The organism is Serratia symbiotica (Periphyllus acericola) (assembly GCF_964019515.1).
GTDB lineage: Bacteria > Pseudomonadota > Gammaproteobacteria > Enterobacterales > Enterobacteriaceae > Serratia > Serratia symbiotica_D.
On sequence record NZ_OZ026452.1, the window covers coordinates 922,742 to 1,384,114 of the forward strand.

The window sequence follows — 461,373 nt, forward strand, 5'->3', positions numbered from 1 at the left end:
GGTGCCTGAAGTGACGCTGGAGAGTCGCTTGCAGTAAAATACCCGGTAGTGCGGCGTCTTGACCACAGAACGAGGACAGCGGCAACGGGAGATGGCTGCGGCAAATTCAGCCACTTCTGGCACCGCGCTTAGAGCAGTTGAAAAGTTACTATTGGCAGTTGATACGTGCTGTCATCATCCCTCCCTAGCGCCATTATCAATATTAAATCAGCGCGCAGCCGCGTATTCATGGCATAACGCTGACTGCCCATGGCTGGTTTCGATTTCTGTAGGGGCCGCCGCGAGTAGATAACCCAGAGCAACCCTCCGCAGGCTTAACATAGGCTTCTCCCCTGTGCCATACCATTATTTCTGCTACCATCGCCGCTGCAACGCATTTTTATCCTACTGCCCAATGGTATATACCCTAAATAATTCGAGTTACAGGAAGACGGCAAGCGCTTACATCGTTAAGTGACTAGGTTGAGCCAGGAAAGGTAACACACCGACAACTTGAAATATGGCCGGTATATCGGAAAAGGCAAAATCCAATAATAAGGTGATCGTATGAAGCGTGCAGTTGTCATTTTCAGCGGTGGACAAGATTCCACGACCTGCTTGATCCAGGCATTACAACAATATGACGAGGTTCACTGCGTCACGTTCGATTACGGTCAGCGCCATCATGCCGAGATCGCGGTAGCACAAGAGCTGTCGTTAACACTTGGTACCAAGGCGCATAAGGTGCTGGATGTAGGTTTGCTAAACAAACTGGCGATCAGCAGCCTGACCCGTGACAACATTCCGGTTCCCGCCTATAACCTCAACCAGAAAAATGCGCTGCAAAGCACCTTTGTGCCGGGCCGTAATATTTTGTTCCTAACGCTGGCGGCGATTTACGCCTACCAGATAGCAGCAGAAACAGTCATCACTGGCGTCTGCGAAACTGATTTCTCAGGTTACCCCGACTGCCGAAACGAGTTTATCAAAGCGCTGAATCAGGCGATCGTGCTAGGCATCGCCCGCCATATTCGCTTCGAAACGCCGCTGATGTGGCTGAATAAGGCAGAAACCTGGGCGCTGGCAGATTACTACCATCAGTTGGCTCTGGTGCGTCAAGACACACTGACCTGCTACAACGGAATTAAAGGCGATGGCTGCGGTGAGTGCGCGGCATGCCACCTGCGGGCAAACGGCCTGGCGCAGTACCAACTCAACAAGACGGAAGTGATGGCGGCTCTGAAGCAGAAAACCGGTCTAGCATGAAAAATAACGGTGGTTAAGAGTTTGCTTTATTGATTCTCTTCCAGTTACGTGAGCATCTGCCAGTGTTCGCCCAGTTGCCCCTCAATCATCAGCCGTCAGCCCCCACTAGGTTTTCAAGCCGTTGCAAATGTAGTGCATATAGTATCACCACTCTTTGGTTTCAGATGCTGCTCTTGCCATTAGGCTGTGTCCAGCAATGGCCCGTGAGCATCGCTGGAGATCATTTGAACATCCAGCAAGGCGCAGACTGGTGAGGTTTGGTGGGCCAAATAAGCAGTGCGTCACCTTGGGTGCCTAAATTGCCCCAGCCCTTAGGGGGGAAACCCCAAAGCTGGTACTCCGCGTTGTCGGGCTTGAACATAGGTCCGCAATGCCCTTGCACCTTCTGCCTTGATTAACGGCTTTTAGGTCTACGACGCTACGGTCAATGATGGAATACAGCCTAGCCCCCATTTGGCTACTCATACGTATCCACTAATGATTATAGAAAGAAGGGGCCATGTACGACCCCCTCACCCATTTCGTCAATAAATTAAGCTGATAAGACCGATAAAATATAGTAGCAAAAGAACTGCTGCAGTAGTGCTTTGCCGCGCAAGCGCTAACAGGATCATATTTTCAAGCGAGATCGGTTCTTTTCAAACAGCTCCGGCCCGATGCCCGGCACTTCCTGCAACTGCTCAATCTGAGTGAAAGGCCCATTCTGCTCGCGGTAACGAACTATGCTTTCAGCCTTTTTCAGGCCAATGCCTTTAAGTATTCTGGCCAACTGCTAAGCACCTGTTTGATTAATGCTCACTGCAGCCTCACCTGCCACCGGCATCACCTTACCTTGTCCTGGGTTTAGCTGCTGGCTGCGAAAACATCGGCGACGGCGATACTTTTTCAGCTATCGCGACCGATGAAGCCATCAGGCACATCAGGAACACCCAAGTGTAGATCCCATAATCATAAAGCGCTTTTTTTCTGTAAGTTGCATGCTGTATTCTCCTTGTATTTAACAGCAGGCTCACTTTGCCGCAGTAGCAAATGTTCAGCAATCGGCAGATTTTAGATATGTGGGAAAGGCCGCGAAAGCGGCCTTGGGTTATTGCAATGCGTTACATAAAAATGCCGTGGTTACTGAGGTTGATACTGCTCAGCGGCACCCATCTTGATTTTGGCGTCTTTACGCAGGCTCGCCAGCAGAGAGTAGAAGGTGCCGCTGGCGGCACTTTGTTCCATCTTGCTGACGAAATTTTTCATTTCATCGGCTGGTAACGAGCCTGGTTTAACAACATCAAGCGCGATCAACACCACATTGTCCTGACGATCCTGCGACATGCCATAAACCGGTTTACCTTCCTGTGGGTGCGGCAGTGCAAACAAATTTTCCACCAACGGGTTATCTTCTGAAGCACGCACCATCTTTTGCACGCTGCCAAAGCTCAGACCAGCGGCTTTCATAGCCTCGTCGCCCTTGCCCTGCTTCAACTCTACCAACAGCTGCTCGCCTTGCAGTTTCGCTTTTTCCAGCGCTTTGTTGTGTTTTACCCGTTCTGCTACGCGATCTTTAACCTGATCGAAAGGTTCAATGCCTTCCGCTTTGTGGGTAGTCACGCGCACCACAAATGCCCGATCACCCTCCACGCTAATCACGTCAGAGTTACTGCCCGGTGCACCGTTCTCGCCAATCAGTGAACCGTCGAAGATCGACTGCACTACCGGTTTGAAGTTCAGCACGGCGGGAATGCTTTCGCGGGTGAACCAGCCAGTTTGCGCCGCTTTCACGCCGGCTACTTCTTCAGCCGAGGCCAGGGATTCGTTGTTGCTGGTCGCCGCTGCGCTCACCTTCTGTTGCAGCGCGTAATAGGCATCTAGCGCTTTTTCCTGACGAACCTGTTTGGCGATGGTCTCATACACGTCGCTCAGCGGCTTCATTTTCTCAGGCTCGATATCATTCAGACGCACGATCAAATAGCCGATGGAAGACTTCACTACGCTGGACAGTTTGCCCTTTTCAGTCAGGTGAGCTTCTTTCAGCTCGTCGGCAGTGGTTTCCGGCTCCAGCCAGCCCAGTTCACCACCAGTGCTGCGTGAGATGATATCGGTAGATTTTTCCTTCGCCAGGATGGCAAAATCACCGCCTTTTTTCAGCTCACTGAGCACGGCGTTGGCTTCTTTCTCGGTTTTTAGTTGGATCACGCTGTAGTTCTTGCGCTCCGGCTGGCCATAGCTACTTTTGTGCCGATCGTAATAGGCGCTAATGTCTGCATCACTGACTTTCACTTTGTCTTGCATGGACACGGCGTCTATCGAGATATAACTCACCTTGATCTGCTCAGGTGCGATAAAGCTATTCTGGTTCTGTTGGTAGTAGGCTTTTAGCTCGTCGTCACTGACGTTCTGCTTAGCCTGCAACGCGCTCAGATCAATCATCGCGAGGCGCACATCTCGCTGCTGCAACAGCAACGCCGCCATGGCCTGGGACTCAGCAGGTAGCATGAAAACAGACTCGCCGAAGGCTTGGATCACTTGCTGGTTAACCAACTGCTTACGCATGGACTGCGCGAAATCATCTGCGGTGTACCCCATGCTACCGAGCAAGTCGAGATATTTGGCGTTATCGAATTGGCCGTCGGTCTGGAAGTAATGGGTCTTGCGGATGGCATTTTTGATCTGCTCGTCGCTGACGCTCAGACCTAATTTCTTGGCGTATTGGGCCAGCAGCATGTTATCGATCAGTTGTGATAGCACTTGCTGGCGCATCCGCTGCATATAGCCTTCATTGCCAGCCAGTACAGAGAACTGGTCACCCAGTTGCTGCTGCATGCGTTGGCGTTCGCTTTGGAAAACCTGTTCCAGTTGAGCGCGTTCAATCACCTGACCATTTACTTTCGCCGCATAATCGCCGAAGCCGCCGATCAGGTAATTACCCACCCCGGTCAAAATTAATGACAGGATGATCAGGGCCAAGATGATTTTGAGCGCCACGTGATTTGCAGCCGCGCGTAAATTTTCCATCATAGTGTGACAACACTCCGCTGTGATGTGGATTAACAACCCTTAGTGCAGGGGGTCCTCCCCTGCGACAAAAATATACAAGGCGCATCGTTACGATGCGCCTTGTATATTACCTTACCAGTCGCTTTACGTCAGGTGATTGTTTATTGCCATACCTGTTTCGCTATACGGTTAGACACAAGCTATCAATTGACTGCGTCTTTAAGCGCTTTCCCTGCGCGGAAAGACGGAACTTTGGCTGCCGAGATAGTGATCTCTTTCCCCGTTTGTGGGTTGCGGCCAGTACGCGCCGAACGCTCACGCACAGTGAAGGTGCCGAAACCCACCAAAGCCACATCATCCCCTGCTTTCAAGGAGTCTGTAACAGAAGCAATTACTGCGTCTAAAGCGCGCCCGGCTACCGCTTTGGAAATATCGGCACCTGTGGCAATATTGCCGATCAGTTGTGACTTATTCACTCTATCATCCCCTCTAGAATTCTATCGCCGCACCGAGAAAGACTTACGGTTGCAGCAGCGCAGCGGTTATATCAGTCCCGTCGAATCTTGGTAAGCCACCGACTTCTAGGTCAAACACAGGCCGACAGTGGCTAACTTAGCGGCACAAAAAAATACTGGCAAGTAAGAAATGGCTTATCAGCATAAGTTTTATCAATGGCTTTTGCTCTTCGTCACCGTTTTTACTGAGACTGGTAGTGCGCCGAAGGCTGGATTTTGCAAGGTAATGTTCAAAACCTCATCAATTCTCTGTACCGGATGAATCTCCAGATCGGCGATAACGTTGTCCGGCATTTCTTCCAGATCGCGCTTGTTCTCATGCGGGATCAGCACGGTTTTGATGCCGCCGCGATGCGCCGCCAGCAGCTTCTCTTTCAGGCCACCTATCGGTAACACTTGACCACGTAGGGTGATCTCACCGGTCATTGCTACATCAGCACGTACTGGGTTGCCAGTCAGGCAGGAAACCAGCGCGGTGCACATCGCAATACCGGCACTCGGCCCGTCTTTCGGCGTCGCACCTTCTGGCACATGGACATGAATGTCGCGCTTTTCATAGAAATCAGCGTTGATACCCAATTTTTCTGCGCGCGCACGTACCACGGTCAGCGCAGCTTGGATCGATTCCTGCATCACTTCACCCAAGGAACCGGTGTAGGTTAGTTTACCCTTTCCCGGCACACAAGCAGTTTCGATGGTTAGCAAATCGCCGCCCACTTCCGTCCACGCCAAGCCAGTAACCTGGCCTACGCGGTTTTCGGTGTCCGCACGGCCATAGTCAACGCGCTGCACACCCAGATAATCTTTCAAGTTGTCGCCATTGATTTTGATATGTTTGACTTTTTTGTCCATCAATAGCGTTTTCACCGCTTTACGGCACAGCTTGGAAATTTCGCGTTCCAGACTACGCACCCCGGCTTCACGGGTGTAATAGCGGATAATGCCGATAATGGCGCTGTCATCAACCACCAGTTCGCTTTGCTGCAACGCGTTGCGCTCAAGCTGCTTCGGCAACAAATGCTGCTTGGCAATGTTGAACTTTTCATCCTCGGTGTAACCCGACAGGCGGATCACTTCCATACGATCCAGCAACGGCACAGGGATATTCATCGAGTTTGAGGTAGCGACGAACGTGACATCGGACAGATCATAATCCACTTCCAGGTAGTGATCATTAAACGCCACGTTCTGTTCCGGATCCAGCACCTCAAGTAGTGCAGAAGCCGGATCACCGCGCATGTCGGAAGACATTTTGTCGATCTCATCTAGCAGGAACAACGGGTTCTTCACCCCGACCTTAGCCATTTTTTGGATAAGCTTACCTGGCATTGAGCCGATGTAAGTGCGCCGATGTCCGCGAATTTCTGCTTCGTCCCGCACGCCGCCCAATGCCATACGCACATACTGACGCCCGGTTGCCTTGGCGATAGACTGGCCCAGCGAGGTTTTCCCCACGCCTGGAGGCCCCACCAGGCACAGGATTGGCCCCTTGATTTTGCTGACGCGGCTCTGCACGGCGAGATACTCAAGAATGCGATCTTTGACGCGAGCCAGGCCATAGTGATCGGTATCGAGCACTTCCTGCGCCTTGAGTAAGTCTTTTTTCACCTTGCTGCGCGTATTCCACGGCACTTGCAGCATCCAGTCGATATAGCCACGCACCACGGTCGCTTCAGCAGACATCGGCGACATCATTTTCAGCTTTTGCAGTTCAGCTTCGGTTTTTTCACGCGCTTCTTTTGGCATTTTTGCCGCTGCGATCTTGCGTTTTATCGCTTCATGTTCATCCGGCACATCATCCATCTCGCCGAGTTCTTTCTGAATCGCCTTCATTTGCTCATTCAGATAGTATTCGCGCTGACTTTTTTCCATCTGTTTTTTGACGCGGTTACGAATGCGTTTTTCTACCTGTAGCAGGTCGATTTCCGATTCCATCATCGCCATCAGGTATTCCAAGCGTTCAGTAGTATTGAACATCTCCAACACCGACTGCTTGTCGTTAAGCTTCAGCGGCATATGCGCGGCGATAGTATCCGCTAGACGTGCGGCATCGTCGATGCTATTGAGTGAAGCCAGCACCTCCGGGGGGATCTTCTTGTTCAGTTTGATGTAGCCTTCAAACTGGTTGATCGCAGTACGCACCAGTACTTCCTGCTCACGCTCATCAATCGCCGGTGACTTAAGGTATTCCGCCTGGGCAGTAAAACACTCACCGCTGTCGGAAAGCGTGGTGATATGCACACGCTGGAGGCCCTCCACAAGCACTTTGACCGTGCCGTCCGGCAGCTTCAGCATCTGTAGAATCGACGCTACGGTGCCGACAGAGAATAAATCATTAATGCTAGGCTCATCCGTTGAGGCCTCTTTCTGTGCCACCAGCATGATCTGTTTATCATGATCCATTGCTGCTTCTAGGCAACGAATCGATTTTTCCCGGCCAACAAATAACGGGATCACCATGTGCGGATAAACCACCACGTCGCGCAATGGCAAAACGGGGATTTCAATGCGTTCGGAACGCTCAGGGTTCATAGAACTCTCTCTTAGTTTTAATTTCCGCCAGGTTTAGGGGGATCTCATAAGACGTCAGCATCACACGTTTCATAAAATCTAGTTGTGAGTATATGGGGACGAGTGGCTGACATTCAACAGCCAGAATACAGGAAAGAGAGATGGGGGATAAAATCCCCCATTTTACTGTCTAACATTATGGTTTAACTGGCGAATTATTCACCTGAAGCCTGCGCTTCCGGTTTGCCATAAATCAGCAGCGGCTTCGATTGACCCGCGATCACCGGCTCGTCGATCACCACTTTTTCTACGCTGTCCATCGATGGTAGATCGTACATAGTGTTGAGCAGCGCGCCCTCCACGATGGAGCGCAGACCACGAGCGCCGGTTTTACGCGCCATGGCTTTCTTAGCAATGGCGTTCAGCGCCTCGTCACGGAACTCAAGCTCAGCACCTTCCAGATTGAACAATGCTTGATATTGCTTGGTCAAGGCATTTTTCGGCTCTTTCAGGATCTGGATCAGAGCATCTTCACTTAGCTCGCTCAACGTTGCCACTACCGGCAAACGGCCAATAAATTCAGGGATCAGACCAAACTTGATTAAATCTTCCGGTTCGGCCTGTAGCAGCATTTCACCTTCGGTCGCTTTCTCAGATTCTCCTTTGACGGTTGCGCCAAAACCAATGCCGGAACCCCTGTTGACGCGCTGACCGATCACTTTATCCAGACCAGCAAAAGCGCCGCCGCAGATAAACAAGATCTTCGAGGTATCAACTTGCAGGAATTCCTGCTGTGGATGCTTACGCCCGCCCTGCGGCGGAACGGCGGCGATAGTGCCTTCAATCAGCTTCAGCAACGCCTGCTGCACACCTTCGCCCGATACATCGCGGGTGATAGATGGGTTATCTGACTTACGGGAAATCTTATCAATTTCATCGAGATAGACGATACCACGCTGCGCTTTTTGTACGTCGTAGTCACATTTTTGCAGCAATTTTTGGATGATATTCTCCACGTCCTCACCCACATAACCAGCTTCGGTCAATGTAGTGGCATCAGCCATAGTGAACGGCACATCCAGAAAACGCGCCAAGGTTTCCGCCAGCAGCGTCTTACCGCTGCCAGTCGGGCCAATCAGCAAAATGTTGCTTTTACCCAACTCGACACCATTGCTGGTATCGCCGTTGCGCAGGCGTTTGTAGTGGTTGTACACCGCAACCGCCAGCACTTTCTTCGCCTGTTCTTGACCAATGACGTAGTCATCCAGATGTTGGCGAATTTCGTGCGGCGTCGGTAGCTCACTGCGCTCACGATGCGGTGCAACGTCTTTAATCTCTTCGCGAATAATGTCGTTACACAGGTCAACACATTCATCGCAGATATACACTGACGGACCGGCAATCAGCTTACGTACTTCATGCTGGCTTTTGCCGCAGAAAGAGCAGTACAGCAGCTTTCCTGAACCGTCTTTGCGTCTATCTGTCATAAATCAAACCTCTTCTTAGTCTTTGTCCCGCAAGAACATTACGGCGGCAGTGATGCCTCAAACGCCTATCGGGAACACCGAAAACCCTCAACAAAACGAACGATGCCTATTCTGATTACTACACTCTAGCCACTACGTCTAGCTGCGGTGTGTCAGAATGCCGTCAACCAAACCGTATTCTACGGCTTCGTCCGCAGTCATAAAGCGATCGCGCTCGGTGTCGCATTCGATCTGCGCCAATGACTGGCCGGTATGCTCCGCCATCAGTTCATTTATGCGCGCCTTCACTTTCAAGATTTCACGAGCGTGGATTTCGATATCCGTCGCCTGGCCCTGATAGCCGCCCAGAGGCTGGTGAATCATTACGCGCGAATTAGCCAAGCAGAAACGCTTGCCCTTGGCACCGGCAGTCAGCAGGAAGGATCCCATCGAACACGCTTGCCCAATACAAATGGTGCTGACATCCGGCTTGATGAATTTCATGGTGTCATAGATTGACATACCGGCAGTGATCACGCCACCCGGCGAGTTGATGTAGAGGAAAGTGTCTTTTTCCGGGCTTTCCGCTTCGAGGAATAGCATCTGTGCCACAATCAGGTTGGCCATGTGGTCTTCTACTTGACCAGTCAGGAAAATGATGCGCTCTTTCAGCAGGCGGGAATATATGTCGTAAGAACGTTCCCCGCGTGAAGTCTGCTCTACCACCATCGGCACCAAAGCCATGTTAGGTGGAAGTTGGTCTCTTTCTCCACTATATGACATTACCGTCTCCTAATAGAAATTGCTTTGGCGGCTAAAGTTACCCCCTAATACACCAATTCTACTTGAGAACGGTCATGATGGCTATGCTCAAGCATTCAACCCATCCCAAACCTACCCAACGGCTATTTCATCATCCCATGCATTTTGGCAAACAGTCGCTAGATTTTTACACATTTGGGGAGCGATGGCGAGTTTTCAAGCCCAGACGATGACTTTATCGCTTCAGTCCCCAGCATGCCGTTTGACCAATATGTAGCCAAGTAAACATGTGTCTGTTGCTAAGATTAAAGCGGTGATTAATCAGCAACATGATAAAATAAAAGCCCGCAACTGAAGGTTACGGGCTTTTTATTATACAGCCTACAGCGCTCCGCCATTGAAAACTAGAGCGTTCCTTCCGCACTCAAATACGACTATTACGCCTGTTTGAGGCTGGGTTCATCAATTCGCTGAAAGCGATAGCCTTCTCGGTCAATTGTGCTTTTGCCAACAGGGCTTCTACCGCTTGATCTTCCAATGCCACGTTGCGCATATTGTTCATCAGATCTTTGTTCTTACTGTAGAATTCAACAACTTCTCGCGGATCTTCGTAGGCGGAGGCCATTTCCTCAATCAGAGTTTTTACGCGCTCTTCGTCAGCTTTCAAATTGTTGGCAGTGATCACTTCGCCCAGCAGCAGACCGACAGCAACGCGACGCTTAGCCTGCTCTTCAAACAGTTCGCGTGGCAGTTCCAGTGCTTGTTTCTCGTCGCCACCTAAACGCTGTGCCGCCTGATGGCGCAGAACGTCAGCCTCACCATCGATCAGCACAGCAGGCACGTCGATGTCGTTAGTGCTGACCAGGCCGTCGATTACCTGAGTCTTGATACGGTTACGCACGGCACCTTTCAGCTCGCGTTCCATGTTTTTACGCACTTCGGCGCGCAGAGCGTCAACGGAACCATCAGCCACACCAAAGTGCTTGATGAACTCTTCGCTCAGCTCTGGCAACTCGCGCTCTTCAACTTTCTTTAGAACAATAGCGAATTTAGCCGCTTTACCCTGCAGATTTTCTGTGTGGTAGTCTTCCTGTAAGTTAACATCGATGGTGAATTCTTCACCGGCCTTGTGACTGGCCAGACCTTCTTCAAAACCTGGCATCATGCGGCCTTGTCCCATGACCAGCACAAAATCAGAAGCTTTACCGCCCTCAAACTCCTCGCCGTCAATAGAACCGGTGAAGTCAATGGTCACGCGGTCTTCAACCTCTATTGCGCGGTCACTTTCTTTCCAAGTCGCCTGCTGCTTGCGCAAAGTTTCCAACATAGTGTCAACGTCAGCATCGGTAACTTCAACCAATGGCTTCTCGACCTCAATGCTGTCTAGAGCTTTCAGCTCAACATCTGGATACACTTCGAACTCAACAGCGAAGCTGAAATCTTCACCTTCTTTATATTCGCCCGGCAGGTAATTTGGCCTACCAGCCGGATTGATCTTTTCTTTGACGATCGCATCAATGAAGCTGCGCTGCATCACTTCGCCCAGCACGTCCTGACGAATAGAGGTGCCATAACGCTGTTCAACGATGTTACGCGGCACTTTTCCTTTACGGAAGCCATCGATACGAACGCTTTTCGCCGTATTGATCAGTTCTTTCTTAACTTCCTGGCTGATACTTTCGGCGGGTACAGTAATAGAGAGACGGCGCCCCAGACCTTGAGTGGTTTCTACCGAAACTTGCATCTTGTTACCTCAAAAAAATCACAGTGCTCGGTTAGCTCCGCCCAAGTACCAGAGCCGCTACCCATGCAGAACGGAGTTCCCTAATGACAGAAGCGTACCGAAACCATTCCAAAAAATAAAACGCGGCATTATAGCGGTGCATGCGTGGTGAGTCGAGGACAGCAAAGCAACACTGACGCATTAAAACGCACATTCTGCCAATTTGATGGTCAAAGGGCAACCGCAGCCGACCACCGCGTAGCCCTATTGGTCATCACCTGTGTCGTCTTCAAAAGCCAAAACACAAGCTGCCCGCTGGCCGCTCCAAAATTCGTAAGTAATAATACCCCAAATCAAGGGAAAAGTTCCACTGATCACTGTCAATTTTAACCTTAGGCCAAGGTGCCAGCCCCGCGACAGTGTGGTGAGGCCGGTACCTTGGTCTGTTGCCCTTCCCACTCTTTCAGGGTAAAGGTGTGCAAGGCCAGTGCACGCACACCGTTTGCCAGTTCTTCCGATAACACGCCGTAGATCGAACGGTGGCGAGTTATTAAACGCTCGCCAATAAAGCGATCGCTGACCAATACCACCTTGAAATGGCTTTCTGAACCGACCGGAACGTTGTGACGATAGCTTTCATCAACGACATCCAGATGCGTAGGCTCAAATGTCACCATTAACTTTGCTTCTATCTGCTCGCGAACCATAGGATTTCCTTACACCACTGGCATGAAGATCATACTAATCCAGTTCAATATTAGGCTGTGTCCGACCATTTCCAGGTGAGCGCCACCACAACCAATTACCGGACACAGCCTAGCAGAAGCAACCCCATTTTAACGCATCGCCCGGATAAATTTCTGTTTCTTCCGGGACAAATGGTGGTCAACGCGCCATACCTATTGGGATTAATCTGATTAAATCTGTTAAAAAGTTTTTTTTCATCAATAATAAATAAAAATTTATCACTCATGCACATTATGCGCTGTCACCAAGCAGCGACCATGCTATGGTATCAGCACTATGTTGCTCTGATTATGGCTAAATCCGTCGAAAATGAGACAGCAACCATGTTAAAGAAACTTTATCTTCCCTTGCTAGGCGCACTGCTACTGTTAGGTTGTGCGGCCAGCAGCAACACGCTAAACGTGACGCCGAAGATCGTGTTGCCGCAGCAAGTTCCCACCCTGCAAGGCGTCACCGTCAGCATCAATGGCGAGGATCAGCGACAGGATCAAGCGCTGGCCACAGTGAACCGCAATGGCCAATTGGTGACCTTGAGGCCAACGCGCGATCTGCGCTTTCTGTTAAAGGAAGTGCTGTAAAAACAGATGAACGCCCGTGGCTACATGATCGGAAACGCTGGCGCAGTTGATCTGCAAATCGTGGTCAATAATCTGTATGCCGATGTATAAGAAGGCAACCTGCGCTACAACATCACCACCAAAGCTGATATTTCGGTCATCGCCCAGGCGAAGAACGGCAACAAACAGGTAAAAAACTACCGCTCCACATATAACGTGCAAGGCGCTTTCACCGCCACTAACGAGAAAATCACCAGTGCAGTCAATAGCATGCTCAGCGTTGTCATCGCCAATATGGCGCAAGACACCATCATCACCGACTTTATCCAGAAAAATGCGCGATAATGCGACATACCCGATGCCGCGCGGATAATAACCTAAGGATACAGACCGGCAACTCATGTTAAAACAGTATTTGAACATATTCACCCAGCGCAATTATGCCATTCTGCTGCTGCTGGGCTTTGCATCGGGTTTGCCGTTGGCATTATCCTCCGGCACACTACAGGCTTGGATGACTGTCGAAAATATCGATTTGAAAACCATCGGAATCTTCTCGCTGGTCGGTCAAGCCTATGTGTTTAAATTCCTCTGGGCACCCTTTATGGATCGCTACACCCCGCCTTTCTTGGGGAGGAGGCGAGGTTGGCTACTGCTTAGCCAAATCCTGCTGGTTGCGGCAATAGCGGCGATGGGTTTCATGCAGCCAGCACAGCATTTAGGGTTGCTGGCGGCACTGGCAGTGATGGTGGCGTTCTGTTCCGCATCGCAAGATATTGTTTTTGACGCCTACAAAACTGACCTGCTAAGTGCCAAAGAACGCGGTGCCGGCGCAGCAATATCGGTGCTTAGCTACCGGCTGGCAATGCTGGTTTCCGGCGGGATGGCATGGTGGCTAGCGGATCGCTATCTCGGTTGGCAGTTGACCTATTGGCTGATGGCCGGGCTGATGCTGATTGGCATCGCCGCTACCCTGATGGCACCGGAACCGGACAACAGTATCCCGGTACAGCGCACTATGAAGCAGGCTGTGGTCGCACCGCTGCGCGATTTCTTTGCACGTAACAATGCCTGGCTGATCCTGCTGCTTATCGTGACGTACAAAATGGGTGATGCATTCGCCGGTAGCCTGAGCACCACTTTCCTGATCCGAGGCGTGGGTTTCAATGCGAGTGAAGTGGGTCTGGTAAATAAGACCCTTGGCCTGCTCGCCACTATCAGCGGTGCGTTGTTTGGTGGCGTGCTAATGCAACAGATAAGCCTATGCCGCGCTCTCATGCTATTCGGTATCCTACAGGCGGTCTCCAACCTCGGCTACTGGGTTCTGGCGGTGACCGACAAAAACATCTTTACGATGGGCAGCACCATCTTCCTGGAACACCTGTGCGGCGGTATGGGTACTGCGGCGTTCGTCACGCTGTTGATGACTCTATGCAATCGATCATTTTCCGCAACCCAATTTGCGTTGCTTTCCGCGTTCTCCGCCGTTGGCCGTGTCTATATCGGCCCGATCGCTGGCTGGTTCGTCGAGACAAATGGCTGGCCGCTGTTCTATTTATTCTCGATCGCCGCCGCCCTACCTGGCCTGCTATTGCTTGGCATCTGCCGCAAGACGCTTGAATATACTCAAAAGACCGGTAATTTTATGCCACGTGAGGCATTCCCTAGGGCTTATAACTGGACGCTGCGGTTATTAACGCTAGGTTGTACGCTGCTAGGCTTGTGGCTATTGTTGCTGATAGCCGATAATCTGGACTGGTTACAGGTGCCTGGTCTGGCAGAGAGAATGTTGCAGATCGGTGCCGCGTTCAGTCTGATGGGCATCCTGATGGGTAGCCTGTTGGACTCTCTGGCGTTACGCCGTATGCGGGTATGATGTCGCTGGCCTGCGTTCACGCTGGTCAGCAAAAAAATCTTCCAGCGCTAATCTATTGGTAAAAAAAGATCACCGGATGCAAAATTATTTTTTGTCCGCCCAACACGTATTCGAAATCAAATTAAATTCACCCTTAACTCACAATTAGTTTACATCAAAGCCAACCATTTCTTCTGCATTTAAAAATATGCTTCGCCTGTCTGATTCCTCATACCTTTATTTTTCCTTAATATAATCCCTGACATGATGCAACACGACAACGTGTTATTGCCATTTGGTAAATACGCAGCAGGACAACATCTGTGACCTCGTTAACAGAAAGTGCCAACTCAGGCGCTGACATACCTTTAATAAGCATGTTTACAGTACCGCACCCTTCCCGTAAAATGCCCAGACACATGAAAAGACAATAGAGCTTTAGCAATTGGGGTCCTTAGATGAGACTTAAGAAATACAATAAAAGTATTGGGGTAATCTCATTAATTGCAGCAACGGTAGTACTCAGTGGCTGCCATAATATGATATTGATGAACCCCAAAGGAGCAATTGGTATTGAGCAACGAACACTGATTATCACTGCGATCATGTTAATGCTGATCGTGGTAATACCTGTCATTTTTATGGCGTTTACTTTTGCCTGGAAGTACCGAGCCTCCAACAAAGACGCCAAATACCGTCCTGACTGGGCACATTCCAATAAGATTGAAGTAGTCGTCTGGACCATTCCTATCATTATTATTGCCATCCTCGGCACTATTACCTGGAAGACCACTCATGAGCTTGATCCGTTCAAGCAGATTGTCACTGACAAGAAGCCGATGACCATCGAAGTGGTGTCGCTCGACTGGAAATGGCTGTTTATTTACCCAGAGCAAGGCATTGCGACTGTTAATGAGCTAGCTTTCCCGAAAGACGTTCCTATCGAATTTAAGGTCACTTCTGACTCAGTAATGAACTCGTTCTTTATTCCTCAGTTAGGTGGGCAGATTTATGCGATGGCCGGGATGCAAACCAAACTGCACCTGATCGGTAACGAGGCTGGGGAATACGCCGGTATTTCCAGCAGCTACAGTGGCCGTGGGTTCTCCGGCATGAAGTTCACCGCAATTGTGACTCCGACCGAAGGCGACTTTGATCAGTGGGTTGCCAAGGTGAAAGCATCGCCTAATAACCTTAATGCTACCAGCGACTTTAACACACTGGCAGCACCGAGTGAAAACAACCCGGTAGCGTACTTCTCAATTGTCAAACCGAATTTGTTCAAAGAGACTATTGCCAAATTCATGGGCGATATGGACATGCACACTGTCGCTACTGCGCATCCAGGTATGGACATGGGTGAATATACTCACGCCGGAGCTGAGGAATAAACTGATGTTGGGAAAATTAACACTTGATGCGGTTCCATACCACGAACCGATTATCATGGTCACCGTTGCTGCGATTGTTATTGGCATTCTGGCTCTGCTGGCACTGATAACATATTTAGGTAAATGGAAATGGCTGTGGAAAGATTGGCTGACTTCTGTCGACCACAAAAAAATTGGTATCATGTACATCATCGTAGCCATGGTTATGCTGCTACGCGGTTTTGCCGATGCCATCATGATGCGAAGCCAGCAGGCGATTGCGTCCGCCGGTGAGGCTGGGTTCCTGCCTCCTCACCACTACGATCAAATCTTCACCGCCCACGGCGTAATCATGATCTTCTTCATGGCGATGCCACTGGTAGTCGGTCTGATGAATATCGTAGTACCGTTACAAATCGGTGCGCGTGACGTAGCTTTCCCGTTCCTGAACTCCCTGAGTTTCTGGCTGTTTGTGGTAGGTGTGGTGCTGATCAACCTCTCGCTGGGCGTTGGTGAGTTCGCACAAACCGGTTGGCTGGCATATCCGCCACTGTCGGGCAAAGAGTACAGCCCTGGCGTCGGAGTTGATTACTGGATCTGGAGCCTGCAAATTTCTGGGCTGGGTACCCTGCTGACCGGCGTAAACTTCTTCTCTACCATTATGAAGATGCGTGCTCCTGGCATGCCGCTGATGAAGATGCCGGTATTTACTTGGGCGGTACTCTGTACTAACGTCCTGATCATCGTTGCTTTCCCCATTCTGACTGTAACCATCGCATTGCTGACGCTGGATCGCTATCTGGGTACCCATTTCTTCACCAATGATATGGGTGGTAACATGATGATGTACATCAACCTGATCTGGGCTTGGGGTCACCCAGAAGTGTACATTCTGGTGCTTCCAGTGTTCGGTGTGTTCTCCGAAGTTACCGCCACCTTCTCCAGAAAACGCCTGTTCGGTTATACCTCGCTGGTATGGGCAACAATCGCGATTACCCTTCTGTCATTCATCGTATGGTTGCACCACTTCTTCACCATGGGGTCTGGCGCGAACGTTAACGCCTTCTTCGGCATCGCCACCATGATCATTTCTATACCAACCGGGGTGAAGATCTTTAACTGGCTGTTTACCATGTATCAGGGCCGTATACAGTTCAACTCTATCATGCTGTGGACTGTTGGCTTCATCATCACCTTTTCTGTAGGTGGCATGACTGGCGTTCTGCTGGCGGTGCCAGGCGCGAACTTCGTGTTGCACAACAGCTTGTTCCTGATTGCCCACTTCCATAACGTGATCATCGGCGGTGTGGTGTTTGGTTGCTTTGCTGGCCTGACCTACTGGTTCCCTAAATCTTTCGGCTTCCGGCTTAACGAGAAATGGGGCATCCGTGCGTTCTGGTGCTGGATCATTGGCTTCTTCATTGCCTTTATGCCGCTGTACGCTCTGGGCTTTATGGGTATGACTCGTCGTATCAGCCAGAACATCAACCCTGAGTTCCACCCTCTGCTGCTGGTAGCGGCTTGTGGTGCAGCGCTGATTGCCTGTGGTGTCCTGTGCCAGTTAATTCAGATCTTCGTTAGCGTGCGTGACCGCGAGCAGAACCGCGATCTGACTGGTGACCCATGGGACGCTCGCACACTGGAGTGGTCAACTTCGTCTCCACCGCCGTTCTACAACTTTTCCGTAGTGCCACACATTCATGATCGCGATGAATTCTGGGACATGAAAGAAAAAGGTGAAGCCTATAAGAAACCGGCGAAATACGAACCGATTCATATGCCGAAAAATACCAGCGCCGGTATGATTATTGCTGGTTTTAGCCTGGTATTCGGTTTCGCGATGATCTGGAATATCTGGTGGATGGCGATCGCTGGCTTCGTGGGCATGATCGTGACCTGGATAGCCAAGAGCTTCGATGAAGACATTGATTACTATGTGCAAGTTGATGAAATCGAGCGCATTGAAAACCAACACTATGAACAAATCAGCAAAGCAGGCGTGAAACATGTCAACTGATACTCTGATTACCCCTAACGCAGCCCATGCTCTGCATGGGCATTACGACGCAGGAGAGACCAAAGTCTTTGGATTTTGGATCTACCTGATGAGCGATTGTATTTTGTTTGCATGCTTGTTCGCGACTTATGCTGTACTGGCGAACGGAACCGCAGGGGGTCCTGCGGGCAAAGACATCTTCGAGCTGAAGTTTGTCTTGGTTGAAACTTTCCTGCTGTTATTCAGCTCCATCACCTACGGCATGGCAATTATCGCCATGAAAAAAGGCAAAGTGGGTGGCGTAAATATCTGGCTGTTCCTAACCTTCCTGTTTGGTCTGAGCTTCGTCGCGATGGAAAGCTATGAGTTCCATCACTTGATCGTCGAAGGCTTTGCTCCAGATTGCAGCGCATTCCTGTCCAGCTTCTTTGCGCTGATTGCGACTCACGGTCTGCATGTGTCTATCGGCTTGATTTGGATCGCCATCATGATGATTCAAGTGAGTCAACGCGGTCTGACCTCAATCAATAAAACCCGTTTTATGTGTCTGAGCCTATTCTGGCATTTCTTGGATGTGATTTGGATTTGCGTATTTACAGTTGTCTACCTTCTGGGGGTTATGTCATGAGTCATTCATCCCATGAAACTTCTCACGGCGGCGCAAGCTACGGCAGCGTTAAGTCATATCTTATCGGCTTTATCTTGTCGATCATCCTGACGGTAATTCCATTTGCTATGGTGATGAAAGACTCCGCTTCTCATGCCACCATCCTAGCGGTTGTTGTTGGCACGGCAGTGATTCAGGTGCTAGTTCACCTGATTACCTTCCTGCACATGAACACCTCATCGGAAGAGCGCTGGAACTTGGTAGCATTGCTGTTTACCGCTATGGTCATCGGTATCGTTGTTGTAGGTTCACTCTGGATTATGTATAACCTCAACATCAATATGATGATCAGTTAACAATCGAGCTGCACGTGATGATTAAGCAATACCTGCAAGTCACTAAACCAGGAATTATTTTCGGCAATTTAATTTCTGTTGTTGGGGGATTCCTGCTTGCCTCCAAAGGCAGCATCGATTATCTCTTGTTCCTCGCTACCTTTCTGGGCGTCTCGTTGGTGGTCGCTTCAGGCTGTGTGTTTAACAACTACATCGATCGCGACATCGATAAGAAAATGGAGAGAACGAAGAACCGGGTACTGGTCAGAGGTCTGATCGCCCCGAGTGTCAGCCTGGTTTATGCTACCGTTCTAGGTATTGCGGGTCTTGCGTTGCTGTATATCGGTGCTAATCCGTTGGCCATGTGGCTGGCGGTGATGGGCTTCGTGGTTTATGTTGGCGTTTACAGTCTGTACATGAAACGTCATTCGGTATATGGCACGCTGATAGGTGGCTTGTCGGGTGCCGCACCACCGGTTATCGGCTACTGCGCGGTGACTAACGAACTTGACACCGGTGCATTGATCCTGCTGGCTATCTTTAGCTTATGGCAGATGCCGCATTCCTATGCAATCGCCATTTTCCGCTTTAAAGATTACCAAGCGGCTAACATCCCAGTACTGCCTGTGGTGAAGGGTATCTCCGTCGCCAAGAATCATATCACTATTTATATCCTAGCGTTTATGATCGCCACGCTGATGTTGACCCTAAGCGGCTACGCCGGCTACAAGTACCTGCTCGTCGCTGCGGCGGTGAGCGCATGGTGGCTGGGCATGGCACTACGCGGTTACAAAACTGAAAATGACAGCATCTGGGCGCGCAAATTATTTGTGTTCTCTATCGTTGCCATCATTTCTCTGAGTGTGATGATATCGATCGACTTCAGTGTCACAGCTATGCCAGGAGCGCTGTTAACCTACGTTCGGTAAGCCAAATTGGCTGTAGATGAGCTGCTTCTGTGGCTCATTTTATTTCTATCTGCGAAAAGCGGCCAAACGGTAATATCTGTTAAACAACATTAGGTTTACCCGCCCCGTCCTTCACACTAAAATGACGCAGAATAGAGTCCCTTCTCTTAGGCACTATCTTCCTTCAAGTGCCTGATAGAAAAGTTTTTACCGAGGTTTGATGTGAATGATAACACAATGACCCCACTGGAGCTGCGCGCCACCTGGGGGCTGGGTACCGTGTTTTCACTGCGCATGCTTGGCATGTTTATGGTGCTGCCGGTGTTAACTACCTACGGCATGGTGCTCACAAGTGCCAGCGAGGCGCTGATCGGCATTGCCATCGGCATCTATGGCTTGGCACAAGCAGTATTTCAAATTCCGTTCGGCCTGATTTCCGATCGTGTTGGCCGCAAACCGCTGATCGTATGTGGATTGTTGATCTTTGCAACTGGCAGCATGATCGCCGCAACCACTGACTCTATTTGGGGTGTGATCCTTGGCCGGGCACTGCAAGGTTCCGGTGCCATTTCGGCGGCAGTGATGGCAATGTTATCCGATCTGACTCGCGAACAAAACCGCACTAAAGCCATGGCGTTTATTGGCGTAAGCTTCGGTATTACCTTTGCCATCGCGATGGTACTGGGGCCAATCGTTACCCATACCTTTGGCCTGCATGCGCTGTTCTGGATGATCGCCGTGCTGGCACTTGCTGGCATCGTGATAACCTTGGCTATCGTACCTTCTGCCGATCACCACGTGCTGAACCGTGAGTCAAGCATGGTGCGCGGCAGCTTCAGCAAGGTGCTAAGCAATTCGCGGCTGCTGAAGCTCAACGTCGGTATCATGTTCCTGCATATTCTGCTGATGTCGAGCTTTGTAGCGCTACCACTGGCGATGGAAAAAGCCGGGTTGGCAGCCTGGGAACATTGGAAAGTCTATCTGGTCACTATGCTGGTGTCGTTCGCCACCGTGCTGCCTTTCATTATCTACGCCGAGAAATATCGCCGCATGAAGCAGGTATTCATGGGCTGCGTGGCGATGCTGTTCTGCGCTGAAGTACTGCTATTGCTGTCTAACACTCACCTGTGGGGCATTATTACTGGCGTGCAGTTGTTCTTTATGGCATTTAACGTGATGGAGGCGATCTTACCTTCGTTGATCAGTAAAGAATCTCCAGCCGGCTATAAGGGTACTGCAATGGGGGCTTACTCCACCAGCCAATTTATCGGTGTGGCGATCGGTGGCAGCCTGGGCGGTTGGTTATATAGTCTGCAAGGCGCAGGGCTGGTGTTTATCGCCGGCGCGGTGCTTGCCGCTCTCTGGTTCCTGATCAGTAGCACCATGAAAGAACCCCCTTACGTCAGTAGCCTACGCATCACACTGTCAGCACTGGCGGTGAAAGATTTAGCGCTGGAAAGCCGCCTGAAAGCCCAGCCCGGCGTGGCGGAAGTAATTGTAGTGCCGGAAGAGCGCAGCGCCTACATCAAGGTCGATATCAAACAGACCAGCCGGAGCCAACTTGAAGCGCTAATGAATTCATGATAAAAAACCAGAGCCAACATACTGGCTCTGCTTGGTTAATCGCATAAGTTCTTGAATTGGAATCGCTGCTCCAGATCCGCGTCACGCACCAGCGCCATCACGCTTTGCAGGTCGTCGTGCGATCTACAGGTTACGCGCACTTTATCGCCCTGGATCTGCGTCGGGACCCTCAGCTTGCTGTCTTTAATCAGCTTGAAGATTTTCTTCGCCTAGATAGTGTCGATACCCTGCGTCAGCTTGGCATCCACGCTGAAGGTTTTTCCGCTGTGGGTCAGTGCGTCCGGGATCTCTAACGCGCCGCCTTCGATACTGCGCTTACTTAATTTTTCGCGCAAAATATCGAGCAACTGCTGCACCTGGAAATCGGATCCAGGCAACCTTGATGCTTTCGTTTTTCTCGTTTAATTCTTTTTCTCGTTTAATTCAAAGCTAGCTGGCACATTACGAAAATCCCAGCAGGTACTGAGATCGCACGAGGCGTTTTCAACGGCGTTACGCACTTCCTGCATATCAATTTCAGAAACAATGCTGAAAGATGGCATACTTCTTTCTCCTGAATGAATACCTTAGACAATTTTAATGCCGTATATGATAACCGCTTTACCCTATCAGGCAAAATTTGCGGAATGCCCTATGGATAATGCCTAGGGTAGCAACAAAGTCTAAATTTAGCTATCAGTCATTGAGCGGTATTGCCAAGGAGTCTAGATGAAAATAACTATTCTTGGTTGCGGTGCGCTCGGACAACTGTGGTTATCGCGGCTGTATCAGCAGGGTCACGATGTACAGGGATGGTTAAGGGTGCCACAGCCCTTCTGCCCAGTGAAGGTGATCAAATCTGATGGGATCTGGTGCAACCACACTTTGCCTGCCAACCATTTTGACCACCTGGCGCACAGTGAACTACTGCTGGTTACGCTTAAAGCCTGGCAGGTTGCCGCCACCGTCAGCCCACTGCTGCCAAAGCTGAACGCCAACTGCGCCATTCTGCTGTTACATAACGGTATGGGCACCCAGGATGAACTGCCGCCAAGCTCTCACCCAATGCTTGCAGGCACTACCACCCACGCAGCGCGCCATGACGGCAACAGTATTGTTCATGTCGCCAGCGGCACCACCCACATCGGCCAGACATCGCCAGCGGCGCAGCACCTCAACCATTTGGCGGAGGTGTTGCATCAAGCTTTGCCCGACGTAGTTTGGCATAACAACATCGCCTCGGCAATCTGGCTCAAACTGGCAGTCAACTGCGTGATCAATCCGTTGACAGCGCTATACAATTGCCGCAACGGCGAGCTACAGCGCTATCCGCAACAGATTGCGGCCATCTGTCACGAAGTCGCCAGCGTTATGGAGCGAGAAGGCTATCACACCGCTGATGAAACGCTTAGGCAGTATGTCATGGCAGTGATTCAGAACACGGCGGATAACATCTCCTCAATGCTGCAAGACATTTGCACCCAGCGACCTACCGAGATTGACTATATTACCGGCTACCTGCTACGACGCGCGCGCCACCACGGCATTACCTTACCGGAAAACACGCGGCTATTTAAATTTGTTAAGCAAAAGGAAAATGAATATGAGCGTATCAGCACTAGTCTGCCTGGCACCGGGTAGTGAAGAAATTGAAGCCGTCACCACCATCGATTTGTTGGTGCTGGCCGGCGTCAAAGTCGCCACCGCCAGCGTGGCTGGCGGTGGCGACCTAACCATTAAACTGCTGGCCGACGCGCCGCTGGTATCGATCGCCGATCAGCCCTTTAACGCTATCGTACTGCCCGGTGGAGTGCAAGGTGCCGAATGCTTCCGTGACAGCCTGCTGCTGGTAGAAAAAGTGCGTCCGACACACTTGCAGGGCAACATCGTGGCGGCTATTTGCGCCGCGCCCGCGCTGGTATTGCAGCACCACGATCTGTTCCCGATCGGCAATATGATCGACTTTCCCGGCCTAAAAGAGCAAATCCCGGCGAAAAAATGGCTAGAGCGACGGGTAGTGTATGACGCGCGCGTTAATTTGCTCACCAGACAAGGGCCGAGAACTGCGATAGAATTTGCGCTAAAACTGATCGATTTGCTGCTCGGCAAAACCAAAGCGGCGGAGATCGCCGCGCAACTGGTGCTGATCCCGGGGATGTACGATTTACGCGATTAGCCATTTTTCTGTTCTGCGAGCAAAATATAAAATCCCCAAAATAATTGAAGTGGATTAGGGGCGATAAACTTTTACATTACTATAGCCCTGCTCAAGCAGGTACAGCGCTTGCAGACGGCTTATCACACCACGCTCGCAATACAGCAGGTAAGTATTGCTCTGATCCAAAGTGCCGAATTGGCTGCCGAGCTTATAGAACGGCAAGGGTTTCACTTCAACTTGCGCCAATTGTAGCGGCTTGTCTTCCCGCTCATCGTTTGAACGGATATCGAGGATCACATCATCCGAGCAAAAGTCCACGACGGTCTCTACTTCGGCAACCTGCTCCTGCGCTTGCTCGGCGATGGTGCGGATATCGACGTTTTTCGCTTCGCTCACCACCCGATCGAGAATAGAGAAGTCGAAGTGGCTTTCCTCTTCCTCTATTTTGGCTTTGATGGCCTTTACCGTAGGGCTTTTCGAAATCACGCCGCAATATTCAGGCATTGTTTTGGCGAAATCTTCAGTGCCTATCTCACGCGCGACTTTAATGATGTGCTCTTTGTCATGGGAAATCAGCGGACGCAAAATCAGCGTATCCGAGGCATTGTCGATCAGACGCAGGTTGGTCAGTGTCTGGCTTGATACCTGACCCAGCGCCTCACCGGTCACCAGCGCCTGCACCCCGTAACGTTCGGCAACCTGTGAAGCAGCACACACCATCATGCGCTTCAACACCACACCCATCTGGCCGTCGTCGACCTTCTCCAGTATTTCGCCCACAACTGGCTCAAAGTCGATGGAAACGAAATGCACCTTGTGCGAGCTGGCGAAGCGGTTCCACAGGTAGTGAGCTACCTGCTTGACGCCGATCTCATGTGCCGCGCCGCCTAAGTTGAAGAAACAGAAATGCACACGGCAGCCACGGCGCATCAGCATATAGCTCGACACGCCTGAATCAAAGCCGCCGGAGATCAGCGACAGCACATCTTCCTGAGTGCCAACGGGATAACCACCGATGCCCTCGCTGCGCCCCTTGACCAACATCAGCTTGTTGCCTTCAATTTCCAGATTCACCGTCACCTGTGGGCAGGAGAGATTCACGCGAGCACTTTCAATATGCTGGTTCAAACCACCGCCAACATAGCACTCTAGATCCTGCGAGTTTAAATCCTGCGTACCTCGGCATTTAACCCGCACACAGAAGGTTTTCCCTACCAACTGCTCACGGTAAGCGGCCAGCGTCTGTTCAAAGATGTGGTGAACATCGGTATAGGTGCGATCTTCCACTGCCAAAATATGATGGATACCAGGAATGCGTGTCAGCGCGTCAGCAATCACTGGCTGCTGTTTTTCATCTTTGGCACGAACTTCAATATGATCCCAGTGACGGACTACCGCCAGCGTTTCATCATACTGCTTTAGGACGTTGCGAATATTGGTCGAGAGGATCTTGATAAAGCGCAAACGCACGGATTGGCTCTTGATGGTGATTTCCGGGAATAATTTAATGATAAACTTCATGGCCATCTTTTTTATTGTCAGATTATTGTCAGGTCAGATATGAATTCCGGCGCGGAGTATATCACCCTATCACTAAATACCTGCGCCAAATAGTAGATCACTGAAGGAACTCAATCCGGTTTGAGAGATCTGATCAATCGCCAAATATCACAAACCCTCACAACCGGACTGAGTTATGCCGATCATAGCACCCATCCCCTGACATGAACGACGTCAGATGGGCTTTGTTGAATAAATCGGATTTGGAATAAAGAGTCCCGTGAATGGGCATCTTTCAGGCAAGGCGTACACTTTCTAGCATACCGGCTAGCGTCATCTTGTTTAATACACAGATCATGGCCAGCGCCTCTGCAACTTGCCCATCATAATCTCGCAGCGACAGGTGACCACCAAATAGCTGTTTTACTCTGTACCTCGCTGTTGCCGCTATCGAACGTCGGTGGTAGCCTGTGATACTTTTCCACCGTGTGTTGTCTCCGGTAACGCGCTGGTGCACCACCGCTTGATTTCGCTCTGCATAGTCTGCCGACCAATAACGGGCTCCGCTGCTGGGCGGTATTAACGCCTTGAGCTTCTTGCCCCTTAACTCATCATCACACACTCGCGTATCCTAAGCCCGATCCGCCGAGGCGACTTTGATTTTACGGTACCTCTGGCGGATGAGACCTGGGAAGGCTGCGGTATCGGTGACATTGCTCAAGGAAAGGTCAGCACAGATGACCTCATGTGTTTCTGTATCTACGGCCAAATGCAGTTTTCGCCAGATCCGCCGTTTTTCCTGACCGTGTTTTTTTACCATCCACTCCCCTTCACCCAACACGTTGATCCCGGTAGAGTCGATAACGAGGTGCGCAATTTCACCCGGCGTTGCGGTTTTAAACGGGACATGGCCGGACTTCGCCCGCTTACTGATGCAGGTATCGTCCGGGCAGTTCAACGGCACTTTGATCAGTGTGACAATGGAGTCGACGAAGCGCTGGAGGGCGCGAAGTGTCAGGCCGAAAATCCGTTTCAGCATCAATACGCTGGTGATTGCCATATCGGAATAATGTGGTGTGCGACCACGCAGAGAAGGTTTTGCCTCGCAGTACCAGGCGTGAAGTGCCGTTTCATCCCCCCAGTAAGTGAGTGATCCCCGAGTGGTAAGGGCGTTGTTGTAAGCCTTCCAGTTGGTGATGTTGAACTTTTGCTGGGCCACGGAATATCGCTATGTTGACAGAAGGAGAGTGATCTGATCCTCGTGCCGGCCAAAAGTTCGATTTATTCAACAACGCCCTTGGGCAGTGCCCACTATCCTTATGTACTTCAAGTACGTTCCTGTTGTGGCGCGCTGTCCGTATCCAAACTGGCTGCAACAATCTACGCCTACTGGGATAGGCTCTTGGTTTGATATTCAATTAATTATTCGCTACCGTAACGATATTCTGACTGTCCAAATTAGCCCCTAGCCTGCGCAAGACCTGCGTTAATGGCGCTCACTATGCCTGTTAAACCAGTAAAAAAAAGCAGGAATGACCTGTTAATCCGATTTGTATCGTCGATAGCCTGCTGGGGTTGGTATCGCAGCAGGTCGCATGATCTTCCATGTTATGGCGATGAGGTTACCTGCGGGAAAGGGGCCTAGGATGCATCAGTGTTGAACCAGCGCGGCGAGGCAGCGATCTATGGGGGGATGATATCGACGAAATGTCAGCGCTGTGATATTTTATCGCCGATAATGATCCTTATCAACAAATTAGGCAGTATTGATCGTGGCGCATTGGCTGAATATTCCGTAAGCTATGCGCCTTTTCGCGTTTTGAATGTTGTGAGGCAGGTTATATGGATTCACTCGTTGTTCCTGATTTGGCGCTGTTGCGGCGCTGGCTGGATCAATCAGGCATTTCTTTTTTTGAGTGCAATTCCTGCCAGGCGCTGCACTTGCCGCACATGCAAAACTTCGACAGTGTGTTCGATGCTAAGGTCGATCTGGTGGACAACGTGATCCTGTTCTCGGCGTTGGCTGAGGTCAAGCCGAGCACGCTGATACCTCTGGTGGCTAATCTAAGCCTGATCAACGCCAGTTCACTTACCGTCAAGGCGTTTGTCGATATTCAGGATGACAATCTGCCTAAGCTGATCGTTTGCCAGTCGCTGAGCATCGCTGTGGGAGTGACGTTGGAGCAGTTCACCCACTTTATGCAACAGGGTAAAGAGCAGATCTCAATGGTGATCCTCGAAGCGCGGGAGAACGATCTGCTTTACATCAGCGACGAAGAAGAGGGCCCTTCTGGGGTCGAGTGTCAGCCAGTACTACATTGACCCCCGCTGTATACCGACCCTCTTGCTGCTCTAGCCATCTATAAAAGGTAAGGCTGTAGGTGAGCCTTTGATCAAATTTTGTCAGTAGATAACGAATCTTGTTAATACTTCATTACGGGAACCACTTGTCGCTGATGGCTTTCTAGGTGCTGTCGGCCTTGATATCGTACAGCGCGCTGTTCAGCTTAGCCAGCAATGCTTGATTATCCGGGCGAACTGCAATGCCCAATCCGGTACCGAAATATCGTGCATCGGTCACCTGTGCGCCGACTGGCGCTAGATCAGGATTGTTTTTAAGCCACTCATTCACCACTGCATTCTCGCCGAAAACACCATCAATGCGGCCACTTTTTAGCTCAAGGATGGCGTTCTGATAGCTATCGAAGGAGACGTTGTTAATCTACGGGTGCGTATCTTGTATGTACTTCTGGTGGGTAGTGCCATTCTCCATGCCGAGCTTTTTACTTGCCAGATCCGCCAGCGAGCTGAATTTGCCTTGCTGAGCAATGACAATAGCCGAGTTGGCGTAGTACGTACGGTTGTGTGAATGAAACCTACTTGCTACGCTCCGGCGTGATGTCCATCCCAGAAATCAGCGCGTCGTATTTTTTAAACTTCAGCACAGCGATCAGGCTGTCGAACGCCTGATTGGTGACAGTGCATTGCGCCTTTATCTGTTTGCACAGCGCCTTGACCAAATTGATATCAAAGCCAACTATCTGGTTGTTAGAGTCCAGCGACTCGAACGGTGGGTAGGTGGCGGAAGTGGCGAAGCGGATGGTATTGGCTGCGTTGGTGTTAAAGGCGATCCCGGCCAGCACTTTGGCGGTCAATAAGAGTTTTTTCATGCGTAACGCTCCTGTCTTAAGTCCGAATATTGTTATCTCGCTAGCGCATGGATTTAATAATAATCACCCTACCCTTGGCGATAACCATGCCGCTGAGTGAATTGATAGGCAATAAATAAATGAAAAGCCCTGTAATTAAGCGAGGCTATGAGGGTAGCGCTTATGACAGCGTTCGAACATCAGCGCGCGCCGCTCAACCAAGCGCATCAGTAGCGTCAACAAGCCATTTACGCACAGGTAGACCAGGCCAGCGGCGGCAAATACCTTCAAATCGTAGGTGCGGCCGTACATCAATTGGCTATAGCCCATAACTTCCATCAGCGTAATGGTGTAGGCCAGAGAAGTGCTTTTGAACATCAGTACAACTTCGTTGGAGTAGGATGACAGTGCACTTTTGAAGGCGAACGGCAGCAGAATACGCAGCAATTGTTGGCGTGACATGCCCAATGCCTCGCAGGACTGCCACTGACCGCTAGGGATTGCCCACACCGCGCTGTAGAGCAGTTGGCTGGTATAGGCCTCGCTGTTCAATGCTAGCGCGATCATCGCGCATAGCCATGGCTGCGATAGCAGGTTCCACAGCCAAGGATATTCGCGGATTGATGGGAACTGGCCTGGGCCATAGTAGATTAAGAAGATCTATACCAGAAACGGCGGTGCCGGTAAACAGCGTGATGTAGATTTTGACCAGCGGCGTCAGGAGTGGCGTTTTCAGCGTCAGGATCACCGTCAGCAGCAGCGATAGCACCAGCGCCACGATCAGTGCGGCAAGGGCCAGCGTTAGGCTGCTGTGGAGACCTTTGATTATATCCGGCAAGTATTCAAGCATAAGGTTGCTCCCTGCTCAAAGCGCGTGGTGTGTAGCTCGATGCGTTTAATAATGTACTGGCTGAGCAGAGTGACCAACAGGTAGATAACCGCTACAATCATATACCAGGTAAAAGGCTCCTGGGTACGGACCGCAATACTCTTAGTCTGCAACATCAAATCGTTTACGCTGATTAAGGAAACCAGCGCGGTATCTTTCAACAGCACCAGCCACTGATTGCCGAGGCCGGGCAGTACATGATGCCGCATCTGAGGCATGATCAAGCGGAAGAAGACTACTATCTTGCTGATGCCCAGCGCCTGGCCGGACTCCCACTGCCCCTGTGGTACCGCCTTGAGTGCACCACGTAGCGTCTGCGACGCGTAAGCGGAATAAAGTAGAGCCAAGGCGATCACACCGCACAGGAACCGGGCTGATTTCGAGGTTATCGATCGTCAGTTGGATCGGTAATCGGCACAGACCTAAATTGAGGGTGAAACCATCCGACAGCATCAACAGTAGCTGCGACGAACCAAAATAGATAGGCAGTACCACCAGAATTTCTGGCAGACCACGCACCAAGGTCATCCAAACGGTGCCAAACCAACTGACCAGCTTCCAGCGAGACGATTCCCAAACGGCAAACAGCATCGCCAGAATAAGCCCAAGGATCAGGGCAAGAGTAGCAATGCCGAGGGTCATGGCAGCGGCGTTTGCTAGGGGTTGAATGTCATTCATCGCGGCGGATTACTGCTGGAACTATTTTTTGTAGAGGGCTGCATAGGTACCATCCTGTTTGATCTTGTCCAGAGCGGCGTTGAACTTGCCTTGCAACTCAGTATTTTTCTGACCTAGCGCAATACCCAGGCCGGTGCTAAAATAATCTTTATCAGTAACCTTATCGCCCACCGCTGCCAGCCCCGCATACTGCTTCAGCCATTCGTTAACCACCGTCGTATCGCCGAATATTGCGTCCACACGGCCGTTTTTCAGCTCCATAATGGCATTCTGGTAGCTGTCATAGGGTACGGTGGTAATTTCTGGATGTTTGTCGGCTAGATATTTCTGGTGAGTGTTGCTATTTTGCACGCCGACTTTCTTGCCTTTCAGCGCTACACCATCGGCCAAGCTGCCTTTCAAGGCGATAAATAGCGCCGAGTTGCTAAAGTACGGCTTGGTGAATAGCACCTGCTTTCCACGCTCTGGTGTAATGTCCATACCGGCCATTACTGCATCAAAGTGACTGAACTTCAGGCCTGGGATCAGGCTATCAAAAGCTTGATTGGTGAAGGTACACTCGGCCTGCATCTCTTGACAAAGTGGGAAACGATCGGCGAAATTGGTCAGACGCAGACGCTGCAACAGCTTGTCGGCGTGTTCCATCGCCTTAGCCTTGGTCAGGCCCAGCACGCGGCAGGGTGCCTTGATCAAGTTTTGCACCACCGTAAGGTGAGGCCATAGGTTGTATTGCTGGAATACCATGCCGACGTTCTGGCGTAGCTCGCGGATGGATTTTTTACTTGGCACCTGCATGAAGTCAAACTGATTACCAGCGATCTGCAACTGACCCGAACGCGGCATTTCCAGCAGGTTCAATACTCGCAACAGTGAGCTTTTCCCAGCACCACTTGGGCCAAGCAGTACCAATGTTTCCCCCGCTGAACAATTCAGCGTAATGTCAAACAGTGCCAGGTGAGTACGGTAGTAACAGTTGATAGCGTTCAGTTAAATGCTCATGCATAATAATCGAATAGAAATTGATGTAAGATCTTAACTTACAAAGAATATTTATGCAATATCTATGCGCTAAAATTTATGGCGATGCAGCGAGCAATAAGAACCCACGGGGATAGGCTCTAAACCTAATATAAGAATTGCGATTCAGGGGGCGGAGTGGACGTTGGTGGTGCCAGGTTGTGTATTGAGCCGCGACATTTCTTAAGTTGACTGAAATCTGACTGTCATCAAGACCATGGCACATTGCCGACACCAAGCATGATGCCGGTATGCAGAATTTGCACACGGACAGCGGCGTTGTTGAATAAATCGGATTTGGAATAAAAAGTCCCCTGAATGGGCATCTTTCAGGCAAGGCGTACACTTTGGCATACCGGCGAGCGGCATCTTGTTTAATGCACAGATCATCGCCAGCGCCTCTACAACTTGCCCATCATAATCTCGCAGCGACAGGTGATCACCAAATAGCTGTTTTACTCTGTACCTCGCTGTTGCCGCTATCGAACGTCGGTGGTAGCCTGTGATACTTTTCCACCGTGTGTTGTCTCCGGTAACGCGCTGGTTCGCCACCGCTTGATTTCGCTCTGCATAAATAACGGGCTCCGCTGCTGGGCGGTATTAACGCCTTGAGCTTCTTGCCCCTTAACTCATCATCACACACTCGCGTATCCTAAGCCCGATCCGCCGAGGCGACTTTGATTTTACGGTACCTCTGGCGTCCGAAGCCCTGGAGGGCGCGAAGTGTCAGGCCGAAAATCCGTTTCAGCATCAATACGCTGGTGATTGCCATATCGGAATAATGTGGTGGGCGACCACGCCGAGAAGGTTTTGCCTCGCAGTACCAGGCGTGAAGTGCCGTTTCATCCCCCCAGCAAGTGAGTGAACCCCGAGTGGTAATGGCGTTGTTGTAAGCCTTCCAGTTGGTGATGTTGAACTTTTGCTGGGCCACGGAATATCGCTATTTTGAAAGAAGGAGAGTGATCTGATCCTCGTGCCGGCCAAATGTTCGATTTATTCAACAACGCCTTTATTTGTCCTGAAAGCTGTGGTGAAGATATTTTCGCTTATTACTCAACAAGTAAGATGGATGGTTACAGAACGTTAAAGGCGGGTCAACAGGTCAGTTTTGATGTGTACCAAGGGCCAAAAGTGAACCATGCAAGCCTTATTGTGCCACTGGAAAACCAAGTTCTGACTTAAGCGCCCTCCATAGAGTTGTTATGCAATGACACCTGGTAAAAATGCCAGCCACTGTGTGGCTGGCATTTTTATTCATTTACTCGCGCGCCAAAGCATCGATCGGATTCAGCCGCGCAGCGTTGCGCGCTGTGGCAGATAGCCGAACACCACGCCGATGCCGGTTGAACAGACAAACGCACACAGCAGCGCTGTCGGCGGGAAGCTGATCTACCAGCCTGGTAACAGCAGTTGTACCAGCAGGACAATGGCAAACGACAGCGTGATCCCAAGCGCACAACCGACTAAGCAAACCAATATCGCCTCGATCAGAAACTGCTGCAACACGTCTCCAGAACGGGCACCTACTGCCATGCGAATGCCGATCTCGCGCGTGCGCTCAGTAACCGACACCAGGATGATGTTCATCACCCCAATACCGCCCACGACCAAAGAAATCACCGCCACCAGCGTCAGGAACAGTTGCAGCGTGCGGGTGGTTTTCTCTGCAGCTTGCACAAAACTATCCATGTTATAGGTGAAGAAGCCTTTCTTGCCATGACGCAACGTCAGCAAGCGCGTTAACTGCTGCTCTACCTCATGGCTACTGTAACCGTCGCGGATGCGTACAGTGATCGAATCAAAATAGGTGTTACCCATCAGTCGGTTGGCCATGGTGCTGTAAGGCACCCAGACATTCAGCGTCTTACTGCTGCCAAATATTGACTGTTTCTGTTTGGCCACACCCACTACCGTTGCTGACATGTTGCCCACCAGAATCACTTCCCCCACCACCTGTTTTTTATGCGGGAACAGACGACGCTGGGTATTGGCGTCGATTACCACTGTCTGCGACTGCACCTGCATAACATCGATACCCGCCCCTTGGGTGAAAGTCATGCCATACACGCGGAAATATTGTTCGCTAACACCGCTGACATTGGCTGCCACATCGATATTGACTAACCGTATGCCGATAGTCGGCGATAACACGCTGACATAGGGTTGCTCACGCAATGCGTCAAGATCCTCATATTTAAGCGACTGGCGAAAGGTGGGATTGTCGTCACCAAAGCCCTTGCCGGGATAAATATCGATCGGGTTTGTGCCGATGGCTTTGATATCTGCCAGTACCCGCTGTTTGGCCGCATCGCCGATCACCAAGATTGATGCCACCGAGGCAATGCCGATGATAATGCCAAGCACGGTCAGTGCGGTGCGCATTTTATTAGCCGTCATCGCCCGCTATGCCATGACCAGTGCCTCGCGCAAGCGCCCGACCATCTGCTGCCAAGACGGCACAATGGCGTCCAGACTAAAAGATTTAACTTTCTGATTTCCCTTCTGATTATTGCGTGAGTCGGCAATGATCTCGCCATCACGAATTTCAATGATCCGTTCAGCCTGCTGTGCCACTGCCTGATCATGGGTGACGATAACCACAGTATGCCCCTGCGCGCGCAGTTGTTTGAGAATGTTCATCACCTCGTCGCCGGAATGGCTATCAAGCGCACCAGTCGGCTCATCCGCCAGGATCACCTGGCCGCCATTCATCAATGCGCAGGCAATGCTGACACGCTGTTGCTGATCACCAGAGAGCTGGCGGGGCCGATAACTTACGCATTCGCCAAGCCCCAATCGCCGCAGCAACGCCTCTGCCCGCTCACGACGTTCCACTTTGCCAGACCACCGGCACCTCGACGTTGTGCGCCGCGCTCATGTGCGGCAACATATGATAACGTTAGAAAATAAAACCGAAATGCTCACGGCGCAACTGGGCCAATGCATCGTCATTGAGCATCGCCACATCTTGCCCGGCCACCTTGTACACACCAGCGATCGGTTTGTCCAAGGAGCCAAGAATGTTCATCAACGTCGATTTTCCTGAGCCGGAGGCCCCAATGATTGCCACCATTTCCCCTGACTCAATGCTCAGGCTGACATATTTCAGTACATCCACCGTCTGATCGCCCGACTGATAGCTGCGTCGAATGCCGTTCAGTTGCAATAGCTCCGTCATCAGCTATCCCCCACACCGCTACGGCTGACGATAACTTCCTCTCTCAACTGTAAACCGCTGAGGATCTGTACATCAATATCATTACGCAAGCCGACAGTCACTTCGCGTTTCTCCTCGTTACCCTGTTTCAGCACCGAAACAGGGTAACGGTTATCGGCAATCTGATCGCCCAGCGCCGTCAGCGGGATAACCTGCGCCTGTCTAACGCCCGCCAATTGAATATGCACTTGTGCCGTCATCTGTAAACGCAGCATTACCGCTGGGTTTGGCACCTCGAAACGCGCGTAGTAAAAAATGGCATTGTTGACTTTTTCCGGTGTCGGCTGGATATCTTTTAGCACACCGTTATAGCGCCTAGTAGGATCGCCTAGTACCGTAAACCACACCTTTTGACCAGGCTTGAGGTAGATGACAAGAGTCAGAATGTTCGATGCCTGCTGCGCGGCGATCACCGTCTGGCCTTGCAAGGAAGTGGATCTGCACCACGTCGCCGTCCATCGGCGCTTTAATGCGGGTATAGGCTGGCCTGATTTCTGGCGATCTGCGCGTTAATGGTGCCTACCTGCGCCTTTTTCACCGCCAACTGTGTTGTCGCCTGATCCAGATCCTGGCGAGAAACCACCTGCAATTTGGCCAATGCCTGGTTGCTCTGCAAGGTTACTGCTGCCAGTTGCTGTTCCGTCTGCGCTTGTAGCAGTTGAGCGCGCCACTCACGCAGCGTTGCCTCACCTTCTCATATGCTGTTTTGCGCTTGCTGTGAATCGATCACCCCTAGCAACTGCCCTTGCTTCATATTATCGCCAATCTCGACATACAGTTTTTCCAACTGCACACTGACCTGCGCGCCAACGTCAACCTTGCGCACCGCATCAAGTTGACCAGTCGCCAACACGTTTTGTTGCAGGTCACGTTTAACCACCTTCACCGTATTAAAATCGGTCATTGGCAGTTGGCGAAAATGCCAGAACGTCACGGCGGTTATGACCGTGATAATCACCAGGATTATCGTCCTGCGCCTATATCTTTTAAAGCACGTCAAAGTGGGTTCCTGCCTGTTCTTGTGGATATTAACCGCCTTATGGACGGCGGAAGTAAATTATCATGCAGCTTGCGAAATCACTAAACTTTAGGCGCTGTCTGGTCATTGTCCATGAGCGACGCTGGCAGTCATTTGAATACGCAGCAAGGCACGGGCCCTAAGGGGCGGTGGGCCAAATACCGGTTAGTCACCGAGGAGCGCGTTCAAATGGCCCCACTAAAAGGCCGTAATCCGCGTTGTCGGGCTTGGATATAGGCCGTCATCCTACGGGCTTTTAGGTCTGCAACGCCGCCAAGCTCAATCACCGGACACAACCTAGCTCAACACGTCGCGGCTTGTGGCAATACCTCAGGTTACCCTTCAATATTGAACTCCCGTTTAGTGAAATCTGATAACATAGCGCTATTTGACATAGTCCAGGATTTCATCATGCCGCAGCACAACCCGCTCCCTGTATCTACCCAGCAACTTAATGGTCAGCAACTGATGACAGCACTGATTAAGGGAGAAAAGATACCGAGCAAGGCTTGGAAAAAAACCTCATTTCGCCTGAAATTTCTCAGCCGATCAATACTGAACTGGCACACCACCCGCAGGCTACTCAGCATCCTGGCTTCCAACCCTTTGCTGGACGAGATCCTGAGCGCACAGCCGAATCTGCCGTGCAAGCTGCATCGGCCCTACCTGGCAGCGAACATGAACAAGATCGCATGCCTGTCCGCACTCAGCGATCATTATGATCTGATCATCCAACGCATGCCGCTGAAGATGCGTCTAGGTCACCTGAGCCAGCAGCCGTTTGTGCTGTCCTGCGCGCAGGACAAAAACGGCGCACCGATAACGCTGGAGCTGGCAGCGTTCGACAAGCTTAATAAAGAAGGGGAAGCAACCCTGTTACTGCGCAACGCCAATGGCATTATGCTGGCGGAAATCACTTTCGCGCTGATGCATTACCAGCAACAGCCAACACTGTTTATCGGTGGCCTGCAAGGTGCAAACCATGGGGTGCCGCATGCTGAGATCCAGAAAACCACCAAAGAATGCCATGGGCTATTCCCGAAACGTTTGGTACTAGAAGGGATTTGCATGCTGGCGCACAATCTGGGCATCTGCCAGATTGTGGCAGTCGGCAACGCCACTCACATCTATAAGAACTGGCGTTATCAGAGTAAAAAAAAAGATCAGCTACACGCGGATTATGATCAATTTTGGCTTTCAATGGGCGGCAAAGCGCTCGATGATTGTTATTTTCTGCTGCCAGCACGCATCGCCCGCAAACCGATTGATGAAGTCGTCAGCAAGAAACGCGCTGAATACCGCCGCCGTTACCAACTACTGGATGAGTTAGAGCAAGGGTTGGATAAGCATTTCAGCACCCAGCAGGCCTTGGTGGAAGCATAATCGGCGCGGGAACTCGCCAGCTAAATCCCGCGCGAGAAAAGTTTTTTCAACTAAGCGATACTGACATCATGTATCCGATTCGCCAGCCTATGTTGCCACCTCGACCGCCAGATCGGGGGGGCGAAACGTGGAGTGGCACTTTCAGGATCACCTTACACATCGGCATATTGGCGTTGGTCAGCACCAACGCCACCCGCAGCATGGTCAAAAAAACCCTTGCAGGTCAAGCAACCCAACATCGAATTTGCCACTTTAATCGATTGTTAAGCTTGATGATATACGTGATCCTGTTTTTTATGGGTATCAGCCTGGCGTTTATAGCAGATATCAGCAGCAACCTGCTGCTGATACTCCAGTACACACCGGTATTTTCAATGTGTATCCTCGGCGCTAACCTGTTGCTACTGGCACTGCTTGAACGCCACATGCAGTGGCATAACACGCATAAGCAGGAGAATCTTCCCTTGCGCCTGAATATTGCACTAGAGCCGCTTAAGCTGTGCGGCATGGTGCTGAGCGGTTTCCTGCTCGGTCTGACACAGTGGCAATGGCTGCCATTCGCCAGTAAAGGCAGTGAATACGCGCTGATTATCCTGCTGCTGTTGGTTAGCATCCAACTGCGCAGCAGTGGCATGACGTTGCGTCAGATCCTGTTGAATCGCAGTGGCATGGATGGTGAACCTCGCCTCGCTGGCGGGTGGCTTACTAGCAGCATAACTGATGAAGCTACAGCTGAAGGTAGGGCTGGCGATGGCTTCCAGCTTCGGCTGGTACTCGGTATCCGGAATTTTGATCACCGATGCCTACGGCATAGTGTTGGGCAGTATATCTTTCTTCAACGATCTAGCCCGCGAGTTGGTGGCGATTATGTTGATCCCAACGCTGGTGCGCCACAGTAGCTGTTCGGCTCTCGGCCTGTGTGGCGCTACCTCTACGGACATTACCCTACCAATGCTGCAACGCAGCGACAAAGCGGTCAGGGATCGATTTAAGCAGCACATGCGCTGGGCCGTTGGCTGAACCTCAGGGATGAGGTTCATTAATCACCAAGCGCTGACACCATTAAGTGTCTGGGGTGAGCGAGGAAAGCTAACGCATAGGCAATTTGAAATATAACGGGTATAGCTTTATGCCACGTGTTTTGCTCCACTCTGACCAACCTCAGTGCCGAATATAGGAAGGATCGACACGCTCTACTATATATTCAGTGATGCAAGGCTACGCAATACGGATACAATGCCAAAAATACTTAACGCTTTTATACTGTAATAACCTGTCCCATTAGGCTATTTTATTTGCCATTTTGGGCCTGGGCAGAACTCACCCTGCTCACGTACTCCCTATAAGCGCCGGTTGTTGCGCGCTGGCCGTGGCGTTGTTGAATAAATCGAACTTTTGGCCGGCACGAGGATCAGATAACTCTCCTTGCTGTCATCAGATCACTCTCCTTCTGTCAAAATAGCGACATTCCGTGCCCAGCAAAAGTTCAACATCACCAACTGGAAGGATTACAACAACGCCCTTATCACTCGGGGTTCACTCACTTACTGGGGGGATGAAACGGCACTTCACGCCTGGTACTGCGAGGCAAAACTTTCTCTGCGTGGTCGCCCACCACATTATTCCGATATGGCAATCACCAGCGTATTGATGCTGAAACGGATTTTCGGCCTGACACTTCGCGCCCTACAGGGCTTCGTCGACTCCATTGTCACACTGATTAAAGTGCTGTTGAACTGCCCGGACGACACCTGTATCAGTAAGCGGGCGAAGTCCGGCCATGTCCCGTTTAAAACCGCAACGCCGGGTGAAATTGCGCACCTCGTTATCGACTCTAGCGGGCTCAACGTGTTGGGTGAAGGCGAGTGGATGGCAAAAAAACACGGTCAGGAAAAACGGCGGATCTGGCGAAAACTGCATTTGGCCGTAGATACAGAAACACATGAGGTCATCTGTGCTGACCTTTCCTTGAGCAATGTCACCGATACCGAAGCCTTCCCAGGTCTCATCCGTCAGAGGTACCGTAAAATCAAAGTCGCCTCGGCGGATCGGGCTTAGGATACGCGAGTGTGTGATGATGAATTAAGGGGCAAGAAGCTCAAGGCGTTAATACCGCCCAGCAGCGGAGCCCGTTATTGGTCGGCAGACTATGCAGAGCGAAATCAAGCGGTGGTGAACCAGAGCGTTACCGGAGACAACACACGGTGGACAAGTATCACAGGCTACCACCGACGTTCGATAGCGGCAACAGCGAGGTACAGAGTAAAACAGCTATTTGGTGGTCACCTGTCGCTGCGAGATTATGATGGACAAGTTGCAGAGGCGCTGGCCATGATCTGTGCATTAAACAAGATGACGCTCGCCGGTATGCCAGAAAGTGTACTCCTTGCCTGAAAGCTGCCCATTCAGGGGACTCTTTATTCCAAATCCGATTTATTCAACAACGCTTCACCAAGGTGAAAGACAGCAATGGTATCTACATCGTGCCGACCTTCACCGGCCTGAGCGCACCTTAATTGGGATCCTTATGCACGCTGCGCGATCTTCGGCCTAACTCGCGGCGTCAACAGCAACCACATCATCCGTGCCACACTGGAGTCCATCGCCTATCAGACCCGCGACGTGCTGGACGCCATGCAGTCCGATGCCAATACTCGTCTACGATCTCTCTGCGTAGATGGTGGCGCGGTCACCAACAACTTCCTGATGCAATTCCAGGCCGACATACTCGGCACCCGCATAAAACGCCATGAAGTGCGCGAATCGACGGCACTCGGTGCAGCCTTCCTGGCGTGTCTGGCTATCGGCTACTGGAACGATATAAATGAGGTGAAGAGCAAGGCGGTTATCGAGCGTGAATTCTACCCCAGCATCGAAACTAACGAGCGCAACTACCGCTACAGCGGCTGGAAAAAAGCGGTGGCGCGCTCTCAAGCATAGGAAGAGCACGACTAAGCACCTATCCCTGTAAGCGCATATTGTTGCAGCCAGTTTGCACACAGAAAGCGCGCAACTACAGGAGTTCGCGGGGATTGTGAGCACTACCCAGGGCCAAAATGGCAAATAAAGTAGCCTAATGGGACAGGTTCTAAACCTGGCTTGCGGTTTGTGGTGTGGGCGGCATTTTTTACTGGCAGGTGACAAATGGCTGTAGCGCGGCGAACCGACTAACACCGAGACTATAGCCTATTGTTTTATCTGTTATTATCCTGATGCTGCACCCGATTGGATAACGGCCACCAGCACAGCAATATCAACAGCGCCATAGCGAACATCAACAGCCCAATGCTGAACTGCCCAGTCTGTGGCAACGTAGCTGAGAACTAGGCCGCTAGACCTGAACCCAGGTTCTGCATACTACCAACTAATGCACCCGCAGCACCTGGCAGATAAGGGAAAAGCTCCATCGCGCCAGTAGTAGCCAATGGGAACATCATACAAGCACCGAAGAAAAATAGCGTGGCTGGGACGATCAATGTCCAGATATTCATCACCCCAAACCAGCTTGGAGTCCACATCATCAACCCTGCCATCAGGCAACTGAGTACAGAGTGCCACATCAAACTGTGGAAAGTTTTTCCATCACGTCCGGCGTACCAGGCACCGAAGAACGCCGCAGGGATCGGCAAGATAAACAAGATGCTAACGGTTACGCCGCTCAGGCCCAGTATGCCCCCCATCAATACGCCACAACTGGCTTAAAACACCACAATCCCCGCCAATGCGCCGATCAGCATCACCAGATAACAGGTAAATGTGCCGTCTGCCAGCAGTTGGCGGATGCTGGCCAACATGCGGCGCTTTTCCGTCAGCGCTGGCCGGGTTTCTGGTAGCCAGCGGAACATGGCGTAGGTGACCCCAGCGCCCAACGCTAGCAGGAAAGCATAGTTAGCACGCCAGCAAAATAGCATCGCCAATGCCCTACCGATCAGCGGTACAAGCAGTCGGCTAATCAGGATACCCATATTCAGCAGGCTATTGGCATAACGTAGTGCAATGCTAGCGTACAGATCACGTGGCAAGGTACGCGCCCATTACTCCCGCTACGCCGGTACCCATGCCCTGAATGGCGCTGGTAACCACCAGCATGAATAATCCGTTGGATAGCAAAGCCCCCAGCGAGCCGATCAGGAAGATCATTATCCCGGCCAAGATCACCGGCCGACGACTTATGCTATCTGACAGCGGGCCGTAAATCAGTTGAGAAAAGCCGTAGGTCATCAGATATGCTGCCATCACATGCTGCACGGTGCCGGAGAGAACCGACAGATCATGCGCGATATCAGTAATAACGGGAACATAGATAGTTTGCGCCATTTGCCCAACGGCCACCAACAGGATAAGCATAACCAACAGGTGAAGGTTTTCAATTTTTTTTATTAATCTTTTTCTTCATCTTTGCCTAGGTATTAACGGGTCGTATCCCATTGCAGCAGCCAAAATGGCGAGCAGCCCTCTCCTATGCAGCATAAGCTAACAAATCTGATTATTTTAGCGAGTTTTAGGAAGAGATTGATCTAAGTTACACTGGCAGCAAACGCAACCAGATCCGTAAATTAATTGGTACATCTAACGCTTAGAGAGTAAAAAAGCCGAATGAGCCGTGGCGTTGTTAGGTTATGCCCACCATCAGCGCCGCGGGCGGGCATAACCTAACATTTAATCGATAATTACTTCCAGCAAATTAAAATAACATCATAGGAATGAGATTTATGAAAATACCAACGCTGATTTTATTCGACCACGGGAGTCGTTGATTATGGCTGAATGGGTTAACGGCAAGGTTCTAAAGGTAGAACAATGGACTAGCGGGCTGTTTAGCATCACCATTAACGCGCCGATTGCTCCTTTTATCGCAGGGCAATTTACAAAAATGGCACTGGAAATCGATGGAATAAGTGTGCAACGTGCCTATTCCTACGTCAACGCTCCCAGCAGCCCAAACTTGGAGTTTTATCTGGTTACCGTACCGGAGGGCAAATTGAGTCCAAGGCTCGCTCAATTGCGCCCTGGCTCAGAGGTGATGCTCACCAAGGAAGCAGCCGGGTTCTTGGTGCTAGATGAAGTACCTGAGTGTGAAACACTGTGGATGTTGGCGACCGGCACTGCCATCGGCCCTTACCTGTCAATTTTACAGGAAGGCACCGGGCTGGAGCGAATCAAACAGGTGGTGCTGGTGCATGCCGCTCGTTTTGCACACGATCTGAGCTACCTGCCGCTGCTGCAGCAATTGCAGCAGCACTACAACGGCAAGATGCGCATTCAGACTATTGTCAGCCGCGAAGCAACAGCTAACGCCCTGACTGGGCGCATACCCGCACTGATCGAGGATGGCTTTCTGGAAGCTGCAGTAGGATTAACTATCGACGTCGACACCAGCCATGTGATGCTGTGTGGCAACCCACAGATGGTGCGCGATACCCAAAAAATCCTGCAAGAGCACCGCCAGATGCGCAAACACCTGCGCCGCAAGCCGGGGCATATCACCAGCGAACACTACTGGTGATGCCACCTGCTTATCATTTAACTACACTTCAATACCTCAGGTGATTTTGTAAGTAATAAAGATTTTGTAAGTAATGAAATGGCGGTTACACGTGGAAATCTTAACATGTCGTTTCTGCCACCTCTTTAGATATCCAGGCTGAGGGGGCTACTGATATAGCCTTCGGCTGTAAGCTGTAAGCTGTAAGCTGTAAGCTGTAAGCTGTAAGCTGTAAGCTGTAAGCTGTAAGCTGTAATCATGGTGACCCTATACACCCACTCTGTCTACGCTTTTTTTGCACATTATTGAGGATAACGCCCAGCTGACTGACAGCAAATATTCATAATCTGAATGTTTGCAATGTCGAGTGATGCAGCAAAATAGGGCATTTAGGGGCCAATGGCTTTGGCTCCTGGAGAAGCTACGCGGTGCCGCCGACCGTCAGGCTGTCCAGCTTCAATGTAGGTTGGCCGATACCCACCGGCAAACTTTGCCCTTCTTTGCCGCAGACGCCGACGCCTTTATCAAATGCCAGATCATTGCCAACCATTGAAATCTGTTGCATCGCCTCAATACCGGAGCCGATCAGCGTGGCACCCTTAACTGGTTTGGTGATGCGGCCTTTCTCGATCAGGTAGGCTTGGGTGGTGGAAAATACAAATTTGCCGGAGGTGATATCCACCTGACCACCGCCAAAGTTCGGCGCATACAGGCCGTACTCAACGCTGGCGATGATCTCTTCAGGTATTGACTTGCCCGCCAGCATGTAGGTATTGGTCATACGCGGCATCGGCAGATATGCGTAGGACTCACGTCGTCCATTGCCAGTTGGTGCCATACCCATCAAGCGCGCATTGAGTTTATCTTGCATGTAGCCTTTCAGAATGCCGTTCTCGATCAACACGTTGTACTGACCCGGCACACCTTCGTCATCAATGGCCAGCGAACCACGGTACCCCTGTAGGGTGCCATCATCCACCACAGTGCACAATTCGGAAGCTACCCGTTGGCCCATCTGGCCACTGAATACTGAGGTGCCGCGCCGGTTGAAATCGCCTTCCAGGCCATGGCCTACCGCTTCGTGCAACAGTACCCCTGGCCAGCCAGCTCCCAGTACCACCGGCATATTGCCTGCAGGGGCTGCCACAGCAGTAAGGTTCACCAGCGCCATGCGCACCGCCTCTTTGGCGTAGGTGTCGGCGCGCGTTTCGCCGTCAATGTTTTCTAAGAAGTAGTCATAGCCGAGACGGCCTCCACCACCGCTGGAACCGCGCTCACGCTTGCCGTCTTGTCCCACCAGCACACTGACGGAAAGGCGCACCAGTGGACGCACATCCGCCGCCAAGGTGCCGTCGGTAGCCGCTACTAGCATCTGCTCGTAGATGCCGGTTATTTTGGCGTTCACTTCTTGCACGCGTGGGTCGGTGTTACGCGCTACTTTGTCAACGCGGTGCAACAGCGCCATTTTCTCTTCGCGCGACAGGCTCTGCAACGGATCGAGCAACGGATACCGCGCCTGATGGCTGATTTCGCCCAGGGTGTGTGCCCTGCCATTGCCGCTGTCGCGCACAATGCTGCGCGCTGCCTGCGCGCTTTGCTGCAACGCATTTAGGGTGATCTGGTCAGCATAGGCAAAGCCGGTTTTCTCGCCGCTAACGGCGCGAACACCGACACCCTGATCGATATTGTAAGACCCATCCTTGATAATGCCATCCTCAATAATCCAGGCTTCGTGATAGCTGGACTGAAAATAAAGGTCAGCGTAATCGAGGCGGCGTTCTGCCAGTTGGCCCAGTACCTGGTATAGGTCTTGATGGCTCAGCTTATTCGCCGCAAGTAACTGCTCACTGACAAATGTCAGACTCATAATTTTTTCACTCTTGAAAGGAAGATATCGCCGCAAACGGTGCTGTCAGCGGCCTCTGCTCATGCAGGGGTTGCAAGCCAGTGGGGCAGTGTTTTTCAGTTAGTATTCCTCATGGCGCTTTATCCTTCTTTGGCTTACGCAATACTTCGTTGATTTTCGGCTGATCCAGATAGCCGCTAATGTGGTAACGAATCAAGGAAATCTTGCTTCATAATGGCCCCAATACCTGCGAAGCAGCAAATACCGCTGCACCGACGATGGGGTTGACGACAAACGCCGTTGCTACGCCAACGGTGGCTGAAACCGCCGGTGCCAACACCGCTTCCATATCGATCCGGTTGCGCGACAGGTCAATCTGACCGCTCATGGTGATATCCGCCACCAATCCCTCAACCAATAAGTTATCGGTATGCATTATGCCATCTTTTAGCGATGTGGTACTGCGGATAGAATGAAAGTAGAAACCTTTGCCGAAGGTGTCGCTGAAATAGAACTGCAACTTGCGCAACAACGCGTCAAAACTCACTAGTCGCAGAAGTTGCCTAGCGCGACCACCGCCGATGCTGTCAATCTCGCCCTTGCCTATCTTGACCTGCAATGTACTGCTGAGGGTATCCACCTGTGGCTGCCAGGGCTACCCATGCCAGTACAGATCAAAATCCATATTATATGGCCCGCCTTTCAGCGGCGTGGTAATGCCAAGGAAGGCGGTGGTTTCTGCCCAGCAGCTTGCCTTTGAGTGAGCTGCGCGCTCCCTGTGTAGCGCAGGCCAGTTACGCAAGGAGAGCCTCTCAGCCTTAGAGTCAACCGCTCCCAGCGGGCTTTTGCCGTTCGCAAGCTGTGGATTGTAATAGAGATAGGTGATATTGGCACACTACGGCCCGCGATCCACCATCTGTAGGCTGCCGTCCATTTCGTCGTCCTTGGAGCTCACCTGAACTCTACCGTACTGCTGCTAGGCCGCTAGTGTTAGCTTGTTATAAACCTGGCCGCCCAGCAGCAACTGTGGCGTTTTAAGCATCACGGTGTTTGGGAAACTGAAGACGCCCAAGCCGCCACTAGCGTTTTGCCATGCTGCGCGTGCCAGCGTCACCTGATTTTTGGCAAAAAGCCATTCACTGTTAAAATGACTCTGTTTACCCGTGCTGCCAGTCAGTGTAAAGCCGTTCAACCCACCGCTGACCTTCACCCTCAATGGCCGTGCTTCACCCGCTGGTTTGCCTAGCGGAGGAGGTAAGTGACTGCTTACTTTTGTGAGATCCGCATCTACGCCGATGTCATAACTGACCATACCCTGATGCGGTAGCACAATGGCAATCCGACGCTTCCAAGATGCGCTGCCGCCAAGCTTGTCGGCCAGATCCTGCGGCAGGCAGGGAAATTTGGCTGGCTGCCAGTCTGCCTTCAAACTAACGTCAACTTTGTAATCGCGTTCGCCTTCTTGAGTATTGAAGTCCACGACCATAGGCTGCCCAAACCAGTTGGCCGACAGGGTGTCGCTTTGTAGGTTGCCATTGTCAAAGCGAAATTTGCCGCTCAGTTGATTCATTTCGCTTCCCAGCGGCTTCACCCGCAGCGAGTTTTTGTGTAAAGCCACTTCCCCCGTGGCTCTCACCTGTTCGCCATCCAGCGGGATATCAAGATGTAAACGTCCGCTGACATTACCGCCAAGTTGCAATTCATCTAGCGCTGCGCCAAGCGAATCATGCAGCGGGGTCTGTTTGAAATAGTCGTGAACATCAGTACCGGCTCCCACCAGCTCGGCGTCAATCAGCAACCGTTCCTTAAGGTAGTCTGGGATAACCGCACTGACATTTTTGCCGTCAACCTTACCCAGCTTGGTGTGCGCCGCTTGCATCCACAGCCCGTCGTTGATGAAATCGAGGTCGATCGCCAGATCGGTCAGCGCCGATCAGCCCGGCTGGAACTGGAAGGTCGAATGACGCAAAGGAACCAACACCTCAAACAGGCCTTCGTTTTTGTGATATGGGAAGTGCTGTAGATCGCCTGCATAGAGCAGTGTGGCGTTATCTACTTGCCCGCCCTGAATGGCTCTACTCAGGTAATCCACTAGTGGTTTGCCCATGAGCGGTTCCGGGAAGTAACGCCAGGCGTCCACGCCGTTATACAGGCAGATGCCCGCTAGGATACTTAACCAAGGGGCACCCTTGGCTGGCTGCTGGTAGCGAAAATCGCCGTTGACCCACAGTGATTTGGCTTTTACCTCTAGCCCCTCGCTCGCTAATTCCCAGGCTTGATCGTGGTAACGCCAGGTCAGCGTCACCATGTGCGCTGCTAATTTCCAGCGGGGCGCGGAACATGTCGTCGTAGGGCAACGTGCTGTCGTTAAGACTCAGCGTCAGGCGCCCCTCTGCCACCCCGCCGCTGAACACACCGTAGAAGTGATCGATGCCAGGCAATAGTTTCTAAGGCTGCCAACTGACACCCTGCCAAAGAGCCTGAAAGCGGGTCTTTTCCCGCTGTTTCAATGGGATGTCCAGCGCCAGCGCCGTAAGCTTGCCCTGCGGCTGTAAATCATTCCAGCGCTCCAGCAAATCCAGGCTAAGGAACGAGAAGGTCGGCAACAATGCCGACAGGCGCTCTAACTGAATGTCCATCGCATGTATACGCAATTCTGCGTTCTGGCTCGACGCGGTGCTTTCAGGTAGCCACAGTGCCGTAAAGCTTACTCTGCGGCCAAGCCTGCCCATCGGTGCTCAGCCGCCACTGCGGCACATCGACAGCACAAAATTATCCATGTTCAACTGGTGTTGTTTGTTGCCTATACCCCAGTTAGCCGTTCCTTGCTTCAGTAGCGCATTGCTGCCAGCGATTATGCCATTCTGGATCTGCAACCAAGCCGCCAGGCTAAAATCTGCATTTTCCAGTCCGGTGTTGGCATGCAACCAGTGGGTAAACCAGGGCTTGATATCGATATTGTCAGCTTGAAGATAAATCGTACCGGTATTCAATAATCCTTTTTTATCAATAAGATCTATGCGCAGTTGTACCACAATTAGCTTGATGGCCGTCACCGCCAAGTATAACATTAAGATCAAGTTGGAATTGGTGGAAGGTGAGGTCGCGAAACTGCCAACGCCAGTGTAACAGCGATTGCCACACGTCCCGCTCTAGTGTAAGGCGTTCAATACGCAGGTTGCCTTTGGGCAAGGTGGCACCTATGTTGCGCATTTCCAGCCGCGGGCCGTAGGCTTGCCAGCTACCTTGAATAAAATCAACCTGTATGGGTATGCCAGAGAGACTGGCTACTATCGCCAGCAACTGCTGGCGATAGTGGTTCAATTCGGGCAGCACCAAGCGCAGCCCGCTGAAATAACAATCACCGTTGTGCCTGTTGCTAACAAAATCCCAGGCAGTCGCCTCACGCAGTTCCCCTTGCTTCCGTTTGTATGGCAACGGAAATATCTATGCATTAACAGGCTCAGCGCCTTGCCGGATGGGTTACATCATGACAACGTCGAACTGCTCTTGGCTGTAAAGCGGTTCGATCTGCACCTTCACCTGCTTACCGACAAAAATTTCCACTTCGGCAAGCGCGTGAGACTCTTCACTCTTCAGAGCTTCGCTGACCGCCGCCGAGGCATATACCAGAAAACGATCCGAATCATAAGCGTGATGTACATGTACAATCTCACGCAGGATCTCGTAACATACGGTTTCCACCGTTTTTACCGTGCCGCACCCGTTACAGGCAGAGCAACTGTGGCATAACACATGTTCAATGCTTTCACGCGTCCGTTTGCGCGTCATTTCAACTAAGCCTAGCTGAGAGAAACCGTTGACCGTGGTTTTTACCCGATCTTTACTCAACCCCTGCTCCAGCGAATGCAGCACCCGGCGGCGATGCTCTTCATTATCCATATCGATAAAATCAATGATGATAATGCCGCCTAAATTGCGCAAGCGTAGTTGACGGGCGATGGCTTGAGTGGCCTCGATATTGGTGTTGAATCTGGTCTCGTCGAGATTGCGGTGGCCGACGAAAGCGCCAGTGTTGATATCGACGGTGGTCATCGCTTCGGTTTGATCGATGATCAGGTAGCCACCCGATTTTAGCGCTACCTTGCGCTCAAGCGCCCGCTGGATCTCGTTTTCCACGTCGTACAGGTCAAAGATAGGCGGATTGCCAGTGTAGAGCTCCAGCTTACTGGTGATATCCGGGATGTATTCATCGGTAAATTCCACCAGCAGATCGTACGTCAGCCGTGAATCAACGCGGATACGTTCAAGCGCTGCGCCAGAAAAATCGCGCAAAATACGCTGCGCCAGCGCCAGCTCGCCATACAACTTGTACTTGGTTCGGTTGCGTTTTTTACGCTCCAGCACTTTGGCCCACAGGCGCTTAAGGAAGTCGGCATCCTGCGCTAGCTCTTCTTCACCGATACCCTCTGCTGCGGTACGAATAATAAACCCACCCAGTTCGTCGCAGTAAGCAGCAACGGCGTTCTTCAAGCGTTCACGCTCGGCTTCGCTGTCAATGCGCTGCGATACCCCAACGTGTGCTGCCCCCGGCATAAACACCAGGTAATGCGAAGGCAGAGTGATGTCGGTGGTCAGGCGCGCACCCTTAGTGCCGAGCCGATCTTTCACCACCTGCACCACCAGATCCTGCCCCTGGCGCACCAGTTCAGCAATATCGCGCACATGGAAGTTATTTTGCTCATCGCCGGCGACGCATTCAGTATGCGACATGATATCGGAAGCGTGCAGGAAGGCAGACTTATCCAGACCGATATCGACGAACGCCGCTTGCATCCCCGGTAAGACACGGCTAACGCGACCTTTGTAAATATTGCCGACGATGCCGCGTTTGGATCCGCGCTCAATATGGATCTCTTGCAGAATGCCCTCATCGATATAGGCAACCCGTGTTTCAGACTGTGTGATATTAACCAGTAGCTCAGTTGTCATGCCTTTTCCTCAGAGCAAATTGATGGTCGCGCCCCTCAGTCGGCTCTCACATCACCTAATGCGACAAAATTACTGAGTGGCTCATGGGTTTTAACCAGCGGCAGAACCATCATAGCGTGATAACTCCCGGTTATCGTTCTGACGAAATAGCAGCCTTTTCCTTGAATTCCTTAGGCTCCCGCTTTTATCCATAAGCTCACCTCTTGCAATATAGTCGCCTATGTCTTGTCTCGCGGTGATAGATCGCGGAATGTTACGTCGGTCACCACCCGTTGGCACAGCACTTTATGGCGATCGGCGATAGCCACCGCCGTCATTACCTGATGCTGTTTACCCGACAGCGCCGCCAGCATTTTCGCGGCACGCGTTTCATCCTGCGGTTTCTATAGTACCCACCCGTTGAGCACCACTAGGGTATCCGCCCCCAGCACCGGAAGATCCTGCGGTGCCAGCATCACGCCCGCTTTGGCCTTATCCTGCGCCAGGCGACACACGTAGGCGGCGGCTTCACCTTCCTGACGCTGCTCTATGGTATGCGTCAGCAAAATGTCAAGCGGCACACCCAACAGAGTCAGTAATTCGTGTCGGAGTGGAGAGCCGGAAACCAAATAAAGAGCCATCATTGATATACCCTTACTGTACCGCAAACTGACGGCGAAATTTGCGCGTCAGTAGGAATAACCATGGCCACAGAATGACGTTTACCACACTGTTCCAGAACACCGCTGGGCGGAAAGAAAGGTTGATCAATAAAAATTCTGCCCAGAACACCACTACATCCATCACCAGTGACAGCAACACCACGATCAATGCTTGTTGCCACAGCGCTATATTGCGGAAAAGCTCGCATTTGAATGCCACCAGATAGGCGATGATACCCAGCGCCAACGCACGTACGCCAAGCGTGGAGCCGAGGATCAGATCGATGATCAGTCCGAGCAGAAAGCCAGTGCCGACATTGACCCGGTGCGGCAACGCAATCACCCAGTAAATCAGCACCAACTCCAGCCAAGACGGGCGAAACATATAGATTTGTTCCGGCCACGGCATGATTTGCAACACTAACGCCAACAAGAATGACAAACAGATGATCCAGCGCTCGTGGATGCAGTAGCTATATGGGTTCCTGCGGCCAGCAGCGGTGACGGTGGCCCAACAGCTTCAACTGGCGGCAGCACCTGCGGCATCATCTGCATTAAGCGCTCATTAACTACCCGGTGTACTTCTCCCGGCGGCAGCGGCATATCGCCGTTGCGATCTGTACCCCACAGCAGCATCAGGTAACGCAGGCGTTGTAGCCCAGCGGTGGGCCGAGCCTGAATCATAGTATAGGTGCGCTGGTTATCCACCTTGACGGACGAAACCACCGCCACAGGATAACCTTCCGGGAAGCGGCCACCCAGGCCAGAGGTGACCAGAACATCACCCACCCGGATATCGGCACTGTTCGACAAATGTTCCAGTTGTAAATCGTCGGCGCAGTCGCTACTTGCCGCTATCACCCGTATATCGTTGCGCAGCACTTGAATTGGCAGCGCGTGTGCAACGTCGCAAATCAGCAGCACGCGGCTGGTAACCTTGGCCACCGCCACCACTTGACCAACCACCCCCTTATCGCTGATCACTGGCTGGCCTTCATATACGCCGTTGTCCGATCCCTTGTCGATCACCACCTGATCGCTGTAAGGATCAGCACTGGTGGAGATCACATGGGTGACCATCATGTGCTCATCCTTGCGCAACGGCGACCCCAACAGCTCGCGCAATCGGGTGTTCTCCTGCTTGAATTGGTCAAGAATAAGAAGGTCGCTGTTTTTCAGCAGCAGTTCCTTGCGCAGAGCGCGGTTTTCCAGTTTTAATTCTTGGCGGGTAGCCAGCGTTTCTGACAGGCTGTCTAAAGCTTTGCGCGGCCCATTGGAGAGAAAATAGAAAGGACTGACGGCGGTATCCATGTAGTTGCGTATCTGCAAGAATGCATCGAGCCGTCTGTCAGCAACGATCAGGCTAATGGCTACAGTCACCGCCCAAAAGAGCCGTAATTGTAGGGAAGTCCCTCTGCTGAAAATTGGCTTCATAAATTATGCGAGTTCTTCGACAACAGAAAGAGAAATCGTACCCAATTTTCGCGGTGCACAATCATCCGATACGATCCCTCCTCACAGGGCAGGCTAATCTTCGCTGAACAAATCGCCGCCATGCATGTCGATCATTTCCAACGCCTTGCCTCCGCCGCGAGCCACGCAGGTTAGCGGATCTTCTGCTACAATGACCGGAATGCCGTTTTCTTCCATCAATAGGCGATCGAGGTTACGCAGCAACGCACCGCCACCGGTCAATACCATGCCGCGCTCGGAAATATCGGAAGCCAGCTCAGGTGGGCACTGTTCCAACGCCACCATCACCGCGCTGACAATGCCAGTCACAGGTTCCTGCAAGGCTTCAAGGATTTCATTGGAGTTCAGGGTAAAGCAGCGCGGCACGCCTGTGGCCAGGTTACGGCCGCGAACTTCGATTTCTCGCACTTCGTCGCCAGGGTAAGCCGAGCCAATTTTATGCTTAATGCGCTCGGCGGTGGCTTCACCGATCAGTGAACCGTAGTTACGGCGCACATAATTAATTATGGCCTCATCAAAGCGATCACCGCCGATGCGTACCGAAGAGGAGTAGACCACGCCGTTCAACGAAATCACCGCCACCTTAGTAGTACCGCCACCGATGTCCACCACCATGGAACCAGTGGATTCTGATACCGGCAAACCTGCGCCGATCGCCGCAGCCATCGGTTCTTCAATCAAAAACACTTCACGCGCGCCAGCTCCCTGTGCAGATTCGCGGATAGCGCGGCGTTCAACCTGGGTTGCACCGACAGGCACACAGACCAGCACACGCGGGCTTGGGCGCATAAAGTTGTTGCTATGAACCTGTTTTATAAAGTGTTGTAGCATTTTTTCGGTCACGAAGAAGTCAGCAATAACGCCATCTTTCATCGGGCGAATTGCCGCGATATTACCAGGGGTGCGCCCCAACATCTGTTTGGCGTCATGGCCTACAGCCGCAACGCTCTTCGGAGAACCGGCACGATCTTGGCGGATGGCAACCACAGACGGTTCATTCAATACAATACCTTGTCCCTTAACATAAATCAGGGTATTAGCAGTACCCAAATCGATGGACAAGTCATTGGAAAACATGCCACGGAATTTTTTAAACATAACTAAAGGATAATCCTGCAAGCTGGGGGCAGAAAATAAAATCCGCCTACTTTACCAACCACACGAAGTAGCGACAAGGCGCAAAACGTTCTACTTCGATGAAAAATAGTCCATATTGTTGCTGTTCGAGTGCAGAAAAATGGGATGAGCACTGAATTCCCTGAACAAAGGCTTAGTTTGCCCCCTTTTCCGCGCCCAAAACGCCGTTACACAGCGCATATACCCGTCATTCTTCAAGTTGCCTGTGCGTTAGCTTCCCTCGCTCACCCCAGTCACTGACTGGGGATTGGGGATTAATGAACCTTATCCCTGAAGTTCAGCCTGTGGCCCAGAGCAAGCGGTGTCCAAATCAGTTCCCGACCGATTTGTCGCTGCATTGCCGCCTTCCGGAAACTCGAATTATTTAGGGTACAAAATCTAACATACTTCCTAATTGTCGCCAGTGGTAAGCGCCGACCTACGTTCGGCCAGAAAAAGGCTGATAAATAGCACATCTCAATTAGACATCATTGTCGCAGGTAGTTGACAAATAAAATAGCTCAGATTAATTGGCGCTCATTCTGGCATTGTTGAATAAATCGAACATTTGGCCGGCACGCGGATCAGATCACTCTCCTTCTGTCAAAATAGCGACATGCCGTGGCCCAGCAAAAGTTCAACATCACCAACTGGAAGGCTTACAACAACGCCCTTATCACTCGGGGTTCACTCACTTTCTCCGTGGATGAAACGGCACTTCACGCCTGGTACTGCGAGGCAAAACCTTCTCTGCGTGGTCGCCCACCACATTATTCCGATATGGCAATCACCAGCGTATTGATGCTGAAACGGATTTTCGGCCTGACACTTCGCGCCCTCCAGGGCTTCATCGACTCCAGTGTCACACTGATCAAAGTGCCGTTGAATTGCCCGGACGACACCTGCATCAGTAAGCGGGCGAAGTCCGGCCATGTCCCGTTTAAAACCGCAACGCCAGGTGAAATTGCGCACCTCGTTATCGACTCTAGCGGGCTCAATGTGTTGGGTGAAGGGGAGTGGATAGCAAAAAAACACGGTCAGGAAAAACGGCTTATCTGGCGAAAATTACATTTGGCCGTAGATATAGAAACACATGAGGTCATCTGTGCTGACCTTTCCTTGAGCAATGTCACCGATACCGAAGCTTTCCCAGGTCTTATCCGCCAGAGGTACAGTAACATCAAAGTCGCCTCGGCGGATCGGGCTTAGGATACGCGAGTGTGTGATGATGAGTTAAGGGGCAAGAAGCTCAAGGCGTTAATACCGCCCAGCAGAGGAGCCAGTGATTGGTCGGCAGACTATGCAGAGCGAAATCAAGCGGTGGCGAACCAGCGCCTTACCGGAGACAACACACGGTGGAAAAGTATCACAGGCTACCACCGACGTTCGATAGCGGCAACAGCGAGGTACAGAGTAAAACAGCTATTTGGTAGTCACCTGTCGCTGCGAGATTATGATGGGCAAGTTGCAGAGGCGCTGGCCATGATCTGTGCACTAAACAAGATGACGCTCGCCGGTATGCCAGAAAGATGCCCATTCACGGGACTCTTTATTCCAAATCCGATTTATTCAACAATGCCGACTCAATCACTCGGCTATGCTGGTTCACCTTAATCGGGTATACCAGAATATAGTCGTCCTTATAGCTGAAGGTGTCACGCGCGCGCTTGAAAGCAGCGTTAATCGAGCGTAGCCGATGTTTCAGGATCTGCGGGAAACAAAACAATGCGGGGAGACGCTGACCTTTTTTCTGACACTCTTTCACCAGTTCCGCCAGATTGACGCCGCGCCTGCGGAAAATCGGGGTTCGGAAATACGCTGATGTGGCCTTGTTCATTTTTCATTAACGTCATAGTAACTATTACCCCATTGGGCAACGTTATAAGTGCTCAGCATCTTACTGGCATTACGAACATTCATGACAACCTCCTGCACTGCGTACAAAGATAGAGTGTGAGCATTCGATGGAGTGACAGCGTCAACTGTGGGTGCCAGCAGAATATAACTGCGCATCGCTGTTATATCCAGTTTAAAACTTCATCCTTGACATCGTTCCGCTACAGTCAATGCGCTGTGCGCATTATATACTAATAGTCACCGGAAAAAGTGAAATAAAAATTCACTGGTATCTGTTTAAGAAGATTAAAATAGCACTGGTAACTTCTCTACTAAAAAACAGAAAAAAATGACTGGTAATCCGGCTAAACCCCGCCCTAAAATGGACGTCCAGAGGTTAATCCATCTATAACTGATAAACTGCTTAACGACTTTGCCTGAAGGGCGTTGCAGGATACATCTCACACCATCAATGGAAGGCACTTTATTTGATGCCAAAATGCCAAGGCTGTGCAGTAATTTCTAACCCGTTTTATGCAAGGTAAAGGATACAATGGCTAAACACTTATTCACGTCAGAATCTGTCTCCGAAGGCCATCCTGACAAAATCGCTGACCAAATTTCCGATGCCGTTCTCGATGCAATCCTGACGCAAGATCCGAAAGCACGCGTTGCCTGTGAATCCTACGTCAAAACCGGCATGGTATTGGTCGGTGGTGAAATTACCACCAGTGCCTGGGTCGATATCGAAGAGATCACCCGTAAAACCGTGCGTGAGATTGGCTATGTTCACTCGGATATGGGTTTTGACGCCAATTCTTGTGCCGTACTGAGTACCATAGGCAAACAGTCCCCAGACATCAACCAAGGTGTTGACCGTATCGATCCATTGGAACAGGGTGCTGGCGATCAGGGCCTGATGTTTGGCTATGCCACCAACGAAACCGAGGTGTTGATGCCAGCACCGATCACTTACGCGCACCGTCTAGTGCAGCGTCAGTCCGAAGTGCGTAAAAACGGCACCCTGCCGTGGCTGCGCCCAGATGCTAAGAGCCAGGTAACATTTAAATACGACGATGTAAAGATCGTCGGCATTGACGCTGTCGTTCTCTCCACCCAGCATGCCGAAGATGTCGCTTTGAAAGATCTGCAAGAAGCGGTGATGGAAGATATCATCAAATGGGTGCTGCCGACAGAATGGCTGAGCGCGAGTACCCAATATCACATCAACCCAACTGGCCGTTTTGTTATCGGTGGCCCCATGGGCGACTGTGGCCTGACTGGCCGTAAGATCATTGTCGACACCTATGGCGGTATGGCTCGCCACGGTGGCGGGGCATTCTCCGGTAAAGATCCGTCCAAGGTTGACCGTTCTGCCGCTTACGCCGCACGCTACGTGGCGAAAAACATCGTCGCCGCTGGTCTGGCTGACCGCTGTGAGATCCAGATTTCCTACGCTATCGGCGTGGCGGAACCCACTTCCATCATGGTAGAAACTTTCGGTAGCGAGAAAATTTCTACTGAGCAACTTACCCTGCTGGTACGCGAGTTCTTCGACCTACGTCCATATGGCCTGATTAAGATGATGGATCTGCTGCAACCGATCTACAGCGAAACCGCCGCCTATGGCCACTTTGGCCGCGAGCACTTCCCTTGGGAAGCAACAGACAAATCAGCACTGCTGCGCGATGCCGCTGGCCTCAAATAAGCCCGGACATTGATGTGAATACGGCGAATCTAGGCTCGCCGTATTTATTTTTATCGAGTGGACGTTTGACATGGCCCTGAAATCTGACCATCAGATTTATTGACGGCGGGATCAATACCAACGGGAAATGGAAAAGGGGGTTGCCACCATGCTGTCAGCCAGAAATAGGGTAGAGGAAGATCAGCAACTAAAGGGAAATTTGTCATAAGACTCCTTTTTATTATGCTTTATTTTAATGTATTAGATAGAGCTGTATCACGAAACATCCCCCTCTTTGCATCATTGGCCGAACATGTCTTTCATCCAGCCTGCAACCCCATCACTATCTTTTTGCTCGCTCTTGGCCTGCTGCTGAACAGCCATCTGGCTGGACTGGCACAAACCCTGTGGGTTGTCAGTCCATACCGGCAGGGTGCGCCCGTTGCCGCCGCCACAGATGAAGTTTCCTGACGCGTCGATCGCCATTGGGTTGATGCCCTCAGGCGGCTGTAACATCAACGGCAGCGGCATTTGGTTCTCCAGATAACGGCAGTACAAGGTCAGCGCACCGTTGGCACCTGTCAATTTGGCCGGACCGTTGTTGTCACGCCCCACCCAGGCGATCGCCACTTCTTTGCCATCGATGCCGACAAACCAACTGTCGCGTAGGTCATTAGTGGTGCCGGTTTTTGCCGCCAGGTTGTAGTTCGGGAACTTCACCGACAGCGAACGGGAGGTTCCGCGGATCACACCCTGCTGCATGGCGTATAACGTCAGGTAAGCCGCCTGTGCCGGTACCATGCGTTCCGCCTGAGGGAAGCTCTGATACAGTACCCCCTCCTCAGCGATCACAGAACGCACCGCAGACAGTGGCGCACGTTTGCCGCCGCTGGCGATAGTCTGATACTCCTGCGCCACTTCCATCGGCGTCAGACCTATCGCCCCCAGCAGCATGGAAGGTACTGGGTTGATCTCAGCTTTGGGGACACCCAAACGCTGCAACGTGTCACTGATTTGTGCCAACCCCACCGACAGGCCAAGGTTGACCGTTGGCACGTTCAGCGAGTTGGCAAGCGCATCAACCAGCATCACTTGGCCGCGAAATTTACGGTCGTAGTTGTTCGGTTGCCAGATGGCACCATTCGGCTGTTTCAGCGACAATGGCGTATCCGCCAGCCAGGTATTGAGGCGGTACTTGTCCGGCTCGGAAAGCGCGGCCAGGTATGTGGGCGGTTTCGCCAGCGAACCGACCAGACGGCGCGCCTGTACCGCCCGGTTAAAACCAACAAACTGTGGATTGGCCCCCCCCACCATGGCACGAACTTCGCCGCTAAAGCGATCGACAATCACCATCGCCGCTTCCAGATCCTGCATATGGCGCGCAGCACGCAGCGCCAGGATACCGCCTTCGACCGCTTTTTCCGCCGCATCTTGCAACATCGGATCCAGGGTGGTGAAGATTTTCACGCCGGACAAATTGTTAACCTTGTGGCCCAGCTTAGCCTGCAACTCATGCCGCACCATGTACATAAATGCGGGCTGCGGTGTGATCACCCCGCCTTTCGGCTGTACGCCCAGTGGACGCGCACTCAGCATGTTATACAGCTCAGCGTCGATAACGCCTTGGCTTTGCAATAGCTTTAGCACCAGGTTGCGACGTTCTAACGCCAGATCTGGATGGCGCCACGGGTTGTAATACGACGCACCCTTAACCATACCCACCAGCAACGCTTGCTGATCGAGACTCAGTTCATCCACCAGGCGGCCAAAGTAATACAGGCTAGCCAGTGGGAAACCATGGATCTGATCGCTGCCGCTCTGGCCGAGGTACACCTCGTTTAGGTACAGTTCAAGAATACGATCTTTGCTGTAACGGTAATCCATCAACAACGCCATATAGGCTTCGTTAGCTTTGCGCCACAGCGAGCGTTCGTTGCTCAGAAACAGGTTTTTCACCAGCTGCTGCGTCAGGGTACTCCCGCCCTGCACCGCGCGGCCAGCGGTCAAGTTAGCCAGTACCGCACGGCCGATGGAGTAAGGGCTGAGGCCGTCATGTTCATAGAAATGGCGATCTTCGGTGGCGATCAACGTGTCCACCAGCAAATCAGGGAAGCCAGTGCGCGACACGAACAACCGCTGTTCGCCGTTCGGTGACTGGAGCATGGTAATCAGACGCGGATCGAGACGGAAAAAGCCGAGGCTACGTTGATTTTCCATATTTTCGATCTTCGCCAGATGATTGTTTTGGAAATCCAGACGAGCGTGGATCTGCCCTTCTTTACCATCAGGGAAGTCAAACGTGCGTCGCAGCATGTGGATGGTGCTGGCCTGAACGGTAAACTCGCCAGAGCGAGTGATGCGGCTGACCTGACGATACTGCATGCCTTCAAGCAGATCGATCATTTCCCTTTTGCTGTACGACATGCCCGGTTCCAAGTTGACCATGCGACCATAGACCGCTGCTGGCAACTGCCAGACCTTGCCATCGATGCGGCTGCGGATCTGAGAATCCAGATAAATGCCATAGACCGCCAGAAGCGCGGCAATAACCAGTAGCAATTTGATCATCAGGCCAAGCCATCGGCGTTTTTTATGCGGTGGCATTGCCTTCACCTTACGTGGCATCGGTACCTCTTCCTGTTTACCCACATCATCGTCATGCAGATCTTGATTATCATAATCGTCTCAGAGACGGCACGGCGGTTTGCGCGCCGCGGTGCGTTTGGGTTGTTTTTCTTTGCGCCGGATAGGCTCGCGGTTATCCCCAGCCATTATTGTTATTCTCCGAGCGTAACAGCAGTACTATTAGTAAGTCGCTTAATCTGCGCTGCCAGCAGGTCGCTAAACAGAAGAAATATCTGGATTCTATACTCTTATTGTATCAGAGGGGCAAAAGAACCCGCAGCCATCACAAATGCAGCTTCAAGTATCGTATATTCACTGATACTTTTTCGTCCGCCGTGTAGGGGCAGCATTAGCCGGATCGTCTGGCCATACATGCTTTGGATAGCGTCCCTTCATCTCTTTTTGCACCTCGCGGTAAGCACCCTTCCAGAATGCCGCCAGATCGCCGGTGACCTGTAGCGGGCGGTACGCCGGTTAGAGTAACTCAAGCACCACGGGGATGCGCACCTCCGCCAACATTGGGCTGCGCTTTTCACCGAACACTTCCTGTAAACGCACTGACAGCACGGGCGGTTTACCGACGTGATAACGGATCGGCAGGCGGCTGCCCGTAGGCACGGTGTCATGAGTGAGTAACGCATTATCCAGCCGCTGTTTTTGTTGCCAGTCCAGCAAGCGGCTCAACGCCTCAGTGATATTGACTTGCTGTAACCCAGGCGTTGTTGAATAAATCGAACTTTTGGCCGGGACGAGGATCCGATCACTCTCCTTCTGTCAACATAGCGACATTCCGTGGCCCAGCAAAAGTTCAACATCACCAACTGGAAGGCTTACAACAACGCCCTTATCACTCGGGGTGCACTCACTTGCTGGGGGGATGAAACGGCACTTCACGCCTGGTACTGCGAGGCAAAACCTTCTCTGCGTGGTCGCACACCACATTATTCCGATATGGCAATCACCAGCGTATTGATGCTGAAACGGATTTTCGGCCTGACACTTCGCGCCCTCCAGGGCTTCGTCGACTCCATTGTCACACTGATTAAAGTGCTGTTGAACTGCCCGGACGACACCTGCATCAGTAAGCGGGCGAAGTCCGGCCATGTCCCGTTTAAAACCCCAACGCCGGGTGAAATTGCGCACCTCGTTATCGACTCTACCGGGATCAACGTGTTGGGTGAAGGGGAGTGGATGGTAAAAAAACACGGTCAGGAAAAACGGCGGATCTGGCGAAAACTGCATTTGGCCGTAGATACAGAAACACATGAGGTCATCTGTGCTGACCTTTCCTTGAGCAATGTCACCGATACTGAAGCCTTCCCAGGTCTCATCCGCCAGAGGTACCGTAAAATCAAAGTCGCCTCGGCGGATCGGGCTTAGGATACGCGAGTGAGTCATGATGAGTTAAGGCGTTAATACCGCCCAGCAGCGGAGCCCGTTATTGGTCGGCAGACTATGCAGAGCGAAATCAAGCGGTGGCGAACCAGCGCCTTACCGGAGACAACACACGGTGAAAAAGTATCACAGGCTACCACCGACGTTCGATAGCGGCAACAGCGAAGTACAGAGTAAAACAGCTATTTGGTGGTCACCTGTCGCTGCGAGATTATGATGGGCAAGTTGCAGAGGCGCTGGCCATGATCTGTGCATTAAACAAGATGCCGCTCGCCGGTATGCCAGAAAGTGTACTCCTTGCCTGAAAGCTGCCCATTCACGGGACTATTTATTCCAGATCCGATTTATTCAACAAAGCCGCAAAAGCATGCGGATGTGGGAAAACCATGATCTGGATGACGATTAAAAAAGAATTTTTTCGCTTTGCCCCTTGATGCTGAGTTGGATGGCCCCATCTTATTTTCAACTGCAGTTGCTAACCGCAGGTAAAACTGAAATATAGGGCAGTTGAAAAGTAAAAGACTGCCTGCTTGCTAGATTAGCAACCTGATCGATTATTAATTATTAAGTGGAGACGTTTAGATGGGCAAAATCATTGGTATCGACTTAGGTACAACCAACTCTTGTGTAGCAATTATGGATGGTGCCAAGGCGCGCGTGCTGGAAAACGCAGAGGGTGACCGCACCACGCCTTCTATTATCGCCTATACCCAAGATGGTGAGACTTTGGTTGGTCAACCAGCTAAGCGTCAGGCTGTTACTAACCCCAAAAATACTCTATTTGCGATTAAGCGCCTGATTGGCCGTCGCTTCCAGGACGAAGAAGCGCAGCGCGATAAAGGCATCATGCCATACAAAATCATAGAAGCTGACAACGGCGACGCTTGGCTAGAAGTGAAAGACCAGATAATGGCACCGCCACAGATTTCCGCTGAAGTACTGAAGAAAATGAAGAAAACGGCTGAAGATTACCTGGGTGAACCGGTAACTGAAGCGGTAATCACTGTACCTGCTTACTTCAACGATGCACAGCGTCAGGCGACCAAAGATGCTGGCCGTATCGCGGGCTTGGAAGTAAAACGTATCATCAATGAACCGACCGCCGCAGCCCTGGCCTACGGTTTGGATAAAGAAGTCGGCAACCGTACCATTGCGGTTTATGACTTGGGCGGTGGTACTTTCGATATCTCCATCATCGAAATCGACGATGTTGATGGTGAAAAAACCTTTGAAGTTCTAGCGACCAACGGCGACACCCATTTGGGTGGTGAAGACTTCGACAGCCGCCTGATCAATTATTTAGTGGAAGAGTTCAAGAAAGAACAAGGAATCGATCTGCGTAATGACCCGTTGGCGATGCAGCGTCTGAAAGAAGCCGCAGAAAAAGCGAAAATTGAGCTGTCTTCCACTCAGCAAACCGATGTTAACCTGCCATATATTACCGCAGATGCGACCGGGCCAAAACACGTGAACATCAAAGTGACCCGCGCAAAACTTGAGTCATTGGCTGAAGATTTGGTTGCACGTTCCATCGAACCACTGAAAGTGGCGCTGAAAGATGCGGGTCTGTCGGTCTCCGACATTCAAGATGTGATCCTGGTAGGGGGTCAGACTCGTATGCCTATGGTGCAGAAGAAAGTCGCTGACTTCTTCGGTAAAGAACCGCGTAAAGACGTTAACCCAGACGAAGCGGTCGCTGTGGGCGCTGCGGTGCAGGCTGGCGTATTGGCGGGTGATGTGAAGGACGTATTACTACTGGATGTTACTCCGCTGTCGTTGGGTATTGAAACTATGGGCAGCGTGATGACTCCGCTGATTACCAAAAACACCACTATCCCGGCCAAGCACAGCCAGGTGTTCTCGACTGCTGAAGACAACCAGTCTGCGGTAACCATCCATGTGCTACAGGGTGAACGTAAACGCGCCAGCGATAACAAATCTCTGGGGCAATTCAACTTGGATGGCATTCAGGCGGCACCGCGCGGTATGGCGCAGATCGAAGTGACTTTCGATATTGATGCTGATGGTATTCTGCATGTATCTGCCAAAGACAAGAACACCGGTCGTGAGCAGAAGATCACCATCAAGGCCTCTTCGGGTCTGAACGAAGATGAAATTCAGAAAATGGTACGTGATGCTGATCTTAACGCTGAGTCTGACCGCAAGTTCGAAGCACTAGTACAGACCCGTAACCAGGCGGATCACTTGATCCACGGCACCCGTAAGCAGTTGGAAGAAGCAGGCGACAAACTGTCGGCGGAAGACAAAATGGCTATTGAAACGGCGCTACAAGACTTGGAAGCAGCGTTGAAAGGCGAAGATAAAGCTGAGATGGAAGCTAAAACCCAAGCATTGGTGCAGGTTTCTGGCAAGTTGTTGGAAATGGCCCAGCCTCAGCAAGGCGCTGACGCTGGTGCTGACAATGCGGCACAGAAGGACGACGATGTCGTAGACGCTGAGTTCGAAGAAGTTAAAGACAAAAATAATCGCCCTTAAGCGGGCAGTAACGGCGGCGAAGCCGTTACTGGAAACCAGCACGGGCGTCGAGGTAACTCTACGCCCGTGCATGCATGTTCAGGGTAAGGAAAAGAATGTCTAAGAAAGACTATTACGAGATTCTTGGTGTCAGCAAGACGGCAGATGAGCGTGAGATAAAAAAAGCGTATAAACGCCAGGCGATGAAATATCATCCTGACCGTAACCAGGAAGAAGGCGCTAAGACCTTATTTAAGCAGAGCAAGGAAGCTTATGAAGTGCTGACTGATAGTCGAAAGCGTGCGGCTTACGATCAGTACGGGCACGCGGCCTTTGAACAAGGCCATATGGGGGGGAGCGGTGCAGACTTTAGCGATATCTTTGGCGACGTCTTTGGCGATATCTTCGGCGGGAGCCGTCGGCAACGTGCCACCCGTGGTTCAGATCTGCGCTATAACATGGAGCTTTCCCTTGAGGAGACGGTGCGTGGCGTTACCAAAGAGATCCGCATTCCGGTGCTGGTGGAGTGTGACGCGTGCCACGGTAGTGGTGCCAAGCCAGGTAGTTCGCCGATCACCTGTCCTACCTGTCACGGTCAGGGGCAGGTGCAGATGCGCCAAGGTTTCTTCAGTGTACAGCAGGCATGTCCGCACTGCCATGGCCGTGGGCAGATCATCAACGATCCCTGCAACAAGTGCCAGAGTCATGGCCGGGTAGAAAAATCCAAGACGTTATCGGTGAAAATCCCGGCAGGTGTGGATACTGGCGATCGTATTCGTCTGGCAGGTGAGGGAGAAGCGGGCGAACATGACGCTTCAGCGGGCGATCTGTACGTTCAGGTTCAGGTTCAGGTTCACCCGATCTTCGAGCGTGAAGGCAACAACCTATACTGCGAAGTGCCAATCAGCTTTGCTATGGCGGCGCTGGGCGGTGAGATTGAAGTGCCGACGCTGGATGGCCGGGTGAACCTGAAGATACCCGCAGAAACCCAGACCGCCAAGTTGTTCCGCATGCGCGGTAAGGGCATCAAGTCAGTGCGTGGCGGTAGCCAAGGCGATCTACTATGTCGCGTGGTAGTGGAAACCCCGGTTAATTTAAATGACAAACAGAAACAGCTAGTGAAGGAACTGGAAGCCAGTCTCGGTGGCCCTTCTGGCGATAATAACAGCCCGCGTTCTAAGAGCTTCTTCGATGGGGTGAAAAACTTCTTTGACGACCTGACTCGCTAATTCACTGTTTTTAATGGTGAGTGATTCAATCCCAGTCTTATACCTGATGTTTTTATTTGTTGTTATCTGCATAAGATGTGTAACTTCCGTGGTGAGTTGATTGGTTTGCGGATATATCCCGTTATAGGAGAACACAATAACAACGGTTCTGGCTGTTGCGCATTGGGACAAATAGTGTTGAACATTGTCTGAAACAGGAAAAGGACATTTGTGGAAGCGAAACGTTATGGAGAACTGCACGTGAGCATGTCGCATATCAATTTTAATCACCTTTATTACTTCTGGCAGGTCTACAAGGCGGGGTCTGTGCTGCTAAAGTACTATTTCTGATTACTGGTAAGATTGTAGGGTAGGATTCTAGGATTAATGTGTTGGAAGAACGCCTGGATGGCAAGCTGTTGATCCCCGGTAAGCGTTATGAGCTCAACTGGTTCAACGCCCAGGGTACTCAGGTATAGATCCTGGGCGAGTTCGACGATGCTGCTCTGATGAAGGCGTTCAGTATGTATCCAATGCCAATCTTCGTTGCCCCGACGTTGTATGTGCAGGATACCAATAACGAAGACCGTGTGGTGGAGCAGGAAAAATGAGCAGGAAGAATATTACATCATCTTTGCTGAGCGCATGATCCTGCACCCTGCGGTGTGGCGGTTGTGCACAAAGAATTTTCGGCGGTATTTTTTGCTAGAAGGGGATAATTGGGGCATAAAAAAACCGGTTCAGGCCGGTTTTTTTATCAAGCAAACAACCTAACGCTTACTGCATTGCGTTGATACGTGCAGTCAAGTTTGACTTATGACGCGCTGCTTTGTTTTTGTGGAACAGTCCTTTAGCTGCCTGACGATCCACAAGTGGTTGCATTACGGAGAATGCGTTTTGTGCTGCTTCTTTGTCGCCTGCTGCGATAGCCGCGTCTACCTTCTTGATAAAGGTACGCACCATTGAGCGACGGCTAGCATTGTGCTTGCGGCGTTTTTCAGACTGTATGGCGCGTTTCTTAGCTGATTTGATATTAGCCAGGGTCTAACTCCCAAATATATTCTACTGAGGACAATTCAAAGGACGAGCAGTATGCCCTTTTAACCTTCGTTTGTCAATGTATTTGTGCAAATAAGCACCGCTTGTACGGGCGGCACTTTCTACGCTGTGATGGCATAAGATTTTAACAGCTTAAGGCATGGAAATACAGTCTTTCCGCGAAAATTCGCCGAGGATTTGCTGCGATGAGCGCCAACTGCTGCTTGGGGGCGCTTATTGGCTTTAAGACGAAGGATAATTTGCGGCTAAGTCGTTTCACCCAACGATGATCCCCTGTATGGTATGCCTATTACATAAAGGCACTAATCGCGGGTTAACCTTACCGACTGTACTAAGGTATAATTTGCCGATTTCCATTGTTTTGAGCCAGCTATGCAGCTAATTCGCGGCATCCACAATATTCAGGCGCGCCACCATGGTTGCGTGCTCACCATCGGTAATTTTGACGGCATACACCGAGGCCATCAGGCAGTGCTGGAGCAACTGAAGCAAGAGGGACAACGTCTTGGGTTGCCGGTCATGGTGATAATCTTTGAGCCGCAGCCGCTGGAAATGTTTGCAACGGATCAGGCACCAGCTCGCCTTACTCGTTTGCGTGATAAGGCGAAATACCTGGTGCAAGCGGGGGTAGACTACCTGCTGTGTGTCAAGTTTGATCCACGTTTCGCCGCCAACACCGCACAGGCGTTCATCGCTGAATTGCTGGTGGAGAAGCTGGGCGTTAAATTAATGATAGTCGGGGATGATTTTCGTTTTGGCGCAGGCCGCCAGGGCGATTTTATGCTATTGCAGCAGGCTGGGAAAGAATACGGCTTCGAGGTGGTCAGCACATCGACCTTCCATGAAGGTGGGCAACGCATCAGCAGCACCGCCATTCGCCATGCCTTGGATGACGATGCCCTACCGCTGGCAGAAAATTTGCTGGGTCACCCGTACAGCATTTTTGGCCGAGTGGTGTACGGCGATGAACTGGGGCGCACCATTGGCTTTCCTACCGCCAATCTGCCGCTAAAACGTCTTGTGGCACCCGTGAAAGGAGTTTATGCGGTGGAGGTTTACGGCCTGGGGCCTGATCCGCTCCCCGGCGTGGCCAATATCGGCACGCGGCCGACCCTTGATGGTGTGTGCCAGCAGCTAGAAGTACATCTGCTCGATGTCACAATGGATCTTTATGGCCGTCATATTGACGTGGTACTCCGTATGAAAATGCGCAACGAACAGCGTTTTGCTTCGCTCGATGCGCTTAAGCAGCAAATCGCCGATGATGTGGTGACAGCCCGGAAGTTCTTTGGGGTAAAAAAATGAGTTTAATCGTTTACCCTAGTGAACGGGCATTAAGTAAGCGATCTGGGTGAGAAATCTGCCTAAAGCAGATTTGCACGCTGCTTGCAGTAGCTCCGTAATGAATGAGGCCCACATGATGGGCCGAATAGTCAGGCAACCAACTAACAAAGAAAGATGTAACTTGAAATATCATCGGTAAATAGCCAAAAGCGGAAATAAGAATCTCATGAGTGACTACAAGAATACCCTGAACTTGCCGGAAACAGGGTTCCCAATGCGCGGCGATCTAGCCAAGCGTGAGCCTGGCATGCTGCAATGTTGGTATGAACAGGATCTGTACGGGATGATCCGTACTGCTAAAAATGGCAAAAAAATCTTTATGTTGCATGATGGCCCGCCGTATGCGAATGGCAGTATTCATATTGGTCACTCGGTTAACAAAATTCTCAAAGACATTATCATCAAGTCGAAAGGGTTGGCTGGTTTCGATTCACCCTATATTCCAGGCTGGGACTGCCATGGCCTGCCGATTGAATTGACGGTTGAGCAGTTGTGCGGCAAGCCGGGCGAAAAGCTGAGCGCGGCCGAGTTCCGCCAAAAATGCCGTGAATACGCCGCTGAACAGGTTGAAGGCCAGAAGAAGGACTTCATCCGCCTGGGCGTGCTTGGCGACTGGGAACGCCCGTACTTGACCATGGACTTCAAAACCGAAGCCAACATTATCCGCGCGCTGGGCAAGATCATCAGCAATGGCCACTTGTTGAAAGGTGCCAAGCCGGTGCATTGGTGTACCGATTGCGGCTCCTCCCTGGCGGAAGCGGAAGTAGAATATTACGACAAAACCTCTCCATCGATCGATGTGGTGTTTCACGCGGTTGATGCTGCTACGGTCGCGGCAAAGTTCGGCGTAAGCAACTTCAGCGGTTCCATCTCGCTGGTGATCTGGACCACCACCCCATGGACGCTGCCCGCTAACCGCGCTATTTCGCTGCACCCTGATTTTAGCTACCAACTGGTGCAAGTCGATGGTCAGTGCCTGATCCTGGTGGCCGAACTGGTGGAAAGCGTGATGAAACGCGCTGACATCACCGAATGGACGCTGCTTGGTAGCTGCAAAGGTGCCGATTTGACGTTGCTGCGTTTCCAGCATCCGTTTATGAGCTTCGACGTGCCAGCGATCCCTGGTGAGCATGTGACGCTAGATGCGGGTACTGGTGCGGTGCATACCGCCGGTGGTCATGGCCCGGACGACTTCGTTATCAGCCAGAAATATGGCCTGGAGATCGCCAACCCGGTGGGGCCGAAGGGTTGCTACCTGACAGGCACTCACCCGCTGCTGGACGGTAAGTTCGTGTTCAAGGTTAATGAGCTGATCGTCGATCTGCTGTGTGAGAAAGGCGCGCTGCTGCATGGGGAAAACATTGTGCACAGCTACCCCTGCTGCTGGCGCCATAAAACGCCGCTCATCTTCCGCACCACGCAACAATGGTTTATCAGCATGGATCAAAAGGGGCTGCGTCAGCAGTCGCTAGAAGAGATCAAAGGCGTGCGTTGGATCCCAGACTGGGGAAAGGCGCGCATCGAAACCATGTTGGCCAACCGCCCGGACTGGTGCATCTCTCGTCAGCGCACCTGGGGAGTGCCGATGTCATTGTGGGTGCATAAAGACACCGAGCAGTTGCACCCGCGTAGCGTAGAACTGATGGAAGAAGTGGCCAAGCGTATAGAGCAGAGCGGTATTCAGGCGTGGTGGGATTTGGACGCAGCCGATATCCTCGGTGCCGACGCTGCTGATTACCAGAAAGTGCCGGATACCTTGGACGTCTGGTTCGACTCCGGCTCGACTCATGCTTCGGTGGTAGACGTGCGCCCTGAGTTTCACGGCCACAGCGCCGATATTTACTTGGAAGGATCTGACCAACATCGCGGCTGGTTTATGTCATCGCTGATGATTTCCACCGCAATGAAAGGCAAAGCCCCTTACAGGGAGGTGCTGACTCACGGCTTTACCGTTGATGGTCAGGGGCGCAAGATGTCCAAATCGATCGGTAACACCGTCAGCCCGAAAGAGGTTATGAATAAACTGGGCGGCGATATCCTGCGTTTGTGGGTGGCGTCTACCGATTACACCGGCGAAATCGCGGTATCCGATGAGATCCTCAAGCGTGCAGCCGATTCTTACCGCCGTATCCGCAACACCGCGCGTTTCCTGCTGGCCAACTTGAACGGGTTCGAACCCAGTATCGACTGCGTGGCACCGGAAGAGATGGTGGTACTGGATCGCTGGGCGATTGGCCGTGCGCTGGCAGCGCAGCAGGATATCGAACAGGCTTACGCCAATTACGATTTCCACGAAGTAGTGCAACGTCTGATGCAGTTCTGCTCGGTTGAAATGGGATCCTTCTATTTGGATATCATCAAAGATCGTCAGTACACCGCCAAGCGTGACAGCATCGCCCGTCGTAGCTGCCAGACCGCGCTATTCCACATTGCGGAAGCACTGGTGCGCTGGATGGCACCGATCATGTCGTTCACCGCCGATGAAATTTGGGGCTTCCTGCCAGGCAAACGCGCGCAGTACGTATTTACTGAAGAGTGGTACAGCGGCCTATTCGCTCTGGCGGAAGGAGAAAATATGAACGATGCTTTCTGGGCTGAGCTGCTTAAGGTGCGCGGCGAAGTGAACAAGCTTCTGGAGCAGGCGCGCGCCGACAAACGCCTCGGCAGCCCGCTGGAGGCGGCGGTGACCCTGTACGCCGACAGCGAACTGGCAGAGCGGCTGAATAGCCTACAAGACGAACTGCGCTTTGTGCTGCTGACTTCTGCCGCGCATGTTGCACCGTTGGCAGATGCACCAGTGGATGCTCAGGCTACCGAATTGCTGAAGGGGCTAAAAATTGCCGTTACCACCGCTGAAGGTAAAAAGTGCCCGCGTTGCTGGCATTACACCACCGATATCGGCTTGGTGGCGGCACACACAGACATCTGCGGCCGCTGTGTGACCAACGTATCCGGCGACGGCGAAAAGCGTAACTATGCCTGAGCATCCAATACCTCATGAGTAAATTAATCTGTTCGAATGGCTTACGCTGGCTGTGGGTGGTATTGGTAGTACTGGTGCTGGATTTCGTTAGCAAGCAGTGGGTGCTCAGCTACTTGGTGCTGGGCCAGTCCGAACCGTTGATGCCATGGTTCAATTTGTTCTATGCCCGTAACTACGGTGCTGCGTTCAGTTTCCTGGCCGATCATGGTGGCTGGCAGCGCTGGTTCTTTACTGGTATCGCCATCGCTATCGTGGCGGTACTGCTGGTGATGATGTACCGCAGCAGCGCGCAGCAGAAGCTAAACAATATCGCCTATGCTTTCATCATCGGTGGCGCGCTCGGCAACATGTTCGATCGCCTATGGGACGGTTTTGTAGTCGACTTTATCGATTTTTATATCGGCAGCTGGCATTACCCAACTTTCAACCTAGCGGATAGCTTTATCTGCGTGGGGGCGGCGATGATCGTGTTGGAAGGTTTCCTGTCGCCAGCGAACCAACGCGCAAATAAAAAAGGTGAGTAATATGGCGGTTCAGGTTATCGCTGGCAGTGCAGTTCTGGTCCACTTTACGCTGAAACTGGAGGATGGCGCGATCGCCGATTCTACCCGCAGCAGCGGCAAACCGGCGCTGTTCCGCCTGGGTGACGGCAGCCTGTCGGCACCGCTAGAAGAGCAACTGCTCGGTTTGCATGTAGGTGACACATACACTTTTACCTTACCGCCGCAAGCGGCCTTCGGCGTAGAGAACCCTGATCTGATCCAGTTCTTTTCACCCCGCGACTTTGCGGAAATCGGCGTGCCGGAGGTAGGCACCATCATGCTGTTTACCGCTATTGATGGTAGTGAAATGCCGGGCGTGGTACGTGCAGTGGTGGAAGATTCGATCACTGTTGATTTCAACCATCGATTGGCAGGCCACCCGGTGACCTTCGATATCGAAGTGCTGGCGATTGACCCACAGCAGGAGGCGACGCATGCAAATATTGCTGGCTAATCCACGTGGCTTCTGCGCCGGTGTCGATCGTGCGATCAGTATCGTTGAGCGTGCTTTGGAGCTTTACGGCGCGCCAATCTATGTGCGGCATGAAGTGGTACACAACCGCTATGTGGTCCACAGCCTGCGCGAGCGCGGCGCGGTGTTTATTGAAGAGATATCCGAAGTGCCGGACCGGTCGATTCTGATCTTCTCAGCACACGGGGTATCTCAGGCGGTGCGCGCCGAAGCCAAGGCGCGTGATTTGACCATTGTATTTGACGCCACCTGCCCGCTGGTGACCAAGGTGCATATGGAGGTGGCACGCGCCAGCCGCCGTGGTACCGAGGCCATCCTGATTGGCCATGCCGGTCATCCAGAAGTGGAAGGCACCATGGGCCAGTACAGCAACCTGCAAGGCGGCATTTACCTGGTGGAATCGCCGAAAGATGTATGGCAGTTGCAGGTGAAAGATGAAAATAATTTGTGCTTCATGACCCAGACCACGCTCTCGGTGGACGATACCTCAGACGTGATCGACGCTTTACGTCAGCGTTTCCCCAGCATCATCGGGCCGCGTAAGGATGATATCTGTTACGCTACTACTAACCGCCAGGAAGCCGTGCGTAATCTGGCTGATGATGCGGATGCGGTGTTGGTGGTGGGATCAAAGAACTCCTCCAACTCCAACCGTCTGGCAGAACTGGCCCAACGCGTCGGCAAACCTACCTATCTGATCGACTCTGCGTCGGATATTCAGGAAGCCTGGCTGAGCCAGGTTCGCAACATCGGCGTCACCGCTGGCGCTTCTGCACCTGACGTGCTGGTGCAGGAGGTGATCAGCCGCCTGAAAGCGCTGGGCTGTAAGGAGGTGCATGAAATCAGCGGCCGTGAAGAAAACATCGTGTTTGAAGTCCCTAAAGAGCTGCGTGTGGATATCAGGCAGGCGTTGTTGAATAAATCTGATTTGGAATAAAGAGTCCCATGCATGGGACTCTTTATTCCAAATCAGATTTATTCAACAACGCCTGTCAGGTGGCCAATTTAACCAACACCAGGGAAAACAGTTCCAGCCAGACCGTGGATGCAAAAGTCGCTGCTGGCCAGGCTACCCCCTACTTTTCTTTCAAACTTATCTTCGCAAACGCGGAAATGTGACCTTGGACATCAGTCTCCCCCTGAGCCGCGACCACATGCACAGCACCTACCACAGCGTAAAACAGCAAACGAGGATTTTTGCCAGCAAGGGCAATGATAATATCCGCGTAAGTGCACATAGCCAATTCAATGGGGCATTGACACGTTAGATGGCCAGCGCTGGCTGGCATAAAGCGATCTTTGCAATAGACCAACGAGACCGAATTAACGGTGCTTGCAGTTGGCAAGATTAGAGCCTATCCCTGCAGGTGTAGGCTCTAAGAATAACCGCCGCGTGCAGCATTCACTGATCGCTTAAATTTAGAGGGTTATCTCGCGATACGCGTTCTTAGGACGAAATGCGACCACCACCGCACCACGCGTTTCCACATAAGATCCTTCGAGCAGTTGGATGCCATAAGGCACGCTGGCAAAGATACCGTGCACTCGCGTATTACCCTGCTCATCCTTCACTCCTTCCAACGTTTGCTTGATCGCTTTCGGTTGCCCAGGTAGATTAATAATCTACGCCTGCTGGCGGATCGCACCTACCTGACGTGAAAGAATTGCTGTTGGCACATAATGCAGGCTGATTTGGCGCATTTGCTCGCCAAAGCAGGGCATCAGGCGATCGGCGACCGCCAAGGGTAGCATAGTGGGTCACATCACGGGGTGCCGGGCCGGTGCCGCCGGTGGTTAGCATCAGATGGCAACCCAGCTGATCTACCAGTTCGCAGAGCATTTGTTCAATACGCCGCTGTTCATCGGGGATCAAGCGAGTTTCCAGCTTGAACGGCATCGCCAGTGCAACGCTCAACCCCGCTTCCAACGCCGGAATGCCTTTATCCTGGTAAACGCCGCCGCAAGTGCGGTCAGAAACGAAAACCAAACCAATACGTAAAATATTCATGGGTAATATCGACCCGTCGGGTGGGGCGCTTCACGCCCAGTTGATGATGCTGAGGGTCTGTACCCTTCATACTTCCTTCAAGTTGCCTGTACGTGAGTTTTCCTCACTCACCCTATTTGCTTACACCGGTAAGCGAATGGGTATTTCCCTGATGTTCAGCACGCGGCCCAGCGCAAGCGCCGTTTAAATCGGTTCCCTGCCGATTTGTTGCTGCGTGCGGCCTTCCTACAACTCGAATTATTTAGGGGCAAAGACGTTTGCCGATTGCCACAGGCATTAAAAAGGTCGCCGGAGCCACCTTTTTATTGCTCGCCCCTTAACAATTACAGCAGATCGGCAAGCATTTTCTCCAGTTTGCCCTGATCTACGGCGAACTTGCGGATACCATCGGTCAGTTTCTCAACCGCCATCGGGTCCTGGTTGTGCTGCCAGTAAAATTCAGATTCGGTTAGCGCGGTTGGACGCGCCCTCACTTCACCGGTATAGGACAGTTTACGCTCCAACGTGCCTTCGCTTTCCGCCAGTGCTTTCAGTAGAGCAGGCGCGATGGTCAGTCGGTCGCAGCCGGCTAGCTCGATGATCTCACCAAGGTTACGGAAGCTGGCACCCATCACCACGGTGTTGTAACCGTGCTGTTTGTAATACTGGTAGATCTCGGTAACGGAAACTACGCCCGGATCTTCGTGCGGTACGAACTCTTTCTTGTCGCCGTTCGCTTGGTACCAGTCGAGGATACGGCCGACGAACGGCGAGATCAGGTAAACGCCAGCATCGGCACAGGCACACGCCTGTGCAAAAGAAAACAGCAGAGTCAGGTTACAGTTTATGCCTTCTTTCTCCAGTTGCTCTGCTGCGCGGATGCCCTGCCAGGTAGAGGCTAATTTGATCAGGATATTGTCATTGCTGACGCCAGCTTCGTTGTACAGCTTGATCAGGCGTTTTGCCTTGGCGACACTGGTTTTAGTATCGTAAGACAGGCGCGCATCCACCTCGGTTGAGATGCGGCCCGGGACCAGCTTCAGGATTTCCAAACCGATGTTGACTGCCAGCTTGTCAACAGCATCGGCGATCTGCTGCTGGCGATCGCTGCTCTGATCGCGCGCCCAGGAGATGGCTTCATCAATCAGTTTGCGGTATTCAGGAATTTGGGCTGCATTAAGGATCAGCGATGGGTTGGTAGTGGCATCTTGCGGTTGATACAGCTTTATTGCCGCGATATCGCCCGTATCCGCAACTACTGTGGTGAATTGGCGCAAGGCAGTTAATTTGTCGGTCATGCTGGCATTATCTCATCGTTTATGCGTAAACTTTTGGCATTATTCAACCATGCCTTTTCCTTATAATAACATGCGTAAAGTCCGGAGCAAGGCTGGAAAGACGCAACCTGGCGGTGCAGGTTTTATCTTTGAACGGGCAACCGTTTACGCAGATATCTTTCGTCTGGAGTAACCCGCAGCCAACATGCTAACTTTGACGGGCACCGTGCTTATCAGGCCTGTTGTCTTTTTCCCCACGCTTTTTGCTACAGTATCGACACTAGGATAAACAGGATGTGCTCATGCTCGTTATTATTTCACCTGCTAAAACGCTTGATTATAAAAGCCCACTGGCAACAGACCGCTATACACAGCCTGAACTGCTGGATGCGTCACAGCAGCTTATCAAAAGTTGCCGCTCGCTGACGCCAGCAAAAATCGCTACCCTGATGGGTATCAGCGACAAGCTGGCCGGGCTGAACGCCGCACGTTTTAGCGACTGGCAACCTAAATTCACGCCAGAAAACGCTCGCCAGGCACTGCTAGCGTTCAAGGGCGATGTCTATACCGGCCTACAGGCGCAAGACTTCAACGAAGCCGATTTCGATTTCTCCCAGCAGCACCTGCGCATGCTTTCCGGCCTGTACGGAGTACTGCGTCCGCTCGATCTGATGATGCCCTACCGGCTCGAGATGGGCATAAAACTCGAAAACGCCGACGGCAAGGATCTGTACAGCTTTTGGGGCGAGCAAATCACTAAAAAGCTGAATGAGGCGCTGGAACAGCAGGGGGATAATGTAGTGGTCAATCTCGCCTCTGACGAATACTTCAAGTCAATGAAGCCAGCCAAGCTACACGGCTCAGTGATCAAGCCAGTGTTCCTTGATGAAAAGAACGGCAAGTACAAGGTGATCAGCTTCCATGCCAAGAAGGTACGTGGGCTGATGAGCCGCTTTATCATCAAGAACCGCCTGACCCAGCACGAACAACTGTTAGACTTCGATTTGGAAGGCTATGCCTTTGACGAGAGCGCATCGCAGGGCAACGAACGGGTGTTTAAACGCCCTGAGCAGTAATGAAAAAGCCGTCGCAAAGACGGCTTTTCGTTTTATGGCGCAGGGTTTCAGGCAGGTAATGACAGCAGAAAATTGCGTAATAAATATATTCTGTAGATAAAATGACCTCATGGCCCCTTGAATGTAAAGCGGCCATCGATGCGCAGTGGCAGAAATTTAGCGGCAGGACATGCTGTGTTTGCCGGTGGAGGAATTTCTCGCTGTATACTATTTTACCGTCGGTGAGCTGATTGGGATGGATATTTGGCGTAAAAAAACTAGTCAGCTAACAGAGACAAAGGAACATTTCCCATTGAACTGCTTATCTGAGGTGCATGATGCTAGCGCAAATTTGCCAACTGTCCCGCGCGGCGGGGGCGGCGATCATGGCGGTATATGACGGTGAACAACCGCTTAATATTGAACAAAAAAAAGACCATTCACCGGTCACACCGGCTGATTTGGCAGCACATCACATCATCAAATGCGGCTTAGCAGCGTTGACGCCAGAGGTACCTCTGTTGTCGGAAGAAGATCCGCCAGCTTGGGAAGAACGCCAAAACTGGGCGCGTTACTGGCTCGTTGATCCGTTGGAAAGCACTAAGGAGTTTCTACACCGCAACGGCGAATTCACCGTTAATATCGCGTTGATTGAGCATGGCGAAGCGGTGATGAGGGTGGTGTATGCGTCGGCGATCGACGTGCTGCATCTGGCGGAAGGTAACAACACCTGGAAAGAAGAGAAAGGGCAGCGTAAGCTGATTACTGTTAGTAATGCCCAGCCGCCGCTGGTGGTAGTGAGCCGCTCGCATATTGATGATGAATTGAAGGACTATCTGAATCAGCTTGGTGAGCATCAGATTATTGCCTTCGGTTCATCGCTAAAGTTTTGCTTCGTGGCGGAAGGTAAGGCGCAGCTCTACCCACGCTTTGGGCCGACCAATATCTGGGATACTGCTGCAGGCCACGTGGTGGCCGACGCCGCTGAGGCGCAAATCCACGATTGGCAGGGTAAACCTTTGATCTATGCCCCGCGTGAATCTTTGGTTTTCTCCATGTTCAATCTGAGTTTCAGGCTCTCCTCGAGTACGCTTCAGCACTCCTCCCTGATGGCTTCCGCCTGTGACTTGGTGCCTTTGACGATGAGTGCGAAGTCATTGGTATACCTACAGTAGGCAACGGCGGGTTGCCATCGACATTCGATAGTCTGTTTTCATATGTTCATGAAGGGGCGTTGTTGAATAAATCGAACTTTTGGCCGAGATGAGGATCCGATCACTCTCCTTCTGTCAAAATAGCGACATTCCGTGGCCCAGCAAAAGTTCAACATCACCAACTGGAAGGCTTACAACAACGCCCTTATCACTCGGGGTTCACTCACTTTCTGGGTGGATGAAACTCAAGCGGTGGCGAACCAGCGCGTTACCGGAGACAACACACTGTGGAAAAGTATGACAGGCTACCACCGACGTTCGATAGCGGAAACAGTGAGGTACAGAGTAAAACAGCTATTTGGTGGTCACCTGTCGCTGCGAGATTATTATGGGTAAGTTGCAGAGGCGATGGCCATGATCTGTGCATTAAACAAGATGCCGCTCACCGGTATGCCAGAAAGTGTACGCCTTGCCTGAAAGATGCCCATTCACGGGACTCTTTATTCCAAATCCGATTGATTCAACAACGCCTATGTTCACTTGCGTTGTTGAATACCAAGGTTGAAATCTTGGCGGCTCTCTGAACGTATGGATCGAATGGGAGGAGCGTAAAAGAATGAGAATCTTCCAATATTATAACCCTTTGAAAGTGGCGAAATATGTTAAGACTCTATTTCGTGGTCGGCTGTATATTAAGGATATAGGCGAATTTGAATTCGACAAAGGGAAAATCCTGATGCCAAAAATCCACGATAAGCGCCACTTCAGCGTGATGTCAGAGGTCAATCGCCAGGTATTACTGCTGCAATCAGAAATGGGGTGATCGGGATCTGAGCCTGGGTAAAAAATTGCGGCCCTGCTTTAGGGCCGCTGATGTTTCTGCGGTGAAGCCGCTAAGCCAGTAGGGATTAATCAGTTACCTTTGGTAGCGTTGCTATCGGTTTGTCGCTTAGCGGTGTGACCAACAACTGATCAATCTTGTAGCTGACGATATCCACCACTTCAAACTTGTAGCCAGCGTATTTGACGAAGTCTGTGCGCTTGGGGATCTTGCGCAGCATATACATAATAAAGCCGCCTATGGTCTCGTAGTTGCCTGCCTGTGGGAACTCATCGATATCCAGCACACGCATTACGTCTTCGATCGGCGTGCCACCCTCGATCAACCATGAATTTTCATCGCGCGCTACGATCTGCTCTTCCTGGCCCTGACCAACCAGATCGCCCATCAGCGTGGTCATCACATCGCTGAGCGTGATGATGCCGACAACCAACGCATATTCATTGAGGATCACGGCAAAGTCTTCGTCGGTAGTTTTAAAGCTTTCCAATGCTTCTGACAACGTCAGCGTATCTGGCACGATTAGCGCTGAACGGATCTGCATACCGCTGCTCAGTACTAGGCTTTTATTGCCCAGCACACGATTCAGCAGATCTTTGGAATCGACATAGCCGATCACTTTATCGATATGGCCATCGCACACCAGGAACTTGGAGTGTGGATGAGTAGATACCTTCTCGATAATGCTTGTTTCACTCTCGTTTAGGTCGAAGTACACCACGCTTTCGCGCGAAGTCATTGAAGAAGGTACCGTACGCGATTCTAGCTCAAAGACGTTTTCAATCAGTTCATGTTCCTGCTTACGCAGCACGCCTGCCAATGCGCCAGCTTCCACCACCGCATAGATATCGTCAGAGGTGATGTCATCCTTGCGCACCATAGGCAGTTTGAACAAGCGGAAGATCAGATTGGCCATTCCGTTGAAGAACCAAACCAGTGGCCGAAAAATCATGATCGAGAAACGCATCGGGTTGATGATCCGAACGGCGACCCTCTCTGGCGCAATCATACCGATGCGCTTCGGGGTCAAATCTGCTAACAAAATAAACAGGCTGGTCACCAGCACGAAGGAGCAGATAAAGCTGACTTGTTCCGCCAGTTCTGGCGACAGAAAGCGATCTAATATCAGTTTAAAGTAAGGGGAAAAGGCTGCATCGCCGATAATACCGCCAAGAATGGCCACGGCATTCAGGCCGATTTGTACCACAGTGAAGAAAAGGCCTGGGGTTTCTTGCAGTTTGAGCACTTTGCTGGCATTGATGTTACCTTCGTCAGCCATCAATTTTAGTTTGATTTTGCGTGATGCAGCCAGAGATATTTCAGACAGTGAGAAAAATGCACTCGCCGCGATCAGTAAAAGGATCAGTAAAATACTGTTTAACATAATCTATCCATAGGTACCTACAGCGCTTTTGGGGAAGGGGTGTGCATTGTAAAAATTAGTGATAACAACCAGGAAGGAGGCTACCAAGCCACAGGTGCGGCCCGCATAGTATAGCAGTTGCGCCACAGGGGTCGCCAGTGGTTAAAAAAATTACAACCGGACAGTGGTTAGCACTATGGTTGCAGGCATATGCCGATGCCGCCAAGGCTGCAATAACCTTTAGAATTTTTGTACAGGTACTGTTGGTGATCATCCTCGGCATAGTAGAACGGCAACGCCGTGACAAACTTGACCGTGACCCAACAGTGCAGATCTTGGGCTACGCTTGGAACCTGTTGTATTGTGGGCAAGGGGTGAATAGCATCTCCGGCAAACTCCGATGTAGCCTGAAACCCATTGGGTAAAGGTCATTCTCTTGTTGGGCATTTAATGGAGTATATCTTCCGTGTTGACCCTTTTTCGCCTGCTTTCGTCAGTCGCGCTGCTGGTATGGGGTACCCACATTGTACGCACTGGGATAATCCGGGTATACGGTACCAACTTGCGCCGCATTTTGAGCGACAGCATTGAAAAAAAGCCACTGGCCTTCATTTCTGGCATCGGCATTACCGCGCTGGCACAAAGCAGCAACGACACCGCGTTGTTGGTCACTTCATTTGTCGCGCAGGGGCTAGTAGGGCTAGCACCTGCACTGGTGATCATGCTCGGTGCTGATGTCGGTACCGCGCTGATGGCAAGGGTACTGACTTTTGATCTTTCTTGGCTGTCGCCGCTGCTGATTTTGGTCGGTGTATTCTTGTTCCTCAGCCGTAAGCAAACCCGTATTGGTCAAATTGGTCGTGTGAGCATCGGTTTTGGGCTGATCATACTAGCGTTGGAGCGGATTGTTGCGGCGGCCACACCGATCACCCAGGCGGCCGGTGTAAAGGTATTATTCTCATGACTGACTGGTGATGTGATGCTGAAATCCCTAACCGGCTCGTTGTTTGCTATTGTCAGCTATTCCAGCTTGGCAGCAGTATTATTGACCGCTACCCTGACTACATCCGGTGTTATCTCGTTGAAGGTAGCGCTTTGCTTTGTGATCAGTGCCAATCTTGGCAGTGGCCTGCTTGCGGTGATCACCACCAGCGTCCAGAACGCTGCTGGCCGCAGGGTGGCGCTCGGCAGCATGTTGTTCAAACTTCGCGGTTGCTTACTGGTGCTGCCGTTCGTCTTTTATTTGGCCAATATGATGAGCCGAGTACCTGGTAGCAATAAAGAGTTTGTGATCTACTTCCATGTATTTTACAACTTGATCCTTTGCCTGGTGCTGATCCCACTGACAGGGACGATGGCAAACTTGTGAGATATGCTGATCGCCGACGTAGCGGCCGACGATCCCCTTCTGCGGCAACGGCACTTGGATGCCAGCGCACTGGATAGCCCAACGTTGGCACTGGCTAACGCAGCGCGTGAAACCTTACGTATGGGAGATGCGGTGGAGCACATGATGATACTGCAACGGGAAGTGCTGCTTGGCAAGCATGGGCAAGATAAAGAGGTGCGTCGGCTGGACGATGATGTTGATGTGCTTTACACCGCCATCAAACTTTATCTGGCGCAGATTCAGAAAGAGGATCTGGGTGAAGAGGATTCCCGCCGATGGGCGGAGATCATCGAAATGGCTCTTAACCTGGAGCAGGCTGGCGATATCATTGAACGCATGGCCGGTGACGTGGCGGCTATAATCGTACGCGGTGCGGCGAGCGTTCTCAAATGAGGGGTAGGCAGAGCTGAGTGCGTTGTATGAGCGGCTAATCGATAATCTACGCCTGAGCCTGTCGGTGTTCCTGTCCGGTGATATTGCTAGAGCTAAACGGCTGCGTCGCCCAAAACACCGTTTCCACATTTTGGATCGCCGTTATGCTCATACGCACGTTGACCGTCTGCACCAGCAAAGTGTGCAGAGCATCGAAACCAGCTCGCTGCATCTCGGATTGTTAGGGGATATGAAAAGGTTGAACTCACTGTTCTGGGCAGTGGCCTACAATGTGCTGGATCAAGATGAAAAGGATGCAAGGTCGTGACTGAAAAGATAACCCAAATCCGCTGAAAAATTTTGGGGCGCAAATGTTTGCGCCCTGAGAAAGACGACTCACTTATTCGAACAGATTATGATGTAGAGTGCGGACTACCTGATCGGCATCGTCACCCGGCACCATAAACCATAGGTTATAACTGCTGGCACCGTAGCAGATCATACGGATGTTGAAGGGATCGAGTACCCCGAACACTTCTTTGCCCACGCCACAGGCTTGAGATAGCTTATTGCCGATTAACGCCACCAGCGCCAGGTTTTCCTCCACTTCCGTCCGGCACAGCGATGACAGTTCGGTTAACAGTGAAGTGGTCAGCAGGTTACCGCTGATAGAGGTAGAGCCTGTGGTGTCCATGGTCAGCGCTACGCTGACTTCTGAAGTAGTAATCAGGTCAACTGAGATATTATGCCTCGCCAGAATGTTGAACACTTCGGCCAGAAAGCCGCGTGCATGCAGCATATTCAGGCTGTGCAGCGTCAACAGGGTTTGTTTGCGGCGCAGTACTAGCGCGCGGAAAAGTGGTAGATCCTCGGTAGTGTAGCATACCAGCGTGCCGCCAGCGGCTGGCTCCTTGCTGGAACCGACAAACACCGGAATATCATTGCGCACCGCTGGCAGCAGTGTGGCCGGGTGCAACACTTTGGCACCGAAGGTGGCCATTTCCGCCGCTTCTTCGAAGGTGATTCTATCGATGCGTTTGGCCAGCGGTACCACGCGTGGATCGGTGGTATAGATGCCTGGCACATCAGTCCAAATATCAATCTGGCTGACATGCAGCGCTTCGCCCAACAGTGCGGCGGTGTAATCGCTGCCGCCACGCCCCAGCGTGGTGGTATGGCCTTTTGGGTCGCTGCCGATAAAGCCCTGAGTAACCACTAGTGCCTTCTGTAGACAGGGTTTCAGTAGCGTCAGGGTAAGTTCCCTCAACGTGGTGCAGTCCGGCACGGCACGGCCAAAGTGATCATCGGTACGCATCACTTTGCGCACGTCAAACCATTCAGCCTGCACGTTTCGTGCGCATAAAATATCGACAAACAGCAGGGTGGACATCAGTTCCCCGTGACTGACCAACTCGTCGGTCAACGCCGGGGAGGTAGCCAACGCTGCGGCTTCCGACAGCATAGCAATATTTTCCAGCATGCGATCGATTTCTTTACGGCTTGCATCCGGAGCGTTGAGGCGATCGAGGATGGTGTATTGGATGCGGCGGATCTCATCGAGCCGACAGTTGCGGTTGTCGGCATCGCAACCTTCGGCCAGAGCTACCAGCAGGTTGGTGATGCCTGCCGAAGCGGACAGCACCACCAGGCGCACTTGAGGGTTAGCGAGCACGACATCGGCGCTGCGGTTCATGGCTGCGAAGTCGGCAACGCTAGTGCCGCCGAACTTGGCTACCACGGTAGAATTTTGGGGTGCTGCTTGGATCATTAAAAACCTCGTGTCAGGGATGCTATCTTCAGACAGCATTTTATTTCATAGCCTTGTCACAAGGGGAGAGCGGTAAACAGGGAGCAGGCGTAGAGGTTAAAGCTACGGATACACCCAGAAGCGCTCCACCTTGCTGACCGCCCCATAGGAGCGATCTTGGTGGCAACTCAGGGGATTCAGCCCCTGTAGCCGATACGATGATCGCCGTGCATCATCCTACCTCGGCATCGCACCCCCTCCAGTGCCGTCATTGGAAAACGGTTCCTCTGACACCCTACCTGGGCGATGTACCTCTTCTAGCTTGCGTATCGGGTACGCAAGTAAGGCTGTTAGGAATAGCGGGTTATTGCGTGGCTGTCAACGGGCTGATGTTGCGAGATGTGTCGTACCTGGCGAAAACGATGCCATAGGTTTTGATAATTAGTACCTATCGCAAGAAAAGAGATCATAATCACAGTCGAACAAGGCTACAATCAAAAAATTGTTTCACATTATTCTCAAGTCTAAGAGTACTGCTATGAAAAGTATCAATCCAACTCAAACTGCTGCTTGGCAAGCCTTGCAGCAACATTTTGCACAGATGAAAGAGGTTCGTATCACCGATCTGTTTACGCAGGACAGTGAGCGTTTCTCCAAATTTTCCGCCACTTTCAACGACCAAATGCTTGTGGACTACTCAAAAAATCGCATCACTGTGGAAACGCTGGAGAAACTACAGGCGCTTGCGAAAGAAACCGATTTGCAAGGCGCAATCGCGTCGATGTTTGCCGGTGAGAAAATCAACCGCACTGAAGACCGCGCGGTGCTACACATTGCCCTGCGCAACCGCAGCAACAGCCCGATTATTGTTGATGGCAAAGACGTCATGCCGGAAGTTAACGCCGTGTTGGTAAAGATGAAACAATTTTGTCGCCTGGTGATCAGCGGCGATTGGAAAGGCTATACTGTCAAACCGATCACTGATGTGGTGAACATTGGCATCGGCGGTTCTGATCTTGGCCCTTATATGGTGACTGAAGCGCTACGGCCCTATAAAAATCACCTGAACATGCATTTCATCTCCAATGTTGATGGCACCCATATCGCCGAAACCTTGAAGCCGCTGAACCCGGAAACCACGCTGTTCTTGGTGGCTTCCAAGACTTTCACCACTCAGGAAACAATGACCAACGCCCACAGCGCGCGCGATTGGTTGCTTAATAACGCTGGCGACCAGCAGCATGTAGCGAAGCACTTTGCCGCGTTGTCCACCAACGGCAAGGCGGTGGCCGAGTTCGGAATCGACACTGACAACATGTTTGAATTCTGGGACTGGGTGGGTGGCCGCTATTCCTTGTGGTCGGCGATCGGCTTATCAATTGCGCTGTCAGTGGGTTATGAGAACTTTGAACAGTTGCTGAGTGGCGCACACGCAATGGATAAACATTTTGCAAAAACCCCGCTGGAGCAGAACCTGCCGGTGCTGTTAGCGCTAATCTGTATCTGGTACAACAATTTCTTCGGCGCTGAAACCGAAGCTATTCTGCCTTACGATCAGTACTTGCACCGTTTTGCCGTCTACTTCCAGCAGGGCAATATGGAGTCCAATGGTAAATACGTGGATCGCAACGGCAATCGGGTTGACTACCAGACCGGCCCCATCATCTGGGGGGAGCCGGGCACTAATGGTCAACATGCGTTCTACCAGCTGATTCATCAAGGCACGAAGTTGGTTCCCGGCGACTTTATCGCCCCGGTAGTCAGTCATAACCCGCTGAGCGACCATCATGCCAAACTGTTATCGAACTTCTTCGCCCAGACCGAAGCCTTAGCCTTCGGCAAATCGCTGGAGATGGTGGAAGAGGAGTTCACTACTGAGGGCAAAAAACCGGAAGATGTCAAGCATGTGGCACCGTTCAAGGTATTTGAAGGCAACCGTCCAACCAACTCTATCCTGCTGCGAGAAATAACCCCGTTCAGCTTGGGCAGCCTGATTGCTCTGTATGAGCACAAGATCTTCACTCAAGGTGCCATTTTAAACATTTTCAGCTTCGACCAGTGGGGGGTGGAGCTAGGTAAGCAGTTGGCTAATCGCATACTGCCGGAATTGGCAGGCAACGAGAAAGTCAATAGTCACGATAGTTCGACCAATGCCTTGATCAACCGCTTTAAAGAATGGCGTTAAACATCGCCTGAGTTGCTGTCAATAAAATCGCTCATCACCCGAAGATCAGGCGACCGTCGGCGTAGCTTTTTTGGCTAAAGCTTTGTGGGCTACAGGGTTATCACCTGTTTTCGCGGCCATGGATCTTCAGGGTTACAGCCTACTTTTGAATCTGTCAAATTGACGAACTACAACCCCCACGAATCAGCCTGCCGCTTTTGTATTTCTACGTTACAATGCGACCCTGTTAACAGTTTGTATCGTCTGACGTGGGCTGTAAGGGGCGGCCCCAGGCGTTGAGTAGAGCAATGTCTGGCAATAAGGATTCCATCCTACCACCGCTTGAGTGGTTATTCGATCAGCATCTGCCACTGCCTGCTGCCATCAGCGACTGGCTGATGGAGTTAGGTTACATGACCCGTCATTCTGAGCGCCATTGCACGCGGATACACATCGAACTGCAGCGCGCCTGCTTTTTGATCCGTGATCAATTGGGCGAATTGGGCGAAGAAGCCGAGCATCTACCGGACAGCACGCGCTACTGGCTGCGAGAAATTGTGCTACTGGGCGACACGTCCATCCTGGTTGTTGGGGCGCACGGTGATCCCACAGGAAGCAATGACTAGCCCGGATCAGGTGCTGGTGGATATGGGGACGCAGCCGCTGGGACGCTATTTGTTTAACAGCGGCAATATGACCCGATATTATATTCATATTGGTCAACAGAATACGCTATGGGCGCGCCGCTCCCACCTGAGGCTAGCGGGCAAGCCGCTTTTGTTAACTGAACTGTTTCTACCGGCTTCACCGCTGTATGTGTAACTCATTATAGACAAATACCTTGGAGGAAGTGTGACTCAAAGCAAATGGCGGGCTTACAGCCATCTAATGCGCATCGATAAACCGATCGGTAGCCTGCTACTGCTGTGGCCAACGCTGTGGGCGCTGTGGCTAGCTGGGCAGGGTGTGCCGCCGTTGTCGATCCTGCTGGTGTTCGTGCTTGGCGTGTTCCTAATGCGTGCTGCTGGCTGTGTAGTGAATGACTATGCCGATCGTGCCATTGATGGCCACGTGAAGCGCACTGCCGAACGTCCAATGCCGAGGGGTCAGGTGAGTGAAAAAGAGGCCAACGTGCTGTTTGTGGTGACGGTACTTATCTCATTCGGGCTGGTGTTGACGCTAAATGCGATGACCATCTGGCTATCGCTGGCGGCGCTGGCGCTGGCATGGATTTATCCCTTTATGAAACGGGTGACTAATCTGCCGCAATTCGTGCTGGGTACTGCCTTTGGCTGGGGCATCCCGATGGCCTACGCCGCAGTCAGTGAATCGCTGCCACTTAGCTGCTGGCTCCTGCTACTGGCCAATATCTGCTGGACTGTGGCCTACGACACACCGTATGCGATGGTAGATCGCGATGACGATCTAAAAATCGGCATCAAGTCTACCGCCATCTTGTTTGGTCGCTATGACAAGCAGATCGTTGGGGTATTGCAGTTTGCCACCCTGCTGCTGCTGCTGTGGGTTGGCTATCTGGCGCAACTGGGTGAGGTATTTTACGGGGCGTTGTTGCTAGTGGGCGTGCTGTTTATCCATCAGCAAAAACAGATCGCCACGCGTGAGCGTGAAGCCTGTTTCAAAGCATTTATGCACAACAATTACGTTGGGCTGGTGGTATTTATCGGTATTGCGCTTAGTTATTTGACAACTTAGAACCTATCCCAGTAGGCATACATTGTGCCAGTTTGGACACCGACAGAACAACCGGCGCGTACAGGGGTGCCGTGAGGATGATGAGCGTTAGGGCCAAAATGGCAAATAAAATAGCCTAGTGTGGTAGGGTGCTTAACGGACTGCGGATAATAAACCAAGGCACCTTTCGGTGCCTTTGGCATATTTGGTACAGGTTGCTGCTCAGTCCTCTTTCGCTTCCTCGGTAGCGGCTTCATGTTGCGCGTTGATTTCTACTGGCATGCTGACGCCTTCGATAGTTAGCCTGATTTCTGGGGTAATCAGGTTGCTCAGCATGGTGTAAACCTCCAAAGTAGGCTCACGGATCGCATCGCCGATATCGTTGATGTAGCCTTCTTCACGCAGCGTCGCTACCAAGGTGGCGAATACTGCTTTGTCGAAGAACTCCGGTGCGTTGATGCCGTGTAGCATCGACAAGCGCTGCGCTATGATACAGCTCTCTTTCTCCAGCGCACCACGGTTGATGCTTGGATTAGTGCTGAGCACTGACATGGTGATAGCATAGCGTTGCAGGGTTTCACGCACGCCAGCAGCCAGCAACTGCAATGGACGGATACGATCCGGATTTAGCACCAGATCCTCGTCTTTACCACAGATCAACTGTTGACGAATCATTTCATTGATTAGCGGCTGTAGCACCTCCGCTAACTGTTCCTTTTCGTAATGCAGGAACAATTCAGCCTTCAGCATGGGGTAAATCAGATCAATCTGCCGCAGTAACTCGCTGCGCGATACTTTGCGGTGATGCGTCACTATAGTGGCGATCAGTGAAGGTAGTACCAGCAGGTGGTGAATATTATTGCGGTAATAGGTCATCAGCACCGCTTGCTCACGCGGCAGGATGATGATATCCCCGATGTTATCCTGCTCTACCGCGAACTTGTTCATACTCAGCGCATGATCCAACAATTCATCCGGCGTCTGAACCGGCACGGTAACATCGTGGGCGTAAGGCTCGTTACGCATTAATTGCAGGTAGCACTCAAGTTGTTCAAGCAATTGCTCGCGGGTCAGCGAATGTTGGCGGGAGGCCAGCAGCGCGGTAGAGCATAGATTTACGGCATTGGCCGCAGCGGCATTGTTGATGCGTACCATGATTTTTTCCGCCAGATCGTTGACCGTTGGTGTCATCCAACTTGGGCGTTGGGCTTCGATAGGATCGATCGATTCACGCCACTGCGGCACATTCTGGTTCAGATAGGTGGTCAGTGGTAGCGGATCGCCGAAGTTGACGTAACCCTGGCCCAGGTTGCGTAGTTTGCGCAAGCCGCGCAGCATCTGAAGCAGACCCTCTTTTTCCTTAGTGGCACCGCGTAGTTCTTTGGCGTAAGTGCCCACTTCCATCACATGTTCGTAGCCGATGTAAATCGGCACCAAAGTGATCGGCCGGGTGCCGCCGCGTAGCATCGCCTGAATGGTCATCGACAGAGTGCCAGTCTTTGGCTCCAGCAGGCGTCCGGTGCGGGAACGGCCACCCTCCACAAAGTATTCTACCGAATAACCCCGAGTGAACAGCTCACCGAGGTATTCGCGGAACACCGTGGAGTACAGCTTGTTGCGCTTGAAAGTACGGCGGATGAAGAATGCGCCCAGGCGACGAAAGATCGGCCCGGCTGGCCAGAAGTTGAGGTTGATGCCGGCCGCGATGTGTGGCGGCACAAGCCCTTGATGATACAGCACATAGGACAGGAGCAAATAGTCCATGTGGCTACGGTGGCAGGGTACATAGACGATCTCGTGGCCGTCTTGGGCCAGTTGGCGAACGCGCTCAGCATTGGTAACGTTGATGCCCTGATACAGCCGGTTCCAGGTCCAGCTCAACACGCGGTCGGAAAGGCGCACGGCCTCGTAGGAGAAATCAGCGGCGATCTCTTCCATTAACACGATGGCGTTCTTCTGGGCTTTATCAAGGGAGATTTTTTTGCTGTGTGCTTCGTCTTTGACGGCTTTTTCGATCGCTTTGGAAGCCAGCAGCTTGTTGAATAAATCCTGCCTTGCTGGCAGGCTGGGGCCGACTGCGGCCAGACGCTGGCGCGAAAAGTGCATGCGCGCTACGCGTGCCAGTTTCTGCGCGATGGCTGTGTCTGTGACGTATTCGGAGGCCATGTGGCGCAGCGAAACAGTATTGGAGAAACGTACGAAGCTGTCACGGCCGAGCCACAGCACAGCTAATAATTTCTGAACGCTGTTCAGCAAGCGCATGTGTGGTGTGCCTTGGCCTTCTCGCCCAGGTGAACGGCCAAACATCACCGAGACCGGCAGCATCTGAATATTGAGACTCGGATTACTGCGGTGCAGATCCAGATAGTCGTGGAACAGCTTTACTGACTCTTCCTTCGACGTGTAATAACGGAACAGGCGCGGGCCATCGTGAATAAACACATGGCTCGGCAGCACCCTGCCATCGATTTCCAATAGGTCAAGAGGATCGGGCAGATCTTGCTCCAGGCACTGAGTGCGTAGCGTCAGAAAATCCGTCTTGGAATTATAAGGCAAAATATACAAAATCGGCCGTGAGGGATCTAATCCTAGCTCCCTGACAGGATCTGAAGGGATAACCTTGCTTCTTACTAATAATTTTAGTAGTAAATTCAATAATTTATAATAAATTTTACGCCAACCTGACATAACTACGTGAAGCCTCTTATTAGCAATGCACCACAATCATACCAGAAACCGGGTAGCAGATCTGCGGTATTGGAAAACGAGAGCCGACATCACTGAGTGATCTAGACTCTTTTTATGATTTACCTCTGAGAAAGGCATAGAACCATGGCAAATCAAGCAACGAGCCTGACCCGTATTATTAAAGCCGCTGGCTATTCTTATAAAGGACTTGCCGCTGTTTGGCGGTATGAGGCGGCATTTCGCCAGGAAAGGATATGGGGCAGCGGCAATAATGTTGCGGGCGATCGTGTTGGTGCTGTTCGTTTGGGGTTCGATTTTGTTGCAAAACTTCATTTGAGCGGGGCGTGACACCCTGATTTTATTCATTCGTCGGTTCCCAATTTAGGCATGCCTGTATATACTTACAGCAAAACTGTATAAACAAACAGGGGGTGGAATGAAAGCACTAACTACCAGGCAGCAAGAGGTTTATGAACTGATTCGCGATCATATTTTGCAAACAGGCATGCCGCCGACACGTGCTGAGATCGCTATACGTCTGGGGTTCCGCTCACCAAATGCCGCCGAAGAACATCTGAAGGCGCTAGCGCGCAAAGGGGTCATCGAGATCATTTCCGGCGCGTCGCGCGGCATACGCCTGCTGATGGAAGATGAAGAAGGTTTACCGCTGATTGGTGGCGTGGCTGCTGGCGAGCCACTGTTGGCTCAACAGCATATTGAAGGCCACCATAAGGTAGATCCTTCCTTATTTAAACCAAACGCAGATTTCCTGCTGCGGGTTATCGGCATGTCGATGCGCGACATCGGCATTTTGGATGGCGATTTGTTAGCGGTACACAAAACTCAGGATGTGCGCAATGGCCAAGTCATAGTAGCGCGCATTGAAGATGAAGTTACCGTCAAACGACTGAAAAAAAACGGTAACATGGTTGAACTGCTGCCGGAAAACAACGAATTTCAACCGATAGTGGTCAATCTGCGCCAGCAAAATTTCACTATCGAAGGTCTGGCAGTCGGTGTGATACGCAATGGCGACTGGATTTAAGCGTCACGCCTAACTAAACCGTTGTCCCCTGATTTAACCCGCCCCTGATTTGGGTCGGTTCCGTTTTACTCCACCTAATGTGGCAACTGCACTACCATGGGAACATTGTATAATGCACCTGATATCCGCCTTTACCAGCGATACCGATAAAGCCCTGTGGCACCTTGGCCCTGCCTATGATCTTCTCTAATATCACCGTGCCGTTGCTAGGGTTAGTGGATACTGCTATGATCGGCCATCTTGATAGCCCAATCTGTTTGGGTGATGTGGTGATCGGCGAGATGGTCAGTAATTTCCTATTTATGCTGCTACTGTTTCTGCGAATGAGCACTACCGGGTTGGCAGCCCAAGCACTGGGAGCGCAGATCCCGCAGAGGCTGGCGCGTGCCTTTATGTAGCCGCTTATATTGGCACTATAGACCGGGTTGGCAATGTTGCTGCTGCGCCACCGGCTGATTGATTTGGCGCTGCGGATCGTTGGTGGCAACGTTAAGGTACTGGAACAGGCGCGACTTTTTCTGGAAATTCGCTGGTTTGAGCGCCCCGGCAGTACTGGTCAATATGGTGCTACTCGGCTGGCTGCTCGGCGTGCAGCATGTGCGTGCGCCGGTGATCTTCCTGATTGTCGGCAACCTGCTGAATATTGTGCTGGATATCTGGCTGGTAATGGGACTGGGCTGGAAGGTGCAAGGGGCAGCTATGGCGACTGCCATCTCAGAATATGCCACGCTGCTACTTGGGCTAGGACTAGCGTGGGATATCGTTGCTGATGTTGCAACAGGCTTGGCGCGGCAACCTTATGCGCTTGCTGGCCCTGAACCGCGACATCATGTTGCGCTCGTTGCTGCTACAACTATGTTTCGCCTCGCTGACCCTCTTTGCCGCACGCCTAAGCAGCGAGGTGATGGCGGTAAATGTGGTATTGATGAACCTTCTGGCCTTCTCCGCCTACGCTTTAGACGGCCTTGCCTATGCGGTTGAAGCACATTCGGGTCATTCCTATTAGCGTACCGTGGCTAGGCAACAACGGGTTGTGGCTGGCGCTGGCATCTCCATAGGGTGCATGGCAGTTGGTTTGCAGCACCAGAATGATGGAAATATCTACACACTCATTTATGCTGCCAGAAAAAAGAGGCGGCTGAGAAAGAAGTGAAATCTTGGGGAACTTACAACAAGTAGCGCTAATAGCACCAGATGCATTCGCGGATTGACATCTGAAGCTACTATAGCTGGCTTGACAATAGCAACAAAGAGATCCTGTTAGCCCAGCCTATGTCCTTTTGATGGCGATGCTATGATCGTGCTCGCCACAATTATGCTTGCTGTCGCAAGCTTCAACCTCAACACAGCCAGTACACAGTCCGTGTGCTTCCACCACGCTGTGGCACAGCGCAAACCCTGACTCTTTAGCCAGCTTTTGCAGCGTTTTTTCCACGTCGTCGGTGGTGCGCTCGGTCACTTGGCTACAGCGATCACAAATAAGCAGCGCAGAGGTGTGCATTGGCTGCCCAAAATGGTGGCACAGTATATAGCTATTAGCCGACTCTACCCGATGGATAAATCCTTGATCCATTAAGAAATAGAGCGCGCGGTAAACCGTGGGTGGCTTAGCCTGTGGCTCGGCGATCCGCAGCAGGTCGAGTAGGTCGTATGCGCTGATTGCACTGGGCTGCTGTGACATCAGGCGCAGTACTTCCAGCCGCTGCGGCGTTAATCGCACATTGCGTTGCCTACAGAGCTGTTCAGCCTGCACTAACAGATTTTTCTGGGTGGTTGAATTCATCGCAAATACCGCTCCCGGAGCTAAATGACCGATTTTAACATAATTTAACATAATTACGGCGAATCACCGAGACAACGGTTTCTATTGGGGTTACCCAGGTAGCAGCGCCAGCTTTTGCTAACCTATAGGGCCAGAATATTTTGCTTTCACGATAAATACAATTGCCGTCTTATTGCACGCCAGGAATGCAACGGTAGTGGAAGCAACCTGATAGGCTCTCCTCATTTTCTGCACCACGACTGGAGTATCAGCGGATAGAGTTCTGTAGCATTAACCCAGGCGTTATTGAATAAATCGAACTTTTGGCAGCTACGCGGATCAGATCACTCTCCTTCTGTCAAAATAGCGACATTCCGTGGCCCAGAAAAAGTTCAACATCACCAACTGGAAGGATTACAACAACGCCCTTATCACTCGGGGTTCACTCACTTTCTCGGTGGATGAAACGGCACTTCACGCCTGGTCCTGCGAGGCAAAACCTTCTCTGCGTGGTCGCCGACAACATTATTCCGATATGGCAATGACCAGCGTAATGGCAATCACCAGCGTATTGATGCTGAAACGGATTTTCGGCCTGACACTTCGCGCCCTCCAGGGCTTCGTCGATTCCATTATCACACTGATCAAAGTGCCGTTGAACTGCCCGGACGACACCTGCATCAGTAAGCGGGCAAAGTCCGGCCATGTCCCGTTTAAAACCCCAACGCCGGGTGAAATTGCGCACCTCGTTATCGACTCTAGCGGGCTCAACGTGTTGGGTGAAGGGGAGTGGAAAGTAAAAAAATACGGTCAGGAAAAACGGCGGATCTGGCGAAAATTGCATTTGGCCGTAGATACAGAAACACATGAGGTCATCTGTGCTGACCTTTCCTTGAGCAATGTCACCGATACCGAAGCCTTCCCAGGTCTCATCCGCCAGAGGTACCGTAAAATCAAAGTCGCCTCGGCGGATCGGGCTTAGGATACGCGAGTGAGTCATGATGAGTTAAGGGGCAAGAAGCTCAAGGCGTTAATACCGCCCAGCAGCGGAGCCCGTTATTAGTCGGCAGACTATGCAGAGCGAAATCAAGCGGTAGCGAACCAGCGCCTTACCAGAGACAACACACGGTGGAAAAGTATCACAGGCTACCACCGACGTTCGATAGCGGCAACAGCGAGGTATAGAGTAAAACAGCTATTTGGTGGTCACCTGTCGCTGCGAGATTATGATGGGCAAGTTGCAGAGGCGCTGGCTATGATCTGTGCATTAAACAAGATGACGCTCGCCGGTATGCCAGAAAGTGTACGCCTTGCCTAAAAGCTGCCCATTCACGGGACTCTTTATTCCAAATCCGATTTATTAAACAAAGCCGATTCCGTGAGGTAATTATTCCTCATATATCATATTACTAATCATTAACCTAAAAAAATAATGGTTATTTTTATGAACAAATTTAGTAAATTACTTGCTTTAGAACTACTTGCTGGTACCGCGTTTTCTGCTGCTACTGCTTATGCCCAAGCTGCCCCTGCACCTATCCAATGCCAGGATGATGAAATTGCGTGAATGTTGCTGGCAAATGGTTATGCTTTAAGATTAAGTAATTCTTGATATCTAGGGTAATTGCTAAATCAGCCGCATGATTTTTAAACAGTAGTACGTTGCGGCGTGCTACTATTTCGTTTAGCGTAAAATAGTGCTAACTCTGTGATGTTTCTCTGCGAGGGTACGGTAGTAGAACGTTAAATCAGCGCGTTAAAACTGCATGAAATGGGTTTTACTGAGCTAAAAATTTTCAGATCAATATAAAGGCTGGGAGCCGAGTGGCCGAGTTTTGAAACGACGGTGTAGCCACATATATTGCTCTGGCGCGCGCATGATCTCCTTTTCCACCACTTTATTCATGTAAGCAGCTGCCGCTAGTTCATCTGCGATCGGATAATCTTCCAGCGCTGGTTGGATCAGCAGATCATAGCCACGGCCTTTCTCGCGGCGGATCAGCACTACTGGCACCATCGCTGGCTTGGCTATGCGCGCCAGCATAAAGGTGCCGCTGGTGGTAGCAGCTTGATCGACGGCGAATAGCGGGGCGAATACACTGCCACGTGGGCCATAGTCTTGATCTGGAGCGAACCAGACAGCATCACCACGCTTCAGTGCGTGCACCATACCGCGCAGATTCTTGCGATCGAGCATTGCTTTATTGGAACGCATGCGGCCTTTGGTCTGCGCCCATTCCATCGCCTTGTTATTGTGCGGGCGGTACATCGCCATCATCGGCTGGCACAGGCCCATGGCCCGGCCACCCAGCTCCAGCGACATAAAATGCACGCCAATCACTAACACGCCGCGTTGGTTCTGCTGCGCCATTTTCAGGTGATGGATGCCGGTAGCTTTGAACCAGCGATTGACACGCTTGTCCGACCAGAACCAGGCCATACCGGTTTCCATCAGACCCATGCCCAGTGATTCGAAGTTGCCAAGTACTTTGCGTTCTCGCTGTGCTTCATCCATATCGGGGAAGCACAGCTCCAGGTTACGGTGGGTAATGGAGACTCGGCGTTTCAGAAAGCGCATTGAGCTGCGGCCCATCCACCTACCAAGCCGATGCAACAGCGGATAAGGGAGCTGAACCAGGAAGAATAACAAGACCAGACCGAACCAGGTTAGCCAATAACGTGGGTGCAGCAGCGCCGATTGAAATTTTTGCGGATGCTTCATATGAACTCATTTATGCATTTGGGAACGGCAACCGGTGACCGATAACGGAGCCATTTACAAGTGATAAAACTTCTCCGACCCCGAGTAACACCATGGCTTAGGCAGATCTCTTGACTAAGAGATATTCGAAGGTGGTATACGGTGCTAATCTGGCTTCAGAGGGATAGCTGTTGGCTAGTCGAAAGCGACGCTAAGTATGTTTATCCTACCATAGAATCGAGAGACAATAGGCAAGAGAGCATATCTTCACTCTAGACTTTCGTCTGAATCACAAAACTGACTATCAATCATTACGTTAAAGCGAATGCTGCTCTGGTCGCCGGGTTTAAAGCTGACCGTAAAGGAAATCTCTGCACCGGAGCCAGCACGTAAGATACTCCAGCGTTAGTAGAAGCCACCGCTTTCCACGATGTTGTGAACACACAGCGGACAACGAACGCCTTCCTTAAGGGGCTGCAAGGCACGATGAACATTGACACCACTAATCCCCAGTATTTCGCCAGTACGGGCGATATTCCTGCTCTCCATAAACGTTATAAAAATTTCGCGCTTTCGGAAGGTGACCGCAACGTCTATTTTCATGGCAAGGCTCGTTAAAATTAAAAAAGGCGATACATAATCTTACTCGACTACCCCGGAACCGGTGCTACAAGGGCAGGGAAAAAGTGTAAACGGTCGGTTTTGTTGGTAGATCGGTTGTCTATCTATCGATGGGGGTTATAATGCCCACCTCGGGCGTTGTTGAATAAATCGAACTTTTGGCCTGCACGAGGATCAGATCACTCTCCTTCTGTCAAAATAGCGACATTCCGTGGCCCAGCAAAAGTTCAAGAAGTAAGCGGGCGAAGTCCGGCCATGTCCCGTTTAAAACCCCAACGCCAGGTGAAATTGCGCACCTCGTTATCGACTCTAGCGGGCTCAACGTGTTGGGTGAAGGGGAGTGGATGGCAAAAAAACATGGTCAGGAAAAACGGCGGATCTGGCGAAAACTGGATTTTGCCGTAGATACAGAAACACATGAGGTCATCTGTGCTGACCTTTCCTTGAGCAATGTCACCGATACCGAAGCCTTCCCAGGTCTCATCCGCCAGAGGTACCGTAAAATCAAAGTCGCCTCGGCGGATCGGGCTTAGGATACGCGAGTGAGTCATGATGAGTTAAGGGGCAAGAAGCTCAAGGCGTTAATACCGCCCAGCAGCGGAGCCCGTTATTAGTCGGCAGACTATGCAGAGCGAAATCAAGCGGTAGCGAACCAGCGCCTTACCAGAGACAACACACGGTGGAAAAGTATCACAGGCTACCACCGACGTTCGATAGCGGCAACAGCGAGGTATAGAGTAAAACAGCTATTTGGTGGTCACCTGTCGCTGCGAGATTATGATGGGCAAGTTGCAGAGGCGCTGGCTATGATCTGTGCATTAAACAAGATGACGCTCGCCGGTATGCCAGAAAGTGTACGCCTTGCCTAAAAGCTGCCCATTCACGGGACTCTTTATTCCAAATCCGATTTATTCAACAAAGCCGCTCCGTGCTAAAAGGAGTACGGTGGGCCAGAAAAATTCTGATTGCTGAGCCTGTTGCTATAAAGGAATGCCTGTGGGAGTTAAGTTAATGAGAAAAGAGTGGCTATTTTTTGGTCTCGGTTGTGCAACGATAAACAGCACGCAGGCGAACCAGGTGGGATCGGTGGATACAGTATTTAAACTGGTGTGGCCGGATCATAAAATTGTGGTGGAGGCGTTCGATGATCCAGACGTTAAAAATGTAACTTGTTATATCAGCAGTGCCAAAACGGGAGGTGTCAAAGGCGGGCTAGGGTTGGCGGAAGATACAGCGGATCGTCTTGAGCGATAAGATCATAAACGGCAAGGCAAAAGGCTCGGTCGTGTTCCAGAAGCGAACCTCGCTGGTGTTTAAGAAGCTGCAAGTCGTGCGTTTTTATGATGCCAAGCGCAATACGTTGGTCTATTTGAGCTATTCGGATCGGGTGGTTGATGGTTCACCAAAAAATGCACTGAGTGCGGTACCGATCATCCCATGGAGTGAGGTGAAATAACAATCGGGATCCAGCAAGCTGAACTCCGATTGTTTTGAAGCGGGAATTACGCTTGCAGATCGCCGCAGAAACGGTAGCCTTCACCGTGGATAGTGGCGATGATTTCCGGTGTATTTGGTGCCGACTCGAAATGCTTACGGATGCGGCGGATGGTAACATCGACAGTGCGGTCATGCGGCTTCAACTCACGGCCAGTCATCTTCTTAAGTAGTTCGCCGCGTGACTGAATCTTGCCTGGGTTCTCGCAGAAGTGCAGCATGGCGCGAAATTCGCTACGCGGCAGCTTATACCGCTGCCCCGCCGGGTTGACCAGCGAGCGGCTGTTAGTATCTAACTCCCAGCCGTTGAACTTATAACTTTCCACTAAGAGACGTTTTTCGCCAACGCTACTCAGGTTCATGGTACGCGACAGCAAGTTACGTGCGCGAATGGTTAATTCACGCGGGTTGAACGGCTTGGTGATGTAATCATCGGCACCGATTTCCAGGCCGAGAATTTTATCAACCTCGTTATCGCGTCCAGTCAGAAACATTAGTCCAACGTTGGCTTGTTCGCGTAATTCACGGGCCAACAGCAGGCCATTTTTACCTGGTAAGTTAATGTCCATGATGACCAGATTGATATCATTTTTAGACAGGATGTTGTGCATCTCTGCACCGTCATTGGCTTCGTGAACCATGTAGCCTTCCGCCTCGAAAATGCTCTTGAGGGTGTTACGAGTGACTAACTCGTCTTCGACAATCAGAATGTGCGGGGTCTGCATATTTGCTACCTAAAATTACCAATAAAATAAAAAATAGGAAGTACATAATTCTTTGTTTTTAAGAGGAGGGCAGAGATATCGCCACACTCCCTCTTATCAAATGACTAAAGTACCTAAACTCATTCTTGATACACTTTCCATTAGGTGCCAGCAAGAACGCTAGCGTGCTGGGGATACGCGTCTCTATAGCCGCCTATCTATGACTGTTAACAACAGTATAACAGAACATCGAATTTATCACCCAAAAAAACCATGGTTATGTTGACATATATCAAGTTCGATTGTAGCACGTTAACATATTGGTGAAAAACACTTACAGAATTGCCTGCTAAAGTCACAGAAACTCAAATTTAATAAACGATTCTGCTTCATCGGCAGCACTAAATACCTGCGCCTAATACCGCTCCACTTTCGTTAAGCCAGGTTTATTGCCTGGGAACGGTGAGGCTGCTTTCATAAAATGACCGGCGTTGTTGAATAAATCGAACTTTTGGCCGGCACGAGGATCAGATCACTCTCCTTCTGTCAAAATAGCGACATTCCGTGGCCCAGCAAAAGTTCAAGATTACCAACTGGCAGGCTTACAACAACGCCCTTATCACTCAGGGTTCACTCACTTTCTGGGTGGATGAACGAGGCTATATCTCCGAACCGCACGCGGCGACTGCCTACCGCGCGCTGCGCGATCAGTTGCAGCAAGGGGAATTTGGAAGGGGAATTTGGTCTGTTCCTCGGCACTGCGCATCCGGCCAAGTTGAAACAGAGTGTCGAAGCGATCCTCGGCCAGAAACTGGCGTTACCGAAGGCGCTGGCGCGGCGTACTGATCTGCCGCTGTTGTCACACCTCCTGCCAGCCAGATTCAGCGAATTACCCGCTTTATGATGCTCATTTTGAAGAACGCGCGTTTACGGCCCACCGGGTAAAAAAGAGGGCGCTGAAAATTACCCTTGATCAAGGTTGTAACGAATTACAGAATTTCTAGTAGTTCGACGTCAAAAACTAGCGTGCTGAAGGGCGGAATGGATGCGCTAGCACCACGCTCGCCGTAGGCTAGAGTGTGCGGGATATAGAGCTGCTATTAGCCGACCGGCATCAGAGTCAGCGCTTCGATCCAGCCTGGAATCACGCCGCTGACCGGGAATTACGCTGGCTGGCCACGTTCAATTGAGCTGGCAAATACATCGCCATTGGTCAGACGGCCGGTGTAATGCACACGCACGCGATCCTGACGGGATGGGATCGGGCCATTGCCATGCTGCAATGCGGAAAACTGCAAACCGGATTCGGTCAGCGTCACGTCATCACGCTTGGCGTTTTCATCCAGAAACTACTGGCCTTCAGCGGCCATCGTCTGCTGGTGTTTACTGAGCACAGCATCCGCACGTTTGTTGATTTCACGCAGCGCACGGTGCACTACGTCAACCGGAACATTCCCTTCTAGCGCGTCATACAACCCGGCCAACGAAGCTTCTGGTTGTAAACCTTCGAAGCCGGACTCTTGCAACTGCTGGCCGACCTATAAACCAATCCCGTAACTTGCTTGCGTCTCAACGCTGTCAAAAGAAGGGGTTGTCATGGGGTTTTCCTCAAGTCTGTAAAAAGTCGAGAATGCAGCATAACAGCGCAGGAAAGCTGGGTCAATATTGTATGGCGAATGTTGTCTTTTGCCGTAAAATAGGAAACTGTGACTTTTTGTTTGCCCAGAACCTGCCGCAATCAACCTTCCACTTTATAACCTATCCCAGTAGGCGTACATTGTTGCAGACAGCTAGGCCCAGGACAGCACGTAACAACTGGAGCCTTAAAGGGAATATGTGAGGACGGTGAGCACTGCCCAGATTCAAAATGGCAAATAAAACAGCCTAAGGAGTTAGGTTATAAGCCTATTGGCACCGGGCAGCGTTACTCTATTCATCCCGGCCAAACGCTGGCGTAACTGTTACGCGACAACAAGCTGCCAGTGAATGAAGTGTTCGCCATGGCCAAGTGAAAGGCAACGACAAGCCACTCAGTAATATGCAAGCTGTCCAGGAAGTACGTATCGAATATGACGCCAACGGCACTAGAAACACGCTATCCGTCACCATTGCGGGCAGCAGATAGGCACTGTTCCGCTGGCAGGCCGATAGCAGCGGCCACTACGAAAGCTAAAGAAAGTCACGTAGCGCACGGCTCTCGTGCACAGCGCTCTCGTGCACAGCCAGCCACAGAGTAAGGTTTTTTTCCGGGTGCAGAAAAGCAAAACACCAGCACAAGGCTGGCGTTTTAACTGGGTTACAGCCGCGTTATTACGCTTCCGCAACCACCACTATATTCAGTTGTGCGAACACGTCGCTGTGTACTTGGAAGTGCACTTCGTGCTTGCCAGTAGTACGCAGAACGCCGTTCGGCAGACGAACTTCGTTCTTGGCCACTTCAACGCCAGCCGCAGTCACTGCGTCAGCGATGTCGCGGGTGCCGATAGAGCCGAACAACTTACCTTCTTCGCCTGCTTTAGACACGATAGTGACTGTTAACAGTTCGTCGATCTTGGTTGCACGAACAACAGCGGCGGCCAGAACGTCAGCCAGTTTGGATTCTAATTCAGCACAGCGTGCTTCGAAGAACTCTACGTTTTTCTTGGTAGCAGGAACAGCTTTGCCCTGTGGTACCAGGAAGTTACGGGCATAGCCCGCTTTAACGTTAACTTGATCACCCATGCTGCCTAGGTTTGCTACTTTATCAAGCAGAATAACTTGCATTACCTTATCCTCTCAAAGTCGTTAATGGACAGTTGCCGGTTACTGATGACGATCAGTGTACGGCAAAAAAGACAGGTAGCGGGCGCGCTTGATAGCACGGGCCAACTGGCGCTGATATTTTGCACGAGTACCGGTGATACGGCTCGGTACAATTTTACCACTTTCAGTAATGTAGTTTTTCAGCGTAGCGATGTCTTTATAGTCAATCTCTTGAACGCCTTCCGCAGTAAAACGGCAGAACTTGCGACGACGGAAATAACGTGCCATGTGGCTAGTCTCCAGAATCTATAAATTCAATCTGCTCGGCATGCAGAACCAGTTTGCGTAGCCAGTTGCGCCCTTGATGGCAACTAATAAAGCCTCGCACAGTGACCTGACTGCCGACCGTTAATCTTTGAGTTAATGCCTGTGACAGGTGTCCGCTGACAACCACGTGCATTCGGCACCATGCTTGCCTACTAAATCCGGCTTCCCTCTGCTGCGAATGGTGCTCCAGCACAAATTGGCAGTGTGGTATCCCAGAAGGGCTCACTTTTTGAATTGGCACAAGGCATACAGTACCCGATAAAACCAGACGATTGGTCGTCACGGTGGCAATTACTCTTCAGAATCCCCAGTATCTACATCATCTGCATCTGCGGTTTCGTTAGCGAAGTCTTCGCGGCGGTCGCCACGACGTTCATCTTTCGCTTTCACCATCGGAGATGCTTCAGTTACCGCGTGCTTAACGCGCATAAGCATGCTGCGGATAACGGCGTCGTTGAAACGGAAGTGAGTTTCCAGCTCATCGATCGCTTCCTGCGGAGCTTCAACGTTTAGCAGAACATAGTGAGCTTTGTGCAGTTTTTTGATCGGGTAAGCCAGTTGACGGCGGCCCCAGTCTTCCAGACGGTGAACATGACCTTGCGCGTTAGTGATGGTATCACTGTAACGCTCGATCATGCCCGGAACCTGTTCGCTTTGGTCAGGATGGACCATAAAAACGATTTCGTAATGACGCATCAAATTGCTCCTTACGGATTATTCAGCCTCCTGTCAGGGTCAACCGCAGCCCATGGAAGCAAGGAACGTGTTTAGTGTACGGCTGAAAAATGACGCGTAATCATACTGGCGTAGGATAGGAAACTCAAGAACCGCGTGGGATTTATTCATCGGGATGGGAGTAAATGGTAGAAAGTGCGCCATTTGCTGTCTCCCTCCCACCTTTGCTTTTACGGTTTTTTACCAACCTTAAGGCCGCCAGGAGAGGAAAGGCGCTGGCGCACCGCTTCAAACAGGCAGATACCGGTAGCGACAGAGACGTTCAGTGAGGAGACAATGCCAGCCATCGGAATACTGATCAACTCGTCGCAGTGCTCACGCGTCAGACGGCGCATTCCTTCGCCTTCCGCCCCCATCACCAGCGCCATCTGGCCGGTCATTTTACTCTGATACAGCGTATGATCGGCTTCGCCAGCGGTGCCTACGACCCAGACGTTCATTTCCTGTAGCAAACGCAGGGTGCGCACCAAATTGGTGACGCGGATCAGCGGCACGTTCTCTGCTGCGCCACAAGCCACTTTTTTAGCAGTAGCATTCAATTGGGCAGAACGGTCACGCGGCACAATCACCGCATGCACGCCAGCGGCATCAGCGCTGCGTAGGCAAGCCCCGAGGTTATGTGGATCGATCACGCCGTCCAGCACCAGCAAGAATGGCGTATAAACGCTTTCCAACAACGCTGGCAGGTCGTTTTCTTGTGGCTTCCGCCCTTCGCGCACCCTGGCGATAATTCCCTGATGCACTGCGCCCTCAACCTTCTCATCCAACCACTGGCGGCTCGCCACCTGAACGGCAAGTCCTGTCGCTTCGAGCTCAGTGATAAGTGGTTGCAGACGACAGTCACAACGTTCTTTTAGGATGAACACTTCCAGAAAGCGTTGCGGGTCGCGCTCTAACAGGGCTTTAACAGCGTGGATGCCGTAAATAATTTCGCTCATGATGATCTTTTCACTGTGCGGCTGGCATACGCCAGTCGATGATAATGAGGTGCGATAGGTTAAACCTATTCGGCACCTTTCTTCTTTGTCGCGTGCTTGGCTTTGGTCGCCACCGCTATTTTCCGGGTTTTGTCAGACGCTTTCTTGACCTTGGTCTTTTTGTCCTTTTTCACTGTGTCGGCGGGTTTATCTCCGTCTTTGCGGAAGGTACTATCCGGCTCAAAGTTGGCCGACGGTTTGCCGCCACGATGTTTGCGCTGCGCTTGAGCACGCGCTGCGCCAGCCCTAGTACTATCGCGCAGAGTGCACTTGCCGCCGTTCTTGGCACGATCGCGTTCGGTTTTGCCAGCGCCACGGGGTTTTCGGCTGCTGGAGACCAGTGCGAAATCGATCTTGCGTTCGTCCATATGCACCGCTTCAACTCGGATTTCCACCGTATCACCCAGACGGTAAACCACGCCGGAGGATTCACCGATAAGACGTTGGCCGATATTATCGTAGCGATAATAGTCATTATCCAGCGACGATACGTGTACCAAGCCATCGATGAACAGATCGTTTAGGCGCACAAAAAAGCCGAAGCCGATTACGCTGGCGATGATGCCACTGAACACGGCACCAACGTGATCCTGCATATAGTCGCACTTAAGCCAGTCGGCAACGTTGCGCGTTGCTTCGTCTGCACGACGTTCGGCCATTGAGCAATGCGAACCTAACTGCAACATCTCTTCAAATTCGCTGTGCCAGCCGCCAGTTCGTGTCCGACGCTCTTTCAATTCACCATGCTCTTTGGCCAACTGGTATTTGATAGTGCGGTGTAACGCCAAATCCGGGTAACGGCGGATTGGCGAGGTAAAGTGGCCGTAAGAAGCTAGCGCCAAACCAAAGTGACCACGGTTTTCTGGATCATAAATCGCCTGTTTCATCGAACGCAGTAACATGGTTTGCAGCATTTCATGATCGCGACGTTTTGCAACTTCATCCATCAACGTGGCGTAATCTTTCGGCTGCGGTTTATTGCCGCCACCCAGCGTCAGCCCAAGTTCGCTCAGCACACTGCGCAATGCGGAGATGTGATCATCGCTTGGGCGATCGTGGACGCGGAACAGCGCTGGCTCGTTATGCTTCTCGACAAAGCGCGCAGCGGCAACGTTAGCCATGATCATGCATTCTTCGATCAACTTGTGGGCATCGTTACGCACTGTCGGCGCAACGCGTTCAATGCGGCGTTCGGTATTGAAGATGAACTTGGCTTCTTCGGTTTCGAAGGCGATGCCGCCGCGCTCAGTGCGCGCCTGATCCAACACATGGTACATCGCATACAATTCTTCCAGATGTTTGACCAGAGGATGATAATGCTTATGCAGTGCCTGATCGCCCTGCAAAATGCGCCAGACCTTGTTGTAGGTTAAACGCGCGTGGGAGCTCATCACCGCTTCGTAGAACTTGGCCGTCGATAGCCGCCCTTGGGCGGAAAGGGTCATCTCGCATACCATGCACAGGCGATCGACCTGTGGGTTGAGGGAGCATAGCCCGTTGGATAGCACCTCCGGCAGCATCGGGATAACCTGCGATGGAAAGTATACCGATGTGGCGCGGTTGCGCGCCACATCATCCAGCGCGGTGCGCGGACGCACATAATAGCTAACATCGGCAATCGCCACCCATAAGCGCCAGCCGCCGCCGCGTTTTTTCTCGCAGTAAACCGCATCATCAAAGTCGCGTGCATCTTCACCATCAATGGTAACCAATGGCAGCTTACGTAGATCAACCCGGCCTTTCTTGGCCACTTCCGGTACCTGATCGCTGAGATCAGCCACCTGTGCTTCTACCTGAGGTGGCCAAGTATGCGGGATCTCATGAGTGCGCAGCGCGATGTCCACCACCATGCTGGTACCCATCTTATCGCCGAGGATCTCAACGATCTTACCCACTGCCTTGGTGCGGCGGGTGGGGCGTTGGGTCAGCTCTACCACCACCATGTAGCCCATGCGTGCGCCGTTGACAGCATCGGCCGGGACTAAAATATCGAAGCTCAGGCGGCTGTCGTCCGGCACCACGAACCCGGTACCAGCGTCCATGAAGAAACGACCAACAATCTTGCTAGTTTTTGGCACCAGCACGCGCACGATACGTGCTTCGCAGCGGCCTTTGCGATCGGCACCCAGCGCCTGCGCCAACACTACATCGCCGTGGATCGCCATCTTCATCTGCTCGGTAGAAAGGTACAAGTCATCCTTGCTGCCTTCGATACGAAGGAAGCCGTAGCCATCGCGGTGGCCGATAACGGTGCCGCGCAACAGGTCCAGACGTTCTGGCAACGCATAGCACTGACGGCGGGTAAATATCAATTGGCCGTCACGCTCCATCGCACGCAGGCGACGGCGCAAGGCTTCCAACTGTTCTTCTCCAGTTAAATCCAGCTCTTTGGACAACGCTTCGCGGCTGGCTGGCGTTTCTCGTTTCGCCAGATGAGCCAGAATATATTCTCGGCTAGGGATCGGGGATTCATATTTTTCTGCTTCTCGTTCCAGAAATGGATCTTGTGACATTGCGGTACCTCCGTTGTCATCAGCAGGATATCGCTGAATTTTGTCTCTCAACGACGTTTTATTCGGCAAGCAGCAAGCTTGTAGAGTAGGGAATTGCCTTCGACCATATCGGCTAGGGTGTCGTTATTCAGTTCTTCAAGGAAATTTTGTACGCCATGATGGGGCACCTGATTCAAGCGGCAGGCAGGACTTATTTGGCAGAAATCACTGCGGAAGTTGACCAGTGAAAGCGGTTCCAGCTCTCTCACCATATCACCGAGGCGAATAGTTTCGCCTGGTTGACTCAAACGGATGCCGCCGTTTTTCCCGAGTATCACAGTGACAAAATCAACACGGCTTAGCTGATTGATTATCTTAACTATATGGTTGCGAGACACGCCGTAGACATCGGTCACTTTCGATATACTGGTCATTTTGTCCGGTGGCAGCCAGGCCATGTAGATTAGCGCCAGCAAGCCATAATCAGTGAAACTCGTTAACTGCACATCTACCTCTAGGTATCACGTTACCCGTCTTGATAGGCCGCTTTGCTGCTTTATTTAGAAGATGACTCCTTGGATAATAAACCAGCCAGAGAGTTCGTAGCTAATTATTTAGCGTGTCTCAAGTTTTGGAGCAGGTATTGAAAAATATTTTTTGCTGTGGATCCGCAACCGAGGGGAATAAACAGGATAAAGAACGGGAAGGAACACGCCCAGATTAAACAGACTGCACCCCACAATCGTGGTGCAGCCCTAGGTAACAAGAGTTGATTATGCGTCGAACGGGTCACGCAAGATCATGGTTTCGCTACGGTCCGGGCCGGTAGAGATAATATCTACCGGTACGCCAGTCAGTTCTTCAATGCGCCTGATGTAGTCCAGCGCTGCCAGTGGCAGTTTGCTTTGCTCTTTCACACCAAAGGTGCTTTCGCTCCAACCCGGCATACTTTCGTAGATGGGTTCGATACCTTCCCATTCTTCTGCCGCCAGTGGGGTGGTGGTCATTTCGCGGCCATCAGGCATACGATAGCCCACGCAAATCTTCACTTCCTTCAATCCATCCAGCACATCTAACTTGGTCAGGCAAAAACCGGACAAGGAGTTAATCTGTACTGCACGACGCACCGCAACCGCATCCAGCCAGCCTGTACGACGGCGGCGGCCAGTAGTGGCACCGAATTCGTTACCCTGCTTGCACATATATTCGCCAGTCTCATCGAATAGTTCGGTTGGGAAAGGGCCGGCACCCACACGGGTGGAGTAGGCTTTGACAATACCCAGCACATAATCCACGTAACGAGGACCAATACCTGACCCCGTAGCCACGCCGCCAGCGGTAGTGTTAGAAGAGGTCACATACGGATAGGTTCCGTGATCAATATCCAGTAGAGTACCCTGAGCACCTTCGAACATAATCAGCTCACCACGCTTGCGCGCATCGTCCAGCAGTTCGGAAACGTCAACCACCATGGCGGTCAGGATGTCGGCGATGGACAGCACATAATCTAGCGTTGCCTGGTAATCAACGGCTTTAACTTTGTAGTAGTTAACCAACTGAAAGTTATGATAATCAACAACTTCCTTCAGCTTAACGGCGAAGGTTTCTTTGTTGAACAGGTCACTGACGCGTAAACCACGGCGCGCCACTTTATCTTCGTAAGCCGGGCCGATGCCGCGACCAGTGGTACCGATGGCTTTAGCGCCGCGCGCTTTCTCACGCGCGTTATCCAGCGCCACATGGTAAGCCAGGATCAATGGGCAGGCCTCGGACAGTAACAGACGTTCGCGTACCGGGATGCCGCGAGCTTCGAGTTCCCCCATTTCTTTCATTAAAGCACCGGGAGCCAGAACAGCACCGTTGCCGATGATGTTGGTGACGTTTTCACGCAGGATGCCAGAAGGAATTAAATGAAGGACGGTTTTTTCACCGTTAATAATCAGAGTATGGCCAGCGTTATGACCACCTTGATAGCGCACAACATATTGAGCTCGTTCAGTTAGCAGGTCTACGACCTTGCCCTTACCTTCGTCACCCCATTGGGTGCCCAGTACGACGACGTTCTTACCCATTTTTCAAAATCACCAGTTGCTTAAAAATGGATTCTACCACCGTAATTTTCGATTTTCAGCACTTTTAGCATGCAATTACGCATTTTTTAGACTAAGCTTTATCTCTTTGCATGTCTGCAGAAAATGTAATAGATCACACAAACCGAAACCACTATTCCACCGCCAAATCGCCGCAGAGTAGCATCAGGCAACTGAGTCATCGCCAATATTATTGGGCGCCAGGCTTGTGGAAATCGCATCGTCCCTAGCCTTTCTAGCATTAAAACCAACCCAAGCGCCAATCAGATTGCTGCATTCATGGATCCCCCAGATAAGAAAAGGCCCGCGATTAAACGGACCCCTGATAATTTACCTGTCGCGATTACTTACGCGTGGAATCAGGCGACTTCATATAGCGAAAGAAATCGCTATCTGGGCTGAGTACCATCACGTCCTGATTGTTGCTAAAGCTGGCTTCATAAGCACGCAAACTACGGATAAAGGCGTAGAAATCCGGAGCCTGGCTGAACACGCTAGCAAACAATTTAGCCGATTCGGCATCACCTTCACCACGAGTGATTCTCGCCTGACGCTCAGCTTCCGCCAAGGTACGCGTCACTTCGTAGTCCGCACTGGCCCGCAGCTTCTCCGCTTCTTCCTGGCCCTGCGAACGCAAACGGCGGGCTACCGCTTCACGTTCAGCACGCATACGCTGGTAGATAGCGTCAGACACTTCGACAGGAAGGTTGATCTGCTTGATACGCACGTCGATCACTTCAATACCCAGCGCTGCCATGCTGTTCGAGTTAAGCGGCGGCCGTTTGCCGGTGGTTTCCCGCTCAACGCGCGCCGCTGCGGAGGCAATAGCGTCATCGGCCCCACTGGCCGCCACTTCTTCGCCATCACCCACCGTGCCGGTATTCAGTGCAGTGCGCACGTCTGACATCAACTTTCCGCGCGAGTCGGTCACGATTTCCTTCACGTCCAGACGGCCGATCTCGGAACGCAAGCGGTCGCTTAATTTACGTTTTAACAGCACTTCGGCCTGAGAGACATCGCCGCCGCCAGTCGCCAGATAGTAACGGCTGAAATTGCTGATACGCCACTTCAGGTAGGAGTCAACAATCAGGTCTTTCTTTTCACTGGTGACGAAACGATCGGCCTGGTTATCCATAGTCTGGATACGCGCATCCAGGCTCTTCACGGTTTCAATAAACGGGATCTTGAAGTGCATACCCGGTGCATACACCAGCGGTTTATTTTCACTGTCGCGCAGCACCTTGCCAAAGCGCAGCACGATGCCACGCTGACCTTCCTGCACCACAAACAGTGAAGTGTATATCGCCATCAGCACCGCGAGGACGATAACTATAAAAGACTTACGCATTGATTACTCTCTCCCTACGCGAGTGGTGTCGTCGCGCTGTGCATTTGCCTGGCGTTGGTTCATGCTCGAATCGCTGCGGGTTTGCTGGTTGTTGGAACTGATGCCGCCATGGGCAGAGGGAACAGGGGTGAGACGAATCAGGCTGGTGTCTTTGTCGCTACTGACCGCCGGGATATTAGCGTGGCCGCGTAGCATTTGATCCAGCGGTAACACCATCAAATTATTGCCTTTATCACTGACCAGCACCTTGCGGGTATGACTCAAGACTTTTTCCATGGTTTCGATATGCAGACGCTCACGGGTAATTTCTGGGGCTGATTTGTATTCCGGCAGCAGCTTGGCGAAGCGAGCTACCTCGCCCTGGGCTTCCAAAACGGTACGATCTTTGTATGCCTTGGCGTCTTCCAACAAGCGCTGCGCTTGACCGTTGGCACGCGGCTGCACCTCGTTAGCGTAGGCTTCCGCTTCACGAATGTACTGCTGCTCGTTCTCACGCGCGGCGATAGCATCATCGAACGATGCTTTAACTTCCTCCGGCGGACGCGCAGCCTGGAAGTTGACGTCCAGAAGCGTGATACCCATGTTGTAAGGACGAATGGTCTCTTCTAACATGCGTTGAGTATTGTTACGCACCACGGTACGGCCTTCGGTCAGGATACGATCCATCGAGTATTTGCCGATCACGCCGCGCAGGGCGCTGTCAGTCGCTTGACTCAGGCTGTCGTCGGCATTCACCACGCTGAACAGATAGGTTTCTGGATTGGTCACACGGTACTGTACGTTCATTTCTACGCGCACCACATTTTCATCGGAAGTCAACATCACGCCAGAGGCCGCCAGTTCACGCACAGACTCTACGTTAACCGGGCGCACTTCGTCGATGAAAGTCGGCTTCCAATTCAGACCCGGCTGTACCAAATGGCTGAACTTACCGAAGCGAGTCACTACACCACGTTCAGCCTCCTTGGTGGTGTAAAAGCCGCTGGCAGCCCAGATCACCACTACGGCAACAGCCGCGATACAGATGATACGGCTGCTATAACCTGGATCTGAGGTATCGGTGCCGCCGCTATTGCTGTTGGAGCTTTTACTCACCCCCAAACTGCTCAATTTCTTGCTCAGTTTGCGAAAGATATCGTCCAAATCAGGTGGCCCTTGGTCACGACCACTTTTGTTGTTACCGCCGGAGTTGCCGCCATTATTTTTGCCGCTCCCCCACGGATCGCGGTCCTGTCCGTTATTACGGGGCTGATTCCACGCCATGTTTAGCTCCATATTTTGTGATTTAGGTACTTCAGTCTGACACTTATACTTTATACTAGTACAGCAGGTTATCAAATGTAACAGGAGATGATCATACGATAAAGTGAAGCTGTCTCTGTTCCTGTTTGCAGAGGCGATGCTACTCGACGCTAGTCATACGTACTACCACGCTAATACAGCCATCTTTCTCGTTCCACTCTTTCTCAATTGCCTGAAGCTGATAAAAACTGCTGCGAATACGGCCTGCCTGTAGCGCATAATGCATGATTTCCCCCGATAAGCGCTCCGTCAACGCCTGATATAGCAACGAGATACCTTCACCACTGGCGGCGGATAGCCACGCCCGGATCGGTAAGTTTTCATCGTTGCGGTCGATACGCGGAACAAAATCATCCAGCCTATCTATTTTGTTCATCACTAACAGTGTAGGGATCTCATCCGAGTCAATCTCCGCCAGCAGGGTGTTAACCGCTTCTATGTTTTCATTGACACGGATATCTACGGAATCAATAACATGTAACAGCAAAGACGCCTGATGCGTTTCCTGTAGTGTCGCCTTAAAGGCAGCCACCAGATCGTGCGGCAAGTGCCGGATAAAGCCTACGGTATCAGCCAACACGGTATCGCCCACATCCGCCACACTGATACGCCGCAGAGTAAGGTCGAAGGTGATAGCTGGTCTGCTGCGTACACCCTGGCAGATGTCATTCGGTTAAATAAGGTGGACTTGCCAGTGTTATTAGTGTAGCCCACCAGCGACACGGGTTCGCGCCCGCTGGCCCTGTTCACGCTGCTTTTCAACCCGCCCCAGACGGCGCAAAATCAAGCTGATGCGATCACGCAACAATCGACGGTCAGTCTCTAACTGAGTTTCGCCCGGCCCACGCAGGCCAATCCCCCCTTTTTGGCGCTCTAGATGCGTCCAACCACGCACCAAGCGTGTGGCGATATGGCGCAGCTAAGCCAGCTATACCTGCAACTTACCTTCATGGGTTGCGAGCGCGCTGGGCAAAGATGTCTAAAATCAACCCGGTGCGATCAATCACCCGGCATTCACACCGATGCTCAAGGTTTCTCTCCTGCGCCGGGAAGAGGAAGTGATTAAACAGAACAACAGATGCGCCGCTTACTTTTACTACATCGGCGATTTCTTCGGCCTTTCCTTCACAGACAAAGTACTTAGGATGTGGGGCGTTGCGGCTTCCTGTCACCACTTGAAAAGCTTCGACACCCGCCGAGGACACCAAGGATTCGAACTCGCTGAAATCTTCAGTATCTTTGTCTTGCGAGAAGTAAATATGAACCAAGACGGCCTGCTCACCGGTTTTATAACGGTCAAACAAGCGTGCAACCTCTCAAACAGACATAAACAGCAAGGTTAAGGAGCATAAACAGCGCACAGCTGTTTATGTTCTCCGCCATGGCGGGCTGACAAAGCGCTTCATTTAGCTTCATCATTTTCCTGCGGTGGCTGCTGCGGCGCAGACGGGCTGTTAACATGGTGATGATTACTGGTACCGCCATTCGGATTATTACTATGGTGTGAAATCGGACGTGACGGAACAACCGTAGAAATAGCATGCTTATAAATCATCTGGCTTACGGTGTTTCTGAGCAGGATGACAAACTGGTCAAAAGACTCAATCTGGCCTTGCAGCTTAATACCATTTACCAAATAAACAGAAACCCGAACCCGTTCACGACGCAGTGCGTTCAGGAACGGATCTTGCAAAGATTGCCCCTTAGCCATTCTATCTTTTCCTTATATGCTTGTTGTTTGTAAATAAGAACCTGCTGGCTCTATAAAATAAACGATGCAAAAATTTGCGCGCTGAATACTCATCAATTGTACACAATCACTCAACCTATGCACTAACAACCTGTATTACCGCTTTCAAAGCCTCTCCCGGCTTATCGCTGTCCAGCCAATGCACCGAATTCCAGCCGCGTAACCAGGTCATTTGGCGTTTGGCTAGCTGACGCGTTGCGCAAATACTACGATAAACCATCTCATCGTAACTCATTTCGCCAGACAAATATGACCACATCTGGCGGTAGCCAACACTGCGAATGGAAGGCAAATCTGTATGCAAATCATCCCGTGCAAAAAGTGCGCGCGCTTCCGCCTCAAAACCCGCAGCCAACATTTGTAGGTACCGCAACTCAATGCGTTGATGAATCAACGCACGGCTGGACGGCGCTATCGCGAATTGGTGGACATGATACGGCAACGATTCACCCGAAATTTTAATCATTTCCGTTAAAGTTTTACCTGAAATAAAAAAAACTTCCAGTGCTCTGGAGAGTCTCTGCGGATCATTCGGATGAATTTTTAATGCCGAAACCGGGTCGATTTCCTGCAACTGGAGGTGCAAAGCCTTCCACCCTTGTTCCACCGCCTGCTGTTCTATACGCTCGCGTACCGACGGATCGGCGGGAGGCAGCGGCGATAACCCTGCTAACAGCGCCTTATAATAGAGCATGGTGCCACCCGCTAGCAGCGGAATGCGCCCAGCGGAGGTGATGTCAGCCATCTCTTTTAACGCGTTGGCGCGAAAATCCGCCGCTGAGTAGGTTTGCGCTGGATCGCGGATATCAATTAGCCGGTGCGGTGCCTGCGCCAACTCTCCGGTGCTTGGCTTGGCGGTGCCTATATCCATACCGCGATAAATTAATGCGGAATCCACGCTGATCAATTCCACAGGCAGGCGCTGCCGCAGCGCGATCGCTAGCTTAGTTTTGCCTGAAGCAGTCGGCCCCATGATAAAAATAGCCGGGGGGCGTCGTATTATTTCACTCATGCTTAAGAGCTGCCAGTGCAGCCTGGAGATCAACGAGTTGTAAAAGCCCGCTCGGTGGCGATTTGACCAACTGCGGGCAGAGTCGTTCAACATCGGTTAGCAATTGTATCGCTTGCGAGGAGTTCCACTGTTGATGCTCACTGCCTAAATGTTGGGCGAGCCAAATGGCCAGCATTGTAGGTGACATTTCCTGGTGCTCGGCCAGATAGCCTAACAGCTCAGGAATGAGTGTTTGTAAATTTTGTTGACGCAACGGTAAAGGCAATGCCCGCAGCATCACATGGCCGTGATCCGCCTGCAAATCCAACCCCATTTTCACCAACAGCGCCTGATGGCGCACTATCGCCGTCGCTTCATTTTTATTCAACACCAGCTTGATCGGAACCAGCAGCGGCTGTGAGCGCAACCCTTCTTCCGGCAGGTTGAGCTGTGTCTGACGCAGCCAGCGCTCCGCCACCAGCAGGTTGAGTAAAGCGAGCTGGTTCTGCCAGTCAATCAGTGCATAACACGGTGGATGGATCATCATCACCCGACCAAAACTGTGCGAGTGGCTTGCTGGCAGCGCTTCCTGCGCGGACTTTACCGGTGGAAATAGTGGTTGCTTTGGCATTTCGTCCTGTGGCTTGGCAGCTTGTAACAGCTTGCCGTATAACTCACCTTCACGCTTTTGGTAGCCGCGGCCCGAATGATAGGCTGGCTGTGGTGAGCGTCCGCGAGCGGACGCTGGTGGTGAAGACGGCATTTTTTCGCAACACGGCGTAGGCTGAGAGAAGTGGTTGCCGCCAGCGGCGATGCGATTTTCCGGCTGCCAGATAGGTGTTTCCTTTTCGGTCAGTTCCTCCGGCAGCAGCGCAGAGCTAGCTTGCTGCAACACCCTGGTTACCGCCTGATAAATAAAATCGTGCACCAGACGCGCCTGATTGAAGCGCACCTCATGCTTAGCTGGGTGAACATTTACGTCCACTTGATGCGGGTCTACCTCAAGATGCAGCACATAAGCGGGCTGCTGATTGTCTTTAAGCTGATCCTGATAGGCTTGGCGGATCGCGTGGTTAATCAAGCGATCGCGCATCATGCGGCTGTTAACGTAGCAGTACTGTATTTCACCCATTTGTCGCGCGCCAGCGGGATCTGCTACCCAACCACAGATTGACAATTCGCCATGCTGCAAGGAAAGGTTCAGTGCATGCTGCAAAAAAGCTAAACCGCAAATGCTGCTCAGCCGGCGCTCATGCTGGTTTTTCTCTTTCGCCGCGCGGTACTGACGAATCAGCTTGCCATTATGGCTAAGGTTTATCGCTACATCGAAGCGTGCCAATGCTATACGCCGCACTACTTCATCAATATGACCAAATTCGGTTTTCTCAGTACGCATGAACTTGCGGCGTGCCGGGGTATTGTAAAACAGATCCAGCACTGCCAGCGTACTGCCGACCGGATGCGCAGCGGGTTTGACCGTCACCGTCTGATCGCAGCCTTCAACATAAGCTTGCCAGGCTTCGCTCTGTTCGGCGGTACGTGAGGTAAGGCTCAAACGGGAAACAGAGCTGATGCTGGCCAGTGCTTCGCCGCGAAAACCAAGGCTGACGATGGCTTCCAGATCGTCGAGGGTGCTTATTTTACTGGTGGCATGGCGGGCCAAAGCCAGCGCAAGGTCATCTTTGCCAATGCCACAGCCGTTATCACGAATGCGGATCAACTTGGCTCCGCCGCGTTCGATATCGATATCAATGCAAGTTGCCCCAGCATCCAAGCTGTTTTCCACCAGTTCCTTCACCACAGATGCTGGCCGTTCGACCACTTCTCCGGCGGCGATCTGGTTGGCAAGTTGTTGCGGTAACACCTGGATAGGCATGTTAACTCCTATGATGATGACGCTAGGCCTGCGGAATAGTCAGCGTCCGACCCGGCAGCGCAACGTCCGATTTCAATTTATTCACCTGCTTCAGGGCGTTGACGCTAATAACATAACGCGCAGCTATAGATTACAGCGTATTACCTTGGGTCACCTTATGTTTAACGGTTTTTTGCGCCAGTGTGTTCGCCTTGGCGATAGAGGTAACGGTAGCCGCTGTTTTATCGACCGGCACTTTAAGGCGTTGACCAACCCACACGCCATCCTTTTTCAGTTTGTTCAATTCGCGTAACACAGCCAGGGTGGTGCTGTAGCTGATGGCGATACCAAACAGCGTTTCCGAGCGCTTAACCACATGTATCTGGGTCTTGCCACCTACGCAGCGACTAGTGCCAGCCAAATTGCCCAGCGGTCGGCTTTCCATCTTTGGATCGGCTTGTAGCGGATGCGCCAAGAAATAATCGCGCAGGCCATTACAGATGGCCCGGGCAATTTTATCCTGATACGCGCTACTGCCCAGCAGCCGCTCCTCCTTGCTATTACTGATAAATCCTGTTTCCACCAACAGCGATGGAATATCCGGCGAGCGTAACACACCAAGGCTGGCGTGCTCTGGCCGACGCTTATGCAGCGAACCTACGCGCTGCAACTGTTGCAGAACCTTCAGCGCCACGTCGTAACCCACTCGCTGCGAATGACCAAATTGCAGATCCAGCACTGCTTGGCTTAGATAAGGATCGGCCTGGCTATTGACCAGCATGTCGCCAGCGCCACCGAGCAGTTCAGACTGTTTCTCGTGTTGCTCAAGCCAGCCGGCCATCTCGCTATTGGCACGGCGGTTGGACAACACCCAGACCGATGCGCCGTTGGCGCTGCGATTAGGTGCAGCATCAGCGTGGATCGAAACCAATACGTTGGCACCCTGTTTGCGTGCCACATCGGAACGTCCCATCACCGATAAAAAGTAATCGCCGTTACGCGTCAACACCGGTTTGAATTGCGGATCATCATTCAGCAACGCCTGCAAACGGCGCGCAACAGCGATGGTAACGTTTTTTTCTTTCAGACCATTCTGGCCAATGGCACCCGGATCTTGCCCGCCGTGTCCGGCGTCGATTGCCACCACGACCCGGTCGCCAGAACCAGCAGAAACGCGACTGCTGCGCGGTGTGACTCCCGTTGCTATACCCGCCACCATGCTAGGCTTATTGGTAAAAGGATTAGCGCCGTTTAGTGCTGGCCGCACCGGCGGCGGTTGGATTATCGTCACCGGAGCAGCCACCGCAGCCTTATGTACCAAAGTCGCGTTAGTGCCGCCCTCAGCGACAAGGGTGAACACCAGGATGTGTACCCCGCCATTCTGGCGCGTAGCCACGCAGATCTTGGCGCGCTGGGTCAAATCGAACACCAGACGCACACTCTGATTATCTTTTGGCGCGCTGGAGTGAATGCTTCTTACCAGATTTTGGCCGCTGAAGTTCAGCGGCAGGCCACCGACCTTACCCTTCTGGTTCACGTCCAACACCACACGTTCCGGCCCATGCAGCGAGAAAAAAGCATAGCTTGGTGGGCCGTTAAAGTTCACCGAAACTGTTGCTTTGCGCGGGGTACTGGACACGTTGATATTGGATAATGCAGACGCCGCTAGCACACTGACCGCACCCAATGAACCCAGCACGGCGATCAAGGCGATTAAGACGAGTTTTCTCAACGCATACATCATTACGGCGTCATTCCTATTGCCCGTGAATACGCTCTAGAAGCTGGCTACCATAAGCGGAAACCGCCTGAATCTTTGCTGCTCTCCCCTGATTATGATAGCTGAGATACAGCGCCAGATCCGCTTCCGGCAGCACGCCGCTGCCATGCTGTGGCCATTCAACTAGGCAAATAGCATCCTGGAAAAAATAATCGCGAATGCCCATAAATTCGAGTTCTTCTGGATCGGCCAATCGATACAGATCAAAGTGATAAACCGTCAGCGGATGTAGCGCATACGGTTCCACCAGCGTGAAAGTAGGGCTTTTAACCTTCCCCTGATAACCCAAGCCCTGTAAAAAACCACGGCAGAAGGTGGTTTTACCTGCACCCAGATCACCGTAAAGATAAATTACGCTAGCGCGATCACAGGATTTGGCCAAAGCGGCACCTATTTCGACAGTCTCTGCCTCATCCGGCAGAGCTAAAACGTGTTCTTTCATGTGATAAAGTCTATTGTGCCCACTCAGGATGAACGAAAGGATTTGCGGCAATAAATCTGTTGCCAACCGGTTCTTATTATTTGTATTCACGCCTTGCGAAACGGTAGCAAGTGCTGCGACATCCTAACAAGCGCAGCTTTCCTCATAATACATAGTGATCACGGGATTCTGACGCTTCTCAGGATTTAATGCCAGAAAGTTCAGCGCATAAATTGCCGGTGGATAACGCGCAAGGTGCGCATGTCCGCGCGTAACGCTTAGAGCCTAGGGGGGCCGACGGCATGAAAAACGCTTGATACGGGCTGTGGAAAAGGTATTGGGATGCTTAAAGCCAATAGCAGACCTATAAACCGGGAGGCCAAAGTCTGTCTATGGATTTATGGATAAAAATAAAAATGCGTTGTCTTTATATTTACTGTAAAAAAAAGAGCAAGTGATCGAGGTAAAGTTTTTATGTAAAAATATCGTTATAAATTAATATAATAAATACCCTGTTCGCACAGTATTGATTTTTTAGACGAGGGTATTATTATATAGACGAGCTGTCGATAAGTCTATTCACAGCAATTATACCAATTATATAAGTGCAAAAAAGCTCTGCCCTAGAACAGGGGCAGAGCAGAGCTGGAAAAAAGAGAAAACTAGAGCGAGATCCGAACCCGCGACCCCGACCCTGCCAAGGTCTGGGTCTATAAGCTGAGCTATTCCCGCACATCGTATCGATGCTGAAAGCTTAACGAATTATTCATCGGTACGGGGTGCGCATTGTACGAGAAATCCTTTTAGCCGCAAACCCTAAAAAGCAAAAAATGCCTTTTTTTCTGACTGCCGCATAAAGCATCAAGTCAGTAAATTAAGTGGCAGAAATGGGTGTTTTTAGCGCAAAGAGGCTTTGTTGAATAAATCGGATTTGGAATAAAGAGTCCCGTGAATGGGCAGCTTTCAGGCAAGGCGTACACTTTCTGGCATACCGGCGAGCGTCATCTTGTTTAATGCACATATCATGGCCAGCGCCTCTGCCACTTGCCCATCATAATCTCGCAGCGACAGGTGACCACCAAATAGCTGTTTTACTCTATACCTCGCTGTTGCCGCTATCGAACGTCGGTGGTAGCCTGTGATACTTTTCCACCGTGTTTTGTCTCCGGTAACGCGCTGGTGCACCACCGCTTGATTTCGCTCTGCATAGTCTGCCGACCAATAACGGGCTCCGCTGCTGGGCGGTATTAACGCCTTGAGCTTCTTGCCCCTTAACTCATCATCACACACTCGCGTATCCTAAGCCCGATCCGCCGAGGCGACTTTGATTTTACGGTACCTCTGGCGGATGAGACCTGGGAAGGCTTCGGTATCGGTGACATTGCTCAAGGAAAGGTCAGCACAGATGACCTCATGTGTTTCTGTATCTACGGCCAAATGCAATTTTCGCCAGATCCGCCGTTTTTCCTGACCGTATTTTTTTACTTTCCACTCCCCTTCACCCAACACGTTGAGCCCGCTAGAGTCGATAACGAGGTGCGCAATTTCACCCGGCGTTGCGGTTTTAAACGGGACATGGCCGGACTTTGCCCGCTTACTGATGCAGGTGTCGTCCGGGCAGTTCAACGGCACTTTGATCAGTGTGACACTGGAGTCGATGAAGCCCTGGAGGGCGCGAAGTGTCAGGCCGAAAATCCGTTTCAGCATCAATACGCTGGTGATTGCCATATCGGAATAATGTGGTGGGCGACCACGCAGAGAAGGTTTTGCCTCGCAGTACCAGGCGTGAAGTGCCGTTTCATCCCCCCAGCAAGTGAGTGAACCCCGAGTGATCAGGGCGTTGTTGTAAGCCTTCCAGTTGGTGATGTTGAACTTTTGCTGGGCCACGGAATGTCGCTATTTTGACATAAGGAGAGTGATCTGATCCGCGTGCCGGCCAAATGTTCGATTTATTCAACAACGCCGCGCAAAGATTTTAGCCGTTATAGCTGAATAAAATGCTCGCGATAATACGCCAGTTCAGCGACTGATTCGCGGATGTCATTCATCGCCTGATGGGTACTCTGCTTCTTGCTGCCGTTGAGAATTTCCGGCTTCCAACGGCGCGCCAACTCTTTCAGGGTGCTGACATCCAGAGAACGATAGTGGAAGTAAGCCTCCAGTTCAGGCATGTAGCGGAACAGAAAACGTCGATCATGGCCCACGCTGTTCCCACAGATAGGCGATTTACCGACTGGTACCAACTGTCGCAGGAAGGCGATGGTTGCCATCTCGGCGGCACGATCGTCAAGATAGCTAGCCTTCACCCGTGCCACCAGCCCACTGCCCATGTGAGTGCGCACATTCCAGTCATCCATCAGCCCAAGTTGTTCGTCAGACTGATGCACAGCGATCACTGGCCCTTCGGCCAAAATGTTCAAATTGGCATCGGTGACCAACGTGGCGATCTCAATGATACGGTCACGTTCTGGATCTAGCCCAGTCATCTCTAGATCGATCCAAATCAGGTTGCTTTTGTTTCCTGTCATGATATTTCCTGCCTAAAAGCCGAAAGAAAAACAATACGCGGGTGGTGCCGCCCCTTCGCCAAACATGGCTGCTGACAACGGTTATTTAATATAAAATAGTGTGTATCATAGTCTTTTTGGTCGCCGTCGGCGATATATACCCAATAGATTCCAGGCTACGGCAAGGTGGCGAACGTGCAAATCCCCAGGAGCTTGGTCAACCCAGTGACTAGGGTGAGTAAGGGAAGCCAACGCCGCTGCGGCCTGAAATGTGAAGGCTATAAAGCGGATCCAAGTGAGGCGCAGTGAGCAAGAACAAACTGTCCAAAGGTCAACAACGTCGCGTGCAGGCGAACCATCAGCATCGCCTAAAGCGCGCTGATAACAAACCGGAGTTGGATGATTCCCAACTGGGGGAACCGCAGGACGGCAGGGTGATCAGCCGTTTTGGGATGCACGCCGACGTTGAAGCGAGTGATGGCACCCAGCACCGCTGCAACATCCGCCGCACGTTGCGATCGCTGGTCACCGGTGACCGTGTCGTATGGCGTTCCGGCGTCGGTACCCATAAAGGGGTGAACGGCATTGTGGAAGCAGTGCACGAACGCACTTCCGTGCTAACACGCCCAGACTTTTATGACGGCGTGAAACCGATCGCCACCAATATCGATCAGATCGTTATCATTTCGGCGATCCTGCCAGAGCTTTCGCTGAACATCATCGACCGTTATCTGGTAGCCTGTGAAACGTTTGGGGTCGAAGCCTTGATCGTGTTGAACAAGATCGACCTGCTAGACACCGCCGCACGCCAGCGGATTGACGGCATGATAGAAACCTACCGCAAGATTGGCTATCGGGTGCTGGAAGTATCCAGTCAGACGCTCGAAGGCATGGCGGCGTTTGAACAGGCACTGGCCGGGCGAATCAGTATCTTCGCCGGTCAGTCCGGGGTTGGCAAGTCCAGCCTGCTAAACGCGCTGCTGCCACCGTCCGAACAGCAAATTCAGGTCAATCAGGTTTCCGGGGTGTCTGGCCTAGGGCAACATACCACCACCACCGCACGGCTATACCATTTCCCGTACGGCGGGGATGTTATCGATTCCCCAGGAGTACGCGAATTTGGCCTGTGGCATCTGCAGCCGGAACAAATCACTCAGGGTTTTGTCGAATTCCGTAATTACTTAGGCGCTTGCAAATTCCGCGACTGCCGCCACGACACCGATCCGGGCTGCACCATCCGCGCGGCGATGGAGAAAGGCGATATCGCAGAAGAACGTTTTGACAATTATCACCATATTCTGGAAAGCATGGCGCAAGTAAGGGGACGTAAAAATTTCACTGACGCGGCATACTGATCATCGCGAGCAACATTGGCAGTTGGGTAACCCACATTACAATTAGCGCCATTTATTATTCAAGAGGTTAACGTGCGAGATAGCATCAAGATTAAATTGCAGTATTGGTTGCCAAAACTGGCACTGACCCGTCTGGCTGGCTGGGGTGCGAGTAAACAAGCTGGCTGGCTGACCCAACTGGTAGTGAAAACCTTCACCCGCTACTACCGTGTAGATATGCAGACAGCACAAAATCCAGATCTGGCCTCCTACGTAAGCTTTAACGATTTCTTCGTGCGTCCGCTGCGTGAAGGCGCGCGGCCAATCATCGGCGACACCAACTGGCTTGCCCTACCTGCCGATGGCACCATCAGCCAGCTCGGCCCGATCCGCGACGACCTGATTTTCCAGGCCAAAGGTCACCACTACAGCCTGGAAGCGCTGCTGGCCGGTAACTCTATGCTGGTTGAACTTTTCCGCAACGGCTTGTTCGCTACCACTTACCTGGCACCGCGCGACTATCACCGCGTGCATATGCCGTGCGCTGGCGTGCTGCGCGAAATGATCTACGTACCCGGCGATTTGTTCTCGGTGAATCCGCTCACCGCCGCTCTCGTGCCAAACCTGTTTGCGCGCCACGAACGCGTGATCTGCGTGTTTGATACCGCCATAGGTCCAATGGTGCAAATCCTGGTCGGTGCCATTATTGTCGGCAGCATCGAAACCGTCTGGGCTGGCACCGTCACACCACCACGCGAAGGTATCATCAAACGCTGGGCTTACCCTGCCACAGGTGAAGAAGGGGCGATTGCGTTGGAAAAAAGTGCCGAAATGGGCCGCTTCAAACTCGGTTCGACGGTGATCAACCTGTTTACCGCAGGCAGCGTGCAGTTCGCACCACAGTTGAATAACGGCAGCGTCACACGCATGGGCGAGGCTTTTGCCGAAATCCTAGCCGCGGTTGCCTCTGCTGAATCACCGCAGATCTGAAGGAAGTAACGCTGTGCGCCTGATTATTACGCTACTGCTCTGCTATTTACTATTCCAACCGGTGCTGGCCGCAACGGTACCCACTGAAGCTCAGCTCCAGCAAGAGTTGAAACAGGCCGAGGGTAACAAGAACACGCCTAATCAGGTGGAAACCATTGAGACACTGCATAGCTCCCTCAACTGGCTCTCGGAGCGTAAGGAGTCGATGGCCCGTTCCGAACAGTATCAGCGGGTAATCGATGACTTCCCGCAGATGATGCTGGAATTGCGCCATCAGTTAGCGCAGGAAAACAGCAAAATCCTACCAAATAGCGACAATCTACCGGCCAGCATTCTGGAACAGCAGATCCTACAGACGAGCAGCCTACTGCTGGAACAGGCACGTCTGCTGCAACAGGAACAGGAACGTAAGCGGGAAATTAGCGATTCACTCGGCCAACAGTTGCAACAACAGACCGCTGCTCGCCGGGCGATGACTGAAGTACAGCACCGCTTGCAAGCGCAATCTACCACTGCATATACTCAAGCGGCGCTGGCGCTATTACAGACAGAAGCCGCAGCACGCAAAGCCAAGGTGGATGAGCTAGAACTGGCGCAACTGTCGGCCAATAACCGCCAAGAACTGGCGCGGATGCGCGCTGAGGTTTACAAAAAGCGCCACGAGAAATTTGACGTTCAATTGCTGGCACTACGTAATCACCTCAACGCACAGCGCCAACGCGAAGCCGAACTGGCGTTGGAAAGAACCGAGCAGTTGGCGGAGCAAAATGGCAATCTGCCAAAAAGCATCAGTGAACAGCTGCAGACTAACCGTGTTCTTTCTACTACGCTGAACAACCAAGCACAGCGTATGGATTTGATCTCTTCCCAACAACGGCAGGCTGCAGTACAAACGTTACAGGTGCGTCAGGCGCTAAGCACCATCGTTGAGCAGGCACAATGGCTCGGTTCCTCTTCGGTGTTGGGTGAAACATTGCGCGCCCAAGTAACAACACTGCCAGATATACCCAAACCGCAGAAGTTAGACGGCGATATGGTTCATTTACGCGTACAGCGTCTGCGATTTGAAAATCAGTTGGAGAAACTGCCAAAACACCAATTCAAGCACGACGATGGCAGTGAACTGACCAACGTGGAGCGCCGCATCGCTGATGCGCAACTGCGCACTCAACGTGAATTGCTTAACTCACTGCTATCAGGCTGCGATACCCAGATCATCGAACTGACCAAACTGAAAGTCGCCAACACTCAGTTGATTGAGGCATTGAGTGAAATCCACGACGCCGCCCATCGTTATTTGTTCTGGGTGCCGAACGTCAATCCGATCACCCTATCCTACCCCCTTAACGCCGCGCACGATCTGACAAGCTTGTTGTCGCTAGATACGCTGGCACAGCTTGGCGGTGCCCTTATGATGATGGTGACTAGCCGCGAAACGCTGATCCCGATTTTTGGTGCCCTACTGCTGGTAATTTTCAGCATCAGCTCACGCAAGCACTATCACGCCTTCCTAGCACGCGCCAGCAGCCGAGTGGGCAAGGTCACGCAAGACGAGTTCTCCCTGACGCTGTGTACCGTATTCTGGTCGATTCTGGTGGCGCTACCGTTGCCGGTGCTATGGGCAGCGCTCGGCTTTGGTTTGCAGAGCGCCTGGAATTACCCGGTGGCAGAAGCGATCGGCAAAGGGGTCACAGCCACACTACCGATCCTGTGGGTATGCATGATCTGCGCCGCCTTCGCTCATCCGCAAGGGCTGTTTATCGTGCACTTCCGCTGGCCAGTGAAACAGGTTTCATTGGCCATGCGCTACTACAAGATGTCGATCTGGCTGATCGTGCCATTACTCATGGCGCTGATCACCTTTGACAGCCTGAAAGAACGTGAATTTGCCAATACTCTGGGCCGACTGTGCTTCATCCTGCTGTGCTTGGCACTGGCTATCGTCACCAACAGCCTGAAACGCGCTGGCATCCCGCTGCATCTCGACAAAAAAGGCTCCGGAGACAATATGGTCAATAGCGCGCTGTGGAGGCTACTGCTGTCAGCACCCTTGCTGGCGGCACTGGCCGCCAGCGTTGGCTACCTGGCCACCTCACAGGCATTGCTGGCACGGTTAGAAACCTCGGTAGCGATTTGGTTCTTCCTACTGGTGGTTTATCATATTATTCGCCGCTGGATGCTGATCCAGCGGCGGCGCATCGCATTTGACCGTGCCAAGCAGCGCCGTGCCGACATTCTGGCGCAGCGCACCCGTGGCGAAGAAGAAAATCCGCATACACCGAACAGTATCGAAAGCTCGATGGATACGGATGATTCAGAGATCAATCTGGACGCAATCAGCGCCCAATCGTTGCAGTTGGTACGCTCGATCCTGACGATGATCGCGCTGGTGTCGGTGATCGTGTTGTGGTCAGAGATCCACTCCGCCTTTGCCTTCCTGGGAAACATATCCCTATGGGACGTTACCTCGATGGTCAATGGCGTGGAAGCCACGCACCCAATCACCTTGGGTGCCGTGCTGATCGCGATTCTAGTGTTAATCATCACCATGCAGTTGGTGCGCAACCTACCGGCACTATTGGAACTGGCGGTGCTGCAACATCTGGATCTGACGCCAGGTACCGGATACGCCATTACCACCATCACCAAGTATCTGCTGCTGCTGTTTGGCGCAGTGCTCAGCTTCTCCTGGATTGGCATCGAATGGTCGAAACTGCAATGGGTAATCACTGCGCTCAGTCTAGGGTTGGGCTTCGGTATGCAGGAAATCTTCTCCAACTTTATCTCCGGCCTGATTATCCTGTTTGAGAAACCGATCCGCATCGGCGATACGGTAACGATCTGCAATCTGACTGGCAGCGTTACCAAGATCAACACCCGTGCCACCACTATTTCGGATTGGGATCGTAAAGAGATCATCGTGCCAAACAAGGCATTCATCACCGAGCAATTAATCAACTGGTCGCTATCGGACACCCTGACTCGTGTGGTTCTGACCTTACCAGCCCCGGCCGATGCCAACAGCGAAGAGGTGACCAAGATCCTAACCAAAGCCGCCGAACGCTGTTCGCTGGTGTTGAACAACCCAGCCCCGGAGGTTTATCTGGTCGATCTGCAACAGGGTATTCAGATCTTCGAACTACGCATCTACGCCGCTGAGATGGGTAACCGCATGCCGCTACGCCATGAAATTCACCAATTGATCCTTTCCGGCTACCGCCAGAATGGCATTACCCTACCATACCCGCCATTCCAGGTACGCAGCGAGACACTATCGCAGCTGACCAACAATGGCCGCATAACACCTTCCACGCCGCCGCATAACACTAAACGCGAATCCGGTAGCCTGTAGCAAATGCAGCAGTAAAAAAATGCCGGATGGCGTCGAGTTTAAACTCGAGTGAATACTTCATAAAAACTGCACCTCTCCAGGCCCATTGAATTTACCCTGTCCAGCTTCCGGGGTGGCAGTTCATGCAATTCGAACCCTTTTGTTATTCAGAGAAGCGGATGTTTACGCGCGCCCTACCGGGAAGGCCAGCACATCACTCAGGCTCTCGGCACCTAACGCCAACATCACCAACCGATCGACGCCCAACGCCACTCCGGAGCACGCGGGTATGCCATGTTGCAGGGCATCCAGCAAATTGTTGTCGATCGGATGCTGCGGCAAGCCGCGCCGCGCACGTTTACGGTTATCCTGCTCAAAACGTTGACGCTGTTCGCAGCTATCGGTCAGTTCACGGAAGCCATTCGCCAGTTCGATACCTTTGAAATACACCTCAAAACGCTCCGCTACTCGGTGGTCTTCGGTGCTGATCTCCGCCAGTGCCGCCTGGCTGGCCGGGAAGTGGTACACAAAAGCTGGCTTTTCACGGCCAATGTATGGTTCCACCCCAATGGTGAACAACAGTTGTAGCAAGGTGTCACAATCTTCTTCGTTATCGGCAACATTTCTCAGATCGAGCTTGGCTGCCACTGCGCGCAACTGTGCTTTCTCTGCCGACAGCGGATCGATATCCAGGTGGCGCAGGAACACCTGCTGATAGGACAGGGTCTCCGCGCTGGCGCAATCCAGGACCTGTTGCAGTAGATCGTCCACTTCATTCATCAGCCGGTACATGTCGTAGTGGGGGCGGTACCATTCCAACATGGTGAATTCCGGGTTGTGATAGCGCCCAGCCTCTTCATTGCGGAAACTGCAGCCTAACTGATAGATAGAACCACTGCCCGCTGCCAGCAAGCGTTTCATATGGTATTCCGGGCTGGTCATCATATAGAGCGTAAGGCCATCCGCCGCCCCCAGCCCGACGAAACGCGTCTGGAACGGAAACAGGTGAATATCGGTAACCGTCGCCTGGCTCATGGTCGGTGTCTCAACTTCCAGCACGCCACGATCGGCGAAGAAACGCCGGATCTCAGCCAGGATTGCTGCGCGTTTCAACAAATTGGCGATGGGTGCACTTGGTTGCCAGCTTGCCGCTTCGCTCATGCTCATTACTCCGAAATAAAAAAGGAGGTGCAGTCTACTCGTATCCCATCACGCAAACAAATTATTCACCTGCGGCGGAGTGATCACACTAAAAAGTTAAGAATAAGGATAGAGGCGCGCTAGACACCCCGATGGGTAGTTAGTCGACAAAACAATCGATTACATAAAATTTCTCCTGCTGGGCTTTAGGTATAGTTAATTCTACATATATAGTTTAGTTCCACATAAACTGGTTGGAGACAGCCTTTACTAACAGGTTTAACATATTAATACCCGAAGAGTTTCACTAATTTTTAAAATTTACAGCTCTTAGCAGAACATTGGAGAAATGCAGTGCAAACTTTTAATGCCGATATTGCCACTGTTGGAGCCGGGGGCGCTGGTTTACGTGCCGTAATAGCCGCAGCGGAAGCCGACCCCAAACTTAAAATTACACTGATCTCTAAAGTTTACCCGATGCGCAGCCATACGGTCGCCGCCGAAGGGGGCTCCGCTCCTGTCACTCAGGATCACGATACCTTTGATTACAACTTCCATGATACCGTCACTGGCGGCGATTTGTTGTGTCAGCAGGATGTAGTCGACCATTTCGTGCATCAGTGCCCGCGTGAAATGACCCAACTCGAACAATGGGGCTGCCCATGGAGCCGCAAACCGGACGGCTCAGTCAACGTGCGCCGTTTTGGCGGTATGAAGAGCACCTCGTTCGCCGCCGACAAGACCGGTTTCCATATGCTGCATACCCTATTTCAGACCTCGCTAAAGTACCCGCAGATCCAGCGCTTCGACGAGCATTTTGTGCTGGATATCCTGGTGGATAAGCGGCTGGCACGCGGCATAGTGGCGATGAATATGCTGGAAGGCACCCGTGTGCCGATCCGTGCCAATGCTATCATCATGGCTACCGGCGGTGCTGGGCGCGTTTACCGTTACAACAGGCGTTGTTGAATAAATCGAGCTTTTGGCCGGGACGAGATCAGATCACTCTCCTTCTGTCAAAATAGCGACATTCCGTGGCCCAGCAAAAGTTCAACATCACCAACTTGAAGGCTTACAACAACGCCCTTATCACTCGGGATTCACTCACTTGCTGGGGGGATGAAACGGCACTTCACGCCTGGTACTGCGAGGCAAAACTTTCTCTGCGTGGTCGCCCACCACATTATTCCGATATGGCAATCACCAGCGTATTGATGCTGAAACGGATTTTCGACCTGACACTTCGCGCCATCCAGGGCTTTGTCGACTCCATTGTCACACTGATCAAAGTACCGTTGAACTGCCCGGACGACACCTGCATCAGTAAGCGGGCAAAGTCCGGCCATGTCCCGTTTAAAACCCCAACGCCGGGTGAAATTGCGCACCTCGTTATCGACTCTAGCGGGCTCAACGTGTTGGGTGAAGGCGAGTGGATGGCAAAAAAATACGGTCAGGAAAAACGGCGTATCTGGCGAAAACTGCATTTGGCCGTAGATACAGAAACACATGAGGTCATCTGTGCTGACCTTTCCTTGAGCAATGTCACCGATACCGAAGCTTTCCCAGGTCTTATCCGCCAGAGGTACCGTAACATCAAAGTCGCCTCGGCGGATCGGGCTTAGGATACGCGAGTGTGTGATGATGAGTTAAGGGGCAAGAAGCTCAAGGCGTTAATACCGCCCAGCAGCGGAGCCCGTTATTGGTCGGCAGACTATGCAGAGCGAAATCAAGCGGTGGTGCACCAGCGCGTTACCGGAGACAAAACACGGTGGAAAAGTATCACAGGCTACCACCGACGTTCGATAGCGGCAACAGCGAGGTATAGAGTAAAACAGCTATTTGGTGGTCACCTGTCGCTGCGAGATTATGATGGGCAAGTGGCAGAGGCGCTGGCCATGATATGTGCATTAAACAAGATGACGCTCGCCGGTATGCCAGAAAGTGTACGCCTTGCCTGAAAGCTGCCCATTCAGGGGACTCTTTATTCCAGATCCGATTTATTCAACAAAGCCTCTAACAGGGTGAAAATCATGTTGAAGGCCCCGTTCTCAGCATTTATCAACAATCTGGCGGACCCGGCAGCGGCGATCATATCGCCCGCGGCGCTGGTGCAGTACCGCAAGGATATCGGCTTCCAACCGGTTGGCACTGGGCCGTATCAGTTCGTCACCTGGAATCAGACCGACTTCATTAAGGTGAAAAAATTCGATGGCTACTGGAAGCCAGGGTTGCCGAAGCTCAATAGCATCACTTGGCGGCCGGTGGTCGACAGTAATACCCGTGCTGCGATGTTACAGACCGGTGAGGCGACTTTCGCCTTCCCGATCCCTTACGAGCTGGCAGGCAACCCCAAGCTTGATGTGATGACAGCACCGTCGATCCAGCAGCGCTATAGTCAGCTTGAATGTCATCCAGAAGCCGTTTGACAACCTGAAGGTGCGGCAGGCACTGAATTATGCCATCAATAAGACCGCGCTGATCAAGGTGGCGTTTTCTGGCTATGCGGTACCGGCGGAAGGGCCAGTGACGCCAACGACCGACTTTGCTGCTCGCTACCCGCGATGGCTGTATAATCCTGCCAAGGCATGCGAGTTGCTGAAAGAGGCGGGCTACCAGAACGGTTTCACCTCCACCTTGTTGTCTTCCCATAACCACAGCACCGCGCAGAAAGTGTTGCAGTTCGTTCAGCAGCAACTGGCGCAGGTAGGGGTGAAAGTGACGGTGACCGCGATGGACGCCGGGCAACGCGCGGCTCAAGTGGAAAGAGTCGGGGTGAAGGATACCGGTATGCGTATGTTCTATACCGGCTGGTCTGCATCGACTGGCGAGCCAGATTTGGCGCTGTCGCCGCTGTTCGCCAGCCAGGCTGCACCGCCGAAGAAATTCAACACCGCGTTTTATAACAACCCGAAGGTAGATGATGATTTGAGCGCTGTATTGGCCACCACCGATCGCGCCGAGAAGCAAAAGTTTTAACAGGATTCACAGGATCGCATCTGGGCTGATGCGCCATTGATTTTCCTGACGACTGAACGCTTGCTGTCGGCTAATAGCAAACAATTGAGCGGTTTCTATGTGATGCCTGACATGTCTTTCAACTTTGATCATGCCGACCTCCAATAAAGTGCTGCCGCCTCCTACTGCCTGCGTGGGGCGATAGGGATGAAAGGGATCGACCTGAAATGCTTGATTATTTTCTGAAACGACTGCTGGGTTTGATTCCAACGCTGCTGATGGTGGCGGTACTGGTATTTCTGTTTGTACATATGATGCCCGGTGATGCGGCGCGGCTGGCTGCAGTGCCAAAGGCCGATGAAGCCGTGGTGCAGTTGGTGCGCCAAGATCTGGGTCTGGACAAACCGTTGCCGCAGCTATAAATGCACTTTTTTGTTAACGTGCTACGTGGGGATTTCGGTACTTCGATGATGTCAAAACGCCCGGTGAGTGAAGAGATCGCCTCGCGTTTTATGCCGACCTTTTGGATGACGATCACCAGCATGATGTTGGCAACATCGGGGATTTCATTCCCGGCTTTTGCACTCGGAATGCTGTTGATGCAGGTGTTTTCGGTCAATCTCGGCTGGTTGCCGACGGTCGGTGCCGACAGTTGGCGGCACTACATCCTGCCGTTCATCACCTTGGGGGCCGCAGTGGCGGCGGTGATGGCACGTTTCACCCGCCCCTCGTTGGTGGAAGTGTTGCAGGAAGACTATATACGCACTGCGAGCGCGAAAGGTGTACCGGAGAGCCTGGTGGTGGTGAAAAACGGGCTGCGCAAAGCGATGATCCCGCTAGTGACCATGATGGGGTTGTAGTTCGGCTTCTTGCTCGGCAGTTCGATCGTGGTGGAGAAAGTGTTCAACTGGCCAGGGCTGGGTCGGTTGCTGGTCGATGCAGTTGAGATGAGTGATTACCCATTGATCCAGGCTGAAGTGTTACTGTTTTCGCTGGAGTTCATTTTGATAAATCTACTGGTGGATATGCTGTATGCGGCGGTTAACCCAACAATACGCTACCAATTAGGGGGCAGCATGATTAAATATTGGCGGCGCAACGCGGCACTGAAGGCGATGCCGATCCTCGAACCCAATGCGCAGCGCACGCCGTAGCAAGATTTCTGGCAGCGTTTCCAGCAGCAACGCGTGGCGATAGTCGCCGGACTGGTGATGGTGCTGCTGCTGGCTCCGTATCTGGCCCCCTTTGATGCCGAGAACTATGTCGATTATGATCGGTTGAACTATGGCCCTTCGCGAGTGCACTGGATGGGCGTGGATTCGCTTGTACGCGACATCTTCAGCAACATCCTGATGGGGCCAGCATCTCGTTGGCGGCAGGAGTATTCTCGGTAATGGTGGGTTTGTTGAGCGGCACCTTGCTGGAGTTGCTGGCTGTCTACTATGAAGGGTGGTGGGATCGTCTCACTATGCATGTATGCGATGTGCTATTCGCCTTTCCTGGTATTCTGCTGGCGGGATCGGCGTAGTAGCAATCATGGGCAGCGGCATGGCCAATGTGTTCGTCGCGGTGGCGGTCTTCAGCATTCCGGCTTTCGCTCGGTTGGTGCGTGGCAATACGCTGATACTGAAACATTTGACTTATATTGAGTCGGCGCACAGCATCGGTGCTTCGGACTGGGCTATCATTCTGCGGCATATTTTGCCGGGTACCCTTTCGTCGCTGGTGGTGTATTTCACCTTGCGCATTGGCACCTCGATTATTACCGCTGCCAGCCTATCGTTCCTTGGCCTTGGCGCGCAGCCGCCAACGCCGGAGTGGGGTGCGATGCTCAACGAGACACGGGCCGATATGGTGATTGCGCCGCATATGGCGGTTTTCCCCATCCTGGCGATATTTATCAGCGTGCTGGCATTCAATCTGTTGGGCGATGGACTGCGGGATGCGTTGGCTCCGAAACTACGTGGGTAAAGGAGTATCGAGCGAAGAGGCAACACAATGACTAGATAATCGCTGCACGCTCCTCTACAGTGGAAAGAAATTTTTACCGGGTGACGTATCAGCTACCAGAACTCTGCCACTAAAAAAGTCATCCATCCGCATACCGTGCTGCAATAGGTGCATCGGCATGGTGAGGTTCGTTGGAGAATATAAATGACATCACGACTCAGTAAAGAAGCTGCGCTGGTTCATGCAGCACTGGAAGCCTGTGGCTTGGAAACCCCGTTGTGGGGGGATGTGTTGGATCGCGAAACGCGTAAACGCCAGATTAAAGAGCACATTACGGAAATCATGCAACTGCTCAATCTCGATCTATCTGATGACAGCCTGGCAGAAACGCCACACCGCATTGCTAAAATGTACGTCGATGAGATTTTTTCCGGCTTGGATTATGCCAACTTCCCAAAAATCACCGTTATTAAGAACAAGATGCAGGTGGACGAAATGGTGATGGTGCGCGACATTACGCTGACCAGCACTTGTGAGCACCACTTTGTCACTATCGATGGCAAGGCAACGGTGGCCTATATCCCGAAAGATGCGGTGATCGGTCTGTCGAAAATCAACCGTATCGTTCGGTTCTTTTCCCAGCGGCCGCAGGTGCAGGAACGTCTGACTCAGCAAATCCTGGTGGCTTTGCAGACCCTGCTGGGTACTAATAACGTCGCGGTATCTATTGATGCAGTCCATTATTGTGTTAAGGCTCGCGGCATCTGTGACGCCACCAGTGCGACGGCTACCACCGCGCGAGGCGGGCTGTTTAAATCCAGCCAGAATACGCGTCAGGAGTTCCTGCGTGCGGTGCGTTATTGCCAAAAGTAATGGATTATTTAGCGGGGCTTAGCGCCTAGCCTACAGGCACCTTTCGGTGCCTTTTTAATGATTGAAATACAGCGGCATAGAAATGAACAGTGACCCACTGCCCCGTATCGTCACGCTGGACTGTATACGTATTATCGCCATTTTTGGCATCTTATTGCTGAATATCTGCGCATTTGGTCTACCTAAGGCGGCCTATCTGGGGATGCCTTCAATGCGTGATGCTTGGAGCTGGGCGCTACTGGATATTTTTGCCCAGGCCAAATTCCTGGCCATGTACGCGCTGCTGTTTGGTGCTGGGCTAGAGATGTTGCTGCGGCGCGGCAAAAACTGGATACGCGCTCGGCTGTCGTGGCTGGTACTGTTTGGTCACGGCTATGCTATCTTACTGTGGGATGGAGATATCTTGCTGGCTTACGGCCTGATTGGCCTGCTGTGCTGGCGTATGATCCGTGATGCTAAAGAGTCAGCCCAACTGCTGAAAACCGGCATGGTGCTGTACCTGTGCGGCGTGGGGGTGTTGCTCGTGTTAGGCTTTATTTCACCCGGCGAACCAGGGGACTTTTGGAAGCCCGGCTTTGCTGAGTTCCAGTATGAAAAAATTTGGAAGCTGCGGGGCGGTTTCGATGCCTGGTGTCATCGCGCCGACCTGCTGTCTTCCAGCCTATTAATCATCAGCGTGCAATACGGCTGGGAACTGGCGGGGTTGATGTTATTTGGTGCCGGGTTGATGCGCAGTGGCTGGTTGCGTGGCAGCTTCACCGGGTGACTATCGCAATCAGGCCGTGTGGCTAATAGCGATTTCATTGGTTATCCAATTATCCGCAGTAGCGCTGCAATGGCATCTGCACTGTGATTACCATTGGAGCAGCTTTTTACTGCAAGTGCCGCGTGAACTGAGCGCACCGTTGCAGGCGATGGGCTATCTGGGACTGTGTTACGAGTGCTGGGCAACGCTGTCGCGTTGGCGCATCGTCCATTGGCTGTCGCAGGTTGGGCGCATGTCGCTGAGCAACTATCTCTTGCAGAAGCTGATCTGCACCACATTTTTTTACCGCTTCGGTTTGTATCAGCAATTCGACCGGTTGCAACTGCTGGCGTTTGTACTGCTGGTATGGCTAGCTAACCTGCTGTTTTCACACCTCTGGTTGTGCTATTTCTCCCAAGGGCCGGTAGAATGGCTATGGCGCAGGTTGACGCTGAGGGCTGCGAGCAACAATAGACCCAAAAATCAGCACTGAGATTTGGCATTGGAACAAACAGGCTAAAAAGTATTTATCTGCCTTGCAGAACCCCTCAACCGCATGGCTGCGGTTGTGCCTATCAGGGCTGTTTGGCATTGTGCTTTTCTTGCGCCAGCTTGTGCTACAATTCAACTAATTGTTCCGGCGAGACCGCAGGATAGCCTTGGGCATCCTCCGGCACGCTGTGCATAGCGACGATCGGGAGTTGCGGGCCGAGAAAGCGTGGTTCGCGCTTGAGGATGTACAAGTTGGTGAGTGCCGCGAGGCGGGCGAAGATTTCACGGGCGCGAACCGTCATCATGTCTTTCGGTGAAGGCACAGCATAGCACTGCGCTTGAATCCCCCTATACAGGGCGATAAACAGCGCCCGCTCGCAGCGGAAACGCTGGGTGATAATAATCAAATCGTTGGTGTCGAACACTTTGCGGGTGCGCGCGATGGAGTCCAGCGTGCGGAAACCGGCGTAGTCCAGTACGATATCGTCCGGTGCTACGCCCGCGGCGATCAGATCGCGGCGCATGGTCATCGGCTCGTTATAGGTTTGTTGGGCGTTGTCACTGCTCAGCAGCAGATATTGCACCTTGCCGCTGTTGTAAGCATTAATCGCCCTCTGGATGCGATAGCGGTAATACTGGTTAATAACGCCAGTGCGGTAATACTTGGCAGTACCGAGCACCATGCGACTTGGCGATAGGGCAGGCTCTGTAGGTCGTCATAAACGTAAGGTGCCGTTTTCCAGCTTATCCAACGGTCAAGTGCGATAGCCGCGAGCATCAACAGCGCAATGATGATGAATAAGGTGATGATCAGGCGTTTCCATATATTATTGCCTAATGCGCTCAGTGGCTAAAATAGAGGACTCAAGGCTACTTTACCTGTCTGGCTGAGGCAAGCTGTCAAAGGTTACCAGCCCACATACCGAGCCTGGGGCTTTTGAGCGCCAAGATCAAAACGAGGTACGCTTGTAGCTGCAGTACTGCGGCCGCCGTTATGCTCGATGGCTTTCGATAGCACATATTCAGAGGTGACCATTGCCACGCCCTGCAACTGCGCCGCTGTGCCCACCGCTATCGCGATGCATTTTGATACCCCCTTAATATCATCGATATTCGGCAATATAGTGCGCCGTGACCATCAGTGGCCAGCGCGCGGCTGGCAGCCATCAGCATGGCGTCGGTGACGCGGGTGGCACCGGAGGCCAATACGCCCAGCCCGATGCCTGGGAAGATGTAGGCGTTGTTGCACTGGGCGATTGGGAACTGCTGCGCTTGGTAGGTCACTTTGGCGAACGGGCTACCGGTCACCAACAATGAGGCACCTTTAGTCCAGTTGATGATATCTTCTGGGCGGGCTTCTACACGGGAGGTCGGGTTGGACAGCGGCATCACAATCGGGCGGGCGCAGTGCTGGTGCATTTCGCGGATCAGTTCTTCGGTGAACAAGCCAGGCTGGCCGGACACGCCGATCAGAATGGTCGGCTTGGCGTTGCGTACCACATCCAGCAGAGAAATAGCCTCGCTCTCTGTGTGCCAGGTGGCCAGGTTTTCGTGCTTTTGTACCAGCTTGCTCTGGAACTACAGCAGGTTAGGCAGCTTGTCAGTCAGCAAGCCGAAGCGGTCAACCATGAATATACGGGCGCGCGCTTCGTCTTCGCTTAGCCCTTCAGACTTCATTTGCGCGATGATCTGCTCGGCGATACCGCAGCCTGAGCCTAGGAAAGTCACCGTTTAGGCGCTCAACTGGCTACCGGCGATCAGGCTACCGAGCGTGACTGCGGCGGTGCCTTGAATGTCATCGTTGAAGCAGCATATTTCGTCACGGTAGTGGTTAAGCAATGGGGTGGCATTGTTCTGCGCGAAGTCTTCGAACTGCAATAAAGCGTTCGGCCAGCGGCGCTTGACTGCCTGAATAAACGCTTCGACAAAGTCGTGGTGTTCATCGCCAGAGATACGCGGATGACGCCAGCCCATGTACAGCGGATCGATGAGGCACAGCGGGTTGTTGGTGCCGACATCTAGCACCATTGGCAGCGTATAGGCTGGACTAATGCCGCCGCAGGCGGTGTATAGTGATAACTTGTCGATCGGAATGCCCATGCTGCCGATGCCTTGGTCGCCGAGGCCGAGAATACGCTCACCATCGGTGACGACGATCACCTTAACGTTTTGCTTAGTGGCATTTTGCAGCATGTCATCGATGCGGTTTTGGTTCGGGTAGGAGATGAACAGCCCTCGTGCGCGGCGGTAGATATCAGAAAAGTGCTCACAGGCTTTACCGACCATTGGCGTGTAGATTATTGGCATCATCTCGCCTAGGTGCGAGTCCAGCAGGCGATAAAACAGCGTTTCTTTGGTGTCCTGAATATTGCGTAGATAGAGGTGCTTGTCGTTGTCGTTTTTAAAATCCTGGTATTGGCGATAAGCGCGCTCAACTTGTTCTTCGATAGTTTCTACTGCTTCTGGCAACAGGCTATGCAGATTGAAGTAGCTACGTTCTTCCTCGGTGAAAGCACTGCCTTTGTTAAGCAGCGGAGACTCCAGCAAAATTAGGTTGGCGTAAGGGATGTAAAGAGGGCGTTTGTTTTCGTGTTCCATTAGTTTCACTCTTTGCGTGGCGTTGTTGAATAAATCAACATTTGGCCGGCACGAGGATCAGATCACTCTCCTTCTGTCAAAATAGCGATATTCCGTGGCCCAGCAAAAGTTCAACATCACTAACTGGAAGGCTTACAACAACGCCCTTATCATTCGTGGTTCACTCACTTTCTGGGTGGATGAAACGGCACTTCACGCTTGGTACTGCGAGGCAAAACCTTCTCTGCGTGGTCGCACACCACATTATTCCGATATGGCAATCACCAGCGTATTGATGCTGAAACGGATTTTCTGCCTGACACTTCGCGCCCTCCAGGGCTTCGGCGACTCCATTGTCACACTGATCAAAGTGCCGTTGAACTGCCCGGACGACACCTGCATCAGTAAGCGGGCAAAGTCCGGCCATGTCCCGTTTAAAACCGCAACGCCGGGTGAAATTGCGCACCTCGTTATCGACTCTAGCGGGCTCAACGTGTTGGGTGAAGGGGAGTGGAAAGTAAAAAAATACGGTCAGGAAAAACGGCGGATCTGGCGAAAATTGCATTTGGCCGTAGATACAGAAACACATGAGGTCATCTGTGCTGACCTTTCCTTGAGCAATGTCACCGATACCGAAGCCTTCCCAGGTCTCATCCGCCAGAGGTACCGTAAAATCAAAGTCGCCTCGGCGGATCGGGCTTAGGATACGCGAGTGTGTGATGATGAGTTAAGGGGCAAGAAGCTCAAGGCGTTAATACCGCCCAGCAGCGGAGCCCGTTATTGGTCGGCAGACTATGCAGAGCGAAATCAAGCGGTGGCGAACCAGCGCGTTACCAGAGACAACACACGGTGGAAAAGTATCACAGGCTACCACCGACGTTCGATAGCGGCAACAGCGAGGTACAGAGTAAAACAGCTATTTGTTGGTCACCTGTCGCTGCGAGATTATGATGGGCAAGTTGCAGAGGCGCTGGCCATGATCTGTTCACTAAACAAGATGCCGCTCGCCGGTATGCCAGAAAGTGTACACCTTGCCTGAAAGATGCCCATTTAGGGGACTCTTTATTCCAAATCCGATTTATTCAACAACACCCTACTACAGCAATAGTAAGCATTGTAAGCTAGTTTTTTTGACTTGGAATATTAATGATCGTGGATCGGAAGATACTCAGCATTGTCCTGACGGCGCATAATTGCGAAGCCTATCTGGATAAGACACTGGTCACTTTGCTCAGCTCGCTTACCGACCTGAACGAAGGTTATGAAATAATTCTGATTAGCGACGATTCTGTCGATCGCACGGCGGAAATATTGCAGCAATTTGCCGAGCGTCATGCACACCACACACGTCTATTTCAGGTCGATTTTCGTAATATCGGTAAGGTCAGGAACTTTGGCATCCAGCAATGTTCCGGCGACTATGTCACCATGGTAGATGGCGATGATTCGCTTTTATCCGACGCTCTATGCGATGTCGTGCAGTTTTTGGCAGCTTCACAACCGGAATTGCTGCTTACCAGACTCAACGAAGAGCATCACGACAACGATCTGGATATCTCATGGACGGGCCTGCAACCGCAGCCGTTGTCACAGCCGCAGGCGATAAAAAAGTTCCTGATCCATAGGGACATTCAGGCTCATTTCATCGGTCAGTTCATTAAACGGGAACTGCTACTAGCACATCCTTTTCCGCCATTCCTCTGTTATGAGGATGCCTATCTTTTCCCGACAATATTGAGCCATTGTCAGCACATCGTCTTTTCTCGCAGCAGCCCCTATCTCTATTTCAAACATGGCAACAGCCTATCGAGCCGGGTTGATAGCGAGAAAGTCGAACTGCTGGTCAAGGCGACGGAAGAGATGGAACGCGTGTTTGGTTATCGATATGCCAATCTTATCGCCTGTCATTGGATCAATATATTCCAGCGCTATGGCCGAAAGATGGACAACACGTCCAGCCGTCAAAAGGTAATCAAAAGAATCAAAGAAATAAGTTCAATTTATTTTTTGCTGGATCCAGCTATTCGCCTTAATTTCAAGAAGAAATATATCAAGATAAAAAATGGAAAATAACCTGAACAGCAATCTGCCCCAACAATTACAGAGCATTAGAGGGGCGATTAGGCTTTGTTGAATAAATCGGATTTGGAATAAAAGAGTCCCCTAAATGGGCATCTTTCAGGCAAGGCGTACACTTTCTGGCATACCGGCGAGCGGCATCTTGTTTAATGCACAGATCATGGCCAGCGCCTCTGCAACTTGCCCATCATAATCTCGCAGCGACAGGTGACCACCAAATAGCTGTTTTACTCTGTACCTCGCTGTTGCCGCTATCGAACGTCGGTAGTAGCCTGTGATACTTTTCCACCGTGTGTTATCTCCGGTAACGCGCTGGTTCGCCACCGCTTGATTTCGCTCTGCATAGTCTGCCGACCAATAACGGGCTCCGCTGCTGGGCGGTCTTAACGCCTTAAGCTTCTTACGCCTTAACTCATCATCACACACTCGCGTATCCTAAGCCCGATCCGCCGAGGCGACTTTGATTTTACGGTACCTCTGGCGGATGAGACCTGGGAAGGCTTCGGTATCGGTGACATTGCTCAAGGAAAGGTCAGCACAGATGACCTCATGTGTTTCTGTATCTACGGCCAAATGCAATTTTCGCCAGATCCGCCGTTTTTCCTGACCGTATTTTTTTACTTTCCACTCCCCTTCACCCAACACGTTGAGCCCGCTAGAGTCGATAACGAGGTGCGCAATTTCACCCGGCGTTGCGGTTTTAAACGGGACATGGCCGGACTTTGCCCGCTTACTGATGCAGGTGTCGTCCGGGCAGTTCAACGGCACTTTGATCAGTGTGACAATGGAGTCGCCGAAGCCCTGGAGGGCGCGAAGTGTCAGGCCGAAAATCCGTTTCAGCATCAATACGCTGGTGATTGCCATTACGCTGGTCATTGCCATATCGGAATAATGTTGTCGGCGACCACGCAGAGAAGGTTTTGCCTCGCAGTACCAGGCGTGAAGTGCCGTTTCATACACCGAGAAAGTGAGTGAACCCCGAGTGATAAGGGCGTTGTTGTAAGCCTTCCAGTTGGTGATGTTGAACTTTTGCTGGGCCACGGAATGTCGCGATTTTGACAGAAGGAGAATGATCGGAGCCGCGTGCCGGCCAAATGTTCGATTTATTCAACAACGCCCTGTAGTAGGCCATAAACCTGTTGTGCGCTGATATCCGCCATTTTGTTACCTGCCAGCGGCAGGCAGGCGTACTGATTCTGCCCATAACCGCCGATTAGCCCAGGATCTGTTGGGCCAAACAGCATGATATTCGGCTTATTAAGCGCAGCGGCAAGGTGGCTCAGCCCGGTATCTACGGAGACCACACGTTTAGTACCAGCCAATACCTCGGCCACCTGTTGCAGGCTGAGCTTTGGCAGCACCTCGACATGCGCAAAACCTTCTGCCAGCCGCAGTGCGCGCCGGCGCTCATGGTCCGTGCCCCACGGCAGTTTGATCCTCAGCCCGCTGTTTGCCGCCAGCCTAATCAGCTCGCGCCAGTTTTGTTCCGGCCAGTGTTTATCGTCGCGCGTGGTTGCATGCAGAAACACCAGATACTGACCGGCATCGGCTGGCGGCTGGCTGAGAAATCGCCCAGTGATGGCGTAATCGCCGTAGCTGCCCGGCTGGTCGTAACCCAGGCTTTTGGCAAACAGTTGGCGTGTGCGTTCTACCGCGTGCTGCTGCTTGCTGATCTCATGCCGATGATTATAGAACCAACTGGCGAAGGGTTCGCGTGCACTCTTGCAGCCCTGGCCATGTTTACAGCCTTTAGCAAGGCGAGTGATCAACACCGCGCTTTTAATCAGCCCCTGTGCATCGATCACGACGTCATAGCTGCGTTGCTGCACTGTGCGTTTGAAATCGCCGCGCTGCTGGCACGTTGCGCGACCAAACCAGTTTTTACGCCAACGGCGGATAGCCACTGGGATCACGCGATCGACAGCAGGATGCCAGGTGGGGATTTGACGGAAGCCTTCCTCCACCACCCAATCGAAGCGGATGCTCGGAATGGCTTGCATGGCATCGGTCAGTGCGGGAAGCGTGTGGAGTATGTCCCCCATCGAGGAAGTTTTAACAATCAACACCTGCATGGTTATTCCTCGCTGGCAGCCAGTAACGGCGTCAGCGCTTCCAACACCTGCAGTGGCTGAATATAGATCAGGCTTTGGTGATAACCCTGATCGGCATCGCCTTTACGCACCTTGTGGTAGCCGCTGATTACACGAATCACCTTAGCCTTATCGGATAGCGGCGGCGTAAAATCTGGGTTGCTCGGACCGTATAGGGCTATCATTGGTTTATTCAATGCAGCGGTAATGTGCATCAGACCGGAATCGTTGCTGACTATCGCCTGGCAGGAGGCGATCAAGATCACTGCCTGCTCCAACTGGGTTTTCCCGGCCAGATTGATGCAACAATCGCGGGCATTTGCCTGCAATGCCGTGCGGATTTCCTCGCCAGCTGCGTAGTCTTTTGCCGAGCCGAACAGCGCAATTTGATAGCACTGCTCGATCAACCTCTGTGCCAATGTGGCATAGTGATAGTGCGGCCAACGTTTTGCCGGGCCAAACTCTGCCCCTGGGCAAAAGCCGATCATCGGCCGATGATCGGTCAAATTGAACGCGGTAGTGGTCTTGGCGATCTCTTCTTCGCTGACCTGTATCTGTGGCCACAACAGTGGTTGAGGCAGATCGTCAGCGCAATGAATGCGCCCTTTGTCATAAGCCAACGCCACATAGCGCTGAACCATCAACGGGAAGGCGCCTTTATCAAGCACGCGGATATCATTCAGCAGACCGTAACGTATTTCACCGCGCCACCCGGTACGCTGTGGCACATTGGCGAAAAACGGCACCAACGCGGATTTAAACGAATTGGGCAATACATAAGCATGATCATACTGGTTTGCGCGTAGGGCATAGCCGAGACGCCAGCGTTCGCCGATGGCCAAAGTACCGTGACCCAGCGGCATCGGCAGCGCCTGATGAACTTCCGGCATACGCGCCAGCAATGGGCGACACCAGGCTGCCGCCATCACATCGATTTCCGCAGACGGATATTCGGCCTTAAGGATACGATAGAGACTCTGCGACATCATCATGTCGCCAACCCATGACGGGCCGATAACCAGTATTTTCATATTCCTTCAGCGTATAACGGTACGATTCAACCAAGCCATGTACTCTTTAACCCCTTTCACGACCGTTTTAAACGGCTCATCATAGCCAGCGGCGCGCAGCTTGGTGAGATCGGCCTGGGTGTATGCCTGATAGCAGCCATTCAGCTTTTGCGGGAACTCAATGGATTCCACCTTGCCTTTTTGGTGAAAATCTATCACCGCATCGGCGACCACTTGGAAGCTTTCCGCTTGCCCAGTTCCGCAGTTAAAAATGCCTGACTTGCCGTTTTCCCAGAACCACAGGTTGACCGCTGCCACATCGCCAACATAGATAAAGTCACGCTTGAAGTTTTCACTACCAGCGAACAGTTTTGGGTTTTCGCCACAGTTAATCTGGCTATTCAGATGAAAAGCAACGCTCGCCATACTGCCTTTGTGGCCTTCGCGCGGGCCGTAGACGTTGAAATAACGGAAGCCGCAGATCGGCGAGTTTGCCTTAGGCAGGATTTTACGTACGTACTGATCAAATAGAAACTTGGTGTAGCCGTAAACGTTCAATGGCTCTTCATATTGACGCTCTTCGATAAACGTTTCACGGGCACCATAGGTGGCAGCAGATGAGGCGTATAGGAATGGGATCTCGCGATCCAGACAGTAGTACAGAATATCTTTAGAGTACTGATAGTTGTTATCCATCATGTACTTGCCATCCCATTCGGTGGTATAGGAACAGGCACCTTTGTGGAATATTGCCTTAATATCCCCCAGATCGTCACCCGCCACGATCCTAGCGATAAAATCTTCTTTATCGATATAGTCGGCGATATCAAGATCGACCAGGTTGACAAATTTGGTGCCGTCTTTCAGGTTATCTACCACCAAAATATCGCGGTATCCTTTGTCATTCAGTGCATTAACGATATTGCTGCCAATCATGCCAGCACCGCCAGTGACGATAATCATTGGGTAGCCCCTATTAATATTCCTGGTGAGGCACAGTGCCCCACGTTTAATCATTGCCGCCCATAATAGCATTTCATACCGCTGCAAATAGCGGAAGGGCTTCGAATATCCCGCAATGCTGATGACGCCAAAAGTTTGCCATCTCCTATATTGGTTATTCAAAAAAATAACCCCTGGAAAGACATCTCTTACGGGTTATCAACACGCTGCAAGGCTGGAAATTTTGGCTTTTTTACATTCATGGCGGTGAAATTTCTCTCCTAAGGAGCAGGGGGGAACTCAACCGCAAAAATCACACTCCTTACAGGATAATCATTGGGGTCAGCGAAGGCATCATGGAGAAAGACTTGATCTGACATTGAGCTTTGAAAGGTGAGCGTTACCGGTTTTGGTATGGGTACGTTTCCTGATATGAAGCATCAGGAAACGCGCCATGATTTATACTAACAATCCCAGCATCAAACACAAAGCGGGTATACGGAATTTTGCAGAAGAAGGCGTTGACATCCTCATAGCTATAAATATCAGGATGTTATGGCACACCGGGTAAAGTAATAGGGGATCGAGCATCTTGGGAGCAGCCGCCTGATGAATAACTCATTTCTGCAGGCGGCGAGTCCAAGATTACAGCAAAAACAACGTCGCGAGGCCAAGGAAGATGAAGAAACCACCGGTATCAGTCAGTGCGGTGATCATTACGCTGGAACCGACCGCCGGATCGCGCCCCAGTTTGATCATGGTCATCGGGATCATCACCCCCATTAGCGCTGCCACCAGCAGGTTGAGGATCATCGCCAGTGTCATCACCCCGCCCATCGCTAGATCGCCATACAGCAGCCAAGTGACCACGCCCATGATCCCGCCCCATACAACACCGTTGATGAGCGCGACCCCCAGTTCCCTGAGCAGCAGGCGTGAAATGTTGCCGGCTTCGATTTGGTGCAGCGCCAGCGCACGGACGATCATGGTGATGGTTTGATTGCCGGTATTGCCACCGATGCCAGCGACGATAGGCATTAATGCCGCCAATGCCACCAGTTGAGATATGGTGTGTTCGAATAAGCCGATAACTCTTGAGGCAATAAACGCCGTGCATAGGTTGATCGCCAACCAGGTCCAGCGAGTTTTCACCGCCTTGCTGACTGTAGCGAACACATCTTCTTCCGGGCTTAAGCCCCCTAAACGGCGCAGATTGCTGTCACTTTCTTCGTTGACCGCATCGACGATTTCTTCAATGGTCAGGCGACCCATCAACTTGCCTTTGGCGTCGATCACCGGGGCACTGATCAGATCATAACGTTCGAAAGCGCTGGCTGCTTCATCGGCTTTATCTTCTGGTTGAAAGCGGGTGGGATCGTGGTCCATGACTTCACGCACTGGCGTCTCTGGATCGTTGATTAGCACCGCAGTGAGTAGTAATTCACCCAGCAGGGTGTTTTTACGATCGGTGACGAACAGTTTGTCGGTGGCGTCTGGAATGGTTTTGCGCATGCGTAGGAGGCGGTGCACCGCGCCGAGTGTGACATCTGGGCGCACTGTCACCAGTTCAAAATCCATCATCCAGCCAACGGTGTCTTTCCCGTAATGGCTCATCTCTCGCACCTGAGCGCGCTGCTCCGGTTCCAGAGAGGTCAGCAACCGCCCCATCAGGTTACGCGGCAGGTATTGTGCCAGGTAGGCTTGTTCGTCGACGTCCAGCTCCTTGATCGCCTTAAGCAGGTCCTTATCGCTCATCTCTTCGAGCAAACTATCCCACACCGGTTCGGCCACTTCCACCAATGTTTGGCCGCGTTTACTGTTGCCCACCAGCCGCCATAGCGCCAAGCGTTCATCCTGCGGCAATGCTTCCAACAGGTCTGCCAGGTCGGCGGCGTGCATGTCGTCCAGCAGGCTGGAGATCTCCGCTGTTTGGTTTAGCAGTTCGTGCTGACTGAGGGCAGTTTCATCCCCCGGATGGCCGAGTATGCCGTCGACCAGATCCTTATTATTTAGTAGCAGCGAAATAATGTGTTGGCGGTATTCAGCGACTTTTTTGACATTATGTGTAGCGGCAGACATGGTATTCCTTAACAGGTACTGGCTGGGACTCTTTCAACGATAGAAGGCATTGTACAGATGTCATTGGATGAAATGGATGAGTTTCATGGCAATCTGTCCTAATTTTCTCGGAATTTTCGTTGTTTTTCCAGGAGTTATTTTACGCATATATCGCCAGCAGTACCGATTTTCTATGCGACTTGATAATGAATATTATAACCAGAATTTCAGGCGGTGATGACAAAATTATTCATTTATTTCTGGTTGCTGTCGCTAGACTGTGTCCGGCAATGGCCCCAGTTCCTCGGATCACGCCCCTAATGCCGATACTCCGCGTTGTCGGCTGGTTGTTCCCTGCACCTCCATGACCGACGGGGCTACGATCGCTTCTTGGCCATTAACGCCGAAAAGCCTAGGCTGAACATTGCGCATCCTACCGTGCATTCTTACTCAATCATCAGCTTCCAGCCCACGATGTCGCTCCAATAAGCCTGCTCACGTTCGAGATCCAACTGCACCAGGTTATTTTGCGCCAAATACCCGCATGGGAAACATAGCGTCCAATGGTTGTTGTGGGTGCTAAGATGCAAGGTCTCCGGTGTGGAGGTTGACTGGCGCTGGTTGTTGAGCAAGATGCTCAGGCGCAGTAGTTTAATCAGCGGCAGGTAATGCTTTTTCTTGAACAGGTTCAGGCGAGGAAACTCTTCTAGCTTGATAGCTTTGCGGTGCAAGCGCACCAGTACTGCCAGCAGCAGTTGTTGTTCCTGGTTGAAGCCCGGCAGGTTGGAGTGCTGAAGGATGTAGGCCGAATGGCGTTGCATCCCGTTTTGGTTGATGCTGAGCCCCACTTCGTGCAGCATGGCGGCCCATTTTAGTAACGCTTCCAATTGCGGCTGTACCAGTTTGGTGTTTTGCACCATCCACTGTGAATATAATAGTTCGCTCGTTTCCAACACCCGCTTGGCTTGCTCACTGTCAATGTTGTAGTGATCGGCCAGGCTTTTGGCTGTGCGACTGCGGATGTCCTGATGGCGGAAACGGCCTTCCATTTCATACAACACACCTTCACGCAATGCACCACCGGAAAGGCGCAACTCTCCGATCGCCAGCGCGTCAAATACGCCGCACAGGATGGCAAGACCCGCTACGAATAACGGCTGGCGCTCTTCTGACAGCCCTGGCAAGCTCAGCGAACTGAAATTTTTATATGGTAGCACCTGCTCGGCGAGCATCTCCAGCCGATCCAGGGTGATCAAGCCATCTTTCTTGCCCATCGCCACCAGCACTTCGTGAGTGGCCTTGATGGTGCTAGAAGTGCCCAGCGCATGCTGCCAGCCCTGAATGCGGTACTGCCAGGCTAGGGACTCGAGCTTCTGTGCTGCCGCCAGACGTGCGCGGCGGAAGCTTTTTTTGCTGATCTCCCTGCCGGGGAAAAACATCTGGGCGAAGCTGACGCAGCCCATGTGGCGGCTTTCCGCTAACAGCGGTTCAAAGTCTTCACCGATTACCAGCTCGGTGGAACCGCCACCGATGTCGACCACCAGCTTACGGCCTTTTTCTGGCTGGGTATGCGCCACTCCCATAAAGATCAGACGCGCTTCTTCTTGACCGGCGATAATTTCGATTGCATAGGGTATGACTTTGGCAGCGCGCTTGAGGAACACTTCCGCATTTACCGCTCGGCGCAGGGCATGGGTACCGACGATGGTGATATTATCCGCCGGGAAACCCCGTAGCCGTTCAGCGAACAGTGCCAGGCAAGCCAGGCCGCGTGTTATCGCCTCTTCGTTGAGCACATTGTCGCTGTCCAATCCTTCGGCGAGGAACACCCGCTGTTTTAAGCGGCTCAACACTTGTAAGGCACCGTTGACGACGCGGGCTATCACCATGTGAAAATTGTTCGAGCCGAGGTCGATGGCAGAGAATTCCTGTGGTTTAGTGGTTGCAGTGCTTTTTAGCGGCATAGTGGCTGGCCTATTGTCCGGGTTGTTCCAGAGCTTTCAAATATTCATAAATAGTGACCTGAGCGCGTATCTTCCGGCGATTACCGCGTTTCATGTACTGGTTGCTCAGTTTTTTATCTAGATAGCGGGCTTTGACTGTATCGCTGAACAGAATCTCTAGAATATCCAGAACGCGCTGTTTCAACATTGGGTCAAGTAGCGATACTGCCACTTCGATTCGGTAATCTATGTTACGGGTCATCCAGTCGGCGGAGGACAGATAAACCTGTTTGTCACCTTTGTTGGTGAAAACGTAGACCCGATCGTGTTCCAGATAGCGGTCAACGATGCTGATTACCTGGATATTGTCACTGATACCCGGCAAGTGGGGAATCAAAGAACACATGCCACGCACCAACAGGCGGATTTTCACCCCAGCAGCGGAGGCATTATATAACCTATCTACCAACTCCTTATCTACTAAGTTATTGATTTTTAGCATAATCCCAGATTGCTGTCCAGCCTGGGCATTGGCGATTTCGTTGTCGATCAGTTGATACAGTTTCAGCCGTGAGTTCTGTGGCGACACCATCAGGTGGTTGAAGGTGACTGGCCGGTACGGGTTCTCAATAAAGTTGAACACCCGGCGCACTTCTTTGGTGATGCGCGAGTCCGCAGTCAGCAACGAATAGTCGGTATAGCTACGTGCCGTCTTTTCATTAAAATTACCGGTGCCGATATGGGCATAACGCACGATTGCTTCGCTTTCACGGCGCGAAATCAAGAATAGTTTGGCATGAATTTTCAGCCCTGGTGCCGAGAAAATAACGTGTACGCCAGCTTCGGTCAGGCGCTTGGCCCAGTGGATATTGGCCGCTTCATCAAAGCGTGCTTGCAGCTCGACCACTACCGTGACCTTTTTGCCATTGTGCGCGGCATGGATCATCGATTCGATGATGCGTGAGTCCTTCGCCACGCGGTAAATATTGATCTTTATCGCGAGTACGCTGGGATCGAACGATGCCTGAAGTAGCAGCTCCAGCACATGCTCGAAGGTGTGGTAGGGGTAATACAGCAGCACGTCTTTTTCGCGGATGGCATCAAAGCCGTTGCGGAAGCGGTCGAACCAGCTAAGGCGTAGCCGTGGCAGTGGCTTGTTGACCAGGTTGGCTTTGCCGACATTCGGAAAGCCGATGAAGTCTTTGAAATTATAGTAGCGGCCACCTGCGATAACTGAATCGTAGTTGGTGATGCCGAGCTTGCCGCACAGCAACTCCACCATCGGGTTCGGCATATCACTTTGGTAGACGAAGCGTACTGGCTCGGCGGTGAGGCGTTGCTTCAAACTGGAAGACATCAGTTCTAATAGGCTGGTTTCCATCTCGGTGACCAGGTCGTATTCAGCATCGCGGGTCATTTTCATCGAGTAGGCGTTAAGTGCATCGTAGTCGAAGAAACCCTTGAAGATATCATCCAGGCAGTAGCGTAAAATGTTGTCCAGCAGGATCATCGGCTTGCGGTTGCGTGGCGCTTCTGGCGGCAGATTGACCAAGCGTGGCACTTTGTCGGATGGGATTTCCAGCAGCGCGTAGTCGATGCGTGTCCACTGGATAATCTCTACCGCCAGATAGGTGTAATCGTCTTTTAGGAACTTTGCCAGATTGGTGTCGTAATTGATCAAGATTGGCGTGATGTGCTGGCGCAATTGCTGTTTGAAATACTGCCTTAGCCAAATTTGCTGGTTTTCCGAAATTTGGCGTTCGTTGATCAGGAAGATTTGGTTGCGTGCCATCTCCAGCAATAGATCGTTATACAGGCTGTCGAACTCCTGATCGGTTTCTAACACTTTGGCCTGAATTTTTTTTAGTAGGTGGCGGGAGTCGTCAGCGGAGCCTTGCTCTTCATTGATCAAGATGCGCCGCTTGAGATCGGCAAAGCGGACTTTATAGAACTCGTCGAGGTTGTTGGAGTAAATGCCGAGAAAATGCATGCGCTCAATCAGTGGATTGCTTTTATCTGCGGCTTCCTGCAATACGCGTTCATTAAAGGATAACCAGCTTAGTTCTTTTTCGATGTAGAGCTTTTCCTGACCCATGACTGCTCCCATTCAATTTAGAAAAGATCCGGGATGCAACATCCGGATATTGCTCTATTTTTCATTATCGCGAGAGATGGGCAGGAAAGTCTAACTATCCTGTGCGTGATGATACGTCAGCCGTATCAAGGCATTATAATAGCAGGCGTTATGGCCGATTATTCGAATTTAAATAACAAAAGATCGCTTTAGCGGTTTTTCATTTCACCAACGGTTTATCGCTGAGGATCATGAACTTCTCCAGGTACTGCGGCTGGAAGATACACATGCGCAATACGGTGCGGTATTCGCCACTGACAAAGAACTCATCGATCAGTTCGCCTTCTACAGGCGTTGTTGTAATGGTATTCCCAACCGGCTCAATATCCAGAATTTCTTGTTTATACAGCTGTATCCATTCGCGCAGAGGGTCAGGATTGAGTTCGAGTGCCAGAGCAACCTCCCGGGGATCGCGCTGGTCTTTAACCACCTGATCAATAGCGTCGAGTTTGAACTCCCGGGAAAATGTACGTTTAGTCCGACGAGTTTTGATCATTCATCACCTCATATTCACTGTTTAACATTAACAGGATTTAGAAGTTTCCTGAATTACTGATCCACTACAAAACTGTACAGACGCAGAATGCAGATAGAGCAGAACTTCCGCGATGAAAAAAGCCGAGCGTTTTTGTTTTGTTCTTTGGGCCAGTCACAGTGGCACAGCAGGGTGAATGCCGGTGCTGAGTCTGCTGGCAACACTGGCTAAGGCCGTAATGTGGTTACTGGGATATCATGGTGAAAATAAAAGATTACATCTGAGGTATCAGGCTAACAGCCAGAAGTCGTGACGTGTCATCTCGTATCTGACGTTAGCGGAGAATGTTGTAAGACATTCGCCGCTAATTTTAAAGCGAACAGCACTGGATGCTGTTGTTAACCACCTCGCCAAAACCTACCGAAATATGGTATTGGTTTACTAGCGCTGATTTAGTGGAGATCCCTCAGCGCATAGTGAGGTTTTTTCTATGCAGTGATAACTTAGACCTGTGGCTGAGTTATAACCTCTTTGATGCCTTTAACTTCGATCTCTACGCGACGATCTGGTGCCAGGCAGTCAATCTGAGCTTTGGTAGCGCGGCCAGATTTGTAGCCACAGGTGTTACCAGTGGTGGAATCAGCTTTGCCCATGCCACGTGTAGAGATTTTGTCTGATGGGATGCCTTTAGAAATAAGGAAGTCAATAACGCTGAGCGCGCGTTTTTCAGATAGCGTCTGGTTGTACTGCTCAGAACCTACAGCATCTGTATAGCCTAGAACGATGACAGAACTGTCTTTAGGATCCATGGAGCTTAACTGAGTGTACAGTTGTTCCAGAGACTGTTGACCTTCTGCTTTCAGAGTAGATTTGTTGAAATTGAACAGCACGTCAGATTTCAAAGTGAAACGCTTGGTTTCAACAACAGGTGCCGGAGCTGACACAACTGGAGCTATAACATCATTCTGGCCGAAATGATAAGAAACACCCAGGCTTAGCATGGTGTTATCTGGACGTGCACCGACAGCACCAGCATCACCAATGTTGCTGACGAATTGGTAGTCCAGGCGGGTAGCCAAGTTTTTGGTCAGTGCGTATTCAACACCAATAGCAGCCAACGGAGAAACGCCAGTATCGTTGGAGCTCAGACGACGAACGTTGTCGTAGCTAGCTTTGGAGTCTGCACGCCAAACCATACCACCTAGACGCGTGTAAATGTCCAGATTGTCAACAATTGGGTAGCTCAATTTAGCTGCCAGTTGAACACCTTGCGCTTTGAAAGCGCCATTATTCACACTGCCTTTGTGAGGCATACAGCCAAGCCAGTCATAGCCCAGTTCCAAGCCCAGATATTGGTTTGCTTGGTAGCCCAGAAACGCGCCAGCACCCAGCTCATTTTTGTGGGTCGGACGATTACCGATGCCATCTTGGTAACCGTTGCTGTAAAAACCTGCGTCATGGTACTGGGGCCAGCCCAGTTTAGCACCAGTGTACCAAGTGTTATCTTTTGGAGTGGCTTGCGCTACGGTAGCGAAGCCAGCCAGTGCTAATGCGATAGCTGTCTTTTTCATTTGCGCCTCGTTGTCATCCAAATAGGCAAAGAGCCTTAATAGCTGTTTTAAGCCCTTGGTTAAATTCCTTTGTCAAGGTTTGAACTCCCTTGTTACTCGACAAGCTTTTCTGGCGTTACAGAGCAACCCTGACGATATAAAGTCTACAACGTGGCGCGAAAGTTACAAGTGTGATGTGCTAAAGCCCTAAAAAAAAGACGCATAATTATAAATATTTGCTAACAGTAATCGGTAAAAATGGAATTATATATTGCGTATTTTTTTACGTGAAACCTCAGCCTAACTCGCTTTGTGCATGATCTTGCAGCGATTCCCTTAACAGGGGATACAATTGGTGATAATAATCACAAAGTTACTTAATGATACAAAAAAGAGTTAATTTTTAGGGTGGAACAGTGCCTGTGATCAGGATGAGGGGCAGGTGGCGGACGCATAATGAACCCATATGTGCTACCCAGTTCTGCCGTTTGCCTTAATTTTAGACGATCCTCCTCCGTTAGTTCGGGCAACCAGCCGAGAGCAACGCTGTAATTCCCCGTCAGTAGTGCTTTTTCCATTGCCTCAACCATCGCTAATGGGGTGATCTGGCTTAGTTGCATCACCTTTTCGATCGGTAGGTCGGATTGCTACAGCCACAGTTTGTTTAATTTCTATTTTGTTTAATTTCTGTTGTGGCGTCAGCCAAAGTAGCCAGCGAGATTGTCTGCTGAGTTGTTTCAACAGGGGCAGCAACAGCTGTGCGAGGATAGGTTGTTATTCATTGTAGACAATTTCACTAATAAGACTATTTTCATTGCCTACATCGGTCTTCTTGGCAGGACTATTAGCCGCAATCGCACGGCGGCTGAAATGAGGTTGGTAACGTGGTTGAGTATGCATAATGTATCACATTCGAAATGTAATTTTATACTCAATCAAAGACGAGATCAAGCCAAATTTTCGTAGTGCTTCGCATAATCGAGATTATTTTTTGTACGGGCGTTTTTTATGATTGGCATGACAGAAGATAGTGCGTATTTTTCTAAATTAGTTGTTCACGTTACTTAGTTGTTCACGTTACTTTTTATTTCAATGATGTGAAAGATGACACATCATATATAATTTATAAGGGAATCATGGCATGGTATGAAAGGCAGGCTTTGTTGAATAAATCGGACTTGGAATAAAAGAGTCCCCTGAATGTGCATCTTTCAGGGGACTCTTTTATTCCAAGTCCGATTTATTCAACAACGCCACGCTTACCCACCGGTCGAAACAATAGGCTCCAGGAGCTATTACCCTACGCCAAAAACAGCTTCAGTTAATATCCACCAGCTTATATATTATTTTAATCACACAACGTGGGTTCGCCGTTCGGTTATAATGCGCTAGCTTATTAGACACACATGCGGATAAACTTCATTACATTTCACTGCTGGTTTCGTTGCCAAACATTAGCGGAACCACCTATTTACTTCACCAGTTAACGGAGTAACACATGTCTAGACGCCTCAGAAGAACCAAGATTGTTGCGACACTGGGGCAAGCTACCGACCGCGATAATAATCTAGAAAAGATCATTGCCGCTCGGCTAACGTAGTTCGGCTTAATTTTTCTCACGGCAGCCCAGAAGATCACCAAAATCGCGCGAACCAGGTACTTAAAATTGCTAGCAAACTGGGACGTCACGTCGCCATTTTGGGCGACTTACAAGGGCCAAAAAATCCGCGTTTCCACCTTCAAGGAAGGCAAAATTTTCCTCAACGTGGGCGATAAATTCCTGCTTGATGCCAGCCTATCTCATGGCGAAGGGGATAAAGTAAAAGTCAGTATCGACTGTAAAGGTCTACCTAAGTATGTGGTGCCGGGCGATGTACTCCTGCTCGACGATGGCAGCGTGCAGTTGAAAGTACTGCAAGTTCAAGGCATGAAAGTATTTACTGAAGTTACTATGGGTGGCTCGTTGTGCAACAATAAAGGCATTAACAAGCTTGGCGGTGGCCTGTCAGCCAAAGCACTAACAGAAAAAGATCTAGCCGATATCGTCACTGCCGCCAAGATTGGCGTCGACTATTTGGCCGTTTCCTTCCCATATACCGGTGAAGACTTGGACTACGCCTGCTGTCTGGCGCGTGACGCCGGTTGTTACGCCAAAATCGTTTCCAAGGTTGAGCGCGCCGAAGCAGTTTGCAGCGATGAAGCCATGGACGATATCATTCTGGCATTTGATGTAGTCATGGTGGCTCGTGGCGATCCAGAACTGGTCGGTATCCAGAAAAAACTGATCCGCCGTACCCATACGTTGAACCGTGCCGTCATTACCGCAAAACAAATGATGGAATCGATGATCACCAACCCGCTGCCAAACCGTGCCGAAGTGATGGATGTATCGAACGCATTGTTGGATGGTACCGATGCTGTCATGCTGTCGGCGGAAACCGCTGCTAGCCAGTACACAGCGGAGACCGTGGCTGCAATGGCACGCGTTTGCCTGGGTGCGGAGAAGATCCCCAGTATCAACGTCTCCAAACACCGGCTGGATGTGCAGTTCTGCAGTTCAACAACATTTAAGAGACGATCGCCATGTCTTAAATGTACGTGGCTAACCACCTGAAAGGGGTTACCGCACTGATCGCCATGACCAAATCCGGCTGCACCGCCGTGATGATGTCGCTTATCAGTTCCAGCCTTACGATCTTCGCCATGTCTCGCCATGAACACACGCTGAACCTGACTGCACTGTACCGGGGCGTAACGCCGGTGTACTTCTATAGCCGCGATGGTCATGTCATCACCGCCACTGACGCTGTGAGCCACCTGCGTGATAAAGGCTTTCTGGTTTCTGTCGATCGTCACCCAAGGTGACGTGATGGAAACTATCGGCACCACCAATACCTGCCGCATCCTACGCGTCGAGTAATGACTACTGCAAAGCCATGGCAGGGAGCGCTGGCTGGCATTTTTCATTGTTCCTTCACCATAACTGCTGTACCATTGGGTGAGTTCAGTCTTTGATCATCAAACTGTGAGCGTGGTTTAGCGATATAGATCATCACGCGAGTAAGGCTCCATCTCCCCTTCTTTACGCGTTTTCAGCATTTTCAAGATCCAGGTGTACTGTTCAGGATTCGGCCCCACCAAGTTTTCCACTTCTTCATTCATACGGCGGGCGATGCGCGCGTCGTCCGCCTCAGCCAAATCATCCATTGGCTCGCGGATATAGATATTCAACCTGCTAGCTTTACCATCATATACTGGAAACAGCGGCACGATCGCAGCACGGCACACTTTCATCAAGCGACCAACGGCTGGCAGTGTTGCCTTATAGGTAGCAAAGAAATCAACGAATTCGCTGTGCTCTACACCGTGATCCTGATCTGGTAAATAATATCCCCAAAATCCTTGACGTACCGAGTGGATAAAAGGCTTGATGCCGTCATTACGCGCATGCATACGTCCGCCAAACTTGCGGCGCACGGCGTTCCACATGTAGTCGATCAGTGGATTACGTTGGTTATGGAACATCGCCGCCATCGACTGCCCACGCGCTGCCATAAGCATCGCGGGCACATCCACCGCCCAACCATGCGGCACCAAAAATATTACATTACGTTCTTCCCCACGTATTTTATCTAGCACCTCTTCGCCGTGCCAATGCACGCGTTTCAGCACTTTTTCCGCTTTGGTACAGGCCAGCTCGGCCATCAGCACCATCGATTGCGGCGCGCAGGCGAACATGGCGTCAATAATATGCTCACGTTCGCTTTCCGATGCATTGGGCAGGCAGTACAACAGGTTAATGCGTGCACGGCGTCTTGCACCTGCCGCCAACTTACCAGCCAATGTGCCGATCGCACCTAATAGCGGATCACGCAGGCGCGCAGGCACCAGCGAAATACCCGCCATAAGGCCGATACCCAGCCAAATGCCCCAGTAGCGTGGGGCGAAAAAGGCTTTCTGGAAGTGCGGAATGAACTCTAAGTTCGATTTTTTTTCGCTTTGCATGCACAAATTCTTAACCTAGCGGCTCGGCCAATAATAATTAAAGCAAATGATTTTGCCATTATACCGGCGTTGTTGAATAAATCGAACTTTTGGCCAGGACGAGGATCAGATCACTCTCCTTCTGTCAAAATAGCGATATTCCGTGGCCCAGCAAAAGTGCAACATCACCAACTGGAAGGCTTACAACAACGCCCTTATCACTCGGGGCTCACTCACTTGCTGGGGGGATGAAACGGCACTTCACGCCTGGTACTGCGAGGCAACACCTTCTCTGCGTGGTCGCCCACCACATTATTCCGATATGGTAATCACCAGCGTATTGATGCTAAAATGGATTTTCGGCCTGACACTTCGCGCCCTCCAGGGCTTCGTCGACTCCATTGTCACACTGATCAAAGTGCGGTTGAACTGCCCGGACGACACCTGCATCAGTAAGCGGGCAAAGTCCGGCCATGTCCCGTTTAAAACCCCAACGCCGGGTGAAATTGCGCACCTCGTTATCGACTCTACTGGGCTCAACGTGTTGGGTGAAGCGGAGTGGAAGGTAAAAAAACACGGTCAGGAAAAACGGCGTATCTGGCGAAAACTGCATTTGGCCGTAGATACAGAAACACATGAGGTCATCTGTGCTGACTCTTCCTTGAGCAATGTCACCGATACCGAAGCCTTCCCAGGTCTCATCCGCCAGAGGTACCGTAAAATCAAAGTCGCCTCGGCGGATCGGGCTTAGGATACGCGAGTGTGTGATGATGAGTTAAGGGGCAAGAAGCTCAAGGCGTTAATACCGCCTAAAAGCGGAGCCCGTTATTGGTCGGCAGACTATGCAGAGCGAAATCAAGCGGTGGTGCACCAGCGCGTTACCGGAGACAACACACGGTGGAAAAGTATCACAGGCTACCACCGACGTTCGATAGCGGCAACAGCGAGGTACAGAGTAAAACAGCTATTTGGTGGTCACCTGTCGCTGCGAGATTATGATGGGCAAGTTGCAGAGGCGCTGGCCATGATCTGTGCATTAAACAAGATGCCGCTCCCGATTCCGATTTATTCAACAAAGCCTCGCTCAGAATGCAGAATAATAAATTAATTACAATAAGTTATATTTAAACGTTCATCTAAGCCATAGGTCACAGATTCGAATCCTGTAGGGAACAAAAATAACAAACTTATTTTTGACTGACTAGCTTGTGGTACGGCTTAAAACGTTAGTTTAGAATGTGCAACCTTTGGTTTCTCTGATGCTGGAGGTTTTTTGGAGTACCAATTACAGACAACCGATGGCTTCGCTCGCCATGGTCGCCTGATCTTTGAACGCGGCGTGGTGGAAACTCCGGCTTTTATGCCGGTTGGCACCTATGGCACGGTTAAAGGCATAACGCCAGAAGAAGTGAAAGAGACAGGTGCACAGATCCTGTTGGGTAATACCTTCCACCTGTGGCTGCGTCCAGGACAGACGATAATAAAGTTGCACGGTGACTTACACGATTTCATGCAGTGGCACGGCCCGATCCTCACTGATTCCGGTGGCTTTCAAGTGTTTAGCCTGGGCGCGATGCGCAAGATTAAAGAGGAAGGCGTCCATTTCCGTAACCCGATCAACGGCGACAAAGTATTTCTTAGCCCTGAAAAATCGATGGAAATCCAGTATGACCTAGGTTCTGATATTGTGATGATCTTTGACGAGTGCACGCCGTACCCAGCCGATTGGGATTACGCCAAGCGTTCGATGAAGCTGTCACTTCGCTGGGCGCAGCGCAGCCGTCAACGTTTTGACGAGTTGAAGAATAAAAATGCTTTATTCGGCATTATCCAGGGTGGCGTTTACGAAGATTTACGTGATGCTTCAGTAAAAGGGCTGGTGGATATCGGCTTTGATGGTTACGCTGTTGGCGGCTTGGCAGTGGGGGAGCCAAAAGAGGCTATGCACCGCATTCTCGAACAGGTTTGCCCGCAAATTCCACCAGATAAGCCACGCTATCTGATGGGTGTCGGCAAGCCTGAAGATTTGGTGGAGGGTGTGCGTCGCGGCATTGACATGTTCGATTGCGTGATGCCAACTCGTAATGCCCGCAACGGTCATCTGTTCGTCACTGACGGTGTGGTTAAAATTCGTAATGCCAAGTATAAAGATGATATTTCTCCGTTGGATAAAGACTGTGACTGCTATACTTGTCGCCATTACAGCCGTGCCTATTTGCATCATCTTGATCATTGCCACGAAATACTGGGGGCTAGATTGAACACAATTCATAACCTGCGTTATTACCAGTGTCTAATGGCGGGTTTACGCCAGGCTATTGAAGAGGGTAAATTAGCGCTATTTGTTGCGGATTTTTATGGTCGGCTCTGCAAGCCGATTCCACCTTTAAATACCTAATAGACCTCAAAATACGGCAAGGCGGCGACCAAACGAATCCCCATGGCCTAGAGTGCTATGTGATGGGGAGAGGGAAGCCAACACCGCTGTAGTTTGAAAGATGAAGGGTAGAATTGCTTAATCTATACCCTAAATAATTTGAGTTGCAGGCAGGCGGCAACGTAGCGCCTATCCCAGTAAGCGTAAATTGTTGCAGCCAGTTTGCACCAGGACAGCGTGCAACAACCGTGGCGTACATGGCGTACGTGAGGAGGGTGAGCACTTCCCAGGGCTAAAATGGCAAAAAATAGCCTAATTGGATAAGTTCTTAGTGACTAGGGTGAGTGAGGGAAACTGACGCACAGGCAACTTGCAGTATGACGGGTATAATAATTGATAACTTAATTAGGGAATTTTAATGAGCTTTTTCATGTCTGACGCCATCGCATCCCCAGGGGCTCCGGCTCAGGGGAGCCCGTACTCTCTGATCGTTATGCTAGTGATGTTCGGTCTGATTTTCTATTTCATGATCCTACGGCCTCAGCAGAAACGCGCTAAAGATCATAAAAAACTTATGGATTCCATCGGCAAGGGTGATGAAGTCATGACTACCGGTGGCCTAATTGGAAGCGTGGCCAAAGTGGCCGACACCGGCATTATCACTATTGCGTTAAACGACACCACGGAAGTGATGATCAAGCGTGACTTCGTGGCTGCCGTTCTGCCGAAAGGTACCATGAAGGCCCTATAATTTTTTCCCTAAGGGAATTGCCGTGTTAAACCGTTATCCTCTGTGGAAGTACTCAATGCTGATCGTAGTGATCCTCATTGGGCTGCTTTATGCACTTCCCAACCTTTACGGTGAGGATCCAGCCTTACAAATCACTGGCGCGCGCGGTGCTGCCTCCAGTGAAACTACACTGGATCAGATCCGTACCGTATTAGAAAAAGACCATATCGCAAGCAAGTCGATAGCGCTGGAAAATGGTGCCATTTTGGCGCGTTTTAATGATCCTGACGTTCAACTGCGCGCCCGTGAAGCGCTGATGGCGGAGCTAGATGAAAAATTTGTCGTCGCGCTGAATCTGGCCCCGGCCACGCCGCGCTGGTTAGTGATGCTAGGGGCTGAGCCGATGAAACTCGGCCTGGATCTGCGTGGCGGTGTGCACTTCCTGATGGAAGTTGACATGAACACCGCGCTCAGCAAGTTGCAGGAACAGACCATCGATACCTTGCGTAGCGAGCTGCGCAAAAAGGGCATTCCTTACGCGTCTATCAGTAAGTTAAGTAACAATGGCGTGGAAGTGCGCTTCCGTGACGATGCCACCCGCGATAAGGCCATCAGCTACATGGGTCTGCGCCAACGCGGCCTAGTGCTTTCCAGTAATGGCAGCAACACTCTGAAAGCCAACCTGTCTGATGCCCGTCTGAGCGAAGCGCGTGAATATGCGGTGCAGCAAAACATCACTATTCTGCGTAACCGCGTTAACCAGCTTGGCGTTGCCGAACCCCTGGTGCAGCGCCAGGGGACTGATCGCATTGTGGTCGAGTTACCGGGTATTCAGGATACCGCACGTGCTAAAGAGATCCTGGGTGCGACTGCAACGCTGGATTTCCGTTTGGTGAACACGACTGCGGCGGCCAACTGCAGCGTGCCGGGCGATTCAGAAGTGAAATACACCCGTGATGGTCATCCGATAGTGCTGTACAAGCGCGTGATCCTGACTGGTAATCACATCACCGATTCCACCTCAAGTACCGATGAGTACAACCAGCCGCAGGTTAATATCTCGTTGGACAGCGCTGGTGGTACCTCAATGTCTAACTTCACCAAGGATAACATCGGCAAGCCGATGTCGACCCTGTTCGTAGAGTATAAAGATAGCGGCAAGAAAGATGCCAACGGCCGTGCAGTGTTGGTCAAGCAAGAAGAAGTGATCAACGTGGCAAATATTCAGTCGCGTCTGGGCAACAGCTTCCGCATTACCGGTATCGGTAATGCGAACGAAGCACGTCAGTTTGCGCTGTTGCTACGTGCTGGTGCACTGATCGCGCCGATCCAGATCGTTGAAGAACGCACCATCGGCCCAACGTTGGGGCAGCAGAACATCGCCCAAGGTCTGGAAGCCTGCTTATGGGGGCTGGTGGCATCCATCATCTTCATGGTGGTTTGGTACCGCAAGTTTGGCATGATCGCTACCACTGCGCTAGTCGCTAACCTGGTGTTGATCGTTGGCGTGATGTCCCTGCTACCGGGTGCGACGCTGACCATGCCGGGCATTGCCGGTATCGTATTGACGTTGGCGGTGGCAGTAGACGCCAATGTACTGATAAACGAACGTATCAAGGAAGAGCTGAAGAATGGGCGTTCTGTTCAGCAAGCGATCCATGAGGGCTATAAAGGTGCCTTCTCCAGTATCGTTGACGCCAATATCACCACCTTGATCACCGCAGTCATTTTGTACGCCGTGGGAACGGGTTCGATCAAGGGCTTTGCGATTACCACCGCAATCGGTGTGGCGACCTCCATGTTCACCGCGATTGTCGGTACTCGTGCCATCGTCAACCTGCTTTACGGCGGCAAACGCATTAACAAGCTGTCTATCTGAGGAGTGCGTTATGGCACAGGATTATACTGTTGAGCAACTCAACTATTGCCGTAAAGTCTACGACTTTATGCGCTGGGATTACGTGGCCTTTGGCATCTCATTGTTGCTGTTGGTCGCATCAATCGCCACCATGTCGGTGCGTGGATTTAACTGGGGGTTAGATTTTACTGGCGGCACGGTAATTGAAATTAACCTGGAAAAACCGGCTAACCTTGACCTGATTCGCGATAGGCTAAAAAAAGCTGGGTTCCAAGACCCGATTATCAAAAATTTTGGCAGCAGCCGCGACGTGATGGTGCGAATGCCCCCGACGACCGGTACTGCAGGCCAGGAACTGGGTAATAAGGTGATCAACGTGATCAATGATTCGGTGGATAACCACGCCATAGGGAAGCGTATCGAGTTCGTTGGCCCAAGCGTGGGCAGCGAGTTAGCGCAAAACGGCGGTATGGCGCTACTGGTGGCGCTGATTTGTATTCTGATCTACGTCGGTTTCCGCTTTGAATGGCGTCTTGCGTTGGGGGCGGTTATTGCCTTGGCGCACGATGTGGTCATCACCTTGGGCGTATTATCGCTGTTCCACATCGAGATTGATCTCACTATCGTCGCATCCCTGATGTCAGTTATTGGATACTCGTTGAATGACAGCATTGTGGTTTCTGATCGTATTCGTGAGAACTTCCGTAAGATCCGCCGTGGCACGCCTTATGAGATCATGAATGTATCCTTGACTCAAACGTTGAGCCGCACGTTGATGACCTCTGGTACCACGTTGTTGGTGGTGCTTATGTTGTATATCTTCGGTGGTGCAATGCTGCATGGCTTCTCGCTGGCGATGCTGATCGGCGTGTCGATCGGTACCCTCTCTTCCATCTATGTTGCCTCAGCGCTGGCATTAAAGCTGTGTATGAAGCGCGAGCACATGCTGCAACAAAAAGTGGAAAAAGAGGGCGCGGATCAGACTGCGATGCTGCCGTAAACCAGGTGGTGTTCAGCTAAATAATTTAAGGGGCGCCGATTGGCGCTCTTTTTTTGCCCGGCTCACGAACGGGCGGCTTGTGAGCCGTGGTGACAACCAGCACATTGCTGAAGGCTCTATTGCGAAGCCTGGCCGATCACAACAAATGGCCGATGACCTTTGTTGTGGCCGCACTATCGCGTTAGACTGCCTAACTATGAAATCGTTTATCAGGATGTGTTATGCATTGCCCTTTCTGTGCTACCGTTGATACTAAAGTCATTGATTCCCGCCTGGTGGGCGATGGTTCGCAGGTACGCCGCCGCCGTCAGTGCCTGATGTGTAGCGAACGCTTTACTACCTTTGAGATGGCTGACTTGGTGATGCCACGGGTGATTAAAAGCAGTGAGGTGCGCAAGCCATTCGATGAAAACAAACTGCGTCGCGGCATGCTAAAGGCGCTGGAAAAACGCCCAGTGAGTGCGGATGACGTGGAAAATGCTATCAATCATATCAAATCACAGCTACGCGCTATGGGGGAACGAGAAGTGCCGACCAAGCTGGTCGGCAATCTGGTGATGGAGGCGCTGAAAAAATTGGATAAGGTGGCTTATATCCGCTTTGCATCGGTATACCGCAGTTTTGAAGATATCCGCGAATTTGGCGAAGAGATCGCCCGCCTACAGGACTGAAGGAGCAGGGGATGCAAAGTGATGAAGTTTACATGGCGCGTGCTTTTAAACTGGCGCGGCGGGGGCGTTTTACCTCCGCCCCTAATCCCAACGTTGGCTGTGTTATTGTGCGCGATGGCGAAATCGTGGGTGAAGGGTATCATCTACGCGCTGGTGAACCCCACGCAGAAGTACACGCACTGCGCATGGCGGGAGAAAAGGCGCGTGGTGCCACCGCCTATGTCACGCTCGAACCGTGCAGCCATTATGGCCGCACGCCGCCGTGCGCCGATGCGTTAGTTGCAGCTGGCGTCAGCCGGGTTGTCACCGCGATGCAGGATCCCAATCCACAGGTGGCGGGGCGTGGGTTCTACCAATTGCAGCACGCTGGCATTGAGGTGTGTCACGGCTTGATGCTGGCGGAAGCCGGAGCAGTGAATCCGGGCTTCCTGAAACGTATGCGCACCGGATTTCCTTATGTGCAACTTAAGCTTGCGGTATCGCTGGATGGCCGCACGGCGATGGCCTCCGGTGAAAGCCAATGGATCACTTCTTCTCAGGCTCGCCAAGACGTACAGCGTCTACGCGCGCAAAGCGCGGCGATCCTCAGTACCAGCGCCACCGTATTGGCAGACGATCCTGCGCTGACGGTGCGTTGGGATGAGCTGGATGCTGAAACGCAAAGCCTATATCCGCAGGAAAACCTGCGCCAGCCATGGCGTATTATCCTTGACAGCCAGAACCGCGTGACGCCGCAGCATCGGGTAGTGCAACAGCCGGGCGCTACCTGGCTTGCGCGCCTACAGCCAGATAAACAGGCTTGGCCGCAGGAAGTTGAACAGTTGATCTTTCCAGCGCACGGTGGCGGCGTCGATCTGTTTGTGATGATGATGCATCTGGCGAAGCGCCAGGTGAACTCAATCTGGGTCGAAGCGGGCGCTCAATTGTCCGGTGCGCTGCTCCAGGCCGGGCTAGTAGATGAGCTAATTCTGTACCTAGCTCCAAAACTATTAGGTGATGATGGCCGGGGTCTATGTAATCTGCCGGGGCTTAAGCAACTAGCTGATGCGCCTGAGTTTGTTTTTAGCGAGGTGCGGCAAGTCGGGCCTGATCTGCGCCTGCGGCTCAGGGCTAAGTACGGAATATAATGTGCGGCGAGGGGCGAAACTGCCAGTGCAGGCAGATTTACCCCAAATCATTGGCGTGGCATCAAAGTGGCAAGGGCGTTTACCCAATGAGTTAGTGCCTATCCTATAGGCATCAATTCCTATAGGCATAAATTATTGCAGCCAGTCCGGAGCAGGACAGCGCGCAACAGCCGATGCAACTTGAAGTATCACGGGTATAGATGCAGCTTTAAGTGGCGTTGTTGAATAAATCGAACTTTTGGCCGGGACGAGGATCAGATCACTATCCTTCTGTCAAAATAGCGACATTCCGTGGCCCAGCAAAAGTTCAACATCACCAACTGGAAGGCTTAAAACAACACTCTTATCACTCGGAGTTCACTCACTTTCTCGGTGGATGAAACGGCACATCACGCCTGGTACTAAGAGGCAAAACCTTTTCTGCGTAGTCGCCGACAACATTATTCCGATATGGCAATGACCAGCGTAATGGCAATTACCAGCGTATTGATGCTGAAACGGATTTTCGGCCTGACACTTCTCGCCCTCCAGGGCTTTGTCAACTCCATTATCACACTGATCAAAGTGCCGTTGAACTGCCCGGACGACACCTGCATCAGTAAGCGGGCGAAGTCCGGCCATGTCCCGTTTAAAACCCCAACGCCGGGTAAAATTGCGCATCTCGTTACCGTTATTGGTCGGCAGACTATGCAGACCGAAATCAAGCGGTGGCGAACCAGCGCCTGACCGGAGACAACACACGGTGGAAAAGTATCACAGGCTACCACCGACGTTCGATAGCAGCAACAGCGAGGTATAGAGTAAAACAGCTATTTGGTGGTCACCTGTCGCGTTGCCTGAAAGATGCCCATTCAGGGGACTTTTTATTCCAAATCCGATTTATTCAACAAAGCCTCATATCCCATCAGGCGGTGGACGGGCGGTTAAAAGACAATATAGAGCAGATATCCGTCCGCGCCGCCTGTCGGACGGGGCCGAAGTCGTAAATTCTTTTTCTGGCTGGCAGCTTTGCGGGTTGTCGCTTTGCCTATCGCTGTCCTGGCTGTGGTTATACGCGCTGCCGCTTTACCCGATGTACTGGCGGAGGTTGTCTTTTCAAGAGCGGGTGTTGAAGTTGCAGTACCGTCAGCTTCGTTAGTGCTGGCCGCTTCACCTTCGCTTCTGCCGCCATCCACAGACAGCTTCTTAAGTTCGCGGGCAAGCGTAGCAATCTCTTTTTTCACCCCGGCATTGGGGGTTGCGCGTGAGCGCCTCACGGAACAGCGCTAGCGCTTCAGTTTTTGCCGTTACATCAGTGGCACCGCGATGGGAAAGTGCACGGGACTTGCACAGCATGGCGCGCACAATATCCGGCATATCGCTGCCAGCTGTAATTTCTGCTACTTCGTCAAGCATGGCGGTCCTGGCTGACAAATCAGCGTCAGCATCAGTGGCGGCGAGCCGTCAGCACCGGATTACTCATTTCTTCGGCTAAAAAGGGAGCCGCATCACGGCTGAAGTTATCGGTCAACGTCACGCCGTGGCGAACCACATAGCGCCCAAGCTACAGCGCAAGCGCACATTCCCGGCAGTCAATCGCCCACACCATCAGTGTGCTGATCACTTCATCCTGCCGCCCACTGTAACCGTCCAGCGTGCCCTCAATTCATCCCTCGTATTCGGGCAGCATGGATTTTTTCATTTCGGCTTTGGTCGTTTCAGACTGCACACCCTTCAATCGCGACTGATCAAGGCGCAGACGATGCAGGATCTGCTCATGCGCGGTGCATTGGATCTCGGATTCTTCATTAGCCTGGCTCCAGCGCTCTGCCATTACCTTCTGAAAATGCCGTCGTGCCGGTGTCAACATCGTCACTTCTCCCATTATGGCGGGCAAAACGGCCCGCCGCTTCTGTCACTCGCCTGCTTTTCTAGCTGTGGCGAACTGGATCCCTTCGATAAATGCCACCTTGCCGTATCCTCAACAATAAAGTCATCATTGCAAGACTGATAGGATGCGATACGATTGTAGTGCGGCTCTTCGATGATGCTGCGCTGCAGTGCCCCCAGTTGGTAATACAACGACAGGTTCTTGAACGAGGTGATCAACATTCCGTTGGATGGGAAGGAAGTAGGGCGCAAAGTAAGGTCGGCAGCCCTCCCACGCGTTCCTGACTGATAATCAACTGACTGGCAATCAGTTCGCTGTTCGGGTTGTTCTGGCTCAACGCATTAAGTTTTTGGAACTTACTGGCAGTCAACAGATCAGCGGCCATAATAACAACCAGATCCGGCGATTTACGGTGCCACGGATCCAACAGTGTGTTCTTGGCGTCGAAAATGGCGGAGTCGATATTGCCATAAGTTCCTTTGGCAACAATCTTATTGCCTTCATTGCGCGAAGTGAGCGTGACGTCCTTAATGACGCGGTGCAGGGCTTCCTGGCGGATTTTCTGCAACCAGCCGATACCGCAATCCTGCAATAGCGGATTGACTACCCCATCAGATTTTTTAGCATAAGTGGTGCTGTTAAAACCGATCATAATGCGGTCAAGGGCAATCTGCTGGGCGGTTGTCCTAGCTGATCAGCGCCTGGAAATTCGGCTGGATTGACTACGCATCAAGCTGGGCGTAGTTCACGGCGGAATCTTAGTCCACCTTGCGGCAGCAGTAGGCATTCGGCTCTTTGGTGTGATTGTCTACAGACTAGCGACGTGCAGAGCCATCGCTGCTGTTGTTGGTGCTGGCGATCGGGCCTTTGCTACTAATCAGGATCTTCTGACCTTCCTGGGCCTTCACGCCGAAGACGTTAATAGTCTTCAGGAATTCATCGCTTTCCATTGAGGCCTTTTCAAGCCGCTGCTGGACTGCGGGATCGACGCTGAACGCCTGCGCCACGTCGCCGGGCTGCACGCCGTTAAGCTGTGCCTGACCCGTAATGTACTGGTTATAAAGACTGCGGGTTGAGTTTTCCATGTGCTCTTGTCTCGCTTAACGGTTAATCAGAAATCGGCCTGCTGTAAACTGTTGTTACCGCCGCTGGGAGTCGCTGTTATCCTGGCTAACCAGCCTGCTGGTCAGCGCGGAAAGGTCGACAGTCAGCTTCTGGATGATCTGGCGGTCCTGCTGACGAGCACGGCTCAGAACGTTGAAGCGGTCCAGCAGATCAGCGTGGGATTGGGCGACGTTCTCCACGGCTTCACGCAACTGGCTGAACTGCTTGCTGTCCGACTTACGGCCTTTGCTGATAATCCCCATCACAAGGCTAAACCACTGCTTTCCTTCATCGCTGCACTGCTCCGCTAGCGCGATCAGTTCTGCCTCAATAGCATCGGTGAACATTGACACTTCACCCTGCTGATTGTTAAAAGATATAACCTGCTTACGCTGATGCGCGGCAAACTTCAGGCGCTCGGTGCCCAGTCTTGCCGGGTTATCGGTCATAGCCAGCCTCATGACATAAGCCTTGCCATTGAGGGCAAACTGCGTGTGTAACTCAATGCCGGAGTAAATTTTCTCACCCTTATCAGGGAGTTTTTTCATGCGCTCGGATGGCTCAATTTATGCATAAAGAGCAGTACGACCAGCGAGCGGGCCTTCGCTGATATCTTCAGCACTCAGCGCCATCACATCCCCCATTTCGCCGAAATCACTGCCGGGGAAAGGCGAAAGATTGTGCTCTACGTTGACGCGTGCGCCGTATACGTCCGGGCTGTAGCTGCTGCATCACGAAGGTGCTCAGGGCGAATTTCTCGCCCGTTAACGGTGGCACAGGAGACGGCAACGCGGAATTTCTTGCGGGCTGGTTTAGCTGCGCTAGCCATGTCGATAATCCTGTTGAGTGGTTTCTGTCCGGCCATGATGGCAGAGCGTAACCTTCTGTCTCAACGGGGTTTTGTTGTCAGATGAAGGCCAGACCATAAAGGGGGCAGCACTGGGATCGCGCGCTGGGGTAATCTTCCCTCCATGAATGGTGGAGGGAAGATGATACAGGACGCTTTTGTACGTCAGAGGGCTAGACAACTTTACTGGCAGGGCTACTACCCGCCAGCCGAGATCGCGCGTCTGATGGCGATTAGTCAGAACACCATTTACGCCTGGAAGAAACGCGATCAATGGGATGCAACACCCCCGATGCAGCGCGTGAGCTAGTCTATGGATGCGCGCCTAATCCAGCTTATGCTATCTGGCAATCATATCGTCGATGCGCTACCGGCGATCGTTTACGCTGATTTTTAACATTTGGCAAAGTACTACGATTACATCGCCGTGGGTAGCACCTGCATTTCCGATCGCCCCTGTGAAGTGATCTGCGTGGTGGCGCGTGACGGCTCACGCTACAGCTATATTGTCTGGATGGATGAAGACACCAAGCTGCCTTTACGCGTAGATTTACTTGATCGCGATGGCGAAACGCTAGAACAGTACCGAGTAATATCCTTTATGGTGGGCGCGGGTGTGCAAACCGCCATGCAGTGGCTGATCAAAGCCAATTTGCCGCCACTGCTGTCGCTCCCGGTCACGGATGATGTCAAACTGAGTTGGCGTGCTGGTTGGTTACCTGACGGGGTGAATGAAGTGGCGTGCAATCGCCGTAAATTGCTTAATGTCTTCGAGCCGGTCGAAACGCGGTTCTACAGCGATGGATTGTTCAGATTCTCTGTTAATATCAGCCCTGCGTGCAGCGGTGCCGGGCAGCAGTATTATCGTCAGGGGCGGCGTACTATCCGAACCGCGGTGCGCAATGGCAGAGAAATCATCATCGTTGGCGAGTTGCCGCCTACCACGGCCAAGCGCCTCGCAGACAATATTTCCTTTAAGGTGTCACCTCAATGATGAAAGAGTGGGCCACGGTGGTCTCGTGGCAACAGGGTGTAGCGATACTGCGCTGTGACCGCAAAACCGGCTGCGGTAATTGCAATGCGCGTTCCGGTTGCGATGTGCCTGCGTTGAATGAGCTATTGCCTGAAACTGAACACCCATTGCAGGTGCGCATTGATCAGCCACTTGAGCCTGGGCAACGTGTCGAGGTAGGTATTGCAGAACGCAGCTTGCTGCGTTCTGCGATGCTGGTTTACCTGATGCCTTTGCTGGGAATGATGCTCGGCGGTAGCCTGCTGCAATACTGGCTGGGTACTGATGCCTTTGCGGCACTCGGCTCATTGCTGGGTGGTGGCGCGGCTTTTATGCTGGTACGCAGCTTGGCCTACCGCTTGGGTAAACAGGCTGAATACCAACCGATCGTTTTGCAGATAGGCATACCGCCCGGTGCCATGGACGTGCAGGCGGAAAACTCTCCACTAATTTAACGCTGCTGCCGCATCATTGCAGGATTTTCGGTTGCCCAGCTCTAGACGGTTAGAGGGCAACATCTTCCCTTGATATAGCGTATTCAACGCCAGCGGGCCGCGTTGCTGGAGTTGCCAGTTGATGAGTGATTAGTTGTACACCTAGGCTGCTACGCGCTGGTGCGGAATACCGTCACATCGAACCGTCCGCCAGACCATCGGCCCTTGCAAAAGGGCTAAAACGCGTTGGTTGTGGTCATCGAATACCCGCACAGCATGTTCATACAGACGATAGTCTGCAATGAATTATAGAATGCCTTCACTGCACCGATCGCTAGGTTTTCAGTGTTGAGGCATGTAGAATGCGGCAATTCAGGCGGAATACGGCCAAGCCCACTTTAGGTTAATACGGGTTTCCATAGGTGAGTAATTCAGAAATACCAAGGCAGAAAAATTTTATAAAATGAAACACATAAGAAACTTTTCTATCATTGCCCATATCGACCACGGTAAGTCGACGCTATCTGACCGTATTATCCAAATTTGTGGCGGTTTGACTGAACGTGAGATGGCCGCGCAGGTGCTTGATTCGATGGATCTGGAGCGCGAGCGAGGTATTACCATCAAAGCGCAAAGCGTGACGTTGGATTACCAGGCACCAGACGGCCAAACTTACCAGCTTAATTTTATCGACACCCCAGGCCACGTTGACTTCTCATATGAAGTTTCCCGTTCGCTTGCGGCCTGCGAAGGCGCATTGCTGGTGGTGGATGCAGGGCAGGGGGTAGAAGCCCAAACGCTGGCAAACTGTTACACTGCGTTAGAGATGAATCTGGAAGTGGTGCCGGTGTTGAACAAGATTGACCTACCGTCTGCCGATCCCGATCGCGTTGCGCAAGAAATTGAAGACATCGTCGGTATCGACGCTACCGATGCGTTGCGTTGCTCTGCCAAAACCGGGGTAGGTGTTTCTGAAGTGCTAGAGCGTCTATTACGTAATATCCCACCACCGGCAGGCGATCCACAAGCATCGTTGCAGGCACTGATTATTGACTCCTGGTTTGATAACTACCTGGGCATAGTTTCTTTGGTGCGTATCAAGAATGGTACGTTGCGCAAGGGCGACAAGATCAAGGTGATGAGCACCGGTCAAACCTATAATGCCGATCGTCTAGGTATCTTCACACCGAAACGTGTCGATCGCGATATGCTGAACTGCGGCGAAGTAGGTTGGTTGGTTTGCGCGATTAAAGACATCCTCGGTGCCCCGGTGGGCGATACCTTGACGTTTGCGTGTCAGCCTGCGGACAATGCTTTGCCAGGCTTTAAAAAAGTGAAGCCGCAGGCTTATGCCGGTTTGTTCCCTATCAGCTCCGACGACTTCGAAGCTTTCCGCGATGCGCTGGGTAAGCTAAGCCTCAATGATGCCTCATTATTCTATGAACCGGAGAGTTCGAGCGCACTGGGATTCGGCTTCCGCTGTGGCTTCCTTGGCCTGCTGCACATGGAAATTATTCAGGAGCGTTTGGAGCGTGAATACGATCTGGAACTGATCACTACGGCACCGACGGTAGTTTACCAAGTGGAAACCACTGGCAAAGAGACCCTCTACGTTGACAGCCCGTCCAAGTTGTCTCAGCTGAATAACATTCAGGAACTGCGTGAGCCGATAGCAGAGTGTCACATGCTAATGCCGCAGGAATTTTTGGGCAACGTAATCACCTTATGTATCGAAAAACGCGGCGTGCAGACTAACATGGTTTATCACGGTAATCAGGTGGCGTTGACCTGCGAGATCCCTATGGCGGAAGTGGTACTCGATTTCTTTGACCGTCTGAAGTCAACTTCACGAGGCTATGCATCGCTGGATTACAATTTTAAACGCTTTCAGGCTTCTGACATGGTGCGCGTCGATGTGCTGATCAACAATGAGCGCGTGGATGCATTGGCGCTGATCACCCACCGTGACAACGCTCAGTACCGTGGCCAAGAATTGGTGAAGAAGATGAAAGAGCTAATCCCACGTCAGCAGTTCGATATTGCGATCCAGGCGGCGATCGGTACACATATCATTGCACGTTCCACCTTGAAGCAACTGCGTAAAAACGTGCTGGCTAAATGCTATGGCGGAGATGTTAGCCGTAAGAAGAAACTGCTACAGAAACAAAAAGACGGTAAGAAACGCATGAAGCAGGTGGGCAATGTCGAACTGCCACAAGAGGCGTTCCTGGCCATTTTGCATGTCGGTAAAGATAGCAAGTAAGAGCGATAAGCACACGTAACGAGGTAATTTGCATGGCGATTATTTTTGCCCTGATCCTGGCATTGGCAACGCTAATAACCGGGATTATCTGGTGCTTTGAGCGCTTCAAATGCGCACCTGCCCGCCGGGAGAAAACTGCTGCGGGCAATGTAGACGATAATGAGTTAGTCAACGTGGCTAAGCCGCCACCGGGCTGGGTGGAAAACGGCGCATCGGTTTTCCCGGTATTGTTGTTGGTCTTTGTGGTGCGATCGTTTATCTATGAACCCTTCCAGATCCCATCTGGTTCAATGATGCCGACGCTGCTGATTGGCGATTTTATTCTGGTGGAAAAATATGCCTATGGCATCAAGGATCCTATTACTCAAACCACGCTGATTAAAACCGGCCATCCGCAACGCGGTGATATTGCCGTATTTAAATATCCGCTGAATTCGAAACTGGATTATATCAAGCGTGTTATCGGCTTGCCGGGTGACCGCATCACATATGATCCGATGAATAAGCGTGTGGCCATACAGCCGTCCTGCGATGGTGATCAGTCTTGTGATAAAAGGTTAGCGGTCACTTACAACGATGTGCAGCCAAGTGATTTTGTGCAACTGTTTAGCAGTAGCGGCGTTAGCGAGGCCAGCAACGGTTTTTATCAGATCCCACTGAGTGATAATGTGCAGCAGAACGGCATCCGTCTGCGCGGGGGCAAGGAAACGCTGGGCAACGTGACCCACTCTATTTTAAGCGTACCAGGTACACGGGATCAGGTGGTGGCTTACTACCAACAGCCTGGTAAACCGCTAGCAGAATGGGTGGTGTCAGCTGGCCATTATTTCATGATGGGCGATAACCGTGACAACAGTGCTGACAGCCGTTATTGGGGTTTTGTACCGGAGAAAAATTTGGTGGGTAAAGCCACAGCTATCTGGATGAGTTTTAAAAAGCAGGAAGGTGAATGGCCTACCGGTGTAAGATTAAGTCGGATTGGTGCAATTCATTAATTGCCTATTGATCCCCTCCACCATAGATATGTGGCGGGGATGTAAACACAGCATTATGCTCCTACGGGATGTAGAATATCTTGTCGAGCGAAAAAGTGGGTTCCTTGTCGGGAGTCACTATAAACGAAAGGGCTTTGGATTGGCTTTTGGCAAAGTAGGCGTGTTCTCTATGCTGCAAGTTTCTGACGCATTATTGATCTATTGGTAACGCATGAACCCCATTGTAATAAACAGGCTCCAGCGGAAGCTAGGCTACACTTTTCAACAGCAAGAGCTGCTACTGCTCGCTTTGACTCATCGCAGCGCCAGTAGTAAGCACAATGAACGCCTTGAGTTTCTGGGTGACTCCATTCTTAGCTTTGTCATCGCTAACGCGCTCTATCAGCGTTTTCCTCATATAGACGAGGGCGATATGAGCCGCATGCGGGCCACATTGGTGCGTGGTCACACGCTGGCGGAGATGGCCCGCGAGTTTGATTTGGGCAAATGCCTGTGCCTTGGGCCGGGCGAATTGAAAAGTGGTGGCTCCCGCCGCGAGTCAATCCTGGCAGATACGGTGGAGGCATTGATTGGCGGCGTGTTCCTGGATAGTGATATGCAGCGCGTCGAACGCCTGATCTTGGACTGGTATCGCAGCCGATTGGACGAAATTAGCCCCGGTGATAAGCAGAAAGATCCGAAAACTCGCCTACAGGAGCTTTTACAGAGGCGCCATATGCCGTTACCTTCTTATCTGGTGGTGAAAGTTCGCGGTGAGGCGCACGATCAGGAGTTTACCATCCACTGTCAGGTGAGTGGCTTGAACGAGCCTGTAATGGGTATCGGTTCAAGCCGCCGTAAAGCTGAGCAGGCAGCAGCGGAACAAACGTTGAAAAAGCTGGAGCTTGAATGAGCGAAGAAAAACAATACTGTGGTTTCATTGCGATAGTCGGCCGTCCCAACGTTGGCAAATCCACGTTGCTAAACCAGCTACTGGGTCAAAAAGTTTCCATTACCTCGCGTAAACCACAGACCACACGTCACCGTATTATGGGTATTGATACCGAAAGCGTCTATCAGGCGATCTATGTCGATACTCCCGGTTTGCACATTGAAGAAAAGCGCGCCATCAACCGTTTGATGAATCGCGCAGCCAGCAGTTCGATCGGTGATGTTGAACTGGTGATATTTGTAGTAGAAGGTACTTACTGGACTGCCGACGACGAAATGGTGCTCAACAAGCTGAGCAGCCTGAAATGTCCGGTATTGATGGCGATCAACAAAGTTGACAACGTTACCGACAAATCCAAGCTGCTACCGCATATCGCGTTTCTCAGCCAGCAGATGAACTTTCTTGATGTGGTGCCGATTTCTGCTGAAAAAGGGATAAACATCGACACTATCGCCGGTATCGTGCGCAAACTATTGCCTGAAGCGGAACACCATTTCCCGGGCGATTACATTACCGATCGCTCCCAGCGCTTTATGGCATCGGAAATCATCCGTGAGAAGCTGATGCGTTTTTTGGGCGAAGAGCTGCCGTACTCAGTGACGGTTGAGATCGAACATTTTGTGCCGAACGAGCGCGGCGGTTTCAACGTACACGGCCTGATACTAGTTGAACGCGAAGGCCAGAAGAAAATGGTCATCGGCAACAAGGGGGCGAAAATCAAAACCATTGGCATTGAAGCCCGCCAAGATATAGAAAAAATGTTTGACGCTAAAGTGCATCTGGAACTGTGGGTAAAAGTGAAATCCGGCTGGGCAGACGACGAGCGTGCGCTGCGTAGTCTGGGGTATGTTGACGATCTGAAGTAACTCAGCCGATGGATGGCTGGGAGTGTGCTTTCGTCCTGCATGGGTGGCTGTACAGTGAAACCAGCTTGTTGGTAGATCTGTTTACCGAAGGTCATAGGGAGGTGCGTCTGCTGGCTAAAGGCGCACGCAGCGGCCATTCCAACTTAAAGGGCTACAGCCCTTTACCCCCCCTGTTAGTGCGCTGGGGTAGGCGCAGTGAAGTAAAAACGCTGCGTAACGCCGAAGCGGTTTCCCTCGGTTCACCGCTCAGCGGAATGATGCTGTACAGCGGTCTGTATGTGAACGAACTGCTGTCATGGGTACTGGAACAGGAAACCAATTATGCCGTGCTGTTCTTCGATTATCTCAAGTGTTTGCAGACGCTTTCGGCGGAAGAACATTCTCCGGAGTATGCGCTGCGCCAGTTTGAACTGGCTTTGCTCAATCACCTGGGATACGGATTGGATTTCCTGCATTGCGCCGGCAGCGGCCAGTCAGTAAATGACAGAATGACCTACCGCTACCGTGAAGAAAAGAGTTTTATCGCTAGCCTGGTGGTGGACCACTACAGCTTTACCGGCCGTGAATTGCGGGCGCTGGCGGAACGCCAATTCCACGATATGGCTACGCTGCGTACTGCTAAGCGTTTCACCCGTCTAGTGCTGAAACCCTACCTCTGCGGCAAGCCGCTGAAAAGCTGCGAGCTGTTTTGCCAGCTGCGTTGTTGAATAAATCAGATTGGAATAAAAGAGTCTCCTGAATGGGCATCTTTCAGGCAAGGCGTACACTTTCTGGCATACCGGCGAGCGGCATCTTGTTTAATGCACAGATCATGCCCAGCGCCTCTGCAACTTGCCCATCATAATCTCGCAGCGACAGGTGACCACCAAATAGCTGTTTTACTCTGTACCTCGCTGTTGCCACTATCGAACGTCGGTGGTAGCCTGTGATACTTTTCCATCGTGTGTTGTCTCCGGTAAGGCGCTGGTTCGCCACCGCTTGATTTCGCTCTGCATAGTCTGCCGACCAATAACGGGCTCCGCTGCTGGGCGGTATTAACGCCTTGAGCTTCTTGCCCCTTAACTTATCATCACACACTCGCGTATCCTAAGCCCGATCCGCCGCGGCGACTTTGATTTTACGGTACCTCTGACGGATGAGACCTGGGAAGGCTTCGGTATCGGTGACCTTGCTCAAGGAAAGGTCAGCACAGATGACCTCATGTGTTTCTGTATCTTCCTGACCGTATTTTTTTGCCATCCACTCCCCTTCACCCAAGACGTTGAGCCCGGTAGAGTCGATAAAGAGGTGCGCAATTTCACCCGGCGTTGGGGTTTTAAACGGGACATGGCCGGACTTTGCCCGCTTACTGATACAGGTGTTGTCCGGGCAGTTCAACGGCACTTTGATCAGTGTGACAATGGAGTAGACGAAGCCTTGGAGGGCGCGAAGTGTCAGGCCGAAAATCCGTTTCAGCATCAATACGCTGGTTATTGCCATATCGGAATAATGTGGTGGGCGACCACGCAGAGAAGGTTTTGCCTCGCAGTACCAGGCGTGAAGTGCCGTTTCATCCACGGAGAAAGTGAGTGAACCCCGAGTGATAATGGCGTTGTTGTAAGCCTTCCAGTTGGTGATGTTGAACTTTTGCTGGGCCACGGAATATCGCTATTTTTACAGAAGGAGAGTGATCGGATCCTCGTCCCGGCCAAATGTTCGATTTATTCAACAACGCCAGCATGTGTGCAAACAGCAGGATACCCCGCCTGACGATGTCTGATCTTTTCTCCTTTTGCTGCTTTGCGCACGCGTGTAAACTGCTGATACTGAAAATTGTCTTTAGAGGTTGTCATGACTAATTTACTGCTAGGTGTCAATATCGATCATATTGCCACGCTGCGCAACGCGCGTAGAACCCCATATCCAGATCCAGTTCAGGCGGCATTCATTGCTGAACAGGCAGGAGCCGATGGCATTACCGTGCATCTGCGTGAGGATCACCGCCATATCACTTATCGCGATGTACGTATCTTGCGTCAGACAATCCAAACGCGCATGAATTTGGAAATGGCAGTGACCGATGAAATGCTGGATATTGCTATCGAACTGAAGCCACATTTTTGCTGCCTGGTACCGGAAAAGCGTACAGAGGTGACCACCGAAGGCGGCTTGGATGTTGTCGGCCAATTGGACAAAATGGGGGTGGCGGTTGAGCGCTTGGCGCAAGCTGGGATCTTGGTGTCACTGTTTATCGACCCAAGCCATCGCCAGATTGACGCGGCGGTAGCGGTTGGCGCGCCCTATATCGAAATCCATACCGGTGCTTATGCCGATGCAGCAGGCGAGCTGGCGTTAAAGGCAGAGCTATACCGCATCTCGGTAGCGGCGAACTACGCTGCGCAGAAAGGGCTAAAAGTCAACGCCGGTCATGGTTTGAACTATCACAATGTACAATCAATCGCTGCGCTGCCGGAAATATACGAGCTGAATATCGGCCATGCAATTATCAGCCAGGCAGTTATGAGCAGTTTGCCTACAGCGGTAGCTGATATGAAATTGCTGATGCGGGAAGCGCGCCATTAATGGCGGTACTTGGGCTAGGCACCGATATCGTTGAGATGGGGCGTATTGAAGCGGTGGTGGAACGCAGCGGTGACCTTCTGGCACGGCGAGTGCTGAGTGCTGCCGAATGGGAACTGTACCAGCAACATCAGCAGCCAGTTCGTTTTCTTGCCAAGCGTTTTGCGGTAAAAGAAGCGGCCGCCAAAGCGTTTGGCACCGGTATTAGTAATGGTTTTGTGTTCAACCAGTTTGAAGTATTCAATGATGGATTAGGCAAGCCGAATATCCGCTTGCACGATCATGCCGCCGAGATGGCACAGGAGATGGGGGTTACCGCGATCCATGTTTCACTGGCTGACGAACGCCGCTACGCCTGTGCAACGGTAATCATAGAGAGCTAAGAAAAAAAGGGATTCTACAGCCGATCGGCATGATGCGCCACACAAATGTATCCCACAACTGCTCGTTGCTTTCACGATACTGCGGATCGACGAGAATGGTGTTGTCTATCGGGAAAACCTGCTGGCAGGTGGGTTTATCATAGTGGCCGATGCATTCGGTGCAGCGCCCACGGTGTCGATCTGATAAATCTCATCACTCATCGAAATCGCCTGATTTGGGCATTCCGGCTAGCACATATCGCAGTTGATACAGCGTTTTGTAATTAATAAAACCACTTTGATCACTTACTTTTTTATCTTCTATAATCAATTTGTTATGTTGTCTTTGTATTCCTTACTATGATTAACTATCTGTGGATTTGTACAGTATAAAAAACACTGATATACTCACTCGCGTAACATAAAACCGCAACACAGACCGAAAATTAGCACCCTAAAAACCCTCATGTGCGAGCTTGTCTCGCAATGGGCCTTAGGATAAGGAATTATAATGCCGCGCACTGTAATACAGAACCCGAAAAGCCCAATAATGACGATTTTTTGAGCGCCTCAGACTGCTGGGATGGGTGTAAGCCGCCGTACACAAGCTTACATATGCGAATCTGTGTTACGGCAGCAAAAAACATACTCAAGCATCAGGGGCAATCCCGGCGATCTAAGTATGAAAAAGAAAGCTATTTACGCATCGATTTCAGTAAGGCCGGTAAGGTTACGTTCTATGCTGAGTTCCCTAAGAAAATGGGGCCTAAAGGGTGTAAATTGGGTGAATGGCCGGAACTGGCTATTCAACTTGCGCGTGAGAAAGCGGTAGAAATGGCGGGAGAGGGTTTGAGGGCTGAGTCTTTGCATTTGGCTCTTGAGAGCTATCATGCTGACCTTGAAGCTAAAGTACAACGCCAGAAATTAATTGATCACAGCTACCGGACTTATTGTGCGAGGATAAAACAGATCGATTTAGCATTTGGTGAGCGTGAAGTGTTCGGTGATGTAACTTATTGAAGAATTATTGAAGTGCCGGATACCTGGATAGCGACAAAATCTAATAACCATGCGCTTGAATTATTCGCTGAACTTCGCCGGTTCTGGAAGTACTCTGCGCCGCTGCTATGCAACGGCCGAAATGTCGCAGCGAGCATACCGGATTATTATGTATCTTCACGTGTCCAGCGGCCTGCAACTACGCGCTTTTTTACTGATATCGAATCTATAGCAAAGCTGTGGCTTAACGTCGCGGGGTGTACCTCTATCCATCAGAAAAATGCCATGCCTTTTATGATCCTGACGGGGGGCGCCCTATCAATGTCGGCAATCTGCAATGGGATTATGTCGGGGAAGAGATAAAAGAAATTGTCTATCCAGCCGGGATAATTGGTATGCGTGGTAAAATGAAAACGCAGAAGGAATTCAGGATCCTAATAACTATTGGCATTGAGCGCATTTTGCAGGAACAAAAGGAATGGAGGGACTCGGTACCGGGATGTAATCAACAGTTTGTTTTTCTTCAACCGCGCAATCCTGAATTACCGCTTGCAAAGCGATCTCTTGATAAGTTGATAAAAACTTACAGCCCAGAAAATGCAGTCAAGGGAATTAAACATGACGGGACAGTGAAGGGTAGGCAAGGGGCGTTTAATACAATGTGCCGTAAGTTCTTTAAGAGCAATGTTATTGCTCAAATGTGTGCAAACACAAAAGGCTAATCTCCCGCTCTGATACGCGGGAGATTAGCCTTTTGTGTTTGCACCATTCGGGTGTTGTTGAATAAATCGAACTTTTGGCCGGCACGAGGATCAGATCACTCTCCTTCTGTCAAAATAGCGACATTCCGTGGCCCAGCAAAAGTTCAACATCACCAACTGGAAGGCTTACAACAACGCCCTTATCGCTTGGGGTTCACTCACTTTCTCCGTGGATGAAACGGCACTTCACGCCTGGTACTGCGAGGCAAAACCTTCTCTGTGTGGTCGCCCACCACATTATTCCGATATGGCAATCACCAGCGTATTGATGCTGAAACGGATTTTCGGCCTGACACTTCGCGCCCTCCAGGGCTTCGTCGACTCCATTGTTACACTGATCAAAGTGCCGTTGAACTGCCCGGACGACACCTGCATCAGTAAGCGGGCGAAGTCCGGCCATGTCCCGTTTAAAACCCCAACGCTGGGTGAAATTGCGCACCTCGTTATCGATTCTAGCGGGCTCAACGTGTTGGGTGAAGGGGAGTGGAAGGTAAAAAAACACGGTCAGGAAAAACGGCGGATCTGGCGAAAACTGCATTTGGCCGTAGATACAGCAACACATGAGGTCATCTGTGCTGACCTTTCCTTGAGCAATGTCACCGATACCGAAGCCTTCCCAGGTCTCATCCGCCAGAGGTACCGTAAAATCAAAGTCGCCTCGGCGGATCGGGCTTAGGATACGCGAGTGAGTCATGATGAGTTAAGGGGCAAGAAGATCAAGGCGTTAATACCGCCCAGCAGCGGAGCCCATTATTGGTCGGCAGACTATGCAGAGCGAAATCAAGCGGTGGCGAACCAGCGCCTTACCGGAGACAACACACGGTGGAGAAGTATCACAGGCTACCACCGACGTTCGATAGCGGCAACAGCGAGGTACAGAGTAAAACAGCTATTTGGTGGTCACTTGTCGCTGCGAGATTATTGATGGGCAAGTTGCAGAGGCGCTGGCCATGATCTGTGCATTAAACAAGATGCCGCTCGCCGGTATGCCAGAAAGTGTACGCCTTGCCTGAAAGATACCCATATTCACGGGACTCTATTCCAAATCTGATTTATTCAACAAAGCCATCTATCACTATCCAGACCATCTGCGCGCCGGCCTGGAGCAGTTTGCCCAGGTTGCCGGGCGTCTACCTGTTTCACGGCCAGAGCGATCGTCTACCACTGTAAAAGCGTCAATATTCTCAGCTTTATCACTACAGCGGGGGCATTCGGTAGACGTGCTGCTTAGCAATAGGAGGTTGATATACCACAGTCCGAACGGCGATGAGAGCTGTTGCAGCGTGTCAAAGCCCTCGCAGCGAGAGAAAAATCGTTGACCACCGCATCCAATATCAATCAGTCAATTATCACCACCATGCTTGGCAATTTGGATAAGGCCGATCGTGACTGAATTATTACGATGACTAACCTGATGTATGAGCTTGCCAATGCCCGTGCCATACGGCGCTGCAACAAGTTGCAAAAACAAAAATTAAACAGGTGGACGATATCGCGTTTATGCTTGCGCAGGGTGGTAAAGCTGCCCTGCCCCACTCAGGGTTTACACCTTTCTATTGTGACGCAGGCCTCAAGGCAACCATCTGAAAAAATGCAAGATCGTCAATGGTTTCACCAGCGCGATACGTAGAAGGTGTCTTATTAGAGTTGGGGTTAGCTGATGTCAAATATACCCGCCATACTTCAAGTTGTCTGGGCGCTAGATTAAGTACCTGGGGATCAATGAACCTCATACCTGAGGTTAAGCTTGCGGCCCGGTGCAAGCGCTGTTCAAATCAGTTCCCGACCGATTTGTCATTGCGTTGCCGATTTCTTGTAACTCGAATTATATAGGGTATATATTGCTAGATTAAGGTGCGACAAGTGCTATCTGCGGGATAAACCTGTTGCCACCGGTCTGGCCGCACGACAGAAAAAGCAGCCTCACTCGCTGATAATTTTTACGCCGATTTTACTGACCTGATTGCCTGCCATTTCGGCAATGGTCCAGATCAGTCCCTCCCATTCCACCTGATCACCGATCACCGGCTCACCACCAATCAACTGAATGATGAACTGCCCAAGCGTCTGCTGATCGTTCACGTTATCCTGTAAGTTCAGGCCATAAACCTGCGAGATATCGCTCAGGCAGGTGTCCGATTGCAAGATGAAATCGCCGAAGAAACGCTCGTCGAAGGTGATGGCTGGTGCTTGGCTGAACAGCTTACCGAGTACTGGCAAATCATACTGATGGCCAATAACGCACAGGATATCGCTTTCACGCAGCCGGGTGCTACCGCTTGGGTGCAACAGTTCTTTGCCACGGAACAGCGCGGCGATGCGCGTGTTGGGCGGCATTTTCAACTCGTGCAGTGCAGCACCAACGCACCAGTTCTCAATCGACAGTTGATAGACGAACTGTTCCCATTGATTTTCTGGATGTACATCTAGCCCCACTCGTGAGATCGGTGTCAGCGCAGGCGGCACAATCACTTTGGCTTTCCTGGCGGCGAATGACAGCGTGGTGCCTTGCAGTAGCAATGAGACCAACACCACAAAGAAGGCTAGGTTGAAGAACAACTGTGCATTCGGCAACTCGGCTATCATTGGAAACACTGCCAGGATCACCGGCACGGCACCGCGCAGACCAACCCAGGCGATAAAGCCACGCTCGCGCAGAGTAAAGCTGCGGAACGGTAGTAGGCCAATGAATACCGAAAGTGGGCGGGCGAACAGGATCATCCAAAGTGAAAGCAGCAGGGCGGGGATGGCGATTGGCAGCAGTTCATGCGGATTGAGCAGCAACCCCAGCACCAGAAACATGCCGATTTGGCTCAGCCAGGCCAGGCCATCGAAGGTTTGTACAATGCCATGGCGATTGCGGATCGGCCGGTTACCCAATAGCAGGCCGCACAGATAAACCGCCAGAATGCCACTGCCGTCCAGCGCCGTGGTCAGAGCGAAGATGAGTATGCCGCCGCTACCGGCCAGTAGTGGGTACAGACCTTCGGCCAGTTTGATATGGTTGATCAGCGTCAACAGCAGCCAGCCGCCGCCGAGACCAAAAATGATCCCCATACTAAATTGCTGCATCAGGTGTAGCGGGAACATCCAGCTAAGGGTGGTTTCACCGGCGGCGATCATCGCGATCAGGGTAATGGTAAGAAACACCGCCATTGGATCATTGCTGCCAGATTCAATTTCCAACGTGGCACTGACGCGTTCATTGAGACCTTTACCACCCAGCAGTGAGAACACCGCAGCAGCATCGGTGGAACCGATGATGGCACCGATCAGCAGTCCTTGCAGCAGCTCGAGGTCGAACAGCCATGCGGCTGCTATCCCAGTTAGCCCCGCTGTGATCACCACACCGACGGTGGCGAGGGAAAGTGCTGGCCACAGAGCAACTCGAAAGGAACTGACGCGGGTACGCATGCCACCGTCAAGCAGGATCACCGCCAGAGCCAGGTTACTGACCAGATAGGCCAGCGGGTAATTGTTGAAAACGATGCCGCCTGGTCCATCAACGCCAGCAAACATACCTATCGCTAGGAATATCAACAGGATGGGAATGCCGAGACGAGAAGAAAATGAACTCAGCAGAATACTTGAGCCTACCAGCACGGCACCGATGACGAACATGCTGTTAATGGTGCTAGCATCCAAAATGATGTTCTCCTGAGGCTGTGGGGAAGGGCGGTGCTTATGAGCACGGATTGCTGATAATGATAACGTGTTTAGTGGGTAAAACGCCAAGGCTGATTGATAAAACAAGAAGCCTTTTATTCTCATTTGATAAAGATACGTTGGGCAATGGCGAGGAAGCAACAGAATACTTTCTTTTATCTATAGTTATCAGTCCAGTGTATTTACGATTTGTTAATATTCCCTAATTTCTGTGAGGCAGGAAAAGAACCAAGGTTCAGCGACCCGTTTCCTTTCCAGCTCGGAGATGCTGTCAAGTATCTATCATGACTGGCAGGGTTCAGGGCGTTATTGCCGTTTACCGGAAAATAGGAAACGCAGTATAGGAATACGTTTATGCAGTCCATATAATACAAAAGATAAAGAGAAGACGGCGTTGTTGAATAAATCGGATTTGGAATAAAGAGTCCCGTGAATGGGCATCTTTCAGGCAAGGCGTACACTTTCTGGCATACCGGAGAGCGGCATCTTGTTTAATGCACAGATTATGGCCAGCGCCTCTGCAACCCCAGGTTGCCCATCATAATCTCGCAGCGACAGGTGACCACCAAATAGCTGTTTTACTCTATACCTCGCTGTTGCCGCTATCGAACGTCGGTGGTAGCCTGTGATACTTTTCCACCGTGTGTTGTCTCCGGTAACGCGCTGGTGCACCACCGCTTGATTTCGCTCTGCATAGTCTGCCGACCAATAACGGGCTCCGCTGCTGGGCGGTATTAACGCCTTGAGCTTCTTGTCCCTTAACTCATCATCACACACTCGCGTATCCTAAGCCCGATCCGCCGAGGCGACTTTGATTTTACGGTACCTCTGACAGATGAGACCTGGGAAGGCTTCGGTATCGGTGACATTGCTCAAGGAAAGGTCAGCACAGATGACCTCATGTGTTGCTGTATCTACGGCCAAATGCAGTTTTCGCCAGATCCGCCGTTTTTCCTGACCGTGTTTTTTTACCTTCCACTCCCCTTCACCCAACACGTTGAGCCCGCTAGAGTCGATAACGAGGTGCGCAATTTCACCCGGCGTTACGGTTTTAAACGGGACATGGCCGGACTTTGCCCGCTTACTGATGCAGGTGTCGTCCGGGCAGTTCAACGGCACTTTGATCAGTGTGATAATGGAATCGACGAAGCCCTGGAGGGCGCGAAGTGTCAGGCCGAAAATCCGTTTCAGCATCAATACGCTGGTGATTGCCATATCAGAATAATGTGGTGGGCGACCACGCAGAGAAGGTTTTGCCTCGCAGTACCAGGCGTGAAGTGCCGTTTCATCCCCCCAGCAAGTGAGTGAACCCCGAGTGATAAGAGCGTTGTTGTAAGCCTTCCAGTTGGTGATGTTAAACTTTTGCTGGGCCACGGAATGTCGCTATTTTGATAGAAGGAGAGTGATCTGAGATCCTCGTCCTGGCCAAAAGTTCGATTTATTTAATAACGCCGTTACACCGTGGAAACATGCTGACTTACCTAGGTAAAACCTTATGTGCCGCCCATTCTTCTGTCGCCCTTTCTTCTGTCAGACGATGTGTTAATTTGTTCACATTGGGCGGCTATGAAGGATTGGCAAGCCTTTCACCTGGACGCCCCCGAAAATGGCCCACGGAGGCGATGTTGAAGATTCTTGATTTGCTCGTTCAGCGTTCTCCACAGGACTTTGGCTATCTGCGATCTCGGTGGAATACTGAGATGTTAACGATTGAAATTAATAAATTATTTAACTCGATGTTACATCCTGGCTCACTTCGTCGCTGGTTGCCGAGAGCCGGTATTGTGTGGCGTAGAGCGGCTGCAACTTTGCACATCCGAAATCCTCATAAAGAGGAAAAACTGGCGGCTATCGATACCGCATTGAAGAATAATAGTCCCGAGTATCCCATCTTTTACGAAGATGAGGTAGACATCGATATGAACCCTAAAATAGGTGCTGACTGGCAGAAAAAGGGTCAACAAAAACGCATCACGACACCGGGACAGAATGAAAAGCATTACCTCGCGGGTGCCCTTCATGCAGGAACCGGAAGAGTTGATTATGTCAGTAGGATCCATAAAAAATCGGGTTTATTCAACAACGCCTAAATTACCGCGTATGAATGCGCATTCTGTTGTTTGAGGCTTTCATGACCCCCTTATAGGCTATCGATGACCTTAACGATCTGGCAATTGATTTACCGCGTTTTGAACAGGCACTGGATCAGTTCACGGCGAAATTGCGGCTTGATCTATCGCAATTCAGCGCCGATCATATCTCAGTACGCTGCCACCAAGACGCCACCGCTGAACGATGGCGTCAGGGGCTGATGCAGTGCGCTTCACTACTGTCAGAATCGATGATCAATGGCCGCCTGATCTGCTTGTTCGATTTGCAACAGCCGCTCAATCTGGGACCGTGGTTGATAGATTGCGTAGAACTGCCGTATCCAGGACGAAAGTGCTATCTGCACGAAGGCTGGGAACACTTGGAACTGGTGCTCAGTGGTGATCCTGACACGTTGCAGGCGCGGGCGCTGAGCTACTTGGCTGATGAAGCGCTGCTAGCACCGGGGATAACGTTGAAACAAAGTGTTCTACAGGGTTATGGTGATCGGCTGCCTAACCCGAGCTTGGCCATCCGCGATGGTAGCATGACGATAAAATTTTATCCTTACTCCATCAGGGAAATCGTCACTAGCGAAAAATCCTAACATGGCTGTCACAACAGCCACCTTACTCTAGCGATGGCGATTCACTTGTGGGATGATTTATCCGATTTATATATCGCCACTGTGACGACATTTTCCCCGTTGATCAAAATTAAATGCCGTAGTGAACACATTGAGTGAGTAGATGCCTATGCTTCTACCCGCGAAAGAAATCAACAATTTCCGCCAAATGCTGGTCGTCATCTGGGGTGACAATAATGAAATTGGACATTTGCTGCTTTAGCGTATGTTGCGCGCTGACGGCTGAATAAGCGGGGGCGGATCGCATTGAATTGCGCGCCAGCTGCAGCGAGGGTGGGTTGACGACGAGCTACGGTACGCTCCTTTTGGCGCGCGAACGGGTAACTATTCCCGTACATCCTATCGTTCGTCCGCGTGGTGGTGATTTTTACTACAGCACGCTGAATTTTGAGGTAATCAAGCAAGATGTCGCCCAGATCCGCGATATGGGTTTCCTCGGTGTCGTGGTGGGTATGCTAGATGAGGAAGGCCATATAGACTTACCGCGTATGCGTAAAGTGATGCAACTGAGTGGTAATATGGCGGTGACTTTCCATCGAGCATTTGACATGTGCCAGAACCCGATGCTTGCCTTTGAGCAACTGGCGCAGCTTGGTGTGGCACGTATTTTGACTTCAGGGCAACAGCAGAATGCCGAGTTGGGTCTGACGTTGATGCGCAATTTATGCCATGTTAACCCAGTCCTGGTGATCATGGCGGGTGGCGGGGTACGGCTTAGCAACATGCACAAGTTTGTCGATATCGGCATTCAGGAACTACACAGTTATTCAGGCCATGCTGTGCCTTCCACCATGCGCTATCGTAAAGCGGGCGTCACTATTTGTTCCGACAACGAATCTGACGAATTTAGCCATTATTGTGTGGATGGCAAAATGGTGGCGACGATGAAAAACACGCTAGCCTTGGTTGCCCCCTTCCTTGGCGCAGAGCCTATATCGCCAGTAATGAGACCTCGCCACTATACAGTTAGCATCAGGTGGCGAGTCATCGATCAGGGTTTTCTTGCCACCAGTATCGCGCGTAGCGGTGCCGGATAACCTTCAACCGTTTTGCGGTGATCATCGGGGTCGAGGAATTCTGTCAGTGACTCGCTGGTCATCCAACTGGTGCGGCGCTGTTCTTCAGTGCTGGTCAGGCATATATCGGCGATCCTCACATCAACGAAACCGCATTTCTCCAGCCAGTTCTTCAGTGCGCGTGCCGCAGGGATAAAATAGACGTTGCGCATTTGCGCATAACGATCGCACGGCACCAGCACCTGATTATCATCCCCTGCCACTATTAGGGTTTCCAGCACCAGTTCGCCCTCGGAAACCAACTGGTTTTTCAGTTGATAGAGATGATCCAGCGGGGAACGGCGATGATGCAGCACGCCCATGGAGAATAGCGTGTCAAAGGCTGCCAGCTCTGCCAATTGTTCGATACCGAGCGGCAGCAGATGGGCGCGTTGGTCGCCGCCTAGCAGCTTGCGTACAGCTTCAAACTGGCACAAAAACAACTGCATTGGATCGATGCCGACCGCCAATTGAGCGCCGGCACCGACCATACGCCACAGATGGTAGCCACTGCCACAGCCGACATCGAGAGTGGTGCGCCCGGCCAGTGGTGAAAGGTGTGGCAGCAGGCGATCCCATTTCCAGTCGGAATGCCACTCGGTATCGATGTCGATACCGTACAGCGAGAACGGCCCTTTGCGCCATGGCATCATGGTGCGTAGCATTTTTTCGATGCCTGCTAACTGACCCGGCGGTAGCCCCGGCTCCATCTCGGCGCGCACTCCGTGCAGCAAATCGACGTAAGTTGGCGTCAGTGTCGGCAAATGCTCCACTGAATTAAACCACTGTTTAAACTTGCCATGCAGCGATCCACGCTGCCAGGCGCTGAGCTGCGCGGGTAGGGTGTCCAGCCAGTGGCTGAGGTTACTCTTGGCGATACGCTGATAAAAATCACCAAACTCAATCATGGTTCTACACCTGTTTTCAGCGCGACCAGTGAGCCAAAGTTAAAACACTGGAACCACATTTCAACGTGTTCGAAGCCAGCCTGTTTCAGACGTGCTTTATGCACCTCCACTGAGTCCGTCAGCATAACGCGCTCCAGCATGCTACGTTTCTGGCTGATCTCCAGTTTGCTGTAGCCATTGGCGCGTTTGAAATCGTGATGCATATTGAACAGCAATGTACCGACATCGGCATCTTCAAAGCTGAGTTTCTCTGACAGCACCAGAACGCCGTGCGCCCGCATTCCATGATAAACCTGCGCTAACAGACGCAAGCGATCGGCTGGCTCAAGGAATTGTAGGGTGAAGTTAAGCACTACCATTGAGGCGTTCTCGATGGGGATGTCGAGAATATCGGCTTCGATTACCTCAACCGGGGTATCAGCGCGGAAAGCGTCAATATGGCGACGGCAACGATCGACCATGGCCGGGGAGTTATCGATGGCGATAATGTTACAACCCGCTACCTTAATATTCCGTCGCATCGACAGCGTTGCTGCACCCAGGGAACAGCCCAGATCATACACTTGGCTATCGGGCTGCACAAAACGTTCAGCCAGCATGCCAATCATCGAAATGATGTTGGAATAACCAGGAACTGAACGCTGGATCATGTCTGGGAGTACCTCAGCAACGCGTTCGTCGAAGGTCCAGTCGCCCAATTTGGCGATGGGTGCGGAAAAAAGGGTATCGTGGTTTGGCATAGCCGCAAATCAGTTCAGCATTCGAAGCGTGCATTCTAACAGATGACGGCGAGAAAGCGCAGCGTGGCCGTCTGATGATAGCTGTGCAATCAGTTAGGTGATGCAGTCAAAATAGCGCGTCCTGTTGCGGCCAGTCGGGCGGTGCAGACAGATCATGGATCACCTGGCGTAACTGCTGCCAGATTTTTTGCGGCTGCTGCGGTGAATCGCCGTTATCCGGTGTATGGATAAACAGGTAAGGCTGATGTTGCTGTTGCCAAAGCACGAGCTTCTGCTGCCAGACGGCGAACCAGCGCAAGTTATCTGCTAATAAGTCGCCGCTGATAAAGCGCACCAGCGGCTAGTTGGCAGTGAGCAGTGCGTGCACCGGGAGCGTTGGTTTTTTCTGCTGCGCATCGCGCACTGCGGCGTTGTTGGGTAGGGAGTGATGTACGGCGCGGCTGTCGAGGATCACTCGATTGATGCCGCGCTGATGTAGCCCCTGATTCAGCAGACGTTCCGCCTCCCCCTTGGCGAAGAAAGCCAGATGACGTACTTCCAGACCGTAGGTGAACGTTTTTGGCAGCGCGGCAAAGAATTGCCACATTCTTGGTAGTTCATCGGGGCCAAAGGCTGCGGGTAATTGTAGCCACAGTTGGCCGATGAGCTGATGTAGCGGCTCCAGACAGTGATACAACGCTTGCAGATCGACGTTGCAGTTGCGCAGGGCGGCTTTGTGGCTGATATCCTAGGGGAATTTAAAACAGAAGCGGAAGTTATCGTGCGTCATGTCGTGCTAGCGTTGCACGGTTTCTTGTTTGGGCAACGCGTAGAAAGTGGTGTTGCCTTCTACGCAGTTGAAATAACGGCTGTAATCCGCCAAATCACGCAGCCCGATACGGCTCCATGCATTGTGCTGCCACTGTGGTAGTCCGATGTAGATCAACGCGCCATCTTCCTTATATTATCTCATCAGGCGACACCTTAACGTGACTAGGCGAGTGCGGCAAGGGTTGGGTAGAATGCCATTTTGTGAATTTGGAAGAGTAGGTTTCAGCCTTGACGAAGCATTTAGAACCTATCCCATTAGGTTATTTTATTTGCCATTTTGGCCCTGAGCGGTACTCACCATCCTTACAAACTCCCTGTATGCGCCGGTGGGTGCGCGCTATCGGTATGCAAACACAGACTGCAACATTGTACGCATACTGGGATAGGCTGTTAGCAAGGCGGTATGTGTTGAATTCAGGCTGAATTGACGGCATTTCGCAAAAAAGCACGCCATTTAGAGCGGTAACCATGCGTTGTTCGCCCTTATCTGGCGCATGAATTTCCTTTATAATAATCCCCTTTTTTCACCACTCTTTACTTCAACGACATGTATGCATGAGGCATTTGCTGCTATCGGTTAGCGAGAGTGCAAAAATATTTCCTCGCCATCTTCCCACTTAAGGGAAACGGCCGGGATGCGGCAGATTTAGATCGGACAACAAAAATAGAGTTCATCAGAAATAGCTGTGTGGCCAGGGCGCTCCAGCCTGGCGTGGTATCAGCTGTGTGAAAAGGATAGCGTATGCGTACTGAATATTGCGGGCAGTTGGATCTGTCCCACGTAGGCCAGAAAGTCACTCTGTGTGGTTGGGTCAACCGCCGCCGCGATCTCGGTGGTTTGATCTTTATTGATATGCGCGACTGTACAGGTATCGTGCAGGTATTCTTCGATCCAGATCAGCAAGCGGCGTTCGACAAGGCATACGACCTGCGCAATGAATTCTGTATTCAGATCGTCGGCACCGTACGTGCGCGCCCGGACAGCCAAATCAATACAGATATGACCACGGGTGAAGTAGAAGTGTTTGCCCATGCACTGGAGGTCATTAACCGCTCCGAGCCATTGCCGCTCGACGCTAATCAAGTCAACAGTGAGGAAGCCCGTCTGAAATATCGCTACCTGGATTTGCGTCGTCCAGATATGGCTGGACGTCTGAAAACCCGCAGTAAAATCACCAGCCTGGTGCGACACTTTATGGACAGCCACGGTTTTATTGACATCGAAACCCCGATGCTGACTAAAGCTACGCCGGAAGGTGCCCGCGACTATCTGGTGCCGAGCCGTGTGCACAAAGGCAAATTCTACGCGCTGCCGCAGTCCCCTCAGCTGTTTAAACAGTTACTGATGATGTCCGGCTTTGATCGTTACTATCAGATAGTCAAATGCTTCCGCGACGAAGACCTGCGCTCTGACCGCCAGCCGGAATTCACTCAAATTGACGTTGAGACCTCTTTCATGACTGCCGAACAAGTACGCGAAGTGATGGAAAAACTGGCACGTGAGCTGTGGCTGGAGGTAAAAGGGGTGGATCTGGGGCGCTTCCCGGTTATCACCTTTGAAAAAGCGATGCGCCGCTACGGCTCTGATAAACCGGATTTGCGTAACCCGCTTGAATTGGTAGACGTTGCCGATCTGGTTAAGGATGTCGAGTTCAACGTATTTTCCGTCCCGGCTAACGACGCCAAGGGACGGGTAGCGGCGATCTGCGTTCGAGGTGGTGCACAGTTGACACGCAAACTGATCGATGAATATGGCGCTTTCGTCAACATTTATGGTGCCAAAGGTTTGGCCTGGCTGAAAGTGAATGACCGCTCGACTGGTCTGGCTGGTGTGCAAAGCCCGATCGCCAAATTCCTTGATGCAGATGTGTTGGAAGCGATTCTGGCGCGCACCAACGCGCAAAGTGGCGATATTCTGTTCTTTGGTGCCGACAACATCAAGATCGTTACCGATGCGCTGGGTGCGCTGCGCTTGAAACTGGGCCGTGATCTGGCACTGACTAAACTGGACAGTTGGGCACCGCTATGGTTGATTGACTTCCCGATGTTTGAAGAGGACGGCGAGGGTGGCCTGGTGGCGATGCATCATCCATTCACTGCACCGTGTAACATGGCCCCAGAAGCACTGGCTAGCATGCCAACCAACGCTATCGCCAATGCTTACGATATGGTGATCAACGGCTACGAAGTTGGCGGTGGTTCGGAGCGTATTCACCACGGTGAAATGCAGCAAACCGTGTTCAGTATTTTAGGCATAAATGAACATGAACAGCGTGAGAAATTTGGCTTCCTGCTCGACGCGCTGAAATACGGCACCCCGCCGCATGCTGGGATGGCCTTTGGCCTGGATCGTTTGGTGATGCTGCTGACCGGCACTGACAACATCCGTGACGTGATAGCCTTCCCGAAAACCACTGCTGCGGCTTGTCTAATGACCGATGCGCCCAGTTTCGCCAACCCGGCAGCATTGCAGGAACTGGCGATCAACATACTGAAAAAAACCGATACACCACAAGAGAATTAGTAATGAGCTACAAGCGTCCTGAATCTGTCCTGGTAGTGATTTATGCGAAATCCAGCGGTCGGGTGCTGATGTTACAGCGGCGCTATAATAGTGAATTTTGGCAGTCGGTCACCGGTAGCCTATAGAAGAATGAGTCGCCGCCACAGGCAGCGCAACGTGAGGTGATGGAAGAAATCGGCATTGATATTGAGGCAGAGCATTTGCCGATGTTCGATTGCCAGCGCTATGTGGAGTTTGAACTCTTTGTCCATTTGCGGTATCGCTATGCCCCAGGTACTACGCGTCGTAATGTAATAAAGAGCATTGGTTTTGTTTGGTTTTGCCCGAAGAACCCGAGCCGGTGCTCACCGAACATCACGCCTACCAATGGCTAGAGGCTGTGCAAGCCATGACGCTGACTAAGTCGTGGCGCAACCAGCAGGCGATTGAAGAGTTGGTAATTAATTTAGTCCAGTAATTCCCGGAGATTTTTATGGCAGGTCATAGTAAGTGGGCCAATACAAAACACCGCAAAGCGGCGCAAGACGCCAAACGCGGTAAAATTTTCACGAAAATTATTCGTGAGCTCGTCACGGCGGCCAAATTGGGCGGCGGTGATCCTGATTCCAACCCATGTTTACGCGCGGCGATGGACAAGGCGATGGCGAACAACATGACGCGCGACACCATGAACCGTGCGATTGCACGCGGTGTAGGCGGTGATGATGATTCCAACATGGAAAGCATCATTTATGAAGGCTATGGCCCTGGCGGCACCGCTGTGATGATCGAATGCCTGAGTGATAACCGCAATCGCACGGTGGCGGAAGTGCGCCATGCCTTCACCAAATGCGGTGGCAACCTGGGAACCGACGGCTCTGTCGCCTATTTGTTCACCAAAAAGGGCGTGATCACTTACGCACCGGGGGTGGATGAAGACGCATTGATGGAAGCGGCGCTGGAAGCAGGTGCAGAAGACATCGTCAGTTATGATGACGGTGTTATTGATGTGTTGACCGCCTGGGAGAGCATGGGTGCGTTGAAGGATGCACTGATGACCGCTGCCGGTTTTAACGTGGAAGCGGCAGAAATCGCGATGATCCCATCGACCAAAGCCGATATGGACGCAGAAACCGCGCCTAAACTACTGCGTTTGATCGATATGCTGGAAGATTGCGACGATGTGCAGGAGGTTTACCACAACGGTGAGATCTCCGACGAGATTGCGGCTACGCTGTAATGAGGTTGCTATGCGGCGTTGCTCTAAGGCAGCACCGCGCAGAACCCAGGATTAACGCAAGGTGGATGTAGCGATGGCGATCATACTGGGTATCGATCCCGGTTCACGTATTACCGGCTATGGCCTTATCCGTCAGCAGGGCCGCCAATTGACCTATATCGCCAGCGGTTGTATTCGCACCGTGGTGGAGGACATGCCGATGCGGCTGAAGCTGATTTATGCTGGCGTCAGCGAAATCATTACCCAGTTCCAACCGGACTTTTTCGCTATCGAGCAAGTGTTTATGGCCAAGAACCCGGATTCGGCGCTCAAACTTGGTCAGGCGCGTGGAGTAGCGATTGTCGCCGCTGTGAATCAGAACCTGGACGTGTTTGAATATGCGGCACGGCAGGTAAAGCAAACTGTGGTGGGTACGGGGGCTGCCGAAAAAGCCCAGGTACAGCATATGGTACGTTCGTTGCTCAAGCTCTCCGCCAATCCACGGGCGGATGCCGCCGATGCGTTAGCGATAGCCATCACCCACTGCCATCTGAGCCAAAATTTGCTGCGGATGAGCGCAGGGCGGCTGAATCTGGCGCGTGGCCGCTTGAGATAGCCTTTAACCGGTTACTGATTGGGCTGGATATTCATCCAGCCCCTTTTATGCTATAAGCTTTACCAGCATGGCATGGCCGTGAATCATGATCAGGGAACTTTCAGGAGGGTAAATGATAGGTCGTCTCAGAGGAAATATTATGGAAAAGCAGCCGCCACTTGTGTTACTTGAGGCGAACGGTATGGGTTATGAAGTGTATATGCCAATGACCTGCTTTTATCAATTGCCGGAACTGGGGCAAGAGGCTATCGTGTTTACCCACTTTGTGGTGCGTGAAGAAGCGCAACTGCTTTATGGCTTCAATGATAAGCAAGAGCGTGCCCTGTTTCGCGAACTGATCAAAGTCAACGGCGTTGGGCCAAAACTGGCGCTGGCGATCCTATCCGGCATGTCCGCGCAGCAGTTTGTCATCGCGGTAGAGCATGAAGAGATTATCACCCTGATTAAACTGCCGGGTGTCGGCAAGAAAACCGCCGAGCGTCTGGTGGTGGAAATGAAAGACCGTTTCAAAGGGCTTAATGGCGATCTGTTTACCAACAGCAGTGGGAGCAGTTTGCCGGCCACGGCAGTGCAATCCGCTGATAACGATACCGAAGCTGAAGCTGTCTCCGCGTTGGTCGCGTTGGGCTATAAACCGCAGGAAGCCAGCCGTATGGTCAGCAAAATCGCCAAATCGGGTGCCGATTGCGAAACCCTGATCCGTGATGCGCTGCGCGCTGCGCTGTAAGGTTGACAAGGGGCAGACAATGATTGAATCCGATCGCCTGATTTCAGCCCAACCGATCAATGAGGAGGAACTTCTCGATCGCGCCATCCGTCCGAAACTGCTGGCGGAGTACGTTGGGCAACCGCATGTATGCGAGCAGATGGAAATCTTTATTCAAGCGGCCAGGCAGCGTGGCGATGCGCTGGATCACTTGTTGATCTTTGGTCCGCCGGGCTTGGGAAAAACCACGTTGGCTAATATTGTCGCCAATGAAGTGGGAGTTAATCTGCGCACTACCTCCGGCCCAGTGTTGGAGAAAGCGGGCGATCTTGCGGCGATGCTCACCAACCTCGAACCGCATGACGTACTGTTTATCGATGAGATCCATCGACTGTCGCCAGTAGTGGAAGAGGTGTTGTACCCGGCGATGGAAGATTATCAACTGGATATCATGATCGGTGAAGGCCCGGCGGCACGTTCGATCAAACTTGATCTGCCGCCGTTTACCCTGGTCGGAGCTACCACTCGCGCTGGATCCCTTACGTCACCGCTACGTGATCGTTTCGGCATTGTGCAACGGCTGGAATTTTACCAAGTGGCAGACTTGCAATACATCGTATCGCGCAGCGCTCGCTGCTTGGGGCTAGATCTTTCTAGCGATGGTGCTCATCAAATAGCGCGCCGGGCGCGCGGTACGCCGCGCATCGCCAACCGTTTGCTACGCCGGGTGCGCGACTTTGCTGAGGTGCGCGCCAATGGTGTGATTAATGGTGAAGTGGCCATGCAAGCGCTGGATATGCTCAATGTCGATGCCGAAGGCTTTGACTATATGGATCGCAAGCTATTGCTGGCGATTATAGACAAGTTCACTGGGGGGCCGGTAGGGCTGGATAACCTGGCTGCGGCGATCGGTGAAGAGCGTGAAACAATTGAAGACGTTATCGAACCCTTCCTAATCCAACAGGGTTTTATCCAGCGTACACCGCGTGGTCGTATGGCGACCCATCATGCCTACCGGCATTTTGGCATCGAATGCGGGGAGGAATAAACAGTCAAAAGGGCAGCATCAGCAGCTCTTTTCACCGCGATATCGACAACATAGTCATACCGAGTGTGACGGTGTGCATGCATAAAATAGACCTGTTTAGTTGTCTACAGAAGTAGCAAAAGTGACCGCAAACGCCATTTTGTCCAATTATTGGGACTCATCTCTTAAAATAAGAATGAATTAGCTGAAAACCTGCGCGGGTTCAAAGATCTGCTGACGCAAATTGACAGAAATGTTGGTAACATGCTTACGCTTGTGCAAGGTAGAAGTGATGTTGCTTTCACCCTTCTTACGGTTATTTCGAAAAACACCACGGTTTTGAGCCCACTTGGTCATCCCACCGTTAACCCCGAAATTCAGCCTGGAGCACAGCGCTTACACTAAATTTAAACACCATGGTTTGAGAAAAAAGCAGTCTTTTTTACTGAGCCACAATCCAGGTCGGCCGTAATCAAAGTCGTAGCCAAGGGGAGTAACTGGGCCCGTTGGACATCTGCATCGCATTGGGAAAGGACAGCTATAAGAAATTATAGAAGCCCTGTCGAGCCAGTTCGTAAGCCGCCTGGAGTAAAGCTTATAAAGGATAATATCGAGTGCAGCGGATAGTCAAAACTATCTTTCTAGCGTATAACAGCCTGCCACGGATCCATCGCGTCATGCTGGGGTCACTGACTGTGGTGACATTTGCTATTACAATCTGGCGACCTTGTATTGATCACACAGAACATGCCCCTAGCGTTAAGAACGTCGAATTAGAAGCCCGGCAGTTGCGGGTCATGCTGCCAGAAGCCAGTGAACCGATCGATGCAGACCCATCTATCCCTGATGATGAATTCCCCCAGGATGAGCTTGACCAAAAGGGCGTCGGCGAGGAAAACGTGCATGAATATGTCGTTTCTTCCGGTGATACTCTCGGCAGCATTCTGACCCAATATGGCATCGAAATGTCGGATGTCACGCTGTTGGCCGCACAGTATCGCGATCTGTGCAATCTGAAGATCGGCCAGCAGTTATCGTGGACGCCGAACTCCGCTGGTAACCTGCAACAGCTTAGGTGGGAAGTTTCTCGCCGTGAAACGCGCACTTACGATCGCCTCGGCAATAGCTTTAAAGAGTCGCAGCAATGGCAGCATAGTGAATGGCGTAACAGCGTAGTCAGTGGCCATTTGAGTGGTAGCTTCGTCCGCAGTGCCGGTGATGCTGGCCTGAGCCGCACTGAGATTAATGCGGTGGTTAAGGCGCTACAGTGGCAATTGGATTTCCAAAAGCTGCGCAAAGGTGACCCGTTTTCGGTGCTAATGTCGCGTGAGCATTTTGACAGTAAAAAAATGCAAAGCCAACTGCTGGCCGTTCGTATACGTACTGGTGGCAAGGATTACTACGCGATCCGCGCTGAAGATGGCAAATTCTACGATCGTGAGGGTTCCGGCTTGGCGCGCGGTTTTATGCGTTTCCCAACCATGAAACAGTTCCGCATTTCTTCCAGCTTCAATCCGCGTCGGGTGAATCCGGTGACTGGCCGTATTGCGCCACATAAAGGTATTGATTTCGCCATGCCGATCGGTACTCCCGTGGTGGCGGTGGGTGACGGTGAAGTGTTGATCGCCAAACACAGCGGGTCCGCAGGCTATTACGTGGCGATCCGCCATGGCCGTCAGTACACCACGCGCTATATGCACTTGAAGAAGCTGTTTGTTAAACCGGGGCAGAAGGTAAAGCGTGGTGAGCGCATTGCGCTATCGGGCAATAGCGGCCGTTCTACCGGGCCGCATCTGCATTTTGAACTGCGGATCAACCAACAGGCGGTAAACCCGCTGACAGCGAAGTTGCCGTATTCCAAAGGCTTGATCGGCAAGGAACGTAGCACTTATCTGGTGCAAATGAAGAAAATGGTTGCGCAACTACGGCTTGATTAGTCCCGTTCGCCCGCGATGCCACCTGCCTAATGTTGTTTTATATAGGTGCTTAGCCAGTGTTATACCCGTGATACTTCGAGTGGCCTGTGCGTGAGTTTTCCTCGTGCACCCCAGTCACTGATGGGTCTCAGCGCAAGCGCTGTTCAAATCGGTTCCCGACCGATTTGTCGCTGCGTTGCCGCTTTCCTGTAACGCAAATTATTTAGGGTATAATGGGCTTTGTTGAATAAATCGAATTTGGAATAAAAGAGTCCCCTGAATGGGCAGCTTTCAGGCAAGGCGTACACTTTGTGGCATACCGGCGAGCGTCATCTTGTTTAGTGCACAGATCATGGCCAGCGCCTCTGCAACTTGCCCATCATAATCTCGCAGCGACAGGTGACCACCAAATAGCTGTTTTACTCTGTACCTCGCTGTTGCCGCTATCGAACGTCGGTGGTAGCCTGTGAGACTTTTCCACCGTGTGTTGTCTCCGGTAACGCGCTGGTTCACCACCGCTTGATTTCGCTCTGCATAGTCTGCCGAGCAATAACGGGCTCCGCTTTTTGGCGGTATTAACGCCTTGAGCTTCTTGCCCCTTAACTCATCATCACACACTCGCGCATCCTAAGCCCGATCCGCCGAGGCGACTTTGATTTTACGGTACCTCTGGCGACGGTACCTCTGGCGGATAAGACCTGGAAAGGCTTCGGTATCGGTGACATTGCTCAAGGAAAGGTCAGCACAGATGACCTCATTTGTTTCTGTATCTACGGCCAAATGCAATTTTCGCCAGATAAGCCGTTTTTCCTGACCGTGTTTTTTTGCCATCGACTCCCCTTAACCCAACACATTGAGCCCGCTAGAGTCGATAACGAGGTGCGCAATTTCACCCGGCGTTGCGGTTTTAAACGGGACATGGCCGGACTTCGCCCGCTTACTGATGCAGGGTATCGTCCGGGCAATTCAACGGCACTTTGATCAGTGTGACACTGGAGTCGATGAAGCCCTGGAGGGTGCGAAGTGTCAGGCCGAAAATCCGTTTCAGCATCAATACGCTGGTGATTGCCATATCGGAATAATGTGGTGTGCGACCACGCAGAGAAGGTTTTTCCTCGCAGTACCAGGCGTGCAGTGCCGTTTCATCCACCGAGAAAGTGAGTGAACCCAGAGTGATAAGGGCGTTGTTGTAAGCCTTCCAGTTGGTGATGTTGAACTTTTGCTGGGCTACGGAATGTCGGTATGTTGACATAAGGAGAGTGATCTGATCCTCGTACCGGACAAAAGTTCGATTTATTCAACAACGCCGGGGAAAGAATAAAAAAGGTGATTGCTGGCATGCCGCGTCCATCCGAAAGGACAGTGAACATTTTCGCAGCGGCTGTTTTAGAGATAGAATTTGTTGCTGCTGAGGTCAGAAGCGAAACCATTGATGCTGCAACCAGAAGGGACAAAGAAACTAATTTCTTATTCATGTAACTATCCTGAATCCCTGAATCCATTTAGTTTTTAGTCATTAAAAACGGACGTGCAGAGGTTACTTTCTCGGAGCACATCCCCTGCATTAACTAGCAGCTTCATCGGCGCAGTGTAAGGAGTACCGGTTGTGCAACTGCCGGGTTGTAGCATGTTTCACACTTAACGAGAGCAACGGCAGCGAAGTGGAAAGCTTTAGGAAAAATGTTGCAAAAGGAAGAAATAATCCTAGATACGGGAGTATAAAAAGATCGTAAGAACGCGGTGAACTTAAGAGTGTTCAGAATTCTATGTCACGTTAAAAATCATTGTTGTAATGGTCCAATCGCCGCTGCCCGGCATATTCACTGGAAAAATGATGCTACTTACGGTAGTCGACGGAGGTGTACCAAAAATAGGGAGCAGGGTTTTACCATCGGCCGCTGTAAAATACGGCAAGTGAATGGGATCTTTTGCAGTATGAGTCGCCGTGGGAACAGCCTGGATAATGCGCTGACGGAGAAATTTTTCCGTAGCCTAAAATCAGAGCGAGTGAACTGGCGTTGTTAAGAAAGTCGGAGTGAGTGAAGGAGCGCGGGACGTGATGGATTACAGCTCATTTTATCACAGCCGTCGGCATCATTACCGTCTCTGGGAAATATCAGCCCGGATGAGTATAAACATCGCTTAAAGTGTCCGGTTTCAGTTGACCGTTACAACTGCATCACCCCACTGTCATGCATAAGCCGCTTCCTGTTCGTCAGGCCAGCATTTTGCTTTGAGCTTTCTTCAGATCCCACCTTGCGATTAGCAACTGGTTGTTATCCTTCCCCTCGTCAGGTGTGTAGAGGACTTTCACCTCCCAGTTGCCCTTTAACCCCCACAGTCAAAGGACAGCGCCCGCCAAGGCGCATCAAAAAAACCCTAGAAAGTCATCATCTAGGGGTTTGTCTCAATCTGGAGCGCATTGCTGCGCCTTCGTCGGTTATTGCGCCAATACGCTTACCCACACCGGGCCTTTACCCACCGGATAACGCGCCAGCGTACTCAGTTTGCCGCTACTTTGGTCAATCTCATGCACCACAATATGGCCAGACTGCTGACAGGCCGAAATTACGAAGCGACCGCTGTGGTCTATATTGAAGCCGCGCGGCTGCACTTCGGTTGGATGATCACCAACCACCGACAGCGTGCTGCCGTTTGCGGAAATGCCAAAGATAGTCAGAATGCTCGCAGTGCGCTCGCTGGTATATAGGAAGCGGCCATTTGGCGTGATATGAATATCCGCCGCCCAGCGTGTGCCAGAAAACCCCACCGGCATAATGTCTAGCGTTTGCGTCACCCGGTATTGGCTGCAATTTTCCGAGATGGTCAACACGTCCACCGTACCGTCTAACTCGTTCACACAGTAGGCATACTTACCGTTAGGGTAGAACGCCATATGCCGTGGACCAGAACCAGTGGCGCTGTTTATTGCTTCCTGCACATGCGTCGTCAATTGGCCGTCCAAGCCAAGGTTGAACAAACGGATGCGGTCTTCCTTCAAGCAAGGCACCAACAAGCGTTGATTAGCAGGATCGATATTGGCGGAGTGCGGTGTAATCGGGCCGTAGATCTGCTGGATAGGTGCCGTTACCACGCCGTCATGACCAATCGGGCTGACGCTGACGCAATTGCCGCTGTAGGAGGCAGAAAACAGGTAGCGCCCCAGCAAATCAGTGGAAATATAGCTTGGGCTACCCGGCAACGGTGCTATACCAGCCTGGCGTAACGTACCGTCCACCTGGATGTGGTAGCTGACAATGCTAAATAGTGGGCGCACGCCGATATACAAATGGCTTTTATCTGGGTGGATGGCCATCGGTTGCCCTTGCCCCGGCACATCAACAGTCTGTAGCAGCGCCAGCGCGCCAGCATCGTCCAACTGCCAGACATGAATTTGCTGGCTTTCCGGGCTGCCAACATAAACAACTTGCTTCATTATTTATTCTCCTTGCAAGGATAAAAGACAAACCGATTCAGTTGTTCCGTTTCCCTGACTTATTTTTATATTGACGACATAACAGCCCTTTTTTTCACCTGAAATCTGGCGTTGTTGAATCAATCGAACATTTGGACGGCACGAGGATCAGATCACTCTACTTCTGTCAAAATCGCGACATTCCGTGGACCAGCAAAAGTTCAACATCACCAACTGGAAGGCTTACAACAACGCCCTCCTCGGATAAAAAGAAAGCATAGGAAAGCCGCTTTTAGTGGTTGTCCCCCCGAGAACGGCTAGAATAAATTCCGCTGATCGATAATTCTAATCGCCCATCGTAGGTGAGTTATTTATAACGTGGTTTTATGACTAATTTTATTTTTTATCGTCACTTATACCCTAAAGAATTCGAGTTGCAGCAAGGGGGCAACGCAGCGACAAATTGGTCGGGAACCAATTTAAACAGCGTTTGGGCAGGGCACAATAGATTAATTTCATTAATAATCAATTAGTTATACCAGTAAGTGACTGGGGTGAATAAGGAAAGCTAACGCACAGGCAGTTTGAAGTATGATAAATATATATCAATCAGTTACTGGTAAACAATAAGTTATCCTCCGTGAGTATAAACGTCGTTAGTTTGCTAAACGGTAACTATATCCTGTTACTGTTCGTAGTACTCGCACTAGGGCTGTTCCTCGGTAAAGTGCGCTTGGGTTCCGTTCAACTCGGAAATTCCATTGGTGTTTTGGTGGTTTCTTTGCTGCTAGGCCAGCAACACTTCGCCATTAATACCGAAGCGCTGAATCTCGGCTTTATGTTATTTATTTTCCGCGTGGGCGTGGAAGCCGGGCCTAACTTTTTCTCAATTTTCTTCCGCGATGGCAAAAATTACTTAATGTTGGCGCTGGTGATGGTCGGATCAGCAATGGTAATCGCCATCGGACTTGGCAAAATGTTCCACTGGAATATCGGATTAACTGCTGGCATGCTGGCCGGTTCGATGACTTCAACGCCGGTACTGGTGGGCGCTGGCGATACACTACATAGCACCATGGTCAATAGTTCAGCTCTTTTGACGGCGCAGGATCATTTAAGCCTTGGCTACGCCCTGACTTACCTGATCGGTCTGGTAAGCCTGATCTTCGGCGCACGCTACCTAACAAAGCTACAGCATCAGGATCTATCTGCTTCAGCACAACAGATCGCCCGCGAGCGTGGCTTGGATAGCGATAGCAAAGTCTATCTGCCGGTGATCCATGCCTACCGTGTCGGACCAGAGTTGGTAGCCTGGGATGATGGTAATAACCTGCGCAAATTGGGCATCTATCACCAGACTGACTGTTACATTGAGCACATCCGCCGCAACGGAATTCTGGCCAATCCAGATGGTGATGCAGTGCTATAAGTGGGCGATGAGATTTCACTGGTTGGCTACCCAGACGCCCACGCACACTTAGATCCTAACTTCCGCAACGGCAAGGAAGTATTTCACCGCGATTTGCTTTATATGCGCATCGTCACCGAAGCCATCGTGGTAAAAAACAGCAACGCGGTAAACAAGCGTTTGAGTCAGCTGAAGCTAACTGACAACGTCTGCTTCCTCAACCGAGTGATCAGCAGCCAGATTGAAATGCCTATTGATGATAGTATCGTGCTCGATAAGGGCGATATATTACAGGCGAGCGGCGACACACGCCGGGTGAAGAACCTGGCGGAGAAGATCGGTTTTATCTCAATCCACAGCCAGGTAACCGACCTGCTGGCATTCTGCGCCTTCTTGATCATCGGCTTACTGATTGGCCAGATCACCATTCAGTTCAGCCATTTCTCGTTCGGTATTGGCAATGCAGCTGGCCTGATGATATCCGGTATCATGCTCGGCTTCCTACGCGCCAACCATCCGACCTTTGGATACATCCCGCAAGGTACATTAAACATGGTGAAAGAATTAGGCCGCATGATTTTTATGGCCAGCGTGGGCCTGAGCGCGGGTACCGGCATCAGCCACAGCCTGGGTACAGTAGGCGGTAAGATGCTGATCGCCGGGTTGCTGGTCAGCCTTGTGCCAGTGTTGCTCTGTTTCCTTTTCGGTGCCTACGTGCTGTGTATGAACCGCGCTCTGCTGTTTGGTGCGATCATGGGCGCTCGCACCTGAGCACCGGCAATGGAAATCATCAGCGATACTGCGCGTAGTAACATTCCTGTATTGGGCTATGCTGGCACCTACGCCCTCGCTAACGTGCTATTAACGTTAGCAACGTTAGCGGGTTCGCTGATCGTCGTATTGTCGCCGGAGATCCCCGGATAGGCGATCAGAGCGCAGCAGGAAAGGCGGTAAATATTTTTTCTTTTTTGTTACCATTGAAAACTTATGTTGCCAGAGGCAGTCTGATTGAGTGCCACTGCCTTTCTTTGATGTTCCCAATTTGTGGAGCCCGATAATCTCGCCTTTTAGGTTCAAGATTATCTGTTTTGTATTTTTATAACGTTTATCGTCTTCCCCGCTCCGGCAATAAAACCCGTATGAAGTGAATTGTCCAGAGCCAAAATGTCAAATCAAATAGCCTAGTGGGATAGGCTCTTAGCTGGCTGAATTATATTTGGTACCAAATATCTTGTCGCCCGCGTCACCCAAACCCGGAACAATATAGCCCTTGCCATCCAGGTATTAATCGATAGAGGCGGTGTACAGCTCAACATCAGGATGCGCCTTCTCCAACGCGGCGACACCCTCTGGCACCGCTACCAACACCAGTACTTTGATACTGTTACAACCCGCTTTTTTCAGCAGATCGAGGGTAGCGATCATCGAACCGCCAGTGGCCAGCATCGGGTCAACGACCAGTGGCATACGCTCTTCAATGTTAGAAGCCAGCTTTTGGAAGTAAGGCATGGGTTTGAGGCTTTCTTTATCGTGGTAAACACCCACTATGCTGATACGTGCGCTTGCGCTTGGTAGATGGGCTTTACCAGCGGATGTTTCACCTCAACGATCTTCATCATTTTTCTCCTATATAAGGTGGCTGCTAGCTAAAAATCGCCGAATTATACCGCCTTTTTGCGGCTACACCCACTCACCGTGGCCCAACAGTGATCAACAGAAGTTTGGATAGCAACATAAAGGGGCGTTGTTGAATAAATCGAACATTTGGCCGGGACGAGGATCAGATCACTCTACTTCTGTCAAAATCGCGATATTCCGTGGCCCAGCAAAAGTTCAACATCACCAACTGGAAGGCTTACAACAACGCCCTTATCACTCTGGGTTTACTCACTTGCTGGGGGGATGAAACGGTACTTCACGCCTGGTACTGCGAGGCAAAACCTTCTCTGCGTGGTCGCCCACCACATTATTCCGATATGGCAATCACCAGCGTATTGATGCTGAAACGGATTTTCGGCCTGACACTTCGCGCCCTCCAGGGCTTTGTCGACTCCATTGTCACACTGATCAAAGTGCCGTTGAACTGCCCGGACGACACCTGCATCAGTAAGCGGGTAAAGTCCGGCCATGTCCCGTTTAAAATACCAACGCCGGGTGAAATTGCGCACCTCGTTATCGACTCTAGCGGGCTCAACGTGTTGGGTGAAGGCGAGTGGAAGGTAAAAAAACACGGTCAGGAAAAATGGCGGATCTGGCGAAAACTGCATTTGGCCGTAGATACAGAAACACATGAGGTCATCTGTGCTGACTTTTCCTTGAGCAATGTCACCGATCCCGAAGCCTTCCCAGGTCTCATCCGTCAGAGGTACCGTAAAATCAAAGTCGCCTCGGCGGATCGGGCTTAGGATACGCGAGTGTGTGATGATGAGTTAAGGCGCAATAAGCTCAAGGTGTTAATACCGCCGAGAAGCGAGCCCGTTATTGGTCGGCAGTATGCAGAACGAAATCAAGCGGTGGCGAACCAGCGCGTTACCGGAGACAACACACGGTGGAAAAGTATCACAGGCTACCACCGACGTTCGATAGCGGCAACAGCGAGGTACAGAGTAAATCTGTGCATTAAACAAGATGCCGCTCGCCGGTATGCCAGAAAGTGTACGCCTTGCCTGAAAGATGCCCATTCAGGAGACTCTTTTATTCCAATCTGATTTATTCAACAACGCAGCTGGCACGCCCAACATGCGGCAGATCAATCGCCAATGTATTCCATCGCCACACGTTGCGTCAGCTTGGTGACCAGTTCGTAGACACTGATGCCGGTATAGATGGCGATACGCTCAACTGGCAGTACTTGGCCCCACAGCACGGCCTCGTCCCCGACTTTGTCGGTGGCATCAGGCCCTAGATCAACCGAGATCATGTCCATCGATACCAGACCGACAATCGGCACTTCCCGCCCGTTCAGCCAGATCGGCGTACCAGTGGGAGCATTGCGTGGATAACCGTCACCATAGCCTATAGCCACCACGCCCAGGCGGGTATCACGCTGGCTGATCCAAGTGCCACCGTAACCGACCGACTCACCAGCAAGGTGGTCACGCACGGCGATCAGGCTAGACTTCAGCGTCATCGCTGGCTGTAGCAGGTGCTGGCTACCGTTAAGGTTATCCAGTGGCAACACACCGTACAGGATAATGCCTGGCCGTACCCACTGGTTATGTGCGTCCGGCCACAGCAGAGTGCCGCTTGAAGCGGCGATCGAACGTTGGCCCGGTTTACCACGGGCAAACTGCTCAAAGCAGGCGATCTGCTTTAGGGTTGCGTCAGATCCCGGCTCATCAGCACAGCTAAAGTGGCTCATGATATTGACGGGCTTCGCCACGTTGTGACAGGCGCACAGGCGCTGGTAAAAGGCTTCGGCCTGCTCTGGCCGTACGCCCAGGCGATGCATACCGGTGTCCAGTTTCATCCACACCGGCAACGGGTACGCCAGTTTGGTCTGCTCCAATGCCTCCAACTGTTCGCTACTATGCACTACGGTTTCGATGTTATTCACTACCAACAACGGCAGATCTTCGGCAGAGAAGAAACCTTCAAGTAGTAGGATCGGTTTGACGATACCACCGAAGCGCAGCGCCAGCGCTTCACTGATGCGCGATACGCCAAAGCAGTCGGCATCTTGCAAAGTGTGTGTTGTTTCCAGCATGCCGTGGCCGTAAGCATTTGCTTTCACAATGGCAATCAGTTGGCTTTGCGGTGCCTGGCGGCGCACCTGTTGCAGATTATGTCGCAGAGCACTGCGGTCGATTACTGCGGTCGCCACTTTCATTTTATCTCCTTAGTTGATTATTCATCCTCATAGTGTGACCCTGCATAGTTATCAAAACGCGACCACTGGCCGTTAAAAGTCAGCCGCACGGTACCAATCGGACCGTTACGCTGCTTACCCAGAATAATTTCGGCAATTCCTTTCAAATCACTGTTGTCGTGATAAACCTCATCACGGTAGATGAACATAATCAGGTCGGCATCCTGCTCGATGGAGCCAGACTCACGCAAGTCAGAGTTGACCGGGCGTTTGTCGGCACGTTGCTCCAAGCCACGATTCAACTGCGACAGCGCCACCACTGGAACCCGAAGCTCTTTAGCCAACGCCTTTAGCGAGCGGGAAATTTCGGCGATCTCCAGCGTACGGTTATCGGATAAGGCGGGTACACGCATCAGTTGCAGGTAGTCGATCATGATCAAGCTAAGCCCGTCATGCTCGCGGAAAATGCGCCGCGCGCGGGAGCGCACTTCGGTTGGCGTCAGGCCGGAAGAGTCATCGATGTACATGTTACGCTTCTCCAGCAGGAGACCCATTGTACTGGAGATGCGCGCCCAGTCCTCATCATTGAGCTGCCCGGTACGGATGCGCGTTTGATCCACGCGCGACAGAGATGCCAGCATACGCATCATGATCTGGTTGCCGGGCATTTCGAGACTGAAGATCAGCACCGGTTTTTCCTGCGTCATCGCGGCGTGTTCACATAGGTTCATCGCGAAGGTGGTTTTCCCCATCGATGGACGGGCGGCAACGATAATTAGGTCTGATTTCTGCAAACCGGCGGTTTTTTTATTGAGATCTTGATAACCGGTATCCACACCGGTAACACCGTCGTGCGGCTGCTGATACAGTTGCTCAATACGCGAGAGGGTGTCCTCGAGGATGCGGTCAATGCCCTTTGGGCCGTCATCCTTGTTGGCACGGTTTTCGGCAATCTGAAAAACGCGGGATTCTGCAAGATCGAGCAAATCTTCGCTGCTACGCCCCTGAGGATCGTAGCCGGCATCAGCGATTTCATTGGCTACCGAGATCATCTCGCGCACCACCGCACGCTCGCGCACGATATCGGCATAGGCACTGATGTTAGCGGCACTTGGGGTGTTTTTCGACAGCTCAGCCAGGTATGCGAAACCGCCTAATAAATCCAGTTCACCCTTCTGTTCCAAGGACTCAGACAGGGTTATCAGGTCGATCGGTTTGCTCATTTCCAGCAGGCTCTGCATCTCGGTAAAGATCAAACGGTGTGGACGGCTGAAGAAGTCGTTAGCGACCACGCGCTCTGATACGTTATCCCAACGTTCGTTGTCGAGCATCAAACCACCCAATACCGACTGCTCAGCCTCCAGCGAATGCGGTGGCATCTTCAGCCCTTCCATCTGACGATCTCGTGGATTATTTCTGGCTTTGTCCGCGTTTGTTTTATTGGTTGCTTTTTTTCCTGCCATGAAGCGTGTTCTTTATCCGGTTACGAATAGTACGAATAGAGTATCCAGATGCTTGAGTATACGTGATTTTTATGGCGTTGTTGAATAAATCGAACTTTTGGCCGGGATGAGGATCAGATCACTCTCCTTCTGTCAAAATAGCGACATGCCGTGGCCCAGTAAAAGTTCAATATCACCAACTGAAAGGCTTACAACAACGCCCTTATCGCTCGGGGTTCACTCACTTTCTCGGTGGATGAAACGGCACTTCACGCCTGGTACTGCGAGGCAAAACCTTCTCTGCGTGGTCGCCAACCACATTATTCCGATATGGCAATCACCAGCGTATTGATGCTGAAACGGATTTTCGGCCTGACACTTCGCGCCCTCCAGGGCTTCGGCGACTCCATTGTCACACTGATCAAAGTGCCGTTGAACTGCCCGGACGACACCTGCATCAGTAAGCGGGCAAAGTCCGGCCATGTCCCGTTTAAAACCGCAACGCCGGGTGAAATTGCGCACCTCGTTATCGACTCTACCGGGATCAACGTGTTGGGTGAAGGGGAGTGGATGGTAAAAAAACACGGTCAGGAAAAACGGCGGATCTGGCGAAAACTGCATTTGGCCGTAGATACAGAAACACATGAGGTCATCTGTGCTGACCTTTCCTTGAGCAATGTCACCGATACCGCAGCCTTCCCAGGTCTCATCCGCCAGAGGTACCGTAAAATCAAAGTCGCCTCGGCGGATCGGGCTTAGGATACGCGAGTGTGTGATGATGAGTTAAGGGGCAAGAAGCTCAAGGCGTTAATACCGCCCAGCAGCGGAGCCCGTTATTGGTCGGCAGACTATGCAGAGCGAAATCAAGCGGTGGCGAACCAGCGCCTTACCGGAGACAACACACGGTGAAAAAGTATCACAGGCTACCACCGACGTTCGATAGCGGCAACAGCGAAGTACAGAGTAAAACAGCTATTTGGTGGTCACCTGTCGCTGCGAGATTATGATGGGCAAGTTGCAGAGGCGCTGGCCATGATCTGTGCATTAAACAAGATGACGCTCGCCGGTATGCCAGAAAGTGTACGCCTTGCCTGAAAGCTGCCCATTCATGGGACTCTTTATTCCAAATCCGATTTATTCAACAACGCCGCGATCGATAGCAACCAACCTCTGGACTGTGTGGTTGCTGATATTATCGCTTATGTTCAGGGCGTGGCCTCCCGTTAACCACGCATCTATTGCTGGTGCTTCAGGCACCAGTATTCCCGTTACAGTTTCATATAAGTCCGCACGCCGTCTAGGAACATCTGGGTAGACAGCATTACCAAAATCAAACCCATTAATCTTTCCAACGCACTGATCCCTTTGCTACCCAACAGGCGCAGGAACAGATTAGACATCAGTAGGATAGCCGCAGAAATCCCCCAAGCAATCAACAGTGCTATCACCAGATGAGGTAGCAAGTTTGGGTACTTGTGCGACAGCAGCATCAGTGCTGCCAGAATCGATGGCCCAGCTACCAGCGGGATCGCCAGCGGCACTAAAAAGGGTTCCTCACCAGGAGAAAGCCCAAAGCTGTTGCCCTCCTGCGAGGGGAAAATCATCTTGATGGCGATCAGAAACAAAATGATCCCGCCGGAGATAGAAACGGTCTCGGTGCGCAGGTTGAGGAACGCCAGGATCTTCTCACCAGCAAACAGGAAGATCAGCATTAGCAGCAAGGCGATCAACAACTCGCGGATCAGTACCACTCGCCGGCGACGTGGCTCCAGGTGCTTGAGTACCGACATAAAAATCGGCAGGTTTCCCAGTGGATCCATGATTAAAAACAGCAACACTGTAGCTGAAATCATCTCTGTCATTATTACCTCGAAATAGAGAAAACGCGCCGCTCTTTCCGTGCGTATGGTGACTTATAAGCAGGATTGCTAAAAAATGCCTCGCCATAGAATAAATTCACTTTGCGCCTGCGCTAACATGCTAACATTTTGTCATTTTGTAAGGTGAAGAGATATTACACATAACTCAACCTAATAGCCCTTTACAAGGCAGGACACAGTGATTATGAAAAATGTTGGTTTCATCGGCTGGCGCGGAATGGTCGGCTCGGTTCTCATGCACCGTATGATGGAAGAGCACGATTTTGATGCCATTCGCCCAGTCTTTTTCTCCACTTCACAGCCCGGTTCTGCTGCGCCAGCATTCGGTGGCCAGCTGGGCAGGTTGCAGGATGCCTATGATGTTGATGCACTGAGCGCGCTCGACATCATTATTACCTGCCAAGGCGGAGAGTATACTAACGAAGTTTATCCTAAGCTGCGTAAAAGCGGCTGGCAGGGTTACTGGATTGACGCCGCCTCTTCACTGCGCATGCGGGATGATGCTATCATTATCTTGGACCCGGTCAACTACGCGATGATCCAACAGGGGCTGGATAAAGGCATCAAGATCTTTGTTGGCGGCAACTGTGCCGTAAGCCTGATGCTGATGTCGCTCGGTGGCCTGTTCGCCAACGGCTGGGTGGAGTGGGCATCAGTCGCCACCTATCAGGCGGCCTCTGGCGGTGGGGCGCGCCACATGCGTGAACTACTAACCCAAATGGGCCTGCTGCACGCTGAGGTTGCGCAAGAGTTACATAACCCTGCCTCGGCGATTTTGGATATCGAACGTAAGGTAACCACAGCCACCCGCAGCGGCAAGCTGCCAACCGATAACTTCGGTGTGCCGCTGGCTGGCAGTCTGATCCCATGGATCGATAAGCCGCTTAATAACGGACAGAGTCGTGAAGAGTGGAAAGGCCAGGCGGAGACCAACAAAATTTTGAATACCTCCAGTGTGATCCCTATAGATGGTCTGTGCGTACGCGTTGGTACACTGCGCTGCCACAGCCAGGCGTTCACCCTGAAGCTAAAAAAAGACATATCGTTGCCGGAAATCGAACAAACGCTGGCAATGCATAACGACTGGATGCGGGTGATCCCGAATGACCGCGAATTGACCCTGCGTGAACTGACGCCAGCAGCGGTGACCGGCACGTTAAATACGCCGGTCGGGAGGCTTCGCAAGCTGAATATGGGGCCGCACTACTTGTCTGCATTTACCGTGGGTGACCAACTGCTTTGGGGCGCGGCTGAGCCGCTGCGCCGTATGTTGAATATCCTGTTGTGAGATGGCTATCCCCTGTTTTATCGCGGTGCGTTTAGTCTTAATCTCTGGCGACCCTGAAAGCCACATTGCAGTGCGGCGAAGGTCAATCCGCAGGGGAAACTATCTGCACCTTTATAGAGGGGAGATTCGAGATCGGAAATTATGGTGCAAAAAAAGGCTTAATTATTATCTCTATTGGCCTCATACAGCTTGGTGCTTAGAACCCATCCCAGTAGGTTATTTTATTTGCCATTTTGCACCTGGGCAGTGCTCACCCTCCTCACGTACGCCATGTACACTCGGGCTATTGTGTGCTGTCGGTATCCAAACTGGCTACAACAATGTACGCCTACTGGGTTAGGTTCTTAGTAAACGAGAGATAGCCTTTTTGTGTATTTCGCCAGCCAGGTTTTCACCCACGCCTGCTGCGCTGCATCGAGCCACAGGCCCAGCTTAGTGCGTCGCCAGATGGCGTCGTCCAGTTCCACTACCCATTCTTTCTCGATCAGGTAGTGTAGCTTGGCTTGGTACATGGTACAGGCCGTGGCCGAAATCTTCACTCAGATCACCCAGGCTGTTGGCAGCGGCCAGGATCAATTCGCTGTGGCTACCCTAGGTGTGAGCATAGCGGCGCGCCATGGATCCCGGCAGCCAGTCGCGCTCGCCAGCGATGTCGCCGCCAGGCAGCGTAATATTTTTGGTCCACGCAGGGGCACACAGCCAGGGTAGTAGTGCGCTAGCTTTTCCATCGCATGCTCAGCCAGCTTGTGGTAGGTGGTCAATTTGCCGCCGAACACCGATAGCAACAGTGCTTTACCCTGCTCATCCTGTATGTCTAGCGTGTAGTCGAGAGTGACTGCTTGTGGAGAATCAGACTCATCATCGCACAGCGGACGGACGCCGGAGTAGCTCCAGACGATGTCGTTGCGGCTCAACGGTTTTTTGAAGTCGTGGTTGTACACGTTTAGCAGGTAGTTGATTTCATTCTCGTCGATCTTCACTCCTTGCGGATCACCATGGTATTGCATATCGGTAGTGCCAATGATAGAGAACTCATCATTCCATGGGATCACGAAGACGATGCGCTGGTCTTCGTTCTGCAAAATGTAGGACTGTAGCTGACGGTGCACGCGTGGCACCACGATGTAACTACCTTTGATCAGGCGGATGCGGTAAGGTAATTGCAGCTTAAGGCCGTCGTCGAAGAAGTGTTTCACCCGGGGGCCAGTGGCGTTTACCATGCCCTTAGCGCGCCAGGTACCAGGTATAAGGTTTTGCCCCTATTGATATCGAGCACTTACACCATCCACAGGCCGTTTTCACACCATGCGCACTTCACTTTGGGGCGGGTGCGCACTTCGCCGCCGTGCTTTTCCACTTCCTGCGCATTTAGCACCACGAAGTGTGCATCGTCGACTCAGCAGTCAGAATATTCGAAACTGTTCTTTAGCTCAGGCTTTAAGACCAATTCTGCTCCAAAGCGAAAGATTTTGCTGCCTGCCAGACTGGTACGTTTGCCCAGGTGATCGTACAGGAACAGGCCGAGGCGGATCATCCAGGCCGGACGTAGTTGCGGTTGGTACGGCAAACGGAAACGCATCGGGAATGCGATGTGCGGTGCCAGTTTCAGCATCACTTCACGTTCGGCTAGCGCTCCGCTCACTAAACGGAATGCGTAGTGTTCCAGATAGCGCAGGCCATCGTGGATCAGCTTAGAACTGGCAGAAGAGGTCGCCCAGGCCAAATCTTGATCTTGCGCCTCCAGTAGCAGTACCAATAGCCCACGCCCGGCAGTATCCGCCGCGATGTCGGCACCTTTAATACTGCCACTGATCACTATCAGATCCCTGGTTTCAACGTCATGCCACCCTAAACAAAAACTCATGAACAAGCTAAGAATTAACCAAAAAAAATGTAGGCGTGACAGAGGTAACAGTTTGGTGGTAGGGGTCATACCCAGAGAAAAGCTATAGGTGCAGGCTATAATAGCTTTAGCAGGCTGATGAACCCGCAAGCCACAGCCCTGGAAGTGGCAATGGCGAGCAGAGGGTCAAAACAACTCCAGTTGCACATCCGTATTGCTCAATGATCTTTATCATACTAGGCCAGGGACGTTGATCGGTGAACAGGTAGTCAATCAGGTTCATGTTACCCAGGTTGACCATGGCGTTGTGGCTGAATTTAGAATGGTCGGTTACCAACATCACGCAACGGGAGCTTTCGATAATGGCACGTTTAGTGCGCACTTCTTGATAATCGAATTCCAGCAGCGAACCGTCCATATCGATGCCGCTGATGCCGAGAATGCCGCAATCCAGTCGGAACTGAGAGATGAAGTCCAGTGTGGCTTCACCCATGATACGGCGTTGTTGAATAAATCGGATTTGGAATAAAAAGTCCCGTGAATGGGCAGCTTTCAGGCAAGGCGTACACTTTCTGGCATACCGGCGAGCGTCATCTTGTTTAATGCACAGATCATGGCCAGCGCCTCTGCAACTTGGGCATCATAATCTCGCAGCGACAGGTGACCACCAAATAGCTGTTTTACTCTATACCTCGCTGTTGCCGCTATTGAACGTCGGTGGTAGCCTGTGATACTTTTCCACCGTGTGTTGTCTCCGGTAAGGCGCTGGTTCGCCACCGCTTGATTTCGCTCTGCATAGTCTGCCGACCAATAACGGGCTCCGCTGCTGGGCGGTATTAACGCCTTGAGCTTCTTGCCCCTTAACTCATCATCACACACTCGCGTATCGTAAGCCCGATCCGCCGAGGCGACTTTGATTTTACGGTACCTCTGGCGGATGAGACCTGGGAAGGCTTCGGTATCGGTGACATTGCTCAAGGAAAGGTCAGCACAGATGACCTCATGTGTTTCTGTATCTACGGCCAAATGCAGTCTTCGCCAGATCCGCCGTTTTTCCTGACCGTGTTTTTTACCTTTTACTTCCCTTCACCCAACACGTTAAGCCCGCTAGAGTCGATAACGAGGTGCGCAATTTCACCCGGCGTTGCGGTTTTAAACGGGACAGCCTGATTTTGCCCGCTTACTGATGCAGGTGTCGTCCGGGCAGTTCAACGGTACTTTAATCAGTGTGACAATGGAGTCGACAAAGCCCTGGAGGGCGCGAAGTGTCAGGCTGAAAATCCGTTTCAGCATCAATACGCTGGTGATTGCCATATCGGAATAATGTGGTGGGCGACCACGCAGAGAAGGTTTTGCCTCTTAGTACCAGGCGTGAAGTGCCGTTTCATCCCCCCAGCAAGTGAGTGAACCCCGAGTGATAAGGGCGTTGTTGTAAGCCTTCCAGTTGGTGATGTTGAACTTTTGCTGGGCCACGGAATATCGCTATTTTGACAGAAGGAGAGTGATCTGATCCTCATGCCGGCCAAAAGTTCGATTTATTCAACAACGCCCCTTCCCGATTATCATTCTATCGATGTACTAGTCACGCCTGACTACCCGTGGTGCCATGATTGGCGGCTGGATGGGCCTGTTAACCGCTGTGATCCTGATGATTATTGGACCAACCATCTGGGTGCAAATCCTTAGGCCATGAAAAACCAATTTACCCTTACGAATACCCTGCGCTGTTTTCGATGATCGTGGCTTTTGTCGGCACTTGGCTATTCTCTGTTACCGACAGCTCGTCCGCCTGGCTACAGGAGCGGCCAACACTTTCGATCCCCGTTTGTGCGTTCACAAACCGGACTGGGCATATTGAACAGGCACGGGCAGGGAACACCGTAGCTACGTTTTTCAGCATCGAAATAAAAATCGTCAGGCTCTTACGTGAGCTTTCGTTCTATTTGATACCAGCAGTATTACAGCTCATTCTAAACTCACACCTAGCGGATCGCCGCAGGCGAACGCCCGTCAGCGGGCTTTCCTGCTCACTTCCCTTCAGCTCGCTGTCAAGCAACGCCTAAAGTGTTCCCGACTCTTTCGTTTCACCTGCACAGGATCAGGCCGTTGACTCTCGGTAACACACAAAGCAAGAAGCCCCATGCTTACGCATGAGGCTTTCTACCTTATTTGATGCCTGGCAGTGTCCTACTCTCACATGGGGAGGCCCCACACTACCATCGGCGCTACGGCGTTTCACTGCTGAGTTCGGCATGGTATTCAGGTGGGGCCACCGCGCTATCGCCGCCAGGCAAAGTCTGTTTTATTCTCGGCCGTTACTGACGTAACCACCAGAACCAATCTCGGAACTTGCTGAAAATAACCTACCCCTGCCTCTAACACACCTTCGGTGTTGTAAGGTTAAGCCTCACGGCTCATTAGTACTGGTTAGCTCAAAGCATCGCTGCTCTTACACACCCAGCCTATCCACGTCTTCGTCTTAAACGTGCCTTCAGGGACCTCTCAGACCCAGGGAAGACTCATCTCGAGGCCAGTTTCGCGCTTAGATGCTTTCAGCGCTTATCTGTTCCGCACTTAGCTACCGGGCAATGCCATTGGCATAACAACCCGAACACCAGCGGTGCGTTCACTCCGGTCCTCTCGTACTAGGAGCAAACCCTCTCAATCTTCCAACGCCCACGGCAGATAGGGACCGAACTGTCTCACGACGTTCTAAACCCAGCTCGCGTACCACTTTAAATGGCGAACAGCCATACCCTTGGGACCTACTTCAGCCCCAGGATGTGATGAGCCGACATCGAGGTGCCAAACACCGCCGTCGATATGAACTCTTGGGCGGTATCAGCCTGTTATCCCCGGAGTACCTTTTATCCGTTGAGCGATGGCCCTTCCATTCAGAACCACCGGATCACTAAGACCTACTTTCGTACCTGCTCGAGCCGTCACTCTCGCAGTCAAGCCAGCTTATGCCTTTGCACTAACCTCACGATGTCCGACCGTGATTAGCTGACCTTCGTGCTCCTCCGTTACTCTTTGGGAGGAGACCGCCCCAGTCAAACTACCCACCAGACACTGTCCTCACCCCGGGTCACGGGGCAAAGTTAGAACATCAAACATTAAAGGGTGGTATTTCAAGGGTGGCTCCTCGCAGACTGGCGTCTACGATTCACTGCCTCCCACCTATCCTACACATCAAGGCTTCATGTTCAGTGTCAAGCTATAGTAAAGGTTCACGGGGTCTTTCCGTCTTGCCGCGGGTACACTGCATCTTCACAGCGAGTTCAATTTCACTGAGTCTCGGGTGGAGACAGCCTGGCCATCATTACGCCATTCGTGCAGGTCGGAACTTACCCGACAAGGAATTTCGCTACCTTAGGACCGTTATAGTTACGGCCGCCGTTTACTGGGGCTTCGTTCAAGAGCTTCGCCTTGCGGCTAACCCCATCAATTAACCTTCCAGCACCGGGCAGGCGTCACACCGTATACGTCTACTTTCGTGTTGGCACAGTGCTGTGTTTTTATTAAACAGTTGCAGCCAGCTGGTCTCTGCGACTGGCTTCAGCTCCCTCCGATACGGAATTCACCTACATGCCAGCGTGCCTTCTCCCGAAGTTACGGCACTATTTTGCCTAGTTCCTTCACCCGAGTTCTCTCAAGCGCCTTGGTATTCTCTACCTGACCACCTGTGTCGGTTTGGGGTACGATTAAAAGTGACCTGATGCTTAGAGGCTTTTCCTGGAAGCAGGGCATCAACAGCTTCTGCACCGAGGTGCATCGTCATCGCGCCTCAGGTTTTATGGCATTCTGGATTTACCCAGAACTCCCCCTACACGCTTAAACCGGGACAACCGTCGCCCGGCCTGCCTAGCCTTCTCCGTCCCCCCTTCGCAGTCACTCTCAGTACAGGAATATTAACCTGTTACCCATCGACTACGCTTTTCAGCCTCGCCTTAGGGGTCGACTCACCCTGCCCTGATTAACGTTGGACAGGAACCCTTGGTCTTCCGGCGAGCGGGTTTTTCACCCGCTTTATCGTTACTTATGTCAGCATTCGCACTTCTGATACCTCCAGCACCCCTTACAGGACACCTTCAACGGCTTACAGAACGCTCCCCTACCCAACAGCGCATCAGCGCCACTGCCGCAGCTTCGGTGCATGGTTTAGCCCCGTTACATCTTCCGCGCAGGCCGACTCGACCAGTGAGCTACTACGCTTTCTTTCAATGATGGCTGCTTCTAAGCCAACATCCTGGCTGTCTGGGCCTTCCCACATCGTTTCCCACTTAACCATGACTTTGGGACCTTAGCTGGCGGTCTGGGTTGTTTCCCTCTTCACGACGGACGTTAGCACCCGCCGTGTGTCTCCCATGATAACATGCTTCGGTATTCGCAGTTTGCATCGGGTTGGTAAGCCGGGATGGCCCCCTAGCCGAAACAGTGCTCTACCCCCGAAGATGAATTCATGAGGCGCTACCTAAATAGCTTTCGGGGAGAACCAGCTATCTCCCGGTTTGATTGGCCTTTCACCCCCAGCCACAGGTCATCCGCTAATTTTTCAACATTAGTCGGTTCGGTCCTCCAGGTGGTGTTACCCAACCTTCAACCTGCCCATGGCTAGATCACCGGGTTTCGGGTCTATACCTTGCAACTTTTCGCCCAGTTAAGACTCGGTTTCCCTACGGCTCCCCTATGCGGTTAACCTTGCTACAAAATATAAGTCGCTGACCCATTATACAAAAGGTACGCAGTCACACCTTAACGGTGCTCCTACTGCTTGTACGTACACGGTTTCAGGTTCTCTTTCACTCCCCTCACTGGGGTTCTTTTCGCCTTTCCCTCACGGTACTGGTTCACTATCGGTCAGTCAGGAGTATTTAGCCTTGGAGGATGGTCCCCCCATATTCAGACAGGATGTCACGTGTCCCGCCCTACTTATCGAACTCACAGCCAGTGCATTTTAGTGTACGGGGCTATCACCCTTTACTGCGCGACTTTCCAGCTGCTTCCACTAACACACCCACTGATTCAGGTTCTGGGCTGGCCCCCGTTCGCTCGCCGCTACTGGGGGGATCTCGGTTGATTTCTTTTCCTCGGGGTACTTAGATGTTTCAGTTCCCCCGGTTCGCCTCGTCAAGCTATGTATTCACTTAACGATAGTGTGACGTATCACACTGGGTTTCCCCATTCGGGTATCGCCGACTATAACGGTTTATATCACCTTACCGACGCTTTTCGCAGATTAGCACGCCCTTCATCGCCTCTGACTGCCTAGGCATCCACCGTGTACGCTTAGTCACTTAACCTTACAACCCGAAGGTGTCTCACTTCGCATTGCAAACAGGTGAGTATCACTATGACAACTTGACCCTTACCCCAATACATCTATGCAGGGGATAAGTTTCAGCCGTCATTTTTCAATTTTCAGCTTGTTCCAGATTGTTAAAGAGCAAAGTACTTCAGAGCATACTGTTGCCAGTACGCTCTGAAGTAGTGAAGCACCACACTCGGACTTTATGGTGGAGCTAAGCGGGATCGAACCGCTGACCTCCTGCGTGCAAGGCAGGCGCTCTCCCAGCTGAGCTATAGCCCCGTACAGTAACTTGTAGAGACTTTTGAGATCAAAGCTTCTTTTTTTCTAGGCAAGGTATGGTGTTGCGACGCATATTTAAATATGTGAGCGCTACCATGACGCAGCATAGAAGAGAAGTGGTAGGCCTGAGTGGACTTGAACCACCGACCTCACCCTTATCAGGGGTGCGCTCTAACCACCTGAGCTACAAGCCTATTAAGGTATTTCTGCTCGCTACTTTCATCAGACAATCTGTGTGAGCACGCCACACAAGTCAATATCTTTCGGTAAGGAGGTGATCCAACCGCAGGTTCCCCTACGGTTACCTTGTTACGACTTCACCCCAGTTATGAATCACAAAGTGGTAAGCGCCCTCCCGAAGGTTAAGCTACCTACTTCTTTTGCAACCCACTCCCATGGTGTGACGGGCGGTGTGTACAAGGCCCGGGAACGTATTCACCGCAGCATTCTGATCTACGATTACTAGCGATTCCGACTTCATGGAGTCGAGTTGCAGACTCCAATCCGGACTACGACGTACTTTGTGAGGTCCGCTTGCTCTCGCGAGGTCGCTTCTCTTTGTATACGCCATTGTAGCACGTGTGTAGCCCTACTCGTAAGGGCCATGATGACTTGACGTCATCCCCGCCTTCCTCCGGTTTATCACCGGCAGTCTCCTTTGAGTTCCCGACTTTAATCGCTGGCAACAAAGGATAAGGGTTGCGCTCGTTGCGGGACTTAACCCAACATTTCACAACACGAGCTGACGACAGCCATGCAGCACCTGTCTCAGAGCTCCCGAAGGCGCCCCTCCATCTCTGGAGAGTTCTCTGGATGTCAAGAGTAGGTAAGGTTCTTCGCGTTGCATCGAATTAAACCACATGCTCCACCGCTTGTGCGGGCCCCCGTCAATTCATTTGAGTTTTAACCTTGCGGCCGTACTCCCCAGGCGGTCGATTTAACGCGTTAGCTACGGAAGTTACCCCTCCAGGGCGCAACCTCCAAATCGACATCGTTTACGGCGTGGACTACCAGGGTATCTAATCCTGTTTGCTCCCCACGCTTTCGCACCTGAGCGTCAGTCTTTGTCCAGGGGGCCGCTTTCGCCACCGGTATTCCTCCAGATATCTACGCATTTCACCGCTACACCTGGAATTCTACCCCCCTCTACAAGACTCTAGCTTGCCAGTCTCAAATGCCGTTCCCACGTTGAGCGCGGGGATTTCACATCTGACTTAACAAACCGCCTGCGTGCGCTTTACGCCCAGTAATTCCGATTAACGCTTGCACCCTCCGTATTACCGCGGCTGCTGGCACGGAGTTAGCCGGTGCTTCTTCTGCGAGTAACGTCAATGCAATGTCTTATTAACACATTACCCTTCCTCCTCGCTGAAAGTGCTTTACAACCCGAAGGCCTTCTTCACACACGCGGCATGGCTGCATCAGGCTTGCGCCCATTGTGCAATATTCCCCACTGCTGCCTCCCGTAGGAGTCTGGACCGTGTCTCAGTTCCAGTGTGGCTGGTCATCCTCTCAGACCAGCTAGGGATCGTCGCCTAGGTGAGCCATTACCCCACCTAACAGCTAATCCCATCTGGGCACATCTGATGGCGTGAGGCCCGAAGGTCCCCCACTTTGGTCTTGCGACATTATGCGGTATTAGCTACCGTTTCCACTAGTTATCCCCCACCATCAGGCAGTTTCCCAAACATTACTCACCCGTCCGCCGCTCGTCACCCAGAGAGCAAGCTCTCTTGTGCTACCGCTCGACTTGCATGTGTTAGGCCTGCCGCCAGCGTTTAATCTGAGCCATGATCAAACTCTTCAATTGAAAGCTTGATATGCTTCAACGTGTGAAGCGCTGCTCAAAGATTTACTGCATGAATTTTACTTCAGTTAGTCACTCTTCAAGACTTGATATTTTTTCGTCCCAGAAAGGAAGGACGGGATATTGTCTTGTGGAGTGCCCACACAGATTGTCTGATAAATTGTTAAAGAGCGGTGGGTCAGCCGCAGCACAGCGGCAAGCTTGGGGTGGCGTACACTGTGCTTTCCCTCTGAAGAGTTAAGCCATTATTTTAACTCTTCTCTTGCTTATCCGGCGGCGTAGCTGCCGAAATACCGGGTCAGTGGGGGCGCATTATAGGGCGTTCTCGGCAGGCCGCAACACCTAAATGCAAATAAATTTTCAAGCGCTTAAATAACCAACAAAAAAATAACAAGTAAAAGAAGGAGGGAGATCACCCATTCCCTTTTAACTTTGTTAGGGGTAGTTACCGTGACTGACGGGCAACGATATGTTCATTTTGAACATCCAACGTCACCAGTTTGCCTGGAATCAACACGCCAGAGAGAATTTCTTGCGCTAGCGGGTTTTCGATCTCCTGCTGGATAGCGCGTTTCAATGGACGTGCACCATACACAGGATCGAAACCTGTTTTACCCAACAACTCCAACGCCGGTTCGGTCATGGTGACTTCGTAACCGCGTTCTTCCAAACGTTTGTAAAGACGCGCCAGTTGAATCTTGGCTATTTCGGCAATGTGCTTTTGGCTAAGTGGATGAAATACCACTACTTCATCTATGCGGTTAATAAATTCTGGGCGGAAGTGGTGGCTCACCATTTCCATCACAGATTCTTTCATCTGCTCGTAGCTCATTTGACCGAAGTGCTCCTGGATCAGATCAGAACCCAAGTTGGAGGTCATAATCACCACCGTATTGCGGAAGTCAACGGTACGACCATGACCATCAGTCAAACGCCCATCATCCAATACCTGCAAAAGAATATTGAACACATCTGGGTGCGCTTTCTCTACTTCATCCAGCAGGATCACTGAATAAGGCCTGCGGCGCACTGCTTCAGTCAGGTAACCGCCTTCTTCGTAGCCAACATAGCCCGGAGGAGAACCCATTAGCCGAGATACAGAATGTTTCTCCATAAACTCGGACATGTCGATGCGCACAATTGCTTCGTCGCTGTCGAACAGAAACGAAGCCAGCGCTTTGCAGAGTTCGGTTTTACCCACCCCAGTCGGACCAAGGAATAGGAATGAACCGATCGGGCGATTAGGATCGGAAAGTCCGGCACGGCTGCGACGAATCGCGTTAGAAACTGCACTGACTGCTTCATCCTGGCCGATTACCCGTGAATGCAATTCCTGCTCCAGACGTAGCAGCTCGTCGCGTTCGCCTTCCAACATTCTGGCCACAGGAATACCGGTAGCACGCGCCAACACTTCGGCAATTTCCGCATCGGTCACCCGATGGCGCAGTAGCTTCATGGTGTTGCCTTCAGCCTGCGTCGCAGCGGCGAGCTGCTTTTCCAGCTCAGGGAGCTTACCGTACTGCAATTCAGACATTCGCCCCAAGTCACCGACTCGGCGTGCCTGCTCCAAGGTTATCTTGGCATGCTCCAGTTCGGCTTTGATTTTCTGGGTACCGGAGAGCGAGGCTTTCTCAGCTTTCCACTCTTCTTCCAGCTCAGAATATTCACGCTCTTTTTGCTCCAGTTCACTACTGAGCATCTCCAGGCGTTTTTTACTGGCGTCATCAGACTCTTTATTCAGCGCCTGCTGTTCCAGTTTCAATTGAATGATGCGGCGCTCCAGCCGATCGAGCGACTCTGGCTTGGAGTCCATCTGCATGCGGATGCTAGACGCCGCTTCATCGATCAAATCGATGGCCTTATCCGGCAGTTGACGATCAGAAATATAGCGGTGGGACAGCGTTGCCGCCGCCACGATCGCCGGGTCGGTGATCTGCACATGGTGATGTAGCTCATAACGTTCTTTCAAGCCACGCAGAATAGCAATAGTATCTTCAACGGACGGTTCCGCAACATAGACTTTTTGGAAGCGACGCTCAAGCGCCGCGTCTTTCTCTATATACTGGCGATACTCATCCAGTGTAGTCGCGCCAACGCAATGCAGTTCCCCACGCGCCAAAGCCGGTTTCAGCATGTTCCCAGCATCCATCGCACCTTCGGCTTTTCCTGCACCAACCATAATATGAAGTTCGTCAATAAACAGGATCACGCTACCTTCCTGTTTAGCCAAATCGCTCAATACTCCTTTCAGACGTTCTTCAAACTCGCCGCGATACTTGGCACCAGCGATCAGCGCCCCCATATCGAGCGACAGCACACGCTTGTGCTTCAGTCCTTCTGGTACTTCTCCATTGATGATGCGCTGCGCCAGACCTTCAACGATGGCGGTTTTACCCACTCCAGGTTCACCGATCAGCACCGGGTTATTTTTGGTACGACGTTGCAACACTTGAATGGTGCGGCGGATTTCTTCGTCACGGCCAATAACCGGATCGAGTTTACCTTGCTCAGCGCGTTCGGTCAGGTCAATAGTGTATTTCTTCAATGCCTGCCGCTGGTCTTCAGCACCCTGATCTTCCACGTTGTCACCACCTCTCATTTGTTCAATGGCTTTGCTGATTTTATCTGCTGTCACACCAGCCGTTTTTAACAGGTCGGTCAGATTTCCGCGATCTTCAAGCACCGCAAGGACAAACAGCTCAGAAGAAATGAATTTGTCTGCACGCTGCTGCGCCAGCTTGTCGCACAGATTCAGGACGCGTACCAACTCTTTGGACGGTTGAACATCACCACCGGTACCTTCGACCTGAGGTAAGCGGGACAATGCCTGTTCAATTTCGATGCGTACACGCCCGGCATCAATACCAGCGGAAGTTAACAGCGGGCACATCGTACCCCCTTCCTGATTGAGCAAAGCACTCATCAGATGTAACGGCTCAATAAACTGGTTGTCGTGTCCAAGGGCTAAAGATTGAGCATCGGCGAGAGCAAGTTGGAATTTGTTGGTAAGACGATCCAGACGCATAACACCTCCAAAATGGGTCTAAATTGCTACTGGAGATTAAAATGAGGTCACACCTCAAATTTTCAAGGTTATTTCGACTCAATATTTTCGGTACTACGCCATGCGTCGTAGGATCGCCTTAATTTAACAGCTTATATCAGCCAGATTAAACTTGCCAGACGTCCCGTTGTTCTATCTCACCGATAGGAGAAAAAATGACTCATTTCTCTAAACGTACAGCGGCCACCGCCGCAAACAGCCTGTATGCCAGCACGCAGCAGGCGTTGACGCGCCAATAAATAGATATCTGCCAAAAATTTGTCGCCATGCAGAGCAAAAGCAGCAACTGCGGCACTGTCTCCCTTGATAAAGGCGGCGCGGACCTCCGAACCAACTACAAACTGCTTGGGGCCTATCATCGGCCCCAGCCAAGCGCTAATATTGCCCGGCTGTGCGGAAAAAGCCGCAACGGTTTGCTCCAGCACCCCGTTGCATAACCCGAGCCAGCCAGCATAGGCGGCGGCAACTTCATCTCCCGCCTACGAGTAAAACAATACCGGTAGGTAATCTGCCGTCATCACCGCACACACCTGCCCCGGAACACAGCTGTAAACCGCGTCTGTGATCAGATCCGGCCAGGGGTTGCCCCTCCAGCCTCAACACGTCGGTGCCATGCACTTGCTCCAGCCAGACTGGCATCTGCGGCAGACCAGCAAGTCACGTTTACGCGCCACCTCCTGCACTTCATCCCCTACGTGAGTACCAAGGTTAAGCGAATCATAGGGCGGCGCGCTGACGCCGCCATGGCGGGGGGTGGTGCAGGCTTTAACCCCTACTGGCAATGGCCAATCGGGCAGAATGAGTGACGCCATTACCAATCTATTTTATCTTTGAATTCTTCGGTATCGGCCTTCAGTACAGTGATCAAATCGACCATATCCTGCGGTAGTGGCGCATGCCACTCCATTTGGATGCCGCTGATCGGGTGGTATAAGCGCAGCATGGTGGCGTGCAGTGCCTGGCGATCAAAACCACGCAGTGTGCTGATAAAGGCTTCTGATGCACCTTTTGGCGAACGTGGGCGACCGCCGTACAGCGTATCCCCCACCAATGGGTGGTTGATGTGCGACATATGCACGCGGATCTGGTGGGTACGTCCAGTTTCCAAACGCAGACGCAGGCGGGTATGGGCGCGGAAATGTTCCATGATGCGATAATGGGTCACCGCTGCTTTACCCATCGGGTACACCGCCATATGAGTGAGTTTGGTGGAATGGCGCGAAATAGGTTCATCCACAGTGCCGCCAGAAGTCATGGTACCTATCGCCACCGCTTCGTATTCCCGGGTAATTTCACGCTCCTGTAGCGCTTTTACCAGTCGAGTTTGCGCCGGTACAGTTTTCGCTACCACCATCAGGCCGGTGGTGTCTTTATCCAGACGATGTACGATGCCCGCACGGGGCACATCGGCAATTTTCGGATAATAGTGCAACAATGCATTGAGCACAGTGCAGTCTGGGTTACCTGCACCTGGATGCACAACCCGATCGCGCGGCTTGTTGATCACTAGAATATCGCTGTCTTCGTAGACGACATCCAAGGCGATATCCTGTGGTTCCCATCGGGGGGCTTCTTCTATCTGTGCAGCAATGGAGACTATCTCCCCACCCAACACTTTCTCTTTCGGCTTGTTTGCCGTTTTACCATTGACCTGCACCCGATTATCCAAAATCCACTCTTTAATGCGAGATCGTGAATAATCAGGGAACAATTCGGCTATAGCTTGATCTAAACGTTGTCCGAGTTGAGATTCGGACAACGTTGCGGTGAGTTGTACTTGTTGTACCATATGCAGCTTCTTCGTTAACGTTGGGGTGTCACGGCGATGCCGTTTAATATAGTGTGCTATTTTACATAGTCTTTCTCGGGAGCTTAACGGACAATCTCCCGGAATAACACCCTGAAGGTAATCAAAACGTCATGACGCGTATGAAATATCTGGTGGCGGGAGCCACGTTGAGCTTGGTGCTGGCAGGTTGCTCCACCTCCAAGGATGTAGTGCCCGACAACCTACCTTCGGAAATCTATGCTACTGCCCAGCAAAAAATGCAGGACGGTAATTTTAAGGGCGCGATTACACAACTAGAAGCGTTAGATAACCGCTATCCTTTCGGGCCGTATTCCCAGCAGGTTCAGCTAGATCTGATTTATGCCTACTATAAATCTGCCGATTTACCGCTGACTCAGGCATCTATAGATCGCTTTATACGCCTGAATCCAACGCACCCGAACATCGATTATGTGATGTACATGCGTGGTTTAGCCGATATGGCGCTGGATGACAGTACGTTGCAAGGCTTCTTCGGGATCGATCGTTCAGATCGTGATCCACAGTACGCTCGTGACGCGTTCCGCGACTTTAGCCAACTCATTCAGCGCTCCCCTAACAGCCAGTACGTCACCGATGCCAACAAGCGTCTGGTCTATCTGAAAGACCGTCTGGCCAAGTATGAACTTTCAGTGGTGGAATACTACACTAAACGTGGTGCTTACGTCGCGGCCATTAATCGTGTCGAACAGATGTTGCGTGAATACCCGGATACCAAGGCAACACGGGACGCACTACCATTGATGGAGCGTGCTTATAAGCAGCTACAACTGAACAGTGAGGCCGAAAAAGTAGCCAAAGTGATCGCTGCCAACCCACGATAGGTGAGCAAGAACAGTTCTAACGCGCCTGCGGGCGCGTTTTTTGTTGACGGGGTAAAAACCAGCGGTTAATTTGAAAAATGTTTATGCCAAACCCAGAGGGTAACAAATGATCCACACACCGTTTTTCTCTACATTCTTTTTTACCTTACCCTGATTGTGAGGCGTTCCATCGTTTGATAAAGAATGCGAAGACGAACAGCAAAGCCTCCTAAAATGCAGTTAACCCCGAAAGTTGGACATCCAACGATTAAGGGTTTTGCGTTTCAATAGACAGAAAAAAATGCTCTTTTGAATTCAAGCAGTAAGTTGTTCATCACTACCTGAACAGCAATGACGGTGCGAAAAAAACAGCCTGGTTGTTTGGAGTCAACCACGGTGCAGTCCGGCGCTGGACTGAACACTGGAAAGTGAATGGCGTGAACGGCTTTACCGTTCCAATCAAAGCTTACTCTGCCGAGTTTAAAGAGTCCGTTGTTCCCTGGATGCAGGAATACAACCCGTCATCCCGGAAAGCTGCTACGAAGTTTTGTATCGTTGTAGCCTGTACCGTTAGCAAATGGGAGCATCTTTATCGTGAAGTCGGTATCATCGCCCTACGTGACAAACGCAGAGGGCACCCGGTGAAGTCAGGGAAGAACAATAGGTCAGATAAAGAACATAACAATACCCGTCCAGAGTTCCCTAGTGCTGAGGAAGAGCTTGAATATCTGCGGGCCGAGAATGCCTACCGAAAAAAGCTTCATGCCTTGATTCGGGAAAAACAGAAGATAAAGCAAAAATAATCACCGAATTTAAGGCAAAGCTATAAGCTGAAAATGTGACTTCATATTGCCGGATTATCCCGTATTACCTATCACTGACACCTAAAGTCAGGTGACCGTAGTGGCCGTTATGAGTAGGAACAGCACAGAATAGTTGCGTTGTTCCATGACCATAAAGGGCGATACGGTTACCGGCGTATGACTCTGGCATTACGGAATGAAGGCTATGGCATAAATCATAAAACGGTTCGAAAGCTGATGCGTAAGATGGGGCTAACATCATGCCTGAGAATGGCTTTGTTGAATAAATCGGATTTGGAATAAAGAGTCCCGTGAATGGGCATCTTTCAGGCAAGGCGTACACTTTCTGGCATACCGGCGAGCGTCATCTTGTTTAATGCACAGATCATGGCCAGCGCCTCTGCAACTTGCCCATCATAATCTCGCAGCGACAGGTGACCACCAAATAGCTGTTTTACTCTGTACCTCGCTGTTGCCGCTATCGAACGTCGGTGGTAGCCTGTGATACTTGTCCACCGTGTGTTGTCTCCGGTAACGCGCTGGTTCGCCACCGCTTGATTTCGTTCTGCATACTGCCGACCAATAACGGGCTCGCTTCTCGGCGGTATTAACACCTTGAGCTTCTTGCCCCTTAACTCATCATGACTCACTCGCGTATCCTAAGCCCGATCCGCCGAGGCGACTTTGATTTTACGGTACCTCTGACGGATGAGACCTGGGAAGGCTTCGGGATCGGTGACATTGCTCAAGGAAAAGTCAGCACAGATGACCTCATGTGTTTCTGTATCTACGGCCAAATGCAGTTTTCGCCAGATCCGCCATTTTTCCTGACCGTGTTTTTTTACCTTCCACTCGCCTTCACCCAACACGTTGAGCCCGCTAGAGTCGATAACGAGGTGCGCAATTTCACCCGGCGTTGGTGTTTTAAACGGGACATGGCCGGACTTTACCCGCTTACTGATGCAGGTGTCGTCCGGGCAGTTCAACGGCACTTTGATCAGTGTGACAATGGAGTCGACAAAGCCCTGGAGGGCGCGAAGTGTCAGGCCGAAAATCCGTTTCAGCATCAATACGCTGGTGATTGCCATATCGGAATAATGTGGTGGGCGACCACGCAGAGAAGGTTTTGCCTCGCAGTACCAGGCGTGAAGTACCGTTTCATCCCCCCAGCAAGTGAGTAAACCCAGAGTGATAAGGGCGTTGTTGTAAGCCTTCCAGTTGGTGATGTTGAACTTTTGCTGGGCCACGGAATGTCGCTATGTTGACAGAAGGAGAGTGATCTGATCCTCGTCCCGGCCAAAAGTTCGATTTATTCAACAACTCCAGCAAAGTGTCCAATATATGGAGGTTCACTTCAAAAACAGGGGGCTTTTTTTATAAATATTGGCAACATATCAGAATAGAAGGCAGAAGCTGATTATGACTGACAACCCGTTATTAGTGCTACGCTAACGCATTAGCACTCTGGATCTGAAGCTGTTGGCACTGCTGGCAGAACGGCGTGAGTTGGCAGTGGAAGTGGGGAAGACCAAGCTACACTCTAACCGGCCCATCCGCGATAAGGAGTGCGAACGCGATATGCTGTATGCGCTTATCGATGCTGCCAAGCTTCATGGCCTTGATAGTCTCTTTATCACCCGAGTATTCCAACTGATTATCGAAGATTCGGTGCTAACCCAGCAGTCTCTATTGCAGCATCAGCTTAACCAAATCAGCCAGTACGCTGTACGCATCGCTTTTCTTGGGCCTAAAGGATCTTACTCACATCTGGCGGCGCGCCAATACGCCGCGCCATTTTCGATCAACTGATCGAGTGCGGCTGCCAAAAGTTCCAAGATATCTTCACTTAGGTAGAAACCGGCCAGGCAGATTACGCTATCCTACCTATCGAAAACACCAGTTCCGGTTCAATTAACGACGTTTACGATTCGTTGCAGCACACCAGCTTATCGACCATCGGCGAGTTGACCAACCCGACTGATCACTACGTTCTAGTAGTCAAAGACAGCGATCTGGACCAGATCGAAACTGTCTACAGACATCCGCAACCCTTTCAGCAGTGCAGCCAGTTCATCAACCGATATCCATACTGGAAAATCGTGTATACCGAAAGCACTGCTGCAGCCATGAAAAAAGTTGCCAAGCTTGAACTCGCAGAAATCAGCAGCATTGGGCAGTGAGGCTGGCGGTGTACTGTATGACTTACAGGTACTGGAACATAACCTGGCCAACCAGCAACAGAACATTACCCGTTTTATCATGCTGGCGCGCAAAGCGATTAACGTTTCCGAACAAGTGCAAGCCAAAGCCACCCTTATCATGGCCACTGGCCAGCATTCCAGTGCATTGGTTGAAGCATTATTTGTGTTGCGAGATAACGACATCATCATGACAAAGTTTGAATTCCGGCCAGTTAATGACAACCCTTGGGAAGAGATGTTTTATATCGATGTACAAGTTAACTTGCGTTCCGGGGTAATGCAAAATCGCTACAGGATCTGGTGCCTATTACCCGCTCGCTGAAAGTCTTGGTCTGTTACCTAAGGGACAACGTGGTGCCAGTCAAACCGTCATAAAAATGGGGGATGGCCATACCCTGTTGTTTTAATGTTACTTCCGGCTGTCGTTAACCTGCCGCAATAATGTGCGGCTCTCCACCAAGAAGCGCTGTGTGTAAATGCCGAACCAGTGCGCCACTTTTTGGAAGCTTTCAATAAACGCCTGCTTGTTATGATGCTCTAGCAACTTTATCGCCTCACCGAAACTCTGGTAGTAGCGTTTAATCAGCGCGATATTCTCTTCCGAAGACATGATGATGTCGGCGTAGAGTTGCGGATCCTGCGCAAACAGTCGGCCAATCATCGCTAGTTCCAAGCGATAAATCGGCGAAGAAAGTGCCAGCAGTTGTTCCAACTGAACATTTTCTTCCGCCAAATGCAACCCGTAGGCAAAGGTAGTAAAATGGCGCAACGCTTGGATAAATGCCATATTCTGGTCATGTTCCAGCGCACTGATGCGGTGTAAACGCGCGCCCCACACTTGCAGTTGCTCCAACAACCACTGATAGGCTTCCGGCTGGCGCCCATCGCAATAGACCACCACCTGCTTAGCCACACTGCCTACATCCGGGCCGAACATCGGGTGCAACCCAAGCACTGGGCCACCGTGCACCGCCAACATCGCATTCAACGGGCGATTTTTTACCGATGCCAGATCCACCAGAATACAGTCGTCCGGCAGCGCAGGCAGCCGACTAATCACCCGCTCGGTAACATGAATCGGCACACTGACGATCACCATGTCGGCATTCGTCAGCAATTGCTCCGCCTGCGGCCAGTCCCCCTGATCCAGCACCTTGACCTGATAACCGGACAACGTCAGCAGGCGGTTAAATACCCGCCCCATCTGACCATTGCCACCGATAATGACGATAGGACGCAGTTCAGGGCGCAGGGTTTTAAAGCCTTTGTCATTTTCACTGAAATAAGACTCACGCATCACCCTGCGCAACACGTCTTCGATCAGATCCGGCGGCACGCCAAGATTTTCAGCCTCTTTACGGCTTGATGCCAGCATCGCCGCTTCACGTTCAGGCACATATATCGGCAGACCGTGACAGCTTTTCACTTCACCCACTTGCGCAACTAGATGCAAGCGCTTCGCCAACAACTCCAGTAGTGCTTTATCTATCTCATCGATTTGATCGCGCAACGCGGTCAGTTCAGCCACCATAACTTTCTACTCCCCAATGCGAGCCGTCAGCACAGCGCAAAGTTCCCTGTGCATATGGCGCAGAAGGGTCTCGGTGCTCTCCCAGTTAATGCATGCGTCGGTGATGGAAATACCATAACGCATATTTGTACGCGGTTGTTCAGAAGACTGCTTGCCTTCATGCAGGTGGCTTTCCAGCATGATACCAGTGATCGAGCGGTTACCCGCTTTGATCTGCTCAACCACCGACTCGGCAACCGTCCACTGACGACGATAATCTTTATTCGAGTTGCCATGGCTACAATCTATCATCAATGATGGGTGGAGTCCTGCATCCCGCATCTGATTTTCACAGGCGGCGACGTCTTGAGCACTATAGTTTGGCGTCTTGCCACCGCGCAAGATCACATGACCATCCGGGTTTCCCTGGGTTTGCAGCAGGCATACCTGCCCTGCCTGGTTAATACCGACAAAACGGTGCGGCCTAGCGGCGACACGCATGGCATTGATGGCGGTCCCCAAGCTACCGTCTGTGCCGTTTTTGAAGCCGACTGGCATCGACAGACCCGAAGCCATCTCACGGTGCGTCTGTGATTCGGTGGTGCGCGCACCAATCGCCGACCAACTGAACAGGTCTCCCAGGTATTGTGGGCTGTTCGGATCCAACGCTTCGGTCGCCAGCGGCAACCCCGTGCCCACCAAACCCAGCAGCAGGCGACGCGCTATGTGCAAACCAGCTTCAACATCAAACGAACCATCCATGTACGGATCGTTGATCAGGCCCTTCCACCCAACAGTAGTTCTGGGCTTTTCAAAATAGACACGCATAGCGATAAATAGCTGATCGCTCAATTCAGCCGACAGTTTTTTCAAATGACGGGCGTAATGCAGTGCCGCATCCGGATCGTGGATGGAACAAGGCCCACATACTACCAGCAGGCGGTGATCGCGCCCATACAAAATATCGGCGATGGTTTTGCGGGCGCTGGCGATTTCATTTTCATCATTGATACTGAGCGGAAATTGATTTTTCAGTTCTTCCGGCTTAATCAAGACCTGTTCTGCACGAATATGTACATTATTGAGCCCGTATTTTTGCATGATTCTATTCCTGTCTTTTGCCGTTTTGCATTGAAATGAAACATTGAGCATTCCAGTTTCCTAGCTTACCATGATGTGTAAATATTTAAATCTGAAATATGTAAACAAAGTATTACTTCAACGCATTAATAAAAGCTAAGAGATGCAAGCAGCAAAATCACTTACAATTAGTTAATGACGCAAACCTTCCTCAACCAAAATAAGTAACTAAAGGTGAAAATATTTATGTACACAAAAATTTTAGGGCAGAATCCCCAATTGCAATTGGAAGCAAAAATCAGCCATAATACCTAATAAAAGCCTCAGAGTGCTCAGCATGCTATGCTGTCAGCGGGGATTAATTAATTAGAATAAGAGCCAATAAATGAGGTTGTTAAATTAAGCTTACTTAGTTCTTTTTGTCACTATGGCGAGCCGATATAATTGGTCGTCATCACCAATAACCTTCTTAACAATCTGGATCTAGAATGCCTTCTTCACATGTGCGCAGTACAATTCCGCTGTTTATCTGCTGCTTGGCAACTGTTACCAGTGCTTTAGCCCTTGCAGACAATACACTTTTTACTGCGATGGACGACCCGGCTACCGCCCAAAAACCATTCGAAGGTAACTTCCAAGCCGGTTATAACGCCCAGTCTGGCAACTCGCAAAACTCCAGGCTACTGGCCAGCACCAACATGACCTGGTTTAACAACGATGCAGCCTACAGCTTGTGGGGGGCAGCCAACAATGCCACTTCCTCCAACGTACGCTCGTCTGAAAAATACCAGGCAGGCGGCCGTACCCGTTACAACCTGAATGATCGCAACTACCTGTTTGGCCAAGCCAGTTGGCTGAGCGACCGTTTCAATGGTTATGATTCGCGCTCGATACTAACACTAACCGGCGGTTATGGTCATCAGATCTTGAATGGGCCAGTCAGTGACCTGCGAGTGGAATTTGGTCCCGGTGCGCGTCACGATGAATATCATGGCGGAGGCCATTCCACCAAAGCACTGGCCTATGGCGCAGCAAACTACTCATATCAACTGACCGACAGCACTAAAATCACTCAGGGTATTTCTGCGCTGACAAACGAAGCTATCACACTGAACTCGGAAACCGCCCTGAACGTTGCGATCAACGACAAATTATCACTGCGCGTGGCCTACACCATAACTTATAATCGCAAACCACCAGTATCAGCGCCTAAGAGTACCGACACCACGACCTCAGTTACGCTGGTCTACGGACTATAATCTCTGCTACCCATCGGTTCATATCAGGCATAAAGGCTTGTGATGTATTAGGGCCTTATATTGGGTGGAGGTAGAATTTGCTGCCTCGGCAGGCGCGCAACAAAAAATGGAGGCTTAAGCAACCTGGGTGGATCCATTTATGCCAGAGGACTTATTACAAAATGGCTCTGCTAACCGCAACGGCGACAACGAGGTGTTACGAAAGGTTCTGCCTGAAGCTGGATGAGAAGGGTATGAGCAATAGTATGAGAAAAAGAATTGGGGTTCACGCTAAAATGCGATAAGCCAGAAGGGGCTTACCAAAACGGTAAGCCAATGATAATTATAATTTTTTGGATGTAGAGTTAGCTGTATCTTAGTTAAGACGCTCTTTGATACGAGCCGCCTTACCAGTACGCTTACGCAGGTAGTACAGTTTGGCTTTACGAACGGCACCACGACGTTTAACAGTAATACTGTCGATTATTTGGGAGTGAGTCTGGAATACTCGCTCAACACCTTCGCCGTTGGAAATCTTACGAACAGTGAATGCAGAATGCAGACCGCGGCTACGTATAGCGATAACCACGCCCTCGAATGCCTGCAGACGTTTTTTGCTACCTTCAACGACCCACACCTTAACTTCCACAGAGTCACCCGGACGGAATGCGGGTACGTCTTGCTTCATCTGCTCTTGTTCAAGTTGCTTAATAATGTTGCTCATAATATGTCTCTTACCCTAGGTAAACTGATATATCGGTTTCGCCTGATGTCAGACGTTCCCTTCATAACTCCTGTTGTCTGGCCAGATGTTCCAGTTGGAACTCAGCCAGCAACACCGCTTGCTCGTCAGTCAGAGCTAGGCATTCTAGAATATCAGGTCTTCTAAGCCAGGTACGGCCCAGCGACTGTTTTAAGCGCCAGCGACGTATCTCAGCATGGTTTCCCGACAGCAGAAGCGGCGGAACTTCCATCCCTGCTGACACCTCTGGGCGGGTATAGTGCGGGCAGTCCAGTAATCCGTCAGCAAAGGAGTCTTCCTCCGCAGAGGCCTGATGCCCCAGCACACCCGGTATAAAACGGGCGACTGAATCAATCAGGGTCATTGCTGGCAATTCCCCACCGCTGAGTACATAATCGCCGATTGACCATTCTTCGTCAATTTTGGTTTGGATCACGCGCTCATCTATCCCTTTGTAGCGACCACACACCAGAATCATCTTCTGATTAGCCGCCAGTTCGCACACGCCGGTTTGATCCAACTTGCGCCCCTGAGGCGACAGATAAATCACCTTTGCGCCCTCGCCTGTTGCTGCTTTTGCTGCATCAATGGCTTCCCGCAAGGGTTGTACCATCATCAACATCCCGTGGCCACCGCCGTATGGGCGATCGTCCACGGTACGATGCCGGTCGTAGGTGAAATCACGCGGACTCCAGCACTGCACACTCAGCAGGCCACTTTTTACTGCCCGGCCGGTCACTCCATAATCGGTGATTGCGCGGAACATTTCTGGAAACAGGCTTATAGTAACAATGAACACCAGCCAATCCCCATACTGTTACTAGACTTGCTTCGACCTTGTGATCCAGAGGTCAAAAACCCGGGTCCCAATCTGCTTCAATCACTCGAGCAGTTAGATCGACTTTCTTGATAACCTGCCCGTGAAGAAACGGAACCAGCCTCTCCTTTATACCGAACGCATCTTTAAGGTTCGCTTTCACAACCATCACATCGTTAGAACCTGTTTCCATCATATCGATGACTTTACCCAATTCATAACTGGTGGTGGTGACTACCTGGCAGCCCATTAAGTCTTTCCAGTAATAATCATCCCCCTCCAGCTGAGGCAGTTGCTCAGAATCTACGATGATCTCACAATGAGTCAGCAAACTCGCTGCGTCCCGATCGTCAATACCTTTGATCTTAATGATAAAATCCTGACTGTGGTGCTTCCAGTCTTCCAACTCGACAAACTGCCACTGACCGACCTGCTGGATAAGCCAAGGCTGATAGTCAAAAATGCTTTCGGCGTTTTCGGTGGATGAAAACACTTTGAGCCAACCACGGATGCCGTAAGAAGACCCCATTTTACCGAGTACAATCGGTTGTTTAGGGGCTACCGGTTTAAGTTGTTTGCTTATTGCCACCACCGCGACAGATTACGCTGCTTTCTTAGCGTCTTTGATCAGCGCGTGAACGCGATCAGAGACGGTTGCACCCAGGCCGATCCAATGTTCGATACGATCCAGATCCAGACGCAGGGCTTCGGCCTGACCAGTTGCGATCGGGTTGAAGAAGCCTAAGCGCTCAATGAAACGACCATCACGCGCATTGCGACTATCGGTCACTACTACTTGATAGAATGGACGCTTTTTGGCGCCGCCACGTGCCAAACGAATTGTTACCATAACATCCTCTTTAAGTGAATAAAACAGCCGGGTCCCATTGAGGGACAGGGCCCGGTTGCAATATAAAAAGCCCGATAATTATACTCATTTTGGCGCAAAAAGCAATCTAGAGCGTAGATCGCGCGGGGCAATTTTAGCAGCTAATCAAGCTTCAGGCGGTTTTCAGCGCGAGAAGCTAATGCTGAATACGCTCGCTTTTGGCGGGCAGATACCTGTTAGTGGCCAGGGAAGCCCGGCATCATCATACCCTTCATACCACGCATCATCTTCACCATACCGCCTTTTTTCATCTTCTTCATCATGCGTTGCATTTCGTCAAACTGCTTGAGCAAACGGTTAACATCCTGCACTTGCACGCCGGAACCCATCGCGATGCGGCGCTTACGCGAACCTTTGATGATTTCCGGCTTGGCACGTTCTTTCACCGTCATCGAATTGATAATCGCCTCCATGCGCACCAAAACTTTGTCGTCCATCTGCGACTTCACGTTTTCCGGCAGTTGACCGGCACCGGGCAGTTTACTCAGCATGTTGGCCATACCGCCCATGTTGCGCATCTGCTTGAGTTGATCCAAGAAGTCGGTCAAGTCAAAACCATCGCCCTTTTTCAACTTATTGGCCAGTTTCTCGGCCTGTTCACGATCAACTTTGCTTTCGATATCTTCGACCAGCGATAGCATATCGCCCATGCCCAGAATGCGTGATGCCACGCGATCCGGGTGAAACGGCTCCAGCGCCTCGGTTTTCTCGCCCAGGCCGAGGAGCTTGATCGGCTTGCCTGTAATGTGGCGGATGGAAAGTGCTGCACCGCCGCGCGAATCACCATCAACTTTGGTTAGCACCACGCCAGTCAGAGGCAGAGCTTCATTAAAGGCTTTTGCGGTATTGGCAGCATCCTGACCAGTCATGGCATCAACCACAAACAGGGTTTCTACCGGATTGATCGCTGCGTGTACCTGCCTGATTTCGTCCATCATTGCTTCGTCAACATGCAAACGGCCGGCTGTATCGACGATCAACACATCGTAAAACTTCAATTTGGCCTGTTGCAGCGCACGGTTGACGATATCGAGCGGTTTTTCTTTAACCTCGGAGGGGAAGAAATCAATACCAACACCTTCTGCCAGTGTTTCTAATTGCTTGATTGCCGCAGGGCGATAAACGTCCGCAGACACCACCAGAACTTTTTTCTTATGTTTTTCTTTCAGAAACTTGCCAAGCTTGGCTGCGCTTGTGGTTTTACCCGCACCTTGCAGACCAGCCACCAGCACCACCGCTGGTGGCTGAACCGCCAGATTAAGCTCGGTGTTCACTGCGCCCATCGCGGCAATCAGCTGACTCTTGACGATCTTGACGAACTCCTGCCCCGGTGTCAGGCTTTTGTTGACTTCCTGGCCGACGGCGCTTTCTTTTACACGATTGATAAAGTCACGAACCACTGGCAGCGCAACGTCTGCTTCTAGCAGCGCCATGCGCACTTCACGCAGGGTTTCCTTGATATTATCTTCGGTTAGCCGCCCACGGCCGCTAATATTGCGCAATGTGCACGACAATCGATCGGTTAAATTTTCAAACATCGTCTCATGCTCAACGTATAATGATAGGCCGCACTAGCGGCATAATTGCGGCAATTATAACACGAAGCACACAGGATCTCTGCATCAGCGTTGGAGATCGGTTGGAGTGCGGGGCGCGCAACGCTATACTGGTAATCAAATTAACCACGCCGAAGTAAAATTTAACGCTATGCTAGTTTTCTCCATGGTGGCCTTGATGGCCTACCTATTCAGCCTTGCACTGATCATCCCCAGCTTGTTGCGAAGGAATAGCGCATATCGTCGACTTGCTCTCGTCTCAGCACTAGTAGCACTGCTCTGCCACACTATCGCGCTACAGCAGCGCATTTTTGATGTCAGCACTGGGCAAAACCTCAGCCTGCTGAATATCGGTTCAATCGTTAGCTTGATCATCTGCTCGATGATGACCGTTGTCCCTTTCCGTGGTCGTGGCTGGTTCTTGCTGCCGATCGTCTACAGCTTTGCGATGATCAATCTGGCGTTTGCCAGTTTTATGCCCGGTGAGTTCATTACTCATTTGGAAGCTAGCCCGGAGTTGATGGCGCATATCGGCCTGGCGTTGTTCTCTTACGCCACACTGATTATCGCCATGTTGTATGCGTTACAACTTGCCTGGCTGGATTATTTATTGAAAAACAAGAAGCTGACCTTCAGCGCCGATATGCCGCCGCTGATGGCCATCGAACGCAAAATGTTCCACATCACCCAGGTCGGTGTGGTGCTGTTGACGCTCACCTTATGCACTGGCCTGCTTTATATGGATAACCTATTCAGCAAAGAGAACGTGCATAAAGCCGTGCTGTCGATCATGGCGTGGTTTGTGTACATCGTTCTGCTGTGGGGCCATTATCATGAAGGCTGGCGTGGTCATCGCGTTGTCTGGTTCGGCTTTGCAGGGGCCTTTATGCTGACACTCGCCTACTTCGGTAGCCGTCTGATTCAGCAGGTCATGGTAGGCTAAGTCGTCTGAGGCTATCTTCCCTCATAATATAAGGAATGTCGCGTTGTAGCACGTGTCGATAGGGACCCTGATCATTATCCTGATAACCATGATAGTAGTCTCCGCATATTTTTCAGCTTCCGAAACCGGCATGATGACGCTCAACCGTTATCGCCTCCGTCACCGAGCCAAACAGGGCAGCCAATCTGCCCGTTGTGTGGAGAAACTGCTGCAAAAGCGGGATCGCTTGATCGGCAATAACCTGGTAAACATTCTTGCCTCAGCGCTAGCGACTATCGTTGGCATGCGGTTGCATGGCGATCTTGGGGTAGCGATCTCCACCGGGGTGCTGGCCTTTACCATATTGCTATTTGCTGAAGTGTTACCTAAAACCTTCGCCGCACTCTATCCGGAACGCATCGCCTTCACCAGCAGCATTTTGCTCACTCCATTGCAAAAGGTGATGTTCCTGCTAGTTTGGTTGCTTAACGGCATCACCAGCCTGGTGCTGCGCCTGTTTGGCATCCATACAAACGTGCGCATCAGCGATGCTGTCAGTAAAGACGAGGTGCGCACCATCGTGAATGAATCCCAGTCGCAGATTTCACGCCGCAATCCGGACATGCTGATTTCAGTGCTGGATCTGGAAAAGGTGATAGTTGACGACATCATGTTACTGCGCAACGAGATCATCGGTATCGATGTCAACAGCGACTGGAAGTCGATCATCTGCCAACTCACCAATTCACCGCATGGCCGCATCGTGCTGTACCGCAGCTCGCTGGATGATGCTATTGGCATGCTGCGGGTGCGCGAAGCCTACCGCCTAATGACTGAGAAAAAAGAGTTCAATTAGCTGCTTGATCAGAAGGGTGAATATGCCATCTTTACCTATCAGAGTCTGACTATCCTGAAGGGCTTTCAGGGCTTCATCAAAATCGACGGCTGTGACAGGTGTCATTCATTCTTATCGATATTTTACTGGAATGAAACAGAATTTTTAACATTCCCTTTATTCGATACTTTTTTATTTAATCAGGAAACCTTTTCCAACCCAGCGAGTCTGAGTAGGTGAAGGACGCGCATTTGTTATCATCATACTTATTATCAGAGATACATAATTTGGCCACGTTGACGTGGCCTTTTCTTTTTCAACTGCTGCCGTTTTGTTGCATAAATGCTTCAAAGCTTAGCGTATCGCTAGATTCTATGTGGCGCTGACGCTGCCATGAAGCTTCCTTCTCCTTGACCAACTCTGCTTCGTTCATAATTTCTAGTGGCTCGTCAATCAACATCTCATGGTATTGTTCCGCCAACCGCAGACCAACGCAGCCAGTGCTTTCTTCCGTCATCGTCTTCAGAATGCGCGCCGAGAAAGTCAGCTCCGGATTATCAAACGCGGCGACCAGCTCATCGCAAACTTGCTGATACTGCCGATCGCCAACTTCTCCATCCAACACTTCTGCTACGCGGCGCAGGTCGTCAAATAGCGCTTTGCCAACCTTATCCAACGGTTCGTGGCTGCCATCGCAGCTAATATCGATACTCTGGCCCGGTTTACGCCCTTCTAGGATCACCCGGTTCCAGTTTTTGCGGGTACAGAGTAGCTCGGCGCTGCTCATCTCCCATGCTTCCACAAGCACGCACCATATCAGGAAGAGATCCAAGAATCGCACCTGCACCGCGTCCACGCCGATTGGCGAGAACGGGTTGATGTCCAGCGAGCGTACCTCAATATATTCAATGCCACCACGCAAGAGCGCATCTGATGGCGTCTCGTCGCTATTGGCTACGCGCTTTGGCCGGATCGGCGCATACAGTTCATTTTCAATCTGTAGTACGTTGCTGTTCAGTTGTAAGTAGCTATAACCCTCCTTAACTCCCAGCTTGGCGAACGTTTCTGAAGGCGTAACGATCGCTCGCTTAAGACCTGCCACATAACTGTGCAGATCGTTAAAGTTGATACCCAAATTACTCTGCGACTTGTTGGTATAGCCAAGATCGCTCAAACGCAACGAGGTGGCGTACGGTAAATAATACATGCCCTGCTCGGTGCATTCGAACGCCAGATTGGTTTCACGATTTTTCAAGAAAGAAGAACAGATCGCCGGTGAAGCACCGAACAGATACGGGATCACCCAGCCAAAACGGTAATAGTTGCGGATCAGGCTGAAATAGCACGCCGAGATCTGCGCTTTGCAACTTTCCGTGTCTTCCACTCCTGCCCATGCCTGCCAGAACGCTAGCGGCAGCGAGAAGTTATAATGCACACCGGAGATGGTCTGCATCAGCGCGCCATAGCGGTTTTTCAGCCCTTCTCGGTACAGTGTCTTCATGCGGCCAATGTTCGACGAACCGAACTGCGCCAGCTCAATATCCTGGTCAGCATCAATGAAGCATGGCATGCTGAGCGGCCACATACGCTCCTCGCCCAGATTACGCGCTACATAACGATGGATATCACGCAGGAAAGTCAGCAAGTGATCGAGATTGTCATCAACTGGCGTAATGAACTCTAACATCGCCTCGGCAAAGTCTGTCGTGATCCAGTGGTGCGTTAGTGCCGCCCCAAAATTTTCTGGATGCCCAGTTATAGCCAGCTTACCGTTGGGGGTGACTCGCAGCGTTTCACGTTCAATACCGCGACGGATGCCTTTTAAGGCTTGGGGATGGGCTTTAAACCAAGAAAGCGCCTGTGATACGTCCGGGATCAAATTGACCTCCCGTTTCTAAAATAATGACTCGTTAGCATACTGAATTCGTACCCCAGACTGATTGTATCCACTTGTTTAATGCCACCAGGCGATGCTTTGTACCGTTACCATAAGCTAAAATGATGTAACGTAGCGTCTTTCCGATACACAGAAACAGCACGACAGAACCCCTTAAGGCATGCGTAGCCAACATGCACAACAAATCGTTTACTACCGGTCCATCCTAGTCGGCTAAAACATGGCCTCCCTCCGTTGAGGTTTCAACGCTAGTAACAGGCACCCTATAATGGATTGGTCAGTCCGCGCGACCAACACCAGCCATTCCGCTGAGGTACAGTTATTAGCCTACAAAGCGCCCAAAACAATGTCTGAATTTCCCCGCAATGGCACATTCAAGGAAGCGGCTGTCGAAAAACGGTCACTCACAGCTCACGAACGTCTACCACAGCCATTTTGGCTCTTTTTGCCGCCTGAATGCCAAAGTCAGCGTCTTCAAACACGACGTATTTTTCTGGAGGAACACCGATCAATTCAGCGCAGATCAGGAAGGTGTCCGGTTCCGGCATATGACGCTGCAAATAATCAGCACCGACGGATCGCGTCAAAGTAGTTGAATAAACCCAGATGACGCAGCAGGGTTTCCACCATGCGGTCTTCGCTGCCAGTACCTACCCGCCATCGGACGGCGACCATGATAGGCTTTCACCACATCGATCAGCGGAAATGGTCGCATACTGTCCAGCAGCATCGCCTCCACCGTGCGCACTTTCTCTGAGGCCAGATGATGGGGATCGAGATCGACCTGATGGCTGGCGATATAGCGCCGATGGTAGTGTGGGGTCTCCCCACGCGAGAGTCGGACACTGCCAGGCACCAAATAAACGTTATCAGTATCACCACTGATAAAATGCAAATAGCCTGGGCGATATACCAGGTCTGAGAACTATCGAGCGCTACCATTGCCACCTCATCAAACGTCATACCGTAACGAGACAACACCTCGAGCCACGCCTTGCGGTGTGTTAGTTCGGTATCCAGGATGGTCCCATCCATGTCGAAAATAAGACCTTGATAGCGGTCGTACATCGTTACTCAATGATCGTTATCTTTGAGGAAAGGAAGCTACTTTAACGTAAAGCCGTTAGGTTGTCGCTGGCTGCGTGAATGATGGAATGTATTCCAAGGGAGACAGGGAAATGTCGCTGATATCGGGAAAAGGATATTCGGAAGGCGAAAACCCACTAGCGCGGATTGCTTAGGTACTGCACCCAGAAGAATTATTTAGTTGCTTTTCTCTCCTGGCGGGCTATTGCTAAAGCGACGTTATCTTCCTTCGTGCTACCTTTCAGCTCGTATTTGTCTGGGAAACAAAGATTTCTGATGGATACTGTTTAGGATGGTGCATCCAGGAGGATTCGAACCTCCGACCGCTCGGTTCGTAGCCGAGTACTCTATCCAGCTGAGCTATGGATGCAAATGGCGGTGGGGCGGGGATTCGAACCCCAGATGCAGTTTTTGGCCGCATACTCCCTTAGCAGGGGAGCGCCTTCAGCCTCTCGGCCACCTCACCGTACGCTTCTTTCGGACTGTGCCTAGTTCTTTTTAGATAAGCACATCGGCACTGTGTAGGGTGCATATTACTTTCTTCGACTTGTAAGTCAAACAATTTTTCCCAACTCATGTGCGTTTGCACAATTCACACTTAACATGAGTGATTTCACGGCAAAAATGGTGTTTTATCAAAGGCAACTGTAGGGCTAGAGTAAAAAGATGCAAAACAAACAGGTATAAGTAACAGCGTGGAAAGTGGAAGAATATGTACACAAAAAGCACAGCAGCGTCTCGCTTAGCAACGATACGCTACTTCGAAATCAGTAAGTCGTCTGTTGCGACTTCTCTGACTGAATACGCTGATATATTTCTTCGCGGTGTACTGACACCTCTTTGGGGGCATTTACACCAATACGCACCTGGTTACCTTTTACCCCTAGCACTGTCACCGTGACCTCATCGCCAATCATGAGGGTTTCACCAACTCGACGAGTCAGAATTAACATTCTTTGCTCCTTGAAAGATTAAAAGAGTCGGGTCTCTCAGTTTTCCCGCTAGTATCCATCATATTACATAAAATATAAGCATATGTTGTGAAAACATAAGCTATTTAAGTATAAGCTGACTTACTTTCACTTCAGATAATGATAAGTTTAACTGACCTGAAAAACTTTGTTCCCGCAATTATAATTAAACCGTGTTAGCACTACATAAAAACTACAAAAAAACAATTTATTATGTCTTTTTTGCGTGCTATTTCTTTGTATTCACAGCTTAGAAGCCACCCAGGCTTCTACGCTGTTTAACGCCGCAGGAAGAGAGCTAACATCCGTTCCACCCGCCTGCGCCATCTCAGGGCTTCCGCCGCCCTTGCCTGCTAACTTCTGTGCCACATTGCCGATCAGCTCTCCAGCTTTCACTCGGTCTATCAGATCCTTGGTCACGCCAGCAATCAGGCTGACCTTATCATCAGCAGTGGTAGCAAGCACGATAATGGCTGAACCCAACTGATTTTTCAGGTCATCAACCATAATGCGTAACATTTTTGCCTCGACATTATCCAGTTGGCTGACCAATAGCTTCACACCGTTAACCACTTTTGCCTGACTGGACAAGGATGCGCTTTCCTGCGCCGCCTGATGATCTTTAAACTGCTTTAGCTCTTTTTCCAACAGACGGGTACGATCGAGCATTGCATGCAGCTTATCGGCTAGGTTGCTACTGTCGCCTTTGACCAAATGCGCAACAACTTGCAACAGATCACTTTGTTCATGCAACTTGGCGATAGCGCCTTCGCCAGTCACTGCCTCAATACGGCGAACACCCGCAGCAATACCGGACTCAGTCACAATGCTAAACAAACCAATATCACCGGTGCGGCTGGTATGAGTACCACCACATAGTTCAGTGGAGAAGTCGCCCATGGTCAACAGACGCACATTGTCATCGTACTTCTCACCGAACAATGCCATCGCTCCCTTCTCTTTGGCATTGTCCAGCGAAATTACTTCAGTCTGTACCGGCAGGTTGCGACGCACCTGCTGGTTTACCAGATCTTCCACCCTACGGATTTGCTCTGGTTTCATCGCTTTATAGTGCGAGAAGTCGAAACGCAGATATTTGTCGTTAACCAGCGAGCCTTTCTGCGCAACATGATCACCCAGCGTTTGGCGCAGAGCGGCGTGCAGCAGATGGGTCGCTGAATGGTTCAGGCAGATGCGGTTGCGACGTTCAGTGTCAATCTGCGCATCAACACGATCTTTCACATTCAGCGTCCCCTGTGAAAGCTTGCCCAGATGGCCAGTCGCCTGGCCGTATTTTTGGGTATCGCTCACCACAAAATCTGCGCTGGCGGCTTTCAGCACGCCTTTGTCACCCATTTGTCCACCGGATTCACCATAAAATGGCGTCCCATCCAGCACCACTACCGCTTCTTCACCGACATTAATTTGTTCGACCGGCTGACCATCGCGGAATAGCGCGATCACCATCGACTGCTGTTCTTCATAATCATAGCCGCTGAATCGGCTACTGCCATCCACGCGGATCATGGTGTTGTAGTCTGCGCAAAAACCGCTGGACTCGCGTGCACGGCGGCGCTGTGCTTCCATCGCCTGCTTAAAGCCAGCTTCATCAACTTTTAGGCCACGCTCGCTACAGACATCGGCAGTCAGATCGACCGGGAAACCAAAAGTGTCGTACAAACGGAAGGCAATTTCGCCGTCCAATGTCTCGCCATGCAACTTGTTCAACTCATCATCCAGCAGCGCCAGACCACGCTCAAGTGTACGGGAAAACTGCTCTTCCTCGGTTTTCAGCACTTGCTCTACCAGCGACTGCTGACGTTTCAATTCGTCGGCGGATGACCCCATCACTTCAATCAGCGGTGCCACCAGCTTATAGAAGAAGGTGTCTTTCGCACCAAGCATGTTAGCGTGGCGGATAGCACGACGAATGATGCGGCGCAGTACATAGCCACGGTTCTCATTAGATGGGAGAACACCGTCTGACACCAGGAAGGCGCAGGCACGGATATGGTCGGCGATAACACGCAGGGATTTGTTGTCCAGATCGGTAGCACCAGTCACTTTCGCTACAGCGGCGATCAGTGTGCGGAATAAATCGATCTCATAGTTTGCATTCACATGTTGCAGTACCGCTGCAATACGTTCAAGGCCCATGCCGGTATCAACTGAAGGCTTCGGCAACGGCAACATGGCACCATCGGACTGGCGGTTGAACTGCATGAAGACGATGTTCCAGATCTCAATGTAACGATCGCCATCTTCTTCAGCGCTACCCGGAGGGCCACCCCAGATATGATCGCCGTGATCATAGAAGATCTCAGTGCATGGGCCACACGGGCCGGTATCGCCCATTTGCCAAAAGTTGTCAGAAGCAAAAGCAGCTCCTTTGTTGTCTCCGATGCGGATAATACGTTCAGTTGGCACACCAATATGTTTCTTCCAGATGTCGAAAGCTTCATCATCGGTTTCATAAATGGTAACACATAGTTTTTCTTTTGGCAGGTTGAACCAGTCTTCCCCGGTGAGTAGTTCCCACGCATCGCCAATCGCCTCGTGCTTGAAATAATCGCCGAAGCTAAAGTTGCCCAGCATTTCAAAAAAGGTGTGGTGACGCGCAGTATAGCCGACATTCTCAAGGTCGTTATGCTTACCGCCAGCACGCACACAGCGCTGCGAGGTTGTAGCTCGGGAATAAGCGCGTTTGTCCAGCCCCAAGAAAACATCTTTAAATTGGTTCATGCCAGCATTGGTGAACAGCAATGTCGGATCATTGTTAGGTACCAAAGAACTGCTTTCTAAAACCTGATGGCCCTTACTATAAAAAAAATCGAGAAACGCTTGACGGATCTCAGCGGTGCTCTTGTCCATAATTTTCCCGGAAAAGCTAGAATAATGACACACGAGCAAGATATACGCTATACTAACGATGATAGCTTGCTCGCGAACAACAAAATGTGGAGATAAGATAAATTTTCTTTAGAGGGAAGTAAAACCCCGTGTGCATTCATTACGCAAAATCACGGTAAATTGCCTGAATTTCTTCCTGGAAGAAGCCACGATAGCGTAAGATAAAACTTTAATTTGGCTTTTTCTTTCCTGTCTGTCGACAACATATCGCCAAATTTCCTCTGCGCCACTTGTTTCGCCTGTTTGCACCAGTCAACATCACAATCCGCCAACGCCGCTTGCACCAGTTTTTTATCCACGCCATTCTGCGCCAATTCAGCATGGATGCGTTGTACACCGTATCCTTTACGACAGCGGCTACCGATATAGCTAAGGGCAGAATTTTGGTTATCCAGCCAGTTATGCTGATATAAGTAGGCGATAATCTGTTCGATAATGGCAGGTTCAAGGGGGACTTTAAGGACTGGCGTTGAAGCATGCGATATTCTACCGCCACATTGGGCCTTCGCTATAAACGGCTGAGCTGCAAGTTTGCGTCGCAGCTCAGCTTTCACTATGAGCGCGTTGCGACAGCAGGCGTATGGCGCGATTTAGTAAGTCATTCATCATTTAAACCTGATTAGTCTGTATGGCTGTACCCCACTAACAGCGGTACACCATCGTCAGCGATTAAAATTGCTCGCTGGTTTTCGCTGCGTCACCACCGGTGTCTTCGCTGGTAGCAGCAACCCGTTCGCACGTATTGTGCAAAAGCAGGTCACGCAGCTTTTTGTCCAACTCTGTGGCAATGGCCGGGTTCTCTTTCAGGAAGTTGCAGGCATTAGCCTTGCCCTGGCCGATTTTCTCACCGTTGTAACTGTACCAAGCACCTGCTTTTTCGATCATTTTATGCTTAACGCCCAAATCAACCAATTCACCACGGCTGTTGATGCCTTCGCCGTACATGATTTGGAACTCAGCCTGCTTGAACGGCGCAGCGATTTTGTTTTTCACCACTTTCACGCGGGTCTCGCTGCCCACGACCTCGTCTCCTTCCTTGATCGCGCCGATGCGGCGGATATCCAGACGGACAGAAGCATAGAACTTGAGGGCGTTACCTCCGGTGGTTGTTTCAGGGTTACCGAACATCACGCCAATTTTCATACGAATCTGGTTGATGAAGATCAGCAGGGTGTTAGCGTTTTTCAGATTGCCAGCCAGCTTACGCATCGCCTGGCTCATCATACGTGCCGCCAGCCCCATGTGTGAGTCGCCGATTTCGCCTTCAATTTCCGCCTTCGGCGTCAGCGCCGCCACGGAATCGACAATGATAACATCAACCGCACCAGAGCGGGTCAGCGCATCACAGATTTCCAGCGCCTGCTCACCAGTGTCCGGCTGGGAACACAACAGGTTGTTGATATCCACACCCAGCTTCTTCGCATAAATTGGGTCTAGCGCGTGCTCAGCGTCAATGAATGCACAGGTTTTGCCCTCACGCTGCGCCGCAGCGATAACCTGCAACGTTAAAGTGGTTTTCCCGGAGGATTCCGGGCCATAGATCTCGACGATCCGGCCCATAGGCAGACCACCAGCACCCAGTGCAATATCAAGTGACAATGAACCGGTGGAGATCGTTTCTACATCCATGGAACGGTCTTCACCCAGGCGCATGATGGAGCCTTTGCCAAACTGTTTCTCAATCTGGCCCAGTGCCGCAGCTAACGCCTTTTGCTTGTTCTCATCAATAGCCATTTTTGCTCCTTCATTTAGCAATGCCGATATTACCCCACACTGCCACTGATTGTATTTTGTGTAGGAAATGTCACTAATTATACTGTACAGTCATACAGTAACAAGCCAATTTCACAAAAATTCTTCAAGGGTGGTCCGCAGCGCAAAAACCGTCGTCTGAAGCCGCACCGCATCGCGGTCGCCAACAAAATGTCCCTTGCGTACCAACACTCGGCCCCCATCGGCGAAGCCAAACCAAACCGTTCCCACTGGTTTTTCCTCGCTGCCACCTTCAGGGCCAGCAATGCCGCTTACCGAGAGTGCCAGATCAGCCTTCGCGACATGTAGCGCGCCTAACGCCATCTCGTGTACTACCTCTGCGCTGACCGCACCGTGAATAGTTAATGTCGCTTCCACCACCCCTAGCAAATCGCGCTTCGCCGCGTTGCTGTAGGTGACAAACCCGCGATCGAAATAGGCCGAGCTGCCGACAATATCCGTGATGGCTTTAGCAATGCCACCGCCAGTGCAGGATTCCGCGCAAGTGATCCAATACCCTTTCGCTTTTAGCTTTTCACCCACCAGAATGCTGAGTTGACGCAGTTGGCTTTCACTCATAACTTCTCCTTAGCGAATCAGGGTGATATATCCAATTAGTAGAACCTGTGTTTTTCAATGTAAGGAAGCAATGACTTTTCATGAAATAATGGAAAACCATCATTAATACATTGATTATCAATGATAATATGCTATTATACTGATAAAAAAAGGGCACGAATATCGATGTAGTGCTGGCCTCACAAAACCCCGATGAACTGTGCGCTCTGGTGTTGATATTATTCGTAGACTAAGAGCCGCAGACGCAGCAAAGCCAGACACTTACAGGTTGTATTATATCCAGCAACTGGAAGAGGCAATGAAAAATGCCCGTCAGTGGCGCTTATGGCGTAAAAGCGAAGCCTTCCAGGGGGAACAGCGCGGGCTGTTCGATGAAGATATCGAGGCCGATGCCGCCGATATTAAGCAGCAACTAGTCACGCTGTTATCTGAGCCAAAAGCACCAAAATATCTTCGACCAGGGCAAGGGCAAAACCCCACGCGGTTATCTGTGGCCCTATATCGCCGCACGAGGTGCTGAGTGGGCGATAGTGCTTTATAATTGCCAACCGGGGCGCAGTAGTCAGTATGCCGCGATGTGCTTCAGGGCTGGCGCGCCACCCTGGTAGTGGACGGTGATGCCAGTTACCAGGCATTGTTCTAAGCGGCCAGGTGGTTGAAACCGGGGGTCGTGCGCACGCCCGGCGCACGTTCTTTGAGCTGTTCACTGCCAACCCAAGCCTGGTGGCGAAGCTAGCTCTAGATACTATCCATGAGTTGTTCAGGCTTGAGCGCAAAATCAAACATCGGTCAGCGGATAAAAAACGTCAATTGCGGCAGCACTATGCCAAACCCTAGCTGGATGCATTTCATCAATGGCTGTTGTTGCAACAAGCGCAGACGGCCCCCAACTCCGGGTTATGCAAAGCGCTGGACTATACCATGAAACGCTGGTCAGCATTACTGCATTATCTTGACGATGGCCGCGAACCCATAGATAACAATCGCATGGAAAACTGCCACCGTCCGGTAGCCGTAGGCCGGAAGAACGGACCCTTTGCCGGGTCTTTGCTTGCCAGAAAACGGATGGCAGCTATCCTGAATCTGTTGGAAACCGTCAAACTCAACGGCCACACCCCGTATATCTGGTTGCGTGATGTGCTGACCCGCTCCCACTGACCCCACAATAGCCTCCAGGAGCTATTATCCTAAGTCGAAAACAGCTTCAGTTAATATCCGCCAGCTTATTACATGATTTTAATCACACAAAATGAGTTCACCGTTCGGTTACAATTATCGCGGCTTTGTTTTTGTCCGTAGGCTTAATTATTTCAATAGCTTTGGATGACAAAGGTTTGCGTGCTGGTTTATCCATCATATAAGATCCATTTCATGGCTAACCACTGGATTTACTCAGGCTGAAATCCAGCTTTTCTTGCCAAGTGTAGACTATACGTTTATTCAGTACTGTTATACTATAGCCTACATAACAACCTACACTTTGACTTACACTTACAAGCGGATTTTGGTGATTTTTTATGAGATAACGTGATACTTAATGATAACAACCAAAATAAAAATTTACCTTAAATTCAATGGAATAAATAAATTATGTCCATGGTTGACAATAAGAATCTAGATTCCCACACCCCAATGATGCAACAGTATCTTCGCCTAAAAGCACAGCATCCCGAAATCCTGCTGCTCTACCGCATGGGTGACTTCTACGAGTTGTTCTATGACGACGCCAAACGCGCATCGCAGTTGTTGGATATTTCCCTGACAAAGCGCGGAGCCTCGGCGGGTGAACCTATCCCTATGGCTGGCGTGCCACACCATGCAGTAGAAAACTATCTGGCTAGGCTGGTGCAGTTAGGTGAATCTGTCGCCATCTGCGAGCAGATCGGCGATCCAGCCACTAGCAAAGGACCGGTCGAACGCAAAGTGGTTCGCATCGTCACCCCTGGTACCATTACTGATGAAGCGCTGCTGCAAGAGCGCCAGGATAACCTGCTGGCGGCGATCTGGCAGGATACTCTCGGTTTTGGCTACGCGACGCTGGACGTCAGCTCTGGCCGCTTCCGCATCGCCGAGCCGCAAGATAGTGAAACCATGGCAGCAGAGTTACAGCGCACCAACCCTGCAGAACTTCTCTATCCGGAAACCTTTGAACAGATGGCGCTGATCGAACAGCGTCACGGCCTGCGCCGCCGCCAATTGTGGGAATTTGAGCTGGATACTGCGCGCCAGCAGCTCAATTTGCAGTTCGGTACCCGCGATTTGATCGGCTTCGGCGTTGAGCAGGCGCATCGGGCACTGCGCGCCGCTGGCTGTTTACTACAATATGTCAAAGATACCCAACGTACCTCACTGCCACATATTCGTGGCATCACTATGGAACGACAGCAGGACGGCATCATTATGGATGCTGCTACACGTCGTAACCTGGAACTGACCCAAAACCTGTCCGGGGGTAGTGAAAATACACTGGTGGCGATCCTCGACCATACCGTGACCCCCATGGGTAGCCGCATGCTAAAGCGCTGGCTGCACATGCCGACCCGCAACATCAACGTGTTGAACGATCGCCAACAGGCCATTGGCAAGCTGCAAGATCTATATAGCGATCTACAGCCTTCGCTGCGGCAGGTTGGCGATCAGGAGCGCATCCTGGCGCGTCTGGCGCTACGTACCGCCCGTCCACGCGACCTGGCACGTATGCGCCACGCTTTCCAACAGCTGCCGGACATTCGCGCATTATTGCAAAATGTGTATACACCGCATGCGCAACAGTTACTATCGCAGGTTGGTCAATTCGATGCGTTGTTGGATCTGCTGGAACGGGCGATAGTCGAATCCCCACCAGTGCTGGTGCGCGATGGCGGTGTTATTGCCCCTGGCTACAATAGCGAACTAGACGAGTGGCGCGAACTGGCGGACGGTGCCAGCGACTATTTGGCTCAACTGGAAATCCGCGAACGTGAAAAGTTGGGGCTTGATACTTTAAAGGTAGGTTTCAATGGCGTGCACGGCTATTACATTCAGGTCAGCCGTGGACAAAGCCATCTGGTGCCAATCCATTACGTGCGCCGTCAGACGCTGAAAAACGCCGAGCGCTATATCATTCCTGAACTGAAAGAGTATGAAGACAAGGTCCTGACTTCCAAAGGCAAGGCTCTGGCGATTGAAAAAAACTTGTACGACGAGCTGTTCGATCTACTGCTGCCACATCTGGCGGAGTTGCAGCAAAGCGCTGCGGCGCTGGCCGAGCTAGACGTGTTGACCAACCTGGCCGAACGCGCCGATACTCTACACTATGCTTGCCCCACGATGAGCGAACAATCGGGGCTTCATATCACTGAAGGCCGCCACCCGGTGGTGGAACAGGTGCTGAGCGAACCTTTTATCCCCAACCCGCTGTCACTGTCGCCACCGCGCCGTATGCTGATCATAACTGGCCCCAACATGGGCGGTAAAAGCACCTATATGCGCCAAACGGCATTGATTGTCCTGATGGCACACATCGGTAGCTATGTGCCAGCCACTAAAGCCCATATCGGCCCAGTGGATCGCATCTTTACCCGCGTTGGTGCCGCGGATGATCTAGCCTCAGGCCGTTCTACCTTTATGGTGGAAATGACCGAAACTGCCAATATCCTGCACAATGCCACCCAGCACAGCCTGGTGCTGATGGATGAAATCGGCCGGGGCACCTCTACCTACGATGGTCTATCGCTGGCCTGGTCGTGCGCTGAAAATCTGGCCAACAACATCAAAGCCATGACGCTGTTCGCTACCCACTACTTCGAGCTGACCACCTTGCCGGAGAAAATGGAAGGCGTGGTCAACGTACATCTGGATGCGCTAGAGCACGGCGACACCATCGCCTTTATGCACAGCGTGCAAGACGGTGCAGCGAGCAAGAGTTACGGCTTGGCGGTTGCAGCACTGGCCGGTGTACCGCGCGATGTCATCAAACGCGCACGTCAAAAACTGCGTGAATTAGAGTCGCTCTCCAATCACACCGCCGCTGGCACCGTGGATACAACTCAGATTACGTTGTTGGATGAGGAAATCTCACCCGCAGTGGCGGCACTGGGGGCATTGAACCCAGATTCACTATCGCCGCGTCAGGCGCTAGAGTGGCTCTATAAGTTGAAAAACATGATGTGATCCGTCATGGATCGTAGACATAAAAAACGGTGACTGTCATGCTCACCGTTTTTTATTTGCTAGTGTCAATCGTCTGCGTTCGTTATTCGAGGAACAATGCCTCAATGCTAAGTCCCTGCGTCTGTAAAATTTCGCGCAGGCGGCGCAACCCTTAAACCTGAATTTGACGCACACGTTCACTTGTCAGACCAATTTTCCGGCCTACATCCTCCAACGTTGCCGATTCGTAGCCCAGCAGGCCAAAACGCCGCACCAGCACTTCCCGCTGTTTGGCATTCAGCTCAAACAGCCACTTGATGATGCTCTATTTCATATCATCATCTTGCGTGGTGCATTCAGGTCCGTTCTATCGTCGTTCATGTCGGCGGATGGGTGCTATGATCGGCATTACTCAGTCCAGTTGTGAGGGCTTGTGATGTTTGGCGATTGATTAGATCGCTCTGCATCAGTTGGTTAAACGCGACGAGCAAACGTTGGATATCAATACCACCCATTATCTGGACATCAACCACACCGATATTGTAGCGCGCATTGATCTGACCGAGTGGGAAACCAATCCACAATCAACCCGTTATTTGACCTTTCTAAAAGGGCGGGTAGGGCGTAAAGTTTCCGATTTTTTTATGGACTTCCTGATGGACTTCCTGGCGGCAGCCGAAGGGCTGGACACCAAAGCGCAAAACCGAGGGCTGCTACAAGCGGTTGACGATTATTGCGCGGACGCACAATTGAATAAAAACGAGCGGCAAGCGGTGCGCCAGCATGTGTACAGCTACTGTAATCAACAACTACACGTTGGTGAAGAGATCGAGTTACAGGCGTTGTCGCAAGAAATTGCGTCGGCTTGTGAAAAGGATTTCATGCAGTTTTCCAGCGAACAAGGCTATCATCTTGAAGACAGTTTCCCTGCGGATCGCGGTACGCTGCGCCAGTTGACCAAGTTTGCCGGTAGCGGCGGCGGTATTAGCCTAACCTTTGATGGGATGCTCTGTTGGGTGAGCGAATTTTCTGGGATGCAGCTACTGATACGCTGACCATTAAAGGTACCCCGCCAAACCTGCGCGATCAGTTGCAGCGCCGTCTGAGCGGTAACATTAAGTGACCTTGCACCATGGTTGACAAATAAAAAAACGCCGCTATTTCGGCGTTTTTTACTTCGGTGTTCCGAAAAGCTCAAATAAGTTGCGATTAAACGCGAAAGAAGTCGATGTGAGTCAGTTTTGGCTTGAACGGGTGGCGCTGTATAGCCTGAACCTTAACGTTGCTTTCTTTACCGTCGATAACCAGAGTAATGGTTTTGCTATAGAATTCTGGCTTAACTGCCATGTTCTTTACATAATCTTGCCCCAGCTCAATAGAGACTGGCGCTTCTTCGCCACCATAAACGATAGCCGGGAACTTATTTGCTGCACGCAGGCGGCGGCTCGCACCCTTACCCTGCTCTTTACGTACTTGCGCATTGATAGTGAACATTTTTTTTCTCTTAAAAGACAATTTACCCTGCTACAGGCGACCCAGTAGCAAGTTCGATAACCTGCCTCTACACTGGGCGAACCCATGCAAAGCGGGGGAATTCTAACGGAATGCCCCCCGCAGGGCAACGAAAATCTGTCCAAGGCGCTAGCCCCCGTGGTTAATATAGTTTGTTGGCACGCCGGAAGCGTCCTTGGTAATTGAACATTTTTTCCCGCACTTGCCAGAACTGACCACGCTTACGCGCCAGCACATCGGCGGCGGTTTTCCATTGGAAGGGTACACCTGGCGCACGCTGATGTGTGCGCAGAAACAGCATGTCGAATGCTTTACGCTGTGCTGGTTTCTGTATGCGAAAACGTTCGCTGGTGCTGGTGCCGTCTTCATCATAGTAGGTGGCCTTCAACCATTCGCCTTTATCGTCGTGGCCGCTTTGCAGCGTCATGCGCCGCAACGCAGTATAAGGGCATCTTTCAACTTCAGCGCAGCATTTAGCATATCGTCGGGATAGACCAATATCTGCTGGCATTGATGGCAGCGGCGGGCGGCAATGTCGTTTTCTGCATCGCAGTGCGGACAACGCTTAAAACGGAAACGGTAGTCGCACTGTTGGCGATGGCCATCGTTATCCTCCAGCCAGCCTTGGCAGCGGCGGCCATAGTGTTCGATGATGTCGCCGTTATCAGCACATTTTCCCCAGAACAGATTGGCAAAACCGCAGCCAGGGCAGAATACCTGCACCGGTTGGCTTTCGCTGTGCGGCTTACTGATACCTCCCTCCGGGGTGAATAGATCGTGGTGATTGCCCGCGTAATCGAGGATCAGGCAGTCCACTTTCCCGGGGGACAGCCGTAGTCCACAGCCAACGATCTGTTGATACAAGCTGACGGATTCGGTGGGGCGTAAAATGGCGATCATATAGACGTGTGGCGCGTCTAAGCCAGTGGTCATCACTGCCACATTGACCAGATACCGCAATTGCTGCTGTTTGAAAGTTGTGATCAATGCATCCCACTCGACGCTGGGGGTTGCGGCACTGACCAGCGCAGCTTACACAGTGGGCAAAAGGCCATGGATCTCATGTGCGAGCTCAATAGTAGCGGCGAAAATCATCACCCCTTTGCGTGTTGCGGCGTACTCTACGATCTGGTTAATGATGTGCGGTGTCATACGGTTTTGCCGTTTCAGTTCGCGATTCAGGTCTGCCTCACTGAACAGCCCGTTGCTTCTGACCATCAGACGGCTGAAATCATATTTCAGAATCGGCATGTCCAGCCGTTCTGGCGGCACTAGAAAGCCGTGCTTAATCATATAGCTTAGTGACATTTCATAGATGCAATCGCGGAACAGGCTGTAGCCATCGCTGCGGGTAAAGCCGTGATAATGATACTGATAGATCCACCCCTTACCCAGCCGATAAGGGGTGGCAGTCAATCCCAATAGCCGCAACTGCGGGTTATATTTTTGCAAATGCTGAATGATCTGCTGGTATTGGCTGTCGTCGTCTTCGCTGATACGGTGGCATTCGTCAATAATCAGCATGGAAAAGGTGCCGTCAAACAGCATCAGGTTGCGTGCCACCGACTGCACGCTGCCGAACACCACTTTGCTTGCGCTGTCTTTTTGTCGTAGCCCGGCGGCGAAGATATCCGCTTTTAGCCCGTAGGCGCAGTATTTGGCATGGTTTTGTGCCACCAACTCCTTGACGTGAGCCAGCACCAGTACCCTGTCCACGCGCGCGTTTTGCCAGTTCGGCGATCACCAAGCTTTTGCCTGCACCAGTCGGAAATACAATCAGCCCTGGCTCAGCGTGTTGTCGGAAATGTTTGATGGTGGCGTCGACCGCTTCCAATTGGTACGGGCGTAGGGTAAATGCCATAAGTTAACGCCATGGGTTAAGGGGGGCTGAAAACATGTTTGCAACATTTGATCCCACTTAGACAGTGACATTTTACTCCATTGGTGACCAAAAAACTTCTATCATTATTCCCTCTGACATGCGCACGAGGCGAGAAGCATAGAAATTACCCCTGTCAGAGGGCGGTTTCCGCCGTTATACTCGTTTTGCAGCTATCGCTGTTTCCCCACGCGATTTCCCCTTCTAACCTGCTATTTTGCCAATGTGGTGGTAGGGTGTCGTATTTTGGCAAATTACAACGACAGGCAAAATAGATTCAATGCGACTGGACAAGTTTTTATCTCAGCAGTTAGGTATTAGTCGTGCGTTGGTAGCGCGCGAACTTTGGGCTAGACGTATCACCGTAGACGGCGAAGTAGTGAAGAGCGGGGCGGTCAAGTTGGCGATTGAGCAGGAAGTAAAGTTCGACGGCAATCTGCTGGCGCAGCAGAATGGCCCGCGTTATTTTATGCTCAATGAGCCGCAGGGCTACGTCTGTTCCACCGATGATCCCGATCATCCCACGGTGTTGTACTTTCTCGATGAACCGGTCGCCTACAGGTTGGATATTGACTCTACCGGCTCAGTGCTGATGACCGACGATGGTCAGTGGTCACATCGCGTCACCTCGCTGAAACACCACTGCGAGAAAACCTACTTGGTGACTCTGTAGCATTCGCTGGCGGTAAATACTGCGCAGCGCTTCACCGCTGGTGTGCAACTGCATAACGAAAAGAGCCTGAATCGGCCCGCGCAATTGGAGAAGATCAACGATCGTCAGGTGAGGTTGACCATCAGCGAAGGGCGCTACCATAAAGTGAAGCGCATGTTCGCAGCAATCGGCAATCTGGTGATCGCACTGCACAGCGAGCGCATTGGCACTATTGTGATGGATAATGATCTGGCATCGGGCGCATACCGCCCGCTCACCGCAGAGGAAATCGCCAGCGTAGGTGAACACCTACGGGATTACGGATAACTAAGGAGTCGTTAAACGTGCAACATAACCGGACGTCTCACCTCGGTTTGATTTTTATTCTGGGTCTGCTTTCCATGCTAATGCCGTTGGCTATCGACATGTATCTGCCCAGCATGCCAGTGATCGCCGCCCAGTTTGGCGTTGAATCAGGCCGCGTGCAGATGACGCTCAGCGCCTATATGCTCGGCTTCGCCTTTGGGCAATTATTCTATGGGCCGATATCGGACAGCATTGGCCGCAAGCCGATGATCCTATGGGGAACGCTGATCTTCGCCATTGCAGGCTGCGCCTGTGCTATGGCGCAGTCGATCGATCTGTTGATTGGGCTGCGTTTACTGCATGGCCTGGCTGCCGCCTCTGCCAGTGTGGTGATCAACGCCCTGATGCGCGATATGTTCACCAAAGACGAGTTCTCACGCATGATGTCGTTCGTGATTTTGGTGATGACTATTGCGCCGCTGCTGGCACCGATGATCGGCGGCGCGCTGCTACTATGGTTCAACTGGCACGCTATTTTCTGGGCTATGGGTGCCACCGCGCTGATCGGCTCGTTGCTGGTGGCGCTATTTATCAAGGAAACGTTGCCGAAAGAACGGCGGCAGAAATTCCACCTGCGAACCACGCTGGGCAACTTCGCCTCACTGTTGCACCATAAGCGGGTGCTGAGCTATATGCTGGCTAGTGCTTTCTCGTTCGCTGGCATGTTCTCGTTCCTCAGCGCCGGGCCTTTTGTTTATATTGAACTAAATCACGTTTCGCCGCAACACTTTGGCTACTACTACGCGCTGAACATCGTCTTCCTGTTCCTTACTACCCTGCTCAATAGCTACAATGTGCGGCGGGTAGGGGCTATCAGTATGTTTCGTTTGGGGTTGTTGATACAGTTGGCGATGGGGCTGTGGCTATTGGCGATAAGTGCCGTTGGCTTGGGCTTTTGGGCGCTGGTGATTGGTGTGGCGGTTTACCTGGGTTGTATTGCGATGATTACTTCCAACGCTATGGCGGTGATCCTGGATGGTTTCCCGCATATGGCTGGTACTGCTTCCTCACTGGCTGGCACGTTACGTTCTAGCATAGGTGCGTTGGTGGGTGCGGTACTGGCAATGGTGCCGGGTCACAGTGCCTGGTCGATGGTTTCCTCTATGGTACTGTGCAGCATTGTGGCGATGCTGTTATACCTGTACGCCAGCAAGCCGCGCAACTGCGATGCTTCATCCCCCTTTTGAACCCAAGGGCGCTAGGCCTTGGCTTCTCAAAATAGTGCACCTGCCAGTCTGACGCTCCACGGGTAATAAATATCTTGTTAACTATTTATTAATAATTATGATGTTTCGCGGCATGATTATCATTGCTTGTAACTTTTTATAGATAAAAAATAAGTTATAATATAAATAAATCATAATATTCTCACGCGATTTATATGATTAAAATGTTTTTAAATGTAAAAATATGCAAACAAAAAGGTTGGTTTATTCCAATAAAAAAGTTGAGATTGTTACGTGAAAGGGTTACCTATAACGCGGAAATACTGGCTTAGTGGCAAAATGTTGTGAGACGTCCCCCACGAACAGTAGATACACATCAGCACGACAAGGAATAAGAACCTATCCCACTAGGCTATTTTATTTGCCATTTTGGCCTTGGCCAGTGCTCACCATTCTCACGGACTCCAGGTACGCATCGGTTGTTGTGTGCTGTCTGTGTTCAAACTGGCTGCAATACTATACGCTTACTGGGGTAGGCTCTATATGGTGAAATTTTCACATTAAAATAACATTTAGTGCCACAAATTCGGTTGGCAGTGGCTCTTACTGAGTAACCTGACCCTGTCAGGTAAAATGTGTTTCATCTTCTCAAACAAGGGATTTCGTGTGGTGAGTATTCAACTTTCGGTAGTACATCGCTTGCCGCAAAGTTATCGTTGGCTACCAGGTTTTATCGGCACTAAGGTTGAACCAATTCCTCTTAGCGGAATAGATGAAGATAACTGCCTGATCGGTTTGAAACTGCTCAGCTATGAAGGGACTGATGCTTGGCGTGTCATGCAGCAGCTCAATGTTTCTCTACAGGAGATTCAAATCGACCGTGCTATCGTTGAGTGTGAAGGCGAGCCTTGCCTGTTTGTGCAACGCAGCGACGAAAGCGCTGCCATGTGTCGTCTGAAAAACGTAGGTGCAGCGATCTCTGAGAAGCTCAGAGCACACTTTCCTTTTTGACCCAGTGCTAATCTGCCGAGTATAGGTATACTCAGGCGGCTATTTTGTCGTAGGCAATAATGCCCTAGCGCCTCACCGCCACGTTATACGCCGGATATTTCACCTATTCGTTGCGGCAGAATCCGCAGCTTCGGTTTTTTATTTTCTGTGCGGCCACAGGGAGCAAAGAAGTGTAAAGTTCAGGTCTGCTGTGCCTGATAATCAAACACTTGATTGGCATTGCAGTAGGCGATGAAGTCATCGATGCTGAGCGGCTTGCTGAAGTAGTACCCTTGCATAAAGTTAACATCCTACTCCTGTAGGAAGCGCATCTGCACGGCGGTTTCCACCCCCTCTGCCACGGTGAGGATTTTCAGCTTTTTGGCCAGTGAAATCACAGCGTACAGCACCGGTGCGCTTACCGTATCTTGGCCGATCGAGTTGACGAAGCCCCGGTCTATTTTTAGGTAATCCATATTAAAGCGTTTGAGATATATCAGCACGCTGTGGTGGCCAGTGCCAAAATCATCAATAGCGATCTCCATGCCTTGTTCGTGTAGCCAATTGAATTCCACTAGCGCATTTTATCCTCCACCATGCCGCGTTCGGTGATATCAAACATCAACCTAAAGTAGTTGCACGGCAACTGAGCCAGCAATTCATACACGTCTTTATGGAATTAAGGTGCGCTGAGATGGGCAGGGGAAATGTTCAGACCGATTTTGGCTCCCTGTGGTAATACCGTGGCTAATTGTGGCGCATCCTTGGCGATCAGACGGAATAAGTGGCGGGTTAACGGTACGATCAGTCCGCTTCTTTCCACATATAAGGATGAATACGTTAGGTAGAATATGTCCTCTAATCGGGTGTTGCCAGCGGATCAGCACTTCCAATCCACCGATGGTGCCACTGCGGGTATGGAATACCGGTTGGTATTCCATAAAAAATTCGTTACGTGTGATGCCGCGTAGCAACGCTTGCTCAGGGCTTTGACGTAACAGCAACGTGTAGTAGCAGAGTACCCCTATCATCAGTGATAACAACAGGCTACCCAACAGCGTCAGACGAATGTCTTCGGGTGTCAGTTTCTCATTGTAGAACATGATGCTTAACGGTAGTCCGCGAATGTTCAGGCTGTCAGCCTCTTGATGAGGCAGTTGATTTACTGGCATTAGGTTCGGGGTGAAAGTGGTCAGCGCGCTATCGCCCATCACGATGGCGATGTCAGGTGTTTGTGCATAGCGTGGAGTAATCAGCAAAGGTACCAGGTCAATATCCAATGTGGCCAGGATACCGGTATCCAGTCTGTCGGGCTAACGCAGCCAAACGGCAACTGTAGGTTTACCCGGCATGGTAGGTATATCCTGTTGCAGCTTAAAACCTAAATGCTGGCTCCAATTGATTTCTGGATAGAGGATTTTCAGCGGCAGCATCAGGTCACTGCTGGCAGAAGAACAATAGGCATAACCGTTTTTAACTAGCAAAAAGGTACGAGCGCCGGAGGTTAACGCTGCTTGATAAGTGATATCCGCTTGGCTGGATAGGCAGGGTTTGGCGGTGAGTGGCAACATTTTATGAATAGTTGTCACCAGATGATTGATATAGCTGAGGGTAGTTTTCAGCGTGTGTTCTTTCACTGTTCGCTGATATTGCACACGCTGACGGGTAATAAGAGACAGGGTAACGGTGGTAAAATTCCCGTACCTTCTGATAGTTACAGGTATCGGAGTCCGTATGGATAACGGGCGGGATAAAACTGAATGGGAAGATCTATGGTTGTTAACTCCTACGCAAACGCCTCTGATGTCCGGCATGACCGACAAGAGGGGCGTTGGGTATTTGCCATTCAGTTGAAATTTATGGAGATATATGGTCGGTTTCCCATATCAGGCAAGGACGTCAGCGCAAATGTTATTCAGTATCTTGCTCAGCAACTCGAGGTTTCTGGTGATCTTTTTTCTATATATGACCCGCTAGACATCGGCAAACGATCCGGAGGTTACTCGATTATCGCCCTTCTTCTAATGCTGATCTTAGACAACTTTTTGACTGGCTGTACTCAGAGTTTTGCCTCTGGATCCAAAAGCACACCACGCACGGGACGCTTCGTTTGACTGGTTTCGCGAGCAACGGACAGAGCCACCTGCAATGACGCATCTGGATCAGGTTATTAGTTCAGCAACATATCATTATGAAGAAACGCTTTTAAGGGCTTTGTTGAATAAATCGAACATTTGGCCGGGACGAGGATCAGATCACTCTCCTTCTGTCAAAATAGCGACATTCCGTGGCCCAGCAAAAGTTCAACATCACCAACTTGAAGGCTTACAACAACGCCCTTATCACTCGGGGTTCACTCACTTGCTGGGGGGATGAAACGGCACTTCATGCCTGGTACTGCGAGGCAAAACCTTCTCTGCGTGGTCGCCGATAACATTATTCCGATATGGCAATCACCAGCGTATTGATGCTGAAACGGATTTTAGGCCTGACACTTCGCGCCCTCCAGGGCTTCGTCGACTCCATTGTCACACTGATCAAAGTGCCGTTGAACTGCCCGGACGACACCTGCATCAGTAAGCGGGCAAAGTCCGGACATGTCCCGTTTAAAACCGCAACGCCGGGTGAAATTGCGCACTTCGTTATCGACTCTAGCGGGCTCAACGTGTTGGGTTAAAGGGAGTGGAAGGTAAAAAAACACGGTCACGAAAAATGGCGGATCTGGCGAAAACTGCATTTGGCCGTAGATACAGAAACACATGAGGTCATCTGTGCTGACCTTTCCTTGAGCAATGTCACCGATACCGCAGCCTTCCCAGGTCTTATCCGCCAGAGGTACCGTAAAATCAAAGTCGCCTCGGCGGATCGGGCTTAGGATACGCGAGTGTGTGATGATGAGTTAAGGGGCAAGAAGCTCAAGGCGTTAATACCGCCCAAAAGCGGAGCCCGTTATTGGGCGGCAGACTATGCAGAGCGAAATCAAGCGGTGGCGAACCAGCGCCTTACCGGAGACAAAACACGGTGGAAAAGTATCACAGGATACCACCGACGTTCGATAGCGGCAACAGCGAGGTACAGAGTAAAACAGCTATTTGGTAGTCACCTGTTGCTGCGAGATTATGATGGGCAAGTGGCAGAGGCACTGGCCATGATCTGTGTATTAAACAAGATGACGCTAGCCGGTATGCCAGAAAGTGTACGCCTTGCCTGAAAGCTGCCCATTCACGGGACTCTTTATTCCAATCCGATTTATTCAACAAAGCCCCCCCAATGGACCCCATTATATCACGGTACCCAAAGGGCATGCCGCTCGGTTGAAAGATTCGCTGGCCGATGGCCGGATCGCTGTGACTCAGCTAACGCTCTTGTTAGTGAAGAACAGCGATTTGTCTGGTGGCGGTTGGTATAAAGTGCGTTCCGGCGATACCTTATCGGGCATTGCAAAGCGCTTGAACATCAAGAGCAGTAATTTTGCAGAGTTGGAACAACTTACGTGCCAAGAGCCGCCTTAAAAGTCGGACAAACCCTGCAAATAACCAGTAATAGCAGCATCACCTATTAGGTTCGTAAAGGTAACTCGCTGGATAGTATCGCACGTCGTCACGGTGTCGATGTTGACGATGTGATGAGTTGGAACTCAACGCTCGGCAGAGGTAGCAGCTTGCAGCCCGGTCTTAAACTGACCTTGTTTGTTGGCAATAAAATAACGACGGATGCCTAAGAGTCTGTCCCAATAGGCGTACATTGTTGCTGCTAGTTTGCACACGGGACAGTGCGCAACAACTGGCGCGTACAGGAAGTCCGTGGGGATGGTGAGCACAGCCCAGATCCTAAATGGCAAATAAAATAGCCTAATGGGATCGGTTTTAATATTCGGCATAAAATAAGCCCGCTTCAGTTAGGCATCTGGCGGGGCTTTTTACTTCTCAGTGTCAGTCTTGCCTGCTGCCTAGCTCCGGTGAAACTCTACCAGCAGTGGGTTGTGATCCGAGGCGCTGGTCTCCAACACCGATGATTTCACCACCCGAAGATCCCGATAAAATACAAAGTCCAACGGGCGACCAAAAGCCTTGCGGCGATAATCGTCGATAAAGTTCACCTCACGTAACGCCATACCACTGGCGAACTCATACAGTGCATTAATACGTTTGCGGTTCCAGGCATTAAAGTCCCCGGCCATAATCACCGGTCCCTGATGGTTGACGATTTGTTCGCCGATCGGCCACAACTGCCTGCTGTAAACATCAACGCCCAGGCTAAAATTTACCGCATGGATATTCACCACCATCAATAGCTGATCATTGAACACCGGGTAGACGGTAATCAGGGCCGATTTTGCTAGGCGCAGCAAAGGTTCACGCTCACGCAGCGGGCAGCAATATACCGGATGTGCCGCCGCCAGCATCATCACGCCGGATGGATGTTGCGGTAGTACAAATGCTGGCACCTGATCGGTTGTTAGATAGTTGGCGATGGCGAAACTAACCAGTTCCGGGGTGGTTTGCGCCTCTTGCAGCAGCACCAGTTGCGCATCCCTGCCATAGTTTTTCAGTCCCCAAAGCCAATCGTCTCGCTGCTGTTTAAATATGTTCCACACCATCACCCGCAGGGTACCAACAGTAGGCAATGAGGCCGTTGGCGACAATGGCTGGTTGATGGCACCAGGGAAAATTCGCTTAACTGGCTGGCCTGCAACATACCTCAAGGCATAAGTTCGTTTCAGCAAGATATTCGCCTATTTCCAATTTGAATCAAATTGGCAAAGAAGTCTTCACCAACAATGGATTGATTATACGCCTGCCTTATTCTATTTGTGATGCTGAGAACCTATCCAATTAGGCTATTTTATTTACCATTTAGGATCTGGGCTGTGCTCACCATCCTCACGACTCCCACTAGACGCCGGTTATGGCTCTCTGTCCGTGTGCAAACTGGCGGCAACAATATACCTCTGCTGGGATAGGCTCTTAGTTTGAGATAAAAATTTATAAAAGGTGATGCTCTCAACGTATAGCTCAACTACCTTTGATTTTACCTATGAAAAAGCCCCAAGTCTCTGGACTGCACCAGGGCTAATCAATGATGTTCAAGCCCAACCACGTGGAGCTAGGGCCACTTGAAGGCGATGCTGTGCCATTGCCGGACGCTGCCCAATACTGGGCGTTTTTACTTCCGTTTCATCCTGTTTCAGCAATCTAAGGTTGCAACGAACTCATCTTCACTCAGCATATTGAGCACAATAACCTGCTTTTGCGCACAGGCAGGCTTTGTTGAATCAATCGAACTTTTGGCCGGGACGAGGATCAGATCACTCTCCTTATATCAAAATAGCAATATTCCGTGGCCCAGCAAAAGTTCAACATCACCAACTGGAAGGCTTACAACAACGCCCTTATCACTCGGGGTTCACTCACTTGCTGGGGGGATGAAACGGCACTTCACGCCTGGTACTGCGAGGCAAAACCTTCTCTGCGTGGTCGCCGACACCATTATTCCGATATGGCAATCACCAGCGTATTAATGCTGAAACGGATTTTCGGCCTGACACTTCGCGCCCTCCAGGGCTTCGTCGACTCCAGTGTCACACTGATCAAAGTGCCGTTGAACTGCCCGGACGACACCTGCATCAGTAAGCGGGCGAAGTCTGGCCATGTCCCGTTTAAAACCGCAACGCCAGGTGGCGCACCAGCGCCTTACTGGAGACAACACACGGTGGAAAAGTATTACAGGCTACCACCGACGTTCGATAGCGGCAACAGCGAGGTACAGAGTAAAACAGCTATTTCGTAGTCACCTATTGCTGCGAGATTATGATGGGTAAGTTGCAGAGGCGATGGCCATGATCTGTGCATTAAACAAGATGCCGCTCGCCGGTATGTCATAAAGTGTACGCCTTGCCTGAAAGATGCCCATTCAGGAGAATATTTATTCCAAATCCGATTTATTCAACAAAGCCCTCTTTCCACAGAATGTGGCACAGCTTGTGGTTTTTCTCGCGGCACAGCAACACGCGGGCAAATACATCGTTGATCGGTTCGCCATCGCTGTCCGCCAGGCCGATCACCACCTCGGCGAAGAAATCTGGATCCAACTTGACGTCTACATGTTCCTGCCAGTCTTCCGCAGGGTCGTACAGCTCAGCGGTACCGCGTTGCTCAAACTGCAAATTGAACAGCAAAATATCCGCCAGATCCAGATTGTCGCCAGCCAGCGCCAAATAAGGTGTCTTAGGCTTGTTCCAATGTTTCGTCTTCGGTAAGGCGGTTATTCAATTCCATAAAAAAATCCTGATAAAATGATTGTGCGCTATTTAAGTAACGCGCAGTACGGCTTTCTACAGAAATGGGCTGAAAAAGTAGAATAGCCGCTCAAGCAAGTGGTGCCAGAATGGCCGATTTTGCCACTCTTTGGCATTTAGCAGTGTTGAACGAGCGATATAGTCTTCTTGCACGCAGGCCAGATCGCTGCCAAAGCCATCATCGTCGATAACTAGCGTGATTTCAAAGTTCAGCCACAGGCTGCGCATGTCGAGATTGACGGTGCCGATCAAGCTGAGTTGGCCGTCTACTAACACGCTCTTGGTATGTAGCAGGCCACCGGTAAACTGGTAAATATTCACCCCAGCTTCCAGCAACTCAGAGAAAAATGCCCGGCTAGCCCAGCGCACCATCGTAGAATCGTTGCCACGCGGCACGATGATGCTAACCTCAACCCCGCGTAGGGCCGCAGTGCAGATAGCGTGCAATAGATCGTCGCTTGGCACAAAGTACGGCGTAGTCATGATCAATTGCTCACGCGCCGAATAGACCGCCGTCAGTAGCGCCTGATGGATCAACTCTTCTGGGAAGCCAGGGCCGGAAGCGATCACCTGGATGGTGTGGCCGCTTTCCTGCTCGCACGGGATGATATTGATATCAGGTGGTCGCGGAAAAATACGTTTGCCGGTTTCAATCTCCCAGTCGCAGGCATACACGATACCCATGGTGCTGGCTACCGGGCCTTCCATACGTGCCATCAAGTCAATCCACTGGCCCACCCCAGCGTCCTGCTTGAAGTAGCGCGGATCGACCATATTCATGCTGCCAGTATAGGCAATATAATTATCGACCAGCACTACTTTGCGGTGCTGGCGTAGATCCATGCGGCGCAAGAAAACGCGCAACAGGTTAACCTTTAGCGCTTCGACAACCTTTATGCCAGCATGGCGCATCATGTTCGGATAGGGGCTACGGAAAAACTGCAAGCTGCCGGCAGAGTCCAGCATCAAACGGCAATGCACACCCCGGCGGGAAGCTGCCATCAGCGATTCGGCTACCTGATCGACCAGACCGCCAGGCTGCCAGATATAGAACACCATGTCTATATTATCGCGAGCCAATCCAATATCACGGATCAGCGCCTTTAGCGTTTCATCGGTGGTAGTGAACAGCTGGAGCTGATTGCCTTTTACGCCATCGATGCCCTGTCGGCGATCGCACAGTTGGAATAGCGGCCTGGCGACTGGGGTATACTCTGTGGCGAAGATCCTGCGGCTTTCTTTCAGTTCATTCAGCCTGCTGGCGGTGGATGGCCACATTGCCTTGGCACGTTCGGCACGGCGTCTACCCAGATGCAACTCACCAAAGGATAAATAGGCCACGATGCCAACAAGCGGCAGAATATAAATAACCAGCAGCCACGCCATTGACGAAGGCACTGCGCGGCGTTTCATCAAAATACGCAGCGTCACCCCGGCGATAAGCAGCCAATAGCCGAACACCATGAGCCAATTGATTACAGTATAAAATATTGTCATAAGGCTGAAAATTCCGTTTGCAAACCACACATGAGGAGTGTACGCATAGATAGGCAAAGGGGAAACCTTTTCCGGGCGGCTGATACTGCATAATTATGATGAAGTTAAGAACGTTCGCTGCGGTTGTTGTGCTCTTTCCGTGTCCAAACTTGCGGCAACAATGTATGCCTACTATGATAGGTTATAAAAAATACAATGTGTCTTTGGAATAGCTAAAGGGGGGGCCAATCAAGGCTAATGATCCAGGTAAAAGTGCGGTGAGATCGAAATGATTTCCGATGCGCATGGACTAAACAGCCAGATTACGTTTTGCTATGGTTACTGAGGGTTAAGAGTCTATACCGCTTTCGTTCGGTGATTATCCTCAGATAACTCTTGCCTAAGCGCAAGCGCCGTCATGCGATGCGCGGTGTATGTACTTCAGAAGGCGTTGTTGAATAAATTGAACTTTTGGCCGGTTGGCCGGCACGCGGATCAGATCACTCTCCTTCTGTCAAAATAGCGACATTCCGTGGCCCAGCAAAAGTTCAACATCACCAACTGGAAGGCTTACAACAACGCCCTTATCACTCGGGGTTCACTCACTTTCTCGGTGGATGAAATGGCACTTCACGCCTGGTACTGCGAGGCAAAACTTTCTCTGCGTGGTCGCCCACCACATTATTCCGATATGGCAATCACCAGCGTACAGGGCTTTGTCGACTCCATTGTCACACTGATCAAAGTGCCGTTGAACTGCCCGGACGACACCTGCATCAGTAAGCGGGCAAAGTCCGGCCATGTCCCGTTTAAAACCCCAACGCCGGGTGAAATTGCGCACTTCGTTATCGACTCTAGCGGGCTCAACGTGTTGGGTTAAGGGGAGTGGAAGGTAAAAAAACACGGTCACGAAAAATGGCGGATCTGGCGAAAACTGCATTTGGCCGTAGATACAGAAACACATGAGGTCATCTGTGCTGACCTTTCCTTGAGCAATGTCACCGATATCGAAGCCTTCCCAGGTCTTATCCGCCAGAGGTACCGTAAAATCAAAGTCGCCTCGGCGGATCGGGCTTAGGATACGCGAGTGTGTGATGATGAGTTAAGGGGCAAGAAGCTCAAGGCGTTAATACCGCCCAGCAGCGGAGCCCGTTATTGGTCGGCAGACTATGCAGAGCGAAATCAAGCGGTGGCGAACCAGCGCGTTACCGGAGACAATACACGGTGGAAAAGTATCACAGGCTACCACCGACGTTCGATAGCGGTAACAGCGAGGTACAGAGTAAAACAGCTATTTGGTGGTCACCTATCGCTGCGAGATTATGATGGGCAAGTTGCAGAGGCGCTGGCCATGATCTGTGCATTAAACAAGATGCCGCTCGCCGGTATGCCTGAAAGTGCACGCCTTGCCTGCAAGCTGCCCATTCACGGGACTCTTTTATTCCAAATCCGATTTATTCAACAAAGCCGAAGTCGTAGCTCAATTCGGATAACTCAGGTTCTTTGCAAATATCAGGCTTTGACGATAATAGCTACTTTACCCCACTGCGCAGTCTCTTCGCCTTCGGCTTTCCAAGTCTGCCCTCACGATAGACACCCTTACCGGGTGTGTAGAGGACTTTTACCGCCTAGACGCGACTGGCACAATCATAAGACAGCGGCCGTCAGGCGTATCATAAGCAAAGGTCCATGAGCGAACTGCATCCTTTTTATACCAGCCAGCGGATCGTTTAGTTGATCATTAAATGATCAGCATTAGCCACATGGGCTGGTTTTTTTGTTGGGGGATCCAAGCTAAAAATTTACTTTTTTCCTTCTACCCATTTGCCGTCCACATAGAAGGCAGACCAGCCGGTCGCCTTGCCGTCTTTCTCCGAAGTGACATATTGCTGTTTAGTCTTGCGGCTAAAACGCACTAGCGTTTTATTACCCGCACTATCGGCCACTGGCGCATCCATCAGATAACGGAGTTTCTCCGCTAGGCGATCCTTAAAGCGAACCAGTTCTTCCACCAGCGGCGCGCGGGTTTCACGAGATTTAGGGAAGGTGTTAGCCGCCAGGAATATGCCAGCTGCCCCATAGCGCAGGACGAAGTAAGCGTCAGATTTCTCGCACGGTAGTTCCGGTAACGGAACGGGATCCTCCTTCGGTGGTGCAACGTCGCCGTTACGCAGGATCTTACGGGTATTTTTGCAGTTATCATTAGTACAACCCATGTACTTACCAAAACGCCCCATTTTTAGGTGCATTTCAGAACCACACCTGTCGCACTCAACTACTGGGCCATCATAATTTTTCAGACGGAAATCTCCCTCTTCGATCTCATGACCATCACACGACGGGTTATTGCCACAGACATGCAACTTACGTTGATTGTCGATCAGGTAGCTGTCCATCGCTGTACCGCATTTATGGCAACGGCCACGGGCACGCAACGCATTGGTTTCCGCTTCATCCCCTTCGAGAATATTGATTACTTCTGCTTCCGGCACTAAGTTTATGGTGGTTTTGCAGCGTTCCTTCGGTGGCAGCGTATAACCGGAGCAACCGATGAACACGCCGGTACTGGCGGTTCGGATACCCATTTTGCGTACACAGGTTGGGCAGTCAATGTTGGTCATCACCATTTGGTTAGGGCGCATGCCACCCTCTTCTGGTACTTTCTCTGCTGTTTCCAACTGTTCGCTAAAATCGGCGAAAAATTTATCCAGTATCACTTTCCACTCAGCGTGATTATTGGCAACCTGATCCAACCCATCTTCCATGCGGGCGGTAAAATCGTAATTCATCAATCCACAGAAGTTCTCTGCCAACCGGTCAGTCACGATCTCGCCCATTTTCTCCGCGTAGAAACGGCTGCTCTCCACCCGCACATAGCCACGATCCTGAATGGTCGAAATGATCGACGCGTAGGTCGACGGACGACCAATGCCACGTTTTTCCAGTTCTTTGACCAATGAGGCTTCGCTGTAACGCGCTGGCGGTTTGGTAAAGTGTTGGCTTGGGATAAATTTTTGCAGATCCAACTCGCTGCCAACTTCAATAAACGGCAGTGTACGGTCTTCATCGCCCTTGCGCAGCGCAGGCATTACCTTAGTCCAACCATCGAAACGCAGCGTTCGACCCTTAGCGCGTAGCTGGTAATCACCCGCCTTAACCGACAATATGGTGGAATCATACTGCGCTGGCGTCATCTGAGAGGCGACAAACTGACGCCAGATCAACTGATACAGCTTCTGCGCGTCTGCTTCCATATCTTTCAACTGCTCGGTAATCGCGTTGACGTCTGAAGGACGGATGGCCTCGTGTGCTTCCTGTGAATTTTCCTTGCTGCTGTACTGATTCGGCTCTTTTGGCAAATACTTAGTACCAAAATTGTCACCGATGTAGCCACGCACCATGGTGAGTGCATCTTGGCTCAAGTTGGTGGAATCAGTTCGCATATAGGTAATGTACCCGGCTTCATATAACCGCTGAGCCATCATCATGGTTTTCTTCACACCAAAGCACAGGCGAGTGCTGGCGGCCTGTTGTAAGGTGGAAGTAATGAACGGTGCGCCCAGCTTGCTGCTGGTCGGTTTGTCTTCACGATCCAATACGGTATATCGTGCCTGCTCCAGCAGCTTGATGGCGGCGTGGGTTTCCTGGTGATTGACCGGCTTGAAGGGTTTATCGTGGGCATGTGTCACTGCCATCTGTAGCGCAGTGTTACTCTCCGCCAACAGATTAGCGTGCAGTTCCCAGTATTCTTCGGGTACGAATGCCTTGATGTCGCGCTCACGTTCAACCACTAATCGCACAGCTACCGACTGAACCCGCCCGGCAGACAAGCCTCGGGCGATTTTCTTCCACAGCAGTGGAGATACCATGTAGCCCACCACGCGATCCATAAAGCGGCGCGCCTGCTGTGCATTGACGCGGCCAATATTCAATTGGCCAGGCTGTTTGAATGCCTGCTGTATCGCTTTTTTGGTGATTTCGTTAAACACCACACGGCTAAAATGCTTGTCGTCCCCACCGATCACTTCCCGCAGGTGCCAGGCAATGGCTTCACCTTCACGATCAAGGTCGGTGGCGAGATAAATATGCTCGGCTTTTTCCGCTAACGATTTTAACTCAGCAACCACTTTTTCTTTACCCGGCAGGATTTCATAATGCGCTTTCCAGCCGTGGTAAGGATCGACCCCCATACGATTAACCAGCGCCGTCTTCTCATCTTTCTTAACTTTCTTTTTGGCTTGATCTATAGCTAAATCAGTACTTTTTTTGCTTGCTGAGCCACTGGTGGGCAAATCACGGATATGGCCAACGCTGGACTTCACCACATAGCCATTCCCTAAATATTTATTAATAGTTTTAGCTTTTGCCGGGGACTCAACTATTACAAGAGCTTTACCCATATTTACCTTTACCTAAATTTATAACTTCTAGCTAGAAGAAAGCCTTTTATCTCGCCATACCACAGCAATCGTGTCTCTTTTTTATATTGCGGCAATCAAGAAAGAGATCAACATATTTTTTGGCCGTATGGCTGTACGAAATTCAATCATCATGTAAATAAAACATTCCACCCAATGCCGCAAAATCACACACTGTACCTGATAAAAAGCGCATTAATTTCTTGCGGCAGATTCTTTTAGACCAGGCTCGGTTGCATAAGACAAAACAACCGCAGTATTTAGAATCTATCCCACCAGGCTAACCTTTGCCATCTTGGCCCTGGGCAATGCTCACCATCCTCACATCTCCATGTACGCTACGGGTGTTGCTCGCTGTCCGTGTCTAAACTGACTGCAAAAATATACGCCTGCTGGAATAGGCTCTTAATATGTTTAAACATCAGCCCAGCGGCTTTTCTCAGAAATAAAAAAGGGGCAAGCCCCCAGTGTAAATTTAATAATCACATTCAAAATAGTTTTTTATCCCCGCGTTGCCACCAGCGCAGTAGTAGACGATCTACACTCTCGGCGACACTAGCGGTGAAGCGATCCACCAGGCGTTTGCGGCGCGTATAGCGTACAGAGATCACTTTGTAGCTATCGATCTCGGCAATCAGGAGATCGTCGCTGGTGCCGATCGCATCGATGAGTCCTTTCTCTTTTGCCTGGGTGCCTAACCAGTGTTCACCAGTGGAAACGCTGCCGATATCCAACGAAGGTCGCTGCTGGTGCACGAACTGTTTGAACAGTTCATGAGTCTTGTTCAGATCCGATCGGAACTTCTCGCGGCCCTGTTCGGTATTCTCACCAAACAGCGTCAGCGTGCGTTTGAATTGCCCAGCTGTATACAGCTCAACGTCGATATCGTTCTTTTTCAACAAGCGGTGGAAGTTTGGGACTTGCGCTAACACTCCGATTGAACCGATTACAGCAAAGGGGGCCGCTACAATGCGATCAGCCACACAGGCCATCATATAACCCCCACTGGCCGCCACCTTATCGACTGCTACCGTCAGGCGGATCAAGCCCTTACGCAAGCGTTCCAACTGAGAAGCCGCCAGACCATAGCCGTGCACCACACCGCCAGGGCTTTCCAGCCGTAGCAGAACTTCATCTTGCGTGGAGGCTACCGCCAGCACCGCCGAGATCTCCTCACGCAGCGAAGTGACTTCATGAGCATCCATGCTACCTTTAAAATCCAGCACGTACAGGCAAGGTTTGGTCACCTCGATAGCACCGGATCTGGCGTTTTGCTTTTTCAGCTTGTCGTCGGCTTTAGCCTGCTTCTTAAATTGTTTGCTCCAAATTTTTTGTTCTGCCTCACTCATGCGCGCCAGCCGCATGGCGCGCTGCATTTCACGATATTGCTCCCCCAGATCGGTCAGTTGCAGTTCCCCTTTCTGTCGGTTCTTACGTTGCCCTAGGCTGGCTGCTAACAATGCTAGCACGCCAATGGCGATGACCACCGTCGATACTTTAGCCAAGAAGAGGCCGTAAACAGATATAAACTCCACAGATTCCGCCTTTATTTACAGGTTTTTAGTATGATCGAGATCATTTTAGCCAATCGCGGCGTCTGCTGTCGCGGCTAAATAAGAATTTCTTATTCAGGGGTGCGGATGTTTTCCTGGACTAATTTAAGGCTTAGCCAAATCATCACTATGCAACTTTGTGATAAAAGAATGCCGTACTCATTGAAAATGCAAGACATAAGACACATTATTTGTCAACCTGATATGGCTTCGCAATTCACCCATTTCCCCATACAAGTGAGATAGCCAGCAAGGCGCAAGGAACGATTGTGCATTACACCCCACCAAAGCACCTGCCCAAACAACGCATTATTTTGGTCACCGGAGCGGCGTTGTTGAATAAATCGGATTTGGAATAAAGAGTCCCGTGAATGGGCAGCTTTCAGGCAAGGCGTACACTTTCTGGCATACCGGCGAGCGGCATCTTGTTTAATGCACAGATTTACTCTGTACCTCGCTGTTGCCGCTATCGAACGTCGGTGGTAGCCTGTGATACTTTTCCACCGTGTGTTGTCTCGGGTAAGGCGCTGGTTCGCCACTGCTTGATTTCGCTCTGCATAGTCTGCCGACCAATAACGGGCTCCGCTGCTGGGCGGTATTAACGCCTTGAGCTTCTTGCCCCTTAACTCATCATCACACACTCGCGTATCCTAAGCCCGATCCGCCGAGGCGACTTTGATTTTACGGTACCTCTGGCGGATGAGACCTGGGAAGGCTGCGGTATCGGTGACATTGCTCAAGGAAAGGTCAGCACAGATGACCTCATGTGTTTCTGTATCTACGGCCAAATGCAGTTTTCGCCAGATCCGCCGTTTTTCCTGACCGTGTTTTTTTACCTTCCACTCGCCTTCACCCAACACGTTGAGCCCGGTAGAGTCGATAAAGAGGTGCGCAATTTCACCTGGCGTTGGTGTTTTAAACGGGACAGTGATAAGGGCGTTGTTGTAAGCCTTCCAGTTGGTGATGTTGAACTTTTGCTAGGCCACGGAATATCGCTATTTTGACAGAAGGAGAGTGATCTGATCCTCGTGGCGGGCCAAAAGTTCGATTTATTCAACAACGTCAATAATGTGTTTGTAAGCCTTCCTGCACTACAGCAACTATCATGAATCTCCAAGCCAGGCTGTTTACCTGACAGTGCTTCTCAGTTTTTCCGCGATCCGGTACACTGCAAGGCGGAAGATTGACGATAACAAGAGGTTCTTCATGTACCACAATCTTATTCGCAGTGAACTGAACGAAGCAGGCGATACTTTGGCGAAATTTATCAGTGACGATGCTAATATCGACGCTATTCAACGCGCGGCAGTGCTGCTGGCAGACGCCTTCAAAGCTGGCGGCAAAGTGATCTCCTGCGGCAATGGCGGCTCTCATTGTGACGCGATGCACTTCGCCGAAGAACTGACCGGCCGCTACCGCGAAAACCGCCCCGGCTATCCGGCTATTGCGGTCTCCGATGTCAGTCACCTGTCCTGCGTCAGTAACGATTTTGGCTACGGCTATGTGTTTTCACGCTATGTGGAAGCGGTGGGTCGTGAAGGCGACGTGTTGCTAGGTATTTCCACTTCTGGTAACTCCGGCAACATCATCAAAGCCATCGAAGCGTCACGCTCCAAGAGGATGAAAGTGATTACCCTGACCGGTAAAGACGGTGGCAAAATGGCGGGTTCCGCCGATGTGGAAATCCGCGTGCCACACTTCGGCTATGCTGATCGCATTCAGGAGATCCATATCAAAGCGATCCACATTTTGATTCAACTTATCGAAAAAGAGATGATCAAGGCATAATTGCTAATGCGAAGAAAGAAGGGTATGGGGGCAGCATGTTGCCCCCATACTAGGTAGTGTCAGTGTGATTAAGGAGTGCTGGCGATGTGTGAATTGCTTGCGATGAGTGCAAATGTCCCAACCGATATCTGCTTTAGCTTTTCCGGATTGCTCCAGCGTGGTGGCCGAACTGGGCCACATAAGGATGGCTGGGGCATTACCTTCTATGAAAGGAACGGTTGCCGCACCTTTAAAGATCCACAGCCGAGTTTCAACTCGCCGATCGCCCACCTGGTTCAGGACTACCCCATACAGTCCTGCGCTGTGGTTTCGCATATCCGCCAAGCCAACCGTAGCAAAGTGGCATTGGAAAATACCCACCCTTTTACCCGCGAGCTGTGGGGGCGCAATTGGACCTATGCACATAACGGCCAACTCAAAGGCTACCGCCAGTTTAAAACCGGCACTTTCCGTCCGGTAGGCCAGACTGACAGTGAGTACGCTTTCTGTTGGCTACTGCATCAGTTGTCTGTGAAATACCCGCGTACTCCCAGCCATTGGGCAGCGATATTCCGCTATATCGCGCAGCTGGCGGATCAACTGCGCCAGAAAGGGGTGTTCAATATGCTGTTGTCGGATGGCCGCTTTGTGATGGCTTATTGCTCCAACAACCTGTGCTGGATCACGTGCCGCGCACCTTTTGGCAAGGCCACGCTGCTTGATCAAGATGTTGAGATTGATTTTCAGCAGCAGACCACACCTGATGATGTGGTTACGGTGATTGCTACTCAGCCTCTGACCACCAACGAAACCTGGAACAAGATCGCGCCAGGTGAGTTTGCGTTATTTCACTTTGGTGAACGGCTGGTTCTGGGTTAAGAAGTGGGGGTTTGGGGGTGGACATGGCTGACGTGGTGCCATCGTATCATTGCTCATCAGCGGGCGATTCAGCACGTATTGATCATTGGCGATAGCCATCCTGGGGAGGGTGCTGGTTTTTGACGAAGTAGTCGTAGCCAGGTTTCAACTGCCACCAGAAGGCGATCAGGGGACTCTTTATTCAAAATCTGATTTATTCAACAAAGCCCATTGCGAATCATAGTGCCCCAATTTCGAGCGATATCCGTATCAATCTGCAGGGAGGAAGACCTTTTCCCCGCTTCGTTCTGAATAAAAATAGCGGAGGCGACTAGCAGCGCATGCTGGCAGACCCGGAAATGAATACCGCCCCCTATGTTGATTTGCTGAGTAACAAAATGATGATTCCCTTACATCGGGATAAGGCTGAATCATTTATTCAGAATGGTAATCCTGTCGGGATGCTTGAAACCTGGGATAACATTGTTACCTGTGCTGAAGATTAGTATGGACTGACCTCCACTTATATTCACAGTCCGCATAGCCGTATCCAACATCATTTTCATTTCGTTGATGGCATACCGCCTAAAGGGATAGTAAACAATGACAGATGCTCTGGTTACATGAATGCTTGGAGCTGGCCTATGCAAAGTTGCGATGAGTACGGTATGGAGAGGGTGGTGAATAATCATATGTTGCGAACTGATAGCTGGGGTCCGTGGCATGAACTTGGGCAGCATTTCCAGATGCGAACGGCGTTGTTGAATAAATCGGATTTGGAATAAAGAGTCCCGTGAATGGGCATCTTTCAGGCAAGGCGTACACTTTCTGGCATACCGGCTAGCGTCATCTTGTTTAATACACAGATCATGGCCAGCGCCTCTGCAACTTACCCATCATAATCTCGCAGCAACAGGTGACTACCAAATAGCTGTTTTACTCTGTACCTCGCTGTTGCCGCTATCGAACGTCGGTGGTAGCCTGTGATACTTTTCCACCGTGTGTTGTCTCCGGTAACGCGCTGGTTCACCACCGCTTGATTTCGCTCTGCATAGTCTGCCGACCAATAACGGGCTCCGCTGCTGGGCGGTATTAACGCCTTGAGCTTCTTGCCCCTTAACTTATCATCACACACTCGCGTATCCTAAGCCCGATCTGCCGAGGCGACTTTGATTTTACGGTCCCTCTGACGGATGAGACCTGGGAAGGCTTCTATATCGGTGACATTGCTCAAGGAAAGGTCAGCACAGATGACCTCATGTGTTGCTGTATCTACGGCCAAATGCAGTTTTCGCCAGATCCGCCGTTTTTCCTGACCGTGTTTTTTTGCCATCCACTCGCCTTCACCCAACATGTTGAGCCCGCTAGAGTCGATAACGAGGTGCGCAATTTCACCCAGCGTTGGGGTTTTAAACGGGACATGGCCGGACTTTGCCCGCTTACTGATGCAGGTGTCGTCCGGGCAGTTCAACGGCACTTTGATCAGTGTGACAATGGAGTCGACGAAGCCCTGGAGGGCGCGAAGTGTCAGGCCGAAAATCCGTTTCAGCATCAATATGCTGGTAATTGCCGTATCGGAATAATGTGGTGGGCGACCACGCAGAGAAGGTTTTGCCTCGCAGTACCAGGCGTGAAGTGCCGTTTCATCCCCCCAGCAAGTGAGTGAACCCCGAGTGATAAGGGCGTTGTTGTAAGCCTTCCAGTTGGTGTTGTTGAACTTTTCCTCGTGCCGGCCAAAAGTTCGATTTATTTAACAACGCCTGTGAAAGCTGCAAACCCCGCAGTGATTTAACCCGATGAACGTAAAGTCTAGCAAGCGTGATCACCCTTATCTACGTGCGATGATTAAATAGCAGGGAGCAACTTTATGACAAGCGGTCTGGATTAGCTATAATACGCAATAATTTTCTTTTTGGTGATAAGTACGATATGAACTCTCTGTTTGCCAGCACGGCGCGTGGGCTGGAAGAACTGCTAAAAAGCGAGCTGGAAGCGCTGGGTGCTCACGACTGCAAAGTGGTGCAGGGTGGGGTACATTTTCAGGGTGACGATCGTCTTTTGTACCAAAGCCTGCTGTGGAGCCGCCTGGCATCGCGCATTCTGCTGCCACTTAACGAGTTCCGCGTGCACAGCGATCTTGATCTGTACCTAGGTGTGCAAGCGGTTGATTGGAAGAGCATTTTTGGTGTAGAAAAAACATTTTCCGTGCATTTCAGCGGTGTCAACGAGGAGATCCGCAACAGCCAGTACGGTGCGCTGAAGGTGAAGGACGCCATCGTCGACAGCTTTACCAGAAAGATCAATCAGCGCCCGACGGTAGCGAAGCAGCAGTCAGATATTCGCGTCAATGTGTTCTTGCAGCATAATATAGCCAGCGTGGCGCTCGATCTCAGCGGCGAAGGTTTGCACCAACGCGGCTACCGCAATCTGGTGGGTCAGGCACCGCTAAAGGAAAATCTGGCGGCTGCTATCGTGCAGCGATCTGGCTGGTGGCCGGGCGCGCCGATGCTCGATCCGATGTGCGGTTCTGGCACCCTGCTGATCGAAGCGGCGATGATCGCCTCCGATCGCGCGCCGGGGTTGCATCGCCAACACTGGGGCTTTAATGCCTGGTATGGTCATAATACCGATCTGTGGTGCGAAGTGATGAGCGAAGCCCAGGAACGTGGACGCGATGGCCTACAGCAGAAAACCTCACGCTTTTTCGGCTTCGATAGCGATCGCCGGGTGATCGAGATAGCACGCAGCAATGCGCACCGTGCGGGCGTTGCCGAACTGATCACCTTTAATGTTAGTGACGTCAGCAAACTGACTAATCCGCTGCCGGAAGGCCCGATCGGCAGCGTGGTCAGCAATCCGCCGTATGGCGAGCGTCTGGAAAGCGAGCTGGCGCTGATTGCGTTGCACAATATGCTCGGGCGCATCATGAAAAGTGCCTTTGGCGGCTGGAAACTGTCGCTGTTCAGCGCCTCACCGGCGTTGCTGAGCTGCCTGCAACTACGTGCAGAGCGCCAGTTCAAGGCTAAAAACGGCCCGCTGGACTGCGTGCAGAAAAACTATCAGTTGGCGGCTAACCCGCCAGTTCCTGGCGGTGTGCCGGTGGCGGAAGATTTCGCCAACCGCCTGCGCAAAAACCTGAAGAAGCTCGATAAATGGGCGAAACAGCAGGGTATCGAATGCTACCGATTGTATGATGCCGATCTGCCAGAATACAACGTGGCGCTAGACCGCTACGGCAGTAACGTGGTGGTGCAGGAGTATGCGCCGCTGAAGACCGTGGATGCGCAGAAGGCGCGTCAGCGCCTGTTCGATGTGATCAACGCTACGCTGGCGGTGCTGGAATTGCCATCCAACAAGTTGATCCTCAAGACCCGCGAGCGGCAAAAAGGTAAAAACCAGTATGAGAAGCTGACGCAGAAGGGCGAGTTCCTGCTAGTGGCAGAGTTCAACGCCAAGCTATGGGTTAACCTGACCGATTACCTCGATACTGGCCTGTTCCTCGACAACCGCATTGTGCGCCGCATGCTGGGCGAGATGAGCAGGGGCAAGGACTTCCTCAACCTCTTCGCCTATACCGGCACTGCCAGCGTGCACTCTGGGTTAGGCGGCGCGCGCAGTACCACCACGGTGGATATGTCGCGCACCTATCTGGAGTGGGCGGAGAAGAACCTGCGAGCCAATGGCTTGACTGGCCGTCAACATCGCTTGATCCAGGCAGACTGCCTGTCTTGGCTAAACAACGCCAGTGAGCAATTTGATGTGATTTTTATCGATCCGCCTACTTTCTCCAACTCTAAACGCATGGAGAAAAGCTTTGATGTGCAGCGCGATCATATGGAGCTAATGAAAAATTTGCAACGGTTGCTGCGCCGCAACGGTACTATCATGTTCTCGAACAACAAGCGTGGCTTCCATATGGATGTGGCGGGGCTGAGCGCGCTAGGTCTGGCGTCGAAAGAAATCACTGCACAGACTTTGTCACAGGACTTTGCCCGTAACCGTCAGATCCATAACTGCTGGCTGGTCACCCATGTCAGAGAAGGAAAATAATCACTATGTCGTTAATCAGCATGTCTGATGCCTGGCTGTCCTTCAGCGATGCGCCGCTTTTAGACAACACCGAAATTCATATCAAAGACCACGAACGCGTTTGCTTGGTGGGACGCAATGGTGCCGGCAAATCGACGCTTTTGAAAATCCTCAGCAAAGAAATCCCGTTGGATGATGGCCGGGTGATTTACGAGCAGGATCTGATTGTGGCGCGTTTGCAACAGGATCCGCCACGCAATATCGGTGGCAGCGTATTCGATTTTGTGGCAGAAGGTGTTGCGGAGCAGGCTGAGCATCTGAAGGCATATCACGCGATTTTCCACCTGGTGGAAACTGAACCAAACGAGAAAAACCTGGCGCGCATGGCACAGATCATGGAAATCCTTGATCATCAGGGGCTGTGGCAGCTCGACAATCGCATCAGCGAAGTGTTGCGACAGTTGGGCTTAAATGGTGATGCCCAACTGTCCTCACTTTCAGGCGGCTGGTTGCGTAAAGCGGCGCTTGGCCGCACGCTGGTCAGCTCGCCGCGCGTGCTGCTGCTCGACGAACCGACCAACCACCTGGATATTGAAACTATCGACTGGCTGGAAGGCTTTCTGAAAGAGTTCCAGGGCAGCATCGTCTTTATCTCTCACGATCGTTCGTTTATCCGCAATATGGCAACGCGCATTGTCGATCTTGACCGTGGCAAACTGGTGTCCTGGCTGGGCAACTATGATTTGTATCTGCTCAGCAAAGCAGAGGCGCTACGGGTAGAGGAGTTACAGAATGCCGAATTTGATCGCAAGCTAGCACAGGAAGAAGTTTGGATCCGTCAAGGGATCAAAGCGCGCCGCACCCGTAACGAAGGCAGGGTGCGTGCCCTGAAAACGCTGCGCAATGAGCGTGCGCAACGCCGAGAGGTGATGGGCACCGCCAAGATGCAGGTGGAAGAGACGGTGCGTTCCGGCAAAATCGTGTTTGAGTTGGAAGACGTCAACTATAAGATCGGGGAAAAAGTCCTGGTGCGCGGTTTCTGCGCTCAAGTGCAGCGCGGCGACAAAATCGCACTGGTGGGGCCGAATGGCTGTGGCAAAACGACGTTACTTAAATTGATGCTCGGTCAACTAAAGGCCAACAGCGGCCGCGTGCACTGTGGCGCCAAACTGGAGGAGGCCTATTTTGATCAGCACCGCGCTGATCTTGATACCGAACGTACAGTGATGGATAACCTGGCAGAAGGCAAGCAAGAGGTCATGGTCAACGGCCGCGCCCGCCATGTGCTGGGTTACCTACAGGACTTCCTGTTCCACCCGAAACGTGCAATGACGCCGGTGAAGGCGCTGTCAGGCGGTGAGCGTAACCGTCTGTTATTGGCTAAGCTGTTTCTGAAGCCAAGCAATCTGCTGATCCTTGATGAACCCACCAACGATCTGGACGTTGAAACACTGGAACTACTGGAAGAACTGATCGATAGCTATCAAGGCACCGTGCTGCTGGTCAGCCACGATCGCCAATTCGTTGATAATTCGGTGACTGAGTGCTGGATCTTTGAAGGCAACGGTGTGATCAACACTTTTGCTGGCGGTTATGACGATGCGCATCATCAACGTGCCACGGCTAAGCCGATCTGTACGGCGGTGGTCAGCCAGAGTAAACCGGTTGCGGAAAAGAAAATCGCACAGCCGAAGAAACCGGCCGCCAAGTTGAGTTATAACTTGCTGCGCGAATTGGAACAATTGCCGCAGCGTCTTGAGCAACTGGAAGCGGAAATGGAGGCACTACAGGCACAAATAAGCGACGCTGACTTCTTCACGCGTCCGCATAGCGAAACTCAGCGCGTGTTGACGGCGCTAGCTACCGCCGAACAGATGCTAGAACAGGCTTTCGTCCGTTGGGAAGCGTTGGAAGCGATGAAAAACGGCTAACTATTGTGAACACCGTCCGCGCTGTGAACAATATCGCTGTAGTGCTAAGCAATATTATTAAGGATAAATAGGGTGTGTTCCTACGAAAATAACCCGCAGCATAGTCATACGCTACCCGCCGCCTTGCTGCAGGATAATCTTATGTTGTTCCCGCAATGCGACATGCTGGTGGCGCTACCTCCGTTGGCGTTTGGCACCAGAGCGCTATGCCCACGCTGTAAAACGATACTCAGCACTCGCTGGGAGGAACCTCGTAAGCAGCCGATCGGTTATGCCCTAAGCGCATTATTCATGTTGCTGCTGGCGAATATTTTCCCGTTTATCAATATGCGCGTTGCTGGCTTTAGCAACGAAATCAGACTGATCCATATCCCACAGGTGTTGGTGGCGGATGATTATGCTAGCTTGGCCACGCTGTTTATGGTGTTTGTGCAGTTGATCCCGGCGTTCTGTATGCTGGCGACTATTCTACTATGCGCTAAGGTGTGCATGCCGCTGGTGCTAAAAGAGTGGATAGCTAAAATGCTATTCCAATTTAAAATCTGGTGCATGGTGGAAATCATCTTGGCCGGGGTACTGGTCAGTTTCGTCAAGGTGATGGCCTACGGCGATATCGGCATCGGAAACAGCTTTGTGCCTTGATTGTCTGTACTGCCAGCTGCAAGTGCGCGCCTTACAGTGCATCGATCGCCTTTGGCTGTGGCAGGATATAGAACCCGCACCGCATCTGGATCGCCCGTTGAAGGTAGGACGCACCGGCATGCACCAGGGTATGCTCTTGCCATTGCTGCACGGCGATCCTGCCAGCCGACCAGACTCATTGCCCACGTTGCCACAGCACTGGCTGTATTTGCTGCACTCGGCAGGTATACTCTGGAACCTTGACTTATTTCTTCCTATAACTGACGGGAGTTACTACCCCCCATGCTGCAAGAAATTATGCCATTCGTTAGCAAGCATCCCATACTGAGTTTGGCTTGGATCGCTCTGCTGGTTGCGGTGATCGTTATAACCTTCAACAGTCGTTTTTCCAAAGTTAAAGAGATCTCTCGTGGTGAAGCTACGCGCCTGATTAACAAAGAAGACGCCGTTGTGGTCGATACTCGCAGTCGCGATGACTTCCGTAAGGGTCACCTGACCAATGCCATCAACTTAACTGCCAGTGAAATCAAAAGCGGTAACCTGGGCGATCTGGAAAAGCAAAAAGCGCAGCCGATCATTGTGGCTTGTGCTAACGGCACGGCTTCACGCGAACCTGCAGAAAACCTTAATAAGTCTGGTTTTAAAAATGTTGTGATGTTGAAAGAAGGCATTGCTGGCTGGAACGGTGAAAACCTGCCCCTGGTTCGCGGGAAATGATTGTTTAACCCAGTTAAGGGAGCAATCTATGGCTGACATCGATATCTACACCAAAGCAACTTGCCCGTTCTGCCATCACGCTGTTGAACAGCAATAGGGGTGACGTTTAACGAGATAGCCATTGATGGCGATAACGCGAAACTTGAAGTGATGATTGAGCGCAGTGGGCGCACCACCGTGCCGCAAATTTTCATCAATTGGCGGCTGCGATGATTTATATGAACTTGATGCTCATAGTGGTCTTGATCCGTTGCTTTAAGCGAGCGTAGCCATTTTCTGAGTATCAATTAAGGACGTTTAACCAAAGGTATTACACACATGTCAGAACAAAAAAGCACAGAGATGGCTTTCCAGATCCAACGCATTTACACCAAAGATATCTCCTTTGAAGCGCCGAAAGCGCCGCAAGTTTTCCAGCAGGAATGGCAGCCGGAAGTTAAACTTGATCTAGATACCGCTTTCAGCCAACTGGCTGACGATGCGTATGAAGTGGTACTGCGCGTAACAGTGACTGCGTCTGTAGGCGAAGAAACCGCTTTCCTGTGTGAAGTTCAACAGGCAGGCATCTTCTCCGTAGCAGGCATCGAAGGGACTCAACTGGCGCATTGCCTGGGGGCATACTGCCCAAATATTCTGTTCCCGTATGCACGTGAGTGCATCACTAGCCTGGTTTCCCGTGGCACGTTCCCGCAGATAAATCTGGCACCAGTCAATTTTGACGCGCTGTTCATGAACTATCTGCAACAGCAGGCGGAAGGCGAAGGTGCCGCACCCCATCAGGATGCCTGATGAACATCATCCATGCTTCAATGGCCGTAATTGGTGCCGGCTCTTACGGCACCGCATTAGCCATTACGCTAGCGCGTAATGGCAACCCCGTGGTGCTGTGGGGACATCATCCTGCGCATATTCAAAAATTGCAGCAACACCGTTGCAACCAGACTTTCCTGCCCGACGTACCCTTCCCTGATTCATTATTACTCGACGCCGATTTGCTGCGTGCGCTGGCGATGAGCCGTGATGTGCTAGTGGTTGTGCCAAGCCATGTATTTGGCGATGTGCTGCGCCAATTGAAACCGCATCTGCGCCCAGATGCGCGCATCGTATGGGCGACCAAAGGGTTGGAAGCGGAAACAGGTCGGTTGCTGCAAGACGTGGCGCGTGAAGCTCTGGGTGACGACATCCCGCTGGCAGTCATCTCCGGGCCAACGTTCGCCAAAGAGCTGGCCGCCGGGATGCCTACGGCGATTGCGCTCGCGGCGACTGACACACAGTTTGCCGACGATCTGCAACAGTTATTGCACTGTGGCAAAAGCTTTCGCGTATACAGCAACCCCGATTTTATCGGCGTACAGTTGGGTGGCGCAGTGAAGAATGTGATCGCCATCGGCGCAGGGATGTCAGACGGCATCGGTTTTGGTGCAAACGCTCGTACTGCCTTGATCACCCGTGGCATCGCTGAAATGAGCCGCCTTGGCTCTGCGCTGGGTGCCGATCCCTCGACGTTCATGGGTATGGCAGGGCTGGGCGATCTGGTGTTAACGTGCACTGATAACCAATCACGCAACCGCCGCTTCGGGATTATGCTGGGGCAAGGTAAAGGTGTGCAGGCAGCACAGGACAGCATCAGCCAAGTGGTCGAAGGATATCTGAATACCAAAGAGGTATTGACACTGGCACAACGTCACGGTGTGGAAATGCCGATCACCGAACAGATTTACCAAGTATTGTACTGCAACAAAAATGCCCGCGAAGCGGCATTAAGCCTGTTGGGGCGTACTAAAAAAGGCGAAAAGCGTAGTGCGTAACCTAAAAAAACCATGTCGGAGCAGCATACTGGTGCTGTCAATTAAGAGCCGGGCCGCGACCGCACTACGGTGAGACGGCCTGTTAGGTAAGGCAGAGAGGAATGTGATATCGCCTGAAGAGTTAGAACAAGTCTGGAATAACATCAAATCAGAAGCGAGAGCGCTGGCTGACTGTGAACCGATGCTGGCTAGCTTTTTCCATGCGACATTGCTTAAACATGAAAACCTGGGCAATGCACTCAGCTATATTCTTGCCAATAAGCTGGCTAATTCGATCATGCCTGCCATCGCGGTGCGTGAAGTGGTGGAAGACGCCTACCTGGCCGATCAGCAGATGATCGCCTCGGCGGCGCGCGATATTCTGGCTGTACGCCTCCGTGACCCGGCAGTTGATAAATGCTCTACGCCACTGCTGTACCTGAAAGGCTTCCATGCACTGCAAGCATACCGCATCGGCCATTGGCTGTGGTTACAGGGCCGGCAGGCGTTGGCCATCTATATGCAAAATCAGATCTCGGTCGCTTTCGACGTCGATATTCATCCAGCGGCTACCATCGGTTGTGGCATCATGATTGATCATGCTACCGGTATCGTGATCGGTGAAACCGCAGTGGTGGAAAATGATGTTTCCATCTTGCAGTCGGTAACCTTGGGCGGTACTGGCAAAACTAGTGGCGATCGCCACCCTAAAATCCGCGAGGGCGTGATGCTCGGCGCCGGAGCTAAAATTCTTGGCAATATCGAAGTGGGTAAAGGTGCAAAAATCGGTGCAGGCTCTGTGGTGCTACAGGCTGTGCCACCGCATACCACTGCCGCTGGCGTGCCAGCGCGCATCGTCGGCCGACCAGAAAGCGAGATACCTTCAATGGATATGGATCAGTATTTCAACGATGCCAACCGCGGCTTTGAGAACGGCGATGGTATTTCATGACTTAGAGCCTATCGCAGTAGGGGTAGTACATTGTTGCCGCCAGTTTGCACACGGGTAGCACGCAACAACCGGTGCGTACATGGAATACGTGAGGATTAGGAGCCCTGCCTATGGGCAAAATGGCAGATAATCTAGCCTAACGGGATAAGTAATTATCTGTAGTGATCATCGGCTATCTTATATACCCGTGATACTTAAAGTTGCTTGTGCGTGAGCTTTTCTCGCTCACCCCAGTCACTGAAAGGTGTCAGCGCCTGGGGATTAGTGCCCCTCATCCCTGAGGTTCAGCCTGCTGCTCAGCGCAAGCGCTGTTCAAATCGGTTCCCGACCGGGTGGACTTTAACGTATTTTGGCAAAATATGCTTGCATCGGCGGGCATATTCTAAGGAAGAGCGCGAATTACTTCTTCGCTGCGAAACATGCAGCAGCTTCGTCCCAGTTAACCACGTTCCAGAAGGCCTTGATGTATTCAGGCCGTTTATTTTGATATTTCAAGTAGTAAGCGTGTTCCCACACGTCCAGGACAATGATTGGAAAGCCTGAAGTGCCCGTTGCGGCTTCACCCATCAGCGGGCTGTCCTGGTTGGCGGTAGATACAACGACCAGTTTGTCGCCTTGCAGCACCAGCCAAGCCCAGCCTGAACCGAAACGGGTGGCTGCCGTTTTCTCGAACTCTTCTTTGAATTGCTCAACGCTGCCAAAATCGCGCTCGATGGCGACTTTCAGATCGCCGGACAAAGTAGTGCCAGTTTTGAGATTTTTCCATAAAAAGCTGTGGTTAGCATGGCCTCCGGCATTGTTGCGCATGAAGGTACGCTTATCGGCTGGCACTTTATCCAGATGCTCGATCAATTCTTCAACTCTGTATTTGGCCAGTTGTGGGTAGGCTTCTAGCACAGTGTTGGCGTTGTTAACGTATGCCTGATGGTGTTTGCTGTGATGGATTTCCATCGTTTGCTTGTCAAAATGCGGTTCCAGTGCGTCGTAGGCGTACGGCAGGGATGGCAGTGAATAACTCATAATCATCATCTCCAATGTTGTATGGGCGGCGCGAAGGGCAAGCACCGAGTGAAGTCGGACTATTATAGTTCATTAAATGATATTTAAAATGATGATTAATCCCATATAAAGATTATGATTAATGACCAAGATGGTAAGGGTCATTGCCTGATATAAAGAGGTAAAGCACAATTGACATTGCTGGAGTATCAAGTTATTGGTTAATATCTATACTGTATTGGTGAATAGCAGAACCCTGGTACGAGGCTGTTCACTTTATCGTTGACTTCAGGGGTATGTGTTCACTTTAGTATACCCAGTTTGTAACAACCATAATAACAATGGCATTAACGCTTCCCGCTTTATCGGGGGATAATGTCAGATGAAACAATGTGACAATATAAAGTTAAGGAGATCCCCATGCAAGTCAGCAAAAGGCATTTCTTTAAGATCTGCGCTGGCGGTATGGCAGGAACGACGGTGGCCGCTCTGGGATTTGCCAAGAATTGGCGTTAGCAGAAACCCGGCAGTATAAACTGCTGCGCGCCCGTGAAACCCGTAATAACTGTACGTACTGCTCCGTCGGCTGTGGGCTATTAATGTACAGCCTCCGTGATGGTACCAAGAATGTAAAAAAAAGTATTTTCCATATCGAAGGGGACCCAGATCACCCAGTCAACCGTGGTGCGCTCTACCCGAAAGGTGCTGGTCTGGTTGATTTCATCCACAGTAAAAGCCGCCTCCAGTACCCGTAATACCGTGCGGCGGGCTCGGAAAATGGCAGCGTATCAGTTGGGATAATGCCTTTACCCACATCGCCAAGCTGATGAAGGAAGACCGTGACGCGAATTTTGTTGCAGCTAACGAACAGGGTGTTACTGTCAATCGCTGGTTGTCCACCGGGATGCAATGTGCCTCTGGTGCCAGCAACGAAACCGGTTTTTTAACGCAAAAATTTATTCGCGCTCTCGGCATGCTGGCCATAGATAACCAGTCGCGCGTCTGACACGGACTAACGGTAGCAAGTCTTGCTTCAACATTTGGTCGCGGTGCGATGACCAAACACTGGGTTGACATGAAGAAAGCGAATTTGATTATCGTCATGGGTGGTAATGCAGCAGAAGCGCAGCCGGTGGGTTTCCGCTGGGCAATGGAAGCCAAAATTCACAATAACGCGAAACTGATTGTTATTGACCCGCGCTTAACCCGTACGGCATCAGTGGCTGATTTCTACACACCGATCCGTTCCGGCACCGATATCATTTTCCTGTCTGGCGTATTGCTGTACCTGATGACCAACAACAAGATTAACCTTGAATACGTTGAGGATTATACTAATGCCAGCCTGCTGGTACGGGAAGACTTCACCTTTGAAGACGGGTTGTTTAGCGGCTACGATGCAGAAAACCGCAAGTAACATAAAACCACCTGGAATTACCAGTTTGACCAAAATAGCTATGCTAAACGCGATGTCACGTTGCAGGATACGCGCTGCGTATGGAACCTACTGAAAGCGCATGTCAGCCGCTATACGCCGGATGTAGTAGAAAACATTTGCGGTACACAACAGGCCGATTTCTTGCAGGTATGTGAATTTATCGCTGAAACCAGTGCGGATGATAAGACGGCCTCGTTCCTGTAATGCGTTGGGCTGGACTCACCACTCGGTGGGGGCGCAGAACATCCGCACCATACCATGGCGATGATGCAATTGCTGCTCGGTAATACAGGCATGGCAGGGGGCGGTATTAATGCCCTGCGTGGTCACTCCAATATTCAGGGGCTGACGGATCTCGGCCTGCTGTCGCAAAATCTGCCGGGCTACATGACCTTGCCTTCCGAGCAGCAAACCGATCTAGAAAGCTACTTGGCTGCCAATACGCCACAGGTTCTGTTACCTGGGCAGGTTAACTACTGGAGCAACTACCCAAAATTCTTTGTCAGCATGATAAAGAGCTTCTACGGCGACAAGGCGCAGAAAGAGAACGGCTGGGGCTTTGACTGGCTACCGAAGTGGTATAAAAGCTACGACGTGTTGCAGTACTTAGACATGATGAGTCAAGGCAAGGTCAACGGCTATATCTGCCAGGGCTTTAACCTGCTGACGTCGTTCCAGGATAAAAATAAAATACGTGATTCACTTTCTAAACTTTCCAAACTAAAATTCCTGGTCATTATTGATCCGTTGAACGGCGTTGTTGAATAAATCGAACTTTTGGCCGGCAAGAGGATCAGATCACTCTCATTCTGTCAAAATAGCGACATTCCGTGGCCAAGCAAAAGTTCAAAATCACCAACTGGAAGACTTACAACAAGGCCCCGTTGAACACTGATACCTCTAGTTTCTGGCAGAACCACGGTGAATACACCGATGTCGATGCCTGAAAAATTCAGGCATAGGTGTTCGGTCTGCCATAGTCCTGCTTTGCAGAAGAAAATGGATCGATAGTCAACTCCAGTCGCTGGTTGCAATGGCACTGGAAAGGTGAGGATGCCCCTGGCGAAGCGTTGGCTGATGGGGAGATCCTATCAGGTATTTTTACCCGTATACGTAGCATGTATGTACACGATGGCGGAGCGGTGCCAGAGCCGGTACTGAACATGAGCTGGGACTACCAGACGCCAGATAACCCTGCCCCGGAAGAAGTGGCTATGAAAAACAACGGCAAGGCGTTGGCGGATCTGCGTGATGCCGAGGGTAACGTGGTGGTTAAAAAGGGCGAGCAGATTAGTTCGTTTGCACAACTGCGTGACGATGGCACCACGGCAAGTGGTTGCTGGGTCTTCGCAGGTAGCTGGACTGCAGCCGGTAACCAGATGGCACGCCGCGATAACGCCGATCCTTTTGGTTTGGGCAATACGGTGGGGTGGGCTTGGGCCTGGCCGCTGAACCGGCGCATTCTTTATAATCGTGCTTTGGCCGATCCGACGCGTAAACCGTGGGATAAAAAACGCCAACTGTTAGATTGGGATGAGGGAAAATGGAGTGGTGCCGATATTCCGGATTACAGTGCCACCGCACCGGGCAGCGGTGTTGGGCCGTTTATCATGCAGCCGGAAGGGATGGGTCGTCTGTTTGCCACCGATAAAATGGCGGAAGGGCCGTTCACGGAACACTACGAACCGTTTGAAACGCCGATTGGCACCAACCAGTTGCACCCGAACGTGGTCTCCAACCCTGCGGCACGTATCTTCAAAGATGATTTGGCGGCGTTGGGATCGGCGGAAAAATTCCCCTATGTCGCCACCACCTATCGTCTGACCGAACATTTCCACGGTTGGACTAAGCATGCTCGGCTTAACGCTATTGCACAGCCGCAGCAGTTTGTGAAAATAGGGGAAAGGTTGGCTGCGCAAAAAGGTATCAAACAAGGGGATTGGGTAAAAGTCAGCTCCAACCGTGGCTATATCAAGACCAACGCAGTGGTGACTAAACGTATCTGCACGCTGAATGTGAATGGGCAGGATGTTGACACTATCCGTATCCCAATTCATTGGGGTTTTGCTGGGATAGCGAAGAAAGGCTATACCGCCAATAACCTGACGCCATCAGTCGGTGATGCCAACTCACAAACGCCGGAATATAAGGCGTTCCTAGTCAATGTGGAAAAGGTATAACGGAGACGAATCATGTCCATGCAATCTCAAGATATCATTCGTCGTTCCGTGACAAACAGCCTGACACCAGCACCGCGTGCACGCGACCACAAGGAAGAAGTAGCGAAGCTGATCGATGTCATCACCTGTATCGGTTGCAAAGCCTGTCAAGGTGGCCTGTTCCGAATGGAACGACATCCGTGATGACGTGGGGATCAACAATGGGGTTTATGACAACCCGATGGATATGATCGCAAAATCATGGACGGTGATGCGTTTTTCTGAAGTGGAAGAAAATGGCAAGCTAGAGTGGCTGATCCGCAAGGATGGTTGTATGCACTGTGCCGATCCGGTCAGCCTGAAAGCTTGCCCATCGGAAGGCGCGATTATCCAGTACGTTAACGGCATTGTCGATTTCCAGTCAGAGCACTGTATCGGCTGTGGTTACTGTATTGCTGGTTGTCCATTTGACGGGCCACGCATGAACAAGGAAGACAACCGGGTATACAAATGTACCCTGTGCGTTGACCGCGTTGACGTCGGCCAGTAGCCTGCCTGAGTGAAGACATGCCCCACCGGTACAATTCACTTTGGAACCAAAGAGGCGATGAAAAGCATCGCGGCAGAACGTGTGGATGAACTGAATACCCTAGTCCCTAGTCTACCAGAACGCCGGCTTGTACGACCCTGCTGGTGTGGGTAGCACGCATGTGATGTACGTGTTGCACCATCCCGATAAACCACAGTTGTACCATATTTTGCCAGATAACCCATCGATCAGCCGGGCGGTGACCTTCTGTAAAGGCGTGTTGAAAACGCTGGCGGCCATCGGCTTTGCTGCCACTTTCTCAGCCAGTGTCTTCCACTATATCGGGGTGGGGCCAAACCGCGTTGACGATGAGGATAACTACCCACCACAGGATAAGGAAACACAATAATGAGGAATGAACAACGAATTTAACGTTATACTACGCCGGAGCGGATTAACCACTGGATTGTGGCATTCTGCTTTATTTTTGCCGCCATCAGCGGACTTGGGTTCTTCTTCCCGTCCTTTAACTGGCTGATGAATATCTTCGGTACGCAGTAGTTGGCGCGCATTCTACACCCCTTTGTTGAGGTGTTGATGTTCGCCACCCTCATGCTTATGTTTCTCCGTTACTGGAAGGAGAACCTATTTAACCGCGAGGATTGGGTATGGGCGAAGAACATCCTCAAGATCATCAACAATCATGAAGTCGAGGATACCGGGCGCTATAATCTCGGTCAGAAATGCGTATTCTGGGCGGCGATCATCAGTCTACTGCTGCTGCATTCGCTGGCAGCGGTGGGGTTGATCATCGTGATTATGGTGCACATTTACGCAGCACTGTGGATAAAAGGCACCATTACCGCGATGGTCGAAGGCTGGGTGCCAGCGGCATGGGCCAAACTACACCATCCACGTTGGTATCGTAAGGTTCGCGAGAAACAACAGGAAAACACACCCTGATGAGCATCTGTCTCTTTCCCAAATAGCTGATAGAGGCAAAGCGCGAGAAACCCACAACGTTGGAGAGCATCCCGCCGTTACTCTTCGCTAATCTGAAAAGCCTTTACCGTCGTCGCGCCAACTGGCGCTCAACAACCCCCTGGGCGAATACCTGAACTTCGCCGCTCAACTGGCCGAAGCGCAGCATCACGCGCTGCACTACTACCCTTTGACGCAGGATCTGAGCGAAGTGCTAGAACAGGGAGCCACTAGCGGCAAACCGCCGCTCGATGTGAGCGTTTATACGCGCAGAGAACATTGGCACCTACTGCTCACCTCATTAATCGCCGAACTGCGCTCGCAGGTGACAGAGCATATTCTGGCAGTGCTGGATAACCTGGAAAAGGCCTCGGTTCATGAGTGGGATCTGATGGCCGATACCTTGCTCAACGGCGAGTTCAGCCGAGTTGGCAGTGAGAAAGCCCCGTTCATCTGGTCTGCGCTATCGCTCTACTGGACGCAGATGGCCAGCCTGCTCCCCGGCAAGGCGCGTGCTGAATATGGCGAAAACCGTCAGTTATGCCTGGTATGTGGCAGCATTCCGGTCGCCAGTATGGTGCATATCGGCACAATCAATGGCCTACGTTACCTGCATTGCAACCTGTGCGAGAGCGAGTGGCACCTAGTGCGAGTGAAGTGTAGCAACTGCGAGCAGACTCGCGATCTTAACTACTGGTCGCTGTCCAGCGACCAGGCGGCGGTGAAAGCGGAAAGTTGCGGCGACTGCGGCACCTACCTAAAAATTTTGTATCAGGAAAAAGATCCTTAGGTGGAAGCCGTGGCCGACGATCTGGCATCGCTGTTACTGGACGCCAGAATGGAAGAAGAAGGCTGTAGCCGCAGCAGCATCAATCCATTCCTGTTCCCAGCGGAATAATCGTGGGTTCTGAGGGTGATCAATTTCAGATTGGGCTACTGGTGTTCACACGGACGAGTTGCTACGTTTACGCCATGATGCGCTTAACATAAGGAAATGGGCAAATGCCGTACTGGCTTCTGGTAACAACGGCAATGCCGAGCTTGTTTCCTGCTTCTCCGCTACCGTGGAGGCAGTGTTACGCCGATCGCCCTAAACTGAAAACCGAGCGACCATGAGCATTGAACCCCACATGCTTTACAGCCAGTTACCCGCTATTGATCGTCTGCTGCGTGAACCCGCCATTGAATCGCTGTTGGTACAATACGAGCAGACGTTGGTTGGAAAACTGCTGCGCCAGTTACAGGCGTAGGCGCGTGAGGCGATTAAACGGTACCAACGGTTGACAGAATGGTGCGGCGACTGGCCTCAAGCCTTGAAGGAAATGGGCAAATGCCGTACTGGCTTCTGGTAACAACGGCAATGCCGAGCTTGTTTCCTGCTTCTCCGCTACCGTGGAGGCAGTGTTACGCCGATCGCCCTAAACTGAAAACCGAGCGACCATGAGCATTGAACCCCACATGCTTTACAGCCAGTTACCCGCTATTGATCGTCTGCTGCGTGAACCCGCCATTGAATCGCTGTTGGTACAATACGAGCAGACGTTGGTTGGAAAACTGCTGCGCCAGTTACAGGCGTAGGCGCGTGAGGCGATTAAACGGTACCAACGGTTGACAGAATGGTGCGGCGACTGGCCTCAAGCCTTGAAAAACTTACTGGCCAGGCAGCAGCGTTCGGCGTTGCAACCGGTATTCAACCTTAGTGGCTCTGTGCTGCACACCAACCTTGGCCGCGCCTTGCTGGGGCAACCGGCGATGGTGGCAGCGACTAGTGCCATGGGCACCGCGGTGACGCTGGAGTACGACCTGGACGGTACCGGGCCTGGCCACCGCGATCAGGCGATAGCGGACTTTCTCTGTCAACTCACTGGATCCGAAGACGCCTGCATCGTCAATAACAATGCGGCGGTGGTACTGCTGATGCTGGCGGCGATAGCGCCCGGCAAATAGGTCGTGGTGTCGCGTGGCGAATTGGTGGAGATCGGCGGCGCGTTCCGTATTTCCGACGTAATGCGTCAGGCGGGCTGCCAACTGGTAGAGGTCGGCACGACCAATCGCACCCACCTGAAAGACTATCACAACGCCATGGGCGAGCAGACTGCGCTGCTGATGAAGGTGCATACCAGCAATTACAGCATTCAGGGTTTTACTGCGGCGGTCAATGAGGCGGAACTGGCGCTGCTTGGGGCTGAACGGGGCATCCCGACGTCCACTGATCTGGGCAGTTGATCGCTAATCGACATGGCACAATACGGTCTACCATCTGAGCCGATGCCGCAGCGGCTACTGGCTGCTGGGGTCGATCTGGTGACTTTTTCCGGCGACAAGCTAGTGGGAGGCAGGCAGGCTGGCATCATCGTCGGTAAAAAGGCGCTCAGCAGCATCCGCTCAAGCGTGCATTGCACGTTGGCAAAATAACTCTGGCGGCACTGGAAGCCACGCTACGGCTTTATCAGCAGCCTGAATTGTTGGCGGAACAGCTACCGACGTTGCGCTTGCTGACCCGTCCGCAATGGGCGATACAGCAAGCGGCCGAGCGCGTGCTACCGGCGCTGGCACCACAGTTTATTAAAGATTTTCAGTTGCGTGCCGAACCCTGCTTGTCACAAATTGGCAATGGGTCGCGGCCGATCGATCGTCTGCCCAGCTACGCGCTGACTTTTACTCCGATCTACAGGCGCGTGGCGGCGCTGTAAGCGTTAGCAGAACGCTGGCGCGGCCTGCCACAGCCGGTGATTGGCCGTATCAGCGACGGGAGACTGTGGCTGGATCTACGCTGCCTGGAACAAGAAAGCGCGCTGATTAAGGCGCTGTGCGCATGATCATCGCCACCGCCGGCCATGTCGATCATGGAAAGACCACCTTTTTGCAGGCGATCTCCGGAATCAACGCGGATCGCCTGCCGGAAGAAAAACGGCGCGGCATGACCATTGATCTAGGTTATGCCTACTGGCCACAACCTGATGGCCGAGTGCTGGGGTTTATTTACGTACCAGGCCACGAAAAGTTTCTCGCCAACATGCTGGCCGGTGTTGGCGGTATCGACCATGCTTTGCTGGTGGTGGCCTGTGATGATGGTGTGATGGCGCAAACCCGCGAACATTTGGCGATCTTGCGGCTGAGTGGATGGCTTGCACTGACGGTGGCGTTGACCAAAGCTGACCGAGTGAATGGCGCGCGAATTGACGTAGTGTGCCAACGTGCAATAAGAGCTGGCCCGACAGGGGTGGCACCCTGCGCCGCTGTTTGTTACCGCTGCTGTACAAGGAACGGGAATTAAGGCGCTGTGCGAGCATCTGCAAACGCTTTTGCCTGGCGATCATCGGTTGACACGTCGGTTCCGTCTGGCCGTGGATCGCGCCTTCAGCATGAAGGGGGGCGGGTCTGGTGGTAACTGGCACCGCGCTCTTCGTGGCCGAGTAACGGTAGGAGAGACATTGTGGCTAACTGGTGTGGAAAACCCCGGTGCGGGTGCGGGGCCTGCATTCCCAAAACCAGCCCCCGTTAAACAGGCGCAAGCTGGGCAATGCATAGCACTGAACATCAGTGGTGATGTCAGTAAAGAACAGATTGCCCGTGGTGACTGGGCTGCTATCACATCAGCCATTAGCGGCCGCAGAACGCATACTGGTGGCACTGGATGCCGATCTACCGATCCACCATAGGCAACCGCTACATTTACACCACGCCGCCAGCCATATCACCGGGCGGATTTCGCTATTGAAGGACAACCTGGCTGCATTGATCCTCGATCGGCCGCTGTGGCTGGTGGAAAATGACCAGCTGGTGTTGCATGATATAGGCGCATGACAAACCTTAGGCGCAGCCCAGGTACTGAGCTTGAGCGCACCAAAATGCGGCAAACGCTCACCGGACTTTCTGGTTCGGCTGGCGGCGCAAGCGCAGGCCAGTGATGATCGGCAGGTATTGGCAATGTTACTGCCCCAGGGGGCATTGCAGTTAGCGGCGTTCTATTGGGCGCGCCAACTGACCGATAGCGGGTTGGCAAACCTGCTGGCGCAGCATAAACTTCTGATCGCTGGTGGCAGCGCACTGGCGATCGACAAAGTGTAGCAGGCCGAAAGCCGCCTATTGCAGATATTGGCAGATTACCATCAGCAGGATGCTGATCAGCTTAGTCTGGAGCGCGCCCGCCTACGGCGTATGGCACTGCCAGCACTGGATGAAACGCTGGATTTAAGATGATCGATAACTTGCTGCATACTGGGACAATCAGCCATACACGTGGCTGGCTGCATTTGCACGAGCACACACTGCTTTCAGCACTGAAGAGATGGCCTTCTGTGAGCGCATAGTACCGCTGTTTGGCGGCGAAGCTTGGTTGGTGCGCGATATGGCCGCTGAGCTGGGCGAGGATGAAGTGCGTGTGCGGACACTGTTGCGCAAGGCAGCCCTACTGGGCCACGTCACGGCAGTAGTGGTGGATCGTTACTCCCTCAGCCGCCGCATCGAACAGTTCGCTGCGTTGATCCGCGAACTTAACGTGACACAGGACAGCGTCAATACCGTTGACTTCCGCGATCGGCTCGGCATTGGACGCAAGTTAGCGATTCAGGTGCTGGAATTTTTTGACCACAGCGGTTTTACCCGCCGCAAGGGTAACCACATCTGTTGCGCGATCATAGGCTGTTTAGCAAATAAGTGCCTATTGGGCAAGAGGTGCATTTAACCCTGTGCCAGTGCCATCAGCGCTTGGGAAGGAACAATACCACCAATGCCAGCCAGCATAGACCGCTGATTAGATTGAACAGATTAAACAACCCGCTGCCGCCCCACACGTAGGCGACCTTGGCCAGTTCGATGCCGATGGTAAACACCAGCATGCTCAGAATACCCATCGTGGCGGATACGGTGCCCTTGCTAACGTTGCTGGCGAACAGCGTCAGGCGATACAGACCGGCATTAGCCAGCCCGATGCCAAAGGCGTACAGGCTCAGCCCGACGGTCATCGACAGGTAGGCGTGGCTGGAGAACAGGGTCGCCAGCGCGGCGATCAATAACCCCAATATCATTGGGCTTGCCCCCTGCTTGATCAGATGCTCTACGCTGTTTTTACCCGTCCTGTATGCCAACGTCAGGTTACCGAGGATCAGCGCACCAAACACCGGAATTTGCAGCAGGCCGTAATCCAGCGTTGACAGCGATTCACCGCTGATCAGGATCACCGGCGATTGGGCAATCCAGGCCAGTAGCGGCAAGCTGGCGAAACCTATCGCCAATGCACCGTAGACAAACCTACGGTTACTCAATACTTGGCGGTATTCACGCCACAGGTTAGCGGCGGAGAACTTCTCGCCCTGCAACGTGACGGTTTCCGGCATCGCTTTCCACAGGCCATAGAAGGCGATGGCCGCCAGCGCCGCAAACAGCACGAACATACTTTGCCACGGGGCGACATGGAGCAGTGCCGCCCCAGCCGATGGCCCAAGCAATGGGGCGATCAGCGCCACATTGGCCATCAGCGCAGTGATTTTGATGCAAACTGCTTCTTCGAAGGATTCCTGAATGGTGGCGTAGCCAACCGCGCCGATAAAGCACAGACCAATGCCCTGTAGGAAGCGCATAAAGATAAACTGCTCAATGTTAGTCACTAACAGGATGGCCAGGCAAGAAACAATAAAGAAAGCTACTCCGGCCAGCATCACCGGGCGGCGGCCACGGCGATCTGACAGCGGGCCGAGTAGCCACTGCAAAAAGATACCACCGGCTAGATAGGCGGTCATTGATGTCGGCACCCATTCTTCGCCGACGTTGAAATTCGCTATCACTGCCAGCATACCTAGCTGGATCATATCGTTGCCTATATAGACGGCGAATTCAAACAGCACCAGAGAAAGTGGGAATAAAAGCGCCTGTCGGCCCAAACGTGCCGCAGGTGGTAATGTCGTTTTCATATTTATTGTACTGATAGTAAAAAATAAAAAAGGAGCTGCCAGGGCAGGAAGCGCAAACTTAGCGAGTTATGGCGGCTATTTTGCCGCCAAATGCCCACCTTGGCAATGGCACGGTGGGCATTTGGCGCCGTCTACTTATCTCGTTTTATAGCGTCATTTAGCTGTTGTTGACGCTGATCAGTGCCGAATTCGTATCGCACCATTATGATTATGGTAGACGGGCTGCCGCCATTTTTCCTCATAGTGCTAAAGATGGACTGCGCTATAATCAGCCTCTTGTTTTTGCTTCCAAAGGAAGCTCCTCGTCCCCGGTGGGACGGCCGGACTTCAAATCCGGTTGGGGCTGCCAGCGGCCCTAGGCAGGATCGACTCCTGTGATCTTCCGCCATTCGACCTATTCTGAACTCTCCTCAAATCAATAAAATCCCTTATAAGGCCTAGAAAAATAGACCGTTAACATCCACGGGTGTCAACCGACGTCAACTGGAATCAATACGATTCTGGGGGCATAATAGATAGGGGGCATGGAATGGATGCTATTCTGGAGATGCCCCCAATGAAGCTAACAGCACGACAAGTAGACACCGCCAAGCCAAAAGAGAAGCCTTATAAGCTCTCTGATGGCGGTGGTCTGTATCTGGAAGTTGCACCCAATGGCTATCGCTATTGGCGCATGAAATACCGCATCAACGGTAAAGAAAAGCGCTTCTCCTTTTGCGTTTACCCTATTGTTTCGCTGGAGGTTGCACGAGACGAAAGAGTAAAGGCAAAGAGGGTACTCGCTGCAGGTGGTGATCCTGGGGAAGTCAAAGAAAGCCGGGAAGTTGGCTCAGAAACTCTCTATCGAGAATACCTTCGAAGCGATTGCTAGAAAGTAGCATAAATCCAAGGCTGACCGTTGGCCACTGCGCTACCGTGATGAAATTATTGATACCTTAGAGAAGGATATTTTCCCCTTTATCGGGAAGCTGCCCATCGCAGAAATCAAACCGATGGAGTTATTGGAAACGCTGAAACGTATGGAAAAACGCGGTGCGTTAGAGAAGATGCGTAAAGTGCGTCAGCGCAGCGGTGAAGTGTTCCATTATGCTATTATTACCGGACGGGCTGATTATAACCCTGCACCCGATCTGGCCTCGGCGCTCACCCCACCTAAGAAACAACATTTCCCTTTCCTAACGGCTCAGGAGTTGCCTTATTTTCTCACTGATCTAGCGGTCTACACCGGTAGTATAATTACCAAAACGGCTACCAGAATTATCATGCTGACGCTAGTAAGAACCCAGGAACTGAGATTTGCGCGCGGGCAGGATATCGATCTCGATAAAGGGATGTGGAACATACCGCCAGAAGTTATGAAAATAAAGCGACCACACGTCGTTCCCCTATCAACGCAAGTTGTCGATCTATTCGGTTCTCTTAAGTTAATGACCGGTGCTTATCCCTTGGTATTCATTGGGAGAAACGATCACCGTAAGCCAATCAGCAAATAAAGCCATGAATGGGTGAAATATGAAATAACTGTGAGTTACCAACGTCAGCAGCAATCTCACCAAGAGCTACTTCAGTATACGTAATACAGGATCTTCGTAAAGCAGGGCCATGGGTACCAGCCAAATGTGCGAGGGCTTTAATCAGAGATGTTCTTTTCTCTGAGCTAGCACCCGCCACCATAACAAAAGAACATGGCGGCGAGCTATCCAGACATGCACGAACATCAAGAGCTTCCTGTGTATCAGGGCTACCAATACGACTGGTCATGCAACCCTCTCACCATCAATTTCAGCCAGATCGACGGATATATCTTCAACCCCCCTCTTCCTGACCTTCTGCAATTTCTAGTTCCGGTTGGGCTATTTCAGCTTCAAGCCATTTCAATCCTTCAGAAATGTATGTCGGGACAGACCATTCATCCGGTTTTTTAAGAAGTAAATTCAGGGCAAAATCAGTTTTACTGAAGCTTTTTGAGGCTTTGTTGAATAAATCAGATTGGGAATAAAAGAGTCGCCTGAATGGGCATCTTTCAGGCAACGCGTACACTTTCTGGCATACCGGCAAGCGTCATCTTGTTTAATGCACAGATCATGGCCATAGCCTCTGCAACTTGCGCATCATAATCTCGGAGCGACAGGTGACCGGCGTTGTTGAATAAATCGAACTTTTGGCCGCCACGAGGATCAGATCACTCTCCTTCTGTCAAAATAGCGACATTCCGTGGCAAAGCAAAAGTTCGATTTATTCAACAACGCCCCAATAAGCAAACGCTGATGCAGAAACAGCGGGCTACACTGAGAAATTCTCATCGTCAGAATATAAAGCCCGTGCCGCTCGCCGCAACTTTGATATAACCAAGGTGGGGTTATGACCATGAATGCCGCAGTGGAATCGGTAAGAAAATCCCGTTAGAGATGGCTGGTAAGCAGCTATTCATCGTGAAATAATCCTAGTCATATGAAAGAAATCGCGTTTTTTGCACTATCAAGAGTAGTCCAAAGCATAAACGCAGACAGCCAGCCGTTGCCTGAACGCACTGTGCCAAGGAGATTGACCAGCATGTGCGCTAGCGTATTTTGCGTTGGCGTCTTATTGTGGCCGCTCGCCAGCCATGTTGCTGGAGACAGTAAATCTCAGCTCAAAGACATCCAACAAAGCATCGCCGAAAAAGAAAAGGTGGTGAAATAGCAGTTGCAACAGCGCAGATCATTGCAGGATAAACTCAGACAGCAGGAAAAGACCATCGCCCAAGTCAGTCGCAAAATGCGTGATACTCAGGGCGCGTTCAACCAGTTGGGTGAAGATATTTTCGGCCTGAATGCCTCCATCGCCAAGCGGCAAAAACAACAATCCATTCAGCAGAGTATACTCGCCAAACAGCTCGATGCTGCCTTTCGTCAGGGGCAGCACAGCCCAGATCAATTGATCCTCAGCGGTGAAGGAAAGTCAACGTAGCGAACGTATTCTGGCCTACTTCAGCTATTTGAACGAAGCACGTCAGCAAGCCATTGAAGAAATGAAAAACACTCGTAACGAACTGGTGGAGCAAAAAACTACTCTGGTGGCTAAACAAAACCAACAGAAAACGCTATTGTGCGAACAGCAGATGGTAGAACTGCGCCAAAACGAAATCCGCCTGCGCGATAAGATCGTCCGTGCCGAACGTGAAGCGCCTGGGGCCGCCAAGGTGCATGCTAAAGAACAGCAGGCAAAGAAAACCGGCACGCCTTATCAGCCAAGCGGGGCTGATCGTTCGCTGATGGCGCGTATTGGTGGCCTTGGCCGCACGGCGGGTCAGGCGGTATGGCCGGTACGGGGTTTCTACCCTGCAGAGCTTTGGCGAACCACTACATGGCGAGTTGCGCTGGAAAGGTATGGTGATCGAAGCAAGAGCAGGCAGTGAAATAAAAGCCATCGCTGATGGTCGCGTGTTGCTGGCCGACTGGCTACAGGGCTATGGCCTGGTGGTGGTGATCGAGCACGGGAAAGGCGACATGAGCCTGTATGGCTATAACCAGAGCGCACTAGTTAACGTCGGCACGCAGGTGCGTGCTGGTCAGCCAATTGCGCTGGTAGGCACGAGCGGTGGCCAAGGTACACCTTCGCTTTGTTTTGAAATTCATCGCCAAGGTCAGGTGGTTAACCCACTGCCGTGGTTGGGAAGATAGATTTGCGCGATTTAAAAATCCATACTGCCGTATTGATTGGCTGCCTGGTGCAGGTTTACGCCGTACAAGCTGGTAAACTATCCATCGTTATTGATGATGTGGGCTATCACCCACACGAGGAAAACGCGGTGTTACAGATGTCGGCGGCGGTTTCAGTCGCCGTGCTGCCTAATGCACCTTATGCACGCCTGATGGCCACCCGCGCCCATAGCCAGAACCGTGAAGTGTTGATCCACATGCCGATGGCCCCGTTCAGCAAGCAGCCGCTTGAACAGGATACGCTGCAACCTGACATGAGCAGCGAAGAAATCCAACGCATCATCCGCAATTCGGTGAATAATGTACCCTACGCGGTGGGAATGAATAACCACATGGGCAGTGCCATGACCTCAAGCCTGCCAGGCATGCAGAAAGTCATGCAGGCACTCACAAGCTACCGGCTCTATTTCCTCGACAGCCTGACTATTAGAAACAGCCAGGCTACTAGTGCCGCTATAGGCACCGGCGTGAAGGTGATCAAACGCAAGGTGTTTCTCGACGATACCGCCAAGGAGGCCGATATCCGCCACCAGTTCAACCGTGCGGTCGCGCTGGCGCGTCGCAACGGTTCCGCCATCGCCATCGGCCACCCACGCCCGGCAACGGTGAAAGTGCTACAGCAGATGCTCCCCGTGTTGCCAGCCAACATCGTGCTGGTCAAGCCAAGCTCACTGCTGAACGAACCGCAGGGTAGCAGCTACGTTCCACTGCTAGTCAAGGCGCAGAAGGACGAGTTCACCGGTAGTGTCAAGCAGTGCAAGGTCAAACTGCCGAAGGAAAAAGTTAGGGTGGCTACTATATTGGGCGTAATCGGTGACAGCTTGGCGGCTTCGCCACACGAAGAATTTATCAAACGCCTGTGGCATCGTTGGACAAATACGGGGCAGTATGAACCCAAAGCGTAAAACAGCTACATAAAAGACAGCTTAATTTACTTATCACCACAGAGCCACCCAAGATGGGTGAGTTGACCAGCCAACTATTGGGCAATTTCTTGCTGCGCCTATTTTCGGCCAGCCGCTGCGAAAAACAGGCACTGATGCCGTATATCAAACTGGAATGGGGTGCCAACTTTCACAAAGAGGAAAGCAGGATGCAGGCAGGCTATCAGGCAGGCTATAACGTTCTAATACTCACAGCGACTTCCGCGCACCTAACCCGACAGTTACTCGAAACCACCTATGCTGTCTGTCTACAGAACAGTGACCAGCAGACATTGATCCGGCAACTGCTGAAAATACCCTTAAATACCGCAGAATGAGGCGCTATAAACGCTTCAGACACTGGTGGCGGCATAAACTGCTCATTAAGCTGGTAAAGCAGAGCAGTGCCTTGATCTTGGGATTGTTAGAGTAATAACAGAAATCGAGTAGGAGGGAGTGTTAGAAATTCTGTGTCATTCCAGTAAAATACCGATAAAAAGTAATGATGTATGTTCCACCCCTTCGATGTTGATAAAGCTCTGAAAGCACTTCAGGATGGTCAGGTTCTAGCGGGTAAAAAGGCATCTTAACCACGCTGATCAGGCAGTTAACCGAAGTGCACTGGCTGCTGAACTCGACTCTCATCTGGCTTGGGACGTTGAAGCCAAGGTTCGCCAAGAAAACGGTCAAAACGCCAACCGGCGCTTTTGAGCTGGCCACTCTACGCGACCATAATGGTTCTTTTTAACCTCATCTCGTAAAAAAACATCAGACCACGCTGTCCGATAAAATCCAACGTAAGAACATCGGTATGTTCGCGCTGGGTATGAGCTATATAAAGACATCAGCCAGGAAATCGAAGATTTATAAGCATTCAGTGTCTCCAGTGCCACCCTCAGCGCCGTCACCGATAAAGTTATTCCTAGGTAGCAACGCCCACTAGAAACGGTGTATCCCCTTGCTGGCTGGATACGATCCACTATAAAATTCGTGAAGATGGGCGCTATCAAAGCAAGGCAGTTTACCCCGTTTTTGCGCTGGATCTAGCTATATGGTAAAAAAAGAGAGCCTGAGCCTCTATCTGTCTGACAATGAGGATGCTAAATTCTGGCTGTCGGTATTGACCGATCTACAAAATCGTGGCGTGAACGATATTCTGATTGCCTGCTTTGATGGCCTGATGGGGTTCCCAGCAGCGATAAACAGCATTTACCCAATACAGAAGTCCCGTTGTTAGTCATCCACCGGATCCGCAACTCAATTAAATATGTTGCCTCAAAGCACCACAAGGCGTTTATGGCTGATTTAAAAGCGGTTTACCCTAAGGTATAAAAAGAGGCAGCGGAAACTGTGCTGGATGAGTTGGAGGATACTCTTGCTGTTCGGCTAACGGGTGTGTAGAGAACATTCACCTCCATATCACCGTGTCACCGCTTCGGTCACCACAGCCAGCCCAGTTGTGCTAACGCGCAACACGCCATACCCGGCGCACTTGTCGTGCGCCTTTCGCTTTAGCAGAGGGCTATTTAATATGGCAGGGGCGGAGAGACTCGAACTCGCGACACCCGGTTTTGGAGACCGGTGCTCTACCAACTGAGCTACGCCCCTAAATTACGTCTAATACTGCGCCTGCTAAAGTTGGCAGACCTAATTCAATTAGGTGGCGGAACGGACGGGGCTCGAACCCGCGACCCCCTGCGTGACAGGCAGGTATTCTAGCCAACTGAACTACCGCTCCACCAGTTCTTCTACGTTGCATCATGCTAGCAAAATCGACTTGGCCTATTTTGCGTATTATCAGCGGTCATACTGATAACGTTTAATTTGATGCCTGGCAGTGTCCTACTCTCACATGGGGAGGCCCCACACTACCATCGGCGCTACGGCGTTTCACTGCTGAGTTCGGCATGGTATTCAGGTGGGGCCACCGCGCTATCGCCGCCAGGCAAAGTCTGTTTTATTCTCGGCCGTTACTGACGTAACCACCAGAACCAATCTCGGAACTTGCTGAAAATAACCTACCCCTGCCTCTAACACACCTTCGGTGTTGTAAGGTTAAGCCTCACGGCTCATTAGTACTGGTTAGCTCAAAGCATCGCTGCTCTTACACACCCAGCCTATCCACGTCTTCGTCTTAAACGTGCCTTCAGGGACCTCTCAGACCCAGGGAAGACTCATCTCGAGGCCAGTTTCGCGCTTAGATGCTTTCAGCGCTTATCTGTTCCGCACTTAGCTACCGGGCAATGCCATTGGCATAACAACCCGAACACCAGCGGTGCGTTCACTCCGGTCCTCTCGTACTAGGAGCAAACCCTCTCAATCTTCCAACGCCCACGGCAGATAGGGACCGAACTGTCTCACGACGTTCTAAACCCAGCTCGCGTACCACTTTAAATGGCGAACAGCCATACCCTTGGGACCTACTTCAGCCCCAGGATGTGATGAGCCGACATCGAGGTGCCAAACACCGCCGTCGATATGAACTCTTGGGCGGTATCACCCTGTTATCCCCGGAGTACCTTTTATCCGTTGAGCGATGGCCCTTCCATTCAGAACCACCGGATCACTAAGACCTACTTTCGTACCTGCTCGAGCCGTCACTCTCGCAGTCAAGCCAGCTTATGCCTTTGCACTAACCTCACGATGTCCGACCGTGATTAGCTGACCTTCGTGCTCCTCCGTTACTCTTTGGGAGGAGACCGCCCCAGTCAAACTACCCAACAGACACTGTCCTCACCCCGGGTCACGGGGCAAAGTTAGAGCATCAAACATTCAACCCGAAGGTGTCTCACTTCGCATTGCAAACAGGTGAGTATCACTATGACAACTTGACCCTTACCCCAATACATCTATGCAGGGGATAAGTTTCAGCCGTCATTTTTCAATTTTCAGCTTGTTCCAGATTGTTAAAGAGCAAAGTACTTCAGAGCATACTGTTGCCAGTACGCTCTGAAGTAGTGAAGCACCACACTCGGACTTTATGGTGGAGCTAAGCGGGATCGAACCGCTGACCTCCTGCGTGCAAGGCAGGCGCTCTCCCAGCTGAGCTATAGCCCCGTACAGTAACTTGTAGAGACTTTTGAGATCAAAGCTTCTTTTTTTCTAGGCAAGGTATGGTGTTGCGACGCATATTTAAATATGTGAGCGCTACCATGACGCAGCATAGAAGAGAAGTGGTAGGCCTGAGTGGACTTGAACCACCGACCTCACCCTTATCAGGGGTGCGCTCTAACCACCTGAGCTACAAGCCTATTAAGGTATTTCTGCTCGCTACTTTCATCAGACAATCTGTGTGAGCACGCCACACAAGTCAATATCTTTCGGTAAGGAGGTGATCCAACCGCAGGTTCCCCTACGGTTACCTTGTTACGACTTCACCCCAGTTATGAATCACAAAGTGGTAAGCGCCCTCCCGAAGGTTAAGCTACCTACTTCTTTTGCAACCCACTCCCATGGTGTGACGGGCGGTGTGTACAAGGCCCGGGAACGTATTCACCGCAGCATTCTGATCTACGATTACTAGCGATTCCGACTTCATGGAGTCGAGTTGCAGACTCCAATCCGGACTACGACGTACTTTGTGAGGTCCGCTTGCTCTCGCGAGGTCGCTTCTCTTTGTATACGCCATTGTAGCACGTGTGTAGCCCTACTCGTAAGGGCCATGATGACTTGACGTCATCCCCGCCTTCCTCCGGTTTATCACCGGCAGTCTCCTTTGAGTTCCCGACTTTAATCGCTGGCAACAAAGGATAAGGGTTGCGCTCGTTGCGGGACTTAACCCAACATTTCACAACACGAGCTGACGACAGCCATGCAGCACCTGTCTCAGAGCTCCCGAAGGCGCCCCTCCATCTCTGGAGAGTTCTCTGGATGTCAAGAGTAGGTAAGGTTCTTCGCGTTGCATCGAATTAAACCACATGCTCCACCGCTTGTGCGGGCCCCCGTCAATTCATTTGAGTTTTAACCTTGCGGCCGTACTCCCCAGGCGGTCGATTTAACGCGTTAGCTACGGAAGTTACCCCTCCAGGGCGCAACCTCCAAATCGACATCGTTTACGGCGTGGACTACCAGGGTATCTAATCCTGTTTGCTCCCCACGCTTTCGCACCTGAGCGTCAGTCTTTGTCCAGGGGGCCGCTTTCGCCACCGGTATTCCTCCAGATATCTACGCATTTCACCGCTACACCTGGAATTCTACCCCCCTCTACAAGACTCTAGCTTGCCAGTCTCAAATGCCGTTCCCACGTTGAGCGCGGGGATTTCACATCTGACTTAACAAACCGCCTGCGTGCGCTTTACGCCCAGTAATTCCGATTAACGCTTGCACCCTCCGTATTACCGCGGCTGCTGGCACGGAGTTAGCCGGTGCTTCTTCTGCGAGTAACGTCAATGCAATGTCTTATTAACACATTACCCTTCCTCCTCGCTGAAAGTGCTTTACAACCCGAAGGCCTTCTTCACACACGCGGCATGGCTGCATCAGGCTTGCGCCCATTGTGCAATATTCCCCACTGCTGCCTCCCGTAGGAGTCTGGACCGTGTCTCAGTTCCAGTGTGGCTGGTCATCCTCTCAGACCAGCTAGGGATCGTCGCCTAGGTGAGCCATTACCCCACCTAACAGCTAATCCCATCTGGGCACATCTGATGGCGTGAGGCCCGAAGGTCCCCCACTTTGGTCTTGCGACATTATGCGGTATTAGCTACCGTTTCCACTAGTTATCCCCCACCATCAGGCAGTTTCCCAAACATTACTCACCCGTCCGCCGCTCGTCACCCAGAGAGCAAGCTCTCTTGTGCTACCGCTCGACTTGCATGTGTTAGGCCTGCCGCCAGCGTTTAATCTGAGCCATGATCAAACTCTTCAATTGAAAGCTTGATATGCTTCAACGTGTGAAGCGCTGCTTAAAGATTTACTGCATGAATGTTACTTTAGTTAGTCACTCTTCAAGACTTGATATTTTTTCGTCCCAGAAAGGAAGGACGGGATATTGTCTTGTGGAGTGCCCACACAGATTGTCTGATAAATTGTTAAAGAGCGGTGGGTCAGCCGCAGCACAGCGGCAAGCTTGGGGTGGCGTACACTACGCTTTCCCTCTGAAGAGTCAAGCCATTATTTTGGCTTTTCCCTTGCTGATCCGGCGGCGTAGCTGCCGAAATACCGGGTCAGTGGGGGCGCATTATAGGGCGTTCTCGGCAGGCCGCAACAGGTATTTTCAACAAAAACGGTTGTTTGCTGCATTCCATAGCAACATCCCACCTTATACCCATTATCCCACCTTATACCCATTTGTGCACAAATTTATCCACAGGAGCGATTTGCACGGAAAATTTACGAGCGTCACGCAAACGTTTTCGCTACAATCCCCTGCGATAAAAACGTTCCCCCCCTTTAGGGAGCGTGACCTTAATTTGTGCCTGACCCCCCCCCTCATTAAGGTGGAAATTCACGTAACGCTCTATATTACGACTCCAAAAGCCAAGGGATAAAACCATGCAACAACCTCGTCCAATCCGCCGGGCTCTGCTCAGCGTGTCTGACAAAGCCGGTATTGTTGAATTCGCCGAAGCGCTGTTAAGCAGGGGCGTTGAACTGCTCTCAACTGGCGGCACCGCCCGCCTGCTGGCAGAGGCCAATTTGCCTGTTACCGAAGTTTCTGACTATACCGGTTTCCCGGAGATGATGGACGGACGAGTCAAGACCCTGCACCCTAAAATCCACGGCAGCATTCTCGGTCGCCGTGGTAAAGACGACACCATCATGAGACAACACGGTATTAAACCGATCGAAATGGTGGTAGTAAATCTGTATCCGTTTGCCCAAACCATAGCGCGCTTGGGCTGCTCACTGGAAGATGCGGTCGAAAACATCGATATCGGCGGCCCAACCATGATACGTTCCGCTGCCAAGAACCATCAAGATGTCGCCATCGTGGTAAAGAGTAGCGACTATGCTGCTATCATTACCGAGATGGATAACAACAGCGGTTCACTGCAATACGCTACCCGTTTCGATCTGGCGATCAAAGCCTTCGAACATACCGCTGCCTATGACAGCATGATCGCTAACTACTTTGGCACGTTGGTGCCAGCCTACCACGGTGATGCCAAACAACCCTCAGGCCGCTTCCCTCGCACCCTGAACCTTAACTACATCAAACAGCAGGATATGCGCTACGGTGAGAACACTCACCAGCAGGCTGCTTTTTATACAGAAGAGAACGTGCGAGAAGCTTCCGTGGCTACCGCTAACCAGTTGCAGGGTAAGGCGCTGTCGTACAACAATATCGCCGACACTGACGCCGCGCTGGAGTGCGTAAAAGAGTTCACCGAACCAGCCTGTGTGATCGTCAAACATGCCAATCCTTGCGGTGTGGCAATTGGCGACAACATTTTAGCGGCCTACAAGCGTGCTTATCAGACCGATCCTACCTCAGCGTTCGGCGGTATCATCGCCTTTAACCGTGAACTGGACGCCGCAACTGCGCAGGCCATCATCAGCTGCCAATTCGTGGAGGTGATTATCGCACCCTGCATCAGCCAAGAAGCCCGTACAGTGCTGGCGGTCAAACAGAACGTGCGTGTGCTGGCCTGCGGTCAGTGGCAGCATCGCGTTGCTGGCCTTGACTTCAAACGCGTTAACGGCGGTCTGGTGGTGCAAGATCGTGATCTGGGCATGGTGAATGAAGACGATCTTCGCGTAGTGTCTGAGCGCCAGCCAAGCGCACAGGAGTTACGCGATGCGCTGTTCTGCTGGAAGGTGGCCAAGTTCGTGAAGTCCAATGCTATCATCTATGCGCGCGGCAATATGACTATTGGTATAGGTGCCGGACAGATGAGTCGCGTGTATTCAGCTAAGATCGCCGGTATCAAGGCGGCAGACGAGGGTCTGGAAGTGAAAGGTTCTGCAATGGCGTCTGACGCCTTCTTCCCGTTTCGCGATGGCATTGATGCTGCTGCTGCGATCGGCATCACTTGTGTGATCCAGCCGGGCGGTTCGATCAGAGATGACGAAGTGATTACTGCCGCCAATGAGCATGGCATGGCGATGATCTTCACTGACATGCGCCACTTCCGCCATTAATCCCTTTTATTTCGTGTGCTACGGTGCACGCTATTCGTGGAGCATTTGATGAATATTTTAATTATCGGTAACGGCGGGCGTGAGCATGCGCTAGCCTGGAAAGCTGCCCAGTCGCCGCTGGCGGATAAAGTCTTTGTCGCGCCGGGCAACGCTGGCACCGCGCTGGAAGCCAAGCTGGAAAATGTGGCGATCTCTTCCATCGATATCCCGGCACTGCTTGCCTTTGCTCAGAGCCATGATATCGGCCTGACCATTGTTGGCCCAGAAGCGCCGCTAGTTATTGGTGTGGTTGACGCCTTCCAGGCCTCTGGCCTGAAAATCTTCGGGCCTTCGCAGGCAGCCGCTCAATTGGAAGGTTCCAAAGCCTTCACTAAAGATTTCCTGGCACGCCACAACATTCCCAGCGCTGAATACCAGCACTTCACTGAAGTTGAACCGGCGCTAGCTTACATCCTGAGTAAAGGCGTGCCAATCGTTATTAAGGCCGATGGCCTGGCAGCTGGCAAAGGCGTAATCGTTGCCATGACGCTGGCTGAAGCGGAAGACACAGTGCAGGATATGCTGGCCGGCAACGCTTTCGGTGACGCCGGCCACTGCATCGTGGTGGAGGAGTTCCTTGCCGGTGAAGAAGCCAGCTTTATTGTGATGGTTGATGGTGAACATGTGGTGCCGATGGCCACCAGCCAGGATCACAAGCGCGTCGGCGATGGCGATACCGGCCTGAACACCGGTGGCATGGGTGCTTACTCTCCGGCACCCGTAGTGACTGACGAAATCCACGAGCGCGCCATGGATCAGGTGATCTGGCCAACGGTGCGTGGCATGGCGGCGGAAGGCAACATTTACGTTGGCTTTCTGTATGCCGGGCTAATGATCTCTGCCGATGGTCAGCCGAAAGTGATTGAGTTCAATTGTCGCTTCGGCGATCCTGAAACCCAGCCAATCATGCTACGCCTGCGTTCCGACTTGGTAGAGCTGTGTCTGACGGGAGCAGAAGGCAAACTGGGCGAGAAAACCTCCGACTGGGATGAACGCCCTGCTCTTGGCGTAGTGATGGCGGCCTGTGGCTATCCGGGCAATTACCACAGCGGCGAGGTCATTCAGGGGCTGTCACAGCAGGAATATGCTGACGGTAAAGTGTTCCATGCTGGTACATGCATGCAGGGTGATGATGAGGTAGTAACCAGCGGTGGCCGAGTACTCTGTGTGACTGCACTGGGCGCAACGGTTGAACAAGCGCAGCAACGCGCTTATCAGTTGACGGCAGGCATTCAGTGGCCAGGCAGCTTCTGTCGCAAGGATATCGGCTATCGGGCGATCGCACGCGGCAAGTGATCTGAATACCTGACACACATACAGGCTCCGCACTGCGGGGCCTCCTATAGTTGATCCTCGTTGGTTCCCAGCGGCATAAGTCGTCGTTTGCCACTAGCAGCAGTGCACGCCATTTTGGCGCGTCTAACCAAGCGATATTCACCAGTTAGCCGCTGTTGCGCGCCCACTGTTCAATCCAGGCTTCGGAATTAGCAATCAATCCCGGTTTCAACCACTGCCCATCGCAGGTTTGTACCTCACCCCGCAGCCAACGCCCTTGCAACAGTTTAACTTTGCCTCTGCGCGCAGGGCATCACTTACCTCAAGGAGACGCAGCGCCTGGTACTGATACAGTGCGATTTCGTCGCTGGACAATTGCTCGCGTCGGGTCGCCAGTTGGCGCTGCATAAAGCTCACTGTGCCGTCATCGGCAAAGCGTAGCTGGGTGGAATCCCAACGACCATCAGCGTCGCTACCGAACAGGCGATCAACAACTGATAGCCACGCTGACGCGCCTGACGCTCCAGATAGTTGGCGATACGGGTATAACTGGTATTTTTCCAAATCCGGTATCACCAAGCCGATAGAGCGGGTTCTTCCGGCACGCAATCCTGCGGCGACAGCATTAGGGTGATAGTTATTTTCCTTGACTACGGCCATCACTTTTTCGACGGTTTTATCGCTGACACGATACCGCTTTGCTTTGCCATTGATAACATAGCTGGCCGTTGTGCGCGAAACACCCGCGAGGCGGGCGATTTCATCCAATTTCACGTTAACCCGGCTTTGTTGAATAAATAGGATTTGGAATAAAGAGTTCCCTGAATGTGCATCTTTCAGGCGAGGCGTATACTTTCTGGCATACCGGCGATCCTCATCTTGTTTAATGCACAGATCATGGCCAGCGCCTCTGCAACTTGCCCATCATAATATCGCAGCGACAGGTGACCACCAAATAGCTGTTTTACTCTGTACCTCGCTGTTGCCGCTATCGAACGTCGGTGGTAGCCTGTGATACTTTTCCACCGTGTGTTGTCTCTGGTAACGTGCTGGTTCGCCACCGCTTGATTTCGCTCTGCATAGTCTGCCAACCAATAACGGGCTCCGCTGCTGGGCGGTATTAACGCCCTGAGCCTCTTGCGCCTTAACTCATCATCACACACTCGCGTATCCTAAGCCCGATCCGCCGAGGCGACTTTGATTTTACGGTACCTCTGACGGATGAGACCTGGGAAGGCTTCCATATCGGTAACATTGCTCAAGGAAAGGTCAGCACAGATGACCTGATGTGTTTCTGTATCTACGGCCAAATGCAGTTTTCGCCAGATCCGCCGTTTTTCCTGACCGTGTTTTTTTGCCATCCACTCGCCTTAACCCAACACGTTGAGCCCGCTAGAGTCGATAACGAGGTGCGCAATTTCACCCGGCGTTGGGGTTTTAAACGGGACATGGCCGGACTTCGCCCGCTTACTGATGCAGGTGTCGTCCGGGTAGTTCAACGGCACTTTGATCAGTGTGACAATGGAGTCGACGAAGCCCTGGAGGGCGCGAAGTGTTAGGCCGAAAATCCGTTTCAGCATCAATACGCTGGTGATTGCCATATCGGAATAATGTGGTGGGCGACCACGCAGAGAAGGTTTTGCCTCGCAGTACCAGGCGTGAAGTACCGTTTCATCCCCCCAGCAAGTGAGTAAACCCCGAGTGATAAGGGCGTTGTTGTAAGCCTTCCAGTTGGTGATGTTGAACTTTTGCTGGGCCACGGAATGTCGCTATGTTGACAGAAGGAGAGTGATCTGATCCTCGTCCCTGCCAAAAGTTCGATTTATTCAACAACGCCTTATACCCATCATATTTCACGTTGCTTGTGCGTTAGCTTTCCCCGCTCACCCCCGTTACTTAATGGGGTAAACACCTGGGGATCTACTGCGTTGCCGACTTCCTGCAACGCGAAATTTTTAGGGTATAGCTGCATCCGCTATTTATCGCCACTTTAAGTTACGCAGCAACCACACTTTGCGTGCTGGTCGCCCAATAAAAACTTGGTCTGTTTACTTTCTCCCCTTCTGTTACCTAATTACCACGCTTTAGTGAAGACAGATCTTGCGATGGATCTTTCATCGCTAGATCCTCATCAACTGCTGACTCGACACAGTAGATCGGTTACAATTACATTACAGGCTATTTTTAGTGGGTCGGCACCCTCTGATCCCCTCTTTAGAATCCCTCAGGGGAATGGCACAATACCCCGCGTTCGTCATTAAGGTAACTAGTTGAATATTCAGGTTTTTCTCTCAGATAAAGTCAACCAAGCACTGATTGCCGCAGGCGCGCCAGCAGATTGCGAAGCGCAGGTACGTCAGTCAGCCAAAGCGCAATTTGGTAATTACCAGGTCAACGGCGTGATGTCGGCTGCCAAGAAACTTGGCATGCCACCGCGCCAACTGGCAGAAAAAGTGCTGCAATTGTTGGAGCTTGGTGACATCGCTAGCAAAGTGGAGATCGCTGGCCCCGGCTTTATCAATGTTTTCCTGAACAGTGCATGGCTAGCCCGCCAGATCGATTGGGTGTTGAACGTCCCAAAACTCGGTGTTACAGCGGTTGAACCGCAAACTATTGTTATCGATTACTCGGCACCAAATGTGGCTAAAGAGATGCATGTCGGTCACTTGCGCTCTACCATTATCGGTGACGCTGCCGCGCGTACTCTGGAATTTTTGGGTCACAACGTGATCCGCGCCAACCATGTAGGCGATTGGGGCACCCAATTCGGCATGCTGATCGCCTATCTAGAAAAAATGCAGAATGAAAATGCCAGCGACATGGGTCTGTCCGATCTGGAAAAGTTCTATCGCCAAGCCAAGAAACATTATGATAAAGATAGCGAATTCGCCGCGCGCGCCCGCGCCTACGTGGTCAAGCTACAAGGCGGCGACCCTTACTGCCAGAAAATGTGGCGTAAGCTTGTCGATATCACCATGGCACAAAACCAGCTCATCTATAACCGCCTGAACGTAACCCTGACTGAAGGCGACGTGATGGGCGAAAGCCTCTACAACGCAATGCTGCCAGGCATCGTCGCCGATCTGAAGGCCAAAGGGCTGGCGGTGGAAAGCGAAGATGCCACCGTGGTATTCCTTGATGAATACCAGAACAAGGATGGGGAGCCGATGGGCGTCATCATCCAGAAAAAGGATAACGGCTACCTATATACCACCACCGATCTCGCCTGTGCCAAATACCGTTACGAAACCCTGGGTGCCAACCGTGTGCTGTACTACACCGATTCACGCCAGCATCAGCACCTGATGCAAGCCTGGGCTATCGTGCGCAAAGCGGGCTATGTGCCGGAGTCCGTTTCACTGGAACACCACTTGTTGGGCATGATGTTAGGCAAAGATGGCAAGCCGTTTAAAACCCGCGCTGGTGGAACAGTGAAACTGTCTGATCTGTTAGATGAAGCCATCGAACGCGCCGGGCAGTTGATCGCGAGCAAAAATCCTCATATGCCAGCACAAGAAATAACTCAACTGGCTCGCGTGGTCGGCATCGGCGCAGTGAAATACTCTGACCTATCAAAAAGCCGAACCACTGACTATATCTTCAACTGGGATAACATGCTGGCCTTCGAAGGCAATACCGCACCTTATATGCAATACGCCTATACCCGCATCGTGTCGGTATTCAAACGCGCAGGGATTGACGAAAGCAACCTAACCCTGCTTCTGGTAATGAGCGAAGAGCATGAAATCGCCTTGGCAACGCGCCTGCTACAGTTTGAAGAGGCACTCACTGCGGTGGCGCGTGAAGGTACACCGCATATCATGTGTAGCTACCTGTACGAGCTGGCTGGGCTGTTCTCCAGCTTCTATGAACACTGCCAGATCCTCAATGGCGACAATGAAGTAGTGCGTCAGAGTCGCTTAAAGTTGGCTCTGCTGACATCCAGAACACTGAAAACCGGCCTGGATACGTTGGGTATCGAAACCGTTGAACGCATGTGAGCCATGTCGTTCGCTCGATAGCAAAAAGGGTCACCATGGTGGCTAATGCTGTTCGTTTAAGGCATCAGGTGACCTTCACACATGCCATTGCTGTGGCACAGCGGCCAGCATTTCATTGACATCCTCCACACTATAAATGATGTGGAGGATATCAAATCCTTTCGTAGTTATAGCAGCAAGAAATTAGCGTTAACTCAACGTCTGCGATGCTGTAAACAAGTCTATGTTCTCTATCTATACACAGTGAATACAGAGCAGAATTTTTGTGGTGACGACGTCGTTCCAGCTTACTGATGCCAGTAAACGGATTGGTATTAGTGACCTTAGTAAACCGGCAGACACGCCCATCGACCTTTACGTTATTTTCTTGCAAATATGGCTTTGTTGAATAAATCGGATTTGGAATTCGGATTTGGAATTCGGATTTGGAATAAAGAGTCCCCTGAATGGGCAGCTTTCAGGCAAGGCGTACACTTTCTGGCATACCGGCGAGCGTCATCTTGTTTAATGCACAGATTATGTGCCAGCGCCTCTGCAACTTGCCCATCATAATCTCGCAGCGACAGGTGACCACCAAATAGCTGTTTTACTCTATACCTCGATGTTGCCGCTATCGAACGTCGGTGGTAGCCTGTGATACTTTTCCACCGTGTGTTGTCTCCGGTAACGCGCTGGTTCACCACCGCTTGATTTCGCTCTGCATAGTCTGCCGACCAATAACGGGCTCCGCTGCTGGGCGGTATTAACGCCTTGAGCTTCTTGCCCCTTAACTCATCATCACACACTCGCGTATCCTAAGCCCGATCCGCTGAGGCGACTTTGATTTTACGGTACCTCTGACGGATGAGACCTGGGAAGGCTTCGGTATCGGTGACATTGCTCAAGGAAAGGTCAGCACAGATGACCTCATGTGTTTCTGTATCTACGGCCAAATGCAATTTTCGCCAGATCCGCCGTTTTTCCTGACCGTATTTTTTTACTTTCCACTCCCCTTCACCCAACACGTTGAGCCCGCTAGAGTCGATAACGAGGTGCGCAATTTCACCCGGCGTTGCGGTTTTAAACGGGACATGGCCGGACTTTGCCCGCTTACTGATGCAGGTGTCGTCCGGGCAGTTCAACGGCACTTTGATCAGTGTGACAATGGAGTCGACAAAGCCCTGGAGGGCGCGAAGTGTCAGGCCGAAAATCCGTTTCAGCATCAATACGCTGGTGATTGCCATATCGGAATAATGTTGTCGGCGACCACGCAGAGAAGGTTTTGCCTCGCAGTACCAGGCGTGAAGTGCCGTTTCATCCCCCCAGCAAGTGAGTGAACCCCGAGTGATAAGGGCGTTGTTGTAATCCTTCCAGTTGGTGTTGTTGAACTTTTGCTGGGCCACGGAATGTCGCTATTTTGACAGAAGGAGAGTGATCTGATCCGCGTGCCGGCCAAAAGTTAGATTTATTCAACAACGCCCCCTTTTGCTTAAAAAAACGTGTTTAAAAATTTTTTTGCATTTAGGTGTTGCGGCCTGCTGAGAACGCCCTATAATGCGCCCCCACTGACCCGGTATTTCGGCAGCTACGCCGCCGGATCAGCAAGGGAAAAGCCAAAATAATGGCTTGACTCTTCAGAGGGAAAGCGTAGTGTACGCCACCCCAAGCTTGCCGCTGTGCTGCGGCTGACCCACCGCTCTTTAACAATTTATCAGACAATCTGTGTGGGCACTCCACAAGACAATATCCCGTCCTTCCTTTCTGGGACGAAAAAATATCAAGTCTTGAAGAGTGACTAACTAAAGTAACATTCATGCAGTAAATCTTTAAGCAGCGCTTCACACGTTGAAGCATATCAAGCTTTCAATTGAAGAGTTTGATCATGGCTCAGATTAAACGCTGGCGGCAGGCCTAACACATGCAAGTCGAGCGGTAGCACAAGAGAGCTTGCTCTCTGGGTGACGAGCGGCGGACGGGTGAGTAATGTTTGGGAAACTGCCTGATGGTGGGGGATAACTAGTGGAAACGGTAGCTAATACCGCATAATGTCGCAAGACCAAAGTGGGGGACCTTCGGGCCTCACGCCATCAGATGTGCCCAGATGGGATTAGCTGTTAGGTGGGGTAATGGCTCACCTAGGCGACGATCCCTAGCTGGTCTGAGAGGATGACCAGCCACACTGGAACTGAGACACGGTCCAGACTCCTACGGGAGGCAGCAGTGGGGAATATTGCACAATGGGCGCAAGCCTGATGCAGCCATGCCGCGTGTGTGAAGAAGGCCTTCGGGTTGTAAAGCACTTTCAGCGAGGAGGAAGGGTAATGTGTTAATAAGACATTGCATTGACGTTACTCGCAGAAGAAGCACCGGCTAACTCCGTGCCAGCAGCCGCGGTAATACGGAGGGTGCAAGCGTTAATCGGAATTACTGGGCGTAAAGCGCACGCAGGCGGTTTGTTAAGTCAGATGTGAAATCCCCGCGCTCAACGTGGGAACGGCATTTGAGACTGGCAAGCTAGAGTCTTGTAGAGGGGGGTAGAATTCCAGGTGTAGCGGTGAAATGCGTAGATATCTGGAGGAATACCGGTGGCGAAAGCGGCCCCCTGGACAAAGACTGACGCTCAGGTGCGAAAGCGTGGGGAGCAAACAGGATTAGATACCCTGGTAGTCCACGCCGTAAACGATGTCGATTTGGAGGTTGCGCCCTGGAGGGGTAACTTCCGTAGCTAACGCGTTAAATCGACCGCCTGGGGAGTACGGCCGCAAGGTTAAAACTCAAATGAATTGACGGGGGCCCGCACAAGCGGTGGAGCATGTGGTTTAATTCGATGCAACGCGAAGAACCTTACCTACTCTTGACATCCAGAGAACTCTCCAGAGATGGAGGGGCGCCTTCGGGAGCTCTGAGACAGGTGCTGCATGGCTGTCGTCAGCTCGTGTTGTGAAATGTTGGGTTAAGTCCCGCAACGAGCGCAACCCTTATCCTTTGTTGCCAGCGATTAAAGTCGGGAACTCAAAGGAGACTGCCGGTGATAAACCGGAGGAAGGCGGGGATGACGTCAAGTCATCATGGCCCTTACGAGTAGGGCTACACACGTGCTACAATGGCGTATACAAAGAGAAGCGACCTCGCGAGAGCAAGCGGACCTCACAAAGTACGTCGTAGTCCGGATTGGAGTCTGCAACTCGACTCCATGAAGTCGGAATCGCTAGTAATCGTAGATCAGAATGCTGCGGTGAATACGTTCCCGGGCCTTGTACACACCGCCCGTCACACCATGGGAGTGGGTTGCAAAAGAAGTAGGTAGCTTAACCTTCGGGAGGGCGCTTACCACTTTGTGATTCATAACTGGGGTGAAGTCGTAACAAGGTAACCGTAGGGGAACCTGCGGTTGGATCACCTCCTTACCGAAAGATATTGACTTGTGTGGCGTGCTCACACAGATTGTCTGATGAAAGTAGCGAGCAGAAATACCTTAATAGGCTTGTAGCTCAGGTGGTTAGAGCGCACCCCTGATAAGGGTGAGGTCGGTGGTTCAAGTCCACTCAGGCCTACCACTTCTCTTCTATGCTGCGTCATGGTAGCGCTCACATATTTAAATATGCGTCGCAACACCATACCTTGCCTAGAAAAAAAGAAGCTTTGATCTCAAAAGTCTCTACAAGTTACTGTACGGGGCTATAGCTCAGCTGGGAGAGCGCCTGCCTTGCACGCAGGAGGTCAGCGGTTCGATCCCGCTTAGCTCCACCATAAAGTCCGAGTGTGGTGCTTCACTACTTCAGAGCGTACTGGCAACAGTATGCTCTGAAGTACTTTGCTCTTTAACAATCTGGAACAAGCTGAAAATTGAAAAATGACGGCTGAAACTTATCCCCTGCATAGATGTATTGGGGTAAGGGTCAAGTTGTCATAGTGATACTCACCTGTTTGCAATGCGAAGTGAGACACCTTCGGGTTGTAAGGTTAAGTGACTAAGCGTACACGGTGGATGCCTAGGCAGTCAGAGGCGATGAAGGGCGTGCTAATCTGCGAAAAGCGTCGGTAAGGTGATATAAACCGTTATAGTCGGCGATACCCGAATGGGGAAACCCAGTGTGATACGTCACACTATCGTTAAGTGAATACATAGCTTGACGAGGCGAACCGGGGGAACTGAAACATCTAAGTACCCCGAGGAAAAGAAATCAACCGAGATCCCCCCAGTAGCGGCGAGCGAACGGGGGCCAGCCCAGAACCTGAATCAGTGGGTGTGTTAGTGGAAGCAGCTGGAAAGTCGCGCAGTAAAGGGTGATAGCCCCGTACACTAAAATGCACTGGCTGTGAGTTCGATAAGTAGGGCGGGACACGTGACATCCTGTCTGAATATGGGGGGACCATCCTCCAAGGCTAAATACTCCTGACTGACCGATAGTGAACCAGTACCGTGAGGGAAAGGCGAAAAGAACCCCAGTGAGGGGAGTGAAAGAGAACCTGAAACCGTGTACGTACAAGCAGTAGGAGCACCGTTAAGGTGTGACTGCGTACCTTTTGTATAATGGGTCAGCGACTTATATTTTGTAGCAAGGTTAACCGCATAGGGGAGCCGTAGGGAAACCGAGTCTTAACTGGGCGAAAAGTTGCAAGGTATAGACCCGAAACCCGGTGATCTAGCCATGGGCAGGTTGAAGGTTGGGTAACACCACCTGGAGGACCGAACCGACTAATGTTGAAAAATTAGCGGATGACCTGTGGCTGGGGGTGAAAGGCCAATCAAACCGGGAGATAGCTGGTTCTCCCCGAAAGCTATTTAGGTAGCGCCTCATGAATTCATCTTCGGGGGTAGAGCACTGTTTCGGCTAGGGGGCCATCCCGGCTTACCAACCCGATGCAAACTGCGAATACCGAAGCATGTTATCATGGGAGACACACGGCGGGTGCTAACGTCCGTCGTGAAGAGGGAAACAACCCAGACCGCCAGCTAAGGTCCCAAAGTCATGGTTAAGTGGGAAACGATGTGGGAAGGCCCAGACAGCCAGGATGTTGGCTTAGAAGCAGCCATCATTGAAAGAAAGCGTAGTAGCTCACTGGTCGAGTCGGCCTGCGCGGAAGATGTAACGGGGCTAAACCATGCACCGAAGCTGCGGCAGTGGCGCTGATGCGCTGTTGGGTAGGGGAGCGTTCTGTAAGCCGTTGAAGGTGTCCTGTAAGGGGTGCTGGAGGTATCAGAAGTGCGAATGCTGACATAAGTAACGATAAAGCGGGTGAAAAACCCGCTCGCCGGAAGACCAAGGGTTCCTGTCCAACGTTAATCAGGGCAGGGTGAGTCGACCCCTAAGGCGAGGCTGAAAAGCGTAGTCGATGGGTAACAGGTTAATATTCCTGTACTGAGAGTGACTGCGAAGGGGGGACGGAGAAGGCTAGGCAGGCCGGGCGACGGTTGTCCCGGTTTAAGCGTGTAGGGGGAGTTCTGGGTAAATCCAGAATGCCATAAAACCTGAGGCGCGATGACGATGCACCTCGGTGCAGAAGCTGTTGATGCCCTGCTTCCAGGAAAAGCCTCTAAGCATCAGGTCACTTTTAATCGTACCCCAAACCGACACAGGTGGTCAGGTAGAGAATACCAAGGCGCTTGAGAGAACTCGGGTGAAGGAACTAGGCAAAATAGTGCCGTAACTTCGGGAGAAGGCACGCTGGCATGTAGGTGAATTCCGTATCGGAGGGAGCTGAAGCCAGTCGCAGAGACCAGCTGGCTGCAACTGTTTAATAAAAACACAGCACTGTGCCAACACGAAAGTAGACGTATACGGTGTGACGCCTGCCCGGTGCTGGAAGGTTAATTGATGGGGTTAGCCGCAAGGCGAAGCTCTTGAACGAAGCCCCAGTAAACGGCGGCCGTAACTATAACGGTCCTAAGGTAGCGAAATTCCTTGTCGGGTAAGTTCCGACCTGCACGAATGGCGTAATGATGGCCAGGCTGTCTCCACCCGAGACTCAGTGAAATTGAACTCGCTGTGAAGATGCAGTGTACCCGCGGCAAGACGGAAAGACCCCGTGAACCTTTACTATAGCTTGACACTGAACATGAAGCCTTGATGTGTAGGATAGGTGGGAGGCAGTGAATCGTAGACGCCAGTCTGCGAGGAGCCACCCTTGAAATACCACCCTTTAATGTTTGATGTTCTAACTTTGCCCCGTGACCCGGGGTGAGGACAGTGTCTGGTGGGTAGTTTGACTGGGGCGGTCTCCTCCCAAAGAGTAACGGAGGAGCACGAAGGTCAGCTAATCACGGTCGGACATCGTGAGGTTAGTGCAAAGGCATAAGCTGGCTTGACTGCGAGAGTGACGGCTCGAGCAGGTACGAAAGTAGGTCTTAGTGATCCGGTGGTTCTGAATGGAAGGGCCATCGCTCAACGGATAAAAGGTACTCCGGGGATAACAGGCTGATACCGCCCAAGAGTTCATATCGACGGCGGTGTTTGGCACCTCGATGTCGGCTCATCACATCCTGGGGCTGAAGTAGGTCCCAAGGGTATGGCTGTTCGCCATTTAAAGTGGTACGCGAGCTGGGTTTAGAACGTCGTGAGACAGTTCGGTCCCTATCTGCCGTGGGCGTTGGAAGATTGAGAGGGTTTGCTCCTAGTACGAGAGGACCGGAGTGAACGCACCGCTGGTGTTCGGGTTGTTATGCCAATGGCATTGCCCGGTAGCTAAGTGCGGAACAGATAAGCGCTGAAAGCATCTAAGCGCGAAACTGGCCTCGAGATGAGTCTTCCCTGGGTCTGAGAGGTCCCTGAAGGCACGTTTAAGACGAAGACGTGGATAGGCTGGGTGTGTAAGAGCAGCGATGCTTTGAGCTAACCAGTACTAATGAGCCGTGAGGCTTAACCTTACAACACCGAAGGTGTGTTAGAGGCAGGGGTAGGTTATTTTCAGCAAGTTCCGAGATTGGTTCTGGTGGTTACGTCAGTAACGGCCGAGAATAAAACAGACTTTGCCTGGCGGCGATAGCGCGGTGGCCCCACCTGAATACCATGCCGAACTCAGCAGTGAAACGCCGTAGCGCCGATGGTAGTGTGGGGCCTCCCCATGTGAGAGTAGGACACTGCCAGGCATCAAATAAGGTAGAAAGCCTCATGCGTAAGCATGGGGCTTCTTGCTTTGTGTGTTACCGAGAGTCAACGGCCTGATCCTGTGCAGGTGAAACGAAAGAGTCGGGAACACTTTAGGCGTTGCTTGACAGCGAGCTGAAGGGAAGTGAGCAGGAAAGCCCGCTGACGGGCGTTCGCCTGCGGCGATCCGCTAGGTGTGAGTTTAGAATGAGCTGTAATACTGCTGGTATCAATTAAGCCAAGTGGCCATTCGTGAGGAGGCCTCTTGATTTTTCTGCCTTGAAAAAACTGCCGATTTCTACCTGGCACCACAGCGATGAAATTTTTTCACCTTCCAACTGATTACGCGACATCCATTTTTAAAAACGCTATGCTTAGGTATATAGATAGCTAAACATCCAAGTGGATATGTAAGAGTCAAGTAATGCCGATTAGTGTTCATGATGAGCTATCCACGGTGAGTTTCTTGCGTAATGAGAATGTCTTTGTAATGACATCTTCTCGGGCAAAAACACAAGAAATCAGGTCGTTGAAAGTGCTGCTCCTGAATCTGATGCCAAAGAAGATCGAGACAGAAAACCAGTTTTTACGTTTGCTCGGCTTTGTTGAATAAATCGGATTTGGAATAAAGAGTCCCCTGAATGGGCAGCTTTCAGGCAAGGCGTACACTTTCTGGCATACCGGCGAGCGTCATCTTGTTTAATGCACATCGCTGTTTCGGCTATCGAACGTCGGTGGCAGCCTGTCATACTTTTCCACCGTGTGTTGTCTCCGGTAAGGCGCTGGTTCGCCACCGCTTGATTTCGCTCTGCATAGTCTGCCGACCAATAACGGGCTCCGCTGCTGGGCGGTATTAACGCCTTGAGCTTCTTGCCCCTTAACTCATCATGACTCACTCGCGTATCCTAAGCCAGATCCGCCGAGGCGACTTTGATGTTACGGTACCTCTGACGGATGAGACCTGGGAAGGCTTCGGTATCGGTGACATTGCTCAAAGAAAGGTCAGCACAGATGACCTCATGTGTTTCTGTATCTACGGCCAAATGCAGTTTTTGCCAGATCCGCCGTTTTTCCTGACCGTATTTTTTGCCATCCACTCACCTTCACCCAACACGTTGAGCCCGCTAAAGTCGATAATGAGGTGCGCAATTTCACCTGGCGTTGGGGTTTTAAACGGGACATGGCCGGACTTTGCCCGCTTACTGATGCAGGTGTCGTCCGGGCAGTTCAACGGCACTTTGATCAGTGTGACAATGGAGTAGACGAAGCGCTGGAGGGCGCGAAGTGTCAGGCCGAAAATCCGTTTCAGCATCAATACGCTGGTGATTGCCATATCGGAATAATGTGGTGGGCGACCACGCAGAGAAGTTTTTGCCTCGCAGTACCAGGCGTGACGTGCCGTTTCATCCACCGAGAAAGTGAGTGAACCCCGAGTGATAAGGGCATTATTGTAAGCCTTCCAGTTGATGATGTTGAACTTTTGCTAGGCCACGGAATGTCGCTATTTTGACAGAAGGAGAGTGATCTGATCCTTGTGCCGGCCAAAAGTTCGATTTATTCAACAACGCCTCTCTGGGGTTAAATCAACCGATTATGGTTGCGCTTAATTTTCCTTGGAGAGCCTGTCGCTGCGCAAATGGAGTGTAGGTTTAACATCGGTGCTGTTGGCCTTCGGCACCATGGCGCAAGAGATATAACTGCTGAACGTTTCATACGATCCAACGCGCGAGTTCTATCAAGAATATGACACCGCGTTTAGCAAATACTGGCAGCAAAAGACCGGCGATAAGGGCAGGGTGCGCCAGTCACACGTTGGCTCCGGCAAGCAGGCAACCTCAGTGATTAACGGCATTAAGGCCGATGTGGTTACACTGGCGCGGGCTTATAACGTGGACGCCATTGCCGAACGCGGGCGTATCGATAAAGAGTGGATCAAACGCCTGCTGGAAAACTCGGAACCTTATACCTCACTTCAACCATATTGTTTTTGGTACCGAAGCAAATTCACAACTGGTCGGATTTGGTCAAACCCGGCGTCTCAGTGATTACGCCAAACCCGAAAACCTCCGGCGGTGCGCGCTGGAATTACCTGGCGGCCTGGGGCTACGCGCTGCACCACAATAACAATGATCAAGCCAAAACGCAGGATTTCGTTAAAAGCTTATATGCCAACGTTGAGATGCTGGATCCTGGCGCACGCGGTGCTACCCATACCTTCGCTGAACACGGTATCGGTGATGTGCTGATCGCTTGGGAGAACGAAGCGCTGCTGGCGGAAAAAGAGCTGGGTAAGGACAGGTTTGAAATTATTATCCCAAGTAAATCCATTCTCGCCGAACCCTCCGTAGCGGTAGTAGAAAAAGTGGTGGACAAACGCGGCACACGCGATGTAGCTACAAGTTACCTGAAATATCTGTATACGCCGGAGGGGCAGACCATCGGCGTAAAAAACTATTACCGCCCACGTGATGCGGCCGTAGCGGCCAAGTTTGCCGCTCGGTTCCCAAAACTGACCCTGTTCACAGTGGACGAGATCTTTGGCGGCTGAGGTGAAGCGCAAAAGGTGCACTTCGCGACCGGGGGCGTGTTTGACGAAATCAGCAAGCACTGATCCCTATCCAGCAGCGATAAAGCCCCCCGGTTTACCTGGGGGCTTTATCGCTGCTGGATAGGGATCAGGCTTTTTTCGCTGCTGCGGCGGCTTTGAAGATCGCAGCGAAAACATCGGCTTTCAGCGATGCACCACCAACCAGCGCACCATCGATATCCGGTTGAGCAAACAGCTCTGCGGCATTATTATCGTTGACAGACCCCCCGTACTGAATGATCACTTCAGCAGAGGTGGCCATATCGTGCTTGGCAATATGATCGCGGATAAATTTGTGCACTGCCTGAGCCTGCGCTGGGGTGGCAGACTTGCCAGTTCCGATGGCCCACACGGGTTCATAAGCGATCACAGCACCTTTCATGGCTGGCACGCCTAGGGTTTTTAGTACGGCATCAATCTGACAAGCGCAAACTTCTTCGGTTTTACCCGCTTCGTTTTCCGCTTCGGTTTCACCAATGCACAATACCGGGATCAGACCTGCTTCCTTCAGCACGGCAAATTTCTCGGCGATCGCTTCGTCGGTTTCTTTGTGGTAGATGCGGCGCTCAGAATGACCAATGATGATGTACTGGGCACCAACGTCTTTCAGCATATTGGCGGAAATTTCCCCGGTGAAAGCACCGGACAAGTTGATGTCCACATTTTGTGCCGCCAAAGCGATACGGCTGCCCGCCAGTGCGTGTCTAGCCTGATCCAGGTACATAACCGGCGGGGCGATAGCAACGCCACAACCGTCAACACGGCTCAACGCATTGCGCAGGCCAGTGATCAGCTCACTGACCATATGGGTGCTGCCGTTGAGCTTCCAGTTACCCATAACTAATGGATGACGCATGTTTTTTCCTCCAACAAGGGAACGCAAAATAGAAATTACAACTGCCGAACTGGCTGTTTACCTGCGCAGCAGTATAGAGATAATTAAGCACAAAGGCTTTGCTTTTCGCCACTAAATACCCCGTTATCAAGGCGTGGATAGCGCCAACTTAACCGGTTCAACCGCGAAGGTTACCCCTTTATCGCCATTGTCCGATACCACATAGCGAATGGCACCAACCTGCTGTTGATAAAAACGCGAACCTTTGCCCTTAACTAACAAGCTGGTCACTTTACCTTGACTCTGCCCTACCGTCAGCGCCGGTTCAAACTGGCGCATCAGCGCGGCTATATAACTGATGGCGATGGCGCGTGCCGCCTTGTCCTCACCGCTTTGTTGTAACGGTAACTAGGTGATCTGCAACGTCTTGATTTTGCCAGTACCCTTTTCCAACGCGGTGGAGGCATAGAGATTTTTATTGAGTTTGCTGGCGGCACGGGTCAACAGCGTCGAGTCGTCTTCTGCAGCGGCGATGGCACGAAACTCGCCAATCGGTAACATCGTGTTGACGCGGTTATACTTTACCATCCACTCCCCTTCACCCAAGACGTTGAGCCCGGTAGAGTCGATAATGAGGTGCAAAATTTCACCCCGCGTTGGGGTTTTAAATGGGACATTGACGGACTTCGCCCGCTTACTGATTCAGGTGTCGTCCGGGCAGTTAAACGGCACTTTCATCAGTGTAAAAATGGAGTCGACGAAGCCCTGGAGGGCACGAAGTGTCAGGCCGAAAATCCGTTTCAGCATCAATACGCTGGTGATTGCCATATCGGAATAATGTTGTCGGCGACCACGCAGAGAAGGTTTTGCCTCGCAGTACCAGGCGTGAAGTGCCGTTTCATCCCCCCAGTAAGTGAGTGAACCCCGAGTGATAAGGGCGTTGTTGTAAGCCTTCCAGTTGGTGATGTTGAACTTTTCCTCGTGCCGGCCAAAAGTTCGATTTATTCAACAACGCCGGTTGTAATCGTTCTGCGCGTTACGGTATTACGCCTCGGTTTGTGCCAAATCGGCACACAAGGTGCGGATGCTCTCTTCACGGGTGCCGTGCATCTATTGTTCGAGCTGTGCTTTGGCCTTGACGCGTGTCGTATGTGCAGAACGTAATTACGCTATCAGCTCCATACTGTCAAGCTGGATCAACAGTTGCCCACCCTTCACGTTGTCGCCACGCTCTAACAGGCGTTTTATCACCCGCCATTTGGCCTTGGAGGCAACGATCACCTCTGGCGCATCCACTTCACCCTGTAGCAGCACATTCTGATTATGCGCACGGAACAGGATCGCCATAGCGATCGCCACTATCATCAGCAGCAGGGTCAATAACATCTTTTTTTCATTATGATATCGACTCCTAAAGTGTAAGCGGTAGGTAGGGATAATCTTGTTCCCATCTCAATTCGCTCCAATATATCCTCTTTTTATGATAATGATAGCGAGCCTGTTAAACCATTGACGTTTCAGATTTCGCTGCATAAAAAAACCAGCCCGTAAGCTGGTTCTCTGTACCACTGACCACGAACGGTCAAAACAGCTGTTATGCATCACCAAACCGACGGCGAGAAGCCGTAGGCGCTGAGTCATCACGGCGCGGTGCTGGTTTACCGTCACGGTTGAAATTATCGCTGCGACGGTCACCACCACCAGCGGAACGACGCGGTGCACCTTCACGGCGTTCGCCGTTGAATAGACGGCTATAGCCACTGCGTTCATTCGGCGGCGCATCACCCAGCAGTTGCATATTCATCGGCTTGTTCAGGATACGGGTGCGAGTGAAGTGATTCAGGATCTCGCCCGGCATCCCTTTCGGCAGTTCGATAGTGGAATGGGAAGCAAACAGCTTGATATTACCGATGTAACGGCTGCTGATATCACCTTCGTTAGCGATAGTGCCAACGATATGACGAACATCCACACCGTCATCACGGCCTACTTCAATGCGGTAGAGTTGCATCTCACCAACGTCACGACGTTCACGGCGCGGACGGTCACCGTCACGGCTGTCTGAACGTATATTACGGCGGCGATCATTGCCACGATCGTCACAATCATTGAACTCAAGACGCTGACGTGGCTTGAATACGGGGTCCGGCGGCAGAATTATCGGACGTTCACCCTGAGCCATCTTCAGCAATGCGGCAGCCAGGGTTTCCATGTCCAGCTCTTCTTCCGGCTGCAGTTTAGCCAATAGCGCACGGTACATGTCCAGATCGCGACTTTCCAGTTGTTGCTGAACTTTAGCGGCAAATTTGGCCAGACGACGCTTACCCAGCAGTTCTGCGTTGGGCAGTTCTACTTCTGGGATAGTCAGCTTCATGGTACGTTCAATATTGCGCAGCAGGCGACGTTCACGTTTTTCCACAAACAGCAGCGCACGGCCAGCGCGGCCTGCACGGCCGGTACGGCCAATACGGTGAACGTAAGACTCGGAGTCCATCGGGATATCGTAGTTTACTACCAAGCTGATGCGTTCAACATCCAGACCACGGGCCGCAACGTCGGTGGCGATCAGGATGTCCAGACGACCATCTTTTAGACGTTCTAAGGTCTGCTCGCGTAACGCCTGGTTCATATCACCGTTCAGCGCAGCGCTGCTGCAACCACTGCGCTCCAGCGTTTCGGCGACTTCCAGCGTGGCATTTTTGGTGCGCACAAAAATGATCGCCGCGTCAAAGTCTTCAGCTTCCAGGAAGCGTACCAGCGCTTCGTTTTTACGCATGCCGTGCACCGTCCAATAGCTTTGGCTGATGTCTGGACGGGTAGTGATATTGGACTGAATGCGCACTTCCTGTGGATCTTTCATAAAGCGGCGGGTAATACGGCGGATTGCCTCTGGCATGGTAGCGGAAAACAGTGCGGTCTGATGTTCAGCCGGGATCTTAGCCATGATGGTTTCTACGTCTTCAATAAAGCCCATGCGCAACATTTCATCGGCTTCATCCAATACCAAGCCGCTCAGGTTAGCGAGATTCAAGGTGCTGCGTTTCAGGTGATCTAATAGACGACCTGGCGTACCTACCACAATTTGTGGCCCCTGACGCAGGGCGCGCAACTGTACGTCATAACGTTGGCCACCGTACAGAGCCACAACATTCACACCATGCATGTGTTTGGAGAAATCAGTCATAGCTTCAGCCACCTGAACCGCCAGTTCGCGGGTCGGTGCCAGCACCAGAATCTGAGGTGCCTTCAGGTCAGCCTGCAGATTATGCAATAGTGGCAGCGAGAATGCTGCGGTTTTACCACTACCGGTCTGCGCCATGCCCAACACATCGCGACCGTTCAATAGGTGAGGAATACACTCAGCCTGGATCGGTGATGGTTTTTCATAGCCCATGTCAGTCAGGGCGGAAATGATTGTAGCAGATAGCCCCAGATCAGCAAAAGAGATTTTAAACTCAGTAGTCATGTACACATGCCTCATTAATAATGGCAGCCAGTCTACATAACTCGTCGAGAAAATTTTCAGTCATTTTCATTGAAAAATGTGAACCGGCTCAAATTAGTTTATAAAACGAACAAAAAAACATTCACCCGTGAAGGCGGTAGCTTTGGCTGTAAAACCAATGTCTATCAGGCTGATAATCCTTCATCTTTCAAGCCTGTTAGCTGCTCTCCCTCACCCTCGTCACTTAGCAAACTAAGCTCCAGGGATCCGTTCGATTGCCGAATTGCCGCAACTTGAAACCTATTGGGTAGAAGTATTCGTCAGCTATTGCTGGTCCGATTCTGATAAGTCGTCTTGCTCTTGGCCTAAAAGCGCCAATTCCAACAATGCATAGCGGTGCTCAACGTATTAGCCACCGTCAGTTTGAACAGCGCCGAAGCGGTGTTCTTGTCCCCTAGACTCAGGTGGTGTTTACCTAAATAGAAGTCAGTTTCACTTAGATGCTCAGCGAGCGAAGTGTTATCCGTTGTATCTACCTTGAGGCGTGACATCAGCGTTTTTTCGCTAATGTTGCCCAGGTAAAATTCGACAATATTCCATCCCCATTGCCCTAGGTTCGCTTTGTCATAACGCTGCTTGAGCGCTACGTCAGCCTTTTTGGGATCCATTTCTCGTTCCACAAGATACAGCTGCAACGAACGGAAGGGATCGTTTGGGTCGTCTTGATAAAACGCCAGCAGATAATCCTTCGCCAACGAGAAGCGGCCGCCATAATACGATGCGATGCCTCGGTTTAAACGCGCGTAATTGTAAATTGGATCAAGCTCTAATACAGAATCAAACGCTTCATAGGCAACATCAACATTGCTTGCCTGCATTAAGTAAATGCCTAGGTAGTTGAAAACTTGAGGTATATTAGGACGTATCGCCAGCGCCTGCGAGAAATCATTTCGCGCCAGTGCACGTAGCCCGATGCTATCATACAGCACACCACGCTCATATAAAAGCTGCGCACGCTCATCGCCGGTCAGTGCCCGTCTGGCAAGTATCAGTTCCATACGTGCCAGGAGCATTTCTTGCTGCAGCGTAGGCTGCAGTGGGATCGCCAAAACCTCGTCTTTACGCAAATAATAGTTGCTGCATCCTGCCAGCATGAGTGCTATTACAACGTACCACCAACGCAAGAAAGGCTTCATTTCCCACTCCCTAAGACAAACATTAAATGAACGCCCTATCCTCCGTTTGCTAAATACACGAATTCCTACCCAGGCAGCGATAAAATTAGCTCCCGACCCTATGGCAGGGAGCTGCAAATATATCTATACAGCTATTCTGCTTCAACTGCAGGAGGCGATTCCGCTTCTGGCATAGTCGCTTCTTTGATGCTTAGACGTACACGGCCCTGACGGTCAACTTCCAGTACTTTAACCGGCACATCCTGACCCATTTGCAGATAGTCAGTGACTTTCTCAACACGCTTGTCGGCAATTTGAGAGATGTGTACTAAGCCTTCTTTACCCCCGCCGATAGCGACAAACGCGCCGAAATCAACGATACGAGTGACCTTACCTTGATAAATCCGGCCAACTTCAATCTCTGCGGTGATCTCTTCAATACGACGGATAGCAAATTTCGCTTTCTCACCATCGGTCGCAGCGATTTTAACTGTACCATCATCGTCAATTTCAATGGTGGTGTCAGTCTCTTCGGTCAGCGCACGAATCACCGAGCCGCCTTTACCGATCACGTCTTTAATTTTATCCGGGCTGATGCGGATAGTGTGAATACGTGGTGCGAACTGAGAAATATCGCCACGCGGCACGCTGATTGCCTGTTCCATCACGCTCAGGATATGTAGACGCGCCCCTTTGGCTTGGTTCAGTGCCACCTGCATGATTTCGCGGGTGATGCCTTCAATTTTGATGTCCATTTGCAGCGCGGTGATACCGTCACGGCTACCGGCCACTTTGAAGTCCATATCACCTAGGTGATCTTCATCACCCAGAATGTCGGACAGAACCACAAAGTTATCCGCTTCTTTCACCAACCCCATGGCGATACCCGCAACAGCAGCCTTGATTGGCACGCCTGCATCCATCAGCGCCAGAGAAGCACCACAGACCGAAGCCATGGAAGAAGACCCATTGGATTCGGTAATTTCAGAAACCACCCGCACCGTGTACGGAAAATCTTCCAGTTTAGGCATCATAGCCAATACGCCACGTTTTGCCAGACGGCCGTGACCAATTTCGCGGCGCTTAGGTGAACCGACCATGCCGGTTTCGCCAACGGAATACGGCGGGAAGTTATAATGGAACAGGAAGCTGTCGGTCTTCTCGCCCATCAGTTCATCCAGGCTCTGTGCATCACGCGCAGTACCCAGTGTCGCGGTAACCAACGCCTGTGTTTCACCACGGGTGAACAGCGCGGAACCATGAGTGCGCGGCAGTACGCCGGTACGCACATCCAGACCACGGATCATGTCTTTCTGGCGGCCGTCGATACGTGGTTCTCCTCGCAGCACACGGCTACGCACCACGTTTTTCTCGACGCTGATCAGGATGTCATGAATTTCTGAAGCGTCCAGCGTTTCATCTTGCACCAACAGGGTTTCAACCACGCTGTCCTTGATCGCATCTACCTGAGCGTAACGCTCTTGTTTCTCGGTAATGTGATAAGCGTCTCCCAAGCAGGCTTCGGCCAGTTCGGCTACGCGCGCATGCAGCGCTGCATTGACCACAGGTGCCTGCCAGTCCCACTTCGGCTTGCCAGCTTCAGCTACCAGAGAGTTGATGCTCTCGATCACCACCTGCTGTTGCTGGTGACCAAACACCACCGCCCCCAGCATTTGATCTTCGCTTAGCACATCAGCTTCAGATTCAACCATCAGCACCGCGCCAGCAGTGCCAGCAACCACCAGATCCAGGCTACTTATTTTTAGTTCGTCGGTCGTCGGGTTCAGTACATACTGGTCGTTGATGTAACCCACGCGTGCTGCACCAATTGGGCCGTTGAACGGAATACCGGACAGGCTCAGGGCGGCAGAGGCCCCAATCATTGCAACGATATCTGGGTTAACTTGCGAGTTGACAGAAACTACGGTGGCGATCACCTGTACTTCGTTCAGGAAGTTGTCCGGGAACAGAGGACGGATTGGACGGTCAATCAGACGAGAGGTCAGCGTTTCACCCTCGCTCGGGCGGCCTTCACGACGGAAGAAACTACCCGGTATGCGTCCAGCAGCGTAGGTACGTTCCTGATAGTTTACGGTCAGCGGGAAGAAACTTTGACCCGGCTTGGCTTTTTTCTGGCCCACTACGGTGACGAATACAGCGGTGTCATCCATGCTCACCATAACGGCGGCGGTGGCCTGACGTGCCATCATACCGGTTTCGATGGTGACGGTATGCTGGCCATACTGGAATTTGCGAATGATCGGTGTCAGCAAAATTATGTCCTTGATTAACGGCGTACCATCGTAATGACGACTCGACACGCCTATGACTTGACTTACCTTTCCACTACATCCTCGCGACTAATGACAATCTTTATCTCAAACTGGGGATAAAGCCTCTCATTAGTCGCGCGAACCTCTGTAACGGAAAAACCTGTTTTGGGAGCATCAGGCAATACATTAACCTGATTTGCTTATGCTTCATAGAAAAAAGGGGCCATGATAGGCCCCTTTTACTCTGAAACTAGCTAGATTAGCGACGCAGACCCAGGCGCCCGATCAGGCTGGTGTAACGTGCTACATCTTTACGCTTTAGGTAATCCAGCAGCTTACGACGCTGAGAAACCATACGCAGTAGACCACGACGGCTATGGTGATCTTTTTTATGCTCGGAGAAGTGGCCTTGCAGATGGTTGATCTGCGCAGTCAGCAGGGCAACCTGAACTTCGGGAGATCCGCTATCGTGAGCATCACGACCAAAATCAGCCACGATTTGAGCTTTAACTTCAACACTTAGAGACATGGTAATACTCCAGATTATAGATGATAACTACAGGTGCCGATCTATAATTCAGCAACCTAATGCATAAGCCGCGCTATTCTACTATCCCCGCCATCCTGCAAGCTACAAGGGGGATACGCGCACTTTACCCACCCTTAATCGACACGTTCGACGACTAGGCGGCGTGGTGCCACACGACCATCGTCGGCGACGGTACCTACGCCGATAAATTTACGTTTTTCGCCTTCGGTGATGCGCACTATGCCAGAAGCAGGCGCACAAGCAACCTGCACTGTCTTCCCTTGTTTGACATAACCCGCCACTACAGGCAACAGATTCACTTCTGGATAGTTCTCAACCGGGCTGTCCATCGGCATCAGCAATGGATCGAGCAATTCATCCAGCGCAATCGCCTGCGCCAGTAAAGCATTCAGTTGTTCCAACGTCACCATACGTTCAATCGGATAAGTTGCTACTTGCAGGCGGCGCAGGTAGACCACATGCGCACCGCAGCCCAGTAGTTCACCGAGATCGTCGATGATAGTGCGGATATAAGTGCCTTTCGAGCAGTGGATTTCTAACTCCAGTTCATCTCCTTCGCAGCGAACAACCTGTAGCTGATAAACGGTGATGCTGCGTGCTTCACGCGGAACTTCAATGCCCTGGCGCGCATACTCATAGAGTTTCTTACCCTGATACTTTAGTGCCGAATACATTGATGGCACCTGTCGGAGGTCGCCACGGAAGTTATCCAGCGCCACATCTAGCTGCGCCTGGGTGAAACTCACCGGGCGCTGCTGCACAACCTGACCATCGGCGTCCGAGGTATCGGTACGCTGCCCTAGTTTGGCGATCACCCGATAACGTTTGTCAGAATTTAGCAGGAACTGCGAGAACTTGGTCGCTTCGCCCAGGCAGATCGGCAGCATGCCGGTCGCCAACGGATCGAGCGCGCCAGTGTGACCTGCGCGATTGGCGTTGTACAAGCGCTTCACTTTTTGCAAAGCATCGTTAGACGACAGGCCCTGCGGTTTATCTAACAACAGTACACCGTGGATATCACGGCCACGGCGAAGAGGGCGACTCATTTAAGCCTCCTCGTCATCGCCCGATGCGCAACGGCGTTCGGCGTCATTCTTCACCACATTGGTCACCAGGTTGGACATGCGCATGCCTTCCACCAGCGAGTTGTCGTAGGCGAAAGTCATTTCCGGAACCAGACGCAAACGCATGGCTTTGCCAAGTAACGTGCGGATATAACCGGCCGCATCCTGCAATGCTTTAATGCCATTGGTCACCTGGGCTGGATCATGATTTTCAGCCAACACGTTCAGGAAGGTAACGTAAACCTTGGCGTATGCCAGATCGCGGGAAATTTCTACGCCGGATACGGTGGCCATGCCAATGCGCGGATCTTTGATTTCACGTTGCAAAATGATCGCAATCTCTTTCTGCATCTCTTGCGCTACGCGTTGACTACGGCTAAATTCTTTTGCCATTTTGGACTCTCCAGACAAATCTGGGGGCACAAAGGCCCCCGTTAACAGATATTACATACTTAAACTTGCCTCTTTTTTGACCCTCTTCACTCACCTCAGTGGCATAGTTGTCTATTCACCTGGGGATGCGCTCAGTTGCTGTCCTGAGGAAACTCGAATTATTTTAGGTCATCAGCAGATGTACAGTCGTTAAGCAATGGTACGCTGGATTTCGATGATTTCGAACACCTCAATCATGTCGCCAACACGTACATCGTTGTAATTCTTAACACCAATACCACACTCCATGCCGTTACGGACTTCATTAACATCATCTTTGAAGCGGCGCAGGGACTCCAACTCACCTTCATAGATAACCACGTTGTCACGCAGAACACGGATAGGGTTATGACGTTTGATCGTCCCTTCAGTGACCATACAACCGGCGATAGCACCGAATTTCGGTGATTTGAAGACGTCACGCACTTTGGCTAAGCCGATAATCTGCTGTTTGTACTCAGGTGCCAGCATGCCGCTCATCGCCTGCTTCACTTCGTCGATTAGGCTATAAATTACCGAGTAATAGCGCAGATCCAGGCTTTCTGCTTCAATCACGCGGCGTGCCGAGGCATCAGCACGGACGTTGAAGCCCAGAATGATCGCGTTGGAGGCTACTGCCAGTGTAGCATCGGTTTCAGTAATGCCTCCCACGCCGGAGCCGACAATTTTCACCTTCACTTCGTCGGTAGAGATCTTCAGCAATGAATCCATAATCGCTTCGCAAGAACCCTGTACATCAGATTTCAGTACGATGTTCAGCTCAGAAACTTCCCCGTTTGTCATGTTGGAGAACATATTCTCCAGCTTAGATTTCTGCTGGCGCGCCAGTTTGACTTCGCGGAACTTGCCTTGACGATATAGTGCAACTTCACGCGCTTTTTTCTCGTCACGCACTACGGTCGCTTCATCACCCGCTTCTGGAATGCTGGAAAGACCCAGGATTTCCACCGGAATAGATGGGCCAGCGGAGGCCACTTCGTGGCCCAATTCATCACGCATCGCACGCACGCGGCCGTATTCAAAGCCGCACAGCACGATATCACCTTTGTTCAGCGTACCTTCCTGAACCAGAATGGTCGCCACCGGGCCATGGCCTTTATCTAGGAAGGATTCGATCACCACTCCACTAGCCATGCCACTGCGTACCGCTTTCAGTTCGAGAACTTCAGCCTGCAACAAGATAGCATTAAGCAGTTCGTCGATACCGGTACCGACTTTCGCAGAAACATGGACGAACTGCGCTTCGCCACCCCACTCCTCCGGCATCACGCCGTACTGGGATAGCTCCTTCTTAACGCGGTCCACATCGGCTTCCGGCTTGTCGATTTTGTTAACTGCAACCACCAATGGCACCTGCGCCGCTTTCGCATGCTGGATAGCTTCAATGGTTTGTGGCATCACGCCATCATCGGCAGCAACCACCAACACCACAATATCAGTCGCCTGAGCACCACGGGCGCGCATGGAAGTAAAAGCGGCGTGGCCTGGAGTATCCAAGAAGGTGATCATACCGTTGTCGGTTTCTACGTGATAAGCACCAATGTGCTGGGTAATACCGCCAGCTTCGCCCGCTGCCACTTTGGTGGAGCGAATGTAGTCCAGCAAAGAGGTTTTACCGTGGTCAACATGGCCCATGATGGTCACCACTGGTGCACGCGACTCAGCCGCAGCACCGGTATCACGGTCACTCATCAACGCTTCTTCCAGCTCATTCTCGCGACGCAGGATAACCTTGTGGCCTATCTCTTCAGCCACTAGCTGTGCAGTTTCCTGATCGATGACCTGGTTGATGGTGGCCATTGCACCCAGCTTCATCATCACTTTAATGACCTGAGAGCCTTTTACCGCCATTTTGTTGGCCAATTCAGCCACGGTGATGGTTTCACCAATAACCACGTCACGGTTTACCATCTGAGCTGGCTTGTTGAAGCTCTGCTGCAAACTGCTTAGCTTCCGTTTACCTTTACCTCCACGCGTTACAGCACGTGCTTCTTCACGATCTGCTTTAGACTCAGAAAGCTTACTGCCTTTCTTCTGCTTAGTCGCTTTGCCACCACGGGTGCGGGCGCGGCGCTCACCTTCAACTTTAGCGTCGTTTTCGTCTTCGGCGACACGGGCGTGCTGAGAGGTGGTCACATGGTAATCGGCAGTTTCAACTGCAGCGCTTGCTGCTTCAGCTTCTGCCCACTTCTCACCGTTCTCTTCAGCCATACGGAGCGCTTCTTCCGCCACGCGTTTGGCTTCTTCTTCGACCCTCCGGCGTACTTCTTCTTCCGCTTTACGTTTCAGTTCAGCCGCTTCGGCTTCACGGCGTGCTTTTTCTGCCTGAGCTGGCTTGATCATTTCATCGGTATGTTGATTGGTCACTTTTTCTTTTTCCGCTGCATTACGCTTAGCAATTCCTGCAGCCTCACGTTTGGCTTGCTCTCCGGCTGCACGTTTCGTTTCTTCATTACGCTGTGCCTGCTCTGCCGCTTCAACCTGTTTGGCTTCCTGCGTATTGCGATTTACATAGGTGCGTTTCTTGCGGACCTCAATTTGCACCGATTTACTTTTACCGCCGGTGCTCGGAATATTTAAGGTGCTGCGCGTTTTGCGCTGAAAAGTGAGTTTGTTCGGCACACTGCCGTGTTCACGGTTCAGGTGCGCCAGCAAGGTTTCTTTTTCTTGCTGGGTCACAGAATCCGACTCTACCTTGTTGATTCCTGCATTAGCAAACTGCTGTACCAGGCGATCAACCGAAGTCTGAATCTCTGCTGCCAGCGATTTTACGGTTACATCTGTTGTCATGCTGTTCCTTCCTGCTACAGTTTATTACGCGTTGTCGCCAAACCAACAGATATTACGTGCGGCCATGATCAACTCGCCGACTTGCTGGTTGCTAAGCCCTTCAATATCAGCCAGATCATCAATACCCTGCTCGGCAAGATCTTCCAGCGTACCAACCCCACACGCGGCCAGTTTAAAGGCCATGCTGCGCTCAAGACCAGGCAGGTTGAGTAAATCTTCTGCAGGTTCTTGGCTACCCAGGCTCTCTTTTTGAGCAAGGGCTAGCGTGGTCGATGCAGCTCTGGCGCGATCGCGCAATGCTTCAACCGTATCTTTATCCAGACCGTCGATTTCCAACAGCTCTTTGATTGGCACATAGGCCAGCTCTTCCAAAGTGGAGAAGCCTTCTTCAACCAGAACGGTAGCGAAATCTTCGTTGATATCAAGATACCTGGTAAAGGTATCAATAGCGGCCTGTGCTTCGGCCTGGTGCTTGGCCTGCAAATCATCCGCCGTCATCACGTTCAGTTCCCAACGGTCATCGTCGCGATGCTGTTTCAACAACTGGGAGGCCAAACGCACATTTTGGCCATTACGGCCGATGGCCTGTGCCAGATTGCTGGCTTCAACGGCGATATCCATCGTACAATTATCCTCATCAACCACGATGGAGGCCACGTCTGCCGGGGCCATGGCGTTGATGACGAACTGCGCAGGGTTATCATCCCACAGTATGATATCGATGCGTTCACCACCGAGCTCGCTCGAAACGGCCTGAACGCGTGCACCGCGCATACCCACGCAGGCACCGACTGGATCGATGCGTTTGTCGTTGGTTTTTACTGCAATTTTTGCACGGGAACCGGGATCGCGGGCTGCCGCTTTAATCTCAATCACTTCTTCGCCGATTTCCGGCACTTCAATGCGGAACAGCTCTTTCAGCATCTCTGGGCTGGAACGGCTGACGAACAATTGCGCACCTCGGGCTTCAGGACGCACGGCATAAAGCACGCCACGGATGCGGTCACCAGGGCGGAAGTTTTCGCGCGGCAACATGTCTTCACGGCCAATCACTGCTTCGGCGTTGCTACCCAGATCCAGCGCGATACTATCACGATTAACTTTCTTCACAACGCCAGTGACGATCTCATCTTCGTGTTCACGGAAAGCGTCAACCACCATCGCGCGCTCGGCTTCGCGTACTTTCTGCACGATAACCTGTTTGGCCGTCTGAGTGGTGATGCGGTCAAAGGTGACGGAATCGATCTGATCTTCGATATATACGCCCAACTCAGTGTCTGGCTCTTCATACTGAGCCGCTTCCAGCGTGATCTCACGCGTAGGCTGCGTCACTTCATCAACGACGACCCAACGACGGAAGGTATCGAAATCGCCGGTTTTGCGATCAATGCTGACGCGGACGTCGATTTCCTGCTCATATTTTTTCTTGGTGGCGGTGGCTAAAGCGGTTTCCAACGCTTCGAAAATCTTTTCACGCGGAAGGGATTTTTCATTGGAAACTGCTTCAACAACAGCCAGAATCTCTTTATTCATCCTAGGTGCCTCATACAAACTTTTAAAAGTGGGGTATCAGGTTCGCTTTCTGGATATTGCTCAGCGCAAACACTTCATCTTTCCCATCTACAGTAACCGTGATCATTGCGCCTTCGGCAGACTTGATAATACCTTGCCACTTGCGGCGGTTTTGAACTGCCATGCGCAGAACCAAGCTGACTTCTTCACCGAGAAAACGCGTGTAGTGTTCTGCGGTGAACATCGGGCGATCAAGGCCAGGAGAGGAGACTTCTAAGTTGTAAGCGACTGCGATTGGTTCTTCGACATCCAATACAGCGCTAACTTGGTGGCTGACATCAGCGCAATCATCAACATTGATGCCGTTTTCACTGTCAATATAGATGCGGAGCGTAGATTGGCGCGCACGAATAAATTCAATGCCTACAAGCTCAAAACCCAACGCTTCTACCGGTGCTAAAAGCATCTCAGTTAACTTTTGCTCTAATATGCACAAACTCCACCCCCAGTACATAAAAAAAGGGCTAAATAGCCCAGTGATTCTGCTGCCAAATAACAAAAAGCCCCGAAAATCGGGGCGTTATGTAACTGGACCCTATGTGCCGCTGAGCGACTTCGGTGCAACTTTCAAGCAAGTGTCATTTTCAAATGTTGTTCGAGAAAAGTGGATTTCATTCGAAAAGTGTATTTGAAAATCAACACCTAAATGAAAGTGGTTGCGGGGGCCGTATTTGAACCGACGACCTTCGGGTTATGGGCCCGGCGAGCTACTAAGCTGCTCCACCCCGCGTCCGAAAACGTGCCGAATTTACGCAAAAAATCGCAAAATTGCAAGCTATCTCTTGGATTTGGTACCGAGGATGGGACTCGAACCCACAAGCCCGTTAGGGCACTACCACCTCAAGGTAGCGTGTCTACCAATTCCACCACCTCGGTACTGATTCTTACTGCTAACAGCCGTTGCAATTATCCAGTATCCAGATAAAACCGAGGTTTCAAGCGTTGTTGCTGCTTACTGCGGGATATCACTACTCGGCTTGGCTGGTGACGATGGCACGGTAGTTTGCTCAGACTTTACTGGCTGACCCAAATTTTCCCACTCGCTGCCTTTCTTGCTTTTGTTACTACTGAGGTTGCCCAAAACCAGGCTGATGACGAAAAACAATGTCGCCAACGCCGCAGTCATACGGGTCATAAAGTTGCCGTAACCGCTCGAGCCAAACAGTGTGGCAGAGGCACCGGCTACAGCTTCAGCGCCTTTACCTTGCTGCAACATAATCAGAGCAGCTAGCCCGATTGAGATCAGTAGGAAGATTACCAGAAGAGCTTCGTACATAGTCGTACCCGTGTCCTTGCGGCTTCAACCGCATGCCAGATGCTTTTCACCTCAAAGCTTCTAAAAAGAAGTCTCAGGCACTCTTATATGCTGACTATTTAAGCGGTTTTGAATACTAACTAAAGCCGCCAAACCGCGCAAGGGCAATTTTCTGCAACCAATGCGTTTGCAGAAAAAAACACCAACAATTATTTTTCCTGATAACCGGCTGATTTCACAGCGTCAGCGATGCGCTGTGCCAGCACAGTCACCTGCTGTTCATCCTCTCCTTCCACCATAACACGGATAAGCGGTTCGGTGCCGGATTTGCGCAACAATACACGGCCGCGATCGGCCAACGCAGCTTCAACCTGTTCAGTGATTTTACGCACTTCAGCGGATTCCAATGGGTTGTGCTCGCCCTCGAAACACACGTTGATCAGGATCTGAGGCAACAGCTTCATCCCTCTGCATAGATCATACAGGCTAATGTTATTACTCACCATTGCGGTCAGCACCTGCAACCCAGCCACAATGCCATCGCCGGTCGTGGTTTTATCCAACAGGATTACATGGCCGGAGTTCTCCGCGCCGAGGCGCCAGTCCAGTTCTTGCAGCTTTTCCAACACGTAGCGATCACCGACTTTGGCGCGCGCAAACGGGATACCCAGTTGCTTCAGCGCCAACTCTAACCCCATATTGCTCATCAGCGTACCGACCGCACCACCGCGCAACTGGCTTTGACGCAGTCCTTCCCGAGCAATGATATACAGGATCTGGTCTCCATCCACCTTGTTGCCCAAATGATCCACCATCATCACACGGTCTCCATCACCGTCGAACGCCAACCCAACATGCGCCTTTTCTTTTAGCACCGATTGCTGCAACTGGCGGACATCGGTCGCACCGCATTTTTCATTAATGTTCATGCCATCCGGCGCGACGCCGATGGCAATCACTGTAGCCCCCAGCTCACGCAACACGCTCGGCGCAATGTGGTAGGTGGCACCGTTGGCGCAATCGACCACAATTTTCAACCCCTTCAGGCTCAGTTCACTGGGGAAGGTGCCTTTGCAGAATTCTATGTAACGACCAGCGGCGTCGATAATCCGGCTGGATTTACCCAACTCCGAGGATTGCACACAAGTCAGCGGTTTTTCTATCTCAGCTTCAATCGCTTCCTCAACGTCATCCGGCAACTTGGCCCCGTCGATCGAGAAAAACTTGATGCCGTTATCGTAGAACGGGTTGTGCGAGGCAGAAATCACGATGCCGGCTTCAGCGCGGAAAGTGCGTGTCAGGTAGGCTACCGCCGGCGTCGGCATCGGGCCGGTGAAGGAAGCAGACAACCCTGCGGCTGCCAAGCCAGCTTCCAGCGCGGACTCCAGCATATAACCGGAAATGCGGGTATCCTTACCGATAATGATTTTGCGAGAGCCGTGACGCGCCAGCACTTTACCGGCCGCCCAACCCAGTTTCAGCACGAAGTCCGGGGTGATTGGGCTATCACCGACCTTGCCACGAATACCATCGGTGCCAAAATATTTGCGCTCACTCATGTTTCTACTGTCCCTTAGCTGAAAGTGTTGCCTCGACGACACGCATCGCCTCAACGGTTTCTTTAACGTCATGCACTCTGATAATCTGCGCGCCCTGCATCGCAGCGATCACTGCGCACGCCACGCTGCCGATGACGCGTTGATCAGGCGGCACGTTCAATAGCTGTCCAATCATCGACTTGCGTGACATCCCCACCATCAGCGGCAGACCGAAGCGGTGAAATTCCGACAACCGCGCCAGAAGCTGGTAGTTGTGTGCTAGATTTTTACCAAACCCGAAGCCTGGGTCGAGCAGCAATTGCTGATTTGTTATCCCAGCATCATGGCAACGCTTGATATGACGCTCAAAAAATATCTTCACATCAGCAATCAGGTCATCGTAATGCGGTGCATGATGCATAGTGCGTGGCTGCCCCTGCATGTGCATCAGGCACACCGGCAAGCCGCTTTCGGCCGCAGCAGCCAACGCGCCGGGTTCCTGCAACGAGCGGATATCGTTAATCAGATGCACTCCCGCTTGTGCCGACTCACGGATCACCCCCGCTTTAGACGTATCAACCGAGATAAACACCTCGAAACGCTGCGCCAATGCCTCCACTACCGATACCACCCGTGCAATCTCTTCATCCTCACTGACCTCTTCCGCCCCCGGCCGGGTGGATTCGCCCCCCACGTCGATCATGGTAGCACCAGCTGAAATCAGCGCATACGCATGCAACAGTGCCTGATTGAGTTGGTTGTAACGACCACCGTCAGAAAACGAATCCGGCGTCACATTGAGGATGCCCATCACCTGCGGATGGGAGAGATTGAGCGTCATGTCGCGCAGGGCTAACTGCATGGCTATACCCTAAATAATTGGAGTGACATCACAGCGGCATGAGCGTGACAAATCTGCCGAGAACCGATTTGAGCAGCACTTGCGCTGGCCCACAGGGGAGCCCCATTAATCCCCATGAGCTTACTAAAGTAAGTCACTGAGGTGACAAATCTGCCGGGACAAATCGCTCAGGAACCGATTTAAATGCCGCAAGGGAAATCTACAAGAATGTGATTCCTAATAAATTTGAACGCTGCATGCAGTGCCCCCGAGGGGGTGAGACCCACATATGGGCCGAGTAACTGCGCAGCCAACACATATGCATTCAAGTATGATGGATATCATTCACCTGACTGTTGCATGGTGCGCTGCCTACCGGGCAGTAAAAACCCCGGCATGCCGGGGTTTAATGTTACCACATAGCAGAAGTGACTTGTCGAGCTGTTCAAACATGGTTATTGCCTGGACTCGGCGTGTGCGATTCTTCTACCGACGTCGGCGCTTTTGGCGTGCCGACGGCGTCGGGGCCATTACCTTTGTTTGCATCGTCCCAACCCGCTGGCGGACGTACGTCTTGGCGGTGCATCAGATCGTCGATCTGCGGCGCATCAATGGTTTCATATTTCATCAGTGCATTCTTCATTGAATGCAGGATGTCCATATTTTCCATCAACAGTGAACGGGCGCGCACGTAGTTGCGTTCAATCAGAGATTTTACTTCCTGATCAATGATGCGTGCGGTTTCATCCGACATGTGCTTCGCCTTGGCGACGGAACGGCCAAGGAACACTTCGCCCTCTTCTTCTGCATACAACAGCGGCCCCAGCTTCTCAGAGAAACCCCATTGAGTCACCATGTTGCGGGCGATAGAGGTCGCCACTTTAATATCGTTCGACGCCCCAGTAGACACATTTTCCGACCCGTAGATGATCTCTTCCGCCAGACGGCCACCATAAAGGGTGGAGATTTGGCTCTCCAGCTTCTGACGGCTTGCGCTGATTGAATCGCCTTCCGGCAGGAAGAAGGTCACGCCAAGTGCTCGGCCACGAGGGATAATGGTGACCTTGTGAACCGGATCGTGTTCTGGTACCAGACGCCCGATGATAGCGTGACCTGCTTCATGATATGCGGTCGATTCCTTCTGCGCTTCGGTCATCACCATGGAGCGACGTTCCGCACCCATCATGATCTTGTCTTTAGCTTTTTCGAACTCAACCATTGATACCACACGTTTGTTGCTACGGGCAGTGAACAATGCCGCCTCGTTGACCAGGTTGGCCAAGTCAGCACCAGAGAAGCCTGGTGTACCTCGAGCAATGACGGAGGTATCGATATCGGCATCCAACGGCACACGGCGCATATGTACCTTCAGGATCTGCTCACGACCGCGCACATCCGGCAAGCCGACAACCACCTGACGGTCAAAGCGGCCTGGTCGCAGCAGCGCCGGATCAAGAACGTCAGGGCGGTTGGTTGCCGCGATGACGATGATGCCTTCGTTGCCTTCAAAACCATCCATCTCCACCAGCATTTGGTTCAGGGTCTGCTCACGTTCATCGTGACCGCCACCCAGGCCGGCACCACGTTGACGACCTACGGCATCGATTTCATCAATGAAGATGATGCAAGGTGCTGCTTTCTTGGCCTGCTCGAACATGTCGCGCACACGGGAAGCCCCCACACCAACAAACATTTCCACGAAGTCAGAACCAGAAATGGTAAAGAACGGGACTTTTGCCTCGCCAGCGATCGCTTTCGCCAAGAGCGTTTTACCAGTCCCCGGTGGGCCAACCATCAGCACGCCTTTAGGGATCTTGCCGCCCAGCTTTTGGAAACGGCTCGGTTCGCGCAGGTATTCCACCAGTTCGCTCACTTCTTCTTTCGCTTCATCACAACCGGCGACATCAGCAAAAGTGGTCTTGATCTGATCTTCGCTCAGCATGCGAGCCTTGCTCTTGCCAAAGGACATCGCGCCCTTACCGACACCGCCTTGCATCTGGCGCATAAAGAAGATCCAAACCCCGATCAGCAACAGCATCGGGAACCACGAAATAAAGATAGAGGCCAGCAAGCTCGGCTCTTCAGGCGGCTCACCGACAACTTTCACATTCTTGGTTAACAACGTATCCAACAACCTGGGATCGTTGACAGGGATGTAAGTCTTGTATTTGCTACTGTCTTTCTTGGTAACGTTAATTTCGCGTCCGTTAATTCGCGCTTCGCGAACCTGATCCTGGGTCAGTTCAGACATGAAGGTAGAATAATCTACCCTACGGCCATTCGACTCGCTGGGCCCAAAACTCTGGAATACAGACATCAATACTACTGCGATGACTAACCAGAGAATTAGGTTTTTAGCCATGTCACTCAAGGGATGAACCTCATATTACAACTGTGTTAACAAACAGCGTTAGGGGACTACAGCTTGCGCCCTGTCGCTACAATGTACACTTCGCGCGAACGGGCGCGGGAAGCGTCTGGCTTACGAATCTTAACCTTCGTAAACAGGGAGCGAATTTCCCGTAGGTACTCGTCAAAGCCATCTCCCTGAAACACCTTCACCAGGAAACTTCCGCCTGGTGCGAGGACATCACGACACATCTCCAATGCTAATTCCACCAGATACATCGATCTTGAAATATCGACGGCAGGGGTGCCGCTCATATTCGGAGCCATGTCAGACATAACTACCTGAACCTTACTCTCACCTACACGTTCCAGCAGGGCTTTGAGCACCCATTCATCACGAAAATCGCCCTGAAGGAAATCAACGCCAACGATAGGGTCCATCGGCAAAATATCACAAGCAAAGATGCGACCCGCACCGCCGATTTGGGTAGCCACGTATTGCGACCAGCCACCCGGCGCTGCCCCCAAGTCCACTATGGTCATGCCTGCTTTAAAAAGTTTGTCACTCTGCTGTATTTCATCAATTTTAAACCAGGCGCGGGAACGCAGCCTTTTTTTCTGCGCCTGCTGCACATATTTATCACTAAAGTGTTCTTGCAACCAGCGACTAGAGCTAGCAGAGCGCTTTTTATTAGCCATCTGGTTTTCCAACTATCGTAAAGAGAGTCTTATGCCAGGATCACTGCTCATGTGGGCCCCCGTCGATAAAGACCGATTTGGCGATACACATGAGATGGCGGTAGAATGTCTCGTTTTCAATCCCAACTTAAGTAAAAAAGACAATGCATCTAAATAATAAACAAAAACAGCACCTGAAAGGTCTAGCGCATCCTTTAAAACCGGTTATCATGCTGGGTAATAGAGGTCTCACCGAGGGGGTGCTGGCTGAAATTGAACAAGCTCTGAAACATCATGAGCTGATCAAGGTAAAAATCGCGTCTGAAGATCGCGAAACTAAAACCTTGATCGCCGACGCTATCGTGCGTAAAACCGGTGCCTGCAACGTGCAAGTCATTGGTAGTACGCTTATTCTTTACCTACCATCGAAAGAGCGCAAGATCAATATACCGCGTTAATTAAGGATCAAGTTGACGCAAAAATGCCATGCACCTGATTCAGATAAAAGGTCACTGGTGGCCTTTTTCCTTTCTTTACAACCCACTTGGGCATTTCTGCCTCAGTGGGTACGATCAGAGATACTCGACCTTCAGGATTTCATAATCCACATCACCGCCAGGAGTTTTGATCACCACAACATCGCCCTGCTCTTTGCCGATCAAACCACGTGCCATTGGTGAATTGACCGAAATCAGATTCTTCTTAAAGTCAGCTTCATCGTCGCCAACGATGCGGTAGGTAACTTTTTCCTCGCTATCCAGGTTCAACACCGATACAGTGGCACCAAAAATCACCCGGTCAGCATTCGGTATTTTAGTGATATCGATCACTTGCGCGTTGGACAATTTTTCTTCAATTTCCTGGATACGCCCTTCACAAAATCCCTGCTGCTCACGGGCAGCATGGTACTCGGCATTTTCTTTCAAATCACCGTGCTCGCGGGCGTCGGCGATGTCTGCAATGATTTTTGGACGGCGCACGCTTTTCAGATATTCAAGTTCTTCGCGCAGTTTTTCAGCGCCAAACAAGGTCATCGGGATCTGTTTCATCGTATAAATACCTCTAAATCTTTCCTGTTCAAATAACCGTCATCTTGACGTGTTCGTATGAAAATGCGGTCAGCTCATCGCCCTACCGCTAAGCGATAGATATAAAGAAACCTGACCCAGGACAGGGCCCAAGCTAGGATCGATTTTGCATTTTATCCTAGAGTTCCTCAGGGGTCATCGTTTACTTTTTCCCTGAATGCACCGTAGTATGTCGGCACGTTATCAAACTGATGTCCCAAGATTATGCGTTTTTCACGAATTGTCAGTGCATTGACTTGCGCATTTGTTCTGAATGCGTAGGCGATCCCAGTTGAAAATTACACACAATATTTACCTGCATTTACCTGCATTTACCTGCAGGAGCCAACTTAGCCCTGGTAGTTCAGAAGATCGGTACCACCACATCAGCCATCGATTATCACTCTCAACAAATGGCATTACCCGCGAGTACTCAGAAGGTGCTAACAGCGCTAGCGGCATTATTACAACTCGGGCCAAACTATCGCTTCATTACCATGTTGGAGAGCCAGGGCGGCATCAGAGACGGCGTACTGTACGGCAATCTGATCGCCCGCTTCAGCGGCGATCCGACCTTCAAGCGCCAAAGCTTGCGTCACATGGTGGAGATCCTAAAGAAACAGGGTGTCCACCAGATTACCGGCGACGTGCTGGTCGATACTTCAGTGTTCGCTAGCCATGATAAGGCACCCGGTTGGCCATGGAACTACATGACACAGTGCTTCAGCGCGCCGCCAGCAGCGGCGATTATCGATCGCAACTGCTTTTCGGTATCGCTGTACAGTGCACCAAACCCAGGAGATATGGCATTTATCCGCGTTGCTTCCTATTGCCCGGTCAACATGTTAAGCCAAGTGCTCACGTTGGCAAGAGGCTCTACCAACGCCCAATACTGCGAGTTAGACATGGTGCCCGCTGAGTTGAATCGCTTTACCCTGACCGGCTGCCTGATCCAGCGCAACGATCCGCTGCCGCTGGCGTGTGCCATCCAGGACGGTGCCAGTTATGCAGGAGCTATCTTGAATGATGAATTGACGTAGGCAGGCGCAGGCATCCAGATCGACGGCCATCTGAAACGCCAAACCCAGCCGGGTCTAATCGGTACGGTGATTGCTCAGACGCAGTCTGCACCGCTGCATGATTTATTGAAAATAATGCTGAAAAAATCGGATAACATGATCGCCGATACGGTATTTCGTACCCTAGGCTATGAACACTTCGGCATACCAGGTACTTGGCGTGCAGGTAGTGATGCAGTACGTCGGGTTCTGCGCCAGAAAGCTGGCCTCGATCTGGGTAACAACGTTGTGGTAGACGGTTCCGGCCTGTCGGGCCATAACCTGCTGTCCCCAGCTACCATGATGCATGGCACTACAGTATATCGCACAGCATGACAGCGAGCTAGACTTTTTCTATATGCTGCCGTTATCAGACTATGACGGCACCTTACGTTACCGTGGTGGGCTACACGAAGCCGGCGTCGATGGCAGGGTATCGGCTAAAACTGGTGCATTGCAAGGCGTCTACAACCTGGCAGGCTTCATAACCACCGCCAGTGGTCAACGTTTGGCCTTCGTGCAATATCTGTTGGGCTACGCCGTACCGCCGGAAGATCAGAAACAACGTCGCGTGCCGCTGGTACGCTTCGAAAGCCGCCTGTACCGAGATATTTATAAAGTCAGCTAGTCTGTGTCCGGTGATTAACCCTGCCGCCGTTGCAGACACAAAAGCCCATAATTAAGATGGAAGGGGGACAGGGCTTATGTTCAAACCCTGCAGCGCGGAGCACCGGCTATTAGAGCGTGAACCAAAGGGCTGGGCCATTTGAACACGACCTAGGCTTATAGCGCACCATCCCTCACAGACTACTCCTTGCTGTGCGTTCAAGTAACTGCCAGCGGCGCCCACCAGCCATTGCCGGACACAACCTACAGAATCATATACCAGATAATGCAGTAAAAAGGCTCATCACCGCTGAGCCTCTTGAGCCGGATTATTTCTGGTAAATGATTTCGACGCCCTCGTCCCATTGATCATCCAAGTCATCTTCCGCTTCAGCTTCGGCGATTTGTTCACGGTGGTAGTTATCCCACATGAATTCGACTTTTTCTAGCGCGCTTTCTTCAATCGCCAACGCTTTCGGTTCGGTGTTGATAAAATTCATCACATCCCAGCACAGTGCATTGACGCCTTCGCGATTGGCGGCGGAGATCAAGTAATACTCACCTTCCCAGCCCATGCCCGCTACAATCGCCTTAGCACGTTCAGCGGCTTCTTCCTCATCTAGTAAATCAATTTTGTTGAAAACCAGCCAGCGTGGATTCTGCGCCAAATTTTCACTGTATTGATTCAATTCGTTGATGATAATCTTAGCATTTTCTACCGGATCGGATTCATCGATCGGCGCGATATCCACCAGGTGTAATAACACGCGGCAACGTTCCAAATGCTTCAAGAAGCGGATGCCTAAGCCAACACCATCAGAGGCACCTTCTATCAGCCCCGGGATATCGGCAATCACAAAGTTTTGCTCATAATCCATGCGTACCACACCCAGGCTCGGCACCAGCGTTGTGAACGGGTAGTCGGCAACCTTCGGCTTGGCGGCGGATACCGCACGGATAAAGGTTGATTTGCCAGCATTAGGCAAACCCAGCATGCCCACATCGGCCAGCAGCAGCAGTTCCAACAGAATGTCACGAGCCTCACCAGTAGTTCCTAACGTCTTCTGACGCGGTGCGCGGTTAACTGAAGATTTGAAACGGGTGTTACCCAAGCCATGCCAGCCGCCTTTGGCGACCATCAGCTTTTGCTCGTGACGGGTCATATCACCGAGGATCTCGCCAGTGCCCTGATCCTTCACACGAGTGCCGACAGGAACCTTGATGATGATATCTTTGCCACGCTTGCCGGTACAGTCACTGCTCTGACCATTTTGGCCGCACTCGGCACGGAAAGCTTTCACAAATCGGTGATCGATCAACGTGTTAAGGTTTTCATCCGCCAGTAGATAGACATCGCCACCGTCACCACCATCGCCGCCGTCAGGCCCACCATTCGGGATATATTTTTCGCGACGGAAACTGACGCAACCATTACCACCGTCACCTGCAACAACCAGAATCGCTACTTCATCTACAAACTTCATTTGCCGTCTCCATCAATATTCAATACCGCATTTCCATTTGTTAATAATAGATTTATGTTTATTTTTCCTGCATCATTCTTCACAAAAGTGGTACACGGAACTTTTCACAAATAAGAACAGCCAGTACGGGAGTACGCAAGGTCGCGGATTGTACTCGCATAAGGTTAAAATTTTACTTTGTGTTAAAAGTGTAAGGCAAGGTTCTGATATTCACATGATATTCACATGATATTCACATGATAGAGCAACTAAACTAAATACACATCACTTTTATCCGAACACAGGCGTTGTTGAATAAATCGAACATTTGGCCGGCACGCGGATCAGATCACTCTCCTTACTGTCAACATAGCGACATTCCGTGGCCCAGCAAAAGTTCAACATCACCAACTGGAAGGCTTACAACAACGCCCGTATCACTCGGAGTTCACTCACTTTCTCGGTGGATGAAATGGCACTTCACGCCTGGTACTGCGAGGCAAAACTTTCTCTGCGTGGTCGCCCACCACATTATTCCGATATGGCAATCACCAGCGTATTGATGCTGAAACGGATTTTCGGCCTGACACTTCGCGCCCTCCAGGGCTTCGTCGATTCCATTATCACACTGATCAAAGTGCCGTTGAACTGCCCGGACGACACCTGCATCAGTAAGCGGGCAAAGTCCGGCCATGTCCCGTTTAAAACACCAACGCCGGGTGAAATTGCGCACCTCGTTATCGACTCTAGCGGGCTCAACGTGTTGGGTGAAGGCGAGTGGATGGCAAAAAAATACGGTCAGGAAAAACGGCGGATCTGGCGAAGACTGCATTTGGCCGTAGATACAGAAACACATGAGGTCATCTGTGCTGACCTTTCCTTGAGCAATGTCACCGATATAGAAGCCTTCCCAGGTCTCATCCGTCAGAGGTACCGTAAAATCAAAGTCGCCTCGGCGGATCGGGCTTAGGATACGCGAGTGTGTGATGATGAGTTAAGGGGCAAGAAGCTCAAGGCGTTAATACCGCCCAGCAGCGGAGCCCGTTATTGGTCGGCAGACTATGCAGAGCGAAATCAATCGGTGGTGAACCAGCGCGTTACCGGAGACAACACACGGTGGAAAAGTATCACAGGATACCACCGACGTTCGATAGCGGCAACAGCGAGGTACAGAGTAAAACAGCTATTTGGTAGTCACCTGTTGCTGCGAGATTATGATGGGCAAGTTGCAGAGGCGCTGGCCATGATCTGTGCATTAAACAAGATGACGCTCGCCGGTATGCCAGAAAGATGCCCATTCAGGGGACTATTTATTCCAAATCCGATTTATTCAACAAAGCCCCATAATTTATTCAACAAAGCCCCATAAAAGGTTTCAACTGATGTAAAAGAGTGCGGATAATATTTATTTAACGTTATTAATCCAGCGGCTGATATCCTATTCTGCTGCATGTAACGTGCCACCTGGAGCCTTGGTTCGCCAGGGCTACAGAAGGAAGTCATAAATTAATTAATAATCAATTCGTCAAATTTTTAATTTGATTCTTTCCCTCAGGAAATTCTCTCCGCTAATCATGGTATTAATTTTTTAATTGCAGGATAAATAACGTTTATTTTACGAGTTAACCAGAGAAATATTGCCAAAGCGCTGCTGCTCTAGCTTGACAAGGTTTTCATACCCTCCGTACACTCTATTATGTAGGGATTTGTGGGGTAAAGTGGCGAAAATGGTCATAGAAGGTGTAGCTCAGCAATGTTTCGTGGCACAACGATGGTCAATCTCGACAGCAAAGGGCGGCCTGCTATACCTACCCGATATCGGGATTCACTGCACGAGGAGTCGCAAGGTCAAATGGTGTGTACCACTGACCTCTGCCAGCCCTGCTTGCTGCTTTACCCTTTACCTGAATGGGAAGTTATTTAACAAACACTGTCCCGTCTGTCGAGTACGACTCCCGCCGCGCGCCGTGTTCAGCGTTTGCTGTTGGGGCATGCCAGTGAGTGTCAGATGGATAGTGCTGGTCAGTTGCTGCTAGCTACTACACTGCGCCAGTATGCTGGCCTTACTAAAGAAGTGACGCTGGTCGGGCAGTTCAACAAGTTTGAACTGTGGGATGAACAGACTTTGTATCAACAAGTCAAGGATGACATCGATGCTAAACAGTCGCCTCAGGAACCTTTGTCTGAGCGGCTACAGGACTTGCCGCTATAAGCATGTTGAAAAACTACAAACACGCCACCGTACTGTTGGATGAAGCGGTTAACTGCCTCAATATTAGCAGTAACGGCATATATATCGACGGTACTTTTGGTCGTGGTGGTCATTCTCGTCTAATCTTGTCCCAACTGGGGCCGGAAGGACGCCTATTGGCAATTGACCGCGATCCTCAGGCTATTGCAGCCGCCAAATCTATTGATGATCCTCGTTTTACCATCGTACACGGCCCCTTTTCTGCTTTGTCAGACTATGTGCGGGAACGCGAACTGCTAGGGCAAATCGATGGCGTCCTGCTTGATCTGGGCGTTTCTTCACCGCAGTTGGACGATGCAGAACGCGGTTTTTCCTTTAAGCGTGATGGGCCGCTGGATATGCGTATGGACCCATCTACAGGGCTATCTGCCGCTGAATGGTTGATGAAAGCAGAGGCCGATGACATCACCTGGGCTCTGAAAACCTTTGGTGAAGAGCGTTTCGCTAAGCGCATCGCGCGCGCCGTCGTGGAAAGAAACCGCGTGGAGCCAATGACCCGCACCAAGCAACTGGCTGATCTGATCGCTGGTGCCAGTCCAATCCGCGAGAAACACAAACATCCGGCAACGCGCAGCTTCCAGGCGATCCGCATCTATATCAACAGCGAATTAGAAGAAATCGAACGTGCGCTTAATGGCACGCTAGAGGTATTGGCTCCCCAGGGCCGCTTGTCGATCATTAGCTTTCATTCGTTGGAAGACCGTATCGTGAAGCGTTTTATACGCCACCACAGCCGTGGCGCGCAGGTGCCAGCGGGTATACCGCTGACCGAAGAGCAACTACGCAGCATGGGGAGGCGCACGCTGAAAGCGCTGGACAAAATGATGCCTTCGGAAGATGAAGTGGCTGGCAACCGGCGTGCGCGTAGCTCGGTGCTGCGTATTGCACAGAGGGTACTGGCGTGATCGGTAACCAACGTCTCGGCCTGGTCGGGGTGATTTGCGATGACCTGCTGCGCAATGCCAAGATCCCACTGATTTTACTGGTTGCGGTACTGGTTTCTGCCATTTTTGTGGTGACCACTGTGCACCACACCCGCCTGCTAACTGCCGAGCGCGAGCAGTTGGTGTTAGAGCGTGACGCATTGGATATCGAGTGGCGTAACCTGATTTTGGAAGAGAATGCCCTCGGCGCTCACAGCCGGGTTGAACGTATTGCTACTGAAAAATTGCATATGCAACATGTTGATCTATCGCAGGAAAATATCATCATTAAACAATGAAGAGTTTAACCCAAATAACGGAAGAATAGAGAAGGAAACGCATGAAAGCCGCGCGTGCCGGTAAGTTGAAACGCCAAGAAGATCAAGCCAGCTTTGTCAGCTGGCGTTTTGCGTTGCTGTGCGGCTGTATTTTATTGGTGCTGCTGGGATTGATGCTGCGCATGGCTTATTTGCAGGTCATCAACCCGGATCGCCTGGTAAAAGAAGGTGATCTACGTTCGCGGCGGGTGCAGGCAGTGCCCACTGCACGCGGCATGATCAGCGATCGCGCTGGCCGCCCATTGGCGGTGAGTGTACCGGTCAACGCCATTTGGGCAGATCCAAAAGAGCTGAACGCGCGCGGCGGTATTACCCTGGACAGCCGCTGGAAGGCGCTGTCCGACACGCTGAATATCCCGCTTGATAAACTCTCCAACCGTATTAACACCAACCCGAAAGGGCGCTTCGTCTACTTGGCGCGCCAGGTCAACCCAGAGGTCAGCGATTACATCTACAAGCTGAAGTTACCAGGAATTTTCCTGCGCAAGGAATCGCGCCGTTACTATCCGGCTGGTCCGGTGATCGCGCACATTATCGGTGTGACCAACATTGACGGACAAGGTATCGAAGGTGTTGAAAAGAGTTTCGACCGCTGGCTGACCGGGCAACCGGGCGAAAGAACCGTGCGTAAAGACCGCTATGGCCGGGTGATCGAAGATATCTCCTCGGTAGACAGCCAGGCGGCGCATAATCTGGTGTTGAGCATCGATGAGCGCCTACAGGCGCTGGTGTATCGCGAACTGAACAATGCCGTGGCCTTCAACAAGGCACAATCCGGCACCGCTGTGCTGATCGACGTTAACACCGGTGAAGTGCTGGCGATGACTAACCGCCCATCCTATAACCCGAACAACAAGGCTGATACGCTGCAAGACACTATGCGTAACCGTGCTATCACCGATGTTTTTGAGCCTGGTTCTACCGTAAAGCCGATGGTAGTGATGACCGCGTTGCAGAACGGTGTGGTGAAAGAAAATAGCCTACTGAATACCCTCCCTTACCGCATTCAGGGCCATGATATCAAAGACGTAGCGCGCTATGAGGAACTGTCGATAACCGGGATCTTGCAGAAGTCAAGTAACGTTGGCGTTTCCAAGCTGGCGTTAGCAATGCCGTCCTCAGCGTTAGTAGATACTTACTCGCGTTTTGGACTAGGAAAGGCGACCAATTTGGGGTTGGTTGGAGAAAGCAGTGGCATATACCCTAAAAGACAACGGTGGTCTGACATCGAAAGGGCCACCTTCTCTTTTGGCTACGGGCTAATGGTAACGCCGTTACAGTTGGCGCGAGTCTATGCAACGATCGGCAGCCTGGGTGTGTATCGCCCATTGTCGATCATCAAGGTTGACACTACGGTCGCTGGCGAACGCGTTTTCCCTGAATCTGTAGTGCGCACCGTAGTGCATATGATGGAAAGCGTGGCCTTGCCGGGGGGCGGTGGGGTGAAAGCCGCCATCAAGGGATACCGTATCGCCATTAAAACTGGTACGGCCAAAAAGGTTGGCCCAGATGGCAAATACATCAGCCGCTATATCGCCTATACCGCTGGCATCGCTCCAGCAAGTCAACCACGTTTTGCCCTGGTGGTGGTCATCAATGACCCGCAAGGTGGGAAGTATTATGGCGGGGCCATTTCCGCACCGGTGTTTGGTGCCATTATGGGCGGCGTCTTGCGTACCATGAACGTCAAGCCTGATGCGTTTCCCATTGGTGATAAAAGCGAATTAGTAATCAATAAGAAAGAGGGTTCAGGTGGAAGATCGTAATTTGCGCGATTTACTTGGCCCGTGGGTGCCTTCGGCACCAAAGCGCGCGCTGCGGGAAATGACCTTAGACAGCCGTATTGCTGCGGCTGGGGATCTCTTTGTCGCCGTTGTGGGTCATCAAATGGATGGACGCCGCTATATCCCACAGGCTATCGCCCAGGGCGTTGCTGCTGTGATTGCCGAAGCTGATGGTCAGGCCGAAGACGGTGCCATCGTTGAAATGCATGGCGTGCCGATTATCTATCTGAGCCAACTGAACCAGCGCCTTTCCGCGCTGGCCGGGCGTTTTTACCACCAGCCCGCCGAGCGTCTGCGCCTGGTTGGCGTCACTGGCACCAATGGCAAAACCACGACTACGCAACTGCTGGCGCAATGGAGCCAACTGCTGGGTGAAACCAGTACGGTACTGGGGACCGTTGGCAATGGCCTGCTGAACCATGTCTGCCCGGCTGAGAATACGACTGGCTCTGCGGTGGATCTCCAACACCAATTAAACGATTTGGCTGAGCAAGGTGCGACCTTCGCCGCCATGGAGGTTTCCTCCCACGGGCTGGTACAACACCGGGTAGCGACGTTGCCATTTGCCGCTGCGGTCTTCACCAACCTGAGCCGCGATCACCTGGATTACCACGGTGATATGGCCAATTACGAAGCGGCTAAATGGACACTGTTCGCTGGGCATGATGTGGGCCAGATGATCATCAATGCTGATGACCAGGTCGGGCAGCACTGGTTAAGAAAATTGCCGGATGCAGTGGCGGTCACCATGCAGGATAAACTGCTGCCGGGCTGTCACTGCCGCTGGTTGAAAACCACTGCGATCAGCTATCAGGACAACGGTGCTACCCTCCGCTTCAGCTCCAACTGGGGCGATGGCGAAATCGCAAGTCAGCTAATGGGGGCCTTCAACGTCAACAATTTACTGTTGGCGCTGGCAACGTTGCTGGCACTGGGCTATCCGCTGGATAAGCTGGTGGAAACCGGTAGCCGTCTGCAACCGGTGTGCGGACGGATGGAAGTGTTTAACGCTCCGGGCAAACCAACGGTAGTGGTGGATTACGCCCATACGCCCGATGCGCTAGAAAAAGCGCTGGAAGCGACACGCCTGCATTGCCAGGGGCGGTTATGGTGTGTCTTCGGCTGCGGCGGCGATCGCTATAAGGGCAAGCGGCCATTGATGGGCGGGATCGCCGAGCAGTTTGCCGATCGGGTAGTGCTCACCGATGACAATCCGCGTACCGAAGAACCGCAGGCGATCATCAATGATATTCTTGCCGGGCTGCTGGACGCCGGGCAGGCGCTGGTGATCCCTGGCCGCGCTGAAGCGGTGACCAGCGCCATCATGCAGGCGCAGGAACAAGATGTCGTGCTGGTGGCGGGTAAAGGCCACGAGGATTACCAACTGGTGGGTAACAGACGTCTGGACTACTCTGACCGCGCCACTGTCGCTCAACTGTTGGGGAGGCTGGCATGATCCCTGTCTCCCTTTTGGTACTGGCTGAGATATTAAGCGCTGAGTTGATCGGCGCTGATAGCCAAATTATTGAGGTGAAGACAGATACCCGTAAGGTGACCACCGGTTGCCTTTTTGTGGCGTTGAAGGGCGAGCATTTCGACGCACACGATTGTGCTGACGCTGCCGTGGCCGCAGGGGCTGGGGCGTTACTGGTAAGTCAGCGTCTAGCGCTGGATGCACCTCAGTTGGTGGTGGCAGATACCCGCCTGGCATTGGGGCAACTCGCCGCCTGGGTGCGTCAGCAGGTACCGGTGCGCTTGGTGGCGATGACCGGCTCCTCTGGCAAAACATCAGTAAAAGAAATGACCACCGCCATTCTCAGTGAGTGCGGTGAGGTGCTGTACACCGCCGGTAACTTTAACAATGATATCGGCGTGCCGCTGACACTGTTGCGTCTGCAACCGCAGCATGATTTTGCGGTGATAGAACTGGGCGCTAACCATATTGGCGAAATTGCCTATACTAGCGCATTGGCGCGTCCGCAGGCTGCCCTGATAAACAACCTGGCGGCTGCCCATCTAGAAGGTTTCGGTTCATTGGAGGGGGTTGCTCAGGCGAAAGGGGAAATTTTTACCGGCCTGCCAGCTGATGGCGTGGCGATTATCAACGCCGACAATAACGACTGGCCGCACTGGCAGAGCATGCTGAGCGGAAAGACCGTCCGGTGCTTCTCGCCACAAGCCAGCGCCGGGGTGGAGTTCTTCGCCAGCGAGGTGCGGGGCGATGGCAACGGCACGCAGTTCCAGCTACACAGCCCGTTTGGCAGCGCTGAGATCGTGCTGCCGCTGCCGGGCCGCCACAACGTGGCCAATGCCTTGGCGGCGGCGGCGCTAGCGATGTCGGTGGGGGCTTCCCTCAAGTCAGTGCGCCAGGGGCTGAGCCAGTTGCAAGCAGTGCCAGGGCGTATGTTCCCGATCGTGTTGGCGGCAAACAAGCTGCTATTGGACGATAGTTACAATGCCAACGTTGGGTCGATGACCACCGCCGCGCAAGTGCTGGCGGAGATGCCGGGTTACCGCGTGATGGTGGTGGGTGACATGGACGAACTGGGGGCAGAGGCGAAAGAGTACCACCGTCAGGTGGGTGAAGCCACCCGTCGGGCGGGTATCGAAAAGGTGATCAGCGTCGGCGGTTTGAGCCGGGTGTTGAGCATGGCGTCTGGCAACGGCGAACATTATCAGGACAAAACAGCTGTGATTGCGCGCGTGGCAGAATTACTGGTGGAACATGAGGTCATTACTGTGTTAATCAAGGGTTCACATCGTGCCTCAATGCAGCATGTGGTCTGTGCGCTACAGGAGAAAACACCATGCTAGTTTGGTTGGCTGAATCTTTGGTCAAATATTATTCAGGATTTAACGTCTTTTCCTATCTGACGTTCAGGGCCATTGTCAGCCTGCTGACAGCACTGTTCCTTTCGCTGTGGATGGGGCCTCGGGTTATCACGCATCTACAGAAAATGTCCTTCGGCCAGGTGGTGCGCGACGATGGCCCTGAGTCGCACTTTAGCAAACGCGGCACGCCGACCATGGGTGGCACCATGATCTTTACTTCTATCACCATTTCAGTGCTGATGTGGGCTTACCCATCCAACCCTTATGTTTGGTGCGTGCTGTTGGTTCTGGTTGGTTATGGCATCGTCGGCTTTGTTGATGACTATCGTAAGGTGGTGCGTAAAGACACCAAGGGGCTAGTCGCCCGCTGGAAGTACTTCTGGCAATCGGTGATAGCGCTGGCCGTCGCCTTCACCATGTATGCCGTAGGCAAAGGCACGCCCGCCACCGAACTGGTGGTGCCCTTTTTTAAGGACATCGTGCCGCAACTCGGTCTTCTGTATGTGCTGCTGGCCTATATCGTGATCGTCGGCACCAGCAACGCGGTCAATCTGACCGACGGGCTGGATGGCCTGGCGATAATGCCAACGGTGTTTGTCGCCGCTGGGTTTGCGCTGGTGGCCTGGGCGACAGGTAACATGAACTTTGCCAGCTACCTACATATTCCGTATCTTCGTCATGCCGGTGAATTAGTGATCTTCTGTACCGCTATCGTCGGTGCTGGCCTGGGCTTCCTGTGGTTCAATACTTATCCGGCACAGGTATTTATGGGAGATGTCGGTTCGTTGGCATTGGGCGGGGCATTGGGCACCATCGCGGTGCTGCTGCGTCAAGAGTTCCTGTTATTGATTATGGGCGGTGTGTTCGTGATTGAAACGCTGTCGGTCATTTTGCAGGTGGGATCGTTCAAGCTGCGTGGGCAACGTGTTTTCCGCATGGCACCCATTCATCATCACTATGAATTGAAAGGCTGGCCGGAACCGCGCGTGATTGTGCGCTTCTGGATTATTTCGCTAATGCTGGTGCTGATTGGCCTGGCAACGCTGAAGGTGCGGTAATCATGGCAGATTATCAGGGTAAAAAAGTCGTCATCATTGGGTTGGGGCTTACTGGGCTGGCCTGTGTTGATTTCTTTATGGCGCGCGGCATTATGCCACGCGTTATGGATACCCGCGTCTCACCGCCAGGGCTGGATACGTTGCCTGGAAGCTTAGAACGCCACCTAGGCAGCCTGCGTCAGGACTGGCTGCTTGCGGCGGATTTGATCGTCGCCAGCCCAGGCTTTGCGCTGGCGACGCCGACGTTGAGCGCCGCCGCAGACGCCTGCGTGGAAATCGTCGGCGATGTTGAACTATTCTGTCGCGAAGCACAGGCACCCATCGTGGCGATCACCGGCTCCAATGGCAAAAGCACCGTTACCACCTTGGTGGGTGAGATGGCGAAGGCCGCTAGCTGGGCAGTGGGCATTGGCGGCAATATCGGCCTGCCGACGTTGAGCTTGCTGCGTCAGGAATGCCAACTGTACGTGCTGGAGCTATCGAGCTTCCAACTGGAAACCACCTATAGCCTGCGGGCGGCAGCGGCGACCGTGCTGAATGTCACCGAAGATCATATGGATCGCTATCCGTTTGGTTTACAGCAATATCGCGTGGCCAAATTGCGTGTTTATGAGAACGCGGGTGTTTGCGTAGTGAATACCAACGACGCATTGACCCTGCCGGTGCGTGGTACTGACGCACGCTGCGTCAGCTTCGGTGTGGATATGGGCGACTACCACCTTAACTGTCAGCAAGGCGAAACCTGGTTACGGGTGCGTGGTGATAAAGTGCTGAATAGCCGCGAGATGAAGCTGACTGGCCGTCATAACTACACCAATGCCCTGGCGGCAATGGCGCTGGCTGATGCCGTCAATATCCCGCGTGCCTCCAGTCTGAAGGCACTGACTACCTTCACCGGCCTGCCGCACCGTTTTCAGTGGGTGTGGGAATGCAATGGCGTGCGCTGGATAAACGATTCCAAAGCCACCAACGTTGGTAGTACCGAAGCGGCGCTGAAGGGTTTGCAAGTGAAGGGTACGCTGCATCTGCTGCTGGGTGGTGACGGCAAGTCAGCTGATTTTTCCCCGCTGGTGCGCTATCTGCAAGGCGACAATGTGCGTCTGTACTGTTTTGGCCGCGACGGCGCACAGTTGGTGCAGCTGCGTCCAGCGGTAGCCACCTTGACCGAAACCCTGGAACAGGCGATGCGCGACATCGCCTGTCGGGTACAACCTGGTGATATTGTGTTGTTGTCACCGGCGTGCGCCAGCCGTGATCAGTTCCGTAATTTTGAAGTGCGTGGTGATAGTTTCGTCCGCTTGGCACAGGAGCTTGGCGGATGAGACTACGCCTGCCGAACTTTGGGCTGAGAGAAGGGGTAAAAAACTGGGCGGCGGGATTACGCGACGATTCTGCCAATGTGATTTACGACAGCACACTACTGTGGCTGACGTTTGGCTTGTCGATTATCGGCTTTGTGATGGTGACATCGGCTTCAATGCCGATCGGCCAGCGTCTGGCGGACGATCCTTTCCTGTTCGCCAAGCGTGACGCATTGTATCTCGGCCTAGCCTTTGGCCTATCGATGGTGACGTTGCGTATCCCGATGGACGTTTGGCAGCGTTACAGCAGCGTGATGTTGTTGATGTCGATGGTGATGTTACTGATCGTGCTGGTGGTCGGCCGCTCATTAAACGGGGCGTCGCGCTGGATCGCGCTAGGCCCGTTGCACATTCAGCCAGCGGAGTTGTCCAAGCTATCGCTATTCTGCTATCTGGCGAGCTATCTGGTGCGCAAGGTTGAAGAGGTGCGCCGCAACTTTTGGGGCTTCTACAAGCCGATGGCGGTGATGGTGGTGTTGGCAGTGCTGCTGTTGGCACAGCCAGATCTTGGCACAGTGGTGGTGCTGTTTATCACTACCTTGGCGATGTTGTTCCTGGCAGGGGCGAAGATATGGCAGTTCCTGGCGATTATCGGCTCTGGCGTGTTCGCCGGGGTGCTGCTGATTATTGCCGAACCTTACCGTATGCGCCGTGTGACATCGTTCTGGAACCCCTGGGCGGATCAGTTTGGCAGCGGCTACCAACTGACCCAGTCGTTAATGGCGTTTGGCCGTGGCGAATTATGGGGGCAAGGGCTAGGCAACTCGGTGCATAAATTGGAATATTTGCCAGAGGCGCATACTGACTTCATTTTCTCGATTTTAGGTGAAGAACTGGGCTATATCGGTGTGGTTTCAACCTTGCTGATGGTATTCTTCGTCGCTTTTCGCGCGATGTCGATCGGTCGCCGCGCCTTGGCGAGTGATCAACGATTTTCCGGCTTCCTGGCTTGCTCGATTGGCGTGTGGTTCAGCTTCCAGGCACTGGTTAACGTCGGTGCTGCAGCTTGCCTGTTACCGACCAAAGGTTTGACGTTGCCGCTGATTAGCTATGGCGGTTCGAGCCTGCTGATTATGTCGACAGCGATCGTGCTGTTGTTGCGTATTGATTATGAAACGCGCCTGGCCAAAGCCCAGGCATTTGTGAAGAGGTAAGGATGAGCGGGAAACCTAAGCGTTTAATGGTGATGGCAGGCGGTACCGGTGGGCATGTGTTCCCAGGGCTGGCGGTTGCGCATCATCTAATGGCGCAGGGCTGGCAGGTGCGTTGGCTTGGCACCGCAGACCGAATGGAAGCCGATCTGGTGCCGAGGCACGGCATTGAGATTGATTTTATCCGTATTTCCGGCCTACGTGGTAAAGGGCTGAAGGCTCAGCTGAGCGCACCGCTGCGCATCTGGCAGGCGGTACGGCAGGCACAGCTAATCATGCGCCGCTTCCAGCCGGACGTAGTGCTGGGCATGGGGGGGTATGTTTCCGGCCCCGGTGGCTTGGCGGCTTGGCTTTGCGGCATCCCAGTAGTACTGCAGGAGCAGAACGGCATCGCTGGTTTGACCAACCGCTGGCTGGCGCGTATTGCTAAAACGGTATTGCAGGCTTTTCCCGGTGCGCTCCCGAACGCTGAGGTGGTGGGTAACCCGTTACGCCGTGATGTGCTGGCTCTGCCATTGCCAACTGAACGCCTGCAAGGACGAGAAGGCCCCATCCGCGTGCTAGTGATTGGTGGGAGTCAGGGCGCGCAGGTGCTTAACCAGACAGTGCCTGAAATCGCGGCGCGCTTGGGCGATAGCATCACGCTCTGGCATCAGGTAGGTAAAGGCGCTCTGGAGAGGGGGCTGCGCGACTACGAGAGGGCAGGGCAGACGCAGCATAAAGTGACCGAATTTATTGATGATATGGCCGGCGCCTACGCTTGGGCTGACGTGGTAGTGTGCCGTTCCGGCGCGCTGACCGTCAGCGAGGTTGCCGTAGCGGGTCTGCCGGCGATTTTTGTGCCGTTCCAGCATCAGGATCGTCAGCAGTACTGGAACGCCCTCCCACTGGAAGAAGCCGGCGCGGCGAAGATTATCGAACAGCCACAGTTCAACGCTGATACGGTGTGCGAACTGTTGGCGAGTTGGCATCGCCCGATGTTGTTGGCGATGGCCGAAAAGGCACGCTCGGTGGCCATTCCTGACGCCACAGAGCGTGTGGCGGCGGAACTGATACGAGCCGCCAAATAAATGCACAGGTTCGGTACGCCGGATCTGAATTAAAGAGTCAATAAGGGGCCGGCAAGCCGAACCTGGATTAGAGAGAGTGATGAATACACAACAATTGGCGAAACTACGTACTATAGTGCCTGAGATGCGACGCGTCCGGCACATTCACTTTGTCGGCATCGGTGGTGCTGGCATGGGAGGTATCGCCGAAGTGTTGGCTAACGAAGGTTATCAGATCAGCGGCTCCGACCTGGCACCGAACCAGGTAACCCAACAGTTGAGTGCGCTCGGAGCGACGATTTACTTTAATCACCGCACGGAAAATGTGCTGGATGCGAGCGTGGTGGTGGTGTCTAGCGCAATCTCCGCCGATAACCCGGAGATTGTCGCCGCCCGTGAAGCACGCATCCCGGTGATCCGTCGTGCCGAGATGCTGGCCGAATTAATGCGTTTTCGCCATTGCATTGCTGTCGCCGGTACGCACGGCAAGACCACCACCACGGCGATGGTATCAAGTATTTATGCCGAAGCCGACCTGGATCCGACCTTTGTCAACGGCGGGTTGGTGAAAGCGGCGGGAACCCATGCGCGTTTAGGCTCCAGCCGTTTCCTGATTGCAGAAGCGGATGAGAGTGATGCATCGTTCCTGCATCTACAGCCGATGGTGGCGATCATAACCAACATTGAAGCTGACCATATGGACACTTACCAGGGTGATTTTGAAAACCTGAAGCAGACCTTTATCAATTTCTTGCACAACCTGCCGTTCTACGGCCGTGCGGTGATGTGCATTGATGATCCGGTAGTACGGGAGTTATTGCCATGCGTAGGTCGCCACATCACCACTTACGGCTTTAGTGACGATGCTGACGTACGCATAGAAAATTACCGTCAGCTAGGTGCGCAGGGGTGTTTTACTCTGAGCCGACAGGACAAGCCACTGATAACGGTGACCCTCAATGCACCGGGTCGCCACAATGCGCTGAACGCGGCGGCGGCGGCGGCGGTAGCGACCGAAGAAGGCATTGACGACGAAGATATTTTGCGCGCGTTGGCGAGTTTTCAAGGCACAGGGCGTCGCTTCGACTTCCTTGGAGAGTTCCCGCTGGCTACGGTCAACGGCAAAGCAGGCAGCGCAATGCTGGTGGACGATTACGGTCATCATCCCACTGAAGTGGATGCCACGCTGCAAGCAGTACGCGCCGGTTGGCCGAACAAACGCTTAGTGATGATTTTCCAGCCTCATCGCTATACGCGTACCCGTGACTTGTACGACGATTTTGCTAACGTGCTGTCGCAGGTAGATATGCTGCTGATGCTTGAGGTATACGCTGCGGGTGAAACGCCAATCCCGGGTGCGGACAGTCGTGCGTTGTGCCGTACTATCCGCACCCGCGGCAAGCTGGACCCGATTTTGGTTTCCGATGCTGACAGCGTGCCGGAAATCTTGGCACAACTGTTACAGGCCGATGATTTGGTGCTGATGCAAGGTGCCGGAAATGTAGGTAAAATCGCCAGAAAATTGGCTGAAGTGAAATTGCAACCACAGAAAAAAGAGGAAGAATATCATGGCTGATAAAGTTGCTGTACTGTTAGGGGGCACTTCCGCTGAACGTGAAATCTCACTGCAATCCGGTGCTGCCGTATTAGCCGGGCTACGAGAAGGCGGTATCGACTCCCATGGCATTGACCCGCGTGACTTCCCGGTGATCCAGTTAAAAGCGCAGAGGTTTAATAAAGTATTTATTTCGCTGCACGGCCGTGGCGGTGAGGATGGCACCATACAGGGGCTGCTAGAGTTCCTTGAATTGCCTTATACCGGTAGCGGCGTGATGGCGTCAGCGCTGGGCATCGACAAATGGCGTAGCAAAATGCTGTGGCAGTCGATGGGGTTGCCGGTAGCACCTTATGTGGTGCTAAATCGTATGGAGTACGCTGACGATGAAAAAGCAGCGCTACTAGATCGCCTCGCTTCGCTAGGCTTTCCGTTGATCGTCAAACCTAGCCGCGAAGGCTCCAGCGTCGGTATGAGTAAGGTTAGCGAAAGCAGCGCACTTGAGGTAGCGCTGGAAGAGGCTTTTCGTCATGACGACAAAGTGCTGGTGGAACAGTGGCTGAGCGGCCCGGAATATACTGTGGCGATGCTGGGAGATCAAGTTCTGCCGTCGATCCGCATTCAGCCCGCAGGTATGTTCTACGATTACCAGGCTAAGTACATCTCGGGTAATACCCAGTACTTTTGCCCAAGCGGCCTGAGCGCGGAACAAGAAGCCGAGATGGCAGCGCTGGCGCTACGCGCCTACCGCGCGCTGGACTGTCGTGGCTGGGGTCGTATAGACCTGATGCAGGATAGCGATGGCAGCTTCTATCTGCTTGAGATGAATACATCTCCCGGCATGACCAATAATAGCCTGGTGCCGATGGCAGCGCGCCAGTTTGGACTAAGCTTCTCGCAATTGGTAACGAGAATTTTGGCGTTGGCCGAGTGATATGCCGCACGCTGCTCTGAATGCGCTCGATCGCGAAGTGGGAAGCAACTCGCGCCGCAGCAATGGAACCCAATTGGCGGGGATGATCTTCCTGCTGATGGTGCTAGGAACGAGCCTATGGAGCGGTTGGGCGGTGATTAGCTGGATGAAAGACGCCAGCAACCAGCCGCTTTCGCGGCTGGTGGTAACCGGGGAACGTGATTACACCACCAATGATGATATCCGCCAGATAATCCTGGCACTGGGCGCACCAGGGACGTTTATGACGCAGGATGTCGATGTCATCCAGCAGCAGATTGAGCGACTGCCATGGATCAAGCAGGTTAGCGTGCGTAAGCAATGGCCGGATGAACTGAAAATCCACCTGGTGGAGTATGTGCCGGTAGCGCGCTGGAATGATTTGCACAGGGTGGATGCTGATGGCACATCGTTCAGCGAACCAACAGAGTGGGTGGGCAAACAGATATTGCCGCTGCTCTACGGCCCGGAAGGCTGCGAAAAGGAGGTGCTGGAGGGTTACCATGCCATGAGCAGCATGTTAGCTGCCAGCAAATATACGCTAAAAATGGTAGCGATGAGCGCACGCCATTCCTGGCAGTTGGCTTTGGATAATAACGCTCGGTTGGAACTGGGGCGTGATGAACGCACAGGTCGTCTACAGCGGTTTATCGAGCTTTATCCGCTATTTCAGCAGCAGGCTAAGGCGGAAAGCAAGCGCGTCAGTTATGTCGATTTGCGCTATGAATCTGGTGCCTCGGTAGGTTGGGTGCCGTTGCTCATAGACTCGCAAGCGGTTGAGGCTCAGCACAACAGTAATCAGCAACAGAATCAGGCACAGGCAAAATAACAATGATCAAGTCAACGGACAGAAAACTGGTAGTTGGACTGGAGATCGGGACTGCAAAAGTCTCCGCACTGGTGGGAGAAATTCTGCCCGATGGCATGGTTAATATTATCGGGGTAGGAGGTTGCCCGTCGCGTGGTATGGATAAGGGCGGCGTCAACGATCTGGAGTCGGTAGTGAAGTGCGTACAGCGTGCGATTGATGAGGCCGAACTGATGGCGGATTGCCAAATTTCTTCAGTTTACCTCGCATTATCGGGGAAACATATCAGTTGCCAAAACGAAATAGGGATGGTTCCTATCTCAGAAGAGGAAGTGACTCAGGAAGATGTGGAAAACGTGGTGCATACCGCTAAATCTGTGCGTGTCCGCGATGAAAACCGCATCTTGCATGTGATCCCTCAGGAATACGCCATCGACTATCAGGAAGGCATCAAGAACCCGGTCGGGCTGTCTGGTGTGCGCATGCAGGCCAAGGTGCACCTGATCACCTGCCATAATGATATGGCGAAGAACATTGTCAAAGCCGTAGAACGTTGCGGTTTGAAAGTTGACCAACTTATTTTTGCCGGTTTGGCCGCCAGCTATGCGGTACTGACTGAAGATGAGCGCGAACTGGGTGTCTGTGTAGTGGATATCGGGGGCGGCACCATGGATATGGCGGTGTACACCGGTGGTGCGCTACGCCACACCAAAGTGATCCCCTACGCCGGGAACGTAGTCACCAGTGATATTGCCTACGCCTTTGGCACACCGCCGACCGATGCGGAGGCTATCAAAGTTCGCCACGGCTGTGCGCTTGGGTCGGTTGTGAGCAAAGATGAGAGTGTAGAGGTGCCTAGTGTTGGGGGGCGTCCTCCGCGCAGTCTGCAAAGACAGACACTGGCTGAAGTCATCGAGCCACGCTACACCGAATTGTTGAATCTGGTTAATGATGAAATTTTGCAATTGCAGGAGCAATTGCGTCAGCAAGGGGTAAAGCATCATCTGGCAGCGGGTATTGTGCTGACCGGCGGTGCCGCCGATATTGATGGCTTGGCAGCCTGTGCGCAACGGGTGTTCCACACCCAGGTACGCGTTGGCCAACCCTTGAACATCACAGGTCTAACGGATTATGCGCAGGAACCTTACTACTCTACGGCGGTAGGTCTGCTGCACTATGGAAAAGAATATTACCTGAATAGTGAGGCAGAGGTAGAAAAACGCACCTCGGTGGGCAATTGGTTTAAACTCATCAATAGCTGGCTGAGAAAAGAATTTTAATATCTTAACAAAGAGATCATGCTGAGCCATCTTTTCATGATCTTGCAGCGACAGGCAGAAAACGGAGAGAAACTATGTTTGAACCAATGGAACTAACAAATGACGCGGTGATTAAAGTCATCGGCGTCGGCGGTGGCGGTGGCAACGCCGTTGAACACATGGTGCGCGAGCACATCGAAGGTGTTGAATTCTTTGCCGTTAATACAGACGCTCAGGCGCTTCGTAAAACGGCAGTTGGCCAAACTATCCAGATTGGCAGTGCTATCACCAAAGGTCTTGGGGCGGGTGCGAACCCGGAGGTGGGCCGTAATTCAGCGGAAGAGGATCGTGAAGCCCTGCGCACCGCACTGGATGGCGCAGATATGGTGTTCATCGCAGCGGGTATGGGGGGCGGTACAGGGACTGGTGCAGCCCCAGTGGTGGCTGAAGTGGCTAAGGATCTGGGTATTCTAACCGTGGCCGTGGTGACCAAGCCGTTCAATTTTGAAGGCAAAAAACGTATGGCGTTTGCTGAGCAGGGCATCGCCGAATTGTCCAAACATGTGGACTCTCTGATCACCATCCCGAACGATAAACTGTTGAAAGTTTTGGGTCGTGGCATTTCCCTGCTAGACGCGTTCGGCGCGGCCAACGACGTGCTGAAAGGTGCGGTGCAGGGGATCGCCGAACTGATCACCCGCCCAGGTCTGATGAACGTCGACTTTGCTGATGTGCGTACCGTAATGTCCGAAATGGGCTACGCGATGATGGGTTCCGGTATTGCCTGTGGTGAAGACCGTGCTGAAGAAGCAGCCGAAATGGCGATATCCAGCCCACTGCTAGAAGATATCGACTTGTCCGGCGCTCGCGGCGTGCTGGTCAACATCACGGCTGGCTTCGATCTGCGTTTGGATGAGTTCGAAACCGTGGGTAACACCATTCGTGCCTTCGCTTCCGACAACGCCACTGTGGTTATAGGTACTTCGCTGGACCCGGAGATGAACGATGAACTGCGTGTCACCGTGGTGGCAACGGGTATAGGTATGGACAAACGTCCTGAAATCACCCTGGTGACCAACAAACAGGCCAGCCAGCCCGTGTTGGATCCTCGCTATCACCAGCCAGGCATGTCACTGTTGCCGCAGGAAGTGAAACCGGCTAAGGTGGTTAACGATCAGGCTATACAGCCGAATAAAGAGCCAGACTATCTTGATATTCCTGCTTTCCTGCGTAAGCAGGCGGATTAAAATATCCTGAAAATTTGGAACCTCAGCTCTTTGTGCTAAACTATTCCGCTGGCTATGCTATAGGCTTGGTCGGTAGGATGGAATAACATTGCGAGATAAAACGATGATCAAACAAAGGACATTAAAACGTATTGTTCAGGCGACAGGCGTCGGTTTGCATACCGGCAAGAAAGTCACGCTGACAATGCGCCCCGCGTCGGCGAATACCGGGGTCATCTATCGTCGCACTGACTTGAATCCACCAGTTGATTTTCCGGCTGATGCAAAATCCGTGCGTGATACCATGCTTTGTACTTGTCTGGTGAATGAGCATGACGTGCGTATCTCTACCGTTGAACACCTTAACGCTGCATTGGCCGGGCTTGGCATCGACAATATCATTATTGATGTTGACGCCGCCGAAATCCCCATCATGGACGGCAGCGCCAGTCCGTTTGTGTTCCTGTTGCTAGATGCTGGCATTGAAGAACTGAACTCCGCGAAGAAATTCCTGCGTCTGAAAGACCGCGTGCGTGTTGAAGATGGCGACAAGTGGGCGGAGCTGTCTGCGCATAACGGGTTCCGTCTGGATTTCACTATTGACTTCAACCACCCGGCTATCGACGCCAGTGCGCAACGTTATCTCCTTGATTTCTCGGCCGACTCGTTTGTGCGTCAGATCAGCCGTGCGCGTACCTTTGGTTTTATGCATAATATCGAATATCTCCAGTCTCGCGGTTTGGCCTTGGGCGGTAGCTTCGACTGCGTCATCGTGGTGGATGATTACCGCGTACTGAACGAAGACGGCCTGCGTTTCGAAGATGAATTTGTACGTCACAAAATGTTGGACGTTATCGGCGACTTATTCATGTGCGGCCACAACATCATTGGTGAGTTCACTGCGTACAAGTCAGGCCATGCGTTGAACAACAAACTGTTGCAGGCAGTGTTGGCTAGGCAGGAAGCGTGGGAATACGTTACTTTCCAGGATGAAGAGGAAATGCCGTTGGCATTCCAGGCACCGTCCACTGTATTGGCGTAAATCGCCGTTGTTGGGATACCGGCAGAGCAGGTAACCACTGACTGACTCGCGAGGGCCTGGCAATTCATGCCCCCGACGATGTGAATATTGGCTGTGGGTGGTCTGGCGGGCCCAATGCCGTATCGTTGGCTACTTATCATGACGGGTTGCGCTGCTGCTCTCTCCGGCCAATGCAGCCAGTCTTTCTAATATCTTGCGCAGCTTCTCCGGGCTGTGGTTCGCCAATCCCATCACTGCCCTAGCGCTTTCCTGGCTCAGATAACGTCTTAATGGTGCGGCTTGCTGCGTGTTTTTAACCCGATGCTCCCCATTCGCCATCAAGCCTGGATTAATCCTAATGTTGATTGACGACAATGATGGTAGAATTTGCGCTCGTAGTGTAGAGAGCAACATGGGTTGTTCGTAGCGCAAGCGCATCATCCAACTGGCATTTGCCGCTTCTAACACTAAAATACCTTGTCGGACGTTCGCGACGCGGCACCAAGAATGTAGTTGAGCGGGTAACAAGCTCTTCACTGCACGGTTAAGCTTGAGCAGTGCCAGCGCGTGTTGCTGGACTTTATGCAGCGGCGCTTTGTCTGCGGTGAGAGCGTCGTCGAACAGGACATCTAATAATTGTGGACGGCTATCGCGCATAATGGCTCCGGCGGATTGTAATCTCGTGATCTGTATTCTAAATCGTTGGCGACAATTTGGCAGACGTTATTTCTGGCCCCGTCTCCTGCTAGGGATGGTTGCGGCCACACTTGGCATACCTTCAAGCTTAGCCGGCAAGACCGATCCGGCTGCGCTGCCGAGTACCTCCTCTAACTTTAATCGCCAAAACTCAGCCAGCGGTGCTTATAACAGACTGGGGCTGTTGCAGGAAGCACGCAGCCGCCCGGCATTTAGCTTTGACTATTGGCACCAGCATGCGCTACGCACTATCATTCGTTACCCTTCTTTCGCATTGGCACGGCAGACGGTGTATATGCGGGGGCAGGAAAACGAAACTGAAGCGGTAGAACCTCAGTCACAGGTGGCACAGTTGGCGCTGCTTTCCACCCTCAACGCGTTGCTGACACATGAACCGAAGCAGCCGACCATCATTCGTTACATTCATTATAACGTGCTGCCCGCACTGGCCCTGCACCAAACCGGACTGTGGCTGGCGCAGGTGCTGGGCATTCTCGCCGGGCCTGGCGTTCTCGGCTGACTTTGCCAATTAGGCGACAAAAACATAAAATACAGCAAGTTGACGGCCACTTTGAGCTGTCATGACAGAGATATCAAACATCATGTTAGTAAAATTATTGACCAAAGTTTTTGGTAGCCGTAACGATCGCACGCTGCGCCGCATGCGCAAAGTGGTTGAGCAGATCAACCATAGGGAACCGGACATAGAGAAATTGTCCGATGATGAACTGAGAGCCAAAACCAACGAATTCCGCGCGCGTCTGGAAAAAGGCGAGGTGTTGGAAAACCTGATCCCGGAAGCGTTTGCCGTAGTGCGTGAGGCGAGTAAGCGTGTATTCGGTATGCGTCACTTCGATGTACAACTGTTGGGCGGTATGGTGCTGAATGACCGCTGCATTGCTGAGATGCGTACCGGTGAAGGTAAAACCCTGACCGCCACCCTGCCTGCATATTTGAATGCCCTGGGTGGTCGCGGTGTACATGTGGTGACCGTCAACGATTATCTGGCGCAACGTGACGCCGAAAAAAACCGCCCGTTGTTCGAATTTCTCGGCCTGAGCACTGGCATCAACTTGCCTGGCATGTCGGCACTGGCAAAGCGTGAAGCTTACGCCGCAGATATCACCTACGGCACTAACAACGAATACGGCTTTGACTACCTGCGTGACAACATTGCGTTTAGCCCGGAGGAACGGGTTCAGCGCGAATTGCACTATGCACTGGTGGATGAGGTGGATTCTATCCTGATCGATGAAGCGCGTACACCGCTGATTATCTCCGGGCCTGCTGAAGATAGCTCCGAGATGTACATCAGGGTTAATACACTGATCCCTAAACTGATCCGTCAGGAAAAAGAAGACTCTGACTCCTTCCAGGGCGAAGGTCACTTCTCAGTCGATGAAAAAGCGCGTCAGGTACACCTGACCGAACGTGGCCTGATTTTGATCGAAGAAATGCTGGTAGAAGCTGGCATTATGGAAGCAGGTGAGTCACTGTACTCTACGACAAACATCATGCTGATGCACCATATCACCGCCGCGCTGCGCGCCCATGTGTTATACAACCGCGATGTTGACTACATCGTTAAAGACGGGGAAGTGATCATCGTTGATGAACACACTGGCCGCACCATGCAGGGCCGCCGCTGGTCAGATGGCCTGCACCAGGCAGTAGAAGCCAAAGAGGGCGTGGCGATCCAGAATGAGAACCAGACACTGGCCGCCATCACCTTCCAGAACTACTTCCGCCTATACGAAAAGCTGGCGGGCATGACCGGTACTGCCGACACCGAAGCCTTTGAATTTAGCTCTATCTACAAGCTGGATACCATTGTGGTGCCAACCAACCGTCCAATGATCCGTAAAGACATGCCGGATCTGGTTTACTTGACCGAGATGGAGAAGATTGGCGCGATCATTGATGATATCCGCGAGCGCACCGCCAACGGCCAGCCGGTGTTGGTGGGGACCATCTCGATCGAAAAATCCGAGGTGGTCTCCCGCGAACTGACCAAAGAAGGCATCGACCACAAAGTACTTAACGCTAAATTCCATGCTATGGAAGCGGACATAGTGGCACAGGCCGGTCAGAGCGGCTCGGTAACCATCGCCACCAACATGGCGGGTCGTGGCACTGATATTGTATTAGGCGGCAATTGGCAGGCGGGAGTTGCTCAGTTGGAAGAACCGACCAAAGATCAAATCGCTGCAATCAAGGATGCCTGGCAAGTAGGTCACGATGCGGTACTGGCAGCGGGTGGCCTGCACATTATCGGCACTGAGCGCCATGAATCACGCCGTATCGATAACCAGCTACGTGGCCGTTCTGGCCGTCAAGGTGACGCCGGCTCATCCCGTTTTTACTTATCGATGGAAGATGCCCTGATGCGCATCTTTGCGTCGGACCGCGTTTCTGGCATGATGCGCAAACTGGGCATGAAAGAGGGCGAAGCGATTGAACACCCATGGGTGACCAAGGCGATCGCCAATGCCCAGCGTAAAGTGGAAAGCCGCAACTTTGATATCCGCAAGCAACTGCTGGAATATGACGATGTCGCCAACGATCAGCGCCGCGCCATCTACAGCCAGCGTAACGAACTGTTGAATGTGTCTGACGTTAGTGAAACCATCGCCAGCATCCGTGAGGACGTGTTCAAGAGTACCATTGATAACTACATAACGCCGCAATCGCTGGAAGAAGAGTGGGATATTAAAGGGTTAGAAGAAACCCTGAAAAACGATTTCGACCTGGAAATGCCCATCGCCGAATGGCTGAACAAAGAGCCTGAGCTGCACGAAGAAACGCTGTGTGAGCGTATCCTGGAGAATGTTAAGCAACAGTATTTGCACAAGGAAGACGTGGTTACCAGCGAGATGATGCGCAACTTCGAAAAGGGCGTGATGCTGCAAACGCTGGATTCCCTGTGGAAAGAGCACCTGGCGGCGATGGACTATCTGCGTCAAGGCATTCACCTGCGCGGTTATGCACAAAAGGATCCTAAGCAAGAGTACAAGCGCGAATCCTTCAACATGTTTGCTACCATGCTGGAATCGCTGAAATACGAAGTGATCAGTGTGCTGAGCAAGGTGCAGGTGCGGATGCTGGAAGAAGTTGAGGCGCTGGAGCAGCAGCGCCGTGAAGAAGCTGAGCGTCTGGCGCAGCAGCAACGGCTCAGCCATTACGAAGAGAACGCCTTGGTCACTGATGTTGCTAACATACCGGTGATCGCTGAACGCAAAGTTGGCCGCAACGATCCTTGCCCCTGTGGTTCCGGCAAAAAATTCAAACAATGCCATGGCCGTCTGCACAAGTAAGCCGGGCCGCGTTTATGCCCAAAATAATTCGAGTAGCATCGAGACGGCAACTGAGTGACAAATCGGTCAAAAACCGATTTGAACAGTGCTTGCACTGGACCTCAGGAATGAGGTTTATTAATCCCCAGTCACTGACTCAAGTCAGTGACTGGGGCGAGCAAACGTAGACAACAAAGATGCGGCTTGAAGTATGGGAGAACCGATAGCACCCATGTGATCAGCTTGCTGAACCCCTGTTTTTTGGCCTCAATCTAGAGGGTGTGATCAAATATCTGAACGTCGCTGTGGGCATTATCCGTAACGCTCAGCAGAAAATCTTTATTACCCGCCGCGCCGCTGATGTACACATGGCAAATTTCTGGGAGTTTCCCGGCGGCAAAATTGAACAAGGCGAAACGCCGGAGCAAGCGCTGAACCGCGAGTTGCGCGAAGAGACGGGTATCGAAACTGAACAGGCAACGTTGCTGGAGGTGTTGGAGCATCGCTTCAGCGATTGTATCTTCACGCTGCATTTTTATCTGGTAGAAAGCTGGATGGGCGAACCTTTTCGCCGTGAAGGCCAGCCAGTGCGCTGGGTTAAACAGGCAGACCTGCGTGAGGAAGAATTCCCACAAGCCAACATCCACATGGTAGAATTATTTGTGGAACAGGCCAACACTGCGCAATCGCAATAAAGCAGACAGCCTAGGTTAACACTGACCCGATAGGGGAAAATCAGCGATAGTTACTGGGTTTCAGCCATGCATCTCACCCTTTCAGAGTCGCTGCAAGCAGCATTTAAATCGGGTAGAAATCACATCTCTGTGACTTTTTCCCTGCGTAATGCCGCTTTGCGGCATCCGATCGATTTATCACTCACTCCAGTCGTCACTTTCCGACAGATCGTCATTGCTCCGAATGAGTTTCTCTTCATCGGCCCACTCGCCAAGATCGATCAATTGGCAACGTTCGCAGCAGAACGGGCGGTGGGGGCTGGTCTCACCCCATACCACGTCATTGCCACAGGTTGGGCATTTTACTACGGACGTCATAACGGTTCTTTACCCCTTGCCACATCTGAATGGATTTTATGTCAATTATTCAGCAACAGGCCAATTCAAAGGCCAAACGTTCAGGCACCACACTATCCTCATTATCTAACGACAGGAAGCGAATAGCGTAGCGGGTCTTGTGACCAGATATTTGCGGGTAGAATTGTTGTGTCAGGTTGATGCTCAGGCGCAGCAAATCTGCCCCTTCGGCATTACCCTGGAAGAAACCGTTCAGGCTTATTTTTTTGCGAAACGACCCTGTTTGACGGATCAAATCCAGCGCCATGGTTAGCGCCTGATTTAGCGGTGCGAGCGTCTGCAACCAATTAACGATATCGACATCGCGATACTGTTGGGGCGCGTGCATCCACATATGCAGGGTCGGCAGATCGAAGCTACAGCAACCACCGGGAATGCTCAGGCGTTGTAGCACCAGGCTAATCAGCCTGTCTTCGCGCAATGCCTTGCCGAGACGCGGTGCCGCCATCAGTGCCGCAGCCCGCGCTTTAAGTTGGTTACGCAGTTGGTCGATTAGCGGCATGTCGACGCCCGGCACATCGACCCAGGTCAGCAGTTTCTGCTGCTGGTGTTCCAACTCCTTCAGCAGTTCGGTGCGTACTTCACCGCGTTCCAGTACTTCCAGTAGATCGGATAGGGTGCGGAAGAAGGTTAGAGCGATGGCGGTTTCGCTCAAAGCTTGTTGGCCGTACAACTGCTGCAATAAGAACTCGATACGCAGCCAGGTACGCATTTTTTCATTCAGTGGATGTTCAAAGAGAACGCTTGTGGAAACATCACTCATGCAGTTTAATCCTGTTGGGGCGCTGATGCCGCCAGTTCAAGGTAACGACGATGCAGTGCATCGACTAATAGCTCTATTTCCAGAGCGATGCCGCTGTTGTCAATAATGTCATCTGCAATGGCCAAACGCTGCTCGCGTGTGGCCTGCGCGGAAAGAATATCCTGTACCTGTTGGCGGCTGATACCGTCACGCGCCACGGTTCTAGCTAGTTGAGTTTCTGTGTTGACATCGATCACTAAGACTCGATCGGCACGATCCTGTAGGCTATTTTCTACCAGCAGCGGCACCACCCACAGGGCATAAGGGCTAGTAGCCTGCGCTAACTGGCGTTGGGTTTCCTGACGGATCAGCGGATGCAACAATTGATTCAGCCAGATTTTGCCATCAGGCTGGCTGAAGATCCTCTGGCGCAGCACCGTACGATTTAATGCACCGCTCGCCAGCAATATTTCATTACCAAAACGTTCAGCAATCTTTGCTAGGGCTGGGGTGCCCAGCTTGACAACTTGCTGGGCAATCACGTCAGCATCGACTACGGCTACGCCGTGACGCGCAAAGGTGTTTGCTACGGTCGATTTGCCGCTGCCAATACTCCCGGTTAACGCAACAATGTAGGCCATGATGTTAGGGGTATCCGAAATTCGTAAAAATATAAACGAATCATAAAGCGATCGTGCAGAAGTGCAAGTCAGCAGGCGGTATCTGCACTATCATGGCGATAAGAAGCGCAGTTGGAGAAGGAAAAAAATAGCGAGAAGTCAGACGGCTGATGCGCAGGTTAATTTGTCAGATTGTGGCATAAATAAACGTATAGTCGCAGTCTTTTCCGGTATTTATTAGCGCGTATGATAGTCTCACTGGAACTGGCGTTAATCTACTTATTGCCTTTACAAACCAAAGCGTCGCGAGCTAGCCGCAACGTGAAATGTATAGGGTATAGGGTCGAATATCTTCCTGCGATATGGTGCCATAAATCAGGGAATCATTAGTCATGCGTATTGAAGAAGATGTGAAATTAGGCTTTAAAGATGTGCTGATCCGTCCTAAGCTCTCCACGTTGAAAAGCCGTTCTGAAGCTGGACTGGAGCGCCAGTTCAACTTCAAACATTCAGGTAGTCGCTGGTCAGATGTGCCGATTATCGCCGCCAATATGGATACTGTCGGTACCTTCCGCATGGCAGAGGTTCTGGCTTCTTTTGATGTTCTCACTGCGGTGCACAAACATTACAGCGTCGAGCAATAGGCGGCTTTTATACAGCGCGTGCCTAAGTTGGCATTGCTTCATGTGATGGTTTCCACTGGCACCTCAGTGCCGGAGACAGCGCCAAAATCTACTAGGAGTCTTTCGTCGCCTTCTTATAGAAGGCGCGTGAGGCTTGTCCGAACAATGTGATTTGTGCCGGGGCAACGTGGTCACTGGTGAAATGGTGGAAGAAATGCTCCTATCCGATGCCGATATGATTAAAGTCGGTATTGCCCAAGGTTCGGTGTGTACCAACTGGGTGAACACCGGTGTGGGCTATCCGCAGCTATCTGCAGTGATCGACTTTGCAGATGAGGCTCACGGCCTTGGTGGCCAGATCGTCAGCGACGGTGGTTGTTCGGTGCCTGGCGACGTGGCCAAAGCCTTTGGCGGTGGTGCTGACTTCGTGATGCTGGGTGGTCACGATGAATGTGAGGGCACCGTGGTAGAAGAAAATGGCGAGATGTTCATTCTGTTCTACGGTATGAGTTCCGAGTCGGCGATGAAACGGCATGCAGGCGGGGTGGCTGATTACCGTGCGGCGGAAGGAAAAACCGTTAAATTGCCGCTGCGTAGTGAAGTTGAGTACACCATGCGCGATATCCTTGATGGTTTGCGTTCCGCCTTTACCTATGTTGGCACGGAACGCTTGAAGGCACTGACAAACGCACCACATTTATCCGCGTGTCTGAGCAAGAAAACCGCATTTTCGGCATAAAGTAACGCACACCAAGTCCCGACAGCGGACGCAGTTGGCTGGCGTCCGCTGTCCTCATCGGTTCACCTCAATACGTTCTCCAATTGAAAGATTGGCAGGTACATGGCGATCACTAGCGCGCCGACTATCCCGCCAACCACGAGCATTAGCAGAGGTTCTAACGTCTGCGCCAGCGTCTCGCTCAGTTCCGCGTTGGCTGTTCATGACACTGTGCCAGCTTGTCGAGCAGACTGTCTAACGAGACGGATTATTTACCCACCCGTACCAATTGCTGGCAAAGTGCCGGAAACAGTGGCTTATGACTTAAGGCTTTGTGAAACCTTTCCCCTTGAGCGATCTCGCGCTGCACTTGTTCTAGCGCTTGCCGATAAAACAGGTTGTCCACCGCCAGCGCCGCTGCATTCAGCCCTTCCAACAGCGTCAATCCCGCTTGCTGGGTCATAGCTAGGATGCGAAATATTTGGCTTAACACACTTTCCCTCGATCAACCGGGCTACCAGCGGTAGCAGCAGTTGAGTTGCCTGCTCGCGGCGGCGCCAATGCGGCTGTGGGTGCAACCAGCGACAATAACCAAAGATCGCACTACCCAGCAGCAGGGCAAAATATGGCCCTATGCTGATTAATAGGGTGGATAAGCGCAGTAGCCCTTGGGTAAATCCCGGTAGTGGCGCATCGAAAGACTGATAAACTTCAGCGAATTCCGGTAATACCATCACCAGCATCAGCACACTGACCAGCAGCGCTATCGTGCAAACGAACAAGGGATAGCGTAGTGCCTTAACCACCTTGTTGTGCAGCTTTTACTGGGATTCCTGTTGTTGCGCCAGTTGCAAGCAGCAATGATCCAGATGCCCGGTCAGTTCACCGATAGCGATCAGTTGTCGGTAAATCAGCGGGAAGACGGCCTGCTGTTAGGCAATAACCTCTGAAAAAGGGTGTCCTTGCTGCACCCGTTCGCTCACCTACTGCAACAAGCAGCGCCAGGGGGGGAAGGATGTTCCGCAGCCAGAAGTTGCAGTGCGTTGACCAGAGGCAGACCCGCTTGTAGCAAGGTTGCGAGCTGACGAGTGAAGTGGATTAGTGGATCGCCACGCAATTGTCTGGGTGTGATGCGTTTACCGTGCGTGATCCTGCAGGGCTGTAGCCCCTGTTCAATGAGTTGGCGGCAGACTTGCTTTTTTTCGCTGCTAATCAGCGCACCACACAGCACTTCACCCTGAGCATTAATGGCTTGCCAGAGGAACAAACGTGAGCCTTCAAGGCTGTTCTCCACCTTCTGTGGTGATATCTACCACGCGATACAGCTCTTCTAGCGAGGTGACTCCTTTGGCAACCAGAGCCAGCCCAGACTGGAGCAACGTTATATGCCACTGAAGACAGGCGATGTCTGCCAGTTGGCGTGGGGAGGCGTTCTCCAGCAGACCGATTGCACCTCCGGTGTAATGGTCACAGGGTTTCGCCGGTGGAGTTGGTATGCAGCGTCGATAATACAAAAGAGCCAGTCTGTGCAGCCTTAACGGCGATCTCGGCAGTTTCCCGATCGTGTATTTCACCGATCATGATGACGTCGGGATCTTGCCGCAGCAGGGTGCGTAACACCCGTGATAAGCTCAGTTCGGTTTTGATGTTGACCTGGGTTTGATTGACACCAAATAGCGGGATCTCGATCGGGTCATCGACGCTGCACAAGTTGCTCTGCGTGTCATTCAATTGACGCAGGCCGCTGTATAACGTTACCGTTTTTCCGCTGCCAGTTGGGCCGGTGACCAGGCAGTGCCGCCGTATAGCACGCCAGTGCTGCCTGGCTCATCCCCTGCTGCTCGGATGGCAGAATGCGCAATACCACTTTTTCACCGTGCACCGTTGTTAGCGTAGCGATGCGCATCGAATAACGGGCTTTATCCAGCCACAGGCTGAACTGCCCATCTTGCGGCACCCGGCGTTCGGCAATATCTAACTGCCCGATAATCTTCAGCCTGGTGCTCAGCCGTGTGGACAACTCAGGCGGCGGTGATGCACTGGCCTGCAAAACGCCGTCGATGCGCAAGCAGACGCGAAAACGCTGTTGATAAGGCTCAAAGTGAACGTCTGAGGCACGGCTATGAATGGGTATATGCAACGTTTGGTTGATAAACTGCACCAGAGGTGCATCGCTGTCGTCGTCAAGGGAAGCGGTATCGAGTTGATACTCCGCAGTGGCTTATGCTGGCGGTTCAACCTGTCGTTGGCGCTGATTCAATGCCTAGCTCAAACCAGGCTGCTGGCCACGGCTCCAGGTGTATGCGCTTGCCCGTGGCGAAACGCAGCGCCGCCAGCAACCCCTGGAGTGCCTCCTCGCTGAGCTCGACTGTCAGGGTGGTGTGGTTTTTGCTGAGTGCCAGCGCTTAATAGCGATGACAAAGGGTCTGAACTTCTTCGCTGATCGCCTCATCCATCACCGTTACTCTGCGGCGGTGTCGAAGTGGAAGACATCCTGGCATACCTTGGCCAGATTGGCTTTTTCGCTGGTGCATAGGCGAGTCCAGCGAGTTTGTCCACCGGGATTTTGCGTGGTTGTCAGCGCCACTTTTAACCCCAGCAGCGTCTGAGCGCCAGTGAGGGTGATCACCCCCCGGCTGACTTGCACCTTGCTGACGTAGCCGCGAGGAGCCATTGGTAGGAATGCCCTTGCTGCCGACGTTGCAGTCGGTTGGCACACCGTCGTCCAGTAGGCACAATTCTACGGCCATTTTATAGGGTGTGATCACCTGCAACATGTCGGCCAGCGCTGCTTTCTGAATGTAACCTTGGTAGGCGGGAATGCCAATGGCGCTCAATATGGCGATAATAGCAATCACCACCATCAGTTCAATCAGGGTAAAACCGCGTTGTGATTCCATTTGTTTTTTCCTCCATGTCAGTATGGAGGGCAGGTTAGTTGAGACAATGGCGCATTTCCCGGCGTGCTTCTGATACAAGTTGGCGCGGTTGCAGCAGGATAAAAGAAGTTGGGGCTTGCCTCGCAATTTTGGTGAGAAAACGCCCCGGCCTAGCCGCGGGGAATTATTTGAAAAGCATCGACAAGTTGAGAGCAGTCACATGCCTGGTCAGTGCGCCCACTGAAATATAGTCCACGCCGGTTTCGGCGAAGGTGCGCAGCGTTTCGCTGGTGACGTTGCCAGAGACTTCTAGCGGGGCGCGGCCTTGGGTTGGTGCTACCGCTTGGTACATCATCTCGACGGTGAAGTTTTCCAGCATCACGATATCGGCACCCGCGTCCAGTGCTTGTTGCAACTGATCTAGCGATTTTACCTCTACTTCAATCGGTATATCAGTATTCTGCCAAAAGTTTTCTCTACCGCGTTTTTGATCGAACCGCAGGCGATGATGTGGTTTTCCTTGATAAGGAAAGCATCGGATAACCCCAACCGGTGGTTGTTGCCGCCATCGCACAGCACCGCGTATTTCAGCGCGGTGCGCAAGCCGGGTAGCGTCTTGCGGGTATCTAGCAGACGGGTTTGAGTGCCGTGCAGCAGTTCCACGTAACGGCTGAACGGCTGATCTCAGTCGACACGCCGGACAGCAGAACTTTGGCTGGGCCGCTAAGGTGACACAATGGTTTATTCGGCGTCAGGCGGTCGCCGTCCGACACCGGCTTTGTTGAATAAATCGGATTTGGAATAAAGAGTCCTGTGAATGGGCAGCTTTCAGGCAAGGCGTATACTTTCTGACATACCGGCGAGCGGCATCTTGTTTAATGCACAGATCATGGCCAGCGCCTCTGCAACTTGCCCATCATAATCTCGCAGCGATAGGTGACCACCAAATAGCTGTTTTACTCTATACCTCGCTGTTGCCGCTATCGAACGTCGGTGGTAGCCTGTGATATTTTTCCACCGTGTGTTGTCTCCGGTAAGGCGCTGGTTCGCCACCGCTTGATTTTGCTCTGCATAGTCTGCCGACCAATAACGGGCTCCGCTGCTGGGCGGTATTAACGCCTTGAGCTTCTTGCCCCTTAACTTATCATCACACACTCGCGTATCCTAAGCCCGATCCGCCGAGGCGACTTTGATTTTACGGTACCTCTGACGGATGAGACCTGGGAAGGCTTCGGTATCGGTGACATTGCTCAAAGAAAGGTCAGCACAGATGACCTCATGTGTTTCTGTATCTACGGCCAAATGCAGTTTTCGCCAGATCCGCCGTTTTTCCTGACCATATTTTTTTGCCATCCACTCGCCTTCACCCAACACGTTGAGCCCGCTAGAGTCGATAACGAGGTACGCAATTTCACCCGGCGTTGGGGTTTTAAACGGGACATGGCCGGACTTTTCCCGCTTACTTATGCAGGTGTCGTCCGGGCAGTTCAACGGCACTTTGATCAGTGTGACAATGGAGTCGACGAAGCGCTGGAGGGCGCGAAGTGTCAGGCCGAAAATACGTTTCAGCATCAATACGCTGGTGATTGCCATATCGGAATAATGTTGTCGGCGACCACGCAGAGAAGGTTTTGCCTTGCAGTACCAGGCGTGAAGTGCCGTTTCATCCACCGAGAAAGTGAGTAAACCCCGAGTGATAAGGGCGTTGTTGTAAGCCTTCCAGTTGGTGATGTTGAACTTTTGCTGGGCCACGGAATGTCGCTATTTTGACAGAAGGAGAGTGATCGGATCCGCGTGCCGGCCAAATGTTCGATTGATTCAACAACGCTGATAAATGGTCGTGGGTTGAGTGCCTTTGAGTTACTTGAGCCAGTTTTAGGTAGCCAGTGTTGCCTGAAAAACGTACAAAATTTTTAGAATCATTGGTCCTGAAGTTAGTGTAGAATATCTAGCCAATTTGAATTATGTATGCGGTTTTTTAAAAAAATATTTTATAAATCATATATTTGTGATAATTATAGCCGTAACCAGTGGAAAAATCATATACGCTGATGCCTGTGAAGGCGACACTAGAGGTTGCTCAATGAGCGAGAAGTTACAGAAAGTTTTAGCACGCGTGGGTCACGGTTCACGTCGTGTAATTGAAGCTATGATTGACGCTGGCCGCGTCAGTGTCGATGGCAAGATAGCCAAATTGGGTGATCGCGTTGAGGTAAACCCTGCGATGAAAATTCGTCTAGATGGTCATGTTGTCTCGGTCAAGGAATCTTCTGAAGAGGCGGTTTGCCGTGTATTGGCCTATTACAAGCCAGAAGGCGAGCTTTGCACCCACAGCGATCCCGAAGGCCGTCCAACGGTGTTCGACCGCCTGCCTAAGCTTCGTGGTTCACGCTGGGTAGCGGTAGGGCGTCTGGATGTCAACACCTCTGGCCTTTTGTTGTTCACCACCGATGGTGAGTTGGCTAATCGCCTGATGCACCCAAGCCGAGAAGTTGAACGCGAATACGCGGTGCGCGTGTTTGGTCAGACCGACGATGACAACGTGAAGCAGTTGAAGAATGGCGTACAGTTGGAAGATGGCCCAGCGGCCTTCCACACCATCGACTTCCAAGGGGGTGAAGGCTTGAACCAGTGGTATAACGTCACCCTTACCGAAGGCCGCAACCGTGAGGTACGCCGTCTATGGGAAGCGGTTGGCGTGCAGGTCAGCCGACTAATCCGTGTACGATACGGCGATATCGCATTGCCCAAAGGGCTACCGCGTGGCGGTTGGGCAGAGCTGCATCTGAACGCGATCAACTATCTACGCGCGCTGGTTGACCTGAAACCGGAAACAGTCAGCAAAATGCCGGTGGAGCGTGAACGCTGCCGCATGAAGGCCAATCAGATCCGCCGTGCTGTCAAACGTCATATTCAGGTGACCGGTAGCAGCGGTCGCCGCAATGCGCCAGGTAGCAAATCTGGCAGACCAAGGAAGCGCCGTTAAGTTTTAGCAACTGCATCATCGGCAAGGCATCCGCCAGTTCCTGATAACCTCTACTGGTGGTGTTCTTCAGCCAAGTCATCGTACCTTTATTATACGATGGCACCCGGTTTGCGATGCGGGTGGGCATCAAAAGTCATACCAGTTTTGAAACGGCTATCATCCCCCATCAGATAGAGGTACAGCGGCATGATATCGGTGGGTGTTTTCAGCTTTTTGCTACGAGTTCCTCCTGGATTGATGCAGTTTACCCGAAGATTACGGCTCCTGTACTCGTCGGCCAGTACCTGCATGATACCCTCAGTTGCGAATTTGGACACCGCATAAGCCCCCCAGTTGGCGCACCCGGTACGGCCAACGCTGGAACTGGTAAACACCAACGACCCGGCGTGTGATCTCAGCAGCAATGGTAGTAGAACCTGCGTCAGCATCACGGTAGCATTGAAGTTGACGTGCATCACTTCCAGCCACATAGTCATCGACAGCTCAATCATCGGCGCGATATCTCCCAACACACCGGCATTGTGTAACACGCCATCAAGCCGGGGGATCTGCGCTGTCAGATCGTCTACAACCTGTTGGCATTGTTCTAGCGTAGTATGTAGCAAATCCAGGGTCACGATATGAGCTGGTAGGCCGCCCATTGCGTGAATCTCCGCCTGAACCGCCTGTAATTTGCTCTCGGTACGTCCCAATAGCACCAACTGAGCACCGAAGCGGGCATAGGTCAGTGCCGCTTCACGTCCGATGCCGACGCTAGCTCCGGTGGGCGTTGTTGAATAAATCGAACATTTGGCCGGCACGCGGATCCGATCACTCTCCTTCTGTCAAAATAGCGACATTCCATGGCCCAGCAAAAGTTCAACATCACCAACTGGAAGGCTTACAACAACGCCCTTATCACTCGGGGTTCACTCACTTGCTGGGGGGATGAAAAGGCACTTCACGCCTGGTACTGCGAGGCAAAACCTTCTCTGCGTGGTCTCCCACCACATTATTCCGATATGGCAATCACCAGCGTATTGATGCTGAAACGGATTTTCGGCCTGACACTTCGCGCCCTCCAGGGCTTCGTCGACTCCATTGTCATACTGATCAAAGTGCCGTTGAACTGCCCGGACGACACCTGCATCAGTAAGCGGGCAAAGTCCGGCCATGTCCCGTTTCCCGTTTAAAACCCCAACGCCGGGTGAAATTGCGCACCTCGTTATCGACTCTAGAGGGCTCAACGTGTTGGGTGAAGGCGAGTGGAAGGTAAAAAAACACGGTCAGGAAAAATGGCGGATCTGGCGAAAACTGCATTTGGCCGTAGATACAGCAACACATGAGGTCATCTGTGCTGACTTTTCCTTGAGCAATGTCACCGATACCGAAGCCTTCCCAGGTCTCATCCGCCATAGGTACCGTAAAATCAAAGTCGCCTCGGCGGATCGGGCTTAGGATACGCGAGTGTGTGATGATGAGTTAAGGCGTAAGAAGCTCAGGGCGTTAATACCGCCTAGAAGCGGAGCCCGTTATTGGCTGATAATACTATGCAGAGCGAAATCAAGCGGTGGCGAACCAGCGCCTTACCGGAGACAACACACGGTGGAAAAGTATCATAGGCTATCACCGACGTTCGATAGCGGCAACAGCGAGGTACAGAGTAAAATAGCTATTTGGTCACCTGTCGCTGCGAGATTATGATGGGCAAGTTGCAGAGGCGCTGGCCATGATCTGTGCATTAAACAAGATGACGCTAGCCGGTATGCCAGAAAGTGTACGCCTTGCCTGAAAGCTGCCCATTCACGGGACTCTTTATTCCAAATCCGATTTATTCAACAACGCCACACCAAACCTCACGACCTGCACCTTGCGGCGCGCTCAAATGACCACCAGCAGCGTTCACCTGCAATGCCGAGATACTGCCTAGAAACCAATCCCATCAGGCTATTTTATTTACCATTTGGGATAGGCTCTAAGGCAACGCAACAGCTATCGATGAGATTTAAAAGAAAAAGGGGATCGATAAAAGAGCGGAAAATCACGACCCCATACGGTAAGATGTGCCACTTTATCAGGTTACTAAGCACAATTTTATGCCACAATCATCTCGTTACAGTGACGAATGAGTTGAACAACTGCTCTCTGAGTTGATCAATGTTCTGGAAGAACACCGTACACCCACCGATCTTTCTCTGATGATACTGGGCAACATAGTGAATAATCTGATCAACACCAGCGTTGCACCCGCACAGCGGAAAACCCTGGCAAGATCATTTGCTGAAGCCCTGCAAGCTTCTATTCGTGAAGATGAAGATAAAACGCATTAAGACCTATTTATGGTGACAAACCGCCAGCATTATCGTGAAAAAGTCTCCCAGATGATTAGCTGGGGGCACTGGTTCGCCTTGTTTAATATCCTACTCGTCCTTGGGCTGGGGAGCCGTTACCCGTTTCTCACTGACTGGCCGTCTTCGCTGCTAGGCCGGATATATGCTCTGATCAGTCTATTTGGGCACTTTAGCTTTGTCGTGTTCGCCGGCTATCTGCTGGTGATTTTCCCGCTCACCTTCGTGGTGATGTCGCAATGGCTGTTGCGCTTTATTTCCGCCGCACTGGCTACTGCAGGGCTGACACTGCTATTGGTCGATAGTGAAGTGTTCTCCCATTTCCACCTGCATCTTAACCCGGTAGTGTGGGCACTGGTGGTCAACCCAGACCAAAGCAAACTGGCGCGCGACTGGCAACTGATGTTTATCTGCGTGCCAATCATCTTTCTGGTGGAGATGCTGTTCGGCACCTGGAGTTGGCAGAAGCTACGCAGCCTGAACCGCCAGCATTTCGGTAAGCCGCTGGCGATGCTGTTTATCTGCGCTTTTTTCACTGCGCATCTGATTTACATCTGGGCTGATGCTAACTTCTATCGCCCGATCATTATGCAACGCGCCAACCTGCCGCTGTCATACCCGATGACTGCGCGTAAATTCCTTGAAAAGCACGGCCTGCTCGATCAAAAGGAATATGAGCGCCGTCTGATGCAGCAAGGCAATCCTGAAGCCGTAGCAGTAGAATATCCGCTTAGCGATCTCAGCTACAGCGATAAAGGCAGCGGTTATAACTTACTGATGATTGTGGTGGACAGTCTGCGCCCTCAGGATATGGCACAGAATATGCCTGCTCTGGCTCATTTTGCGCAGGAAAATGTCCGCTTCAGCAATCATTACAGCTCAGGCAATTATGCCAATACCGGTTTGTTCGGCTTATTCTACGGTATTTCGTCAACCTATTTAGACAATATTCTTGCCTCGTGCAAACCCTCAGCGCTAGTGAATGCACTCGGTGAACAAGGGTATAGGTTCGGCTTGTTCTCATCCGACGGCTTTACCGCCCACCTGTATCGCCAGGCCCTGCTGACCGACTTCTCCCTGCCAGCGCCCACCAAGCAAAGCGATGAAATCACCACGCAGCAATGGCAATGCTGGTTAGTGGATCAGGGCAGTAAAGAAGAACCGTGGTTCTCCTATCTCAATTTCAGCGGTACAGCGCTAGCAGCCAGTGGGAGAAAGCCAGCATCGACCGATATTATTCAGCGTTACCGCAACGGAGTGCTGGACGTGGATACACAGATCGCTCAGGTTCTGGGTATATTGAAGCAACGTGGCCTGCTGAATAAAACCGTGGTGGTGATCACAGCCGAGCACGGCATTGAATTCAATGATACTTGCAAAGAGCCATGGGGTAGCGGCTTTAGCCAACCTCAGTTGCATGTACCACTGGTGGTTCATTGGCCGGGTACGCCAGCGCAAACCATCAGTAAGTTGACCGGACATAACGATGTGATGCGCACGCTGATGCAACGCCTGCTGCATGTGAAAACTGCGCCAAAGGATTATTCGCAGGGTGAAAACCTGTTTACCACCCAGCGCCACAACAACTGGATCGCCACCGGCGATAGCAACCGACTGGTGATCACCACGCCAACGCAAACGTTGACGCTGGACAACAATGGAATTTACCGTGCCTACGATAAAGACGACAAAGAGATAAAAGACGAGAAACCGCAGCTTACCCTGCTATTGGAGGTGCTAACCGATGTAAAACGCTTTATTGCCAACTAACTGCTTATAACATAAGCAATCGGACAACTAAGTGTTTGCATTAGCATTGAGAATAGGTAGTATTATCTTCCGCAGCGTCGGCATGTAGCTCAGCTTAGTAGCGCACCGTCATGGGGTGTCGGGGGTTAGAATCCTCTCATGCCGACCAAAAATCCTTAGAGAAACCAACCCTTTGCGGATGGTTTTTTTATGACTGCAATTTTAACATGGTAAAATGATAGTAAAACTACCGACAAAACGAGTAATCTTGCTCAATACGTTTATACCGTAATGAGCCTATTTTCACCAACCTTGCCCAAAGACTACTGATCCTATGTTTTTATGAAGTTTTTCTCTTCTTAAAAATGTTACCTCTACTCAAAAGTACCCAATATCTCTATGTCTATGCCCCATAAGTTCAGCGAGCATTGAAAAAGAACCAATTCACATGTACTGTTGCGTTGTTGAATAAATCGAACTTTTGGCCTGGACGAGGATCAGATCACTCTCCTTCTGTCAAAATAGCGACATTCCGTGGCCCAGCAAAAGTTCAACATCACCAACTGGAAGGCTTACAACAACGCCATTACCACTCGGGGTTCACTCACTTGCTGGGGGGATGAAACGGCACTTCACGCCTGGTACTGCGAGGCAAAACCTTCTCTGCGTGGTCTCCCACCACATTATTCCGATATGGCAATCACCAGCGTATTGATGCTGAAACGGATTTTAGGCCTGACACTTCGCGCCCTACAGGGCTTTGTCGACTCCATTATCACACTGATCAAAGTGCCGTTGAACTGCCCGGACGACACCTGCATCAGTAAGCGGGCGAAGTCCGGCCATGTCCCGTTTAAAACCCCAACGCTGGGTGAAATTGCGCACCTCGTTATCGACTCTAGCGGGCTCAATATGTTGGGTGAAGGGGAGTCGCTGGCAAAAAAACACGGTCAGGAAAAACGGCGGATCTGGCGAAAACTGCATTTTGCCGTAGATACAGAAACACATGAGGTCATCTGTGCTGACCTTTCCTTGAGCAATGTCACCGATACCGAAGCCTTCCCAGGTCTCATCCGTCAGAGGTACCGTAAAATCAAAGTCGCCTCGGCGGATCGGGCTTAGGATACGCGAGTGTGTGATGATGAGTGAAGGGGCAAGAAGCTCAAGGTGTTAATACCGCCGAGAAGCGAGCCCGTTATTGGTCGGCAGTATGCAGAACGAAATCAAGCGGTGGCGAACCAGCGCGTTACCGGAGACAACACACGGTGGACAAGTATCACAGGCTACCACCGACGTTCGATAGCGGCAACAGCGAGGTACAGAGTAAAACAGCTATTTGGTGGTCACCTGTCGCTGCGAGATTATGATGGGCAAGTTGCAGAGGCGCTGGCCATGATCTGTGCATTAAACAAGATGACGCTCGCCGGTATGCCAGAAAGTGTACGCCTTGCCTGAAAGCTGCCCATTCACGGGACTCTTTTATTCCAAATCCGATTTATTCAACAACGCCGGGTCACCTCGATAAAGTGATTACGTTCTGATGATTTTTTAACGTGACACAGAATTTATGAACGCTCTCTATGCGTAATGGGAAACCGTGTTCATTCAGACTGCTGACAAGGTCCTGGCCGTAAGAACAGGGCTTTCTGAGGAATACTTACAGTATCCCTTGTCCGTGCCGTTTGGGACTGGATTTTCTTCTGACCTGGCTTACCTGCAATTATCTTCGGGACATACCCTGTCCGTTATGACGTTTTATAAGCTGCCGAGTTTGTTACACTTTCTCTTTACGCCCCGTCATGGCTGATTTCGGCAACTGTAAAAAATACGTCTTATGGGGTCCATTCCCTGTCCCACCTCGTTAGAATAATCGTTTTATTTTCAGCTGATTATATTACTGGAGAACCTGCCTCATGGCTCGGGTTGAACGTCGTCACGATCAGTTTGCTGTCCGACTGTCATTAATTACCAGCTGCCTGCTAGCTGGCGAAACGCTGGATTTTCGAACGCTGGCAACTGAATTTGGTTTGTCGGTTCGAACCCTGCGCCAGGGTATTCGGGAACGGCTGATGTATCTGGACCAGGAATATCGCATAGGCCGGTGCCGCTTGTTATCCGGTAGCCGCCAGCGGGAGGTGGCAGTAATGAAATTTGCCCGCCAGTCAGGGGTTGAAGCACTGTTTCCTGATAGGGATAACCATCTGGTCAGTTCACTGTTGAGCGGAACAGGGGAGTCTCCTTGCATTATCTTGCAGGGAGCGATCCGGGTTTCATCCCTAGACTCAGACGCATTCACACGGTTGGTGAGCGCGGTATAGAAACATCTGAAGGTGACGCTGCTCGGTAACGGTTGCCGCTGTAAAGGCCTTGCTCCCTATCGCCTGGTTTTGCGTGAAGGTAAGTGGTATCTGACGGGTGAGCATCAGGCGCTGATTGCTGTCTTTCCCCTGGCTGATATTCATGCAGTCACGCTCCACAACGGTAAGCGATGAAGACAGACACAGCGATAACATTTTTTTCTCATGCCTAGAGGTTCCTGTAAAGTGATTATTTCTAATCAATTAGCATACGTTTGTTAGGGTGTAGAATGTGTCTACCAAAAGAAATAAAAATTTTATAGAAAGGATCATACCTGCGCAGCGGCCATCTCCTGATGGCCGCCCAACCGCCAGTAATCCTTTGATTTCAAATAACTACAGCCATAGATGATCACCCCAGGGACGGTGGCATAAGGTGTCAGCACCTCCATGATACCGATCGAGAGCACCAACAGCATCGAGAGCTGTTCCAGCGGCACGCCCGGCAGCCCTTTACCCACCGCAAGGATCACCAGTAGCAGGATGACAGTATGTGCCGACAGACTGGCGAATAAGTAGTTGGCGAAGTAAAAAACCAGCACCAGCGCTATCACCGCCATATTGGGTGAAAAGCCGTCCAAATGCGTGCTCATCGTCCGGGCGAACCAGTCGATAAAGCTGGAACGCGTCAGACCATTGGCCATCACCACCAAGGTTGCCAGGTTAATCAGTGTGTTCCAAGCGCTGTAATATTTGGTGATATCCTTCCACGACACACCCTGCAACGCCAGCATCAGTGATACCACCAATAGGCAAACCGCAGTGGCATTCAACATATTGCTGACGAACACCCACAGGCTCAGTAATACTAGGCCGATCAGGATGTATTCCTTGCGGGTCAGTTTGCCCATTTCATTCAGTGCGTTGTTAGCCAAGGAGGCCACTTTACTGCTGTGGGTCAACCCCGGCTTATAAAGGTAATAGGAAATAAGCGGCTCAATAATCAATAACATCAGACCGACCTAAGGAATGCCAGGAACCACTGTATCCAACTGATGTTCACCCCAGCGATTTTGCCGACAAACTCCACGCCCAGCACGTTGGGTGCGGCACCGGTGACAAACATTGAGGAACTGATGCTAGTACCCACCACCATCATCCACATAATGTAGCCGCCGATACGATATGATGAGGGATCATTGGGGAATGAATCAAACAACGGCGGCAAATTTTTCACTACCGGGAACACCGTGCCTCCGCCATACGGTGGTGCTAGAGAAGCCCGCCAGCTCCCATTTAAGCGCTTCTTTGTCGGCTTTAAAACCCGGTTCAGCCAGATCCTACGCGCTGAACAACACCCAATTGGCACTCAATACACTGGTGGTTACTGCGATAAAGCTGATAGCGGTGGCTGGGATCGGCTCCAGAATCATGCCGACGATCATTGCCAAAAAGATGGCGAAGTAGCGCCAGGCTTGTGGCAGCCTGCTATCAGGCACCGGTATCAATAACAGGATCGCAAGCACTGCCAACGGTGCTATCGCTTTCCAGATTTTTTCCTGAGTTTGAGACATGTGGATTCTCCTGACAGTTATTATTTTTAATTACCCGGTAATTGCGCCAGCAGCCAAGTGACTATCAACAGGTCAGCGCTGCCGCCAGGACTAAGGTTGCGCGCGATGCATTCGCCGTCGAAGCGATACAGACGCTGCAGCCAGTGCAGGCCATTTATACCGCTAAGTGAAGCAACATTAGTGTCATCATTGTCAGCCATCAGCCACAGCAGACTGTCTATTAGCGCCGCTTGTTGGTCATATCCCGCCATAAGGCGCAGCCGATACAGCGGCAAAGCACCACAAACTACCAGCCGAAAGCCAGACTCCGCCGCGTGGCGTGCACCGCTCAGCTTGTTTGCGGCAAACAACCGCTGAGCAACAGTCTGCCAGCTTTTGGTGGGCCGTAGCTCCCATTCCACCAACCCTTGACACATCGCCGCTGTCTCCGCACACAACGCCTCGGCGTTCAGCGCGCGCTGCTGCCGTTGCAAGCAACCAAAAGCGGCACACATTAGGCCAAGAGAAAATATGCGGCCTTTATGGGTATTGATACCGCCGGTGGCGCAGAATATGTGGTTTTCACAGGCCATGCCCAGCGGCCGTAGCCGCGCCAACTGCTGCGTGGCGGGCAATGCGGCATCTTAACCCCCGCTTGATAAAAGCGCGGTAGCCACACGCTGATGGTGCGGGCGCTGCGGTAAAAATGGCCTGGCTCCATGTCGTGATGCGCGCCAGTGTTATGACGGTCCACCAACCCTGGTTTAGGTGTGAGGTTGACTTCCACCAACAGAGCACGGTAGGCGGTGCGGGCAAAATTGCAGGCTTCCTGCTAAATGTGCACAGGCGAATCACCCGTTTGAGATCGCAGGATTGATTATCCTTTCCATTTCATTTAGCAACTGTGGGCTAGCAAGTCGTCGCTGACGGGCGCAGACCTTTGCAGGCTGGCGGCACAGCAAGCAGCGGCGCTCTGGCAGACCGATATTACGCCGTGACAGAATGCGCCCCTCCGGGGTGAGCACATCGATATCCCACAGTCGGCCAATCGGCTGGCGTATTTCCAACTGTATGGCACAATCTTTCACTCGCCACGCGTCCGCCTGTAGTGCTAGATAGCCTTCACAACCCGGTAGGCAACGCCAAGATTGCGGCTTGCAGGTAGTGCTAACCCTGTTCAGATAGCAGTTGACGCAGCGCCTGCCAAACAAGGTTAAAGATGCGGTGCGTTAACGCGTTATCCTTCACCGACCCAGGCTCGTCAGCAACGTCGGCAGGCTGACCGGGCGATTAACGGCCAATTGGGGATCGACGGCTAGCATGGTTTACTCCGCCACTTGGATGAACTACATCGCTCACCGAACCATCACGGTAGCGCACTACTGCTACCACTTTGTTGGTGAAGGCGATCGGTGCTGGTTCACCGGTCAGTTGTAGCGCACATTGACGTAGCCAGCCGATGCTCACCACCGACAGCCAAGCTTGCTGTAACCGCTGTGCCAGCTCGCCGCGCCGGGCTAACGGCGATGCCGTGTTCAGTGACCAGGATGTCGATGCTATCCACCCGATCCTGCGCCAGGCTGGCCGGATGATGCGGGTACGGCAAGATCTGTTCGGTCACCACCTTTTCCGCCGCTTCGGCATCCACCCGCGCATAACCGATCGAACCGCAAGCTTCGCCGCTGTAACCATTGGCGTTGCTAAACTCATCGCAAGCCGACATCGCGAGGAAAGCAACGTCGATCTTCAACTCACCGGACTTGATCAAATTGACCCGGCCACCGTAGGAATTAAGTTGTACTGGTTCCTCCAGCAAGCCAGGCGAGATGGCATCTGCTAGCGACCCGCGCAGGCCGGAGATGTAGATGCAGCTCACCACATCGTGGTGGATATGTCCAACCAGCGGCGCATGACAATCGGACAGCGAGCTAGAGGCTAGTGTCTCCATCACCTGATTCAGCGCCAGATCCCCACTACGAATCACATGGTGAAAGGAGATGGTCATGCCGTCCTGCAACCCGCCACAGCGCACCGCCTGCTGCAACGAGTCGCAGCGTTTGATGTCACACGGTTTACGCGCCTGCAAATTGGCCTTGGAAGCATCCTGATAGCAGCCCACGTTCACAGCGTTATTAAAGCTCATCAGTCGTTGTTGACGATCCATCATGCCTCCTCTTGCTGCATGGGCTGTTCCCGAATACCGGACAGTGCCGCGTGCTCCAGCATTAACCGCGCACGTTCAATCACCGGGCTATCAACCATCTTACCGTTGAGTAACGCCACGCCCCTCCTGTTCTGCTACCTCGGCGGCTTCCACCACTTGCCAGGCATGGGCGACTTCTATGGCGCTCGGCGCATACACCTTGTGCAACAATTCGATCTGCCGTGGGTTGATCAGCGATTTACCGTCGAAATCAAGCTGCTTGATCAGTGCTGCTTATTGCAAGAACCCGGCCTCGTGGTTGGCATCGGAATAAACGGTATCGAACGCCTGGATGCCAGCGGCGCACGCCGCTGGCATCAGCGGGAAGCGGGCGAAAAGCAGTTCGATGTCCTCTGGCGACCGCTTGGTGCACAGGTTGCGCACGTAGTCTTCTGCCCCCAATGAGATACCCATCAGGTACGGCGAAATCTGGGCGATCACCACCGCGTTGGTAATGCCCTGTGCCGATTCGATCACTGCTAGCAGACCAGTGCTGCCGACTGGGCGGCCACAGTCGGCCTCAATGGCGGCGATTTCTCGTGACATATCAGTAACATCCTACGCGCAGTCGGTCTTAGGCAACCGCACGATATCCGTTCCCACCGCGCCCTACCGCCTACAGGTCAGCCAAGCCATAAGCAGAATCTAGCGCGTTGCCCAAAACAATAGTCTCTACCTCTTGATACAGTGGGCGCTGCAACGCGTGATACACCCGCCAGCGGGCGGCGTCCTTCTCGCGCAGGATCACCGAGTCCTCCAAATTGAACATCAGCGCATCAGCCTGGTAGATAAAGGCATTGCTCTCCTCTCAAGATAGTGGGCTGCTGTCGCTGGCGCGAATCAGCACCGTCTCCAGACGTGCGCGCAGCACGCAGTCCAGCCCCCTTTATCGTCGACTATCACCTGCACTGGTTACACCCCATAACATTGCAGTACTTCCAGCACTCTGTGTAGAATGGCTATGCCAAACTGTTTCTACACGCTGCTGGCGATCAGCAGGTCAGGCTCCGGCCCTTCGCCGGGGCGTTATTTACCAGTTTTAGTACGCTTTTTTATCAATTAATTGTTTTATCTCTATGAGGCTTTTCACTAGATTAGATGGCCAAAAGAGGCATTGGCTAAACATGATTGTATAGCACAGTGGCAATACTGTGCGCAAAAGGTGCAGCGCCTGCCCAATAGTGTTTCTGAACTGGGCAGGCGTAGCGGGACGTGCCATCATTAAGCGGCCTTCTTGTTGCGCAGCAGCATGTAGGAAAGGCCGAGTACCATAAACCACAGCGGCGTGGCGATCAGAGCTTGGCGGGTATCTTCACGAAGCGCTAGCAGCACCAGAATAAAGGCAAAGAACGCGATACAAATCCAGCACATTAGCCTGCCTGCCGGCATCTTATAGATTGATTTATGGTGTAACGCGGGGTGCTGTTTGCGATAAACCAGGTAAGAACATAGGATGATACTCCAGACGAACATGAACAAGATCGCCGAAACCGTGGTGACTAAGGTAAACACCACCATCACGTTTGGGATCAGTAAAATCAGCACTGAGCCACACAACAAGCAAAGGCATGAGAAGATCAGACCATTGGCTGGTACCGCGCGTTTAGACAGGTTGGCGAACGATTTTAGCGCATCGCCTTCCTGTGCCAAGCCGAACAGTATGCGACTGGTAGAAAACACCCCACTGTTGGCAGAAGAAGCGGCTGAGGTCAGCACCACGAAGTTGATAATGCTGGCCGCTGCCGGTAGGCCGATCAGGACGAATAACTCAACGAATGGGCTTTTATCTGCAACAACCGAGTTCCAAGGCGTGACCGACATGATCACCATCAGCGCGAATACATAGAACATAATGATGCGCAGTGGAATGGCGTTGATGGCGCGCGGCAGCACTTTTTCTGGCACTTTGGTTTCCGCTGCGGTAGTACCCACCAATTCAATACCGACGAAGGCGAATACCGCAATCTGGAAGCCAGCGAAGAAGCCGCTGATGCCTTTCGGAAACAATCCACCGTTATTCCACAGGTGTGAAAGCGAGGCAACAGTACCAGACGGAGACTGGAACTGCATGACGATCATCACGAGCCCAATGATGATCAGGCTGATGGTGGCGACGATTTTTATCATTGCGAACCAGAACTCCGTTTCGCCGAACACCTTCACCGTCACCAGGTTCAGGACAAGCAGCAGCAGTACGCACAGCAGTGAGCAGATCCACTGCGACAATTCGGGGAACCAGAACTGAGCGTAGGCAGTGATCGCTACCACGTCGGCGATGCCGGTAACCACCCAACAGAACCAGTAAGTCCAGCCGGTAAAAAAACCGGCCCATGGGCCGATCAGATCTGCGGCAAAATCACTGAACGACTTATACTCAAGATTGGACAGCAACAGTTCGCCCATGGCACGCATCACGAAGAACAACATAAAGCCAATTATCATGTACACGATGATGATGGAAGGGCCAGCTAGGCTGATGGTTTTGCCGGAACCCATAAACAGACCTGTACCGATCGCGCCGCCAATCGAGATCAGTTGAATATGCCGATTGGTTAAGTTTCGTCGTAGATGTTTTTTTGACGCGGGCGTAACGTCGGTGGTTATTTTAGAGTGATCTACCATTTAATCATGTCCTGTTTTACCTGTCATTAGTGGGATATGTAAGTTCTGAGGTGGCTGTTTTTTTACGTTTATTAGATTGGCTTGGTTTAGTAAGCCAGTGTGACAACCTCTCCCTTGTGCAACAGATTTACAACAATTATATGCGAGATTAAAGTTGATTATTCCTTAACGCTGTCATTACGGGGGTAGAAATGGGACGTTCAAGGAGTGGAAGATTACTCTGAAAAATAAAAATGGTAATTTAACAGAAATTATGTGGATTATTTTATCGAAAAAACATGGTATTGCCAATTCTACATGAATAATATAATCCGTGTAAGCATTTGACAGTAACGCAGCAGAAGAAAATAATGAAGCCATTGGGTCGTGAGCTCAGTTGGTAGAGCAGTTGACTCCTAATTAATTGTTCACAGGTTCGAACCCTGTACTACCCACCAACAAACCATGCAATGGCATGGGTGATTCATAGACATTATTTCAATTTTTTCAGCTCAAGTGGCGTTGTTGAATAAATTGAACTTTTGGCCGGCACGCGGATCAGATCACTCTCCTCCTGTCAAAATAGCGACATTCCGTGGCCCAGCAAAAGTTCAACATCACCAACTGGAAGGCTTACAACAACGCCCTTATCACTCGGGGTTTACTCACTTTCTCGGTGGATGAAACGGCACTTCACGCCTGGTACTGCGAGGCAAAACCTTCTCTGCGTGGTCGCCCACCACATTATTCCGATATGGCAATCACCAGCGTATTGATGCTGAAACGGATTTTCGGCCTGACACTTCGCGCCCTACAGGGCTTTGTCGACTCCATTGTCACACTGATCAAAGTGCCGTTGAACTGCCCGGACGACACCTGCATCAGTAAGCGGGCAAAGTCCGGCCATGTCCCGTTTAAAACCGCAACGCCGGGTGAAATTGCGCACTTCGTTATCGACTCTAGCGGGCTCAACGTGTTGGGTTAAGGGGAGTGGAAGGTAAAAAAACACGGTCAGGAAAAACGGCGTATCTGGCGAAAACTGCATTTTTCTGTAGATACAGAAACACATGAGGTCATCTGTGCTGACCTTTCCTTGAGCAATGTCACCGATACCGAAGCCTTACCAGGTCTCATCCGTCAGAGGTACCGTAAAATCAAAGTCGCCTCGGCGGATCGGGCTTAGGATACGCGAGTGTGTGATGATGAGTTAAGGGGCAAGAAGCTCAGGGCGTTAATACCGCCCAAAAGCGGAGCCCGTTATTGGTCGGCAGACTATGCAGAGCGAAATCAAGCGGTGGTAAACCAGCGCGTTACCGGAGACAACACACGGTGGAAAAGTATCATAGGCTACCACCGACGTTCGATAGCGGCAACAGCGAGGTACAGAGTAAAACAGCTATTTGGTGGTCACCTGTCGCGGTGAGATTATGATGGGCAAGTTGCAGAGGCGCTGGCCATGATCTGTGCATTAAACAAGATGCCGCTCGCCGGTATGCCAGAAAGTGTACGCCTTGCCTGAAAGATGCAAATTCACGGGACTCTTTATTCCAAATCTGATTTATTCAACAAAGCCATTAAGATCTTAAAATTTTAGTGTGCAATGATATTGAGCAAATGACCTTGGGCGGTGGTTGTCGGTACCAAGATGGTACTTTTTTAACAGAAAGATCAGCGGTTAGGCTAAGAGCAATTTGGCCGCCGTGGTGGTTTTTTCGTCAAATTAACTTGGCCTTCGCACGGCCTGAAAGGAGATGACTATGGGTCTGTTAAATAGCGTATTGGGTAACATTCTGTAGGGTGTCAGCAGCAAGGGCATCGATTATGCCGCCATTATGCAATGGGTTGAACAACAGGGTGGGGTGGCCTACAGGCGATTTTGGACAAATTCCGTCACGGGCAATTCGGTGATGTAGTGGGGTCATGGCTCAGCAGCGGCAAAAGCCAGCAGATTTCCAGCGACCATGTGCAGTAAGTGCTGGGCAGCGACGCTATCAATCAATTGGCCGAAAAACTGGGGGTCGATCCGGCTCAGGCATGCAGCACCATCGCAATCGCAAAGTTTCTACCTACGGTGGCTAGCGCCGCATCACCCAACGGTGAAGTGCAGCAGGATAGCAACATACTGGGGGATATGGTCAGCAAGTTATTCAAGTAAAAGTTAAGTTGTGTTCCACCCTTACATCTTGGTTACCGGCTTTTGAGGTCACAATACTACCGCGTTTAGTTACGGAACCCTAGGCTGTGTCCCGTAATTGATAGCCAGCGGCTCATGTGCCATTGCGCGACACAAGCCTAGTGCCCTTTCCCCGTTGCGCTGGAAGAGGGGTGTGATGAAAAGGCAACCGCCAGGGCACAAATCTTGCGCGTTTCGTGTCCCTTTGCAGCGTGCTATGATAAAAAGAGTTGCTATTAAAGCCCGGTCATGAGTTAATAAACCTGGCGTGTGGTACAGACCTATTTATGCACGACATTTTGAGTAAAGTAGTTCAGATTTAAAGCGTTATCCTCTAGATAGCTCTTATTTGACGAATTTCCTTTATAGTGCCTCCATAAGTAACTAATACCGACTATAACATGCCCATGGTAGCTACATTTATTATCGAAGGAAATTAGCATGTCTAACATGATCAAGGGTCAAGTGAAGTGGTTCAACGAGTCTAAAGGTTTTGGTTTTATCACTCCAGCAGATGGCAGCAAAGATGTATTCGTACACTTCTCTGCAATTCAGGATCAAGGCTTCAAGACCCTAGCAGAAGGCCAAAACGTACATTTCTCTATTGAGAACGGTGCGAAAGGCCCATCAGCGGCTAACGTTACCGCTATCTAATCAGCACTACTGATTAAAAAACCATCTAGGCATTGATGGACCATCCAACCTAATCAATGCCAACAAACTAGAATGCTACCTCAGCTTGTGGGTGGTCAAGTACAGCATTTTTTGTTTACTTTAAAATTAGTGGGGAGTGTCGTTAGACATTCTCCGCCCGCTTCAGATAATGAGATAACCTGCCCCAGTTTTAGGCTCTTAGCCCGATACCCAAGAGATTTCCGTTACCTGTTCAATGACTGCCCTGTTTGTTAAAAACATCGCATTAGAAATTGATCTGGCTAATGGCGTTAATGGCGTTGTTGAATAAATCGGATTTGGAATAAAGAGTCCCGTGAATGGGCAGCTTTCAGGCAAGGCGTACACTTTCTGGCATACCGGCGAGCGTCATCTTGTTTAGTGAACAGATCATGGCCAGCGCCTCTGCAACGTGCCCATCATAATCTCGCAGCGACAGGTGACCACCAAATAGCTGTTTTACTCTGTACCTTGCTGTTGCCGCTATCGAACGTCGGTAGTAGCCTGTGATACTTTTCCACCGTGTGTTGTCTCCGGTAACGCGCTGGTTCGCCACCGCTTGATTTTGCTCTGCATAGTCTGCCGACCAATAACGGGCTCCGCTGCTGGGCGGTATTAACGCCTTGAGCTTCTTGCCCCTTAACTCATCATCACACACTCGCGTATCCTAAGCCCGATCCGCCGAGGCGACTTTGATTTTACGGTACCTCTGACGGATGAGACCTGGGAAGGCTTCTATATCGGTGACATTGCTCAAGGAAAGGTCAGCACAGATGACCTCATGTGTTTCTGTATCTACAGAAAAATGCAGTTTTCGCCAGATACGCCGTTTTTCCTGACCGTGTTTTTTTACCTTCCACTCCCCTTAACCCAACACGTTGAGCCCGCTAGAGTCGATAACGAAGTGCGCAATTTCACCCGGCGTTGCGGTTTTAAACGGGACATGGCCGGACTTCGCCCGCTTACTGATGCAGGTGTCGTCCGGGCAGTTCAACGGCACTTTGATCAGTGTGACAATTGAGTCGACAAAGCCCTGGAGGGCGCGAAGTGTCAGGCCGAAAATCCGTTTCAGCATCAATACGCTGGTCATTGCCCGCTGGTCATTGCCATATCGGAATAATTTGGTGGGCGACCACGCAGAGAAGGTTTTGCCTCGCAGTACCAGGCGTAAAGTGCCGTTTCATCCACCGAGAAAGTGAGTGAACCCCGAGCGATAAGGGCGTTATTGTAAGCCTTCCAGTTGGTGATGTTGAACTTTTGCTGGGCCACGGAATATCGCTATTTTGACAGAAGGAGAGTGATCGGATCCTCGTCCCGGCCAAAAGTTCGATTTATTCAACAACGCCGTACGAAGTACACATTACCGATGCGTTTTCCCGGCTGGGTGAGCTGCGCCTGCAACTTACCCTCGTTGGTGGGCACCAACAGGCTTTCACTGTCGCGATCCAGACACCCGGCGGCGTAAACGTCGGTAAAGGGAATAAATGCTTTCAAGGTGTTGCTACCGGCTGCATCGGTGAACTGTGGCAGCACATCAAATGGCTTGTTGAATAACACCACTCGGCACAGATCTTGCGCTGCCACATGCTTGCTTAATCGTTTAACTTTTTGATTTTTAATAAATATTTTATTCATAGCAGTTGATATTATGGCTGATAAGCGCATTATAACCGAATCCATTTCGGATTGGATCGGGCGGAATATTGGATGTAGTATCTGCACATATCTTACAAATTATTAACAAAAATTACGCGTATAAGGAGAGTTTGATGGAAAGCAAAGTAGTTGTTCCGGCAGAAGGTAAAAAGATTACGGTCGATGCCCAGGGTAAACTGATCGTTCCAAATAACCCTATCGTTCCGTTTATCGAAGGCGATGGCATTGGCGTTGATGTTACCCCTGCTATGATTCATGTGGTTGATGTAGCTGTAGAAAAAGCCTACCACGGCACCCGCAAAATCGCATGGATGGAAATCTACACTGGCGAAAAATCCACTCACGTTTACGGGAATGATGTGTGGCTACCAGATGAAACCCTGGATCTGATCCGTGACTACCGTGTTGCCATCAAAGGCCCGTTGACTACCCCGGTTAGTGGTGGTATCCGCTCCCTTAACGTGGCTCTACGCCAGCAGTTGGATCTATACGTGTGCCTGCGTCCAGTACGCTATTATCAGGGCACCCCAAGTCCGGTTAAACAGCCAGAACTGACTGATATGGTGATCTTCCGTGAAAACGCTGAAGATATCTATGCTGGCATTGAGTGGAAAGCCGGTTCTGTGCAAGCAGATAAAGTGATCAAATTTCTGCGTGACGAAATGGGCGTGGAGAAGATCCGCTTCCCAGAGCAGTGTGGGATCGGCGTCAAACCCGTCTCCGAAGAGGGAACCAAGCGTCTGGTGCGTGCGGCGATCGAATACGCCATCACCAATGACCGTGATTCCATGACCCTGGTTCACAAAGGCAACATCATGAAATTCACCGAAGGTGCTTTCAAGGATTGGGGCTATGAATTGGCGCGTGAAGAGTTTGGTGGTGAGTTGATTGACGGTGGGCCATGGCTGAAAATCAAGAACCCAAATACCGGTAAAGAGATCGTGGTTAAAGATGTGATCGCCGATGCCTTCTTACAGCAAATATTGCTACGCCCAGCGGAATACGATGTGATCGCCTGTATGAACTTGAACGGTGACTACATTTCTGACGCCCTAGCAGCCCAGGTTGGCGGTATCGGTATTGCACCTGGTGCCAACATCGGCTCTGACTGCGCGCTGTTCGAGGCGACCCATGGCACTGCGCCTAAATACGTCGGCCAGGACAAAGTAAATCCAGGTTCCATTATCCTCTCTGCCGAAATGATGCTGCGTCATATGGGTTGGACAGAAGCCGCTAACTTAATTGTTAAAGGTATGGAAGGGGCGATTGCCGCTAAAACCGTGACCTACGATTTTGAACGTTTGATGGATGGCGCTAAGTTACTGAAATGCTCAGAATTTAGCAATGCTATCATTAAGCATATGTTACTAGCAGCCTGAAATATAAAACCAACATAGTTGTTATTGTTATGTTATTTTTTGTTCGCTAAGGGGCGTTGTTGAATAAATCGAACTTTTGGCCGGGACGAGGATCAGATCACTCTCCTTCTGTCAAAATAGCGACATTCCGTGGCCCAGCAAAAGTTCAACATCACCACCTGGAAGGCTTACAACAACGCCCTTATCGCTCGGGGTTCACTCACTTTCTCGGTGGATGAAACGGCACTTTACGCCTGGTACTGCGAGGAAAAACCTTCTCTGCGTGGTCGCCCACCACATTATTCCGATATGGCAATCACCAGCGTATTGATGCTGAAACGGATTTTCGGCCTGACACTTCGCGCCCTCCAGGGCTTCGGCGACTCCATTGTCACACTGATCAAAGTGCCGTTGAACTGCCCGGACGACACCTGCATCAGTAAGCGGGCGAAGTCCGGCCATGTCCCGTTTAAAACCCCAACGCCGGGTGAAATTGCGCACCTCGTTATCGACTCTAGCGGGCTCAACGCTCAACGTGTTGGGTTAAGGGGAGTGGAAGGTAAAAAAATACGGTCAGGAAAAACGGCGGATCTGGCGAACACTGCATTTGGCCGTAGATACAGAAACACATGAGGTCATCTGTGCTGACCTTTCCTTGAGCAATGTCACCGATACCGAAGCCTTCCCAGGTCTCATCCGCCAGAGGTACCGTAAAATCAAAGTCGCCTCGGCGGATCGGGCTTAGGATACGCGAGTGTGTGATGATGAGTTAAGGGGCAAGAAGCTCAGGGCGTTAATACCGCCCAAAAGCGGAGCCCGTTATTGGTCGGCAGACTATGCAGAGCGCAATCAAGCGGTGGCGAACCAGCGCGTTACCGGAGACAACACACGGTGGAAAAGTATCACAGGCTACCACCGACGTTCGATAGCGGCAACAGCGAGGTATAGAGTAAAACAGCTATTTGGTGGTCACCTGTCTCTGCCAGGGGACTCTGTATTCCAAATCCGATTTATTCAACAAAGCCCCGTGCAACACATCATCACCGGTGCTGAGCATCTCCACCCTTAACATCGATTTCTCCCCTATTTTTTTATCATTCCATGAAGGCCGTCAATAATTTTTCACCCAATACCCTACCAGTCTATACCAAGGCGTCACCTGCCTTTAGGGATAAAAACTCAAAAATTCTTAATTAATCAAATAAATGTAAAGCGGTGAAAACAAGAATAAAACTTACCAAGGCAATACTAAAAATCACTCAGACCCATTTACCGTAGGCGTTCAATAGGTCTACAACTATTATTAATGTCTTAACTAAGATCAAAGACGACAGTTCTTTGGCAACATGATGATGTTGAACGTTTAAACCGCCCGAGCCTTAACCAAAATACGATAAGAAGCACATGATGAGCAAGAAAGGACTGACCACCACAGCTGGCGCACCGGTTGTTGACAACAATAACGTGATCACCGCAGGAAAACGCGGACCGATGCTGCTGCAAGACGTTTGGTACTTAGAAAAACTGGCCTACTTTGACCGCGAGTTCATACCTGAGCGCCGCATGCACGCTAAAGGTTCTGGTGCCTACGGCACCTTCACCGTCACCCACGATATTACCAAATATACCCGAGAAAAAATCTTCTCCGACATTGGCAAAAAACCGACATGTTTGTCCGCTTCTCTACAGTGGCTGGCGAGCGCGGCGCTGCCGATGCCGAGCGTGATATTCGCCGCTTCTCCATGAAGTTCTATACCGAAGAGGGAAACTGGGATCTGGTGGGCAATGATACGCCAGTGTTCTACCTGCGGGATCCGCTGAAATTCCCCGACCTTAACCACGTAGTGAAACGTGATCCGTACACCAACCTACGCAACCTGGTGTACAAATGGGATTTCTTCTCCCTCCAGCCAGAATCGTTGCACCAACTGACCATCGATTTCAGCGATCGCGGCCTGCCTAAATCTTACCGTCACATGCAGGGCTTCGGTAGCCAGACTTACAGCTTCATCAATGCCGATAACCAGCGTTTATGGGTGAAGTTTCAGTCCATCTGCCAACAGGGCATTGAAAATATAATGGATGACGAGGCGGAAGCCATCATCGCCAAGGATCGCGAAAGCTCACAGCGCGATCAGTTTGAGGCGATTGAGCGCGGTGATTTCCCTAGCTGGAATCTACAGATCCAGATCATGCCGGAGCACCAAGCCTCGCAAACTACTTATAACCCGTTTGATCTGACCAAGGTGTAGCCACACGGCTACTACCCGCTGATCGATGTTGGCTTCTTTGAGCTGAACCACAACCCGGATAACTATTTTTCCGAGGTTGAACAGGTAGCGATGAACCCAGCTAACATCGTGCCGGGCATAAGCTTCTCACCGGACAAAATGTTACAGGGCCGTCTGTTCTCCTACGGTGATGCGCCCCGCTACCATTTGGGCGTGAACCATTACTAGATCCCGGTCAACGCGGCCAAATGCCCGTTCCACAATTATCACCGCGATGGCGCGATGCGCGTGGACGGTAACAGCGGTAACGCGGTAACGAGGTAACCTACGAGCAGAACACCCTCGGCCTGTTCCAGGATCAGCCGGACTTCAGCGAACCGCCGTTGAGTATCGAAGGTGCGGCTAAACACTGGAATCATCGCGAGGACGACGATTACTACAGCCAACCGCGCGCACTGTTTAATCTGCTGAGTGCCGAAGAGCATCAACGGATGTTCACCCGCATCGCCGCTGAGCTGTCGCAAGTGCCTGAGCCGATCCAGCGACGCCAAGTCGCACTGTTTACCCAGGTGCATCCAGATTACGGTGACGGTGTTGCTAAAGAACTCGACCTGAAGTAAGCCGCCGCTTGAGATCAAAACCGCCTACTCAACCTAGGCGGCTTTTTACGCCGCAGAAATTTGTACCGCCACCGATTACTGCAACTGCTGGCGCGAGATCTTGATTCCGCCCTTTTTCAACTCACTTAGGCAAGTTGAACAAGGCTGCGCGGCGTTGGAAACTAGCCAGCGGTTCATGTGCACCAATTCAGCAGTGCTCCAGTGTCAATAGCTGCTCGCTGTCGATCACCGCCACCGGGCGTTGACCAAACTCCATATCATCCATCTTTACTACAAATACCTGTAAAATTTGTGGGTGTGTTGCCAGTACGCGCTCAATATCTTCCGGTTGTACGCCTTCCCCACCGCTGAAAAATAGGTTGTCCAGCCGACCGAAAACGCGCAGTTCTACCTGCTCCATCACGCAGCGATCCTGGGTATAGAACCAGCCTTGGTCATCGGCCAGCGGCTGCAAACCACGCTGCTGCCAATAGCCCAGCGCCAGGCTCTGCGCACGAACCCATATCTCTTGATTCACCAGTTTAATTTCGCAACCGTCTAACGGCAGACCAACGCCAGGCCGCGTATCAGCGCGCTTTGTAGCGCGGCGAAAAATTCCGGACTGTTTTGCGGTAATTCTGCACTGCTGAACCCAATAAAAAACGTATGATTCGGACAGTGCAGAATTGTTTGCAATTAGCCGTCAGGTAAAGTTCCTGATGATTAACTCTTTTCCCTAATGACGGTTACTGACTATCGAATATTTAAGTTCGACTGCTTCAATGTACAAGCCAGATAACGTTTGTCGCATATCCGGGATGTCATTTACCGATATGATCATGCTACCTTTGATTTTGCGAGCCATTTTGGCTATGGCATCGTATTGTTCCAGACCAAACTCAACGCCATAACCCTGCGTGCCCCAATAGGGGGGATCAAGATAAAACAGGGTATGAGGACGATCATATTTCTCTATGCATTCAAGCCAGCTAAGATGTTCTATCGTTGTACGAGAAAGCCGTAGATGAGCTGCTGAGAGATTTTCCTCCAGCCTTAACGTGGCTTTATTGAATAAATCGGATTTGGAATAAAGAGTCCCCTGAATGGGCATCTTTCAGGCAAGGCGTACACTTTCTAGCATACCGGCGAGCGTCATCTTGTTTAATGCATAGAGTCATGGCCATCGCCTCTGCAACTTGCGCATCATAATCTCGCAGAGACAGGTGACCACCAAATAGCTGTTTTACTCTGTACATGGCGTTGTTGATACCAAAGCCGCCTGGCTAGCGGATTATCTGTTCGAGCAAGGTATGCCAATGAGCAGGCGAGAAACGGTAGGGGACAGCCTCTTTTCTTTGATCGAGACACTGCAAGAACGTAGCCACATTGCCGACGTGTTGATCGTTAACGGCAGTTTAGGGCCAACCAGAGATGATCTCAGCGCATTGGCCGCCGCTAATGCCTGCGGCGTAGGGTTGGTTGAACATGCCGCATGGCTGGCACGTATTGAGGCCTATTTCGCCAAGCGCGGTCGGCCGATGGCTGCCTCCAACCGCAAACAGGCGCAGATACCGGCTCACGCCGAGATGCTGGATAATCCGGTCGGCACTGCGTGCGGTTTCAGTTTGCAGTTGAATCACTACCTGATGTTCTTCACCCCCGGCGTTCCTTCGAAATTAAAAGTGATGATCGAGCAGCAGATTGTGCCGCGCCTGCGCCAGCGCTTTGCCCTGCTGGAACCTCGGCTGTGCCTGCGTTTGACTACCTTCGGCACCTCTGAAAGCGATCTGGCGGAGGAACTCGCTGACATGGTGCTACCCCCATGACGTGGTGTTGGGTTATCGCTCTTCCAGCCCGATTATCGAATTGAAGCTCACTGGCCCGCTAAGCCGAAGCGCTGAAATGATGCTAGCCTGGTAGCAGGTGCGGGAGGTGGCGGGAGACAACTGCATCTTTGAAGGCACGACCGGATTGCCAGCAGTGTTGACACAGCGGTTACATCAGCAGGGGTTGACGTTGGCTCTGAGCGAGCAGTTCAGTGGTGGGTTGCTCAATCTGCAACTACACCGTGCAGGCGCGCCGCTGGTGTTGGCAGTCAGCGCCATGAGCGACGATCAGGTTAGCGTTGTACTGCACACACCGCGCGGCGGCATGGGACAAACCGTACGTTACCGCGCCTCTCACCACAGCATGTAACTGCGACAAGCATCGGTGGCAATGCTGGCGTTGGACATGCTGCGGCGCTGGTTGTACGGTGGCCAAGTGTGTGGTAAAAACGGTGGGTTGGAGATTATTGAGATCGTCGAGTAAAGAATGCTTGATGGCAGTAATGTATCCTTTATTAATCCTAATATTATAGTGGGAACTCATGTTATGGGAATGCTGTTACTCTTTACTGCAGTTGTTTGAGACTGTTCGTCTTGGGCACTGTGTGTGCGAAAAGGCGTATAGATATCGCTATGGTAGCCCTTCTGCGGTTAAAGCATGTGTTTCACTAGTTACCTGTTGTCTATATTACGATTTTGCTATTTATACCCGGCGCTTTCAAACTGCAACCAACAACGCGGCAACTCGCAAGTCACAGGGGATATCCAGATGATTGCAGGCTATTGTTATGAATCAGATATCCAGCTCGATGTCCGTTACCGGCATGCAACAGCAGGGCAGGATCTCACCGTCATTGATTAACGCCAGCGGTGGTTGGCAATAGGCCACTTCCCCTTTCACCAGCTTCAGGCGGCAGGCACCACAGTAGCCAGAGCGACACTGGTACTCCACCTCAACCGCGTGCAACTCCAGTACCTCAAGCAGGCAGTGTTCACTTTTCGGGCAGGTAAACTGCATAACGGTGGTACGCAGCTTCACGGTAGGTATCGCCATCGCTTATAGCTCGAAATCGCTCAGATCATCGGTATGCACCTCTGCGTCGATCTGGCCAACCAGATAAGAGCTGACTTCTACTTCCTGTGGTGCTACCTGTACGTTGTCGGACACAAGCCAAGCATTGATCCAGGGGATCGGGTTAGAGCGGGTTTTGAATGGCAGCTCAAGGCCAACTGCCTGCATGCGGATATTGCTGATGTACTCCACATACTGACACAAAATGTCCTTGTTTAGGCCGATCATGGAGCCGTCTCGGAACAGGTATTCTGCCCACTCTTTTTCCTGTTGGGCGGCCAGCACGAACAGATCGTAGCCCTGCTGCTGGCATTCTACGGCGATTTCTGCCATCTCTGGATCATCAGCACCGGAACGCATCAGGTTAAGCATATGCTGAGTGCCAGTGAGGTGTAGCGCTTCATCACGGGCAATCAATTTGATGATCTTGGCGTTACCTTCCATCAGCTCACGTTCCGCGAAGGCGAACGAGCAGGCGAAGCTGACGTAGAAGCGGATCGCCTCTAGCGCGTTGACGCTCATCAAGCACAGATAGAGCTGTTTTTTCAGTGCGCGCAGGTTGACGGTGACGGTTTTGCCGTTCACCTGGTGGCGGCCTTCTCCCAGCAGATGGTAGCAGCTGGTCATTTCGATCAGATCATCATAGTAGCCAGAAATGTCTTTCGCACGCTTGAGGATCTCTTGATTGGTTACGATATCGTCGAATACCAGCGCCGGATCGTTGACGATATTACGGATGATATGAGTATAAGAACGTGAGTGAATGGTCTCAGAGAACGACCAGGTTTCCACCCAGGTTTCCAGCTCCGGGATGGAGATCAGCGGTAGTAGGGCGACATTCGGGCTGCGCCCCTGAATTGAGTCCAACAGCGTTTGGTACTTCAGGTTGCTGATAAAGATGTGCTTCTCATGCTCCGGCAGCGCCTGATAGTCGATGCGGTCACGGGAGACATCAACTTCCTCAGGACGCCAGAAGAAGGACAATTGTTTCTCGATCAGTTTTTCGAATATTTCATGCTTTTGTTGGTCGTAGCGGGCAACATTGACCGACTGGCCGAAAAACATCGGCTCCAGCAACGGGTTATTTTTATTCTGAGAAAAAGTGGTATATTCCATAAGCCTTAGTCCATAGTAACGTGGCTAAATGAGGGGCTGGAAGCGCCCAATCCCAATTTGCTATCTTGCTTGCCATTTTGCCATTTTGGCACTAGGCAGTGCGTAAAATCCTCTTCTCCGCGCTGCCCTACCTGTGTCGATCACGCTTACCAGGCGCCGATCGCTGCCCACGGGTGTCAAACATTAGATCTTGCAGGCACCGCTTTCGCAGCCGTCATCATCGGCCTTGGCAGGGTGCAAATCTCCCTGTATGTCTTCCGCACCGTCGCGGGTGTTCTGGTAGTACAGAGTTTTGACACCGAACTTATAGGCGGTGAGCAGGTCTTTCAATAGTTGTTTCATCGGCACCTTGCCGCCTGGGAAACGGTTTGGGTCGTAGTTGGTGTTGGCGGAGATCGACTGGTCGATAAACTTTTGCATCAGGCCGACCAGTTGCAGGTAACCTTCATTGTTTGGCATATCCCACAGCAGTTCGTAGTCATTTTTCAGGCACTCATACTCCGGCACCACCTGGCGTAGGATACCGTCTTTCGACGCTTTGATGCTGATATGGCCTCGCGGTGGCTCGATGCCGTTGGTGGCATTGGAAATTTGTGAAGAGGTTTCCGATGGCATCAGCGCAGACAGCGTTGAGTTGCGCAGGCCGGTTTCCTGGATCTCTTGACGCAGGGTTTCCCAGTCGTAGTGCAATGGCTCGTTGCAGATGACATCCAAATCTTTTTTGTAGGTGTCGATCGGCAGGATGCCTTGCGAATAGCTGGTTTCGTTGAACCACGGGCAAGCGCCCTGTTCCTGCGCCAAGCGGTTGGAGGCTTTCAGCAGATAATACTGAATGGCTTCAAAGGTCTTATGGGTTAGGTTGTTAGCACTGCCATCGGAGTAGCGCACGCCGTTCTTTGCCAGATAGTGGGCGAAGTTGATCACGCCAACGCCCAAGGTACGGCGACCCATCGCCCCCCGATGCGCGGCTTTAATCGGGTAGTCTTGGTAGTCCAGCAGGGCGTCAAGTGAACGCACCACCAAAGTTGCCAGTTCTTCCAGATCGTCGAGGTTGTCGATAGTGCCTAGATTGAAGGCGGACAGCGTACATAGGGCAATTTCGCCGTTTTCGTCATTGACGTCATCCAGTGGCTTGGTTGGCAGAGCGATTTCCAGACATAGGTTGGACTGGCGCACCGGCGCGATCTGCGGATCGAACGGACTATGGGTGTTGCAGTGATCGGCGTTCTGAATATAAATTCGGCCAGTGGAAGCACGTTCTTGCATCATCAGAGCAAATAGCTCAACCGCTTTTACCCGTTTCTGGCGAATGCTATCGTCTTGCTCATATTGGGTATACAGGCGTTCGAATTCGTCCTGATCGGCAAAAAACGCCGCATACATTCCTGGCACATCGGACGGGCTGAATAAAGTGATGTCTTGCCCCTTGATCAGGCGCTGGTACATCAGGCGATTCAGTTGCACGCCGTAGTCCATGTGACGCACGCGGTTGCCTTCAACGCCACGGTTGTTTTTCAGTACCAGCAGGCTTTCCACTTCCAGATGCCACATCGGGTAGAACAGCGTTGCGGCACCACCGCGTACCCCGCCTTGCGAGCAAGATTTCACGGAGGTCTGGAAGTGCTTGTAGAACGGGATACAGCCAGTGTGGAATGCTTCACCACCACGGATCGGGCTGCCCAGCGCACGGATGCGGCCAGCGTTGACACCGATGCCAGCGCGTTGCGAAACATATTTCACAATGGCGCTGGAGGTAGCGTTGATCGAATCCAGGCTGTCGCAACACTCGATCAGCACGCATGAGCTGAACTGGCGGGTTGGGGTACGCACGCCCGACATGATCGGTGTAGGCAGTGAAATCTTAAAGGTAGAAATCGCGTTGTAGAAACGTTTGACGTAGTCCAGACGGGTTTCACGCGGGTAATTAGAGAACAGGCAGGCGGCTACCAGAATATACAGGAACTGGGCGCTCTCGTAGATCTCACCGCTGACGCGGTTCTGCACCAGATACTTGCCTTCTAGCTGCTTGACGGCCGCATAGGAGAAGTTCATGTCACGCCAGTGATCGATAAAAGCGTCCATCTGCTCAAACTCTTCAGCGCTGTAATCTTCCAGTAGAAGCTTATCGTACTTGCCCATATCTACCATGCGCATCACATGAACGTGCAGCTTCGGCGGTTCAAACTGCCGGTATGCTTTTTTGCGCAGGTGAAAAATTGCTAGGCGTGCGGCCAGATACTGATAGTCTGGTGCATCATGGGAGATCAGATCGGCAGCAGCTTTGATGATGGTTTCGTGAATATCGGCGGTTTTGATGCCGTCATAAAACTGAATATGCGAACGCAGCTCTACTTGAGAGACCGAGATGTTGTTTAACCCTTCGGCAGCCCAGTCAATGACCCGGTGGATTTTGTCGAGGTTGATGCGCTCTTTGCGGCCATCGCGTTTAGTTACGAGCAGACTTTGGTTCATGTGGTTTGTTACCTGTCTGTAGGGTACCCCTAAGCAGAAGTGTAGTCGCTCTGCTCCGTATGTAAACACTACATATAGGGGGTGCGTGTCGGTGAAATAACAATATAGTGGGAAAAAAGGGTATTTGCAAGTGAACAAGACTGTGGATAACTTAGGGTTAAGATGTGGCTTTGGGTTTCGAGCGGGCGCTGTGGCTGGGGCGACAAGTTTGTCAATATCGGGATATTATTTTTCTTTAAAACTCAAACATCTGGTCGTTTGCCGTTTTATTAAACGTTAGATAAAATGCCATTTGAGCCAGGATGCGCCAAACCCCATAAAAACAGAGCCGATGCTTGGGATGATTAGCCTTCGTGCTGCATATGAACCATATAATTTACATCAATATTGCGGCCAAGTTTGAAATGATCGGTGAGTGGGTTGTAATGCAGACCGATCATGTGTTTTTCGCGCAGTGGCGTGCCGTCAACCCAGCTGATCAGTTCGGAAGGGCGTATGAACTTCTTATGGTCGTGGGTGCCCTGCGGCACCATTTTCAGGATATATTCCGCACCAATCACCGCCAGCAGCCAGGCTTTGGCATTGCGATTGATAGTAGAGAAAAACACATGCCCCCCCGGTTTCACCAGACGAGCGCAGGCATACACCACTGAGGCTGAATCAGATACGTGCTCCAGCATTTCCATGCAAGTAACCACATCGTACTGCTGTGTATTGGCTTGGGCATGGCTTTCCACCGTTTCCTGCACGTAAGTCACACTCACACCGCTTTCCAATGCGTGCAGATGGGCGACTTGCAGTGGTTCTGCCCCCATATCCAAGCCTGTCACCTGCGCACCTTCGTGCGCCATGCTTTCCGCCAAAATGCCACCGCCGCAGCCAACATCAAGCACCTTTTTGCCAAAAATGCCATCGGCGTACTGCATGATGTAGTTCAGGCGTAATGGGTTGATACGGTGCAGGGGCTTGAATTCACCTGCCAGATCCCACCAGTGGGCGGCCACGGCCTCGAACTTGGCGATTTCCTGTTGATCGACATTTTGTTGCGCGCGGTGGGATGATTCTGCATTCATGGGCGTGTCTGGCTCCTGGTTTTCATTGCATGTATTATACATGTTCCGGCGCAACTCCGATGCGTTTTTACTGCACTACGGATGCACGACGCGCGCGAAATGGCAGCGTTATTTTCCCGTAAAGCGTGCTTTATGGTATAATTTTACACCTTTGCCACTATGGTGGCAGTGGGCAGATGAATCATTAGTAGAGGGATAGCAGCTCCATGAGCGACCTTGCCAGAGAAATCACACCGGTAAACATTGAAGACGAGTTAAAAAACTCGTATCTGGACTACGCGATGTCCGTTATCGTCGGACGTGCCCTGCCAGATGTCCGTGATGGACTAAAGCCGGTTCACCGCCGCGTGCTGTACGCGATGAAGGTATTGGGTAACGACTGGAATAAACCATACAAAAAATCGGCTCGTGTCGTTGGGGACGTGATCGGTAAATATCACCCACACGGTGACACCGCTGTTTATGACACCATTGTGCGTATGGCTCAGCCATTTTCGCTGCGCTATATGCTGGTTGATGGTCAGGGTAACTTTGGTTCTGTTGACGGCGACTCCGCTGCGGCGATGCGTTATACCGAAGTGCGTATGTCCAAGATTGCTCACGAACTGCTGGCGGATCTGGAAAAAGAAACGGTGGACTTCGTGCCTAACTACGATGGCACCGAGCAGATCCCTGCCGTTATGCCGACAAAGATCCCAAATCTGTTAATTAATGGTGCCTCCGGTATTGCCGTGGGTATGGCCACCAATATTCCACCGCATAACCTGTCAGAAGTTATCAATGGCTGCCTGGCCTATATCGATGATGAAAACATCAGTATCGAAGGCTTGATGGCACACATCCCAGGGCCGGACTTCCCGACTGCGGCGATCATCAACGGTCGCCGTGGCATTGAAGAAGCCTACCGTACCGGGCGCGGTAAAATCTACCTGCGCGCGCGCGCAGAGGTGGAAACCGATGCCAAAAACGGGCGCGAAACTATCATCGTTCACGAGATCCCCTATCAGGTGAACAAGGCGCGTTTGATTGAAAAGATTGCTGAGTTGGTGAAAGAAAAACGCGTAGAAGGTATTAGTGCACTGCGTGACGAATCCGACAAAGACGGTATGCGCATCGTGATGGAAGTTAAACGCGACTCAGTGGGTGAGGTGGTGCTGAACAACCTGTATGCGCTAACCCAGTTGCAGGTGACTTTTGGTATCAACATGGTGGCGTTGCATCAGGGGCAGCCAAAATTGCTGAACCTGAAAGACATTCTTCTGTCCTTTGTTCGTCATTGCCGTGAGGTGGTGACACGCCGTACCATTTTCAAACTGCGTAAAGCCCGCGAACGCGCTCATATCCTGGAAGCGCTGGCTATCGCGCTGGCTAACATCGATCCGATCATTGAGCTGATCCGCCGTGTACCAACCCCAGCGGAAGCCAAAATTGGGTTAGTGGCTCAGGCTTGGGAACTGGGCAACGTGCGTGCGATGCTAGAACGTGCCGGTGATGATGCCGCTCGCCCAGAGTGGTTGGAGCCGGAATTCGGCATCCGTGATGGCAAGTATTATCTGACTGAGCAACAGGCTCAGGCGATTTTGGATCTGCGGCTGCAAAAATTGACCGGCTTAGAGCATGAGAAACTGCTGGATGAATATAAAGAGTTGCTGAACGTTATCGCTGGGCTGATTTTTATTCTGGAAAACCCGGATCGTCTGATGGAAGTGATCCGCGAAGAGTTGGTGGCGGTCAAAGAGCCGTACAGCGATAGTCGTCGCACCGAAATCACCGCCAATACGTTAGACATCAACATTGAAGACCTGATCAATAAGGAAGATGTCGTGGTGACACTGTCGCATCAGGGCTATGTGAAGTATCAGCCGCTGTCTGACTATGAAGCCCAACGCCGTGGCGGCAAAGGGCGCTCTGCCGCCCGCATTAAGGAAGAAGATTTTCTTGATCGTCTGTTGGTGGCCAACACCCATGATACCATCCTGTGCTTCTCCAGCCGTGGCCGTCTGTACTGGATGAAGGTATACCAACTACCTGAAGCCAGTCGTGCTGCACGCGGTCGTCCAATCGTCAACCTGCTGCCGCTGGAAGCCAATGAGCGTATTACCGCTATCTTGCCGGTGCGTGAGTATGAAGAAGGACGCCATGTATTTATGGCGATGTCCAGCGGCACTGTGAAGAAAACTGCATTGACCGAGTTCAGCCGTCCGCGCAGCGCCGGTATTATTGCCGTTAATCTCAATGAGGGCGACGAACTGATTGGTGTCGATCTGACTGACGGTAGCAACGAAGTGATGCTGTTTTCCGCCAGTGGTAAAGTGGTGCGTTTCCCTGAAACGCAGGTTCGTTCTATGGGGCGTACCGCCACTGGTGTGCGCGGTATCAACCTGTGGGTAGGCGACAGCGTTATCTCGCTGATCGTGCCGCGTGGTGCAGGCGCTATCTTGACTGTGACCCAAAACGGCTTTGGCAAACGCACAGCAATTACCGAATACCCGACTAAGTCGCGCGCCACTCATGGGGTTATCTCAATCAAAGTGAGCAAGCGCAATGGTCAGGTAGTCGGTGCCGTACAAGTAGAAACCACTGACCAGATCATGATGATCACTGATGCCGGTACCTTGGTGCGTACCAGGGTGTCGGAGGTCAGCGTGGTGGGGCGTAATACCCAAGGTGTCACGCTGATCCGCACGGCGGAAGACGAGAATGTTGTCGGCCTACAGCGCGTGGCTGAACCCGTGGAAGACGAAGAGCTTGACAGCTTGGAGCTGGGTGCGGAAGAGACGAAAGAAGAGGCGACACCGCTGGATGATGGCGATGACACCGATACCACCGACTAAGTGGGATTATGAGTACGTCTAAGTGGTGAAACACCATTGATACAAAAGGGCCTCGCGGTAATGCTAGGCCCTTTTTTAGTTACATGGTTTAATTGCTAGGCTAATAAATCGCAGACTATAGCTTTGTTGATCGCGTGCACCGACGTTTACTTTTATATGGTATCAGATTGAAATATTTAGCTTCTTTCCGAACTAAGCTGCGGATATCACGCTATCCTTTCAAAATGCTGGCGATTATGCTGTGGTCGTTGGGGGCGCTGCTCACTACCTTTTATATTCTGAATATCCTGCATCAAAAATAATCAGATATCCGCATGGAATACAACTCGGAGTTTGAGCAGGCTCAGGGCTATATCCGTCACTCGGCCGATATTATCCGCGACATCAAGTACATGACGGAAAATCGCCTCAATGGTTTTGTCAGCAGTCAGGACATATTCACTAGCTTCATTCCCGGCAAAGGGTCAGCCGTCGCAATTTTTCCCGCTGTCCCCAGGATCCAATTGTACGCTGAATCCCCCCTATCGTAGATCGCTTGAGTCACTGAGCGGGTTAATCCAGTCTTGGAAAGACAACTTTGTCGCGGCCTATGATCTTAACCGGGTATTTTTTATTGCTAGGAATGGCCTGTGCATGGTGGAACTGGGCGGCTGTAACGCCGCGGGCAACTATGATAATGTGCTGAAATCTCTGAACGAACGTACATTGAGCCACCACGATGCATGAGTCAGAGCAAAGACAATAATCTATACTGTGTAAGCCCCAGCCAACAGCGGCCAGATATTGGTTATCTGTATATGCTGACGCCAATTTATATTGGCAACAAGCTGGAGGCACAGATGGGTATTGAGCAGACCATAAGGTTGGAGGATTTTGTCACCACGGGTAACCTGCCAATCAGCGTTACCCTACTGGAAGAGAACAATGAACCGATACTCCGCCTTGCAGACAGCGAGCGATCACATCGCTCAAGAGCTACCCCGATGTCCCTACCTACTTCGGCTATGCTGATAACTACCGTGACCTGATCCTGATTATGAAGAGTATGCTACCGCCATCCTCACTCAGCATTGTTTATCCGCTGCCAGTGGATATCGTGGCGGAGCGTTTCAACACATTGATCATCAATGCAGTGCAGCTAAACCTGCTGTCAGATTTGGTACTGTTTTCGCTGGCCTGGCTATTTGAACTCAAAATGTTCTTGCCAGTGGAAGACAGCGCTTTCCGGCTGGAAGAGCATGAGCAGTTCAACAGCAAAATTGTTACGTCGGCCCCAGTAGGTATCTGTATCCTACGCATCAGCCATGGCACTAATATTTTGAGCAATGAACTAGCACACAATTATATCAATTATATCAATCTGCTAACGCACGAAGACCGCGAGCGCATTATGCGCATCATCTGCGCGCAGCAGGTAAACTTTGTCGCAGGTAAACTTTGTCAATATGATGGCTTTGTTGAATAAATCGGGAGTATGTATTAATCTGCGTTCATTCTTGGCTGAAAAACCAGTAACATCTCTGGCGAAAACAGAGGTTGATTGCGTAACTCTCTTTTTTTGAGATTTTTCCTTGATCAGCGTTTTTCTTGTTGATGACCACGAACTGGTGCGCGCAGGGATACGACGCATTCTTGAAGATATCAAAGGTATAAAAGTTGCGGGGGAGGCCCAATGCAGTGAAGACGCCGTAATGATGTTGCCAGGGTAACGCCATGGATATCGTATTGATGGATATAAATATGCCAGGTATTGGTGGGCTAGAAGCCACGGGCAAACTTGTGCGTTACACGCCGGGTGCCAAAGTTATTATGCTAACTGTTTACACTGAAAATCCGTTACCTGCTAAAGTGATGCAGGCGGGTGCCTGCCGGTTACCTGAGCAAGGGGGCTGCCCCGCAGGATGTGATATAAGATCTCAGAGCAACTGAGCCTCAGCGCTAAGACGGTGAACAGTTATGGCTACCGCATGTTCAGCTTGCTGAACATTAGCGGTGATGTTGAACTGACTCACTTGGCTATCCGAAACGGGTTGTTCAATGCGGACACGTTATTAAGTAGTGAGTGAGCCTTTTGATGCCAAAACATTTCTAAGCACCCTAACCAGCCAGCATGGGGTCTATCGTATGTATGACGTCACTGGCACGGTCATCTATGTCGGTAAAGCCAAAGACCTGAAAAAACGTCTCGCCAGTTACTTCCGTCAACAAATCGCTAGCCGCAAAACTGAGATGCTGGTTAAAAATATTACACAAATAGACATAACTGTGACACATACCGAAAAAGAAGCGCTGCTGCTAGAACATAACTACATGAAACAGTACCAACCACGCTACAACGTTCTTTTACGAGATGATAAATCTTATCCTCTGATCTTTCTGTGCCGGAAGGTGAGGGTGTTTCGTTGCAGTCGGATTCACCAGCGCTACATGTTATCCAGCACATTCGGGATGATTCGCACAATCACGCGATTACCGGGCATCGACAGCGAAGGGCAAAAGTAAGAAATACCAGCTCATTGGAACTTATCGATGGCGTTGGGCCAAAACGGCGACAAGTGTTGTTGAATTATATGGGCGGGCTTCAGCCATTATTGAATGCCAGTATTGAGGAAATTGCAAGAGTACCGGGTATATCACAAGCACTGGCAGAAAAAATCTACAATGCATTGAAACACTGATGGCAATGTAGCAACATACTCTTAATTCTTACTCCAGCCAGATATACCCTAGCATGATGCAATTGAATATACCGACGTGGCTTACCTTTTTTCGCGTAGTTCTGATCCCATTCTTTGTGTTGGCATTTTATCTGCCACTCCCTTGGGCACCGATGGTTTGCGCCATCATCTTTGTATTTGCTGCTATAACTGACTGGTTTGACGGCTTTTTAGCCCGTCGCTGGAAACAAACTACCCGATTTGGGGCGTTTCTCGACCCGGTGGCGGACAAAGTGATGGTCGCTGTGGCGTTGATACTGGTGGTAGATTACTATCACATCTGGTGGGTAACCCTGCCAGCAGCCACTATGATTGCCCGTGAAATTATTATTTCCTCGCTGCGAGAATGGATGGCTGAAACTGGCAAGCGTAGCAGTGTAGCGGTATCGTGGATCGGCAAAGTGAAGACTATGGCGCAGATGGTATCGTTGATCGGGTTGCTTTGGCGTCCTGAGCGTGCTGTAGAGTACGTGGCGTTTGGTCTTTTGTACATCGCAGCGGTGCTGACTTTCTGGTCGATGTTTCAATATTTGAAGACGGCGCGAAACGATCTGATTAAACCCTGATCAAAGCGATGCAAAAACCGGCAAACGAATATGATGGGCTAACAATTTTATTGACTCATCATGCTAGGTAAGTAGAATGCACGGCATTGGATGGCTGTAAACCACTGCCAAAGATAGAAAAAAAATCAGCAAGTTCTGATTAATGCGGGAATAGCTCAGTTGGTAGAGCACGACCTTGCCAAGGTCGGGGTCGCGAGTTCGAGTCTCGTTTCCCGCTCCAGACTCAATGAAGTCGGTACTTCCGGCTTTAGCCTGAAAAGATAAGCAGAGTTAAGGCGCGTTAACAAAGCGGTTATGTAGCGGATTGCAAATCCGCCCAGTCTGGTTCGACTCCGGAACGCGCCTCCATTATTCCCTAGCCCGGGTGGTGAAATCGGTAGACACAAGGGATTTAAAATCCCTCGGCCTATTACCGTGCGGGTTCAAGTCCCGCCCCGGGTACCACATTGATTTATAAAGATAAATTAGACCGCCGAGAGGAGCCTTTTATGTGATTTAAATCCCATTTCATAACATCACATCTTTAGAAGATGATTTCAGAAGATAAAATCTGAAATCAGCATAGAAATTCACCTTTTCTGACTACCCACCACCGGGACAATCCTCACTCTTCGGCCATAAATTGCTTTCTGGCTAGAGTTTTTATGTCCGGATATTGCCTGTTTCAACGAGAGAACGGCGTTGTTAAATAAATCGAACTTTTGGCAGGCCAGAGGATCAGATCACTCTCCTTCTATCAAAATAGCGACATTCCGTGGCCCAGCAAAAGTTCAACATCACCAACTGGAAGGCTTACAACAACGCCCTTATCACTCGGGGTTCACTCACTTTCTCGGTGGATGAAACGGCACTTCACGCCTGGTACTGCGAGGCAAAACCTTCTCTGCGTGGTCGCACACCACATTATTCCGATATGGCAATCACCAGCGTATTGATGCTGAAACGGATTTTCGGCCTGACACTTCGCGCCCTCCAGGGCTTCGTCGACTCCATTGTCACACTGATCAAAGTGCCGTTGAACTGCCCGGACGACACCTGCATCAGTAAGCGGGCAAAGTCCGGCCATGTCCCGTTTAAAACCGCAACGCCGGGTGAAATTGCGCACCTCGTTATCGACTCTAGCGGGCTCAACGTGTTGGGTGAAGGGGAGTGGAAAGTAAAAAAATACGGTCAGGAAAAACGGCGGATCTGGCGAAAATTGCATTTGGCCGTAGATACAGAAACACATGAGGTCACCTGTGCTGACCTTTCCTTGAGCAATGTCACCGATACCGAAGCCTTCCCAGGTCTCATCCGTCAGAGGTACCGTAAAATCAAAGTCGCCTCAGCGGATCGGGCTTAGGATACGCGAGTGTGTGATGATGAGTTAAGGGGCAAGAAGCTCAAGGCGTTAATACCGCCCAGCAGCGGAGCCCGTTATTGGTCGGCAGACTATGCAGAGCGAAATCAAGCGGTGGTGAACCAGCGCGTTACCGGAGACAACACACGGTGGAAAAGTATCACAGGCTACCACCGACGTTCGATAGCGGCAACATCGAGGTATAGAGTAAAACAGCTATTTGGTGGTCACCTGTCGCTGCGAGATTATGATGGGCAAGTTGCAGAGGCGCTGGCCATGATCTGTGCATTAAACAAGATGACGCTCGCCGGTATGCCGAAAGTGTACGCCTTGCCTGAAAGATGCCCATTCACGGGACTCTTTATTCCAAATCCGATTTATTCAACAAAGCACTCATCGGCTTATACGTTTATGGTTGGCGGGGAACACCAGATTCAGATGACCGGAGATTTCTTTTATCTGTTTCAGAATGGCAATAGCATGGTGGGAAAGCGTCACGATATGTGGAGTGCGTATTTTTGCGCCACGACCGGAAATGCGCACTTTCTCAATTTTTCCCGTGCGGCGGGAATGGTCCAGATTTTGTATCTGAAATCAATCTCGTTCCAGCGGGCAAAACGCAGTTTGCTGGAGCGGACAAACAGATACAGGGTCAGGATCACCGCCAGCCTTGTTAACTGCCGCCCATGCTGGTAGTCACCGATACGCTCCAGTAGTCCGGGCAACTGTTCCAGAGGCAGGGCGAGATAGTGATTTCTAACCGGCGGCGCAATGACAGCGATATTTGAGATACCAGAGGCGTGAACCGCACGGATTAACAAGCAGATACAGACCCTGAGAATCGGTCAGTTTAAAGGGTTTATCAGAAGGCTTGATATTATGGATTTTCGCGTCGGACAGGGGCATGGGGTGGTCACTCCATTATCGAACTGAAGTGACCCTGAATCAGACTACCAATTTCACCGAATGCAGATAGAAAACCAAATACGCATCGGCGAAATTTTTCAGGCTAACTTATTGAAGCCTGATTATATCGGTACTTATGAGCATGCCTGAAAGCAAGAATTTGGCTCCCCTGACTGGACTCGAACCAGTGACATACGGATTAACAGTCCGCCGTTCTACCGACTGAACTACAGAGGAATTGTGTGCACGGGGCGCATCGTATCTAGCCGCCCTAGGAGTGTCAACGCTAAATTGATCATTCTGGTTCCATTGCTCGTTATCTGAGCAATACACGGCGTATCCTAATGCCAGCGCATTACCCCACTGGGTTAGGCGTGCGAGGTAGTTTGGCGTAGAACTGTTTTCCACGGCCATTTAAATCATCGGGTTGATATCGTCACATGAATATGACACGTAGGTAACGAAAAAATGCTTAACCCACTGATCAACAGTTCTCTCGTTAGGGAAGCTATATTTTGTAGTGGCATTGTGGAGTGAAAGTGCATCGTTGATGATGGCCTGTACAATATTTCATAAATAAATCAGGTATATATATTCCTTTTTTCCAGGTTATTTTACGATGAGCTTTTTATCTTATTGCATCAGAAATACCTTGAACTGCGGCGTCATCACCGTACTAAAGCCATCGTTGGTTTTGCTGATCAGACATGCCGCTAGCCCTTTTTCTTGCGCTAACTGTAACGCTTTTTCTGTGTCCAATACCATCAGCCCAGTATCCCAGCCATCAGCTTCCAGTGCGGTGGAAGCGATCACTGTGGCGGACACTAGCCGATGTTGAATTGGCTTGCCGGTGCTTGGATTGATGATATGCGAATAGTGCTGGCCATCTTGCTCAAAATAGTTGCGATAGCTGCCAGCTGTGCTAATGCTGTAGCTCTGTAAATCGACCAGCGCTTGCACGGCATTCTCACGATCGGTTGGTTTCTGGATTGCCACTCGCCAGGGTTTACACTGACTGTTAACGCCGTGTGCAGATACCGCGCCGCCTACCGAAACTAGATAATTGGTGATGCCGTTGCGCGTCATCAGCCGCACCAGTTCATCGGTGCCATAGCCTTCGCCCAACGTCGAGAGATCGACATACATATCAGGCAGGTCTTTCTGTAACCATTCTCCCCGGCTGTCACTGAACAGATTCAGGTGCTGTAACCCTACCTTCTTCTGCGCCGCTGCTATTTTCTGCTGGGTTGGCACCTTGACCGGGTGTTTGTGCGGCCCAAAGCCCCACAGGTTCACCAACGGGCCAATTGTAATGTCCATGGCACCACAGGTATCGTGGCCAATGCGCTGAGCCATCAGTATGATATTTGCCATGCCGCGTGGAATGGCTTGTGGGTTAGTGCTGCGGGAATGATTAAAGAGAGACAGCACCGAATCGGCACGATAGGTGGAAATATCGTCGTTGGCCTGTTCTAGCAGCGCATCGATCTGCTGCTGCAACTGCTCTTTGCTGACAGGGATATCACCGCTTACTTTAACGCTATAAAAGGTACCCATGCTTTTGCCGTTGATGTCGATCTGAGGGCGAGATTGCGGTTTGTTACAGGCAGAAAGCTGGGTGATTACTGTACTCAGCAGTAACCCTTTAGCGAAAGTGTTAGTCATAAAACATCCTTTGGTGCTATACATAAGTTGCTACAGATAAAGCAATGCGCGGCAAATGAAAAGTGGGTAAAGGAAAAATAGCATTTTTTTGGCCTGCGCGAGGAGCGATTGGCGGAGCACAGCGGCTTGTCGGCGCATTTTCAACGGTTGTCCTGATCCTTGCAGAATGTCCCCCCGATGGTGGGTATTTTTGCGCGCTGGCCCCACGAGGTGGGTAGGCATTGGGATAAAATCACGCCGAGCAGGGTGGTACCGCCGCCTAACAGATGGTAGCTGTGTAATTGTTCATGCAGGAACAGTACGGCGATGATGGTAGTGAACAACTGTGTATAAGTTCATAAAGAGCACGGCGGTATTAGCGCCCAGGCGCATAACGCCTTGAATCCACAAGAAAGGCGCAATGATAGAGGCCGGGATGCCGACAAACAGTACCACAGGAATGTTATGACTATCGAGCCTGATGTCCTGCGCCAGCAGAAAGTCCGGCAGTGGTAGCACGACGGCAAACAGGATCTGTACGTACAGTTACTGCAAATTAGGCAGGGCAATGTTCCAACGTTTGGTTAACACGCCGTATAGCGCGTAAAAGAAGGTGGCGGCTAACATCCTAAGTTATCCCTTTACAATACCCTGTTGCAGCAATGCGCCAGGCTGATCAATATGGTCATTAAAGGAAGCGATGATGCCCATAAACAGCGCACTGACGCTGTGCGCAGCATAGTAGGCCTCCGATACAGCACCATACCCAGCAGCCCGAGTACCAGCAGTTTCTACCCATTGACACGTACCGACACGTACCGCCTGTCGGTTGCCAATCACCCCCGGCAATACAAAGGGTGTCAGGATGATTATCGCCAGTAGCCAGCGGTAGAAGTAGATGGCTGCCGGATCGATGGTAGTGACGGCAAGTTTGTTGACTATGGCACTGATTGACCAGATCAGCACTGCTAGCAACGGGAACAGTATACTCATGATAATTATTCTCAATAAGGTTTAATGAGCCACAATTAGGGCCAACTAATGTGGGTAAAAGCCGGGTTGATCGTGCTACGCATCGGTTTCAGCGTTTTCTGGCACCGCCAGATTTGTTATACTGGCAATTTATGCTTCTCACAGATTAATATTTAGGTTAGTTATCCATTTGTATGCGTTGTTGAATAAATCGAACATTCGGCCGCCACGAGGATCCGATCACTCTCCTTCTGTCAAAATAGCGACATTCCGTGGCCCAGCAAAAGTTCAACATCACCAACTGGAAGGCTTACAACAACGCCCTTATCACTCGGGATTCCCTCACTTGCTGGGGGGATGAAACGGCACTTCACGCCTGGTACTGCGAGGCAAAACCTTCTCTGCGTGGTCGCACACCACATTATTCCGATATGGCAATCACCAGCGTATTGATGCTGAAACGGATTTTCGGCCTGACACTTCGCGCCCTCCAGGGCTTTGTCGACTCAATTGTCACACTGATCAAAGTGCCGTTGAACTGCCCGGACGACACCTGCATCAGTAAGCGGGCGAAGTCCGGCCATGTCCCGTTTAAAACCGTAACGCCGGGTGAAATTGCGCACCTCGTTATCGACTCTAGCGGGCTCAACGTGTTGGGTGAAGGGGAGTGGAAGGTAAAAAAAACACGGTCAGGAAAAACGGCGGATCTGGCGAAAACTGCATTTGGCCGTAGATACAGCAACACATGAGGTCATCTGTGCTGACTTTTCCTTGAGCAATGTCACCGATACCGAAGCCTTCCCAGGTCTCATCCGCCAGAGGTACCGTAAAATCAAAGTCGCCTCGGCGGATCGGGCTTAGGATACGCGAGTGTGTGATGATGAGTTAAGGCGCAAGAAGCTCAGGGCGTTAATACCGCCTAGAAGCGGAGCCCGTTATTGGCTGATAATACTATGCAGAGCGAAATCAAGCGGTGGTAAACCAGCGCGTTACCGGAGACAATACACGGTGGAAAAGTATCATAGGCTACCACCGACGTTCGATAGCGGCAACAGCGAGGTACAGAGTAAAACAGCTATTTGGTGGTCACCTGTCGCTGCGAGATTATGATGGGCAAGTTGCAGAGGCGCTGGCCATGATCTGTGCATTAAACAAGATGACGCTCGCCGGTATGCCGAAAGTGCACGCCTTACCTGAAAGATGCCAATTCACGGGACCCTTTATTCCAAATTAGATTTATTCAACAAAGCCCCAGAACATTGCCGTTGCCAAATTCAGCGGCGTTACAAATCCACGGTGAAACGGGAGCGCTTATATATAGAGCAGGCATGCTCACTGCCAAGGATGAAACCCGCTAAGCTCGCGTGATTAGGCCATGTTGGCATATCATTATTAACGCTACCTCTTTCCATCGTTAACGTGGGTATCTATTTCGCTACGCCCGCCCAAAAGGACAACAGAAAGTCATGCCAATCTGCAAAGTTAGTTTGCTGCGTTTGATCCCGCTGGCCAGCCTGGTGCTGACCGCCTGTACCACGACCAAGCCGGCCACCAGCCTCAGTTCACCACAGTGGCACACCTACCAGCAGGCGGTGCAGCAGCTTAGCCAATACCAGACCCGTGGCTCCTTTGCCTATCTGTCCGACAAGAAAAAGGTTTACGCGCGTTTCTTCTGGCAACAATATTCCCCGGAGCATTATCGTTTACTGCTAACCAACCCGCTGGGCAGTACCGAAGTGGATCTGAACGTGCGGCTAAACGTGGTGCAATTGACCGACCATCAGGGCAAGCGCTACGTCAGCGATAACGCCGAAGAGATGATCCACAGATTGAGCGGTATGGAGATCCCACTGAATAACCTGCGCCAATGGATACTCGGCCTGCCAGGTGGATCCAACGACTTCACGCTGGATGATCGGTACCGTCTGCGCAGGTTGAACTATCAGCAAGGTAACCTGAGCTGGGCGGTGGATTACCAAGACTACAGCGGCGCGATCACACCGCCATTGCCAAGCCGGCTGGAACTGAAACAAGGTGACCAGCTTATCAAACTAAAAATAGATAGCTGGGCGCTCAAATGATTCGCCAGTGGCCCTCTCCCGCTAAGCTCAACCTGTTTTTATATATCACCGGTCAACGTGAGGACGGTTATCACCTGTTACAGACGCTATTCCAGTTCCTCGATTACAGCGATACCCTGACCTTAGACCCGCGCCAAGACGACAGCATTCGTCTGCTGACACCGCTAGACGGCGTGCCAGATGAGCACAACCTGATCGTGCGTGCCGCTCGCCTGCTACAACAACATTGTGATCGCCACGGGCTACTCAGCGCGCAACGCGGTGCCGACATCAGCATCGACAAACGCCTGCCGATGGGCGGCGGTTTAGGCGGCGGCTCCTCCAACGCCGCCACCGTACTAGTGGCGCTGAACGAATTATGGCACTGCGGACTGAGTAACAACCAGTTGGCTGAGTTAGGGCTAAGTCTTGGTGCTGACGTACCCGTCTTCGTGCACGGCTATGCGGCATTCGCCGAAGGTATCGGCGAACAGTTGCAGCCAGCTAATCCGCCGGAAAAGTGGTATCTGGTGGCTCATTTTGGCATCAATATCCCCACCCCGGTGATTTTCGGCGACGCGGAATTGAAACGCGATACCCCAGTTCGCTGCTTAAATGAGCTGTTATTGGCTCCTTACTCAAATGATTGCGAACCGATAGCAAGAAAACGGTTTCGTGAGGTTGAACAGCTTGTTTCATGGCTGTTAGAATACGCTCCGTCACGCCTGACTGGCACTGGTTCTTGTGTGTTTGCAGAATTCGACACAGAAATCACCGCTCTTCAGGTGCTGAATCAAGCTCCGGTGTGGCTGCGTGGTTTTGTCGCGCGTGGGGTTAACATTTCTCCACTACATCGCATCCGTACCAGGCAGTTTGAGTCGTAGCTCAACGTTTCGCTACGCAGGATCATGCGCAACCTAGCCCTATTATCCCTGCGACGCATGCGGTCTCAATGTAGTGCTACATACCCATATGCATATTGCGTCGTCGCCGCCAACTGTGCTCCTGGCGAAGGCTCTATGACAATATCTTCACTGGACGCAAGCCTGAGGTTCTTCTCGTGCCTGATATGAAGCTTTTTGCTGGTAACGCCACCCCGGAACTAGCAAAACGTATTGCCAACTGTTTGTACACCAGCCTTGGTGACGCCGCTGTGGGTCGTTTTAGCGACGGCGAAGTGAGCGTACAAATCAACGAAAATGTACGCGGTGGTGATATTTTCATCATCCAGTCCACCTGCGCCCCAACCAACGACAACCTAATGGAACTGGTCGTAATTGTTGATGCCCTGCGCCGTGCCTCCGCAGGGCGTATCACTGCCGTTATCCCTTACTTTGGCTATGCCCGTCAGGATCGGCGTGTGCGTTCTGCGCGCGTGCCAATCACGGCCAGAGTCGTCGCCGACTTCCTCTCCAGCGTTGGGGTTGATCGTGTATTGACAGTGGATCTGCATGCCGAGCAGATTCAAGGCTTCTTTGATGTCCCGGTAGATAATGTGTTCGGTAGCCCAATCTTGCTAGAAGACATGCTGCAACAAAATCTAGAAAAACCCATTGTAGTTTCTCCAGACATTGGCGGCGTAGTGCGCGCCCGCGCTATCGCCAAACTGCTAAACGATACCGATATGGCTATTATCGATAAACGCCGCCCGCGCGCGAACGTTTCTCAGGTGATGCATATCATCGGTGATGTAGCAGGCCGTGACTGTGTGCTGGTCGATGATATGATCGACACCGGCGGAACTTTGTGTAAAGCGGCAGAAGCGTTGAAAGAACGCGGTGCCAAACGTGTATACGCCTACGCAACCCACCCAATCTTCTCCGGCAATGCGCTGGACAACATAAAGAACTCGGTGATTGATAAAGTGATCGTCTGCGACACCATTCCACTGTCGCCGGAAATCAAGGCGTTGGAAAACGTGCGTACTCTGACGCTATCTGGAATGCTGGCTGAAGCCATCCGCCGCATCAGTAATGAAGAGTCTATCTCTGCAATGTTCGAGCATTAGTCCGCTGCCTTTACGGCATGGTTACCCATTGTAGTAGATGAGAAAAGCCCGTTACTTTTGGTGCAACAACGGGCTTTTCTCGCCATCTCAGCCCTAACCCTGCAACAATTCCCTTTTACCCTACCCTCTGATCCCGTGCGGATTTGTTAATCAATGTGACTTACGGCGCGGGTCGTCGCAGCAATGTTTATCAACGTGTTTGATCCACCAATAGCAATAGCGTTCTGCTACCTGTTCACGCCCACCGATACACGCCCCGACAAACCATATCAACGCGCCGATGAAAATGCTCATGATGGCACCCTACGCGTAGAACGCGGGTAAATTAAAAGCGTTATTGAATAACAGTCCCGAGCATCCCGTCTTTTACTAAGATGAGTTAGACATCGATATGAACCCTAAAATAGGTGCCGACTGGCAGAAAAAGGGTCAACAAAAACGCATCATGACACCGGGACAGAATGAAAAGCATTACCTCGCGGGTGCCCTTTATGCAGGAACCGGAAGAGTTGATTATGTCAGTGGGAACCGTAAAAACTCGGGTTTATTCATTAGCCTGTTACGCAAGCTGAGAAACACATACCGAAGTGCCAAAACCATTACGCTGATTATCGATAATTACATCATTCACAAGAGTAAAGAAACGTTGAGCTGGTTGCGGCGCAACCCGAATTTTATTGTTATTTATCAGCCATTTTACTTTCCATGGGTAAACAGGATAGAGCTCCTGTGGTTGGCTTTACATGAGACAGTTACACGCAATCACCGTTGCCGGACGAAGTGGCAATTGCTAAAAAATATGGGTCATTTTATGAAAGCCGCCTCACCGTTCCCAGGCAATAAACCTAGCTTAACGAAAGTGGAGCGTAAGCGCAGGTATTTAGCACTAGGCCCATAAAAAAGTTGCCCACTTTTTCCACGTGTCTACGCTTCATATACCACTCTTTAGTTCCCTGCGCCAACGGGAAAATGATGAGAACTGTTAACCCACATCGTTAAAGAAGTATAATTATTAACCAACACAGGTAATTGCGGAGGCGATCACAAATGGCAAATAAAATAGCAAATGGGATAGGGTCTAAATGGGCGTTGTTGAATAAATCGGATTTGGAATAAAGAGTCCCATGAATGGGCAGCTTTCAGGCAAGGCGTACACTTTCTGGCATACCGGCGAGCGTCATCTTGTTTAATGCACAGATCATGGCCAGCGCCTCTGCAACTTGCCCATCATAATCTCGCAGCGATAGGTGACCACCAAATAGCTGTTTTACTCTGTACCTCGCTGTTGCCGCTATCGAACGTCGGTGGTAGCCTGTGATACTTTTCCACCGTGTGTTTTCTCCGGTAACGCGCTGGTTCGCCACCGCTTGATTTTGCTCTGCATCGTCTGCCGACCAATAACGGGCTCCGCTGCTGGGCGGTATTAACGCCTTGAGCTTCTTGCCCCTTAACTCATCATCACACACTCGCGTATCCTAAGCCCGATCCGCCGAGGCGACTGTGATTTTACGGTACCTCTGGCGGATGAGACCTGGGAAGGCTTCGGTATCGGTGACATTGCTCAAGGAAAGGTCAGCACAGATGACCTCATGTGTTTCTGTATCTACGGCCAAATGCAGTTTTCGCCAGATCCGCCATTTTTCCTGACCGTGTTTTTTTACCTTCTACTCGCCTTCACCCAACACGTTGAGCCCGCTAGAGTCGATAACGAGGTGCGCAATTTCACCCGGCGTTGGGGTTTTAAACGGGAAACGGGACATGGCCGGACTTTGCCCGCTTACTGATGCAGGTGTCGTCCGGGCCGTTCAACGGCACTTTGATCAGTGTGACAATGGAGTCGACGAAGCCCTGGAGGGCGCGAAGTGTCAGGCCGAAAATCCGTTTCAGCATCAATACGCTGGTGATTGCCATATCGGAATAATGTTGTCGGCGACCACGCAGAGAAGGTTTTACCTCGCAGTACCAAGAGTGAAGTGCCGTTTTATCCACCGAGAAAGTGAGTGAACCCCGAGTGATAATGGCGTTATTGTAATCCTTCCAGTTGGTGATGTTGAACTTTTGCTGGGCCACGGAATGTCGCTATTTTGACAGAAGGAGAGTGATCTGATCCGCGTGCCGGCCAAATGTTCGATTTATTCAACAACGCCGCATTTGGCAGATAGCCGGGAAATGAAATTTGGCAGCCCCCAGCCGGGCTGATACAATAAGCCACAGCTTCTTATTTTTTGTCGACGACAACGACACCTGCGGACGAATTTCATGGTAATTTTAATCAAAACACCTCATGACATCCAAAAAATGCGCGTGGCCGGCCATCTGGCTGCCGAAGTGCTGGAGATCATCGAGCCGAATGTCAAACCTGGCGTGATCACCGGCGAACTGGATCGTATTTGTCACGCGCACATCACTTACGAGCAGCAGGCCATCTCCGCCTGCCTCGGCTACCATGGCTTCCCGAAATCTGTGTGTATCTCGGTGAATGAAGTGGTGTGCCATGGCATTCCAAGCGATGACAAAGTGCTGAAAGATGGCGATATCGTCAATATCGATGTGGCGTTGATTAAAGACGGCTTCCACGGCGATACTTCAAAAATGTTCATCGTCGGCAAACCGACCATCCTGGGCGAGCGCCTGTGTCGTGTCACTCAGGAAAGCCTGTATCTGGCGCTGAAAATAGTGAAGCCAGGCATCCGCCTGCGCACCTTGGGCCAAGAGATCCAAAAATTTGTCGAAGCCGAAAAATTCTCTGTAGTACGCGAATACTGCGGCCACGGCATCGGCGAGAGATTCCACGAAGAGCCGCAGGTGCTGCACTATGATGCCGACGACGCTGGCGTAGTACTGCAAGCAGGCATGGCATTCACCATCGAGCCAATGGTCAACGCTGGTGATTACCGCATCCGCATCATGAAAGACGGCTGGACGGTAAAGACAAAGGATCGCAGCTTGTCGGCACAGTATGAGCATACTATTGTGGTCACGGATAACGGCTGTGAGATAATGACATGGAGCAAAGATGACACCATCCCCAAGATCATTACGCACGAGGTGCAAGCGTTGTAGCTCACCTATCGTAATGCATATATCTTAGGTCGGCTTTCGTCGGCCTTTTTATTGATGAGCAGCATATAATGCTTGAAAATTTTCGTCAGCAGGATACCCCACTCATCAGGCTGGAGCAGCCTGAAGATCCCAACGCCTATAGCGATGAAGAACTTAATTGCCCCGCATTGAAGCAGCATCTGGAGCAGTTCCAGCAATGGTTGGCGGCGGCGTTCAACGCTGGCTCCAATGTCGAGAGCCTGATAGCGGCGCGCAGCGACTTTATCGATCGACTGCTGTGCCGCCTGTGGGCTTTCTACGGCTTTGAAGGGATACGGGAAAGCGCGCTGGTAGCAGTCGGTGGCTATGGCCGTAGAGAGCTGCACCCCCTATCGGATATCGACGTGCTGGTGCTCAGCCAGCATAGGCTGGATCAACAGCAATCACAGCAGATTGGCGAATTCATTACCCTGCTATGGGATCTCAAGCTGGAGGTGGGTCACAGCGTGCGCACGCTGGAAGAGTGTTTGTTGGAAGGGCTGGCGGATCTGACAGTGGCAACCAACCTGATTGAATCGCGGATGATCTGCGGCGATGGCGCGCTGTTCCTACAGATGCAAAAATACATCTTCAGCGACAGCTTCTGGCCCTCGCCCCAATTTTTCCACGCCAAGCTAAACGAGCAGCAGGAACGCCATCAACGCTATCATGGTACCAGCTACAACCTGGAACCGGATATCAAGAGCAGCCCAGGTGGCCTACGCGATATCCAAAGCCTACTGTGGGTAGCACGTCGCCACTTCGGCGCTACCTCGCTGGATGAAATGGTCAGCTTCGGCTTTCTCACTCAAGCGGAACGCGATGACTTGAACGCTTGCCAAAGCTTTCTATGGCGCATTCGGTTTACATTGCACCTGGTGCTCCCACGCTACGACAACCGGTTGCTGTTCGATCACCAACTTAACGTTGCGCGCTTGCTGCGTTACGAAGGCAAAGGCAACGAACCGGTCGAACGCATGATGAAAGATTTCTACCGCATCACCCGGCGCATCAGCGAGCTGAATCACATGCTGTTGCAGCTGTTTGATGAAGCAATACTAGCACTGGACACCACCGAGAGACCACGCCAACTGAATGACGATTTCCAACTGCGCTGCGATCTGATCGACCTGCGTGACGAAACGCTATTCATCCGCCAGCCAGAAGCCATCATACAGATGTTCTACCTGATGGCATGCAACCGCGAAATCACAGGCATTTATTCCACCACCGTGCGCCAACTGCGCCATGCGCGTCGTAACCTGAAAAAGCCGCTGTGCGCCATCCCGACAGCACGCGATCTGTTTATGGCTATTCTGCGTCACCCTGGTGCAGTCGCGCGCGCGCTGGTGCCGATGCACCGCCACAGCGTGCTATCAGCTTATATGCCACAATGGGGAAAAATCGTCGGCCAGATGCAGTTCGATCTGTTCCACGCTTACACTGTCGACGAACATAGCATCCGCGTGATGCAAAAGCTAGAGAGCTTTGCCGATCCGCAGACGTGCACGCACCATCCGTTGTGCGTAGCGCTGTATCCACGTCTGCCTAACCCGGAACTGCTGCTATTAGCAGCGCTATTCCACGATATCGCCAAAGGCCGTGGCGGTGATCACTCAATCCTTGGCGCACAGGATGCGCTGGCGTTCTCCGAGCAGCACCGCCTCAATTCTCGCGAGGCGCAACTGGTGGCCTGGCTGGTGCGCTACCACCTGCTGATGTCGGTCACCGCCCAGCGCCTCGACATTCATGATCCAACGGTGATCCAGCAGTTCAGCACCGAAGTGCAGAACGAAGCGCATTTGCGCTATCTGGTGTGCCTGACAGTAGCGGATATCTGCGCCACCAACGAAACCCTATGGAATAGCTGGAAGCAGAGCCTACTGCACGAGCTGTACTTCGCCACCGAAAAACAGCTACGCCATGGCATGCAGCATAGCCCAGATCTGCGCGAGCGTGTGCGCTACCACCGTTTGCAAGCGTTAGCGTTGTTGCGCATGGATAATATCGACGAAGAGGCGCTGCACCGCATCTGGAGCCGTTGCCGCGCCGATTATTTCCTGCGCCATTCACCGAGCCAGTTGGCTTGGCACGCTCGCCACCTGCTGGCACACAACTCAACCCATCCATTAGTGCTGGTCAGCAGCCAGATGACACGCGGTGGCACCGAGATATTTATCTGGTGCCCGGATCGCGCTTACCTGTTCGCCACAGTGGCCGGTGAGATGGATCGCCGCAACCTGAGCGTGCACGATGCGCAGATCGTCACCAACCGCGATGGCATGGCGATGGATACCTTTATCGTGCTGGAGCCGGACGGCAGCCCGCTGGCGCAAGATCGCCACACGGCGATCCTTCACGCGCTATTGCAGGCCATCACCCAGCAGGAATACCAACCACCAAAGGGGCGACAACCATCACGTAAACTGCGCCATTTCAGCGTACCAACCAAGGTCAGCTTCCTGTCGGCCCACACTGACCACTGCAGCTATCTGGAACTGAGCGCGCTCGACCAGCCGGGCCTGCTAGCGCAAGTGGGTGAGGTGTTCACCGATCTCGGTCTATCGCTACACAGCGCACGCATTTCCACTATCGGCGAACGGGTCGAAGATTTATTTATTCTGGCTGACAGCGATCGCCGCGCCCTCGATCAGGGAACACGCAGAAAGTTGGAACAACGGTTGACAGCAGCCCTCAATCCAAACGATAAAATGTGATATATCCTAAATAATTGAAATTGTATCAAGGTAGCCAGGGCGTAAGTCCCCAAGAGTTGACTCAAGGTCAGTGACTGGGATGAGCTAATACAGATACAGCTTGAAGTATGACTGGGCAAGTGACTTTTTTACCGACAACATCAGGACAGAGAACAGCATGCAGCAATTACAAAACGTTATTGAAAGCGCCTTTGAACGCCGTGCAGAGATGACCCCAGCAAACGTAGATACCGTAACGCGCGAAGCGGTAAACCAGGTGATCGGCCTGTTTGACAACGGTACCCTGCGCGTTGCCGAGAAGAGAGACGGTCAGTGGATAACACATCAATGGCTGAAAAAGGCTGTGCTACTCTCTTTCCGCATCAACTGCAACAAGGTGATGGAGGGCGCGGAAACTCGCTATTACGACAAGGTACCGATGAAGTTCGCTGGCTATGACGAAGCACGCTTCCAGAAAGAGGGGTTCCGCGTAGTGCCACCAGCCAGCGTGCGCCAAGGGGCATTTATTGCCCGTAACGCCGTACTGATGCCATCTTACGTTAACATCGGTGCCTACGTTGACGAAGGTACCATGGTCGATACCTGGGCCACCGTCGGTTCATGTGCGCAGATCGGAAAGAACGTTCATCTGTCCGGCGGCGTCGGCATCGGCGGTGTACTGGAGCCGATACAGGCCAACCCAACCATCATTGAAAATGACTGCTTCATCGGTGCACGTTCCGAAGTGGTTGAGGGCGTGGTGGTGGAAGAAGGCTCGGTGATTTCTATGGGCGTTTACCTCGGCCAAAGCACCCGCATCTATGACCGCGAAACCGGTAAAGTGCACTACGGCCGCGTACCGGCCGGTTCGGTAGTGGTGTCTGGTAACCTGCCGTCGAAAGATGGCTCTTACAGCCTATACTGTGCGGTGATCGTCAAGAAAGTTGACGCCAAGACACGCGGTAAAGTCGGCATTAACGAACTATTGCGCACCGTCGACTAAAATCGATAATAGTGGGTGATGAACCCACTATTTTTTTGTCTGCTTTTCGTTGACAATCACAGTCTCATGGCATGCTTTGCGCCACAATCGCAGTGGTTATCATCTAACAGATAACGCAATATTTACGATAACTTGAAAAGCTTGGGAACCAATCAACCGGAGGATATCGCACGCTATAGCCTGCGTCAGGAGGCCAATAACGACATTCTCAAGATTTATTTCCACAAAGATAAAGGCGAGTTCTTTGCCAAAAGCGTGAAGTTCAAATATCCGCGCCAGCGAAAAACTGTGGTGGCAGATAACGCCGGGCTAGGTTTACAAGGAAAAACACGAAATCAATCCAAACCTACGTTACGTGATCGACGAACTGGATCAACTATGCCAACGAGATCAAATAGAAATGGAACTGAAACGTAAAATCCTCGATGACCTGCATCATCTAAAAGGCATGGTGTGACAAAAGATTGCCGAAATCAAATCCGATCTGGAAAAACTGACTCGTGGTAAATAATCTCGAGCCAGTTCACCCAGCTCACAAACTTTTACTTTTTAACTTTATTAATTTCAAATGATTGAAAAAAATGGATCAATACTCCTACTCCAACAGCCACCCCCATTGCTCGACCCACGGGCAGGAAATCACTTCCGGTTCTGGCTGTTGTGTCGCGTCGATTTCCAATATTTCACCTACGCGGGTCGCCCCTTGTTCCTGTAATAATGCGTCGAACGCGAGCCCGGCCCCGCAGAAATTATCGTAACTGCTGTCGCCCAACGTACTCAGCCCGTAGCGTAGCTCCGGCTGATAGCCTAACTGGTCGCGGATAGTATGGAACAGCAGTGCAATGCTGTCCGGTAGATCGCCTTGCCCGGTTGTAGAGGTGATCACCAGCACATAATACTGGCGGTATAGCTGCCAGGCATCCAACATGCCCTCTTCGAACACTTTTACCTCATGACCTTTCTCATTGAGGATATTTTGCGACTCTTTCGCCACCAGCAGCGAATTGCCGTAGACAGTGCCCAAGAAGCTGCCAACCTGAGCCATCACCCCTACTTCCTTCCTACTGTTGAAAATTGTCAGCTATCCTGACTGTTAGCCGCCCTAAACTCAATACCAGCAAACTCAGGAAATACATCTACCCTTAATACATGGCCTCTGCCCATCGACTAAAATCAGCCACCTGGCTACTTATGGCGCTTTATACAACATGTTGTCTAGGCTTTGCACCACCAACAGCAGCGGCAGGCAATTGGGTTCTCTGTCCTTCAACGCCAGTTCTAAATACGGTGTGACAGCGAATTGCGTGGGCAACGGCGCATAGGCTTCCAGCAAAGCATACATACGCGGCAGAAACACCCACTGTAGCCACTCTTCCGCCTGCATGCGGTCAACGTAGAAAGGTTCGGTGCTGGCAAATGCCTCAGGCTCCGGAGGAGCGGCCTGCCACAAGGCTAAATCACGCATTGACTGTTCAATCGTCTGCAAATTGTCGCGAACCTGATTATGTATACTCATCTGCATTCTCGATCTATTTTAATTATAGGTCTAAGCCATATTGCTAACAGCAAAGCGTAGTATCTTATAGCCCAAATACTGCCTGGGCCAACGCCACAGTGATAGGCATTTGACTGCACAGATACGTAAAGTTTGAAGTGAGGCAAAAAGTTGGGGGCACCGCGTTACCAGTGCCCCCTGTTCGCTTTATAGCTATCCCGCTACACTACAGAGTATGCTCCCTGCTCAATCCCTGAAAACTTTTACTGTGGCTCATCCTGGCCGAGTGATCCTTGCGTTTTCCTATAGCATCATCCTAATGCGGTTCCTCAGTCTTCGTAAACCACCGACAGTACTTTGGCAGCTATCAGTCTCCGTCCTGGAGGTGTCCTTGATTTCAATCCTGAAACATCCTAAGCATATCCTGACGCCCTCCATCGCTCTTCGCTGAGCGCATTCCTATCTTCATCCTGAAGCTGCATCATCCTGATGCTTACCAGCTCTATTCCAGCAAACATAAGATCACCTAATTTCTATATGATCACAAGGGATTGCCCCATGGGACAAGCTAAATTTCACCTAAGTATCATCCTAAAAAAAATTAACCCATTGATATAGGTAGCAATAAATCCAACACATAATGCCGACCTGGGAAAATTAAAAGCGATCTCTCACAGATTATGTAAGAGATCTATAACACGAAAGAAAGCGATTCTATTGTTTCCCCAGTGTTAGGCGCAAAGCATCGAGAAAATTTTTCAGCGTTGCCGCCAGCAGCAAACGTTTGTCACTGCCGATCTGCTCCGACACCACATTACCGCTGCCGTTGCAAAGCAAGACCAGAGTCATTTCGGATTCAGTGGTCGCCAAGAATAGCGTTGGTGACAGCTTCAGGCATTTTTGGGCTACAAAATGACCGATTAGATTTTCCTGTAGGCGAATAAAGTCGTCCTCACTCCATACTTGTAGCAGACTTAGGCGATGCACACCGAATTTAGCGTGTAAGTCTCCCGCGTACTGCTGCGTGTAGGAACACTGAGCATCTGGCTGTAGCCGTAAGCCCAGCGCAGTTTCCACTGTATCTAGCGTTGCTGCTGGAGTAAAAGGTTGAGGTAGCCACAGCACTTCATCATCGCGGTGCCCCACGATACAGGGTGACGGCACACCAAATAGCGCCTGGCTGGCGCATGATCGCGCTCCTGCCGCCACAACTTGACATAGCGTTGGGCGAATCCACGCAGGGCATGCGATACATCATGATCCATACTTTTCTCACACAGGTTAGACTGGGGGATTATTTTACCTATTTACTGAGGGCGCACCAGCGTTGACTTCGTACCTTTACACAGAAACCTGGTAACCAACAGTGCGAAGCATTGCTCAACAACTGAGCTAACGAATAGTTAGTGTTGGTAAAAGTTCAGAGGCAGCGGTAATGTTGAATGCAGGAGTACCAGAGCATCAACCCTAACGAAATGCTATTCTGCTATCGCATGGACTACTACTGCCACGTACTGGGTGAAAAAGGAGTAACATTGATTACACACATCAGACCGCTTGGCTCTATGGATTTGTTGTCGCAGTTGGAAGTAGACATGCTGAAGCGTACCGCCAGCAGCAACCTGTACCGCTTGTTCCGCAACTGTTTGCTGGCCGTATTGAATTCCGGGAGCCAGACTGACAACAGTAAACAGCTCCTGTCCCGCTATGAAACCTTTGATATCAATGTACTAAGCCAAGAACGCGGAGTAAAAGTAGAACTGGTCAACCCGCCAGAAGAAGCCTTTGTCGATGGCCGTATTATCCGCTCACTACAGGCTAACCTATTCACCGTGCTGCGCGACATCCTGTTCGTATACGGTCAAATCGCCAGCGTTGGGCATTCTCAGTACCTGAATCTGGAAAACCCGGCTCTTATCACCAACTTGGTATTCTCCATTCTGCGCAATGCACACACGCTACATCTGGATGAAGATCCCAATATGGTAGTGTGTTGGGGCGTCCATTCGATCAACAAGAATAAATACCTCTACGCACGTAAGGTCGGCAGCCAACTGGGTTTGCGCGAGTTGAATATCTGTACCGGCTGCGGGCCGGGCGCTATGGAAGCACCGATGAAAGGTGCGGCGGTGGGGCATGCGCAACAGCGCTACCGTAACAGCCGCTTTATCGGCATAACCGAACCTTCGATCATTGCGGCCGAGCCACCTAACCCGTTGCTAAACGAATTGGTGATCATGCCAGATATCGAAAAACGCCTGGAAGCCTTCGTGCGTATAGCCCACGGCATCATCATCTTCCCAGGCGGTGTCGGCACTGCCTAAGAGCTACTATATCTGCTGGGGATACTGATAAACCCTGAGAACAACGAGCAGGTGTTGCCGCTGATCCTTACCGGGCCGAAAGAGAGCACCGACTACTTCCGCGTGTTGGATGCGTTCATCATGAACACCTTGGGAGACGAAGCACGCCAGCACTACAGCATCATTATTGATGACCCAGTAGAAGTCGCGCTGCAAATGAAGGAAGCCATGCCATTGGTGAAGGAAAACCGCCGCAACACTGGCGATGCTTACAGCTTTAACTGGTCGATCCGCATTGCACCTGATTTGCAGTTACCCTTCGAGCCGACCCATGAAAACATGGCGCACCTTAACCTGTCTCAGAACCAACCCGCTAAACAGTTGACCGCCGCGCTGCGCCGCGCATTCTCTGGCATCGTAGCTGGCAACGTAAAGGAAAAGGGCATCCAGGCCATTGAACAGTTCGGACCTTACAAACTGCACGGTGAACCACAGGTGATGAAATACATGGACAGCCTGTTGCAAAGTTTTATCACCCAGCAGCGCATGAAACTACCGGACAGTGCCTATGTGCCCTGCTATGAAATCATAGCCTAACCCGTGATTTTTTGACTTTGTTACCTTTGCCACCCTATGCATTGCAAGTTGCAGCTAAAAACCTGTGTAGGGCTGACGCCAAAGGCATCAAGCTCCTGGAAATGGGGCAAAAATAAGACAACGCTATAGCCTGAAAGGCGATGAGACATGCTTATACACCTATTGATTATTGACGCTCTTAACCTGATTCGCATCATCCACGCTGTGCAGGGTTCACCCTGCATCCACGCTTGCCGATTCGCTCTGCAACAGCTTATCCAGCACAGTTGGCCAACGCACGCGTTAGCCGTGTTCGATGAAGATGACCGTAGTACAAGCTGGCGGCACCAAATCCTACCCAATTACAAGGCTGGGCGCTCACCGATGCCGGAAAACCTGCGGCAGGAAATGCCGCAACTGCAACAGGAGTTCGCCGAGCTGGGCGTTGCCAGTTGGCATTCTCCAGGCAACGAAGCGGACGATTTAGCGGCCACACTGACGGCAAAAATCGCCAGTGGCGGCCATCAGGTCACGATTATCTCCACCGATAAAGGCTATTGCCAGTTGCTGGCTCCGAGCGTGCAGATCCGTGATTATTTTCAGAAACGTTGGCTGGACATGCCCCGTTTGTGCAACAAGCACCAATGGCATGGCTTCCTTAATTTGGTGTGACGCCGCAGCAACTACTGGACTATTGGGGGGTGGCGGGGATCAGCAGCAGCAAGATCCGCGGCGTGGCTGGCATTGGACCGAAAACAGCGGTGTTACTGTTGCAGCAGATGGGAAGTCTGGACTAATTGTATCGACAATTACAGCAGGTGCCGGAGAAATGGCGCAGCAAGCTCCAGCAACACCGCGAACTGGCTTATATCAGCAAACGAGTAGCAACATTGAACACCGACCTGACACTAGACGGTAACTTGCAGCAACTGCGTTTGCCGATACATTGAGGGCGTTACCCCATAATCAATCGCGCTCGTCGCGGCGGCCGGGAACAGCCGACCATATGCGGCGCACATGCACAGTGATCTCTTCACGATCGTGGTAAAGCTGCTTGGCATGCACCTGTGCATTGATGCCCTCCGCCGCCAATGTTTCACGCAGATTTTGCATATTCTGCGACACGGCTTCGTAACGTTTTTTCATCGGCAATTTCAGGTTGAAAATCACCTCACGGCACCAACCCTTCACCAGCCATTGGATCATCAAATTGGTCACCTTGGCTGGCTTCTCCACCATATCGCATACCAGCCAATAGATTTTACTGCTGGTCGGCTCGAATTTAAAACCGTCAACGCGGTGATGAGTGACCTGACCCGTTTCGATCAGGCTGGCTGCCATCGGGCCGTTATCCACCGCATGCACCAGCATGCTACGCTTCACCAACTGATAGCTCCAGCCACCTGGGCTAGCACCCAGATCAACCGCATACATGCCGCTGGCCAGACGTTCTTCCCACTCATAGGCGGGAATGAAGACGTGGAACGCCTCTTCCAACTTCAGCGTAGAGCGGCTTGGTGCATCGGCTGGGAAGCGCAGGCGCGGAATACCCATATAAAAAGGCGAGTTATTGTGACTAAAAGAGTAGCCGACATAGCAGCAACATGGGGCGATAAAGAACACATGCACCACCGGACGCGTCGCGTTTTCACGCGCCATCAGCACTTTCTGCTCACGCATGGCCGTACGTAGCGGCACCGTCAACTTGCGGCAAAACTTCATCAGTTCTTTGCTTTCGTTAGTGTCAGGCACTTCTACCCGTAGTTCACCACCGCGATCGATCACGCCGATCAGCATGCCAACGATTGGCGACACCCTATCTTCCGGCGGCAAATCACGTAGAAGTTCTCCTACCACTGTTTGGCGGGCGAAAATCAGCTCGCGTAACGGGATTTCCCGCGCCAAACGATCGGCATCATCCGGCTGATAGCATTCGAACAACACATAGCCACTGTTCTCTTTTAGCCGGGCGAAGCCGAAAACCTCTAACCGAACCGCCTTATCGGTCATTTCAGCGGCACACTCTTTCTCGAAGCCGGGGCGGCAATATAACACGATCTTATTCATGGCATCCAGCCTCTGTTCTCAGGCGCAAAGCACCAATCAACATCAATACCCAGCCAATCAGGAAGCACACGCCGCCAACCGGCGTAATGTAGACACAAATATTTAGGTGTAACAGCGCCAAACAGTACAGGCTGCCGCTGAACAAAACAGTGCCGAGCGCCAACAGAGCCCCACACCAGTAAAACAACAGGCTCACACGGGATTCCATCACTACCGCCAACGCCAGAATGGTCAGAGTGTGGAAGCCCTGATATTCCAGAGCTGTGCGAACCCAAGCCATTTCATTAGCGCCGAGCGTACCACTCAATACATGTGCGCCGAGAGCGCCCAGCGCGACAAACCCCAAGCCGCTGATAGCGGCAAAAACCAGCATGAAACGACTGCTCATCGTCATTTACCCTATAAAGAAAATCGGATGGCTGTATGTAGCACTAACCGACCTTATTTTTCGTAGCAAAAGTGGAATTGCTCCTGCTCACTGGCTGCCCGCGCCAAGATCCATCGACGAAAGGCGGCTATTTTACCCAGTTCTGCCTGGCTTTCATGACAGACCAGATAAAAAGCATTTTTACTGACCAATACATCATTGAATGGACACACCAAACGCTCAGCCTTAATCTCGATTTGCGCCATCACATTATTCACTAGCACCATCCCCTACCCATGCACCGCAGCCTGTATCACCATGGCACTATGGCTGAAGATCGGCTCCTGCTGCACATTGATGTGCTGCAACTCTAACTGGCAGGTATAGACCAACCAGTCGCAGAGTGAAGTCCCGTATAGCAAGGTATGATAAACCAAATCGCCTGCCTCTTTTAGCGGATGGTTGCCACTCAGCAGACTCGGTTAACATACCGACAGCAGATATTCCGCATACAGACATTCAGCACCTAGCCCCGGCCAGTACCCAGGACACAGAAAATCGCCATATCGACAGCATCTGCCAGCTTAGCTGCTTCACAATCCACCGCATGAATGCGCACATAGATACCAGGGTAAGCAGAGTTAAAGCAGAAAAGACGAGGAACCAACCACTGAATAGCAAAACTGGGAGGCAGGCTGACGGCCAGTGTCCCTCGCCTGCAACTTGCGTGTAGCTTCTTTGATCGAAGAGAAGACTCCCTTGATGTCAAGGTAATAGCTCTGCCCTTACTCCGTCAGCAGAAACAAGCGGTTACGCCGCCGGAATAGCTTCAGGCCAAGCAAATCCTCCAGCGACTTTATCTGGTGGCTCCCTGCGGCTTGAGTCGTAAACCGCGCTTATGGCACCTTGGTAAAACTCAGATGGCGAGTAGCCGCATTGAACACACGCAACGCATTAAGGGAGGGATAAACGCTTTGGCATTAATTAGATACTTTAATGTAACAATGAGTTGAATAATGCGGCGTCGTAAATTGGAAAGCCCTGTGTAGGATGCCATTGGTTGAGCCTAACAAGCCACTACCATTATTTTTTATTCGATCCATTATACTTTTTCATTGAGGATACGCTAGTAAATACCTACAGTGATGGTACTACCTAAGCCGGAACCAAAAGTTCATCGATGCTGAGGACATCGATGAACTTTTGGCTTGTGGTTATGATGTTGTGTTTGCCTCATGTCCGGTAATCTGGTCGGGGTAGCAAATTTACTGTTTTTCATTTCCTGTATATTTATTCTGTCCTTCTGCAGTGATTTTATGCAGCATCGCTTGATGTTTGCCTTTGGTTTTGATATCTTATTACCCACTGGTAAAATAGGATAGGATCAGGCACTAACTCAAACCAATGATAATCAGGGTATGATACCTTTTAACCCCAGCATATTTCGTCAGCAGTTTCCCGCCCTCACGCAGGACGGAATTTATCTGGACAGCACCGCCACCGCGTTAAAACCGCTGGTGGTGATCGAAGCCAAGAAGCAATGCTACTGTGACGATATACCGCCACCGTGCACCGCAGCCAGCACCGCGTAGCACAAGATCTGACGCGCCCGTTTTGAGCAGGCGCGCAGTCTGGTAGCATCGCTGATCAACGCACCTTCTGCCGACGATCTCATCTGGACCCGCGGCACCACCGAGGCGATCAAACTGGTGGCACGAAGCTACGCCCGGCCGCGCTTGCAGCCATGTGACGAAATTTTGGTGAGTGAAGCTGAGCACCACGCCAACCTGATCCCCTGGCTGATGGTGTCGGAACAAACGGGTTCTCAGGTTGTCAAGCTGCCGATCGGTACCAATCGGCTACCCGGATCTGGCGCAAGCCATCACCCTGGCGCATAGTGCAGGCGCACGAGTGACGATCATCATCGACGGTGCCCAAGGCATCGTGCATTGCCCAGCCGCCGTTCAGTAGCTTGATATCGATTTCTACGCCTTCTCTGGCCACAAACTATATGGCCCGACTGGCATCGGCGCACTGTATGGTAAAAGCGAACTGCTGGCGCAGATGCCGCCTTGGCAAGGTGGCGGCAAAATGCTGGCCCAGGCTCCTTTGGCGGCTTCACGCCTCAAAAACCGCCGCATTGCTTTGAAGCGGGTACACAGAATATTGCCGGCGTACTGGGGCTGGCTGCCACGCTGAACTGGCTGGACGAACAGGATTGATCGGCGGCAGAACGTTACAGCCGCGCTTTAGCTGACCAAGCTGAGCAACGGCTGGCGCAATTGCCAGGCTTTCGCAGTTTCCGCTGTTTTGGCTCCAGCCTGCTGGCGTTTGATATTGCGGACATCCATCATAGCGACATTGTTACGCTGTTGGCTGAACATGGCATCGCACTGCGCAACGGCCAACACTTTCGCCCAGCCGATGATGGCGGCGTTAGGCGTCAACGGCACTTTGCGCGTTTCCTTTGCGCCCTATAATTCTCAGCAGGATGTCGATGCACTGGTGGCCGCATTGTTCAACACTATCGACCTGTTGGCCAACTAAATTGACCACCAGAGACACTATGCTCGCTCCCCATCCCTTTGGTCGTGAGATTACTAGCGTAGCATCGAGACCTTCAGCACGCTAAACCAGTGGGAGGATCTCTATCGGCAGTTGATCACGCTGGCGAAACGGCTACCGCCACTGCCGGAAGCGCTACGGAAAACGGAAATGGCATTTAGCGGCTGTGATAACCGTATCTTGCTGGGACATCAGCGGTTGTCCGATGGCACGCTGCATTTTTATGGTGACAGCGAAGGCCGCATTGTACGAGGTCTGCTGGCAGTATTGCTAACCGCCGTGGAGGGTAAAACGCCGCAACAACTCGCCGTACTTGAACCATTGGCGTTGTTTGATCACCTGGCTTTATGCCATCAGCTAAGCGCCACCCGCGCCAGCGGGTTAGCGGCGTTTGCTGCTGGGGTGCAGGCGATCGCTGCCTGCTACCTCTCTGACGCCTGACGCGCCGCTTTTGCCAGCATTTTTTTCAGCACGTGGGACACAGCCACAAAACCAAAAGTGGCGGTAACCATAGTCGCTGCGCCAAACCCCGCGCTACAATCCATTATTTTTAGCCCATCGGCTGTGCTACGCGATGCACATACCGAACCGTCTGGCTGTGGGTAGACCAAGGGTTCGCTGGAGAATACGCAGTCGATACCCAACTTACCCTTGCCATTTTTCACCACGTTGAAATTATGCTTCAGCCGCGCACGCAGCTTGGCTGCTAGCGGGTCTTGGATGGTTTTCGCCAGATCGGCCACTTCTATCTTGGTCGGGTCAATTTGCCCGCCGGCACCACCAGTGGTCACTACCGGGATCGGGTAGCGATGGCAATAAGACAGCAGCGCTGCCTTTGGGCGCACGCTATCGATGGCATCGATCACATAGCTGAAATTGTGATCCAATAACTCAGCGATATTGTCTGGGGTAATAAAATCGTCGATACAGGTTACCTGGCATTCTGGGTTGATTGCCAGAATACGCTCCGCCATCACTTCAGTTTTCAACTGGCCGACATGCTGGCGCAACGCATGGATCTGACGGTTGGTATTGGTGACACAGACATCATCCATGTCGATCAAGGTAATGGCACCGATGCCAGTGCGCGACAGCGCCTCAGCCACCCAGGAACCCACTCCACCAATGCCAATCACACAGATGTGTGCCTGCGCAAACAACGCCAACGCCGGGTGGCCGTATAGCCGTGCCGTGCCGCCAAAACGTTGTAAATAAGCTGCTGAATAGGTTGTACTCATAACGATTTAATTACCTTTATAGTGCAAGCGGACAGTCCGCTCCTTGCCGTTCAATACGCGCTTAGCGGTTAAGCAGTAATCTACCACCGCTGTGCGGGTTAGCACTGGATAGCCGCGCGCCGCTGGTGCCGCTCAACACCCAAACGCGGCCATAGTGGTTATAGTAACCTGCCGAGTGACCGGCCGCCGACCCGATGCCCTGATACAGGTCAAAATGCTGCCCCTTGATGGCACCACCGACATCGAGTGCAACCATCAGGCGCATCTCATATTTTCCCGTGAATTGACCTTTATTGTCTAGCAGTGGTACTTCAGCCAGCAATGTGGTGCCAGCCGAGATCAGTGAGCTATCAGACGCCACCGAAGCTTTGGCGATCAATGGTACTGCGCTAGCACCTTTCACCGATGCGAAAGCTTCTGGACGGAAAAATACGAAAGAGGGATTCTGCTCCAGCAGTTCGCGCAATTCCGCCGCGCTATGGCTATCGGCCCACTGATGGATCGCCTGCAACGACATATCCGCCTGAGCCACTGCACCGCGATCGATCAGCACCTTGCCAATGCTACGGTAGGCATGGCCATTTTTACCCCCATAGCCGAAGAAGACCAGTGGCTGACCATTGCCATAATCCACATAGCCGCTACCCTGAACTTCCATCATAAAGTTATCTATCAGCGAGTTGGTATAAGCGATGATGTAGCGATCGTCCAGTGCACCGGAATAGATGCTTGCACGGTTAGGCAAAGGTTTTTTGCCTTTCAGCGGCATGCGGTAGATCGGGTAGCGGAACGCCCCCTGTTGGGTGTAGCGCGCCTGCAAAACTGGTGTATAGTAGCCAGTAAACTGCACGTTGCCATAGTTATCGACACCTTTCATCTGGTCAGCGCTGAGTCCATACTGGTTCAATTGACGTGTATCGGCACCCGCTGATAGCCAATTTTGCACCGCCTGGTAAGTCGTATTGTAGCGATCAAAGAGCACAGGGGTGGCATACTTGATCTCCAGCAACTGATTCAAGTAATTCTGGGAGTTGACCAGCACGCCTTTGGCGTTAGGCTGATTGACTCGTTCCAGCGCCTGATCTAAATGACCATCCTTATATTGCTGCCCACGATCAGTCGGCTTAGACGAACATCCCACCAGCACCCCCACTAACCCACCCAGCAGATATTTATCCCAACGCCCTTTCATCGCACACTCTCACACTGAATGATATCTCGACTGAACGATAACAAACGCCTATCTATAAAGGAATCGCTGCAAATAAAAAAACCAGATAGCGGGATAATGATGAAAAAGAATGCAATTTGTAGTTAAATTCAGCATAAAAACGATTTTCTCCCAATAAATTGCAAAAAGGGTTTGCAACAAAATGTATGGAGAGTATAGTGCACATACATCGGACGCGGGGTGGAGCAGCCTGGTAGCTCGTCGGGCTCATAACCCGAAGGTCGTCGGTTCAAATCCGGCCCCCGCAACCAATCTTGATAACAACATCAAAACACACTTCAGTGTACCTTTTAGCATTAGAGACCGGTTAAAACCGGCCCCACCCGCAACCAATACCGCCATTATCTACTCGCCAATGCAACGCCGTTAGCAAAGTACGCCCTGATTCGTGCCAGAATAGACTCCGCCACCTGTTGCTGGAAATTATGGGTGCGCAGCCTGCGCTCTTCTTCTATGTTGCTAATAAACGCTGTTTCAACCAGAATCTAAGGAATATCCGGAGCCTTTAATACCGCAAAGACCGCCTGCTCGACACGATTTTTATGCAACTGGTTAATTTTTTCCATCCATTTCAGCACCTCATTGCCGAATTTCTGGCTATCATTAATGGTCGCCGTCTGCACCAGATCTAACAAGGTATGATCGAGATAACGGTCACCGCTTTTACTGACGCCACTAATTTGGTCCGAGGCGTTTTGGGTCTGTGCCAAGAACTTGGCCACCGAGCTGGTGGCACCTTTTGTCAATAGTGCGAATACCGATGAACCGTGTGCTGCCCGGCGGGTAAAGGCATCGGCGTAAATGGAAACGAACAAATCAGCACGCTGTTTACGCGCCTTAGCAACACGTACCTTGAGCGGAATAAACACATCGTCATTAGGCGTCATAAACACTTTCATTGCAGGTTCACGTTTGATCAACGCGCTCAACTTGTGGGCAATTTGCAACACGATGTCCTTCTCTCGCGTCTTGAGCATGCCAATCGCGCCGGGATCGTCACCCCAATGGCTAGGATCTAACATGATGATAATCGGCAGATCGCGTCCCGCGTTGCCAGCCTGCGCCGCCTCTGCTGGCAACGTGCGATCCAGAACGCCTTGCTGTAATCTTCCAGTAACGCCAATAACGGATCATACTCCGTGCCACTACCGCCCTTGGTGGGATAGAGATCCAGCACTAGCCGCACAGTGTGTTGATCAAACTGGCCAACGCGCGCCTGCTTGAGGTAAGGATCGTCGGCGTGAACCTGGCTAGCGATGCCCTTCAGCACACTGTTGAGATGCACACCAGCGATATCCACCACCACACGGTCAGGATTGGTCAGCACAAACTGTTGGTATTTCAGCGCGACGTTAGATTCGAGCGTGATGCGAGTATAGGTGGAGGAAGGCCACACACGCACGGCGATGACATGCGATGATGCTGCGAAGCCTACTTGACTCACACTCAGCAACCAACTGGCAGCAGCCCCTTGTAATAAACGGCGGCGACCAGATTGTGATTTAAGTTTGGCATGTGGCTCCGAAAGTGATAACTGATCAAAGTAGATAAATAAAATACCAGTCAAACGGAAGTGCCGAAAACTTTAACCAATCACGCCAACCCTGTCACCAGAAAATCTTTTTATATTTTTCAATATATTACCATACAGTGCGGTTAACACAGAAATTAAGATAATTTCTCGCTTGCTATCCGCACAAAAAATAATAAAAATACAAAAATAACGTATAAATATGCATTTAGGGTTTACCGTAAAGGAACGTAGTACAGAGCTGGTTAAAGGATTTCGTCACTCAGTTTCCTATATTAACGCCCATCGGGGAAAGACATTTGTCTTCATGCCTTGATGGCTTCCCCATCAAGCATCAGAATTTTCCCAGCATTGTCAATGATATCGGCCTGTTGCATAGCTTGGGTATTCGTCTGGTGGTAGTTTATTGTGCAAGGTCACAGATCGACAACAATCTGGCGCTGCATCATTATCAACCTATTTATCACAAGCATACTCAGGTCACTGATGCCCTTACACTTGAGTGGGTTAAACAGGCTGTGGGCTTACTGCAACTGGACATCACCGCTCAGCTATCAATGAGCCTCAATAATACACCGCTACAGGGTGCGCACATCAACGTAGTCAGCGGCACCTTTATCATAGCCCAACCTCTCGGCATCGATGACTGCTTGGATTATTGCAATAGCGGGCGTATCCGCCGTATTGATGAAAAGGCTATCCACCACGAACCTGCCAACAACGTCATCGTGTTGATCGGCCCTGGGGCCTTGTCGGTGACTGGCGAAAGCTTTAACCTCAGCTCGTAAGAAGCTGCCACTCAGTTGGCGATCAAGCTGAAGGCGGAGAAAATGATCGGTTTCTGTTCCTCGAAGGGTGTGACCGATCCACAAGGTAACGTCATTTCCGAACTCTCCCCTAACGACGCGCAAAAATGTATTAAGCAGCGGGAAGAGCGCGGTGACTATCATTCCGGTACTGTGCATTTCCTGCACGGCGCAGTGAAAGCCTGCCGCAGCGGGGTGCGCCGCAGCCACTTAATCAGCTATCAGGAGGATGGCGCGTTGGTACAGGAGCTGTTCTCGCGCGATGGCATCGGCAGCTAAATCGTTATGGAGAGTGCCGAAAAGATGCGCCGTGCGACTATCGACGATATCGGAGGCATCCTGGAGCTGATCCGCCCGCTGGAGCAGCAGGACATTCTAGTACGCCGTTCACGTGAGCAACTGGAGATGGAAATCAACAAGTTCACCATTATCGAACGCGATAATCTGACCATTGCCTGCGCAGCGCTGTACCCGTTTCCAGAAGAGACAATCGGCGAAATGGCTTGCCTAGTAGTACATCCAGACTACCATAGTTCCTCGCGCGGCGAAATTCTGCTGCAACGGGTGGCAAGCCAAGCGCGACAAATGGGCCTGCAAAAACTGTTCGTACTGACCACCCGCAGCATCCATTGGTTCCAAGAGCGCGGCTTTACTCCGGCTGAAGTCGAGGTACTTCCGATACAAAAAAATTGCTATACAACTACCAGCGACGCGCCAAAATTCTGCTGGCAGGAGCTGTAACCCCTGCTGTGCTCTTCTGCAGTCTATTCCCCCCTCCGCAAGCGTTCAGCCAAACCGCTGCGACGCTGGGTTGGCGTGCAAATCGCCTTCGTCAACACCCTATCGTCGGCGTACAGCGAAAGCCGAGTACGTGCACGAGTGATGGCGGTATAGACCAACTCACGGGTCAGCAGCGGCAGGAAATGGGTCGGCAGCACCAACACCGTATGATCAAACTCAGAACCCTGGGATTTATGCATAGTCATCGCGTAGGCAGTTTCATGCGCGGGCAAACGGCTTGGCTGCACCGATTTTACGCTACCGTCCGGCAGAAGGAAATGCACGCGCAACTCACCGCGCCCATCCCGCAAGGCAATACCGATATCGCCGTTATACAATCCCAACGTACTGTCACTACGCCCAATCATCACTGGTCGCCCCAGATACCAGCGCCCCGGTGAGCGTTGGATCAACCCGGAATGCTGCAACCCGGACTCGAGCCGCTGGTTCAACCCGGCAACGCCGAATGGCCCTACACGCAGCGCGCACAACACTTGAAAACGGCCGAATGCTGCCAGCACCGTTACGGCATCGGCCCCAGCAATCACCTGTTTCAGGTAATCACGGTATCCCTTTACACACACCGCCAACAGCGCCTGATATTCTTCAGTGGTCGCCAGCGAATAACCCGCAACATCGCTGAAACCACCGTCAATCACTGCCCGCGCCCGTGCAACATCACCAAAATTGACCGCCTGCGCCAATTGGCCGATGCCAGATTTAGCGTCAAAGCGATAGCTCTTGCGCAGTAAACATAGGCTATCGCGCACCGCTGCTTCTGCCCGCGCTTGCTGCCCCCGCAATAGGCAGCCGGTCAAACGGCTTAGCTCTGCGGCACGCGCCTCGCTGTACCCATGTTCGGCAAAACGACAAATATCACCCAACACTGCCCCCGCTTCTACCGAGGCCAATTGATCGCGGTCACCGAGGAAAATCACCCGCGCCCGTTTCGGCAAGGCGGCAATCAAACGCGCCATCATCGGCAAATCGACCATTGACGCCTCATCCACTACCAGCACATCCAGATGCAGCGGATTACCGCGATGATAGAGCATGCGTTGGCTGTTGGGTTGCACGCCCAACAGCCGATGCAACGTTGCAGCTTCAGTCGGGAATAGCGCATGCTGCGCCGGCGTTAACGCCAGCTTACGGCTGGCGCTGCCAAGCGACTCAGTCAGCCGCGCTGCCGCTTTGCCCGTCGGTGCCGCCAATTGAATACGTAGCCGCACGCGCTCATCGAGCTGCACCAGTGCCGCCAGTAATTTCGCCACGGTGGTAGTTTTACCGGTACCTGGCCCACCGGAAATCACCGCAATTCGCCGGGTCACGGCCACCGCAGCGGCAATTTTCTGCCAGTCCGGTTCATCGGTAGCCGCACCAAACAGCCGATCGAGAATAGCGCGCAACTGAGCTTCATCTACTACCTGATGTTCGTGGTCGCTGCTGATAAATACCGCCACCTCACCTTCGCTCTGCCACATGCGCTGTAAGTACAGGCGTTGACCCTGCAACACCAGAGGCGTAGCACCGCTGCCATCACCAACTGCGGCGCAGGCCATCAGACGCTGCCGCCAGCGGGCGATATCTGGTTTCCCGGCGGCCAACCAGACGGCCTGTGCCAGTTCTGGCTGCCGCCCTGCAAACAATTGCCCCATCTGTAGCTCATCCAACATCAAGCAAACATGGCCAACCCCTGCCTCTGCGCTCAGGCAGGCCGCCGCCAGCAGAATATCGGGTTCATCTTTGGCCGCTACCACACCAGCGAACTGCACATCCAGTGGCCTCAGCACACCAAGCGCCACCGCCTGATCAAGCAGCGCAATCATCATCCATCCCCCCCCGCAGCAGCGTCGCCACTGAACAACAAATCCATGCCTTCCACCAATTGTTGTTCAGGGCGGCAGGTAAAAATGCCATTGCCCGGATGCAGCGCATCAACACCGCGTAAGAATAGGTAAATGACCCCGCCAAAATGGCGCTGGTAGTCGTAGTCCGCCAGCCGATGGCGCAGATAACGATGCAACGCCAGGGTATAGAGCTGATATTGCAGGTCATAGCGATGTTCCGCCATCGCACGTTCCATCGCTGGCCGGGTATAAGCGCTGCTATCCTCGCCCAGCCAGTTGGATTTGTAGTCCAGCAAATAGTATTTGTCCTGCCAGCAGAACACCAAATCGATAAAGCCTTTGAGCATGCCTTGAACCTGCGGGAAATCCAGCACCGGACAGCGAGCAGACAGCGGATCGTGGCGTTTTACCAGTTCATCAAGCTCTTTTGCCTGTAACACCTGGTTAATCGGCAGATAGAACTGCAACTCGGCCTGCTTGTCCTGCGGTGCCAACGCTGCCAACGTCACCCCGTTGTCATTCAGCGGGGTAGTGAGCAGCACCTGCACCCATGCCAGCAAAATAGGCTGCCAGTGATCGGCAAAACCCTGCTGTTGCAATTGTTTCAACAGCCACTGTTCTTCCAGCGGCTGAGTAAAGTCCAGTGTCTCGAACACACTGTGCAGAAAGGTGCCGGGTGCCGCACCACGCGGGAATGTATGCGGTGTGAGTGCTGACTCTCTTTTTTCCGCTTGCTCCCCAGCAGCATCGATATCCAACTGTGGCAGCAGATCCTGCATCAGATTCCCACCGTGCTGCCGCAGGCCAGTATAGCTGGTAACCCGCCAGAAATCTTGGATCTGGCGGGTGAAATTTTTTGCTGCCAGCTTTGTCGATATGGCTGCTTGCGGTTGCCAAGGCTGCTCGTTTAGCGTCTCAACTTGCGAAAGCACAACACCGCCACCAGCCAACTGCTGCAAACATTCATGCAAGTAAGCCGCATCACCCGCTTGCCCAGCCTGCACCAAATAGCCCAATGCGCTACGATGCACATCTGTGCCACCCTGCTTCTTGCGGGCGCCCTGGATCAACGGCGCAATGCCGATGCTGCTGTGATATACCGAGCGAGTCAACGCCACGTACAGCAAGCGCAGATCTTCCGCCAAGCGTTCTTCTTCCGCCCAAGCCAGGCTATCGTCATTAACGTTGAGATCCAACAGCACCTGGAAGCTGTGGCGATCGTGATACAGTGCCTGCTGCTGCTGGCGGAAATTGCCAACAAATGGCAGCCATACGAGATCGAACTCCAGCCCTTTGGATTTGTGGATAGTGATCACCTGCACCAGATGACGATCGCTCTCCAGCCTCAATTGCTGGTTATCGGACTGGCGGTTAGGCTGTGCGATTTGCTGTGCCAGCCAGCGAACCAACGCATGCTCGCTGTCAAGCTGCGCAGCGGCCTCCTGCAACAGTTCACCCAAGTGCAGCACGTCAGTCAGACGCCGTTCACCATCAGGGCCTGCCAGCAGGTTTTCCGCCAGATAGCGTGTTTTCATCACTTCGCTCAGCATCGGCAATATACCGCGATGACGCCAGAGCGTGCGATATTTATCGAACTCGTCCACCAATGCATCCCAGGCGAGTTCGTCGCTGCTCAAGCCAACCAATGTTGGCGCATCCAGCCCCATCAGCCCGGTTGCCATAGCACTACGCAACGTGCGTTCCTGCTCCGGCACCAGCACCGCCTGCAACAGCAACAGCAGATCTTTGGCTTCCAGCGTGTCGAATATGCTATCGCGGTTGGAAAGATAAACTGAGGGGATCGACAGCGCACTGAGCGCATCACGCACTAGCGCTGCTTCATTGCGGCTGCGTACCAGCACCGTGATATTCGACGCCTGCACCGGCCTGCGATATTTACCGTTATCCAGCCAAGCCTGCCCTTGCTGCCCGGTACTGAGCCAGTCACGGATTTGCGTGGCGCATAGCCGGGCCATCAGTTGTTGGTAATCACTTACACCAACACCTTCGCCCTGTTGCAACCAGAACTGCATCGCTGGCTGTGACTGGTTGTACAGTTCAAACACCAGCCCTTGATTCTTTTCCGCCGCGCTGACCTCAATAAAGGGGATTTGACCAAACAGGAAGGGTTTTTCCAATTGGCAAAACAGCGTGTTGACGCTGGCGACCATCGCAGGAGACGAGCGCCAGTTTGTTTCAAGGGTATAGTGTGCGCTCACCTCAGAACGAGCGCGCATATAGGTGAAAATATCAGCACCTCGGAAGGCGTAAATAGCCTGTTTTGGATCGCCAATCAGCAGCAAGCCACAGTCCTGCTGGCCGACATAAATTTTCTGGAAGATGCGGTATTGCTGCGGGTCAGTATCCTGAAATTCGTCGATCATCACCACCGGGTAGCGTTGACGAATCGCCTGTGCCAATTGCTCCCCCCCTACGTTTTGCAATGCACTGTCCATCCGGCTAAGCAGATCGTCAAAACCCAGCTCGGCGCGCTGGCGTTTCTCCTGCTGAATCGAGCGACGTATTTCGCTGAGCGCTCGCGCTATAATCAGGTCGCGCAGCGTCAAGGGAGCGGCAAAAAGTTCATCAATAGCAGTAAACAATGCATGACGCGGCGCTTCGCCCTGCTTGGTTTTTTCTAACAATACCGACTGGCGGAATTTATCCAGTTCTTTCGGTAACTGGTAATCCAAGGTTACCTTCATCGCCCACTCACCGACTTTTCCTAACCAATTCGGCAGGTGTTTGCTGCTATAGCTGCGCTTATCGGCACCGGATTGGCAGATTAATGTCTCCAGATCACCTGCAACCTTCTGCCAATGCGCCTTGATGGCGTCTATGCGCGCCACGATTTGCTCATGGCGCATTAGCACTGTTTCTTCATCCTTAGGCGGCTGGCGCAGTGTTGGTGCTTCACCATGCAAATAGTCGGAAAGATCGGCTAGCAGCGCTTCTGGGCCGTTCCACTCTTGGCTAACCACGCGGGCAATGCCTAACGGTAGCGGGTAGCAGTAGCGACGCCAGAAGTCGGCACACGCCTGCCGACGTAGCGGTAGTTCGTCCCGCACCAGCGTTTGTTCAAACAGCATGCCGGATTCGAAAGCATTGTCGGTCAGCATGCGCTGGCAAAAGCCATGGATAGTATAAATCGCCGCTTCGTCCATCTGCCGCTCGGCCGAGAGCAATTGCGCAGCGGCATCGGACAGATCGTCAATCTCATCCAACAGCACCGAAAACAACGGTTCTTGGCTTTTTCCACGCACGCAAGCAAGGCGCAGCTCGTGAATATTATTGCGAATACGCCCGCGTAATTCCTCGGTGGCGGCCTCAGTAAAGGTCACGACCAGGATTTCTTCGACCGTCAACGGCCGGTAGAATGCCGCGTCCTGACCAAGCCCAAGTAGCAACCGCAGGTAAAGCGCGCCAATAGTGAAGGTTTTGCCCGTTCCCGCCGATGCTTCAATCAGCCGCTCACCAAACAGTGGCAACGTCAACGGATCAAGCCTCTGCGGAACCTTCTCGGTCATGGTGTCGCCACCTTGCGCGGTAGAACCTTCTGCAATGCGGAGGCGTTATAAGTAACCCAACCCTTCGGCTCAGCATAGTCTGCTTTATCCTGGCCGCTACCACTGAGCTGCGAAAACAGCGCCAGCCCCTGCAGCTGGATCACTGCCTGATGGAAGTAGCCCGCCAACGTGGCTTGCGTCAGTTGCATAACCTGCTCAATCAGCTTCTGACGCGTATCAAAAGCAAAATTACTGCGATCAAAATCGTCAGCAAAGCGGCTGGCTTCTTCGCCAAGGGTTTGTGGCCGCTGGTTCAGTTCGTTGATCAGCGCTTGCTGGTACTGTTGGAAGTCCGCATCACTCATTTCACGCAGGCGTTTTTCCGTTTTTAAGTAAAAATCTTGGTAACGCTGATACAAATACGCTGGCTGTTTACTATTGCTCTGCAATAGCAAGCCGACGCCCCATTGGCGACCTACCTATATCGGGAAGTCGAATAGCGCATAACCTAATTGTTCCTTAGTGCGCAATTTGCTATAGAACCACTGCTGGATAATCTGCCCCAACAACGCGCTATAGGTCATGCTGACGACTTAGTCTTAGCTGGTCGGTACAAATACCGCTGCCAGTGCCGAGTCAGTACTACTTGCCGCTCGTTGTAAGTTGGTCAATTGTTGCTTCTCCACCACCACCTTTTCGCCATGCCACCATGCAACACCACTGCAACCCAGGCGCTGCTTCCGTGCCGAGGCAAGAGTAGAAACCTGCCGCTCGCTCATATTCCCCACAACCAGCAGTTCCAGCCTAGCGTCCACAAATAGGCTGCGCGGTAAGCCAAGACATCTTTTAGCGTCAGGGTTTTCAGCACATCACTGCGCTCACTGCGCTCCGAGTATGGCACGCGAGAAATCATCTTCACTGGCTGGATTGCCAACTCAAAGGCTTTGCCCTTATCGGCAGAATCCAACTGTTCCAGATACCAGGATTTAGCTTGCGCCAGTTGCTCCTCTGTCAGGGTAAAACTGGCGTAGTCTTCAATCAGCGAGCTTAACAGTTGCGGCAGACGCTGGTTAAAACCATTAGCGTTAATCATCAGGCCGTTTTTCAGCGAGGTAGAGAAGCTTAAACCGCCAACCGATGCCTGATAGCTTAGTTGATACAGCACGATGCCAGCCAGATAATCTGTCAAAGAGAATAGTACCTGATTACGTGCGGAATTCATGGCTTTGGCATTGCACAAAGCAACGGTAACGTCAGCCTTAGGCTCGTCGGCAAAATAATGGCTCGGCATGTACAGTACATGCAAACCCGGCTGATCCACCACCGGCTGCGGTTTTTTTAACTCGCGCGACGGTTTGGTCAGGGTAAAGCTATCTGGAATATAAGGGTTAAGTGCTGGCAACGACAGGGAGATGACGCTTCCCAACTGCTGCCACTGTGCAAAACGCTGTGGAGTTATTTTATTCACCTGTTAGGGTGCATTAACGAAATAGGCCGTCTTGTTGTGCATCTCGCTCGGCTTAATGAACCAAATGCGCGCGTTTTTCTGCATCATGGTATCCAGACGCTCGGCGATTGCCTTGGCATCATAACGATCCGCCAGATAAGACGAGTCCAATGCGTGTTCGACCGGAAGGCGCAGCAGGGTATCCACCAGCCATTCAATGTAGCCGATGTCACGAGTGATCGACGGGTAGCGGAAATTCAGATTCAGAGCCTGTGAAATCTCGTCAAAGTAACTCTGCTTGATGCCTTTGCTGCGCAGCATTTTCAGGTAGTTGAAAATAGCCGCCACCACCTCGTCACGCTTAGCCAGACCTTTATTGGTCAGCGATACGCTGATCGATAATACGCTACCATTGCGATCCACCATCGGATCGGCACCAGTGTGGATGGCATCCGCTAGCCCCTGTTTCTGCAACCAATCGGACAGGGTATTTTTGCTGCGGTTGCCAATAAGGTAGCTGATGTAGGTATCAGTTTTGCTGCGGAACGCCGCGCTATTGTTGCTGATAGGGAATTCTACTTTCAGTCGTTTGCGCGGTTGGGCAGGCACATAGTGAATAATAATGCTCTGTTGCTCTGACGTGACGGACGGTACGGTGATAATCGGCACGCTGGCATCATGATTCGCCACCCGGACAAAAGTTTTTGCGGCGATTTCCGCTAGCTGTAGCAATGACTGGTTGCCGTACAGCAACCCCACCATCAGGTTGGCGGAATAATAGCGTTTATAGACGTCGGTCAGTTCATCGTGCAGTTTGCTGCCCGGCTTATCCTCAAGGTTTCGAGGTTGCCGCCGTAGAAACGCGCGCTAGGATGCGCCGGATTCAGCATTTCTGCCTTAACCTGCGCCATAACGCATGCCGTCGCGTGAACGCGCCATCGTCAGCTTGGCGTTAACCGCATTGCGCTCGCGATCGGCATTGCCCGGCTCCAGCAGTGGTTCTGCAATGGCATCCGCCAAGCGATCAGCCGTAGGGTCCAGCGCGTCATTCTTCACGGTCAAATAGAACGCGGTGCGGTAGGAGGCCGTACTGGCGGCATTGTGGCTTCCACCGTGTTTTTTCAAAAATTCCGACAGATTTTCTGGCTGCGAATAACGCTGTGACCCCATCAGCACCATGTGTTCCAGGTAGTTAGCCAATCCTAGCTGGCTATTCGGATCTTCCAGCGAACTGACCGGCAGCGCCAATGCCGCCAGCTATTTTGGTGCCTGAGCGTCGGAAACCAGCAGCACCGTCATGCCGTTCACCAGTTTGATCGCCTGATAGTGTCATGCATCTTTTGGGTTTTTGTTGATCTTCTCTGCCAGCGGTTGCCATCCCTGTGCCGCCGAGATGAACGGCTCCCAACATATTGCCAAGAATACTAGCCTGGTGATACGGGCTAACTGTCTACGCATAGCCAAAACCTCTATTTTGACACCATTGCGCCAATGCCTTGACGTTGATAGTATTTGTCAAATCCACACAATTAAAATCTTTACCCGATGGATTTCAAGATGCAACTTGAAAAACTATGGGAATATAAGCCTGTACGTTATGTAAGACTAGAGTAGCCCAATGGTTGAATATCACCTCAATTATTTTTACCGCATCCCCGGCACCCAGGCTGTGTCCCGAAATTACCTGTGAGCACCGGTAGGGGTATTTGAACGCTCAGTAAGGCGGTTGGTGGAACAAATAAGAAGCTCATCACCTATGGGCACTCAAATGGCCTCAACCCTTCGGGTCGCGCCAAAAAGCCAGTACTTTGCGTTGTCTGGCTTGAACATAGCCCCTGCCCCCTCCGACTTTATGACGCGATTTTGGGTCTGTGACGCCGCCACGTTCAATGGCCGGACACAACCTAGCACTACCGGGGGAGAATTACCCAGGGTAAAGCCACAAGGTCAACCGGTGCTATGCTGTGCTACCGGTAGCAAGTAGCGTTCTGTTTCGGCCAAAATCTGAGCTAAGTCGTCATTATCCAAATTCGACTGACGGAACACTCGCTGCACATAAGGATCTTCTCCTTCACCTGCGATGCGCTGATCGCCCTGCCAAGCCTGCAACAATTTGGCCTGTGCTTTGGTTTGCGTCTCTTGCTGCCAGTCAATCCGCTGTGTTTCCGGCTGATAACATTGGTTCAGCCACGCCCAGCCGCTTTTGTTCAGCAGCAACAGCGGTTGGCACAGACCACGCTGATACCCTGCCATCAGCTCCGCTAGATGTTTGCGTGCATCCTCCTGCGTGAGCGCCGCGAAGCACCAAGCGGTATTTTTGCGTCCATAGAGGCGGCTTCTTCCTGTACCACCAGCGCAGCAGTACACCAGGTGTTCCAGCCACAACAGAATGCCATCCACTGCCGACAGGGTAGCAGGCCGCCAGCGCAGCAAGCCATCACCTTGCACCTGATGCAGCCAGCCGCTGATACGCACGCCGTCAACCTCAATATCTAGCTCGAGGCTGTGATCTACGCCGCGCTCGGCTCGCACTTTTTCGGCCAATTCGATCATCGCTTCCTGCTGCTTTTGCCAATAGATTTCGCCAAAAGCGCCGAAGGGTAACTCACCAGCAGCGCATACTCGCTGGAACAGACAGCTTGGGCTATCACCTTCTATCAGGGTATTCAGTAGCTGGCTGTTTAACTCATAGCGGCTGAGGTTATCCAGTGTAAAGGGTTCTTCGTTCGGCAGTTCGGTCTCTTCCAGAGTAAAGCTGACTCCGAGGCGCAAATGGAAGAAGGCGCGGATCGGGTGACAGTAAAACCGCCGCAGATCATCCAGTAAAATTTGCTGTTCGCCTGCGGGAAGCAGCGGCTGATTGAAGGGCGGGGGTGCCGTGCCGCGCCCATCGGCGGCGGGCAACCATTCAGCGGCGTAGCTTTGTTGCTCGGAACCAGGCAGGAAATTTTCGACGGCGAACGGCATGCGCGCATGCCACTTCAGCAAGTACTCACCAACCCGCTGGGCGCTGCCGTCAGCGTCTAAATTCTCATCGCCGGACAAGCAATAGCTTTGCTCCAGATATTCCAGCAACTCGGTGACCAGCACTGAAGGATAACGCTCTCGGTTATCCTGGATAGAACGACCGATAAAGCTGATATATAGCCGCTGCTCCGCCGACAGAATCGCCTCAAGGAACAAATAACGGTCATCGTCGCGTCGACTGCGGTCACCACACTTAGGTTTCTGCGCCATCAGGTCAAACCCAAGCAGTGGCAGGGCGCGTGGGTAAACCCCGTCATTCATACCCAGCAGGCAAACGACCTTGAACGGAATGGAACGCATCGGCATCAGCGTGCAGAAATTGATTTGCCCGGCCAAAAAGCGCTGGCTAATGCGCGCCTGATCGAGATGCACCACCAGATCATCTCGCAGAATGCTCAACGGTACCGCATCCGGGTAACGCGCCGCCAAGCCAAAACTGATAACTTGCTGCCACTGCTGTTCTATCAGTGCCAGCACCACTTCGGTTTCACCATCCTGCACAAAGAAGGTATCTAGGAGTTGGCGGCACAACGGCAGCCATTCTTCCAGCGACCGCATTTCGCTCAGCCACTGTCGCCAGCGGCCGAGACTGTTCAACAGATCCGCCAGTTGTCCGGCCAACCCTGCAGCCAACCCGCTCGATTCATCATACGGCAGAATGCGCTGCCAATCGCCAGCGTTGCTGTCCATCGCATAGCCGAGCAGCATTCGCGTAATACCGAAGCGCCAGGTATGCTGGCCAGTGGCTGGCAGATCTAGCTCGCGTACATTGTCATCGTCCAATCCCCAGCGCACGCCGGATTCACCGACCCAATAACGCAACAGGCGTAGCCCTTCTTCACCGATGGCAAAACGCGCCGCCAATGCAGGCACTTCGAGCAAGGCCAGCACCTGTTCAGCGGTAAACCGGCTTTGTGGTAGTTCGAGCAATGAAATAAACGCTTGTAGCGCCGGATGCGCTTGCCGCGCTTTACGATCAGAAATGGCAAACGGTAGGTAACACTCAGCGGAAGCATTGCCGAACACGGCCTGAATGTAGGGCGTATAGCTGTCTATGTCCGCTACCATCACAATAATATCGCGCGGCATCAGTTCTGGATCTTCTGCCAGCATGGTCAGCAATTGGTCATGCAGCACTTCCACTTCACGCTGCGGGCTGTGACAGAGGTGCAGGCTGAGGGAACGGTCTTCAGGCTCCAGCCGGCGCTTGGTAACGCTGTTCTCCAGTGTTTCTTGCGTGATGCCGATCACCGCGTGATCTTCCATTTCCAGCATGTCTCGCTGAATGGCGTGCAGCATATTATCAGCGGGGATATACACAAAGGCATCGACCTCCTGTGCTCCTTCCAATTGCGATAATAGGTACAGATAGTCACGTCCCAACTTTCCCCAGGAAGCTAACAGAGGATTACCAAGCTGTTGTTGCCCTTCGCTGTTAAACAAGTGTGCCGCCTGGTTCGGCTCACGAAACAAGTTTTGTTCCCGTGTCTGGTGGTAATGACGGCGTTTGCGGCTTTGCAACCGAGCCAAAAACGCATAGTCCTGAATATCACCCCAATAGTAGCGGCAGGGATTGGTGAACATAAGGTGAATGTCTATGTGACGACCCAGCGCCTGCAAGGCGTCCAGATATGCTGGCGGCAGCGCCGAAATACCGCATATGAACACTCGCTGCGGCAAGTCAGGCGGGCAATGTTCAGCATTATCCAGAATACTAATAAAGCGGCTGTACAGGTTGGCGCGATGCCATTCCGGTTGCCCTAATTCGCGCGTGTACTCAACCAACCGTGCCCACAGCGGAGCCTGCCATTGCTGAGCCTCCGCCAGGCCGTCGATGCGTTCGCCTCGCTGCCAGCTCTCAAGCCACTTCGGGCGATACACCAAGTATTGGTCAAACAGGTCGGCCACCCGGCCAGCCAACTGATGAATTTTACGTTTATCGCCATCGTCGGTGAGATAGTGTTGCAGCGGCGCAAACGCCGACAAAGTCAGCAGTTCTGGCAACAGCCACATCAGCTTCCAAGTCATGGCATCCTTACTGAAGGCGCTCTCTTTCGGAATATCCGGCAACACTTGGGTAAACATCTCCCAGATGAAAGTCGCCGGCAGGGGAAAGGCGATATTGGCGGCGATGCCGAACTGATCCGCTAATTGCATCTGCAACCATTGCGCCATACCGGGGCTTTGCACCAGTACCACTTCCTGTTGAAAAGGATCGGCCAACGGCTCTCTGGCTATCAACGCGCTGGTCAGCGTTTTTAATAAATCCAGTTGATTGGAATGATAAACCGTGAACATGGTAGTTCCCTTTAAAACAAATCCGCGCAATATTACCGGCGGGTGCGATACCAACGGCTTAGTTCTGCCCACTGCTGCTGTGGCGTCTGTATCTTCACCACCAGCCGCTGGCAAGAGGCATCTGCACGGTAGAACTGTAGCTTGCGCCGCCCGGTGACAGCAAAAACCTCTAATTGCCGGTGCGCCAGCGACCATGCCTGACGATATTGCCATTGACGTTTGAACGACTGTAGCAATACTTGATTATACTGTAACAATCCCCGCAGCGACACTGCGAACAACAGTGCACAATGAAGCGACTAACACTTCGGGTAGGCTGAAGCCACGTTGAGTCACGCTGTTCTCCTGAGGGCTATTCCGTACAGACGGTTGACTTCTGATCCGGGCAAAAGTCCAACTAGCCACCCGATTCGGCAATCAACCCTACGTCACGATCTACGCTTTCGAGCTTGCTCAGTTAATAAAGCCACAGCGGATCGCTTCCACGTATCTCCCCCGCACCACGCACCATCAGGAGCCCCCTCTTGGCGGACAACCTGACGCATGCGGTTAACCCGGAGGCTTGTCGGTACAACCAGCCGGTGATAGTCAACTGATCGTGCGGCCAACGTTGCGCGATTCCCCAACTTAGTGCAGAAGCGGCCTGATTATAAGCCAACAGATACCGTTGCTGGTAACCCGCCAGCAATAGGGCATGATCCAACTGGCGGTGCTGGGCATTCAGCAACATCAATCCTATTACAAGCAGCAGCATCACCGCAGCCAGCGTGCTACCACCCTGCTGTGAAGGCGCCTTCAGGGCAATGCGGCCATATCGATTGCCCAGCTTAGGCGGCGTCTGATGCTGCTATCAGCCATCGAGCACCCCGCTAACGTCAATCGGGCCAAAGTTTTGACGCTATTCCCTTTGCTGACAACCACGTTGAACAATTCTATGCGCACCTCGTGATGATCCAACAGCCTTTCCCAACCGGTTCCATTGCAATGGCTGACGCCGCGCTGCGCCTCTAGGCTACCCTGCCGCAGCCGGTAGCCGAGATACCCGTCATCTGCTAAGGACAATATGCCCAGCCCGTGCGTTGTTGCGCACCCCGTAAAAGCCGATCTCTTTGTCGGTGTAGGCGCTCAACATTACGTCGCGGTAATAAGGAAGATACCGATCGCTTTCTGCCGAAGCGCAGTCGGGCGGCGGCACACCGATGCCGATGCACCAGGGATCACCTGTTTTGAACCAAAACGGCGCGGTGCGATTGCGACAGTTGGCATCCGCCTGTAGGCGGATGAGAAATGCCAGCAGCTGCTGGGCGGTATGCTCAAGCCGCAGAGCCTGCTGATATAGGTGGCAGTGGCTAACCCCCCAACCGGTGAGTATTCCGGCGATCAGCATCACCACCAGTAGCTCAATCAGCATCATGCCGAGTTGGCAATTGTCGATGTTTAGATCTGAGTTCTCGTTCATGATGACCAGTGTAATGGCCTGAGGAAAGCGATAAAGGAGCACAAGCTGGCATTTAGGCGTGCCGTGCATTGTTTTTCCGCTACCTACAGACGATAACAATAAAATGCGCTGCGACACGCAAATTCAGGTCAAAAATAAGGGCGCTACGGTGCCCCTAAGTACATGCGACAGGCGTCAGATCGCTACCGGTGCCTTGATTGCCGGATGCGGATCATAGCCTTCAATGGTAAGGTCTTCGAAGAAATAATCAAACAAGGAAGCCGGTTTGCGCTTGATCACTAGCTTTGGTAGCGGGCGTGGCTCCCGGGTCAACTGTAGCTGCATCTGTTCCATATGGTTTCTGTACAGGTGGGCATCGCCACCGGTCCAGACAAAATAGCCCACCTCTAGATCGCACTGCTGCGCCATCATATGCACCAATAGCGCATAGCTGGCGATGTTGAACGGTAGACCGAGGAATACATCACACGAGCGCTGATATAGCTGGCAGGACAATTTGCCCCCGGCTACGTAGAACTGGAAGAACGCATGGCACGGTGCCAACGCCATTTGACCCAATTCGCCGACATTCCAAGCGGATACGATGATACGCCGTGAGTCCGGTTCCTGTTTCAACTGTTGGAGCACATTGCTCAATTGGTCGATCTGGCTGCCATCCGTCGCCCCCCAAGCGCGCCACTGTTTACCATAAACCGGGCCAAGATCGCCGTTTTCATCGGCCCACTCATCCCAGATAGTGACGTTGTTTTCACGCAGGTAGGCGACGTTGGTGTCACCATTCAGGAACCACAATAACTCATGAATAATGGAACGTAGGTGACATTTCTTAGTGGTCACCAGCGGGAAACCTTCCTGTAAATTGAAACGCATATGGTGGCCAAAAATCGATAGCGTGCCAGTGCCGGTACGGTCGGCTTTGGAAGTACCCTCAGCGAGCACCTTGTTCATTAAATATAGATACTGTTTCATTGGTTCCTCATGGCAATTGTTGCTGTGGGCGATGACGGTATGCCCAAACCATCATCATAATACCGGCCACCACCATGGGGATAGAAAGGATTTGCCCCATGCTGATCATGCCGTTAAACAGGCCAATCTGAGCATCAGGCTGGCGGAAAGTTTCAACGATAATGCGGAAGGTGCCATAGCTGAGTAGGAACAGGCCGGATACGGCCCCCATAGGACGCGGCTTGCGGATAAACAGGTTCAGTATGATAAACAACACCACGCCTTCGAGCAGCAGTTCATATAATTGCGATGGGTGACGCGGCAGCACACCATACTGATTCAATAACGGCAATAATTTAGCATCAGCGGTAGCGGTAGCAATTGCTATGTCTTCGCTGCGCGAGCCTGGGAACAACATCGCCCAAGGGGTGTCGGTAGTCACACGCCCCCACAATTCGCCGTTGATAAAGTTGCCGAGACGCCCAGACCCCAGGCCAAATGGGATCAGCGGAGCAATAAAATCAGATAGTTGAAAGAAGGTAAGCTGAGTGCAATGGGCAAACCAGGCCATAACCAGGATCACCCCCATCAACCCACCATGGAAAGACATGCCACCATCCCAAACTTTGAACAGGTATAAAGGGTTATCCAAGAACAACGGTAGGTTGTAGAATACAACGTAGCCTACGCGGCCACCGACAAAAACGCCCAGAAAACCGGCATACAGCAAGTTTTCCACCTCATCTTTAATCCAGCCGCTGTCCGGCTTGCTGGCGCGTCGCACCGCCAACCACATGGCAAAAACGAAGCCGACCAAGTACGTCAGACCGTACCAATGTAGGGAAGCCGGGCCGATAGAGAAAATGATCGGGTCAAATTTAGGAAATACCAGATAGTTATTGCTCATCTATAACCATAATATGTCTGTTATTCTTCCCCATCAGGGGGCGACAGGTGCCAAATGCGACGAAGGTTACCCAATGGATTTCAAAACGAAGCCGACCAAGTACGTCAGACCGTACCAATGTAGGGAAGCCGGGCCGATAGAGAAAATGATCGGGTCAAATTTAGGAAATACCAGATAGTTATTGCTCATCTATAACCATAATATGTCTGTTATTCTTCCCCATCAGGGGGCGACAGGTGCCAAATGCGACGAAGGTTACCCAATGGATTTCAATTTGTAGCCAGTTTGGACACCGACAGCGCGCAACAACCGCAGCATACATAGCGTACGCAAGGATGGTGAGCGCTGCCCAGATGCAAAATGGCAAATAAAATAGCCTAATAGGATAAGCGCATGTCGCCAATAATGCTACAACTTGAAAGACGATAGGCATGCTCTGCCCGCGGAGATTATGTATCATAACATAGGCTTAACGGTGTTTAAGGCAGCGGATGGGAGAAAATCTGTAAAAAATCAGTCCGCTATTGGGCTTATCTGCCACCACGGATCAACCCCCCCATGCCGCTACGCTCCATAAATGCCGCCGCCAAGTGGCGCACTTCGCTCGTCATTTCTGCGCTCAATACCCGCTGCGCCAGCGCTTCGGCATCCGATAACGCAATAGTGCCGCAGCAGGTATTTAATGCGTGCCACGCTACGGCCATTCATGATGAGATTGCGGTAACCCATGCCTACCAGTAGCAGCGCACCCATGGGATCGCCTGCCAGTTCGCCGCACAGGCAAACCTGTAACCCGGCTGCTTTGCCCTGTTCGGCGATCAGTTTCAGCACATGCAGCATGGCGAGGTGCAGGCTGTCATATAACGACGCCACCCGCGTATTGCTGCGGTCAACCGCCAGTAAATATTGGGTCAAATCATTGGTGCCGATCGAGATAAAGTTTAGACGTGTGCCCAAAGAAGGGATCAGGAAAATCATCGACGGTACTTCTAACATCACGCCAATCTTCGGTTTCGGGATCTCATAGCCCAATACTTATTCTACTTCACGCACGGCACGATCGATCAGGCGTTTGGCTTCGTCGATCTCCTCAATACTGGTGATCATTGGCAGTAAAATGCTGAGTTTACCAGTGCTCACATTCTCGCGCAGTATGGCTCGCACCTGAATCAAAAAAATTTCCGGTTGGTCTAGAGTAATACGTGTGCCACGCCAGCCCAGGCAATGATTCTCTTCGCTGATCGGCATGTACGGCAACTGTTTGTCAGCACCGATATCCAGCGTGCGCAGGGTAACCGACTTGGTCGGATAGAGTTGCAACATGCCCTGATATTGCCCCAGTTGTGCTTCTTCCGAGGGGAAACCGCTTTGCAGCATGAAGGGGATTTCAGTGCGGTACAGGCCAACACAATCTAACCGCCCACACAGCAGTTGTTCATGTTCCGGGCTGAGACCGGCGTTCAACATTACTAGGACACGTTCGCCGCTTCTCAGTTTAGCGGGCTGCTCGACGTCGTCTTCCGCCAGTTTGCTAAGTTCCAACTCTTCGCTGATCAGTCTTAGGTATTCTTGTACCAGCAACGGTTCGGGATCGACCAGCAGTTCGCCGCGATAACCATCGACAATCAGCAGCCGTTGGCTGAGCAACGCTGGCTGGATATCGGCACCCATCACAGTTGGCACCTCCATCGCCCGCACCAAAATCACCGCATGGGAGTTGGCTGCGCCATCGCGTACCACGACACCCACCAAACGATCCTGCGGTACTTCAGCCAGCATGGTTGCGGTCAGTTCATCCGCCACCAGTACAAAACGCGCGGGCCATTGGGTGGCCGCTGGGGTGATATCATCGAGGTGGAACAGCAAACGTTGACCCAGCGCGCGCCGCTCGCTGGCGAATATAGGTATCATGTAGGCTGGCTAACTGTTCGGCAAACGCCTCTATCACCAGCACCAGCTTTACCGCACACTCAGCGACCGAACCACAGTCAATTTCGGCAAACAGTTCACGCTTGAGGCGTGCATCGTTTAACAGGTGGGAGTATAGGTCAAAGATCGCCGCACTCTCTTTTTGCGAGCTGGCGGCAAGCGTTTGCTTGAATCGGCGAAACTTCGGGCCTGCTTCTTCCAGTGCCCGATTTAGGCGCTCACGCTCGCTGACGGTATCCAACGTAGAGGCACGGTATACCTATTCGAGCGAAGGTTGGCCGCTGCCTTTCCACCCTACCGCCACACCAGGCGACGCTGCCAGCGCGCAGATGCGCGTCTGCCGATATTGACCAAAAATGGCGTTGAGCTGCGAGTGTGATAAGACCCCAGCCATCTGTGTGGCCAGGGTCACCATAAAAGATTCATCGCTTTCATCGAACTGGCGTAGCTCACGCTGCTGCACCACCAGCACGCCCAACAGTTGGCGACGATGGATGATCGGTACGCCAAGGAAAGATCGGAAACGCTTCTCCTTCACTTGGGGAACATATTTAAAACTAGGGTAATTCTGCACATCAGCCAAGTTGATTGGCTCTACCCGGCTCCCGACCAAACCTACTACGCCTTCATTAAAAGCCAATGAAATGATATGGTGTGCCCACGCGGTTTTTGTAAGACACGTATCACCATCAGGTAATGGCAGCGGCGGTTATTGTCTGCCAGATAAATAGAGCAGACTTCCGTATCCATCGCAAGGCAGGTTTCATTGACCAAGATATCCAGCACAACCGTCAGGTTGGCAGCTGAGGCTACCTTCTCAACAATTTCTCGCAAGCGCGTAAGCATAGTCTGCTTAACTTAACCTCTCTTTCGGCGGTAAGCGGGAATCTGCCGTTGTGTTGCCAGTACCGGCAACACTGTCGCGGCGAATTCTTTCATCACCCAGCGGTAAACATCCCGTTTGAACGAAACCACCTGTCGCACTGGATACCAAAAGCTCACCCAGCGCCAACCATCGAACTCCGGCATGCTGCTACGTTGCATATTGATATCAGCGTCGTTGCACATCAACTGCAACAAAAACCATTTCTGCTTTTGGCCGATACATACCGGCTTTGTGTCCCAACGCACCAAACGTTTTGGCAATTTATAGCGCAACCAGTTGCGGGTTGAAGCCAGGATACGTACATCCTTTTTGCTCAGACCCACTTCTTCGAACAGTTCACGGTACATCGCCTGTTCCGCAGTTTCCCCACGGTTAATCCCACCTTGGGGAAACTGCCAGGAGTGCTGACCGTAACGGCGGGCCCATAGAACCTGCCCCTGACGATTACAGATTACGATACCAACATTCGGGCGGTAGCCATCATCATCGATCACCGGACTACCTCGATAAGCTTAAATTTGCATACTAAATAGATGCCCTGATTGTTTCACACAAGCTACATGTGGTAAACCACTGCATTTGCAGCACAATATACCTAATAACAGGGATGTAATTCACAGATAATGGCGAAGTTATAAACACGCCTGCGTATTTTCGGCTAATTTATTCACTTTTTCTGTGGATAGGTATGTGAAAAACTCAAGGAAAAAGTCGGTAAAACTCTTAAAGGCATAAAAGTACCATCAAAATTAATTTAATATTAATATTTATAATACAAAAAGATAAATCGATCATGGCGGCTATGAATAGGTCAGGAATGTGATCTTTACAGGGTTAATAACCTGCTTTGGCGAAAGATCCACCAGCGTTATTTTTATCCACAGATTATCCGGGGAAGTTAGCCACAAATCGAACAAATTCGTAAAATATTGTCGGCGTCAAGGCTGTAAATCGAACCAGTGATCGACAAAAGTTCGAGTTATCCCGTAAATCTGTGGATAAAGAAGAGTAAGATCCTGTTTATTGTCGGTGGCTTCAGTTGCACAAGCAGCGCGCGGAATGACTTTAATTGCTAAGGGTAAGGTAAAAAGTCATGTAAGATCATGCTACTATCGCTATTTTCCCTAAACTGAACTAACCGCTACTGGCGGTAGGTAGATGTAGATAAAGTATGTTTTTCAAACAAACCCAACAGGCTTGATTTATGGCGTTTTTATCTCCATTACTTCTTCCACCAGAAAATGAACAACAACTGTTCGAGCGCGCCCAGGCATTGGCTGGGTTCAGCCTGGGTGAACTGGCGATACGCACGCAAGTGCCTATCCCTAAAGACCTAAAGCGCGATAAAGGCTGGGTTGGTATACTGCTAGAGCGGTTCCTCGGT

At 51.7% G+C, this 461,373-nt stretch carries 280 protein-coding genes, 20 tRNA genes, 8 rRNA genes, 176 pseudogenes, 1 riboswitch and 1 other annotated feature (2 of these 486 only partly in view); of the genes and pseudogenes, 243 read left to right on the forward strand and 241 right to left on the reverse strand.

Annotated elements, in window-relative coordinates:
* Together AACL06_RS10560 and queC are read left to right on the forward strand one after the other, a co-directional pair.
* A pseudogene (locus tag AACL06_RS10560) lies at positions 1 to 272 on the forward strand (SgrR family transcriptional regulator); its annotated part reaches 114 nt to the left of the window's first position; the annotation flags it as partial.
* 274 nt (positions 273 to 546) lie between these two features.
* Positions 547 to 1,245 carry a 7-cyano-7-deazaguanine synthase QueC gene (gene queC / locus AACL06_RS05150; protein ID WP_339038206.1) on the forward strand — a complete coding sequence of 233 codons (699 nt, stop codon included), beginning with the start codon at positions 547 to 549 and terminating at the stop codon, positions 1,243 to 1,245.
* A gap of 610 nt (positions 1,246 to 1,855) precedes the next feature.
* On the opposite strand, the pseudogene AACL06_RS05155 reads toward queC, so the two are convergent.
* The 8 genes and pseudogenes from AACL06_RS05155 to bolA form a co-directional block, all read right to left on the reverse strand.
* A pseudogene (locus AACL06_RS05155) lies at positions 1,856 to 2,231 on the reverse strand (ComEA family DNA-binding protein).
* 133 nt (positions 2,232 to 2,364) lie between these two features.
* A complete protein-coding gene (ppiD, locus tag AACL06_RS05160) occupies positions 2,365 to 4,251 on the reverse strand; it encodes a peptidylprolyl isomerase (protein ID WP_339038208.1) in 1,887 nt (628 codons plus the stop codon).
* 182 nt (positions 4,252 to 4,433) lie between these two features.
* The gene (gene hupB, locus AACL06_RS05165; protein ID WP_339038210.1) at positions 4,434 to 4,706 is read right to left on the reverse strand and encodes a nucleoid-associated protein HU-beta; all 273 of its coding nucleotides are present in this window, start codon (positions 4,704 to 4,706) and stop codon (positions 4,434 to 4,436) included.
* A 192-nt stretch (positions 4,707 to 4,898) separates the two neighbouring features.
* The gene (gene lon, locus AACL06_RS05170; protein ID WP_339038212.1) at positions 4,899 to 7,277 is read right to left on the reverse strand and encodes an endopeptidase La; all 2,379 of its coding nucleotides are present in this window, start codon (positions 7,275 to 7,277) and stop codon (positions 4,899 to 4,901) included.
* Between the two features lie 194 nt (positions 7,278 to 7,471).
* Positions 7,472 to 8,743, reverse strand: a complete 1,272-nt coding sequence (gene clpX / locus AACL06_RS05175; protein WP_339038214.1) for an ATP-dependent protease ATP-binding subunit ClpX — start codon at positions 8,741 to 8,743, stop codon at positions 7,472 to 7,474.
* A gap of 138 nt (positions 8,744 to 8,881) precedes the next feature.
* Positions 8,882 to 9,505, reverse strand: coding sequence for an ATP-dependent Clp endopeptidase proteolytic subunit ClpP (gene clpP, locus AACL06_RS05180; protein ID WP_339038216.1), 624 nt, complete (start codon positions 9,503 to 9,505; stop codon positions 8,882 to 8,884).
* Positions 9,506 to 9,908: 403 nt separating this feature from the next.
* Positions 9,909 to 11,228, reverse strand: a complete 1,320-nt coding sequence (gene tig, locus AACL06_RS05185) for a trigger factor (protein WP_339038218.1) — start codon at positions 11,226 to 11,228, stop codon at positions 9,909 to 9,911.
* A gap of 371 nt (positions 11,229 to 11,599) precedes the next feature.
* Positions 11,600 to 11,914: a transcriptional regulator BolA gene (gene bolA / locus AACL06_RS05190; protein WP_339038220.1), complete on the reverse strand. Its 315-nt coding sequence runs from the start codon at positions 11,912 to 11,914 to the stop codon at positions 11,600 to 11,602.
* A gap of 363 nt (positions 11,915 to 12,277) precedes the next feature.
* Here bolA and AACL06_RS05195 point away from each other — a divergent pair.
* The 8 genes and pseudogenes from AACL06_RS05195 (at position 12,278) to AACL06_RS05230 (ending at position 21,166) form a co-directional block, all read left to right on the forward strand.
* Positions 12,278 to 12,856: pseudogene (locus AACL06_RS05195) on the forward strand (YajG family lipoprotein).
* Between the two features lie 55 nt (positions 12,857 to 12,911).
* Entirely contained in the window at positions 12,912 to 14,387 is a 1,476-nt protein-coding gene (gene ampG, locus AACL06_RS05200) for a muropeptide MFS transporter AmpG (protein WP_339038223.1), read from the forward strand.
* 437 nt (positions 14,388 to 14,824) lie between these two features.
* Complete coding sequence (gene cyoA, locus AACL06_RS05205; protein WP_339038225.1) at positions 14,825 to 15,757, forward strand: cytochrome o ubiquinol oxidase subunit II; 933 nt, start codon at positions 14,825 to 14,827, stop codon at positions 15,755 to 15,757.
* Between the two features lie 4 nt (positions 15,758 to 15,761).
* The gene (gene cyoB, locus AACL06_RS05210; RefSeq protein ID WP_339038299.1) at positions 15,762 to 17,753 is read left to right on the forward strand and encodes a cytochrome o ubiquinol oxidase subunit I; all 1,992 of its coding nucleotides are present in this window, start codon (positions 15,762 to 15,764) and stop codon (positions 17,751 to 17,753) included.
* On the forward strand, positions 17,743 to 18,360 hold the full coding sequence (locus tag AACL06_RS05215) for a cytochrome o ubiquinol oxidase subunit III (RefSeq protein WP_339038227.1): 618 nt from the start codon (positions 17,743 to 17,745) through the stop codon (positions 18,358 to 18,360). Before cyoB ends, AACL06_RS05215 begins: the two co-directional genes overlap by 11 nt.
* Complete coding sequence (locus AACL06_RS05220; RefSeq protein WP_339038229.1) at positions 18,357 to 18,695, forward strand: cytochrome o ubiquinol oxidase subunit IV; 339 nt, start codon at positions 18,357 to 18,359, stop codon at positions 18,693 to 18,695. The genes AACL06_RS05215 and AACL06_RS05220 overlap by 4 nt, the downstream gene beginning before the upstream one ends.
* A 17-nt stretch (positions 18,696 to 18,712) precedes the next feature.
* Positions 18,713 to 19,603 carry a heme o synthase gene (cyoE, locus tag AACL06_RS05225; RefSeq protein ID WP_339038231.1) on the forward strand — a complete coding sequence of 297 codons (891 nt, stop codon included), beginning with the start codon at positions 18,713 to 18,715 and terminating at the stop codon, positions 19,601 to 19,603.
* 201 nt (positions 19,604 to 19,804) lie between these two features.
* Positions 19,805 to 21,166 (forward strand): MFS transporter, encoded by a 1,362-nt coding sequence (locus AACL06_RS05230; RefSeq protein ID WP_339038233.1) that lies wholly within the window; start codon positions 19,805 to 19,807, stop codon positions 21,164 to 21,166.
* 35 nt (positions 21,167 to 21,201) lie between these two features.
* Here AACL06_RS05230 and AACL06_RS05235 read toward each other — a convergent pair.
* Positions 21,202 to 21,708, reverse strand: a pseudogene (locus AACL06_RS05235) (YajQ family cyclic di-GMP-binding protein).
* Positions 21,709 to 21,874: 166 nt separating this feature from the next.
* On the opposite strand from AACL06_RS05235, the gene panE reads away from it, so the two are divergent.
* Positions 21,875 to 22,786 carry a 2-dehydropantoate 2-reductase gene (panE, locus tag AACL06_RS05240; RefSeq protein ID WP_339038235.1) on the forward strand — a complete coding sequence of 304 codons (912 nt, stop codon included), beginning with the start codon at positions 21,875 to 21,877 and terminating at the stop codon, positions 22,784 to 22,786.
* Positions 22,749 to 23,321 (forward strand): protein deglycase YajL, encoded by a 573-nt coding sequence (gene yajL, locus AACL06_RS05245; RefSeq protein ID WP_339038236.1) that lies wholly within the window; start codon positions 22,749 to 22,751, stop codon positions 23,319 to 23,321. The genes panE and yajL overlap by 38 nt, the downstream gene beginning before the upstream one ends.
* A 54-nt stretch (positions 23,322 to 23,375) precedes the next feature.
* Here yajL and thiI read toward each other — a convergent pair whose 3' ends face one another.
* From thiI to AACL06_RS05260, 3 genes and pseudogenes are all read right to left on the reverse strand, one after another.
* Complete coding sequence (gene thiI, locus AACL06_RS05250) at positions 23,376 to 24,824, reverse strand: tRNA uracil 4-sulfurtransferase ThiI (RefSeq protein ID WP_339038238.1); 1,449 nt, start codon at positions 24,822 to 24,824, stop codon at positions 23,376 to 23,378.
* A gap of 274 nt (positions 24,825 to 25,098) precedes the next feature.
* A pseudogene (locus tag AACL06_RS05255) lies at positions 25,099 to 26,001 on the reverse strand (IS5 family transposase).
* Entirely contained in the window at positions 25,934 to 26,095 is a 162-nt protein-coding gene (locus AACL06_RS05260) for a hypothetical protein (protein WP_339038240.1), read from the reverse strand. The pseudogene AACL06_RS05255 and the gene AACL06_RS05260 overlap by 68 nt, the downstream one beginning before the upstream one ends.
* Positions 26,096 to 26,645: 550 nt before the next feature.
* Between AACL06_RS05260 and AACL06_RS05265 the strand changes: the two genes are divergently transcribed.
* Entirely contained in the window at positions 26,646 to 27,125 is a 480-nt protein-coding gene (locus tag AACL06_RS05265; protein ID WP_339036305.1) for a YbjN domain-containing protein, read from the forward strand.
* 142 nt (positions 27,126 to 27,267) lie between these two features.
* Here the strand turns inward: AACL06_RS05265 and AACL06_RS05270 are convergent.
* The 7 genes and pseudogenes from AACL06_RS05270 to AACL06_RS05300 all read right to left on the reverse strand — a co-directional run bounded on the left by AACL06_RS05270 (position 27,268) and on the right by AACL06_RS05300 (position 31,540).
* Positions 27,268 to 27,973: pseudogene (locus tag AACL06_RS05270) on the reverse strand (transporter substrate-binding domain-containing protein).
* Between the two features lie 135 nt (positions 27,974 to 28,108).
* Positions 28,109 to 28,802 (reverse strand): annotated as a pseudogene (gene artM / locus AACL06_RS05275) (arginine ABC transporter permease ArtM).
* Positions 28,778 to 29,519, reverse strand: a pseudogene (gene artQ / locus AACL06_RS05280) (arginine ABC transporter permease ArtQ). The pseudogenes artM and artQ overlap by 25 nt, the downstream one beginning before the upstream one ends.
* 21 nt (positions 29,520 to 29,540) lie before the next feature.
* Positions 29,541 to 30,101 (reverse strand): annotated as a pseudogene (locus tag AACL06_RS05285) (transporter substrate-binding domain-containing protein); the annotation flags it as partial.
* A gap of 63 nt (positions 30,102 to 30,164) precedes the next feature.
* Positions 30,165 to 30,428: pseudogene (locus AACL06_RS05290) on the reverse strand (ATP-binding cassette domain-containing protein); the annotation flags it as partial.
* A gap of 453 nt (positions 30,429 to 30,881) precedes the next feature.
* Positions 30,882 to 31,446 (reverse strand): annotated as a pseudogene (locus AACL06_RS05295) (transposase); the annotation flags it as partial.
* A complete protein-coding gene (locus AACL06_RS05300; protein WP_339036307.1) occupies positions 31,379 to 31,540 on the reverse strand; it encodes a hypothetical protein in 162 nt (53 codons plus the stop codon). The pseudogene AACL06_RS05295 and the gene AACL06_RS05300, both read right to left, overlap by 68 nt.
* Between AACL06_RS05300 and AACL06_RS05305 the strand changes: the two genes are divergently transcribed.
* Positions 31,521 to 31,718 carry a cold shock domain-containing protein gene (locus tag AACL06_RS05305; RefSeq protein ID WP_339036309.1) on the forward strand — a complete coding sequence of 66 codons (198 nt, stop codon included), beginning with the start codon at positions 31,521 to 31,523 and terminating at the stop codon, positions 31,716 to 31,718. The genes AACL06_RS05300 and AACL06_RS05305 overlap by 20 nt on opposite strands.
* Before the next feature lie 76 nt (positions 31,719 to 31,794).
* Here AACL06_RS05305 and macB read toward each other — a convergent pair.
* Together macB and macA are read right to left on the reverse strand one after the other, a co-directional pair.
* Positions 31,795 to 33,714: pseudogene (macB, locus tag AACL06_RS05310) on the reverse strand (macrolide ABC transporter ATP-binding protein/permease MacB).
* Positions 33,714 to 34,753: pseudogene (gene macA, locus AACL06_RS05315) on the reverse strand (macrolide transporter subunit MacA). Before macA ends, macB begins: the two co-directional pseudogenes overlap by 1 nt.
* A 429-nt stretch (positions 34,754 to 35,182) precedes the next feature.
* Between macA and AACL06_RS05320 the strand changes: the two are divergent.
* The 4 genes and pseudogenes from AACL06_RS05320 to AACL06_RS05335 all read left to right on the forward strand — a co-directional run.
* Positions 35,183 to 36,154, forward strand: a complete 972-nt coding sequence (locus AACL06_RS05320; RefSeq protein WP_339036311.1) for a VirK/YbjX family protein — start codon at positions 35,183 to 35,185, stop codon at positions 36,152 to 36,154.
* A 254-nt stretch (positions 36,155 to 36,408) separates the two neighbouring features.
* Positions 36,409 to 37,120: pseudogene (locus tag AACL06_RS05325) on the forward strand (lysine exporter LysO family protein); the annotation flags it as partial.
* Between the two features lie 459 nt (positions 37,121 to 37,579).
* Positions 37,580 to 38,548, forward strand: a pseudogene (locus AACL06_RS05330) (IS5 family transposase).
* A gap of 56 nt (positions 38,549 to 38,604) precedes the next feature.
* Positions 38,605 to 39,094 (forward strand): annotated as a pseudogene (locus tag AACL06_RS05335) (FGGY-family carbohydrate kinase); the annotation flags it as partial.
* 254 nt (positions 39,095 to 39,348) lie between these two features.
* On the opposite strand, the pseudogene emrD reads toward AACL06_RS05335, so the two are convergent.
* A pseudogene (emrD, locus tag AACL06_RS05340) lies at positions 39,349 to 40,534 on the reverse strand (multidrug efflux MFS transporter EmrD).
* Positions 40,535 to 40,913: 379 nt separating this feature from the next.
* Here emrD and fpr point away from each other — a divergent pair.
* On the forward strand, positions 40,914 to 41,660 hold the full coding sequence (gene fpr, locus AACL06_RS05345; protein ID WP_339036313.1) for a ferredoxin--NADP(+) reductase: 747 nt from the start codon (positions 40,914 to 40,916) through the stop codon (positions 41,658 to 41,660).
* A 400-nt stretch (positions 41,661 to 42,060) separates the two neighbouring features.
* On the opposite strand, the gene tldD is transcribed toward fpr, so the two are convergent.
* The 7 genes and pseudogenes from tldD to mreB all read right to left on the reverse strand — a co-directional run bounded on the left by tldD (position 42,061) and on the right by mreB (position 51,650).
* The gene (gene tldD / locus AACL06_RS05350) at positions 42,061 to 43,506 is read right to left on the reverse strand and encodes a metalloprotease TldD (protein WP_339036315.1); all 1,446 of its coding nucleotides are present in this window, start codon (positions 43,504 to 43,506) and stop codon (positions 42,061 to 42,063) included.
* Between the two features lie 109 nt (positions 43,507 to 43,615).
* Positions 43,616 to 46,892: pseudogene (locus AACL06_RS05355) on the reverse strand (YhdP family protein).
* 76 nt (positions 46,893 to 46,968) lie between these two features.
* Positions 46,969 to 48,438, reverse strand: coding sequence for a ribonuclease G (gene rng, locus AACL06_RS05360; protein WP_339036318.1), 1,470 nt, complete (start codon positions 48,436 to 48,438; stop codon positions 46,969 to 46,971).
* Positions 48,439 to 48,473: 35 nt separating this feature from the next.
* Positions 48,474 to 49,061 (reverse strand): annotated as a pseudogene (locus AACL06_RS05365) (Maf family protein).
* Positions 49,062 to 49,071: 10 nt separating this feature from the next.
* Positions 49,072 to 49,545: a rod shape-determining protein MreD gene (gene mreD / locus AACL06_RS05370; RefSeq protein WP_339038301.1), complete on the reverse strand. Its 474-nt coding sequence runs from the start codon at positions 49,543 to 49,545 to the stop codon at positions 49,072 to 49,074.
* Entirely contained in the window at positions 49,500 to 50,513 is a 1,014-nt protein-coding gene (gene mreC, locus AACL06_RS05375; protein ID WP_339036321.1) for a rod shape-determining protein MreC, read from the reverse strand. Before mreC ends, mreD begins: the two co-directional genes overlap by 46 nt.
* Positions 50,514 to 50,606: 93 nt before the next feature.
* Entirely contained in the window at positions 50,607 to 51,650 is a 1,044-nt protein-coding gene (gene mreB, locus AACL06_RS05380; protein ID WP_339036323.1) for a rod shape-determining protein MreB, read from the reverse strand.
* A 566-nt stretch (positions 51,651 to 52,216) separates the two neighbouring features.
* Here mreB and AACL06_RS05385 point away from each other — a divergent pair.
* Positions 52,217 to 52,378 (forward strand): hypothetical protein, encoded by a 162-nt coding sequence (locus tag AACL06_RS05385; protein WP_339036325.1) that lies wholly within the window; start codon positions 52,217 to 52,219, stop codon positions 52,376 to 52,378.
* Positions 52,311 to 53,282, forward strand: a pseudogene (locus AACL06_RS05390) (IS5 family transposase). Before AACL06_RS05385 ends, AACL06_RS05390 begins: the two are co-directional and overlap by 68 nt.
* Here AACL06_RS05390 and AACL06_RS05395 read toward each other — a convergent pair.
* Positions 53,242 to 53,663: pseudogene (locus AACL06_RS05395) on the reverse strand (arginine decarboxylase); the annotation flags it as partial. The pseudogenes AACL06_RS05390 and AACL06_RS05395 sit on opposite strands and share 41 nt — an antisense overlap.
* A 394-nt stretch (positions 53,664 to 54,057) precedes the next feature.
* Between AACL06_RS05395 and metK the strand changes: the two are divergent.
* Positions 54,058 to 55,212: a methionine adenosyltransferase gene (gene metK, locus AACL06_RS05400; RefSeq protein ID WP_339036327.1), complete on the forward strand. Its 1,155-nt coding sequence runs from the start codon at positions 54,058 to 54,060 to the stop codon at positions 55,210 to 55,212.
* Positions 55,213 to 55,491: 279 nt separating this feature from the next.
* Here the strand turns inward: metK and mrcB are convergent.
* Both mrcB and AACL06_RS05410 read right to left on the reverse strand, forming a co-directional pair.
* Positions 55,492 to 57,963, reverse strand: a pseudogene (mrcB, locus tag AACL06_RS05405) (bifunctional glycosyl transferase/transpeptidase).
* Positions 57,964 to 58,128: 165 nt separating this feature from the next.
* Positions 58,129 to 58,530: pseudogene (locus tag AACL06_RS05410) on the reverse strand (ATP-dependent helicase C-terminal domain-containing protein); the annotation flags it as partial.
* Positions 58,531 to 58,535: 5 nt separating this feature from the next.
* Between AACL06_RS05410 and AACL06_RS05415 the strand changes: the two are divergent.
* From AACL06_RS05415 to AACL06_RS05435, 5 genes and pseudogenes are all read left to right on the forward strand, one after another.
* A complete protein-coding gene (locus AACL06_RS05415; RefSeq protein ID WP_339036329.1) occupies positions 58,536 to 58,697 on the forward strand; it encodes a hypothetical protein in 162 nt (53 codons plus the stop codon).
* Positions 58,630 to 59,516: pseudogene (locus AACL06_RS05420) on the forward strand (IS5 family transposase). Before AACL06_RS05415 ends, AACL06_RS05420 begins: the two are co-directional and overlap by 68 nt.
* Positions 59,517 to 59,793: 277 nt before the next feature.
* Positions 59,794 to 61,707 (forward strand): molecular chaperone DnaK, encoded by a 1,914-nt coding sequence (gene dnaK, locus AACL06_RS05425; RefSeq protein WP_339036331.1) that lies wholly within the window; start codon positions 59,794 to 59,796, stop codon positions 61,705 to 61,707.
* A 95-nt stretch (positions 61,708 to 61,802) separates the two neighbouring features.
* The gene (dnaJ, locus tag AACL06_RS05430) at positions 61,803 to 62,915 is read left to right on the forward strand and encodes a molecular chaperone DnaJ (protein WP_339036334.1); all 1,113 of its coding nucleotides are present in this window, start codon (positions 61,803 to 61,805) and stop codon (positions 62,913 to 62,915) included.
* 371 nt (positions 62,916 to 63,286) lie between these two features.
* Positions 63,287 to 63,668, forward strand: a pseudogene (locus tag AACL06_RS05435) (hypothetical protein); the annotation flags it as partial.
* A 3-nt stretch (positions 63,669 to 63,671) separates the two neighbouring features.
* Here the strand turns inward: AACL06_RS05435 and rpsT are convergent.
* Positions 63,672 to 63,935, reverse strand: a complete 264-nt coding sequence (gene rpsT, locus AACL06_RS05440; RefSeq protein WP_006709603.1) for a 30S ribosomal protein S20 — start codon at positions 63,933 to 63,935, stop codon at positions 63,672 to 63,674.
* Positions 63,936 to 64,325: 390 nt separating this feature from the next.
* On the opposite strand from rpsT, the gene ribF reads away from it, so the two are divergent.
* The 5 genes from ribF (at position 64,326) to ispH (ending at position 70,231) form a co-directional block, all read left to right on the forward strand.
* Positions 64,326 to 65,258 carry a bifunctional riboflavin kinase/FAD synthetase gene (gene ribF / locus AACL06_RS05445; protein WP_339036337.1) on the forward strand — a complete coding sequence of 311 codons (933 nt, stop codon included), beginning with the start codon at positions 64,326 to 64,328 and terminating at the stop codon, positions 65,256 to 65,258.
* Between the two features lie 205 nt (positions 65,259 to 65,463).
* Positions 65,464 to 68,280 (forward strand): isoleucine--tRNA ligase, encoded by a 2,817-nt coding sequence (ileS, locus tag AACL06_RS05450; protein ID WP_339036340.1) that lies wholly within the window; start codon positions 65,464 to 65,466, stop codon positions 68,278 to 68,280.
* A 14-nt stretch (positions 68,281 to 68,294) separates the two neighbouring features.
* Positions 68,295 to 68,804: a signal peptidase II gene (gene lspA / locus AACL06_RS05455; protein ID WP_339036343.1), complete on the forward strand. Its 510-nt coding sequence runs from the start codon at positions 68,295 to 68,297 to the stop codon at positions 68,802 to 68,804.
* 1 nt (position 68,805) lies between these two features.
* Complete coding sequence (fkpB, locus tag AACL06_RS05460; protein ID WP_339038304.1) at positions 68,806 to 69,276, forward strand: FKBP-type peptidyl-prolyl cis-trans isomerase; 471 nt, start codon at positions 68,806 to 68,808, stop codon at positions 69,274 to 69,276.
* Complete coding sequence (gene ispH / locus AACL06_RS05465) at positions 69,257 to 70,231, forward strand: 4-hydroxy-3-methylbut-2-enyl diphosphate reductase (RefSeq protein ID WP_339036346.1); 975 nt, start codon at positions 69,257 to 69,259, stop codon at positions 70,229 to 70,231. The genes fkpB and ispH overlap by 20 nt, the downstream gene beginning before the upstream one ends.
* Before the next feature lie 482 nt (positions 70,232 to 70,713).
* On the opposite strand, the pseudogene mog reads toward ispH, so the two are convergent.
* Together mog and tal are read right to left on the reverse strand one after the other, a co-directional pair.
* A pseudogene (gene mog / locus AACL06_RS05470) lies at positions 70,714 to 71,302 on the reverse strand (molybdopterin adenylyltransferase).
* A 323-nt stretch (positions 71,303 to 71,625) separates the two neighbouring features.
* Positions 71,626 to 72,579, reverse strand: coding sequence for a transaldolase (tal, locus tag AACL06_RS05475; protein ID WP_339036349.1), 954 nt, complete (start codon positions 72,577 to 72,579; stop codon positions 71,626 to 71,628).
* Between the two features lie 281 nt (positions 72,580 to 72,860).
* Between tal and yaaA the strand changes: the two genes are divergently transcribed.
* Positions 72,861 to 73,634 carry a peroxide stress protein YaaA gene (gene yaaA, locus AACL06_RS05480; RefSeq protein ID WP_339036352.1) on the forward strand — a complete coding sequence of 258 codons (774 nt, stop codon included), beginning with the start codon at positions 72,861 to 72,863 and terminating at the stop codon, positions 73,632 to 73,634.
* Positions 73,635 to 73,951: 317 nt separating this feature from the next.
* Positions 73,952 to 74,683: pseudogene (gene cysQ / locus AACL06_RS05485) on the forward strand (3'(2'),5'-bisphosphate nucleotidase CysQ); the annotation flags it as partial.
* Between the two features lie 26 nt (positions 74,684 to 74,709).
* Here cysQ and AACL06_RS05490 read toward each other — a convergent pair.
* Positions 74,710 to 74,808 (reverse strand): annotated as a pseudogene (locus AACL06_RS05490) (hypothetical protein); the annotation flags it as partial.
* A 157-nt stretch (positions 74,809 to 74,965) separates the two neighbouring features.
* Here AACL06_RS05490 and AACL06_RS05495 point away from each other — a divergent pair.
* Positions 74,966 to 75,244: pseudogene (locus AACL06_RS05495) on the forward strand (IS5/IS1182 family transposase); the annotation flags it as partial.
* A gap of 139 nt (positions 75,245 to 75,383) precedes the next feature.
* On the forward strand, positions 75,384 to 75,590 hold the full coding sequence (locus tag AACL06_RS05500; protein WP_339036355.1) for a DUF1107 domain-containing protein: 207 nt from the start codon (positions 75,384 to 75,386) through the stop codon (positions 75,588 to 75,590).
* Between the two features lie 85 nt (positions 75,591 to 75,675).
* On the opposite strand, the gene AACL06_RS05505 is transcribed toward AACL06_RS05500, so the two are convergent.
* Together AACL06_RS05505 and AACL06_RS05510 are read right to left on the reverse strand one after the other, a co-directional pair.
* Positions 75,676 to 76,992: a hemolysin family protein gene (locus AACL06_RS05505; RefSeq protein ID WP_339036358.1), complete on the reverse strand. Its 1,317-nt coding sequence runs from the start codon at positions 76,990 to 76,992 to the stop codon at positions 75,676 to 75,678.
* 173 nt (positions 76,993 to 77,165) lie between these two features.
* Positions 77,166 to 77,273, reverse strand: a pseudogene (locus AACL06_RS05510) (peptide-methionine (S)-S-oxide reductase MsrA); the annotation flags it as partial.
* 164 nt (positions 77,274 to 77,437) lie between these two features.
* Between AACL06_RS05510 and AACL06_RS05515 the strand changes: the two are divergent.
* Positions 77,438 to 79,061 (forward strand): annotated as a pseudogene (locus tag AACL06_RS05515) (Na/Pi cotransporter family protein).
* 72 nt (positions 79,062 to 79,133) lie between these two features.
* Here AACL06_RS05515 and lysC read toward each other — a convergent pair.
* Positions 79,134 to 80,501 carry a lysine-sensitive aspartokinase 3 gene (gene lysC / locus AACL06_RS05520; protein ID WP_339036361.1) on the reverse strand — a complete coding sequence of 456 codons (1,368 nt, stop codon included), beginning with the start codon at positions 80,499 to 80,501 and terminating at the stop codon, positions 79,134 to 79,136.
* A 110-nt stretch (positions 80,502 to 80,611) separates the two neighbouring features.
* Positions 80,612 to 80,805, reverse strand: a riboswitch (Lysine riboswitch).
* 213 nt (positions 80,806 to 81,018) lie between these two features.
* Here lysC and pgi point away from each other — a divergent pair.
* From pgi to ubiA, 3 genes and pseudogenes are all read left to right on the forward strand, one after another.
* Entirely contained in the window at positions 81,019 to 82,665 is a 1,647-nt protein-coding gene (gene pgi, locus AACL06_RS05525) for a glucose-6-phosphate isomerase (protein ID WP_339038306.1), read from the forward strand.
* Positions 82,666 to 82,952: 287 nt separating this feature from the next.
* Positions 82,953 to 83,466 (forward strand): annotated as a pseudogene (gene ubiC / locus AACL06_RS05530) (chorismate lyase).
* A gap of 66 nt (positions 83,467 to 83,532) precedes the next feature.
* Positions 83,533 to 84,357, forward strand: coding sequence for a 4-hydroxybenzoate octaprenyltransferase (ubiA, locus tag AACL06_RS05535; protein ID WP_339038308.1), 825 nt, complete (start codon positions 83,533 to 83,535; stop codon positions 84,355 to 84,357).
* Between the two features lie 201 nt (positions 84,358 to 84,558).
* Here ubiA and plsB read toward each other — a convergent pair whose 3' ends face one another.
* Positions 84,559 to 87,024 (reverse strand): glycerol-3-phosphate 1-O-acyltransferase PlsB, encoded by a 2,466-nt coding sequence (gene plsB / locus AACL06_RS05540; protein ID WP_339036364.1) that lies wholly within the window; start codon positions 87,022 to 87,024, stop codon positions 84,559 to 84,561.
* A 144-nt stretch (positions 87,025 to 87,168) separates the two neighbouring features.
* Here plsB and AACL06_RS05545 point away from each other — a divergent pair.
* The 3 genes and pseudogenes from AACL06_RS05545 to dinF all read left to right on the forward strand — a co-directional run.
* Positions 87,169 to 87,279 (forward strand): annotated as a pseudogene (locus AACL06_RS05545) (diacylglycerol kinase); the annotation flags it as partial.
* A gap of 181 nt (positions 87,280 to 87,460) precedes the next feature.
* A complete protein-coding gene (gene lexA / locus AACL06_RS05550) occupies positions 87,461 to 88,069 on the forward strand; it encodes a transcriptional repressor LexA (protein ID WP_339036367.1) in 609 nt (202 codons plus the stop codon).
* Positions 88,070 to 88,181: 112 nt separating this feature from the next.
* Positions 88,182 to 89,072, forward strand: a pseudogene (gene dinF / locus AACL06_RS05555) (MATE family efflux transporter DinF); the annotation flags it as partial.
* Positions 89,073 to 89,339: 267 nt separating this feature from the next.
* On the opposite strand, the gene zur reads toward dinF, so the two are convergent.
* Positions 89,340 to 89,852, reverse strand: a complete 513-nt coding sequence (gene zur, locus AACL06_RS05560; RefSeq protein WP_339036370.1) for a zinc uptake transcriptional repressor Zur — start codon at positions 89,850 to 89,852, stop codon at positions 89,340 to 89,342.
* A gap of 285 nt (positions 89,853 to 90,137) precedes the next feature.
* Between zur and AACL06_RS05565 the strand changes: the two genes are divergently transcribed.
* The 3 genes and pseudogenes from AACL06_RS05565 to AACL06_RS05575 all read left to right on the forward strand — a co-directional run bounded on the left by AACL06_RS05565 (position 90,138) and on the right by AACL06_RS05575 (position 91,398).
* The gene (locus AACL06_RS05565) at positions 90,138 to 90,296 is read left to right on the forward strand and encodes a hypothetical protein (RefSeq protein WP_339036373.1); all 159 of its coding nucleotides are present in this window, start codon (positions 90,138 to 90,140) and stop codon (positions 90,294 to 90,296) included.
* A pseudogene (locus tag AACL06_RS05570) lies at positions 90,229 to 91,149 on the forward strand (IS5 family transposase). Before AACL06_RS05565 ends, AACL06_RS05570 begins: the two are co-directional and overlap by 68 nt.
* 114 nt (positions 91,150 to 91,263) lie before the next feature.
* Positions 91,264 to 91,398 carry a hypothetical protein gene (locus AACL06_RS05575; RefSeq protein ID WP_339036376.1) on the forward strand — a complete coding sequence of 45 codons (135 nt, stop codon included), beginning with the start codon at positions 91,264 to 91,266 and terminating at the stop codon, positions 91,396 to 91,398.
* 234 nt (positions 91,399 to 91,632) lie between these two features.
* On the opposite strand, the gene lpxP is transcribed toward AACL06_RS05575, so the two are convergent.
* Complete coding sequence (lpxP, locus tag AACL06_RS05580) at positions 91,633 to 92,553, reverse strand: kdo(2)-lipid IV(A) palmitoleoyltransferase (protein WP_339036378.1); 921 nt, start codon at positions 92,551 to 92,553, stop codon at positions 91,633 to 91,635.
* 303 nt (positions 92,554 to 92,856) lie between these two features.
* Here lpxP and AACL06_RS10565 point away from each other — a divergent pair.
* From AACL06_RS10565 to AACL06_RS05595, 4 genes and pseudogenes are all read left to right on the forward strand, one after another.
* A pseudogene (locus AACL06_RS10565) lies at positions 92,857 to 92,922 on the forward strand (hypothetical protein); the annotation flags it as partial.
* Between the two features lie 45 nt (positions 92,923 to 92,967).
* On the forward strand, positions 92,968 to 93,150 hold the full coding sequence (locus tag AACL06_RS10570) for a hypothetical protein (protein ID WP_425336892.1): 183 nt from the start codon (positions 92,968 to 92,970) through the stop codon (positions 93,148 to 93,150).
* Positions 93,151 to 93,368: 218 nt separating this feature from the next.
* Positions 93,369 to 94,022: pseudogene (locus AACL06_RS05590) on the forward strand (IS5 family transposase); the annotation flags it as partial.
* Between the two features lie 142 nt (positions 94,023 to 94,164).
* Positions 94,165 to 94,609 (forward strand): annotated as a pseudogene (locus tag AACL06_RS05595) (CreA family protein).
* Between the two features lie 46 nt (positions 94,610 to 94,655).
* On the opposite strand, the gene arcA reads toward AACL06_RS05595, so the two are convergent.
* Entirely contained in the window at positions 94,656 to 95,372 is a 717-nt protein-coding gene (arcA, locus tag AACL06_RS05600; protein WP_339036380.1) for a two-component system response regulator ArcA, read from the reverse strand.
* A 470-nt stretch (positions 95,373 to 95,842) separates the two neighbouring features.
* Here arcA and AACL06_RS10575 point away from each other — a divergent pair, with 470 nt between their 5' ends.
* Complete coding sequence (locus tag AACL06_RS10575) at positions 95,843 to 96,004, forward strand: hypothetical protein (RefSeq protein ID WP_425336893.1); 162 nt, start codon at positions 95,843 to 95,845, stop codon at positions 96,002 to 96,004.
* 1 nt (position 96,005) lies between these two features.
* Positions 96,006 to 96,255 (forward strand): annotated as a pseudogene (locus AACL06_RS05610) (threonine synthase); the annotation flags it as partial.
* 85 nt (positions 96,256 to 96,340) lie between these two features.
* Here AACL06_RS05610 and AACL06_RS10580 read toward each other — a convergent pair.
* Positions 96,341 to 96,670: pseudogene (locus AACL06_RS10580) on the reverse strand (FKBP-type peptidyl-prolyl cis-trans isomerase).
* A 30-nt stretch (positions 96,671 to 96,700) separates the two neighbouring features.
* Positions 96,701 to 96,877, reverse strand: a complete 177-nt coding sequence (locus tag AACL06_RS10585; protein ID WP_425336894.1) for a hypothetical protein — start codon at positions 96,875 to 96,877, stop codon at positions 96,701 to 96,703.
* Positions 96,878 to 97,255: 378 nt separating this feature from the next.
* Between AACL06_RS10585 and AACL06_RS05620 the strand changes: the two are divergent.
* Positions 97,256 to 97,476, forward strand: a pseudogene (locus AACL06_RS05620) (LysM-like peptidoglycan-binding domain-containing protein); the annotation flags it as partial.
* 185 nt (positions 97,477 to 97,661) lie between these two features.
* Here AACL06_RS05620 and rplI read toward each other — a convergent pair.
* From rplI to orn, 20 genes and pseudogenes are all read right to left on the reverse strand, one after another.
* On the reverse strand, positions 97,662 to 98,114 hold the full coding sequence (gene rplI / locus AACL06_RS05625; protein WP_339036382.1) for a 50S ribosomal protein L9: 453 nt from the start codon (positions 98,112 to 98,114) through the stop codon (positions 97,662 to 97,664).
* A 39-nt stretch (positions 98,115 to 98,153) separates the two neighbouring features.
* Positions 98,154 to 98,381 (reverse strand): 30S ribosomal protein S18, encoded by a 228-nt coding sequence (gene rpsR, locus AACL06_RS05630; RefSeq protein WP_339036384.1) that lies wholly within the window; start codon positions 98,379 to 98,381, stop codon positions 98,154 to 98,156.
* Positions 98,382 to 98,385: 4 nt separating this feature from the next.
* Positions 98,386 to 98,703 (reverse strand): primosomal replication protein N, encoded by a 318-nt coding sequence (gene priB, locus AACL06_RS05635; protein ID WP_339036387.1) that lies wholly within the window; start codon positions 98,701 to 98,703, stop codon positions 98,386 to 98,388.
* A gap of 8 nt (positions 98,704 to 98,711) precedes the next feature.
* Positions 98,712 to 99,116, reverse strand: coding sequence for a 30S ribosomal protein S6 (gene rpsF / locus AACL06_RS05640; protein WP_339036389.1), 405 nt, complete (start codon positions 99,114 to 99,116; stop codon positions 98,712 to 98,714).
* A gap of 209 nt (positions 99,117 to 99,325) precedes the next feature.
* A complete protein-coding gene (rlmB, locus tag AACL06_RS05645; RefSeq protein WP_339036392.1) occupies positions 99,326 to 100,093 on the reverse strand; it encodes a 23S rRNA (guanosine(2251)-2'-O)-methyltransferase RlmB in 768 nt (255 codons plus the stop codon).
* 65 nt (positions 100,094 to 100,158) lie between these two features.
* Positions 100,159 to 102,645, reverse strand: coding sequence for a ribonuclease R (gene rnr / locus AACL06_RS05650; RefSeq protein ID WP_339036395.1), 2,487 nt, complete (start codon positions 102,643 to 102,645; stop codon positions 100,159 to 100,161).
* A 47-nt stretch (positions 102,646 to 102,692) separates the two neighbouring features.
* The gene (gene nsrR, locus AACL06_RS05655; protein WP_339036397.1) at positions 102,693 to 103,130 is read right to left on the reverse strand and encodes a nitric oxide-sensing transcriptional repressor NsrR; all 438 of its coding nucleotides are present in this window, start codon (positions 103,128 to 103,130) and stop codon (positions 102,693 to 102,695) included.
* A 267-nt stretch (positions 103,131 to 103,397) separates the two neighbouring features.
* Positions 103,398 to 104,696, reverse strand: a complete 1,299-nt coding sequence (locus AACL06_RS05660) for an adenylosuccinate synthase (protein WP_339036399.1) — start codon at positions 104,694 to 104,696, stop codon at positions 103,398 to 103,400.
* Between the two features lie 98 nt (positions 104,697 to 104,794).
* Entirely contained in the window at positions 104,795 to 104,956 is a 162-nt protein-coding gene (locus AACL06_RS05665; RefSeq protein ID WP_339038309.1) for a DUF2065 domain-containing protein, read from the reverse strand.
* 101 nt (positions 104,957 to 105,057) lie between these two features.
* Positions 105,058 to 106,062: a protease modulator HflC gene (hflC, locus tag AACL06_RS05670; RefSeq protein WP_339036401.1), complete on the reverse strand. Its 1,005-nt coding sequence runs from the start codon at positions 106,060 to 106,062 to the stop codon at positions 105,058 to 105,060.
* A 3-nt stretch (positions 106,063 to 106,065) separates the two neighbouring features.
* Positions 106,066 to 107,325: an FtsH protease activity modulator HflK gene (gene hflK, locus AACL06_RS05675; protein ID WP_339036403.1), complete on the reverse strand. Its 1,260-nt coding sequence runs from the start codon at positions 107,323 to 107,325 to the stop codon at positions 106,066 to 106,068.
* 139 nt (positions 107,326 to 107,464) lie between these two features.
* Positions 107,465 to 108,668: pseudogene (gene hflX / locus AACL06_RS05680) on the reverse strand (ribosome rescue GTPase HflX).
* Between the two features lie 98 nt (positions 108,669 to 108,766).
* Positions 108,767 to 109,075, reverse strand: a complete 309-nt coding sequence (hfq, locus tag AACL06_RS05685; protein ID WP_339036405.1) for an RNA chaperone Hfq — start codon at positions 109,073 to 109,075, stop codon at positions 108,767 to 108,769.
* A gap of 115 nt (positions 109,076 to 109,190) precedes the next feature.
* On the reverse strand, positions 109,191 to 110,126 hold the full coding sequence (gene miaA / locus AACL06_RS05690; RefSeq protein ID WP_339036407.1) for a tRNA (adenosine(37)-N6)-dimethylallyltransferase MiaA: 936 nt from the start codon (positions 110,124 to 110,126) through the stop codon (positions 109,191 to 109,193).
* Positions 110,119 to 111,981 (reverse strand): DNA mismatch repair endonuclease MutL, encoded by a 1,863-nt coding sequence (gene mutL, locus AACL06_RS05695; protein ID WP_339036408.1) that lies wholly within the window; start codon positions 111,979 to 111,981, stop codon positions 110,119 to 110,121. The genes miaA and mutL overlap by 8 nt, the downstream gene beginning before the upstream one ends.
* A 130-nt stretch (positions 111,982 to 112,111) precedes the next feature.
* Positions 112,112 to 113,704 carry an N-acetylmuramoyl-L-alanine amidase AmiB gene (gene amiB, locus AACL06_RS05700; RefSeq protein WP_425336895.1) on the reverse strand — a complete coding sequence of 531 codons (1,593 nt, stop codon included), beginning with the start codon at positions 113,702 to 113,704 and terminating at the stop codon, positions 112,112 to 112,114.
* Between the two features lie 13 nt (positions 113,705 to 113,717).
* Complete coding sequence (tsaE, locus tag AACL06_RS05705; protein WP_339036410.1) at positions 113,718 to 114,182, reverse strand: tRNA (adenosine(37)-N6)-threonylcarbamoyltransferase complex ATPase subunit type 1 TsaE; 465 nt, start codon at positions 114,180 to 114,182, stop codon at positions 113,718 to 113,720.
* A 942-nt stretch (positions 114,183 to 115,124) separates the two neighbouring features.
* Positions 115,125 to 116,027, reverse strand: a pseudogene (locus AACL06_RS05710) (IS5 family transposase).
* The gene (locus tag AACL06_RS05715; RefSeq protein ID WP_339036412.1) at positions 115,960 to 116,121 is read right to left on the reverse strand and encodes a hypothetical protein; all 162 of its coding nucleotides are present in this window, start codon (positions 116,119 to 116,121) and stop codon (positions 115,960 to 115,962) included. Before AACL06_RS05715 ends, AACL06_RS05710 begins: the two are co-directional and overlap by 68 nt.
* A 22-nt stretch (positions 116,122 to 116,143) precedes the next feature.
* A complete protein-coding gene (gene orn, locus AACL06_RS05720; protein ID WP_339036414.1) occupies positions 116,144 to 116,689 on the reverse strand; it encodes an oligoribonuclease in 546 nt (181 codons plus the stop codon).
* Positions 116,690 to 116,973: 284 nt separating this feature from the next.
* Between orn and rsgA the strand changes: the two genes are divergently transcribed.
* The 3 genes from rsgA (at position 116,974) to mscM (ending at position 122,344) form a co-directional block, all read left to right on the forward strand.
* Positions 116,974 to 118,023: a small ribosomal subunit biogenesis GTPase RsgA gene (gene rsgA / locus AACL06_RS05725; protein ID WP_339036416.1), complete on the forward strand. Its 1,050-nt coding sequence runs from the start codon at positions 116,974 to 116,976 to the stop codon at positions 118,021 to 118,023.
* 72 nt (positions 118,024 to 118,095) lie between these two features.
* Positions 118,096 to 118,992 (forward strand): archaetidylserine decarboxylase, encoded by an 897-nt coding sequence (gene asd, locus AACL06_RS05730; protein WP_339036418.1) that lies wholly within the window; start codon positions 118,096 to 118,098, stop codon positions 118,990 to 118,992.
* Positions 118,993 to 119,005: 13 nt separating this feature from the next.
* A complete protein-coding gene (gene mscM / locus AACL06_RS05735) occupies positions 119,006 to 122,344 on the forward strand; it encodes a miniconductance mechanosensitive channel MscM (protein ID WP_339036420.1) in 3,339 nt (1,112 codons plus the stop codon).
* 162 nt (positions 122,345 to 122,506) lie between these two features.
* Here mscM and epmA read toward each other — a convergent pair whose 3' ends face one another.
* The gene (gene epmA / locus AACL06_RS05740) at positions 122,507 to 123,484 is read right to left on the reverse strand and encodes an elongation factor P--(R)-beta-lysine ligase (protein ID WP_339036422.1); all 978 of its coding nucleotides are present in this window, start codon (positions 123,482 to 123,484) and stop codon (positions 122,507 to 122,509) included.
* 333 nt (positions 123,485 to 123,817) lie between these two features.
* Between epmA and AACL06_RS05745 the strand changes: the two are divergent.
* From AACL06_RS05745 to yeiB, 8 genes and pseudogenes are all read left to right on the forward strand, one after another.
* Positions 123,818 to 124,420, forward strand: a pseudogene (locus AACL06_RS05745) (FAD-binding protein); the annotation flags it as partial.
* A 25-nt stretch (positions 124,421 to 124,445) separates the two neighbouring features.
* Positions 124,446 to 124,586 carry a hypothetical protein gene (locus AACL06_RS05750; RefSeq protein ID WP_339036424.1) on the forward strand — a complete coding sequence of 47 codons (141 nt, stop codon included), beginning with the start codon at positions 124,446 to 124,448 and terminating at the stop codon, positions 124,584 to 124,586.
* Positions 124,519 to 125,421: pseudogene (locus tag AACL06_RS05755) on the forward strand (IS5 family transposase). Before AACL06_RS05750 ends, AACL06_RS05755 begins: the two are co-directional and overlap by 68 nt.
* 63 nt (positions 125,422 to 125,484) lie before the next feature.
* Positions 125,485 to 126,586: pseudogene (gene gsiB / locus AACL06_RS05760) on the forward strand (glutathione ABC transporter substrate-binding protein GsiB); the annotation flags it as partial.
* A gap of 59 nt (positions 126,587 to 126,645) precedes the next feature.
* Positions 126,646 to 127,572, forward strand: a pseudogene (locus tag AACL06_RS05765) (ABC transporter permease subunit).
* Between the two features lie 33 nt (positions 127,573 to 127,605).
* A pseudogene (locus AACL06_RS05770) lies at positions 127,606 to 128,389 on the forward strand (ABC transporter permease subunit).
* A 183-nt stretch (positions 128,390 to 128,572) separates the two neighbouring features.
* Positions 128,573 to 129,241 carry a GTP cyclohydrolase I FolE gene (folE, locus tag AACL06_RS05775; RefSeq protein WP_339036426.1) on the forward strand — a complete coding sequence of 223 codons (669 nt, stop codon included), beginning with the start codon at positions 128,573 to 128,575 and terminating at the stop codon, positions 129,239 to 129,241.
* Positions 129,242 to 129,323: 82 nt separating this feature from the next.
* Positions 129,324 to 130,479: pseudogene (yeiB, locus tag AACL06_RS05780) on the forward strand (DUF418 domain-containing protein YeiB).
* Positions 130,480 to 130,603: 124 nt separating this feature from the next.
* Here yeiB and sanA read toward each other — a convergent pair.
* Together sanA and AACL06_RS05790 are read right to left on the reverse strand one after the other, a co-directional pair.
* Positions 130,604 to 131,304 (reverse strand): annotated as a pseudogene (gene sanA, locus AACL06_RS05785) (outer membrane permeability protein SanA).
* A 124-nt stretch (positions 131,305 to 131,428) separates the two neighbouring features.
* Positions 131,429 to 133,076, reverse strand: a pseudogene (locus AACL06_RS05790) (NAD-dependent malic enzyme).
* Positions 133,077 to 133,170: 94 nt separating this feature from the next.
* Between AACL06_RS05790 and AACL06_RS05795 the strand changes: the two are divergent.
* The 3 genes and pseudogenes from AACL06_RS05795 to AACL06_RS05805 all read left to right on the forward strand — a co-directional run bounded on the left by AACL06_RS05795 (position 133,171) and on the right by AACL06_RS05805 (position 135,128).
* A pseudogene (locus AACL06_RS05795) lies at positions 133,171 to 134,094 on the forward strand (IS5 family transposase).
* Positions 134,078 to 134,248 carry a hypothetical protein gene (locus tag AACL06_RS05800; protein ID WP_339036428.1) on the forward strand — a complete coding sequence of 57 codons (171 nt, stop codon included), beginning with the start codon at positions 134,078 to 134,080 and terminating at the stop codon, positions 134,246 to 134,248. The pseudogene AACL06_RS05795 and the gene AACL06_RS05800 overlap by 17 nt, the downstream one beginning before the upstream one ends.
* Complete coding sequence (locus AACL06_RS05805) at positions 134,202 to 135,128, forward strand: glycosyltransferase family 2 protein (protein ID WP_339036429.1); 927 nt, start codon at positions 134,202 to 134,204, stop codon at positions 135,126 to 135,128. Before AACL06_RS05800 ends, AACL06_RS05805 begins: the two co-directional genes overlap by 47 nt.
* 105 nt (positions 135,129 to 135,233) lie before the next feature.
* Here the strand turns inward: AACL06_RS05805 and AACL06_RS05810 are convergent.
* From AACL06_RS05810 to AACL06_RS05855, 10 genes and pseudogenes are all read right to left on the reverse strand, one after another.
* A pseudogene (locus AACL06_RS05810) lies at positions 135,234 to 136,154 on the reverse strand (IS5 family transposase).
* The gene (locus tag AACL06_RS05815; RefSeq protein ID WP_339036432.1) at positions 136,087 to 136,248 is read right to left on the reverse strand and encodes a hypothetical protein; all 162 of its coding nucleotides are present in this window, start codon (positions 136,246 to 136,248) and stop codon (positions 136,087 to 136,089) included. The pseudogene AACL06_RS05810 and the gene AACL06_RS05815 overlap by 68 nt, the downstream one beginning before the upstream one ends.
* Positions 136,238 to 137,206: a lipopolysaccharide heptosyltransferase RfaC gene (gene rfaC, locus AACL06_RS05820; protein WP_339036434.1), complete on the reverse strand. Its 969-nt coding sequence runs from the start codon at positions 137,204 to 137,206 to the stop codon at positions 136,238 to 136,240. The genes AACL06_RS05815 and rfaC overlap by 11 nt, the downstream gene beginning before the upstream one ends.
* Positions 137,207 to 137,208: 2 nt before the next feature.
* Positions 137,209 to 138,255 carry an ADP-heptose--LPS heptosyltransferase RfaF gene (gene rfaF / locus AACL06_RS05825; protein WP_339036436.1) on the reverse strand — a complete coding sequence of 349 codons (1,047 nt, stop codon included), beginning with the start codon at positions 138,253 to 138,255 and terminating at the stop codon, positions 137,209 to 137,211.
* A 6-nt stretch (positions 138,256 to 138,261) separates the two neighbouring features.
* Positions 138,262 to 139,197 (reverse strand): ADP-glyceromanno-heptose 6-epimerase, encoded by a 936-nt coding sequence (rfaD, locus tag AACL06_RS05830; RefSeq protein WP_339036438.1) that lies wholly within the window; start codon positions 139,195 to 139,197, stop codon positions 138,262 to 138,264.
* A gap of 624 nt (positions 139,198 to 139,821) precedes the next feature.
* Positions 139,822 to 141,255, reverse strand: a complete 1,434-nt coding sequence (gene mgtE / locus AACL06_RS05835; protein ID WP_339036440.1) for a magnesium transporter — start codon at positions 141,253 to 141,255, stop codon at positions 139,822 to 139,824.
* Positions 141,256 to 141,680: 425 nt separating this feature from the next.
* The gene (ppx, locus tag AACL06_RS05840) at positions 141,681 to 143,198 is read right to left on the reverse strand and encodes an exopolyphosphatase (RefSeq protein WP_339036442.1); all 1,518 of its coding nucleotides are present in this window, start codon (positions 143,196 to 143,198) and stop codon (positions 141,681 to 141,683) included.
* Positions 143,199 to 143,208: 10 nt separating this feature from the next.
* Positions 143,209 to 145,272 (reverse strand): polyphosphate kinase 1, encoded by a 2,064-nt coding sequence (gene ppk1 / locus AACL06_RS05845; protein WP_339036444.1) that lies wholly within the window; start codon positions 145,270 to 145,272, stop codon positions 143,209 to 143,211.
* Positions 145,273 to 145,471: 199 nt separating this feature from the next.
* Positions 145,472 to 145,600: pseudogene (locus AACL06_RS05850) on the reverse strand (spermidine acetyltransferase); the annotation flags it as partial.
* Positions 145,601 to 145,609: 9 nt separating this feature from the next.
* Positions 145,610 to 145,807, reverse strand: a pseudogene (locus tag AACL06_RS05855) (transposase); the annotation flags it as partial.
* Positions 145,808 to 145,876: 69 nt separating this feature from the next.
* Here AACL06_RS05855 and AACL06_RS05860 point away from each other — a divergent pair.
* Positions 145,877 to 146,231: pseudogene (locus AACL06_RS05860) on the forward strand (IS4 family transposase); the annotation flags it as partial.
* A 58-nt stretch (positions 146,232 to 146,289) separates the two neighbouring features.
* Here the strand turns inward: AACL06_RS05860 and ompA are convergent.
* Together ompA and sulA are read right to left on the reverse strand one after the other, a co-directional pair.
* The gene (ompA, locus tag AACL06_RS05865) at positions 146,290 to 147,357 is read right to left on the reverse strand and encodes a porin OmpA (protein WP_339038311.1); all 1,068 of its coding nucleotides are present in this window, start codon (positions 147,355 to 147,357) and stop codon (positions 146,290 to 146,292) included.
* A gap of 356 nt (positions 147,358 to 147,713) precedes the next feature.
* Positions 147,714 to 148,236 (reverse strand): annotated as a pseudogene (gene sulA / locus AACL06_RS05870) (SOS-induced cell division inhibitor SulA).
* Between the two features lie 598 nt (positions 148,237 to 148,834).
* Between sulA and pyk the strand changes: the two are divergent.
* Positions 148,835 to 150,256 (forward strand): annotated as a pseudogene (pyk, locus tag AACL06_RS05875) (pyruvate kinase).
* A 116-nt stretch (positions 150,257 to 150,372) separates the two neighbouring features.
* Here the strand turns inward: pyk and lpxM are convergent.
* Positions 150,373 to 151,341 (reverse strand): lauroyl-Kdo(2)-lipid IV(A) myristoyltransferase, encoded by a 969-nt coding sequence (lpxM, locus tag AACL06_RS05880; RefSeq protein ID WP_339036446.1) that lies wholly within the window; start codon positions 151,339 to 151,341, stop codon positions 150,373 to 150,375.
* Positions 151,342 to 151,410: 69 nt separating this feature from the next.
* Here lpxM and AACL06_RS05885 point away from each other — a divergent pair, with 69 nt between their 5' ends.
* From AACL06_RS05885 to AACL06_RS05930, 10 genes and pseudogenes are all read left to right on the forward strand, one after another.
* Positions 151,411 to 151,572 (forward strand): hypothetical protein, encoded by a 162-nt coding sequence (locus AACL06_RS05885; protein WP_339036447.1) that lies wholly within the window; start codon positions 151,411 to 151,413, stop codon positions 151,570 to 151,572.
* Positions 151,505 to 152,428 (forward strand): annotated as a pseudogene (locus tag AACL06_RS05890) (IS5 family transposase). The gene AACL06_RS05885 and the pseudogene AACL06_RS05890 overlap by 68 nt, the downstream one beginning before the upstream one ends.
* A 165-nt stretch (positions 152,429 to 152,593) precedes the next feature.
* Complete coding sequence (gene tgt / locus AACL06_RS05895; protein ID WP_339036449.1) at positions 152,594 to 153,718, forward strand: tRNA guanosine(34) transglycosylase Tgt; 1,125 nt, start codon at positions 152,594 to 152,596, stop codon at positions 153,716 to 153,718.
* 397 nt (positions 153,719 to 154,115) lie between these two features.
* A complete protein-coding gene (yajC, locus tag AACL06_RS05900) occupies positions 154,116 to 154,448 on the forward strand; it encodes a preprotein translocase subunit YajC (RefSeq protein ID WP_339036451.1) in 333 nt (110 codons plus the stop codon).
* A gap of 22 nt (positions 154,449 to 154,470) precedes the next feature.
* Complete coding sequence (gene secD, locus AACL06_RS05905; protein WP_339036453.1) at positions 154,471 to 156,306, forward strand: protein translocase subunit SecD; 1,836 nt, start codon at positions 154,471 to 154,473, stop codon at positions 156,304 to 156,306.
* A 10-nt stretch (positions 156,307 to 156,316) separates the two neighbouring features.
* Positions 156,317 to 157,285, forward strand: a complete 969-nt coding sequence (gene secF, locus AACL06_RS05910; protein ID WP_339036455.1) for a protein translocase subunit SecF — start codon at positions 156,317 to 156,319, stop codon at positions 157,283 to 157,285.
* A gap of 221 nt (positions 157,286 to 157,506) precedes the next feature.
* Positions 157,507 to 157,956 (forward strand): transcriptional regulator NrdR, encoded by a 450-nt coding sequence (nrdR, locus tag AACL06_RS05915; RefSeq protein ID WP_339036457.1) that lies wholly within the window; start codon positions 157,507 to 157,509, stop codon positions 157,954 to 157,956.
* Positions 157,957 to 157,967: 11 nt separating this feature from the next.
* Positions 157,968 to 159,083, forward strand: a complete 1,116-nt coding sequence (gene ribD / locus AACL06_RS05920; RefSeq protein WP_339036459.1) for a bifunctional diaminohydroxyphosphoribosylaminopyrimidine deaminase/5-amino-6-(5-phosphoribosylamino)uracil reductase RibD — start codon at positions 157,968 to 157,970, stop codon at positions 159,081 to 159,083.
* Positions 159,084 to 159,301: 218 nt separating this feature from the next.
* Positions 159,302 to 159,463, forward strand: a complete 162-nt coding sequence (locus AACL06_RS05925) for a hypothetical protein (RefSeq protein ID WP_339036461.1) — start codon at positions 159,302 to 159,304, stop codon at positions 159,461 to 159,463.
* Positions 159,429 to 160,069, forward strand: a pseudogene (locus tag AACL06_RS05930) (transposase). The gene AACL06_RS05925 and the pseudogene AACL06_RS05930 overlap by 35 nt, the downstream one beginning before the upstream one ends.
* 75 nt (positions 160,070 to 160,144) lie before the next feature.
* Here the strand turns inward: AACL06_RS05930 and gpM are convergent.
* The 3 pseudogenes from gpM to AACL06_RS05945 form a co-directional block, all read right to left on the reverse strand.
* Positions 160,145 to 160,932: pseudogene (gene gpM, locus AACL06_RS05935) on the reverse strand (phage terminase small subunit); the annotation flags it as partial.
* A gap of 45 nt (positions 160,933 to 160,977) precedes the next feature.
* Positions 160,978 to 162,038 (reverse strand): annotated as a pseudogene (locus AACL06_RS05940) (phage major capsid protein, P2 family).
* A gap of 54 nt (positions 162,039 to 162,092) precedes the next feature.
* A pseudogene (locus AACL06_RS05945) lies at positions 162,093 to 162,886 on the reverse strand (GPO family capsid scaffolding protein).
* A gap of 160 nt (positions 162,887 to 163,046) precedes the next feature.
* Between AACL06_RS05945 and AACL06_RS05950 the strand changes: the two are divergent.
* From AACL06_RS05950 to recO, 8 genes and pseudogenes are all read left to right on the forward strand, one after another.
* Positions 163,047 to 163,211 (forward strand): annotated as a pseudogene (locus tag AACL06_RS05950) (terminase gpP N-terminus-related DNA-binding protein); the annotation flags it as partial.
* 33 nt (positions 163,212 to 163,244) lie between these two features.
* Positions 163,245 to 163,898, forward strand: a pseudogene (locus AACL06_RS05955) (MucB/RseB C-terminal domain-containing protein); the annotation flags it as partial.
* A complete protein-coding gene (gene rseC, locus AACL06_RS05960) occupies positions 163,895 to 164,371 on the forward strand; it encodes a SoxR-reducing system protein RseC (RefSeq protein ID WP_339036463.1) in 477 nt (158 codons plus the stop codon). The pseudogene AACL06_RS05955 and the gene rseC, both read left to right, overlap by 4 nt.
* A 442-nt stretch (positions 164,372 to 164,813) precedes the next feature.
* Positions 164,814 to 166,613, forward strand: a complete 1,800-nt coding sequence (gene lepA / locus AACL06_RS05965) for a translation elongation factor 4 (protein ID WP_339036465.1) — start codon at positions 164,814 to 164,816, stop codon at positions 166,611 to 166,613.
* A 32-nt stretch (positions 166,614 to 166,645) separates the two neighbouring features.
* Positions 166,646 to 167,608 carry a signal peptidase I gene (gene lepB, locus AACL06_RS05970; RefSeq protein WP_339036467.1) on the forward strand — a complete coding sequence of 321 codons (963 nt, stop codon included), beginning with the start codon at positions 166,646 to 166,648 and terminating at the stop codon, positions 167,606 to 167,608.
* 211 nt (positions 167,609 to 167,819) lie between these two features.
* Positions 167,820 to 168,500 carry a ribonuclease III gene (gene rnc / locus AACL06_RS05975; RefSeq protein WP_339036468.1) on the forward strand — a complete coding sequence of 227 codons (681 nt, stop codon included), beginning with the start codon at positions 167,820 to 167,822 and terminating at the stop codon, positions 168,498 to 168,500.
* Positions 168,497 to 169,405: a GTPase Era gene (gene era, locus AACL06_RS05980; protein WP_339036470.1), complete on the forward strand. Its 909-nt coding sequence runs from the start codon at positions 168,497 to 168,499 to the stop codon at positions 169,403 to 169,405. The genes rnc and era overlap by 4 nt, the downstream gene beginning before the upstream one ends.
* A gap of 8 nt (positions 169,406 to 169,413) precedes the next feature.
* Positions 169,414 to 170,112 carry a DNA repair protein RecO gene (gene recO / locus AACL06_RS05985; protein WP_339036472.1) on the forward strand — a complete coding sequence of 233 codons (699 nt, stop codon included), beginning with the start codon at positions 169,414 to 169,416 and terminating at the stop codon, positions 170,110 to 170,112.
* Between the two features lie 43 nt (positions 170,113 to 170,155).
* On the opposite strand, the pseudogene AACL06_RS05990 reads toward recO, so the two are convergent.
* Together AACL06_RS05990 and AACL06_RS05995 are read right to left on the reverse strand one after the other, a co-directional pair.
* Positions 170,156 to 171,022: pseudogene (locus AACL06_RS05990) on the reverse strand (IS5 family transposase).
* Positions 170,955 to 171,116, reverse strand: a complete 162-nt coding sequence (locus tag AACL06_RS05995) for a hypothetical protein (protein WP_339036474.1) — start codon at positions 171,114 to 171,116, stop codon at positions 170,955 to 170,957. The pseudogene AACL06_RS05990 and the gene AACL06_RS05995 overlap by 68 nt, the downstream one beginning before the upstream one ends.
* A gap of 119 nt (positions 171,117 to 171,235) precedes the next feature.
* On the opposite strand from AACL06_RS05995, the gene pdxJ reads away from it, so the two are divergent.
* Both pdxJ and acpS read left to right on the forward strand, forming a co-directional pair.
* Positions 171,236 to 171,967, forward strand: coding sequence for a pyridoxine 5'-phosphate synthase (pdxJ, locus tag AACL06_RS06000; RefSeq protein ID WP_339036475.1), 732 nt, complete (start codon positions 171,236 to 171,238; stop codon positions 171,965 to 171,967).
* The gene (gene acpS, locus AACL06_RS06005; protein ID WP_339036477.1) at positions 171,967 to 172,347 is read left to right on the forward strand and encodes a holo-ACP synthase; all 381 of its coding nucleotides are present in this window, start codon (positions 171,967 to 171,969) and stop codon (positions 172,345 to 172,347) included. Before pdxJ ends, acpS begins: the two co-directional genes overlap by 1 nt.
* A gap of 14 nt (positions 172,348 to 172,361) precedes the next feature.
* On the opposite strand, the pseudogene AACL06_RS06010 reads toward acpS, so the two are convergent.
* Positions 172,362 to 172,623 (reverse strand): annotated as a pseudogene (locus AACL06_RS06010) (YfhL family 4Fe-4S dicluster ferredoxin).
* A 214-nt stretch (positions 172,624 to 172,837) separates the two neighbouring features.
* Between AACL06_RS06010 and AACL06_RS06015 the strand changes: the two are divergent.
* From AACL06_RS06015 to AACL06_RS06030, 4 genes and pseudogenes are all read left to right on the forward strand, one after another.
* A pseudogene (locus AACL06_RS06015) lies at positions 172,838 to 174,097 on the forward strand (recombinase); the annotation flags it as partial.
* A gap of 4 nt (positions 174,098 to 174,101) precedes the next feature.
* Entirely contained in the window at positions 174,102 to 174,263 is a 162-nt protein-coding gene (locus AACL06_RS06020; RefSeq protein WP_339036480.1) for a hypothetical protein, read from the forward strand.
* Positions 174,196 to 175,099 (forward strand): annotated as a pseudogene (locus tag AACL06_RS06025) (IS5 family transposase). Before AACL06_RS06020 ends, AACL06_RS06025 begins: the two are co-directional and overlap by 68 nt.
* Entirely contained in the window at positions 175,083 to 175,256 is a 174-nt protein-coding gene (locus AACL06_RS06030; RefSeq protein ID WP_339036482.1) for a hypothetical protein, read from the forward strand. Before AACL06_RS06025 ends, AACL06_RS06030 begins: the two are co-directional and overlap by 17 nt.
* Before the next feature lie 753 nt (positions 175,257 to 176,009).
* On the opposite strand, the gene AACL06_RS06035 is transcribed toward AACL06_RS06030, so the two are convergent.
* The 3 genes and pseudogenes from AACL06_RS06035 to AACL06_RS06045 all read right to left on the reverse strand — a co-directional run bounded on the left by AACL06_RS06035 (position 176,010) and on the right by AACL06_RS06045 (position 179,126).
* Positions 176,010 to 177,731 (reverse strand): potassium/proton antiporter, encoded by a 1,722-nt coding sequence (locus tag AACL06_RS06035; protein ID WP_339036484.1) that lies wholly within the window; start codon positions 177,729 to 177,731, stop codon positions 176,010 to 176,012.
* A gap of 203 nt (positions 177,732 to 177,934) precedes the next feature.
* Positions 177,935 to 178,213, reverse strand: coding sequence for a hypothetical protein (locus AACL06_RS06040; RefSeq protein WP_339038485.1), 279 nt, complete (start codon positions 178,211 to 178,213; stop codon positions 177,935 to 177,937).
* A pseudogene (locus AACL06_RS06045) lies at positions 178,197 to 179,126 on the reverse strand (IS5 family transposase). Before AACL06_RS06045 ends, AACL06_RS06040 begins: the two are co-directional and overlap by 17 nt.
* Before the next feature lie 80 nt (positions 179,127 to 179,206).
* Here AACL06_RS06045 and AACL06_RS06050 point away from each other — a divergent pair.
* The 3 genes and pseudogenes from AACL06_RS06050 to cutC all read left to right on the forward strand — a co-directional run.
* Positions 179,207 to 179,830: pseudogene (locus tag AACL06_RS06050) on the forward strand (IS630 family transposase); the annotation flags it as partial.
* Positions 179,831 to 179,901: 71 nt separating this feature from the next.
* The gene (locus AACL06_RS06055) at positions 179,902 to 180,447 is read left to right on the forward strand and encodes a VOC family protein (RefSeq protein ID WP_339038313.1); all 546 of its coding nucleotides are present in this window, start codon (positions 179,902 to 179,904) and stop codon (positions 180,445 to 180,447) included.
* 212 nt (positions 180,448 to 180,659) lie between these two features.
* Positions 180,660 to 181,400 (forward strand): annotated as a pseudogene (gene cutC / locus AACL06_RS06060) (copper homeostasis protein CutC); the annotation flags it as partial.
* A 77-nt stretch (positions 181,401 to 181,477) separates the two neighbouring features.
* On the opposite strand, the gene cmoB reads toward cutC, so the two are convergent.
* The 3 genes and pseudogenes from cmoB to AACL06_RS06075 form a co-directional block, all read right to left on the reverse strand.
* The gene (cmoB, locus tag AACL06_RS06065) at positions 181,478 to 182,449 is read right to left on the reverse strand and encodes a tRNA 5-methoxyuridine(34)/uridine 5-oxyacetic acid(34) synthase CmoB (protein ID WP_339036486.1); all 972 of its coding nucleotides are present in this window, start codon (positions 182,447 to 182,449) and stop codon (positions 181,478 to 181,480) included.
* The gene (gene cmoA, locus AACL06_RS06070) at positions 182,446 to 183,189 is read right to left on the reverse strand and encodes a carboxy-S-adenosyl-L-methionine synthase CmoA (RefSeq protein WP_339036487.1); all 744 of its coding nucleotides are present in this window, start codon (positions 183,187 to 183,189) and stop codon (positions 182,446 to 182,448) included. Before cmoA ends, cmoB begins: the two co-directional genes overlap by 4 nt.
* 106 nt (positions 183,190 to 183,295) lie before the next feature.
* Positions 183,296 to 184,111: pseudogene (locus AACL06_RS06075) on the reverse strand (DUF72 domain-containing protein).
* 630 nt (positions 184,112 to 184,741) lie between these two features.
* Here AACL06_RS06075 and aspS point away from each other — a divergent pair.
* The 7 genes and pseudogenes from aspS (at position 184,742) to mepM (ending at position 192,007) form a co-directional block, all read left to right on the forward strand.
* Positions 184,742 to 186,523, forward strand: coding sequence for an aspartate--tRNA ligase (gene aspS / locus AACL06_RS06080; protein ID WP_339036488.1), 1,782 nt, complete (start codon positions 184,742 to 184,744; stop codon positions 186,521 to 186,523).
* Between the two features lie 2 nt (positions 186,524 to 186,525).
* A pseudogene (nudB, locus tag AACL06_RS06085) lies at positions 186,526 to 186,980 on the forward strand (dihydroneopterin triphosphate diphosphatase).
* Between the two features lie 15 nt (positions 186,981 to 186,995).
* Positions 186,996 to 187,742, forward strand: a complete 747-nt coding sequence (locus tag AACL06_RS06090; RefSeq protein ID WP_339036489.1) for a YebC/PmpR family DNA-binding transcriptional regulator — start codon at positions 186,996 to 186,998, stop codon at positions 187,740 to 187,742.
* Between the two features lie 73 nt (positions 187,743 to 187,815).
* Complete coding sequence (gene ruvC / locus AACL06_RS06095; protein WP_339036490.1) at positions 187,816 to 188,337, forward strand: crossover junction endodeoxyribonuclease RuvC; 522 nt, start codon at positions 187,816 to 187,818, stop codon at positions 188,335 to 188,337.
* A 112-nt stretch (positions 188,338 to 188,449) separates the two neighbouring features.
* Positions 188,450 to 189,064, forward strand: coding sequence for a Holliday junction branch migration protein RuvA (gene ruvA, locus AACL06_RS06100; protein WP_339036491.1), 615 nt, complete (start codon positions 188,450 to 188,452; stop codon positions 189,062 to 189,064).
* A gap of 19 nt (positions 189,065 to 189,083) precedes the next feature.
* Positions 189,084 to 190,091, forward strand: a complete 1,008-nt coding sequence (ruvB, locus tag AACL06_RS06105) for a Holliday junction branch migration DNA helicase RuvB (RefSeq protein WP_339036492.1) — start codon at positions 189,084 to 189,086, stop codon at positions 190,089 to 190,091.
* A gap of 593 nt (positions 190,092 to 190,684) precedes the next feature.
* Positions 190,685 to 192,007 carry a murein DD-endopeptidase MepM gene (gene mepM / locus AACL06_RS06110; protein ID WP_339036494.1) on the forward strand — a complete coding sequence of 441 codons (1,323 nt, stop codon included), beginning with the start codon at positions 190,685 to 190,687 and terminating at the stop codon, positions 192,005 to 192,007.
* 143 nt (positions 192,008 to 192,150) lie between these two features.
* Here the strand turns inward: mepM and AACL06_RS06115 are convergent, their stop codons facing one another.
* From AACL06_RS06115 to pgl, 4 genes and pseudogenes are all read right to left on the reverse strand, one after another.
* Complete coding sequence (locus AACL06_RS06115) at positions 192,151 to 192,294, reverse strand: hypothetical protein (RefSeq protein ID WP_339036495.1); 144 nt, start codon at positions 192,292 to 192,294, stop codon at positions 192,151 to 192,153.
* Positions 192,278 to 193,238: pseudogene (locus AACL06_RS06120) on the reverse strand (IS5 family transposase). Before AACL06_RS06120 ends, AACL06_RS06115 begins: the two are co-directional and overlap by 17 nt.
* Positions 193,129 to 193,356 (reverse strand): hypothetical protein, encoded by a 228-nt coding sequence (locus tag AACL06_RS06125; protein ID WP_339036496.1) that lies wholly within the window; start codon positions 193,354 to 193,356, stop codon positions 193,129 to 193,131. Before AACL06_RS06125 ends, AACL06_RS06120 begins: the two are co-directional and overlap by 110 nt.
* A 1,070-nt stretch (positions 193,357 to 194,426) precedes the next feature.
* Positions 194,427 to 195,422: a 6-phosphogluconolactonase gene (pgl, locus tag AACL06_RS06130; protein WP_339036497.1), complete on the reverse strand. Its 996-nt coding sequence runs from the start codon at positions 195,420 to 195,422 to the stop codon at positions 194,427 to 194,429.
* A 111-nt stretch (positions 195,423 to 195,533) separates the two neighbouring features.
* On the opposite strand from pgl, the gene AACL06_RS06135 reads away from it, so the two are divergent.
* Positions 195,534 to 195,722 (forward strand): hypothetical protein, encoded by a 189-nt coding sequence (locus AACL06_RS06135; RefSeq protein WP_339036498.1) that lies wholly within the window; start codon positions 195,534 to 195,536, stop codon positions 195,720 to 195,722.
* Between the two features lie 319 nt (positions 195,723 to 196,041).
* Positions 196,042 to 197,733, forward strand: a pseudogene (locus tag AACL06_RS06140) (aspartate:alanine antiporter).
* A 273-nt stretch (positions 197,734 to 198,006) separates the two neighbouring features.
* Here AACL06_RS06140 and upp read toward each other — a convergent pair.
* Positions 198,007 to 198,372 (reverse strand): annotated as a pseudogene (gene upp / locus AACL06_RS06145) (uracil phosphoribosyltransferase); the annotation flags it as partial.
* Between the two features lie 181 nt (positions 198,373 to 198,553).
* On the opposite strand from upp, the gene AACL06_RS06150 reads away from it, so the two are divergent.
* Both AACL06_RS06150 and AACL06_RS06155 read left to right on the forward strand, forming a co-directional pair.
* Positions 198,554 to 198,715: a hypothetical protein gene (locus AACL06_RS06150; RefSeq protein WP_339036499.1), complete on the forward strand. Its 162-nt coding sequence runs from the start codon at positions 198,554 to 198,556 to the stop codon at positions 198,713 to 198,715.
* Positions 198,648 to 199,479, forward strand: a pseudogene (locus AACL06_RS06155) (IS5 family transposase). The gene AACL06_RS06150 and the pseudogene AACL06_RS06155 overlap by 68 nt, the downstream one beginning before the upstream one ends.
* Positions 199,480 to 199,558: 79 nt before the next feature.
* Here the strand turns inward: AACL06_RS06155 and alr are convergent.
* Positions 199,559 to 200,638 (reverse strand): alanine racemase, encoded by a 1,080-nt coding sequence (gene alr / locus AACL06_RS06160; protein WP_339036500.1) that lies wholly within the window; start codon positions 200,636 to 200,638, stop codon positions 199,559 to 199,561.
* A gap of 17 nt (positions 200,639 to 200,655) precedes the next feature.
* Positions 200,656 to 202,080, reverse strand: coding sequence for a replicative DNA helicase (gene dnaB / locus AACL06_RS06165; protein ID WP_339036502.1), 1,425 nt, complete (start codon positions 202,078 to 202,080; stop codon positions 200,656 to 200,658).
* 204 nt (positions 202,081 to 202,284) lie between these two features.
* Between dnaB and AACL06_RS06170 the strand changes: the two are divergent.
* Positions 202,285 to 203,154 (forward strand): annotated as a pseudogene (locus tag AACL06_RS06170) (IS5 family transposase).
* 173 nt (positions 203,155 to 203,327) lie between these two features.
* Here the strand turns inward: AACL06_RS06170 and AACL06_RS06175 are convergent.
* Entirely contained in the window at positions 203,328 to 203,921 is a 594-nt protein-coding gene (locus tag AACL06_RS06175; protein ID WP_339036503.1) for a YhgN family NAAT transporter, read from the reverse strand.
* A 202-nt stretch (positions 203,922 to 204,123) separates the two neighbouring features.
* On the opposite strand from AACL06_RS06175, the gene asd (AACL06_RS06180) reads away from it, so the two are divergent.
* Positions 204,124 to 205,227 carry an aspartate-semialdehyde dehydrogenase gene (gene asd / locus AACL06_RS06180; RefSeq protein ID WP_339038315.1) on the forward strand — a complete coding sequence of 368 codons (1,104 nt, stop codon included), beginning with the start codon at positions 204,124 to 204,126 and terminating at the stop codon, positions 205,225 to 205,227.
* 344 nt (positions 205,228 to 205,571) lie between these two features.
* Here asd (AACL06_RS06180) and glpD read toward each other — a convergent pair.
* From glpD to AACL06_RS06195, 3 pseudogenes are all read right to left on the reverse strand, one after another.
* Positions 205,572 to 207,091, reverse strand: a pseudogene (gene glpD / locus AACL06_RS06185) (glycerol-3-phosphate dehydrogenase).
* 165 nt (positions 207,092 to 207,256) lie between these two features.
* Positions 207,257 to 207,566: pseudogene (locus AACL06_RS06190) on the reverse strand (DeoR/GlpR family transcriptional regulator); the annotation flags it as partial.
* 56 nt (positions 207,567 to 207,622) lie between these two features.
* Positions 207,623 to 208,543, reverse strand: a pseudogene (locus AACL06_RS06195) (IS5 family transposase).
* Positions 208,544 to 208,622: 79 nt separating this feature from the next.
* Here AACL06_RS06195 and actP point away from each other — a divergent pair.
* Positions 208,623 to 208,954 (forward strand): annotated as a pseudogene (gene actP / locus AACL06_RS06200) (cation acetate symporter); the annotation flags it as partial.
* Positions 208,955 to 209,244: 290 nt separating this feature from the next.
* On the opposite strand, the gene rrf (AACL06_RS06205) reads toward actP, so the two are convergent.
* The 8 genes and pseudogenes from rrf (AACL06_RS06205) to rluD form a co-directional block, all read right to left on the reverse strand.
* Positions 209,245 to 209,361: ribosomal RNA gene (gene rrf / locus AACL06_RS06205) — 5S ribosomal RNA — on the reverse strand.
* Between the two features lie 105 nt (positions 209,362 to 209,466).
* Positions 209,467 to 212,373: ribosomal RNA gene (locus tag AACL06_RS06210) — 23S ribosomal RNA — on the reverse strand.
* A 211-nt stretch (positions 212,374 to 212,584) separates the two neighbouring features.
* Positions 212,585 to 212,660 (reverse strand) — tRNA-Ala (locus AACL06_RS06215).
* Positions 212,661 to 212,777: 117 nt separating this feature from the next.
* Positions 212,778 to 212,854: transfer RNA gene (locus AACL06_RS06220), tRNA-Ile, on the reverse strand.
* A 73-nt stretch (positions 212,855 to 212,927) separates the two neighbouring features.
* Positions 212,928 to 214,470, reverse strand: a 16S ribosomal RNA gene (locus tag AACL06_RS06225).
* 442 nt (positions 214,471 to 214,912) lie between these two features.
* The gene (gene clpB, locus AACL06_RS06230) at positions 214,913 to 217,492 is read right to left on the reverse strand and encodes an ATP-dependent chaperone ClpB (protein ID WP_339036505.1); all 2,580 of its coding nucleotides are present in this window, start codon (positions 217,490 to 217,492) and stop codon (positions 214,913 to 214,915) included.
* A gap of 176 nt (positions 217,493 to 217,668) precedes the next feature.
* A pseudogene (gene pgeF / locus AACL06_RS06235) lies at positions 217,669 to 218,343 on the reverse strand (peptidoglycan editing factor PgeF).
* Positions 218,343 to 219,320 carry a 23S rRNA pseudouridine(1911/1915/1917) synthase RluD gene (gene rluD / locus AACL06_RS06240; protein ID WP_339036506.1) on the reverse strand — a complete coding sequence of 326 codons (978 nt, stop codon included), beginning with the start codon at positions 219,318 to 219,320 and terminating at the stop codon, positions 218,343 to 218,345. The pseudogene pgeF and the gene rluD overlap by 1 nt, the downstream one beginning before the upstream one ends.
* Positions 219,321 to 219,451: 131 nt before the next feature.
* Between rluD and bamD the strand changes: the two genes are divergently transcribed.
* On the forward strand, positions 219,452 to 220,183 hold the full coding sequence (gene bamD / locus AACL06_RS06245) for an outer membrane protein assembly factor BamD (RefSeq protein WP_339036507.1): 732 nt from the start codon (positions 219,452 to 219,454) through the stop codon (positions 220,181 to 220,183).
* Positions 220,184 to 220,503: 320 nt separating this feature from the next.
* Positions 220,504 to 221,235 (forward strand): annotated as a pseudogene (locus AACL06_RS06250) (IS3 family transposase); the annotation flags it as partial.
* Between the two features lie 56 nt (positions 221,236 to 221,291).
* On the opposite strand, the pseudogene AACL06_RS06255 reads toward AACL06_RS06250, so the two are convergent.
* Both AACL06_RS06255 and AACL06_RS06260 read right to left on the reverse strand, forming a co-directional pair.
* Positions 221,292 to 222,191, reverse strand: a pseudogene (locus AACL06_RS06255) (IS5 family transposase).
* The gene (locus AACL06_RS06260) at positions 222,124 to 222,285 is read right to left on the reverse strand and encodes a hypothetical protein (RefSeq protein WP_339036508.1); all 162 of its coding nucleotides are present in this window, start codon (positions 222,283 to 222,285) and stop codon (positions 222,124 to 222,126) included. The pseudogene AACL06_RS06255 and the gene AACL06_RS06260 overlap by 68 nt, the downstream one beginning before the upstream one ends.
* A gap of 135 nt (positions 222,286 to 222,420) precedes the next feature.
* Here AACL06_RS06260 and pheA point away from each other — a divergent pair.
* A pseudogene (gene pheA, locus AACL06_RS06265) lies at positions 222,421 to 223,541 on the forward strand (bifunctional chorismate mutase/prephenate dehydratase).
* A 34-nt stretch (positions 223,542 to 223,575) separates the two neighbouring features.
* On the opposite strand, the gene tyrA reads toward pheA, so the two are convergent.
* Positions 223,576 to 224,697, reverse strand: coding sequence for a bifunctional chorismate mutase/prephenate dehydrogenase (gene tyrA, locus AACL06_RS06270; protein ID WP_339036509.1), 1,122 nt, complete (start codon positions 224,695 to 224,697; stop codon positions 223,576 to 223,578).
* 6 nt (positions 224,698 to 224,703) lie between these two features.
* The gene (locus tag AACL06_RS06275) at positions 224,704 to 225,777 is read right to left on the reverse strand and encodes a 3-deoxy-7-phosphoheptulonate synthase (RefSeq protein WP_339038317.1); all 1,074 of its coding nucleotides are present in this window, start codon (positions 225,775 to 225,777) and stop codon (positions 224,704 to 224,706) included.
* A gap of 467 nt (positions 225,778 to 226,244) precedes the next feature.
* Here AACL06_RS06275 and AACL06_RS06280 point away from each other — a divergent pair, with 467 nt between their 5' ends.
* The gene (locus AACL06_RS06280) at positions 226,245 to 227,015 is read left to right on the forward strand and encodes a DUF481 domain-containing protein (protein ID WP_339036510.1); all 771 of its coding nucleotides are present in this window, start codon (positions 226,245 to 226,247) and stop codon (positions 227,013 to 227,015) included.
* Between the two features lie 355 nt (positions 227,016 to 227,370).
* On the opposite strand, the gene rplS is transcribed toward AACL06_RS06280, so the two are convergent.
* The 5 genes from rplS to ffh form a co-directional block, all read right to left on the reverse strand.
* Positions 227,371 to 227,718 carry a 50S ribosomal protein L19 gene (gene rplS / locus AACL06_RS06285; protein WP_339036511.1) on the reverse strand — a complete coding sequence of 116 codons (348 nt, stop codon included), beginning with the start codon at positions 227,716 to 227,718 and terminating at the stop codon, positions 227,371 to 227,373.
* A gap of 61 nt (positions 227,719 to 227,779) precedes the next feature.
* A complete protein-coding gene (gene trmD, locus AACL06_RS06290) occupies positions 227,780 to 228,535 on the reverse strand; it encodes a tRNA (guanosine(37)-N1)-methyltransferase TrmD (RefSeq protein WP_339036512.1) in 756 nt (251 codons plus the stop codon).
* A 52-nt stretch (positions 228,536 to 228,587) separates the two neighbouring features.
* The gene (gene rimM, locus AACL06_RS06295) at positions 228,588 to 229,136 is read right to left on the reverse strand and encodes a ribosome maturation factor RimM (RefSeq protein ID WP_339038319.1); all 549 of its coding nucleotides are present in this window, start codon (positions 229,134 to 229,136) and stop codon (positions 228,588 to 228,590) included.
* 18 nt (positions 229,137 to 229,154) lie between these two features.
* Complete coding sequence (gene rpsP, locus AACL06_RS06300) at positions 229,155 to 229,403, reverse strand: 30S ribosomal protein S16 (protein ID WP_339036513.1); 249 nt, start codon at positions 229,401 to 229,403, stop codon at positions 229,155 to 229,157.
* A 215-nt stretch (positions 229,404 to 229,618) separates the two neighbouring features.
* On the reverse strand, positions 229,619 to 230,980 hold the full coding sequence (ffh, locus tag AACL06_RS06305) for a signal recognition particle protein (protein ID WP_339036514.1): 1,362 nt from the start codon (positions 230,978 to 230,980) through the stop codon (positions 229,619 to 229,621).
* A gap of 169 nt (positions 230,981 to 231,149) precedes the next feature.
* On the opposite strand from ffh, the gene AACL06_RS06310 reads away from it, so the two are divergent.
* Both AACL06_RS06310 and AACL06_RS06315 read left to right on the forward strand, forming a co-directional pair.
* Positions 231,150 to 231,941: an inner membrane protein YpjD gene (locus AACL06_RS06310; RefSeq protein ID WP_339038321.1), complete on the forward strand. Its 792-nt coding sequence runs from the start codon at positions 231,150 to 231,152 to the stop codon at positions 231,939 to 231,941.
* Between the two features lie 88 nt (positions 231,942 to 232,029).
* Positions 232,030 to 232,773 (forward strand): annotated as a pseudogene (locus AACL06_RS06315) (CNNM domain-containing protein); the annotation flags it as partial.
* A 298-nt stretch (positions 232,774 to 233,071) separates the two neighbouring features.
* Here AACL06_RS06315 and gshA read toward each other — a convergent pair.
* From gshA to pncC, 9 genes and pseudogenes are all read right to left on the reverse strand, one after another.
* On the reverse strand, positions 233,072 to 234,634 hold the full coding sequence (gshA, locus tag AACL06_RS06320) for a glutamate--cysteine ligase (RefSeq protein ID WP_339036515.1): 1,563 nt from the start codon (positions 234,632 to 234,634) through the stop codon (positions 233,072 to 233,074).
* Positions 234,635 to 235,056: 422 nt separating this feature from the next.
* Positions 235,057 to 235,720: pseudogene (locus tag AACL06_RS06325) on the reverse strand (beta-phosphoglucomutase family hydrolase).
* Positions 235,721 to 236,031: 311 nt separating this feature from the next.
* Positions 236,032 to 236,108: transfer RNA gene (locus AACL06_RS06330), tRNA-Arg, on the reverse strand.
* Between the two features lie 3 nt (positions 236,109 to 236,111).
* Positions 236,112 to 236,204, reverse strand: a tRNA-Ser gene (locus tag AACL06_RS06335).
* Between the two features lie 301 nt (positions 236,205 to 236,505).
* Positions 236,506 to 236,691 (reverse strand): carbon storage regulator CsrA, encoded by a 186-nt coding sequence (gene csrA, locus AACL06_RS06340; RefSeq protein ID WP_339036516.1) that lies wholly within the window; start codon positions 236,689 to 236,691, stop codon positions 236,506 to 236,508.
* Positions 236,692 to 236,952: 261 nt separating this feature from the next.
* Positions 236,953 to 239,580: an alanine--tRNA ligase gene (gene alaS / locus AACL06_RS06345; protein ID WP_339036517.1), complete on the reverse strand. Its 2,628-nt coding sequence runs from the start codon at positions 239,578 to 239,580 to the stop codon at positions 236,953 to 236,955.
* A 139-nt stretch (positions 239,581 to 239,719) separates the two neighbouring features.
* Positions 239,720 to 240,225 (reverse strand): annotated as a pseudogene (recX, locus tag AACL06_RS06350) (recombination regulator RecX).
* A gap of 63 nt (positions 240,226 to 240,288) precedes the next feature.
* Positions 240,289 to 241,353, reverse strand: coding sequence for a recombinase RecA (gene recA, locus AACL06_RS06355; protein WP_339036518.1), 1,065 nt, complete (start codon positions 241,351 to 241,353; stop codon positions 240,289 to 240,291).
* A 111-nt stretch (positions 241,354 to 241,464) separates the two neighbouring features.
* The gene (pncC, locus tag AACL06_RS06360; RefSeq protein ID WP_339036519.1) at positions 241,465 to 241,950 is read right to left on the reverse strand and encodes a nicotinamide-nucleotide amidase; all 486 of its coding nucleotides are present in this window, start codon (positions 241,948 to 241,950) and stop codon (positions 241,465 to 241,467) included.
* 268 nt (positions 241,951 to 242,218) lie between these two features.
* Between pncC and AACL06_RS06365 the strand changes: the two genes are divergently transcribed.
* From AACL06_RS06365 to mutS, 4 genes and pseudogenes are all read left to right on the forward strand, one after another.
* Positions 242,219 to 242,470, forward strand: a complete 252-nt coding sequence (locus tag AACL06_RS06365) for a transposase (RefSeq protein ID WP_339036520.1) — start codon at positions 242,219 to 242,221, stop codon at positions 242,468 to 242,470.
* Complete coding sequence (locus AACL06_RS10590) at positions 242,451 to 242,558, forward strand: hypothetical protein (protein WP_425336936.1); 108 nt, start codon at positions 242,451 to 242,453, stop codon at positions 242,556 to 242,558. Before AACL06_RS06365 ends, AACL06_RS10590 begins: the two co-directional genes overlap by 20 nt.
* A gap of 43 nt (positions 242,559 to 242,601) precedes the next feature.
* Positions 242,602 to 243,108, forward strand: a pseudogene (locus tag AACL06_RS06370) (IS66 family transposase).
* 438 nt (positions 243,109 to 243,546) lie between these two features.
* A complete protein-coding gene (mutS, locus tag AACL06_RS06375; RefSeq protein WP_339036521.1) occupies positions 243,547 to 246,102 on the forward strand; it encodes a DNA mismatch repair protein MutS in 2,556 nt (851 codons plus the stop codon).
* A gap of 82 nt (positions 246,103 to 246,184) precedes the next feature.
* Here the strand turns inward: mutS and AACL06_RS06380 are convergent.
* A pseudogene (locus AACL06_RS06380) lies at positions 246,185 to 246,448 on the reverse strand (sigma factor-like helix-turn-helix DNA-binding protein); the annotation flags it as partial.
* Positions 246,449 to 246,575: 127 nt separating this feature from the next.
* Here AACL06_RS06380 and AACL06_RS06385 point away from each other — a divergent pair.
* Positions 246,576 to 247,204, forward strand: a pseudogene (locus tag AACL06_RS06385) (nucleoid-associated protein); the annotation flags it as partial.
* 86 nt (positions 247,205 to 247,290) lie between these two features.
* On the opposite strand, the gene rplY reads toward AACL06_RS06385, so the two are convergent.
* Together rplY and AACL06_RS06395 are read right to left on the reverse strand one after the other, a co-directional pair.
* Entirely contained in the window at positions 247,291 to 247,575 is a 285-nt protein-coding gene (gene rplY, locus AACL06_RS06390) for a 50S ribosomal protein L25 (protein WP_339036522.1), read from the reverse strand.
* Between the two features lie 160 nt (positions 247,576 to 247,735).
* Positions 247,736 to 249,454 (reverse strand): annotated as a pseudogene (locus tag AACL06_RS06395) (DEAD/DEAH box helicase).
* A gap of 298 nt (positions 249,455 to 249,752) precedes the next feature.
* On the opposite strand from AACL06_RS06395, the pseudogene rsuA reads away from it, so the two are divergent.
* The 3 genes and pseudogenes from rsuA to AACL06_RS06410 all read left to right on the forward strand — a co-directional run bounded on the left by rsuA (position 249,753) and on the right by AACL06_RS06410 (position 252,667).
* Positions 249,753 to 250,451 (forward strand): annotated as a pseudogene (rsuA, locus tag AACL06_RS06400) (16S rRNA pseudouridine(516) synthase RsuA).
* 17 nt (positions 250,452 to 250,468) lie between these two features.
* On the forward strand, positions 250,469 to 251,677 hold the full coding sequence (locus tag AACL06_RS06405) for a Bcr/CflA family multidrug efflux MFS transporter (protein ID WP_339036523.1): 1,209 nt from the start codon (positions 250,469 to 250,471) through the stop codon (positions 251,675 to 251,677).
* A 645-nt stretch (positions 251,678 to 252,322) separates the two neighbouring features.
* Positions 252,323 to 252,667, forward strand: coding sequence for a YejG family protein (locus AACL06_RS06410; protein WP_339038323.1), 345 nt, complete (start codon positions 252,323 to 252,325; stop codon positions 252,665 to 252,667).
* Positions 252,668 to 252,957: 290 nt separating this feature from the next.
* On the opposite strand, the gene AACL06_RS10595 is transcribed toward AACL06_RS06410, so the two are convergent.
* The 3 genes from AACL06_RS10595 to AACL06_RS10605 all read right to left on the reverse strand — a co-directional run bounded on the left by AACL06_RS10595 (position 252,958) and on the right by AACL06_RS10605 (position 254,283).
* Entirely contained in the window at positions 252,958 to 253,191 is a 234-nt protein-coding gene (locus AACL06_RS10595) for an EAL domain-containing protein (RefSeq protein ID WP_425336896.1), read from the reverse strand.
* 126 nt (positions 253,192 to 253,317) lie between these two features.
* Positions 253,318 to 253,926, reverse strand: coding sequence for an EAL domain-containing protein (locus AACL06_RS10600; RefSeq protein ID WP_425336897.1), 609 nt, complete (start codon positions 253,924 to 253,926; stop codon positions 253,318 to 253,320).
* Positions 253,927 to 253,959: 33 nt separating this feature from the next.
* A complete protein-coding gene (locus tag AACL06_RS10605; RefSeq protein WP_425336898.1) occupies positions 253,960 to 254,283 on the reverse strand; it encodes a CSS-motif domain-containing protein in 324 nt (107 codons plus the stop codon).
* Between the two features lie 222 nt (positions 254,284 to 254,505).
* Here AACL06_RS10605 and AACL06_RS10610 point away from each other — a divergent pair, with 222 nt between their 5' ends.
* From AACL06_RS10610 to AACL06_RS06430, 4 genes and pseudogenes are all read left to right on the forward strand, one after another.
* On the forward strand, positions 254,506 to 254,760 hold the full coding sequence (locus tag AACL06_RS10610) for a hypothetical protein (RefSeq protein WP_425336937.1): 255 nt from the start codon (positions 254,506 to 254,508) through the stop codon (positions 254,758 to 254,760).
* Positions 254,761 to 254,860: 100 nt separating this feature from the next.
* Positions 254,861 to 255,022, forward strand: coding sequence for a hypothetical protein (locus tag AACL06_RS06420; protein WP_339036524.1), 162 nt, complete (start codon positions 254,861 to 254,863; stop codon positions 255,020 to 255,022).
* Positions 254,955 to 255,857: pseudogene (locus AACL06_RS06425) on the forward strand (IS5 family transposase). The gene AACL06_RS06420 and the pseudogene AACL06_RS06425 overlap by 68 nt, the downstream one beginning before the upstream one ends.
* Before the next feature lie 55 nt (positions 255,858 to 255,912).
* Positions 255,913 to 256,367: pseudogene (locus tag AACL06_RS06430) on the forward strand (LysM peptidoglycan-binding domain-containing protein); the annotation flags it as partial.
* Positions 256,368 to 256,595: 228 nt separating this feature from the next.
* Here AACL06_RS06430 and AACL06_RS06435 read toward each other — a convergent pair.
* Positions 256,596 to 257,372, reverse strand: a complete 777-nt coding sequence (locus AACL06_RS06435; RefSeq protein ID WP_339036525.1) for an endonuclease/exonuclease/phosphatase family protein — start codon at positions 257,370 to 257,372, stop codon at positions 256,596 to 256,598.
* A 541-nt stretch (positions 257,373 to 257,913) separates the two neighbouring features.
* Here AACL06_RS06435 and AACL06_RS06440 point away from each other — a divergent pair.
* Both AACL06_RS06440 and AACL06_RS06445 read left to right on the forward strand, forming a co-directional pair.
* On the forward strand, positions 257,914 to 258,075 hold the full coding sequence (locus tag AACL06_RS06440; protein ID WP_339036526.1) for a hypothetical protein: 162 nt from the start codon (positions 257,914 to 257,916) through the stop codon (positions 258,073 to 258,075).
* A pseudogene (locus tag AACL06_RS06445) lies at positions 258,008 to 258,464 on the forward strand (transposase); the annotation flags it as partial. The gene AACL06_RS06440 and the pseudogene AACL06_RS06445, both read left to right, overlap by 68 nt.
* 123 nt (positions 258,465 to 258,587) lie before the next feature.
* Here the strand turns inward: AACL06_RS06445 and AACL06_RS06450 are convergent.
* Together AACL06_RS06450 and cls are read right to left on the reverse strand one after the other, a co-directional pair.
* Positions 258,588 to 258,924: pseudogene (locus AACL06_RS06450) on the reverse strand (HI1450 family dsDNA-mimic protein).
* A gap of 56 nt (positions 258,925 to 258,980) precedes the next feature.
* A complete protein-coding gene (gene cls / locus AACL06_RS06455) occupies positions 258,981 to 260,441 on the reverse strand; it encodes a cardiolipin synthase (RefSeq protein ID WP_339036527.1) in 1,461 nt (486 codons plus the stop codon).
* Positions 260,442 to 260,891: 450 nt separating this feature from the next.
* Between cls and AACL06_RS06460 the strand changes: the two genes are divergently transcribed.
* Positions 260,892 to 261,041 (forward strand): hypothetical protein, encoded by a 150-nt coding sequence (locus tag AACL06_RS06460; RefSeq protein ID WP_339036528.1) that lies wholly within the window; start codon positions 260,892 to 260,894, stop codon positions 261,039 to 261,041.
* Positions 260,974 to 261,831: pseudogene (locus tag AACL06_RS06465) on the forward strand (IS5 family transposase); the annotation flags it as partial. The gene AACL06_RS06460 and the pseudogene AACL06_RS06465, both read left to right, overlap by 68 nt.
* Before the next feature lie 391 nt (positions 261,832 to 262,222).
* Here the strand turns inward: AACL06_RS06465 and topA are convergent.
* The 3 genes and pseudogenes from topA to AACL06_RS06480 all read right to left on the reverse strand — a co-directional run.
* A complete protein-coding gene (gene topA / locus AACL06_RS06470) occupies positions 262,223 to 264,820 on the reverse strand; it encodes a type I DNA topoisomerase (RefSeq protein WP_339036529.1) in 2,598 nt (865 codons plus the stop codon).
* 506 nt (positions 264,821 to 265,326) lie between these two features.
* Positions 265,327 to 266,373: a protease SohB gene (gene sohB, locus AACL06_RS06475; protein ID WP_339036530.1), complete on the reverse strand. Its 1,047-nt coding sequence runs from the start codon at positions 266,371 to 266,373 to the stop codon at positions 265,327 to 265,329.
* A gap of 461 nt (positions 266,374 to 266,834) precedes the next feature.
* Positions 266,835 to 267,311, reverse strand: a pseudogene (locus tag AACL06_RS06480) (IS5 family transposase); the annotation flags it as partial.
* A 286-nt stretch (positions 267,312 to 267,597) separates the two neighbouring features.
* Here AACL06_RS06480 and lpcA point away from each other — a divergent pair.
* The 4 genes from lpcA to AACL06_RS10615 all read left to right on the forward strand — a co-directional run bounded on the left by lpcA (position 267,598) and on the right by AACL06_RS10615 (position 269,801).
* Entirely contained in the window at positions 267,598 to 268,179 is a 582-nt protein-coding gene (lpcA, locus tag AACL06_RS06485; RefSeq protein ID WP_339036531.1) for a D-sedoheptulose 7-phosphate isomerase, read from the forward strand.
* Between the two features lie 84 nt (positions 268,180 to 268,263).
* Positions 268,264 to 269,037: a class II glutamine amidotransferase gene (locus AACL06_RS06490; RefSeq protein ID WP_339036532.1), complete on the forward strand. Its 774-nt coding sequence runs from the start codon at positions 268,264 to 268,266 to the stop codon at positions 269,035 to 269,037.
* Positions 269,038 to 269,357: 320 nt separating this feature from the next.
* Entirely contained in the window at positions 269,358 to 269,522 is a 165-nt protein-coding gene (locus AACL06_RS06500) for a hypothetical protein (protein ID WP_339036533.1), read from the forward strand.
* A gap of 186 nt (positions 269,523 to 269,708) precedes the next feature.
* On the forward strand, positions 269,709 to 269,801 hold the full coding sequence (locus tag AACL06_RS10615; RefSeq protein ID WP_425336938.1) for a hypothetical protein: 93 nt from the start codon (positions 269,709 to 269,711) through the stop codon (positions 269,799 to 269,801).
* Between the two features lie 23 nt (positions 269,802 to 269,824).
* Here AACL06_RS10615 and AACL06_RS06510 read toward each other — a convergent pair.
* Positions 269,825 to 270,766 (reverse strand): annotated as a pseudogene (locus AACL06_RS06510) (IS5 family transposase).
* Between the two features lie 179 nt (positions 270,767 to 270,945).
* Here AACL06_RS06510 and rlmKL point away from each other — a divergent pair.
* The 8 genes and pseudogenes from rlmKL to cysE all read left to right on the forward strand — a co-directional run bounded on the left by rlmKL (position 270,946) and on the right by cysE (position 279,074).
* Complete coding sequence (gene rlmKL, locus AACL06_RS06515) at positions 270,946 to 273,066, forward strand: bifunctional 23S rRNA (guanine(2069)-N(7))-methyltransferase RlmK/23S rRNA (guanine(2445)-N(2))-methyltransferase RlmL (RefSeq protein WP_339036535.1); 2,121 nt, start codon at positions 270,946 to 270,948, stop codon at positions 273,064 to 273,066.
* A gap of 5 nt (positions 273,067 to 273,071) precedes the next feature.
* A complete protein-coding gene (locus AACL06_RS06520; RefSeq protein ID WP_339036536.1) occupies positions 273,072 to 274,976 on the forward strand; it encodes an ABC transporter ATP-binding protein in 1,905 nt (634 codons plus the stop codon).
* Between the two features lie 141 nt (positions 274,977 to 275,117).
* Positions 275,118 to 275,827 (forward strand): annotated as a pseudogene (locus AACL06_RS06525) (paraquat-inducible protein A); the annotation flags it as partial.
* Between the two features lie 73 nt (positions 275,828 to 275,900).
* Positions 275,901 to 276,335 carry a rhodanese-like domain-containing protein gene (locus AACL06_RS06530; RefSeq protein ID WP_339036538.1) on the forward strand — a complete coding sequence of 145 codons (435 nt, stop codon included), beginning with the start codon at positions 275,901 to 275,903 and terminating at the stop codon, positions 276,333 to 276,335.
* 28 nt (positions 276,336 to 276,363) lie between these two features.
* A pseudogene (locus tag AACL06_RS06535) lies at positions 276,364 to 276,594 on the forward strand (glutaredoxin domain-containing protein).
* Between the two features lie 59 nt (positions 276,595 to 276,653).
* Positions 276,654 to 277,124, forward strand: coding sequence for a protein-export chaperone SecB (gene secB, locus AACL06_RS06540; protein ID WP_339036539.1), 471 nt, complete (start codon positions 276,654 to 276,656; stop codon positions 277,122 to 277,124).
* The gene (gpsA, locus tag AACL06_RS06545) at positions 277,124 to 278,143 is read left to right on the forward strand and encodes an NAD(P)H-dependent glycerol-3-phosphate dehydrogenase (RefSeq protein ID WP_339036540.1); all 1,020 of its coding nucleotides are present in this window, start codon (positions 277,124 to 277,126) and stop codon (positions 278,141 to 278,143) included. Before secB ends, gpsA begins: the two co-directional genes overlap by 1 nt.
* Positions 278,144 to 278,249: 106 nt before the next feature.
* Positions 278,250 to 279,074 (forward strand): serine O-acetyltransferase, encoded by an 825-nt coding sequence (gene cysE, locus AACL06_RS06550; protein WP_339038324.1) that lies wholly within the window; start codon positions 278,250 to 278,252, stop codon positions 279,072 to 279,074.
* A 399-nt stretch (positions 279,075 to 279,473) separates the two neighbouring features.
* Here the strand turns inward: cysE and sodA are convergent, their stop codons facing one another.
* Positions 279,474 to 280,094: a superoxide dismutase [Mn] gene (sodA, locus tag AACL06_RS06555; RefSeq protein ID WP_339038326.1), complete on the reverse strand. Its 621-nt coding sequence runs from the start codon at positions 280,092 to 280,094 to the stop codon at positions 279,474 to 279,476.
* Positions 280,095 to 280,493: 399 nt separating this feature from the next.
* On the opposite strand from sodA, the pseudogene fdnG reads away from it, so the two are divergent.
* From fdnG to selB, 9 genes and pseudogenes are all read left to right on the forward strand, one after another.
* Positions 280,494 to 282,255, forward strand: a pseudogene (fdnG, locus tag AACL06_RS06560) (formate dehydrogenase-N subunit alpha); the annotation flags it as partial.
* A gap of 13 nt (positions 282,256 to 282,268) precedes the next feature.
* Entirely contained in the window at positions 282,269 to 282,406 is a 138-nt protein-coding gene (locus AACL06_RS06565) for a hypothetical protein (protein WP_339036541.1), read from the forward strand.
* Positions 282,393 to 283,691, forward strand: a pseudogene (locus tag AACL06_RS06570) (molybdopterin dinucleotide binding domain-containing protein); the annotation flags it as partial. The gene AACL06_RS06565 and the pseudogene AACL06_RS06570, both read left to right, overlap by 14 nt.
* Positions 283,692 to 283,703: 12 nt before the next feature.
* Positions 283,704 to 284,608, forward strand: a pseudogene (gene fdxH / locus AACL06_RS06575) (formate dehydrogenase subunit beta).
* A gap of 74 nt (positions 284,609 to 284,682) precedes the next feature.
* A pseudogene (locus AACL06_RS06580) lies at positions 284,683 to 285,162 on the forward strand (formate dehydrogenase cytochrome b556 subunit).
* A 26-nt stretch (positions 285,163 to 285,188) separates the two neighbouring features.
* A pseudogene (gene fdhE / locus AACL06_RS06585) lies at positions 285,189 to 286,078 on the forward strand (formate dehydrogenase accessory protein FdhE).
* Positions 286,079 to 286,292: 214 nt separating this feature from the next.
* Positions 286,293 to 286,496 (forward strand): annotated as a pseudogene (locus AACL06_RS06590) (L-seryl-tRNA(Sec) selenium transferase); the annotation flags it as partial.
* A 124-nt stretch (positions 286,497 to 286,620) separates the two neighbouring features.
* Positions 286,621 to 287,999: pseudogene (gene selA / locus AACL06_RS06595) on the forward strand (L-seryl-tRNA(Sec) selenium transferase).
* Positions 287,996 to 289,839, forward strand: a pseudogene (gene selB / locus AACL06_RS06600) (selenocysteine-specific translation elongation factor). The pseudogenes selA and selB overlap by 4 nt, the downstream one beginning before the upstream one ends.
* A 44-nt stretch (positions 289,840 to 289,883) precedes the next feature.
* Here the strand turns inward: selB and AACL06_RS06605 are convergent.
* Positions 289,884 to 291,092, reverse strand: coding sequence for an MFS transporter (locus tag AACL06_RS06605; RefSeq protein WP_339036542.1), 1,209 nt, complete (start codon positions 291,090 to 291,092; stop codon positions 289,884 to 289,886).
* A gap of 293 nt (positions 291,093 to 291,385) precedes the next feature.
* Here AACL06_RS06605 and AACL06_RS06610 point away from each other — a divergent pair.
* Positions 291,386 to 291,480 (forward strand) — tRNA-Sec (locus tag AACL06_RS06610).
* A gap of 168 nt (positions 291,481 to 291,648) precedes the next feature.
* A pseudogene (locus AACL06_RS06615) lies at positions 291,649 to 292,582 on the forward strand (tyrosine-type recombinase/integrase); the annotation flags it as partial.
* Between the two features lie 316 nt (positions 292,583 to 292,898).
* On the opposite strand, the gene AACL06_RS06620 reads toward AACL06_RS06615, so the two are convergent.
* Positions 292,899 to 293,132: a hypothetical protein gene (locus AACL06_RS06620; RefSeq protein WP_339036543.1), complete on the reverse strand. Its 234-nt coding sequence runs from the start codon at positions 293,130 to 293,132 to the stop codon at positions 292,899 to 292,901.
* Positions 293,116 to 293,229: pseudogene (locus tag AACL06_RS06625) on the reverse strand (IS5/IS1182 family transposase); the annotation flags it as partial. The gene AACL06_RS06620 and the pseudogene AACL06_RS06625, both read right to left, overlap by 17 nt.
* A 4-nt stretch (positions 293,230 to 293,233) precedes the next feature.
* Here AACL06_RS06625 and AACL06_RS06630 point away from each other — a divergent pair.
* From AACL06_RS06630 to AACL06_RS06650, 5 genes and pseudogenes are all read left to right on the forward strand, one after another.
* A complete protein-coding gene (locus AACL06_RS06630; protein WP_339036544.1) occupies positions 293,234 to 293,440 on the forward strand; it encodes a hypothetical protein in 207 nt (68 codons plus the stop codon).
* A gap of 205 nt (positions 293,441 to 293,645) precedes the next feature.
* A pseudogene (gene envC, locus AACL06_RS06635) lies at positions 293,646 to 294,754 on the forward strand (murein hydrolase activator EnvC).
* Between the two features lie 2 nt (positions 294,755 to 294,756).
* A complete protein-coding gene (locus AACL06_RS06640; RefSeq protein ID WP_339036545.1) occupies positions 294,757 to 295,698 on the forward strand; it encodes a divergent polysaccharide deacetylase family protein in 942 nt (313 codons plus the stop codon).
* Positions 295,695 to 296,054, forward strand: a pseudogene (locus AACL06_RS06645) (HTH-type transcriptional regulator HdfR); the annotation flags it as partial. The gene AACL06_RS06640 and the pseudogene AACL06_RS06645, both read left to right, overlap by 4 nt.
* Positions 296,055 to 296,225: 171 nt before the next feature.
* Positions 296,226 to 297,045: pseudogene (locus AACL06_RS06650) on the forward strand (IS256 family transposase); the annotation flags it as partial.
* Between the two features lie 203 nt (positions 297,046 to 297,248).
* Here the strand turns inward: AACL06_RS06650 and AACL06_RS06655 are convergent.
* From AACL06_RS06655 to AACL06_RS06680, 6 genes are all read right to left on the reverse strand, one after another.
* Positions 297,249 to 297,324 (reverse strand) — tRNA-Trp (locus tag AACL06_RS06655).
* 53 nt (positions 297,325 to 297,377) lie between these two features.
* A tRNA-Asp gene (locus tag AACL06_RS06660) sits at positions 297,378 to 297,454 on the reverse strand.
* Positions 297,455 to 297,545: 91 nt separating this feature from the next.
* Positions 297,546 to 297,662, reverse strand: a 5S ribosomal RNA gene (gene rrf / locus AACL06_RS06665).
* Between the two features lie 118 nt (positions 297,663 to 297,780).
* Positions 297,781 to 298,624 (reverse strand) — a sequence feature (23S ribosomal RNA rRNA prediction is too short).
* Between the two features lie 73 nt (positions 298,625 to 298,697).
* Positions 298,698 to 298,773 (reverse strand) — tRNA-Ala (locus AACL06_RS06670).
* 117 nt (positions 298,774 to 298,890) lie between these two features.
* Positions 298,891 to 298,967, reverse strand: a tRNA-Ile gene (locus AACL06_RS06675).
* Between the two features lie 73 nt (positions 298,968 to 299,040).
* Positions 299,041 to 300,583, reverse strand: a 16S ribosomal RNA gene (locus AACL06_RS06680).
* A gap of 623 nt (positions 300,584 to 301,206) precedes the next feature.
* Between AACL06_RS06680 and purH the strand changes: the two genes are divergently transcribed.
* Both purH and purD read left to right on the forward strand, forming a co-directional pair.
* Positions 301,207 to 302,796 carry a bifunctional phosphoribosylaminoimidazolecarboxamide formyltransferase/IMP cyclohydrolase gene (gene purH, locus AACL06_RS06685; RefSeq protein ID WP_339036546.1) on the forward strand — a complete coding sequence of 530 codons (1,590 nt, stop codon included), beginning with the start codon at positions 301,207 to 301,209 and terminating at the stop codon, positions 302,794 to 302,796.
* A 48-nt stretch (positions 302,797 to 302,844) separates the two neighbouring features.
* Entirely contained in the window at positions 302,845 to 304,131 is a 1,287-nt protein-coding gene (purD, locus tag AACL06_RS06690; protein ID WP_339036547.1) for a phosphoribosylamine--glycine ligase, read from the forward strand.
* Positions 304,132 to 304,249: 118 nt separating this feature from the next.
* On the opposite strand, the pseudogene AACL06_RS06695 reads toward purD, so the two are convergent.
* The 5 genes and pseudogenes from AACL06_RS06695 to AACL06_RS06715 form a co-directional block, all read right to left on the reverse strand.
* Positions 304,250 to 304,393: pseudogene (locus tag AACL06_RS06695) on the reverse strand (DUF1481 domain-containing protein); the annotation flags it as partial.
* Positions 304,339 to 304,518 carry a DUF1481 domain-containing protein gene (locus AACL06_RS06700; RefSeq protein WP_339038328.1) on the reverse strand — a complete coding sequence of 60 codons (180 nt, stop codon included), beginning with the start codon at positions 304,516 to 304,518 and terminating at the stop codon, positions 304,339 to 304,341. The gene AACL06_RS06700 and the pseudogene AACL06_RS06695, both read right to left, overlap by 55 nt.
* A 68-nt stretch (positions 304,519 to 304,586) precedes the next feature.
* Positions 304,587 to 304,884 (reverse strand): annotated as a pseudogene (locus AACL06_RS06705) (LacI family DNA-binding transcriptional regulator); the annotation flags it as partial.
* Between the two features lie 62 nt (positions 304,885 to 304,946).
* Positions 304,947 to 305,849 (reverse strand): annotated as a pseudogene (locus AACL06_RS06710) (IS5 family transposase).
* On the reverse strand, positions 305,782 to 305,943 hold the full coding sequence (locus AACL06_RS06715) for a hypothetical protein (protein WP_339036548.1): 162 nt from the start codon (positions 305,941 to 305,943) through the stop codon (positions 305,782 to 305,784). Before AACL06_RS06715 ends, AACL06_RS06710 begins: the two are co-directional and overlap by 68 nt.
* A gap of 437 nt (positions 305,944 to 306,380) precedes the next feature.
* Here AACL06_RS06715 and argS point away from each other — a divergent pair, with 437 nt between their 5' ends.
* On the forward strand, positions 306,381 to 308,111 hold the full coding sequence (gene argS, locus AACL06_RS06720; protein ID WP_339036549.1) for an arginine--tRNA ligase: 1,731 nt from the start codon (positions 306,381 to 306,383) through the stop codon (positions 308,109 to 308,111).
* Between the two features lie 151 nt (positions 308,112 to 308,262).
* On the opposite strand, the gene AACL06_RS10620 is transcribed toward argS, so the two are convergent.
* The 3 genes and pseudogenes from AACL06_RS10620 to AACL06_RS06730 all read right to left on the reverse strand — a co-directional run bounded on the left by AACL06_RS10620 (position 308,263) and on the right by AACL06_RS06730 (position 309,566).
* A complete protein-coding gene (locus tag AACL06_RS10620) occupies positions 308,263 to 308,484 on the reverse strand; it encodes a type II toxin-antitoxin system YoeB family toxin (RefSeq protein WP_425336899.1) in 222 nt (73 codons plus the stop codon).
* Between the two features lie 84 nt (positions 308,485 to 308,568).
* A pseudogene (locus AACL06_RS06725) lies at positions 308,569 to 309,439 on the reverse strand (IS5 family transposase).
* Entirely contained in the window at positions 309,405 to 309,566 is a 162-nt protein-coding gene (locus tag AACL06_RS06730; protein WP_339036550.1) for a hypothetical protein, read from the reverse strand. Before AACL06_RS06730 ends, AACL06_RS06725 begins: the two are co-directional and overlap by 35 nt.
* Before the next feature lie 388 nt (positions 309,567 to 309,954).
* On the opposite strand from AACL06_RS06730, the gene AACL06_RS06735 reads away from it, so the two are divergent.
* The 6 genes and pseudogenes from AACL06_RS06735 to AACL06_RS06760 form a co-directional block, all read left to right on the forward strand.
* Positions 309,955 to 311,497, forward strand: a 16S ribosomal RNA gene (locus AACL06_RS06735).
* 73 nt (positions 311,498 to 311,570) lie between these two features.
* Positions 311,571 to 311,647: transfer RNA gene (locus AACL06_RS06740), tRNA-Ile, on the forward strand.
* Between the two features lie 117 nt (positions 311,648 to 311,764).
* Positions 311,765 to 311,840, forward strand: a tRNA-Ala gene (locus AACL06_RS06745).
* Between the two features lie 211 nt (positions 311,841 to 312,051).
* Positions 312,052 to 314,958 (forward strand): 23S ribosomal RNA (locus AACL06_RS06750).
* Positions 314,959 to 315,063: 105 nt separating this feature from the next.
* Positions 315,064 to 315,180: ribosomal RNA gene (gene rrf / locus AACL06_RS06755) — 5S ribosomal RNA — on the forward strand.
* A gap of 422 nt (positions 315,181 to 315,602) precedes the next feature.
* Positions 315,603 to 315,776: pseudogene (locus tag AACL06_RS06760) on the forward strand (homoserine O-acetyltransferase/O-succinyltransferase family protein); the annotation flags it as partial.
* A 54-nt stretch (positions 315,777 to 315,830) separates the two neighbouring features.
* Here the strand turns inward: AACL06_RS06760 and AACL06_RS06765 are convergent.
* A pseudogene (locus AACL06_RS06765) lies at positions 315,831 to 316,649 on the reverse strand (IS5 family transposase).
* A gap of 157 nt (positions 316,650 to 316,806) precedes the next feature.
* On the opposite strand from AACL06_RS06765, the pseudogene AACL06_RS06770 reads away from it, so the two are divergent.
* Positions 316,807 to 317,723: pseudogene (locus AACL06_RS06770) on the forward strand (sulfate ABC transporter substrate-binding protein); the annotation flags it as partial.
* A 130-nt stretch (positions 317,724 to 317,853) separates the two neighbouring features.
* Here AACL06_RS06770 and tpiA read toward each other — a convergent pair.
* From tpiA to rlmE, 21 genes and pseudogenes are all read right to left on the reverse strand, one after another.
* The gene (gene tpiA, locus AACL06_RS06775; RefSeq protein WP_339036552.1) at positions 317,854 to 318,621 is read right to left on the reverse strand and encodes a triose-phosphate isomerase; all 768 of its coding nucleotides are present in this window, start codon (positions 318,619 to 318,621) and stop codon (positions 317,854 to 317,856) included.
* 126 nt (positions 318,622 to 318,747) lie between these two features.
* Positions 318,748 to 319,179: pseudogene (locus AACL06_RS06780) on the reverse strand (DUF1454 family protein); the annotation flags it as partial.
* Positions 319,180 to 319,533 (reverse strand): annotated as a pseudogene (locus AACL06_RS06785) (transposase); the annotation flags it as partial. It abuts the pseudogene before it with no gap.
* Positions 319,534 to 319,647: 114 nt separating this feature from the next.
* Positions 319,648 to 319,965: pseudogene (locus tag AACL06_RS06790) on the reverse strand (secretion protein HlyD); the annotation flags it as partial.
* A 229-nt stretch (positions 319,966 to 320,194) separates the two neighbouring features.
* A complete protein-coding gene (locus AACL06_RS06795) occupies positions 320,195 to 322,066 on the reverse strand; it encodes a DEAD/DEAH family ATP-dependent RNA helicase (RefSeq protein WP_339036553.1) in 1,872 nt (623 codons plus the stop codon).
* The gene (gene yrbN, locus AACL06_RS10625; RefSeq protein ID WP_149590981.1) at positions 322,056 to 322,136 is read right to left on the reverse strand and encodes a protein YrbN; all 81 of its coding nucleotides are present in this window, start codon (positions 322,134 to 322,136) and stop codon (positions 322,056 to 322,058) included. The genes AACL06_RS06795 and yrbN overlap by 11 nt, the downstream gene beginning before the upstream one ends.
* A gap of 233 nt (positions 322,137 to 322,369) precedes the next feature.
* Positions 322,370 to 323,241, reverse strand: a pseudogene (nlpI, locus tag AACL06_RS06800) (lipoprotein NlpI).
* A gap of 131 nt (positions 323,242 to 323,372) precedes the next feature.
* Positions 323,373 to 325,493 (reverse strand): polyribonucleotide nucleotidyltransferase, encoded by a 2,121-nt coding sequence (gene pnp, locus AACL06_RS06805; RefSeq protein WP_339038330.1) that lies wholly within the window; start codon positions 325,491 to 325,493, stop codon positions 323,373 to 323,375.
* A gap of 259 nt (positions 325,494 to 325,752) precedes the next feature.
* Positions 325,753 to 326,022, reverse strand: coding sequence for a 30S ribosomal protein S15 (gene rpsO / locus AACL06_RS06810; RefSeq protein WP_339036554.1), 270 nt, complete (start codon positions 326,020 to 326,022; stop codon positions 325,753 to 325,755).
* Between the two features lie 134 nt (positions 326,023 to 326,156).
* A complete protein-coding gene (gene truB / locus AACL06_RS06815; protein WP_339036555.1) occupies positions 326,157 to 327,089 on the reverse strand; it encodes a tRNA pseudouridine(55) synthase TruB in 933 nt (310 codons plus the stop codon).
* Positions 327,090 to 327,500, reverse strand: a complete 411-nt coding sequence (gene rbfA, locus AACL06_RS06820; RefSeq protein WP_339036556.1) for a 30S ribosome-binding factor RbfA — start codon at positions 327,498 to 327,500, stop codon at positions 327,090 to 327,092. It abuts the gene before it with no gap.
* 189 nt (positions 327,501 to 327,689) lie between these two features.
* On the reverse strand, positions 327,690 to 330,329 hold the full coding sequence (gene infB / locus AACL06_RS06825) for a translation initiation factor IF-2 (protein ID WP_339036557.1): 2,640 nt from the start codon (positions 330,327 to 330,329) through the stop codon (positions 327,690 to 327,692).
* Positions 330,330 to 330,353: 24 nt separating this feature from the next.
* Positions 330,354 to 331,862, reverse strand: coding sequence for a transcription termination factor NusA (nusA, locus tag AACL06_RS06830; protein ID WP_339036558.1), 1,509 nt, complete (start codon positions 331,860 to 331,862; stop codon positions 330,354 to 330,356).
* Between the two features lie 22 nt (positions 331,863 to 331,884).
* Positions 331,885 to 332,337: a ribosome maturation factor RimP gene (gene rimP / locus AACL06_RS06835; RefSeq protein ID WP_339036559.1), complete on the reverse strand. Its 453-nt coding sequence runs from the start codon at positions 332,335 to 332,337 to the stop codon at positions 331,885 to 331,887.
* A gap of 217 nt (positions 332,338 to 332,554) precedes the next feature.
* Positions 332,555 to 332,631, reverse strand: a tRNA-Met gene (locus tag AACL06_RS06840).
* A 59-nt stretch (positions 332,632 to 332,690) separates the two neighbouring features.
* Positions 332,691 to 332,777: transfer RNA gene (locus AACL06_RS06845), tRNA-Leu, on the reverse strand.
* A gap of 76 nt (positions 332,778 to 332,853) precedes the next feature.
* Positions 332,854 to 333,177 (reverse strand): preprotein translocase subunit SecG, encoded by a 324-nt coding sequence (secG, locus tag AACL06_RS06850; RefSeq protein WP_339036560.1) that lies wholly within the window; start codon positions 333,175 to 333,177, stop codon positions 332,854 to 332,856.
* A gap of 188 nt (positions 333,178 to 333,365) precedes the next feature.
* Entirely contained in the window at positions 333,366 to 334,715 is a 1,350-nt protein-coding gene (gene glmM, locus AACL06_RS06855; protein ID WP_339036561.1) for a phosphoglucosamine mutase, read from the reverse strand.
* 4 nt (positions 334,716 to 334,719) lie between these two features.
* On the reverse strand, positions 334,720 to 335,556 hold the full coding sequence (gene folP / locus AACL06_RS06860; protein ID WP_339036562.1) for a dihydropteroate synthase: 837 nt from the start codon (positions 335,554 to 335,556) through the stop codon (positions 334,720 to 334,722).
* 424 nt (positions 335,557 to 335,980) lie between these two features.
* Positions 335,981 to 337,897: an ATP-dependent zinc metalloprotease FtsH gene (gene ftsH / locus AACL06_RS06865; protein WP_339038332.1), complete on the reverse strand. Its 1,917-nt coding sequence runs from the start codon at positions 337,895 to 337,897 to the stop codon at positions 335,981 to 335,983.
* Positions 337,898 to 337,953: 56 nt separating this feature from the next.
* Positions 337,954 to 338,583 carry a 23S rRNA (uridine(2552)-2'-O)-methyltransferase RlmE gene (gene rlmE / locus AACL06_RS06870; RefSeq protein WP_339036563.1) on the reverse strand — a complete coding sequence of 210 codons (630 nt, stop codon included), beginning with the start codon at positions 338,581 to 338,583 and terminating at the stop codon, positions 337,954 to 337,956.
* Positions 338,584 to 338,726: 143 nt separating this feature from the next.
* Between rlmE and yhbY the strand changes: the two genes are divergently transcribed.
* Positions 338,727 to 339,020: a ribosome assembly RNA-binding protein YhbY gene (gene yhbY, locus AACL06_RS06875; protein WP_339036564.1), complete on the forward strand. Its 294-nt coding sequence runs from the start codon at positions 338,727 to 338,729 to the stop codon at positions 339,018 to 339,020.
* A 114-nt stretch (positions 339,021 to 339,134) separates the two neighbouring features.
* Here the strand turns inward: yhbY and greA are convergent, their stop codons facing one another.
* On the reverse strand, positions 339,135 to 339,611 hold the full coding sequence (gene greA / locus AACL06_RS06880) for a transcription elongation factor GreA (RefSeq protein ID WP_339036565.1): 477 nt from the start codon (positions 339,609 to 339,611) through the stop codon (positions 339,135 to 339,137).
* Positions 339,612 to 339,914: 303 nt separating this feature from the next.
* Between greA and dacB the strand changes: the two are divergent.
* Positions 339,915 to 341,315, forward strand: a pseudogene (gene dacB, locus AACL06_RS06885) (serine-type D-Ala-D-Ala carboxypeptidase).
* Between the two features lie 307 nt (positions 341,316 to 341,622).
* Here dacB and cgtA read toward each other — a convergent pair.
* A complete protein-coding gene (cgtA, locus tag AACL06_RS06890) occupies positions 341,623 to 342,777 on the reverse strand; it encodes an Obg family GTPase CgtA (RefSeq protein WP_339036566.1) in 1,155 nt (384 codons plus the stop codon).
* 361 nt (positions 342,778 to 343,138) lie between these two features.
* On the opposite strand from cgtA, the pseudogene AACL06_RS06895 reads away from it, so the two are divergent.
* The 17 genes and pseudogenes from AACL06_RS06895 to lpxC all read left to right on the forward strand — a co-directional run bounded on the left by AACL06_RS06895 (position 343,139) and on the right by lpxC (position 362,345).
* A pseudogene (locus AACL06_RS06895) lies at positions 343,139 to 344,125 on the forward strand (IS5 family transposase).
* A 384-nt stretch (positions 344,126 to 344,509) separates the two neighbouring features.
* Positions 344,510 to 344,968, forward strand: a pseudogene (mraZ, locus tag AACL06_RS06900) (division/cell wall cluster transcriptional repressor MraZ).
* Positions 344,969 to 344,970: 2 nt separating this feature from the next.
* Positions 344,971 to 345,912: a 16S rRNA (cytosine(1402)-N(4))-methyltransferase RsmH gene (gene rsmH, locus AACL06_RS06905; RefSeq protein ID WP_339036568.1), complete on the forward strand. Its 942-nt coding sequence runs from the start codon at positions 344,971 to 344,973 to the stop codon at positions 345,910 to 345,912.
* A complete protein-coding gene (gene ftsL, locus AACL06_RS06910) occupies positions 345,909 to 346,229 on the forward strand; it encodes a cell division protein FtsL (RefSeq protein ID WP_339036569.1) in 321 nt (106 codons plus the stop codon). The genes rsmH and ftsL overlap by 4 nt, the downstream gene beginning before the upstream one ends.
* Positions 346,230 to 346,270: 41 nt before the next feature.
* A complete protein-coding gene (locus tag AACL06_RS06915; RefSeq protein ID WP_339036570.1) occupies positions 346,271 to 348,034 on the forward strand; it encodes a peptidoglycan glycosyltransferase FtsI in 1,764 nt (587 codons plus the stop codon).
* Entirely contained in the window at positions 348,021 to 349,508 is a 1,488-nt protein-coding gene (gene murE / locus AACL06_RS06920; RefSeq protein WP_339036571.1) for a UDP-N-acetylmuramoyl-L-alanyl-D-glutamate--2,6-diaminopimelate ligase, read from the forward strand. Before AACL06_RS06915 ends, murE begins: the two co-directional genes overlap by 14 nt.
* The gene (murF, locus tag AACL06_RS06925; RefSeq protein ID WP_339036573.1) at positions 349,505 to 350,866 is read left to right on the forward strand and encodes a UDP-N-acetylmuramoyl-tripeptide--D-alanyl-D-alanine ligase; all 1,362 of its coding nucleotides are present in this window, start codon (positions 349,505 to 349,507) and stop codon (positions 350,864 to 350,866) included. Before murE ends, murF begins: the two co-directional genes overlap by 4 nt.
* A complete protein-coding gene (gene mraY / locus AACL06_RS06930) occupies positions 350,860 to 351,942 on the forward strand; it encodes a phospho-N-acetylmuramoyl-pentapeptide-transferase (RefSeq protein WP_339036574.1) in 1,083 nt (360 codons plus the stop codon). The genes murF and mraY overlap by 7 nt, the downstream gene beginning before the upstream one ends.
* Positions 351,943 to 351,944: 2 nt before the next feature.
* A complete protein-coding gene (gene murD, locus AACL06_RS06935; RefSeq protein WP_339036575.1) occupies positions 351,945 to 353,264 on the forward strand; it encodes a UDP-N-acetylmuramoyl-L-alanine--D-glutamate ligase in 1,320 nt (439 codons plus the stop codon).
* Entirely contained in the window at positions 353,261 to 354,457 is a 1,197-nt protein-coding gene (ftsW, locus tag AACL06_RS06940) for a cell division protein FtsW (RefSeq protein WP_339036576.1), read from the forward strand. The genes murD and ftsW overlap by 4 nt, the downstream gene beginning before the upstream one ends.
* A gap of 2 nt (positions 354,458 to 354,459) precedes the next feature.
* The gene (gene murG / locus AACL06_RS06945) at positions 354,460 to 355,524 is read left to right on the forward strand and encodes an undecaprenyldiphospho-muramoylpentapeptide beta-N-acetylglucosaminyltransferase (protein WP_339036577.1); all 1,065 of its coding nucleotides are present in this window, start codon (positions 354,460 to 354,462) and stop codon (positions 355,522 to 355,524) included.
* Positions 355,525 to 355,603: 79 nt separating this feature from the next.
* Positions 355,604 to 357,079 carry a UDP-N-acetylmuramate--L-alanine ligase gene (gene murC / locus AACL06_RS06950; protein WP_339036578.1) on the forward strand — a complete coding sequence of 492 codons (1,476 nt, stop codon included), beginning with the start codon at positions 355,604 to 355,606 and terminating at the stop codon, positions 357,077 to 357,079.
* Entirely contained in the window at positions 357,072 to 357,992 is a 921-nt protein-coding gene (locus tag AACL06_RS06955; protein ID WP_339036579.1) for a D-alanine--D-alanine ligase, read from the forward strand. Before murC ends, AACL06_RS06955 begins: the two co-directional genes overlap by 8 nt.
* 1 nt (position 357,993) lies before the next feature.
* Positions 357,994 to 358,839 (forward strand): cell division protein FtsQ, encoded by an 846-nt coding sequence (gene ftsQ, locus AACL06_RS06960; RefSeq protein WP_339036580.1) that lies wholly within the window; start codon positions 357,994 to 357,996, stop codon positions 358,837 to 358,839.
* A 2-nt stretch (positions 358,840 to 358,841) separates the two neighbouring features.
* On the forward strand, positions 358,842 to 360,098 hold the full coding sequence (ftsA, locus tag AACL06_RS06965) for a cell division protein FtsA (RefSeq protein ID WP_339036581.1): 1,257 nt from the start codon (positions 358,842 to 358,844) through the stop codon (positions 360,096 to 360,098).
* 74 nt (positions 360,099 to 360,172) lie between these two features.
* On the forward strand, positions 360,173 to 361,324 hold the full coding sequence (ftsZ, locus tag AACL06_RS06970; protein ID WP_339036582.1) for a cell division protein FtsZ: 1,152 nt from the start codon (positions 360,173 to 360,175) through the stop codon (positions 361,322 to 361,324).
* A 103-nt stretch (positions 361,325 to 361,427) separates the two neighbouring features.
* Entirely contained in the window at positions 361,428 to 362,345 is a 918-nt protein-coding gene (gene lpxC, locus AACL06_RS06975) for a UDP-3-O-acyl-N-acetylglucosamine deacetylase (protein WP_339038334.1), read from the forward strand.
* 129 nt (positions 362,346 to 362,474) lie between these two features.
* On the opposite strand, the gene AACL06_RS06980 is transcribed toward lpxC, so the two are convergent.
* Positions 362,475 to 362,981 (reverse strand): DUF721 domain-containing protein, encoded by a 507-nt coding sequence (locus AACL06_RS06980; RefSeq protein WP_339036583.1) that lies wholly within the window; start codon positions 362,979 to 362,981, stop codon positions 362,475 to 362,477.
* Positions 362,982 to 363,006: 25 nt separating this feature from the next.
* Between AACL06_RS06980 and secM the strand changes: the two genes are divergently transcribed.
* The 3 genes from secM (at position 363,007) to mutT (ending at position 367,008) form a co-directional block, all read left to right on the forward strand.
* Positions 363,007 to 363,540, forward strand: a complete 534-nt coding sequence (gene secM, locus AACL06_RS06985; protein ID WP_339036584.1) for a secA translation cis-regulator SecM — start codon at positions 363,007 to 363,009, stop codon at positions 363,538 to 363,540.
* Between the two features lie 82 nt (positions 363,541 to 363,622).
* Entirely contained in the window at positions 363,623 to 366,334 is a 2,712-nt protein-coding gene (gene secA, locus AACL06_RS06990; protein ID WP_339036585.1) for a preprotein translocase subunit SecA, read from the forward strand.
* Between the two features lie 263 nt (positions 366,335 to 366,597).
* Positions 366,598 to 367,008: an 8-oxo-dGTP diphosphatase MutT gene (gene mutT, locus AACL06_RS06995; protein WP_339038336.1), complete on the forward strand. Its 411-nt coding sequence runs from the start codon at positions 366,598 to 366,600 to the stop codon at positions 367,006 to 367,008.
* 177 nt (positions 367,009 to 367,185) lie between these two features.
* Here mutT and yacG read toward each other — a convergent pair whose 3' ends face one another.
* From yacG to coaE, 3 genes are read right to left on the reverse strand one after another with little or no spacing between them, the layout of a single operon-like run.
* Positions 367,186 to 367,365 (reverse strand): DNA gyrase inhibitor YacG, encoded by a 180-nt coding sequence (yacG, locus tag AACL06_RS07000; protein ID WP_339036586.1) that lies wholly within the window; start codon positions 367,363 to 367,365, stop codon positions 367,186 to 367,188.
* Positions 367,366 to 367,414: 49 nt separating this feature from the next.
* Positions 367,415 to 368,167: a cell division protein ZapD gene (gene zapD, locus AACL06_RS07005; RefSeq protein WP_339036587.1), complete on the reverse strand. Its 753-nt coding sequence runs from the start codon at positions 368,165 to 368,167 to the stop codon at positions 367,415 to 367,417.
* 5 nt (positions 368,168 to 368,172) lie between these two features.
* Positions 368,173 to 368,787: a dephospho-CoA kinase gene (gene coaE / locus AACL06_RS07010; RefSeq protein ID WP_339036588.1), complete on the reverse strand. Its 615-nt coding sequence runs from the start codon at positions 368,785 to 368,787 to the stop codon at positions 368,173 to 368,175.
* A gap of 371 nt (positions 368,788 to 369,158) precedes the next feature.
* Between coaE and AACL06_RS07015 the strand changes: the two are divergent.
* Positions 369,159 to 370,133: pseudogene (locus AACL06_RS07015) on the forward strand (IMP dehydrogenase).
* 57 nt (positions 370,134 to 370,190) lie between these two features.
* Here the strand turns inward: AACL06_RS07015 and hofC are convergent.
* The 6 genes and pseudogenes from hofC to AACL06_RS07045 all read right to left on the reverse strand — a co-directional run bounded on the left by hofC (position 370,191) and on the right by AACL06_RS07045 (position 374,811).
* Positions 370,191 to 371,401, reverse strand: a pseudogene (gene hofC / locus AACL06_RS07020) (protein transport protein HofC).
* A pseudogene (locus AACL06_RS07025) lies at positions 371,385 to 372,509 on the reverse strand (ATPase, T2SS/T4P/T4SS family). The pseudogenes hofC and AACL06_RS07025 overlap by 17 nt, the downstream one beginning before the upstream one ends.
* Positions 372,510 to 372,568: 59 nt before the next feature.
* Positions 372,569 to 373,007 (reverse strand): annotated as a pseudogene (ppdD, locus tag AACL06_RS07030) (prepilin peptidase-dependent pilin).
* A gap of 163 nt (positions 373,008 to 373,170) precedes the next feature.
* Positions 373,171 to 373,759, reverse strand: a pseudogene (gene nadC, locus AACL06_RS07035) (carboxylating nicotinate-nucleotide diphosphorylase); the annotation flags it as partial.
* Between the two features lie 55 nt (positions 373,760 to 373,814).
* A pseudogene (locus AACL06_RS07040) lies at positions 373,815 to 374,717 on the reverse strand (IS5 family transposase).
* Positions 374,650 to 374,811 carry a hypothetical protein gene (locus AACL06_RS07045; protein ID WP_339036589.1) on the reverse strand — a complete coding sequence of 54 codons (162 nt, stop codon included), beginning with the start codon at positions 374,809 to 374,811 and terminating at the stop codon, positions 374,650 to 374,652. The pseudogene AACL06_RS07040 and the gene AACL06_RS07045 overlap by 68 nt, the downstream one beginning before the upstream one ends.
* A gap of 258 nt (positions 374,812 to 375,069) precedes the next feature.
* Between AACL06_RS07045 and rluB the strand changes: the two genes are divergently transcribed.
* Positions 375,070 to 375,972: a 23S rRNA pseudouridine(2605) synthase RluB gene (gene rluB, locus AACL06_RS07050; protein WP_339036590.1), complete on the forward strand. Its 903-nt coding sequence runs from the start codon at positions 375,070 to 375,072 to the stop codon at positions 375,970 to 375,972.
* An 89-nt stretch (positions 375,973 to 376,061) separates the two neighbouring features.
* On the opposite strand, the gene AACL06_RS07055 is transcribed toward rluB, so the two are convergent.
* The gene (locus AACL06_RS07055) at positions 376,062 to 376,772 is read right to left on the reverse strand and encodes a YciK family oxidoreductase (RefSeq protein ID WP_339036591.1); all 711 of its coding nucleotides are present in this window, start codon (positions 376,770 to 376,772) and stop codon (positions 376,062 to 376,064) included.
* Here AACL06_RS07055 and AACL06_RS07060 point away from each other — a divergent pair.
* The 8 genes and pseudogenes from AACL06_RS07060 to AACL06_RS07095 all read left to right on the forward strand — a co-directional run.
* Positions 376,742 to 376,903, forward strand: a complete 162-nt coding sequence (locus AACL06_RS07060; protein ID WP_339036592.1) for a hypothetical protein — start codon at positions 376,742 to 376,744, stop codon at positions 376,901 to 376,903. The two genes, AACL06_RS07055 and AACL06_RS07060, sit on opposite strands and share 31 nt — an antisense overlap.
* Positions 376,869 to 377,743, forward strand: a pseudogene (locus AACL06_RS07065) (IS5 family transposase). Before AACL06_RS07060 ends, AACL06_RS07065 begins: the two are co-directional and overlap by 35 nt.
* 346 nt (positions 377,744 to 378,089) lie before the next feature.
* Positions 378,090 to 378,281 carry a DUF1414 domain-containing protein gene (locus AACL06_RS07070; protein ID WP_339038338.1) on the forward strand — a complete coding sequence of 64 codons (192 nt, stop codon included), beginning with the start codon at positions 378,090 to 378,092 and terminating at the stop codon, positions 378,279 to 378,281.
* Between the two features lie 9 nt (positions 378,282 to 378,290).
* Positions 378,291 to 380,069 (forward strand): LPS biosynthesis-modulating metalloenzyme YejM, encoded by a 1,779-nt coding sequence (gene yejM / locus AACL06_RS07075; RefSeq protein WP_339036593.1) that lies wholly within the window; start codon positions 378,291 to 378,293, stop codon positions 380,067 to 380,069.
* 78 nt (positions 380,070 to 380,147) lie between these two features.
* Positions 380,148 to 380,217: transfer RNA gene (locus AACL06_RS07080), tRNA-OTHER, on the forward strand.
* Positions 380,218 to 380,509: 292 nt separating this feature from the next.
* A complete protein-coding gene (locus tag AACL06_RS07085) occupies positions 380,510 to 380,671 on the forward strand; it encodes a hypothetical protein (protein WP_339036594.1) in 162 nt (53 codons plus the stop codon).
* A pseudogene (locus tag AACL06_RS07090) lies at positions 380,604 to 381,503 on the forward strand (IS5 family transposase). Before AACL06_RS07085 ends, AACL06_RS07090 begins: the two are co-directional and overlap by 68 nt.
* Before the next feature lie 458 nt (positions 381,504 to 381,961).
* Positions 381,962 to 382,525, forward strand: a pseudogene (locus tag AACL06_RS07095) (transcriptional regulator); the annotation flags it as partial.
* 182 nt (positions 382,526 to 382,707) lie between these two features.
* On the opposite strand, the pseudogene AACL06_RS07100 reads toward AACL06_RS07095, so the two are convergent.
* The 7 genes and pseudogenes from AACL06_RS07100 to cycA all read right to left on the reverse strand — a co-directional run.
* A pseudogene (locus AACL06_RS07100) lies at positions 382,708 to 383,919 on the reverse strand (DASS family sodium-coupled anion symporter); the annotation flags it as partial.
* A gap of 26 nt (positions 383,920 to 383,945) precedes the next feature.
* Positions 383,946 to 384,491 (reverse strand): triphosphoribosyl-dephospho-CoA synthase, encoded by a 546-nt coding sequence (locus AACL06_RS07105; RefSeq protein WP_339036595.1) that lies wholly within the window; start codon positions 384,489 to 384,491, stop codon positions 383,946 to 383,948.
* Positions 384,413 to 384,685, reverse strand: coding sequence for a triphosphoribosyl-dephospho-CoA synthase (locus tag AACL06_RS07110; RefSeq protein ID WP_339038340.1), 273 nt, complete (start codon positions 384,683 to 384,685; stop codon positions 384,413 to 384,415). The genes AACL06_RS07105 and AACL06_RS07110 overlap by 79 nt, the downstream gene beginning before the upstream one ends.
* A 64-nt stretch (positions 384,686 to 384,749) precedes the next feature.
* Positions 384,750 to 385,220 (reverse strand): annotated as a pseudogene (gene citX / locus AACL06_RS07115) (citrate lyase holo-[acyl-carrier protein] synthase).
* Positions 385,189 to 386,062: pseudogene (locus tag AACL06_RS07120) on the reverse strand (citrate lyase subunit alpha). Before AACL06_RS07120 ends, citX begins: the two co-directional pseudogenes overlap by 32 nt.
* Positions 386,062 to 386,903, reverse strand: a pseudogene (locus tag AACL06_RS07125) (aldolase/citrate lyase family protein); the annotation flags it as partial. The pseudogenes AACL06_RS07120 and AACL06_RS07125, both read right to left, overlap by 1 nt.
* 419 nt (positions 386,904 to 387,322) lie before the next feature.
* Positions 387,323 to 388,723 (reverse strand): D-serine/D-alanine/glycine transporter, encoded by a 1,401-nt coding sequence (cycA, locus tag AACL06_RS07130; protein WP_339036596.1) that lies wholly within the window; start codon positions 388,721 to 388,723, stop codon positions 387,323 to 387,325.
* Positions 388,724 to 389,084: 361 nt separating this feature from the next.
* Here cycA and AACL06_RS07135 point away from each other — a divergent pair.
* The 6 genes and pseudogenes from AACL06_RS07135 (at position 389,085) to cspE (ending at position 391,529) form a co-directional block, all read left to right on the forward strand.
* Positions 389,085 to 389,160 (forward strand) — tRNA-Arg (locus tag AACL06_RS07135).
* Positions 389,161 to 389,224: 64 nt separating this feature from the next.
* Positions 389,225 to 389,386, forward strand: coding sequence for a hypothetical protein (locus tag AACL06_RS07140; protein ID WP_339036597.1), 162 nt, complete (start codon positions 389,225 to 389,227; stop codon positions 389,384 to 389,386).
* Positions 389,319 to 390,221, forward strand: a pseudogene (locus tag AACL06_RS07145) (IS5 family transposase). The gene AACL06_RS07140 and the pseudogene AACL06_RS07145 overlap by 68 nt, the downstream one beginning before the upstream one ends.
* Before the next feature lie 357 nt (positions 390,222 to 390,578).
* The gene (locus AACL06_RS07150) at positions 390,579 to 390,674 is read left to right on the forward strand and encodes a hypothetical protein (protein WP_339036598.1); all 96 of its coding nucleotides are present in this window, start codon (positions 390,579 to 390,581) and stop codon (positions 390,672 to 390,674) included.
* On the forward strand, positions 390,675 to 390,857 hold the full coding sequence (locus AACL06_RS07155) for a hypothetical protein (protein ID WP_339036599.1): 183 nt from the start codon (positions 390,675 to 390,677) through the stop codon (positions 390,855 to 390,857).
* A gap of 459 nt (positions 390,858 to 391,316) precedes the next feature.
* Positions 391,317 to 391,529: a transcription antiterminator/RNA stability regulator CspE gene (gene cspE / locus AACL06_RS07160; RefSeq protein WP_339036600.1), complete on the forward strand. Its 213-nt coding sequence runs from the start codon at positions 391,317 to 391,319 to the stop codon at positions 391,527 to 391,529.
* Positions 391,530 to 391,727: 198 nt separating this feature from the next.
* Here the strand turns inward: cspE and AACL06_RS07165 are convergent, their stop codons facing one another.
* The 3 genes and pseudogenes from AACL06_RS07165 to AACL06_RS07175 form a co-directional block, all read right to left on the reverse strand.
* Positions 391,728 to 391,895, reverse strand: coding sequence for a hypothetical protein (locus AACL06_RS07165; protein WP_339036601.1), 168 nt, complete (start codon positions 391,893 to 391,895; stop codon positions 391,728 to 391,730).
* Positions 391,879 to 392,816: pseudogene (locus tag AACL06_RS07170) on the reverse strand (IS5 family transposase). The gene AACL06_RS07165 and the pseudogene AACL06_RS07170 overlap by 17 nt, the downstream one beginning before the upstream one ends.
* 75 nt (positions 392,817 to 392,891) lie before the next feature.
* Positions 392,892 to 393,182 (reverse strand): annotated as a pseudogene (locus AACL06_RS07175) (23S rRNA pseudouridylate synthase); the annotation flags it as partial.
* Positions 393,183 to 393,316: 134 nt separating this feature from the next.
* On the opposite strand from AACL06_RS07175, the gene icd reads away from it, so the two are divergent.
* The 4 genes and pseudogenes from icd (at position 393,317) to AACL06_RS07195 (ending at position 397,412) form a co-directional block, all read left to right on the forward strand.
* Complete coding sequence (gene icd, locus AACL06_RS07180) at positions 393,317 to 394,582, forward strand: NADP-dependent isocitrate dehydrogenase (RefSeq protein WP_339036603.1); 1,266 nt, start codon at positions 393,317 to 393,319, stop codon at positions 394,580 to 394,582.
* A 56-nt stretch (positions 394,583 to 394,638) separates the two neighbouring features.
* Positions 394,639 to 394,800, forward strand: coding sequence for a hypothetical protein (locus AACL06_RS07185; protein ID WP_339036604.1), 162 nt, complete (start codon positions 394,639 to 394,641; stop codon positions 394,798 to 394,800).
* A pseudogene (locus AACL06_RS07190) lies at positions 394,733 to 395,543 on the forward strand (IS5 family transposase); the annotation flags it as partial. The gene AACL06_RS07185 and the pseudogene AACL06_RS07190, both read left to right, overlap by 68 nt.
* A 422-nt stretch (positions 395,544 to 395,965) precedes the next feature.
* Positions 395,966 to 397,412 (forward strand): annotated as a pseudogene (locus tag AACL06_RS07195) (catalase).
* A gap of 187 nt (positions 397,413 to 397,599) precedes the next feature.
* Here AACL06_RS07195 and AACL06_RS07200 read toward each other — a convergent pair.
* From AACL06_RS07200 to AACL06_RS07210, 3 genes and pseudogenes are all read right to left on the reverse strand, one after another.
* On the reverse strand, positions 397,600 to 397,929 hold the full coding sequence (locus AACL06_RS07200; protein WP_425336900.1) for a hypothetical protein: 330 nt from the start codon (positions 397,927 to 397,929) through the stop codon (positions 397,600 to 397,602).
* Between the two features lie 198 nt (positions 397,930 to 398,127).
* Positions 398,128 to 398,490: pseudogene (locus AACL06_RS07205) on the reverse strand (DNA adenine methylase); the annotation flags it as partial.
* 15 nt (positions 398,491 to 398,505) lie between these two features.
* Positions 398,506 to 398,650, reverse strand: a pseudogene (locus tag AACL06_RS07210) (IS5/IS1182 family transposase); the annotation flags it as partial.
* Between AACL06_RS07210 and AACL06_RS07215 the strand changes: the two are divergent.
* Positions 398,630 to 399,701: pseudogene (locus AACL06_RS07215) on the forward strand (CinA family nicotinamide mononucleotide deamidase-related protein). The pseudogenes AACL06_RS07210 and AACL06_RS07215 sit on opposite strands and share 21 nt — an antisense overlap.
* Positions 399,702 to 400,010: 309 nt before the next feature.
* On the opposite strand, the gene yfaE reads toward AACL06_RS07215, so the two are convergent.
* The 4 genes from yfaE to ubiG all read right to left on the reverse strand — a co-directional run bounded on the left by yfaE (position 400,011) and on the right by ubiG (position 404,950).
* The gene (gene yfaE, locus AACL06_RS07220) at positions 400,011 to 400,271 is read right to left on the reverse strand and encodes a class I ribonucleotide reductase maintenance protein YfaE (RefSeq protein ID WP_339036606.1); all 261 of its coding nucleotides are present in this window, start codon (positions 400,269 to 400,271) and stop codon (positions 400,011 to 400,013) included.
* A gap of 3 nt (positions 400,272 to 400,274) precedes the next feature.
* Positions 400,275 to 401,405, reverse strand: coding sequence for a class Ia ribonucleoside-diphosphate reductase subunit beta (gene nrdB / locus AACL06_RS07225; protein WP_339036608.1), 1,131 nt, complete (start codon positions 401,403 to 401,405; stop codon positions 400,275 to 400,277).
* Positions 401,406 to 401,588: 183 nt separating this feature from the next.
* Entirely contained in the window at positions 401,589 to 403,877 is a 2,289-nt protein-coding gene (gene nrdA / locus AACL06_RS07230) for a class 1a ribonucleoside-diphosphate reductase subunit alpha (protein WP_339036609.1), read from the reverse strand.
* 344 nt (positions 403,878 to 404,221) lie between these two features.
* Positions 404,222 to 404,950 (reverse strand): bifunctional 2-polyprenyl-6-hydroxyphenol methylase/3-demethylubiquinol 3-O-methyltransferase UbiG, encoded by a 729-nt coding sequence (gene ubiG / locus AACL06_RS07235; protein WP_339036610.1) that lies wholly within the window; start codon positions 404,948 to 404,950, stop codon positions 404,222 to 404,224.
* Between the two features lie 206 nt (positions 404,951 to 405,156).
* Between ubiG and gyrA the strand changes: the two genes are divergently transcribed.
* From gyrA to AACL06_RS07285, 11 genes and pseudogenes are all read left to right on the forward strand, one after another.
* Entirely contained in the window at positions 405,157 to 407,784 is a 2,628-nt protein-coding gene (gene gyrA, locus AACL06_RS07240) for a DNA topoisomerase (ATP-hydrolyzing) subunit A (RefSeq protein WP_339036612.1), read from the forward strand.
* A gap of 167 nt (positions 407,785 to 407,951) precedes the next feature.
* A pseudogene (locus AACL06_RS07245) lies at positions 407,952 to 409,210 on the forward strand (two-component system sensor histidine kinase RcsC); the annotation flags it as partial.
* Between the two features lie 145 nt (positions 409,211 to 409,355).
* Positions 409,356 to 409,850, forward strand: a pseudogene (locus AACL06_RS07250) (response regulator).
* 58 nt (positions 409,851 to 409,908) lie between these two features.
* A pseudogene (locus AACL06_RS10630) lies at positions 409,909 to 410,061 on the forward strand (GIY-YIG nuclease family protein); the annotation flags it as partial.
* 104 nt (positions 410,062 to 410,165) lie between these two features.
* Positions 410,166 to 410,462 (forward strand): annotated as a pseudogene (locus AACL06_RS10635) (helix-hairpin-helix domain-containing protein); the annotation flags it as partial.
* 56 nt (positions 410,463 to 410,518) lie between these two features.
* On the forward strand, positions 410,519 to 411,067 hold the full coding sequence (gene pgsA, locus AACL06_RS07260; RefSeq protein ID WP_339038342.1) for a CDP-diacylglycerol--glycerol-3-phosphate 3-phosphatidyltransferase: 549 nt from the start codon (positions 410,519 to 410,521) through the stop codon (positions 411,065 to 411,067).
* A 144-nt stretch (positions 411,068 to 411,211) separates the two neighbouring features.
* Positions 411,212 to 411,287, forward strand: a tRNA-Gly gene (locus tag AACL06_RS07265).
* A 54-nt stretch (positions 411,288 to 411,341) separates the two neighbouring features.
* Positions 411,342 to 411,415, forward strand: a tRNA-Cys gene (locus AACL06_RS07270).
* Between the two features lie 10 nt (positions 411,416 to 411,425).
* Positions 411,426 to 411,511, forward strand: a tRNA-Leu gene (locus tag AACL06_RS07275).
* A gap of 237 nt (positions 411,512 to 411,748) precedes the next feature.
* Entirely contained in the window at positions 411,749 to 411,910 is a 162-nt protein-coding gene (locus AACL06_RS07280; protein ID WP_339036613.1) for a hypothetical protein, read from the forward strand.
* Positions 411,843 to 412,727 (forward strand): annotated as a pseudogene (locus AACL06_RS07285) (IS5 family transposase); the annotation flags it as partial. The gene AACL06_RS07280 and the pseudogene AACL06_RS07285, both read left to right, overlap by 68 nt.
* A gap of 70 nt (positions 412,728 to 412,797) precedes the next feature.
* On the opposite strand, the pseudogene AACL06_RS07290 reads toward AACL06_RS07285, so the two are convergent.
* The 5 genes and pseudogenes from AACL06_RS07290 to AACL06_RS07305 form a co-directional block, all read right to left on the reverse strand.
* Positions 412,798 to 413,182 (reverse strand): annotated as a pseudogene (locus tag AACL06_RS07290) (tyrosine-type recombinase/integrase); the annotation flags it as partial.
* Positions 413,163 to 413,312 (reverse strand): Arm DNA-binding domain-containing protein, encoded by a 150-nt coding sequence (locus AACL06_RS10640; RefSeq protein ID WP_425336901.1) that lies wholly within the window; start codon positions 413,310 to 413,312, stop codon positions 413,163 to 413,165. The gene AACL06_RS10640 and the pseudogene AACL06_RS07290, both read right to left, overlap by 20 nt.
* A gap of 161 nt (positions 413,313 to 413,473) precedes the next feature.
* Positions 413,474 to 413,549: transfer RNA gene (locus AACL06_RS07295), tRNA-Asn, on the reverse strand.
* Positions 413,550 to 413,945: 396 nt separating this feature from the next.
* Positions 413,946 to 414,977 carry an FAD:protein FMN transferase ApbE gene (gene apbE, locus AACL06_RS07300; protein WP_339036614.1) on the reverse strand — a complete coding sequence of 344 codons (1,032 nt, stop codon included), beginning with the start codon at positions 414,975 to 414,977 and terminating at the stop codon, positions 413,946 to 413,948.
* A gap of 140 nt (positions 414,978 to 415,117) precedes the next feature.
* A pseudogene (locus AACL06_RS07305) lies at positions 415,118 to 415,949 on the reverse strand (DMT family transporter).
* Positions 415,950 to 416,127: 178 nt separating this feature from the next.
* On the opposite strand from AACL06_RS07305, the gene AACL06_RS07310 reads away from it, so the two are divergent.
* The 5 genes and pseudogenes from AACL06_RS07310 to prs all read left to right on the forward strand — a co-directional run bounded on the left by AACL06_RS07310 (position 416,128) and on the right by prs (position 419,996).
* Positions 416,128 to 416,289 carry a hypothetical protein gene (locus AACL06_RS07310; protein ID WP_339036615.1) on the forward strand — a complete coding sequence of 54 codons (162 nt, stop codon included), beginning with the start codon at positions 416,128 to 416,130 and terminating at the stop codon, positions 416,287 to 416,289.
* Positions 416,222 to 417,162, forward strand: a pseudogene (locus tag AACL06_RS07315) (IS5 family transposase). The gene AACL06_RS07310 and the pseudogene AACL06_RS07315 overlap by 68 nt, the downstream one beginning before the upstream one ends.
* 232 nt (positions 417,163 to 417,394) lie before the next feature.
* Positions 417,395 to 418,009, forward strand: coding sequence for a lipoprotein insertase outer membrane protein LolB (lolB, locus tag AACL06_RS07320; RefSeq protein WP_339036616.1), 615 nt, complete (start codon positions 417,395 to 417,397; stop codon positions 418,007 to 418,009).
* Complete coding sequence (ispE, locus tag AACL06_RS07325) at positions 418,006 to 418,872, forward strand: 4-(cytidine 5'-diphospho)-2-C-methyl-D-erythritol kinase (protein ID WP_339036617.1); 867 nt, start codon at positions 418,006 to 418,008, stop codon at positions 418,870 to 418,872. Before lolB ends, ispE begins: the two co-directional genes overlap by 4 nt.
* 176 nt (positions 418,873 to 419,048) lie before the next feature.
* Complete coding sequence (gene prs / locus AACL06_RS07330; RefSeq protein WP_339036618.1) at positions 419,049 to 419,996, forward strand: ribose-phosphate diphosphokinase; 948 nt, start codon at positions 419,049 to 419,051, stop codon at positions 419,994 to 419,996.
* A 150-nt stretch (positions 419,997 to 420,146) separates the two neighbouring features.
* Here prs and AACL06_RS07335 read toward each other — a convergent pair.
* Positions 420,147 to 420,299: pseudogene (locus AACL06_RS07335) on the reverse strand (DUF2583 family protein); the annotation flags it as partial.
* Positions 420,300 to 420,324: 25 nt separating this feature from the next.
* Between AACL06_RS07335 and AACL06_RS07340 the strand changes: the two are divergent.
* A pseudogene (locus tag AACL06_RS07340) lies at positions 420,325 to 420,894 on the forward strand (IS630 family transposase); the annotation flags it as partial.
* Positions 420,895 to 421,135: 241 nt separating this feature from the next.
* On the opposite strand, the pseudogene AACL06_RS07345 reads toward AACL06_RS07340, so the two are convergent.
* Positions 421,136 to 422,066 (reverse strand): annotated as a pseudogene (locus AACL06_RS07345) (IS5 family transposase).
* Positions 422,067 to 422,255: 189 nt separating this feature from the next.
* On the opposite strand from AACL06_RS07345, the gene map reads away from it, so the two are divergent.
* From map to AACL06_RS07365, 4 genes and pseudogenes are all read left to right on the forward strand, one after another.
* Positions 422,256 to 423,059, forward strand: a complete 804-nt coding sequence (map, locus tag AACL06_RS07350; RefSeq protein WP_339036619.1) for a type I methionyl aminopeptidase — start codon at positions 422,256 to 422,258, stop codon at positions 423,057 to 423,059.
* A gap of 68 nt (positions 423,060 to 423,127) precedes the next feature.
* On the forward strand, positions 423,128 to 425,794 hold the full coding sequence (glnD, locus tag AACL06_RS07355; RefSeq protein ID WP_339036620.1) for a bifunctional uridylyltransferase/uridylyl-removing protein GlnD: 2,667 nt from the start codon (positions 423,128 to 423,130) through the stop codon (positions 425,792 to 425,794).
* A 157-nt stretch (positions 425,795 to 425,951) separates the two neighbouring features.
* Positions 425,952 to 426,776 carry a 2,3,4,5-tetrahydropyridine-2,6-dicarboxylate N-succinyltransferase gene (gene dapD, locus AACL06_RS07360; RefSeq protein ID WP_339036621.1) on the forward strand — a complete coding sequence of 275 codons (825 nt, stop codon included), beginning with the start codon at positions 425,952 to 425,954 and terminating at the stop codon, positions 426,774 to 426,776.
* Positions 426,777 to 426,896: 120 nt separating this feature from the next.
* Positions 426,897 to 427,233, forward strand: a pseudogene (locus AACL06_RS07365) (DUF3461 family protein).
* A gap of 138 nt (positions 427,234 to 427,371) precedes the next feature.
* Here AACL06_RS07365 and AACL06_RS07370 read toward each other — a convergent pair.
* The 3 genes and pseudogenes from AACL06_RS07370 to syd form a co-directional block, all read right to left on the reverse strand.
* Positions 427,372 to 427,821, reverse strand: coding sequence for a flavodoxin (locus AACL06_RS07370; RefSeq protein WP_339036622.1), 450 nt, complete (start codon positions 427,819 to 427,821; stop codon positions 427,372 to 427,374).
* A 144-nt stretch (positions 427,822 to 427,965) separates the two neighbouring features.
* Complete coding sequence (locus AACL06_RS07375) at positions 427,966 to 428,292, reverse strand: YqcC family protein (protein WP_339036623.1); 327 nt, start codon at positions 428,290 to 428,292, stop codon at positions 427,966 to 427,968.
* Between the two features lie 693 nt (positions 428,293 to 428,985).
* Positions 428,986 to 429,536: pseudogene (syd, locus tag AACL06_RS07380) on the reverse strand (SecY-interacting protein).
* A gap of 270 nt (positions 429,537 to 429,806) precedes the next feature.
* Between syd and ppnN the strand changes: the two are divergent.
* Both ppnN and xni read left to right on the forward strand, forming a co-directional pair.
* Positions 429,807 to 431,171 (forward strand): annotated as a pseudogene (gene ppnN, locus AACL06_RS07385) (nucleotide 5'-monophosphate nucleosidase PpnN).
* Positions 431,172 to 431,318: 147 nt separating this feature from the next.
* Positions 431,319 to 432,100 (forward strand): annotated as a pseudogene (gene xni, locus AACL06_RS07390) (flap endonuclease Xni).
* Positions 432,101 to 432,116: 16 nt separating this feature from the next.
* On the opposite strand, the gene rlmM reads toward xni, so the two are convergent.
* The 3 genes and pseudogenes from rlmM to AACL06_RS07405 form a co-directional block, all read right to left on the reverse strand.
* On the reverse strand, positions 432,117 to 433,217 hold the full coding sequence (gene rlmM / locus AACL06_RS07395) for a 23S rRNA (cytidine(2498)-2'-O)-methyltransferase RlmM (protein WP_339036624.1): 1,101 nt from the start codon (positions 433,215 to 433,217) through the stop codon (positions 432,117 to 432,119).
* The gene (locus AACL06_RS07400) at positions 433,210 to 433,605 is read right to left on the reverse strand and encodes a DUF423 domain-containing protein (RefSeq protein WP_339036625.1); all 396 of its coding nucleotides are present in this window, start codon (positions 433,603 to 433,605) and stop codon (positions 433,210 to 433,212) included. Before AACL06_RS07400 ends, rlmM begins: the two co-directional genes overlap by 8 nt.
* A gap of 53 nt (positions 433,606 to 433,658) precedes the next feature.
* A pseudogene (locus AACL06_RS07405) lies at positions 433,659 to 434,534 on the reverse strand (transcriptional regulator GcvA).
* A 468-nt stretch (positions 434,535 to 435,002) separates the two neighbouring features.
* Between AACL06_RS07405 and AACL06_RS10645 the strand changes: the two are divergent.
* Both AACL06_RS10645 and AACL06_RS10650 read left to right on the forward strand, forming a co-directional pair.
* A complete protein-coding gene (locus AACL06_RS10645) occupies positions 435,003 to 435,176 on the forward strand; it encodes a hypothetical protein (RefSeq protein ID WP_425336902.1) in 174 nt (57 codons plus the stop codon).
* Between the two features lie 54 nt (positions 435,177 to 435,230).
* Complete coding sequence (locus AACL06_RS10650; protein WP_425336939.1) at positions 435,231 to 435,482, forward strand: aminotransferase class V-fold PLP-dependent enzyme; 252 nt, start codon at positions 435,231 to 435,233, stop codon at positions 435,480 to 435,482.
* Here the strand turns inward: AACL06_RS10650 and AACL06_RS10655 are convergent.
* Positions 435,418 to 435,588 (reverse strand): hypothetical protein, encoded by a 171-nt coding sequence (locus AACL06_RS10655; protein ID WP_425336903.1) that lies wholly within the window; start codon positions 435,586 to 435,588, stop codon positions 435,418 to 435,420. The genes AACL06_RS10650 and AACL06_RS10655 overlap by 65 nt on opposite strands.
* A 21-nt stretch (positions 435,589 to 435,609) precedes the next feature.
* Here AACL06_RS10655 and AACL06_RS10660 point away from each other — a divergent pair.
* Together AACL06_RS10660 and csdE are read left to right on the forward strand one after the other, a co-directional pair.
* A pseudogene (locus AACL06_RS10660) lies at positions 435,610 to 436,020 on the forward strand (aminotransferase class V-fold PLP-dependent enzyme); the annotation flags it as partial.
* 130 nt (positions 436,021 to 436,150) lie between these two features.
* A pseudogene (gene csdE / locus AACL06_RS07415) lies at positions 436,151 to 436,590 on the forward strand (cysteine desulfurase sulfur acceptor subunit CsdE).
* Here csdE and tcdA read toward each other — a convergent pair.
* Positions 436,572 to 437,387, reverse strand: coding sequence for a tRNA cyclic N6-threonylcarbamoyladenosine(37) synthase TcdA (gene tcdA / locus AACL06_RS07420; protein ID WP_339036626.1), 816 nt, complete (start codon positions 437,385 to 437,387; stop codon positions 436,572 to 436,574). The pseudogene csdE and the gene tcdA sit on opposite strands and share 19 nt — an antisense overlap.
* A gap of 61 nt (positions 437,388 to 437,448) precedes the next feature.
* Entirely contained in the window at positions 437,449 to 438,579 is a 1,131-nt protein-coding gene (gene mltA, locus AACL06_RS07425; protein ID WP_339036628.1) for a murein transglycosylase A, read from the reverse strand.
* 213 nt (positions 438,580 to 438,792) lie between these two features.
* On the opposite strand from mltA, the gene AACL06_RS07430 reads away from it, so the two are divergent.
* Positions 438,793 to 438,869, forward strand: a tRNA-Met gene (locus AACL06_RS07430).
* A gap of 90 nt (positions 438,870 to 438,959) precedes the next feature.
* Here AACL06_RS07430 and AACL06_RS07435 read toward each other — a convergent pair.
* A pseudogene (locus tag AACL06_RS07435) lies at positions 438,960 to 440,133 on the reverse strand (N-acetylmuramoyl-L-alanine amidase).
* Positions 440,134 to 440,351: 218 nt separating this feature from the next.
* Here AACL06_RS07435 and argA point away from each other — a divergent pair.
* Positions 440,352 to 441,686, forward strand: a pseudogene (gene argA / locus AACL06_RS07440) (amino-acid N-acetyltransferase); the annotation flags it as partial.
* Between the two features lie 33 nt (positions 441,687 to 441,719).
* Here argA and recD read toward each other — a convergent pair.
* From recD to rppH, 11 genes and pseudogenes are all read right to left on the reverse strand, one after another.
* The gene (gene recD / locus AACL06_RS07445; protein WP_339038344.1) at positions 441,720 to 443,561 is read right to left on the reverse strand and encodes an exodeoxyribonuclease V subunit alpha; all 1,842 of its coding nucleotides are present in this window, start codon (positions 443,559 to 443,561) and stop codon (positions 441,720 to 441,722) included.
* The gene (gene recB, locus AACL06_RS07450) at positions 443,561 to 447,109 is read right to left on the reverse strand and encodes an exodeoxyribonuclease V subunit beta (protein ID WP_339036630.1); all 3,549 of its coding nucleotides are present in this window, start codon (positions 447,107 to 447,109) and stop codon (positions 443,561 to 443,563) included. Before recB ends, recD begins: the two co-directional genes overlap by 1 nt.
* A pseudogene (gene ptrA / locus AACL06_RS07455) lies at positions 447,106 to 449,993 on the reverse strand (pitrilysin). Before ptrA ends, recB begins: the two are co-directional and overlap by 4 nt.
* A 489-nt stretch (positions 449,994 to 450,482) precedes the next feature.
* Positions 450,483 to 453,860 carry an exodeoxyribonuclease V subunit gamma gene (gene recC, locus AACL06_RS07460; protein ID WP_339036632.1) on the reverse strand — a complete coding sequence of 1,126 codons (3,378 nt, stop codon included), beginning with the start codon at positions 453,858 to 453,860 and terminating at the stop codon, positions 450,483 to 450,485.
* A 32-nt stretch (positions 453,861 to 453,892) separates the two neighbouring features.
* Positions 453,893 to 454,196, reverse strand: a pseudogene (locus AACL06_RS07465) (type IV pilus modification PilV family protein).
* A 121-nt stretch (positions 454,197 to 454,317) separates the two neighbouring features.
* A complete protein-coding gene (locus tag AACL06_RS07470) occupies positions 454,318 to 454,590 on the reverse strand; it encodes a DUF2509 family protein (RefSeq protein WP_425336940.1) in 273 nt (90 codons plus the stop codon).
* 321 nt (positions 454,591 to 454,911) lie between these two features.
* A pseudogene (locus tag AACL06_RS07480) lies at positions 454,912 to 455,319 on the reverse strand (prepilin peptidase-dependent protein); the annotation flags it as partial.
* A 174-nt stretch (positions 455,320 to 455,493) separates the two neighbouring features.
* On the reverse strand, positions 455,494 to 456,288 hold the full coding sequence (gene thyA, locus AACL06_RS07485) for a thymidylate synthase (protein WP_339036634.1): 795 nt from the start codon (positions 456,286 to 456,288) through the stop codon (positions 455,494 to 455,496).
* A 7-nt stretch (positions 456,289 to 456,295) separates the two neighbouring features.
* Entirely contained in the window at positions 456,296 to 457,174 is an 879-nt protein-coding gene (gene lgt / locus AACL06_RS07490; protein WP_339036636.1) for a prolipoprotein diacylglyceryl transferase, read from the reverse strand.
* Positions 457,175 to 457,704: 530 nt separating this feature from the next.
* Positions 457,705 to 459,949: pseudogene (gene ptsP / locus AACL06_RS07500) on the reverse strand (phosphoenolpyruvate--protein phosphotransferase).
* A 12-nt stretch (positions 459,950 to 459,961) separates the two neighbouring features.
* Positions 459,962 to 460,483 carry an RNA pyrophosphohydrolase gene (gene rppH / locus AACL06_RS07505; protein WP_339036637.1) on the reverse strand — a complete coding sequence of 174 codons (522 nt, stop codon included), beginning with the start codon at positions 460,481 to 460,483 and terminating at the stop codon, positions 459,962 to 459,964.
* Positions 460,484 to 461,193: 710 nt separating this feature from the next.
* On the opposite strand from rppH, the gene mutH reads away from it, so the two are divergent.
* On the forward strand, positions 461,194 to 461,373 hold the 5' end (the start) of the coding sequence (gene mutH / locus AACL06_RS07510; RefSeq protein WP_339036639.1) for a DNA mismatch repair endonuclease MutH. The gene runs 507 nt beyond the window's last position; 180 of the gene's 687 nt are visible here — the first part of the coding sequence; it begins with the start codon at positions 461,194 to 461,196; its stop codon lies off the right edge, out of view.

Coding starts and splice junctions, on each gene's coding strand:
- queC (WP_339038206.1), top strand. CDS start 547: ATGAAGCGTGCAGTTGTCATTTTCAGCGGTGGACAAGATTCCACGACC.
- ppiD (WP_339038208.1), bottom strand. CDS start 4,251: ATGATGGAAAATTTACGCGCGGCTGCAAATCACGTGGCGCTCAAAATC.
- lon (WP_339038212.1), bottom strand. CDS start 7,277: ATGAACCCTGAGCGTTCCGAACGCATTGAAATCCCCGTTTTGCCATTG.
- clpX (WP_339038214.1), bottom strand. CDS start 8,743: ATGACAGATAGACGCAAAGACGGTTCAGGAAAGCTGCTGTACTGCTCT.
- clpP (WP_339038216.1), bottom strand. CDS start 9,505: ATGTCATATAGTGGAGAAAGAGACCAACTTCCACCTAACATGGCTTTG.
- tig (WP_339038218.1), bottom strand. CDS start 11,228: ATGCAAGTTTCGGTAGAAACCACTCAAGGTCTGGGGCGCCGTCTCTCT.
- bolA (WP_339038220.1), bottom strand. CDS start 11,914: ATGGTTCGCGAGCAGATAGAAGCAAAGTTAATGGTGACATTTGAGCCT.
- ampG (WP_339038223.1), top strand. CDS start 12,912: ATGTTAAAACAGTATTTGAACATATTCACCCAGCGCAATTATGCCATT.
- cyoA (WP_339038225.1), top strand. CDS start 14,825: ATGAGACTTAAGAAATACAATAAAAGTATTGGGGTAATCTCATTAATT.
- cyoB (WP_339038299.1), top strand. CDS start 15,762: ATGTTGGGAAAATTAACACTTGATGCGGTTCCATACCACGAACCGATT.
- AACL06_RS05215 (WP_339038227.1), top strand. CDS start 17,743: ATGTCAACTGATACTCTGATTACCCCTAACGCAGCCCATGCTCTGCAT.
- AACL06_RS05220 (WP_339038229.1), top strand. CDS start 18,357: ATGAGTCATTCATCCCATGAAACTTCTCACGGCGGCGCAAGCTACGGC.
- cyoE (WP_339038231.1), top strand. CDS start 18,713: ATGATTAAGCAATACCTGCAAGTCACTAAACCAGGAATTATTTTCGGC.
- panE (WP_339038235.1), top strand. CDS start 21,875: ATGAAAATAACTATTCTTGGTTGCGGTGCGCTCGGACAACTGTGGTTA.
- yajL (WP_339038236.1), top strand. CDS start 22,749: ATGAGCGTATCAGCACTAGTCTGCCTGGCACCGGGTAGTGAAGAAATT.
- thiI (WP_339038238.1), bottom strand. CDS start 24,824: ATGAAGTTTATCATTAAATTATTCCCGGAAATCACCATCAAGAGCCAA.
- AACL06_RS05265 (WP_339036305.1), top strand. CDS start 26,646: ATGGATTCACTCGTTGTTCCTGATTTGGCGCTGTTGCGGCGCTGGCTG.
- AACL06_RS05305 (WP_339036309.1), top strand. CDS start 31,521: ATGTTCGATTTATTCAACAACGCCTTTATTTGTCCTGAAAGCTGTGGT.
- AACL06_RS05320 (WP_339036311.1), top strand. CDS start 35,183: ATGCCGCAGCACAACCCGCTCCCTGTATCTACCCAGCAACTTAATGGT.
- fpr (WP_339036313.1), top strand. CDS start 40,914: ATGGCTGAATGGGTTAACGGCAAGGTTCTAAAGGTAGAACAATGGACT.
- tldD (WP_339036315.1), bottom strand. CDS start 43,506: ATGAGTCTGACATTTGTCAGTGAGCAGTTACTTGCGGCGAATAAGCTG.
- rng (WP_339036318.1), bottom strand. CDS start 48,438: ATGACAACTGAGCTACTGGTTAATATCACACAGTCTGAAACACGGGTT.
- mreC (WP_339036321.1), bottom strand. CDS start 50,513: ATGAAGCCAATTTTCAGCAGAGGGACTTCCCTACAATTACGGCTCTTT.
- mreB (WP_339036323.1), bottom strand. CDS start 51,650: ATGTTTAAAAAATTCCGTGGCATGTTTTCCAATGACTTGTCCATCGAT.
- metK (WP_339036327.1), top strand. CDS start 54,058: ATGGCTAAACACTTATTCACGTCAGAATCTGTCTCCGAAGGCCATCCT.
- dnaK (WP_339036331.1), top strand. CDS start 59,794: ATGGGCAAAATCATTGGTATCGACTTAGGTACAACCAACTCTTGTGTA.
- dnaJ (WP_339036334.1), top strand. CDS start 61,803: ATGTCTAAGAAAGACTATTACGAGATTCTTGGTGTCAGCAAGACGGCA.
- ribF (WP_339036337.1), top strand. CDS start 64,326: ATGCAGCTAATTCGCGGCATCCACAATATTCAGGCGCGCCACCATGGT.
- ileS (WP_339036340.1), top strand. CDS start 65,464: ATGAGTGACTACAAGAATACCCTGAACTTGCCGGAAACAGGGTTCCCA.
- lspA (WP_339036343.1), top strand. CDS start 68,295: ATGAGTAAATTAATCTGTTCGAATGGCTTACGCTGGCTGTGGGTGGTA.
- fkpB (WP_339038304.1), top strand. CDS start 68,806: ATGGCGGTTCAGGTTATCGCTGGCAGTGCAGTTCTGGTCCACTTTACG.
- ispH (WP_339036346.1), top strand. CDS start 69,257: ATGCAAATATTGCTGGCTAATCCACGTGGCTTCTGCGCCGGTGTCGAT.
- tal (WP_339036349.1), bottom strand. CDS start 72,579: ATGACCGACAAATTAACTGCCTTGCGCCAATTCACCACAGTAGTTGCG.
- yaaA (WP_339036352.1), top strand. CDS start 72,861: ATGCTCGTTATTATTTCACCTGCTAAAACGCTTGATTATAAAAGCCCA.
- AACL06_RS05500 (WP_339036355.1), top strand. CDS start 75,384: ATGAGAATCTTCCAATATTATAACCCTTTGAAAGTGGCGAAATATGTT.
- AACL06_RS05505 (WP_339036358.1), bottom strand. CDS start 76,992: ATGTTAAACAGTATTTTACTGATCCTTTTACTGATCGCGGCGAGTGCA.
- lysC (WP_339036361.1), bottom strand. CDS start 80,501: ATGATCCAAGCAGCACCCCAAAATTCTACCGTGGTAGCCAAGTTCGGC.
- pgi (WP_339038306.1), top strand. CDS start 81,019: ATGAAAAGTATCAATCCAACTCAAACTGCTGCTTGGCAAGCCTTGCAG.
- ubiA (WP_339038308.1), top strand. CDS start 83,533: ATGCGCATCGATAAACCGATCGGTAGCCTGCTACTGCTGTGGCCAACG.
- plsB (WP_339036364.1), bottom strand. CDS start 87,024: ATGTCAGGTTGGCGTAAAATTTATTATAAATTATTGAATTTACTACTA.
- lexA (WP_339036367.1), top strand. CDS start 87,461: ATGAAAGCACTAACTACCAGGCAGCAAGAGGTTTATGAACTGATTCGC.
- zur (WP_339036370.1), bottom strand. CDS start 89,852: ATGAATTCAACCACCCAGAAAAATCTGTTAGTGCAGGCTGAACAGCTC.
- AACL06_RS05575 (WP_339036376.1), top strand. CDS start 91,264: ATGGTTATTTTTATGAACAAATTTAGTAAATTACTTGCTTTAGAACTA.
- lpxP (WP_339036378.1), bottom strand. CDS start 92,553: ATGAAGCATCCGCAAAAATTTCAATCGGCGCTGCTGCACCCACGTTAT.
- arcA (WP_339036380.1), bottom strand. CDS start 95,372: ATGCAGACCCCGCACATTCTGATTGTCGAAGACGAGTTAGTCACTCGT.
- rplI (WP_339036382.1), bottom strand. CDS start 98,114: ATGCAAGTTATTCTGCTTGATAAAGTAGCAAACCTAGGCAGCATGGGT.
- rpsR (WP_339036384.1), bottom strand. CDS start 98,381: ATGGCACGTTATTTCCGTCGTCGCAAGTTCTGCCGTTTTACTGCGGAA.
- rpsF (WP_339036389.1), bottom strand. CDS start 99,116: ATGCGTCATTACGAAATCGTTTTTATGGTCCATCCTGACCAAAGCGAA.
- rlmB (WP_339036392.1), bottom strand. CDS start 100,093: ATGAGCGAAATTATTTACGGCATCCACGCTGTTAAAGCCCTGTTAGAG.
- rnr (WP_339036395.1), bottom strand. CDS start 102,645: ATGTCACAAGATCCATTTCTGGAACGAGAAGCAGAAAAATATGAATCC.
- AACL06_RS05660 (WP_339036399.1), bottom strand. CDS start 104,696: ATGGGTAAGAACGTCGTCGTACTGGGCACCCAATGGGGTGACGAAGGT.
- AACL06_RS05665 (WP_339038309.1), bottom strand. CDS start 104,956: ATGCTAGAAAGGCTAGGGACGATGCGATTTCCACAAGCCTGGCGCCCA.
- hflC (WP_339036401.1), bottom strand. CDS start 106,062: ATGCGTAAGTCTTTTATAGTTATCGTCCTCGCGGTGCTGATGGCGATA.
- hflK (WP_339036403.1), bottom strand. CDS start 107,325: ATGGCGTGGAATCAGCCCCGTAATAACGGACAGGACCGCGATCCGTGG.
- hfq (WP_339036405.1), bottom strand. CDS start 109,075: ATGGCTAAGGGGCAATCTTTGCAAGATCCGTTCCTGAACGCACTGCGT.
- miaA (WP_339036407.1), bottom strand. CDS start 110,126: ATGAGTGAAATAATACGACGCCCCCCGGCTATTTTTATCATGGGGCCG.
- mutL (WP_339036408.1), bottom strand. CDS start 111,981: ATGCCTATCCAGGTGTTACCGCAACAACTTGCCAACCAGATCGCCGCC.
- amiB (WP_425336895.1), bottom strand. CDS start 113,704: ATGATGTATGCGTTGAGAAAACTCGTCTTAATCGCCTTGATCGCCGTG.
- tsaE (WP_339036410.1), bottom strand. CDS start 114,182: ATGAAAGAACACGTTTTAGCTCTGCCGGATGAGGCAGAGACTGTCGAA.
- orn (WP_339036414.1), bottom strand. CDS start 116,689: ATGACAGGAAACAAAAGCAACCTGATTTGGATCGATCTAGAGATGACT.
- epmA (WP_339036422.1), bottom strand. CDS start 123,484: ATGAGCGAAGCGGCAAGCTGGCAACCAAGTGCACCCATCGCCAATTTG.
- folE (WP_339036426.1), top strand. CDS start 128,573: ATGACATCACGACTCAGTAAAGAAGCTGCGCTGGTTCATGCAGCACTG.
- AACL06_RS05805 (WP_339036429.1), top strand. CDS start 134,202: ATGATCGTGGATCGGAAGATACTCAGCATTGTCCTGACGGCGCATAAT.
- rfaC (WP_339036434.1), bottom strand. CDS start 137,206: ATGCAGGTGTTGATTGTTAAAACTTCCTCGATGGGGGACATACTCCAC.
- rfaF (WP_339036436.1), bottom strand. CDS start 138,255: ATGAAAATACTGGTTATCGGCCCGTCATGGGTTGGCGACATGATGATG.
- rfaD (WP_339036438.1), bottom strand. CDS start 139,197: ATGATTATCGTCACTGGCGGTGCTGGCATGATTGGCAGCAATATCGTT.
- mgtE (WP_339036440.1), bottom strand. CDS start 141,255: ATGTCTGCCGCTACACATAATGTCAAAAAAGTCGCTGAATACCGCCAA.
- ppx (WP_339036442.1), bottom strand. CDS start 143,198: ATGCCGCTAAAAAGCACTGCAACCACTAAACCACAGGAATTCTCTGCC.
- ppk1 (WP_339036444.1), bottom strand. CDS start 145,272: ATGGGTCAGGAAAAGCTCTACATCGAAAAAGAACTAAGCTGGTTATCC.
- ompA (WP_339038311.1), bottom strand. CDS start 147,357: ATGAAAAAGACAGCTATCGCATTAGCACTGGCTGGCTTCGCTACCGTA.
- lpxM (WP_339036446.1), bottom strand. CDS start 151,341: ATGCAAAGCGAAAAAAAATCGAACTTAGAGTTCATTCCGCACTTCCAG.
- yajC (WP_339036451.1), top strand. CDS start 154,116: ATGAGCTTTTTCATGTCTGACGCCATCGCATCCCCAGGGGCTCCGGCT.
- secF (WP_339036455.1), top strand. CDS start 156,317: ATGGCACAGGATTATACTGTTGAGCAACTCAACTATTGCCGTAAAGTC.
- nrdR (WP_339036457.1), top strand. CDS start 157,507: ATGCATTGCCCTTTCTGTGCTACCGTTGATACTAAAGTCATTGATTCC.
- ribD (WP_339036459.1), top strand. CDS start 157,968: ATGCAAAGTGATGAAGTTTACATGGCGCGTGCTTTTAAACTGGCGCGG.
- rseC (WP_339036463.1), top strand. CDS start 163,895: ATGATGAAAGAGTGGGCCACGGTGGTCTCGTGGCAACAGGGTGTAGCG.
- lepA (WP_339036465.1), top strand. CDS start 164,814: ATGAAACACATAAGAAACTTTTCTATCATTGCCCATATCGACCACGGT.
- lepB (WP_339036467.1), top strand. CDS start 166,646: ATGGCGATTATTTTTGCCCTGATCCTGGCATTGGCAACGCTAATAACC.
- rnc (WP_339036468.1), top strand. CDS start 167,820: ATGAACCCCATTGTAATAAACAGGCTCCAGCGGAAGCTAGGCTACACT.
- era (WP_339036470.1), top strand. CDS start 168,497: ATGAGCGAAGAAAAACAATACTGTGGTTTCATTGCGATAGTCGGCCGT.
- recO (WP_339036472.1), top strand. CDS start 169,414: ATGGATGGCTGGGAGTGTGCTTTCGTCCTGCATGGGTGGCTGTACAGT.
- pdxJ (WP_339036475.1), top strand. CDS start 171,236: ATGACTAATTTACTGCTAGGTGTCAATATCGATCATATTGCCACGCTG.
- acpS (WP_339036477.1), top strand. CDS start 171,967: ATGGCGGTACTTGGGCTAGGCACCGATATCGTTGAGATGGGGCGTATT.
- cmoB (WP_339036486.1), bottom strand. CDS start 182,449: ATGATTGAGTTTGGTGATTTTTATCAGCGTATCGCCAAGAGTAACCTC.
- cmoA (WP_339036487.1), bottom strand. CDS start 183,189: ATGCCAAACCACGATACCCTTTTTTCCGCACCCATCGCCAAATTGGGC.
- aspS (WP_339036488.1), top strand. CDS start 184,742: ATGCGTACTGAATATTGCGGGCAGTTGGATCTGTCCCACGTAGGCCAG.
- AACL06_RS06090 (WP_339036489.1), top strand. CDS start 186,996: ATGGCAGGTCATAGTAAGTGGGCCAATACAAAACACCGCAAAGCGGCG.
- ruvC (WP_339036490.1), top strand. CDS start 187,816: ATGGCGATCATACTGGGTATCGATCCCGGTTCACGTATTACCGGCTAT.
- ruvA (WP_339036491.1), top strand. CDS start 188,450: ATGATAGGTCGTCTCAGAGGAAATATTATGGAAAAGCAGCCGCCACTT.
- ruvB (WP_339036492.1), top strand. CDS start 189,084: ATGATTGAATCCGATCGCCTGATTTCAGCCCAACCGATCAATGAGGAG.
- AACL06_RS06125 (WP_339036496.1), bottom strand. CDS start 193,356: ATGTTCACTGTCCTTTCGGATGGACGCGGCATGCCAGCAATCACCTTT.
- pgl (WP_339036497.1), bottom strand. CDS start 195,422: ATGAAGCAAGTTGTTTATGTTGGCAGCCCGGAAAGCCAGCAAATTCAT.
- alr (WP_339036500.1), bottom strand. CDS start 200,638: ATGAAAGTGGCGACCGCAGTAATCGACCGCAGTGCTCTGCGACATAAT.
- dnaB (WP_339036502.1), bottom strand. CDS start 202,080: ATGGCAGGAAAAAAAGCAACCAATAAAACAAACGCGGACAAAGCCAGA.
- AACL06_RS06175 (WP_339036503.1), bottom strand. CDS start 203,921: ATGACAGAGATGATTTCAGCTACAGTGTTGCTGTTTTTAATCATGGAT.
- asd (WP_339038315.1), top strand. CDS start 204,124: ATGAAAAATGTTGGTTTCATCGGCTGGCGCGGAATGGTCGGCTCGGTT.
- clpB (WP_339036505.1), bottom strand. CDS start 217,492: ATGCGTCTGGATCGTCTTACCAACAAATTCCAACTTGCTCTCGCCGAT.
- rluD (WP_339036506.1), bottom strand. CDS start 219,320: ATGGTACAACAAGTACAACTCACCGCAACGTTGTCCGAATCTCAACTC.
- bamD (WP_339036507.1), top strand. CDS start 219,452: ATGACGCGTATGAAATATCTGGTGGCGGGAGCCACGTTGAGCTTGGTG.
- tyrA (WP_339036509.1), bottom strand. CDS start 224,697: ATGGTGGCTGAACTGACCGCGTTGCGCGATCAAATCGATGAGATAGAT.
- AACL06_RS06275 (WP_339038317.1), bottom strand. CDS start 225,777: ATGCAAAAATACGGGCTCAATAATGTACATATTCGTGCAGAACAGGTC.
- AACL06_RS06280 (WP_339036510.1), top strand. CDS start 226,245: ATGCCTTCTTCACATGTGCGCAGTACAATTCCGCTGTTTATCTGCTGC.
- rplS (WP_339036511.1), bottom strand. CDS start 227,718: ATGAGCAACATTATTAAGCAACTTGAACAAGAGCAGATGAAGCAAGAC.
- rpsP (WP_339036513.1), bottom strand. CDS start 229,403: ATGGTAACAATTCGTTTGGCACGTGGCGGCGCCAAAAAGCGTCCATTC.
- ffh (WP_339036514.1), bottom strand. CDS start 230,980: ATGTTTGAAAATTTAACCGATCGATTGTCGTGCACATTGCGCAATATT.
- AACL06_RS06310 (WP_339038321.1), top strand. CDS start 231,150: ATGCTAGTTTTCTCCATGGTGGCCTTGATGGCCTACCTATTCAGCCTT.
- csrA (WP_339036516.1), bottom strand. CDS start 236,691: ATGTTAATTCTGACTCGTCGAGTTGGTGAAACCCTCATGATTGGCGAT.
- alaS (WP_339036517.1), bottom strand. CDS start 239,580: ATGGACAAGAGCACCGCTGAGATCCGTCAAGCGTTTCTCGATTTTTTT.
- recA (WP_339036518.1), bottom strand. CDS start 241,353: ATGGCTATTGATGAGAACAAGCAAAAGGCGTTAGCTGCGGCACTGGGC.
- pncC (WP_339036519.1), bottom strand. CDS start 241,950: ATGAGTGAAAGCCAACTGCGTCAACTCAGCATTCTGGTGGGTGAAAAG.
- mutS (WP_339036521.1), top strand. CDS start 243,547: ATGGTTGACAATAAGAATCTAGATTCCCACACCCCAATGATGCAACAG.
- rplY (WP_339036522.1), bottom strand. CDS start 247,575: ATGTTCACTATCAATGCGCAAGTACGTAAAGAGCAGGGTAAGGGTGCG.
- AACL06_RS10595 (WP_425336896.1), bottom strand. CDS start 253,191: ATGGAGATCGCTATTGATGATTTTGGCACTGGCCACCACAGCGTGCTG.
- AACL06_RS10610 (WP_425336937.1), top strand. CDS start 254,506: ATGGAGATATATGGTCGGTTTCCCATATCAGGCAAGGACGTCAGCGCA.
- cls (WP_339036527.1), bottom strand. CDS start 260,441: ATGACAATATTTTATACTGTAATCAATTGGCTCATGGTGTTCGGCTAT.
- topA (WP_339036529.1), bottom strand. CDS start 264,820: ATGGGTAAAGCTCTTGTAATAGTTGAGTCCCCGGCAAAAGCTAAAACT.
- lpcA (WP_339036531.1), top strand. CDS start 267,598: ATGTACCACAATCTTATTCGCAGTGAACTGAACGAAGCAGGCGATACT.
- AACL06_RS06490 (WP_339036532.1), top strand. CDS start 268,264: ATGTGTGAATTGCTTGCGATGAGTGCAAATGTCCCAACCGATATCTGC.
- AACL06_RS06500 (WP_339036533.1), top strand. CDS start 269,358: ATGCTGGCAGACCCGGAAATGAATACCGCCCCCTATGTTGATTTGCTG.
- AACL06_RS10615 (WP_425336938.1), top strand. CDS start 269,709: ATGTTGCGAACTGATAGCTGGGGTCCGTGGCATGAACTTGGGCAGCAT.
- rlmKL (WP_339036535.1), top strand. CDS start 270,946: ATGAACTCTCTGTTTGCCAGCACGGCGCGTGGGCTGGAAGAACTGCTA.
- AACL06_RS06520 (WP_339036536.1), top strand. CDS start 273,072: ATGTCGTTAATCAGCATGTCTGATGCCTGGCTGTCCTTCAGCGATGCG.
- AACL06_RS06530 (WP_339036538.1), top strand. CDS start 275,901: ATGCTGCAAGAAATTATGCCATTCGTTAGCAAGCATCCCATACTGAGT.
- secB (WP_339036539.1), top strand. CDS start 276,654: ATGTCAGAACAAAAAAGCACAGAGATGGCTTTCCAGATCCAACGCATT.
- gpsA (WP_339036540.1), top strand. CDS start 277,124: ATGAACATCATCCATGCTTCAATGGCCGTAATTGGTGCCGGCTCTTAC.
- sodA (WP_339038326.1), bottom strand. CDS start 280,094: ATGAGTTATTCACTGCCATCCCTGCCGTACGCCTACGACGCACTGGAA.
- AACL06_RS06605 (WP_339036542.1), bottom strand. CDS start 291,092: ATGAAAACGACATTACCACCTGCGGCACGTTTGGGCCGACAGGCGCTT.
- purH (WP_339036546.1), top strand. CDS start 301,207: ATGCAACAACCTCGTCCAATCCGCCGGGCTCTGCTCAGCGTGTCTGAC.
- purD (WP_339036547.1), top strand. CDS start 302,845: ATGAATATTTTAATTATCGGTAACGGCGGGCGTGAGCATGCGCTAGCC.
- AACL06_RS06700 (WP_339038328.1), bottom strand. CDS start 304,518: ATGCAGCGCCAACTGGCGACCCGACGCGAGCAATTGTCCAGCGACGAA.
- tpiA (WP_339036552.1), bottom strand. CDS start 318,621: ATGCGTCATCCATTAGTTATGGGTAACTGGAAGCTCAACGGCAGCACC.
- AACL06_RS06795 (WP_339036553.1), bottom strand. CDS start 322,066: ATGACTACTGAGTTTAAAATCTCTTTTGCTGATCTGGGGCTATCTGCT.
- yrbN (WP_149590981.1), bottom strand. CDS start 322,136: ATGAAAATGACTGAAAATTTTCTCGACGAGTTATGTAGACTGGCTGCC.
- rpsO (WP_339036554.1), bottom strand. CDS start 326,022: ATGTCTCTAAGTGTTGAAGTTAAAGCTCAAATCGTGGCTGATTTTGGT.
- truB (WP_339036555.1), bottom strand. CDS start 327,089: ATGAGTCGCCCTCTTCGCCGTGGCCGTGATATCCACGGTGTACTGTTG.
- rbfA (WP_339036556.1), bottom strand. CDS start 327,500: ATGGCAAAAGAATTTAGCCGTAGTCAACGCGTAGCGCAAGAGATGCAG.
- infB (WP_339036557.1), bottom strand. CDS start 330,329: ATGACAACAGATGTAACCGTAAAATCGCTGGCAGCAGAGATTCAGACT.
- nusA (WP_339036558.1), bottom strand. CDS start 331,862: ATGAATAAAGAGATTCTGGCTGTTGTTGAAGCAGTTTCCAATGAAAAA.
- secG (WP_339036560.1), bottom strand. CDS start 333,177: ATGTACGAAGCTCTTCTGGTAATCTTCCTACTGATCTCAATCGGGCTA.
- glmM (WP_339036561.1), bottom strand. CDS start 334,715: ATGAGTGAGCGCAAATATTTTGGCACCGATGGTATTCGTGGCAAGGTC.
- folP (WP_339036562.1), bottom strand. CDS start 335,556: ATGCAGTTAGCCCTGCGCGACATGACGCTCAATCTCTCCCATCCGCAG.
- ftsH (WP_339038332.1), bottom strand. CDS start 337,897: ATGGCTAAAAACCTAATTCTCTGGTTAGTCATCGCAGTAGTATTGATG.
- rlmE (WP_339036563.1), bottom strand. CDS start 338,583: ATGGCTAATAAAAAGCGCTCTGCTAGCTCTAGTCGCTGGTTGCAAGAA.
- yhbY (WP_339036564.1), top strand. CDS start 338,727: ATGCATCTAAATAATAAACAAAAACAGCACCTGAAAGGTCTAGCGCAT.
- greA (WP_339036565.1), bottom strand. CDS start 339,611: ATGAAACAGATCCCGATGACCTTGTTTGGCGCTGAAAAACTGCGCGAA.
- cgtA (WP_339036566.1), bottom strand. CDS start 342,777: ATGAAGTTTGTAGATGAAGTAGCGATTCTGGTTGTTGCAGGTGACGGT.
- rsmH (WP_339036568.1), top strand. CDS start 344,971: ATGTTGAAAAACTACAAACACGCCACCGTACTGTTGGATGAAGCGGTT.
- AACL06_RS06915 (WP_339036570.1), top strand. CDS start 346,271: ATGAAAGCCGCGCGTGCCGGTAAGTTGAAACGCCAAGAAGATCAAGCC.
- murF (WP_339036573.1), top strand. CDS start 349,505: ATGATCCCTGTCTCCCTTTTGGTACTGGCTGAGATATTAAGCGCTGAG.
- mraY (WP_339036574.1), top strand. CDS start 350,860: ATGCTAGTTTGGTTGGCTGAATCTTTGGTCAAATATTATTCAGGATTT.
- murD (WP_339036575.1), top strand. CDS start 351,945: ATGGCAGATTATCAGGGTAAAAAAGTCGTCATCATTGGGTTGGGGCTT.
- ftsW (WP_339036576.1), top strand. CDS start 353,261: ATGAGACTACGCCTGCCGAACTTTGGGCTGAGAGAAGGGGTAAAAAAC.
- murG (WP_339036577.1), top strand. CDS start 354,460: ATGAGCGGGAAACCTAAGCGTTTAATGGTGATGGCAGGCGGTACCGGT.
- murC (WP_339036578.1), top strand. CDS start 355,604: ATGAATACACAACAATTGGCGAAACTACGTACTATAGTGCCTGAGATG.
- AACL06_RS06955 (WP_339036579.1), top strand. CDS start 357,072: ATGGCTGATAAAGTTGCTGTACTGTTAGGGGGCACTTCCGCTGAACGT.
- ftsQ (WP_339036580.1), top strand. CDS start 357,994: ATGCCGCACGCTGCTCTGAATGCGCTCGATCGCGAAGTGGGAAGCAAC.
- ftsA (WP_339036581.1), top strand. CDS start 358,842: ATGATCAAGTCAACGGACAGAAAACTGGTAGTTGGACTGGAGATCGGG.
- ftsZ (WP_339036582.1), top strand. CDS start 360,173: ATGTTTGAACCAATGGAACTAACAAATGACGCGGTGATTAAAGTCATC.
- lpxC (WP_339038334.1), top strand. CDS start 361,428: ATGATCAAACAAAGGACATTAAAACGTATTGTTCAGGCGACAGGCGTC.
- AACL06_RS06980 (WP_339036583.1), bottom strand. CDS start 362,981: ATGCGCGATAGCCGTCCACAATTATTAGATGTCCTGTTCGACGACGCT.
- secA (WP_339036585.1), top strand. CDS start 363,623: ATGTTAGTAAAATTATTGACCAAAGTTTTTGGTAGCCGTAACGATCGC.
- yacG (WP_339036586.1), bottom strand. CDS start 367,365: ATGACGTCCGTAGTAAAATGCCCAACCTGTGGCAATGACGTGGTATGG.
- zapD (WP_339036587.1), bottom strand. CDS start 368,167: ATGAGTGATGTTTCCACAAGCGTTCTCTTTGAACATCCACTGAATGAA.
- coaE (WP_339036588.1), bottom strand. CDS start 368,787: ATGGCCTACATTGTTGCGTTAACCGGGAGTATTGGCAGCGGCAAATCG.
- rluB (WP_339036590.1), top strand. CDS start 375,070: ATGAGCGAGAAGTTACAGAAAGTTTTAGCACGCGTGGGTCACGGTTCA.
- yejM (WP_339036593.1), top strand. CDS start 378,291: ATGGTGACAAACCGCCAGCATTATCGTGAAAAAGTCTCCCAGATGATT.
- AACL06_RS07105 (WP_339036595.1), bottom strand. CDS start 384,491: ATGGCCTGTGAAAACCACATATTCTGCGCCACCGGCGGTATCAATACC.
- cycA (WP_339036596.1), bottom strand. CDS start 388,723: ATGGTAGATCACTCTAAAATAACCACCGACGTTACGCCCGCGTCAAAA.
- cspE (WP_339036600.1), top strand. CDS start 391,317: ATGTCTAACATGATCAAGGGTCAAGTGAAGTGGTTCAACGAGTCTAAA.
- icd (WP_339036603.1), top strand. CDS start 393,317: ATGGAAAGCAAAGTAGTTGTTCCGGCAGAAGGTAAAAAGATTACGGTC.
- yfaE (WP_339036606.1), bottom strand. CDS start 400,271: ATGGCGATACCTACCGTGAAGCTGCGTACCACCGTTATGCAGTTTACC.
- nrdB (WP_339036608.1), bottom strand. CDS start 401,405: ATGGAATATACCACTTTTTCTCAGAATAAAAATAACCCGTTGCTGGAG.
- nrdA (WP_339036609.1), bottom strand. CDS start 403,877: ATGAACCAAAGTCTGCTCGTAACTAAACGCGATGGCCGCAAAGAGCGC.
- ubiG (WP_339036610.1), bottom strand. CDS start 404,950: ATGAATGCAGAATCATCCCACCGCGCGCAACAAAATGTCGATCAACAG.
- gyrA (WP_339036612.1), top strand. CDS start 405,157: ATGAGCGACCTTGCCAGAGAAATCACACCGGTAAACATTGAAGACGAG.
- pgsA (WP_339038342.1), top strand. CDS start 410,519: ATGCAATTGAATATACCGACGTGGCTTACCTTTTTTCGCGTAGTTCTG.
- AACL06_RS10640 (WP_425336901.1), bottom strand. CDS start 413,312: ATGCCCCTGTCCGACGCGAAAATCCATAATATCAAGCCTTCTGATAAA.
- apbE (WP_339036614.1), bottom strand. CDS start 414,977: ATGACTAACACTTTCGCTAAAGGGTTACTGCTGAGTACAGTAATCACC.
- lolB (WP_339036616.1), top strand. CDS start 417,395: ATGCCAATCTGCAAAGTTAGTTTGCTGCGTTTGATCCCGCTGGCCAGC.
- ispE (WP_339036617.1), top strand. CDS start 418,006: ATGATTCGCCAGTGGCCCTCTCCCGCTAAGCTCAACCTGTTTTTATAT.
- map (WP_339036619.1), top strand. CDS start 422,256: ATGGTAATTTTAATCAAAACACCTCATGACATCCAAAAAATGCGCGTG.
- glnD (WP_339036620.1), top strand. CDS start 423,128: ATGCTTGAAAATTTTCGTCAGCAGGATACCCCACTCATCAGGCTGGAG.
- dapD (WP_339036621.1), top strand. CDS start 425,952: ATGCAGCAATTACAAAACGTTATTGAAAGCGCCTTTGAACGCCGTGCA.
- AACL06_RS07370 (WP_339036622.1), bottom strand. CDS start 427,821: ATGGCTCAGGTTGGCAGCTTCTTGGGCACTGTCTACGGCAATTCGCTG.
- AACL06_RS07375 (WP_339036623.1), bottom strand. CDS start 428,292: ATGAGTATACATAATCAGGTTCGCGACAATTTGCAGACGATTGAACAG.
- rlmM (WP_339036624.1), bottom strand. CDS start 433,217: ATGAATAAGATCGTGTTATATTGCCGCCCCGGCTTCGAGAAAGAGTGT.
- AACL06_RS07400 (WP_339036625.1), bottom strand. CDS start 433,605: ATGAGCAGTCGTTTCATGCTGGTTTTTGCCGCTATCAGCGGCTTGGGG.
- AACL06_RS10645 (WP_425336902.1), top strand. CDS start 435,003: ATGATACCTTTTAACCCCAGCATATTTCGTCAGCAGTTTCCCGCCCTC.
- tcdA (WP_339036626.1), bottom strand. CDS start 437,387: ATGAGTACAACCTATTCAGCAGCTTATTTACAACGTTTTGGCGGCACG.
- mltA (WP_339036628.1), bottom strand. CDS start 438,579: ATGAAAGGGCGTTGGGATAAATATCTGCTGGGTGGGTTAGTGGGGGTG.
- recD (WP_339038344.1), bottom strand. CDS start 443,561: ATGATTGCGCTGCTTGATCAGGCGGTGGCGCTTGGTGTGCTGAGGCCA.
- recB (WP_339036630.1), bottom strand. CDS start 447,109: ATGACCGAGAAGGTTCCGCAGAGGCTTGATCCGTTGACGTTGCCACTG.
- recC (WP_339036632.1), bottom strand. CDS start 453,860: ATGTTCACGGTTTATCATTCCAATCAACTGGATTTATTAAAAACGCTG.
- AACL06_RS07470 (WP_425336940.1), bottom strand. CDS start 454,590: ATGTTGCTGAATGCCCAGCACCGCCAGTTGGATCATGCCCTATTGCTG.
- thyA (WP_339036634.1), bottom strand. CDS start 456,288: ATGAAACAGTATCTATATTTAATGAACAAGGTGCTCGCTGAGGGTACT.
- lgt (WP_339036636.1), bottom strand. CDS start 457,174: ATGAGCAATAACTATCTGGTATTTCCTAAATTTGACCCGATCATTTTC.